361 protein-coding genes, 2 tRNA genes, 6 rRNA genes, 1 other RNA gene, 63 pseudogenes and 1 riboswitch (2 of these 434 only partly in view) are annotated in these 461373 nt (G+C 40.7%); of the genes and pseudogenes, 151 read left to right on the top strand and 282 right to left on the bottom strand.

Translation table 11 applies throughout. The features are described from left to right. The 3 genes and pseudogenes from P4S61_RS12295 to P4S61_RS12285 all read right to left on the bottom strand — a co-directional run. Positions 1-1299, bottom strand: partial view of a sigma 54-interacting transcriptional regulator gene (locus P4S61_RS12295; RefSeq protein WP_182758178.1) — the 5' portion only. Its footprint begins 51 nt before the window's first position; the window shows 1299 of its 1350 coding nt (coding positions 1-1299); the start codon lies at positions 1297-1299; its stop codon lies beyond the left edge, outside the window. A gap of 2 nt (positions 1300-1301) precedes the next feature. Further along, positions 1302-1844 (bottom strand): hypothetical protein, encoded by a 543-nt coding sequence (locus P4S61_RS12290; protein WP_145235408.1) that lies wholly within the window; start codon positions 1842-1844, stop codon positions 1302-1304. Between the two features lies 1 nt (position 1845). Then, positions 1846-3314 (bottom strand): annotated as a pseudogene (locus tag P4S61_RS12285) (sensor histidine kinase). A gap of 315 nt (positions 3315-3629) precedes the next feature. Between P4S61_RS12285 and P4S61_RS12280 the strand changes: the two are divergent. From P4S61_RS12280 to P4S61_RS12260, 5 genes and pseudogenes are all read left to right on the top strand, one after another. Next, a complete protein-coding gene (locus tag P4S61_RS12280) occupies positions 3630-3857 on the top strand; it encodes an EF-hand domain-containing protein (protein WP_182758179.1) in 228 nt (75 codons plus the stop codon). Between the two features lie 22 nt (positions 3858-3879). After that, positions 3880-4107: a hypothetical protein gene (locus P4S61_RS12275; RefSeq protein WP_145235404.1), complete on the top strand. Its 228-nt coding sequence runs from the start codon at positions 3880-3882 to the stop codon at positions 4105-4107. Between the two features lie 110 nt (positions 4108-4217). Next, on the top strand, positions 4218-4454 hold the full coding sequence (locus tag P4S61_RS12270; RefSeq protein WP_145235402.1) for an EF-hand domain-containing protein: 237 nt from the start codon (positions 4218-4220) through the stop codon (positions 4452-4454). A gap of 12 nt (positions 4455-4466) precedes the next feature. Further along, complete coding sequence (locus tag P4S61_RS12265) at positions 4467-4703, top strand: EF-hand domain-containing protein (protein WP_145235400.1); 237 nt, start codon at positions 4467-4469, stop codon at positions 4701-4703. A gap of 120 nt (positions 4704-4823) precedes the next feature. Continuing rightward, positions 4824-6487, top strand: a pseudogene (locus P4S61_RS12260) (amidohydrolase). A 9-nt stretch (positions 6488-6496) separates the two neighbouring features. Here P4S61_RS12260 and P4S61_RS12255 read toward each other — a convergent pair. Further along, positions 6497-6724: a YgjV family protein gene (locus tag P4S61_RS12255; protein WP_145235395.1), complete on the bottom strand. Its 228-nt coding sequence runs from the start codon at positions 6722-6724 to the stop codon at positions 6497-6499. 268 nt (positions 6725-6992) lie between these two features. Here P4S61_RS12255 and P4S61_RS12250 point away from each other — a divergent pair, with 268 nt between their 5' ends. Further along, positions 6993-7649, top strand: coding sequence for a Crp/Fnr family transcriptional regulator (locus P4S61_RS12250; RefSeq protein WP_145235393.1), 657 nt, complete (start codon positions 6993-6995; stop codon positions 7647-7649). Between the two features lie 263 nt (positions 7650-7912). Here P4S61_RS12250 and P4S61_RS12245 read toward each other — a convergent pair whose 3' ends face one another. Both P4S61_RS12245 and pepB read right to left on the bottom strand, forming a co-directional pair. Continuing rightward, on the bottom strand, positions 7913-8479 hold the full coding sequence (locus P4S61_RS12245; protein WP_145235390.1) for a phosphoribosyltransferase: 567 nt from the start codon (positions 8477-8479) through the stop codon (positions 7913-7915). A 234-nt stretch (positions 8480-8713) separates the two neighbouring features. Next, positions 8714-10009, bottom strand: a complete 1296-nt coding sequence (gene pepB / locus P4S61_RS12240) for an aminopeptidase PepB (protein ID WP_145235388.1) — start codon at positions 10007-10009, stop codon at positions 8714-8716. A 90-nt stretch (positions 10010-10099) separates the two neighbouring features. On the opposite strand from pepB, the pseudogene sfsA reads away from it, so the two are divergent. The 10 genes and pseudogenes from sfsA to mdoH all read left to right on the top strand — a co-directional run. Next, positions 10100-10815 (top strand): annotated as a pseudogene (gene sfsA, locus P4S61_RS12235) (DNA/RNA nuclease SfsA). A gap of 203 nt (positions 10816-11018) precedes the next feature. Continuing rightward, complete coding sequence (gene dksA, locus P4S61_RS12230; protein WP_337118903.1) at positions 11019-11483, top strand: RNA polymerase-binding protein DksA; 465 nt, start codon at positions 11019-11021, stop codon at positions 11481-11483. Between the two features lie 17 nt (positions 11484-11500). Further along, the gene (gluQRS, locus tag P4S61_RS12225) at positions 11501-12445 is read left to right on the top strand and encodes a tRNA glutamyl-Q(34) synthetase GluQRS (protein WP_182734723.1); all 945 of its coding nucleotides are present in this window, start codon (positions 11501-11503) and stop codon (positions 12443-12445) included. 391 nt (positions 12446-12836) lie between these two features. After that, the gene (gene pcnB / locus P4S61_RS12220; protein WP_246175570.1) at positions 12837-14195 is read left to right on the top strand and encodes a polynucleotide adenylyltransferase PcnB; all 1359 of its coding nucleotides are present in this window, start codon (positions 12837-12839) and stop codon (positions 14193-14195) included. 2 nt (positions 14196-14197) lie between these two features. Then, positions 14198-14683, top strand: a complete 486-nt coding sequence (folK, locus tag P4S61_RS12215; protein ID WP_145235378.1) for a 2-amino-4-hydroxy-6-hydroxymethyldihydropteridine diphosphokinase — start codon at positions 14198-14200, stop codon at positions 14681-14683. A gap of 31 nt (positions 14684-14714) precedes the next feature. Continuing rightward, a pseudogene (panB, locus tag P4S61_RS12210) lies at positions 14715-15508 on the top strand (3-methyl-2-oxobutanoate hydroxymethyltransferase). Then, a complete protein-coding gene (gene panC, locus P4S61_RS12205; protein WP_337118339.1) occupies positions 15508-16359 on the top strand; it encodes a pantoate--beta-alanine ligase in 852 nt (283 codons plus the stop codon). The pseudogene panB and the gene panC overlap by 1 nt, the downstream one beginning before the upstream one ends. Before the next feature lie 17 nt (positions 16360-16376). Further along, the gene (locus P4S61_RS12200) at positions 16377-16616 is read left to right on the top strand and encodes a hypothetical protein (RefSeq protein ID WP_145235371.1); all 240 of its coding nucleotides are present in this window, start codon (positions 16377-16379) and stop codon (positions 16614-16616) included. Positions 16617-17023: 407 nt separating this feature from the next. Then, positions 17024-18617: pseudogene (locus tag P4S61_RS12195) on the top strand (glucan biosynthesis protein). After that, positions 18589-20501, top strand: a pseudogene (mdoH, locus tag P4S61_RS12190) (glucans biosynthesis glucosyltransferase MdoH); the annotation flags it as partial. The pseudogenes P4S61_RS12195 and mdoH, both read left to right, overlap by 29 nt. Positions 20502-20625: 124 nt before the next feature. Here the strand turns inward: mdoH and P4S61_RS12185 are convergent. From P4S61_RS12185 to epd, 6 genes and pseudogenes are all read right to left on the bottom strand, one after another. After that, positions 20626-21594, bottom strand: coding sequence for a PstS family phosphate ABC transporter substrate-binding protein (locus tag P4S61_RS12185; protein WP_182777796.1), 969 nt, complete (start codon positions 21592-21594; stop codon positions 20626-20628). Between the two features lie 112 nt (positions 21595-21706). Then, positions 21707-23016, bottom strand: a pseudogene (phoR, locus tag P4S61_RS12180) (phosphate regulon sensor histidine kinase PhoR). Positions 23017-23087: 71 nt separating this feature from the next. Beyond that, positions 23088-23777 (bottom strand): phosphate regulon transcriptional regulator PhoB, encoded by a 690-nt coding sequence (gene phoB / locus P4S61_RS12175; RefSeq protein WP_145235364.1) that lies wholly within the window; start codon positions 23775-23777, stop codon positions 23088-23090. A 625-nt stretch (positions 23778-24402) separates the two neighbouring features. Next, complete coding sequence (gene fba, locus P4S61_RS12170; protein ID WP_145235361.1) at positions 24403-25467, bottom strand: class II fructose-bisphosphate aldolase; 1065 nt, start codon at positions 25465-25467, stop codon at positions 24403-24405. A gap of 230 nt (positions 25468-25697) precedes the next feature. Further along, positions 25698-26873: a phosphoglycerate kinase gene (locus tag P4S61_RS12165; RefSeq protein ID WP_145235359.1), complete on the bottom strand. Its 1176-nt coding sequence runs from the start codon at positions 26871-26873 to the stop codon at positions 25698-25700. Between the two features lie 69 nt (positions 26874-26942). After that, on the bottom strand, positions 26943-27959 hold the full coding sequence (gene epd / locus P4S61_RS12160; protein ID WP_145235357.1) for an erythrose-4-phosphate dehydrogenase: 1017 nt from the start codon (positions 27957-27959) through the stop codon (positions 26943-26945). A 723-nt stretch (positions 27960-28682) separates the two neighbouring features. Here epd and P4S61_RS12155 point away from each other — a divergent pair. Then, positions 28683-29345, top strand: coding sequence for a response regulator transcription factor (locus tag P4S61_RS12155; protein ID WP_145235355.1), 663 nt, complete (start codon positions 28683-28685; stop codon positions 29343-29345). On the opposite strand, the pseudogene P4S61_RS22950 reads toward P4S61_RS12155, so the two are convergent. Beyond that, positions 29342-32880 (bottom strand): annotated as a pseudogene (locus P4S61_RS22950) (hybrid sensor histidine kinase/response regulator). The gene P4S61_RS12155 and the pseudogene P4S61_RS22950 overlap by 4 nt on opposite strands. A 181-nt stretch (positions 32881-33061) precedes the next feature. On the opposite strand from P4S61_RS22950, the gene P4S61_RS12140 reads away from it, so the two are divergent. The 11 genes from P4S61_RS12140 (at position 33062) to P4S61_RS12090 (ending at position 43094) form a co-directional block, all read left to right on the top strand. Next, positions 33062-34099, top strand: coding sequence for a DcaP family trimeric outer membrane transporter (locus P4S61_RS12140; RefSeq protein ID WP_337118336.1), 1038 nt, complete (start codon positions 33062-33064; stop codon positions 34097-34099). Between the two features lie 140 nt (positions 34100-34239). Continuing rightward, positions 34240-35046, top strand: a complete 807-nt coding sequence (locus P4S61_RS12135; protein WP_182717177.1) for an ABC transporter ATP-binding protein — start codon at positions 34240-34242, stop codon at positions 35044-35046. Beyond that, positions 35046-37007: a long-chain fatty acid--CoA ligase gene (locus P4S61_RS12130; protein WP_145235344.1), complete on the top strand. Its 1962-nt coding sequence runs from the start codon at positions 35046-35048 to the stop codon at positions 37005-37007. The genes P4S61_RS12135 and P4S61_RS12130 overlap by 1 nt, the downstream gene beginning before the upstream one ends. After that, entirely contained in the window at positions 37004-37897 is an 894-nt protein-coding gene (locus P4S61_RS12125; RefSeq protein ID WP_337118335.1) for a branched-chain amino acid ABC transporter permease, read from the top strand. The genes P4S61_RS12130 and P4S61_RS12125 overlap by 4 nt, the downstream gene beginning before the upstream one ends. Positions 37898-37965: 68 nt before the next feature. Then, entirely contained in the window at positions 37966-39039 is a 1074-nt protein-coding gene (locus P4S61_RS12120; protein WP_337118334.1) for a branched-chain amino acid ABC transporter permease, read from the top strand. Positions 39040-39135: 96 nt separating this feature from the next. Further along, complete coding sequence (locus P4S61_RS12115; protein WP_337118333.1) at positions 39136-39945, top strand: ABC transporter substrate-binding protein; 810 nt, start codon at positions 39136-39138, stop codon at positions 39943-39945. Beyond that, positions 39902-40447, top strand: coding sequence for a hypothetical protein (locus P4S61_RS12110; RefSeq protein WP_337118332.1), 546 nt, complete (start codon positions 39902-39904; stop codon positions 40445-40447). The genes P4S61_RS12115 and P4S61_RS12110 overlap by 44 nt, the downstream gene beginning before the upstream one ends. Before the next feature lie 18 nt (positions 40448-40465). Further along, positions 40466-41287 carry an ABC transporter ATP-binding protein gene (locus P4S61_RS12105; protein WP_145235336.1) on the top strand — a complete coding sequence of 274 codons (822 nt, stop codon included), beginning with the start codon at positions 40466-40468 and terminating at the stop codon, positions 41285-41287. Positions 41288-41332: 45 nt separating this feature from the next. Beyond that, the gene (locus tag P4S61_RS12100; protein WP_337118331.1) at positions 41333-41875 is read left to right on the top strand and encodes a phenylacetate--CoA ligase family protein; all 543 of its coding nucleotides are present in this window, start codon (positions 41333-41335) and stop codon (positions 41873-41875) included. Further along, positions 41854-42579 carry a phenylacetate--CoA ligase family protein gene (locus P4S61_RS12095; protein ID WP_337118330.1) on the top strand — a complete coding sequence of 242 codons (726 nt, stop codon included), beginning with the start codon at positions 41854-41856 and terminating at the stop codon, positions 42577-42579. Before P4S61_RS12100 ends, P4S61_RS12095 begins: the two co-directional genes overlap by 22 nt. 23 nt (positions 42580-42602) lie before the next feature. After that, on the top strand, positions 42603-43094 hold the full coding sequence (locus P4S61_RS12090; protein ID WP_145235331.1) for a PaaI family thioesterase: 492 nt from the start codon (positions 42603-42605) through the stop codon (positions 43092-43094). 48 nt (positions 43095-43142) lie between these two features. Here the strand turns inward: P4S61_RS12090 and P4S61_RS12085 are convergent, their stop codons facing one another. The 5 genes and pseudogenes from P4S61_RS12085 to P4S61_RS12065 form a co-directional block, all read right to left on the bottom strand. Next, positions 43143-43403 (bottom strand): hypothetical protein, encoded by a 261-nt coding sequence (locus P4S61_RS12085; RefSeq protein ID WP_145235329.1) that lies wholly within the window; start codon positions 43401-43403, stop codon positions 43143-43145. A 202-nt stretch (positions 43404-43605) separates the two neighbouring features. After that, positions 43606-44227, bottom strand: a pseudogene (locus P4S61_RS12080) (3'-5' exonuclease). Between the two features lie 35 nt (positions 44228-44262). Then, a complete protein-coding gene (locus tag P4S61_RS12075) occupies positions 44263-46101 on the bottom strand; it encodes a DUF294 nucleotidyltransferase-like domain-containing protein (RefSeq protein WP_182731516.1) in 1839 nt (612 codons plus the stop codon). A gap of 119 nt (positions 46102-46220) precedes the next feature. Continuing rightward, positions 46221-47945, bottom strand: coding sequence for a sodium:solute symporter family protein (locus P4S61_RS12070; protein ID WP_145235323.1), 1725 nt, complete (start codon positions 47943-47945; stop codon positions 46221-46223). A gap of 10 nt (positions 47946-47955) precedes the next feature. Beyond that, positions 47956-48218: pseudogene (locus P4S61_RS12065) on the bottom strand (DUF4212 domain-containing protein). Between the two features lie 388 nt (positions 48219-48606). Here P4S61_RS12065 and P4S61_RS12060 point away from each other — a divergent pair. Beyond that, a pseudogene (locus P4S61_RS12060) lies at positions 48607-52046 on the top strand (PAS domain-containing hybrid sensor histidine kinase/response regulator). A gap of 132 nt (positions 52047-52178) precedes the next feature. On the opposite strand, the gene P4S61_RS12055 reads toward P4S61_RS12060, so the two are convergent. The 4 genes and pseudogenes from P4S61_RS12055 to P4S61_RS12040 all read right to left on the bottom strand — a co-directional run bounded on the left by P4S61_RS12055 (position 52179) and on the right by P4S61_RS12040 (position 60646). Continuing rightward, positions 52179-54830, bottom strand: a complete 2652-nt coding sequence (locus P4S61_RS12055; protein ID WP_337118329.1) for a DUF2339 domain-containing protein — start codon at positions 54828-54830, stop codon at positions 52179-52181. A 106-nt stretch (positions 54831-54936) separates the two neighbouring features. After that, entirely contained in the window at positions 54937-56301 is a 1365-nt protein-coding gene (locus P4S61_RS12050; RefSeq protein WP_182797574.1) for a hypothetical protein, read from the bottom strand. A 203-nt stretch (positions 56302-56504) separates the two neighbouring features. After that, positions 56505-57827, bottom strand: coding sequence for a metallophosphoesterase (locus tag P4S61_RS12045; protein ID WP_182797573.1), 1323 nt, complete (start codon positions 57825-57827; stop codon positions 56505-56507). Positions 57828-57875: 48 nt separating this feature from the next. Then, positions 57876-60646: pseudogene (locus tag P4S61_RS12040) on the bottom strand (TonB-dependent receptor). A 335-nt stretch (positions 60647-60981) separates the two neighbouring features. Between P4S61_RS12040 and P4S61_RS12035 the strand changes: the two are divergent. The 5 genes from P4S61_RS12035 to P4S61_RS12015 all read left to right on the top strand — a co-directional run bounded on the left by P4S61_RS12035 (position 60982) and on the right by P4S61_RS12015 (position 66766). Continuing rightward, positions 60982-61902 (top strand): GGDEF domain-containing protein, encoded by a 921-nt coding sequence (locus tag P4S61_RS12035; protein WP_182731521.1) that lies wholly within the window; start codon positions 60982-60984, stop codon positions 61900-61902. Further along, positions 61899-62924 (top strand): AraC family transcriptional regulator, encoded by a 1026-nt coding sequence (locus P4S61_RS12030; protein WP_182731522.1) that lies wholly within the window; start codon positions 61899-61901, stop codon positions 62922-62924. Before P4S61_RS12035 ends, P4S61_RS12030 begins: the two co-directional genes overlap by 4 nt. A 68-nt stretch (positions 62925-62992) precedes the next feature. Then, positions 62993-63562: a sigma-70 family RNA polymerase sigma factor gene (locus P4S61_RS12025; protein ID WP_145235307.1), complete on the top strand. Its 570-nt coding sequence runs from the start codon at positions 62993-62995 to the stop codon at positions 63560-63562. Positions 63563-63570: 8 nt separating this feature from the next. Then, entirely contained in the window at positions 63571-65112 is a 1542-nt protein-coding gene (locus tag P4S61_RS12020; RefSeq protein ID WP_337118328.1) for a serine/threonine-protein kinase, read from the top strand. A gap of 142 nt (positions 65113-65254) precedes the next feature. Further along, positions 65255-66766, top strand: a complete 1512-nt coding sequence (locus P4S61_RS12015) for a hypothetical protein (protein ID WP_337118327.1) — start codon at positions 65255-65257, stop codon at positions 66764-66766. A gap of 80 nt (positions 66767-66846) precedes the next feature. Here the strand turns inward: P4S61_RS12015 and P4S61_RS12010 are convergent, their stop codons facing one another. From P4S61_RS12010 to P4S61_RS12000, 3 genes are all read right to left on the bottom strand, one after another. Further along, positions 66847-68199, bottom strand: a complete 1353-nt coding sequence (locus P4S61_RS12010; protein ID WP_337118326.1) for a PQQ-binding-like beta-propeller repeat protein — start codon at positions 68197-68199, stop codon at positions 66847-66849. Positions 68200-68347: 148 nt separating this feature from the next. After that, entirely contained in the window at positions 68348-68617 is a 270-nt protein-coding gene (locus tag P4S61_RS12005; RefSeq protein WP_337118325.1) for a hypothetical protein, read from the bottom strand. A 207-nt stretch (positions 68618-68824) separates the two neighbouring features. Continuing rightward, positions 68825-71722: a PKD domain-containing protein gene (locus P4S61_RS12000; protein ID WP_337118324.1), complete on the bottom strand. Its 2898-nt coding sequence runs from the start codon at positions 71720-71722 to the stop codon at positions 68825-68827. A 229-nt stretch (positions 71723-71951) separates the two neighbouring features. Here P4S61_RS12000 and purU point away from each other — a divergent pair, with 229 nt between their 5' ends. Continuing rightward, on the top strand, positions 71952-72782 hold the full coding sequence (gene purU, locus P4S61_RS11995; RefSeq protein ID WP_145235297.1) for a formyltetrahydrofolate deformylase: 831 nt from the start codon (positions 71952-71954) through the stop codon (positions 72780-72782). 75 nt (positions 72783-72857) lie between these two features. On the opposite strand, the gene P4S61_RS11990 is transcribed toward purU, so the two are convergent. Together P4S61_RS11990 and acs are read right to left on the bottom strand one after the other, a co-directional pair. Further along, entirely contained in the window at positions 72858-73511 is a 654-nt protein-coding gene (locus P4S61_RS11990; RefSeq protein WP_145235295.1) for a response regulator transcription factor, read from the bottom strand. Positions 73512-73608: 97 nt separating this feature from the next. Beyond that, positions 73609-75549, bottom strand: coding sequence for an acetate--CoA ligase (acs, locus tag P4S61_RS11985; RefSeq protein WP_337118323.1), 1941 nt, complete (start codon positions 75547-75549; stop codon positions 73609-73611). Positions 75550-75856: 307 nt separating this feature from the next. Here acs and P4S61_RS11980 point away from each other — a divergent pair, with 307 nt between their 5' ends. Then, on the top strand, positions 75857-77020 hold the full coding sequence (locus tag P4S61_RS11980) for a DcaP family trimeric outer membrane transporter (protein WP_145235291.1): 1164 nt from the start codon (positions 75857-75859) through the stop codon (positions 77018-77020). 157 nt (positions 77021-77177) lie between these two features. After that, positions 77178-79298: a TonB-dependent siderophore receptor gene (locus P4S61_RS11975; protein WP_337118322.1), complete on the top strand. Its 2121-nt coding sequence runs from the start codon at positions 77178-77180 to the stop codon at positions 79296-79298. Positions 79299-79395: 97 nt separating this feature from the next. On the opposite strand, the gene recA is transcribed toward P4S61_RS11975, so the two are convergent. After that, positions 79396-80442, bottom strand: a complete 1047-nt coding sequence (gene recA, locus P4S61_RS11970; protein WP_145235287.1) for a recombinase RecA — start codon at positions 80440-80442, stop codon at positions 79396-79398. A 68-nt stretch (positions 80443-80510) separates the two neighbouring features. Continuing rightward, the gene (locus tag P4S61_RS11965) at positions 80511-80999 is read right to left on the bottom strand and encodes a CinA family protein (protein WP_145235284.1); all 489 of its coding nucleotides are present in this window, start codon (positions 80997-80999) and stop codon (positions 80511-80513) included. Between the two features lie 21 nt (positions 81000-81020). On the opposite strand from P4S61_RS11965, the gene mutS reads away from it, so the two are divergent. Then, positions 81021-83591, top strand: a complete 2571-nt coding sequence (mutS, locus tag P4S61_RS11960) for a DNA mismatch repair protein MutS (RefSeq protein WP_337118321.1) — start codon at positions 81021-81023, stop codon at positions 83589-83591. A 98-nt stretch (positions 83592-83689) separates the two neighbouring features. Here the strand turns inward: mutS and rpoS are convergent, their stop codons facing one another. From rpoS to P4S61_RS11905, 11 genes and pseudogenes are all read right to left on the bottom strand, one after another. After that, the gene (gene rpoS, locus P4S61_RS11955; RefSeq protein ID WP_145235280.1) at positions 83690-84685 is read right to left on the bottom strand and encodes an RNA polymerase sigma factor RpoS; all 996 of its coding nucleotides are present in this window, start codon (positions 84683-84685) and stop codon (positions 83690-83692) included. Positions 84686-84745: 60 nt separating this feature from the next. Further along, positions 84746-85570: a peptidoglycan DD-metalloendopeptidase family protein gene (locus P4S61_RS11950; RefSeq protein WP_337118320.1), complete on the bottom strand. Its 825-nt coding sequence runs from the start codon at positions 85568-85570 to the stop codon at positions 84746-84748. Between the two features lie 40 nt (positions 85571-85610). Beyond that, positions 85611-86188, bottom strand: a pseudogene (locus tag P4S61_RS11945) (YqaA family protein). Positions 86189-86197: 9 nt separating this feature from the next. Then, positions 86198-86836 carry a protein-L-isoaspartate(D-aspartate) O-methyltransferase gene (locus P4S61_RS11940; RefSeq protein ID WP_182739733.1) on the bottom strand — a complete coding sequence of 213 codons (639 nt, stop codon included), beginning with the start codon at positions 86834-86836 and terminating at the stop codon, positions 86198-86200. Then, entirely contained in the window at positions 86826-87590 is a 765-nt protein-coding gene (surE, locus tag P4S61_RS11935) for a 5'/3'-nucleotidase SurE (protein WP_145235272.1), read from the bottom strand. Before surE ends, P4S61_RS11940 begins: the two co-directional genes overlap by 11 nt. Continuing rightward, on the bottom strand, positions 87571-88620 hold the full coding sequence (gene truD / locus P4S61_RS11930; protein WP_337118319.1) for a tRNA pseudouridine(13) synthase TruD: 1050 nt from the start codon (positions 88618-88620) through the stop codon (positions 87571-87573). The genes surE and truD overlap by 20 nt, the downstream gene beginning before the upstream one ends. After that, positions 88617-89099: a 2-C-methyl-D-erythritol 2,4-cyclodiphosphate synthase gene (ispF, locus tag P4S61_RS11925; RefSeq protein ID WP_145235268.1), complete on the bottom strand. Its 483-nt coding sequence runs from the start codon at positions 89097-89099 to the stop codon at positions 88617-88619. The genes truD and ispF overlap by 4 nt, the downstream gene beginning before the upstream one ends. Then, the gene (gene ispD / locus P4S61_RS11920) at positions 89096-89797 is read right to left on the bottom strand and encodes a 2-C-methyl-D-erythritol 4-phosphate cytidylyltransferase (RefSeq protein ID WP_145235266.1); all 702 of its coding nucleotides are present in this window, start codon (positions 89795-89797) and stop codon (positions 89096-89098) included. Before ispD ends, ispF begins: the two co-directional genes overlap by 4 nt. Continuing rightward, positions 89787-90077, bottom strand: a complete 291-nt coding sequence (gene ftsB, locus P4S61_RS11915) for a cell division protein FtsB (protein WP_337118318.1) — start codon at positions 90075-90077, stop codon at positions 89787-89789. Before ftsB ends, ispD begins: the two co-directional genes overlap by 11 nt. 21 nt (positions 90078-90098) lie before the next feature. Next, positions 90099-90767 (bottom strand): annotated as a pseudogene (locus tag P4S61_RS11910) (hypothetical protein). A gap of 90 nt (positions 90768-90857) precedes the next feature. Further along, a complete protein-coding gene (locus P4S61_RS11905) occupies positions 90858-91340 on the bottom strand; it encodes a DUF2947 domain-containing protein (RefSeq protein ID WP_145235259.1) in 483 nt (160 codons plus the stop codon). 60 nt (positions 91341-91400) lie between these two features. Between P4S61_RS11905 and P4S61_RS11900 the strand changes: the two genes are divergently transcribed. From P4S61_RS11900 to P4S61_RS11890, 3 genes are read left to right on the top strand one after another with little or no spacing between them, the layout of a single operon-like run. Next, entirely contained in the window at positions 91401-91640 is a 240-nt protein-coding gene (locus P4S61_RS11900) for a DUF1653 domain-containing protein (RefSeq protein ID WP_145235257.1), read from the top strand. Positions 91641-91691: 51 nt separating this feature from the next. Further along, on the top strand, positions 91692-92540 hold the full coding sequence (locus P4S61_RS11895) for an AAA family ATPase (RefSeq protein ID WP_337118317.1): 849 nt from the start codon (positions 91692-91694) through the stop codon (positions 92538-92540). Position 92541: 1 nt separating this feature from the next. Then, positions 92542-93729, top strand: a complete 1188-nt coding sequence (locus P4S61_RS11890) for a vWA domain-containing protein (RefSeq protein ID WP_337118316.1) — start codon at positions 92542-92544, stop codon at positions 93727-93729. A 617-nt stretch (positions 93730-94346) separates the two neighbouring features. Here P4S61_RS11890 and P4S61_RS11885 read toward each other — a convergent pair. Further along, a pseudogene (locus P4S61_RS11885) lies at positions 94347-94604 on the bottom strand (helix-turn-helix domain-containing protein); the annotation flags it as partial. 241 nt (positions 94605-94845) lie between these two features. Beyond that, positions 94846-95370, bottom strand: coding sequence for a Spy/CpxP family protein refolding chaperone (locus tag P4S61_RS11880; protein ID WP_182758393.1), 525 nt, complete (start codon positions 95368-95370; stop codon positions 94846-94848). A 172-nt stretch (positions 95371-95542) separates the two neighbouring features. On the opposite strand from P4S61_RS11880, the gene P4S61_RS11875 reads away from it, so the two are divergent. From P4S61_RS11875 to P4S61_RS11865, 3 genes and pseudogenes are all read left to right on the top strand, one after another. After that, entirely contained in the window at positions 95543-96232 is a 690-nt protein-coding gene (locus P4S61_RS11875; RefSeq protein WP_149982148.1) for a response regulator, read from the top strand. Further along, positions 96210-97622: pseudogene (locus tag P4S61_RS11870) on the top strand (ATP-binding protein). Before P4S61_RS11875 ends, P4S61_RS11870 begins: the two are co-directional and overlap by 23 nt. Before the next feature lie 11 nt (positions 97623-97633). Further along, positions 97634-98577 (top strand): annotated as a pseudogene (locus tag P4S61_RS11865) (alpha/beta fold hydrolase). Here P4S61_RS11865 and P4S61_RS11860 read toward each other — a convergent pair. Further along, positions 98553-99464 carry a cation diffusion facilitator family transporter gene (locus P4S61_RS11860; RefSeq protein ID WP_145235244.1) on the bottom strand — a complete coding sequence of 304 codons (912 nt, stop codon included), beginning with the start codon at positions 99462-99464 and terminating at the stop codon, positions 98553-98555. The pseudogene P4S61_RS11865 and the gene P4S61_RS11860 sit on opposite strands and share 25 nt — an antisense overlap. A 108-nt stretch (positions 99465-99572) precedes the next feature. Between P4S61_RS11860 and trmL the strand changes: the two genes are divergently transcribed. Further along, entirely contained in the window at positions 99573-100037 is a 465-nt protein-coding gene (trmL, locus tag P4S61_RS11855; RefSeq protein WP_145235242.1) for a tRNA (uridine(34)/cytosine(34)/5-carboxymethylaminomethyluridine(34)-2'-O)-methyltransferase TrmL, read from the top strand. 162 nt (positions 100038-100199) lie between these two features. Beyond that, complete coding sequence (locus P4S61_RS11850; protein ID WP_337118315.1) at positions 100200-104045, top strand: EAL domain-containing protein; 3846 nt, start codon at positions 100200-100202, stop codon at positions 104043-104045. Between the two features lie 73 nt (positions 104046-104118). On the opposite strand, the gene gpsA is transcribed toward P4S61_RS11850, so the two are convergent. The 4 genes from gpsA to P4S61_RS11830 are packed head-to-tail and all read right to left on the bottom strand — an operon-like array spanning position 104119 to position 106377. Next, on the bottom strand, positions 104119-105126 hold the full coding sequence (gpsA, locus tag P4S61_RS11845) for an NAD(P)H-dependent glycerol-3-phosphate dehydrogenase (RefSeq protein ID WP_145235238.1): 1008 nt from the start codon (positions 105124-105126) through the stop codon (positions 104119-104121). A gap of 3 nt (positions 105127-105129) precedes the next feature. Then, entirely contained in the window at positions 105130-105618 is a 489-nt protein-coding gene (secB, locus tag P4S61_RS11840; protein WP_145235236.1) for a protein-export chaperone SecB, read from the bottom strand. Between the two features lie 38 nt (positions 105619-105656). Next, on the bottom strand, positions 105657-105914 hold the full coding sequence (grxC, locus tag P4S61_RS11835; protein ID WP_145235234.1) for a glutaredoxin 3: 258 nt from the start codon (positions 105912-105914) through the stop codon (positions 105657-105659). Between the two features lie 31 nt (positions 105915-105945). Next, positions 105946-106377: a rhodanese-like domain-containing protein gene (locus P4S61_RS11830; RefSeq protein ID WP_145235231.1), complete on the bottom strand. Its 432-nt coding sequence runs from the start codon at positions 106375-106377 to the stop codon at positions 105946-105948. Between the two features lie 200 nt (positions 106378-106577). Here P4S61_RS11830 and gpmM point away from each other — a divergent pair, with 200 nt between their 5' ends. From gpmM to P4S61_RS11810, 4 genes are all read left to right on the top strand, one after another. Then, positions 106578-108122, top strand: coding sequence for a 2,3-bisphosphoglycerate-independent phosphoglycerate mutase (gpmM, locus tag P4S61_RS11825; RefSeq protein WP_182731553.1), 1545 nt, complete (start codon positions 106578-106580; stop codon positions 108120-108122). Positions 108123-108125: 3 nt separating this feature from the next. Next, positions 108126-109280: a murein hydrolase activator EnvC family protein gene (locus P4S61_RS11820; protein ID WP_145235227.1), complete on the top strand. Its 1155-nt coding sequence runs from the start codon at positions 108126-108128 to the stop codon at positions 109278-109280. 35 nt (positions 109281-109315) lie between these two features. Further along, positions 109316-110575, top strand: coding sequence for a S41 family peptidase (locus P4S61_RS11815; RefSeq protein ID WP_182731555.1), 1260 nt, complete (start codon positions 109316-109318; stop codon positions 110573-110575). An 80-nt stretch (positions 110576-110655) separates the two neighbouring features. After that, positions 110656-111381 (top strand): divergent polysaccharide deacetylase family protein, encoded by a 726-nt coding sequence (locus P4S61_RS11810; RefSeq protein WP_442961561.1) that lies wholly within the window; start codon positions 110656-110658, stop codon positions 111379-111381. Positions 111382-111496: 115 nt separating this feature from the next. On the opposite strand, the gene lpdA is transcribed toward P4S61_RS11810, so the two are convergent. From lpdA to ampD, 6 genes are all read right to left on the bottom strand, one after another. Continuing rightward, the gene (lpdA, locus tag P4S61_RS11805) at positions 111497-112924 is read right to left on the bottom strand and encodes a dihydrolipoyl dehydrogenase (RefSeq protein WP_337118314.1); all 1428 of its coding nucleotides are present in this window, start codon (positions 112922-112924) and stop codon (positions 111497-111499) included. A gap of 195 nt (positions 112925-113119) precedes the next feature. Continuing rightward, positions 113120-115027, bottom strand: coding sequence for a pyruvate dehydrogenase complex dihydrolipoyllysine-residue acetyltransferase (gene aceF / locus P4S61_RS11800; RefSeq protein ID WP_337118313.1), 1908 nt, complete (start codon positions 115025-115027; stop codon positions 113120-113122). Between the two features lie 10 nt (positions 115028-115037). Further along, entirely contained in the window at positions 115038-117704 is a 2667-nt protein-coding gene (gene aceE / locus P4S61_RS11795; protein ID WP_337118312.1) for a pyruvate dehydrogenase (acetyl-transferring), homodimeric type, read from the bottom strand. Between the two features lie 114 nt (positions 117705-117818). Continuing rightward, complete coding sequence (gene pdhR / locus P4S61_RS11790; RefSeq protein ID WP_145235214.1) at positions 117819-118568, bottom strand: pyruvate dehydrogenase complex transcriptional repressor PdhR; 750 nt, start codon at positions 118566-118568, stop codon at positions 117819-117821. 333 nt (positions 118569-118901) lie between these two features. Then, positions 118902-119753 (bottom strand): beta-lactamase regulator AmpE, encoded by an 852-nt coding sequence (gene ampE, locus P4S61_RS11785; RefSeq protein ID WP_182731559.1) that lies wholly within the window; start codon positions 119751-119753, stop codon positions 118902-118904. Positions 119754-119780: 27 nt separating this feature from the next. Then, positions 119781-120326 carry a 1,6-anhydro-N-acetylmuramyl-L-alanine amidase AmpD gene (gene ampD, locus P4S61_RS11780; protein WP_182718484.1) on the bottom strand — a complete coding sequence of 182 codons (546 nt, stop codon included), beginning with the start codon at positions 120324-120326 and terminating at the stop codon, positions 119781-119783. Between the two features lie 1789 nt (positions 120327-122115). On the opposite strand from ampD, the gene nadC reads away from it, so the two are divergent. From nadC to P4S61_RS11765, 3 genes are all read left to right on the top strand, one after another. Further along, entirely contained in the window at positions 122116-122961 is an 846-nt protein-coding gene (gene nadC, locus P4S61_RS11775) for a carboxylating nicotinate-nucleotide diphosphorylase (RefSeq protein ID WP_337118311.1), read from the top strand. A gap of 536 nt (positions 122962-123497) precedes the next feature. Next, a complete protein-coding gene (locus P4S61_RS11770) occupies positions 123498-123944 on the top strand; it encodes a prepilin-type N-terminal cleavage/methylation domain-containing protein (protein ID WP_182731561.1) in 447 nt (148 codons plus the stop codon). Continuing rightward, positions 123931-124398, top strand: a complete 468-nt coding sequence (locus P4S61_RS11765) for a pilin (RefSeq protein WP_259397165.1) — start codon at positions 123931-123933, stop codon at positions 124396-124398. Before P4S61_RS11770 ends, P4S61_RS11765 begins: the two co-directional genes overlap by 14 nt. Here the strand turns inward: P4S61_RS11765 and P4S61_RS11760 are convergent. Further along, complete coding sequence (locus P4S61_RS11760; protein ID WP_337118310.1) at positions 124379-124987, bottom strand: fimbrial assembly protein; 609 nt, start codon at positions 124985-124987, stop codon at positions 124379-124381. The genes P4S61_RS11765 and P4S61_RS11760 overlap by 20 nt on opposite strands. Before the next feature lie 152 nt (positions 124988-125139). Between P4S61_RS11760 and P4S61_RS11755 the strand changes: the two genes are divergently transcribed. From P4S61_RS11755 to yacG, 5 genes and pseudogenes are all read left to right on the top strand, one after another. Next, the gene (locus P4S61_RS11755) at positions 125140-126366 is read left to right on the top strand and encodes a type II secretion system F family protein (protein ID WP_337118309.1); all 1227 of its coding nucleotides are present in this window, start codon (positions 125140-125142) and stop codon (positions 126364-126366) included. Between the two features lie 1304 nt (positions 126367-127670). After that, a complete protein-coding gene (locus tag P4S61_RS11750) occupies positions 127671-128570 on the top strand; it encodes a prepilin peptidase (protein WP_337118308.1) in 900 nt (299 codons plus the stop codon). 1 nt (position 128571) lies between these two features. Next, positions 128572-129204, top strand: a complete 633-nt coding sequence (coaE, locus tag P4S61_RS11745) for a dephospho-CoA kinase (RefSeq protein ID WP_337118307.1) — start codon at positions 128572-128574, stop codon at positions 129202-129204. Between the two features lie 139 nt (positions 129205-129343). Next, complete coding sequence (gene pilB / locus P4S61_RS11740) at positions 129344-131023, top strand: type IV-A pilus assembly ATPase PilB (RefSeq protein ID WP_145235193.1); 1680 nt, start codon at positions 129344-129346, stop codon at positions 131021-131023. 67 nt (positions 131024-131090) lie between these two features. Next, positions 131091-131320: pseudogene (yacG, locus tag P4S61_RS11735) on the top strand (DNA gyrase inhibitor YacG). Positions 131321-131470: 150 nt separating this feature from the next. Here yacG and P4S61_RS11730 read toward each other — a convergent pair. From P4S61_RS11730 to tkt, 4 genes and pseudogenes are all read right to left on the bottom strand, one after another. After that, positions 131471-132642 (bottom strand): annotated as a pseudogene (locus P4S61_RS11730) (NRAMP family divalent metal transporter). A gap of 205 nt (positions 132643-132847) precedes the next feature. Continuing rightward, positions 132848-133204 (bottom strand): ribosome hibernation-promoting factor, HPF/YfiA family, encoded by a 357-nt coding sequence (gene hpf / locus P4S61_RS11725; RefSeq protein WP_145235189.1) that lies wholly within the window; start codon positions 133202-133204, stop codon positions 132848-132850. 181 nt (positions 133205-133385) lie between these two features. Beyond that, positions 133386-133698: pseudogene (gene ppnP / locus P4S61_RS11720) on the bottom strand (pyrimidine/purine nucleoside phosphorylase). 193 nt (positions 133699-133891) lie between these two features. After that, positions 133892-135883, bottom strand: a complete 1992-nt coding sequence (gene tkt / locus P4S61_RS11715) for a transketolase (RefSeq protein ID WP_337118306.1) — start codon at positions 135881-135883, stop codon at positions 133892-133894. A 272-nt stretch (positions 135884-136155) separates the two neighbouring features. On the opposite strand from tkt, the gene metK reads away from it, so the two are divergent. Further along, entirely contained in the window at positions 136156-137307 is a 1152-nt protein-coding gene (gene metK / locus P4S61_RS11710) for a methionine adenosyltransferase (RefSeq protein WP_337118305.1), read from the top strand. 391 nt (positions 137308-137698) lie between these two features. Here metK and P4S61_RS11705 read toward each other — a convergent pair whose 3' ends face one another. The 4 genes from P4S61_RS11705 to P4S61_RS11690 all read right to left on the bottom strand — a co-directional run bounded on the left by P4S61_RS11705 (position 137699) and on the right by P4S61_RS11690 (position 142542). Further along, positions 137699-138112: a diacylglycerol kinase gene (locus tag P4S61_RS11705; RefSeq protein ID WP_442961560.1), complete on the bottom strand. Its 414-nt coding sequence runs from the start codon at positions 138110-138112 to the stop codon at positions 137699-137701. 56 nt (positions 138113-138168) lie between these two features. Continuing rightward, entirely contained in the window at positions 138169-140157 is a 1989-nt protein-coding gene (locus tag P4S61_RS11700) for an LTA synthase family protein (RefSeq protein ID WP_337118304.1), read from the bottom strand. 161 nt (positions 140158-140318) lie between these two features. Further along, positions 140319-140990, bottom strand: a complete 672-nt coding sequence (locus P4S61_RS11695) for an START domain-containing protein (protein WP_337118303.1) — start codon at positions 140988-140990, stop codon at positions 140319-140321. Positions 140991-141021: 31 nt separating this feature from the next. Beyond that, positions 141022-142542, bottom strand: coding sequence for a CYTH and CHAD domain-containing protein (locus tag P4S61_RS11690; protein ID WP_337118302.1), 1521 nt, complete (start codon positions 142540-142542; stop codon positions 141022-141024). 215 nt (positions 142543-142757) lie between these two features. Here P4S61_RS11690 and P4S61_RS11685 point away from each other — a divergent pair, with 215 nt between their 5' ends. Beyond that, positions 142758-143357 carry a TIGR04211 family SH3 domain-containing protein gene (locus P4S61_RS11685; protein ID WP_145235175.1) on the top strand — a complete coding sequence of 200 codons (600 nt, stop codon included), beginning with the start codon at positions 142758-142760 and terminating at the stop codon, positions 143355-143357. Between the two features lie 485 nt (positions 143358-143842). On the opposite strand, the pseudogene P4S61_RS11680 reads toward P4S61_RS11685, so the two are convergent. Beyond that, positions 143843-144324: pseudogene (locus P4S61_RS11680) on the bottom strand (winged helix-turn-helix transcriptional regulator). Between the two features lie 169 nt (positions 144325-144493). Here P4S61_RS11680 and putA point away from each other — a divergent pair. Together putA and P4S61_RS11670 are read left to right on the top strand one after the other, a co-directional pair. After that, positions 144494-148298, top strand: a pseudogene (gene putA, locus P4S61_RS11675) (bifunctional proline dehydrogenase/L-glutamate gamma-semialdehyde dehydrogenase PutA). A gap of 108 nt (positions 148299-148406) precedes the next feature. Beyond that, positions 148407-149603 (top strand): HD-GYP domain-containing protein, encoded by a 1197-nt coding sequence (locus P4S61_RS11670; RefSeq protein WP_337118301.1) that lies wholly within the window; start codon positions 148407-148409, stop codon positions 149601-149603. Positions 149604-149650: 47 nt separating this feature from the next. On the opposite strand, the gene P4S61_RS11665 is transcribed toward P4S61_RS11670, so the two are convergent. After that, complete coding sequence (locus tag P4S61_RS11665) at positions 149651-150676, bottom strand: general secretion pathway protein GspB (protein ID WP_182778787.1); 1026 nt, start codon at positions 150674-150676, stop codon at positions 149651-149653. Positions 150677-150689: 13 nt separating this feature from the next. Then, complete coding sequence (locus tag P4S61_RS11660; RefSeq protein WP_145235164.1) at positions 150690-151607, bottom strand: ExeA family protein; 918 nt, start codon at positions 151605-151607, stop codon at positions 150690-150692. 128 nt (positions 151608-151735) lie between these two features. Between P4S61_RS11660 and P4S61_RS11655 the strand changes: the two genes are divergently transcribed. Further along, positions 151736-152842, top strand: coding sequence for a tRNA nucleotidyltransferase (locus P4S61_RS11655; RefSeq protein WP_145235163.1), 1107 nt, complete (start codon positions 151736-151738; stop codon positions 152840-152842). A 9-nt stretch (positions 152843-152851) separates the two neighbouring features. Here the strand turns inward: P4S61_RS11655 and P4S61_RS11650 are convergent. The 4 genes and pseudogenes from P4S61_RS11650 to P4S61_RS11635 all read right to left on the bottom strand — a co-directional run bounded on the left by P4S61_RS11650 (position 152852) and on the right by P4S61_RS11635 (position 156203). Next, positions 152852-153362 (bottom strand): annotated as a pseudogene (locus P4S61_RS11650) (Lcl C-terminal domain-containing protein). Further along, positions 153359-155021: pseudogene (locus P4S61_RS11645) on the bottom strand (Lcl domain-containing protein). Before P4S61_RS11645 ends, P4S61_RS11650 begins: the two co-directional pseudogenes overlap by 4 nt. A 104-nt stretch (positions 155022-155125) precedes the next feature. Then, a complete protein-coding gene (locus P4S61_RS11640; protein ID WP_145235156.1) occupies positions 155126-155458 on the bottom strand; it encodes a hypothetical protein in 333 nt (110 codons plus the stop codon). Between the two features lie 16 nt (positions 155459-155474). Then, positions 155475-156203: a DUF2982 domain-containing protein gene (locus P4S61_RS11635; protein WP_145235154.1), complete on the bottom strand. Its 729-nt coding sequence runs from the start codon at positions 156201-156203 to the stop codon at positions 155475-155477. Positions 156204-156449: 246 nt separating this feature from the next. Here P4S61_RS11635 and P4S61_RS11630 point away from each other — a divergent pair, with 246 nt between their 5' ends. The 3 genes and pseudogenes from P4S61_RS11630 to msrA all read left to right on the top strand — a co-directional run bounded on the left by P4S61_RS11630 (position 156450) and on the right by msrA (position 161281). After that, entirely contained in the window at positions 156450-157502 is a 1053-nt protein-coding gene (locus P4S61_RS11630) for an efflux RND transporter periplasmic adaptor subunit (protein ID WP_182758409.1), read from the top strand. A gap of 3 nt (positions 157503-157505) precedes the next feature. Further along, positions 157506-160605 (top strand): annotated as a pseudogene (locus P4S61_RS11625) (efflux RND transporter permease subunit). 140 nt (positions 160606-160745) lie between these two features. Then, positions 160746-161281 (top strand): annotated as a pseudogene (gene msrA / locus P4S61_RS11620) (peptide-methionine (S)-S-oxide reductase MsrA). Positions 161282-161369: 88 nt separating this feature from the next. On the opposite strand, the pseudogene P4S61_RS11615 reads toward msrA, so the two are convergent. Together P4S61_RS11615 and P4S61_RS11610 are read right to left on the bottom strand one after the other, a co-directional pair. Continuing rightward, a pseudogene (locus P4S61_RS11615) lies at positions 161370-163210 on the bottom strand (TonB-dependent receptor domain-containing protein). 34 nt (positions 163211-163244) lie between these two features. Beyond that, positions 163245-163422, bottom strand: a riboswitch (cobalamin riboswitch). A 173-nt stretch (positions 163423-163595) separates the two neighbouring features. Further along, positions 163596-164078, bottom strand: coding sequence for a YajQ family cyclic di-GMP-binding protein (locus tag P4S61_RS11610; RefSeq protein WP_145235145.1), 483 nt, complete (start codon positions 164076-164078; stop codon positions 163596-163598). A 161-nt stretch (positions 164079-164239) separates the two neighbouring features. On the opposite strand from P4S61_RS11610, the gene P4S61_RS11605 reads away from it, so the two are divergent. From P4S61_RS11605 to P4S61_RS11595, 3 genes and pseudogenes are all read left to right on the top strand, one after another. Continuing rightward, a complete protein-coding gene (locus P4S61_RS11605; protein WP_145235143.1) occupies positions 164240-164593 on the top strand; it encodes a VanZ family protein in 354 nt (117 codons plus the stop codon). Further along, a pseudogene (locus P4S61_RS11600) lies at positions 164508-165275 on the top strand (ketopantoate reductase family protein); the annotation flags it as partial. The gene P4S61_RS11605 and the pseudogene P4S61_RS11600, both read left to right, overlap by 86 nt. 65 nt (positions 165276-165340) lie before the next feature. Continuing rightward, complete coding sequence (locus P4S61_RS11595; RefSeq protein WP_337118300.1) at positions 165341-165535, top strand: ketopantoate reductase family protein; 195 nt, start codon at positions 165341-165343, stop codon at positions 165533-165535. Here P4S61_RS11595 and thiI read toward each other — a convergent pair. Together thiI and P4S61_RS11585 are read right to left on the bottom strand one after the other, a co-directional pair. Next, a pseudogene (thiI, locus tag P4S61_RS11590) lies at positions 165516-166973 on the bottom strand (tRNA uracil 4-sulfurtransferase ThiI). The gene P4S61_RS11595 and the pseudogene thiI sit on opposite strands and share 20 nt — an antisense overlap. 104 nt (positions 166974-167077) lie before the next feature. Then, positions 167078-167728 carry a TetR/AcrR family transcriptional regulator gene (locus P4S61_RS11585; RefSeq protein ID WP_337118299.1) on the bottom strand — a complete coding sequence of 217 codons (651 nt, stop codon included), beginning with the start codon at positions 167726-167728 and terminating at the stop codon, positions 167078-167080. Positions 167729-167978: 250 nt separating this feature from the next. Here P4S61_RS11585 and coaD point away from each other — a divergent pair. Beyond that, positions 167979-168460: pseudogene (gene coaD, locus P4S61_RS11580) on the top strand (pantetheine-phosphate adenylyltransferase). Continuing rightward, positions 168457-169851, top strand: a complete 1395-nt coding sequence (locus P4S61_RS11575; protein WP_337118298.1) for a capsule assembly Wzi family protein — start codon at positions 168457-168459, stop codon at positions 169849-169851. Before coaD ends, P4S61_RS11575 begins: the two are co-directional and overlap by 4 nt. 524 nt (positions 169852-170375) lie before the next feature. Here the strand turns inward: P4S61_RS11575 and P4S61_RS11570 are convergent. The 7 genes and pseudogenes from P4S61_RS11570 to argC all read right to left on the bottom strand — a co-directional run bounded on the left by P4S61_RS11570 (position 170376) and on the right by argC (position 177244). Further along, the gene (locus P4S61_RS11570) at positions 170376-170909 is read right to left on the bottom strand and encodes a hypothetical protein (protein ID WP_145235128.1); all 534 of its coding nucleotides are present in this window, start codon (positions 170907-170909) and stop codon (positions 170376-170378) included. 16 nt (positions 170910-170925) lie between these two features. After that, positions 170926-171135 carry a hypothetical protein gene (locus P4S61_RS11565; RefSeq protein ID WP_145235126.1) on the bottom strand — a complete coding sequence of 70 codons (210 nt, stop codon included), beginning with the start codon at positions 171133-171135 and terminating at the stop codon, positions 170926-170928. Positions 171136-171410: 275 nt separating this feature from the next. After that, positions 171411-173272, bottom strand: a pseudogene (gene argH / locus P4S61_RS11560) (argininosuccinate lyase). Between the two features lie 57 nt (positions 173273-173329). Beyond that, entirely contained in the window at positions 173330-174532 is a 1203-nt protein-coding gene (locus P4S61_RS11555; protein ID WP_182731754.1) for an argininosuccinate synthase, read from the bottom strand. A 10-nt stretch (positions 174533-174542) separates the two neighbouring features. After that, positions 174543-175463 (bottom strand): ornithine carbamoyltransferase, encoded by a 921-nt coding sequence (locus P4S61_RS11550; RefSeq protein WP_145235120.1) that lies wholly within the window; start codon positions 175461-175463, stop codon positions 174543-174545. A gap of 7 nt (positions 175464-175470) precedes the next feature. Continuing rightward, positions 175471-176232, bottom strand: coding sequence for an acetylglutamate kinase (gene argB / locus P4S61_RS11545; protein WP_145235118.1), 762 nt, complete (start codon positions 176230-176232; stop codon positions 175471-175473). Positions 176233-176238: 6 nt separating this feature from the next. Beyond that, positions 176239-177244: pseudogene (gene argC / locus P4S61_RS11540) on the bottom strand (N-acetyl-gamma-glutamyl-phosphate reductase). 214 nt (positions 177245-177458) lie between these two features. Between argC and argE the strand changes: the two are divergent. Beyond that, positions 177459-178607, top strand: coding sequence for an acetylornithine deacetylase (gene argE / locus P4S61_RS11535; RefSeq protein ID WP_182718378.1), 1149 nt, complete (start codon positions 177459-177461; stop codon positions 178605-178607). A 60-nt stretch (positions 178608-178667) separates the two neighbouring features. On the opposite strand, the gene panP is transcribed toward argE, so the two are convergent. After that, positions 178668-180296 carry a pyridoxal-dependent aspartate 1-decarboxylase PanP gene (panP, locus tag P4S61_RS11530; RefSeq protein WP_257325331.1) on the bottom strand — a complete coding sequence of 543 codons (1629 nt, stop codon included), beginning with the start codon at positions 180294-180296 and terminating at the stop codon, positions 178668-178670. A gap of 273 nt (positions 180297-180569) precedes the next feature. Here panP and P4S61_RS11525 point away from each other — a divergent pair. Further along, positions 180570-182452: pseudogene (locus P4S61_RS11525) on the top strand (EAL domain-containing protein). 55 nt (positions 182453-182507) lie between these two features. Here P4S61_RS11525 and trmB read toward each other — a convergent pair. The 5 genes from trmB to mpl are packed head-to-tail and all read right to left on the bottom strand — an operon-like array spanning position 182508 to position 186876. Next, complete coding sequence (trmB, locus tag P4S61_RS11520) at positions 182508-183188, bottom strand: tRNA (guanine(46)-N(7))-methyltransferase TrmB (RefSeq protein ID WP_145235108.1); 681 nt, start codon at positions 183186-183188, stop codon at positions 182508-182510. After that, on the bottom strand, positions 183188-183955 hold the full coding sequence (locus P4S61_RS11515) for an ABC transporter permease (RefSeq protein WP_145235106.1): 768 nt from the start codon (positions 183953-183955) through the stop codon (positions 183188-183190). The genes trmB and P4S61_RS11515 overlap by 1 nt, the downstream gene beginning before the upstream one ends. Continuing rightward, positions 183956-184888 (bottom strand): ABC transporter ATP-binding protein, encoded by a 933-nt coding sequence (locus tag P4S61_RS11510; protein WP_145235104.1) that lies wholly within the window; start codon positions 184886-184888, stop codon positions 183956-183958. It lies immediately after the preceding gene. Next, positions 184885-185508 carry a flavin prenyltransferase UbiX gene (locus P4S61_RS11505; protein ID WP_145235103.1) on the bottom strand — a complete coding sequence of 208 codons (624 nt, stop codon included), beginning with the start codon at positions 185506-185508 and terminating at the stop codon, positions 184885-184887. The genes P4S61_RS11510 and P4S61_RS11505 overlap by 4 nt, the downstream gene beginning before the upstream one ends. A gap of 12 nt (positions 185509-185520) precedes the next feature. Then, positions 185521-186876: a UDP-N-acetylmuramate:L-alanyl-gamma-D-glutamyl-meso-diaminopimelate ligase gene (gene mpl / locus P4S61_RS11500; RefSeq protein WP_145235101.1), complete on the bottom strand. Its 1356-nt coding sequence runs from the start codon at positions 186874-186876 to the stop codon at positions 185521-185523. Positions 186877-187466: 590 nt separating this feature from the next. Between mpl and P4S61_RS11495 the strand changes: the two genes are divergently transcribed. Next, positions 187467-190379, top strand: coding sequence for a TonB-dependent receptor domain-containing protein (locus P4S61_RS11495; protein WP_337118297.1), 2913 nt, complete (start codon positions 187467-187469; stop codon positions 190377-190379). An 80-nt stretch (positions 190380-190459) separates the two neighbouring features. On the opposite strand, the gene P4S61_RS11490 is transcribed toward P4S61_RS11495, so the two are convergent. From P4S61_RS11490 to folB, 3 genes are read right to left on the bottom strand one after another with little or no spacing between them, the layout of a single operon-like run. Beyond that, a complete protein-coding gene (locus P4S61_RS11490; RefSeq protein WP_145235097.1) occupies positions 190460-191260 on the bottom strand; it encodes an undecaprenyl-diphosphate phosphatase in 801 nt (266 codons plus the stop codon). Further along, positions 191257-191745: a 2-amino-4-hydroxy-6-hydroxymethyldihydropteridine diphosphokinase gene (gene folK, locus P4S61_RS11485; RefSeq protein ID WP_145235095.1), complete on the bottom strand. Its 489-nt coding sequence runs from the start codon at positions 191743-191745 to the stop codon at positions 191257-191259. The genes P4S61_RS11490 and folK (P4S61_RS11485) overlap by 4 nt, the downstream gene beginning before the upstream one ends. A 1-nt stretch (position 191746) precedes the next feature. Continuing rightward, complete coding sequence (folB, locus tag P4S61_RS11480; protein ID WP_145235093.1) at positions 191747-192103, bottom strand: dihydroneopterin aldolase; 357 nt, start codon at positions 192101-192103, stop codon at positions 191747-191749. Between the two features lie 269 nt (positions 192104-192372). Between folB and plsY the strand changes: the two genes are divergently transcribed. After that, entirely contained in the window at positions 192373-192987 is a 615-nt protein-coding gene (gene plsY, locus P4S61_RS11475; RefSeq protein WP_145235091.1) for a glycerol-3-phosphate 1-O-acyltransferase PlsY, read from the top strand. A 2-nt stretch (positions 192988-192989) separates the two neighbouring features. Here the strand turns inward: plsY and tsaD are convergent, their stop codons facing one another. The 3 genes and pseudogenes from tsaD to P4S61_RS11460 form a co-directional block, all read right to left on the bottom strand. Further along, entirely contained in the window at positions 192990-194003 is a 1014-nt protein-coding gene (gene tsaD / locus P4S61_RS11470; RefSeq protein ID WP_337118296.1) for a tRNA (adenosine(37)-N6)-threonylcarbamoyltransferase complex transferase subunit TsaD, read from the bottom strand. Between the two features lie 72 nt (positions 194004-194075). Further along, a complete protein-coding gene (locus P4S61_RS11465) occupies positions 194076-194666 on the bottom strand; it encodes a YjaG family protein (protein ID WP_145235087.1) in 591 nt (196 codons plus the stop codon). Next, positions 194659-195016 (bottom strand): annotated as a pseudogene (locus P4S61_RS11460) (putative signal transducing protein). Before P4S61_RS11460 ends, P4S61_RS11465 begins: the two are co-directional and overlap by 8 nt. A gap of 76 nt (positions 195017-195092) precedes the next feature. On the opposite strand from P4S61_RS11460, the gene P4S61_RS11455 reads away from it, so the two are divergent. From P4S61_RS11455 to P4S61_RS11440, 4 genes are all read left to right on the top strand, one after another. Next, positions 195093-195500 (top strand): DUF2721 domain-containing protein, encoded by a 408-nt coding sequence (locus tag P4S61_RS11455; protein ID WP_145235083.1) that lies wholly within the window; start codon positions 195093-195095, stop codon positions 195498-195500. Positions 195501-195550: 50 nt separating this feature from the next. Beyond that, on the top strand, positions 195551-197074 hold the full coding sequence (locus tag P4S61_RS11450) for a DUF3369 domain-containing protein (protein WP_145235080.1): 1524 nt from the start codon (positions 195551-195553) through the stop codon (positions 197072-197074). Positions 197075-197194: 120 nt separating this feature from the next. After that, a complete protein-coding gene (locus P4S61_RS11445) occupies positions 197195-198082 on the top strand; it encodes a LysR family transcriptional regulator (RefSeq protein WP_337118295.1) in 888 nt (295 codons plus the stop codon). 118 nt (positions 198083-198200) lie between these two features. After that, entirely contained in the window at positions 198201-198821 is a 621-nt protein-coding gene (locus P4S61_RS11440) for a 2OG-Fe(II) oxygenase (RefSeq protein WP_145235076.1), read from the top strand. Between the two features lie 2 nt (positions 198822-198823). Here P4S61_RS11440 and ubiA read toward each other — a convergent pair. Both ubiA and P4S61_RS11430 read right to left on the bottom strand, forming a co-directional pair. After that, a pseudogene (gene ubiA / locus P4S61_RS11435) lies at positions 198824-199703 on the bottom strand (4-hydroxybenzoate octaprenyltransferase). Then, the gene (locus P4S61_RS11430) at positions 199700-200245 is read right to left on the bottom strand and encodes a chorismate--pyruvate lyase family protein (RefSeq protein WP_145235072.1); all 546 of its coding nucleotides are present in this window, start codon (positions 200243-200245) and stop codon (positions 199700-199702) included. The pseudogene ubiA and the gene P4S61_RS11430 overlap by 4 nt, the downstream one beginning before the upstream one ends. 154 nt (positions 200246-200399) lie before the next feature. Between P4S61_RS11430 and P4S61_RS11425 the strand changes: the two genes are divergently transcribed. Continuing rightward, a complete protein-coding gene (locus tag P4S61_RS11425) occupies positions 200400-200807 on the top strand; it encodes a flagellar basal body-associated protein FliL (RefSeq protein WP_145235070.1) in 408 nt (135 codons plus the stop codon). Between the two features lie 21 nt (positions 200808-200828). Here the strand turns inward: P4S61_RS11425 and glpG are convergent, their stop codons facing one another. The 6 genes from glpG to P4S61_RS11395 form a co-directional block, all read right to left on the bottom strand. Then, positions 200829-201650, bottom strand: coding sequence for a rhomboid family intramembrane serine protease GlpG (glpG, locus tag P4S61_RS11420; RefSeq protein WP_182731773.1), 822 nt, complete (start codon positions 201648-201650; stop codon positions 200829-200831). After that, a complete protein-coding gene (gene glpE, locus P4S61_RS11415) occupies positions 201647-201964 on the bottom strand; it encodes a thiosulfate sulfurtransferase GlpE (RefSeq protein ID WP_145235068.1) in 318 nt (105 codons plus the stop codon). Before glpE ends, glpG begins: the two co-directional genes overlap by 4 nt. A 66-nt stretch (positions 201965-202030) precedes the next feature. After that, entirely contained in the window at positions 202031-203056 is a 1026-nt protein-coding gene (tdh, locus tag P4S61_RS11410; RefSeq protein WP_145235065.1) for an L-threonine 3-dehydrogenase, read from the bottom strand. 54 nt (positions 203057-203110) lie between these two features. Continuing rightward, positions 203111-204307, bottom strand: coding sequence for a glycine C-acetyltransferase (locus P4S61_RS11405; RefSeq protein WP_337118294.1), 1197 nt, complete (start codon positions 204305-204307; stop codon positions 203111-203113). 154 nt (positions 204308-204461) lie between these two features. Beyond that, entirely contained in the window at positions 204462-205016 is a 555-nt protein-coding gene (gene gmhB, locus P4S61_RS11400; RefSeq protein WP_182735366.1) for a D-glycero-beta-D-manno-heptose 1,7-bisphosphate 7-phosphatase, read from the bottom strand. Further along, positions 205013-206071: a glycosyltransferase family 9 protein gene (locus P4S61_RS11395; protein WP_337118293.1), complete on the bottom strand. Its 1059-nt coding sequence runs from the start codon at positions 206069-206071 to the stop codon at positions 205013-205015. Before P4S61_RS11395 ends, gmhB begins: the two co-directional genes overlap by 4 nt. Positions 206072-206199: 128 nt before the next feature. Between P4S61_RS11395 and P4S61_RS11390 the strand changes: the two genes are divergently transcribed. Further along, positions 206200-206922 (top strand): 3-deoxy-D-manno-octulosonic acid kinase, encoded by a 723-nt coding sequence (locus P4S61_RS11390; protein ID WP_337118292.1) that lies wholly within the window; start codon positions 206200-206202, stop codon positions 206920-206922. Between the two features lie 3 nt (positions 206923-206925). On the opposite strand, the gene hldE is transcribed toward P4S61_RS11390, so the two are convergent. Genes hldE through P4S61_RS11375 form a run of 3 tightly spaced genes read right to left on the bottom strand, consistent with a single transcriptional unit; the run spans position 206926 to position 210479 of the window. Then, positions 206926-208365 carry a bifunctional D-glycero-beta-D-manno-heptose-7-phosphate kinase/D-glycero-beta-D-manno-heptose 1-phosphate adenylyltransferase HldE gene (gene hldE / locus P4S61_RS11385; protein ID WP_337118291.1) on the bottom strand — a complete coding sequence of 480 codons (1440 nt, stop codon included), beginning with the start codon at positions 208363-208365 and terminating at the stop codon, positions 206926-206928. Next, the gene (locus tag P4S61_RS11380) at positions 208365-208955 is read right to left on the bottom strand and encodes an SIS domain-containing protein (RefSeq protein WP_145235052.1); all 591 of its coding nucleotides are present in this window, start codon (positions 208953-208955) and stop codon (positions 208365-208367) included. Before P4S61_RS11380 ends, hldE begins: the two co-directional genes overlap by 1 nt. 33 nt (positions 208956-208988) lie before the next feature. Next, positions 208989-210479, bottom strand: coding sequence for a capsule assembly Wzi family protein (locus tag P4S61_RS11375; protein ID WP_337118290.1), 1491 nt, complete (start codon positions 210477-210479; stop codon positions 208989-208991). Between the two features lie 153 nt (positions 210480-210632). Here P4S61_RS11375 and waaA point away from each other — a divergent pair, with 153 nt between their 5' ends. Continuing rightward, entirely contained in the window at positions 210633-211931 is a 1299-nt protein-coding gene (waaA, locus tag P4S61_RS11370; protein WP_182760249.1) for a lipid IV(A) 3-deoxy-D-manno-octulosonic acid transferase, read from the top strand. Further along, positions 211924-212487, top strand: coding sequence for a DUF1415 domain-containing protein (locus P4S61_RS11365; protein ID WP_145235046.1), 564 nt, complete (start codon positions 211924-211926; stop codon positions 212485-212487). Before waaA ends, P4S61_RS11365 begins: the two co-directional genes overlap by 8 nt. A 27-nt stretch (positions 212488-212514) precedes the next feature. On the opposite strand, the gene P4S61_RS11360 is transcribed toward P4S61_RS11365, so the two are convergent. The 4 genes from P4S61_RS11360 to purL all read right to left on the bottom strand — a co-directional run bounded on the left by P4S61_RS11360 (position 212515) and on the right by purL (position 219515). Continuing rightward, positions 212515-212850, bottom strand: a complete 336-nt coding sequence (locus tag P4S61_RS11360) for a YdbL family protein (protein WP_145235043.1) — start codon at positions 212848-212850, stop codon at positions 212515-212517. A gap of 9 nt (positions 212851-212859) precedes the next feature. Then, positions 212860-213042, bottom strand: a complete 183-nt coding sequence (locus P4S61_RS11355; RefSeq protein WP_145235041.1) for a YnbE family lipoprotein — start codon at positions 213040-213042, stop codon at positions 212860-212862. Beyond that, a complete protein-coding gene (locus P4S61_RS11350) occupies positions 213035-215500 on the bottom strand; it encodes an intermembrane phospholipid transport protein YdbH family protein (RefSeq protein WP_337118289.1) in 2466 nt (821 codons plus the stop codon). Before P4S61_RS11350 ends, P4S61_RS11355 begins: the two co-directional genes overlap by 8 nt. Before the next feature lie 130 nt (positions 215501-215630). Further along, a complete protein-coding gene (gene purL, locus P4S61_RS11345) occupies positions 215631-219515 on the bottom strand; it encodes a phosphoribosylformylglycinamidine synthase (RefSeq protein WP_337118288.1) in 3885 nt (1294 codons plus the stop codon). Between the two features lie 253 nt (positions 219516-219768). On the opposite strand from purL, the pseudogene mltF reads away from it, so the two are divergent. Both mltF and P4S61_RS11335 read left to right on the top strand, forming a co-directional pair. Further along, positions 219769-221273, top strand: a pseudogene (gene mltF / locus P4S61_RS11340) (membrane-bound lytic murein transglycosylase MltF). A gap of 147 nt (positions 221274-221420) precedes the next feature. Then, positions 221421-221588: a hypothetical protein gene (locus tag P4S61_RS11335; protein ID WP_169020230.1), complete on the top strand. Its 168-nt coding sequence runs from the start codon at positions 221421-221423 to the stop codon at positions 221586-221588. Here P4S61_RS11335 and tadA read toward each other — a convergent pair. Then, a complete protein-coding gene (tadA, locus tag P4S61_RS11330; RefSeq protein ID WP_337118287.1) occupies positions 221585-222088 on the bottom strand; it encodes a tRNA adenosine(34) deaminase TadA in 504 nt (167 codons plus the stop codon). The two genes, P4S61_RS11335 and tadA, sit on opposite strands and share 4 nt — an antisense overlap. Positions 222089-222267: 179 nt before the next feature. Between tadA and P4S61_RS11325 the strand changes: the two genes are divergently transcribed. Further along, entirely contained in the window at positions 222268-223572 is a 1305-nt protein-coding gene (locus P4S61_RS11325) for an inosine/guanosine kinase (protein WP_145235032.1), read from the top strand. A gap of 20 nt (positions 223573-223592) precedes the next feature. Here the strand turns inward: P4S61_RS11325 and glsB are convergent. From glsB to rph, 6 genes and pseudogenes are all read right to left on the bottom strand, one after another. Next, positions 223593-224517 (bottom strand): annotated as a pseudogene (glsB, locus tag P4S61_RS11320) (glutaminase B). A 912-nt stretch (positions 224518-225429) separates the two neighbouring features. After that, positions 225430-225544, bottom strand: a 5S ribosomal RNA gene (gene rrf / locus P4S61_RS11315). A 131-nt stretch (positions 225545-225675) separates the two neighbouring features. Continuing rightward, positions 225676-228563 (bottom strand): 23S ribosomal RNA (locus tag P4S61_RS11310). A gap of 296 nt (positions 228564-228859) precedes the next feature. Continuing rightward, positions 228860-230401, bottom strand: a 16S ribosomal RNA gene (locus tag P4S61_RS11305). The 16S, 23S and 5S rRNA genes sit together here, the layout of an rRNA operon. 596 nt (positions 230402-230997) lie before the next feature. Further along, entirely contained in the window at positions 230998-231642 is a 645-nt protein-coding gene (gene pyrE / locus P4S61_RS11300) for an orotate phosphoribosyltransferase (protein ID WP_145237117.1), read from the bottom strand. Positions 231643-231662: 20 nt separating this feature from the next. Continuing rightward, positions 231663-232376, bottom strand: coding sequence for a ribonuclease PH (gene rph, locus P4S61_RS11295; RefSeq protein ID WP_145237114.1), 714 nt, complete (start codon positions 232374-232376; stop codon positions 231663-231665). A gap of 178 nt (positions 232377-232554) precedes the next feature. Between rph and P4S61_RS11290 the strand changes: the two genes are divergently transcribed. The 6 genes from P4S61_RS11290 to P4S61_RS11265 all read left to right on the top strand — a co-directional run bounded on the left by P4S61_RS11290 (position 232555) and on the right by P4S61_RS11265 (position 238938). Continuing rightward, positions 232555-233415, top strand: a complete 861-nt coding sequence (locus tag P4S61_RS11290) for a YicC/YloC family endoribonuclease (RefSeq protein WP_145237110.1) — start codon at positions 232555-232557, stop codon at positions 233413-233415. Positions 233416-233527: 112 nt separating this feature from the next. After that, positions 233528-234148 carry a guanylate kinase gene (gmk, locus tag P4S61_RS11285; RefSeq protein ID WP_337118286.1) on the top strand — a complete coding sequence of 207 codons (621 nt, stop codon included), beginning with the start codon at positions 233528-233530 and terminating at the stop codon, positions 234146-234148. Between the two features lie 117 nt (positions 234149-234265). Continuing rightward, complete coding sequence (gene rpoZ / locus P4S61_RS11280; protein WP_337118285.1) at positions 234266-234541, top strand: DNA-directed RNA polymerase subunit omega; 276 nt, start codon at positions 234266-234268, stop codon at positions 234539-234541. Between the two features lie 128 nt (positions 234542-234669). Next, complete coding sequence (spoT, locus tag P4S61_RS11275) at positions 234670-236775, top strand: bifunctional GTP diphosphokinase/guanosine-3',5'-bis pyrophosphate 3'-pyrophosphohydrolase (RefSeq protein ID WP_145237104.1); 2106 nt, start codon at positions 234670-234672, stop codon at positions 236773-236775. Between the two features lie 12 nt (positions 236776-236787). After that, positions 236788-237180, top strand: a complete 393-nt coding sequence (locus P4S61_RS11270; protein ID WP_145237101.1) for a RidA family protein — start codon at positions 236788-236790, stop codon at positions 237178-237180. A gap of 153 nt (positions 237181-237333) precedes the next feature. Beyond that, on the top strand, positions 237334-238938 hold the full coding sequence (locus P4S61_RS11265; RefSeq protein WP_145237098.1) for a DUF342 domain-containing protein: 1605 nt from the start codon (positions 237334-237336) through the stop codon (positions 238936-238938). 51 nt (positions 238939-238989) lie between these two features. On the opposite strand, the gene asnA is transcribed toward P4S61_RS11265, so the two are convergent. Next, on the bottom strand, positions 238990-239985 hold the full coding sequence (gene asnA / locus P4S61_RS11260) for an aspartate--ammonia ligase (protein ID WP_257324694.1): 996 nt from the start codon (positions 239983-239985) through the stop codon (positions 238990-238992). Between the two features lie 198 nt (positions 239986-240183). On the opposite strand from asnA, the gene asnC reads away from it, so the two are divergent. The 3 genes and pseudogenes from asnC to recG all read left to right on the top strand — a co-directional run bounded on the left by asnC (position 240184) and on the right by recG (position 243524). Then, positions 240184-240642 (top strand): transcriptional regulator AsnC, encoded by a 459-nt coding sequence (gene asnC, locus P4S61_RS11255; RefSeq protein ID WP_145237092.1) that lies wholly within the window; start codon positions 240184-240186, stop codon positions 240640-240642. A gap of 54 nt (positions 240643-240696) precedes the next feature. Beyond that, the gene (gene trmH, locus P4S61_RS11250; protein WP_337118284.1) at positions 240697-241383 is read left to right on the top strand and encodes a tRNA (guanosine(18)-2'-O)-methyltransferase TrmH; all 687 of its coding nucleotides are present in this window, start codon (positions 240697-240699) and stop codon (positions 241381-241383) included. Between the two features lie 60 nt (positions 241384-241443). After that, positions 241444-243524 (top strand): annotated as a pseudogene (recG, locus tag P4S61_RS11245) (ATP-dependent DNA helicase RecG). Positions 243525-243574: 50 nt separating this feature from the next. Here recG and P4S61_RS11240 read toward each other — a convergent pair. Both P4S61_RS11240 and P4S61_RS11235 read right to left on the bottom strand, forming a co-directional pair. Then, positions 243575-244492 (bottom strand): porin, encoded by a 918-nt coding sequence (locus tag P4S61_RS11240; protein ID WP_337118283.1) that lies wholly within the window; start codon positions 244490-244492, stop codon positions 243575-243577. 159 nt (positions 244493-244651) lie between these two features. Further along, positions 244652-245527: a LysR family transcriptional regulator gene (locus tag P4S61_RS11235; protein WP_145237078.1), complete on the bottom strand. Its 876-nt coding sequence runs from the start codon at positions 245525-245527 to the stop codon at positions 244652-244654. A gap of 91 nt (positions 245528-245618) precedes the next feature. Between P4S61_RS11235 and P4S61_RS11230 the strand changes: the two genes are divergently transcribed. Together P4S61_RS11230 and P4S61_RS11225 are read left to right on the top strand one after the other, a co-directional pair. Next, complete coding sequence (locus P4S61_RS11230; protein ID WP_145237075.1) at positions 245619-245993, top strand: DUF413 domain-containing protein; 375 nt, start codon at positions 245619-245621, stop codon at positions 245991-245993. Between the two features lie 89 nt (positions 245994-246082). Further along, the gene (locus P4S61_RS11225) at positions 246083-247318 is read left to right on the top strand and encodes a diguanylate cyclase (RefSeq protein ID WP_337118282.1); all 1236 of its coding nucleotides are present in this window, start codon (positions 246083-246085) and stop codon (positions 247316-247318) included. Here P4S61_RS11225 and rarD read toward each other — a convergent pair. Together rarD and P4S61_RS11215 are read right to left on the bottom strand one after the other, a co-directional pair. Then, positions 247315-248239 (bottom strand): annotated as a pseudogene (gene rarD / locus P4S61_RS11220) (EamA family transporter RarD). The gene P4S61_RS11225 and the pseudogene rarD sit on opposite strands and share 4 nt — an antisense overlap. Positions 248240-248291: 52 nt before the next feature. Further along, a pseudogene (locus P4S61_RS11215) lies at positions 248292-248745 on the bottom strand (thioesterase family protein). A 110-nt stretch (positions 248746-248855) separates the two neighbouring features. On the opposite strand from P4S61_RS11215, the gene recQ reads away from it, so the two are divergent. The 4 genes from recQ (at position 248856) to P4S61_RS11195 (ending at position 253389) form a co-directional block, all read left to right on the top strand. Next, positions 248856-250679 (top strand): DNA helicase RecQ, encoded by a 1824-nt coding sequence (recQ, locus tag P4S61_RS11210; protein WP_337118281.1) that lies wholly within the window; start codon positions 248856-248858, stop codon positions 250677-250679. A 15-nt stretch (positions 250680-250694) separates the two neighbouring features. Further along, positions 250695-250994, top strand: coding sequence for a DUF3630 family protein (locus P4S61_RS11205; protein WP_145237057.1), 300 nt, complete (start codon positions 250695-250697; stop codon positions 250992-250994). 69 nt (positions 250995-251063) lie between these two features. Continuing rightward, positions 251064-252770 carry a hypothetical protein gene (locus P4S61_RS11200; protein WP_442961594.1) on the top strand — a complete coding sequence of 569 codons (1707 nt, stop codon included), beginning with the start codon at positions 251064-251066 and terminating at the stop codon, positions 252768-252770. A gap of 52 nt (positions 252771-252822) precedes the next feature. Further along, positions 252823-253389: a mechanosensitive ion channel domain-containing protein gene (locus P4S61_RS11195; RefSeq protein ID WP_145237051.1), complete on the top strand. Its 567-nt coding sequence runs from the start codon at positions 252823-252825 to the stop codon at positions 253387-253389. Positions 253390-253461: 72 nt separating this feature from the next. Here P4S61_RS11195 and P4S61_RS11190 read toward each other — a convergent pair whose 3' ends face one another. The 3 genes from P4S61_RS11190 to P4S61_RS11180 are packed head-to-tail and all read right to left on the bottom strand — an operon-like array spanning position 253462 to position 255851. After that, the gene (locus P4S61_RS11190) at positions 253462-254520 is read right to left on the bottom strand and encodes a succinylglutamate desuccinylase/aspartoacylase family protein (RefSeq protein WP_145237048.1); all 1059 of its coding nucleotides are present in this window, start codon (positions 254518-254520) and stop codon (positions 253462-253464) included. Continuing rightward, positions 254507-255412 carry a 30S ribosomal protein S6--L-glutamate ligase gene (gene rimK / locus P4S61_RS11185; RefSeq protein WP_145237045.1) on the bottom strand — a complete coding sequence of 302 codons (906 nt, stop codon included), beginning with the start codon at positions 255410-255412 and terminating at the stop codon, positions 254507-254509. The genes P4S61_RS11190 and rimK overlap by 14 nt, the downstream gene beginning before the upstream one ends. Positions 255413-255422: 10 nt before the next feature. Beyond that, positions 255423-255851: an ATP-dependent zinc protease family protein gene (locus P4S61_RS11180; protein WP_145237042.1), complete on the bottom strand. Its 429-nt coding sequence runs from the start codon at positions 255849-255851 to the stop codon at positions 255423-255425. 149 nt (positions 255852-256000) lie between these two features. On the opposite strand from P4S61_RS11180, the gene P4S61_RS11175 reads away from it, so the two are divergent. Further along, positions 256001-256972 (top strand): zinc transporter ZntB, encoded by a 972-nt coding sequence (locus tag P4S61_RS11175; protein ID WP_145237039.1) that lies wholly within the window; start codon positions 256001-256003, stop codon positions 256970-256972. A 6-nt stretch (positions 256973-256978) separates the two neighbouring features. Here P4S61_RS11175 and P4S61_RS11170 read toward each other — a convergent pair whose 3' ends face one another. Continuing rightward, positions 256979-259084, bottom strand: coding sequence for an ATP-binding protein (locus P4S61_RS11170; RefSeq protein ID WP_337118279.1), 2106 nt, complete (start codon positions 259082-259084; stop codon positions 256979-256981). 353 nt (positions 259085-259437) lie between these two features. After that, a tRNA-Arg gene (locus tag P4S61_RS11165) sits at positions 259438-259512 on the bottom strand. A 256-nt stretch (positions 259513-259768) separates the two neighbouring features. Between P4S61_RS11165 and P4S61_RS11160 the strand changes: the two genes are divergently transcribed. Continuing rightward, positions 259769-259951, top strand: coding sequence for a helix-turn-helix domain-containing protein (locus P4S61_RS11160; protein WP_337118278.1), 183 nt, complete (start codon positions 259769-259771; stop codon positions 259949-259951). Here P4S61_RS11160 and P4S61_RS11155 read toward each other — a convergent pair. Genes P4S61_RS11155 through P4S61_RS11145 form a run of 3 tightly spaced genes read right to left on the bottom strand, consistent with a single transcriptional unit; the run spans position 259948 to position 261663 of the window. Beyond that, entirely contained in the window at positions 259948-260754 is an 807-nt protein-coding gene (locus P4S61_RS11155) for a phosphotransferase (protein ID WP_337118277.1), read from the bottom strand. The genes P4S61_RS11160 and P4S61_RS11155 overlap by 4 nt on opposite strands. Positions 260755-260762: 8 nt before the next feature. Next, positions 260763-261386 carry a nicotinamide riboside transporter PnuC gene (gene pnuC / locus P4S61_RS11150; protein ID WP_145237027.1) on the bottom strand — a complete coding sequence of 208 codons (624 nt, stop codon included), beginning with the start codon at positions 261384-261386 and terminating at the stop codon, positions 260763-260765. A 25-nt stretch (positions 261387-261411) separates the two neighbouring features. Beyond that, the gene (locus tag P4S61_RS11145; RefSeq protein ID WP_337118276.1) at positions 261412-261663 is read right to left on the bottom strand and encodes a hypothetical protein; all 252 of its coding nucleotides are present in this window, start codon (positions 261661-261663) and stop codon (positions 261412-261414) included. 131 nt (positions 261664-261794) lie between these two features. Between P4S61_RS11145 and P4S61_RS11140 the strand changes: the two genes are divergently transcribed. Further along, positions 261795-262034 carry a DUF2960 domain-containing protein gene (locus P4S61_RS11140; protein ID WP_145237021.1) on the top strand — a complete coding sequence of 80 codons (240 nt, stop codon included), beginning with the start codon at positions 261795-261797 and terminating at the stop codon, positions 262032-262034. 9 nt (positions 262035-262043) lie between these two features. Here the strand turns inward: P4S61_RS11140 and alr are convergent, their stop codons facing one another. The 19 genes and pseudogenes from alr to P4S61_RS11045 form a co-directional block, all read right to left on the bottom strand. Then, positions 262044-263123 carry an alanine racemase gene (alr, locus tag P4S61_RS11135; protein ID WP_145237018.1) on the bottom strand — a complete coding sequence of 360 codons (1080 nt, stop codon included), beginning with the start codon at positions 263121-263123 and terminating at the stop codon, positions 262044-262046. After that, entirely contained in the window at positions 263123-264502 is a 1380-nt protein-coding gene (gene dnaB / locus P4S61_RS11130) for a replicative DNA helicase (RefSeq protein ID WP_145237015.1), read from the bottom strand. The genes alr and dnaB overlap by 1 nt, the downstream gene beginning before the upstream one ends. Before the next feature lie 100 nt (positions 264503-264602). Further along, positions 264603-265547, bottom strand: coding sequence for a DUF4097 family beta strand repeat-containing protein (locus P4S61_RS11125; protein WP_145237012.1), 945 nt, complete (start codon positions 265545-265547; stop codon positions 264603-264605). A gap of 11 nt (positions 265548-265558) precedes the next feature. Further along, positions 265559-266041 (bottom strand): hypothetical protein, encoded by a 483-nt coding sequence (locus P4S61_RS11120; protein ID WP_337118275.1) that lies wholly within the window; start codon positions 266039-266041, stop codon positions 265559-265561. Continuing rightward, complete coding sequence (locus P4S61_RS11115; protein ID WP_182758759.1) at positions 266028-266579, bottom strand: RNA polymerase sigma factor; 552 nt, start codon at positions 266577-266579, stop codon at positions 266028-266030. The genes P4S61_RS11120 and P4S61_RS11115 overlap by 14 nt, the downstream gene beginning before the upstream one ends. A gap of 191 nt (positions 266580-266770) precedes the next feature. Then, entirely contained in the window at positions 266771-268603 is a 1833-nt protein-coding gene (locus P4S61_RS11110; protein ID WP_182731621.1) for a pilus assembly PilX family protein, read from the bottom strand. Beyond that, complete coding sequence (locus tag P4S61_RS11105) at positions 268603-269127, bottom strand: PilW family protein (RefSeq protein ID WP_182819570.1); 525 nt, start codon at positions 269125-269127, stop codon at positions 268603-268605. Before P4S61_RS11105 ends, P4S61_RS11110 begins: the two co-directional genes overlap by 1 nt. Further along, complete coding sequence (locus P4S61_RS11100) at positions 269127-269540, bottom strand: type IV pilus modification PilV family protein (protein WP_145236995.1); 414 nt, start codon at positions 269538-269540, stop codon at positions 269127-269129. The genes P4S61_RS11105 and P4S61_RS11100 overlap by 1 nt, the downstream gene beginning before the upstream one ends. Next, positions 269540-269989 carry a GspH/FimT family pseudopilin gene (locus P4S61_RS11095; RefSeq protein WP_182731624.1) on the bottom strand — a complete coding sequence of 150 codons (450 nt, stop codon included), beginning with the start codon at positions 269987-269989 and terminating at the stop codon, positions 269540-269542. Before P4S61_RS11095 ends, P4S61_RS11100 begins: the two co-directional genes overlap by 1 nt. Positions 269990-269991: 2 nt before the next feature. Next, positions 269992-270429, bottom strand: a complete 438-nt coding sequence (locus P4S61_RS11090; protein WP_337118274.1) for a type IV pilin protein — start codon at positions 270427-270429, stop codon at positions 269992-269994. Positions 270430-270706: 277 nt separating this feature from the next. Beyond that, positions 270707-271159 (bottom strand): 50S ribosomal protein L9, encoded by a 453-nt coding sequence (gene rplI / locus P4S61_RS11085; protein WP_145236982.1) that lies wholly within the window; start codon positions 271157-271159, stop codon positions 270707-270709. Between the two features lie 36 nt (positions 271160-271195). After that, positions 271196-271423 (bottom strand): 30S ribosomal protein S18, encoded by a 228-nt coding sequence (gene rpsR / locus P4S61_RS11080; RefSeq protein WP_002962753.1) that lies wholly within the window; start codon positions 271421-271423, stop codon positions 271196-271198. Between the two features lie 12 nt (positions 271424-271435). After that, positions 271436-271753: a primosomal replication protein N gene (gene priB / locus P4S61_RS11075; protein WP_182731625.1), complete on the bottom strand. Its 318-nt coding sequence runs from the start codon at positions 271751-271753 to the stop codon at positions 271436-271438. 54 nt (positions 271754-271807) lie between these two features. Beyond that, positions 271808-272149, bottom strand: coding sequence for a 30S ribosomal protein S6 (gene rpsF, locus P4S61_RS11070; RefSeq protein ID WP_145236974.1), 342 nt, complete (start codon positions 272147-272149; stop codon positions 271808-271810). Positions 272150-272402: 253 nt separating this feature from the next. Further along, complete coding sequence (gene rlmB, locus P4S61_RS11065) at positions 272403-273149, bottom strand: 23S rRNA (guanosine(2251)-2'-O)-methyltransferase RlmB (protein ID WP_145236971.1); 747 nt, start codon at positions 273147-273149, stop codon at positions 272403-272405. After that, positions 273146-275638: pseudogene (rnr, locus tag P4S61_RS11060) on the bottom strand (ribonuclease R). Before rnr ends, rlmB begins: the two are co-directional and overlap by 4 nt. 120 nt (positions 275639-275758) lie before the next feature. Continuing rightward, positions 275759-276373, bottom strand: coding sequence for a response regulator transcription factor (locus P4S61_RS11055; RefSeq protein WP_182718062.1), 615 nt, complete (start codon positions 276371-276373; stop codon positions 275759-275761). Beyond that, positions 276373-277473, bottom strand: a complete 1101-nt coding sequence (locus P4S61_RS11050; RefSeq protein WP_442961559.1) for a sensor histidine kinase — start codon at positions 277471-277473, stop codon at positions 276373-276375. The genes P4S61_RS11055 and P4S61_RS11050 overlap by 1 nt, the downstream gene beginning before the upstream one ends. Before the next feature lie 13 nt (positions 277474-277486). Then, complete coding sequence (locus tag P4S61_RS11045) at positions 277487-277813, bottom strand: DMT family transporter (RefSeq protein WP_337118272.1); 327 nt, start codon at positions 277811-277813, stop codon at positions 277487-277489. Between the two features lie 216 nt (positions 277814-278029). Here P4S61_RS11045 and P4S61_RS11040 point away from each other — a divergent pair. The 4 genes and pseudogenes from P4S61_RS11040 to queG all read left to right on the top strand — a co-directional run bounded on the left by P4S61_RS11040 (position 278030) and on the right by queG (position 282105). Further along, positions 278030-278894, top strand: a pseudogene (locus tag P4S61_RS11040) (DMT family transporter). Beyond that, positions 278891-279589, top strand: coding sequence for a glycerophosphodiester phosphodiesterase (locus P4S61_RS11035; protein ID WP_145236954.1), 699 nt, complete (start codon positions 278891-278893; stop codon positions 279587-279589). Before P4S61_RS11040 ends, P4S61_RS11035 begins: the two are co-directional and overlap by 4 nt. Positions 279590-279684: 95 nt before the next feature. After that, positions 279685-280901: pseudogene (locus P4S61_RS11030) on the top strand (methyl-accepting chemotaxis protein). Between the two features lie 70 nt (positions 280902-280971). Further along, positions 280972-282105, top strand: a complete 1134-nt coding sequence (gene queG, locus P4S61_RS11025; protein ID WP_337118271.1) for a tRNA epoxyqueuosine(34) reductase QueG — start codon at positions 280972-280974, stop codon at positions 282103-282105. A 25-nt stretch (positions 282106-282130) separates the two neighbouring features. Here the strand turns inward: queG and P4S61_RS11020 are convergent, their stop codons facing one another. The 3 genes from P4S61_RS11020 to P4S61_RS11010 all read right to left on the bottom strand — a co-directional run bounded on the left by P4S61_RS11020 (position 282131) and on the right by P4S61_RS11010 (position 285885). After that, complete coding sequence (locus P4S61_RS11020; RefSeq protein ID WP_182735139.1) at positions 282131-283261, bottom strand: response regulator; 1131 nt, start codon at positions 283259-283261, stop codon at positions 282131-282133. Positions 283262-283343: 82 nt separating this feature from the next. Then, entirely contained in the window at positions 283344-285257 is a 1914-nt protein-coding gene (locus P4S61_RS11015; RefSeq protein ID WP_259401922.1) for an ATP-binding protein, read from the bottom strand. 139 nt (positions 285258-285396) lie between these two features. Further along, complete coding sequence (locus tag P4S61_RS11010) at positions 285397-285885, bottom strand: GNAT family N-acetyltransferase (protein WP_182731634.1); 489 nt, start codon at positions 285883-285885, stop codon at positions 285397-285399. A gap of 124 nt (positions 285886-286009) precedes the next feature. Here P4S61_RS11010 and P4S61_RS11005 point away from each other — a divergent pair, with 124 nt between their 5' ends. From P4S61_RS11005 to P4S61_RS10980, 6 genes are all read left to right on the top strand, one after another. Beyond that, positions 286010-286582 (top strand): glutathione peroxidase, encoded by a 573-nt coding sequence (locus tag P4S61_RS11005; RefSeq protein WP_182731635.1) that lies wholly within the window; start codon positions 286010-286012, stop codon positions 286580-286582. A gap of 85 nt (positions 286583-286667) precedes the next feature. Continuing rightward, positions 286668-286949, top strand: coding sequence for a peptidylprolyl isomerase (locus P4S61_RS11000; protein WP_149980623.1), 282 nt, complete (start codon positions 286668-286670; stop codon positions 286947-286949). A 68-nt stretch (positions 286950-287017) separates the two neighbouring features. Continuing rightward, positions 287018-287596 carry a glutathione S-transferase family protein gene (locus tag P4S61_RS10995; protein WP_182758750.1) on the top strand — a complete coding sequence of 193 codons (579 nt, stop codon included), beginning with the start codon at positions 287018-287020 and terminating at the stop codon, positions 287594-287596. A gap of 17 nt (positions 287597-287613) precedes the next feature. After that, positions 287614-287964, top strand: a complete 351-nt coding sequence (locus P4S61_RS10990; protein ID WP_145236925.1) for a DUF2750 domain-containing protein — start codon at positions 287614-287616, stop codon at positions 287962-287964. Positions 287965-288041: 77 nt separating this feature from the next. Next, on the top strand, positions 288042-288722 hold the full coding sequence (locus P4S61_RS10985; RefSeq protein WP_149980621.1) for a hypothetical protein: 681 nt from the start codon (positions 288042-288044) through the stop codon (positions 288720-288722). Positions 288723-288816: 94 nt separating this feature from the next. Continuing rightward, on the top strand, positions 288817-291387 hold the full coding sequence (locus P4S61_RS10980; RefSeq protein ID WP_337118270.1) for a M1 family metallopeptidase: 2571 nt from the start codon (positions 288817-288819) through the stop codon (positions 291385-291387). A 47-nt stretch (positions 291388-291434) separates the two neighbouring features. On the opposite strand, the gene P4S61_RS10975 is transcribed toward P4S61_RS10980, so the two are convergent. Beyond that, the gene (locus P4S61_RS10975) at positions 291435-291800 is read right to left on the bottom strand and encodes a hypothetical protein (RefSeq protein ID WP_145236916.1); all 366 of its coding nucleotides are present in this window, start codon (positions 291798-291800) and stop codon (positions 291435-291437) included. Between the two features lie 77 nt (positions 291801-291877). After that, positions 291878-292747: a hypothetical protein gene (locus tag P4S61_RS10970; protein ID WP_337118269.1), complete on the bottom strand. Its 870-nt coding sequence runs from the start codon at positions 292745-292747 to the stop codon at positions 291878-291880. Positions 292748-292884: 137 nt separating this feature from the next. On the opposite strand from P4S61_RS10970, the gene P4S61_RS10965 reads away from it, so the two are divergent. From P4S61_RS10965 to yjjG, 3 genes are all read left to right on the top strand, one after another. After that, positions 292885-293784 carry a phosphoribulokinase gene (locus P4S61_RS10965; RefSeq protein WP_145236910.1) on the top strand — a complete coding sequence of 300 codons (900 nt, stop codon included), beginning with the start codon at positions 292885-292887 and terminating at the stop codon, positions 293782-293784. 67 nt (positions 293785-293851) lie between these two features. Next, the gene (yjjX, locus tag P4S61_RS10960) at positions 293852-294397 is read left to right on the top strand and encodes an inosine/xanthosine triphosphatase (RefSeq protein WP_182731640.1); all 546 of its coding nucleotides are present in this window, start codon (positions 293852-293854) and stop codon (positions 294395-294397) included. Further along, a complete protein-coding gene (yjjG, locus tag P4S61_RS10955) occupies positions 294397-295071 on the top strand; it encodes a pyrimidine 5'-nucleotidase (protein WP_145236903.1) in 675 nt (224 codons plus the stop codon). The genes yjjX and yjjG overlap by 1 nt, the downstream gene beginning before the upstream one ends. Before the next feature lie 255 nt (positions 295072-295326). Here the strand turns inward: yjjG and lpxC are convergent, their stop codons facing one another. The 16 genes and pseudogenes from lpxC to mraZ form a co-directional block, all read right to left on the bottom strand. Continuing rightward, a complete protein-coding gene (gene lpxC / locus P4S61_RS10950; RefSeq protein WP_182718054.1) occupies positions 295327-296238 on the bottom strand; it encodes a UDP-3-O-acyl-N-acetylglucosamine deacetylase in 912 nt (303 codons plus the stop codon). A 103-nt stretch (positions 296239-296341) separates the two neighbouring features. Next, the gene (gene ftsZ / locus P4S61_RS10945) at positions 296342-297586 is read right to left on the bottom strand and encodes a cell division protein FtsZ (RefSeq protein WP_182731641.1); all 1245 of its coding nucleotides are present in this window, start codon (positions 297584-297586) and stop codon (positions 296342-296344) included. Positions 297587-297607: 21 nt separating this feature from the next. Beyond that, positions 297608-298840 carry a cell division protein FtsA gene (ftsA, locus tag P4S61_RS10940; RefSeq protein WP_145236894.1) on the bottom strand — a complete coding sequence of 411 codons (1233 nt, stop codon included), beginning with the start codon at positions 298838-298840 and terminating at the stop codon, positions 297608-297610. Continuing rightward, entirely contained in the window at positions 298837-299616 is a 780-nt protein-coding gene (locus P4S61_RS10935; protein WP_337118268.1) for a cell division protein FtsQ/DivIB, read from the bottom strand. The genes ftsA and P4S61_RS10935 overlap by 4 nt, the downstream gene beginning before the upstream one ends. 1 nt (position 299617) lies before the next feature. Then, positions 299618-300538, bottom strand: a complete 921-nt coding sequence (locus tag P4S61_RS10930; protein WP_149980616.1) for a D-alanine--D-alanine ligase — start codon at positions 300536-300538, stop codon at positions 299618-299620. Continuing rightward, positions 300535-301974, bottom strand: coding sequence for a UDP-N-acetylmuramate--L-alanine ligase (murC, locus tag P4S61_RS10925; protein WP_259397186.1), 1440 nt, complete (start codon positions 301972-301974; stop codon positions 300535-300537). Before murC ends, P4S61_RS10930 begins: the two co-directional genes overlap by 4 nt. Positions 301975-301983: 9 nt before the next feature. Continuing rightward, positions 301984-303093, bottom strand: a complete 1110-nt coding sequence (murG, locus tag P4S61_RS10920; protein ID WP_337118267.1) for an undecaprenyldiphospho-muramoylpentapeptide beta-N-acetylglucosaminyltransferase — start codon at positions 303091-303093, stop codon at positions 301984-301986. Beyond that, entirely contained in the window at positions 303090-304265 is a 1176-nt protein-coding gene (gene ftsW, locus P4S61_RS10915; protein WP_182718050.1) for a cell division protein FtsW, read from the bottom strand. The genes murG and ftsW overlap by 4 nt, the downstream gene beginning before the upstream one ends. After that, positions 304262-305587: a UDP-N-acetylmuramoyl-L-alanine--D-glutamate ligase gene (gene murD, locus P4S61_RS10910; protein ID WP_337118266.1), complete on the bottom strand. Its 1326-nt coding sequence runs from the start codon at positions 305585-305587 to the stop codon at positions 304262-304264. Before murD ends, ftsW begins: the two co-directional genes overlap by 4 nt. Next, a complete protein-coding gene (gene mraY / locus P4S61_RS10905) occupies positions 305588-306670 on the bottom strand; it encodes a phospho-N-acetylmuramoyl-pentapeptide-transferase (protein WP_145236872.1) in 1083 nt (360 codons plus the stop codon). Continuing rightward, positions 306664-308052 (bottom strand): UDP-N-acetylmuramoyl-tripeptide--D-alanyl-D-alanine ligase, encoded by a 1389-nt coding sequence (locus P4S61_RS10900; protein ID WP_182760321.1) that lies wholly within the window; start codon positions 308050-308052, stop codon positions 306664-306666. Before P4S61_RS10900 ends, mraY begins: the two co-directional genes overlap by 7 nt. Continuing rightward, positions 308049-309553: pseudogene (gene murE, locus P4S61_RS10895) on the bottom strand (UDP-N-acetylmuramoyl-L-alanyl-D-glutamate--2,6-diaminopimelate ligase). Before murE ends, P4S61_RS10900 begins: the two are co-directional and overlap by 4 nt. Beyond that, on the bottom strand, positions 309546-311363 hold the full coding sequence (locus P4S61_RS10890) for a penicillin-binding transpeptidase domain-containing protein (RefSeq protein WP_337118265.1): 1818 nt from the start codon (positions 311361-311363) through the stop codon (positions 309546-309548). The pseudogene murE and the gene P4S61_RS10890 overlap by 8 nt, the downstream one beginning before the upstream one ends. Next, on the bottom strand, positions 311360-311686 hold the full coding sequence (gene ftsL / locus P4S61_RS10885) for a cell division protein FtsL (protein WP_145236863.1): 327 nt from the start codon (positions 311684-311686) through the stop codon (positions 311360-311362). The genes P4S61_RS10890 and ftsL overlap by 4 nt, the downstream gene beginning before the upstream one ends. Further along, a complete protein-coding gene (rsmH, locus tag P4S61_RS10880) occupies positions 311683-312621 on the bottom strand; it encodes a 16S rRNA (cytosine(1402)-N(4))-methyltransferase RsmH (protein WP_182760322.1) in 939 nt (312 codons plus the stop codon). Before rsmH ends, ftsL begins: the two co-directional genes overlap by 4 nt. A 29-nt stretch (positions 312622-312650) precedes the next feature. Continuing rightward, the gene (gene mraZ / locus P4S61_RS10875; protein WP_145236856.1) at positions 312651-313109 is read right to left on the bottom strand and encodes a division/cell wall cluster transcriptional repressor MraZ; all 459 of its coding nucleotides are present in this window, start codon (positions 313107-313109) and stop codon (positions 312651-312653) included. Positions 313110-313615: 506 nt separating this feature from the next. On the opposite strand from mraZ, the gene P4S61_RS10870 reads away from it, so the two are divergent. The 4 genes from P4S61_RS10870 (at position 313616) to P4S61_RS10855 (ending at position 316110) form a co-directional block, all read left to right on the top strand. Then, positions 313616-313960 (top strand): DUF883 domain-containing protein, encoded by a 345-nt coding sequence (locus P4S61_RS10870; protein WP_182731648.1) that lies wholly within the window; start codon positions 313616-313618, stop codon positions 313958-313960. A 6-nt stretch (positions 313961-313966) separates the two neighbouring features. Next, positions 313967-314416: a hypothetical protein gene (locus tag P4S61_RS10865; protein ID WP_182758739.1), complete on the top strand. Its 450-nt coding sequence runs from the start codon at positions 313967-313969 to the stop codon at positions 314414-314416. Further along, entirely contained in the window at positions 314416-314673 is a 258-nt protein-coding gene (locus P4S61_RS10860; RefSeq protein WP_182731650.1) for a hypothetical protein, read from the top strand. The genes P4S61_RS10865 and P4S61_RS10860 overlap by 1 nt, the downstream gene beginning before the upstream one ends. Before the next feature lie 120 nt (positions 314674-314793). Continuing rightward, positions 314794-316110 (top strand): cache domain-containing protein, encoded by a 1317-nt coding sequence (locus P4S61_RS10855; protein ID WP_337118264.1) that lies wholly within the window; start codon positions 314794-314796, stop codon positions 316108-316110. On the opposite strand, the gene P4S61_RS10850 is transcribed toward P4S61_RS10855, so the two are convergent. After that, positions 316107-316235, bottom strand: a complete 129-nt coding sequence (locus tag P4S61_RS10850) for a hypothetical protein (protein WP_337118263.1) — start codon at positions 316233-316235, stop codon at positions 316107-316109. The genes P4S61_RS10855 and P4S61_RS10850 overlap by 4 nt on opposite strands. Positions 316236-316271: 36 nt before the next feature. Between P4S61_RS10850 and P4S61_RS10845 the strand changes: the two are divergent. The 4 genes and pseudogenes from P4S61_RS10845 (at position 316272) to P4S61_RS10825 (ending at position 321041) form a co-directional block, all read left to right on the top strand. Further along, positions 316272-317905, top strand: a pseudogene (locus tag P4S61_RS10845) (putative bifunctional diguanylate cyclase/phosphodiesterase). A 109-nt stretch (positions 317906-318014) separates the two neighbouring features. After that, positions 318015-318682, top strand: a pseudogene (locus tag P4S61_RS10835) (YoaK family protein). Positions 318683-318835: 153 nt separating this feature from the next. After that, positions 318836-319465, top strand: a complete 630-nt coding sequence (locus P4S61_RS10830) for a response regulator transcription factor (RefSeq protein WP_149980610.1) — start codon at positions 318836-318838, stop codon at positions 319463-319465. Then, the gene (locus tag P4S61_RS10825) at positions 319452-321041 is read left to right on the top strand and encodes an MASE1 domain-containing protein (RefSeq protein ID WP_182731653.1); all 1590 of its coding nucleotides are present in this window, start codon (positions 319452-319454) and stop codon (positions 321039-321041) included. The genes P4S61_RS10830 and P4S61_RS10825 overlap by 14 nt, the downstream gene beginning before the upstream one ends. On the opposite strand, the gene P4S61_RS10820 is transcribed toward P4S61_RS10825, so the two are convergent. The 3 genes from P4S61_RS10820 to rsmI form a co-directional block, all read right to left on the bottom strand. Continuing rightward, positions 320998-321579 (bottom strand): hypothetical protein, encoded by a 582-nt coding sequence (locus P4S61_RS10820; protein ID WP_337118260.1) that lies wholly within the window; start codon positions 321577-321579, stop codon positions 320998-321000. The two genes, P4S61_RS10825 and P4S61_RS10820, sit on opposite strands and share 44 nt — an antisense overlap. A gap of 182 nt (positions 321580-321761) precedes the next feature. Then, an RNA gene (gene rnpB, locus P4S61_RS10815) (RNase P RNA component class A) lies at positions 321762-322126 on the bottom strand. Positions 322127-322169: 43 nt separating this feature from the next. Beyond that, positions 322170-323027, bottom strand: coding sequence for a 16S rRNA (cytidine(1402)-2'-O)-methyltransferase (rsmI, locus tag P4S61_RS10810; protein WP_149980608.1), 858 nt, complete (start codon positions 323025-323027; stop codon positions 322170-322172). A 61-nt stretch (positions 323028-323088) separates the two neighbouring features. Between rsmI and P4S61_RS10805 the strand changes: the two are divergent. From P4S61_RS10805 to dolP, 4 genes and pseudogenes are all read left to right on the top strand, one after another. Continuing rightward, a pseudogene (locus P4S61_RS10805) lies at positions 323089-324965 on the top strand (penicillin-binding protein activator). Between the two features lie 30 nt (positions 324966-324995). Beyond that, positions 324996-325367, top strand: a complete 372-nt coding sequence (locus P4S61_RS10800; RefSeq protein WP_145236829.1) for a YraN family protein — start codon at positions 324996-324998, stop codon at positions 325365-325367. Position 325368: 1 nt separating this feature from the next. Beyond that, positions 325369-325956: an SIS domain-containing protein gene (locus P4S61_RS10795; RefSeq protein WP_145236825.1), complete on the top strand. Its 588-nt coding sequence runs from the start codon at positions 325369-325371 to the stop codon at positions 325954-325956. Beyond that, the gene (gene dolP / locus P4S61_RS10790) at positions 325956-326522 is read left to right on the top strand and encodes a division/outer membrane stress-associated lipid-binding lipoprotein (RefSeq protein ID WP_064667842.1); all 567 of its coding nucleotides are present in this window, start codon (positions 325956-325958) and stop codon (positions 326520-326522) included. Before P4S61_RS10795 ends, dolP begins: the two co-directional genes overlap by 1 nt. Before the next feature lie 340 nt (positions 326523-326862). Here the strand turns inward: dolP and P4S61_RS10785 are convergent, their stop codons facing one another. From P4S61_RS10785 to P4S61_RS10760, 6 genes and pseudogenes are all read right to left on the bottom strand, one after another. Further along, a complete protein-coding gene (locus P4S61_RS10785; protein WP_145236812.1) occupies positions 326863-327303 on the bottom strand; it encodes a ClpXP protease specificity-enhancing factor in 441 nt (146 codons plus the stop codon). Continuing rightward, on the bottom strand, positions 327303-327929 hold the full coding sequence (sspA, locus tag P4S61_RS10780) for a stringent starvation protein SspA (protein ID WP_064667929.1): 627 nt from the start codon (positions 327927-327929) through the stop codon (positions 327303-327305). Before sspA ends, P4S61_RS10785 begins: the two co-directional genes overlap by 1 nt. Positions 327930-328008: 79 nt before the next feature. Beyond that, positions 328009-328752 carry a cytochrome c1 gene (locus tag P4S61_RS10775; RefSeq protein ID WP_337118259.1) on the bottom strand — a complete coding sequence of 248 codons (744 nt, stop codon included), beginning with the start codon at positions 328750-328752 and terminating at the stop codon, positions 328009-328011. Further along, positions 328749-330013 (bottom strand): annotated as a pseudogene (locus P4S61_RS10770) (cytochrome b). Before P4S61_RS10770 ends, P4S61_RS10775 begins: the two are co-directional and overlap by 4 nt. Next, on the bottom strand, positions 330013-330603 hold the full coding sequence (petA, locus tag P4S61_RS10765) for a ubiquinol-cytochrome c reductase iron-sulfur subunit (protein ID WP_145236799.1): 591 nt from the start codon (positions 330601-330603) through the stop codon (positions 330013-330015). Before petA ends, P4S61_RS10770 begins: the two are co-directional and overlap by 1 nt. A gap of 539 nt (positions 330604-331142) precedes the next feature. Further along, positions 331143-332686 (bottom strand): IS3 family transposase gene (locus P4S61_RS10760; RefSeq protein WP_442961540.1). Its coding sequence is split into 2 segments (ribosomal slippage): positions 331143-332209 and positions 332209-332686, totalling 1545 coding nucleotides; the frame shifts between segments, so codons are not numbered across the junction. Positions 332687-333010: 324 nt separating this feature from the next. Here P4S61_RS10760 and P4S61_RS22945 point away from each other — a divergent pair. Continuing rightward, positions 333011-333466 carry a pentapeptide repeat-containing protein gene (locus tag P4S61_RS22945; RefSeq protein ID WP_442961593.1) on the top strand — a complete coding sequence of 152 codons (456 nt, stop codon included), beginning with the start codon at positions 333011-333013 and terminating at the stop codon, positions 333464-333466. On the opposite strand, the gene rpsI is transcribed toward P4S61_RS22945, so the two are convergent. The 3 genes and pseudogenes from rpsI to zapE form a co-directional block, all read right to left on the bottom strand. Then, positions 333426-333815, bottom strand: a complete 390-nt coding sequence (gene rpsI, locus P4S61_RS10750) for a 30S ribosomal protein S9 (RefSeq protein ID WP_016710054.1) — start codon at positions 333813-333815, stop codon at positions 333426-333428. The genes P4S61_RS22945 and rpsI overlap by 41 nt on opposite strands. An 11-nt stretch (positions 333816-333826) precedes the next feature. Beyond that, a complete protein-coding gene (gene rplM, locus P4S61_RS10745; protein ID WP_002957960.1) occupies positions 333827-334255 on the bottom strand; it encodes a 50S ribosomal protein L13 in 429 nt (142 codons plus the stop codon). A gap of 319 nt (positions 334256-334574) precedes the next feature. Next, positions 334575-335660, bottom strand: a pseudogene (zapE, locus tag P4S61_RS10740) (cell division protein ZapE). 150 nt (positions 335661-335810) lie between these two features. On the opposite strand from zapE, the gene P4S61_RS10735 reads away from it, so the two are divergent. From P4S61_RS10735 to P4S61_RS10725, 3 genes are all read left to right on the top strand, one after another. Then, a complete protein-coding gene (locus tag P4S61_RS10735) occupies positions 335811-336251 on the top strand; it encodes a YhcB family protein (RefSeq protein ID WP_145236792.1) in 441 nt (146 codons plus the stop codon). A 207-nt stretch (positions 336252-336458) separates the two neighbouring features. After that, positions 336459-337811, top strand: coding sequence for a Do family serine endopeptidase (locus tag P4S61_RS10730; RefSeq protein ID WP_182732389.1), 1353 nt, complete (start codon positions 336459-336461; stop codon positions 337809-337811). A 102-nt stretch (positions 337812-337913) separates the two neighbouring features. Further along, a complete protein-coding gene (locus P4S61_RS10725) occupies positions 337914-338996 on the top strand; it encodes a trypsin-like peptidase domain-containing protein (protein WP_145236786.1) in 1083 nt (360 codons plus the stop codon). A 39-nt stretch (positions 338997-339035) separates the two neighbouring features. Here the strand turns inward: P4S61_RS10725 and murA are convergent, their stop codons facing one another. Genes murA through mlaF form a run of 7 tightly spaced genes read right to left on the bottom strand, consistent with a single transcriptional unit; the run spans position 339036 to position 343696 of the window. After that, a complete protein-coding gene (gene murA, locus P4S61_RS10720; RefSeq protein WP_145236783.1) occupies positions 339036-340295 on the bottom strand; it encodes a UDP-N-acetylglucosamine 1-carboxyvinyltransferase in 1260 nt (419 codons plus the stop codon). A gap of 13 nt (positions 340296-340308) precedes the next feature. Then, on the bottom strand, positions 340309-340566 hold the full coding sequence (locus tag P4S61_RS10715; RefSeq protein WP_145236780.1) for a BolA family protein: 258 nt from the start codon (positions 340564-340566) through the stop codon (positions 340309-340311). Between the two features lie 5 nt (positions 340567-340571). Beyond that, positions 340572-340865: an STAS domain-containing protein gene (locus P4S61_RS10710; protein WP_145236776.1), complete on the bottom strand. Its 294-nt coding sequence runs from the start codon at positions 340863-340865 to the stop codon at positions 340572-340574. Then, positions 340858-341532 (bottom strand): MlaC/ttg2D family ABC transporter substrate-binding protein, encoded by a 675-nt coding sequence (locus P4S61_RS10705; RefSeq protein WP_145236773.1) that lies wholly within the window; start codon positions 341530-341532, stop codon positions 340858-340860. The genes P4S61_RS10710 and P4S61_RS10705 overlap by 8 nt, the downstream gene beginning before the upstream one ends. A 6-nt stretch (positions 341533-341538) precedes the next feature. Beyond that, a complete protein-coding gene (gene mlaD, locus P4S61_RS10700; protein ID WP_182732388.1) occupies positions 341539-342087 on the bottom strand; it encodes an outer membrane lipid asymmetry maintenance protein MlaD in 549 nt (182 codons plus the stop codon). Between the two features lie 14 nt (positions 342088-342101). Further along, positions 342102-342881 (bottom strand): lipid asymmetry maintenance ABC transporter permease subunit MlaE, encoded by a 780-nt coding sequence (gene mlaE, locus P4S61_RS10695; protein ID WP_145236765.1) that lies wholly within the window; start codon positions 342879-342881, stop codon positions 342102-342104. Further along, complete coding sequence (gene mlaF / locus P4S61_RS10690; protein ID WP_182732390.1) at positions 342881-343696, bottom strand: phospholipid ABC transporter ATP-binding protein MlaF; 816 nt, start codon at positions 343694-343696, stop codon at positions 342881-342883. The genes mlaE and mlaF overlap by 1 nt, the downstream gene beginning before the upstream one ends. Before the next feature lie 255 nt (positions 343697-343951). Between mlaF and P4S61_RS10685 the strand changes: the two genes are divergently transcribed. The 12 genes and pseudogenes from P4S61_RS10685 to mgtE all read left to right on the top strand — a co-directional run bounded on the left by P4S61_RS10685 (position 343952) and on the right by mgtE (position 353417). Then, the gene (locus tag P4S61_RS10685) at positions 343952-344923 is read left to right on the top strand and encodes a calcium/sodium antiporter (protein WP_182732387.1); all 972 of its coding nucleotides are present in this window, start codon (positions 343952-343954) and stop codon (positions 344921-344923) included. Between the two features lie 25 nt (positions 344924-344948). Beyond that, positions 344949-345921: pseudogene (locus P4S61_RS10680) on the top strand (KpsF/GutQ family sugar-phosphate isomerase). After that, positions 345921-346472, top strand: a complete 552-nt coding sequence (gene kdsC / locus P4S61_RS10675) for a 3-deoxy-manno-octulosonate-8-phosphatase KdsC (RefSeq protein WP_145236755.1) — start codon at positions 345921-345923, stop codon at positions 346470-346472. The pseudogene P4S61_RS10680 and the gene kdsC overlap by 1 nt, the downstream one beginning before the upstream one ends. Continuing rightward, entirely contained in the window at positions 346469-347023 is a 555-nt protein-coding gene (gene lptC / locus P4S61_RS10670) for an LPS export ABC transporter periplasmic protein LptC (protein ID WP_145236752.1), read from the top strand. The genes kdsC and lptC overlap by 4 nt, the downstream gene beginning before the upstream one ends. Next, a complete protein-coding gene (lptA, locus tag P4S61_RS10665; protein ID WP_145236749.1) occupies positions 347013-347546 on the top strand; it encodes a lipopolysaccharide transport periplasmic protein LptA in 534 nt (177 codons plus the stop codon). The genes lptC and lptA overlap by 11 nt, the downstream gene beginning before the upstream one ends. After that, entirely contained in the window at positions 347543-348268 is a 726-nt protein-coding gene (gene lptB / locus P4S61_RS10660; RefSeq protein ID WP_145236746.1) for an LPS export ABC transporter ATP-binding protein, read from the top strand. The genes lptA and lptB overlap by 4 nt, the downstream gene beginning before the upstream one ends. 66 nt (positions 348269-348334) lie before the next feature. Beyond that, positions 348335-349829, top strand: a pseudogene (locus P4S61_RS10655) (RNA polymerase factor sigma-54). A gap of 28 nt (positions 349830-349857) precedes the next feature. Further along, entirely contained in the window at positions 349858-350145 is a 288-nt protein-coding gene (gene hpf, locus P4S61_RS10650) for a ribosome hibernation promoting factor (RefSeq protein ID WP_145236739.1), read from the top strand. Between the two features lie 4 nt (positions 350146-350149). Beyond that, positions 350150-350602 (top strand): PTS IIA-like nitrogen regulatory protein PtsN, encoded by a 453-nt coding sequence (gene ptsN, locus P4S61_RS10645; protein WP_145236736.1) that lies wholly within the window; start codon positions 350150-350152, stop codon positions 350600-350602. Between the two features lie 188 nt (positions 350603-350790). Further along, complete coding sequence (gene rapZ, locus P4S61_RS10640) at positions 350791-351633, top strand: RNase adapter RapZ (RefSeq protein ID WP_145236732.1); 843 nt, start codon at positions 350791-350793, stop codon at positions 351631-351633. Between the two features lie 28 nt (positions 351634-351661). Further along, positions 351662-351934 carry an HPr family phosphocarrier protein gene (locus tag P4S61_RS10635; RefSeq protein ID WP_337118257.1) on the top strand — a complete coding sequence of 91 codons (273 nt, stop codon included), beginning with the start codon at positions 351662-351664 and terminating at the stop codon, positions 351932-351934. 124 nt (positions 351935-352058) lie between these two features. Next, positions 352059-353417 (top strand): magnesium transporter, encoded by a 1359-nt coding sequence (gene mgtE / locus P4S61_RS10630; RefSeq protein WP_145236729.1) that lies wholly within the window; start codon positions 352059-352061, stop codon positions 353415-353417. Positions 353418-353943: 526 nt separating this feature from the next. Here the strand turns inward: mgtE and P4S61_RS10625 are convergent. The 4 genes from P4S61_RS10625 to P4S61_RS10610 all read right to left on the bottom strand — a co-directional run bounded on the left by P4S61_RS10625 (position 353944) and on the right by P4S61_RS10610 (position 355420). Further along, complete coding sequence (locus tag P4S61_RS10625; RefSeq protein WP_259399602.1) at positions 353944-354066, bottom strand: hypothetical protein; 123 nt, start codon at positions 354064-354066, stop codon at positions 353944-353946. A gap of 374 nt (positions 354067-354440) precedes the next feature. Continuing rightward, a complete protein-coding gene (locus tag P4S61_RS10620; protein WP_259397404.1) occupies positions 354441-354575 on the bottom strand; it encodes a hypothetical protein in 135 nt (44 codons plus the stop codon). A gap of 58 nt (positions 354576-354633) precedes the next feature. After that, positions 354634-354792 carry a YqaE/Pmp3 family membrane protein gene (locus P4S61_RS10615; RefSeq protein WP_064667813.1) on the bottom strand — a complete coding sequence of 53 codons (159 nt, stop codon included), beginning with the start codon at positions 354790-354792 and terminating at the stop codon, positions 354634-354636. A 64-nt stretch (positions 354793-354856) separates the two neighbouring features. Next, complete coding sequence (locus tag P4S61_RS10610) at positions 354857-355420, bottom strand: BON domain-containing protein (RefSeq protein ID WP_145236725.1); 564 nt, start codon at positions 355418-355420, stop codon at positions 354857-354859. 342 nt (positions 355421-355762) lie between these two features. Between P4S61_RS10610 and P4S61_RS10605 the strand changes: the two genes are divergently transcribed. Beyond that, entirely contained in the window at positions 355763-356419 is a 657-nt protein-coding gene (locus P4S61_RS10605; protein ID WP_145236722.1) for a LiaF domain-containing protein, read from the top strand. Between the two features lie 37 nt (positions 356420-356456). Here the strand turns inward: P4S61_RS10605 and P4S61_RS10600 are convergent, their stop codons facing one another. From P4S61_RS10600 to pmbA, 3 genes are all read right to left on the bottom strand, one after another. Continuing rightward, a complete protein-coding gene (locus P4S61_RS10600; RefSeq protein WP_182732385.1) occupies positions 356457-356615 on the bottom strand; it encodes a hypothetical protein in 159 nt (52 codons plus the stop codon). A 190-nt stretch (positions 356616-356805) separates the two neighbouring features. Further along, positions 356806-357222, bottom strand: a complete 417-nt coding sequence (locus P4S61_RS10595; protein WP_145236719.1) for a VOC family protein — start codon at positions 357220-357222, stop codon at positions 356806-356808. A gap of 200 nt (positions 357223-357422) precedes the next feature. Next, on the bottom strand, positions 357423-358772 hold the full coding sequence (gene pmbA, locus P4S61_RS10590) for a metalloprotease PmbA (RefSeq protein WP_145236716.1): 1350 nt from the start codon (positions 358770-358772) through the stop codon (positions 357423-357425). 436 nt (positions 358773-359208) lie between these two features. Between pmbA and yjgA the strand changes: the two genes are divergently transcribed. Next, positions 359209-359706: a ribosome biogenesis factor YjgA gene (gene yjgA / locus P4S61_RS10585; RefSeq protein WP_337118899.1), complete on the top strand. Its 498-nt coding sequence runs from the start codon at positions 359209-359211 to the stop codon at positions 359704-359706. Between the two features lie 754 nt (positions 359707-360460). Here yjgA and P4S61_RS10580 read toward each other — a convergent pair. The 9 genes and pseudogenes from P4S61_RS10580 to P4S61_RS10540 form a co-directional block, all read right to left on the bottom strand. Further along, a pseudogene (locus P4S61_RS10580) lies at positions 360461-361830 on the bottom strand (Gfo/Idh/MocA family protein). 260 nt (positions 361831-362090) lie between these two features. Further along, positions 362091-363164 (bottom strand): phosphotransferase enzyme family protein, encoded by a 1074-nt coding sequence (locus P4S61_RS10575; protein ID WP_149980682.1) that lies wholly within the window; start codon positions 363162-363164, stop codon positions 362091-362093. A gap of 49 nt (positions 363165-363213) precedes the next feature. Then, on the bottom strand, positions 363214-364089 hold the full coding sequence (locus tag P4S61_RS10570; RefSeq protein ID WP_337118256.1) for an NTP transferase domain-containing protein: 876 nt from the start codon (positions 364087-364089) through the stop codon (positions 363214-363216). Positions 364090-365129: 1040 nt separating this feature from the next. Then, entirely contained in the window at positions 365130-367202 is a 2073-nt protein-coding gene (locus tag P4S61_RS10565; RefSeq protein ID WP_337118255.1) for a M13 family metallopeptidase, read from the bottom strand. Positions 367203-367439: 237 nt separating this feature from the next. Continuing rightward, complete coding sequence (locus P4S61_RS10560) at positions 367440-368984, bottom strand: methyl-accepting chemotaxis protein (RefSeq protein WP_337118254.1); 1545 nt, start codon at positions 368982-368984, stop codon at positions 367440-367442. Positions 368985-369561: 577 nt separating this feature from the next. Next, positions 369562-369879 (bottom strand): REP-associated tyrosine transposase, encoded by a 318-nt coding sequence (locus tag P4S61_RS10555; RefSeq protein WP_442961592.1) that lies wholly within the window; start codon positions 369877-369879, stop codon positions 369562-369564. Between the two features lie 920 nt (positions 369880-370799). After that, positions 370800-371194, bottom strand: a pseudogene (mutT, locus tag P4S61_RS10550) (8-oxo-dGTP diphosphatase MutT). Between the two features lie 438 nt (positions 371195-371632). Further along, a pseudogene (gene secA, locus P4S61_RS10545) lies at positions 371633-374340 on the bottom strand (preprotein translocase subunit SecA). A gap of 445 nt (positions 374341-374785) precedes the next feature. Further along, positions 374786-375265, bottom strand: a complete 480-nt coding sequence (locus P4S61_RS10540; protein ID WP_145236680.1) for a DUF721 domain-containing protein — start codon at positions 375263-375265, stop codon at positions 374786-374788. Positions 375266-376267: 1002 nt separating this feature from the next. Here P4S61_RS10540 and P4S61_RS10535 point away from each other — a divergent pair. After that, a complete protein-coding gene (locus P4S61_RS10535) occupies positions 376268-377647 on the top strand; it encodes an MBL fold metallo-hydrolase (RefSeq protein ID WP_337118253.1) in 1380 nt (459 codons plus the stop codon). 556 nt (positions 377648-378203) lie between these two features. Here the strand turns inward: P4S61_RS10535 and P4S61_RS10530 are convergent. From P4S61_RS10530 to P4S61_RS10330, 41 genes and pseudogenes are all read right to left on the bottom strand, one after another. After that, positions 378204-379796 carry a hypothetical protein gene (locus tag P4S61_RS10530; RefSeq protein WP_337118252.1) on the bottom strand — a complete coding sequence of 531 codons (1593 nt, stop codon included), beginning with the start codon at positions 379794-379796 and terminating at the stop codon, positions 378204-378206. Between the two features lie 239 nt (positions 379797-380035). Next, on the bottom strand, positions 380036-380314 hold the full coding sequence (locus tag P4S61_RS10525; RefSeq protein WP_337118251.1) for a hypothetical protein: 279 nt from the start codon (positions 380312-380314) through the stop codon (positions 380036-380038). Further along, complete coding sequence (locus P4S61_RS10520) at positions 380265-382193, bottom strand: YjbH domain-containing protein (protein ID WP_337118250.1); 1929 nt, start codon at positions 382191-382193, stop codon at positions 380265-380267. Before P4S61_RS10520 ends, P4S61_RS10525 begins: the two co-directional genes overlap by 50 nt. Before the next feature lie 273 nt (positions 382194-382466). After that, on the bottom strand, positions 382467-382814 hold the full coding sequence (locus P4S61_RS10515; protein ID WP_182732652.1) for a four helix bundle protein: 348 nt from the start codon (positions 382812-382814) through the stop codon (positions 382467-382469). Positions 382815-383743: 929 nt separating this feature from the next. Next, positions 383744-384654 (bottom strand): annotated as a pseudogene (gene galU, locus P4S61_RS10510) (UTP--glucose-1-phosphate uridylyltransferase GalU). Positions 384655-385604: 950 nt separating this feature from the next. Then, positions 385605-386771 carry a nucleotide sugar dehydrogenase gene (locus P4S61_RS10505; RefSeq protein WP_337118249.1) on the bottom strand — a complete coding sequence of 389 codons (1167 nt, stop codon included), beginning with the start codon at positions 386769-386771 and terminating at the stop codon, positions 385605-385607. Between the two features lie 21 nt (positions 386772-386792). Beyond that, positions 386793-387134 (bottom strand): acyltransferase, encoded by a 342-nt coding sequence (locus tag P4S61_RS10500; RefSeq protein WP_337118248.1) that lies wholly within the window; start codon positions 387132-387134, stop codon positions 386793-386795. A gap of 161 nt (positions 387135-387295) precedes the next feature. Continuing rightward, on the bottom strand, positions 387296-388723 hold the full coding sequence (locus P4S61_RS10495; RefSeq protein ID WP_337118247.1) for a phosphomannomutase: 1428 nt from the start codon (positions 388721-388723) through the stop codon (positions 387296-387298). Between the two features lie 197 nt (positions 388724-388920). After that, positions 388921-390327 carry a mannose-1-phosphate guanylyltransferase/mannose-6-phosphate isomerase gene (locus tag P4S61_RS10490; protein ID WP_337118246.1) on the bottom strand — a complete coding sequence of 469 codons (1407 nt, stop codon included), beginning with the start codon at positions 390325-390327 and terminating at the stop codon, positions 388921-388923. Between the two features lies 1 nt (position 390328). Next, positions 390329-390815, bottom strand: a pseudogene (locus tag P4S61_RS10485) (GDP-mannose mannosyl hydrolase). Position 390816: 1 nt separating this feature from the next. Continuing rightward, complete coding sequence (gene fcl, locus P4S61_RS10480) at positions 390817-391782, bottom strand: GDP-L-fucose synthase (protein WP_337118245.1); 966 nt, start codon at positions 391780-391782, stop codon at positions 390817-390819. Between the two features lie 56 nt (positions 391783-391838). Beyond that, positions 391839-392953 (bottom strand): annotated as a pseudogene (gene gmd, locus P4S61_RS10475) (GDP-mannose 4,6-dehydratase). Positions 392954-392965: 12 nt separating this feature from the next. After that, positions 392966-393295 (bottom strand): hypothetical protein, encoded by a 330-nt coding sequence (locus P4S61_RS10470; protein WP_337118244.1) that lies wholly within the window; start codon positions 393293-393295, stop codon positions 392966-392968. 135 nt (positions 393296-393430) lie between these two features. Beyond that, positions 393431-393781, bottom strand: coding sequence for a hypothetical protein (locus P4S61_RS10465; RefSeq protein WP_337118243.1), 351 nt, complete (start codon positions 393779-393781; stop codon positions 393431-393433). Positions 393782-393785: 4 nt separating this feature from the next. Next, positions 393786-395093: a hypothetical protein gene (locus tag P4S61_RS10460; RefSeq protein ID WP_337118242.1), complete on the bottom strand. Its 1308-nt coding sequence runs from the start codon at positions 395091-395093 to the stop codon at positions 393786-393788. 829 nt (positions 395094-395922) lie between these two features. Then, positions 395923-396504 carry an alpha-1,2-fucosyltransferase gene (locus P4S61_RS10455; protein WP_337118241.1) on the bottom strand — a complete coding sequence of 194 codons (582 nt, stop codon included), beginning with the start codon at positions 396502-396504 and terminating at the stop codon, positions 395923-395925. Between the two features lie 268 nt (positions 396505-396772). Then, entirely contained in the window at positions 396773-397522 is a 750-nt protein-coding gene (locus tag P4S61_RS10450) for a glycosyltransferase family 2 protein (protein WP_337118240.1), read from the bottom strand. Then, positions 397522-398475, bottom strand: a complete 954-nt coding sequence (locus P4S61_RS10445; RefSeq protein ID WP_442961591.1) for a sugar transferase — start codon at positions 398473-398475, stop codon at positions 397522-397524. The genes P4S61_RS10450 and P4S61_RS10445 overlap by 1 nt, the downstream gene beginning before the upstream one ends. Positions 398476-399072: 597 nt before the next feature. Continuing rightward, complete coding sequence (locus tag P4S61_RS10440; RefSeq protein ID WP_337118239.1) at positions 399073-401307, bottom strand: polysaccharide biosynthesis tyrosine autokinase; 2235 nt, start codon at positions 401305-401307, stop codon at positions 399073-399075. Positions 401308-401321: 14 nt separating this feature from the next. Next, the gene (locus P4S61_RS10435) at positions 401322-401756 is read right to left on the bottom strand and encodes a low molecular weight protein-tyrosine-phosphatase (protein ID WP_182759036.1); all 435 of its coding nucleotides are present in this window, start codon (positions 401754-401756) and stop codon (positions 401322-401324) included. A gap of 8 nt (positions 401757-401764) precedes the next feature. Then, positions 401765-402883, bottom strand: a complete 1119-nt coding sequence (locus P4S61_RS10430) for a polysaccharide export protein (RefSeq protein ID WP_182759035.1) — start codon at positions 402881-402883, stop codon at positions 401765-401767. A 582-nt stretch (positions 402884-403465) separates the two neighbouring features. Further along, positions 403466-403854: pseudogene (locus tag P4S61_RS10425) on the bottom strand (four helix bundle protein). Between the two features lie 329 nt (positions 403855-404183). Beyond that, the gene (gene rfaH, locus P4S61_RS10420) at positions 404184-404672 is read right to left on the bottom strand and encodes a transcription/translation regulatory transformer protein RfaH (RefSeq protein ID WP_337118238.1); all 489 of its coding nucleotides are present in this window, start codon (positions 404670-404672) and stop codon (positions 404184-404186) included. A gap of 399 nt (positions 404673-405071) precedes the next feature. Next, complete coding sequence (locus P4S61_RS10415; RefSeq protein ID WP_337118237.1) at positions 405072-405806, bottom strand: WecB/TagA/CpsF family glycosyltransferase; 735 nt, start codon at positions 405804-405806, stop codon at positions 405072-405074. Between the two features lie 90 nt (positions 405807-405896). Further along, entirely contained in the window at positions 405897-406112 is a 216-nt protein-coding gene (locus tag P4S61_RS10410) for a hypothetical protein (RefSeq protein ID WP_337118236.1), read from the bottom strand. A 126-nt stretch (positions 406113-406238) separates the two neighbouring features. After that, positions 406239-407036, bottom strand: coding sequence for a hypothetical protein (locus P4S61_RS10405; RefSeq protein WP_337118235.1), 798 nt, complete (start codon positions 407034-407036; stop codon positions 406239-406241). Beyond that, the gene (locus tag P4S61_RS10400; protein WP_337118234.1) at positions 407033-407695 is read right to left on the bottom strand and encodes a glycosyltransferase; all 663 of its coding nucleotides are present in this window, start codon (positions 407693-407695) and stop codon (positions 407033-407035) included. The genes P4S61_RS10405 and P4S61_RS10400 overlap by 4 nt, the downstream gene beginning before the upstream one ends. 386 nt (positions 407696-408081) lie before the next feature. Beyond that, complete coding sequence (locus P4S61_RS10395) at positions 408082-408930, bottom strand: hypothetical protein (RefSeq protein ID WP_337118233.1); 849 nt, start codon at positions 408928-408930, stop codon at positions 408082-408084. A 132-nt stretch (positions 408931-409062) separates the two neighbouring features. Beyond that, positions 409063-409749 carry a glycosyltransferase gene (locus tag P4S61_RS10390; protein WP_337118232.1) on the bottom strand — a complete coding sequence of 229 codons (687 nt, stop codon included), beginning with the start codon at positions 409747-409749 and terminating at the stop codon, positions 409063-409065. Further along, positions 409734-410159 (bottom strand): glycosyltransferase family 4 protein, encoded by a 426-nt coding sequence (locus P4S61_RS10385; RefSeq protein ID WP_337118231.1) that lies wholly within the window; start codon positions 410157-410159, stop codon positions 409734-409736. The genes P4S61_RS10390 and P4S61_RS10385 overlap by 16 nt, the downstream gene beginning before the upstream one ends. A gap of 171 nt (positions 410160-410330) precedes the next feature. Next, positions 410331-411608, bottom strand: coding sequence for a lipopolysaccharide biosynthesis protein (locus tag P4S61_RS10380; RefSeq protein WP_337118230.1), 1278 nt, complete (start codon positions 411606-411608; stop codon positions 410331-410333). Continuing rightward, positions 411601-412788, bottom strand: coding sequence for a glycosyltransferase (locus tag P4S61_RS10375; protein ID WP_182759028.1), 1188 nt, complete (start codon positions 412786-412788; stop codon positions 411601-411603). Before P4S61_RS10375 ends, P4S61_RS10380 begins: the two co-directional genes overlap by 8 nt. A gap of 27 nt (positions 412789-412815) precedes the next feature. Continuing rightward, positions 412816-413786, bottom strand: a pseudogene (locus P4S61_RS10370) (DegT/DnrJ/EryC1/StrS family aminotransferase). Between the two features lie 110 nt (positions 413787-413896). Next, positions 413897-414472 carry an acyltransferase gene (locus P4S61_RS10365; RefSeq protein ID WP_337118229.1) on the bottom strand — a complete coding sequence of 192 codons (576 nt, stop codon included), beginning with the start codon at positions 414470-414472 and terminating at the stop codon, positions 413897-413899. Positions 414473-414474: 2 nt separating this feature from the next. Continuing rightward, positions 414475-415431 carry a Gfo/Idh/MocA family oxidoreductase gene (locus P4S61_RS10360; RefSeq protein ID WP_337118228.1) on the bottom strand — a complete coding sequence of 319 codons (957 nt, stop codon included), beginning with the start codon at positions 415429-415431 and terminating at the stop codon, positions 414475-414477. Positions 415432-415445: 14 nt separating this feature from the next. Further along, positions 415446-416743, bottom strand: a pseudogene (gene tviB, locus P4S61_RS10355) (Vi polysaccharide biosynthesis UDP-N-acetylglucosamine C-6 dehydrogenase TviB). Beyond that, a complete protein-coding gene (locus P4S61_RS10350; RefSeq protein WP_337118227.1) occupies positions 416743-417177 on the bottom strand; it encodes a hypothetical protein in 435 nt (144 codons plus the stop codon). Before P4S61_RS10350 ends, tviB begins: the two are co-directional and overlap by 1 nt. Positions 417178-417185: 8 nt before the next feature. Beyond that, positions 417186-417635 (bottom strand): MraY family glycosyltransferase, encoded by a 450-nt coding sequence (locus tag P4S61_RS10345; protein WP_337118226.1) that lies wholly within the window; start codon positions 417633-417635, stop codon positions 417186-417188. Between the two features lie 242 nt (positions 417636-417877). Further along, positions 417878-420553, bottom strand: coding sequence for an SLBB domain-containing protein (locus tag P4S61_RS10340; protein ID WP_182759022.1), 2676 nt, complete (start codon positions 420551-420553; stop codon positions 417878-417880). 121 nt (positions 420554-420674) lie between these two features. After that, entirely contained in the window at positions 420675-421451 is a 777-nt protein-coding gene (locus P4S61_RS10335; protein WP_145236566.1) for a DUF481 domain-containing protein, read from the bottom strand. Between the two features lie 32 nt (positions 421452-421483). Beyond that, on the bottom strand, positions 421484-422302 hold the full coding sequence (locus P4S61_RS10330; RefSeq protein WP_145236563.1) for a mechanosensitive ion channel family protein: 819 nt from the start codon (positions 422300-422302) through the stop codon (positions 421484-421486). 282 nt (positions 422303-422584) lie between these two features. Between P4S61_RS10330 and P4S61_RS10325 the strand changes: the two genes are divergently transcribed. Together P4S61_RS10325 and P4S61_RS10320 are read left to right on the top strand one after the other, a co-directional pair. Next, positions 422585-422659 (top strand) — tRNA-His (locus P4S61_RS10325). 527 nt (positions 422660-423186) lie between these two features. Further along, positions 423187-423654 (top strand): REP-associated tyrosine transposase, encoded by a 468-nt coding sequence (locus P4S61_RS10320; protein WP_337118225.1) that lies wholly within the window; start codon positions 423187-423189, stop codon positions 423652-423654. A 1299-nt stretch (positions 423655-424953) separates the two neighbouring features. Here the strand turns inward: P4S61_RS10320 and nagP are convergent. The 12 genes and pseudogenes from nagP to trmJ all read right to left on the bottom strand — a co-directional run bounded on the left by nagP (position 424954) and on the right by trmJ (position 437758). Continuing rightward, positions 424954-426249: an N-acetylglucosamine MFS transporter NagP gene (gene nagP, locus P4S61_RS10315; RefSeq protein ID WP_145236559.1), complete on the bottom strand. Its 1296-nt coding sequence runs from the start codon at positions 426247-426249 to the stop codon at positions 424954-424956. 256 nt (positions 426250-426505) lie between these two features. Then, positions 426506-429153: pseudogene (locus P4S61_RS10310) on the bottom strand (family 20 glycosylhydrolase). Between the two features lie 80 nt (positions 429154-429233). Then, the gene (locus tag P4S61_RS10305) at positions 429234-429428 is read right to left on the bottom strand and encodes a hypothetical protein (RefSeq protein WP_337118224.1); all 195 of its coding nucleotides are present in this window, start codon (positions 429426-429428) and stop codon (positions 429234-429236) included. Between the two features lie 57 nt (positions 429429-429485). Continuing rightward, positions 429486-430913 (bottom strand): annotated as a pseudogene (locus tag P4S61_RS10300) (NAD-dependent succinate-semialdehyde dehydrogenase). A gap of 434 nt (positions 430914-431347) precedes the next feature. Continuing rightward, positions 431348-431686, bottom strand: coding sequence for an ISC system 2Fe-2S type ferredoxin (gene fdx, locus P4S61_RS10295; protein ID WP_145236547.1), 339 nt, complete (start codon positions 431684-431686; stop codon positions 431348-431350). An 11-nt stretch (positions 431687-431697) separates the two neighbouring features. Continuing rightward, positions 431698-433560, bottom strand: coding sequence for a Fe-S protein assembly chaperone HscA (hscA, locus tag P4S61_RS10290; RefSeq protein WP_145236544.1), 1863 nt, complete (start codon positions 433558-433560; stop codon positions 431698-431700). Positions 433561-433611: 51 nt separating this feature from the next. Further along, the gene (hscB, locus tag P4S61_RS10285) at positions 433612-434139 is read right to left on the bottom strand and encodes a co-chaperone HscB (protein WP_182719621.1); all 528 of its coding nucleotides are present in this window, start codon (positions 434137-434139) and stop codon (positions 433612-433614) included. 92 nt (positions 434140-434231) lie between these two features. Further along, positions 434232-434555: an iron-sulfur cluster assembly protein IscA gene (gene iscA / locus P4S61_RS10280; RefSeq protein ID WP_145236536.1), complete on the bottom strand. Its 324-nt coding sequence runs from the start codon at positions 434553-434555 to the stop codon at positions 434232-434234. Positions 434556-434565: 10 nt separating this feature from the next. Beyond that, positions 434566-434949, bottom strand: coding sequence for a Fe-S cluster assembly scaffold IscU (gene iscU / locus P4S61_RS10275; RefSeq protein ID WP_145236533.1), 384 nt, complete (start codon positions 434947-434949; stop codon positions 434566-434568). Positions 434950-434989: 40 nt separating this feature from the next. Beyond that, positions 434990-436207, bottom strand: coding sequence for an IscS subfamily cysteine desulfurase (locus P4S61_RS10270; protein WP_149980538.1), 1218 nt, complete (start codon positions 436205-436207; stop codon positions 434990-434992). A gap of 23 nt (positions 436208-436230) precedes the next feature. Then, on the bottom strand, positions 436231-436722 hold the full coding sequence (iscR, locus tag P4S61_RS10265) for a Fe-S cluster assembly transcriptional regulator IscR (protein WP_145236527.1): 492 nt from the start codon (positions 436720-436722) through the stop codon (positions 436231-436233). A gap of 313 nt (positions 436723-437035) precedes the next feature. Continuing rightward, positions 437036-437758, bottom strand: coding sequence for a tRNA (cytosine(32)/uridine(32)-2'-O)-methyltransferase TrmJ (trmJ, locus tag P4S61_RS10260; protein ID WP_145236524.1), 723 nt, complete (start codon positions 437756-437758; stop codon positions 437036-437038). Positions 437759-438062: 304 nt separating this feature from the next. Here trmJ and suhB point away from each other — a divergent pair, with 304 nt between their 5' ends. Beyond that, on the top strand, positions 438063-438866 hold the full coding sequence (gene suhB / locus P4S61_RS10255) for an inositol-1-monophosphatase (RefSeq protein WP_145236520.1): 804 nt from the start codon (positions 438063-438065) through the stop codon (positions 438864-438866). A 48-nt stretch (positions 438867-438914) separates the two neighbouring features. On the opposite strand, the gene P4S61_RS10250 is transcribed toward suhB, so the two are convergent. The 26 genes and pseudogenes from P4S61_RS10250 to P4S61_RS10125 form a co-directional block, all read right to left on the bottom strand. Continuing rightward, positions 438915-439742, bottom strand: a complete 828-nt coding sequence (locus P4S61_RS10250) for a substrate-binding periplasmic protein (RefSeq protein WP_145236517.1) — start codon at positions 439740-439742, stop codon at positions 438915-438917. Between the two features lie 81 nt (positions 439743-439823). After that, positions 439824-441611: a GGDEF domain-containing protein gene (locus tag P4S61_RS10245; protein WP_337118223.1), complete on the bottom strand. Its 1788-nt coding sequence runs from the start codon at positions 441609-441611 to the stop codon at positions 439824-439826. A 94-nt stretch (positions 441612-441705) separates the two neighbouring features. Continuing rightward, the gene (locus tag P4S61_RS10240; RefSeq protein ID WP_182732646.1) at positions 441706-442236 is read right to left on the bottom strand and encodes a hypothetical protein; all 531 of its coding nucleotides are present in this window, start codon (positions 442234-442236) and stop codon (positions 441706-441708) included. Between the two features lie 298 nt (positions 442237-442534). Next, on the bottom strand, positions 442535-443377 hold the full coding sequence (locus P4S61_RS10235) for a hypothetical protein (RefSeq protein WP_337118222.1): 843 nt from the start codon (positions 443375-443377) through the stop codon (positions 442535-442537). A gap of 46 nt (positions 443378-443423) precedes the next feature. Next, entirely contained in the window at positions 443424-444683 is a 1260-nt protein-coding gene (locus P4S61_RS10230; RefSeq protein WP_182760547.1) for an aromatic amino acid transport family protein, read from the bottom strand. 449 nt (positions 444684-445132) lie between these two features. Continuing rightward, a 5S ribosomal RNA gene (gene rrf / locus P4S61_RS10225) occupies positions 445133-445247 on the bottom strand. Between the two features lie 132 nt (positions 445248-445379). Continuing rightward, a 23S ribosomal RNA gene (locus P4S61_RS10220) occupies positions 445380-448265 on the bottom strand. A 296-nt stretch (positions 448266-448561) separates the two neighbouring features. Then, positions 448562-450103: ribosomal RNA gene (locus tag P4S61_RS10215) — 16S ribosomal RNA — on the bottom strand. A 1002-nt stretch (positions 450104-451105) separates the two neighbouring features. Continuing rightward, the gene (gene rplQ / locus P4S61_RS10210; protein WP_016710207.1) at positions 451106-451507 is read right to left on the bottom strand and encodes a 50S ribosomal protein L17; all 402 of its coding nucleotides are present in this window, start codon (positions 451505-451507) and stop codon (positions 451106-451108) included. A 39-nt stretch (positions 451508-451546) separates the two neighbouring features. Then, entirely contained in the window at positions 451547-452533 is a 987-nt protein-coding gene (locus tag P4S61_RS10205; protein ID WP_145241913.1) for a DNA-directed RNA polymerase subunit alpha, read from the bottom strand. A gap of 24 nt (positions 452534-452557) precedes the next feature. Further along, a complete protein-coding gene (rpsD, locus tag P4S61_RS10200) occupies positions 452558-453178 on the bottom strand; it encodes a 30S ribosomal protein S4 (RefSeq protein ID WP_016710205.1) in 621 nt (206 codons plus the stop codon). Between the two features lie 21 nt (positions 453179-453199). Beyond that, complete coding sequence (gene rpsK / locus P4S61_RS10195) at positions 453200-453586, bottom strand: 30S ribosomal protein S11 (RefSeq protein WP_002959471.1); 387 nt, start codon at positions 453584-453586, stop codon at positions 453200-453202. A gap of 12 nt (positions 453587-453598) precedes the next feature. Continuing rightward, positions 453599-453955 carry a 30S ribosomal protein S13 gene (gene rpsM / locus P4S61_RS10190; RefSeq protein WP_145241916.1) on the bottom strand — a complete coding sequence of 119 codons (357 nt, stop codon included), beginning with the start codon at positions 453953-453955 and terminating at the stop codon, positions 453599-453601. A 125-nt stretch (positions 453956-454080) separates the two neighbouring features. Next, complete coding sequence (gene rpmJ, locus P4S61_RS10185; RefSeq protein WP_002959476.1) at positions 454081-454194, bottom strand: 50S ribosomal protein L36; 114 nt, start codon at positions 454192-454194, stop codon at positions 454081-454083. A 22-nt stretch (positions 454195-454216) separates the two neighbouring features. Then, on the bottom strand, positions 454217-455545 hold the full coding sequence (gene secY / locus P4S61_RS10180) for a preprotein translocase subunit SecY (protein ID WP_145241918.1): 1329 nt from the start codon (positions 455543-455545) through the stop codon (positions 454217-454219). Positions 455546-455555: 10 nt separating this feature from the next. Beyond that, complete coding sequence (rplO, locus tag P4S61_RS10175; RefSeq protein WP_064668467.1) at positions 455556-455990, bottom strand: 50S ribosomal protein L15; 435 nt, start codon at positions 455988-455990, stop codon at positions 455556-455558. Between the two features lie 5 nt (positions 455991-455995). Continuing rightward, positions 455996-456179, bottom strand: a pseudogene (rpmD, locus tag P4S61_RS10170) (50S ribosomal protein L30). Positions 456180-456182: 3 nt separating this feature from the next. Beyond that, complete coding sequence (rpsE, locus tag P4S61_RS10165; RefSeq protein WP_002959485.1) at positions 456183-456689, bottom strand: 30S ribosomal protein S5; 507 nt, start codon at positions 456687-456689, stop codon at positions 456183-456185. A gap of 9 nt (positions 456690-456698) precedes the next feature. Continuing rightward, complete coding sequence (gene rplR / locus P4S61_RS10160; RefSeq protein ID WP_008115388.1) at positions 456699-457049, bottom strand: 50S ribosomal protein L18; 351 nt, start codon at positions 457047-457049, stop codon at positions 456699-456701. 9 nt (positions 457050-457058) lie between these two features. Then, complete coding sequence (rplF, locus tag P4S61_RS10155) at positions 457059-457592, bottom strand: 50S ribosomal protein L6 (RefSeq protein WP_145241920.1); 534 nt, start codon at positions 457590-457592, stop codon at positions 457059-457061. 13 nt (positions 457593-457605) lie between these two features. Then, positions 457606-457998, bottom strand: coding sequence for a 30S ribosomal protein S8 (gene rpsH / locus P4S61_RS10150; protein ID WP_145241923.1), 393 nt, complete (start codon positions 457996-457998; stop codon positions 457606-457608). Next, positions 457995-458324, bottom strand: a complete 330-nt coding sequence (gene rpsN, locus P4S61_RS10145) for a 30S ribosomal protein S14 (RefSeq protein ID WP_337118221.1) — start codon at positions 458322-458324, stop codon at positions 457995-457997. Before rpsN ends, rpsH begins: the two co-directional genes overlap by 4 nt. A gap of 10 nt (positions 458325-458334) precedes the next feature. Then, a complete protein-coding gene (gene rplE / locus P4S61_RS10140; RefSeq protein ID WP_016710195.1) occupies positions 458335-458874 on the bottom strand; it encodes a 50S ribosomal protein L5 in 540 nt (179 codons plus the stop codon). A 16-nt stretch (positions 458875-458890) separates the two neighbouring features. Next, entirely contained in the window at positions 458891-459205 is a 315-nt protein-coding gene (gene rplX, locus P4S61_RS10135) for a 50S ribosomal protein L24 (protein WP_016710194.1), read from the bottom strand. A gap of 10 nt (positions 459206-459215) precedes the next feature. Further along, complete coding sequence (gene rplN / locus P4S61_RS10130) at positions 459216-459584, bottom strand: 50S ribosomal protein L14 (RefSeq protein WP_011329449.1); 369 nt, start codon at positions 459582-459584, stop codon at positions 459216-459218. A gap of 277 nt (positions 459585-459861) precedes the next feature. Then, positions 459862-461373, bottom strand: partial view of an AsmA family protein gene (locus P4S61_RS10125; RefSeq protein WP_337118220.1) — the 3' portion only. 429 nt of this gene lie beyond the right edge of the window; 1512 of the gene's 1941 nt are visible here — the last part of the coding sequence; its start codon lies off the right edge, out of view; the stop codon is at positions 459862-459864.

Below are 461373 nucleotides of genomic sequence, written 5' to 3'. Positions count from 1 at the left end.
ATCTGAGCGATTACGCTTAGCTAGTTTTGCCCCTTCAGCCACGTTACCGCCAGCCATCTTTAAAGCATTAATCACATAATCACGCTCAAATTCTTTTTTAGCATCGTTAAGTGAAAGCGGCTCAACATTGTTGGTATTACTATTAAGCGCACTTTCAACCAGCTGTGCTGATATTACTTCACCTGGGGTAAGTGCGACAACCTGCTCTACTACATTTTGTAACTGGCGAATATTACCCGGCCAATCGTGACGTACTAATGCATGCATCGCATCATTGGCGAAACGCTTTTCTTTTTGATCCATACGTTTAGCAATGGTAGCGCTAAAATACTGTGCTAATAAACTAACGTCTTCTCTGCGCTCACACAGTGGTGGCAATTTAAGATTCACAACATTTAAGCGATAGTATAAATCTTCGCGAAATTGCTGATTAGCAATCGCATCAGGCAAGTTTTTATGAGTTGCTGATACAATCCGCACATCAATTGGAATTTCTTCTTCAAAGCCCACAGGGCGAATAGTTTTTTCTTGTAATACGCGCAGTAACTTAACTTGTAAATTAAGTGGCATATCACCGATTTCATCTAAAAATAAAGTACCGCCTTGCGCTTGCTGAAATAGCCCTTGGTGGTCTTTAATCGCGCCCGTAAAAGCCCCTTTTTTGTGACCGAATAGTTCTGATTCGAGTAATTCACCCGGTACCGCACCACAGTTTATTGCGACAAACGGACCTTCACTAACATGGCTATGTTGATGAATAGCATTAGCTAGTAACTCTTTACCTGTACCACTGGCCCCCGAGATCAGCACATTGACCTGAGTCGGACCTAGTAATTTAACTTGCTCAAGTAAATGCAGCATAGCACCACTGCGGGTCACTATATTGCTGTTTGATGCGCTTTCATCGGCACTGAGACCATGAATTTCAATCGCTTTTGCTAAACTATCAAATAACTCATCTTTATCTACCGGTTTAGTAATAAAGGCAAAAATACCTTGCTTCGTCGCTTCAACAGCATCAGGAATAGACCCATGAGCTGTCATCATCAACACTGGCAGCGCTGGGTAGCGATTTTGTAACTGACGGTGTAATGCCATACCATCCATTTCATCCATGCGTAAGTCTGTAACCACAGCATCAAACACATTATTTTTTAATAACTGTAGCGCAGCGATACCGCTTTCGCAGGTAGTCACTTTATAGCCTTTAGATTCTATGCGAATAGCCAATAGTTTTAATAAACTTGCATCATCATCGACCAGTAAAATTCGCGCGCCTTGGTTTTGCTCTGTTGACATAATTACTGCTCCTTAGTTTCTTCGCGTAGTAATAGTTGCTGCTCGATGGCTGCCAGTGATGACAGGGTTTCTTGCATTTTATTATTCAGCGCTTGCTGCTGTTTTTTAGCGTTGATCTGCTGTTTTATTTGTTGTTTTTGCAGCCATAAATACTGTTTTATATCATCTGGCCAATAATAAGCTTGATCCAGTTTTAGCAGCTGCGTTAATACTTTTTCCGGTGCTAATACATTATTTTTGCAACTAAAATCAAAATAATTCTGAAGCTCTTTAGCACCAATATAAACCGTTTTACTCGCTGCCACTTGAAAACCACCGCACGACTTTGCATGCCAACCAATGACCGTTTCGGCAGGTGCATACATAGGATCGGTTTTCGGCCTAGGTTTCGGATTTGGTAAACTATCCCCTTGTGGTGTAGTCACCTTACCCGCTTGTTCAGCTTCAGGGTTGCTTTTATTTACTGGCTGCTCAGTTAACTCACACCCTGCGAGCCCTAAGGTTGTAATGCAAACCACTAAAATGGCATTTAAACGCACGCCCATGCTAATTAACTCCTTGGTTTTTATTGGTTGGAGGGATGATTGGGATTTGAATTATAAAACGACAGCCTTGTGGCTCATTATGCTCAACGTGTAAAGTACCCATCAATTGCTCAACAGACTCTTTTACAATGGTAAGCCCTAAGCCACTACCTTGAGCGGTTATATCTTTAGCATTCTTACCTTGATAAAAGGCACTGAATATATGTGATTTCTCTTGCTCTTTAATACCGGTGCCTTGATCGCTAACGCTCATAGTCAAAGTACGACCAGCTAATGACAGAGCAATATTGACCGCCTGTCCTGCTGGTGAAAACTTTAAGCCATTAGAGATCAACTGAATTAAGATCATTTCAACAAGCTCTGCAACAATTTCCAGTGGTTGCTCGGGTAACTCACAATGCCAACATAAGCTTTGCTTACGCGCCACTAAACGATGTTCAAAATGGCTGTTTATCTTGGTTATTAATTGCGAGAATTCCAGCTCACTTAAGTCTTCTTTGCTGCTGCGAATCGCATTGTAACTAAGTAAACTATCGATCATAGCGCGCAAACGCACCATGCTCTGGGTAATTAACGCCAACACCGCTTGCTGCTCTTTGTTAATTGGCCCAACGATTTCATCGGCGAGTAAGTCAGTACCCTCAACCATTGACGCTAATGGAGTTTTCAATTCATGGGTAACATGGCGTAAAAAAGTATCTTTTTGTTGCTCTAATTGATGCAACTGCTCTTGCACCCATTGTAATTTATTTCCTAGTTCAACCAACTCAGCAGAGCCTTGTACAGCTATTTTTTGTTGCCAATGACCTTGCCCAAGCTTATCAATAACCGACGTTAATCCTTTTAAGCGACCACTTATACGCCATAAAAAACCACCACCTACTAGTAAAGTTAATGGGATAAGTGCTATTAACCAATTGATAAATGAGCTTTGCAAAGCTTTTAACTGTTGCTGATTTTTAGTTATTTGCAGCTCATTTTGATCTCTTAGCCACACCGTTTGACGCGCAATTAATTCACTCACAGGAATAAACAATTGCGCATCTTGTTGTCCTTCAGTAACGAGTTGAGTATGCGCTAATTGCAATACCTGTGCGAGTTGCTGCCATTGCTTAATATACTCCCCGTAGAACTTATAAAAGTTAGTTCATCAATGCTTTGTAGTGATGATTGCCACTTATCAACAATCAATTCATCGAGTGATTCGCTTTTCAGCACCCAGTTTTGTCGCGTTGCGCGCTCTAAGCTATTGAGGTCTTGCTTAAGGTTATTAAATGACTTGGTAATTTGATAATTTTCACTGACGATTTGCTGAGTTACTGCTAGCTGTTTATTCAGCGCATTTAAAAATACAATCACTACCAGTGATAATGGCAGCAGCGATAACAAAGTACTAAACAAAAACTGGCCTATTAAATTGGGTCGCCAACTAAGTAATGCACTGTACTTTTTAGCGAATGAGGCCACTATCGCCACTCCTTTAGTTAAAAGTCTGATTATGGAAGGTGTTACTTATACACTAGCTGAATCAATAAGAATAATGAATAAGGCGAACTGTGTAGCGCTATATAAAGCGACTGACGCTAAATTGAAACAACTTAACCAACTGTTTTTTAAAAACTTAATGAATACCCGTTAAAAGTTGTTGCAAAAAAGACACACTGCTCGGTCATTTTTTCCCACTTATTATCATGCCAAAAAATTAAACCACTGATATTTATACAATAAAAAAATTGGCATCGTTCTTGTAATATCCGTATCAACGACTGTTTATAAGGAAATAATATGAAAATATTAACACCGCTGTGCTTATGCACCAGCCTACTGCTTAGCTTTAACAGCTTTGCCATTGATGTCGAGGCCACCTTCGCAGAACTTGATAAAGACAGTAATGGCACATTGAGTGAAGCAGAAGCATCTGAAGATGCGGTATTACACGAAAGTTTTGAGCAAATTGACAAAGATCAAAATGGTCAAATTTCATTTGCTGAGTTTAAACAATTTTTGCAATAAATTTCCCAAAGGAAACACTGCTATGAAACAACTTATCGCCGCTTTTTCACTGATGTTTTTAGTCATTAGCGCCACTGTTTTAGCATCACAATTAAATGTTAAGTTTGCGCAATTAGATACCGACTCTGACGGACAAATTTCATTACTTGAAGCCAAGCAAAACAACACGCTATTAAAGCAGTTTACTGATCTTGATGATAATAACGACGAGCAATTATCTGAGCAAGAGTTCGCAAAGTTTAAATTTTAAAAGGCTTTAAAGTATTTGCCATAATCCCGGAGGGAATGTGTAAACGGATTTAATGTTGGGATTTAAATTATGGCAAATGCTTTATTCTTTTTGTTGGTAGGATGTAAATAATGAAAATCATATTAATAATATTAAGTGTGTCGCTAGCCACTAGTTTTAGCGCAATGGCACTGGATGTAAAACAACGTTTTGATCATTTAGATAGCAATAAAGATGGCTATTTAACGCATAATGAGCTTGAACCACAACCACAATTGTTGAGTAACTTTAAACGTTGGGACAAAAACCAAGACAATAAAATTTCCCTATCTGAATTTAAGCGTTTTTTAACTAATAATCTAGATTAACGAGTTTCCCCAATGAAATTTTGTACACAACTGGGACTAAGTTTGTTATTTGTCAGTAGCTGTTGCAGTTTTGCAACAACTGATAATATAGCAGAACAATTCAAAAACTTAGACCGCGATAACGACGGTCTTATCACGCGTTCAGAGTCAGCAAAAGATCCTGCCCTGTGGTCTCGTTTTAAAAACTATGACCGCGATAAAGATGGTAGATTATCACTGTCTGAATTTACTCTATATGCAAATAAATGAATAGCTAATTCATCAGCATAGTTGAAATGCACAACGATAAATAATTTATTATATTTAATTTGCAGACTCAGTATTCTCTGTTACTGTTTAACTAACAAAAGCAGAAAAAGAATTCTAACAATGAAATGCTTACTCGCCTGTTTAATCACTTTATCTTTACCTGTGCTAGCTGATACCACGGTGATCTACAATGCTAATGGTTACACTCCAACTTACAGTGGCCAATTACAGCAATTTTCTACACTGGTTATTAAAGATGGCAAAGTAGTAAAAGTAGGAGACGATAAACTAAAAGCGAGTTTCCCTAATGCTGCAGTATTTGATGCCGAGCAACAAACCTTATTACCTGGTTTAATTGACGCCCACGGTCATGTGATTGGACTTGGTAATAATTTAGCGCAACTCGATTTACGTGGCAGTACGTCGATTGCAGAAATACAAAAAAGCTTGCTGTATTTGCTAAAAATAACCAGGGCTGGATTATTGGCCGCGGTTGGAATCAAGAACTGTGGCCTAATAAGCAATTTCCTACTGCTGCTGACTTAGATAAAGTTGTCAAAGATGTTCCGGTGGTGCTTTCTCGTGTCGATAGCCACGCGATTTGGGTTAATAGCAAAGCGATGGAGTTAGCCAAATTAACACCCACAGTACAGTCACCAGCAGGTGGTGAAATTATTCGCAACCAAGCAGGTCAACCTAGCGGTATTTTTGTCGATAAGGCCGAAAGTTTAATTACTGCACATATTCCTACGCCATCTGATCAAGACGTAAATAATGCCTTAAATCAAGCTGGTCAACATCTGCTCAGCTTAGGTATAACCTCAACCCACGATGCTGGGATTGATAAACAAACATGGCAAGTTTACAAGCAAAGAGCTGAACAAGGCACCTTACCGCTGCGCATTGTTGCAATGCTAAGTGCAACAGATCCGTCCCTTGAAGATATGCTCAGAGCCGGTCGCTATAAAGATCTTAACGATTTCATGTCTATTCGTAGTGTAAAAATATATGCTGATGGTGCGTTAGGAAGCCGTGGCGCCGCACTACTGGCCGATTATGCAGATAGAAAGAATCACCAAGGTTTAATGCTCGAAACTCAACAAAAATTAGAACAGCTGTACACATTGAGCTTTAACCATGGTTTTAGCGCCAATACCCATGCCATCGGTGATAAAGCAAATCATATTGTGTTAGATGCCTATCAAAATGTATTTAAAAAAACCGGCGGGATTTTACTACGTAACCGTATAGAGCACGCACAGATAGTTGATCCAGCAGATATTCCTCGCTTCAAAGCACTTAAAATCATTCCATCAATGCAACCGGTGCATGCAACTTCTGATATGCATATGGCAGAGCAGCGCCTTAGCGATACACAATTACAAGGTGCATATGCATGGCAAACGTTTTTAAAGCAAGGCTCAGTAGTAGCTGCAGGCTCAGATTATCCAGTTGAACTGGCCAACCCCTTTGACGGTTTGTATTCAGCAATTACTCGCCAAGATCACAATCAATTACCCGCTAATGGCTGGCGAGTCACTGAAGCACTGAGCAGAGAAGATGCACTCAGAGCATTCACGTTAGGTGCTGCGTATGCCGCACATCAAGAATTTAAATTAGGTAGTTTAGAGCAAGGAAAGTGGGCTGACTTTATTTTAATCGACAAAGACTATTTTAAAGTGCCAGTACAAGAAATTTTTACCATTGTCGTAAATCAAACATGGATTGGCGGTGAATTACGCTACCAAAAAGCGCAAATTGATAACCAGAGTAAGGCGCAATAAACCACGCTATTATTGCGGTTTTTGTTGTTGACGTTTGAGCTTAATTAAATGATAAATATTTACGAAGGTTAGCAAACCATTAGTGATAGCCACAGGCCATGCAGCAATCGCAATACCGTAGGCTGTGAAAGCAATACAACCGGCAAGGTTAAACCAACGAAGTTTGCTCACATCACTCATAGTTAAAGAGGCAATAAGTAAAGCTGAGGCAAAATACCCCAAATATTCCCAACTCATTTGTTCTCTCCGGTACTTTAGGTTAGCATTGCAAATGTTGTAGTTTAGGCAAAGTTATTCCACAATATAGCAATAGTATAAAAAAGCTAACTTACTAAAAACCCAAAGCTGCTAAAAGCACACTTTAATAATCATTACACGGGATATCAGGTATTAAGCTTAATTAACCGAGTTAACTAAGCTAGTAAGTTAGCGTAAATTCTTAGAATCTTAATGCTAACGTCATTAAGATGTAATAAATAGGACAATTGTCCGAAGGGCATTGTTGATGTTTCAATATCATTTTTCTAGTTATCTCGTCGACCAGCTACTAACCTTTGCTGGCAGCCGTTATCAACAATCTAAAAAAGAAGTACTGATCCACCAAGATCAACCTCTTACAAAATTAGTGTTAGTCAGAAGCGGCACCGTATCGTTTAGTTATGATGTCGGTAATGGCCGCCGCTTACTGCTGGGCCAACTTGATTGCAACAACACCTTAATTGGTGAAATTGAAGCGCTAAACAATAACCCCTGCATTTATACAGTTACCTGCTTCAGTGACGTTAGCTACAACCTAATAGAACTAAAGCACTGGCGTGCCCTGTTACTTGAAAAGCCAGAGCTGAGTTTATACACAGCACAAACTATTGCCGCTAAGTTTCAAGAAAACCAAAAAATTAATTTAGATAAACTATTGTTGCCATTGGGTTACAATATCGCCAAAGACTGTTTATTACGTGCCGAAAATAATAACCCAACCCTGCTGCGCGCATACCCAACGGTAAATGCTGAAGCTGAGCGTTTTGCCACCACAGAGCGAGCCTATCGCCGCGTAGTATCGGAACTGGTAGAAAGAGGTTTAGTTGCACGCTCAAATGATGGACTCAAAGCGGTTGATTTAGATAAACTTAGCGATTACGTGGATAGTTTTTCGCAGCTATAGTTGCTAATTTAAGTAATTTAGCATTACTGCAATATCTTCTGATTATAAAAGATAAAAAGGCCTAGGGGCGATTAACTCTTTGTTACTTACATGGATGTAAGTAAGGGGCGTGAGCAGGACGCGGAAGCTTTGCTCGATTTTTACTTAGCCCACTAGGTTACAAATCTCGCGCCGCGATTAAATCGCCCCTAGATTGAACAAATTTCAATCCACAAAGGTCAACAGACCCTAATTAAGGCCTTTTTTATTTTTACTCGATAGATTTATTTTGCTAATAAAATATCGTGTATTTTTACTAAATCTGTCTTACCAGCGATGATCTCATCAGGTGTTAAACCCGATAGTTCATGCGGGAATACTAACCACTCTTCTGATTCATGAATGTAGTAGTCAGGTTTCATATCAACTTTAGAATTTTTTGGTTTGTAATACGGGCATGCAATGCGGATATCTTTAGGTAAGTTTAAACGCATCAATTCCGAAAGCTTTTCTTTCAGTGCAAAAATACTACGCCCTGAGTCAAATACATCATCAACAATCAATAACGAGTCACCTGCGTTAGCATTTTCAATAATGTAGTGTAGGCCATGTACTTTAATTTCTTTAGATTGCTTATTAATACCGTAATACGATGAAGTTCGCACCGCGATATGATCTGTCTCTATGCCCTTATAATCATAATACTCTTGCACTGCAATCCCAATTGGGGCACCCCCACGCCAAATACCAATAATAAAATCAGGACGAAAACCATCTTGGTATACTTGCGCCGCAACGCGAAATGAATCTTCAAGCAATTGTTGCGCTGTGATGTAGCACTTATCTGACATAATTAGAATTCCCAGTGTGAGTTGATCATTCAAGTATAGTTTATGAATACGACTTAAATAAAAGCAGCGCTTTTAATATAAGAAATATAACTTCAAACCTTAATCACTTGAAATGCAAAAGTGGAGCGAGATTTTAGCGCAAATAAACTAAAAAAGCTTGTTTCTGTTTGTAATTACATTTTTATAGCCAACAAAAAAGCGCCTAAAACGGCGCTTTTTTAAACATATTTAAGATTACGCTTTTTCTAGTAAAGTACGTGCAACCGTGCGCATCCCGACTGTTGTCGCGCCCGCAGCCCATTGACTCGTGCTACCCATATTAAACGCTGCCGCTAAATCCATATGCACCCAGCCTTTGCCGTCGTTTGGTACAAAACGTGACAAGAAACCAGCAGCATTTGATGCGCCACCATAACCACCGCCTTTTTGGGCACGGCTGTTAGCTGTATCAGCGTATGGTGAGGGACAGTTTTGTTGATGCCACTTTTCAAGTGGAAGTGGCCACGCGCCTTCCATTTCTTGCCCAGCAAAGCCTTCAACTTCACGTACAAACTCTTTATCAAGTCCAAATAAGGCATTGTACTCTTGACCAACAGCAACTAGCGCAGCGCCTGTTAGTGTCGCCGCATCAATAATTAAAGGTGCACCGGTTTCAGCTGCAGCCATTAAGCCATCAGCAAGTACTAAGCGTCCTTCAGCGTCAGTGTTAACAATCTCAACTGTCGTGCCGTTTTTATAGGTAAGGATATCACCCAGCTTATATGCATGGCCTGAAATAAGGTTCTCAGCACAGCATAAAAACAGTTTAATTCGTTTATTAATACCGCGACTAATAGCCAATGCCAAACCTGCGGTAACCGTTGCAGCACCGCCCATGTCGCACTTCATACCTAACATACCTTCGCTGGCTTTAATTGAATAACCGCCAGAGTCAAAAGTAATCCCCTTACCAACAAGCGCTGCATCTACAGGCGCATTTTCATCGCCAGTTGGATTGTAATCAAGTGCAAGTAATACAGGCGGGCGCTCACTACCGCGACCAACAGCATGGATACCAATCCACTGCTGCTCAAGTAGCGCATCACCTTTGATGATTTGATAGCTCACGTGTTCAGGAGCTAGTGATTGAATAAATTCAGCAGCTTTACCAGCTAAACTTTCAGGGAAGATATCATCCGCCGTGCCATTGATCATTTCACGCGCCCAAGTAGCAGAACGAAGTAATGAAGCAAGCTCTTGGCTATCTGTTTTAGCATTTTCAGCAAATTCAACACCGTGTAATGACTTAGGCGATACAAACCCTTGATAAAAAGCCCACTGTGTTTCTGTACACCAGCAATCACCAGCTAGCACGACATTTTTAACGCCTTGATTGGCAATACTGCGCGCGGCTTTTTGTACATTTACTAATGTTTCTTGTTCAGATAAATGAACCGTTGCACCGTGCTCATTAAAAGATAACGTGGCGGTTTCGCCCCAATGCGATGCAGCACCCTGCTCGCTTAATTGAACAACAAATTTTTCAGACATGTTAGAATACTCTTTGCGCTAAAATAGTGACAATGAGTTTACTATAGCCACAACAACTTCCCAACTGCTTGAGACCAAATAACTAAAATAATGAAATATACAACGCCACTCCAACACGCTACTTTAATCAAACGCTACAAACGTTTTTTAGCCGATTTACGCCTTAGCGATGGCTCAGAGTTTACCGCCCATTGTGCCAACACAGGTAAAATGACTGGTTGCGCGGAGCCTGACTTTGCAGCCTTTTATTCCACCAGTAGCAATCAAAAAGAAAATATCCTCACTCATTAGAATTGACGCAAAACCAGTTTGGCCATCTGATCTGTGTAAATACGGCAATCGCGAATAAAATCGTTGCAGAAGCACTTCATGCAGCGCTAATCAGCGAGCTTAACGGCTACACTAAAATACAGCCAGAGGTTAAATATGGTGATGAAAATAGCCGTATCGATTTTTTACTTACAGCTCCCCAACGCCCAGACTGCTATGTAGAAGTAAAATCTGTCACTTTACTCAGTCAAAATGCCCCACAAAGTGGCCAAGGTTACTTCCCTGATGCCGAAACTCTTCGCGGTCAAAAGCATATTCGTGAATTAATTGAAATGGTTGCACAAGGCCATCGTGCAGTGCTGCTGTTTGCAGTATTACATCAAGGGATTAAGCAAGTTAGTGCGGCGCGCCATATTGACGAAAAGTACGCCCAACTAGTTGATTTGGCAATTACTAAAGGTGTAGAAGTAGTTGCTTATAAAGCAGATATTTCGAGCGCTGAAATTACACTAATAGAAAAGCTCACTTTTAATTAAAAGCGACTTGTTTTTAAGGTTTTCGCCCATATAACAAGGCAAGTTTTTAAGCACTTATCTATAAGTAATGGGTGTAAAAACCACTTATCGTACCTTTTTTAATTTTATTGATGCGGTTTAAGTAGGACTAATTAATGAAAAATAAATTTGCCTAGGCCATAGGATTCTGTTATTTATAGCCGCCGGCTCATGCTGGGCATTATATTAAGGATTTAGGAGAAAGTTATGCCAGACCAAAAAAATTAGGGTTATTGGCTCAGGCCGGATTAGAACCATACCAGGAAAAGCCGGGCGAAGAGTATATGAATGATGCACAACGCACTCATTTCAAAACTATTTTGGAAGCATGGCGCAACGATTTACGCAATGAAGTTGACCGAACTAAATCGCATATGCAAGACGAAGCTGCTAACTTCCCTGATCCAGTTGACCGCGCAGCACAAGAAGAAGAGTTCTCTTTAGAACTTCGTACTCGTGACCGTGAACGTAAACTGATCAAAAAAATTGAAAAAACGATCCAATTAATCAAAGAAGATGATTTTGGTTTTTGCGATTCGTGCGGGATTGAAATTGGTATCCGCCGTTTAGAAGCACGTCCTACAGCTGACTTGTGTGTAGACTGTAAAACGCTTGCGGAAATCAAAGAAAAACAATCTGGACGTGGTTAATTACTAGTAATTAATCAATGTCTACCACAGCCGTTACTGCGCCTATGCGCAACTATCGCGGTCGCTTTGCGCCGTCACCTTCTGGACCACTTCATTTTGGTTCTCTTGTGGCGGCTGTGGGCAGCTACCTTGACGCGAAAAGCAACCAAGGCACTTGGTTAGTCCGTATTGAAGATATCGACACAACACGTGTTGTAGACGGCGCCGCTAAAGATATTCTCAATACCTTAGAAGCCTATGGTTTGTACTGGGATGAAGACGTAGTCTATCAAACTCAACGCCATGACTTGTATGCGCATACCATTAATAATCTAAATAACCAGCACCTAATTTATGCTTGCCACTGCTCGCGCAAAGAAATTAAAGCGCTTGGCGGTATTTATCAAGGCCATTGTCGTCATTTAAAGCATAGTCAGAACAGCAGCGCACTGCGGTTAATTCAGCAACATGCTACATGCCAATACCATGATCTCATTCAAGGTGAGATAAATGTAGCTCATGATCTCGCCCACGAAGATTACTTAATAAAGCGCAGTGATGGGCTATTTGCTTATCAACTAGTGGTGGTCGCAGACGATATTGCCCAAGGTATCACTCATGTCGTACGCGGCGCAGACTTGCTTGAACCAACCGCACGCCAATTGAGTTTATTTAAACAATTAGCTGCCACGGCCCCCCATTACGCACATTTACCATTAGCAGTCGCTAAACCTGGGTTTAAATTATCAAAACAAAACTATGCCCCAGCTATTAGCAAAAGTAACCCCAAACCGGCTTTGCTGAGTGCATTCGAATTTTTAGGGTTGGCGCCCAAAGATGAATTACTTGAACTAAATATCGAGCAAATGCTAGCTTGGGGAGTCGACAATTACAGCTTGCAAAACGTCCCTAAAATGACACAAATTCAAATTTCGCAAAACCCGCACAGTCATACAACCGCCTTTACGCATTTAAACAAATAAAAATTCACTAAAAAGGGCTAATTTTAAGGCCTTCAACTTAATTTTTAAGCTGTGCTGGTATATGATAGCCCACCTTAAATGTGCAATTCATTTAATTAATACCAATTGCGTTAAGGTTGTACACTATTATAGCAACAGTCAAGTAGCTCAATAACAGGATAATAATTTCCAGCATCGTTATGCTAGAAAATTTTAACCCTAGCAATGACTGTTTAACTGACTAGAATGAACAAGACTCTAATACCATAGGTATTACCAAGTAAACGCAACACATGTGCAGTTAATAGCAAAGTGAAGCTATACTTGGTTTGATTTTGATGGCGTCCATCAAATAACCGAATTCTGTAGGAGACAGATTATTATTTCCAAGCTTTTTCAATTTTGTCGGCAAATTATTGGCCCAACCGCCTCTGTAACAGCCGAACATACCCAAGTCTCTGCGCAGCCTTTAATAGTTGGACGCAATGAGCATGGTATTTCTCGCAAACAATTTAGCCCAAATGCAATCAAGGTATTATATCGCCTGAAAGACGGAGGCTTTGATGCCTACCTTGTTGGTGGTTGCATTCGTGATATTTTGTTAGGTCAACAACCAAAAGATTTTGATGTCGTCACCAATGCCACTCCTGATCAGGTTAAAAAGCTATTTCGTAATTGCCGCTTAATTGGCCGTCGCTTTCGTTTAGCACACATTGTTTTTGGTCGTGAAATAATCGAAGTGGCCACCATGCGTGGTCATCACGAAGCGCCTGAAGATAAAAACCAAATTAGCCAATCGAGTGACCAAGGACAACTGCTGCGCGATAATGTTTTTGGTAGTATTGAAGAAGATGCTGAACGCCGCGATTTTTCAATCAATGCGTTATATTATTCAATTAATGATTTTTCAATCCATGATTATGCTAATGGCTTAGCAGCTATTAACGCTCGACAAATCGAGATGATTGGTGATCCAGCAACCCGTTACCGCGAAGATCCTGTACGTATGCTGCGCGCAGTTCGCTTTGCAACCAAACTCGATATGTCGATTGCACCGGCAACCGAGCAACCATTAAATGAATTAGCAAGCCTGTTAGATAATATACCTGCAGCGCGGTTATTTGAAGAAACACTGAAACTGTTTTTAAATGGCAAGGCCGAAGCAAACTTTTTAATGCTACGTAAATATGGCCTTTTCAAATCATTATTTCCAGCCCTTGATAGTATTTTAGATAGTAATCCTGATGGCTTAGAATTCGCTTTAATTCAACAGATGTTCCGTAATACAGATGAGCGTATTAATGCGGAGAAAAAAGTAACTCCAGCATTTATTTTTGCTGCATTGTTATGGTTCCCATTATTGCAGATCACTAAAGCACTGCAAGAACAAGAGCAACTATCTGAATACGATGCTTTCGCTCAAGGTATGAACAAAGTACTCAGTGATAATGCCCAACATATCGCCGTACCAAAACGCTTTACCCTTGGCGCTCGTGATATCTGGCATATTCAACACCGCTTAGATAAACGCTCAGGACAACGTGCATATCGCCTGACACAGCAACCACGCTTTAAAGCTGCGTATGACTTTTTACTTTTGCGCGTACAGGCCGGTGAAAAACAGCATCAGCAATTAGTTAACTGGTGGACTGACTATTTAAAACAAGACATCAATGGTCAAAAAGAGCTAGTTAAAGCGTTAGGTACGCAAGGCGCAACAAAAGGCCGTCGTCGTACTCGCCGCCGCAGCCCAAAACCAGCGGCTGAATGATCATGGAAACCGTCTACCTTGGTTTAGGGGCTAATTTAAACGCCCCTCGTACTCAGCTAGATCATGCTGTTGCAGCACTGCGTGCATTGGCTGATTGCGAGTTTATTGGTGTATCGCATTATTACGCGAGTAAACCGATGGGCCCGCAAGATCAACCTGACTACGTTAACGCTGTTGCGGCGCTAAAAACCACGCTATTACCTGAGCAGTTGCTTGATTTAACACAACAGATAGAACTTGAACACGGTCGAGTACGAAAAGCACAGCGCTGGGGGCCGCGCACCTTAGATATTGATATTTTATTATTTGGTGATCAAGTCATTAATAGCGAGCGTTTAATTGTGCCACATTATGGTCTAACTGAACGCGAGTTTGTGGTTTACCCGCTACTTGAAATAGCCCCAAATATTACGCTGCCAAATGGTATATTACTTCACAGTATTAGCACTAATTTGGCACTAAACGAATTACAACAATTACCTCTGTAATTAATTTCAGGCCGTTGCCTACGAGGATACTATGTCTAAAATAACCGTTTCTACGCTTAATAAAATGAAAGCAGACCAACAAAAAATCACGGCATTAACGGCCTACGATGCCAGCTTTGCAAAGTTATTTCATGATAACGGCGTAGACGTTATTTTAGTCGGTGATTCGTTAGGCATGGTGTTACAAGGTGGCGACGATACACTGGCTGTCACCAATCAAGATATTGCATATCATACTCGCAGCGTACGCGCCAGGAGCCGTGATTTATTCGTCATTGCAGATATGCCATTTATGACCTACTCAAACCCAGCCGAGAGCTGTAAAAATGCAGCAGAATTAATGCGAGCTGGCGCTAACATGGTCAAACTTGAGGGGGCGAATGGCTGTATGACTCAGTTGTTGCGCTGACTCAACAAGGTATACCGGTATGTGGACATTTAGGCTTAACACCGCAATCAGTACATGTGTTTGGTGGTTTTAAAATCCAAGGCCGTAGTGAACAACAAGCACAAAAAATGATTAGCGATGCTCAGGCGCTTGCCGCGGCAGGCGCACAAATGCTGGTTCTTGAATGTATTCCATCTGAACTTGCCAAATTAATTACTGACGCGGTTAATATTCCTACCATTGGTATTGGTGCAGGTAATCAAACTGATGGCCAAATTCTAGTCATGCATGACTTAGTTGGCATTTCAGCAGGTTACATCCCTAAATTTTCTAAAAACTTTTTACTCGAAACAGGCAATATGCCGGATGCGGTTAAAAAATATTGTAGCGACGTTAAAAGTGGTGCTTTTCCAAGCACGGAACATGAGTTTAAATAATGCAGTCGATCACTGAAATAAAATCATTACGTAGTCAAATTAAAGCATGGCGCCAAGCAGGGCTTAGTGTAGCACTAGTGCCAACTATGGGTAATCTACATCAAGGGCATTTTTCACTCGTTGAGAAAGCCAAAAACATGGCTGATAAAGTCGTTGTTAGTATTTTTGTAAACCCAATGCAATTTGGTGTCAACGAAGATCTTGATAACTACCCGCGCACCCTCATTGCGGATAAACAAGGACTGGCAGAGCTTGGTACTGATATTGTATTTACCCCAAGTGTGGAAGCCATTTACCCTAACGGTTTAGATGCGCAAAGCTTTGTCGATGTGCCAAATATATCAATGGGTTATTGCGGCGGATCACGTCCAGGTCATTTTCGCGGTGTAGCAACGGTGGTTACTAAATTATTTAACTTAGTACAACCTGACTATGCGTGCTTTGGTGAAAAAGACTATCAACAGTTGCAAGTGATTAAAACCATGGCTCATGACCTGTCAATTCCAGTAGAAATTATTGGCGTTGCAACCAGCCGTGAAGTGTCTGGGTTAGCTATGAGCTCTCGCAATGGCTACTTATCAGAAGCTCAAAAAGAAACAGCGACAGTGCTATTTAAAACCCTTAATTGGAGCGCAGAACAGTTAAACTCGGGGCTGCGTGATTTTGACGACATATGCCGACAAGCAAAGCAGCAACTAGAGCAAGCAGGGCTCAAAATTGACTACTTTGAAATAGCTCAGCGCGATACCTTAAAAAAAGCTACACTCAATGATAGTCAACTAGTGATTTTGGCGGCAGCCTTCTTAGGGCCAGTAAGGCTAATAGACAATCTGCTCGTTGATATTATATAACAATAATTGGGATAAGCATGAATTCATTATTAAAATTATCAAGCATTTCGCTGTGTATAGGCATATTAGCTGGGTGTCAAAACCAAATAGAAAATCCAGAAATGCAGCAATGCGCACAACAGAATTATCAATGTGAAGTGAACTGCGAACAGCAAAGCACCGGCGAAGGCATGGTATATAAAGTATGTAATACTAAATGTATTGAAGCCTATAACCAATGCAAAGCAAATGCCCAAGCATTAGGTAATGTGCAATAACTAATGTTAACTTGCCAATTATCATGATTGGCAAGTTTCCTCCCTCCCAGCGCCTACTTTAGGCAAACTTTCTACATCCAACCATCGTGATTTTTCTGCCATTCACCTTATAGCAAGGTTTACTCTAGTAATATCTACTGACATTAGTAATAAGTAGTCATACATTGCGTGTAATTATTTTCAGTTTATACAAAGAAAGTACACCCTCTACGATACTAGTAAATATAAAGTCATTGAAATATATAAGTTTATTTTAGGTTCGTTTTTTGCAAACTTGAATTCAACTAACTAAAGCATTTTAAAATTAACCAGATAACGGCTAAAGGAAAAAACCTCATGGAAACGATAACGCGGGCAGCTCTGTATCCATCATTTAAAAGAGGGCATTATTAAGTGCATTATTAGCCTTGTGTGCATGTAATGTCAGTGCGGCAGAACAACCAATAACAAAATCTGATGCGGATACTGCTGATGCTTTACCAACTACACAGCCAACTTTGCTTACAATCCCTTCTGAAAAATTATTTTCGGTGGTAACAGCTAGAGCCAAACAACTGGCTGCCAAAGACTACGTAGCAGCTCCCGTAATTGCTGTTGATGCGTTAAATAATATTAATTATCAGGACTATCGAGCGATTCGTTTTCGTCAAGATCATGCGATCTGGAAAGATGAAAGTTTATATGAGGTACAGTTATTCCATCCAGGTTTTCTCTATAAAAACCCTATCGCGATTAACACAGTTGATGCTGATGCGAAGGTAAAAAATCTACCATTTAAAACTGATTACTACCGCTATGATGGCACCGCAGCACCACTTGAGCAGGAAATTACCACAGCTTTAGGCACCACTCAGTTGGGACATGCCGGTTTTAGATTACACTTTCCTCTAAACAATAACGACTACAAAGATGAAGTTGCTGTATTTCAAGGCGCTTCATATTTTCGCATAGTGGGCCCTGATCAAGTGTATGGTATTTCAGCACGCGGCCTGGCGATTGATACAGCACTCAGCTCTGGTGAAGAGTTTCCAGTATTTAAAGAGTTTTGGTTAGTTAAGCCAAAACCTGAAGACACACATATTGTGTTATATGCATTACTTGATAGTCCTTCTGTTACTGGCGCATATCGTTTTGAGATCAGTCCATCAACAGCAACTGAAGTAACAACTAAAATGCAAATATTCGCCCGCAAAGATATCAAAAAACTAGGTATAGCACCGCTTACAAGCATGTTTTACCACGGCGAAAATAGCACTAAATTCTTTGATGATTACCGACCAGAAGTACATGACTCTGATGGTTTACTAATGCAATCACAAGACAATAAATGGGTGTGGCGTCCGCTAAATAACCCTAAACAGCTTAGTGTAACGTCATTTGGTTATGATAATCCAAAAGGTTTTGGACTAGCACAGCGCGACCGTGAGTTTAATAACTATCTCGATACTGAGGCACATTATCATGCCCGCCCAAGCTTGTGGATTGAACCACAAGGACAATGGGGAAATGGTCGAGTTGAGTTAGTAGAAATACCGACTGATACCGAGACCAATGACAATATCGTTAGCTATTGGGTACCAGAGCAACCACTTAAAGCAGGTGAAACACTTAGTTTTAGTTATAAATTGTCAACATTTAACGCGGCGCTTGCAAGCCAAGATAAAGCCCGAGTTTTACGCACTCGCATTGGCAGTGCTGCATTACTACAGTGAAGAAAATCCACCACCAAAAAGTCATCGCCAATTTACGGTTGACTTCACTGGTGACAATATTAACAACTTGTCAGCTAAACTAAAATTGCTTGCTAATTTGACCCTAAATTCAGGTGAAATAAGCGATAAAACAGTTCAACAATTACCAAATAATGAAGGATGGCGTGTTGCTTTTAAAGTCGCGCCAGAGGGCGGTAAGCCTGTAGACATGCGCTTATCATTAACACTACGTGACAAAGAAGTTAGCGAGGTATGGAGTTATGTCTGGTATCCAAATGACGTCGAGTAACAGTACAATGCCTTTTAAAAAGACTCGTGTATGGCTTTTTTCACTGTTAGTGTTAGCCATCTCAGCTTATGGTATGTGGATCATGTTTGATATTTTAAATTCAAATGGCATGACCCCGCTTGAGTATGCATTACTTGCGCTGTTTTCAATTACCTTCACTTGGATTGTGACCGCATTTTGCAGTGGCTGTATGGGATTTATTTTACAATTATTTAGAATTGACCCGCTGACACTGACGCGCCAAAAAGCAATCGAAATTGATCAGCAAGCATTGAGTAAAACCAGAACTGCTGTCGTTATGCCTATCTACAATGAAGATACGCAGCGAGTTATCGCAGGTTTTGAAGTGAGCTTACGTTCACTGATAAAAACAGGCCAATTTGCGCATTTTGATTTCTACTTATTAAGTGATACACAAGATAAAGAAATAGCTAACAATGAGCTAAAAGCGTGGCATGCCTTGACCGAACGCCTAGGTGATTTTGCCAAACAAACTTTTTACCGCCGCCGTGAAGATAACAAACACCGTAAAGTAGGTAACTTAACTGACTTTTGCGAGCGTTGGGGCAGTAAATACGAGCACATGATTGTACTTGATGCAGATAGCATCATGACGGGTCAGTGTATGCTTGAGCTCACCAGCAGCATGATCAACAATCCACAAGCTGGGCTTATTCAAACGATTCCGATCCCTGTTAGGCAAGATACCTTCTTTGGTCGCTTTCTACAGTTTGCGTCAGTACTTTATAGTCCAATGCTAGCAACCGGTTCAGCTTTTGGCAGACTAATCACGCTAATTACTGGGGCCACAATGCCGTCATTCGGGTTAAAGCGTTTATTGATTGCTGCGGTTTACCGGTGCTCAAAGGTAATGCCCCTTTCGGCGGCGAAATTTTAAGTCATGACTTTGTCGAAGCATCATTACTGCATCGTTCTGGCTGGGATGTATTATTACTCAGTGATATACAAGGTAGCTACGAAGAAGTACCGAGTAATATTTTAGATTACGCTATTCGCGACAGGCGTTGGGTGCAAGGCAACATTCAACATTTAGGTTTGTTACCTGCGTCGGGTTTAAAAATAATCAGCAAGCTGCACTTTTTATTAGGTGCAACGGCATATATTTCATCATTAATTTGGTTATCAATGTTAGTGCTAAGTACCATAGATGCGGTCACCCGCGCACTAAACAGTAATGTCTATTTTAATCAGGCATATCAATTATTTCCGACTTGGCAAATAGCAAAAACAGAATTAATTAACTCGTTGCTTTTTGTCACAATTGTGTTGTTATTATTACCGAAATTAATGGGGATTATTGTCACACTGATCCATCGTAATAAACAATTTGGCGGCTCATTTAAATTAATTTTAGGCTCAATCATTGAAACCGTGTTTGCTATTATTATCGCCCCGCTGATGATGGTTTTTCATAGCTACTTTGTGGTGTGTGTATTTTTAGGTAAAAAAGTAACGTGGGACGCCCAGCCTCGATCAGGCCGCATGGTTCCGTGGCAAGAAGCGATAGGTTACACATTACTATCAACCTTAATCGCCTTAGCTTGGGGCGGTATTGCTTATTACTTTACGCCTGTATTCTTTTGGTGGTTATCGCCGATTTTAGTTGGATTGATCTTAGCAGCCCCAATTGTACGATATTCAAGTAGCATAGGCTTAGGCGTTAAATTACGTAAAATGGGCATATTTATTTGCCCGAGTGAAGTTGATAATAACGACACCCTTGCAGCCTTACGTGTACATGAGCAAGAAATAGCATTACCGAATGATGATGTTGCTAACTTTACAATCCCTACATTGGGGCAAGAGCAACCTAGCGTAATGCCAATTCAGAGCTTTAAGCGCCAAGGTTTAAGTAAACGTAAACGCGTTTTAAATGCCCATCAACAGCTCAAAAGAAACTATTTAACTAACCTGAACTTAGTTGATATAAAAAAACCGCGCAATTTACATTGCGCGGTTTTTTATTAATTCATAGTTGGCGTTAAGTTTAAAGAAGACCTAGCTTCTTAAGTTCGCCCATTGCCATCTTGCCAGAAAGTGGTACATAACCATCTTTCTCTACAATTTTTTGGCCATCTTGTGATAACACCATTTTTAAGAACTCTGCTTCAATAGGTGCAAGCGGTTTATTCGGGTGTTTATTCACATAAACATATAAAAAGCGCGACAGTGGGTATTTACCTGTTGCTACATTTTCAAGTGTTGCATCAACAAAGTTATCGCCTTTTTTCGCCAGTGGTACAGTACGTACGCCTGATGTTTTATAACCGATACCTGAGTAACCAATTGCATTCACTGATGAAGAAATTGATTGCACTACCGATGCTGAACCTGGTTGCTCGTTCACGTTGTTACGGAAGTCACCTTTACATAGCGCTTTGTTTTTAAAGTATCCGTAAGTACCAGATACAGAATTACGGCCATAAAGCTGAATGTCTTTTGCAGCCCAATTCCCCGTTAAACCTACATCACTCCAACGAGTCACATCTGCATCAGCACCACATTTACGAGTTGAAGAGAAAATCGCATCGATTTGGTCGATACGTAAACCTTCAATTGGATTGTCTTTATGAACAAATACTGCCAATGCATCAATCGCTACACGTACTTCAGTAGGTTTATAACCGTAACGTTTTTCAAACGCTTCGATTTCTTTTGATTTCATTCTGCGGCTCATCGGGCCAAAGTTTGCTGTGCCTTCTGTCAATGCCGGTGGCGCAGTAGATGAACCAGCCGCTTGAATTTGGATGTTCACATTTGGGTAAATACGTTTATATTCTTCAGCCCAAAAGGTCATCATGTTGGCTAAAGTATCAGAGCCCACAGATGAAAAATTACCTGAAATACCACTGGTTTTTTGATACTCAGGAATAGCTGTATCTACTGCCATTGCTTGTGCAGATACAAATGTTGTTACTGCCACACCCATTGCGGCTACTAGGTTTTTAAATCTCATTAGGTTGCTCCGATTTTGTTCGTCTATTTCTTAACTGTCGTCTACTCTAAAGAGAATAGATGACAGTTAGATTACTCTAAAATGACACTTTTATGACTTTGGGCTTTTTGGCTCAATTATTTAATAGCACTGTTTTTTCACGACTAAAAGCAAACGAAAAACATGATCCTTCGCCTAATTTACTTTTAATTATCAATTGGCTATCGTGACGAGTTAATACATGTTTGGTGATGGCTAAACCCAGCCCTGAGCCACCGAGATTGTACGACTACGCGCTTTATCAACCCGATAAAAACGCTCAGTTAAACGATTAATATGCTCTAGTGCAATACCATCGCCATTATCAACCACTGAAAAGTACGCTTGATTATCTTTTAGCTGCCAGCTTACGGTTATTTTACCGCCCGCCTTGGTGTAATGAATGGCATTAAACACTAAATTAGAGAAGGCACTGCGCAGCTCCTCTTCAGCGCCTTTTATATCGACGTTAGCATCAATATCAAATATCAACTCATGCCCTTTGTCTTGATTCAATGATTGTGCTTCAGTCCTAATATAGCTAAGTAACTGCGGTACATTGATCGCTTTATCATTATCTTGACGTCGAGCGCCTTCAATACGTGATAACGACAATAGCTGATTTACCAAGCTATCCATGCGTTTACACTGTTCAAGCATAGTACCTTGTGCTTTATTCCACATTGCCGGTGGTGGCACCATATCGCCATCAAACATTTCTAAGTAACCTGTAACAACGGTTAATGGCGTACGTAGCTCATGAGATACATTGGCCACAAAGTCTTTGCGCATTTGCTCAAGTTGCTTCAGTCGCGTGACATCACGCACAACAACCATTAATTGTGAGCTGGCATATGGCATTACCCGAAACTCTAAAACTTGCTCAACACTGTGACCACTTTCAAGTTCTAATGCTTCATCAAACAATTCCGTTTGCATATATTTCGCAAATTTAGGATCGCGAATAAGGTTGTCAAGCCGTTGACCATGATCCGCTGGCCACTGTAATCCAAGCACTTTTAAAGCTAGTTGATTACACCAAACAATACTTAAATCACGTTGTAGAACAATAACCGCATCAGGCACTGCTTCTGCGCCATCGCGAAAACGACGGATCAAATCAGCTAATTCATTACGTTTTTTACGGTTGCGATGTTGTAAATGGTAGATCCCTTCAAATACTTGCTCCCATGCCCCCTCGCCTTCAGGTGGATTAAAACTACGTTGATTCAATAGCCAATCACTGAGCCGATAGAGTTGATGATAATGCCAAACAAGCAGTGAAAAAGATCCTAAAAATAAAAGCAAAAATGGCGCACCAATAAGCACGCCAATTAATAATAAAGGTAGGAAATAGATAAACAGACGCTTTGCTAACGCCTGCTTATTAACAACTCGATACATACACTCACTTTACCTTAGAGTAAGTAAATTTAAGCCAAAATTAGTTATTGGCTTGGTCATCTCCATGACTCTTATAATTTACTGGAAAAACGATAGCCTGCACCACGTACAGTTTGTACTAAACGGTCATGACCAAGCGGTGCAATCGCTTTGCGTAAGCGACGAATATGCACGTCTACGGTTCTATCTTCAACATAGACATTAGTCCCCCATACGTTATCTAGTAGCTGTTCACGGCTATAAACACGTTCAGGATGAGTCATAAAGAAATGCAATAAGCGAAATTCTGTCGGTCCCATATCCAACTCGCTACCTTCAGAGGTAACACGGTGTGAAATAGGATCAAGACGTAAACCATGTACATCAATCGCTTCTTCCAATGAAGTAGGCGACACACGACGAATAACGGCTTTAATACGCGCCATTAATTCTTTTGGTGAAAATGGTTTAGTAACATAATCATCAGCACCGACTTCAAGACCGCGAACTTTATCTTCTTCTTCGCCGCGAGCAGTCAGCATAATAATAGGAATTTGGCGAGTATATTCACTTTGCTTAAACTTTTTAGCAATTTGAATTCCACTACCACCTGGTAGCATCCAATCTAATAACACCATATCTGGATAAGGCTCTACCATCGCTGCAATGGCTGAATCGTAATCTTCCGCTTCAATTGCTTGAAAACCATTTTGCTCTAATACAAAAACCAGCATCTCTCTGATCGGTGCTTCGTCATCGACGACAAGTACTTTACGTGACATTCCAATTTATCTCTTTCGTTATCGAACTAGTTTTCATTATTATGACTAAGTATGACATTTTTATGAAAGTGTAACGTGTAAATCGAAATGCGGGGTAAAAAATGCAAAATAAACCCGTTTAAGGTACAAAATTAGCATACATTATCAAATTTCACATTTAAAAATCATACTTTATAATTGCTACATTACTACTTTGTATTAAATTCCCCTTTCAATAATCAACTATACAGTATCACGATGTAAGCCACGAAAGCATCTTCACACTCTAACTCAATTAAAACGCCTATTAACATCGGCGATCATTAACAGAGATCAAAATCCTACCAAGTTTCATTTCAGGGATCATTCGTTTACCAACCGAGTTAGATCTGGGATCAGTGTTTTACCTAGCCAAAGCCATAAGTTGTTGATCATTTATACAACAAAGCTTTGAAATGGCTATTTTTATAACAAAACCTCTGCCAATCAAGCTGATCCTTAGTAAAAATCTGATCCCAACAAAGCACAGTTAGTAAAGCAATGATCCCAAAGCCCCTACTTGGTAAAATAATGATCTTTTACGATCAGGCATAAAAAAGCCAGTAGCTTTAACACTACTGGCTGTTTTATAACTTAATAAATTAAATTATTTAATTTTCGGATCTAATTCACCCGTTAAATATTTAAGGTGCATCTCATCAAGTGAGATTGGTTTGATCTTACCTGCTTGACCCGCTGTACCAAATGACTCATAACGTGCAACACAGATCTCAGTCATTGCTTTTGTCGCTTCAGCTAAATACTTACGTGGATCAAAGTTTGCTGGATTAAGCGCAAGATGGCGACGAATAGCCCCTGTAGATGCTAATCGTAAGTCTGTATCGATATTTACTTTACGCACACCAAACTTAATTCCCTCAACGATCTGCTCAACAGGCACACCATAGGTTTCTGGGATCTCACCACCATATTGGTTGATGATCTCAAGCCATTCTTGCGGCACTGATGACGAACCGTGCATAACTAAGTGAGTGTTAGGAATACGTGCGTGGATCGCTTTAATACGATCAATCGCCAAAATATCATCCGTTGGCGGACGTGTAAATTTATACGCGCCGTGTGAAGTACCACACGCAATCGCTAAGGCATCAACATGGGTTTTACTTACAAAATCGGCCGCTTCTTCTGGATCGGTTAGCATTTGGTCTGTGGTTAGTTTACCTTCAGCACCAACGCCATCTTCTTCGCCAGCTTCGCCAGTTTCAAGTGAGCCTAGCACACCTAACTCGCCTTCAACAGACACACCACAAGAGTGTGCAAGTTCAACAGTTTTACGCGTTACATCAACGTTATACTCATATGATGATGGTGTTTTACCATCGCTCATTAACGAGCCATCCATCATCACTGATGAAAAACCTAATTGAATTGAACGTTGGCAAACGCCAGGTGAGGTACCGTGATCTTGATGCATTACCACTGGAATATGTGGCCACTCTTCAATCGCAGCTAAAATCATATGACGTATAAATGGGGCACCAGCATAGGCACGAGCGCCAGCTGAACCTTGTACAATTACTGGGCTGTTAGTTTTGTCAGCCGCCATCATAATAGCGCGGATCTGCTCTTGGTTATTAACGTTAAATGCTGGTACGCCATAACCATGTTCAGCTGCATGATCAAGAAGTTGTCGCATACTGATTAAAGCCATTTGGTATTCTCCAAATTGTCGATAGCTGCGCACGCGCAAAACTACCTAGTTCGAACGGAATAGTTGAGTTCGGTGCAATCACTGCACCTCGATAGTATTGGCTCTTGCCAAATTTACCGTCATACAAAACCAGCTATTAAATAAGGGTGAGAGGTATTTAATATCTGATCATACTCAGTGTAGTTAGCAGCCTAAACTAACAATTGCTAACTACATTGAGTAAACGCTAATTACTTAGCGCGTTGTTCAAGCATAGCAACTGCTGGTAATTTTTTCCCTTCTAAAAACTCAAGGAAAGCACCACCGCCAGTTGAAATATACGAAATTTTATCGGCAATGCCGTATTTATCAATCGCTGCTAACGTATCACCGCCACCAGCTATTGAGAACGCATTTGAATTAGCGATTGCTTGAGCAATAGCACGGGTGCCATTACCAAACTGGTCAAATTCAAATACACCTACTGGACCATTCCATACAACAGTACCTGCATTAGCAATAATTTTTGCAAGTTTGCTCGCTGTATCTGGGCCAATATCAAAAATCATATCTGTGTCTGTTACTTCGCTAACATCTTTTAATGTTGCAACGGCTGATTCTGAAAACTCATTGCCAACAACCACATCAGTAGGTACTGGTATTTCACCATTATTACTTTTAGCAGCCGCACTTAGCTTATTTGCTTCATCAATTAGGTCAGCTTCGTATAATGACTTACCAACCGGGTAGCCTGCCGCAGCAATAAAGGTATTTGCAATACCGCCACCAGTGACTAATTGATCAACAATCGTTGAAAGTGAATCAAGTACTGTTAGTTTAGTTGATACTTTAGAGCCGCCCACAATCGCCACTAATGGACGAGCGGGGTTATCAAGTGCTTTACCTAATGCCTCTAATTCAGCCGCCAATAGTGGGCCTGCACAAGCAACATCTGCAAATAAACCAACGCCATGGGTAGACGCTTGAGCACGATGGGCGGTACCAAATGCATCCATTACATACACATCACATAATGCAGCAAGCTTTTTAGATAACGCTTCGTCATCTTTGCTTTCGCCAACATTAAAGCGTACGTTTTCAAAAACGACCACTTCATTATCAGCAATTTCAACGCCATTTAAGTAATCTTTTTCAAGACGTACATTTTGCTCAAGTGCTTCATTAAGGTAATCAACAACTGGCGCTAAAGAAAACGCTTCATCATATTCCCCTTCCGTAGGGCGGCCTAGGTGTGACATAACCATTACTTTAGCGCCTTTTTCAAGGGCTAATTTAATACTCGGTAATGCAGCACGAATACGTGCATCTGAGGTCACTTTACCTGCTTTTACTGGTACATTTAAATCTTCACGAATTAACACGCGTTTGCCGTTTAAATCTAAATCCGCCATATTTATGACCGACATGGACTTCTCCTTAGTTAACGATACTGACTTGAAATATATAGGTTTTATTTTTAGGTTTGAACTTTTATATTAATTACTTGCTGCCATCATCACTCGTGCTGTATCGAGCATTCTATTAGCAAACCCCCACTCATTATCACACCACACTAACAACTTTATCAGTCGTTTATGACTGACTCGTGTCTGTGTGCCATCTATAATACAAGAATGTGGGTCATGATTAAAATCAACCGAGACCAATGGCTCTTCGGTATAACTTAAAATACCTTCTAGGCGGTCTCTCGCTGCTGCTTTTAATACCTTATTTACCGCTTTTAAATCAACATCGGCGTTGACAGTCACACTCAAATCCATCGCAGTAACATTGATAGTAGGTACTCGCACCGAAATAGCTTCAAAGCGGCCATGGAACTTAGGTAAAATACGCTCAATACCGCGAGCTAATTTAGTATCAACGGGAATAATCGACTGACTCGCAGCGCGGGTACGACGTAAATCATGATGATAAGCATCAATTACTTGCTGATCATTCATCGACGCATGAATAGTCGTAATCGCCCCTGATTCTATACCAAAGGCATCATCAAGTACTTTAATCACCGGTACTATACAGTTTGTGGTACATGATCCATTAGAGACAATCGTATGCTCAGCGAGTAGTTCATCATCATTGATACCATAAACAATAGTGGCATCAACATCAGCATCTGCGGGCTGAGAAAATAAGACTTTCTTTGCGCCAGCATCAAGATGTAATTGCGCATGTTCACGAGAGTGATACACACCAGTACATTCTAAAACCACATCAACATCAAGTAACTGCCAAGGTAATTCACGCGGGTTTTGTTCTGCAAATAAAGCAATTGTATCGCCCGCTACCGATAAGGTGTCTTCACCTAAAGTAACTGGAAACGCAAAACGGCCATGAGACGTATCATATTTAAGAAGATGAGCGATCCCTTGAGGATCAGCAAGTTCATTAATCGCAACAATTTTGATCTCGTCGCTTAAGCCCGATTCATAAAGAGCGCGAACAATATTTCGACCAATTCGACCAAAACCATTGATTGCAAGTTTGATTGCCATGAAGAAGAAAATCCACTCTAGTTGCTTGCAGATAAAGGCAACCTGCCTTTTAGATGCGCGTATTGTAATCGACCTTTGTCTTGATTATAAGAGGGAAAGTTAAATAAATGTTTTAAGCCCGCTTTTGATGCTGCAATTTTGGTAATCGACCTTTGTCTTGATTATAAGAGGGAAAGTTAAATAAATGTTTTAAGCCTGCTTTTGATGCTGCAATTTTGGTAATCGACCTTTGTCTTGATTATAAGAGGGAAAGTTAAATAAATGTTTTAAGCCTGCTTTTGATGCTGCAATTTTGGTAATCGACCTTTGTCTTGATTATAAGAGGGAAAGTTAAATAAATGTGTTAAGCCCGCTTTTGATGCTGCAATTTTGGTAATCGACCTTTGTCTTGATTATAAGAGGGAAAGTTAAATAAATGTTTTAAGCCCGCTTTTGATGCTGCAATTTTGGTAATCGACCTTTAATCTGAATATAAAAGGCAAGATTAAATAAATGTTTACTCCCTCTCCTTTCTTCCTGATATCTACTCATAACATAGAATAAAACAGCGCTTATAGGTTCATTTTCACGAGTGAACTTTAGTCAATTTATGCTATTTAGGTTTATTATTATTGAATTATTTTATAATAGCGTTACTTTATTCAAGACAACGAACACTATTCAATCAAAAAACAATTGATGAAACTAAAAGATCATTAATCTAAACATTAGGTTAGAAATAAAATGACAACACACACAAAAATCTTAATTGCAGACGATCACCCGCTGTTTCGACAAGCACTATTACTTATGCTGGAATCAAGCTTTAATAATGCTTGCCTACTTGAAGCCGAAACAATTCCCGAATTAGAGCACAAATTAGCAAACACCACAGATGTTGATCTGATCTTGCTCGATCTTGATATTCCGGGTGCACAGGGTTTTAATACGCTGAGTAATATACGTGAGCTGTATCCTGAAATAGGGGTGATTGTAGTATCAGGTTTTGAAGAGCCTGATACCATACGCAAAGCGATGAGCCTGGGTGCTGCAGGCTTTATACCTAAATCAACTCCCGTCCCTGAGATGATAAAAGCAATAGAAGATGTGCTACAAGGCAAACTATGGACACCCACCGATGATCACAATAAAAATACGCCAGAGCAACAGCAAGCAGAAAAGTTAGCAACATTAACGCCCCAACAGCATAAAATATTACACATGTTTGCCGATGGTTTGTTAAATAAACAAATCGCCTACGAACTTAGCTTGTCTGAATCTACAATCAAAAGCCATGCCAGCACAATATACTTAAAACTTGGGGTAAAAAGTCGTACTCAAGCCGTGATTTTATTAAACGAGCAGCAACTGGCACAAGCATCACTTTCACCTTTTCATCGCCATTAACTATTATAATTTTTTTCTAGCTGTTTAGTTAATAAAGCACTCATCAACGCCCGTAATGCGACGGGCTTGATGATTTTCCGCAAATAGCCAATATCGGCTTGCTTTGCCTGTACTTGCACTAACTCATCAGTTGTTGCGGTGATTAAAATCGCAGGTAATGGATACTGGCTGATTGCTCGAATACGCTTGATTAATTCAATGCCATTACAGCCATCAAGATGCTCCGAGTGAGGCTTTTGCTCCTGTCGCTCAGAGTAGTCTACTGTTACAATATGCAAAGGGTTAGCGGGAAACATTGGTTCAGCACTAAGTTGATAATCAACTAAGAGAATATCAATTTCATCTTCATGTGTTTTATAAAGTGCAGACGCCTCGGCTGCGGTTGTCGCGGTAAATACACGACATTTCCAGGCTGTTAAAAGCTCGGTCATACCTGCAATAACATCTTTTTCGTTATCAATACAAAGCACCCCAACTCCTTGCAAAGTCATATTCTTAGGGGCAAGTGTCGGCTTTGTTTGCTGTACACGGTTTACAATCGGTACTTCAACGCTAAACAAGCAGCCATGCTCAGGCTCTGATACCAAGCCAACCTTATGCTCAAGAATATTAGCCAGGCTTTGTGCAATATTTAAACCCAACCCCAAGCCTTTAGGGCCAATCAATTGCGTCGATAATTGTGTAAATTGTTCAAATACTTCTTGCTGCTTATCTTCGGGGATGCCAGGTCCGTTATCAATCACTTGAATACTTAAGTAATTGCCCTTACGACGACAACCCAGCAATACTTTACCGTTATTTGCATAGCGAAATGCATTACTTAAAAAGTTTTGCACAATCCGCGTTAGCAAAGTTAGATCTGTGCGGATAAATAATTGACTTGAGTGACAGCGAAAATCAATTTTATAATCTTTACTCAAGGCAGAAAACTCCGAATGCAACATACTAAATACCCGCTCCAGTGCAATGTCATTGAAAACAGGGGTGATATTGCCACTTTCAATCCGCGCAATTTCATTTAAATCAAGTAATAGGTTATTTGCTATCTCTAACGAATTATCAATTTTCTTAATTTGCTCACGCTCTTGTATTGACACTCTAGGGCTCAAACATACCGCAGAAGAAAACAACCGAGCAGCCGACAATGGTTGCAAAAGATCATGACTACAGGCTCTTAAATATTGACTCTTTTTCAAATGAGCCTGCTCTGCTTTTAACCTTGCATCAGCGAGTTCTCGATTGGCTTTTTCAAGCTCTAAGTTTGCTAGTTCTAATTCTGTCGTGCGCGCAAGAACACGACTTTCAAGATCGGTGTTTTCTTCTTTTAAATAATTTTCTGCTCGGCGAAACTCCGTAATATCTGAGAAAATCATCACAAATCCTCCACCTGGTATTGGGTTCCCTTCAATTAACAGCACCTTACCATTGGCTAACTTTCGCTCTGATTTATGCTTACTACCGGCTTTTAAGTACTCAAGACGTTTATTAACCTGCCCCTCAATATTATGTATATAGCGATTTTGATTGCTAAGGTTGAAGCGGATCAACTGGCTAATTGGGCAACCAATATAGATTAAATTTTTAGGGTAATTAAAAATATCTAGATACTGCTTATTCCATGCTACTAAATTCAAATTAGCATCTATCACAGAGATCCCTTCACTGGTATTTTCAATCGCTCCTTGCAATACTGAACGACTAAATTCAAGTTGTTGAGTAGAGTTATCCTCAACAATTTTAGCAACTTGATCAAATGCGATATCACGCCCAGCCAAAGCAAAAGAAATCACCAATTTGGCTGATGCCGAGCCCATTACACTCGCTAATGTCTGCTCTGCATGCAGTAATAAAGCCTCATTATAGGTTTTATGCTTTTTAATTTTATGTGATTGATTAAATTCAGCAAAGCACTCGGCTGCTTTGTCTTGACCAATAAAGCGAGCAATTAACAGCTCGAGTTCCTGACGATCTATTTTTGGTTGTTTAGGCAGATGTGAATCTTGTTTATTATCGGTTTCATAGAAATATTTACTCTGCATTTCTTCGCGAATATTTTGCCGAGTAAGCTGAGAAACAATAAACAGCACAATAAGGTTAATAGCCAAGCCAAACAAGGTAGCCACCGTTGTAGCAGGCCAATTTGTATTGCTTAACGGGTGTGCATAAAACCCAAGCTGTGGTAATAAATTAAACAGTGCCCAAATAGAGAAACCACAAAACATGCCCCAAAAAACGCCCTTTTGAGTCGCTCTTCGCCAAAAAAAGCAGCAACCAATGCAGGCCCTATTTGCGCAATCGCGCCAAACGCAACCTCACCAAGTGATGCCAGCGTATCAGGTGGAGAAACTAATAACATACAATAACTAAGCGCAATAACTACAACGACTAAGATTTTACGGATCAATAATAATCGGGATTGAAAGTGTAAAAAGTCATGGTGCTTACGAGGCGCTAATTTAAAAATTAACGGAAAAACAATTTCGTTACTGAGCATAGTACTCAATGCAATGGTCGATACAATCACCATTGAACTTGCCGCAGAAACCGCCCCTAAAAACGCAAATAACGACAGCCACTGTTGGCCGTTGTAGGCGGGCAAAAATAAAACATAAGCATCAGGGTCTAAAGACTGGCCATAATTTAATGTGCCAGCAAGGCCTATGGGACCTGCAAAAAAAGCGAATACCAAAATATAAAGAGGTAATAACCAGCGCGCTAAATTACTGGTTTTTTGTTCTTTAATCTCAACAAACATAACTTGAAATTGCCTTGGTAAACATAAAAAAGCCGACATAACGATGATCAATAAACCCACCATACCTACTAGGTTATAGCTTTCAAACTGCTGCGATAAGGACACGTAATCTTGTGACTTTTGCCAAATATCAGCGGGGGAATCATAAATAACAAATGATACAAATAAGCCAACAAGTAAAAAAGCGATCAGTTTAACTAACGATTCAAAGGCAATCGCTATCATGACGCCAGGATGACGCTCTGTTACATCGATAGTTCGAATGCCAAAGATAATGGTGAATCCAGCTAAAATCAGGCTAACGATTAAACCTAATTGCCAAATCGGAAAATCTTGGCTTTGCTGTAAAATTTTATAAGAGTAAACAATCGCTTTAAGCTGCAAAGCAATATAAGGCAAGGTGCCAATCATGGCCACTAACGTTACCAACAAGGCTAAGCTTTGTGATTTACCAAACCGAGCCGAAAGTAAATCAGCAATGGAAGTACTTTTGAGTTTGAGGCAGGTTTTTATGATCCGCTGAATAAAAGGCCAAGCAAATATAAATAATAAAATAGGGGCTAAATAAACCGAAATATAAGAAAAAGAGCTATTTGCCGCCTGCGCTGAAGTACCTAGAAACCCCCAAGACGTACAGTAAACCCCTAATGATAAGGCATAAATAATAGCATGCTGTTTGGCAACTAGCTTATGTCGATACTTGCCCCCAAGGTGGGCAATTAGAAATAACAAACTAATGTAACCAATACTTACACTAACCAACAACCAATTAGAAAACATCGCGCTCTTCTTTGTATCAAATTGTATTTATTATTATTTTCAATGCTTACTTTGCCCGTAAAACACAGCATATAACATTGGACTAAAGGACTAAGCGCAAGGTACTAGCCCTTATTTACAATTGTTGATTTTTTCGACTCACCTAGTATGAATCACACATAATAACAAAGGAATTTGGTCGATGTTCAACACACAATATAAAAAATTACTGCTTACATCTGCTTTTCTTACTGCCAGTACATCCGCACTGGCAGGCTACGAGATCAACATAACTGAAAACGATAAATTAACCTTCGGTGGCTACATTAAAATTGATGCACGATACGTTGACGGTGACATTGCCTATCGTGATTACTGGATTGGTGATGGCATTGCTTTAGAAGAAGACGCATCCCAGTTTCGTATCTTTGCTAACGAAACCCGTTTCAATACTAAATACCAACACGGCGAGATAACAGGCTTCATCGAAATGGATTTTTGGGGCGGCGGCGGTAATGAAATTGTCTCTAACTCAGCTAACCCGCGCATCCGACATGCTTTTATAAACTACAAAGATCTCACTGTTGGCCAAACTTGGTCAACCTTTATGAATACTAGCGCAATTCCTGAAACTGCCGATTTTGCTGGCGCAACAACAGGTCTAGTATTTATTCGTCAAGGACAAGTACGTTATAACATGGGCAACTTCCAAGTATCCATTGAAAATCCTGAGAGCTGGGGCGATACCGCAAACGATAATATTCCTGATTTAATCGCACGCTATAACATCAAAGGTGATTGGGGCAATGTCTCTATTTCTGGCTTAGCACGGCAATTACATACCTTATCAGGTAACACTGAAAGCGCCTTTGGCGCATCTGTTGCGGCACGAATTAAAACAACAGGAAAAGATGACTTACGCCTACAAATTCATAAAGGTGATTTAGGCCGCTATGTAGGGGCTGCGGCTGTTAAAGATCTCTATGGTGAAGAAGTTGAAGATATTACCTCTGTATTAGTTGCCTATCGTCATTTTTGGAATGATTCACTGCGTTCAAGCGTGCTGTACGGCAAAGTTGATGGAGATGTATCCAATCGTGAGCGTACGCAATGGGGTATAAACCTCTTTCAAAACTTAACTAAAGAACTCGAAGTGGGTATTGAAGTCGGTAACTTTTCAATTGATGAGTTAGATAAAGATTCAAATTACCTACAAGCCACAATGAGATACATCCTCTAGCTGACAGAACACTTTCTAATGTTTGTTGTGTGTAATAACGACCCCAACCGTTAATACATTTTAAAGAGGGTTCACCCCCTCTTATTTTTCAACGCATTCGTTATTCATTTTTATTCTCAGTTAAATTTAGGAGTATGAGTATGACAACATCGATACTCAATATAGAGCAAATATCGCTAGCCTTTGGTGGTGTTAAAGCCTTAACAGATGTTAGTTTTTCGGTGACTAAAGGCTCTGTATTTTCAATTATTGGCCCAAATGGGGCTGGTAAAACATCAATGCTCAATTGCATTTCTGGCCGCTATCAACCTAACAGTGGAAAAATCACCTTTGCAGATCAAGATGTTACCCACTTAAAACCCAATGACCGCGCAGACTTAGGTATGGGCCGTACTTTTCAAAACTTAGCCTTATTTGGCCATATGTCAGTGCTCGATAATATTATGGTTGGTCGCCATCACTTATTAAAAAACAATTGGTTAACAGGGCCGTTATATTGGGCTTCTGGGGCGCAAAAAGAAGAACTCGCTCACCGTAGAAAAGTAGAAGAAGTGATCGACTTCCTTGAGATCTCTCATATCAGAAAATCCATCGCTGGCACCTTGTCTTACGGGCTTCGTAAACGCGTTGAATTAGCTCGTGCAATGGCTCTAAACCCAAAACTGATTTTACTTGACGAACCAATGGCTGGAATGAATCTGGAAGAAAAAGAAGACATGGCCAGATACATCCTCGATTTAAATGAAGAATTCGGTATTACGGTCGTTATGATTGAACATGATATGGGAGTTGTAATGGATATTTCTCATGAAGTTATGGTGCTGGATTTTGGTAAAAAATTAATTTCTGGTTTACCACACGAAGTCATGGCTGACCCCTATGTTAAACGTGCCTACCTTGGTCTTGAAGACGACGCAGAGCCAGCCACCTTAGAGGAGGTAAGTTAATGACTAGCCAAATCAATCAAGATTTTGAGATGGGTGAACTGAATACCTTCCCCAAAATTCTACAACACAATGCCACGCATTGGCCTGATATGGTGGCGATGCGAGAAAAAGAGTTTGGTATTTGGAACGAGTTCAGCTGGGCCGAATATAACAATAAAGTAAAGTGGTTGTCGCTCGCGTTGAGTAACAAAGGCGTGAATACAGATGATACCATTGCCTTACTTGGTGATAACCGCCCAGAATGGATATGGGGCGAAATTGCTGCTCACGCTTTACGTTGCCATTCATTAGGTATTTATCAAGATTCAATGCATGACGAAGTAATCTATTTACTCGCTAGCAGTGGCGCAACCGTTGTGATTGCTGAAAACGAAGAGCAATGCGATAAATTACTTGATTTAGGTGATGGCATAGAGCAAGTAAAATTCATTGTTTATTGCGACCCAAGAGGTATGCGCAAATACAACGACTCGCGACTTATAGATATCAATACCCTATACACACTGGGCCAAGAACTCGAACAAGCATACCCTGATCGTTATCAAGCCATGATAGATGCCTCAGCCCCTGACGACATTGCTATTTACTGCACCACTTCAGGTACCACATCAAAACCCAAAATTGCCCTACTCAATGGTGGCAATTTTATTAAGCACTGTAGTTCATATTTACGTGCTGACCCGCGTCAAGCTGGCGACAACTATGTATCTGTATTGCCCTTACCTTGGATCATGGAGCAAGTCTATGCAATTGGCCAAGCACTGATCGCCCGTCAAATTGTAAATTTTGTTGAAGAACAAGAAACACTCATGGCTGACCTACGAGAAATTGGCCCCAGCTTTGTACTATTAGCACCACGGGTATGGGAAGGCATTTTAGCTGACGTACAAACCCGTATGATGGATTCAACACCTTTTAAAAGAAAGCTATTTAATTTTGCCATGAAGCTGGCTGAGCAAAGCCAAGTAACAGGCAAAAAATCATGGCTAGCTGAAATTCTACTGCTAAAAGCACTTCGTGATCGACTCGGTTTTTCATTCTTAAAATCGGCTGCCACCGGCGGAGCTGCGATGGGGCCTGACACCTTTAAGTTTTTCCAAACCATTGGTGTGCCTTTACGCCAACTCTACGGCCAAACAGAAATGTGCGGAGCTTACACCATCCATCATGAAGCCGATGTTGACTACGACAGTGTTGGCGTCGCGTTTGATAATGCACAAATTAAAGTCATTAATCCCGATAAAGCCGGTATTGGCGAAGTTATTGCTAAAACAGTCGGAATGTTTAGTGGCTACCTTAATAATCAACAAGCCTATGATGAAGACGTGATTGACGGCTGGATGCAAACAGGTGATGCCGGTTACTTTAAACCGTCTGGCCATTTAGTGGTGATTGATCGGATCAAAGATCTCGCTTGCACCAGCGACGGCGCACAATATTCTCCTCAATATATAGAAAACAAACTTAAGTTTTCTTCATTTATTGGCGAAGCCGTTATTTTAGGTAAAGCAAAGCCTTATCTATCAGCCATCATTTGTATTCGTTTTAGTATTGTTGCGAAATGGGCTGAGCAACAAGGGCTGTCGTTTACCAACTACACCAACTTATCAACCCTGCCTGAAGTGTACGAAAAAATTGGCGAAGAAATAATGCGCGTCAATGAGTCACTTCCTGAATCACAAAAAATCCATAAATTTTTATTACTTTACAAAGAACTTGATGCCGATGATGGCGAATTAACACGAACCCGTAAAGTTCGCCGTAGTGTTATTGCGGATAAATATGGCGACATTATTTCATCCATTTATGACAACAAGGAAAATGTTGATATTGATACCATGGTGGTATTTCAAGATGGTACTAAAACCCGTATTCAAACCCAGCTTAAAGTCACTTCGCTGATCGAAACAGCCTGCACGGCTGCTGATAACACTATCAACATAACACGGAGAGTCTCATGAATTTTGAATTGCTAATTCAACTAATCGTCAATGGTTTAATTGTCGGCTTACTCTATGGCGTCGTTGGGATGTGCTTTGTATTAGTGTACAAATCAACGCAAATTGTAAACTTTGCCCAAGGTGAGTTTTTATTAGTGGGTGCCTGGGTATGCTGGGCAGTACTGATTTATTTAGAGCTGCCTTTTGTAGTGGGCTTTTTACTGACAATGGCCTTTATGGCAATCTTTGGTGTGCTGCTGCAAATGATTGTTTTACGCCCGATGATAGGTGAACCTATTATCTCAGTGATCATGATCACCATTGGCTTATCAATCTTTTTTCAAGCCTTGATGAAATGGATTTTTGGTGTTTCAGCGCAAAGTTACCCGCAAGTATTTACCACTAATAGCATCCAAATATTTGGCTTGAACATTGAAGCCGCTTACTTAATGAGCACCGTAATCGCCTTAATAATTATGGTTGCCTTCTATCTATTCTTTAAACATTCAAAATACGGTTTAGCAATGCGAGCCACAGCCTTTGATCAACAGATTGCACAAAGCTTAGGTATTTCGGTAAAACAAGTTTTTGCTATGAGCTGGGGTATTGCTGCTACGGTTTCAGCCACAGCTGGAATTGTTATTGGCATGGTAAACGGGGTTTCAAATTCACTGTCATTAATTGGTATCAAAGTTTTCCTTGCAGTTATTCTTGGCGGTTTAGATTCTATCATCGGCGCTATTGTCGGTGGTTTGATCATTGGTGTATTAGAGAATGTCGCTGAGTTTTTCGACAGCCAATATCTGCATGTTGGCAATATGTATGACATCGCACCATTTTACGTGTTGCTCGTCATCCTTTGGTTCAAACCATACGGTTTGTTCGGCACAAAAGATATTGAACGTATTTAAACAAGCCGATTTAGGTGCATCAATAGCGCCTAACAAGTGCAGATAAAGGTAAATTTTAGGAGTTTATTATGTCGAGTTTAACCATGAGACCCTGCGGCGATTTCCGCACCAGTTATAAACAAGATAATACAATTTTTGAAACAACAACCATCAAAAATGTGGCAATTTTCGCAATTGCCCTATTATGTGCAGCGCCATACTTAGTCGATGCATATTACCTAACCCTATTTATTCAAATTTCATATTTAGGGATAGCCGCACTAGGGCTCAATATTTTGGTCGGTTACACCGGACAAATTTCATTAGGTCATGGCGCATTTTTTGGCTTTGGTGCTTTTGCATCAGCATGGCTCAATATCTCCTTTGGTATTCCTGTATTGCTGTGTATCCCACTGGCTGGTTTTTTAACAATGGCTGTAGGCATGATGTTTGGTTTACCGGCCTCAAGAATTAAAGGCTTGTACTTAGCTATAGCCACACTGGCTGCGCAGTTTATTTTAGAAGACTTCTTTGCCCGTGCTGACTGGTTTTCTGGTGGTTCTGCCGGCTCATCTGCCGACCCAATTAGTATATTTGGCTTTGTTTTTAATAGCGATGAAAGCTTCTTTTATATCGCCTTAGCAGCCTTAGTTATTATGTATATTTGGGGCTGTAATCTGATGCGCAGTCGTGATGGTCGCGCCTTTGTTGCAGTACGTGACCATTATCTATCAGCTGAGATCATGGGCATCAAGCTCAATAAATATCGCTTACTCTCTTTTGGTATATCGTCTTTTTATGCCGGTATTGGCGGTGCCTTATATGCCCATTACTTAGGCTATGTTTCTGGCGAAGGCTTCACCTTATTTATGTCGATTCAATTTTTAGCCATGATCATCATCGGCGGCTTGGGTTCAATTAAAGGCACCTTAATGGGTGTGGTATTTATGGTGTTTTTACCTGAAGTGCTCGAAAGCGGCGTTGGTTTAATGAAGATGACCGACTGGGGCAATATTCCTATGGTGGTTGATGGCCTGGCCTATATCAAAGAAATGGCCATTGGCTTAGTGATTATCTTATTCCTTATTTTTGAGCCGCAAGGCATGGCACACCGCTGGGCACAAATTAAAAACTATTGGAAGTTTTACCCGTTCTCGTACTAATCAATAGACACTAACTTAAGCATATACAACACACATGAGCATCATTAATGCGTAAATAATTGGCAATCTAGCCATAAAAAGAAAAAGGAAATAGTTATGCACAATCATAAGGCAAAATTAACGTCTCTATTAATAGTAAGCGCGCTGTGCACCAGCCAACAAACATTCGCTGAAGACTCAGTCTTTGTTGGTCATCTAGCTGATATGAGTGGCCCGACAGCTTTTGTTGGTAAAAATTACGCTGACGGCGTGCGTGATTCCCTAGCTTACATTAACGAAAATGGTGGCATCAATGGCACTAAACTCGAATATGAAACAATTGATTACGCTTACAAAGTGCCGCAAGCGATTGCCGCTTATAAAAAGTGGCATTCGCGTAAAAACATGGTTGCCATGCAAGGCTGGGGCACCGCTGATACCGAAGCACTGATCTCATTTGTAGCCAAAGATAAACTACCAGTATTTTCAGCGTCTTACTCTGGCCACTTAACGGATCCTATGGGTAAAAACCCACATACAAAGAAACCAGCTCCTTATAACTTTTTTTACGGCGCATCCTATTCAGATGCGTGCCGCGGTTTAGTCCAGTGGGCAGCTGAGGACTGGCAAAAAAAGGGGGGCAAAGGCAAACCTAAGTTTACTCATATTGGTGCAAATCACCCCTTCCCTAATGCACCGAAAGAAGCCTGTGCAGAGTACGCCACCGAATTAGGCTTTGATGTACAACCTGCGGTTGTTATTTCGATGAAACCAGGTGATTTTAAAGCGCAATGTTTAAGCTTAAAAAGCTCAGGCTCAAATTACGGATATATAGGCAATCTAGGTGGTTCAGTATTGTCTTTAGTTAAATCATGTAACACCGTTGGTACCGATATTCAGTTTATGTCGAATATATGGGGGCGATAAAAAAATATTCCAAGCTGCGGGCGAAGGCATTAAAGATTATGTATTTCCAGCTATGACGCCGTTTTGGACTGATCAAGTACCTGGCATGAAACTCGTTAGGGAGATTTCAAAACAATCAGACCTTCCAGGCCAAGAAGAGCGTGTTCATCATTACATTCGTGGCGTGTGCTCAACATTCTTTATGAAAGAGGCTATGGAATGGGCAAAAGATAACGGCGGAATAACCGGTGAAAATATTAAAAAAGCCATGTATGCCCGTAAAGATTGGGCACCAGCAGGACTTGAAGGCGTATGCCTTGCGGGCAACTGGAGTGAACAAGATCACCGTGGCACTAACCAAGTTTACATTTACAAAGGCAACTATAACGAAGGCAATGTCGTCGTTGAAGAGTTATCACTGGTAACCATTGAGCGCCGTGATGCGTGGTTAGGTTTTAATAGCTCGTTAAACATAGCAGCGGATGAAGCATCTCGTTATTTTCATCCGCTGATAAATTATTAATTTTTCACGGAGTTAGCTATGTCACAAGCAGCTATAAAAATACAACCTGCATCACCAATTCTAAGCGTTAACAATATTGAAGTTGTTTACGATGAAGTCATCCAAGTTTTACGTGGTGTTAGTTTAGATGTGCCAGAGGGTGAAATAGTCACCCTACTTGGGCCAAATGGCGCAGGAAAATCAACCACCTTAAAAGCCATTTCTGGCTTATTAAAAACTGAAAATGGCGAAGTCACTAAAGGCGACATTACCTTTATGGGCGAACGAATAGACAATAAAAATGCCGAAGATGTAGTGCGCAGTGGATTGTTTCAGGTTATGGAAGGGCGTCGTATCATCGAAGATATGACCTCTCTAGAAAACTTAAAACTCGGCGCCTTTACCCGCAAAGACGCACAAATAAATCAAGACATTGAAATGGTGTACCACTATTTCCCTCGCTTAAAAGAACGCACAGGCTTAGCTGGGTATTTATCAGGTGGCGAACAACAAATGCTGGCAATTGGCCGTGCATTAATGGCACGTCCAAAGATGATTTGCCTCGATGAGCCATCGATGGGGTTATCGCCATTATTGGTTAAAGAAGTGTTCGGAATCATAAAAAAGATTAACCAAGATCAAGGTATTACTATGCTGTTGGTAGAACAAAATGCCAACTATGCACTGAGAGCGGCTAATTATGGTTACATCATTGAATCAGGGAAAGTTGTATTAGATGGCACACAAGAGCAGCTTTTAAACAACGAAGATGTAAAAGAGTTTTACCTCGGTGGAGGTAACGAAGAACGTAAAAGCTTTAAAGATCTTAAGTCATATAAACGTCGCAAACGCTGGTTGTAATCAACCTATCTATCTCTCTACTTTTTCTATGTTACTGGAGCTATTATGAGCCATTTTTATCATGCCAATGAACATCAACACTCTGAAACCAGAGAACAAAATTTATTGTCCCGTTTAGCTGACTTTATTACCTATGCAAAAAATAACAGCCCCTATTATCAGGCTATATTAGCGAACATTGATGCCACGAATATCACTACTCGCTCACAACTAGCGACTTTGCCGATCACCAGAAAATCTGACCTTTTAGACATACAAAAGCAACAGCCTCCGCTTGGCGGTCTCGCATCTAAAAGTGGCCATATAAATCGAATTTTTCAATCACCGGGGCCTATTTATGACCCTGAAAATTGCCAGCAAGATTGGTGGCGAATGGGCCAAGCCTTTTATGCTGCGGGGTTTAGAGCAGGTGAGTTAGTACAAAATTGTTTGTCATACCATTTGACTCCTGGCGGTTTTATTCTTGATTCAGGGGCGCGTGCGTGTGGCTGTGTGGTTATACCCGCAGGCCCAGGGCAAACAGATCAACAACTTGACGTAATAGAAGATTTACACCCGCAAGGTTATTGTGGCACTCCCTCTTTTTAAAAATATTACTGGATAAAGCGCAGGCAACTAAACGTGACGTTAGCAGCCTCAAAAAAGCACTGGTGACTGGAGAAGCATTATCTCATGAACTGCGCGAGTTATTTAAACAACAAGGTATCAACACCTTACAGGCTTACGCAAGTGCCGATGTAGGCTTAATTGGCTATGAAACCATTGCTGACGATGGGTTAATTATCGCTGAAGATTTAATTGTCGAAATTGTGCGCCCAGGCAGCCTCACTCCAGTCGCAGATGGTGAGATTGGTGAAGTGGTTATTACAAGTTTCAATACTGATTATCCGTTAATCCGTTTTGCAACCGGTGACTTATCGGCTATCAAGCCAGGGCAAAGTGCGTGTGGTCGGACTAACATGCGCATTCAAGGTTGGTTAGGTAGAGCCGATCAAACCACGAAAATAAAAGGTATGTTTGTTCATCCTCAACAAATAGAGCGAATTAGGCTCAGTGTTAAGGGGATAAAGAAAATGCGCTTAGTGGTCAAGCTACAAGATCATCAAGACAAAATGCAGCTATTGTGTGAATACGATCAAGACCAATCAGAGCTAACTAAACTGGAACTCACCGGCGTATTGCTAGATAACTTAAAACAATACACAAAATTAAATGGCAGTGTTGAGTTGGTCGAGCTAGGCAGCTTAGCTGATGATGGCAAAGTGATTGATGATCAACGAGTCATCGGATAACCCAATTAGAACTAGGAGTTTTAATGAACAATATAGCCTTTCAAGATTATTACCCCGATGAGCTCAGCCATTGTTATGGCTGTGGCAAAAACAATGAGCAGGGTCACCAATTAAAAAGTTATTGGTATCAGGATGAGCAAAATCAAGGCAATATCGATAAAACTATCGCCCACTTTACGCCGCAACCTTGCCATACAGCAATCCCTGGCTTTGTCTATGGTGGGCTGCTTGCGTCCCTGATTGACTGCCATGGTACAGGCAGTGCCGCTGCTATAGCTTATCGATATGCAGAGCGAGAGATGGGGACTCAACCTGCATTTCGTTTTGTTACAGGGGCTTTAAATGTTAACTTTTTAGCGCCGACTCCAATGGGGGTAGAGCTGCAGCTAATAGGTAGCTTCATTGAAGTAAAACCCAACAAAGTGATTGTCGACATCACGCTATCAGCGAACAACGTGATCTGTGTTAAAGGCAGCGTAATTGCTGTGAAAATGCCAGCGAGCTTTATCAGTTAGCATTCAAAGTTAAGAGCGAACTGCCGTGTTCGCTCTTCAATTCAAAACTTAGCGCTTACCTAGCTTTTTCAGCAGTACACTGACTGATAGCGACAAAGCCATAATCACCACACCATAAATAACTAACATACCTGACGGTGTAGCAAGTTCTATTATTTGCTCGTTTGCGCCCACGCATAAGTTTGTTTTATGATTAATAGCCCCACCACTATCTAAACAGCGGTCAACCAATAAAAACCCATGTAACCACCATACGGCGAACAAGCTCACTAAAACGCCAGCTAAAGATGGCAGTAAATTATTTTTCATAGATAAAAACCAAACGAGAAAGTAAATGTTAGTGCTCTACAATAGCAAATAAAGTACCTAAAAAGATTACGATAAAAGCCTGTTTTTAAGAATAAAAATTAATACTTACGGCGCGATATAGTTAACAATTAAAACAGTTGTTCAGCTAGGATATATATTAATAATAATGAGAACGGTAGAGTGTAATTAATCAGCGTTCGGTTTAAACCAACTCAGCCAACTTTAGTTCATTGCCACGGCTAATTTGATGGCATTGTGCTAACAGTAATTCTGCGGTAGCCATGGCATCGGTAAGTGCATGATGGCAACCATAATGAGGTAGCTCATACCGCGCCCTGCAGGCACTGAGAGTTAAATCGTCTAAGCCTATTTCATGGCCTTGTTGGTGCAGGCGCTTTTTTCAATCTGAAAAGTATCAATAATCAATAAAGGCTGCACATCAATATTATGTGCTTGAAATGCCTGCTTTAAAATCCCCAATCTAAAGTAGCATTATGAAACACCAAAATAGCATCCGAAAAATGAGCGCTTAGCTTAGCTAAAATAGCCGCTAAGCTTTTTCCATTAGCGACATCTTGCTGGGCAATTCCATGATAAACAGGACTTTGCTCAAGGCGCAGCACATCTTTATTTATGGCGTGCTGAGCTTGGCTCAATTTAATGCATTGCTTTTCTATCAACACCCACGCAATCGAGACGATTTCATGCAGTTTTGGATCCAGTCCAGTCAACTCTAAATCAATCACTATATAGCGCTGTACTAGTGCGTTTTGAGCAAGTAATCGCTTACGTGCTAAATAACGACTCAACCAACGTTTAACCACTTAGCTTGTCACCTTATTCATAGCAAAACACATATTTATAAACTTCCACGAGCAAACTTAAATGCCGCAGCTTGTTGTGCGAGCTTGAGTAAATAAAACGCTTCTTTTAATTGATGGCGCTCTAGCGAGTTTAACCTATCTGGATTAATACAGTTACTCGGTAGTCCTTCTTCATTTATTTGTGTACGTAAACGTAATTGAGTTAAAAATCGCCAGCAGTCTTTCAAATTATATACATCGTGATTACTTAACAATGAGTGTTTCAGCAATGCATCTAAGCGCTCTTGGGTGTTTGCTCTACGGATCCCTGCTTTTAACGCATACAAGCGCACAATGTCATTGATGATAACCACACCACGCTTTTTCAAATCAATGTATCTATGTTGCTTAGCATCTTTTTCTAACTTGAATTGATTAAATAACCCTATCGGCACAGAATTCGATTTAATATCCGTTGCCATTGCGGCGTAAAATAATTCGTTGCGAGAAATTCGGGTTAGTTGCTCACAAAATGCAGTGTAAAGTGCCGTTGAGCCTTCAATAAAACGTAAATCAAAAAATATTTTACAGTTGAGCATTGCTTCAGGTGTCGGGCTTTTGATCCAGTTAAAAAAGCGCTCACACCAATCCGATATACTCATTCTGCATAATTCGCTGCTTGCCATAATATTACCTGGGCAGCGTTTAATACCGCACTCAACCAACTGTTCGCAAACAAACTCCCCCATGCGGCGATAGTAATCTTGATGTTGCTCGCTTAAGTCATCAGGTAGTAATAAGCCGTTATCTTGATCAGAATGTAAGGTTTGCTCTTCACGCGCTTGAGAGCCAAAACAAATAAAACTAAAGCTAGTAGGAGCGGCACCGTTATCTTCTTGGAATAAATATATTAGTCGTGAGGTTAACGCATCAGTTAAGCCACTGAGTAATTTACCTATTAAAGATATATCATCAATATTATGAGAAAAACTACGCAGTAATTCTGGTACTTCTGCCGCATAACGCTTTAAATCGGCGACACTGCGAGCTTTATAAATACGGCCAATCAATTGTACGGGGTCGCTCTTTTGCTGACGTAATAAGTCTGTGCTGGTGATCATACCCAACGCTTTATGGTGTTCATCCAACACTGGTAAATGATGAATGTTATGTTTGAGCATTAAATGCAGAGCTGAAAAAACACGGTTATTTTCAAAAATAAACTTGGGTTTGACACTCATGATAATGCTAACCGCTTGTTTGGGATCGATTTCATCTGCCAATACTCGGTTACGTAAATCGCGATCTGTAACCACACCAACTAAGCGTTCAAATTCTGTCACCATAATCGAAGACACGCCGTGCTCTTTCATTTTTTTAGCTGCTTGACGAATACTTGCATCGGGCGATAATGTGACCGCTTTACGTGACATCAGTTCAGATATTTTACGTTCAGACCAACTATCGTTTTGGCTTTTATAATGTGAAGAAAGCAGCCGATTTGCATGCGCGCGCACAAAATACTGCTCAAACGTTTTATATTCACGGCGCAAGTAGTCGAAAGCATCTTGGTTGAGCATATAAACAATGCCCTCTTTTTGCACTGCTAAATGATTTTGAATTGCTTCTCCGGTTAATAACGAAGGAAAACCAAAATACTCTCCTTGCGCTAACCGTGTGATCACATCACCTTTAGCATCCACTAAGTCATACAAACCAGAACGAATTAAAAACAGTTTAGGTGATTCTGATTGCAGCCATTGTGTTTGGTTTTCACGAGTCAGATAAATAACATCTAGGTGCTTTACAAAATAATCCGTAGCACTGCTATTAAGGTGACTAAAAGGAGTTTGTGCTAGCACAAACTGGGCTACTTCCTGTTGCTCATTATTCATTTGTCTACTCGCAAAAAACAATCGTACAATCACTGTACTGCTATCAACGGTAAATAAAAAGCCCGACTTAAGTCGGGCTTTTGGATCTATCAATATTAATTAATAGAGTATCAGCGTTATTAGTGAGCGTGAGCTTCACTAGAACCTTTAGGATTACGAATGCTTTCAACCATTTCTTGAATTTCAAGCGGTGTATCGGCAGTAAATTTAAGTACGATTGCTGCAACTGAGAAATTAATAATCATACCTACTAAACCAATACCTTCCGGTGAAATACCTAAGAACCAATGCTCAGGGCTATTTAGTTCTGGGCTGATAAACTTGAAGAAGATGATATATGCTGCAGTAAAGGTAATACCTGTAACCATACCTAGAACCGCACCTTCTTTATTCATCTTCTTAGAGAAGATACCCATAATGATCGCCGGGAAGAAACTTGCTGCGGCCAAGCCGAATGCAAATGCCACTACCGACGCCACGAATCCAGGCGGATTAATACCAAAGTAAGCGGAGATAACAATCGCAACCATGGCTGCCAACCTCGCTGCGAGTAACTCTTGTTTATCGCTAATGTCTGGTTTTAAGGTCCGCTTAAGCAAATCATGCGATACCGAAGTCGAAATAACTAATAATAAGCCTGCGGTTGTTGATAATGCAGCAGCAATACCACCGGCGGCCACAAGTGCCACGACCCATGCTGGTAAGTTAGCAATTTCAGGGTTAGCAAGTACCATGATGTCGCGGTCAACGTTAACTTCGTTAGCGCTATTTGGATCACTGATCTTACCTGCTGTGTAGAACATTTTGCCATCACCATTTTTATCATTAAAAGTGATTAAGCCCGTTCTTTCCCAATTTTTTACCCATACTGGTGCTTCAGCGTATTCAGTACCACTTCCGTCTTTACCATTTATGGTATCAATCATGTTTACGCGGGCAAATGCCGCAACGGCTGGCGCGGTTGTGTAAACTATCGCAATGAATACTAAAGTCCATGCTGCTGAAATACGCGTATCTTTAACGCGAGGTACAGTGAAAAAGCGTACAATTACATGCGGAAGACCCGCAGTACCCACCATTAAGGCACCAGTAATAGCAAACACATCAATCATGCTCTTAGAGCCTTCAGTGTATTGTGCAAAACCAAGTTCGGCACTTAAACCGTCCAGTTTATCAAGTACGTATACACCATCGCTGCCAATTAATGTAGCGCCAAAGCCTGTTTGTGGGAAGAAGTGACCCGTCATCATCATAGAGATAAAGATGGCAGGAACAAGGTAAGCAAACACCAATACACAATACTGCGCTACTTGGGTATAAGTAATACCCTTCATACCACCGAGTACCGCATAAAAGAATACGATAACCATACCAATGTAAACGCCAGTTTCAATTTCAACTTCTAAGAAACGTGAGAATACAACCCCTACACCGCGCATTTGCCCTGCAATGTATGTAAAACAAATGAAGATGGCACATAAGATTGCCACTAAACGCGCGGTGCGTGAATAGTAACGGTCGCCGATAAAGTCTGGCACAGTAAACTTGCCGAATTTACGTAAGTAAGGTGCTAAACACATAGCAAGTAGTACATAGCCGCCTGTCCACCCCATTAAGTAAACGCCGCCATCATACCCTGCAAAAGAGATGATACCCGCCATTGAAATAAATGACGCTGCACTCATCCAGTCTGCGGCTGTTGCCATACCATTAGCCAGAGGCGGAACCCCACCACCTGCTACATAAAACTCTTTTGTTGAACCAGCTCGGGCCCAAATTGCAATGCCGATATAAAGCGCGAAGCTCAACCCGACAATTATAAACGTGAGTGTTTGAACATCCATTGCTTAGCTCCTATTCGTCTACGCCGTATTTTTTATCTAACGTATTCATTTTGAAAACGTACACAAAAATCAAAGCAACAAAGGTGTAAATCGCGCCTTGCTGGGAGAACCAGAAGCCAAGTTTAAACCCAAAAAACGCACTTCATTAAGTACATCAACCAGTATTATGCCAAAGCCAAACGACACGACAAACCAAACTGCTAATAATTTAAACAGCAGTGAAATGTTTTCCGCCCAATAAGCTTTTGCTTGTTCTTCATCTTTAAAAGCCATTTTTATTTCCTCTTTAACATCTGTAAAAAGTGATGTGTTCGATTTATTCTCGGTTATAAACTTAGCAATGCCTGAACAATATTGAATTGAGACCATAGTCGTAACAACAGATTAACGTTTACGTAAACTGCAATGCGGCGCTTGTTACAAAAAAGTAAAAAGCGTTTTTTATCATAATGTTAAGTATTTCCACTCGGTGATTTTAACTATTCACCTAAGCTATATTGCACACTTGCGACATTAGTCTAATATATCAACAAAACATTAAATTCCTTATATATATCAAATAAATATGTTTATTTTAAGAATACTCACAAAAATTGACAGCTCAAAATAGTGAAAACTTCTGGTATGGTGTGCAATAACATAATAAAAATTGAATAAAAACATGACTGCTGCACTAATTTTTGTCGCTTTAGCGTACATTGGCATATTGTTTTGGCTAGCAAACTGGGGCGATAAAACCACACCGCTGGCAAAACGAATTAGCCATCACCCTTTTGTTTACTCCTTTTCGCTGGGTATTTACTGTACTTCGTGGACTTATTACGGCTCTGTTGGTACTGCGGCTACCAGTAGTTGGAGCTATTTACCCATTCTACTTGGCCCTGCACTATTGTTTTTTTTCGGACAAGGATTTTTGCGCAAACTGGTACTGGTGAGTAAAAAACAAAATATCACCACCATTGCCGATTTTATCTCTGCCCGTTATGGCAAACGTCAAACCACTGCCATTATGGTGACTATGATTGCGCTACTAGCAACCATTCCTTATATCGCCTTGCAATTAAAAGCACTGAGCAATAGCTTCTTACTACTGCAAAGTGACAATAAAATATCGGGATCAATGGTCGCGCTTTCTGCCACCCTGATCATGGCTATGTTCGCAATATTTTTTGGCACCCGTAAAGTTGATGTAACCGAATACCGTTCAGGATTAATGTTGGCAGTCGCATTTGAATCAATGATCAAACTACTGGCATTAGTAGCAGTAGCGGCTTTGGCAGTGTACACCTTGTATAATTTACCCAGTGCTAATGAAGAACAAATAAAAGAATCTTTATGGCAACATTGGAATAACTTTAACTTTTTAAGCTTTAACTTTATTGGTCAATCACTGATGGCCGCTGCTGCAATCATCTGTTTGCCAAGACAATTTCACGTTACAGTGGTTGATAACCAAGACAAACGTCACCTATTTACCGCTCGTTGGGCATTTCCACTTTATTTACTACTGACGGCAGCAATGATTTTACCAATAGCCACCGCAGCTATTCATCCACAGATCGGCAATAGCTTCTCCCCTGATAGTTTTGTATTGGCGCTGCCATTAATGAATGACAATGTATTACTTACCACCTTTGTATTTATTGGCGGAATATCCGCAGCGACTGCGATGATTGTGGTTGCCACTTTGACCCTGAGTACCATGATCTCAAACGATGTGGTATTACCGCTAATGCTGCGACGTAAATTCAAACGCAACCTGATCACCAGCAGTTATAAGCCACAAATATTACTGGTAAGGCGTTTTACCATCGCCGGTATTTTGATCTTATCGTATTTTTATCAGCAATGGTTTGGTCATGGCAAAGCACTAGCCAGCATGGGGTTAGTTGCATTTTCTTTGGTAACGCAATTATTACCCGCCATTGTGGGCGGCCTATACTGGCGCAAAGGCCATGCCTACGGTGTTTATGCTGGTTTATTAGCGGGGTTAATTTGTTGGATATTATTTCTAATGTTACCTATTTTAGATGCAGGTAATACACTTGACACCGAACTACAACAAACCCTTATTACCCGCGGCACACTGATCGCTTTATTTGCCAATATTGGCTGTTATATTAGTTTTTCACTGGGAGCTGATGAGCGGTTAATTGATAAAATTCAAGCAGCAGCATTCGTTAATCCCAAGGAGCAAGCAGTACTTGCAAGACGTTTAAACAAAAACGTGAAAGCCACGGTATACGATTTTAAAGTACTGTTACAAACCTTTTTAGGAGTCCAGCGTAGCCAACAAGTATTGACGCATTTTTCACTGACTCACCAACTAGGAGAAAATAACACTCACCCCGATCCTGAGTTTATAGCTTACTGCGAACGCGCCTTGACCGGTGTATTAGGCGCCTCTTCAGCGCAAGCTTTGATCCACACTGTAGCGTCGGGCAAGCGAATGGCATTTGAAGAAGTGGTTAACTTTTTTGATGAAACAACGCAAGCACTACAGTTTAACCAAAACCTGTTGTTCACCTCTTTAGAGAATCTCAGTCATGGTATTTCAGTTGTTGATAAAGAGCTTAATCTTGTTGCGTGGAATAAGCGCTACGCAGAGATGTTTAATTACCCCGAAGGATTTTTAGAAGTAGGTCAACCGATTGAGCAAATTATTCGTTACAATGCGGAGCGCGGCGAATGTGGCCCTGGTGAAATAGAACGCCAAGTAGAAAAGCGCGTACAACATTTAAAAAATGGTAGTTCGCATCACTTTATCCGTCACCGTCGTAACGGCCTAGTGTACGAAATGACCGGTAACCCACTGCCTGATGGCGGCTTTGTTACTAGCTTTTCAGATATTACCACTCACATTGCCACACAAAATGCACTTGAAGAAGTGAATATGGATTTGGAAAATCGTATTGAAGCGCGTACCCAAGAAATTCGAACTATCAATAAAGATCTCGAAGCACAAATAGAAAGCCGCGTACAAACAGAGCAAGCACTCACTTTAGCAAAACGAGAAGCAGAGCAAGCCAATGACAGTAAAACCCGCTTTTTAGCTTTAGCAAGTCACGATATTTTGCAACCGCTCAACGCCGCCCGTTTATACCTTGCTGCGATAGATGAAAAATCCCTCGCTGATAATAATATCAATAACTTCGAAAAGCTCGGTGCCAGCCTCGATTCAACAGTGCATTTAATGTCAGCCCTATTAGAAATTGCCAAACTTGAACAAGGTGCGATGACCCCACCCCTCGCCACTTTAGTATTGATGATATCCTCGCACCACTGCGTAATGAATACGCCATTTTAACAAGCGAAAAAGGCCTCAAGCTCACAGTGCGCAGCGGACAGCATATTGTCCACAGTGATATCACCTATCTACGGCGAATTGTGCAGAACTTAGTATCAAATGCAGTTAAATACACCAATACGGGCAAAGTATTAGTAGCGTGTCGTAAACGCAAACATCACCTGCGCATTGAAGTGTGGGACACCGGCCCTGGCATTAGCGAGGTAGAGCAAGCAAAAATATTTAACGACTTCTACCGCGTAGAGGCCTCTGACAATAAAGGCGTTGGCCTTGGCCTTAGCGTAGTAAAGCGTATGGTAGATTTACTGTCGATTCGCTTAGATGTGCGCTCAACTCCGCAAAGAGGTAGCTGCTTTAGTATTGAAGTCCCTTATGGCGAAAGCCAATTTGTTCAGCAAAAACACGTTACCAATAGCTTGTTTGAAGAGCGCTCTGCAATGAATATCGTTGCCGTTGATGACGACCCTGAAAACCTAAACGCCATGGCCAGTTTATTACAAAAGTGGCAAGCTAATTATCAGTTGTTTGATCAAGTTGAAGGCGTACTCGCATACGCAAATGAACACAGCGCACCGGATGTGATATTAATGGATTATCAGTTAGGCCATGAACACGATGGTATTACATTAATTAAAGCCCTGCGGGAAATTTGGCAAACCAACGTACCGGCAATTTTAATCACCGCAGTACGCGACGTAGAGCTAAAACAAGCGACTAAAGCCGCTGATATTCATTACTTGTCTAAACCAATCAAGCCAGGGAAATTAAAAGCACTGCTAAACCATAGTACGTGAAGGGAAAGGTGCTAGGTGCTAGGTGCTAGGTGCTAGGTGCTAGGTGCTAGGCAAAAGGTTAGAACAGATTGGCGTTAAACAACATAACTAAGTACACCCAACAATCTTATTGGGTGTACTGCTTGAGTTAAATTACCCCGCTGGTGCTTTACTCCTGAGCTTTTGAAACAGCCAGCTTAGGCCAACGAGCGACAGGCCTAAACCAATAAATGATACAGCTTTGAGCAAGCCGGTCAGGCTTGCCATATCAATTAAGAATACCTTCACGATAACCGCGCCGAGAATGCCTAAGCCGACTTTTTGTAGTAGCAACTGTTGTTTTAAATGCCCGGTAATGACCACCAACGCGCCAAGTAATAACCAAATGATCGAATAGCTGTATAGCTCGGCGTCACTGGTCGCTTTATCAAGATAAATGAACCCGCCTTGCCAATATTGGCGGATCAATGTGTTGATAGCTAACACTGCTAATAAGCCTGATGCACCCAGTACTATTTGACTAAACTTAGCATTAAGTGGTTTAACTAATTTAGCCAACCACAGTGTAAGAATACTTGGTACGAGCCAGGTTAATAACAGCCAATTAAATAATGGCATTTCACCAACGTAAAGGCGTATAAATAGTGGATTTTCATACAATGCTGTACTTATCAACAACAAGCCAGCGAGTCCCGCAAGTGCAAGCCCTGCAATGCGATAAAGTTTACCCAGTTGCCCTGCGCTGCGTGACCGATGCAAATAAACGCAGCCAAGTGCTAACCAATTACAACTGAGTAATACCTGCTCATAAAAGCTTAAAGAAGTAAGCTGTGGATAATGCCCGACTAGTTGATAGCTGGTCTCGGTGGTGATAAATAATGCTAAGCAATGTAATGCAGCCCCTTCGAGCCAAATTTTCATATCTGTTTGTTGCCACTGTTTTGCGGCAAACCAAAATAACCCAACCGCTGATGGATACACAATTGCGCTCCAATGCATTGAAAATATGGTTAGATCAAAATAATGTGCCGTCCACGGTGCAAAGGTTAGCCTTGCCAGCACCACAGCCACCAGCACTTTAATAGGCCAATGCGGCATAGGCACATCATGGCGTTTCACCAGATAGCTAATAACCAACACTTGAGCAGCCAGTGCGAGGGTTAACCCGCTATCGGCTAATAACATAGTTAAACAAAGAGTTATATTAGCATTAGCGCCAACCCAATAACTAAACTGCTGCCATTGAGTGTGAGCTGTTTGTGCGCGTTTAATTAATACACCACTCGTAACTAGCAACAATACAGTCCATAGCGGATACGCAACGCCTAAGCCTTGCTCGGGTGTTATAGTATAGAGCGTTGCAATCAAGGTAAACACACTAAACGCAGCCACTAAATGAAACATTAAACGTTTATAGTAACGCGCGCCAAAATAAAGCCCGTATAGACAAAGCCCAACCGCGAGTAATAACCCTACGCCATACATTTCCCTAAATACAAACAAATGATCATTGCTATCGACACTATAACGTTGTTGGCTAAAGACTAATAACATCGCAACCACTAACGCCAAACCTTGCCAAAGATCCCAACGACTATTTTGCAGCACTAAAAATAACAGCATGACGATTAAACACACCATCACAATTTGCCATTGTAAGCTCACTGCCTCTGCCATTATCGTCAGCAATAAAGGAATTACTATCGCTAGCAATAACGGATGATCCGGCTGTAATTTTAATAATCTCTGTAAACTATGTGGGCGATATTCTAATAAACGCAAAGTTAAACCTAATCGTGCAATGGCAATTAAACCAATAATAGAGAGCAGTGCAAAACCACCAACAATCCAATATTGCTGCGTATTGATTACACTCAGTGCCACCCAATACCAACCTATATGCCCAGCCCATAGTAAATACCACAACCAATTACGTTTTACTTTTTGCGCCACTAATACCGCAGCAAAAGTAACAAAGCCAATGTACATCAATAACGCCATTAAGTTACCACTGCCAGTATTAACCCAAATCGGCACGCTGTAAGCGCCAACTATGCCAAGCACGGCCAATAAAGTCCCTAAACGCAGCGCCATAGAGCTTGCAGCCAGTGCAATTACTGCCAGCATCACAAACGCCACGGTTGGGCTTAACATGGCATAGCTTGAATAAGCTAATAACGTTAATGCAAAGCAGCTAATAAACCCGCCACCTGCAAGTGCTGCAGGCACGTAATTATTAAAGCCTTCGAAGACAATACCTTTTCTATGTAAATACTCGGCACCGGCAATTAATGCGAGACCAAATAAGCCCCCTAAGGTGAGTCGTAAGCTTGGTGATAATAAGCCGGCATCAAGACTGTATTTTGCTAAAAATATCCCCCCAAAGGCCAGCGCGACGCCGCCAATCCAGGTCATCCAATTTTCTTGGAACTGTGTTTTTAATTTACTAAAGAATATATCAATAACTGAGGGAGAAGCTTGTTTCTGGCGAGAAGTTGTTATTATAGTCGGTGCGGTGTTTACGTATTTTTTTACCGGTGGTTGCTGATGTAAAATTGCCTCAGCTTGGGATGATCGTTCTAGCGTAACCGGATGCTCTACTTGCGGCTCAGTTATATTAGCAGCAATGTCTCGCGGCACTTGATGCTGCCCGGTATTGTCTACCATGACTCCACGCAGTTGTTTTTTTAATATCGCAATATCTTGCTTTAACGTACTTATTTGCATTAAAGCAATAAGACCGGCAATAGAGCCTGCGACTACAACTAACGATAAAATGACTATGAGCCCTAAAATATCGTCCATTTTTCAATCCTTGACTGCTTTTAATATTCCCTTATAACGTAAAGTGTATTGAAAATATACCCAAAAATCTCAGCCTCGCTATTACGAGGCTGAAATTAAAGTAAGATTACTCTACCGAATCAGTAACCGTTCGCTCTAGCGTCATTTTATAGCCAGTGCTGGTTGTTTCATCATGCTCAAGAATTAATATGTAGTTACCTTCTTGGCTAAAGTCCATATCGCCTTGTTGCATGAGTACAATTTGCTGGCCATTATCTTCATAAAGCACATAAGTGGTGTAAATTTCATTATCGACAACCTGATCTTCTTGATCATACTGATCGATGCCATCAATAATATTTTTAGCATCATCTACGGTTTCACCATTGAGGGTAAATACCACATCAACGTCAGTAATATTTTGCCCCGCGTAACTATCAATTAAATTAACGACTGTCACCTTATGACTGTAGCTACTTGGCGTTAAGGTTTCTTTTACTGTCATCATTCGCGGGCCGTAATCTTTATCTTTATAAAAAACACCAACATTACTTTGCTCGCGCTCAAGGGTTAGTAAAAAGTTATCAACAATTGCATTTCCTTGCTCATCTAACATAGCAATACTGTAACTGTTTGGAGCAAGCTCAATGTAGTTTGAGTAGCTGTCATTAGCGGTTACTTGCGAAGTGCTGCTTGCGCTCCCCCGCGTTGCACTAAAGCTAGTTTGCGGGTAATCATCAATAGTATTGATAAAACGCAATTGCCCTTGGGCATTTTGATGTTTGAGCGTGGTTACGGTATTGCTTGAAGTAACGAGATCTAGCGTAATACCATGTTCTTCAGTGGCGTAACTTGATCTGATCATCGCAACATAACTGGCATCATCATTTAGGTAAATCGAAGCAGACTCAAATAGCACATCAGTACTGCCGCTTTGAGTTAAATACAGTGTGTAATATCCTTCATCAAAGCTTTGCAGTGCCAGTTCGTTTAAATACCGTGGTGATGCAATTAACTCAGCGGTTTCAAATAAGCCATCATCATTTGCTAAATACACATCAAAACTAATGTTTTCTCCGGCAATATTAAAGAAGCCTAAATTAACAGCCCCTTCATCACTGCCGGTTGGTACACTTAACTCACTGAATGTTGGCTCTGAAAAATCGCCATCCATCACCCATAATTGGGTCATGTCGTCTTTTACCGAAACTGCTTTTTCACTGATCGTTATATAACTGTCGTTTGCATCAAGGTACTTAAAGCTCACATCATAGTTATTAGTACTGTAATTATGACGAGTGGTAACGCCACCAAAATCAGTGCCTGAACGCTCAGCATCGTCGATAAATAAACGGGTGTACGGGCTATTATAAGAGCCATTGTATAATTGGATATAACCACTTTTACTCGAGCTTGAGTCATCGCCAGAGCACGCAGTAAGGGTTGCAAGTAAAGAGGTTGTTAGTGCAGTTTTAAATAACGGGCTACGCATGGAATCAATTCCTTATTGTTAATAGTTTGAATTTGACCATTAACAAAAGCAATAATTCCATAATTTACAAAGCATTACCTCCACTTACAAATATTTACGTAACCGTAAATAAATGTACAAAGATGCAAAAAAATGCACAGTTTTACACATTAAAACAACAAAAAACCAGCGTAGTTACACTGGTTTTTATGCAGAATATAAGTTTATCGAGTGCGTTTAGAAAAACTAAAACTACCTTCATCAATAATACTGCCAGTTAAATCTCGTGGCGTGGTATAAAAGCTCACATCTAGCTTATTGGCTTGATTATCCAAACTGATGTGACTAAACCCCCATACAAAGCTTTTTGACCAAAGCAAATCATATTCAGGGTATTGGCGTTCTTGAAACTGTGCAAACGGGGTATGTTTACCACGCATTTTAGACGCAGCGCCAGAAATGATCAGCGGCAATTTGCCAACGCTATTACCGGTATCAAACTTTGAGCAATCATCGGTTAGTAACTCTAAGTCATGCTCGTGGCCGGCAATATAACCATCTGCATATTTGCAAAGAGTTGGCATTAGTAATTTACGCAGTACGTGGCCTTCACTATATTTAGTGCCCCCAATTGACCATAAAATATGATGCCCATAAACCAGTTTCCATTTAGCAGTCGAGTTTGCAATGCCTTGTTTAAGCCATATAAGCTGAGCTAGGTCTTCATCGTTTTGTGGCCCTTCATGGGGGTCATGTACTTCAAGATCTGCGCGGCCATCACGTATTGCTTGTTGCTCATCTGCTTCACTGCCATCTGGGTTTAGCGGCACATCATAATAACTTTGCCCTGCCAGTAACATATTGGTATCGAGCACAAAAAATTCTACATCGTTACCTGGCTCACCCATTTTGTAGCTATAGTAGCCTTTTTCGTCTAGGTAAAAGTTCGCTTGCTCTGCCATCCATTGCGTTTGTACCGCTACGCCTTTGCGCGAGCTTTTCCAATCATGATTACCTAATGCGGAATACACCACTAAATTAGGCTCAGCTTTAAATAATGGCTCAAGCGGCGCATACACTAAGTCGTGTAAACGTTTTTGGTCGTCTTTACCATCATTAGCATCGGCACCATCAGGGTATACGTTATCACCGAGCTGAATAGCAAATTGGCACGCTTTTGTTTCACACAATTTTGCCATTGCGATCCCCACAGCCTGAGCGCCACCTTGCTCTGTAGCAATCTCAGTGCCTGGATAAATATATATTGGTGCATGGTCAAATTCATCGCGAGGGCGATAATCCTCTAACCAATCAGCAAGCTCTGCGGCTATAAACTGTTGCTTGTTTTTAGGGTTGGTTATGTGTTTAGTTTTTGGATAGTCAACATGATAACCACCATCACCAAAAGCTAAAAACTCAATCTTGTCGGAGGCTTTGTTACTGATACTTGCGACGTCAGTACTGCTTTGTTTGTTACTTTGAGCTGTACAACCCACCGTTGCTAAACATGCGGTTAGTGCAATATATAAAATAGTTTTATTAATCATAATATCCTCAACAATGAGCCTACTGTTAAGCAGGCTCATATGTTCACCTTACAAAGAAGATAACGTAAAACCTAGCTCAAATGTACGACCGTAAGATTCGTACTGGTAGTTGTAACGTTTTTCGCCGTGGTACAAGTACATTGGCTCATCTGTTAGGTTGGTGGCATTGAAATACACGTTGATATTATCGTTTAAGTAATATTTACTGCTGAAATCCAATTGCATGTGGCTATCTTCATAAACCGCCATATCAGCATCATCAAACTGGAAACTCTCACTCTTATATGATGCGCTTAAACGAGTGCTAATAGCATTATTTTCAAAGCCCACAATGATATTTGCCACTGTGTCTGCTTGATTTGGTAATTTTTCATCCGCATCAATAAAGGTTCCGTTTGCACCAAGCACAAATCCTGATTTAAAGGTTTTGTTCCAGTTTAGCTCGATCCCCGTTAATGACGCTTTACCGCCATTAACCATTTGCACTACTTCGTCAAAACCATCCCAATCACCGTTATCTTGTACTTCTTGTTGAATAATAAAGTTGTCGATGTCTTTATAGAAAACACCAGCAGATAACACCCCAATGGAACCTGGGTAATATTCGATTGATGCGTCTAAGTTCATTGATTCATAAGGGTCAAGAGCTGGATTACCGACTTCAGCTTTACGCTCTGTAACCATTACGCCTTCATCTTCAACTGTTTCAGTTTCAATTAATTGGTAAGCGGCCGAATCGCTAAAGGTTGGCCGCGCGATAGTATTGGTATAAGCAAAACGGGTCACTAGTTTATCGCTGATGTTATAGCGTAAATTTAAGCTTGGTAAAAAGTAGTCATAATCTTTACTTACTTGCCAAGGCGTTGTGGTAACCGTTTCTGTATCACTTACTTTATCGACTACTAAGTCAACTTGGTTACCTTGCGTTTCAAACTTAGTACCTTCATAACGCACGCCCGCGACAACATGTAACTTATCAATATCCATACTAACCATCGCATAAGCGGCGGTAATATCTTCATTACTTACATAACTTTGACCATCAGATTCAACTTGTGACTCATTAATATTGAAAGCAAACGCCTCTTTATTTTTTCTCACAAAGGCTTGAATCGCGCCGCGATCAAGGCCCGGTCCAAAACTTCCCAAATCAAAGTCAGGTGCAGGCGCGACAAAGTCGCTACCAAGAGCATCTAAAAAGTCGCCATCATAAATAGCAACCTTTACATCATTACGCTTTTCGCGATTTTGATGTTTGAAACCAAACTTAAATTCACCATTATTATTTTGCCACACAAAATCACGGCTGAAGTCGAGTTTAAAGCTAAGCTCTTCGTCTTCACTAAGGTTATTGGCCGCTTCAATTTTATCCATCTCAAACAGGCTTAAATCGTGGGCATTAGTCGATTGGCTTAATAATGGAGTATCAACGCGCGCAATGTAGCCCATATCAATATCTTTACCAGCAAAGGTCACATCTAAGCGGTTTGGCTCTTTTTCTTCTGATTTAGAATAACCAACATTATATTCAACAAACCAATTATCTAATTGATTTTCACCACCAAGTACCAGTGAAAGAATACTTTGTTCTTCATAACGGTCTTTGGTATCGCGGTCCATTTCTGCACCACTAAAGTTTGCACCGCTCTCGTTGCTATCTAATAGTTTGCCATCGCTAAACTTATACTCATTACGTTGGCGATACTCATCATCAGAAAAGTCACTATATAGTGTGCGTAAATAATATTTATCAGTGGCGCCGCTGTGTAAATCTAAATTAAGTGCTGCACCTAAACGCTCACGGGTAATTTGATACTGGCGTTGCTCAATTTCTTCAGCGCCAAATAATGAGACCTTGTCGCCAGTTGCTGCATCTTCAACATCAAATTCACTCCAACCACCGTCGGTCTCCATATTACGTGAACCAAAATCACGCTTAAACCACGAAATAGCTGTTGCTACACCTAGATCAAGACCACCATCAAGCTCATAAACATTAGTGTAACTACCTGAAAGCTTCGGGCTAGTTTTTGACTCTAATTCGTTATATGAGCCCTGTGCAGTAAAACTATAGCTTTCACCTGCTTTATCAAAGGCACTTAAGCTTTTACTTCGATAGAGCCACCAATAGCACTGGCATCCATGTCTGGGGTAACAGTTTTACTTACTTCTAAACTTTGAATTAGTTCACTTGGCAATACATCCATCGCCACAGAGCGAACACCGGCCTCAGGCGACGGCACATTTAAGCCATTAACCGTAACGTTGTTTAAATTTGGATCAATACCGCGAATACCAACAAATCGCCCTTCACCTTGGTCGCGAGCGATAAAAATACTCGGTAAACGCTGTAATGCTTCTGCTGCGTTTTGATCAGGGAACTGGCCAATCGAGTCTGCACTGACTACCGATTTTAAATTAGTTGCGTTTTTTTGGCGGTTAATTGCGCCTGCTTGGCCAGCACTTTGGCCATAAACAATGATATTGTCGATGGCTTCTTGTTGCTCACCAATTATAATTTGTTGTGTAAAAACTTGTGAATCAACCACCGTAATTTTTTGTTCTACCGAGGGGGCACCAATGTAATCAACCACTAGGGTGTAATCACCCGCTGGCAACTTATTAAATGAAAAAGAACCATCGCGGTTACTTACCGTATTTAAGTTTAACTCTTTAACCGATACTTTCGCGCCGCCAAAATACACACTTTGGCTGGCATCAGTGATGCGACCTTGCACACGACCATCCGCTAAGGCTGGGGTCGCATATAAAATACCACAACACGCTAATGCAATACTCGATTTGATAAAAGGGTTCATAATTGTTCTCTTGGTTGCTGCTAATGATTTTGATTGTTTACTTGGCCATGCTTGGCTCGCAGCAACACCCTAAGGGGCAATCATGAAAGAAATATGTCAGTACCCGTTACGTCCTTGATAATTAGCCATTGTAAGGGCATTTTAAGTAGTTAAATACGGCAAAATGAGCTGATTTGACCCCCTGTTTTTATGGTTTTTTAATTCAAAAATCAACAATAATCCGTTTGAAAAGTTGCCAACGTAAAAAATATGTCATCACTGTGAGCTAATCTGACCCTAGTGGTGTTTAAGCTGTTTGCTTATTCTGCCTATCAAATATACCTATTGAGCTGACAATGAATTTATCGTTTTTAAAATTACATCGCTCATTACTGCTTATCTTAGTGGTGATGTTAACCAGCGTATTAACCCTGACACTTAGCTACGGTCACTATAAAGGCCATAGCCAGATCGATTGGTTTGATGTAGGTGGCGAAGGCGGTATTACTGCCATGACCCTGCTGTGGATCTTTTTTATTCTATTAAGTAGGCCAAAGGGACGAGTAACTAACTTATTATTCTCAGGCCTTGCGATTATGAATCTATCGATGACCCTCGATTTTATTGATGAATTTGTATATTACAGCAATGAACAAGCATGGCTCAGTACTATTGAATCCATTCCTGCACCATTTGGGATGATTTTAATGACCATGGCTTTGTATCATTGGCACCAAGAGCAAATGACCATTAATCAACAATTACGTAATCGCGAGCGCTTTTATCGAGAGCATCAACTCAGTGATGCTATCAGCGGACTAGCTAGCGCCGATTATATGAAAAGCCAGATCAGCCGCGAGCTAAATTTGCTCCACCATAGCCTGCATGGATTTTCATTACTGATGTTAGATATTGCTCAGTTTGATCGGTTTAATCGTCAATTTGGTGATGCAGAAGGCGATAAGCTGTTACAAGAGTTTGCTCAAGTGATCACCTTGAATGTACGTGAACAAGATTTAGTCTGCCGTTACGCCAGTGATTGCTTTATTGTCATGTTGCCCAATACCGAACTCGCTGTCGCAGAGCAGCTAAGCGTATCGTTAGTCAGTGCTTTAGAAGCGTTTTCGTTTAATAGCAGCGACAAAGCAGTGAGCTACAAACAAAAAGTACACACCAGTTTAGTAGCCGCAACGCACCGTGATTCGACCTCTGGTTTACTCAGTCAATTGCATCAAAAATTACTAACGAACAAAAACTTACATGGACATACTGCGTGAGTGCAAGCCTTAGTAACAGCAGTTATATCGACTCTCCTTATCAAGGTTTACAGTCATGGGCAGCGCAATTAGTTGATTTAGCCAAACACCGAGGGGTACACCCTGATAAGTTACTCAAAGGAACTCGATTATTTTATCAAGATTTTGCAGCTGGAACGGCTTCGATCAGTGTTGAGCAATTTTATCGATTACAAGAAAACTGTCGTCAATTTGATAATCAACACCAACTCAGTTTTTTACTAGGGCGAAAACTACTTAATCACAATCCGTTATATAGCGCATTTTCTCAAGCAGAAAGTTTACGCACACTGCAAAAACTACTCACACGCACTCCTTTGCATGGCTTTAACTTATTTAATGCCGAACATAAATACCACCAAGGCCGACATTACTTCATTATCAACCTCAGCTTCGGGGCAATAAATGCAGCCGTAGAACAATTTTGCTGCGAATTATTTGCCAGTTTTATCGCTGCAACATGTAAATGGCGAATAGGTAATAACAGTGATTTATGTTTTTCGTTTCCCTATGCGCAGCCCTCACACATAGAGCAATATCAAACTAACCTACAAGCCAACTGCAAGTTTTCACAACAATTATTTATGGTCAGTATTAGTGATGAACTTTATAACAAACACTTAATAGATAGCTGTCCGAGCCTGCTGCAGCAATCATTAGCAACCATAAAGCAGCACCCTTTACCCGCTGCGCCTTGGCTGCAATTAGTGCGCAATCATATTAGTGCTCAACCACAACAAAACCTCGAAACAGTTGCCCAGCATTTCGCTATGAGCCCCGCCACTTTTAAGCGAAAACTAAAACAACATCATACTCGTTTTAGCGCCTTGCAAGATTGTATCAATCGCCAAACCGCGGTGTTTAATATCGCCACTTTAGCGCAAAGTAACGAAACCCTAGCAGGCGAACTTAACTTTAGCGACTTAACTAACTTTCGCCGCGCATTTAAACGCTGGACTGGGACGACTCCCTCACAGCTGAGAGAATTGATTAACGAACATTAAGTTAACACTTGTAATTAAAGTCCCGCAAATGTACCTTATTAATTGAAATATCGAAATAAGGAAGATCGATGCAGGCATCATTAGAAGATCTAATCAATGGCTGGCAAAATGGTTGCCCGCAAAGTGCTGATGAACTTAAAGCTCGGCTTTACTACCACCTGAAACAAGTTTGTCATGTACATTTAGAAGGTTACCGTAATGAAATCGATTCAACCTATGTATTGCAGCACTTACCGCATACTGGATCGCTACTACATCAGTCACTTATTGAATTAATCCCGCCTCAACAAAGCATTAATCACCAAACACAATTTAATACTTATTTAAGTGTATTTATCCGTAATATTTTACGCGATGAAATTCGCAAGTTTCAAACTCTCAAACGCACTCCTAACGCAGAAAAAATCCAGCAACAAAACGATCAACTAAAACACCAAGAGGATTTTTTAGCATTAGATAGCGCCCTAAATCATCTAGAAAAAAATCATCCGCAAAAAGCTCAAATATTCTCTCAACATTACTTTTTGGGCCTAGATACTAAAGTGCTAGCTAAACAATTCAAGGTCTCACTTGCTACTATTTATCGCGAATTAGATGCTGCTAAAGCGTTTATAAAAGTGCGTATTCAAACAAATTAAGATAATTAATGAATCAATTTAAAGACGCGCTTTCGTGTTTTGAACACTTACTTACACACCATGCCAACAACTTAACCTCAGGATTGCTGCAATTACAACTATCTGATGAACAATTCATCATTGAAGTGAAGCAATTAATAAATGCACATACAAGTAATGATCAAAGCTCATTGTTTAATGACTTATTACATGGCCAATTAAATTTACTTACTAATGATCATCAGCTTTTACAACTGCAAGGCGACGAAATAAGTCACTTTAGGTTAGAGCAATTAATTGGCTATGGGGGAATGGGTGCAGTTTACTTGGCGACTAGAAATGATGGCCAGTTAAATCAAAAGGTAGCGATTAAGTTATTTTATCCATCCATTGTACAATTACATGGACAAAAACATGTTTTACAAGAAGCGCAATATCTTGCCAAATTATCACATCCCAATATAGCTAGCATATTAGATGTCGGTAAATGCAGTATTGGCACTTACATCATCATTCAATATATAGCCGGTGATACATTAATTAACTACGCAAAAAACCTTTCGCAAAAAGCAAGGTTAGAGGTATTTCAAAAAGTATGTGATGCCGTTGAGTATGCTCACCAAAATAGGGTGATCCATGCAGATTTAAAGCCTTCAAATATCCTAGTAGATAACAATGGTGAACCTAAACTTGTTGATTTTGGGGTTGCGCGTTCCAGTTCCATGAATCATGAAATACCATTACATAACGCATATATAAAAGCGCTTAGTCACGAGTTTGCAAGCCCAGAGCAACTGGCTGGTGAAAGCTTAACAACCCAAGCTGATATCTATAGCCTCGGGCGTATTTTAGAAAAACTACTTATACAACCTATTAGTACAGAGCTTCAAGAAATCATCAATAAATCACTGGCGCCACTACCACAGCAACGCTTTGCATCAGCAGATACATTAAAACAAAATATCGCCGCTTATCTGGCGCATCGTCCATTACTTTGGTTTAAACACTCAAAAACATATATATTAGGTAAGTTTATAAGACGCTCCCCTCTTACTGCTGCTCTAATAACCTCAACTATCGCTTTTTTGGGTGTCGCCTGTATTAGCTTATTTCTTTATCAAGATGAACAAAAGCAAGCCGCAAAGCAACAGTATGAACTACTCAACTTTTATCAAAACTTACTAATTAGCAGCACACCGCTAGCGCCGCAAGGTGCAAAACTGTCGGTATCGGCCTTGTTACTTGCTGGTGTTGAACAAGTAATGCAGAGTCAATTAAGCCCAAAAAACCAACAAAGCGTACTCTTAACCGTTGCCCAAAGCTTATACTTGCATGGAAATTTTACAGCAGCTTTAGATATATTGGCGTTGTGCGATAGTTCGATTGACATGCAAATATTAAAAATTAAAAGTTTAATTAAATTAAATCAACAACAAAAAGCACGAATTCTTTGGCAAAAACTATCGCAGCAAAACCCTCAAAACAGCAACATTAAATTGCTTGGTTGGCTTACTAAAGATAGCTATTTAGCTGGTGACATAAAGCAGAATCAAAATAGCTTTTCAAAATAGCGATGCATCCGAACTAAAACTGGAATTATTAATACATATTTTTACTCATCGTGATAATCACCCTATACTCAGCCGTCAATTAATTCTCGAGAATGAAAATACGACAGCAACGTCTGCCTCGCAAAAAGCATGGCAATCGTTAATGAAAAGCAGCCTACTGATAGAAGATAATCAAATAGACCAAGCAATTAAGTTACTAGACTCAACATTAAAAAATGCTGCGAATAACTACCACCCACTACATTGTGAGCTCGCAAAATTAAACCATTTTGCGGCAAATTTATATGCTCAAGCAGGTGCACAACTTGCGCAAGAACAAGCCCTGAATAAAGCCATGTTTATCTATCAACAGCTACTCCCAAACTTTGAACATGAACTTAGTACTGTACTATATGAGCAATATCAATATTACCTAAAAGAACGTGATTATTTGCAAGCAAATAACTTTTTAAATAAACAGCTACTACATTGTTCGACAAGTGATCAAAAATGCATGAAGGGGCGTTATGAAAGTACCATGCTAGGTTTAAGTTTGCGTAAGTACTCACAAACCTTAAAGAATGCAGAGCTATGGCTTGCCAATAATACACAACAATCAAGCCAATTTTACGATATCACCTTAGCAAAATACACGGCGCTATATGAACAAAACACACTGGATAAAACAGCATTATTTGATATTGATATAACGCAACTAAGCAAGCAACAACAAGTTCAATGGTTAGAGCTTGTGATAAAAACAAATATGTTTAATGCGTTAACTTCACAGCAAATGCAACAGCTCATTGATTCTGCTAAATCAAACTCTTCCCTTGCATTTGAGTTAATAGCGGCTATTAATAAGCTCGACAATAATCCACATACTCAGTGGTTAGCACAACTCGAAAAACAAAACCATAAACCACACTCCACAAAGAACCAATTTAGCCCTGCCAGAGATATCAACGCGATAATTGCAACAAAACGAGTTAGCTCAATCACGGCCCCTAAAAATGCAAGCCAACTAAAAATAGGCTCTGAATATACACTTGAATGGGATAGCAAACGATTAATTGGCACGACCATAAGTATATTAGTCAATCATACCGTTAGTTATAAAGTTAACAGCTTTGATGACTTTAATAACCTTAAACAAATTGATTGGCATCCAGCGGCAACTAATATAAAAAACACAGGAACAGCTCAAATTGACCCCTATCACTTTATGGCCAATGGCACTAATCGCTTTAAACTGATGCTCGTCAGCGATTTAGGTTATTGGAGCCTATCTGATGGATTATTTAGTATTGCTTCAGGTAAAACCGTTGATAACGGTTTAGAACACTTTTTACAACAAGGCAAATTAGTTTCAGCAGTTATCACGCCTAAAGCCCTTGATACTTACCCAGTTGGCCAACAAAAAACGATAACCTGGAACGCTAACAAACTCATCGGACAAACTGTTGCTATGTATGTTCTGCATGATGACTCTCGCGGAATTGGCGATAAGCAACAAGTGGATTTAAATATAGTCAACAATAGACGCTGGTATCAGTTTGCTGAAGAACTGCCAAATACAGGAGAGTTTAAGTTAGACCCTGCACTCTTTAATGGCCGAGGTAATAATTATAAAATTTTAATCGTCTCTGATCTCAGGTTACTGGAGTGTTTCTGATAAACGGTTCTCAGTGGTAAACCCATTGTAATTTGGGTTAAAGCAGTCGCTCTAGTGTGCGACTGCTTTAATTAATTTTATTACTTAGCCACGCCACTATTTTGATTATCCTGGTGAATTTTAGACCAAGTATTAGGCATTAAACCTGTGCTGTCGGTTTGAATAGCCACAAGCTTACCTGTTGCACTTGCGGCCGATACATTACTTTCAGATAAAGTACCTATGTATAAAACCCCCTGACTATCGATAGCTGGAGAAGACCAAGTTACATTTGCTTTTAAATCATATTGCCATGCAAGCGTGCCATCTGGTTTATATGTATAAAGTAAATTACTTTCTGAAGAAAAGTACACATTACCATTATCGCCAATGGTAGGAGACACATAAACATCACCGGTAATTGCCACTTGCCATTTTATACTTTTATCATTGATATCGAGTGCGTAAAACTCACTATCATCATTATTTTTTGTACCAAAATAAATCGTACTACGCGACTCATCTATCGCTACCGATGAGCGAATGTATGGCGCCTCGAACACCTGCGGGTTTGGTAACTCAAACTGCCAACGAAGATCCAAATTATCATCAAAGCTGTATAAAACTCCGGCTTCAGACCCAAAGTAAATATTATTGTTAGAATCAATAGCTGGAGTAGAGTAAACCAAGTCACCTTCAAAGGTGTCTATATCTTTGAATTCGCCAACTAACTCATAACTATTTAAATCAAGCTTAAGTACGCGCCCTTCATCATAAAATACCAATTCTCCATTGTGATTTACCGCTCCATTTACAAATCGGTCTTGTCGCTCTGCACAGTTACATAAACGCTCAAACAAGCTCTCACCCGTTTGCGCATTAAAAGCGCGGATATCTAAACCGGTATATATAACTTGGCCTTCAAAAGCCGCAACCTTGGTTAAACCAGAACCTGTTTGAAAGCCATAATCAGATACGCGTTGACGCCACATTTGCTCGCCGCTACTATTTAGAGCTACTAAATCGCGATATGCTTTTTCAAACTCACCTACTCGCTTATCAACAGTGAAATAAATATTTTCATTATGTACAACAGGGCTTGAACGCACTTCTTCACCATTAGGCAAAGTGTAACGCCACTTTTCACTGCCATTGCGGTTATAAGCTACCATCAAATCACTGCCTGCGGGGTCATTGCGTACATTCTTAGCTGTGCCTATATAAATTGTTTGCTCATCAGCACTAAGTGCCGGTGACGAGTAATAAGCAAAGCTTGTTGTTGGTAATAATTTTTCCCACACTAAGCGCGACGCTTCTACTTTATCTGGCTGTTTATCTGCATCAGATTTTGTAGTTTGTGAGTCATCGCTACCACCTCCACAAGCAGATAGAAGAAGACTGAACGTGAATAAAATTGATGTTTTAACTTTAGGTGATTCAAACTGTAACTTCATGTAATTCCTTAGATAGTTATTATTTATAGCTAAATAAATTTTACGAAGAAATCACAACAATGACAGACACGAATAGCAGTTAAATTTTTCTCATAAATTTAAAATATTTTTATCTGTCTTAATGGCGTTACTAAATCGTTGAGACGAATTACTTATTCTTAGCGTCTGGTATTGCCTCTACAGGCACGCAACTATTAGGATCTAGCTCAAAGCCCTCGTGCAATGCATTTTGCATTTTAGCTAAAAACGCTTTACTTAAAGGCTCACGTGCCGTGATTGAATGATATTCAACCTCTCCTTTATGTGTACATTTATAAGGATATACATACTGATTTTTATCAATCTCTGCAGATGGGTCACTCATCGCGCACCCTGGTAAAACACCAACCGTCAAACAACAAAAAATTAAACGAGCCACAATCACCTCCATACAACACCATAACAGCGGGTTTACCCCCGTTCTTTTAAGGGTTTACCCCGCGTCGGCCTTATAACCTAACATTTACACATTTTACGTGATATAAAATCTCTGCGACGGTAATTTTGCAGGCCACTAAAACGAATAAAAGCGCGATAAAAATTATCGCGCTTTATTTTTGTTAAAACTAAAAGATTGTAAGTGGAGTTAACGCTGTGCGCTTTCTCTTAATGCATTTGTGTTGTTAACAAAATCTTTTGCTTTTTGCTGATCAAATAAGAAATAGTTAAAATCTTTACTGCTATTTCCTACATCATTAGTAATAATAATATTAAACTCATCAGTCACTAACGATAAGTACATTGTATTTTGATCATCCGTGAAGCTAATCATGCCTGTGTCATCAACACTGTAATCAAGCTCTGTATTAATGGTTGTGAAACTTTCATCACTATAAATTGTGATTTTATCTTCATCAAACTTCAAATAACTAACCACCCACTGATCATCTCGATCTCGGTCGACCATATATATATCGCGCCCGATTAAATGTTCGACGTTACTTACTGGTTTATTGTCGGCAACAATACTCATGTATTCTTTGGCATCGTTTTCGCTAGTAAAATGCGGCCAAATATGCTCTTCAAAAGTAGCAATTACCACATTACTCGAGCCAATTAATAAACTATAATTAGCCCCATACATTAATGATGAACCATCGCGTAATATTAATTGATTATCAGAAAATATCTGGTAAGTCCCTGTTGATAGGTTGTTATCTTGATAATATTGAAATGAGTTATTGTCATCAAATTGAAAATAACCAAGCTCGCCTTCCACTTTATAATCATGATCTGTAAAATACAAACGCTTACCCAAGTAGTTATTAGGGCTAATTAGGCCAGTCAAAGAAACAGGGGGCTGATAGCCTATCTGTTGTAAAATTTCATCAGGTAGTGGAGACGAAATAGGCCGCTCAGTTGCTCGATTAAACTTGCGATTATCGAACGTTTTCTCTCTTGGTTCCTCACCTTGGCTATAGGTAAATTGATGCATGTTATTTACATAAATAGTATCTTCGATCTGTTCAATTAGCTTCCATTGCCGAGTATTCCACAACCAGCAATTAGGATCTTGCTCAACGTAGTAACAATCATCTCGTCCATTTAGGTTTCGCGTTATTGTAAGAATGTCATCATCAAGATGCCAGTTACCAGCATAAATTCGACTTTCAGCAACTGATAATTGCCCATCCTCATTGCTGTCGTACACACTCATCGAAATAGCTTTGCCATCAGGCCAAAGCTCAAACCAAAACTCATCTAAACTCTTACCATCAAAGTTGTAGCTATATATTCCAGGGATTGTTGCAATATTGAATGTCTCTGATTCGTCGATAATGCTGCCAGTACCTACACTCGCATTTTTAATTCCGTCAAATTCACTAAATACAGCAAACGTTGCAATATCACCATCACTTGTTAATTGCCTAAATAGTATTGTTTCATTATCGTAATCACTCAGTGTGATATGTAATGACTGTTTGTTATTATCTTCTATCATTCGCCAAGTAATAGGCGTATTTCCAAGCTCTGAAACAGCACCTGTTCCATCGTCATTTAACATTAACGTAATCGCACCAAGAGATACTTGATCAACGAAAATATGCGGTGCAGGCAATGCAATAGGGTTTTGAGTTTGCGCGAAGGTAAAATCAACTTGCTCATTTTGAGTGAATACTTTAAGGATAGACTCGTTAGTGAGTTGATAATTTTCTAACTCACCATCTGGGTACTCTACATTTTTATACTCAGTTTCTTTGACTAAAAAACCATTTTCAGTTGCCGCAATTAACTTTAGCTCTGCTTTATAAGTAGTAACCTCTTGGCGAACCCGCTTTGTTTCACCATCAATTTCAATATCAGCAGTAGTCTGATAAGCATAAAAACCTTCAGGATTATTTAAGGTATACACATCGTTTTGATATATCCAGTCGAAGCGACCATCATAATTTTGAAGAAGGTAACGACCAGTGCCGTCGTTATCTAATTCAATAACTTGATTAATAGATAAATTGCCACGATTATAGTAAAAAGTTTTAATGTTATTAGTCTTTGTAGACTGAACAACCTTCTCATCAGCTAGCATTTCTTCTTGGGCCTGGCTAAACTCGGGCGTTTGCTCCACTTTTTTAATATACTGAGTCATTTTTTCATTATCTAAAGCCAGCTCTAAAACATTATTTACTCCCTCGGGTAAAGCAAATAATTCATTGCTCGTTGATTTGTCCAAAATAACTTTTATAGTCGTAGCAACCTTAACGAGCTCATCAGCACTAATCTCATTCGACAAGCGTTTCAAGTCTTGCTCGCTTTTAATGTCTACGAATAAATTTTCTCGCGCCAAAAGCGCCGACTTTGCTGTGGTTAGATTAGTAATATTTACCGAAAAGTCTTCGTCATTAGTAAGTACAGCGTCATCGCCCGCTTTCGTTTTCAAGCTTGCAAAGCTCATTAGTCGTGACTGCAACAAAGCGGCTTGTTGTTGCTCTTTACCCTGTGCTTCAATTGTCACCAATTGACTCATATCAGCATCATCGTCAAGTGCTAACTCTAAGCTATAATAACCATCGCTATTTGTCGTTGTCGTGAACTCTTGCGATCCTATTTTGGCTTTTATAGCCGCGTCAATTAAGGGGGAATCTGTTGCTATGCCTTCCAGTGATAATTTAACCAGCTGCTGTTGAATATCAACTACAACATTTTTTTCACTCGTTAAACCTTCACTGTCTGTAACAGTTAAATTTAAAGATATTTTTTTATCTTCGCTAACACTTGGCGCAATAAAGCTAACAGTCCCTGTATTGGTGTTCTCTAATGCAACTGACAACCCTGCATTTTGGCTCCAAAGATAAGTAACGGGGCCTTCATCTTGCACTGTGGCACTGATTGAAATAGCTTGTTTTTCAACTACTGCTGTATCGCTTACGCTAATAACTGGTGCGGTATTTATAGGCTCATCAGGGTGATCAACAAAATCAGATTCACAGCCAGACAATAAAGCCAGCGAAATAGATGCCGCAAGCATTGATTTAATTAGATTCATAAAATTATCCCTTTCGTTGTTATATTTTGTCTACCTGACGATAATAAGATAATGAACAATAAATAACCCATAACGAAATCTGTATAATAATTTCTCACAAAATTAAAATATTTTTTTATTTTCCACTTATAGCAATTTAGGTAATACTGAATTTCTCAATAAAGCCCTTGCTATTGTGACAAATTAACAAATAATGGAGCCACTGTTCACGGGATTAGAATGAGGAAAAATGAACACGATACTAACCACGCAATGTGCCGATGATGTCGGCTTAATAGCGAAAATCACCGGACTTTGTCATCAGCATAATTTAAATATTACCCGCAATAATGAATTTGTAGATAAAGATGCTCAGCGCTTTTTTATGCGCACTGAACTAACGGGCCAACCAGATCCAGATTTTTTAAATCAATTACAAGCTTTGTTACCCGATGGCGCGCAATTAGCACTGCACACTGACGAGAAAACTAAAGTGGTGTTACTAGCGACTAAAGAAGCCCACTGCTTAGGGGGCGTATTGCTAAAGCAATTTGAGCAAGCACTGAATATTGAAGTATTGGCTGTGATTGCTAATTATCCTGACTTAGCGCCATTGGCGAAGGGCTTTGATGTGCCGTTTCATGTGGTCAGCCATGAAGGTCTATCACGCGCTGAACACGACCTGCAAGTGGGTGACTTAATTGCCAGCTACAATCCCGATATCATTGGCCTTGCCAAATATATGCGGATTTTAAGCCCTGAATTTGTAGGCCGCTTTGATGGTAAAATTATCAATATTCATCATTCATTTTTACCTGCTTTTATCGGTGCAAAACCATATCATCAGGCATTTGAACGAGGAGTTAAGATCATTGGTGCAACAGCGCATTTTGTTAATAATGAGCTCGATGAAGGGCCGATTATTATGCAAGACGTCACCCATGTAAACCACGCAAACACTGCCGAAATGATGGCTAAAATGGGCAAAGATGTAGAGAAAACAGTGTTTTGTAAGGCACTGCAATTAGCATCAGAACATAAGCTATTTATTAATGGTAATAGAACCGTCGTATTTAGCTAGGCTCTAGAAATAGAGTAGAATGAAGAGGCGCAACGCCTCTTTATTTTTATTATTATTGACACTTTTATACTGTACTTAATGTGTTTGCTCGATAGGTTCGAGTTGTAATTTTGCAGCTATCAACACCGCTTGCGTGCGGTTATACACTCCAAGCTTACGGAATATCGCGGTGATGTGCGCTTTGATCGTTGCTTCTGAAATATGTAGTTCATAAGCGATCTGTTTATTCAACAAACCTTCGTGCAAGTACTGCAGCACTTTATATTGCTGTGGGGTAAGGGAGGCTACTTGAGCGGCGATTTCTTTATCTTCATTGGTAACGCTCGCTACTTTGTCTTTAAGCTCAGGTGGTAGCCATACATCGCCATCGAGTATTTGATTAATTGCTCCGGCAATATCATCTGATGATGATGACTTAGGAATGAATCCCATTGCCCCGTAGCTCATAACTTTTGAAACAATATTGATATCTTCACTGCCAGAGACAACAGCAATTGGCAAGCTTGGATAATCTTCACGAATGCGAATTAGGCCATATAAATCGCCACTGCCGGGCATATGTAGGTCTAGTAGTAAGATATCTAAATCTTCTTGTTCACTAAGCACTTGCAATGTAGTTTCAAAATTTTCAGATTCAAAAACCTCTAAACCATCAAACTTTGCCGTTAATGCCCCTTTTAGTGCTTCGCGAAATAACGGGTGGTCATCCGCTATTAAAAACTGACTCATGGTTCACTCCTAATGAATTCGGCTGCCATCTATCAAATAGCTGACAGCCGATATACTACGTTTAGAATCAACTTCTAATCAAGTTTTTAACGCATATTTAACGATTTAATCGGTTCTCGATTAATTCATCAACCACACCAGGGTCTGCAAGTGTTGAGGTATCACCTAATTGCTCGTGCTCATTTGCAGCGATCTTACGTAAAATACGACGCATGATCTTACCTGAGCGGGTTTTAGGTAAACCTGGTGACCATTGGATCATATCTGGCGATGCAATTGGGCTAAGCTCTTTACGAACCCAATTACGTACCTCTTTGGTTAATACGTCACTGACCGTTACACCCTCGTTTGGCGTTAGGTAAACATAAATACCTTGGCCTTTAATATCGTGCGGGTAACCTACTACAGCAGCTTCGGCAACCGCAGGGTGAGCAACCAGTGCACTCTCAATCTCGGCAGTACCTAAGCGATGTCCTGATACGTTTAATACATCATCAACACGGCCGGTGATCCAGTAATAGCCATCTTCATCGCGACGACAACCATCACCGGTAAAATAAACACCTGGGTAAGCTGAGAAGTAAGTTTGTTCAAAACGCTCATGGTCGCCGTAAACTGTACGTGCCTGAGAAGGCCAGCTATCAAGAATAACAAGGTTACCGTCAACTGCGCCTTCAAGTGTATTACCTTCTGCATCAAATAATGCCGGCGCAATACCAAAGAATGGCCGCGTTGCAGAACCTGGTTTCATATCAGTCGCGCCTGGTAAAGGTGTGATCATGATGCCACCCGTTTCGGTTTGCCACCATGTATCTACAATTGGGCAATTACTCTTACCAATGCTTTCGTAATACCAAGTCCACGCTTCTGGGTTAATTGGTTCACCAACCGAGCCTAGCACTCGTAAGCTATCACGGTGTGAAGTCGCAGTTGGCTCATCGCCTTTCGCCATCAATGCACGAATTGCTGTAGGTGCGGTATATAAAATAGTTACCTTGTGCTTATCAACCACTTCACCCATACGTCCTGCGGTTGGGTAAGTGGGTACACCTTCAAATAAGACTTGCGTACAACCATTAACTAATGGGCCGTAAGCAATGTAACTGTGACCTGTGATCCAGCCCACATCGGCGCTACACCAAAAGATATCATCTTCTTTTAGATCAAACACATATTCGTGAGTCATCGATGCATATACTAAATAACCACCAGTCGTATGAACCACCCCTTTAGGCTGACCTGTTGAACCTGAAGTGTAAAGAATAAAGAGTGGATCTTCTGCATTCATCGGCTCTGGTGCACAGTCTGGGGCTTGATCAGCAACTAAATCATGCCACCATACATCATGTTCATGCCATTGTACCTCGCCACCCGTTAACTGATGTACAACAACGTGTTCGATGGTAGTGACCGACTGTTGTGCAACGGCTTCATCAACATTTGCTTTAAGCGGCACTGTATTGCCTGCACGACGCCCTTCATCAGAAGTAATAACAATTTTAGCACCAGAATCTTTAATACGATCAGCAATTGCTGATGGTGAGAAACCACCAAAGACTACCGAGTGAATTGCACCTAAACGCGCACATGCTTGCATTGCATAAACAGCTTGCGGTGACATAGGCATGTAAATAGCAATACGATCGCCTTTTTTAACACCGAGTTTTTTCAAACCATTGGCAAATTTTGCCACTTCGTCATGCAGCTGTTGATAAGAAATATGTTCACTTTGCGATGGATCGTCGCCTTCCCAGATCAATGCCGTTTTATCTGCTTTAGTTGCCAGATGGCGGTCAATACAGTTATACGAAGCATTAAGTTCGCCATCTTCATACCATTTAATACTGATATGGCCTTTATCAAAAGAGGTATTTTTTACTTTAGTAAAAGGTGTTGACCAATCGAGACGTTTACCGTGCTCTGCCCAAAAACCTTCTGGATCATCAATAGATTGCTTGTAAAGTGTATTATATTTATCGTTATCAACTAAGGCTGCATTCTTGATATGTGCAGGAACTGGATAGATACTTTGTGACATAGTCGTCTCCATTTTAATTACTTGCCTAAGGCCTATCTTAAGGATCACCCAGCATAGCGGGCGAAAGTATTAGACCTTAGTTGTATTATCTTTGATTTATTTCACTGAACGCTCTAATTGTTTTAAAATTTCATCATTTTACGCTATTAATACAAAATGTTAATGATATGTTTAAACTAGGGTAGCAAGCTTGCCACCTTAGTCTAATAGACCAATAGGTAATTGAGTAAAAAGCATACTTAATCAAAAGTGGTATCACAACACAAGTATCATGATGCAACAAGCAGCCCCGAATAGGACTTTGACTATGACAACAAAATCAACAGTATTAAAAACACTTACTGCCACTGCCGTATTGTGCGCGCTCTCAGCTACAGCACAAGCCGCAACCATTGGTGGCACTGATGTTACTTATGGTGGTTATATAAAACTCGATGCAATGTGGAGTGATTATTCAGCTGGCGCGCCTGCAGGAACAAATGTAGGGCGTGACTTTTATGTACCAAGTACATTAACAGTCGGTGCCGACAACAACTCTGATGCTGTATTTGATATGCACGCACGTCAGTCTCGTTTTAATTTTGGCACATCAACACTCCTAGACAACGGCAAAACCATAAGTAGTAAAATCGAAATAGACTTTTTAGCATCTGCTGCTGGCGGTAATGAGCGCGTATCTAACTCATACGCGCCACGTATTCGCCACGCATTTATTTCTTACGACGGCTGGTTGTTTGGTCAAACATGGTCAAACTTCCAAAATGTTGGTGCACTGCCTGAAACTCTTGATTTTGTAGGTCCAGCTGAAGGCACGGTATTTGTTCGCCAAGCACAAGTTAAATACACAACTGGCGCATGGTCTTTCTCGCTAGAAAACCCTGAAAGTACAATTACAACTTCAAATGGTATGGCTGTAACCGATGATGCATCATTACCGGATTTCACAGCACGTTACACACATACTGCTGATTGGGGTAACTTAGTGGTTGCAGCGCTTGCTCGTCAACTTACTTATAAAGTGGGCGGCCTTGACGCTGATGAAACATCAATTGGCATTAGTGCATCAGGTATGTTTAAAGTTGGCCAAGACAACGTTAAATTTATGCTTACCCAAGGTAAAGGCTTAGGTCGTTACGTTGGCTTAAATGTTGCGCATGGTGCAGTGCTTAATGGTGATGAGCTAGATGCAATTGACTCTACATCAGGGTTTATTGCTTACCAGCACAATTGGAATAACCAATGGCGCTCAACATTCCTTTACTCGTTCTTCTCAGCAGACAATAACACTGATTTGCTTACGATTACCGGTGACCCAACTGAATCTAGCCAAAGCTATAGCGCTAATATTTTATACTCACCAGTTAAACGTTTAACGTTTGGTGCTGAGTTAAAGCATGCAGAACGCGAAACAGAAAGTGGCGTTGATGGTGATTTAGATCGCCTGCAGTTCTCAGTTAAATACGCGTTCTAAGCTAAAACTAAAATTATATTACTTCCTTAAGCGGCTTTGGCCGCTTTTTTATTACTCCAAAATCAAACTCTTTATCGAATAAAACACAACAATGCAATTGCAAATCGTTGGCATTTAGATTAAATTGCGTACTTCTTTTTAATTTATGGGATGTCACATGTCTGCCCCGCAGTTTTTACGTTTATCTAAATTAGCAGCTTTTACTTCGCTAGCTATAAGTGGTGTTGTTCACGCAACCGAAGAAAATAACAATCATGAATCCCTTGAAAAAATAGCTGTGTATGGACAACACCATAAAAATTACATTACGGAAGATGCGCAGTCAGCAACCAAATTGGGCTTAACAATTAAAGAAACACCGCAGTCGATCTCTGTTATATCGCGCGCCTTAATGGACGACTTCTCTCTCGATGATATTAATGCCGTACTAGAAAGCACGCCAGGCGTAACTGTTGAACAAATAGAAACAGATCGCACATATTTTAAAGCCCGTGGTTTTGAAATTACTAACTTTCAAGTAAATGGCATGGGTACCCCGCAAGATAACGGCTCGATTCAAGGTACACTTGATACCTCTATTTTTGAAAGCGTAGAAGTTGTTCGCGGCGCAAATGGTTTGATGACTGGTGCAGGTAACCCGTCAGCTACCGTTAACATGGTACTTAAAAAGCCAACTTATCAAACAAAAGTAAGCGCTTCTGCATCGTTTGGTTCATGGAGTAACAAACGCTTGGAACTCGACGCCTCAACGGCGTTAACTGAAAATCAGGCCGTACGTGTTGCGTTTACAAAACAAAAAACAGATTCATACCTAGATCGCAACGAACAAGACAAAACCATTTATTACCTTGCCTATGAAGGCCAGCTTACCAACAGTACGACTTTATCGGTAAACTATGTCAATCAACAAAAAGATGCCGACAGCCCGCTTTGGGGAGCATTACCGCTTTATTATAGCGATGGTAGTGCAACAAATTTTGATGTATCGACAAGTACAGCGTCAGATTGGTCATATTGGAATAACTCTACTGAGCAACTTTTCGTCTCAGTTGAACAAAACATTACTAATATTTGGTTTTTAAAAGCAAATTACGCGCATTTAGTAAATGAGCAAGATTCTGAGCTATTTTACGTTTTTGGTACTCCCGATCGTGAAACCGGCCTTGGCTTAACGGGTTATGCAAGTGAGTATGACCATAAAGACAAGCACGACATTTTTGATTTATACGTTGCGGGTAAGTTCGATTTATTCGGCATGGCGCATGATTTATCATTTGGTGTAAACCAGGCTGATATGGATAATTATGATAAGTCACTTTATGACAACACGACAGGCAATGGTTATCCTCCAATGCCAGAGCTTGGTGGCTGGGATGGCGCAGCGCCAGTGGCAACGCTTACGGATGGTTTGACCGGTGGTGATGTTACTAACAGACAACGTTCTGCTTATATTTCTACGCGTATTCGTGCTACCGACTCACTCAGCTTTTTAGCCGGTGTTAGCCAAGTTAACTGGCAATCTAAAGGTATGTCGTATGGTGTTGCCAAAGATAAAAAAGCGGATAAAACCATTCCTTATTTTGGCACTGTGTACGATATTAACGACGATCTAGCAGCGTATGCCAGCTACACAGAAACATTTGTGCCGCAAACTGAGCGTGAGATCAATGGTGATTACCTCGATCCAATCACAGGTAAAAGCAGTGAAATAGGCGTAAAAGCACAGTTATTAGACAGTAACCTGTTTGTTACCCTTGCTTATTTTGATGCTAAGCAAGTTGGCCTTGCGGTTGCAATTCCAGGCTCAAAACCTGATGACACCCGTTACTATGGTGCTGATGGTATTAACAGTGATGGTTTTGAAGTGGAGCTTAGCGGTAAAATTACTGAAACCCTCAGTACTAGTTTTAGTTATAGCACCATCAATATTGATGGTGATGAGCTTGTTAAGAATTACACCCCTAAAAACCAGTATAAACTTGCCATCACTCATAAAGTGACTGAGATTAAAGGGCTAACATTTGGCTTAAATTACCGCTGGCAAGATGACACTAAACGCATTCAGCCAATTACAGCACTGGGTGTTACTCCAGTTACCAAACAAGATGCATTCGGTATCTTAAACCTTATGACTACTTACGATATTACGGATAATGTCGGTTTGTCGTTCAATATTAATAATGTAACCAATGAAAAATACATCCACAGCCTGTATTGGGAGCAAGGCTACTATGGTGCACCACGTAACTTCACTGTCTCAGTGAATTGGCAGTTATAACTCGCTAACAAAAATACAAATACAAAAAAGCCGCTAAATATTATTTAGCGGCTTTTTTAATGTTAAGTGCGGGTCAAATCGCGCTTATTAAATACTTTTAAAGCTCAGCATCATCTGCTAACACTGTATCTTCAACATCGTCAGGCTTAATTGTTGCTTTTAATAGCAACATATCACGTAACTTACCTTCAATCTCGTTAGAAATCTCAGGGTTCTCTTTCAAGAACTTAATTGAGTTTGATTTACCTTGACCAACTTTACTACCATTGTAGCTATACCAAGCACCTGCTTTTTCAACCAGCTTATGCTTAACACCTAAGTCAATTAACTCGCCATGCTTAGAGATGCCTTCACCATACATGATGATAAATTCAGCTTGCTTAAACGGAGGAGCAACTTTGTTTTTCACCACTTTAACGCGGGTTTCGTTACCCACCACTTCGTCGCCCTCTTTAACAGAACCGATACGACGAATATCTAAACGTACTGACGCGTAGAATTTAAGTGCGTTACCACCAGTAGTGGTTTCAGGGTTACCAAACATAACACCAATTTTCATACGGATTTGGTTAATGAAAATACATAAAGTGTTTGAACGTTTGATATTACCAGTTAGCTTACGTAATGCTTGTGACATTAAACGTGCTTGTAGGCCCATGTGTGAATCACCCATGTCGCCTTCAATTTCAGCTTTCGGTGTTAATGCCGCAACCGAATCGACAACAACCACATCAACAGCGCTTGAGCGTACTAACATGTCACAAATTTCAAGTGCTTGTTCGCCTGTATCAGGTTGTGAAACTAATAACTCATCAATATTTACACCCAATTTTTGGGCATAAATTGGATCAAGTGCATGCTCAGCATCAACGAAAGCACAGGTTTTACCTTCTTTTTGTGCTTCAGCAATAACTTGTAATGTTAGCGTTGTTTTACCTGATGATTCAGGGCCATAAATCTCAACAATACGCCCCATAGGTAAACCACCTATGCCTAATGCGATATCAATGCCCAGAGAGCCTGTTGATATAGCATCAATATCTAACGCTTTATTGTCACCCAATTTCATTATTGAGCCTTTACCAAATTGACGTTCAATTTGAGATAAAGCAGCGTCCAACGCTTTTTGTTTGTTATCGTTCATTTTACTCTCCAAATCCGGCTAATGCAGACAAGTATACTGTATGAAATCACAGTATCAAGCTAATTTTATTAATTTATCTTTTCTATAATGGTTTTTAATGAGTAAACAATAGCTTGCAACCTAACTTGCGCTCTATCGCCTGCGAATATCTGTTGGCTCGGATACTGTTTCTCGCCAATTTGAATACAAAACCATACTAAACCTACTGGTTTTTCTGTACTGCCACCACCTGGACCTGCAATCCCCGATACTGCAACCGAAATATCTGCCCCTGCGGCCTTACACGCACCCGCGGCCATTTGCAAAACAGTTTGCTCACTCACTGCGCCGTATAAAGTTAAGGTTTGCTCTGTAACCCCTAGTAAATCCTGCTTAGCTTGATTACTGTATGTTACAAATGCACGGTCAATATAAGCCGAGCTGCCAGGGGTATCTGTTAACGCATAACTCACTCCACCACCAGTACATGATTCAGCACTAGTGATCCATAAGCGTTTATCCGTTAAAATAGCGCCTAACTGCGCAGCAAGTGTTTTAATCTCTTGATGTAATTCCATATTCAGCCTTTGGGTAAATACATGTCGTTCGATCTTTATGCACCGCACAATATAAGTCAACAAACTCCGATGATGCAGCAGTATCTAAAAATAAAATCTGAGCATCGTGATATTTTACTGTTTTATCGCATGGGCGATTTTTACGAGCTATTTTTTGATGATGCAAAACGTGCAGCACAACTGCTTGATATTTCACAAACTCACCGTGGTAAAGCCGGCGGCGATCCTATTCCTATGGCAGGCGTCCCTTATCATGCGGTAGAGAACTATTTAGCTCGTTTGGTACAAATGGGTGAATCCGTCGCTATTTGTGAGCAAATAGGCGACCCTGCAACCAGCAAAGGACCTGTTGAGCGCAAAGTTGTACGCATTGTTACCCCTGGCACCATTTCTGATGAAGCACTATTACAAGAGCGCCAAGATAATTTACTGACCAGCGTTTGGCAAAGTAAAAAAAGCGTGTATGGCATTGCTTACTTAGATATTAACTCAGGCCGTTTTAATATTGTTGAAGTAAATACTGAAGAAGCATTTAGTTCAACTTTACAACGCTTAGCACCAGCAGAGTTACTCTATAGCGAAGACTTTGCCAACTTTCATTTGATTGAGCATATCAAAGGTATTCGCCGTCGTCCTGAATGGGAGTTTGACTTAGACACTGCACAACATTTGTTATGCGAGCAGTTTGGCACCAAAGATTTAGTCGGTTTTGGGGTTAATAAAGCAACTGCTGCATTAGTTGCCGCCGGTTGCCTTATGCAATATGTGAAAGACACGCAACGTATTGCTCTACCCCATATTCGCGCCATCACATTAGAACATAACGAACATGCAGTAATCTTAGATGCTGCCACCCGTAAAAATTTAGAGTTGACCGTTAACCTCTCTGGTGGCTTTGAAAACACCTTAGCACAAGTACTTGATAAAACAGCAACAGCGATGGGCTCACGGCTATTAAAGCGTCGTATTCATACACCAATACGTTCTAAACCTGAGCTTAACGCTCGCCTTAATGCGATTAGTGCCATTATCGATGTACAGCTGTGTGGTGAGCTACATGAGTCGTTAAAACAAATAGGTGATATTGAGCGTGTTATTGCTCGTTTAGCATTGTGGACCGCTCGTCCGCGCGATTTAACCCGTCTGCGTAGCGCACTACAAGCCCTAGCTCCACTGCACGAGCTATTAACCGATGCCAGCGATCCTCGCATTAGTCAGATCATCGCGCAATCTCCTGAATTACCTGATTTACAGCAATTACTTGAGCAAGCAGTGATTGAAAACCCACCGGTACTTATTCGTGATGGTGGCGTAATTGCACCGGGTTACAACCGTGAACTCGATGAATGGCGTTCACTCAGCCAAGGTGCTACCGACATTCTTGAACAACTCGAACAGCGCGAGCGTGAACGCACCGGTATTAGCACCCTTAAAATCGGTTATAACCGTGTGCATGGCTTTTTTATTGAAGTAAGTCGTGCCAACGCACATTTAGTGCCCGCTGATTATATTCGTCGCCAAACGCTTAAAAATAACGAACGTTATATAATTCCAGAGCTTAAAGAGCATGAAGATAAAGTGTTAGGTAGCCAATCAAAAGCTCTGGCGCTTGAAAAGCAACTTTACGAACAACTGTTTGAATTTATTGCCCCGCACATTGAACAGCTACAAATAATGGCGGCAGCACTGGCAGATTTAGATGTGCTAAATAACCTTGCCGAGCGTGCAATTGCATTGAACTATGCAAAACCGCTACTGTGCGATAACGATGACATTAGTATTAAGCAAGGTCGCCACCCAGTTGTTGAACAAGTAATGAAAGACCCTTTCATTGCCAATCCTGTAGAGCTTAATGCTCAGCGTAAAATGCTGATCATTACGGGACCAAATATGGGCGGTAAATCAACCTATATGCGCCAAACTGCACTGATTGTGTTAATGGCACACATTGGTAGCTTTGTGCCAGCAGACAGCGCTAAGATTGGTAATATCGACCGTATATTTACACGTATTGGCGCCAGTGATGACTTAGCATCAGGTCGCTCAACCTTCATGGTCGAAATGACCGAAACAGCCACTATTTTAAACAATGCTACCGCGCAGTCACTGGTGTTAATGGATGAAATTGGCCGAGGGACGAGTACCTACGATGGTCTATCATTAGCTTATGCAACAGCGGATCATTTAGCATCAAAAATATCCGCTAAAACTTTATTCGCAACCCATTATTTTGAACTTACCGAACTAGCCGAGCAACAAGCGGGACTGGTGAATGTTCACTTAGATGCGATAGAGCACAACGACACAATCGCCTTTATGCATACCGTACTTGATGGTGCCGCAAGTAAAAGTTTTGGCTTGCAAGTAGCGGCCTTAGCTGGGGTGCCAAAAGCAGTTATAAAGCAGGCAAAACAAAAGCTTAAAATGCTGGAGAATCATCAGCCAGTCACTGCTGATATCAATGCAGTACAGCCATCATTGTTTGCAGCTGAACCATCACAGGTAGAAGCACAACTCGCTGAGGTTGACCTAGATAACTTAAGCCCACGCCAAGCTCAAGATTTACTATATAAGCTAAAATCGCTGCTGTAGCATGCTTTAAGCACAAAAAAAGCTGAAGAGTTAGCTCTTCAGCTTTTAATAATTATTTTCTGTGTGTTTGTGTTGCTGCGTCTATTGCTGTATCAATATTATGAAAACTGATCAAACAAGCTATCAGTACTTAATCCTTCATGCTGCAAAATATCTTTTAAGCGGCGCAGTGCTTCTACTTGAATTTGTCTTACTCGTTCACGCGTTAAACCGATTTCACGACCCACATCTTCAAGCGTTGATGGCTCATAACCTAACAAACCAAAACGACGTGCAAGCACTTCACGTTGCTTAGGATTAAGCTCACCTAACCAGTCTACAATGTGCTTATTGATATCATTATTTTGTACTTCGCCTTCCGGGCCAAAGCCTTTTTCATCGGCAATAATATCTAACAATGCTTTATCGTTTTCACCACCAATAGGTGTATCTACAGAGGTGATTTTCTCGTTTAAACGCAGCATTTTAGTTACGTCTTCAACTGGTCGGTCTAAACACGCTGCAATTTCTTCGGCAGTGGGCTCATGATCCAGCTTTTGCGTTAGTTCACGTGCGGTGCGTAAATAAACGTTAAGTTCTTTCACTACATGGATTGGTAAGCGAATTGTGCGGGTTTGATTCATGATGGCGCGTTCAATTGTTTGACGGATCCACCAAGTCGCATAGGTCGAAAATCTAAAACCACGTTCAGGATCAAATTTTTCAACGGCGCGGATCAAACCAAGATTACCTTCTTCAATTAAATCAAGTAACGCAAGGCCACGATTGTTATAACGGCGGGCGATTTTAACAACTAAACGTAAATTACTTTCAATCATTCGTTTACGAGAAGCGCTACAGCCTTTTAATGCTTTGCGGGCAAAAAAGACTTCTTCTTCAGCACTTAATAATGGCGAAAAACCAATTTCACCTAAATACAGCTGAGTCGCATCTAAATTCTTAGTGATTTCCTCTTTGGCAAATATTTCATCTTCTTTGTCATCATCTTTATCGACGTCATCTAATAATTCAGAGTCTGTATCAGCGACAGCTATATCATCAAATTTATCATCAATCGCATCTTTCGTTTTTTCTATTTTTGCTGTGTTACCCATGAGCGTACCCTCAAGCAAACAAGTGATCTTATATCACTATGATCAATACCCGACCGATAGCTAAGGCAAATACTTCTCAGGATTAACAGCTTGTCCTCGGTAACGGATTTCAAAACGCAATGCCGTCACTTCAGAGTCTGAACTGCCAATCTCGGCTATTTTTTGCCCAGCTTTCACATCCTGTTTTTCTTTAACTAGCAACTTAGAGTTATGTGCATAGGCACTAAGATAATCATCATTATGTTTCAAAATAATTAAATTACCGTATCCTCTAAGTGCATTACCCGCATAAACTACAGTCCCTTGTGCTGCGGCAAAAACAGCGACACCTTTTTTATTAGTAATTTGTAACCCTTTATAACCGCTTTCCTTGGTTGAAAAACGCTGAGTTACTGTTCCTTTAGCTGGCCACGACCACTTAACTTGGGTCGAGGACAAACTGTTATTTTTACTAATTTTCCTATTGGCTTGTTTTTGAACATACTCTCGTTGTTTTGGCTGATCAAGCTCTTTCTTTAATTTTTTGTTATTTTTTTGTATGTCACTTGTAGACTTTTCACTCGGTTTCGTATATTTTTTATGCTTTTTTATTTTTTCAGGTACATTTTTAAAAGAAATTGTTTGCCCTGGTTGGATTATGTAAGGGGCTGGTATGCCATTATTTTTTGCCAACGTGCGGAAATCTTGCTGGGCGCTAAAGGCAATCGAGTATAATGTATCACCTTTTTTAACCGTGTAGCGGTCACCATTAATATTTACTTTACTAGTATAAGGTTTAACACTGGTATTTAAACTACTGACCGGAGCGGGGGCATGTCGAGATGAGCAGGCACTGAGCAAAACACTTGTAAATAAAGTAACATAGAAGACGTACTGTTTATTCATGGTGTTTTGCTCCTTGTGCTAAAAGTAGTTATTTAGATGCTTAACGTAATAAAAAGTATGCAACCACCACTAAAATCACTACCCCCAGCCAAGTACCTCAACATATTGACGTAATTTTTGCTCCATTTTTACTCCGCCCCACTTCATTAGCGCTGAAACTAAAAAGAACCGCGCACCACGCCCGACAGCAGAAGCTAATAAAAAAGGTAAAAACGCCATGTGCAAAAGCCCTGCACCAATAGTAAATACTTTATAGGGTATTGGCGAAAAACCGGCTAAAAACACCACCCATACGCCATAATCTTTAAACCAGCTTAAAGCGGTATTAAACTTTTCTTGCCAACCCATTTGCGCTATTAATGGCTCTACTACAGGTTCAAATAACCAAAATCCGAGCAAATAACCTAAAATACCACCAAGCACCGAAGCAACTGTAGCAAAAGTAGCATAGCGCCATGCTTTGCTCGGTTGTGCAAGCGACATCGGCGCGAGCATTACATCGGGTGGAATAGGAAAAATAACCGATTCAGCAAAACTCATCCCAGCTAAATAACGCTCTGCGTGGCGATGTTTTGCCCACACTAATGCCATATCGTATAACTTAGTAAACAATTTCAAAGTGACTTCCTATTCAATGTCGCCAGGGACTAAAGGTACAAATCTAACTGGCGCAATAACATGTTGAGTAAATTTTTCGCCTTCGCGCACAACCATAACCAGTTGTTGATCTTCATTACCGATTGGCGCAATCATCACCCCACCATCAATGAGTTGATCAAGTAATGCCTGCGGGACTTGCGATGCAGCGGCGGTTACAATAATGCCATCAAACGGCGCTTGTGACTGCCAGCCTTGCCAACCATCGCCATGTTTCATGGAAACGTTGTATAAGTCTAGGTTATGTAAACGGCGCTTAGCCTGCCATTGTAACGCTTTAATTCGTTCTACCGAAAATACTTTTGAAAAGGTTTTCGCCAGCACCGCTGTTTGATAGCCTGAACCCGTGCCTATCTCAAGTACTTTATCGCGCACGCCAGCCAAACGCAGTAACTCGGTCATACGGGCAACAATATATGGCTGTGAAATTGTTTGTCCTTGACCTATTGGCAACGCCGTATTTTGATACGCTTTATGCTTAAGTACATCATCAACAAATACATGACGTGGAATATCAGCAATAGCGCTGAGTACCAATTTATCTTCAACACCTTCACGCTGTAATAGGTCAGCGAGCGCACGGGCACTTCGAGTATAATTAGCCAGCACCGTTGATCTCCATTGTTTTAAGCCACTCACCAACCGCAGCCAAACTATCTTTCGCTGTCATATCAACACTTAGTGGCGTAACCGATGCATAGCCATTATTGATAGCATAAAAGTCTGTACCTTCTCCGGCATCACTTTCGGCACCTAAAACCCCATACCAATAAATGTCTCGTCCCCATGGATCTTGTTGTTTAGTCATGGTTTCTGCTTTATGACGCGCACCTAAACGCGTTACTTGCACGCCTTTTAGCTCAGATAACGGAATATCTGGCACATTAATGTTGATGATTTGATCTTTTGGCAATGGATGTGACGCCAGCTCTTTAATTATGCTGACAGTCACCGCTGCTGCCGTTTCAAAATGATTGCCTTCTTTTGAGCACAAAGACACCGCCACTGCGGGCAAGCCTAAATGACGTCCTTCGGTTGCTGCTGCAACAGTCCCTGAGTACAAAGTATCGTCACCTAAATTTGCACCGTGGTTAATACCGGCAACGACTAGATCGGGCTTTTCATTAAGTAATTCATTCACACCCAAATGCACACAATCAGTTGGTGTGCCATTGACCGAAATAAACCCGTTATCTAGCGTGGTAGCACGCAGTGGATTAAGTAGCGTCAGTGAGTTACTTGCGCCACTGCAATTGCGATCAGGTGCAACTAACGTTACGTCTGCAATTTGCGTCAATGCCTGATACAACACTGCAATACCTTTTGCATTAACACCATCATCGTTACTTAGAAGAATTTTCATTTTCAGCGTCCTGTTCTTTATGTACTCGTGGGCTTGCATCTGTGTAATCCACCAGCTCACGTAACAATGCCGTGGCAAAGGTGCCTTTGGGTAAACCAAAGCTCAATTTAATGGTAGTTTCATCAATCGTTGCAACGGTTAAATCTTGTGGGATCAAACGCAACATTCTGCGCTCATTTTTCAGCCCTAACTTACCAAGCCCTTCACACCAATCTTGATACGGCTCTAGCCATATTTTTTCTTGTTCGGTGAGGCCTTTTTCGCTAGTGCCGACCAATGGCGCAGACATCATAATATCGCCAGAGGCAAGACGAGCGATATTTTCATCGCTAATGGCATCTTCAAAAAATGCATTGCTACCACTGAGCATAAACACTTCACGGTGCATGGTTTTAGCTAAGCCGTGCTCAGCAACACGCAAATTCACTATTTGATTAAACACATAAGAACGTGCAGCAGAGATAATTAAACCACGTAGTTTTTTGTCACGAATGCGCTCACCGGCAAACATCTTTTTAGCCATCACTAAATTATGACCATCGTGACCAAAGCGTTGTTCGCCAAAATAGTTAGGCACCCTGGCGCGTACCGCGTTGATACGACAAAGAATGTCTAACGGCTGAGTTACATTACGCAGAATAATGCTGAATTTATTACCTTTGTGGCAGCCAGTCCGCAGCTTACGATTATGCCGTTGCTGAGCAATGATAAACAGTGATTCACTGTTTAGCTCAGTAAAATCAATGTCTTTTTTAATGGGTACTGGCACACTAAACCACTGACTACATACTCCGTGGCGATCTTTCATACCAGCGAAGCTGACATCACGTGGCGAAATCCCCGCTTTTTGGGCAAGTAATTTAGCAACGTATTGGGTATTTTCGCCTTTTTTAACGACCTGTAAACAGACGTGTTCACCACTGCCGGTAAACTCTATGCCTAAATCCTCATCAACCATAAAATCTTCAGCAGTGGTTTTAAAATCAGCTTTAGATAGTGGTGCACCGTATAAATAATTTAACTCGCTCATAGTGGTTGCTTGCTCATGATAACCACTGCATGACTTGAAATACCTTCTTTTCGCCCTTCAAAACCGAGCTTTTCAGTGGTTGTTGCTTTGACATTTACCTGGTCCAGTTCAGCATTTAAATCAGCGGCTAAATTCTTACGCATGGCTTGAATATGCGGCAGCATTTTTGGCGCTTGCGCTACTATCGTTACATCCGCATTACCCAGTACATAGCCTTGCTGCTTAGCTAAATCAACAACATGGCGTAATAAAATACGGCTATCTATATTCTCATATTCAATGGCGGTATCAGGAAAGTGCTTGCCAATATCGCCCATTGCTAATGAGCCTAAAATAGCATCGCATAGTGCATGGATCGCAACATCACCATCAGAGTGCGCTAAAAAGCCTTGTGGGTAAGCAATCTTTTCACCACAAATAGTTAACGGGCCTTCGCCACCAAATTTATGGACATCGAAGCCATGGCCTATACGAATCATGATGCATTCTCACTGTGTTGTTTTTGGAGTAAAAAGTTGGCTAAATCTAAATCTTCTGGAGTGGTTATTTTAATATTATCGCTACGCCCAGCCACTAGCTTTACGGGCTTATTCGCCCATTCTATTGCCGATGCTTCGTCGGTGATCGTAACCTGCTGAGCAAGCGCAGTTTGCAATGCCTGCGTTAAATCGTGGTACTTAAATAATTGCGGGGTCAACGCCTGCCATAAGTCATCCCGTGGCACTGTTTGTTGGCTATGAGTTGCACCGCGCTTAATGGTATCTTTCACTTTGCTTGCTAATATACCGCCTTCGTCAGCGTTAATACACTCACTAAGTAAGCGCTCAATATCAGCCAAGGTAACCAGCGGCCTTGCCGCATCATGCACTAACACCCAATCAGGCGGGTTATCTGCAAGCGCTAATAAGCCATTAAGTACCGAGTCGGCTCGCTCTTTGCCGCCACTTGCACGGACAATGCGCTGATCAATAAACTCCAGTGTAGCAAAATAAGGATCATCATCGCTGACGGCCACCACAATAGTCGTTAATTGTTTGAGTTGCGCTAGTTTAGCAAGTGTATGTTCAAGAATTGTTTTACCAGCCAAGCGAATGTATTGCTTCGGTGCGCTATGTTGCATACGGCTTCCCACGCCAGCGGCTGGGACTATGGCTGCAAGGGTATAATTAGTTGTCATTTTGTTGCTGCCCAGGTAAAACACGAATAAATGTTTCGCCGAGTTTGATCATCCCTAATTCATTTCGAGCGCGCTCTTCCACACCTTCTTGACCAAGCTTTAAATCTTCAATATCGGCTTTAAGCACTTTATTACGTTTGATCAATTGAGCATTAGTATCGTGATGTGAAGTAACAGCAGCTTTTAAACGACTATAATCTTGTACACCGTTGTGGCCAAACCATAATCGATATTGTACAAATAACGCTAAGCACAGCAGCGTGAATTGAAACAGTCGCATTAAACACTCCTTGATTTTACTCTACCAGTACAAATTTATAATGCGATTAAGGCTACTGGTATTATATTTTTTAACTCGAACATGGGGACGTTTTAAATTACGCCAATTGATATTGCCTGCTAGCAGCATTTCTCTCAGTGATAAAATACGCGGTGTTGTGCGTTTATCAAAAGACCACTGATGGCCACAACAAGCAGCGGCCATTGTTGCCTTTGTGGGCTTTAATAACACCACCGACTGCCCCTTCAAGCGGCTGACCTTGGCAGTCAAACCAACCATGCTCATTACAATGAAGTTTATTGTCGCTTACTTGGTCGATGCTGTCTATTGCAACACGGGTTTGATTTGCGCTATTGAGTAAAAGCGGAACAATTAAACCTACATTTTTATGTGTTTGATAAAAATCATCATTATTTTTTGCGTTGGGAGGCTGAGCTTTTTGCTTATCAAGCCAACAGCCATTGTGCGGATCTAACTGAAAAGGAACTTGACCATTTACCACGGCCGTTGCTGCGCGTTCTATATAATAAGGAAGACTTTTTAATCGCTTGCGTAAACGCTGCTCATTCACTTCAACAACTAATTGACCTATTTCCCGCGCATAAAAGCATTGCACAACTGTGCATATAGCACACGTTGTGTATCTGATTGCCAAATATCGACTTGTTGAAAGGGGTCGCTTGCAGCCAACGATCATACTCTAAAACATCTAGTTGCTTGTTTTATAGCACAGTATTGACTGCTTTTTAAGCTCTGCTATTTACAAAAGCAAAGCTCAGGTTACTTAACTTGTGACTTTATACCTAATTTAGCATCGCCAGTTTCTAAAAACTGCACTACTTCATCACGTTTCTTACCTAATAACAGACTACCATCAGCTAAAAACATAAAATTTTGCCAATTGCGTTTAAACACATCAAAGCTGGTTTCGATAATATTATCGCGGGCGATACAAAAATACACGGTGGTATTAGCTTGCCAACCTAAGTGCGCAAGTATCTCAGCTGGCAGTTGCTCAGCGCCGGCTTCCCATGCAGCTTCCCAGTGAATAGTTTGCGAGAAATTGTCTTCGTTACCACACCAGTCTGTTTTTTCAAAAAAATCAGGATGGTCATGTTCACGACTCACCATGGTGCTCCATAAAACAGCGGCACGCTCATGGCTCATAGGTTTAATTAAGGCAAGGTCTTGTTCTGTTACTGGCGCATCTTTATGACGAAAAACCCACGCTTTTTTGTAATCATCTAACGAAATATAGTTCATAGTATTGGCAAATTAGTTAGCATTAAAAGTGCAAAGACAAATTATACAAGAGATCAAAACATGACTACAGCAATAAAACCACATACCCTCAAATCAGGCATATACCAACACTACAAAGGCCCAAAGTACAAAGTTCTATACGTCGCCACTCACAGTGAAACAGACGAACAATTAGTTATCTACCAAGCCTTGTATGGTGAGTTTGGCATGTGGGCACGACCACTGAGTATGTTTAGCGAAACCGTCGAGAAAGACGGCCAAATTATTCCACGCTTTAGCTACCTTGGTGAAGCCGATTAACTATGGCATGATAGGCATATTGTTTACTGCTCAGACCAGATAGGTATTTACGTGCAATTTAATTCTACTGATAACTACATCGCAAGTTCAGCGTTAAAACAAGCGGTTAATGCGGCTATTTTGCTGGAAAAGCCACTTTTGATCAAAGGCGAGCCCGGCACAGGTAAAACCATGCTGGCTGAGGAGTTGGCTAAAAGCTTAGACACCACACTTATCCAATGGCATATCAAATCGACCACTAAAGCGCAGCAAGGCTTATATGAATACGATGCGGTATCACGCCTACGCGACAGCCAATTAGGTGATGCCCGGGTAAACGACATTGGCAACTATATTATTAAAGGCAAGTTGTGGCAGGCATTTACCTATGGTGAAGAACATAACAAACGCCCGGTATTATTAATTGATGAAATAGACAAAGCCGACATCGAATTCCCGAACGACTTACTATTAGAACTCGATAAAATGGAATTTCATGTTTATGAAACCGGTGAACGTGTAATCGCAAAACAACGCCCTATTGTGATCATCACCTCAAACAACGAAAAAGAACTGCCCGATGCCTTTTTACGCCGTTGTTTTTTCCATTACATTGATTTTCCATCTAGTGACGAAATGCAGCAAATTATCGATGTTCACCACCCACACGTAAAACAAGATTTAGTTCGCCAAGTACTGGAAGTATTTTTTAATCTACGTGAAGTCAACGGCATTAAGAAAAAGCCTTCCACCAGCGAGTTACTTGATTGGTTAAAACTGCTTATGGCTGAAGACATCGATGCAAAAACTCTGCATGACAAAACTCAAAAAGGCGGTTTAATGCCAATGTTTGGCGCACTACTTAAAAATGAGCAAGATATCAGCTTAATTGAAAAACTTGCCTTTATGAGTCGCCGTTAAGATGTTGGCTGCGTTTTTCTTCAAACTGCGTGAATACCGTTTACCTGTTAGTTTGCGCGAGCTGCTTGATTTGATCAACGCGCTAAAAAAAGGCGCGGTATTTGCCGATATTGACGGATTTTATTATTTAGCCCGTACCATAATGGTTAAAGACGAAACTCACTTTGACAGGTTTGATAAAGCGTTTGCTGATTACTTTAGCGGCATTGCCGATATCGACTTACTCGAGAGCTTAAAACAGCAGCACAACTTACCTGAAGATTGGCTGCGCAAAGAGTTTGAAAAACACCTAACCGATGAAGAAAAAGCCCAACTTAAAGCCATGGGCGGCCTTGATGAGCTAATGAAAACCCTCAAAGAGCGCCTAGAAGAACAACAAAAACGCCACGCTGGTGGCAATAAATGGGTGGGCACCGGTGGTACATCTCCATTTGGCGCGTATGGCTATAACCCTGAGGGCGTAAGGATTGGTCAAGACGGCAACCGCAATCGCCAAGCGGTAAAAGTATGGGATAAACGCGAATACCGTAACCTAGATTCCGATCGTGAAATTGGCTCACGCACTATTAAGCTCGCCCTTAAAAAACTGCGCAAGTTTGCTCGCACTGGTGCCAGTGACACCCTCGACTTAAACGAGACCATTCGCGCGACCGCCAAGCAAGGCGGCATGCTGGATGTAAAAATGGCACCAGAGCGCCACAACGCGGTAAAAGTATTGATGCTGTTTGATATTGGCGGCTCAATGGATGACTATATTCACACCTGTGAAGAATTATTTAGCGCCGCGCATAGCGAGTTTAAACACTTAGAATTTTACTACTTCCATAACTGTTTATACGAACACGTATGGCAAGATAATCAGCGCCGCCATTCCAACGTCATCGACACTATGACGCTGATCAACAAATTCACTAGTGACTATAAAGTGATCTTTGTTGGCGACGCCACTATGGGCCCGTATGAAATTGCCTACCCTGGCGGCTCAGTGGAACACTACAACGAAGAGCCCGGCAGTGTTTGGCTTGCCCGTATCACTAATCACTTTGATAAAGTCGCCTGGCTCAACCCACAACCGGTTGAACACTGGCGTTACTATCAATCAATTGATTTTATAAAGCAGTTGATGGATAACCGTATGTACCCACTGAGCTTAGATGGGATCAGTAGAGCGATAAGGGGGTTGAGTTAAGTAATATGTTAGAGAGCATCAACTCTTTAGTTTTATCTATCAATCTAAAAACAGCAGTTTGAACAAGTTTTTTTATAACATATTCACATATAAAAAATGGTAGTTATAAACATTAGAAATTAAAAATCTCGAGTGTTATTTTTAAACAAAATAATTTCTTTAACTTAATCAATGAAATAAAAACATTCCTAAAAATAACATTGAATCCCAAAAAGAAATTACAAGCTTTATATTTAATTAAATCAAGTAGTTAAACGGCCACCTTGGTTGCGCAGCCATTTCAAAATGGTAAACTTAAAGAACAAAAAAGCCTAAGCATGAATAAACAAACTTAGGCTTGATTGTAGGTGTTGATCAAATAACAAAGTTAAAGCCAACCACCCAGTGTAGGAACTGAAGGGTAGCACCAACATAGTTATTTGGTCAATTAATTTGAACCGCTTAACCGAGAGGTGCTTATGCATATCACGATTGAAATAAGTGAGAAGTTTTTAGCTAATTTAGTAAGATTAGTTACTTCAATTTCTCCAATTTTATTAATCATAAATAACTTTATGTAATGATTTAATAAACGATAAAAGAAAGGATTCTTTTTATATTCCTTTATCATTCATTTCCTACAACTCAGCTATATAATTCAACGTTTCAGGGTGTCGCTGCACTAGCTTTAATAAAGTAATGGCCTGATCATTAGGTGCGCTGCGGCCTTGTTCCCAGTTTTCGAGCGTTCTTGCGGAGGTATGTAACAAACTTGCAAATACCCCACGTGACATATTAAACGTTTCGCGAATATTGATTATTTCATCGGGTGAAATGGCGGGCTTATTTGCATCATTCATAGCATAAGTGAGTAAGGTTAGCTTGTCTTGTGCATGCGCTTAAATGTACGCAAGTTACTTACACTTATTAAGTTAGCACTATGACGCGATATAAACCTGCTACCAGTGTGTAGCCGCAGGTTTATACCCCGTCAAATATATAATTTAGACGTTGGATAAAACTCAGCTGCAGAGCAAACTCTGTCGCGATATAAAATAGCTGCCACATGGCTCGTTAAAAAAAAGCGCGGGATCTCTCCCGCGCTTCTTTTTTCGCTTTAGTAATTTTGGTAATTACTTAGCCTGCCGTTTGTTCGTCACGGCTGCGTTTTTTGTCACCTTTTTTACGCATGTGTTTTTTAATTTCTTGGTACTTTTCACGTTGTTCAGCATTTAATACTTGCCATACTTGATGCTGCGTTTTTAGGTTAATTAAGCCAAATTGCTCGCCTTTGGTTTGGCGCTGCGCTAATAACTCTTTTGCTGCGGCTTCATCAAAGGCTGGCATATCTAACAATGCTTGCATTTGTGCCTTATGGGCAGCACGCTCTTGCTTCATGGCCTGTTTATCGTTGCCACGTAGCGCTTTAAATTGTGCTTTTTGCGCATCAAAAATGCTTTTTAACTGAGTTTGTTGTTGCTCAGTTAAATCAAGCTTTTTAACGCCACGCTCAGAGAGTAAAAAGCGCGCTTGTTTATGCTGTTGAGAATGGCCTGGTTTATGATCCATGCCCTCTTTTGCTATTACGGCGCCAGTGCCTAATGTTGCTGTCGCTAATCCACAAATTAATACTAGTTTAGAAACTTTACTTGAAATAGTCATAATCATTACCTTTGAGTTGCTTGTAACTTAGTGTCTGTTCAGTTGTTATATTCACTATAACTAACCAAGTGCAAAGCAACGCAAAGCAATGTAAAGGTTGTGTAAAGGTTCACTTTTAAGTGCGTTAAGGCGTAAAATGAAGTTATTCCAGCGTGGTTAAGGTGAGCAAATAATGAAGCTATTAATGATTGATGATGATACCGGTTTATGTGAGTTACTCTCAGAGTACTTAACTGCGCAAGGTTTTCAAATAGAATGTGCCCATGATGGTGAACAAGGCTTAAAACAAGCGCTTGAGCAAGAATACGCATTAATTTTACTCGATGTTATGTTACCGAAACTAGATGGCTTTGAAGTATTAAAACAGCTTAGGCAAACAAAATTAACGCCGGTGATCATGCTAACCGCCAAAGGTGAAGACTTTGACCGTATTTTTGGTCTTGAACTAGGCGCTGATGATTACATTCCTAAACCATTTAATCATCGTGAATTACTCGCACGGGTTAAAGCGATTACTCGTCGTATTGAACATATTACTAGCCTAGCAAATACCAGCAGTAATAAGTTAACCGTTAATAATATTGTTATTAATTTAGCTGCCCGCGAAGCGTATGTAGATGAACACCCGCTAAGCCTAACCGGTACTGAATATGAAGTACTTGCCTTACTGGTTAAACATGCAGGTGAAGTGGTCAGTAAAGAGCAAATAAGTGAAGAGGTGCTCGGTAGACGCCTAGCCTCTTTTGATCGCTCAATTGATATGCATGTGAGTAATATTCGTAAAAAAATTGCCGAGTTCAACAATGCAGAACGAATAAAAACCATGCGAGGGACTGGTTATGTCTTTATCCAAGGGGAGTAATAAAACTCGGTTTTCTTGGCTAAAACATCCTCAGCACTTTTTATTTTTCAAAATTTTTGTGTGGTTTTGGCTAACAGTAATAGGCACCATAACTGCATTGGTGTTTTTAAGTAACATTGCGACCAATCAAGTCAGTTATGAGAACTTACATGGGCCCATGCAGAAAAACTTGCAATACACGGCCAAAGGCATCGAACGTATGGTAGTCAAACATAATAAATCGATTGCCGAAATTTTAACTCATCCGCGGCTTGCAAAACAAAAGTTACTATATTTAAATTCAGATCAGCCAGATCACTCGCTCAGTAGCAGAGTACCATCAAGTGAGATTGATTTAAGTTTACTTAATTTCACTAAAAACATGCCGCCACAAATTATTTTTACCGAGTATTATCAAGCATTCGGACCGATAAAAATAAACCTTCCTGAGGGGCAATTTTACCTATACGAAATTGATGAGAATCATCAACCACCTTTTTTATACGGTTAAAGCTGATGCCGATTTGGCTAAAAGTGATCATTGCTTTACTGGCTTCATTAACTTTAAGTTTTATATTTAGTCGTAACCTAATTGCACCTATTAATCACTTAAAGCAAGCTGCAATTAAGCTCTCTGACGGCGATTTAACCGCGCGCGCTGAAATTGATCCAAACAGGCAAGATGAACTGGGCGTACTTGGCCGCGACTTTAATAGTATGGCAAGTCAGTTAGAGCAACTGATTTCTGCACAAAAGCGCTTATTGGCTGATATATCTCACGAGTTGCGTTCCCCCTAACTCGCCTTAAAATGGCTACGGGTCTTGCGCAAATGCAGACCCCAGAAGAAAACCAAACCTATTTATTACGCATTGAAAAAGAAGCAAATCAGCTCGATAAAATGATCGCTGATGTGCTGCAAGTATCGCGCTTAGAGGCGAAAAGTCAGGCGCTATCGCTGCATCAACAATCCTTACAGATCATTATTGATCATGTTTTGAATGATGCACAATTTGAAGCTAAACAGACTAATAAGCAATTAATTATTAATGGCCAACTCAATGTTGATATTTATTGTGACGAGAGCCTCATTGCCAGTGCACTAGAGAATGTTTTACGCAACGCAATAAAATATGCAGAGCAAACAATCACCCTAACATTGAGTTTAAGTGATGCTATTTATATAGAGATCAGTGATGATGGGCCGGGCGTCGAACCGCAAAATTTAGGCAAATTATGTGAGCCTTTTTCCGCCAATCTGATGCACGAGACAGAACTAGCGGCGGCACAGGACTTGGCTTAGCGATTGCTAAAAATGCAATTGTCGCCCATTCTGGCAGTTTAACGCTGCATAATAAACAACCAAGCGGGTTATGTGTGCGTATCGCCTTACCTCTGGATAAACAAAAATAATCATGGCCATTATGTTTTACAGCACAGAGCAAAACTTACTTACCCAACAACCTGAGATAACGCAGTTTTTCAGCAGCAGTTGCACAAAGCGCAGCTGACTACCGATAATGGCGATTTATATTATGGCTATGTGATACCTGAGCATGCCAAAGCCGCTATTGTTATTTGCTCTGGACGTATTGAAGGATTAGATAAATACCAAGAGCTAATCTGGGAGTTATATAAAAATAACTATGCGGTGTTTATTATTGATCATCAAGGACAAGGCCGTTCTTATCGCGCTTTAGCCAATCCTCATAAAGGTTTTGTTAATAAATTTAGTGATTATGCTGATGATTTAGCACTGTTTGACCGTCTAATTGTCAGTAAACTCTACCAAGGCAAAAAAGTCATCCTAGGGCATTCAATGGGCGGCGCGATTGCCTTTGATTTCCTGACTTGGTTTGAACATAACTACAGTGGGGTATTTTTGTCTTCGCCCATGTTTGATATTTTCACTAAAGGTACTCCCAAACCACTGGCTAAACTTGCCGCCCGTGCTGCCTGTTTGTTTGGTTTTAATAAACACTATGCGTTTGGCCAAGCAGATTACCTGCCTGATGAATTCGCACAGAATGGCCTTACCAGTAGCGAAACTCGCTATGATTTATTTAGACAAACCTACCAAACGGATAGCGCGCTACAATTAGGCGGGGTGACTTACGGCTGGTTGAATGAAGCTTTTGGCTTTATGGCAACTCTTGAAAAACAACAGCTATCGATTCCACTTTTTGTAGCCAGTGCTGAGAATGATACTGTGGTTGATAACCAAGCCCAATTAGCCTTAGTTCACCGTCAAAGTAATGCTATTTTACAAACATTTGCGAATGCTAAGCACGAGTTACTATTTGAACAAGACACCATTCGCAAAGCTGTGCTTAGCCGTTTTTATCAGTTTTGTGATTCATTAACTTGAGCGCGGCTATTACTCAATGACATTGGATCTTGATGAATCAAAATATCCATTTCACAATTAAATTCTTGTTGGATCATCGCCACTACTTCATCCGCTACATAATGAGCACGGATCAAGGGGAGTTGATCTTCAAGCTCTAAATGCATTTGAATAAACTTAACTTTACCACCTTGTCGCGTGCGTACGTCATGTACGCCAAATACATCGTTATGACTGTTAGCGATTGATATGATACTGGCTTTTTCGTCCTCAGGTAGCTCTTTATCCATTAAATGGTCAGCGCTTTGCCTAGCAATATCCCAACTGTTATAAAGCAAATAACCTGCAACACCAATGGCAAAAATAGGATCCGCGTACAGCATGTCATTTTGCGCAAGCAATATGGCCAGCAGTACTGCTGCATTTAAAATTATATCGCCTTTGTAATGCACAGAGTCTGCTTTAACTGCAATGGACTCGGTATGCTTAATGACTTGAGTTTGTACATAAACCACCACTAAGGTGCAAGCAATCGCAAATAGACTAACCCATACCCCGAGCATTGAATGACTTAGTACCACAGGATTAAATAATCGCTCTATACCATGAAACGCCAATAAACAACCAGAGCCTGCAATAAATGCCGCTTGCCCTAAACCCGCCAAGGCTTCGGCTTTACCATGGCCAAAACGATGATCGTCATCAGCTGGGCGCAGTGCATAAAAGAGCACCATAAAACTCATTGCTGAAGCGGTAATATCCATCAAAGAATCGGTGAGTGATCCGAGCATAGAAGCAGAGCCAGACGCAAGCCATGCCCAACATTTAGCAGCAATCATTAAACTCACCATCACCATAGTGACCACACTTGCTGTTTTTACCCAAAACTCATAACTGCGCTGATGCACGTTTTTGCCTATGCTTAAAGTGTTTACTTAAAATGAGTATATCATTTTTTTTATCTGTTTCGTGTATACTCTCGAACGTCAAAATGTAGATCACCAATAAGGCTCGTTATGCTTGATATCGTTTTATACCAACCTGAAATTCCACCTAACACAGGGAATATTATTCGCCTGTGTGCAAATACGGGCTATGCTTTGCATTTAATCGAGCCTTTGGGCTTTGAGTGGGACGATAAGCGCGTGAAAAGAGCTGGCCTTGATTACCATGAATTTAGCCATGTGCAACGCCATCCGTCATTTGCAGCTTACTTAGAAAAATGCCAACCTAAAAAAGTATATGCATGTACCACTAAAGGCAGTCAATTTCACCATCAAGCGAGTTATGAAGCAGGTGATTGTTTAGTGTTTGGCCCAGAAACCCGTGGCTTACCAGATGATTTAATTCAATCACTACCTAATGAACAACGTGTGCGTATTCCTATGCAAGCTAACAGTAGAAGCATGAACTTATCTAACGCAGTGGCTGTTTTTGTTTATGAATCATGGCGTCAGTTAGGCTTTCCTAACGCGCAGTAAATTATATTAAAATGCGCCTATATCGTTGGGCGCCTTGTTTTATAATCACCATTATAATTTAGCACTACATATAGCAATAAATTTGCTTCGAGTGGATTCGCATTATTTCTATTCCTACACTATTCTAAATAAGTTCTTTTTAAACTGATTCAATGGATTGTAATGCGTTTTTTCCTTCAAATATGCTGTTTTATTAGCATGTTATCTATTGTAAATGCAAACGCGAGTGTAGCTGAATTAAATGCGAATGAACTTTCGCTACCCGCCATTAATGACTTTACTCAAGACCCAAGTAATGCGTTTTGGCTCGCTACCAATAAAGGGCTGTTTAATTACGACTCGGTGCATCTTTTTAGTGGCCAAGCACCACCTTTTTCATCATTTGCGAATCAAGCCATTTTACAAGTAGCGACCTATAAATCCTGGTTATTAATTAACACTGAGCAAGGGCTGAGTTTAATAAACTTAATTAACAACCAGTTAATTCAACTAACAGCAACACCGCTAAAACAGCCGATATTAACCACTGAGCTCGGCTTTTACTTTCTGTACCAAGGTCAGATCCACACTATAAAAGACGAAAAAATCTATTCTCCATTCGCCTTTTCAGAGCAGATCGTCGAACTCGCATTGGGATTTAACAACAGCCTATGGCTACATTCAGGTAGTAATTTAGTTAGTCACTTTGATTTAGCAAGTAATGCAATTACAGCTCAGCTTATCGTCCCCGCGCCTATCGCGCAATTGAGTCCAAGTCAAACCTCAGCAGCGATCCTTATCAGTACCAATAACGACCAACATTACCTGTTTAACAACGCGCACTCTATGCAAGAAATAAAACTCCAGCATGCGCATGTTCAACAACTAAATTACTTTGATGATCAGCTCTATTATTTGCATAAAAATCGCGCTTATAAACATGATTTAACGAGCAAAAACACGAATCCTTTGTTTTATAGTGCTCCTGCACGCTTTTTATCAATTAAACAAAACAACCAACAACTGTGGCTGCAAACTGCCACTAAAAGCTGGATAAAGCTCCCTGTAATGCAAATTATCACAACTCCTATCACCGATAATCCTGCTCCGCGTATGCAGCAATACTTTGACATGTTGGAACAGTTAGGTAATTTTACACAACATAAAAAAATTATTACCATCGCTTATCTGCGCGAAGACAAATGGGCTGTTGCAACCGACACTGGTTTATATTTATACAGTGCCCGCAACCTCACTTTTGATTTATTGATAAAGGTTCAAGTTGCTGCGCTGCATTCAACTGCCCCAACAACACTGTGGGTAGCAACCAAAAAGCAATTAATAAAATATGATTTTGCGACGCAGCAACAAAGCCAAACACTACCAATTAGTAACATTAATGCTTTAACATCCCTTAATGACGAGCGATATCTAGCAAGTAATGGTGAGCAATTATTTTATATTGCTAAACAACAGCTCACCGCCCTTGAGCTTGAAACTGAAGCCCTCGGGCAGATCAACGCTATGTATTATCAACGCAACTCTTCAAGGCTTTGGCTTGCGACAAGTAACGGCTTATGGCAGAGCCAATGGCAAGCACCTGAAAATTCTCAGCAAATAACACTTGAGATAAATTTTGATAAAGTAAGTACGTTTAACACCACAGCAATTTACGAAGCACCACAAAATGCTTTGTGGATAGTTGATTCTCAAGCGATAAAACTCTACAAACCCAGCACTAACCTATGGGTTGAAAATGCCACTCATAGTATTGCCGCTTATATTGATGATTCTATAAGTTATGAGCAACTTCCGAGTTCACTCTTTAGCGTTAGCTATCGTGATAAAATAATGTTGTTTGCACCAACAGGTAATACTTTATTAGAAGTACATTCAAAACAAGCACCACCTCAAAGCAGCTCTTTTTTAGTCAGTCATTTGACTTTGCACTACAAAGATAAAAGCCAAGACTATTACCACTTAGCAACCAACGCAGTAAATACCAGCCAACCGCTAAAAGGGATTTCTGTTTGGTTTAGCAGTAATAGCCTCTTACCTATGCGGCTAAATTACCGGCTTGATCCCAATGGCGATTGGCTAGCACTGCCGCCGACTCAAACTATGCTGTCACTGGCAAGTAGTGAAAAGAATATTTATCTTGAAGTTAAAAACCTTAATCAAGTAAACAGCGAACCGCTAGTGTTAATGATTAAACAAACTGCTTTTACTTTCCCTCACTGGATCAATTATCTCATTTTAGCGGCTATTTTCGCTATTTTACTGCTGTTAATTGTTTATAGATTAAAAAGTGGTGCTAAACATAATTTGGTCAACGCGTTAATGACGCAATCAAAAGATGCCATTTGGATCGCCAATGAACAGTTTCAAATAACGAACATAAACCAAGCATTTACAACTATTTGTGGCTTTACTCTTGCTGATGTAGTGGGTAAAAAACCAAAAGCCTTTACTGTAAACGGCCGCGATAAAAAATTAGAAAGCCTCATTTATAATGATCTAGAGGTTGATGGTTATTGGTCTGGTGAAATTTGGAATGTGCGTAAAGACGGGCAACCCTATGCCTTAGATTTATCGATAACGAAAGTAAAAACCCCTAACCTACGTACTAGTAGCGCGCATTATATTGGGTTATTTTCAGATGTAACTGCACGTAAGAATAATGAACGTGCGATGCTTAAATTAACCACTCGAGATTCTGTCACTGGGCTATCCAATCGCACTATTTTTATTGAATCTGTAAATAAGGCAATTGCCAGCTGTAATAACAACTTCCCTAATTTACTGATTATTTTTATAGATTTAGACAATTTTAATAAAATTAACGAATCCCTTGGTCACGCAATCGGTGATGAACTATTAAAAGAAGTTGCGGGCAGACTCACTCGAAACCTTGATTCTGGTTATACCTTGGCCCGCTTAGGGGGAGATGAATTTGCTGTACTTGTACCGCCCTATTTATATTCAGGTAAGACCGTCTTTTTCGCCAAAAAACTGGCCGATAATATTCTTAAACAATTCCAAACACCGTTTATGCTTGATGGTATAGAGAGCTTTATTTCTGCCTGTTGTGGCATCGCTGGGTACCCAGAAAATGGTTATAACAGCGAAGCGCTGATGCGCAGCGCCAACAGTGCGCTTAATCACGCCAAAAAGATGGGTCACAATAATTATCAATTTTTTGATAAATCTAAACACACGATTGATACTAATGAGCTAAGTAAAGAAAGTGCACTTTTTCGGGCTATCGAACATCAGGATTTTCAATTATTCTACCAAGTAAAATATAACGCAGATAAAGATCAAGTACATGGTTTTGAAGCTTTAGTCCGTTGGCCACAAGTTGATGGCAGTATAATTAGTCCTGTTGAATTTATCCCTCTTGCAGAACAAAATGGCGCAATTATTCCTCTCACTTTATTGCTAATGAAGCAGCTATTTAAGCAACTAGAGTTATGGCGTAATGAAGGGGTGAGTTTTGGCAAAGTAGCTATTAATGTTTCAGCTCTGCACTTTCAGCAAAGTAGTTTAGTCGAAACCCTCACTGAGTGTTTAACAAACTACGACGTACCTGCGCGCTGTGTTGAGTTAGAAATAACTGAAAGTGCCATGATGGACAACCCTGAATTTGCCCAACAGCAAATGAATCGCTTAAAAGCACTAGGATTTACCATTGCGCTAGATGACTTTGGTACTGGTCATTCATCATTGGGCTATCTAAAACGTTTTCCAATTGATACTTTAAAAATTGATCGCTCTTTCATAAAAGATATTGTCGATAGTGAGCAGGATCGTAATATTACCGCGACAATTATTCGCCTCGCTAAATACTTACATATCGATGTTGTTGCCGAAGGGGTTGAAACTAAAGAGCAGGCTTATATGTTGCATGTTATGGGCTGTAATACGATGCAAGGCTATTATTATAGTCGCCCGCTTTGTGCTGAAAAAGTAGCTGCTTATCTCGAAAAAAACAACCTGAGAAAACAATCTAATTTGATGAATGACTAAGTACCATGTTAGTTATTAGATTAACTGCCAGCGTTTATACAATCCCATAAACGCTGGCAGCTACAATGCACTGTTACTCTGATTTTTGCTCGCGACCTAATAAAGCCATCGCGGCTTCTTTCACGTCTTTATTTTCATAAAGTACCTGATAGATTTGCTCAGTGATCGGCATTTCAATACCAGTACGTTGTGCAAGTAAATAGACTTCTTTGGTGTTGCGATAACCTTCGACCACTTGACCAATTGATGCTATCGCCTGCTCTACCTTTTCACCTTTACCCAGTGCTAAACCAAAACGACGGTTACGAGACTGATTATCGGTGCACGTTAGGATCAAATCCCCCAGCCCAGCCATGCCCATAAAGGTTTCTGACTTAGCACCAAGCGCGCAGCCTAACCGGCATAACTCAGCTAAACCACGGGTGATCAATGCTGTCCGCGCATTAGCACCAAAACCAAAGCCGTCAGACATACCAGCGCCAATCGCAATCACATTTTTAACCGCGCCACCGAGCTGAATACCAATAAAATCATTATTGTTATAGACCCTAAATGAGCGACCACAATGCAATAGTTCAGCTAACTGTTTTGCAAAGGCTGTTGATGTTGACGACACTGAAATAGCAGTAGGTAAACCCATCGCCATTTCTTTAGCAAATGTAGGGCCTGATACGACTGCCAGTGGCACATCATCACCTAATTCTTGCTGGGCAACTTCTTGCAAAAGTCGGCCTGTATCTGGTTCAAGCCCTTTGGTTGCCCATGCAACTTGTGCCCCTTCAAGTAATGAAGGCTTAATTTGCTGTAGCGTATCACCAAATGCATGACTTGGCACAACAACCAAAATCACTTGGCTTGCAGTTACTGCGGTGTGTAAGTCGGCTTCAAGGTGTAAGGTGTCAGGAAAAGTGACATCGGGCAGGTAACGTTGATTTTTCCGCTCAGCTGCAAGCGTGGCAACGTCATCGCTATTGCGACCCCAAAGTGTCACTTGGTGACCGTTTCGGGCTAAACAAATAGCAAGGGCGGTGCCATAAGACCCCGCCCCTAATACAGTAACAGCTGAATTGGCTGTACTCATAAGTTATGCGTCTGCAGTTGCCTGTTCAGCTTGCGCTGCACGTTGCTGCATGTATTGAGCGAATAACGCATCAAAGTTCACAGGTGCAAGGTTAAGCTGTGGGAATGTACCACGGTTAACTAAGTTAGATACCGCTTCACGTGCGTACGGGAACAACACGTTCGGGCAGAATGCGCCAAGCATGTGTGCAAGTTGTACTTCTTCAACTTCAGCGATAGTGAAAATACCCGCTTGTTGAATTTCACATAAAAAAGCCGTTTCTTCACCGATAGAAGCAGTAACAGTCAGTGCTAATACTACTTCAAACACGCCTTCGTCTAATTTATTAGAACGTGTGTCAAGGTCAAGCTTAACTTCTGGTGTCCATTCTTTTTGGAAAATAGCAGGTGAATTAGGCGTTTCAAAAGACACGTCTTTTGTGTAAATACGTTGGATCGTAAATTGTGCGCCAGTTTCTTCTTGTGCTGCTACGTTCTGGTTTTCTTCGTTCATGATAATTCCTAACTTTTAATCGTTTTTATAATAAATGCTTAAGCGTTTAACTTAGCGTCAAGTTTGCCTTGGGCTTCAATCGCCATCATGTCGTCACAACCGCCGATATGCTCATCATTAATAAAAATTTGCGGTACTGTGCTCGCGCCACCTGCTTTGGCAATCATTTCATCACGTAATTCAGGCTGTACACCAATGTCGATATTTGTAAATTGCACACCTTTATTTGTTAGCAACGCTAAAGCACGCTGACAAAAAGGGCAATACGCTTTGGTGTAAAGAACAACATTACTCATAACAATTCCTCTATCGGCCTAACTAACTTAATTAGCGACCTGTTGTCGTTGGTAGACCAGCACTTTGCCATGCACCCATACCACCAGATAAAACATAAACTGATTCAAAACCAGCTTTATGCATAGCAGTTGCGATACCTGAGGCTGTCATGCCTGTGGTACATACCAATATAATGGGTTTACTCTTAGACTTTTCAAGGCTTGAGAAGTCAGATTGTTTCGCTTTTTCAGAGCTAAGGTGCTCAGCGCCTGCAATACGGCCATTATTAAATTCTTTTTGTGCGCGTATATCTACAACGACACCGTCTTCACGGTTAATTAATAATGTTAATTGTTGCGGATTTATTTGACGAATTGCTGAAAACTTACTTTTAAACCAGCCGCCCACGATGAGTGCTACTAAAGCAACCCAAGCTAAACTTAATATCGGATGATTACCGACAAATTCAATATATTGATCCATGCGTCTTCCACTATGAAAATTGTCCCGCGCCTTTAGCACTGGGGTTAAACGTAAGGGTAATGCCCTAGCCACGCAAGTATACGTGCTTGATTAGAAATTACCAGAGAGTGAAATATTTTAATATGCCCTTTTGATTGCTGATCATAACCACAAAACACGGTATGCTAAGGCTAAGCAGGAGCTAATTTTCAGGAACAAAAATGACACAACATAAAAAACCTCTCGTACTCATGATTTTAGATGGTTGGGGATACCGTGAAGATACCCAAAGCAACGCAATTTTAGCGGCAAACACCCCTGTTTTAGACGAACTTTGGGCAACTCGCCCGCACACCCTAATTTCAGCCTCTGGTTTAGATGTTGGTCTTCCTGATGGGCAAATGGGCAACTCAGAAGTAGGCCATGTCAACTTAGGTGCTGGCCGTGTGGTTTATCAAGATTTCACCCGCATCACTAAAGCAATAAATGACGGTGAGTTTGCGCATAACCCAACACTAGTTGAAAACATTGATAAAGCAGTGAATGCTGCTAAAGCAGTGCATTTAATGGGCTTATTAAGCCCAGGTGGTGTGCATAGTCATGAAGATCATATTGTAGCTGCAATTGAATTAGCTGCAGCGCGCGGCGCTAAAGAAGTGTACTTTCATGCATTTTTAGATGGCCGAGACACTCCACCACGTAGCGCAAAAACGTCAATTGAACGTATTGAAGCGCTATTTAGCAAATTAAATTGTGGTCGCTTAGCATCAATCATTGGCCGCTACTATGCAATGGACCGCGATAATCGCTGGAACCGAGTAGAGCAAGCTTATGATCTAATGGTCAGTGGGATCGCACAACATAGCTACGAAAATGGTGTTGATGCATTAGCTGCGGCTTACGAACGTGATGAAAACGATGAGTTTGTTGCTGCAACTACCATAGCAGCACAAGGCCAAGACGCAGTACAAATTAATGACGGTGATACGGTTATTTTCTTAAACTTTAGAGCCGACCGTGCTCGTGAAATGACCCGCGCATTTGTTGATAAAGACTTTGACGGTTTCGCCAAGAAAAAAGCACCCGCACTAAGCGGCTTTGTTATGTTGACCGAATACGCAGCAGACATCGACGCACCAGCAGCTTTTGCCACAGTCCCTTTGACTAATGTATTGGGTGAATGGTTTGAAAAACACCATAAAACACAGCTACGTATTTCTGAAACTGAAAAATATGCACATGTGACGTTTTTCTTCAGTGGCGGACGTGAAGATGAATTTGAAGGTGAAACCCGTGAGTTGATCCCATCACCACAAGTGGCAACCTACGATTTACAACCTGAAATGAATTCAGAAATGCTCACCGATAAACTCGTCGAAGCGATTAAAAGCGGTAAATACGATGCAATTATTTGTAACTATCCAAATGGCGATATGGTCGGTCACTCAGGTGTATTTGAAGCCGCAGTAAAAGCCTGTGAAGCAGTCGATCATTGTATTGGTCGTGTTGTTGCTGCCCTTGAAGAATTTGGTGGTGAAGCATTAATTACAGCTGATCACGGTAATGCTGAACAAATGGCTAACCTTAAAACTGGCCAAGCGCATACCGCACACACCAGTGAACCTGTTCATTTCATTTATGTTGGTCGTGATGCAACACCAAGCGAAGGCAAAGCGCTCAGTGATGTTGCGCCAACCATGTTGCACTTAATGGGCATGGAACAACCAAGCGAGATGACTGGCACACCAATCATGACATTGAAATAAACCATGAATAAAAGTATTAACCCATTAATTTTTAGTACGCTCGTTGTTACTGCGTTAATACTCACTTTATTAGTGACGGCCCCTGCCGTCGCTAATGAAGATCGTACTAAAAAAGATCTCAGCGAAATCCAAACGGCGTTAAAGCAAAGCCAAGCTGAACTTGCCGCCCAGCGTAAAGACATCGAAAAATCGCAAAAGAACCTGCAACAGCACGAACTCGAGATCGCAAAAAACGCTAAGGCACTAAATATTGCCGAGCAATCAATTCGCGATACTGAAAAACAACAACAACAGCAACAGCAGCAAGCTGAAGCACTTGAGGAAAAACGCCTAGAGCAGCAACATGCACTCGCCGCACAAATTAAAAGTGCCTATATGTCTGGCGGACATGACTACTCTAAAATGCTATTGAATCAAGAAAATACCGCACAGGTTGAACGCACATTAAGTTATTATAATTACCTCAACAAAGCGCGCATTGAGCAAATTGATGAGCTAAAAGCACTCCTGATTGAAATAGCGGATGTACAAACCGAACTTGAAAAAACCAAACAACACTTAGTTGTGCTCCATGAAGAGCAAGCCAATCGTCATCAAGCTCTCATTGCAGCGCAACAACAACGAAAAGCCAACATCAGTGAATTAAAAACCAAGCTTAGCTCAACCAAAAACTCAATTGATTACTTAAAAGATAATGAAAAAACCCTAGTAGCTACCTTGCAAGAACTTGAAAAAGAAAAAACTAAAAAGGTTGAGTTACTGGGCCTATCAGCCAGTAAAGGTAAATTAAACTGGCCAACAAAAGGTAAAATTGAGCACAGCTTCGGCCAACATAAGCACGGTGGTATTGACTGGAAAGGCGTATTAATTGGCGCTAATGAAGGCAATAATGTACATAGCGTCCACAACGGTCAAGTCGTGTTTGCTGATTGGTTAAAAGGCTACGGCTGGGTTATTGTTATTGACCACGGTGAAGGCTTTATGAGTTTATACGGCCATACTCAAACCTTACTAAAAGACGTAGGTGATATAGTACGCCAAGGCGATATTATCGCTTTAGTTGGTCAAAGCGGCGGACAAGCAAATTCTGGTCTATACTTTGAAATACGCCACAAAGGACGCGCAGTAAATCCTGTAACATGGTGCAGACGCATTTAATTGATTAAACAGCTGCACCCCACTGGGAGCAGCTGATGCTAAATACACAATTACAAATACAGCAGTTACAATACTCTGCTTTTAATCGCATTCTAATAAGCTATTTATTACTCGTTAGCGTTTTTTTGTGCCTAAGTTTTAATAGCTTTGCAGTGACCTCGGTGGGCGATTTAAAAAGCCAACAAAAAAACGAAATCCTCTTTAATATCCATGCCTATTATGTTGAAGACTTAGCTTTGCAACAAAGCTTTGAAAGCAGTCAACAATTTGAAGCCCTGCTCGCACAGCTAGACCCTTACTCTAAGTACCTTAATGAACACGAGTTAGAAGCGCTATTTAGCAGCACTAATGGCCGCTACACAGGCCTTGGGATTGAAATAAAACAGCAACAACAAAAAATTATTATTGTAAACACAATTAAAGACTCTCCCGCAGCCATTGCCGGAGTACAAATAAATGATGTGCTACTTGCCGTTAATCAGCAAACAGTCGCACATAAAGACATCAATCAAGTTGCGCAAATGATTAAAGCTAGTGACACAGCAACGGTTACTTTAACGGTTGAACGAAGTAATTCACCACAAGCCATTTATTTTACCCTGACTAGATCAGAAATTAACTTAGAGAGTGTCACCAGTTCATTATCAGAGTTTGGTATTGGTTATTTGGCAATAAATAGCTTTACCAATCACACCTTGCATGATGTTGCGCGGCAAATAACAGCACTGCAAAGCCATTACGGTAATCCACTTACAGGCTTAGTGCTCGATTTACGCGACAATCCAGGCGGCACATTACAAAGTGCTGTAGCGGTATCGGACCTATTTTTACAAAGTGGCACCATAGTCACCACCAAAGGTCGCTTTTATGATGCAAACCAGCACTTTCGCGCCAAAAAAGGTGATATTTTAAATGGTGCGCCAATCGTCGTACTTATTAATGAAAACTCGGCCTCAGCAGCAGAGATTTTAGCCGCTGCACTTAAAGACAATCACCGTGCCACACTAATTGGCAGCCAATCATTTGGCAAAGGATCGGTGCAATCTTTGATCCCATTAGGCAATGGTAATACAGCACTAAAATTAACCACTGCAAAGTACTTTACCCCATCGGGTCAATCTATTGAGGGGATTGGAGTAACCCCCGATGTGGCGATTAATCAATCAACCCTTTCGCAAATTGATAAAGTAGTTATAATAAAAAACGAACAAGGAAATGACGATCGGCCATGGTCACGCAAAGACTCAGCTGATCCACTGTTATTAAAAGCACAGCAGCTATTAACTATGAAATAAAGCTTTTAGCTCACTATAAAAAAGATAATAAAAATTATAAACGTGAAAAAATTAACTTGGTTGTTCTGGCTTTTTTTAGCTTGCCTACGCTTGCCGCAAATAAGCAAATAGCGATTGTGATTGATGATATTGGCAATCATCAACGCGACCTCGAAATCCTAAATTTACCAGGTAAAATATCGTTCTCGATTTTGCCTCATACCCCGTATTCGCAAGTTTTTGCGCGCCTAGCCAGTAAGTCGAATAAAGAATTACTGCTGCATATTCCTATGCAAGCACTCGACAGCAGCAAAGCACTTGGCCTCGGCGCACTCACCAGCAATATGAGTAAAGAACAATTACAAATCACCCTCGGCAATGCGCTTGCAACCTTACCGCAGGTCAAAGGTGTAAATAATCATATGGGCTCAGCACTTACTCAAGAAAGCCTGCCCATGAAATGGACTATGGAAGTGCTGAAAAAGCGCAACCTGTACTTTTTAGATAGCCGCACTACAGGCTTAAGCCAAGCACAAAATGTTGCCAACTTATATGGCGTTGAAAATGTCGGCCGCCATGTGTTTTTAGATAATATTCCCAATGAGAAACAGTTACAATTTCGCCTCAACGAACTAAAGTATAAAGCCGAACGTTATAACTTCGCCATCGCGATTGCCCACCCTTACCCTGAAACCATTGAATTCTTACAGCGCATGCTACCCGAACTTGAACAACAAGGTTTTGAACTCGTGCCGCTATCACAACTAGTAGAGCGTAAATATATACAACTTGCGCAAGCTGAGCATAAAGGGGTAGGAGCGAGGTAAAAAGGACTTAGCAATAAGCCGTAAATTTTAAAGGGTCATATTAATCAACTTATGACCATTAAAAACAAAAAACCCAAGCCGTGGCTTGGGTTTTTAAACAATTAACTAAAAGAACTTACTTCTTCTTTTTAACTGCTTTTTTGTTTGGCAAATCAGTGATTGAACCTTCAAATATTTCAGCTGCAAGGCCGATTGATTCGTTCAATGTTGGGTGAGCATGAATAGTTAATGCTAAATCTTCACCGTCAGCGCCCATTTCGATACCTAGACCGATTTCGCCCAGCATTTCACCTGCGTTAATACCAATCATAGCACCACCGATAATACGGCCACTTTCTTTATCAAAGATCAGTTTAGTAGAACCTTCAGTACGAGAAGATGCAATTGCACGACCTGATGCAGCCCATGGGAATACAGCTGTTTCGATGCTTAAGCCTTGCTCTTTTGCTTCTTTCTCAGTTACGCCAACCCAAGCGATTTCTGGGTCAGTATAGGCAATTGAAGGAATACATTTCGGATCAAAGTAATGTTTTTGACCTGAGATAACTTCAGCAGCAACGTGACCTTCATGAACCGCTTTGTGCGCAAGCATAGGTTGGCCAACTAAGTCACCAATCGCGAAGATGTGGTCAACGTTAGTTTTAAGTTGCTTATCAACATTAATGAAGCCACGCTCATCAACATTAACACCCGCTTTGTCAGCATCTAATAAGTTACCGTTTGGTGTACGACCAACAGCAACTAATACTTTGTCATAACGTACTGGTTCAGCTGGTGCGTTTTTACCTTCAAATGTAACGTATAAGCCGTCATCTTTCGCTTCTACGCCAACAACTTTAGTTGATAGCATAACGTTAAATTTATCACTTACGTATTTTTGGTAAATCTTGATGATGTCTTTATCAGCAGCTGGTACTAGTTGGTCAGCAAATTCAACCACGTCGATTGCAGAACCTAGTGCGCGATACACAGTACCCATTTCAAGACCGATAATACCACCACCTAATACTAATAGCTTTTCAGGGATGTCTTTAAGCTCTAGTGCACCGGTTGAATCAATTACGCGGTCATCTTCAGGAATGAAAGGTAAGTTTACAGGTTTAGAACCAGCAGCAATGATAGCGTTATCAAAAGTAATTGTTGTTTTACCGTCAGCGCCTTCAACATCAAGCGTGTTGCTACCTGTGAATTTACCGTAACCGTAAACCACTTTAACTTTACGCATTTTAGCCATGCCGTCTAGGCCACCAGTAAGTTGGCTAACAACTGACTCTTTCCACGAACGAATTTTATCTAAATCAATTTGTGGTGCGCCAAAAGTAACACCATGAGATGACATTTCTGCTGCATCATCAATTACTTTAGCTACGTGTAAAAGTGCTTTCGAAGGAATACAACCAACATTAAGACATACACCGCCTAATGTGTCGCGAGATTCTACTACTGTTGCTTCTAAGCCCAAGTCAGCAGCACGGAAAGCCGCAGAATAACCACCAGGACCACCGCCTAGTACAACAACTTGAGTTTTTAATTCGTTGCTCATGCTTTTACCTTAATTGTTTGAACGGGACACTGCCCTAAAGTTTAACTGCCATGTTTCTGCAAGGCAGAAAGGGAGAGCAGATCAAAAATTTATGCAAGATATACAAAGATTGTATCATTGCAAATGGTAAAAATCCCAGCAAAAAACAACTGGCTGGGATTTGATTCTATTTATTTCGCTACATGCAGCAATTGCTTACATTACTAATTGGCGAATATCGCTCATGTAACTTGCTAAAGTTACAGTAAAGCGTGCCGCTAGTGCACCGTCAATCACCCTATGGTCGTAAGACATAGAAAGTGGAACCATTAGTTTTGGTTCAAACTCTTTGCCATTCCACTTAGGTTTAATTTCAGACTTAGAGACACCTAAAATAGCAACTTCTGGGGCATTTACGATTGGCGTAAAGGCTGTACCGCCAATACCACCAAGGCTTGAAATTGTAAAACAACCACCTTGCATATCAGAAGAGGTAAGTTTGCCGTCACGCGCTTTAACAGATACTTCCATTAATTCACGCGATAATTCAATGATGCCTTTCTTATCAACATCTTTAAATACTGGCACAACCAAACCGTTTGGCGTATCAACTGCAACACCGATATTGATGTACTTCTTAAGAATTAAGCTTTCACCGTCGTTAGATAGTGATGAGTTAAATGTAGGGAACTCAGCAAGTGCTTTCGCTGCTGCTTTCATTACAAATACCAGCGGGGTGATTTTAACACCTAGCTTTTTCTTCTCGCTAAGGGCATTTTGCTCTTTACGGAACTCTTCAAGAGTTGTGATATCAGCTTCATCAAACTGCGTAACATGCGGGATTTGCACCCAGTTACGGTGTAAGTTTTTACCCGATAGCTTTTGAATACGAGATAGTTTTTTCTCTTCGATTTCACCAAATTTAGCAAAATCAACTTTTGGCCATGGAATTAAACCAAGTTCACTACCACCAGTATTGCCAGAAGCTGTCGCTAATTGGCCTGATTCAACTTGCTTAACTAAGTTCTTCACATAGTCTTGCACGTCTTCTTTCACAACGCGATTTTTACGACCTGAGCCTTTTACGTTCGCAAGGTTAATACCAAACTCACGGGCTAAGCGGCGAACAACTGGCGATGCATGAGCATACGCACTATTGTTTTCAAAACTTTCATTGCTCGCTTTTGCAGGCGCTGCTTGTGCAGCTGGAGCTGATTCTGCTTTCGCTGCTGGTGCAGATTCAGAAGCCGCTTTTTCAGCGGTAGCTGCAGGTGCACTGCCTTGCACTTCAAATACAAAGATAAGTGAACCGGTCGATACTTTATCGCCCGCAGCAACTTTAATCTCTTTAACAGTACCGGCAAACGGTGCTGGTACTTCCATTGCCGCTTTGTCGCCTTCAACGTTTAAGATTGACTGATCTTCAGTAACCTTATCGCCTACTGCAACCATCACTTCAGTGACTTCAACCTCATCACCGCCGATATCAGGCACGTTTACTTCTTTACTGCTTGGCGCTGAACTTTGTGCCGGCGCAGACTCTTGAGCTGGCGCTGTTTCTGCTTTCGCAGCTGCAGGCTCACTACCAGCCACTTCAAAAACAAACACTAAAGAGCCTGTTTTTACTTTATCGCCAGCGGCAACTTTAATTTCTTTAACAGTACCTGCAAACGGCGCTGGTACTTCCATTGCCGCTTTGTCGCCTTCAACGTTTAAGATAGATTGTTCTTCTTCAACGGTGTCGCCAACAGCAACCATGATTTCCGTCACTTCAACTTCATCATCGCCGATATCTGGTACCGTGACTTCTTTAGTTGTTGAACCTGAAGACGCAGCAGGTGCTGCAACTTCAGATTTTGCTGGTTCTGCAGGCGCTTCGCTAGATGCTTGCTCTTCACCTTCAAACAAGAATACTAAAGAACCCGTAGTAACCGTGTCGCCCACGTTTACTTTGATTTCTTTTACAGTACCGGCTTGTGCCGCAGGTACTTCCATTGAGGCTTTATCACCCTCAACAGTTAGTAATGATTGGTCAACGTCAACTTTGTCACCAACGCTCACTAGAATTTCGGTTACTTCGACTTCATCGCCACCGATATCTGGTACTTTAATTTCAATACTCATTGCAAACCTCTTATGCGTACAGTGGATTAAGTTTGTTAGTGTCGATGTTGAACTTTTTAAGTGCTTCAACCACAACTGACTTCTCAACTTCACCACGTTTAGCAAGTTCAGATAACGTCGCAACTACTACGTAGCTGGCGTTAACTTCAAAGTGACGACGAAGGTTTTCACGGCTATCAGAACGACCGTAACCATCGGTACCTAATACTTTGTAGTTGCTGCTTGGAATGAATGAACGCGCTTGTTCTGCGTAGTTTTTCATGTAATCCGTTGCGGCAACAGTCACTGAGTCATTTAATACACTGGAGATGTAGGCAGTCTTCTGTTCGCTTTCAGGGTTAAGCATATTGAAACGCTCAACATCTTGCCCTTCACGAGTTAATTCGTTGAACGACGTTACTGAATACACATCAGATGCAATACCGTAATCATCACTTAAAATCGCGGCTGCTTTACGCACTTCAGTCATGATAGTACCTGAGCTTAATAGCTGTACGTTGGCTTTTTTGCCTGCGTAGCTTTCTAGCTTGTAGATACCTTTACGAATACCTTCTTCAGCACCTTCTGGCATCGCAGGTTGTGCATAGTTTTCGTTCATAAGCGTTAGGTAGTAGTAAATATTTTCTTGGCTTTCACCGTACATACGACGAATACCATCTTGAACAATAACCGCTACTTCGTAAGCGTATGTTGGATCGTAAGAGATACAGTTAGGTACTGTGTTAGCAAGAATATGGCTGTGACCATCTTCGTGCTGTAGACCTTCACCGTTTAATGTTGTACGACCAGCAGTAGCACCTAATAAGAAACCACGTGCTTGTTGGTCACCCGCCATCCATGCCATGTCGCCAACACGTTGGAAACCGAACATTGAATAGTAGATATAGAATGGGATCATTGGTAAATCGTTAGTGCTGTATGATGTTGCCGCAGCAACCCACGATGACATTGCACCTAACTCGTTGATACCTTCTTGCAATACTTGACCCGATGTTGCTTCTTTGTAGTAAGAAACGATATCACGGTCTTGCGGCGTATAGTTTTGGCCATGCGGGTTATAAATACCGATTTGACGGAATAAACCTTCCATACCAAACGTACGCGCTTCATCGGCAATAATTGGTACGATGTTTTTACCAATACCTTTATCTTTCAATAAGATATTAAGTGCACGAACAAAGCCCATAGTGGTAGAGATATCACGCTTTTGCTCTTCAAGTAATGGCTTAAATGCTTCTACTTCTGGCAGTACTAACTTTTCAGTAAAGTTAGGAATACGTTTTGGCGTATAACCTTTAAGTGCATCACGGCGAGCATGTAAGTACTTGTGCTCAGCCGAACCTTCTTCAAGTGTTAAATAAGGAAGTTCTGCAAGTTGCTCTTCAGATACTAAATCATCAAGACCTAAACGTGAACGTAAATGGGCAACGTGTGACATGTCCATTTTTTTCACTTGGTGAGCAATATTCTTACCTTCAGCCGCTTCACCCATGCCGTAACCTTTTACAGTTTTAGCTAGGATAACTGTTGGGCGACCTTTGGTCTCTTCTGCTTTTTTGAATGCAGCGAATAATTTTGATGGCTCATGACCACCACGCTTAAGCGCGAAGATTTCGTCATCTGTCATATCAGCAACAAGTGCTGCTGTTTCAGGGTAACGACCAAAGAAATGCTCACGTACGTACGCGCCATTTTTAGCTTTATAAGTTTGGTAATCGCCATCGACTGTTTCGTTCATCAATTGCAATAACTTACCTGTGGTGTCTTTAGCTAGTAGGATATCCCAGCCGCTGCCCCACACTAGCTTGATCACATTCCAGCCAGCGCCTTTGAATAGACCTTCAAGCTCTTGAATGATTTTACCATTACCCATTACTGGGCCATCTAGGCGCTGTAAGTTACAGTTAATTAAGTAACAAAGGTTGTCTAGTTTTTCACGTGCAGCAAAAGAAATAGCGCCACGCGATTCTGGCTCATCCATTTCGCCATCGCCTAAAAACGCGTATACACGTTGGTTTTTAGTGTCTTTTAAACCACGACCATCTAGGTACTTTAAGAAGCGCGCTTGGTAAATAGACGCGATAGGACCAAGACCCATAGATACCGTAGGGAACTGCCAGAATTCAGGCATTAATTTAGGGTGTGGGTAAGATGGTAAACCTTCGCCATCAACTTCTTGACGGAAGTTATCAAGCTGCGCAGCAGATAAACGACCTTCAACAAATGCACGTGCATAAATACCCGGAGAAATATGACCTTGATAATAAACTAAGTCACCGCCGTCTACATCATTTGGGGCTTTGAAGAAATGGTTAAAACATACTTCATAAAACGCCGCTGATGACTGGTAAGACGCCATATGGCCGCCTAGGTCGAGGTCTTTTTTCGAAGCACGCAATACAATCATGATTGCGTTCCAACGAATAATAGAACGAATACGGCGCTCAAGGTTTACGTCCCCTGGGTAAGCAGGTTCTTGATCTACCGGGATCGTATTAACGTAGTTTGTGTTGATACCTGTTGGCATATCAACACCGTCTAAACGGGCTTGCTCTAATACTTGCTCAAGTAAAAACTGAGCACGTTCAACACCTTCTTCACGCACAACTGATTCAAGAGCTTGTAACCACTCTTGTGTTTCTAGCGCGTCTACGTCAATTTTATTGACTTCAGACATATGGAGGTTTCCTTATGTTTAAAATACGAATGTTCTTAATTAGCACTGTGGTAATCGTGTTGCCATATACAGCACTTGCTTAAATTATTTATCTTTAACTTAGTTTTTTGTTACTTAATTTTGCTTTGTGCGTCTTAAACTACGCTCAATTCGTGAATGCTCTTTACCTGCTTCCAATAACGCTTCTTCAATGAAAGCTAAGTGAGCATTACTGGCAAGTCGCGCTTGCTCTGGATTCCCTTCAATCACTGCATCCATCAATAAACGGCGGTGCTCAGCTAAGCGCGAACTAATATGCGGCTTCTCTAACAATACCGTTAAATTTTGTAAAACATTTTGCTCAAGCAATGCCCGCATACCGCGCACTAAATGCAGTAACACCACATTATGCGAGGCTTCTGCCACACTAAAGTGAAACGCGTTAATTGCTTTGGCTTTTTGTAGTAAATCATCATGAGCCAATGCAATGCATTCAAAGCTTTGCTTAACTTTAGCAAAGTCGGTGCTAGTACCACGAAGCGCAGCATAATAAGCTGCAATCCCTTCGAGAGCATGACGAAACTCTAATAAATCAAACTGTGATTCAGGATGTTTACTGATCAAGTCAAATAACGGATCAGTGAGCCCTTCTTCTAGCTGGTTTTTTACAAACGTCCCGCCACCTTGACGTCGCGTTACTAAGCCTTTTGCCTCTAGCTTTTGAATGGCTTCACGTAATGAAGGGCGAGACACTTCAAATTGTTTGGCTAATTCACGCTCTGGCGGCAGTTTCTCACCCGGTGCTAATGAGCCCTCAAGAATCATGTTCTCAAGTTGCTGTAAAATAACATCCGATAGTTTTGCTGCTTTAATCTTTAAAGACATTAATCAACGTCCGCATTGTAGTGGAAATGTAACCTGAAAAATCCAAGTTTGTGCCCAGAGACTAGACCAAAAGGTAAATTGGTCATACCAAATTTGAGCCATACGTTATCAAAAAGCAAGTTTGCTGTCAATTTCGCTGCGACGCACCTTAAAAAACACCCTAACGTATTTTGCACAAAGATCAAACAGTATGAGATAAAGCCAGTGTTTAGGAAGGAATTTTATAAAAAAACACAATGGTCTGACCAGATGATTGGGAGATGAGGTTTTAAGTTTTAGGTCCTAGGTTTTAGGTTTTAACAATAACTTCCCTAAAACCTAGGACCTGTTTATTTACGCTAACCCGCCAAACAACGTTAGCAAGGCAATCAACACCAAGTAAAATAACACATTTCGTTTTACAAGCTTCATCATACAAGTTGCTTCATACGCGCAACCAAAATGTTGCTGTTCTATTTGCTCTGCGGCAAGCGCGGTATTAGTAACCACTTTACGGTTACTCACTGTAAAATCGAGTGCATAATGCAGCCAGCAACTGGTGCCTTTATTAAAGTTACCTATTACTAGATAACCAAAGCTGGCGATTCTGGCTGGTAACCAATCAAGCCAAAATAATAATGAATGAATAAGTTTAAATCGTTTGGCATACACAACTTTATGGTCGTCCTGCACTAAATCAGCAAAAGTACGTACTAATGCATACAAGGTCGCGCCAGGTACGCCTAATATTACAAACCAAAAAATAACTGCACAATAAAAACGAAAGTTTACCCAAGCCAACGTTTGTCCAAAAGTTTCGCCACCTTTTTGCTCTTCCGTTTTCTTTTGCCCCATTTGCAGTGCATATAAGGTTGCCGCTTGCTGATCATCACGGGTTAGCGCATTTAAATAGGACTTATATAAAGCACGTTGTTTAGCACAGCCAAAGCAAACCAGCAGCACAGCCACATTAATGGCTAACTGCCATAATACAAAATCAGATAAGGTAAAAATAACCGCCACAAGTAATACCGGCAAACACAGCCAAATAATAAATCCTGCAGGCGAATTGAATAGACCTTGCTCGCCAAGCTGTTTTTTTGAACGTGTTAAATAGCCTTGCGCGTAATAGCTTATTTGCCAATAATCAGATCGGGCACCTAAACGCTCTAATATCAGAGCTATTATTATAGAAATTAAGATCATACTTTTCTCTTTCCAAATTGGCGCTAGTTAAAATATAGCAGCAAAATAATGATTCCAATCAAAACTGTCTCCAGGGTCTGTTTTTCGCCCTGATGCAATGTGACAATGGCCAACAATACGCTCGCGAGTGATAGCTGGGTATTTATATATCAATGTCTTAGTTAAGGATTGTAATGCATTATATTGATTTTGGGTATACGCCGTTGTATCTGTACCTTCAAGCTCAATACCAATACTAAAATCATTACACTGACTACGTCCTAAAAACTCAGACTGCCCAGCATGCCAAGCACGTTTACTAAAAGGCACATACTGAACTATTTCACCGCTGCGTTTGATAAAACAATGTGCTGAAACTCTCAACCCCTTTAAATCAGCAAAGCTAGGGTGTGCTTGGCAATCAATACATCCCATAAACAAATCATCCACAAACGGCGTGGCAAACTGCCCTGCTGGCAAGGAAATATTATGAATCACTAATAAAGATATTTCCTCACCTAGTGGGCGCTCATCAAAATGCGTACTTGGTCGCTGGATAGCGGTACTAACAACACCAAAAGAGTTTATTTTCATAGTTTATATTCATAATGGCCTGTAAATAAATGCATAGTCAGATGCTAATAGATTTCCAAGTAGAATAACAGCAAAGCACTTTCATTGTTTTGCGCCGGTAGCAGCGAGTTTACCTCGCGACTGTTTTTACATTTCCATAGACAAACCAATTTCACCACCGAGAAGAGAAAGCCACGGGCTACGGGTAACGAGCTGCGGGCTGTAAGTTCACCTAGCAGCTAGTCACTTCCCTAGTTCCTATTTTCCTATTTTCCTCTAAAGCGCAGCGCCTCTTATCCTCTTTGTGAATAAATTTTAATTGCGCGGGGTAAACCCGCACCTACGCATTGGTAGCAGCGAGTTTACCTCGCGACTGTTTTTACATTTACACAGACACACTATTTAACCACCGAGCCCACCGAGGCGCTTTGCTACACCGAGAAGACAAAAGTAAAGTTAATAACTATTACCTATTGGTTTTTCCTCTGTGAGCTCGGTGCTCTCTGTGGTGAATAAATCACTAAAAGACTTTTGCACAAAGAGAAGTGAATGAGAAGAACAAATGCCACGGGCTTCGAGCGACGAGCTTCGAATACCCCTAGCACCTAGTCACTTCCTAAAACCTAGTCCCTATTTTTAAATTACTTCTCTAATGCGCGGCGTCTCATAACCTGTTTGTGAATATACGCGGGGTAAACCCGCGCCTACGTATTGGTAGCAACGAGTTTACCTCGCGACTGTTTTTACATTTACACAGACAAACTATTTAACCACCGAGCCCACCGAGGCGCTTTGCTACACCGAGAAGACAAAAGTAAAGTTAATCACTATTACCTATTGGTTTTTCTTCTGTGAGCTCGGTGCTCTCTGTGGTGAATAAATCACTAAAAGACTTTTGCACAAAGAGAAGTGAATGAGAAGAACAAATGCCACGGGCTTCGAGCGACGAGCTTCGAATACACCCTAGCACCTAGTCACTTCCTAAAACCTAGAACCTATTTTTAAATTACTTATCTAATGCACCGCGTCTCATAACCTGTTTATGAATATACGCGGGGTAAACCCGCGCCTACGTATTGGTAGCAACGAGTTTACCTCGCGACTGTTTTTACATTTACACAGACAAACTATTTAACCACCGAGCCCACCGAGGCGCTTTGCTACACCGAGAAGACAAAAGTAAAGTTAATCACTATTACCTATTGGTTTTTCTTCTGTGAGCTCGGTGCTCTCTGTGGTGAATAAATCACTAAAAGACTTTTGCACAAAGAGAAGTGAATGAGAAGAGCAAATGCCACGGGCTTCGAGCGACGAGCTTCGAATACCCCCTAGCACCTAGTCACTTCCTAAAACCTAGAACCTATTTTTAAATTACTTATCTAATGCACCGCGTCTCATAACCTGTTTGTGAATATACGCGGGGTAAACCCGCGCCTACGTATTGGTAGCAACGAGTTTACCTCGCGACTGTTTTTACATTTACACAGACACACTATTTCACCACCGAGGCGCTTTGCTACACCGAGAAGACAAAAGTAAAGTTAATCACTATTACCTATTGGTTTTTCCTCTGTGAGCTCGGTGCTCTCTGTGGTGAATAAATCACTAAAAGACTTTTGCGCAAAGAGAAGTGAATGAGAAGAACAAATGCCACGGGCTTCGAACGACGAACTTCGAATATGCCCTAGCACCTAGTCACTTCCTAAAACCTAGAACCTAGAACCTAATCAAACTTATAGCTTCAGCCTTCTCTTTCACTTTCAAACCATGTAAAATTTGTGCAATTTCTTAATTATAATGAGCTTTTATAATGTCTATCCCACACAGCCTTTTAAGCCAATTGGTTAAACTTGCCCTTGATGAAGATTTAAATTACCAAACAGCCGAACAAGGCGACATCACCGCGCAATTAATTCCAGCGGCGCAGCATGCTAATGCCAAAGTGATCACCCGTGAAGATTGCGTGTTTTGCGGTAAAGACATTATCTTAGAAGTATTCAAACAAGTTGATCCGAGTGTAGCAGTTAATGTATTGGTAAATGATGGTGATACAGTTAAAGCTAACGATACCTTATTTACAGCAATAGGTGCTGCCCGCGCTATTTTAACAGCCGAACGTACCGCACTTAATTTTGTACAAACCTTGTCAGGTACAGCCACCACCACAGCGCATTATGTAAAAGAACTCAGTGGCACCAACACCCAACTACTCGATACCCGTAAAACCATTCCGGGCCTACGTGCATTACAAAAGTACGCGGTCAAATGTGGCGGTGGCGCAAATCATCGCATTGGCTTATTTGATGCGTTTTTAATTAAAGAAAACCACATTGCCGCCTGTGGTGGCATCGATAAAGCCGTAGCGCAAGCAAAACTTAATCATCCAACTAAACCAGTAGAAGTAGAAGTCGAATCACTTATTGAGCTAGATCAAGCCATTACAGCCGGTGCTGATATTATAATGCTGGATAACTTTAGCGTTGAGCAAATTCAACAAGCAGTGGTACTGACCGATAAGCGCGCTAAATTAGAAGTCTCGGGTAATATGACCCTAGAAACACTGCGCACCTACTCACAGGCTGGGGTCGATTTTATATCCAGCGGGGCACTTACAAAAAATTTACAGTCAATCGATTTGTCAATGCGCTTTGAGTAATAATCAAACTAAATAACAAATATTATGTTTCCCTAATGCGTTGACAAACTGATTAAAAAAGCATTAAATACGCCGAAAGGCTTACACTGTAACAAATTGTTAATTTTAGTGCTTCATATAATACAAAACAGTGCTAATGTAAGCCTCAAGGGTGAATTAAATAACTTTCAACCAATTCTAAAGAACTACTTACGGGTATTGTTTTACACCGCACGGCTACTTTGATGAAAGCTGTGAGTTAAATAAACAACATTAATACCAAGTAGTGGGTGAAGAAAGTTTTTAAAATTCGATGAAATGCAGTTAAAGCCGCTTTCAATCAGCTGTTTTAGTGCTAAAGTAGATCTAACAGAGTAATTTTAATAGTTGCTAAAACCTATCCAGCAGTATTTAGCTAGGCACTGGGTTAGGTATTAGTAATTTAACGATTTTAAAAAAACCGTAAGATAAAGCAGTTACAATAGCTAACGTGATTACACACTTTACTAACATAATTTATTTAGCTTACAAAAAACACTATCCTTTAGGAGAGGAACATGGAAAAAATGACACAACAAAGTCAAAAGGGTTTTACCCTAATTGAATTAATGATTGTTATCGCAATCATCGGTATTCTTGCAGCTATTGCATTACCGCAGTACCAAACTTACACTAAAAAAGCACGTTTTTCTGAAGTTGTACTTGCTGCATCTTCAGCTAAAGGACTCGTAGATGTATGTTATCAGACTCGTGGTGAAGGTAGTTTAGCTAACTGTGATACTGCTGGGAAAATTGGTTTAGATGTAGATGGCGCAGCTGCAGGAAAACAAGTGAAAAGTGTTGGAATTACAGCAACTACAGCAGTTGTGACTGCAACGGGTGAATCAACAGTAGATGATTCAACTTATATTTTAACACCAACACCAGCTGTTAGTGGAGCTGTATCTTTAGGCACATTAACTTGGGCACAAACTGGCTCATGCATCGCTGATGGGCTTTGCTAATAACGAAGCACAGCTAAAGTTAATGAGAAAAGCACTCGGCTTCTCATTGATCGAGCTAATGATTACCATCGCCATTGTGGGGATTTTGGTGTCATTAGCTCTTCCTGCCTATAACAACCACTACAAACGCGCTAAATTTACGGAAGTAGTACTTGCAACTAACGCCCTGCAACGCGCTATTGAAGTTTGTTTTTATGCTAGAGAAACACTCAATAATTGTGACTCATTCAGTAAAATAGGTACCAATAAATCAAATTATCTTGCACCAAAGTTCATTGCTAATATTGAGATATTAAACACAGCAGGGAACTATAAAATAACCTCCACTGCAAGCAGTGAAGCTTCAATATCAAATGCTGGTGATACTTACATCATGGTTGCGAATATAAATGCAAATCAACTCCAGTGGGAGTTATCTTCTGCAAGTACATGTATTAGCGAAGGGACTTGTTAAAGGTAAGTACACCATTGCTTTTTGTAATATTAACAATGCCATTCTTGGTGATTACCCCACATATTGTTTTACACTCAGTTGCAAAATCTGTTGATTCAAAAAACTCATTCATTTCGATTGGTGGAATCGATTGGCCAATTAACTTGTCGTACAACGGACGGTTTTTAGTGCCAACAGCTGGTTCATTAAACGAGTAAAAACCCTCGAACGTATACCCATCTCTCGCATCGCCTTTTGAAATTGCAAAATATGATGCCTGCCATTTCACAATATAAGCTAAGCGCTGACTGTCAATTTGCTTTACACCATAACCTAAAGAAATTACTTGCAAAAATACGATAAGTATCAGGTTGGTGATATTTTCTTTCCTTGTTTTTACTGGCGATAATAACCAAAAACAAAGTACCGGCCCGAGAATTAAATCAATTGATAGAATGATTCCAGCAAGTCCAACTAAGTCTGTTAAATAATGTCTACCTGCATAAAACCACTGAGAATAAATATAAAAACCAGCAATCGATAATACAAGTAGTCCGAGTAAAAAATGCAAACCAGACCATTTTAGTTTTCTTAAGTAAATAACACTCATTAACGCATTACACTCCAACTAAAAGATAAACAAATTGAATTAAGCCTATTTAATCAGCTTAAGTTTATCTAATCAATTGTTTAAGCAGTTAAAGCTGGCTACTATAGAGTATAATAATTTTTTATTTCCTAAACGTAATTCGGAATAAAGCAATGGCTAAAGAAACAGATAAAAAAGGACAAGATACCTTCGAATGGGTTGGTGTAAGCGCCCGAGGGAAACGTTTAGAAGGTGAAATGAATGGGATGAGTATAGCTTTAGTCAAAGCCCAATTACGTAAACAAGGTATCACGCCATCAAAAGTTAAACGTAAAGCCAAACCTCTATTTGGCGCACGTATGCAGAAAATCACAGCAAAAGATATTGCTTTAGTTACGCGGCAAATTGCCACTATGCTAATGGCGGGCGTACCACTTATTCAATCAATCGAAATGATTGGCACCGGCGCTACCAATAAAAGTGTTAGCAAATTGATGGAAACCGTTGGCGATGAAGTGAAAGCCGGTGGTACTTTATCTAACGCACTACGTAAACACCCTCGTTATTTTGATGATTTATATTGTGATTTAGTGGCCTCCGGTGAGCAGTCCGGTGCGCTGGATAAAATATTTGACCGTGTTGCCCTTTATAAAGAAAAATCTGAAGCACTAAAATCAAAAATTAAAAAAGCCATGTTTTATCCTATTGCGGTATTAGTAGTGGCGTTAATTGTTACCTCTATTTTACTTATCTTTGTAGTACCGCAATTCCAAGATATTTTTGCCGGCTTTGGTGCAGAGCTCCCTGCGTTTACCTTGATGGTTATAGGCATTTCTGAGTTTATGCAGGAATATTGGTGGATGATGTTCATTGCCCTTGTTGGTTTTGGTTGGGCTTATAAAGAGGCACTGCTAAAAAGTAAAAAGCTGCGCGACGCCAACGACCGTGCAATTTTAAGGCTTCCTGTAATAGGCATGATTTTAAACAAAGCCGCGGTGGCACGTTATGCTCGTACGCTTTCGACCACCTTTGCGGCAGGTGTACCGCTAGTTGATGCACTTGATTCTGCTGCTGGAGCTTCAGGTAACGCGGTTTATCGTTATGCTATTTTAGATATAAAAGCTGAAGTAAGCTCGGGTAATCAAATGAACTGGGCGATGCGCAACTCAAAAATATTCCCAGATATGGTGATACAAATGGTAGCCATAGGTGAAGAGTCAGGCTCTTTAGATGGCATGCTAGCAAAAGTCGCTACTATTTATGAGCAAGAAGTTGATGATGCAGTAGATGGTTTATCAAGCCTATTAGAGCCACTTATTATGGCGGTACTCGGCGTACTGGTTGGCGGTTTAATTATTGCCATGTACTTACCTATTTTCCAACTTGGGTCGGTTATATAAAGCTGTAAGCTGTAAGCTGTAAGCTGTAAGCTGTAAGCTGTAAGCTGTAAGCTGTAAGCTGTAAGCTGTAAGCTGTAAGCTGTAAGCTGTAAGCTGTAAGCTGTAAGCTGTAAGCTGTAAGCTGTAAGCTGTAAGCAATAATGTTCCTAATTTATATTAAGCAATGCAACATCTTTTTTATTTAAGTGATTTATTCACCACAGAGATTAAGAAACGCTGCGCTTTAAAGAAGTAATTGTAAAAATAGGTTCTAGGAAGTGGCTAGGGTGTATTCGAAGCCAGTGGCGCTTTTCTCATTTGCTCTCATTCACTACTCTTTGTGCAGAAAGGTTTTTAATTGTGGATATTACTTGTAGGCGAGAGGCTTGCCACCGCGAAAATAATCTCATTGTCGCGAGATAAACTCGCTGCTACCAATACGTAGGCGCGGGATTACCCCGCGCAATAGATTCAAGTTCTGTCAGTGATTAATTCACCACCGAGAACACAGAGTTCACAGAGAAGAAATAAGTGATTTTTTACTTTGGTTTCTCTGTGTAGCGCGAAGCGCCTTTGTGCCCTCGGTGGTAAAATAGGTTTGTTTGTGTAAATGTATAAACAGTCGCGAGATAAACTCGCTGCTACATACACGTAAGCGCGGGGTAACCCCGCGCAATAGATTCAAGTTCTGTCAGTGATTAATTCACCACCGAGAACACAGAGTTCACAGAGAAGAAATAAGTGATTTTTTACTTTGGTTTCTCTGTGTAGCGCGCAGCGCCTTTGTGCCCTCGGTGGTAAAATAGGTTTATCGGTGGAAATGTATAAACAGTCGCGAGGTAAGCTCGCTGCTACCAATACGTAGGCGCGGGGTTACCCCACGCAATTAGATTAAAGTTCTGTCAGTGATTAATTCACCACCGAGAACACAGAGTTCACAGAGAAGAAATAAGTGATTTTTTACTTTGGTCTCTAAGTGTAGCGCGCAGCACCTTTGTGCCCTCGGTGGTAAAATAAGTTTATCGGTGGAAATGTATAAACAGTCACGAGGTAAACTCGCTGCTACCAATGCGTAGTCGCGGGTTTACCCCGCGCAATAGATTAAAGTTCTGTCAGTGATTAATTCACCACCGAGAACACAGAGAAGAAATCAAAGATTTTTTACTTTGGTTTCTCTGTATAGCGCGCAGCACCTTTGTGCCCTCGGTGGTAAAATAAGTTTATCAGTGTAAATGTATAAACAGTCACGAGATAAACTCGCTGCTACATACACGTAAGTGCGAGCTTTTAGTAGTTTTTAGATTTTAGGTTTTAGGTTTTAGCGAATGCAAAATTTTTTTCTTGATATAATCACTGTTATGCAAAACCAATTATGGTTTTACTTACTCACTGTTGGCTTAGTGAGCCTGTGTATTGGCAGTTTTTTGAATGTAGTTATTTACCGGTTGCCGATAATGATGCAACGTGAATGGCAAACAGAATGCCGTGTTTTACTGGCTGACGATTTAAAACCTACAAAAGCTGATAATACAGAAACTGAGTTTAATCTGGTCAAACCTAACTCTACTTGCCCAAAATGCAAAACAGCCATTAAGCCTTGGCAAAACATTCCTGTTATTAGCTGGTTATTGTTAAAAGGTCGCTGCGCCAGTTGCAGTAACCCAATTTCAGTACGTTACCCAATTGTTGAAATGCTTACTGCGGTTTTAAGCTTAATAGTGGCCTACACCTTTGGCGCGACTGAGCAGGCACTACTGTATATTTTAATTACTTGGGTGCTCGTCGCCCTTACCTTTATTGACATTGATCATATGCTACTGCCTGACCAACTCACCTTACCTTTAGTCTGGTTAGCATTAATTGCTGCGGTAATGGGCATCACTATCTCCCCAACAGATGCCATTATTGGTGCAGCATGTGGTTACTTAAGCCTCTGGAGCGTATTTTGGCTATTTAAACTGCTCACCGGTAAAGAAGGCATGGGCTATGGTGATTTTAAATTACTGGCGGTATTTGGCGCATTGCTTGGCTGGCAATCATTACTCACCATTGTTTTATTATCGAGTGTAGTAGGCGCTATTATTGGTATCGCGTTATTGAGTATTCAAGGCAAAGATAAAGCCACGCCAATTCCATTTGGGCCTTATTTAGCCATTGCCGGTTGGGTTACTTTGTTATGGGGCACACAAATCCAAGTATTTTATTTTAACTTGTTAGGTTATTAATATGAATGCATCCACTCATAAAGCGATGAAAAATTGGGTGCTGGGCTTAACCGGCGGTATTGGTTGCGGAAAAAGCGCCGTTAGTGCCATGTTTGAAAAACTCGCTATTACCGTGGTTGATGCTGACATTATTGCACGCCACGTAGTCAAACCGCATAGCCCTGGTTTAGCTGCTATTAGTGAGCATTTTGGTGCCCAAGTGCTAAACCCCGACGGCAGTTTAAACCGGGCGCAATTACGTGAGATTATTTTTGCTGATACAGCGCAAAAAACTTGGCTTAATAATTTGCTGCATCCACTGATCCGTGAAAAAACCCTTACTGATTTACACTCTGCAAACAGCGCATATGTGGTGCTCGTCGCACCACTGTTATTTGAAAATGGTCTTGAGCAATATTGTGATCGCACTTTAGTGATTGACGTTCCTGTAGAAATACAACTCAAGCGTACTATCGCCCGCGATAACACCTCTGAGCAGCAAGCACGCAGTATTATCGCCGCACAAATGTCACGCGAGGATAAACGACATCGAGCTGACGATGTGATTGATAACAACCGCCCATTGCATTTGGTTGAGCAGGATATAATGCAGCTTCATCAAAACTACTTACAACTAACGACTAAAGCTAACTAATAAAGATGATAACGGTTGTGATAAACAAAAACTTTTTAGCTTTTTGTTGTCAAATTACCTTAAATCGACAAGACTGATGTTATACCATTCTTTTTTCTGATAAATTGCTGGCTATGAAAGGATCTAACCAAGGTGCGCAATGAATATTAATTCACCATTACTTAGAAAGTTTATTACGCTTGGCCGTATTGACGCAGAAACAGTCAAACTCAAACAGCGTGAGTATGGCTCAACAGCAGAGTTGATCGCAAAATGCAGCGGTATTGATGGTCATGAACTTGCCGAGCAATGTATCGACTTATTCCGAGTGCCTTATTTTGATATACGTGAGTTTGACGTCGAGCTGATCCCAAAAGAGCTTGTTAAAGAAAAGCTGATCAAAGATCATCATATTCTACCTTTAGTTAAAAAAGGCCGTAAACTCTACATTGCCGCGTCGGATCCGACTGATTATGGTGCTTTTGAAAACTTTGAATTCAGTACAGGGCTTGCTTGTGAGGTGGTCGTTGTTGATTATCGCCAGCTTGAAGCCAAAATAGATCAACTGCTTGATGCGTCGGGCAGTTTAAATTTAAGTGATGAAGAATTTAAAGAATTTAGTGATTTAGATACCGAAGGTCCTCGCGAAATACAAAACAATGGCGAAGACGAAAAAGACGATGCCCCGATTATCGTATACATCAATAAAATTTTGATGGATGCAATTAAAAAAGGCGCCTCGGATTTACACTTTGAACCTTACGAACATAAATACCGCGTGCGTTTTCGTATCGATGGCATTTTACATGAAATGGCCAGCCCGCCGAACAGCTTAGCCACGCGTTTATCAGCGCGGATAAAAGTAATGGCACGCTTAGATATTGCCGAAAAACGCAAACCACAAGATGGCCGTATCAAACTTAAAATCACCGAACGTAAAAGTATCGATTTCCGGGTAAGTACGCTGCCGACTTTGTGGGGCGAAAAAATAGTAATGCGTATCCTTGATTCATCCAGTGCCATGCTTGGCATTGATGTACTGGGTTACGAACCTGAGCAGAAAAAGCTCTATATGGATGCGCTGCAACAACCGCAAGGCATGATTTTAGTTACCGGCCCTACCGGCTCGGGTAAAACAGTATCACTTTACACTGGTTTGAATATTCTTAACCAACCAGAGCGTAATATCAGCACTGCAGAAGATCCGGTTGAGATTAACCTTGAAGGTATCAACCAAGTACAAATTAACCCGCGCGCAGAGATGACCTTTGCTAATGCGCTAAAAGCGTTTTTACGTCAAGATCCTGATGTGGTGATGGTCGGTGAGATCCGTGATCTTGAGACCGCTGAAATTTCTATCAAAGCGGCGCAAACTGGTCACTTGGTATTATCGACCTTACATACTAACTCTGCTCCTGAAACCCTAACCCGTTTACTTAATATGGGTGTACCTGCTTATAACGTTGCCAGCTCGATTAGCTTAATTATCGCACAGCGCTTAGCTCGACGTTTATGCCCTAAATGTAAAGCACCAGAAAGCTTGCCGGACGAAGAGTTACAACGCCAAGGTTTTAGCCCTGAACAAATAACTGAACTCACTTTATTTGCTCCCAAAGGCTGCGATAGTTGCACTGATGGCTACAAAGGTCGTGTGGGTATTTATGAAGTAATGCAGATTACTCCAGAAATAGCGCAAATCATTATGCGTGGCGGTAATTCACTAGAAATTGCTGAAGTATCGTTAAAGTCAGGCTTTAATAACTTGCGTTTATCAGGCCTCAGAAAAGCTGCCGCCGGTATGACTTCATTAGCCGAGATAAACCGAGTAACTAGTTTTTAAGATCCTAAAACCTAGCTTTCTAGGTTTTAGAGTTATAAATCGTAAACAATATGTATGAGAAGATGTTATGCCAACAGTTGTAAGCTGCCCAACGTGTAAAAACGAAGTCGAATGGTCAGAAAAAGTCCGCACCGCCCTTTTTGTTCAAAACGCTGTCAGTTAATTGATTTAGGCGAATGGTCGTTTGAAAACAATAAAATCTCTGCACCTATTACCTCTGCAGATGATTTAAGCCAAGATATGATTGAAGATATTGAAGCTATGCTTGCTAAAAACGACGATGATTTTTTCAAGTAAGCCTGAAGTAATTGAAAAATAGAAGCTAGGTTTTAGGTAGTAGCTAGGTTCTAGTATTCGAAGCTCGCAGCCCGTGGCGAGGTAAACTCGCTGCTACCAATATCTAGCCGCGGGTTTACCCCGCGCAAACTCCAATTAACTACTTTGCTGTTAACCAAGCTTCCAAACCAAAAACACCAACGCAAAGCCAACTAAATAAATCAGTCCTAACCAGCTCAAGCTTTGTATTACTTTGGAATGCTGAATACTTGGCACTGAGCGAACTAAGCTGAAGTTCAGCCATGCAAAAATCGGCGTGGTCAAAAATGCTAGCGTCATGGCAAAAGTAAGCATAGGGCCAAGGGCTGATTTAAAGAATAAGATCACCGCCATCCCCGCCAAAGATTGTACTATCAACCAGATATTTAAGCTGTGCTTACTTTGTTTAAAACCTAATAACTTGTGTGATTCGTTTAATGTGCGGGCGTAGCCATCAAGCACGGTTAAAGTTGTGCCAAACATACACAAAAACGCGATAATTGAAACTAATGGTCGTGCCCATTCACCTATGGTAAGGGCATACATATCAATAAGCTGTTTAGCAAATGCCACGCCGCCGAGCTCTATATTCGCGCTTTGCCCATATTGCACTAGCACACCAAGTGAAAAGAATACTAATGCCAGCCCTGCGGTTAACCAATAACCTAAATTAAAATCAAACAACCCCTGAGCCTTAGTCACGCTTTGCTGACTTTGCTTTTCTTTAAGCCACAATGAGCTTAATGCTGAGATTTCAATCGGTGCAGGCATCCAACCCATCAATGCCACCATAAAACCCAGCATAGCAAGTTCATAGGGAGATGGGCCAACGTAATCAGCAGGTGCCATTGGGCCGTTACTAAATGCAATAGCTAGGGCAATGACTGTTGCTAGTGTAAGTAGCCCCATAATAGCCTTTGCGACGTTATCGAGTGCTTTAAAGTGCCCGAGTAATAAAATGACTAAGCAAACGGCGAGGATCAACCAACACAGTAAAGTCACTGAAATAGCAATGGGTAAAGCGTAGTGTAATAAACTGGCCGTTAATAGCAACACACCAGCAGTATTGACCACCGCAGCAATAATATTTAACCCAATAAAACTATAAAAAAACCATGGGCCTTTACTTTGATAGCCTTCAACTAAGCTTTTTTTGTGGCTAGCGTGTACTCGATACCAAAGCGGAAAAACGGATACTTAAGCACGTTAACAACGAGGATTAACCAAAATAGCTGCCAGCCAAAAATAGCCCCTGCTTGCGTTGATGCCACTAAATGTGAGCCACCAATTGCAGCGGTCGCCATTAAAATACCAGGACCTAGTGCGTTTAAACGAGTTTGCCAAATTGATACTGCTGACTGCATCTGTGTACTTATTACTTATGGTTAATAATAAGCAAGTTACAGCGTTTTAATTAAGAAATAAAGAGTAAAGCGGAGGTTTAGAGGACTAGTCCTTTAGATGTAAATCGCTAGATCCTAGTTGCCTAAGATCTAGCGTCTTTATTATTTAACGTAGGTCCATTTCTTGAATAATTTCATGAGCAATTTCAGGTGTAGTGCTCACCGGTTTTTCATGTAAATTGGCTTTAATTTGGCCTTTACGATGCTTTAGTGCTGCATCGAGTTTTTTAGCCGCGTTTGCAATAGCTGGATAAAGAACTTCGTTCTCACCTTTAACGGATAAACGCGCGCCTTCGTATATGGTACTGATTTCTGCTTGGAGCTTATGATGCTCTTTTGAAAGAATGATATCTAGTGCGATCAGAGATGGAAAATGACTCGCAATTTTTGAAAATTTTTCGTTGATGTGCTCTCTAATAGAGTCAGTAACGTCAACATGGTGACCAGAAAGATTAATTTTCATAGGGTATCCTTTTTTATGTTACCTCATAACTAGTATTGGGGGCTATTTAGATTAACACAAGGCAGAAAAGCATAAATATGAAATTTATTTGTTATTACAGCTGATGTAGATCAATTTAGTCACATTAAATATGCAAAAGCCCGCGCATGGCGGGCTTTCAGCGTGACACTTAATTTGTATGTTAAGTATACGAACAACAGTAATCAGCAAAGTCAGTCACTTTTACTTGAAAGGTAACGTTAGCATCAACATTAAAAGACTCCCCTGCTGACATCGTTTGCCATTTCGTCTCACCAGGGAGTAATACATCCCACTGGCCGCCGTTTAATTCCATCAATTCTTTTTTGCTCGTAGCAAATTCAAACTCACCTAGGTTGCATAAAACCTAACGTTTTAGTGCTGCCATCAGCAAAAACCACGGTACGACTTGATACTTTACCGTCAAAATATACGTTCGCTGTTTTAACAACACTTACATTATCAAACTGAGACATCCTCACTCCTGTTCTTTGATTTATAATTTAACTGCGACCACATTGCCTTAAGGACGCATAGCATGCAAGTGTAGTGATGTGAAAAATACTCATGGGCATCTGATAGCTGACGGCTTAAAGCTTACAGCTCTGTATAAAAAAGCCCGCACTGCGTTTAACACAGTGCGGGCTTTTTACATTTTAACCTTTAAGGTTAAAACAATTCGTTTGCTTTGTTTACGATGTTTTCTACCGTGAAGCCAAAGTGCTCAAACAGCTCATTAGCTGGTGCTGACTCACCAAAGGTGGTCATACCTACTACAGCGCCGTTTAAACCTACGTATTTATACCAGTAGTCAGCAATACCTGCTTCTACGGCTACGCGGCGTGAAACTGCAGCTGGTAATACACTTTCTTTATAAGCAGCGTCTTGTACATCAAATACATCGGTCGATGGCATAGAGACAACACGTACTTTTTTACCTTGCTTACGCAGTTGCGCGGCTGAATCTTGTGCTAATTGCACCTCAGAGCCAGTTGCGATTAAGATAAGCTCAGGCTCGCCGTCACAGCTCAGCACATAACCACCTTTTTTCACGTCGCTTAATTGCTGCGCTGAGCGAGTTTGTTGCTCAAGGCCTTGGCGAGTAAAGATAAGTGATGTTGGACCATCTTGGCGTTCAATCGCTTGTTGCCATGCAATCGCAGACTCAACTTGGTCACACGGGCGCCAGTTAACTAAGTTTGGCGTTAAACGCATGCTAGCAATTTGCTCTACTGGTTGGTGAGTTGGACCATCTTCACCTAAACCGATTGAATCGTGGGTGTATACAAAAATGCTTGGCACTTTCATAAGTGCAGCCATACGAACAGCATTACGTGCATATTCCATAAACATTAGGAAAGTTGCGCCGTAAGGAATAAAACCTTTATGCAATGCAATACCATTCATAATCGCCGACATCCCAAACTCACGCACACCGTAATAGATGTAGTTACCGCTGGCATCATCGCGTGTTAAGCCTTTAGAGCCTTTCCAAAGAGTCAGGTTAGAACCGGCTAAATCAGCTGAGCCGCCCATAAATTCAGGCAGTAATGGACCAAATGCATTCAGTGCGTCTTGCGATGCCTTACGTGATGCTGGGTTTGCTGGATTTGCGTCTAGTTGCTCAATATATGCTTGTGATTTTTCAGCCCAATCTGCTGGCAACTCACTACTAGTACGGCGTTTAAATTCAGCAGCTAGTTCTGGGTGTGCAGCGGCGTACGCGGCAAATTTTTCATCCCAGTTAGCTTCAAGTTGTTTACCCTTTTCTTTGCCATCCCATTGTGCATAAATATCAGCTGGGATTTCAAATGCTTCACCAGTCCAACCAAGGAACTCGCGTGCTGCTTTGATTTCGTCTTCACCTAGTGGTGCGCCGTGACAATCATGGCTACCTGATTTATTTGGTGAACCATAACCGATAACTGTTTTACAACAAATTAGTGTTGGTTTGTCGGTGATGCTGCGTGCTTCTTCGATGGCTGCGCGGATAGCGTCTGAGTCATGGCCATCAACGTCACTTACTACATGCCAACCGTAGGCTTTAAAGCGTGCAGGTGTATCATCGCTAAACCAACCTTCAACTTCACCATCAATTGAAATACCGTTATCATCCCAAAACGCAACAAGCTTACCTAGGCCTAATGTGCCGGCAAGTGAACATGCTTCATGAGAAATACCTTCCATTAAGCAACCATCGCCTAAGAAAGTATATGTGTGGTGATCAACAATATCGTGACCTTCGCGGTTAAATTGCGCGGCTAATGCTTTTTCAGCAATCGCCATACCTACCGCGTTAGTGATCCCTTGACCAAGTGGGCCCGTAGTAGTCTCAATACCTGGCGCATACCCATATTCTGGGTGTCCTGGTGTTTTTGAATGCATTTGACGGAAGTTTTTAATTTCCTCAATTGGTAAATCATAACCACTTAAATGCAATAGAGAATAAATAAGCATTGAACCGTGGCCATTGGAAAGTATAAATCGATCTCTATCTACCCACTCTGGATTTGTTGGGTTGTGGTTTAGATAATCGCGCCATAGTACTTCTGCGATATCAGCCATGCCCATAGGGGCTCCAGGGTGGCCAGATTTGGCCTTTTGTACTGCGTCCATTGATAAGACGCGAATAGCATTTGCAAGTTCTTTGCGAGACGGCATGGATTCTCCTACCTTTACTGTATTTGCGCTGGTTATTGTGTGTATTCATTTGAAGATCCATTCTTACTTATTGTAGGGGCTGTATGCAATTAAAAACCTGATTAAATTGGGCATTATGAATTTTTTAAGAACAAAAAGTTATTAGTAATTTTATTTAGACGTCTAGGCGTAAAAAAACTATGCAACTATCGTTGTTTTAGATAAAATACGCCCCTAAATTTTTTAGCGCTCTTACCGACGTTTGTGAAGCGCAATATTTGTGAGCAAAGACAATGGCAAAACATTTATTTACTTCTGAATCTGTTTCTGAAGGTCATCCGGATAAAATCGCGGACCAAATCTCTGACGCGGTACTAGATGCCATCTTAGAACAAGATTCTCATGCCCGTGTTGCGTGTGAAACTTACGTAAAGACTGGTATGGTTATGGTTGGTGGTGAAATCACTACTAGCGCATGGGTTGATATCGAAGAAATCACACGTAAAACTGTACGTGAAATTGGCTACACTCATTCTGATATGGGTTTTGATGCAGACTCGTGTGCAATTTTAAACACGATTGGTAAGCAGTCTCCTGACATCAACCAAGGTGTTGACCGTACTAGCCCAGAAGAACAAGGCGCTGGCGACCAAGGCCTAATGTTTGGTTACGCATGTAACGAAACTGAAGTATTAATGCCTGCACCAATCACTTACTCACACCGTTTAGTGCAGCGTCAAGCGCAAGTACGTAAAAGCGGCGAGCTTAACTGGTTACGTCCTGATGCAAAATCACAAGTTACTTTTGCATATGAAAACGGCAAGCCAGTAGGTATTGACGCAGTGGTACTTTCTACTCAACACAGTGAAGACATTTCACAAAAAGATTTAGTAGAAGCTGTGATGGAAACAATCATCAAGCCAGTACTGCCTGCTGAGCTTATCACTAGTGCAACTAAGTTTTTCATTAACCCGACTGGCCGTTTTGTAATCGGTGGCCCAATGGGTGACTGTGGTCTTACTGGTCGTAAAATTATCGTTGATACCTATGGCGGCATGGCTCGTCATGGTGGCGGTGCATTCTCTGGTAAAGATCCATCAAAAGTTGACCGTTCAGCTGCGTACGCTGCACGTTACGTTGCTAAAAACATCGTTGCTGCGGGCCTTGCTGACAAATGTGAGCTACAAGTTTCTTACGCAATCGGTGTTGCAGAGCCAACGTCAATCAGTGTTGAAACATTTGGTACCAGCAAGCTTGAAGAATCACGTTTAATTGAATTGATTCGTGAACACTTTGACTTACGTCCATATGGCTTAATTAAAATGCTTGATCTTGAGCGCCCAATTTATCTACCAACTGCAACTTACGGGCATTTTGGTCGTGATGAATTCCCTTGGGAACGCACAGATAAAGCAGACGCACTTCGCGCAGCAGCTGGTCTTTAATATCAGCCTTTATGTAAATGTAGAAAAAGCGCCAATTGGCGCTTTTTTTTATGCCTGCTGATTATATTGTTGTAAATGCCTAGGTTATTGTCGCGAGGTAAACTCGCTGCTACCAGACATAGGCGCGGGTTTACCCCGCGCAATTAAAGCTAGGTTCTAGAAAGTGATACCAATCGTGTTAAGTTACTGACCATTTATAGCGACAGATAAATACAGTGATAACAAGGCGTAAATTTTGACATGTAGTTGTTCTACTTGAAAAAATTATAACGCAGTTAGCGCTTTATTTAGCTCGCTAGAATGGTTAAATATTTAAGTCGATTGGTATAACTAGGAGCTTGGGCGTGTTCGAAGCTTGTCGCTCAAAGCCAGTGACGTTTTACCTAACTTCCTAACCTATACCTATCAATGTAATTATCTTTTCATACCCAGCCACAGCCCATACAATAAATAACACTATCAGTGCTAATGTCACAGCCGCTGAAGCAATATCTTTCGCTCGCCCTGATAACACATGATATTCAACACCGACTCGATCTGTTAATGCTTCAATTGCTGAATTTAGCAACTCAACAATCAACAATAACAAAAAGCTGATTATAAGTATCACCCAGTGCTGTAATGATTGCGCTAGCCAAAATGATAATGGCAATAATACAAGCCCTAGCGCAAGCTCATTACGAAAGGCCGACTCTTCCTTAAATGCGGCTTTAAAACCTTTAATTGAGCATTTAGTTGCTTTTAAAATACGCCCAATTCCTATGCCGTTGGGTTTGTTTACTAAGTTAATTTCTGGTTTAGTCATTTTATGATCTTTAGCGTGTAAGTGTTGCTTATCGGGTGATGGGTAAAACCATTACCTTAATCCATGCCTTGAGTTAATAACTGCCAAGCTGTCGCCATATACTGGGTATATGCTTGCTCTGTCTGTGCATCAATTTCAACAAATTGCGATGGTGTTGTCGGTAAAAGCTGAGTTTTATCCCGCTCATTGACCCTATAATACTCATAAAGTGCCGATAAATCACCACGCCAAAGCTGCTCATTGTGACGTATTGTTTGAAAACCAAATACCCTTCGATCTGGCGCTGCATTAAATAATGATTGTCCCATGCTATAAAACTGAGTATTTGCTGGCGCAATTAAATCTAATAATGTTGGAGCGATATCCATATGGCTTGCCACTTGTTGTGCTGGCACTAAATCTGCGCTAACACCTTTGCCATAAATCACCATCGGCACATGGGTTAACTCATATAAATTTGGACGCTTGTGAAAGTTACGACGACTATAATGATCCCCTGTAATGACAAATAATGCATCTGGATAGCGTTGCTCCATCTTAGCCACAAACTCACCCAGCATTTTATCTGCATACCACAAGTGCCCTAATACATACGGATCTAATAACTCCCCTTCTAATCTATTTATCTCTGCAAGGTAATCTGCAACCGACTTATAAGGGTAGTTATATTTGTCTAAATCGAGATTAAACGGTCCATGATAACTACCAGAGAGAATCACATTAAAACTTTTCTGTGTGGTTTTTTCTGCCACTAAATCAAATAACTGACCATCATCAATGCCCCAGACTCCTGCACTACCTTTACCGCCAGCATCGGTAGCTGAATAGACCTTATCAGCACCTTGAGATAGAACGTACTCACCGACATTCTGCCATGATAATAAACCACCATAAAAAAACTGGCTGGTGTACCCTAAATGCTCTAATTGATTAAATAACGATAACTTGCTGCTTGGTTTTTGTGGCCCAATCAAACTCATATTAACCCCTGCATAAGGGATCCCAGATACAATACTGGATAGCGAATTCATAGTACTGCTAGCTGCAGGTAAAACGTTATCTAGGTAAATACCTTTACTAGCTAGATTTTTTAACTGATTGGTTAAATTAAGCGAAGCATACTTCTGTTGTAACGGCCAAGAATCATAGCTTTCCATAACAATCACGAACACGTGTGACGGTGCAGCTAACAAAGGTGCTGTAGTATATTGACTCAATGCGTTTAAAGGTAAGACATCAAGCACTGAGTTATGATTTAAATATGGATTTTCGCCGTCTACGCCATGACTTTGTAGATCGTTGTAATCTTTAATGGCATATAAAAAGCTGCGAAATGGATTGATCACTAAATTATTAATAAATGGGTCCGGCGTTACCGCAGACCACTTCCGTGAAGCCGGACGTGACTCAAAAGAACCTCGAATAGCACAGATAAATAACACCACTATGATGCTAATTAACAACGTACGCTTCCATTTACAGTCAGTAAAAATGCGTTGTAAAAAGCTATTCGACTGCTTATCAACGCGATGACATAACTTAAATGCAACCACTAACAGTGTAAATAACCCCAGTAAACTTCCCCATGGCCGATATTGTTCAATCACGGTTAAAGCAATTGCTTGCTGATCATCGTGCAACCCTTCAAACATAAAATAATTGAATTGACTGCCGTACTCTGAAATATACGTAATACTAGTTATACAGAGTAAAATAGCGACTACAAAAAAGAGTTTACCTGTAAAGTTACGCACCATTCTTACCCAATGACCTAAGCGCATCGGCTGTAAAATACAATTTAATAAAAAGGGGATGCTAAAACACACACCACTGGCTGCTGAGTCAAAAGCAAATCCTGTTTCTAAGGTGTTTAAAATGACATCAAGATCTATTGGTGCAGTGATTCGGTCATGAAAGTAGACTAAAAAGAAAATCCGAAAGCTCATAAACAATAAAACACCCGCTAGCCATAATGTAGCGATGCGCCAACTTTCGTTAACAAATGAAAACCAACGGCTTGAGCCTGCAAGTGATGAAGCTAACACTATACTGTCCTTAAAGTAGTATGTTCCCAGAGCGGGAATATTACCGATTTAAGTTACAGTAACAATATTTTTGTAATTATTTGTAATAAATATTTAATAAAAAAACAGTAACAAGAAATTAACTAGCCATCTAGATTATGTCGATTGTTAGCATTAATACGCTATTGTTTATTGGTATGACTACAATTGCCAACTTGGCTTACTTGCTGATCTGTTTGATAGGTTTTATTGATTAAGCGTAATTTAAGAGCAAGCAAGGTATGCATCGCACTTTTTAATCCCACTTTATTGCTTAGCCAATAAGGAATTGCACCACCAGGGTTGGCGTATATTTCATATGTTATGGTTAACAATGATTGCCCTTCACTGCTATGCTGGGTTAATAACCAATGTGCTTTTAGATCTATGATACGGATCACAGCTTGGCGCTTTGCAAGCTCCCCTGTTTTTGCTGTAATCGTTAACTTAGTCTGGGTGCCGTTCAGTTGTTGGTAGCATGAGTAACTAACCATATCGCGATCAGCGAGTGGCCACGGCGACTCAAACTCGGTATGTACAATAGTTTCTGAGGGGCTTAGTCGTTCCAACACTTTCACATGGGTAACATTATCAATCCATAACGGCGCGCTGTTAGTATCACTTAGCAATGTCATAAAGTCATTGGCCGTGACACCTTCAATAGTGATCTCAGCCTGCACTTCAAAAATACCATTGTCATGTTTTTTGTAGTACACACTTGCACCATCATGCTGTTTCCAGAGTTGCCAATGCTGAACATCACTGAGCGCATCGGCACTAAAGAGCAGCATTAGTAATAAAACCCGCCGTACCATGTGTATTCCCTATGTACTGGCTTAAAGGCGATTACTGCCAGTAAGGTGATATTTTATATGAAGCTAAGCGGCTTTGTTCCATTGCGTCGACCAAGAATTCAGACTTTCTTTCAAGCCAGCTTTGAATTTTTGCCAGCTCTTCATCATCTTGTCCTGCACATAACTGCTTTAGATACTCAAGCGTGCTGAGCTCGTACATGCCGTGTGAAATATCTAACCATGGAATACGAAACTCACTGCGTTCATCTTTTTCAAATAACGAACCTAAACAGTTACCACTGAGTAAGCTGTTTTCTAAACGCATGCGTAAATCCAAGTAATCCTTAACTGTCAGTGTTTTTTGTTCTGGAAGTAATTGATGAAGGTCTTGCCAATCTTTTTCAAATAATCGATTAGCAATCTCAGCGACTGGTTTTTCAGCTGCTTGAAACTGTACTTGTCCCCAACTTTTACGCCATTGCTTATCCACCAGCCAGGTGGTTAAAGACAATAATAAGCGGTTATAGCGAGCGCTATGAAACAACCGATTAATATCATCAATACTTGGCTGTAGCTCTTTTAAGTCATTAATAACTTGCGTTAACTCAGGTGCACTGTTGATTTTTTTATAGTATGCGTGGCGCTTAGAAGTATATGTTTTTAGTTGAATCGCGTTTTCAACCCATGCTAACTCACTTAACAGCCATTTTAGCTCGGTGCGTAATAGCTCGGTGGTGCTTTTATCAACAATATCGTCAAACAACCAGAACGTATGACGGATTAAACTAATACCATCGGTCACTCGTTTCAGAGTTTTTAAACTCGGTTTATCGAAATAACACTGTTCATGTTTTTGTACAAAACGAATACCAAAGCCAATTGCGGCTATAAGTGCTTGCTCTTGTGTTGCATATTTAGGTAACGATACAAAGCCAATTGATTTACTTGGCTTAAGTGGTTTTTCATCCGCAAGGCGATAACCACGAGCCGCTTTAGAATATAACCCTAAACGAATATTACTTTGACTCACTAACTTATCAGCTAAAGCAAATAATTCATCGCGGCTGCCTTCAACCAGTTCAATTTCAAGCTCACAAATTGGCTCCATCAAACCCGATGCAGATACTTCGCCTTTATCTAACACGACCTCAATTTTAGCGCCACTGTCGGTTTCAATAAGCCAAGTACGACGAATAAAGTTAGTACTAAAAATAGGATAAAGATTAGCGGAAATTGCACTTGTTTGCATACCATGCGGCCAAATACTGGCATCAAATGCAGTTATATTTGGTCGGCTACTTTCCAGCGGTAAATTATATTCAGGTCGTTGATGCAACCCGCCCATAACTTCTCCAGCAAGCTTGATAGTTTGCTCACATTGATTATCAGCACAGCGGGTACGAAAACCGATATCGAGCGCTCTTAATTCACGGCTTGGCGTGTCAAAATAAGCATTTTGTAAACTACGCGAAGGTTTATTAGTAACCGTTTTTGCAAATTGAGTAATTAACGCGGGGATCAGTGGGATTACGGCGTCTGACACCAAAAACTTCAGTTCTATCTCAGTATCCATTAGGCTTGAGGATTACCTTTAAAATAAATAAGAGCTCAAAATAAACAAAGCTGCTCAACATTGCAAATTTTTTAGCTTATTTGAATCATGAAACAGCTGCCATGATTACAATATCAGTCTTGCTATTAGGGCGCTAAATCCATACTATCTCAATACTTAACTATGAATAATACGATTGCTGTCCCACAGACGGTTACATTAACAGGGGTAGATTGATGTTTAAACATTCTTTATTAGCTTTGCTATTCGCGGCGGCCGCATTTATGAGTCACGCAGAAGAAAGCAATTCAGCTAGCGATGCAAACACCGCTTATATAGTCGATAATCTTTATACATTTATGCACTCTGGCGCGAGTAAAAATTACCGCATTGTTGGCTCTGTTGATGCTGGTACAAAATTAACCCAGCTATCTGCTGAAGAAAATGGCTTTGTTAAAGTTATTGATGATAAAGAACGAGAAGGCTGGGTAGAAGCTAAATTTGTTTCTAAAACTCCTGGTATTCACCAACAATATCGCACGCTCAGTGCTGAAATGGCATCAATGCAAGAGCAACTTCGTCAAGCACAAATTGAATTGCCGCAGCTGCAAGAGCAAAGCCAAACTTTAACTGACCAAAATAGTGCTCTATCAGAGCAGATTACTAAATTAAAAAGTACCTTAGAAGTTGAACGCACTGAAAAACAACAAGCCGGTGCAAAAGAAAAACGTCAGCTACTAACTTATGGCGGAGCAATTGCCTTCATAGGTCTATTTTTAGGTATTATTTTGACTATCGTATTATCGCGCCGTAAACGTTACGACGGCTGGGCTTAATCGATAACCACTATATTTGATATTAAAAAAGCACCCTTGGGTGCTTTTTTAATGCGTGGGGTAAACCCGCGCCTACGTATTGGTAGCAGCGAGTTTACCTCGCGACTGTTTATACCTTTACACAAACAAACCTATTTAACCACCGAGGGCACAAAGGCGCTGCGCGCTACACAGAAAAACCAAAGTAAAAAATCACTTATTTCTTCTCTGTGAACTCTGTGTTCTCGGTGGTGAATTAATCACTGACAGAACTTGAATCTATTGCGCGGGGTAAACCCGCGCCTACGCATTGGTAGCTGCGAGTTTACCTCGCGATAAAGCCCATTATTTACCACTGAGGGCACAGAGGCGCTACGCGCTACACAGAGAAACCAAAGTAAAAATCACTTATTTCTTCTCGGTGGTGAATTAATCTCTGAAAGAACTTTAATCTAATTGCGTGGGGTAAACCCGCGCCTCACGTATTGGTAGCAGCGAGTTTAAATTTAAGTATCGAGTCTGAGCCCAGTGTCTTGTTTAATTTTTTCGATCACCATATAAGTGTGGTGCGTACCAACTCCGGTATATCGACTAAATCACCAAGCACTTGACGGTATTCATCCATATCCGAAACCCGAATCTTTAATAGGTAATCATAGCCACCAGCAACCATGTCGCACTCAACAACTTGCTTGATTTTTAAAATATGTTCACGGAACACTTTAAATACCGCAGTATTTGACGTCACTAACGACACTTGCACATGCGCGACTAAGCTTTGATTAAGTTTGGCTTCGCTCAACTTGGCAAAGTAACCTTCGATATAACCTTCTTGTTCAAGCCGTTTTACTCGATCAAGACACGGGCTGGGACTTAAGTTAACCTGCTTTGCGAGGTTAACATTAGAAATTCTGCCGTTTTTTTGCAGAACGTCTAAAATTGCTAAATCGATACGATCGAGCATGCGTAATCTATTCGGACTTGTCATAACAGAATTTTATGCGGATAAGTTTAAAGTATGCCCTGTAAATTATCGTAAAACGCTAAATTTAACCAGCATATTCTGCTGGATTTTAATTAGAATGCACGCATTACGTACATAAAAATCGGGCAGCGAAATTTTTAGCTGCAAGACTCCATACACCAGAGGGTTGCTTATGTTATTTGACGGCGATTTGACAACAACGTGTCCAATCAGACAAAAAATCCGTGACTTTTATCGCATTGACGAAAATGCTGTAATTGATCATATTTTACCGCTTGCTGAAGTAGGCGTAAAAGCTCGCAGCCGTGCTTGGGAACGTGCTCGCCAGATAGTTCACACTATTCGTCGCGATCAAGATGGTCAAAGCGGTGTTGATGCGCTACTTAATGAGTTCTCACTCTCTAGTGAAGAAGGTGTGGTATTGATGTGCTTAGCTGAAGCATTGCTTCGCGTGCCAGATAAAGCCACTCAAGACACGCTAATTCGCGATAAGTTAGCCAAAGGCGACTGGAGCTCTCACTTAGGCAGCAGCGACTCACTATTCGTTAATGCGTCATCTTGGGGTCTATTAGTGACCGGTAAAATGGTTAACTACACTGATAAAACCAAAGAACAGCAGTTTGGTGTACTGAAAAAAACCATTGGTCGTTTAGGCGAGCCGGTTATTCGTAAGTCAGTAAACTTTGCCATGAAGATCATGGGTAAGCAGTTTGTTATGGGTCGTACAATTAACGAAGCCATCGAACGCGCAGCAGAAAAAGAGCAAAAAGGCTATGTATATTCATACGATATGCTTGGCGAAGGCGCTCGCACCATGAAAGATGCACAGCGTTACTTTAATAGCTATATGAATGCGATTCATGCTATTGGTAAAGCGGCAAATGGCCGTGGCCCAATTAAGAGCCCTGGTATTTCAGTGAAACTGTCTGCGATCCATCCTCGTTATGAGTTCACTCATAAAGAACGTGTCATGAACGAAATTGTGCCTAAGCTTAAAGAGCTGGCCATGGCAGCTAAAAGCTACGATATTGGCTTTACTGTTGATGCTGAAGAAGCTGATCGCCTTGATATTTCACTTGATGTAATCGAAGCAGTATTTAGTGATGATGACCTAGCTGGTTGGCATGGTTTTGGTTTAGCTGTGCAAGCGTATCAAAAACGCGCAATTTTTGTGATTGAATGGTTAACTGAGCTTGCCAGCCGTGTTGGTCGTAAAATGATGGTGCGTTTAGTTAAAGGTGCCTACTGGGATACCGAAATCAAAACCACACAACAAGATGGTTTAGAGCACTTCCCAGTATTTACTCGTAAGGCAACAACCGACGTATCTTACAAAGCATGTGCTATCAAAATGCTAGAAGCACGTGATGTACTTTATCCACAGTTTGCAACCCACAATGCCTACACTGCGGCAACAATTTTAGAAGTTGCTAAAGGTGATAACCAAGGTTTTGAATTCCAACGCCTGCACGGTATGGGTGAATCATTATTCGACCAAATCGTAACTGAAGAAAAAATTCAGTGTCGTGTTTATGCCCCTGTAGGTCAGCACGAAGATTTATTGGCTTATTTAGTGCGTCGTTTACTTGAAAACGGTGCTAACTCATCGTTTGTTAACGCCATTGTTGATACCACTAAACCTGTTGAATCGTTATTACCGGATCCGGTAGAAACACTGCAAGGTTTGCGTAACAAGTACAACACGCAAATTAAGATGCCAATTGATTTATACGGCGCTGAACGTGCTAACTCAAAAGGTATGGATTTAACCGATATCAATGTGATCACGCCATTCAAGGAAAATCTTGATAACTGGTTTGCAGAGCACCGTATTAGTGAAAGCGATATTCCTGAAGGTTCAATTGCAGTTAAAAACCCAGCCAATCATCAAGAGATTATCGGTCATATCAAGCTACAAAATAGCGATGATATGCTCACTCTACTAAGCAATGCAGAAACCGCCTTTGAGTCGTGGTCACAAACGCCAGTTAAAGAGCGCGCAAACCTATTACGCCGCATTGCTGATATTCTAGAACGTCATCACGACGAACTTGTGGCTATCTGTATCAAAGAAGCCGGCAAAGTAGCACAAGATGGTATTGACGAAGTACGTGAAGCGGTTGATTTTTGTCGCTACTACGCTGCTCGCGCCGAAGAGCTAAGTGAAGATGAGCGTTTTGAAGCCCGTGGTGTGATTTTATGTATCAGCCCATGGAACTTCCCACTAGCAATCTTCTTAGGTCAAGTTGCTGCAGCAATCGTAACTGGTAACACTGTTATTGCAAAGCCAGCTGAACAAACTAGCTATATTGCACTGCGTACTATTGAGCTTATGTTATCTGTTGGTTTACCAGAGCATGTGGTACAGCCTGTTATCGCACGTGGTAGTGAAGTAGGAAAAACCATTGTTCCTGATGAACGCATTCAAGCGGTTATGTTCACAGGCTCTACTGAGACCGGTACCATCATTTCTCAAACACTTGCTGCACGTAATGATCTTCAAGTACCGTTGATTGCCGAAACAGGCGGTCAGAACTGTATGATCGTAGATTCAACAGCACTGCCAGAGCAAGTCGTTGACGATGTGATCAGCTCTGGTTTCCAAAGTGCTGGTCAACGCTGTTCTGCACTGCGTGTATTGTTCATTCAAGAAGATATCGCAGATAGCGTAATTGAAATGATCAAAGGCGCGTTAAAAGAGCTACACATTGGCGATCCATCATTACTATCAACCGATATCGGCCCTGTAATTGATGAAAAAGCCTTGAAGAACTTAAACGAACACGTTGAGTACTTAAAAGGCAACGCAACACTGCATTATGAGTGTGATATTCCAGATAACAGCGAAAACGGAGCGTATTTCTTTGCGCCACGTTTATATGAAATCAAAGATCTATCTGTACTGAAACGTGAAGTATTTGGCCCATGTGTGCATATCATTCGCTTTAAAGGCACAGAACTTGATAACGTGATTGACCAAATAAATAACACTGGGTTTGGTTTAACCATGGGTATCCATTCACGCATCGAAGAGCGTTGTGAATACTTAGCAAAAATGTCGCGTGCCGGGAACGTCTACGTTAACCGTAATATGATTGGCGCGATTGTTGGCGTACAACCGTTTGGTGGTCGTGGTTTATCTGGCACCGGACCTAAAGCAGGTGGCCCTAACTACTTAACTCGTTTAGTTAAAGAAAAAGCATCGCCTGAAAACGTACAAATGACTAACTTGACGCCAGACGAGCTTGACACTCACCACTATTCAGGTGCTGCTGAGCAAGTCGAGAAGTTAATGGCAAATTCAATGCGCGATGAAAAAATTTGGCGCGCAACACCACTGAACGATCGTGTTTCAGCGGTACGTCAGCTATTAGCTAAAGTTGCCACAGTCGATATTATCGATGAACTAGCCGACGATTTAGCATTAACACTTGCCGATGCACGTGCCCAGCTTAATCGCCTTGAAAAGCACATGCGTAAGTTTACTACTTTGCCTAGGCCAACAGGTGAATCAAACACCCTTCACCTTGAAGCGCGTGGTTGTGTGGTTTGTTATGCAGATAAGAGTACCTCGTTTAACTTCTGGGCTATTTCGATCATCACAGCTCTTGCTGCTGGTAATACCGTGATCACCGTAGCATCTGAGTTATTCTATGACGAAGCGGTAGCCTTTAAAGATAAATTTATCTCAACTGGTATTGCTGAAGGGGTATTCCAAGTAGCTAAGCCGAATCAGTTACAAGCTATTTTGGCGCACCCTCATTTAGCAGGTGCTGTTGTTGCAGCGCGCTCATCGCGCTTAGGTTACTTCCAGTCAACAGCTGGCACAACGTAAAGGAGCTATCTTGCCAGTGATCAGTGCTGAGTACTACGACACGCTAATCAAACGCTTAGTAACAGAAAAGACCATAAGTATTGATACAACTGCTTCGGGCGGTAATACATCACTAATGACTTTAGTTGAAGATGACGAGTAGAGTTTAAGTAGATATTAACAAAGGGCGCTAATTAGCGCCCTTTTTACTACTTATCCAGTAAAAAGTTTGCTAGTTTTGTAGTACGTTATTTATTATGAAGTAAACACATTGAAAATTATCCCAATCGATCAGCTTATGCCAGGTATGTTTGTGCATAGCGTAACTAAACAAACTGGTAAAATTAAAATCAAAAACCAAGGTTGGGTAAAAACGCAAGCAGGCGTGCAGCAGCTTATAAAAGCCGGTATCTTAGAAATCGAAATTGATCCTGATAAAACCATCGTTGAACTCACTCCTACAGCCACAACAAACGATATAAAGGTTGAACCGCCTAAACAACGTGATCCTTGGTCTACAACACACAGTGTTGAGCAAGAGATGGACAAAGCATTTAAGCTCTACAGCGAAGCAAAACAACTGCAAAGCAAAGCATTTACCGATATAAAAGCCGGTAACACTATAGATATTGCCCCCTTTAAAGAATTAGCTAGCGGCTTTATTGATTCGGTATTTCGTAATCAAGATGCCCTAGCATGCATCACCCGTATGCGTGAAAAAGACGCCTACCTACTAGAACACTCGATCAACGTCTCGATCTTAATCAGTATTTTTGCCAAACACTTAGGTTTTGAACGAGCGCTTATTGAAGAACTTGCCACCGGTGCGCTGTTACATGATATTGGTAAAATTCAGATACCGGATGACATTCTTAATAAGCCAGGTAAGTTAACCGATCAAGAATATAAAGTGATTCAGGATCATGCGCGCTTTAGTAAAGAAATTTTAGAACTGGCGGGCCTTAAAGGCATTGCTGTCGATATTGCAGGCTTTCATCATGAGCGACTAGATGGCACGGGTTACCCGTTTGGCAAGCGAGCTGATGAAATAAGCCAGTACGTGCGTATGGCATCGATTGTTGATGTCTATGACGCACTTACCGCAGAGCGTGTTTATAAGGCCGGCATGGAGCCAATCAAGGCCTTTAAAATACTCAAAGAGGGTTGTCCAGATAGCTTTGATGGCGAGTTACTGACTAAATTTATTCAGTGTATTGGCGTTCATCCAGTTGGCACGTTAGTTAAACTGTCGAGTCAAAAAGTCGGCCTAGTGACCAAAAGCAACCCTAGCAGCCCTCTTAAACCTCAAGTGAAAACTTTTTACAATGCAAAACACGCTCACTACACACAAGTTCAAGATATAGATCTGGCGCACAACCGAACTCAAGATTCGTTAGAATCCGCCATTAAACCAGCGGATTTCAACATTGATTTAATTAGATTTTTCAAAAATTCAATTTTGCCGTAATAATCGCCGAAAACGAAATTGGCCTGCGCGAAGTAGCTATCTAATCTTCACTCGGGCCAATCTTGCAGCGCTTTTAAGCTAAATTCATAATCATCAAAGCTCAGCACCGTTTGCTCTGGAGTGATCTCTAATACTCTTAAGTCCCCAATGCTATCCCCCTCATACAACTCCCGATTATTGAGCTTAACCCAACGTTTATCAGGTGATGATGAGTAAATATGCGCTTGGTATTTAATTTCTGGCATCAATGCCAACAAAGCATCAGGTAGTAACTCAATCGGCTCAGCATAAGATGAATTTTTAGTGCCTTGCGTTACTTGATGAGATTGGGTGCTTTGAGTATCTTCGATAGCGCGAGCAAAGGCATTTTTAAGCGCCGTTGGCACAGTTTCAAGTTCTTCATCGCTTACCGTTGCAACCGGCTTTGATTTCTCACTAGTCGGTTCGCCAAGAGGCTTCCCCAATACTTTGTATTTACTCATATCGATATTGCTAGCGCTATTGTTAATCATTGGCTGCATTTGCACTGCATTAGGATTATATTGCTGCTGAGGCGCTGCATATACTTGCTGATAACCATTAGGTGTTTGCACCAGTATTGGCTGACCTTGCGGATAAGCTGGTGCAGTATTTACTGGCACTTGCACCCACTGATATTGCCCTGTTGCTTGTTGGTATTGCTGAGGTTGAACAAATTGCGGCTGAGACATCGGCTGCGTGCTAGCAACTTGCGCTGGGCTAGTTTGTACTGGATTTGTTTGCACAGGTATCGATTGCTCAGGCTTCACTGTGGCAGGCACAGGTGTTTTGTCATCAGCAGGCTCCACTGATTGATCCTGAACACTCGTTACCATTTGTTCAGGGGTATTTAAATGATTTTTTTGTAACCATTTACCAATTGAAAACCCTGCCATCAAGGTCAGTAAAAAAGCAACCAACAAGCCAAGCGAAATCGCAATAAAACGATAACGCTGTAGTTCTTGCTGCTGTTTTAATTGCTCAGCGTTTCTGTCATGTGCTGACGCTTCATCATGTTGTTCTGATTGTTTTAAGGCATCTAATAAATACGACATATATGACCATTAATTAAAGAATGAACGACAAACCAATACCCAGACTGAGCACAGTTAAAAATGCCAACGGATAGAGCCAATTAAACGACGACTGCTGCTCTATGCTAACGCTACTTAATGCACTCGGCGGTAACGCTTCTTGTGCTGAGCGCATTACTATATCACTATCAATCATCGTTAGCTGCTTAGAAAAAGCTCCCATTAAACAGCGTTCACATAATAAATTTACTAAACGCGGAATACCTGCAGTAACTAAGTGAATCGTTTTTAACGCATCATTTGAGAATAGTCCCCGATCACAACCTGCAACATACAAACGATGTTTAACGTAAGCAAAAGTTTGTCCTTCAGTTAACGGTAGTAAATGATAACGAGCAGTGATCCGCTGCGCTAACTGACGCAACTCATTACGCTTTAATAAAGCCTGTAATTCTGGCTGACCAACCAATACTATTTGTAGTAATTTTTTATGATTTGTTTCTATGTTAGTTAATAAACGAAGCTGTTCTAGTACGTCAGGGGCTAAAAGCTGAGCTTCATCAATAATCAAAATAGTGTGGCCACCAGCTTGATGATTTGCTTCAAGATGCTTTTTAATTGCATCAGTTAAGGTTTTTAACGTCGCATTTTGCTCGTCATAAACAATATGAAACTCATCGCAAATACTCGCTAACAGTTCCAATTGTGACAGTGCTGGATTATGGATTAACGCCACTTGCGTGTTTTCAGGTAACTGCTCTTGCAAACTGCGGGTTAAGGTCGTTTTCCCTGTTCCCACCTCACCGGTTAACAATACAAACCCACCGGCTTCACCTAAGCCATAAGTTAAATGCGCCAACGCCTCTTTATGGCGTTCGCTTAAAAATAAGTACTGTGGATTTGGCGCGATTGAAAACGGTTTCTCTGACAAGCCAAAATAGCTTAAATACACCCTAAATTTCCTTACTGATTAAATCACGGCCTATAATGGCAAAAAAACAGCGTAAGTGAAAACCTTGTTAGCGTTTTATTAGCTAAATAACGTAAAATAGTTTGCACAGTTAATATTCAGGGGAAATTATGCAAGTTTATTTGGTCGGTGGAGCAGTTCGTGATGAGCTATTAGGGCGAATCATCAAAGAGCGCGATTATGTGGTGGTCGGTGCAACTCCTGAGCAACTGATCAAACAAGGCTATCAACAAGTTGGTAAAGACTTTCCCGTTTTTTTACACCCAAAAACTAAAGAAGAATACGCACTAGCTCGTACCGAGCGAAAACAAGGCCAAGGTTACACGGGCTTTGTCTGCGAGTTTTCAGCAGATGTTACCTTAGAAGACGACTTACGCCGCCGCGATTTAACCGTTAACGCTATTGCAAAAGCACAAGATGGCAACTTAATTGATCCTTATGGCGGCAAGCAAGATTTAGACAACCGCATTTTGCGCCATGTATCTGACGCATTTAGCGAAGATCCACTACGTATATTACGCGTTGCCCGTTTTGCAGCTCGTTATCATTATCTTGGTTTTACGATTGCCGAAGAAACCCAGCAATTGCTAACACAGATGATCAACCAAGGTGAGTTACAAACACTCACCGCAGAACGCATTTGGCTAGAATGTGAAAAATCATTAACGGATGGCGCATTTGCTGAGTTTTTGAATATTTTAGCGCAGTTAGGCGCGCTTAGTGCAATCAGCCCTGCCTTAGCAGGTAACTGGAGCGATGAGTTATATCAACAACTAAAAAACCGTTACGCTTACGCACAAAGCCAAAATATAACCGATCAGGCATTATTGTTTGCACAAGCCACTGCATCATTGACGCAAGAAGAGATTAAAATTCTCAGTCAAACTATTCGTTTACCAAATGACGTACGCGATTTGGCATTACAACTTAATGCCCACCAAGCAACCTTAAGTAGCCAAACAATCACCGCACAGCAACTACTCCGTTGCTGCAATCAACTCGATTTATGGCGCCGCCCTGAACGGTTCGAGGCAGTTCTTAAAGCCGTTGAGATTAACCAAGCAGCATCACTGGCTAATCAAAAATTATTAACAGCAACCAAAGCAGCTAAAGCAATTAACCCGCAGCAATTTATTACGCAAGGCATTAAGGGCGCAGCAATAAAAACCGCGCTAGAACAAGCGCGGTTAGAGATATTGCAGCAGTATTTCAATTAACTAAGCTAGCTACTTTTCATAACGTACTAGACGTAGGTACACAAATGAGGTTTTATCGTGCAAACTGTTAAGGCCTCTGTCAAAGGTGTATACCCAAGCTGAAGTTTTATCGGCAATACCTGAAGTATTTGTCCAATAGTTTTCACTTTTATTACCTAAAAATACAGACTGATTAATACTTGGGGTAACACAGCTGTGCTCTAAAATACTAGCAAGCTCTTTATTATTAGGTACTTGCCAATCTGTATATGCACCTGTTCGGTCATTCACTGCGGCTCTTAGCGCCTCTTGCCAATTTACTTTTACAGCACTATTAATACAGCTGTTGGTGGCAACATCATAACCTTGTCCATAACTACAGGTTTGCCACATTAGCTTCGGTTACACTGTCGCTAACGGTGCCATCAACACTAACTGTAAAACGGGTTGCGGGTGTTGTTTCGGCCACACCAGTGTAGCAAGTCTGCACAGCCATCACGGCAGGACTAAGTAGCAGTAAGCCAACTAATAATGATTTCATTGCGATGCTCCTGCAGTTCTAACCAAGCGCACAAAGGCGGTATTACCTTTTGGATAAGCCAGATCATTGCCGTTACTCATATCAAAAACATACGCTTGCGATAAACTGGTACCATCGGCCGAAGTTTGTGAGGTCCAATAAATTAGTCCATCCTCTAATAAGTTGCTATTAGGCGTATTAGGAAAATAATTCTCATCAAGCAATATTGATTGTCCATGCTTGCCATAATTAAGTAGCGTTAATAACTCTGTGTAAGTAGGCACTCGCCAGTTGGTACCACCACAATAATCGAGTGTATTGACGGCATTAATATACACCTGCAAATTACAGTTACTACTACTTGGGCAAGTACTATTCGGTGTCCCTTGTACACTCCCCGTTTGTACGCCATCGCCACTATTTAAATACCATGTGTAGTGATTTTGACCTTCACGCAACGCCGTATTTGGCAAAGTGCCTGTATTAGGGCTTTTTACTTCCCAAATCAAACCCGTTACGTTATCGCGAATACAACTAAAGTTGTTTGCAGAATCACTCAGTTCATCTGCGAACTCATTTAATTTAGTAAAATCAAAAGCCAATTCACCTTTACCGACTTTTTCTATATGTGTAGTTGCGACGCTGTCACGACCCAAAACAGCATCTTGGCGAGGAAAGTCAGGGCTCGTACAGGCTATTTCTTGGGTGTTGTTGTAACATTTATCCATACCGGTATCATTGAGCAAACCAAGCGGTTTTGATTTAACCACGATATTGACGGTGTCTGTATCTGTGCGCCCTTTGCTATCAGTCACGGTTACTTCAAAGGTATGCGTGTTAACCGCTTCGGTCGCTGGTGCAGTAAAAGAGGTAATGCATTGTTGCTGATTATCAAGTATTGCATTGCCAGATATTTGTTGCCAATAGCATTTAAAGGTGTCTGTTACTGTTTCTGAACCTGTAGCATCTAAGGTCACTTTTTCCAGCTCAATAGCACTCTGATCAATACCAGCATTGGCAATAATCACATCGCTGGTTTTATTTAAGGTATGTGAATATTGCGTGCTTGCTTCTCCCCCTCATCATCGACAACTGTTAACAGCCAAGTGATCTGCGTGTTGGTATCAAGTAACGGATGAGTGAAACTAATTGTTGCATTGCTATTACTATCTACAGCAAGCGTTGGCCCTGCAATTTGTTGCCAGTTATAGCTATTAATTTGGCCATTTTCATCCGGATCAACTGAGCTGGCACCACTTAAGGTAATTGTATCTTTATAATCAGAAGGCAGTGTTTCGGGTGAAGTTTGAGTAACAATAACCTGAGGAAGCTGATTATTTGACTCAATTTCGATCAGTAAGTCATCACTTACTAATTGACCATCTGTGGTTTGATAACTAACACGCAATAATAATTCGCTGTTTGCTTTAATATCGGGGGCGGTAATTGTTTGTAGTGCACCATCAAGGGGAAACTGTCAATAATTGGTCCACTTACTCGCTGCCACGTAAAAGTACCATCAACAGGCGAACCTTTGGCTTCAATAGTAAATTCACTTTTTTCAATAATGCGCTGATCATCGCCAGCAAAAACGGATGCTGCAACCACGGGATTATCGTTGCCGCCACCGCATGCTGTCAATACAGCTAATAACGGTAAAACTATCAAGGGGGATTTCATGCACTGATTCCTCATTTAAAACTGAAATTACATAGCCTTAATGTTAATAGCCACGCCAATCAATAAATTAGGCAACAACAATGCCAGATACAAAAGAGAGGATGTTATAAATAGCTATCTTGGTGAATACGGACAAATAGCTTTGTGCCTATTTTACTATAATCTATCTTATACTCACGGCCATCTAACGCCTGAATAAACAGTAAACGCTTCTCTTCACCAAATACGTCTACACTGCCAACATAGACCATTTCTAAATAGCGTTCTTTAGCTTCACGACGGTTTTTTGGCAACTCTTCTTTGAATGGTTCTAAACCATGTTGAGTTACCTTTATTTTTGGGTGCACTTCAGAATTCACGATCACTAAATCGAGTTTTTTATCTTTATGGATTATGGTATTTCTGCCACTTTTAATAAAAGATCTATCTTGACTCATCGCTTCATCCTACTAACTAACGCCTATTTTCAGGCGTCTTACTCTCTAATTGAGATTCAATAAATACTACTGGGTTATTCCGCCATGCATTTAAGCTGTGGCTAAAATCCCAAATACTTCTATCCAATACACTTGCTGGTAACAGTAAGTCATATCCTGTTAATTGTCGTAGATGTCGCATTCTATTAGCAAACATGGCTATAAGGCCATTAAAACTGCGACCATTCACAGAAGTGTAATGATTATCCTCAACTAACCATTCTGATGGGCAATTGCCATTTTTGCAATGTTTTTGAATTACTTGCATAAATAAATGTCGTTGTTCGATCAATAATTTACCTGCAATTCTTGGTCCTAGTTGTAATAAAAATTCATCGGTGTCGTTAAGTTTGATACCTACAGCATTTAACTCAAGTTGCTCAAGTTCTTGTTCTACTTTAGGAATACCACTGTAATTTAGATTTTCTTGCTTAACACACCAGCAGCCATACTTATGCTGGTAAGTAAGCTCCTTTTCTGTAATAACTAAACTGTAAAATGGCTCTTGGGTTTTTAAAAAACCAACAAAAATGGCAGCCAAACATAAACTCACCAAGAAAATTTCGAAAATGCTAATTTCGTCGGGCCGCAGTAAATTAACTAGCATTATAAATAAAAGCCCAACCGCACCGACAGTGAGAGTTTCGATACCATTGCGCGCACCTTGCGCACGCAATTTCAAAACAGCGTTTTTGCGTTTAACCATAACGATAAAAAACAATATAAAAAGCGTACATAATTATAGCCCAAATTATCAATTTACGTATTTTCATACAACGCGGACATTTGCTAGTTAACTTCATAACTCTCTCACACACCAACATAAAATGGGAACAAAATGAAAAACAACTGAACTTTTACGCCTAACCGACAGATTTATGAGATACGCGGCCGCCAATTCACGCTGTAATTTTGTACACTAGAGGCAATTAATTCTCCGGTATTTTTAACAATGTATGCAAAGCAATCTGGCAAAGCGCTCTTTCCATTTATTATTACTCTACTTTTGGGGCTATGTGTTTATCTTTATTTACCAAGCAGCCAAGGTGAGCAATCTGACTTCACAGTTAATGCAACGCAAGTAACCGCTCACACTGTTGCAAGTGAAGAAAATGCTGTCCTCATTGAGGCTATCGGCAGTGCCCGCGCTAATCAAGCAATTTATATACAAAGCGCACAAAATGATTACGTAACTGACATTTATTTCAAAGACGGTGATTTAGTCAGTAAAGGTCAAAAGCTCGTACAATTGCAATCGCAGCAAGAAGAGCTCACTGTTAAAGAGCTGGCAATCAACTTACGCGAAGAAAAACGTCAACTTGAACGCTTAACAGAGCTTTCTCGCTCACAAGCAACTGCAAAGTCATTACTCGAAGAGCAACTTTCTCGCGTTGATGCAACCGAAGCTCAGCTTGAAAACGCCAAAACAAAATTATCTGAAATGACTATTATCGCGCCTTTTTCAGGTATTTTAGGTAAGCGTCAGATCTCAGTAGGTGCTTATGTAAATAACAGCACAATTATTACAAGCTTAGATGATATAAGCATTATTAAAGTCGATTTTAAAGTCCCAGAAAAATACCTTGCGCAATTAAACGTTGGCATGAAAGTAATGACCCAAAATGATGCTTACCCTGAAAAAACCTTCACCGGTAAAGTAACGCACGTTAGTGCTCGGATTGATTCAATCACCCGCAGTGTTGAAGTCACAGCAAGCTTCGCGAATAAAAGTGGTTTATTACGCCCTGGCATGTTGCTCAAGACCGCGTTACAACTTAGCTCGAATCAAGCGATGATGGTGCCAGAGAAAGCGGTGATCCCACAACAAGATAAACATTATGTTTTTCAAATTGAAGACGGAATAGCCACTAAAGTAGAGGTTCACGTTGCAGGTCGTCACAATGGTTGGGTTGCCATTGATGAGGGTATTAGTAATGGGCAACAAATTGTTACTGAAGGAATTATTAAAATTCGCTCAGGCAGCAAAGTTACTGTGAAGGGGTAAACTGTGAAAATTACTGATACCAGTGTCAAACGTCCCGTTTTTGCAATTGTAATTAACCTACTGTTACTAACCTTTGGCTTAGTGGCTTTTTCGATGTTACCGCTGCGCGAATATCCTGATATTGAATCACCCATAGTCAGTGTAAGCACTGAATATACGGGAGCGTCAGCCGAGATCATTGAAACAAAAATTACCCAAGTGCTGGAAAACCGTATTTCCGGTATTGAAGGCATTAAAAGCATTAATTCATCAAGTAGAAATGGCCGCTCAAATATTACCATTGAGTTTAATATCAGCCGTGATATTGATGCAGCATCAAACGATGTCCGTGAACGTGTAGCGCGCACACTTGATAGTCTACCTGAGCAAGTACGCCCGCCAGAAGTATCTAAATCTAACAGTGATGAAAGCCCTATTGCATGGTTTTTACTCAATAGCGACACAATGGATTCATTGCAACTGTCTGATTATGCACAGCGCTTTATTGTCGACCGTTTAGCTGTGGTAGATGGTGTTTCCAATGTACGTGTTGGTGGTGAACGTAAATATGCCATGAAAATTTGGCTCAACCGCCAAGCAATGGCTGCTCGTGGCATAACCAGTAGTGACATAGAAAACACCCTACGAACTGAAAATGTTGAGCTACCTGCAGGTGAGATAGAATCTATCGACCGTGACTTTACAGTTCGAACAGCGCGTAGTTACAAAGAGCAGCGTGATTTTCAAAACCTAGTAATTAAACGTGGCGACGATGGTTACTTAGTTCGTCTTGGTGAAGTCGCTGATGTAAAATTAGAAGCCGCTGACGATGAAAGCTTATTCCGAGGTAATGGCCGCAATATGGTTGGCCTTGGTATTGTTAAACAAGCTAAAGCGAATACACTTACCGTGGTTGATAATGCCCGTGCTGAACTTGAAAAAATCAAACGCAACCTGCCAGAAGGCACAACTATTCAAGACAGCTACGACTCGTCAATATTCATTAAAGAATCAATTAACGAGGTTTACAGAACCTTGGCTATTTCTATGGCCTTGGTGGTATTAATTATCTTCTTATTTTTAGGGAACATTCGCGCCACCTTGATCCCAGCGGTAACAGTCCCAGTTGCGCTGGTCGGTAGCTTTATGTTCTTATTGGCGATGGGTTACTCAATTAACTTATTGACACTACTGGCGCTGGTGCTAGCAATTGGCTTGGTTGTTGATGACGCGATTGTAATGCTAGAAAACATTCACCGGCGTATCGAACTGGGCGAACCTCGCCCTACTAGCCGCTTATCGTGGCGCCCGTGAGGTTGGCTTTGCAATTATTGCCACCACCTTAGTGCTGATCTCGGTGTTTGTCCCCTTGGTATTTATGGATGGCCGTATCGGCGCATTATTTACCGAGTTTGCGATGGCCGTGAGCGCCGCGGTATTCTTCTCAAGCATTACCGCATTAACACTCTCGCCAGCGTTGTGTTCATTAGTACTTAAACCATCCTCAAAAGAGAGTAAATTCAGCCAATGGATGGACCGTATCTTTAGTAAGATTGAGCAAAGTTATAAAAACTCTTTACGCTCAAATATGACGCGTTCAGGTGGTTTAACAATCACCCTACTGCTGGCTGGTTTTGTTAGTTATTTACTGTTCCAACAAATTCCTTCAGAACTTACGCCAAAAGAAGACCGTGGTACTTTCTTTATCATGATGAGTGGCCCTGAAGGGGCAAGTTATGAAAATAACGCCGCCAACATGGCAAAAATTGAAGAACGTTTAATGCCTTATTCCGAAGCGGGCGAACTAAGTCGAGTGCTGGTACGCGTTCCTGGCTGGGGTGGCAGCGGTGGTGTGGCAATTGTTGGTATGGCAGACTGGGATGAACGTAAACGTTCAACTTGGGAAGTAATGGATGAGATCAGTGCAAAAATGACTGAAGTCACCGATGTGCGCGCGTTTGCTATTATGCGCCGTGGTATTGGTGGCGGTGGCTCATCACGGCCCATTGAGTTTGTCCTGCAAGGTAATGATTATGCACAATTAGCTGATTGGCGAGACCGGATCATTGAACGTGCAGAGAAAAACCCAGGACTGGTGCGTATTGACCATGACTACAAAGAAACCTTCCCGCAGTTTTTGATCAGTATCGATAAAAACAAAGCGGCGGATTTAGGGATTTCAGTTTCGGATGTTGGCCGCACCCTTGAAACCATGTTAGGCCAACGCCGTGTTACCACCTTTATTGACCGTGGTGAAGAGTACGATGTGATCTTAAAAGGCACTAAAGCTGACTTTGCTGATCCTACCGATATATCAAATATTTGCCTAAAATCACGCAGTGATGAACTGGTTCCTCTAGATAGCTTAATTAGCTTAAAAGAAGAAGCCACTGCATCAAGGCTAAATCGTTACAACCGAATGCGTGCTATTACTTTGAGCGCTAACCTCGCCGATGGTTATACCCTTGAAGAAGCGCTTAACTTTTTAAATAAAGTGGCAATGGAAGAAAACGAAATTGATGGCGCCATTGATTATAAAGGTGAATCGCAATTATATTATGAAGGTGCCTCAGCGATGACGTATGTTTTCATTCTAGCGCTTACTGTTACCTTCTTAGTTTTAGCCGCTCAGTTTGAAAGCTTTATGCACCCCTTTGTGATCATGCTCACTGTGCCACTGGGTTTGATGGGCGCAATGTTTGGTTTATGGGTTGCAGGACTAACCATAAACATTTACAGCCAAATAGGCATTGTAATGCTGATTGGTCTTAGTGCTAAGAACGGTATATTGATTGTCGAATTTACCAATCAATTGCGCGATAAAGGCGTAGAGTTTAGTGAAGCTATTTTACAAGCAGCAACCCAAAGATTGCGACCAATTATTATGACCTCTTTGACTACGGTAATGAGTGCGGTGCCACTAGTGCTAGCCTCAGGCCCTGGTGCAGAGAGCCGTATGGTAATTGGTGTAGTGGTGTTTACTGGTGTTATTGTCGCAACCATACTTACGCTATTTGTTGTTCCTGCGGCGTACTATGCACTGGCTCGCAATACTCAGTCTCCTGAGTTTTTACAACAAAAGCTCAACCAACAAGAAGCTGAAAGGCCGCTAAAAGAACTTTAATCTCATCGTAGCGTTGCAAACCTACAGCAACGCTACTTTTCACTTCCCTGCCGTAATTAAATGAAATAATAAACCTCCTTGCTCGTTCTTCTGTTACGCTAGATAATCCGTGTAATTTAACAGCTTTAAGGAACAACTAAATGAGTATAACAAATGAAACTGCAACATTTGGTGGTGGCTGCTTTTGGTGTATTGATGCCGCGTTTAGGCGCGTGAAAGGCGTTTTACAAGTAAGCTCTGGCTATACTGGCGGCGAAACAACTGAGCCTACGTATAAACAAATTTGCACTGGCCTCACCGGCCACGCAGAGGTTGTACAGATTAAGTTTGACAGTAGCCAGATAAGCTATGAGACCTTACTGGCGATGTTTTTACCCTGCATGATGCCACTCAGCTAAACCGCCAAGGTAATGATATAGGCACCCAATATCGAAGTGTGATTTATTATCATGATAGCGAGCAGCAAGCGCAAACTAATCAATATATTGCAAAATTACAAAGCCAAATATGCGAAGATATCGTCACTGAAGTTAGCCCTGCAACCACTTACTACCCAGCAGAGCAGTATCACCAAGACTACTACAACGAAAACCCTGAGCAACGCTATTGCAGTTTATTGATAGCACCTAAGCTGAAAAAGTTTGAGAAAGACTATAAACAGTTTTTAGTAAACTAAGCAAAGTGCTAAATAAGCATTTTCATCTAAATATAAAAAAGCCCGACAAACAAAAGTGTCGGGCTTTTTTATTTAAGCTAGAACGAGATCAGAACTGGTAACTTGCGCCAGCAAAAAATTGTCGCCCTGCAGCATTGTAGCCTAGCAGTTCACCGTTAGCAGCAGCCCTTATACTAGCCGCAAAATATTCTTTATCAGTAATATTTTCAATGCGAGCTTGCAATGATAACTCATCCATTACTTGATAATTTACTGATAAATTAAATACCGTGAAAGAAGCTAACTCTGTATCATAGATTGAAGGACGCGACGAACGATATTGCATTGCTATATTAGCATCAAAATCGCCCCAGCTTTTACCAAGCGCATAATTAAACATTTCAGATGGTCTACGCGGTAAATCCGTATTGGTTGTTTCATCTTTGGCATCTAATAAGCTCAAATTAACATTATGTTGAAAGCCCAAACCTTCAAACTCGGCTGATAATTCAATACCTTGCATAGATACTTTTTCGACATTAGTCGCCATATACTTACTCGTTCCAGCAACTATTTTATTCTCAATTAAGTTATCGATCTTATTATCAAAAATAGCAATATCATAACGACCCCATTTAGTATCTAAGGTGATACCAAATTCATTATTAACAGACTCTTCCGGTTTTATATCATTGTTAGGTATATACCATTGACTATCTGTAACAAATGCATTGATCAATGATGGTGCTCTAAAGGCTGTACCATGACTTAAGCGTAGTGTTATGTATTTATTTGCTCGATAGCCTAAGCCTGTTGTGTAAGTATTTGCACGACCATGAAAATCATAATCATCGGTTCTTACTACTGCATTTCCTAACCAAGTATCATCATAATAAAATACGCCAACGAAGAGTGCTGTGTTATCACGCTGTTCTTCAGATGATTTTGCCGAAGAGCCTGATAAGTCTTCATTCAAAAAATTAACACCACCGGTAATATCAACCGTATTAGTTAGTGTATATAAACCACTGTATTCAAATTCAACTCGCTCTGTACTGTAAATCTGCTGATCTTCGGTACCTGTTTGAATATTTTCTTCTTGAGAAGTACTCACAGAGGCACTTTGTGTATAAATCTCAGAGCTTTTTTCCAGCCTAATTTAGCGGTGTAGTTTTCAAAGTCATATGCGTCATTGCCGTAAGCGTTGTCATACTCGCCTTGGCCTTTGCTATACTGGCTTAGCAAACTAAATACACCGGCATTTTCAGTTTTATATGCTAAGTTAAAACCAATATTTTTATTGGTATAACCGTCGTCATCATGATCTTTTGTTACTGGCTGTGATGGATCTTTACCTGTTACATCATAGCCGTCAGTATTTTCATAGCCTAAGTTATAATGAAAAGTAACGGCATCTTTTACAATCCCGCCTGCTAACTGGTAGTTTTCATAGCTATCAGTACCCAACGTAGCAGATAGTGTATTATTAGTTGCTTGACGAGTAATTATATTGATAACACCAGCGACAGCATCAGAACCATAAATTGCAGCTCTCGCACCTTTTACAATCTCAACTCGCTCAATGCTGTTAACCGGTATATTGGTTAATGATACGCTACCAGAACTTGCATCACTGACACGCACGCCATCAACCAGCACCAAGGTATACTTTGCCGTGGCGCCACGAACAAATACATCAGCCTTTTGACCAAAGCCACCGTTGCGTACAATATCAACACCTGCAATGTTGCTTAGTATTGATGGTAAGTCTCGATAGTTATTTTTTTCAATATCACTGCGCTCAATAACAGTTACACTGGCAAGTACATCAGTAATTGATTGTTCAAATTTATTAGCTGTTACCGTCAGGCGTTCTATTGATTGCTCTGCAGACACAGAAAAAGACAACGCAGCGGCAATTGCTACGCCTAGAGTAGATTTGTTTAACATGATATCCCCTGACCCGCGCCCACCGCACAAGTGATAGTAAATTGACTTCAAGGCCGGTCTCCGGACTTAACATAACTCGCTAATAAATTTAGCTAAAAGTATGTATCACCGTTGCGGGGGCAGTGTTGGACTTCGTTTATATCCTATAAACGCCACCAACTTCCCGATTATCTTGCTTTACTTAATCAACAACCTTGAAAAGTAACCACAAGCACCTTGAAAATAGGTCGCTATTGTGATTATTTTAAGCACAAAAGTCAATGGACGGCTATACATCTAAATACTCTAGGTTCTAGGAATAATCATAAGTTCTAAACTAAAAAAGCCAAACTACATTGCTGCAATTTGGCTTTTTCTAGCACCTAGAAACCTAGCTCCTAGCTTTCTAATCTCTAAAGTTTTTAAACTGAAATGGTTGCCCTAAATCAGCACTGCGTACTACTTGCATGGCTTCTTGTAGGTCATCACGTTTTTTACCCGTTACACGTACTTCTTCGCCTTGGATCGCGGCTTGTACTTTTACTTTAGAGTCTTTAATGGCTTTAACGACTTTTTTAGCCATATCTTTTTCGATACCTTGCTTTAGCGCAACATTACGGTAAACATTTTTTCCCGCACGTGAAATATCTTGCAGCTCTAAACTTGATACGTCCATACCGCGTTTTGATATTTTGCTCGCTAAAATATCAAACAACTGCATAACCTGTGAATCAGCTTCTGCTTTTAGTTTAATGGTTTTATCATTAAGCTCTATTGACGCATCAACGCCTCTAAAGTCAAAGCGAGTTTCAAGTTCACGGTTAGCGTTATCAACAGCATTTTTTGCTTCGTTCATTTCGACTTCCGAAACAATGTCAAATGAAGGCATAAGTCTCTCCTAACAAGATATTTTTAATTCAAATTTATATTGTCGATAATTATACTATATAAATTTTATAAATCTTTACACTTTTCTATGCTTTGTTCAGGTGCGATACGAAATTTGTTTGATATACTGCGGTTCTATTTTTAAACGATTTAGGATTTTTCGTGACTCGGCGTGTTTATCAAACTCTATTTTTAATCAGTATTCTGGTATTTACCTTTTTGTTTGCCCGCGATTTTAGGGGCGTTGGGGTATCGTCACTGCCTCATCTAGATAAGTTAGTGCATTTTATTATTTTCTTTGTTCTGGCAGCCGTCATGGTCAGAGCGTTCAAGCTACCTGTATTCGTTCACCTCGTGTTATTAGCATTTTATGGCATCGCTATTGAGCTAATGCAAAGCACAATCCCTTATCGTAGCGCATCTGTTGCTGATGTTGTTGCTGACTTTTCTGGGGCTGCTAGTTTCTTTTTGTTGTTCGGTATTTATTCTCGTTTTAAAAAGAATCAAAATGGCTAATATATTCGTCGTTGGCGATGGTGCCATTGGGCTGCTCTATAGCCATTATTTGAGTCAACAGCACAGGGTTACCCTACTTACCAAGCATGCTATTGACGAACCTCGTTTTTATCAACAAGCAAACGCGCCAAAACAAGCAATTAATTGCCAACTGACAAACCTGACTCAATTATCTGAGCACGGCCAAGTCGATGTTGTTATTTTTACTGTTAAAGCATATCAAGTTGCCACCGCATTTAGGCAACTAAAGCCTTTTTTAAGCGCTCAATGCCAATTGATTTTATCTCACAATGGCATGGGTAATGTAGATGAAATAAATAGCGAACTTACAAAACAACAAGGACTATATTTTTTAACAACACGTTTAGCGGGCTACAAAGATGCACCTTTTAGTGTGTTGCATACTGGTATCGGGAGCAGCATTTTAGGTGATTGTAACCAGCAAGCAAAAACACAACTCGCTGAAGTTAAAAATCTACTAAACGCTATTCCTGAATTAACAACCACAAATAATATACAACAATTACGCTTTGAAAAATTACTCGTTAATATTGCTATTAATCCACTCAGTGCGCTGCACAATGTGAAAAATGGCGCACTGACTGCACCACAGTTTAGTGGCATAATTTTAAATATCTTAAACGAAGCGTGTACCGTAGCAAATAAACTAGGTATTAATGTGCGACTTGCTGAAGCATTAGCGAACGCCTATCAAGTGATGAGTGATACCAAAACAATTACTCATCAATGCATCAAGATGTCGCCCATAATCGCATCACAGAAATTGACGCGATGTGCGGTTATATTTGCCAAAAAGGTAATCAACTCGGTATTAATACCCTCACAATCAATCTTTACTCGATGCTATCAGACATAAAAAAAGCGCGATTTAACTCGCGCTTGTTATTAATAACTATCAACCTTACGGGCGATAAACTTTAACATTGGCAAAGCCATTTTCATGTAAAATAAGCGCCTGTAGCTGACTCATTACACCTTTAGTGCAATATAAGTAGTAGTCTTTGTCTTGCGGTAGGTCTGCAAATTTGGTCGCTAAGCGGAAAAATGGCAAATGCACAACTTCTATCCCATCAATTTCAAGCGGTGCTGCATCTTCTTCTTCCGGCGAGCGAATATCAACAACAACTGCATCAGCTGGTAAATCAGAAACTGACTCTGCCTCTTTTAGCTCTTGTTTAGCTTCGACGTCAATGTCACGAATATCCATAATACGTGCGTTTTCAATAACAGTATTGAGCACATCAAAATCAAACTTTTGCTCTTCAGCTTCTACTACGGCAATTTTAGCTTTAACTGTAGGCTTTTAGAAATCACACCACAGTATTCCGGCATAGTTTCGGCCATTTCTGCGGTGCCGATTTTACGAGCGATGTTTATAATTTCTTGTTTGTCGTGTTGGATCAGCGGGCGTAATATAAGCGTTTCGGTAACACGGTCAATCACACTTAAGTTGGCTAATGTTTGACTTGAAACTTGGCCTAGACTCTCACCGGTAACAAGCGCTTGAATCCCCATTTTTTCAGCTATTTGGCTGCCTGCACGCATCATCATACGTTTGAGAACTACACCCATTTGACTGTTTTCAACATTTTCTAAAATTTCGGCAACAACGGGGTCAAAGTCAACACTGATAAATTTAACTTTATGGGTTGAGCTAAACTGCTTCCAAATATAATAGCTGGCTTGTTTAACACCAATCTCGTGCGCCGCACCGCCTAAATTGAAGAACAAAAAGTGCGTACGAGCGCCTTTGCGGATCATTTGATAACTAGCAACGCCCGAGTCAAATCCACCTGACATTAACGACAAGACATCTTCTTGCGTTGGTAATGGGAAACCGGCCATACCATGATGGGTGTGCGTTACTACGTAAGCTTTATCATCTTTAATTTCAAGGCGAATAGTTACTTCAGGATTTTTCAGTCTTACGCTGGCGCCATCGACGTGTTGATTTAACCCACCACCCACATAACGCTCTACATCGGTAGAAGTGAAATCATGCTTACCTTGGCGTTTACAACGCACACAGAATGTTTTGCCAACAACAGTGTGACCAACCATATCTAGCGCTTTTTCGTAAATATCGTGCAGGTTTTCGTAGTTAGTTTCGGTCACTTCAATAAACTGCACGATACCTGGGATCCGTTGTAAGCCATCGATAAAATCAATACGCATTTGCGCGTCATCTAATTTAGTTACGACGGATATATTGTCCCAGTTATTTTGTACTTGTACTTTTTCGTCAAGCTTGCGTAATACAATTTTTAATGTTGTTCTCTAACAACTTAGTAAAACGTTTTCGCACAGAACGGCTTTTAATTGCTATTTCAGGATGGAGTTTGACGATAAATTTAAGCATAGTTTACTCGTTAGACAATATTTAGGATTCACGCACCCACGTGTTGGGCGCGGGATTATAACAAAAAATCTAACGTCTAGGAAATAAACAACCGCTGCGTTTAATTAAACGGCACCTGCCTGTGCCGCTAATTTACTGTATTTTTCGCGTAACAAGTTAATTTTTGGGATGCTTTGCTCTGTACCAAATGCTTTAAAAAGTGCTAACACTTTTAAGATACCATTATAAATATCTTGCTGAATTAACTCACCGCTTAACCGTCTAGCTTTAATGTAAGGAGTCCAAAAACTGACAGTAATTTTTAGCATGTGAGCAAGCTCAACAGCATCTTCATCGTCAATTGCGATCATACCAACTTCACGCAGGCCAATTACAATTTCGCGCACTTGGCTTAACAAAGCTGCTTGGAACTCAATATAGTCTTTTTTCAGTACTTCGTCGCGAGATAAAATATCACCCAAATTGTCATAGAAAAAATGAAAACGCCACATCAACTCAAACAAAGCATCAAGATACCCAGTTAAGTGTGTCAGTGCTTCATCCTGCTTATCCATTGGCACAAACTGAGTGTGTAAATGCTTACTATATAATGCAAAAATATGGCGAATAATGTCTTCTTTATTTTTAAAGTGATAATAAAGATTACTGGGACTGATGCCCATGTGAGAAGCGATATGATTGGTTGTTATCGCGCGCTCGCCATGTTGGTTAAATAGCATTATGCTAGTTGTAATTATTTTATCCTTGGTACTCATATCCTGCGACTCTGATTATTTTTATTAGAGTAAATGACCATAATTCACTCAGTATTATTAGCCGCGCAGTATATACAAATATAATCCAATAAAATACTACCTTGAAAATTTCTAATCCATAATTCGTAGTTATTGTTTCTTATTGAAATAAACTCATTTACAAATGAAAATATGCAGTCGCAATTTGCAGGCTGATCTGGACAACAAAGACTGTTAATATAACCCTCAAAATAACACTAAGATGATATTTATGAAAGTCACCGCAATTTACCCTGGTACCTTTGATCCATTAACCAATGGACACACAGATCTGATCCAGCGGGCAGCTAAAATGTTTGATACTGTAATTGTTGCAGTTGCTCACAACCCTAGTAAAAAACCCTGCTTTAGCCTTGATGAGCGGGTAGCAATTGCCAATAGTTTACTCACTCATTTAGATAACGTCAGTGTTATTGGCTTTTCTGGATTATTAGCTGATTTAGCACGCGATCATAGTGCGAATGTGTTGATCCGCGGTATTCGTGCTGTGTCTGACTTTGATTATGAGTTTCAGCTTGCCAATATGAATCGTCGTTTAAATCCTGATTTAGAGAGTGTTTTTTTAACCCCAGCTGAAAAAACTCATTTATCTCTTCAACCCTCGTTAAAGAAGTCGCCCGTCATAAAGGCGATGTCAGTGAGTTTGTACACCCTATTGTAGTAAAAGCATTGCAGGAAAAGTTACACGGATGAAGTTAAATATCTATTTAAGCGCCTTAATTGCCATTGCTACACCGGCGTTTGCAACACCTTGGATTGAAAGTGACGACCCTTTATTACGCGCTTCAATTGAAATGCTCTTTAACCAAGGTGTGATTAAACAACCGATCAATAGTTATCCCCTAATGTGGCAAGGTATTGCCAGAGATTTAAGTACAATTGAAAGCAGCAGTTTATCAACACAGAGTCAATTTGCTTATCAACACGTAAAACATGCCTTAGATAGAGCTAAACAAGGCAGTAGCTCTGGTGTCAGGCTTAACTACAATAGTGAGCCAGCTTTGCAACAAAGCTTTGGTAAGCGCGATCAACAAAAAAGTGGTATAAATAGCTATGGCTCTATCACTGGCGACCGTGTTAGCGCCAAAGTCAGTGTTAATTACGCTGATGAGGCACTAGATGATGAATACACAAATTATCACGGCAGTTATTTAGCAGTATTAATCGGCGGCTGGTCTGTCAGTGCAGAGCAAGTAAGCCATTGGTGGGGACCCAGTAACGATAACGCACTACTGCTATCAAATAATGCAGCACCAATGAAAGGGCTACGGATAAACCGCGCTAACACCCAATATGTAGGTCCAAGCTGGCTCTCCTTTATTGGTAATTGGCAGTTAACCGGGATTTACGCGAAACAAAAACCGCATTTAAGTAATGGTGAAAAAGGCGACTACTGGGCTATGCGCTTTGCCAGCACACCACTTGCGGGGCTTGAGATTGCATTTAGCTCAGCGGGCTCTGATTATTTAACCAGCACAGAAATAGCCCCCAATTCGCTCGAACTGATAACAACTAAGCAACGCTTAACCAGTTTAGATGCTAAGTACTCAATCAGCATCGCCAATCAACCGATTGCTTTTTATACTGAGCTAATGGGTAAAAATGACAGTGGTATTGCGCCCAGTGATCCTTTTTATACCCTTGGTGTAGAGAGTTTTTTTGGTGATCAAAAACAGTTATTAAAAACCTATTTTGAATATTCAAATACCCAACAAGATTGTACGGCCCAACTTAGCTGTAATGAGGCTAATGAAAGCTTTACGAACTATGCCCAAGCCTATAATCATAAAGACTGCTTAATTGGCTCTGCAACACCACAGCAAAGTAAATCAGCAGTATTAGGTGCGCATTATCATACTATGAACGGTTATGGCGGCTATGCGAAGTTACGTTGGTTTAAAACTGACATCACCGACTTGACTCAAGTCGCTGAAACGTTTGAACGCTTACAATTAGAGCTTGGTTATCAGCAGGCTATTTTTAGTGGTTTATGGAAGATCAGCGGCTCAGTGTATAAAGACGAACTTGCTAACGAGTCTGATACCAACAGCGCATTAAAAACCAGTTGGGAATATCGGTTTTAAGTGTTCTAAATAAGGGCCTGATGTTTATTTAGGCCTTTGATTATCCTAACTTTTATTAACAATTTGCTTAAGCCTAAAAAATCTTTATTTATAGCTAAGGCTGTTATCATCATCACATCGCATATATTAACGCCAAAAGAATAAACTGACCAAAGCCACCAAGGCTCAGAATTTGATCGCACATAGATATCGCAATAAATTGCGGTAATTAAAATGGCATTTAAGATAAGCCCACACACAATATAGCAATTAACTGGAGAGGGGCTAATCTTTTGATATCTGATCAATAACCCAATGCATGTAAGAGTGAGTAAATCGTATATAAACCAGTTCAAATAAGTTGAATACACTAAATATAAGTGCTCGCTCGTTATATAAGAAACGGCCATTATAAATGAAAGTATTACTATGCTTTTATTGGGGTTATTTATGTACAGTACCCAATTTAATAAAAAGACCATTAAGAATCCCCACTCGATAAATACACCGATGTACGGACCAACTACGTCATTTATAAACATAAGCTAAATGGAGTGTTTTACGTGATGTGTTTTAAATAATGCTTTAATTGCATTTTTAAGCCTAATTAAACCTAAAATGTCACGATCGACAATCAAGGCTACTATCATTGTAAAATCAAGAAAATAAACACCAAAAGAATATATGTCCCACAATACCCACGGAGTAGTATTTTCTGATATTCGTAGATCATAATACATTGAAGATGACAAAATTGTATTAACACTTAAAACAGAAATGACATAGAAGAATGCTGGGGACTTGGCATTATTTTTTACCAAGTAGGCGCTAATAATTATTAATGTTATTGTTACAACATCGTAAATAGCCCAATTGAGATAAATGTTAGAATTATCAAACCACGTAAATAGATGATCACTTATAAAATAAGAAGTAAAAACAATAAAAGATGAGATCAACAGAACATTATTTCTTTTTAAATCTGCTATCCATAAAAAAAGATTGAAAAACAAACCCATCATCAAGCCCCAAACAACCAATGCTGACAACGAAAGTCCGAAATGTTCTGTTAAATACATCTATAACTCATTGCTATTATTTTGGGCGCTTATCTGGATCTAATACAATGATCCCGCCACGTTGAATTTCAGCTTCGCCTTTTGATGCTAACAAAGCCTCATTAGATATAGACACTGTATCAGATTGTAGGGTTTTATTACTAGCGCTTTGTTCAAGTGCTGGCTTTGATTGTTGCATATTATTATATGCTTGCATTTGTAATTGGCTGTTAGCTGTAACTTGCATAAGATTAATCCTTTCAATAAATGTTGAATAAAATGACTTATTAAATAAGTCACTGTTTTTAACGCTCTGATAACTGCTTGGCGCTTTTAAAGATGAACTCACGCTGAGCCATCTTACACCTAAGTAATAAGCAATTACTGATCCAACATTTAAAAAAAACGATCTTTTTTGATCTTTTATTTGCTACAGCTAACCAATACAACAGGTCATACCAGATATAGCAAGACATAAAAAAACGCACAGGGATAACCGTACGCTTTTTATATCCAGGGATTTTAAGCCACGTTTTTACACGGGATCTCCGTACTCGTACTTAGCTTTAAAATAAATTCCATTGCGACTTCGTCACAATTGTCTCTGCGTAAACACAGTTCACAATCTTTCATTACCTTTTCCGGTAAGCTGTCTTTAGTACAGAATGTGAAACCTTGTTTCTCAAAGAAATCAGGTACTCGCGTCAAAACAATGATGCGATTGAGTGCCAATTTTTTGGCTTTAACTAATAAATGTTCAACTAACTGACGACCTTGCCCAGTAATACCTGTTTCAGGATCTATCCCTAGTGAACGAATTTCAGCAAGACCAGTATCATAAATATACAATGATGCGCAGCCCGCGACTTCTCCAGCAACTTCGGTAACTGCAAACTCATTGATTGAATGTACCATGTCGCTTTTAGCACGCGGTAAATTTTCACCTACCGTAGCCCAGTGCTGGATCAATTTAGCAATTGACTCTACATCGTCAAGATTAGCGTCACGAACTGTTATTTGCTGTTTTTTGGCATCTTTAACTGCAACTGTAACTTGCTCTAAAGATGTACCACCAAGTGCTTGGCGCGCTTTTATACATGCGTCTATCTCTAGTACAGCATATACGTCCTGTGCAAAAATACTATGCACCGATTGGAATTGTTCTAAACTTAAATCTTCTAAGTTATTCCCTTGTGCGATAGCCATTTGTACCAACACACCAACAATATGATGACCTTCCCTAAAGGGATCCCTTTGGCGACTAAATAGTCAGCAAGCTCTGTCGCATTTGAATGCCCGCCCTTAGCAGCGGCTAAAGTACGATCGCCATTTACTTTTATACCTTTGATACACGCTTGCGCCATATGAATACAAGCTAGCCACGTTGGCATGGCATCAAATAAGCCTTCTTTATCTTCTTGCATATCTTTATTATAGGCAAGTGGCAGTGCTTTTAACGTCATCATCATGGCACTAAAGGCACCAAATACACGCCCTGTTTTGCCGCGAATAAGCTCTAGCGCATCGGGGTTCTTCTTTTGTGGCATCAATGATGAGCCTGAAGTAACATTATCTGCTAACTCAATGAAACCCGCTTCACCCGAATTATAAAAGATCAAATCTTCTGACATACGCGATAAATGGATCATAGAGATTGATGCACAGCTTAATAGCTCAACCACAAAGTCACGATCTGATACGGCATCTAAACTATTTTTAGTCGCAGCGGTAAAACCTAACCCCACGGCAAGTGCTTGCCGATCAATTGGGTACGCAGTACCGGCAAGTGCCCCACTGCCCAAAGGGCAAAAATTCATTCGCGCTTTAGCATCTGCTAAACGGCTTTCATCACGTTCGATCATTTCCACGTAAGCCATACACCAATGACTAAACAACAATGGCTGAGCACGTTGTAAATGGGTATAACCAGGTAAGATAGTGCCCAGCTCACGTTCAGCTAAAGCGATAAACTCACCTTTTAACTGACCAAGCGCCGTAAGTATGTGAGCGGCGGTATCACGACACCATAAACGAAAGTCAGTAGCGACCTGATCGTTACGACTACGTCCGGTATGTAATTTTTTAGCTAAGTCACCCACTTTTTCGATCAATGCAGCTTCAACATGTGAGTGAATATCTTCAGCTCCTGACGTTGCCACAGCTTGTGGATCAGCTTTTACTTCGTCGAGTAATTCATATAATGCAGCGACTAACTTTTTGTGTTCGTCACTACTTAATACGTCAACCTGCTTAAGGGCACCTGCCCACGCTACAGAGCCAACTATATCTTGCTCTGCGAGTTGATAATCGAAGGGAAGTGAGTCGTTAAATTGTTTAAACGCCTCATCTGGACCCGTAGAAAAACGTCCGCCCCATAATGCCATGAAATCTCTCCAAACCCTGAAATTGCCCCGCCTTATTGTTACGAGGCTGTAGTAAAATTACTTCTTCGCTAGTGCTGAAATTCTGCTTGAAAGCGAGAATAAACGAATAAAGCCTTCAGCATGCGATTGGTCGTAAACATCATCTGCACCAAACGTTGCAAAATCTTCGCTGTATAAGCTATTTGGTGATTTTTTCTGAACCGCTGTTACTTGGCCTTTATAGAGCTTAAGAATAACTTCGCCAGTAGCCACATTTGATAACGCTTCTGCACCCGCTAAGATTGAATCTTTAAGTGGTGTAAACCAACGACCGTCATATACTAAATGTGAAAACTCGCCGCCCAGTACTTCTTTCCATTTGCGGCTTGCTTTATCAAGTACTAACTCATCAATCGCTTGTAATGCCGCCATGATCACTGTGCCACCAGGGGTTTCATAACAACCACGGGATTTCATGCCCACTAAACGGTTTTCAACGATATCAACACGACCAACACCATGTGGGGATGCAATATCATTAAGTTTAACTAGACAATCATACGGTTTAAGCTGCTCGCCATTGACAGCAACAACTTCACCTTCAACCACGTTTAAGGTAACAAATTCAGGCTCATTGGGTGCTTGCTCTGGTGAGCTAGTCCAAGTCCACACTTGCTCACTTGGTTGACACCACGGATCTTCAAGCTCGCCACCTTCGTGAGAAATATGCCACGCGTTTGCATCACGGCTGTAGATTTTAGTTGCCGATGCAGAACATGGAATATTACGCTCTGCCAAGTAGTCAAGTAATGACTCACGGCTTGATAAGTCCCACTCACGCCATGGCGCAATAACTTGAAGATCAGGCGCAAGGGCCGCAAAACAAGATTCAAAGCGCACTTGGTCATTACCTTTACCAGTACAACCATGAGAAAGTGCATCAGCACCTACTTTACGAGCAATCTCAACTTGCGCTTTAGCAATAATAGGACGTGCCATTGACGTACCTAATAAATAAGTACCTTCGTAAATTGAACCGGTTTTTAACGTTGGGTAAATATAATCACTTACCATTTCGTCTTTTAAGTCAACTACATAACATTCAGACGCACCAGATGCGATCGCTTTTGCTTCAACGCCTTCAAGTTCTTCAGCACCTTGACCTACATCGGCAACAAACGCGATAACTTCACAACCGTAGTTTTCTTTTAACCATGGCACGATGGCTGACGTATCTAAACCACCAGAATAGGCTAATACAACTTTTTTAATAGAACTCATTGGTGATACCTTACACAAAATTTGGATTTAATAATGAAACAAGCAATGCGTTTTGCGCATGCATACGGTTTTCTGCTTGTTGTATAATTTTTGACGCCGGACCATCCATTACCTCAGAAGTAATTTCAAATTCACGGTGTGCTGGCTGGCAATGCAGTACAGTGTCAGCCCCAGTCTGTTTAAGCAACGCCGCATTTAATTGATACGGCATGTACTTTTCTTTTACTTGTTCAAGTGGCGTATCATCGCCCATTGATACCCATGTATCGGCATACACTGCGTTAGCGCCTACAGCCGCTTCAACACGATCACTCACCATCACTGATGCACCATTCATTGCGGCAATTTGCTCAGCCTGCTTTAAAATTTGCGAGTCTGGTGAACTGCCTTTAGGGCATACGGCAACAAAATCGGTGCCTAAAGTAGCCGCAAGTAACATCAGTGAATGCGTTACGTTGTTGCCTTCACCTAAATAAGCTAATTTTAGCTGGCTTACATCGCCATATACTTCTTGCAGTGTTAGAAAGTCAGCAAGTGCTTGGCATGGATGATATAAATCGCACAAACTGTTGACCACAGGTACGCTTGAAAATTCAGCAAGTGTGGTTAATGTTTTATGCTGATATACCCGCGCCACAATACCGTCAGCCCAACTGGCAATGTTCAATGCAAAGTCTTTTACTGATTCACGTGCGCCCATGGCGCCATTTTGTGAATCAAGATACACCGCATGTCCACCTAACTTATTAATACCTATATCAAATGATAAACGCGTACGTAAGCTTGGTTTTTCAAATAAAGTAACCACCGATTTGCCAGCCAGTGCTTGACTAAAATCAGCGGGGTTAGCTTTAATTTTTTGCGCTAAGTTAAGTAATTTAAGTGCGCCTTGTTGGTCTAACTCTAGACCCGATAAAAAATGATTAAACATATAAAACCTATGGTGTAATTTTTGTTCCGACGTGCTCACCCGCGAGTAGAGCAATTAAGTTTTCTGGCTTTTGCCAGCTCGAAATGTAAACGCCACGTCGTAAGTGCTGGGCAGCAAGAAGGCTGGTCTTTACTTTGACCTCCATCCCACCCAAAATTACTCCTTCTGCAATTAAAGTATTGATCTGGTTTGTGTCAAGTTGATGTAACGGCTGTTTATTTGCATCAAGTACAGCTTCTACATCAGTCATAAAAATAATTTCCGCATTAAGCTCTTTAGCTATTGCCGCCGCCGCTTCATCAGCGTTTACGTTATACCAAAGGCCATCTTCACCAAAACCGATAGAGCTGACCAGAGGTAAACGACCAAGTTTTAATAACTCCGGTATCACACTTTGCACACCGCCGTCACAATTACCAACTTGACCAAGCGCTTTGAGTTTTTGTGACGAAATAATGCCCGCTTCGTATAAACTAAGCCCGACGGGTTTATGACCTGCGATAATTGCTTGGCTCATTAATTGTTTATTAGCACACCCCGCAAGCGCGCCAACAATATAAGGCATTTGCTCTTTTGGACTGATGCGTAAACCTTGATGTTTCGCACTAGCAAAACCAGCCTCAGTCAACCAATTATCAACTAGTGAACCGCCACCATGAACGATGACAAATTGTGCTTGAGTTTGCGATGCAAGCGCCTCAAATAACGCTTTAGCCGCGTCTTCTGTATTGAGTACTGCACCACCGAGTTTAATGACCCATGTTTGCATTACTAACTACCCTTTTAAACCTGTATTATGGGCAATACCCATGGCTAAATTAATGCACTGCAATGCTTGCCCTGCAGCACCTTTTAATAAGTTATCAATAGCTGCCATCACAATTAGCTGCGTACCTTGCTGCTGCCATGCAATATCAACGTAAGGCTGCTTTGCAACTCCTTTTATTGATGGCATCTTATTACCAAGCAATCTGATCAGTGGCTCATCAGCAAGCACTTGATAAGCTTGTGTAACTTGCTCTGGTGTAACTCCAGGTTTCAATTGCACATAAATAGTTTCTAAAATACCGCGTGGAAAATTACCTAAATGCGGCGTAAATAGCACCTTGTGACCTAAATGCTGCTCAATCTCAGGACTGTGTCTATGATTAAACAATCCATAAGGTGCTAACGACACTTCACAAAAATGCGTGGCTACACTAGCTTTACGCCCCGCACCGGTTACACCCGATACAGCATTAATAATAATGGTTTGCTCGGCTAATAAGCCGGCTTGTTGCAATGGTTTTAACGCATTCAGCGCTGCTGTTGGATAGCAACCAGCCACAGCGACTAACTGCGCCTTGGCGATTGCTTCACTATTCCATTCAGCCAATCCGTAAGCCGCTTCACTCAGTAATTCCGTATGTTGATGCGCAAAACCATAATAGGTTTGATAATCTTCATTACTGCTTTAAACGGTAGCCACCCGATAAATCAAATACTTTTTTGCCCATGCTTAAAAAACGTGGCGCTAAGTCAACACTCACTTTATGATCAGTACACAAACATACAAAATCGGCCGACTTTTCAATATCGTTATAAGCGCTATCACTAAGAGGCAATAAAGGAGAATCAAGCAAACCTAAATGCTCAGGATACAAGTCACTTAATAATTTACCCTTATCTAAGCTTTGCTCAGATACATAGCAACCAGCTAAGGTTAATTGCGGGTGTTTTACTACCAAACTTGCTAATTCTGCGCCGCTATAGCCACTTGCGCCAATAATCACTACTTTCATTCGTTACTCTTTTTGGTTTTTTGTTACTACATATATATTCAAATCGGGTTTAACAGTGCATAAAACACTATTTTATGAATGAAATCTGGTTATCGTCGTTTTATATTCATTGCGTCGCTTTAATATATTTATGCTTAAAAAGTGAATTGATATTCATCATAAATACTTTTATATTGTTATGCAATTAGATTGAATACTTATTTTGGATTTTTTTATGTCATTACCGTCTTTTTTATCTATGTATCAGCAATTGATTGCTGCACCTTCAATTAGTGCCATGGATGAGTCATTGTCTATGAGCAATAAAGGGGTGATCGATTTATTAGCTACTTGGTGTACAAGTCTTGGATTTGAATGTGAAATTACTGAGTTGTCGGGCCCTAAAGGTCGTTTTAACTTACTCGCAAAACGTGGCCAGGGAGATGGTGGTTTAATGCTTGCCGGTCATACCGATACAGTCCCATTTGATGATAGTCGTTGGAACTATAATCCGTTTAAATTAAGTGAAGATAACAATAAATTATATGGTCTAGGCAGTATTGATATGAAAGGGTTTTTCGCTTTTGTATTACAGGCAATCAGTGAACTAGATAAGAATATTCAAACACAGCCAATTTTGATTCTAGCTACTGCCGACGAAGAAACCACCATGGCCGGTGCACAGCAAGTTTGTCAGCATAAAAACTTAAAGCCAGCTCGGTGTATTATTGGTGAACCTACTGATATGACGCCTGTTTTCACACATAAAGGACATATGAGCAGCGCGATTCGCGTAGTCGGTCGTTCCGGACATAGCTCTGATCCTGAACGTGGTTTAAATGCCATTGAAGTGATGCATAAAGTTATTGCAAAACTGTTAACTTTAAAAGAGCAATTAAAGAATAAATATGCAGTTGAGCATTTTGTTATTCCTTACCCTACTTTAAATCTAGGACACATTCATGGTGGCGATAATGCAAATCGCATATGTGGCTGCTGTGAAATGCATATTGATATGCGCCCTTTACCGGGTCTAAGTGTGCAAGAACTGCAAATGATGCTGTTAAAAATAGCTACAGAGATCAATAACCAATATCCAGATTCAGTCAGTGTGATGGATATGCACGAGCCAATCCCCGCGTTTACTGGCAGTACTGATTCGGCATTAGTTAAACTGGCAGAAAAAATATCAGGAGAGCAAGCAGTTGCAGTGAACTACTGTACTGAAGCGCCATTTATTCAACAATTGGGTTGTGAAACGATTGTGATGGGACCGGGTTCAATTAATCAGGCTCACCAACCCGATGAATTTTTGGCGATGGAAAAAATTAAACCATCTCAACATATTATCACTGAAATGATCAGAACATCGTGTTTTAGCTAACAAAGAAAGTGCTGCTTGCGTTATCCCCACGCAACCTGGGAATAACGCAACTGTTACTGCTCAGTCCATGTATTTCTTAAGATATTTCTTAAATACAGGATCTGTTTTAGCCAGCTCTTTTTGCTCAGCAAGTATATCTTTTAAAATACTCTCTGATGTCAGCGGATTTGCAAGTACGACTCGAAATACCACTGTAGGTTGATGATCATACTGCGCGGGAGTTAAACGGGTACGGGACACAAATGAACGACCGGCTTCACGTTGGCGTTTTTGCATACTGGCAGTAAAACGATTTAACGAGGCAAAGATATCCAAACGCGTTTGTTCATCTGCTTGAGCTATTTTTTGTTTTATCTGTTTTGGCACATAACGGTATGTCAGTAAACATAACTCAGGTTCTGAGATCAGCTCAAAGTCGTCATCTGCTTTCACTAAATCAGCAAAGTAACGGGCTTTTTCAATTCCTTTATCTATTAAGATTTCGTAGCCTTTACGGCCAATAACGCGTAAGCAAGCATGCACTAACATAGCCATACCAGGACGACTACCTTCAAGTGTGTGGCTGCCTAAATCTTTAGAGCCTTTACGTAAAATATATTCTGCATGATGTTCTATAGCATCCGTAGCTGTAGGATCTTTAAATAGCACTAACCCAGCGCCCATTGGCACATACATTTGTTTATGAGCATCGATGGTAATTGAATCTGCTCGCTCAATGCCTTTTAGTAACGAGCGGTATGTACTAGAAAGCAGCGTAGCTCCTCCCCATGCTGCATCTACATGAAAATGGCAGTTGAGTTCAGCGCTTAAATCAGCCATAGCATCAAGAGGATCAATATTACCGGTTTCAGTCGTGCCGGCTACCCCAACAATCGCCATCACTTTTATACCTTGCGCTGCTAGCTCATGGGCTTTGGCGCGCATTGCATCAACATCAACCTTATTGTTATCTGCAGTTTTAATGGCAATAAAGTTATCACGGCCAATGCCAAGTAAATCAGCTGATTTTCCTAGCGAGTAATGGCCACGTTCGGAAATAAGTACTGCAAGGCCTTTATATCCATAATGCAACATTGCACGGATCAAACCTTGTGAACCAATCCCTTTAAATTCGCCGTCCGCTTTCAGTAAGCGATTACGAGCAATCCACAATGCGGTAATATTCGCGATTGTGCCACCCGAACAAAAAGCACCTAGCGACGTTTTCGCACTGTGCATCCATTTGCTATAAAAACTGTCATCTTGCCCGTATGCCAAATGATGCATCATACCAAGCACTTGGCGCTCAAGCGGAGTAAATGCTTTGGAAGTTTCTATTTTTACTAAGTTTTGATTAAGGCCAACCATCAACTTAGAAAGTGGCAATACAAAATGCGGTAATGCTGACGTCATGTGCCCAATAAAGCTTGGCGCAGCGGTATGCACTGAATGAGCGACAAGTTGCTCCATAATATCTTGCGCATAAGCAGATACAAAAGTCGGATCTTCTGGGATCGCTGCCGATTGAAAATCTTTTTCAATCTCATGCAATGGCTTTTCAATTGCCGCTATGTTCTCATTCAAAAAACCTGCTAAATTGCTCGAGATCTCAAGTTCGATTTTACTCAAAGTTGAGTCTGGTGCTTCAGGCACAGTAAATATACGCATCAGAGTTTCTTTAGAGGCGACGGCACAACGCTTTTGATCCATCTTTATACCCAGTGAATGTAGCTTTGTTTAGCTGAAGATCCATATCAATGAACTCCATCGCTAATAACGCCAAAACTACAATGATTCTATGAAATGCGTTAACTTTACTGTAATAGAATAGAAATGTCTCGTATAAAGCCACAAAAGTAGCCAATTGCATGACAAATTAATGATAAGTTGATTAATATTTATCATTAATTTGGCTAACTATATTTTTATAGGCGATACAGCCTTTTTTTGTATAATAGAAGGGCTAATAAATCAAGGAAGAGCATGATAAATACAAATTTACGGACAAATTGGATAATCGCGGGTTTCATACTGTTTTTTATCAGTTTATTAAGCTACATCTATTACACCTACAACAGCACCCGTAACGATATTATGCACAGCGTCGATACTCGATTACTCAATGCCGCATTAAGTGTCAAGCATATACTTGGTGATGACTATCATCAAAAAATCAATGCAGGCCAATATATATCATCAACCGAATACCAACAAAAAAGTCGGCAACTTTCAGAGTTTGCTAATGCGTTAAATATCGCTTATGTGTACGCCATGATATTAAAAGACGGTAATGTACATTTTAGTGCATCGAGTTACACTCAAAACGATCAAAATACCGGTAGAATCACCCAATTACTCGATCTTTACCCTGAAGCAACTGCCGCTAATATTGGCGCATTTTATTCAACAGAGCCGGTGTTTGAAATATCAAAAGATCAATGGGGACATTTTAAAACAATTTTTGTCCCTTTCGTTGATGCCAATGGAGTCACCTACTTAACAGGGGCCGATATCACCATATACGATCTCAATCAGCGATTAGCGCAAAGTGTATCTAAAGCTGCGGGCATGGCCATTTTTTCTTTTTTATTGCTCTGTTGGTAGCCGGTATTTATGTGTATTTATTGAAACGTGCAATTTCAACCGATACCAGTAGTGGCTTTGCCAATCATATTGCACTTGAATATTATATTAAAAACTCCCCTAATCATCATCTGCAACTTGCTGTTATTTGGGTAAATGAAGTTGAAGATATAAGCAGTTTTTATGGTACTGAAGTAGGCGACCGCGTTATGAAAAACTTGTTGCAGCACTTCAAAAAGCGCCGCCCTGCGGGTAGTCAGATGTTTCGTCTAACGACCAACAAAATAGTCCTCATCGCTCCTTTGGGTAAAGATAATGCAGGTTTTCTCGAGGTGATCCAAGCCTATAATTGCAGTACCCCATTACTTACCGACCCTTTTATATACATCACCTTGTGCGCAGGCATCGCCAGTGGCAATAAATCAATGTTACTTGAAAATGCCCATATTGCCGCATTACAAGCCAAGCAGGGACGCCACACTGTGGTCAATTACTCCAGCGCACTACATGATGTAAAAAACCAATATCAGTATAATGTAGCAATGGCAAAAGAAGTACGTGAAGCATTTGAGAACAACAGAATTGTGCCTTATTTTCAGGCAATTTATGATAATGAAACGAATGCCATTATTCAGTATGAATGTTTGGCTAGAATGATCACCTGCCATGGTGAAATTCTTAAACCAGAATCGTTCTTAGATGTCGTTAATCGCTCTCGCATGGATGGCATGCTCACCCGCACTATGCTCACACAATGCTTTGCACGATTTAGAAAAACCAGTACGTGCTGGAGCATCAATATTACAGCCCAAGATATGCTTGATCCAAGCCTTGCTGAATTTTTGGAAAACGAATTTAAACGCTATCCACTACCGAGTAATATTACCTTAGAACTATTGGAAACCGAAGCTATCGCAAATTTTTCTGAAGTAAAAGCATTTATAACCATGGTTAAAAATCGTGGTATACGGGTAATAATTGATGATTTTGGTACAGGTTATTCGAATATCTCTAATGTACTAAAATTAGAAGTAGATGGTATTAAGCTTGATGGTAGTTTGATCAGACAGATCATTCACGATAAAGACATTTATCTATATGTTGAGCATATTGCCAACTTTGCAAAGCAACTCAACTTACAGCTAATTGCTGAGCATGTAGAGAGTAAACCTATCGCCAACGCGCTTAAAAAAGCAAATGTGACGCTAATGCAAGGCAATTACTTTGCCGAGCCTGTGCCACATATTACTGCAAATAAAAATCAACCGTATCCAATCTCTTAACCTGAACTCAGGTTAAGAGATATACGAAAACATTAACTTATAAAACACTTAATTTTTATTTCGAGCCAGCATTTAAATTAATCACTAAACGGTGACTTTGTTGACCACTTGCCCAATATTTACGTTCAAATGGCGTAACTGCCAGGTCATTTTGATAAAGTTCGACTGTGCAGTCGTGTCCGGTGAGCTTCAGTGCTTGAGCAAACTCTTTAACATAAATATCCCAATTGCTGCGAACTTCTAACAGCCCACCTAATTTAACGATAAATGGAAAAATAGCAGCGCCATGCCAGCGACGTTGAATATGCTTCGCTTTTGGCCACGGATTTGGATACAGCAAATAATGATGTGTGGGTTGCCAATTAGCCGCCACTGCGAGTCGCCAAAAGTCATTTAAATCGGCTTGCACTAAAATGTACTGACCTGAATCGGTTTGTTTATATTCAATATCATGCTTATCCAAACGATGCGATGACTTATCAATTCCTATAACTAACGCATCAGGGTGGCGTTTAGCTAAATTAGCCGTGCTTTCACCTACCCCACAACACGAATCTAAAATAATGGGCCCATTAAAAGCCTGCACTTTTTCATTTACTTGATCAAACGCCGTTTGCGTATGAGCTGCAATGGGTTTTTTAAACTGGGCAGTTAAATGCTTATTAACTATATCATCCAGCTTTTCATGTAAGCCTTGTTGATTCGATACAATACTTCGTGAATTTGCATCACTCATTAGTGTCTTAACCCCACACCTTTTTTAATTAACGTTAAAGCTAATATAAATAAGGCTGTAATAAATAATAACAACACGCCAAATGCGACAGTTAAATCAACATCCGACACGCCTAAGAAACCATACCTAAAGGCATTAACCATATAAATAATTGGATTAACCTGCGATACGCCTTGCCAAAACTCTGGCAATAAAGTGATTGAGTAAAACACACCACCTAGATAGGTCAATGGCGTTAAAATAAAGGTCGGAATTATACTGATATCGTCAAAGCTATTAGCATAAATAGCATTGATCAAACCGCCTAAAGCAAATACCGCAGAAGTTAAAATTACTGTCGCGATGATCACAAAAATATTATGGATTTGAATATCAACAAATAATAACGACACACACGTAACAATTAATCCTACCAGCATGCCACGGGTCATGCCGCCACCCATATAGCCAAGCACAATAATATAATTAGGCACGGGTGCAACTAACAGCTCTTCAATGCTTTTTTGAAACTTGGTTGAATAAAAGCTTGATGCCACATTAGAATACGAATTAGTGATCACCGACATCATGATAAGACCCGGTACAATAAACTCCATATAACTAAAGCCCCCCATATCACCAATACGAGAGCCTATAAGATTACCGAAAATCACAAAGTACAAACTCATAGTGATTGCCGGCGGCACGAGTGTTTGTACCCAGATACGCAAAAATCGAATGCACTCTTTAAACCATAAACTCTTTAAGGCTACGCCATATTTAAACATCTACTTGCCCCGCCCTTGCTCTAGTAAACCTACAAACAACTCTTCTAATCGATTAGCTTTATTACGCATGCTAAGCACGGTATTGCCCTGCTCGGTTAATGCTGTAAATACTGCATTCAAGCCCTGTGATTTGGCTACTTCAACCTCAATAGTATGATCATCAGCCATAGTAAACTTATAACCATCAAGCGTAACGGTAACTGGCTGGACAGGCTGTTTTAAATCAAGAATAAAGGTTTCTTTATCTAGTTTGGCAAGCAGTGCTTTAATGGTGGTGTTTTCAACGATAATGCCGGAATCAATAATCGCGATATTTTTACACAGCAGTTCGGCTTCTTCTAAGTAATGGGTGGTGAGAATAATCGTCACCCCCTGCTCATTAATTTGTCTTAAAAAATCCCACATCGAACGGCGTAATTCAATATCAACACCGGCGGTTGGCTCATCTAAAATTAGCAGTTTTGGTTCATGCATTAACGCGCGAGCAATCATTAAACGACGTTTCATACCGCCTGATAGTGTTCGTGCTTGTTTGTCTTTCTTTTCAAGTAAACCTAATTGCGCTAAATATTTATCCGCTCGTTGATGCGCCACCTTACGGGGAACTCCGTAATAACCCGCTTGATTTACCAGTATTTGCGTCAACGTCTCAAACTGGCTAAAGTTAAACTCTTGTGGCACTAAGCCTAGTTGTGATTTAGCGGCTTCTAAATCTGAATCTATGTTGTGACCAAACACCTCTACTAAGCCTTTGGTTTTATTAACCAATGATGAGATTACCCCAATGGTAGTTGACTTACCCGCGCCATTTGGGCCTAACAAGGCAAAAAAATCACCTTCATATACTTTTAGATCAACGCCTTTAACGGCTTCAACACCATTTTTATATACCTTGGTCAGGCCTTCAATATTCAAAGCCAATGCTTTACTCATGATTTACCCTCCCCATAACCCCAACGTTTAGTTAGTGTGTGTGCAATATTTAAATGATCTAAAATACGTGCAACCATAAAATCAACTAAGTCATTAATAGTTTGCGGTTGATGATAAAACCCTGGTGCAGCTGGCATAATTGTTACCCCGAGCTTTGCGAGCTTTAGCATGTTTTCTAAATGGATTTCACTAAATGGCGTTTCTCGTGGCACTAAAATTAACTGACCACGCTCTTTAATCACGACATCAGCGGCGCGCTCTAATAAATTATCAGAGGCCCCCATCGCTATTGCAGAGACAGAGCCTGCACTACACGGGCACACGACCATTTTTTTCGGCGCTGCAGAGCCAGATGCCACAGGGCTAAACCAGTTATCTTTACCAAATACTTGTAACTGTCCTGGCTGTGCTTTAAATAAGCTACTTAATTGTTCGGTGGCTTTATCTTCATTGGCTGATAATTTAATGTTTGATTCAGTATCTAGCACTACACGCGCCGCGCTTGAGATCAATACATACACGCGAAACTGCTGCGCGAGCAATACTTCAAGTAATCGTAAGCCATATGGCGCGCCTGACGCACCACTAAAGGCCAGCGTTATGGTTTCTTTATATTGCACTGTCGCTCCGGTTTATTGCTGGATAAATTTATGCTGCAAAGCTGTTATCAATGTGTCGTGGAGGCCATTAAAGCCACCATTACTCATGATTAAAATATGTTGCTGCGGTTGCGCTTGGGAGACTACTTGTTCAACGATCTCATCTGTATTACTCAAGCATAACATACCAGCCTGTTTGGCCTGCTCACTTAATGACCAGGTTAAATTATCTGGCTCGAATAAATACACATCATCAGCATCAGCTAATGACGCCAATAACGTATGTTGATGTACACCCATTTTCATAGTGTTTGAGCGCGGCTCTAATATCGCAATAATTTTTTCATTGCCTACTTTTGCACGCAACCCAGCAAGCGTTGTAGTGATAGCTGTTGGGTGATGAGCAAAGTCGTCATACACTTTAATATTGGCAATATCGGCTTTTAGCTCCATCCTACGTTTAGGACTAATAAATTCCCCTAACCCTGCAATGCTATGTTCAATTGCAATCCCGACATGGCGCGCGGCAGCAATAGCCATAATAGCGTTTTTAACATTGTGCTCACCAAACGCTTGCCATTTTACTGAGCCTTGGTATTCATCATTGAGTAACACTGCAAATTCACTGCCATCGGCATTAATCAGCTCATATCCCCAATCAGCGCCCAGTGTTTCACTTTCGCTCCAACAACCTTGGTTAATCACATCTTGCACAGCATCGTCTTGTTGTGGCCAAATAACTTTGCCGCTACTTGGTAGTGTACGCATCAAATGATGAAATTGTTTTTTAATAGCGTTTAAATCTTCAAAAATATCAGCATGATCAAATTCAAGATTGTTTAAAATCAGTGTGCGCGGTAAGTAATGAACAAACTTACTGCGTTTATCAAAAAATGCAGTGTCGTATTCATCAGCTTCAATAACAAAAAAAGGCGTTTCGCCAACCCGTGCCGACAAACCAAAATTTTGCACGATACCACCGATCAAGAATCCTGGCTTTAAACCCGCAAATTCTAAAATCCATGCCAGCATACTTGCAGTGGTGGTTTTACCATGAGTTCCAGCAACCGCCAGTACCCAGGAGTTTTGTAATAAATTATGCTTTAACCATTCAGGGCCGGAAGTATACGCTAAGCCCTTGTCCAATACATATTCAACACATGGGTTACCACGACTCATTGCATTGCCAATAATCACCATATCTGGTGCAGGTTCTAACTGAGAAACATCATAGCCTTGGGTTAATTTAATACCAAGCTCTTCAAGTTGCGTGCTCATTGGCGGATATACGTTTAGATCCGAGCCCGTGACTGTATGGCCTAGCGACTTAGCTATCGCTGCAATACCACCCATAAAGGTGCCGCAAATGCCTAAAATATGAATATGCATATTATTCCTTTGCCGCCACACATAGCTTACGCAGCACTAAAAAATAGATAATAGATGAGGTGCCATAATGCCAAAAATAGCGTTCAGTTACCATTGCCATCTAACACAACACTTGTGCTAAATGACAACGAATAAGTATATAAGTTAAATAGTTCCCTTACTTATGCCTAACCGCTCAAGTATTGCGCGACACTTTTTAAACAAAATTAACTTTAAAGCTCATTTTACAAACAAAATAATTGATAGTTAATTGCAAAATAGTTAATGAGCAAGATAACTCAATGTTATGAAAATACTAAAAACAAAAAACGTAAAGCTATGAATACAAATAATATAATTTAAAATCAAGATGATACCAACAAATACCCATAATAAAAACAAAAAACACTTTTTAGCAACAAAAGACATATTTGCCCCACAAAAGACTCTATTTGGGTACTGTGATAAAACATCGCACTAAATTACATTTGGTTACATTGAAAGGCATATATTTAACCTCAAAGTTAATATGGCTAACAATGTAAGTCCTTTGTGAATTCCATCAAGTTAAATTACCCACAGGGTAAACCTTGTCGAAATTAAAAGGTGTTATGTTGAAAAAATTAAATCTTATTACAGCTGCAATTAATGCAGTATTAATTACTGGTACTGTTGGTGCTGCCAATGCATTTGCACAAGAAGCAACTGACGTAAAACCTGTCGAGCGCATTCAAGTAACAGGTTCGAAAATAAAGCGATTCAACCTTACTTCACCGACACCAGTTACGGTGATCAGTGGCGTTGAGATGGAAAACGCCGGCATTACTAACGTTAATGATTTATTAGCTGAGCTACCGCAAGCAACGGTTGGCCTATCTCCGGAAACCACTACTAGCTTTATTTATGCATCAGGATTAAACACCACCGATTTACGTGGTTTAGGGTCTGAGCGCACACTGGTATTAGTAAATGGTCGCCGCTTTGTCGCAGGTTCAGTAGGCAGCACTGCGGTAGATTTAAATAATATTCCAACAACTCTGATCGAACGAGTAGAAATCGCCACAGGCGGTGCAGCAGCAGTATATGGTGCCGACGCTGTAGCAGGTGTCGTGAACATCATCACAAAAAAATCATTTGATGGCATTGAAATTGATGCATCTACGATTCGTCCAGAACAAAGCGGTGGCGAGCAAAACTTTTTCTCTATCACCGGTGGTATGGAAGGTGACAAGCTATCGTTTGTAACGTCTCTTAACTACTCAAAAACAGATAGCTATAACAAGTTAAGTCGTGATTTTTACCGTAATCCTGTAACTTCATACGCAAATCCAGCCAATAAATCTGGTACCGATGGTATTCCTGAGCGCGTTATATTAGGTAAGCAAAGTACCCTTGGCTATTACTCTGAAGGCGGTGACTTTTTCAGTAAAACAGGCTCGCTAACTGACGATCATTACAACAACCATCACTGGGCATTTGATAATAGCGGTAACGTACAAGCATTTGATTATGGTCTAGGTCGCGTAGAAAACTCTGGTGTGCCTAACGCATCAGCTAATAACCGTTATTACGCAGATGCTAATAACCCAGGCGATGGTGTTTTTAGTCATGGTTACAAAAGCTATTTTCAAACTCCATTAGAGCGCGCTATTTTATCAACGTATGGTACATACGAAATTAATGACGACCATGCTGCAACATTTGATTTTACTTGGTCTGACTCAAAAGCAACTACTGAAAGCTCGCCAGCTTTCTTTGCTCACACGATTCGTCGTGATAATGCCTTTATCCGCGATGATATGGCTAAGATTATGGATGCTAACGGGTTAGATAAAGTTACTTTGCGCCAAGCTAACGAAAATCTATGGGGTGATCGCGCCTATCAACAAGATCGTTCGGTGATCCGTGCATCTCTTGGTTTTGAAGGCATTTTAAACGATGACTGGGGCTACAGCACCTATGTGCAGTATGGCCGTATCGAACAAGATACCTTATGGCGCGGTGAAGTATTAGAGCAAAATTTAGTCAATGCAATAGATGCTGTAGAACTTAATGGCCAAATCGTGTGTGCAGTTCGTGATGCCGATGGTAATGTCACAGGTGAACGTGAAGGGTGTGTTGCTTTTAACCCTATGGGCGCACAAAGTGCTTCTCAAGCACAGCTTAATTATATAGCAACGAATGCTACGCGTACTGCCAAACAAGACCAGCTAGTTTTTGCTGCAACATTTGATGGTTTATTATTTGAATTACCAGCAGGTGCTGTCGCTGCCGCATTTACCGTTGAACATCGCCGAGAAAGCGCCGAGACTCATCCTGATCACGCAATGCAAAATGGCCTTATTTTTGGGAACTCAAGCTTGCCAATGAAAGGTGATATCGATGTAAATGAATTCTCAACAGAGATCTCAGTGCCATTGCTTGTAGATCATTTTTTAGCAACTGACTTAACCTTTGAAACTGCGTACCGTTATATGGATTACTCGGTTACTGGTGGTGATGATGCGTGGAAGTTATCATTAAACTGGGGCGTTACAGACGAAGTACGTGTGCGTTTAAATCGTTCAAAATCAGTACGTGCACCAAGCCTAAGTGACTTATTTACGCCAAGCTCACAAACGTTTAATTCAGGCCGTAAAGACCCATGTCGTGCTGATGAAATTACCAGCTCAGGTAGCGAATATAAAGCAAATGTAATCGCTAACTGTCAAGCGGACGGTTTAGCTGAAGGTTGGATGCCAACTGCCGATTGGCAAGCCGCTGGTAGCCTGCCAGGTTTTGTACAAGGTAACCAAGCACTAAAAAACGAAACATCAAACGATTACACTATAGGCTTGATCTACACTCCTGAATTTATTGAAGGCTTAGATTTAACTCTTGATTACTGGTCATTTGAAATTGAAGGTGCGATTCAATACTTTGGACGTGATAGCGTAGAACTATGTTATGAGTCATCATCGCTAGACAACCCATTTTGCTCAAACTTCGTACGAAATAAAGAAACGGGCGACATCATTAACTATTATGAGCGTCCAATTAATGCTTCTATCATCGCCAAAAAAGGCCTAGATATTGAAACAGCTTACCGCACAGAATTAGGGAATGGTGATTTAGCAATTAAACTTACTGCAACTTACCTAGAAGAAGACAGTGAAAACCCAACCGGTCGTACGGCAGATTTCCGCTCAAATGTAGGTGAAATGGCAGATCCTCGCTGGAAAGGTCGCTTTAACGCAATCTACTCACATGATGATTCAAGTTACATTTTAACGGCTAATTACCGCCATAGTAGTGTAGAAAGTAATGAATGGAACATTGAAGATAATAACTACAATGATATCCCGTCTTACACAACGTTCGATTTTATGTACAAAACTTATCTATTAGATGAATTACAAGTACGTATTGGTGTAAACAATATCCTAGACCGTGCGCCACCTCGTAATCCATTCACTTATGATAATGGTGAGTTCTTTGACGTTAAAGGTCGTCGCTTATCGATGGGTGCAAAATACACTTTCTAATTGAAGGGTATATTGGCTTATAAAAAACGCCTTAGCTCATTGAGCTAAGGCGTTTTTATTTATCTTTAATAAACGCAGTGCTACATCATCAAAAATACAATTAAACCTACGCCCAATAATAATCGATAGATAACAAATGGCATCATCCCCATACGTTCAATTATTTTTAAGAACAGGAAAATACACGCATACGCAGAGATAAACGATAAACCGGCACCTAAAATTAACGTTGTCCAATCAACTACATGATCCCCTAATGCCAGCTCAATGGTGTAATACAAGCCCATCATTGAGATCACTGGAATTGCGAGTAAAAATGAAAAACGCGCAGCGCTTTGTTTATTCATCCCCAGCATTAAACCGGCGGTCATAGTAATACCCGAGCGTGACGTACCAGGGATCATCGCCATCGCTTGCGCCATACCGATCATCAGTGCTGATTTCCAAGTTAATTGATAAATTGTTTTAGTTTGCTTACCTTTTACGTCGGCATACCAAAGTAATAAGCCAAACAAAATAGTGGTGATTGCAATTACCCACGCACTGCGTAAATAGAGCTCGATTAAGTCTTTAAAAATTAAACCCAGTACAGCGGCTGGTATAGTGCCTAAAATAATCCACCAGCCAAGTTTACTATCATCTGTTGCACCTTGTGCACCAAATGATTTAAACCATGCCGCAAGTATTTCTACCACTTCTTTGCGGAAATAAATCACCACCGCAATCAAGGTACCAACGTGCACCGCAACATCGAAGGCAAGGCCTTGATCTTGCCAACCAAGAATTTGTGAAGGGAGAATGAGATGAGCTGAGCTTGAAATAGGTAAAAACTCAGTTAATCCCTGGATCAGGGCTAAAACAATAATTTCGATAATACTCATGGGTTAGTAAACTCCACCTTCCATAGTTTTTGCTTAGGGTTGTTGTAAGTATTCCACAACTGGGCAATTGTTTGCTTTGCTGTAGGATGATAAAAATCGGGGGCTATTTCTGCCAATGGCTGCAGGACAAAGGCATTTTTGGTGATTTCATCACGGGGTAACTGTGCAGGAGAATCACACACTACATCATCGTAAAACAGTAAATCTAGATCGAGTGTACGCGGGCTAAATTTTTTATCGTTATTTGTACGACCATTCTCTCGTTCAATCTGTTTGAGTAACTGACATAACTGGGGAAGCGGTATCTGTGTTTGTGCACCAATGACTGAGTTGTAAAAATTATTACCTGCAAAGCCAACTGCTTCGCTTTCAAAGACACTGGAATGCTCGAATTCTACAAGGTGTGCTTTTAGGGCGATTAACGCTTGGCGGATATAATGTTCTTTATCAACATTAGAGCCAAGGCTAATATAAATTTGCGCCATCTTAACGTGCCTTGAGTCGGGTAATTTCAACACCTACAGTGCGTGCTTGCGCGACGGCTGCGGGTTTACTAACTCGAATGGTAACCTGTGTTGTAGCAAACTCGGTTAAAATGATAGCCGCTAGTTGCTCTACTAAGGTCTCCAATAACTCAACAGGCTTTGCTGTCGTGTGCGCGATTACTCTCTCACTTACCTTTGCGTAATCAAGTGCTAAGGCAATGTCATCGGTTTTTGCTGCGGGTTTAATATCACACAGCATCTCGATATCAAAATACAAACTCTGTTTAGTTTCTTTTTCAAAATCGTACACGCCTATGATAGTGTCAACATGTAGTTGCGATATAAAAACCTTATCCATAACTGCTCCAACTGGCAAAAACTTAAAACTCATTGACTTGAGTCTACATCGGCTATAATTTGCATTTATAGCCTTTATACACTTTAACTGTGTTTTATTATGTAAAAATTACCCATACAATAGCCTATAGGTACATCATGTAAAAATTACCCATATGATATAAGCGTATAGATACATTATGTATCTGCTATTTGAACCACGAAAAGTATGAATGCAATTTTTGCGGCCAATGATAGCCGAAAAACTGCGATTAAAAAATAAGGAAGCGCGTGATAGCCGTTTTAATGTTAGTTTTAGCCTATTTACTCGGGTCGATTTCATCAGCCATTTTAGTGTCTCGGCTATTTAAACTACCCGATCCTCGCAGCAATGGCTCAAACAACCCTGGCGCAACTAATGTTTATCGTCTTGGTGGCGCTGTTCCAGCCTGCTTAGTCTTAGTGTTTGATATTCTCAAAGGGACTATTCCTGTCTGGGGCGCTTATTTTTTACAACTTGAACCACTAATGCTGGGATTGATAGGGGTTGCTGCGTGTTTAGGACATATGTTTCCGGTATTCTTTCACTTTAAAGGCGGTAAAGCAGTTGCAACTGCATTTGGAACATTGCTACCCATTGGCTTGTTGTTAGGCGGGTTATTAATTTCAACCTGGGTGGCTGTTGTTGCTATTACACGCTATTCGTCACTTGGGGCATTAGTTGCCGTTTCTTTAGCGCCATTATACACTTGGTGGATCAAACCGCTTTATACCTTACCAGTAACATTTTTAACTATTTTGATTATCTTTCGCCACCACGCCAATATTAAACGTTTATTTAGTGGCAAAGAACCTAAAATTGGTGACAAAAAAACGCCACCAACTAAAGATGATAACAATACTTAAATTTAAATAGCCTCTAAACTATCTATCGGCCAACGTGGTTTCGTTTTCATATCAAGGCTGGCAAACTGCCCAGCCTTTAAGCGCTGCATACCCGCATAGGCGATCATGGCACCATTGTCAGTACAAAACTCTGTGCGCGGATAATAAACCTGTCCTTTCATGCCTTGCATTACACGCTCTAGTTGCGCACGTAGCTGTATATTGGCGCTTACACCACCGGCAATTACTAAGCGATTTATACCCGTTTGCTTTAAAGCACGCTTACATTTAATAACTAATGTATCAATAACTGCGGTTTGAAACGCATGAGCGATATCGGCTTTGGTTTGCTGATCATCGTCATTATTACGAATAGTAATTGCAGCCGCCGTTTTCAAGCCGCTAAAACTAAAGTCAAGGCCCGGTTTATCTGTCATTGGTCGTGGGAAAATAAAGCGCTTAGGAACACCTTGCTCAGCAAGTTTAGCTAACCGTGGCCCACCAGGGTAATCTAAACCAAGTAACTTAGCTGTTTTATCAAATGCTTCGCCTGCAGCATCATCTACCGATTCACCCAATACTTCATACTGACCAATCCCAGCGACTTTAACCATCATGGTGTGTCCACCTGATACGAGTAAAGCAATAAACGGAAATTCAGGCACGTTTTCTTCAAGCATTGGCGCCAGTAGATGGCCCTCCATATGATGAACAGCCACTGCTGGAATATTCCACCCATAGGCAAGTGAGCGTCCAATTGAAGTACCCACTAATAATGCTCCCACCAGTCCTGGGCCTGCAGTGTAAGCAATGCCATCGATATCTTCAGGTCTGCAACCGGCCTGTGCAAAAGCAGCATCGATTAATGGCAAGGTTTTACGAACATGATCTCGAGATGCAAGTTCAGGCACTACACCGCCATAATCTGCATGCACTTTTACTTGGCTATAGAGTTGATGAGCAAGTAGACCTTGTTCATCATCATAGATTGCAATTCCCGTTTCATCACACGACGATTCAATGCCTAAAATTCGCACTGCAGTTTTCTCCCATGCCCTTTGGCACTTTTAAATTCTTAAAATAAATCTCTTAATCAGAGTTTTGGTTACTTAAAGTGTAATACCAATGTTTGTTTGTCCATCAGCGATAGCATGTTGCTTTAACGCTTTCACATTTTCAGCTGTTACTCTGCCCATCTGCTCAACAAAATCAATTAACTCGCCTAACACTTCAATTTCGTATTGCATTAACGGATGTTCACGTACCGCTGTATTATCAGCCAGCTCACCTTCAACCGTTAATTGATATTCAATAAAACGCGCAACAGTCGCCTGAGAGATTTTACTAATGCTGATAAATTCTTGCTCATCTTTGGCAATTAAACCATGCATTAAACCTAATAAGGCAGTGGCGGCATCTATAGCAGGATAAGTACCGAACATATCAAAATCAGCGAGTTCTGGAACATTAGGCTCTATTTTCTCAATTTGCTTTTCAAGGCTTATTTTACTTTTCGGCAGTAAGATTTTTTCCCAACACAAATTAAGTGCACTGCGTAAAATAGCTTCGTCACCAAATCCTGTTGCTTCACTAAATAAACCATAATTAGGTAGCATGCGTTCAATTAATGCTGCTGCCAATACCGCTTGCTGCAAATAGTTAAGCTCTCTTATACGCTGAAAATTATTCGCTTTAGTCATTATTTGGTGTCCTACAAGACCAACAAATTTCAAATGTTGGCCCATTATGCTCATTACAGTTGGGGCATACCCAATCAGGAGCGGATTGTTGTACTTGAGTGTAGTTTACCAATATTTGCCGCGCCTGGCGCTCTTTAATCACAAAAACCTGCACTCTCACTTGAGTTTGATCTCAAAGGTATTTCGCCAGCAGCTCCTTGCAAGGACTCACCAAGTAACTGGCACTCAATATTGCTGTTGAGTAATAACCCTTTGACAATGTTTGCCTCTACCGCATTTGCAGCGCAATAGATTGTTAACCATTGAAATGGTGTTTGCTCTGTATTGTTGTTATTTATTCTATTTTGCAATGACAACCTCTTTTACTTTGCGATTAAATTACCCTAAGCTACTCTAAGCGAAGTAATTGTTATATAGGAAATAATCATGACCCTCACAACACCTGGACTGCTGTTCCCTGCAATCTCTTTGTTGTTATTAGCATATACCAACCGGTTTTTAGTGCTAGCACAATTAATTCGTGAACTTAACGCCCGCGAAGGAGAGACTATTCGACCATTAGTCGTTGCGCAAATAACTAACTTGAGAAAACGCATTAGACTCATTAGAACCATGCAAGTCTATGGCGTTGCATCTTTTTTAATGTGTACACTTTCAATGTTTGCATTATTTATCGAGTTTAAAACCACTGGCGTAATTTTATTTGGTATTAGCCTAGCCTGCCTTGCTCTATCGTTGTTAACCTCTTTATATGAAATACATATTTCATGTGACGCAATTGAAATTGAACTTAAAAACATTGAAAAAAAACCACTGAGCAACAAGGCAGACTAAAAAACAAGCACTATACTATTTAGGAGAATGATAAAACTAAAGGTGTAAATGTGAACGACTTTTTATTTTCAGAAAATGCCATTGAAGAGTCAGAAACTCAGTCACCACAGGCGTTTTGGAATATTCTCGTGGTCGATGATGAAGATGATATTCACCAAGTCACTAAGCTTGTGTTATCAGGATTTACTTTTGAAGATAAAGCCTTATGTTTGCACCATGCTTACTCAGCGCAAGCCGCAAAAGAATTATTACAACAAGATCTCGATTTTTCGGTTGGCCTAATTGATGTAGTCATGGAAACTAGCCATGCGGGTTTAGACCTAATAAAATTTATCCGTGATGATATCAATAACCACGACATCCGCCTTATTCTTCGAACAGGTCAACCTGGCGAAGCCCCTGAAGAAGCTGTGATACGTGAATACGACATTAACGATTACAAAAATAAAACTGAGCTGACGGCAATAAAAATGAAAACATTATTGTATTCAGCTCTGCGTTCACATCGTGATATTCAAATTATTGAGCGTCATAGAAAAGGTCTTGAAAAAATAATCAACGCTTCTAGCTCATTTTTAAAATGTGATAGTGTCCATGAATTTGCATCAACAATTTTATCCCATGTAACCAATGTTATGGGCTTAGATGACACTGAAATTTATTGTGCAGCAGCTGTTAACCAACAAACATCTCCTGCCACTGATTTTAAGCTACTGGCAGCCTCTGGTGTTGAGCCTGAACCTAATGCCAATATGATCCCCGAAGATGTAAAGCAATTATTTGTTGAGGCACACAATCGCAAATCATCCCAAAAAACCATGCATGACTACATTGGCTATTTTCCAACTCAGGCAGGCCTCGAAACAATGCTGTATGTACGTAAAGGCTCGTTATTAGGAACCACCGATTATCAACTTTTGGAGTTTTTTGCCAACAATATTGCTCTGGCTTACGATAACCTGAAATTACGCGAAATGATGAAGGATTCGCAAAAAGAGCTATCATATATTCTCGGTGAAGCCGTTGAAAAACGTTCAAAAGAAACCGGTTCACATGTTAAAAGAGTTGCGCACTATAGTGAACTGTTAGGTAAGTTATATGGCTTAAATAACTTTGAGTGTGAAGTGATAAAACTCGCCTCACCCTTACACGATATTGGAAAAATAAGTATTCCAGATCATATTCTCAATAAACCCGGTAAGCTGGATGATCAAGAGTGGGCCATTATGCAAACTCACGCCGAAGTTGGTTATGATATTCTGAAGAGTTCGAATAATGAAATCTTAAAGTGTGGTTCAATCATTGCGTATACACATCATGAAAAATGGGACGGCTCTGGCTACCCAAATCAACTTGCAGGTAAAGATATTCATATTGTTGGCCGTATTACAGCTCTAGCGGATGTTTTTGATGCCCTTGGCAGTGATCGTTGCTACAAAAAAGCTTGGCCACTTGAAGAGGTGCTCGATTTGCTCAAGGAGCAGAGTGGCAAACAGTTTGAACCTAAACTTGTGGACATATTTCTTAACAATTTAGCACTTTTTTTGGAGATAAAAGAGCGTTACCCTAACTGATAGTTGTAAAAATTATGTGAAATACACTTTTCAAATTGGGTACAATGGATTACTATCCATTAAATTAATATCAATTATGTTCGCCAGTAGTGCGGCTTACTTATACAAAGGACTATAAAAGTGAGATTTGAACAATTAGAGCAATTTGTGGCTTTAGGTCAGCTACGACATTTTCGCCAAGCGGCCGAAACAACCAAAATTAGCACCTCAGCATTGACTCGCAGCATTCAAACCTTAGAGGACGAAGTTGGCTATGAATTAGTTAAACGCTCGACCCGCTCAGTGAAACTAACAACTGAAGGTGAGCTGTTTTTAGAGTACGCACAAGACACTTTAAGCAAGCTCGAAGAAACTAAAAAGCGTTTATTCCAATCAATTAATGGCTGCGCCAATGAGAAATTGGTAATTGGCTATACCAATCATGCAAGTGCAATAGTGCCTATTTCATGTGGCCAATTTCTAGCACAATACCCTCATGTAAAAATTGAAATGCAACTACAAGAACAAAGTGAGTTGGTGCGTAAGCTACAGTTAGGTGAAATTGATATTAGCGTTTGTTCGCAAGCAGTTAATAGTATTGGCAATGACATACACTTACCTGATCAACTTATTTTATTCGTTGCAAAAAGTCATCCTCTTGCGAATAAGAACAATCTTTGCAAACAAGATTTAAAAGATTACCCTATGTATAGTTGTTTTTCACAATCAAAACAAATTCAAGCTATGCTGAATGAGGCTGTCGATAGTTTGAACAAGAGCAGCAGTATAAAAGTTGGCAGTATTGAGCAAGTAATGGACGGGTTGTGTAAATCAAACCATGTTGCAATTAGCAGTATTGAACATGCAAGTTCGGTCGCAGAGAATAATAATCTGCTCCAGTTAAAAACCAATAAGAACTTAGCTCATGAGCAATTGATTGTACAAACCAGCCAGCAAGTTACTGCTGACGACCCAATAAACCAGCTCCTGTCATTAATAGAAAAGACAGCGTTATCAATTAATTCTTAAGTAACAGCATGAAAACCAAGCCTAAAGCAGAACTCTGGCTTGGTTTCTAAATCTTCAGTAGTACCTTTGCATCATTTTAAGCTAAACTACGCGCCTTCCCTGCTATATAGTACAATTAATGAGCCTTAACCTGATCCCTGGACGTTATTTAACTGACATAGAAACTCATGGCTACGCCGTGATCGAAAATATGTTTGATGAAACACTGACTAACGCGTTGATAGAAGATTGTTATTGTATCAACCCCAATTTTAAATCAGCAGGAATTGGCCGTCAGCAGGATTTACAAATAGACAAGAGTATACGCACCGACAAGACCTTTTGGTTTGATGGTAGTAGCCAAGCTCAAATTGATTATCAAAATGCGCTAGAAGATATTAGAGTAAACTTGAATCGTTATTTCTTTTTGGGTTTATTTGATTATGAGTGTCACTATGCGAAATACCAGCATGGCGACTTTTATAAAAAGCATTACGACGCATTTAAAGGGCGATCGAACCGTGTATTTACTACTGTATTTTACTTAAATACAGTGCAATCTGGTGGTGAGTTAGTGATTTACAAACCTAAAAGTAAAGACGTTGAAATCACTATTCAGCCTAAAGCTGGTACGTTCGTAATGTTTGAAAGCGAACGCTTTATGCATGAAGTACTGCCGACAATTGATAATCGCTATTCAGTTGCGGGTTGGTTTAGGAAAAACACTTCAATCAGTGGTGTCATTGATCCACCTCGCTAACACTATAGATTAAATGGCAAGGACGCCACTAAGCCAATAAAAACGACCATACCGACATAATGGTTATTTAAAAAAGCTTTAAAACAATGCTCTCTATTACGACTATGAATTAGAAATTGTTGGTAAACCAAAAAGCCACATGCCACACATAGACCAAGCCAATACGGCATTGCTAATTGACTCGTATAACCAATTAAAGCCAACAAACCTATAAATACACCATTTAGCGCAAAAATAATGATTCGATCGGCACTACCAAACAATATCGCTGTAGACTTTACGCCAATTTTCAAATCATCATCTCTCGTCTACCATGGCATACATAGTATCGTATGCCGTAGTCCACGCAATATTAGCGATAAATAACAACCAGCCAAGCAGTGGGATAGTACCTGTTGCAGCCATAAAAGCCATCGGAATAGCCCAACCAAAAGCTGCACCAAGCACTATTTGCGGTAAATTAGTGTAACGTTTCATAAATGGGTAGCTAAATGCCAATAGCAATGCCCCGACTGACAATAATATGGTTTGCCAACTGAGTAACAACACCAGTATGAAAGCAATTATGATAAGCAACAAAAATAAGCTTAATGCTTCGCCACTACTCACCAAGCCAGAAGCTAAGGGTCTTTGTGCTGTGCGTTTTACCGCGCCATCAATTTTACGATCAGCGTAATCATTAATAACACAACCTGCGCTGCGCATAACAAATACACCAAAGCTAAATACCACAAAATTAAGTAGGCTTGGCATACCATCACTTGCAAGCCACAATGCCCAATATGTAGGCCACAATAGCAATAAAGTACCGATAGGCTTATCGGTGCGCATTAACTGCTTATAATACGGTATATGAGCAATGTGCAAGGCGGCAAATTTCATAGATATAGATAAGCCTCTGGTAAAAATATTTCAGCTACTAAAAAACGGCTTTGCGCCAACGAAAAAATACTGCGACGCCCCCACAAGGGTTTTACAACTACAGAGTATTGGCTAACAAGTTGCTGTACTGGGTGCTGACAATCAAAACGCGCTATTTCAATTTCGGTACGTTTTAAGTCCGGATGTTGAAAAATAACATCACCTAAAGGCCGATTACCCAGTGCCAATAGTTGCTGTTGTTGCATATCATCGGTGGCAGGCAGCCAGCTTTGTGCGTATACCATAGGGATGCCATCACAAAGCAACAAAACCTCACGATTAATACCAATACGTTGTGAACAATCTAATAATTGTTGTTGTGAAATACTCAATTCAAACTCTTTCTCACTAAGCACTTTTACAGAGAATTCAACACACTGTGTTTTTAATTTAGCCGTCAGTGAGTTGGGCTCAAGTAGCCAGTCTTGCTCGTTACAAGACAAAGAATTGATTGATGTACCTAACTGCCAATCCGCAGTTACAGAAACAGGAAATGTGATCACGATAACTCTATTTAATAATAACCCTTTAAATGATACCACTGCCCGCGTCGGGGAAAAAGTGATGATTAATGAATATAATAGCTGCATCAGCCTGTATCTTAGCCATTATTACGTATAGACTAATAACAATTAATTACAGGGCTCTCTACTGAATATGAAAAAAACGCTTTACGCTGGCATATTAATTAGCACTTTCTTTATTAGCTTGTTTAGCAGCTTTGCAAGCAAAGCTGAATCAACTGTGGGCTACTTTGGTTTCGAACCCGATATCATTACCAACTATATTGGTCAGAGTAATAAAAAGTTAGGTTATGTGCGTATTACTGTAGATTTAATGCTCAGTGATATGTCAAACATTGCTATTGTTGAGCATCACACCCCGTTACTTAGAGATGCATTGGTAGAAATTTTATCAAAAGAGCCTGAAGAAAAAATTAAATCACTCACCGGCCGTGAAGAGATCAGAAAGCGTTGTGCCGAAAAACTCAAAACCCTGTTAAAACAAGAAACAGGGCAAGAGATCATTCGCGAAGTATTATTTACTAAATATTTATATCACTAAGTACTTATATAACTGAGTATCTTAAGCTGTTTTTTTAGTAAACAATTGAGCGGTAAACGCGTAAGCCATACCGCTTAATAGCCCACCTAAGTGCGCCCAGTTAGCCATACTTACAAACAACATGTCAGCAAAGCCTAGTACCAGCCAAATCAGCATAAAACCAATAATACCATTAGTTACTAAAGCCGGTTGTTGCGGGTTCAATGCCCGATGGATCCAACAAAACCCAAGTAAACCATAAACAACGCCACTTAAGCCGCCAAAGTTAGGGCCAACCATAATAAACTCAGCCCAATTACTAAATAGCGCGGTCACTAAAAAAAGACCTACTAAAGTACTTTTACCACTGAGCTTTTCAATACCATCGCCTAGCATGATCCACCACATAATATTAAACACTAAGTGCACAGCAGTAAAATGCACAATTGCAGGTGTAAGCCAAGTTAATGGTTGATCGGGTTTAAACTGTAATACGCTATAAATTGACTCAAAGCCACCGAGTAAGAAGGCAATGTAAATACCTACACATAATAAAGTGACCGTTTGGTTTAACCAGCTCAATGACTTAAAGCGTGCTTTTAAATTTAATTCTTGGCCTTGATAGCTCAACGGTGACTGCGTACTTCCTACTTGCCAAGATGCCTCTTGATAACGGGCATGATTGGGGTTTTCTACAAACGCTTGCCATAATGGCTGAGCTTGATGGAAATGCTCTGGGGCAACACAAATAATTACCGTTTTTCCATCTTGCGATCGAAGCTCGCCCTGTAAGCCTTGGCTTTTTATATAATCAATAAAGCCTTGTGCTGCACGTGGATTATTTATACTACCCAGTTCGATCATCGTTCCACTTGCTCCGGCAATTGGGTTTCCCACTGGGTAAAACCACCATCCATACTGTATACATCTTCAAAGCCTTGCTCAGCTAAGTAGCTGGCTGCGCCTTGTGAGCTCATACCATGATAACAAACAATAATAATTGGCTGATCAAACTCTTTGTTCATCATAAATTCGCCAATATTGGCATTTGATAAATGCTCTGAACCCGGAATATGCCCTGCTTGATACGAATTAGGATCGCGAATATCAGCAATCACGACATCATCTTTATTAAGTAGTGCTTGAGTTTCGGTAATTGAAATATGCTTAAATGCCATAGTACTCTCTTATAATTACAAAAAAGGCGACAAATGCCGCCTTTAATTCTCTTAACAAGTGGATAATTAATTCCAGTTAAGAATTACTTTCCCCGATTGGCCTGAAATCATCATATCAAAGCCAGCTTGGAAGTCATCTATTGAATATTGATGAGTGATGATTGGGTTTAGATCGAGCCCTGACTGAATAAGACTGGCCATTTTGTACCAGGTCTCAAACATTTCACGGCCATAAATCCCTTTGATCACTAAGCCTTTAAAAATCACTTGGTTCCAATCAACCGCCATATCAGATGGTGGAATACCTAGCATGGCAATTTTACCACCGTGATTCATGTTATTTAACATGCTATTAAATGCAACCGGTACGCCTGACATTTCTAGACCAATATCAAAGCCTTCTGTCATACCAAGCTCTTTAATAATATCTTCAAGCTTTTCATTAGCCACATTAACTGCACGCGTTGCGCCCATTTTACGCGCAAGGTCTAATCGGTATTCATTGACATCGGTGATCACTACATGACGTGCGCCAACATGTTTTGCAACTGCAGCAGCCATAATACCAATTGGGCCTGCACCTGTGATCAAGACATCTTCACCCACTAAATCGAATGACAGTGCTGTGTGTACTGCATTACCGAATGGGTCAAAAATAGAAGCTAACTCATCACTGATATTGTCTGGAATTTTAAATGCATTAAACGCTGGGATCACTAAATACTCGGCAAAAGCCCCCTCGCGGTTAACACCTACACCAGTGGTGTTACGGCATAAATGAACACGCCCAGCGCGACAGTTACGACAATGGCCACAGGTAATATGCCCTTCGCCCGATACTCGGTCACCAACACTAAAACCGCGAACTTCTTGACCCATATCAACCACTTCACCGACATATTCATGACCTACTACCATAGGCGTAGGAATGGTGTTTTGCGCCCACTCATCCCACTTATAAATATGTACGTCAGTACCACAAATAGCGGTTTTACGAATTTTGATTAATAAATCGTTATGCCCAACTTCAGGTTTTGGCGCATCCGTCATCCAAATACCTGGTTCTGCTTTTAATTTAGATAATGCTTTCATGAATCACACTCAATAAAAAAACCGCTGCGAAGGCAACGGTTTAAAATAAATTAATTAGATAATGCCCATTTCTTTACCAATACGGGTAAAGGCGTCAATTGCGGTATCTAATTGCTCAATGCTGTGCGCAGCAGAAATTTGTGTACGAATACGCGCTTGGCCTTTTGGCACCACTGGGAATGAAAAACCAGTGACGTAAATGCCTTCTGCTAATAACTTATCAGCCATTGCCGACGCAACTTTAGCATCACCTAACATTACTGGAATAATCGCGTGATCTTTACCCGCACAGGTAAATCCAGCCGCTTCCATTTGCTCACGGAAGTATTTAGCGTTTGACCATAACTTAGCACGCAATTCACTGCCATTTTCGAGCATTTCTAATACTTTGATTGATGCTGTAACGATTGAAGGCGCTAATGAGTTTGAGAATAAATATGGGCGAGAGCGCTGGCGTAACCATTCAACTATTTCTTTTTTACCTGATGTATAACCACCCGATGCACCGCCAAGCGCCTTACCTAAAGTGCCGGTAATAATATCAACACGGTCTAGCACGTTGCAGTACTCAGGTGTGCCTTTGCCGTTTTCACCGACAAAGCCAACGGCATGAGAGTCATCAACCATAACAAGTGCATTGTATTTATCAGCAAGGTCACAGACCGCTTCAAGATTACAAATAACCCCATCCATTGAGAACACACCATCGGTGGCGATTAATTTTGTTTTTGAACCCGCTTCATCGGCAGCAATCAATTGCTTTTCAAGATCTGCCATATCATTATTTGCATAACGGAAGCGCTTTGCTTTACATAAACGAACGCCATCAATGATAGAAGCATGATTTAACGAATCAGAGATAATCGCATCATCAGCGCCTAAAATTGTTTCAAATAAACCGGTATTGGCATCAAAACATGATGAATATAAAATCGTGTCTTCAGTTTCTAAAAATTCACTGATCTTCTTCTCTAATGTTTTATGAATGTCTTGTGTACCACAAATAAAGCGTACTGACGCAACACCAAAGCCATGGTCATTTAAGCCGTTTTGTGCAGCCTGAATCAGCTCAGGGCTATTCGCTAAACCTAAGTAATTATTTGCACAGAAGTTAATAACTTTATCACCAGAAGCAACTTGAATTTGTGCTTGCTGCTGCGAAGTAATAATACGCTCATTTTTATATAAGCCTTCGGCTTTTACATCTTCAATTTGCTGCTGAAGCTGAGTAAAAAACGCAGATGCTCTCATCTGTAATCTCCAAATTATTGAACGGGGTGAGCGTACTTAAGTTAACACGGCTCATCTTTGTGGCTATTGTAAAAGTTTAGTCAAACAAATGCACTGTTTGTAGTTCATCGCAGAAATAAGGAACTGACAACTTATGCTGCCAGTTTACATTGGGCTATAGCAGTATTGAGGGTAAGTCTGCTAACGAATCACAAACATGATCTGCCGAGTCGATGGCTACCGCATCAAACTCCTGCCCGGATCGTACAAGCACCCGAGTGCCAATAACCGCTTTACTTGCCGCTTGCATGTCGCTTAGTTTGTCTCCAACCATAATGCTGCAAGCTGGATTGATATGATGATCAGCGATGCCTTGCAGTAACATGCCCGGAGCTGGTTTACGACAATCACACTCTTTGAGGTATTCGGGTAATGCTTTTTTCGGGTGGTGTGGGCAAAAGTAAACATCCGTCACCTTTACTTGATGCGCAGCAAATTGGGCTATCATCCACTGTGTTAAAGCGTGAAAATCCGCCTCTGAATAGTAACCACGGCCAATACCAGATTGATTAGTCACTATGATCAGTTTATAGCCTGCATCAGCAAACGCCTTACATGCAGTAAATACGCCTGGCACAAATTCAAATTTATCCGACTCATAAACATAACCATGATCGATATTAACCACGCCATCACGGTCTAAAAATAAGGCTTTATTGATATTGCTCATAATTGCTCTTTCTCAACCACAAGGTCAAACATCAAAGCTACTTCATCAACACTTATTTGGCTCATTAGATCACTGCCTTTAACCCGCGTACCCCAAGGTAATCGCTCAGCGGTTTTACCAGTTTGCTTGAGTAAGTTTTGGTGATATACCTCAACCACGTAATTTTGATATAAATAGGGTCCAGTGCGTTTCGGGTTTGAGTGGGCATATAAACCAATAACGGGAGTGCCTACGGTGACGGCCATATGAGCAGGGCCTGTATCAGGTGCTAATACCAATGCAGCTCGTTTAAGTACGCAAAGCAACTCTTTGAGTTTGGTTTTACCCACTAAATTAAGGATTGGCGTTGTAGTGGCTGCAATAATGTCATCACTGAGCGTCACTTCAAGCTCTGTCGGGCCACCCGTAATCACCACATGAAACCCTTGCTTGTAGGCATGTTCTGCAAGCTTAGCATAGCGTTCAGCCAGCCAATTGCGTTCTTTTTTACTGGCAGCTGGAGAAATCACAAAAATTCGCCCCTCTAATCGCTCCGTACCAAGTAATTCATCAGCATTACTTTGATCATGTTCGCTGACTGGCACTTGCCAGTTTGGTTGATAATCAGGTACACCTATCGCCTGCGCAAAGCCTTTAAAGCCTTCTAACACATGAGCCTGCTGCTGTGGTGCAATGCGCTGGTTAATAAACAAGCTATGCAATTCTTTTGAGCGCGCCCAATCAAAACCAATTTTAACTTTTGCAGGAATACAACGCGCCACTAAGTTAGCTCGAAGTGCCACTTGCATATGCAGCAACACATCAAACTTACGCCCTTTAAATTGTTGTTTTAATTGCTGATAGGCTGCTTTGCCTTGTTTTTTATCAAACACCACCAGCTCAACACCGGGTAAATCAGCTAGTAACATGGCTTCAATTTTGCCGACCACCCAGGTAACTTTTGCATTGGGGTGCGCTTTTTGAATTGCCTGCACTGCAGATACGCCATGGCAAACATCACCAATTGCTGAGAGTCTTAAAATACAAATATCTGAATAGGTGGTTGAGTCAGTCACAGGTGTCCTTTGCTTTATGCTGGATAATTATCATGATCTTAAATTAACCACCCACTATTGCAAGCACTTATGCTCGGCTTTAAAACAGGTTAAGATAGCACTATCACCTGCAATAAAATAAGTACGCTATGTTTAACCAGCAAACCATCAATGAACACATTATTTTAAGCCATCCTGAGCATAGTGCCGAAATTAGCTTAAATTGGTTTGATAATGAATATTGGCAGCAGCAAGGAAAAATTGTCGGCGCCAAAAAAGGTCGCGCAACTGCATGGTTTTTCTGCCATAACGGGCTAACAGCAGTGCTCAGGCATTATTGGCGTGGCGGTTTAGTGGGTAAAGTGCTAAGTGATCAATATGTGTTTTTTGGACTGGAAAAAACCCGTGTTTACCAAGAGTTTTCATTAATGATGAAACTGTGCGAATTAGGTCTAAATGTACCAAAGCCGATTGCAGCTAAAATATCGCAAGCTGGCTTAATTTACCGTGGCGATATAATTACTCAAGCTGTTGCAGGCGCACAAAGTGTGCTTGATATATTAAAACAACGTCCCTTTAGCGCACAAGAGTTAATTAAAGTAGCACACACGATTGCGGATTTTCATAATCATGGGGTGTATCACGCTGATTTGAATATTAACAACATTCTATTTGATGAAACGGGCGAGATATACATTATTGACTTTGACCGCGGTGAACTAAAACTCCCCGCCAGTAATTGGCAACAAGCTAATATGACCCGCCTTGCTCGTTCGTTTCATAAAGAGCAAGGCCGAAATAAAGTAATGCATTGGCAAACTACAGACTGGCAGCAGTTATACACAGCATACCAGTCCACTCTTAAAATATAGCCGTTAAGCCTTTATTTTACTGATCACTTTTGACGTAGAGCAGCCATTTAAAAACTCAAATACTTCAACTTTTCCGCCATGGCGAAGTACATGATCAGCGCCTGCAATTTGTTCAACAGTGTAATCTCCACCCTTTACTAAGATATCAGGACTGATCAGCTCAATTAATTTAGCGGGTGTATCGTTTTCTTCAACTGCACCAAATGGAATTACCCAATCAACTGATGCCAAAGCGCTCAGCACCATAGCACGCTCATCAAGCGGGTTAATAGGGCGCTCAGGACCTTTTAAACGCGTTATTGATTCATCATTATTTAAACCGACGACTAGACGATCTCCACGTGCTTTGGCTTGTGCTAAGTAACGCACATGCCCCGCATGTAAAATGTCAAAACAACCATTGGTGAACACGATAGTTTCACCATTTTGCTTTGCAAACTCAATATGCTGAAGCACATCATCAAATGGGGTTTGATAATGCTCGCCGGTTTTTTGTAAGTATTGACCTAACTTACGACTTAACTCTTCAGGCGATACCGTGGCTGCCCCTAATTTACTCACTGCAATTCCAGCCGCAAGGTTAGCAATTTCCACAGCATCTTTAGGCTGCATTCCTGCACCTAACATCACCGCCAGAGTTGCAATAACAGTATCACCAGCGCCAGTAACATCACTGACTTCAAGCTGTTGCGCTGCAAAATCGTGTTTTTCATCGGCACTAATAAGTGACATACCTTGCTCTGAGCGAGTCAATAGCATGGCCGCGATCCCTGCATTGCTGATCAGTGCTCGAGCACTGTCTGCTAAATGCTGTTCCGAATCTGTTTTACCACCGGCAAGCTTGAATTCATTCAAGTTAGGAGTAATAAAATCAGCACCGCGATATAAGTTTAAGTCTGAGGATTTAGGATCAATTAGAACTGTTTTTCCAGCACCTTTAGCAAGTTTTATCATTTGCTGGATCAAGCTTAATGAGCCTTTGTTATAATCTGAGAACAAGACAAAGTCGTACTCATCTAATACTAATTCCAGACGGTTTAAAAGTAGTTGACTGTGTTGCTCAGTAAACATCTCTTCTAAGTCAAGTCTAACGACTTGTTGATGACGGCTAATCACACGCATTTTTGAAATAGTTGGCAAATCACAAACACTGACTAATTGTGAATCTATACGTTCATCAGCAAGAATTCGCTCTAATATTTGGCCGCTTTCATCTTCACCAATTAAACCCAACAAGCCAACTTTACCATCTAAACGGGCAATATTTTTTGCCACGTTTGCGGCGCCACCGGCTTTATCTTCAAATTTACTTACTTTAACTATAGGCACAGGTGCTTCTGGCGATATGCGCCCTGAATCACCATGCCAATAACGGTCAAGCATCACATCCCCAACCACTAATATTTTAGCGTTAGACAGTTTTTTTAATAACGCTAAATCCATTAACTCTGCCCCGCTACAACCATATCAATGGCTTCACATAACCAATGACCAATAAACATATGTGCTTCTTGAATACGTGCGGTTTCGTCATCTTTAATAATAATGGATAATTTAGCGATATCTTTTACTTTACCGCCATCGCGGCCTGTAAATGCAACTGTATAAGCACCTATTTCATTTGCAGCAGCTAACGCTAAATTAATATTAGCGCTAGTACCAGAGGTAGTTAAACCAATCACTAAATCCTCAGGCTTACATAACGCAAGAACTTGACGCTCAAAAACTGTGTCAAAGTGATAGTCATTACTATGCGCAGTTAAGATGGAAGTGTCGGTTGTTAGCGCCATAGATGCTAATGGACCACGTTCTAATTTGTAGCGTACGACGAACTCTGCTGCTAAATGCTGAGCATCTGCTGCGCTGCCACCATTACCAAACCAAACTACTTTTCCACCAGCTTGCAAAGTACTGTGGCAAACTTCAAGCAATTGCATTACTTGAGGGTGATATGTTTCCATCGTTTCAAACAATACTTGGTGACGGGTTAAACTTTCAAGGTAGCTGCTCGCTACAGAATCAATATTAGACATGGGTAATCCTCTCAAAATTAGTCTGACTAGCTACTACCAAAAAAGTGCCACTGACAACCACGTATAGTTATCACCAAATACATCTTCGCCGTAAGTTAAAGTTGTTTCAATATTATATTCTTGCCACTTTCGGTTGTTACTAATTTGTAATTCAATGGCTTTTTCGTAATCTGCCGTAGTTTGACCAAACTCATTTAAATAGTTACTTTTATTTTCAATGCTGGTTACTTTTGCACGCCACATAGAACTAAAATTTTCATTATAAACAAGCTCAACGGAATGAACTTGAGTCGGTGGCGCATCAGCATATACATTTAAAGGCCCTTCGGCATGCTCGTTTAAATACCGCTGATCAGCTGCAAAGTGACCGGTACTAAATCCGTCTTTGGTATTGCCATACGTTGGGTAAACTTGATTTACGTACCATAAACTATGCATATTGGTATATTCATATCTCAACGACAATTCTTTTGTTAATTGCGGTAAGAATAAGCCTACATTTGCAACCGTGTTGCCAAATTGGTAATTTTTATGATTTTTAGTATCTTCGCCACCGTATTCAAAATAAAACTCGGTGGGCATACCCCAATCAAAATTAATACTACTGGTAATCGTGACATATTGATCACCCAGCTCATTATCACGCCCTCCTTCAACCATACCTGCATTATCATTGCCGGCAGGATCAAAAAAGGCGTCAACTACATCGCTAAAGCCAACATCGCGAGGCCCACCACCAAATTGCATCATACGATTAATGCCGATTTTCCAACCCTCTACAGGCTCTAAACTAATATGTGTGCCAGCTAAACGAGGTGTGCCATCATGTAATTCATTTTGATATAATATGCCTTTTTCAACATGCTCAAGCTCAGAATAGTAAAGCTCAAAATCAAAGTTCCACCAATTATGAGCTGGTGCCACCATCCCTAATGAAATAGATGGCGAGGTACGGGCATTAGTAGAAACAATCTGAGCTGATTGTTTGAACGGCGAAAACCAATGCTCTTTGTAACCAATATTTAACTGCAAGTCATCGCCAGCAAAGCTGACAAAACTATTATAATTAATAAATTTATTTTGCTTCGCGCGATAATCGACACCTACTTGCATCAAGGTATAGTCATTAGGACGCCAAATACCCTCAAAGAATACTTGCCCCCACTCATCAGAGCTCAAACCACGTTGATTGGCAAGTTTGGTTGCATTGCTGCCATCAGCACGCACCTTAACACCTACTCGAGTAATATTATCGCTGCCTTGATAAGGCTTAATTTTAGCACGTATTTCCGCGACTAAACTTGGCTGTGCATTTTGCAATTTAGTAAGTGCCGCTTCAACTTCCTTTAGGCGATAAGGCTTTGTCATCGGTGTGCCTGACGTCAATGCAAATAACGTATCGAGTTGATGATCAAGCTGTGCATCCATGCCAATTGGTAAGTAAGCAGTTGGTGTTGCAAGTGAAGGCAATGCGCAACTCATAAAACTGGTTAATACCACGGCTTTTATCAATTTGAATTTCATAACGACTATATTTTTCATTAAGGGACGCAAATATTACCAAATTAGCCGTAACTAAACACCCAAAACTCTCTATTCTAACGCTTTTTAACAATTTCGCATTTTGCTTAAAGTGTATCCGCGTTATCATTAGTGTTTATAATTCGAGGCTGAAAAATGGCACGCTTTTTTTATTCACTGATTCTTTATTTGCTAAGTCCTCTCATAACCTTTTATTTATATATACTTAGAGGTAAAAAGAACGCAGGTTATCGCGCGCACTTTGCTGAACGATTTGGCTTCATTACAGTAAAAAACACCTCACAAGAAAGTACAGTATTAAAAGATGATCTAATTGTGATCCATTGCGCTTCAGTTGGTGAAGTACTTGCTGCAACGCCTTTGCTTAAAGAGCTACAATACCAGCAGCCAAGTAACTCATTTATGATAACCTGTAATACCCCTACAGGCCGTGAACAAATACATAATAATTTTAAAGACTCGGTACAGTGCGCCTATTTACCTATTGATTACCCTTGTGCTACAGCGCGCTTTTTAAAGCGTGTTAAACCCACGTTAATGTGTATTTTAGAAACCGAACTTTGGCCTAATCTTATGGCGCAGTGCAAACAACAGAATATTCCTGTACTGGTACTCAATGCGCGGCTTTCAGCAAAATCACAACAGGGTTATCAAAAAGTAGCGCCATTAACTAAGGTTATAATGCAATCAATTACCGCTTTAGCTAGTCATAATCATGAAGACGCTAAACGCTTTATTGAGCTTGGCCTCAATGAGCAAAAAGTGCATATTACTGGCTCAATTAAATTTGATATAAAGCCAACTAGCGAGCAGTTAGACAAAGTCGACACCCTAAAAAGCCAATACAATAATCAGCGTTTTATCTGGGTTGCCGGTTCCACGCACCCTAGTGAGCATGAGCTGATATTAGCTGCTCAGCAGCAGCTGCTAAAACAGATTCCAGATGCACTGCTAGTTATTGCGCCGCGCCACCCAGAACAATTTGATAAGGTCGCCACATTGCTTGAAGACTCACCATTGAGCTTTAGCCGCCGCAGTAAAAATAACTATCAAAGCGAGCAAGTACTCCTTGCTGATACTTTAGGTGAATTGCAATGTTTATATGGTATGGCCAACATCAATTATATTGGCGGCAGTTTAATTGCACGTGGCGGGCATAACCCTCTCGAGTCAGCGGCATTTTCTGTCGGTGTTTTAACAGGCCCGCATACCTATAATTTCAACCATGTTTACCCTGAACTGATTGCATCAGGTGGGTGTATACAAGTAAGCGATACAAAGAAGTTAGCGGAGCAACTATACGAGCTTCATCAGCAACCAGCGTTTTGCCAGCAGCTAGGTCTACAGGCAGCACAATGTGTTGCTAACAACCAAGGCGCCATCGCGAAAACGATCACCATCATTAATAAATTTTTAGAGCCACACAATGACTGAACAAACAAAATTAACCTTACCAGAACAACAAACCCGCTTATGGGTAGCTAATGTCATTGTTAAATATAACTTTTGCCCCTTTGCCCGTAAAGAAGTTGAAAATAATTGCATTCATTATCAAACTAGCCAAGCAACCAGCATTGATGATGCTGTGATGGAGATGATCGAACAATGTATTGAACTTGATCAACAACCGACTCGAGAGACTACATTATTGATGTTTGAACAAGGCTTTACTGACTTTGAGGAATTTTTAGATTTAGTGGATTTAGCCAATGCGCTATTAGTTGCCCAAGGCTTTGAAGGTAAATATCAAATAGCCAACTTTCATCCTGACTATGTGTTTGCCGATAGTGATGACAATGATGCAGCAAATTACACTAACCGCGCGCCTTTTCCTACCTTACATCTAATTCGTGAGGCTAGTATGAGTGCAGCACTTGATGATTATAATGAACCTGAATCAATTCCAGATCACAACATCAATTTAGCTCGCCGAAAAGGCATCGACTTTTGGCAACAATTACTTGCTGGATGCAAAAAGCCGAGCGCTTAGTCACTCAGCTTTTAGCAAAAAGAAATGTTACTTTTTAACCCATTCTCCGTTCACTTCAACAAAGTGACCCGATTGGGTTTTCTCAATCGTTTTAGCAGCTGCCAGCGCTTCTACTTGAGAAAGCGACAAGTTGTTCTTTTTAGCGAGCTTTAAATATTGTGCTTTACGTTTTGCATTAATTTCATCAACCACCGCTTTTGCCTCTGCATTTTGCACCACAAGCCCTAAATAGCCCGAGCTATCCTCACCAACTAGCCCTTGATTTTTTGCATCATCTAACGAAATGGCCCAAGCCGAAAACGACAAACACACCGCACTTAATAAAGTGACAATGCTTAGTTTTTTATTTTTTACTATATTCATACTTGCTCCTTAAAATAATTCGCTGTCATCACTAAATAAACTGTCGAGTTCTTTATCAACTTTTACGCGGATTTCATGATCGACCTTAACATTTAAGTTAATTGTTATAGGCTCCTTGGCGGCCACCTCAACACGATGCGTACATGCACTGAGTAATCCCAATGCGGTCAATATTACTAACCATTTAGTCATTATTACTTCCTTTTGTTGAATACTCTTGTTCAACTTTTTGCGTAATTTCATCACTTAAGCGCAGTGCTCGTAATAGTGTGAACACGTTTTCTTCATGATTATAGTTAAAATTAACTTGCTGTGCTTGCTGTTGATTATACCCTTGCAAATTAACGCCTAAGGTCATCCAGCCGTCAGGTTTTAAGTTAACACTACTTTTAATACTCTGAATATCTAAATTTTCAAGCAAGCCAAGTATAGGCCCTAACTCTTGTTGTTGAGCCTTTACCGAATTAAAAGCTGCATTATCAGTGATAAGTAATTTAGCAGCACCTTGATTAACAAGCTGCCCACCTTTAACCTCAATACCCGCTTTTGTGAAGTAAACAGGCAAGTGTCCAGCTACATTTCCAGTTAAGCTAATACCCGATTTAGCATCAAGGGTAATGACCTTGCTAGCATCTATATTGTCAAATGTAACTAATGCTTGTTGCGGCTCTTCTGTAAGGCGATATTTATCCAGCAAAAAATGCCCTGCCATAACCTTCCCTGTAAGCTCCGTAACAGCAAGTTCATTTGCCCGCACTTGCCAAAACCCTGTTAGCTGCTTCACCACAGCACCAGCTCGTAATTCATTTAGTTCAAATGTAGAAGGCACAACATTAAGCTGCCCTGAATCATAACGACCTATAAATTGAGTATTAAAATGCTTAGCAAGGTAATCTGTGTATAAACCACTTACACCGACTACCTGTAAAGAGAGATCGGCCTGTTGCAGATTAATATCACCAGCAATACGGCCACTGACTTTACCATCTGTTAAGGTTGCAAGCGGCACAAATTGATGAAGCAGTGGGTTAAGCTTAGTAACTAACTGCTCTGAAATTATCACCTCAAATGGATGAGCTGTGCTTGTTATATTATGCATTGCTACAAGCTCTATCCCTTCTACATATATATGATGAGATACTTGCAAGGCACGACTTTGTAAACCTGTTGAGCTTATGCGAATGTCGTTAAGTCGTAACTCTTCCGTTTGTAGCTTGGCTAACTTTGTTTCACTGGTTAAATCAAAAAACAATTCCCCTGCTGACAAACTTCCTGCAGCAGTTAGCTGATTCGTCAGCTGAGATAGTTTAATACTCCCCATATTAACAGTATCAATCTGACTCGATAAGCTAGCGGTTAAGTATTGATTACTTTGTAGCTTCGCCTTAAAAGTTGCTTGGTAATTATCAATGCCAATATCATGCACTTTTAATTGCCCCAGCGCTAATTGTGCTGACAATTCGAGAGCAGGCTGTGCAGCCAATATGCTATTTATTGAAAAATGCCCTTGTGCACTAATATGCTGCGCATCAACATCGATAAAATCAGGCAGCGTAGCCACTTTTAACTGATAGTTACCATCAATATCACTGCTAACAACACTCGCGGCTATATCTAATAATGCAATATCATCACTCGAAAACGACAACGCGAATTGTGCCAATAGGGTTTCTAAAGGATTCTTTATATCAACCGCTAACTGTTTAACATTCATTAGCAGTTGTGATCCTGCCTGCAATGTTAGCTGATCTAATGTCAATTGAGTGTCTTGCACAATGATCTTACTAGGTAAAACTAATCGCCAATTTAACGGTATTTGCCGAGTAACAAATTGCTGCTGTGCATCATCATCATCGATAACACCACCCAAACTTTGTAAACACTCATTTTTGCCATTGAGTGTTGTTGCTAATTGCTGAGCATCTAGGGTTAATGTTTTTGAATTTAAGTTATAGTGACTACTGACTTTGCCACTACTTTTAATTGTCATCGAGCAGGTATTAATGGCGTAAGTGAAATCAGCACCTAGCTGAGTGTCTATATCGAGTGCAATACCATCAAAAACGAACCTATGTTGGCTAGTTAAATTAAGTCCTGCAATCGAGTTTACAGTCGCGGCCTTAAATGTAGAAAGTAGTCGCTCATCAAGCTCAATATTTCCTGCCAGCTTGGTATTTTTAACGTCAACCTCAGCTTTTACATCACCAGTAACAACAAACTCATTTAACATCGGCTCATTTATGCTGATAATAAGTGGCTTTTTTAATTGAGACTGAGTGATCACTAAACGTTTTAGATGTAACAACGGGCGAGCTTGCGGTAGCGCCAAAGCAAGCTTTTTAGCCACACTAGGCTCAGTCGAAGAATCATGGTTTACCAGTATTAAATTTGCACGGTTAACCGTGATGTTTTGAGTATTGGCCGTAATATCAGCTAATTCAAGCAACTGCCCTTGATAGCCAATACATGCTCGCTGTACATGGAGATCCAGATTGGTTGTTAACGACCAATCCAAACAATGCAGTTCAACTCCAGCTTGATGCAGTGGAGGAGCAACAAAATGCAAAGTGATCGGCATGCGAAAAATATAGCCAAGTGAAAGTACACTTAGCACTAGAATTAATAACCCCCAACCTACACGCTTAAACATATTATCCTTAAAATACCTTTGACCTTTGACCTTTGACCTTTGACCTTTGACCAGCATAAACAAAAAAGGCTGCACAGTGCAGCCTTTTATTCTAGTACTAGATAATGAATCTAGTGTGTATAAATATAGTTTAACCTACATTTTTACGTGCATTGCGGAACATACGCATCCATGGGCTATCTTCGCGCCACTCATCTGGGTGCCACGAGTTAGCAACCGCACGGAATACACGTTCAGGGTGAGGCATCATTACAGTAGCACGGCCATCAGCTGAAGTAATACCTGTGATACCTTCTGGCGAGCCGTTCGGGTTAGCAGGATATTGTGTCGTAGGGTTACCGTAGTTATCAACAAACTTAACCGCTACAGTACCTGACTCAAGCGCTGCTTTCACTGCTGCATCATTAGCAAACTCAGCATGACCTTCACCGTGAGACACAGCGATAGGCATACGAGAGCCCGCCATACCGTTGAAGAATACCGAAGGATTCTCTTGCACTTCAACTAAGCTAAAACGTGCTTCAAAACGCTCAGATTTATTCGTCACAAAGCGTGGCCAATGTTCAGTGCCAGGGATCAACTCTTTTAATGTTGATAACATCTGACAACCGTTACACACACCTAAACTAAATGAGTCTTGGCGCTCAAAGAAGCTTTGGAACTGCTCACGTGCCATATCATTAAATAAGATTGATTTAGCCCAACCTTCACCAGCACCTAACACGTCACCGTAAGAGAAGCCGCCACATGCCACTAAGCCTTTAAACTCTTCCAGACTTAAACGCCCTTCAAGAATATCGCTCATGTGTACATCAACTGCCGCAAAACCTGCACGGTTAAATGCTGCTGCCATTTCTAAATGCGAGTTAACACCTTGCTCTCGTAAGATAGCCATTTTAGGCTTAGCGCCTGTCGCAATATACGGTGCTGCCACATCTTCATTTAAATCGAAGTTTAGTTTAACGTTAAGACCAGGATCTTTAACATCAAACTTGGCATCAAATTCTTGCTTAGCACAATCAGGATTATCACGACGTGCTTGCATTTGGTAGGTGGTTTCTGCCCAAATAGTACGTAATTCAGTACGCGTGTTACTAAGTACAGGGTTACCAGCGCGGTTAAATACCACACTGTCGTCACTGTTAAGTGTGCCAATTTCATGGCTGATTGCAGCAATGCCATGCTCAGCAAATACTGCGTTCACGACCTCTAAATCACTGTTAGCAACTTGGATTACCGCACCGAGCTCTTCATTATAAAGTGCTTCAATGTCAGAACCTGTTAAACCATCTAAATTAACAGTCACACCAGTATGACCCGCAAATGCCATTTCAGCCACTGTGGTAAATAAACCACCGTCTGAACGGTCATGATAAGCAAGTAACTTATTATCAGCGACTAACGCTTGCATTGCATTGTAGAAGCCTTTTAGTAATTCAGGGCTATCTACATCTGGCGTTACATCACCTAATTGCTTATAAACTTGCGCTAAACTTGATGCACCTAGTCGGTTTTTACCAGCACCTAAGTCAACCAAGATAAGTGAGGTTTCACCTTTATCTGTACGTAGCTGCGGAGTAACCGTTTTACGTACATCGTCAACACGACCAAACGCGGTGATAATAAGTGATAATGGTGCTGTTACTGACTTCTGCTCGCCATTCTCATCCCACTGGGTTTTCATCGACATAGAGTCTTTACCCACAGGAATGGTTAAACCAAGCGCAGGACAAAGCTCTTCACCCACCGCTTTAACTGCTTCGTAAAGACCCGCATCTTCGCCAGGGTGACCAGCTGCTGCCATCCAGTTAGCAGACAACTTAATGTTTTCAAGCGGTCCAATGTTAGCACAAGCAATATTGGTTAATGATTCAGCTACGGCCAAACGTGCTGATGCACCGTAATTAAGCAATGCTGCAGGTGTACGCTCACCAAGAGACATTGCCTCACCATGGTAAGTGTCATACGTTGCTGCAGTTACGGCACAGTTAGCAACTGGCACCTGCCAAGGACCAACCATTTGGTCACGAGCAACTAGCCCTGTTACTGAGCGGTCACCAATGGTGATCAAGAACGTCTTTTCAGCAATCGCAGGTAAACGTAATAAACGTGTTGCCGCTTCACTTACGTCAATATTTGCAGTATCCAGCGCTTTACCAATAACTTGTTGAGATTGCGCTTCACGGTGCATTTTAGGTGCTTTGCCTAATAACACATCCAGTGGTAAATCAACGGGGTTGTTACCAAAATGGCTATCTGCAACGGTTAAATGACGCTCTTCAGTCGCTTCACCTATTACAGCATATTGCGCACGTTCACGCTTACAAATGGCTTCAAAACGGTCAAAATATTCAACCGCGACAGCAAGTACATAACGCTCTTGAGACTCGTTACACCAGATCTCATGCGGTGCCATGCCCGGCTCATCATTCGGAATATCGCGCAGTTGGAATTTGCCCCCACGACCACCGTCATTAACAAGCTCAGGGAATGCATTTGATAAACCGCCCGCGCCCACATCGTGAATAAACGCGATTGGGTTAGCATCACCTAACTGCCAGCATTTATCGATGACTTCTTGACAACGACGTTCCATTTCTGGGTTTTCACGTTGTACTGACGCAAAATCTAAATCTTCATTTGATTGGCCTGACGCCATTGATGAAGCAGCGCCGCCACCTAAACCAATGTTCATCGCTGGGCCACCTAACGCAATCAACTTAGCGCCAACAGGAATTTCACCTTTTTGTACATGGTCAGTACGAATATTACCTAAACCACCTGCAAGCATAATTGGCTTGTGGTAACCACGCACCTCAAGGCCATTATGACTGGTTACTTGCTCTTCATAAGTGCGGAAGTAACCGACTAAGTTTGGACGACCAAACTCATTATTAAACGCAGCGCCACCCAATGGGCCCTCAGTCATAATATCTAATGCTGTAACGATACGAGCAGGCTTACCAAAATCAGTTTCCCACGGTTGCTCGTAACCAGGAATACGTAAGTTTGATACAGTAAAGCCAACTAAACCTGCTTTTGGCTTAGAGCCACGGCCTGTTGCACCTTCATCACGAATTTCACCACCTGAACCGGTAGCAGCACCAGAAAAAGGTGCAATCGCAGTTGGGTGGTTATGGGTTTCAACTTTCATCAAGATTTCAATGTTCTCTTGATGATATGCATATTCACCTTCAGCATTTGGGAAGAAACGACCCGCTTTCGAACCTTTCATTACTGCGGCGTTATCTTTATAAGCAGATAATACGTTTTCAGGGTTTAGCTCGTAGGTATTTTTAATCATTTTGAATAGCGATTTAGGCTGAACTACACCATCGATGGTCCAATCTGCATTAAAAATTTTATGACGACAATGCTCTGAGTTTGCTTGTGCAAACATAAATAATTCAATGTCGTTCGGGTTACGCCCTAACTTTTGGAAGTTTTCTACCAAGTAATCAATTTCGTCATCAGCAAGGGCAAAACCTTGCTCAACGTTTGCAGTTGCTAGCGCTTCACGGCCGCCGGCTAAAATGTCAACTGATGACATTTGACTCGGTGCATCAGTACGGAATAACGTCGCAGCGTCGTACATTGCGCTGTGCGTTGCTTCGGTCATGCGGTCATGTAATAAGGCTGCAACTTGATTTAATTGCTCAGCGTTTAAGTCACCTTCAACATAATAAGCGATGCCGCGCTCAACACGGTGTACTTGAGTTAAGCCACAATTATGTGCAATATCCGTCGCTTTTGAAGCCCATGGCGAGATTGTGCCAGGACGAGGCGTTACTAACACCAAAGTGCCTGCAGGTGTATGTTCGGCAATCGTTGGACCATAGGTAAGTAACTTCTCAAGCTTAGTTTGCTCATCACTTGACAGCTGTGCGGTTAGATCTGCAAAGTGTGCATACTCAGCGTATACATTAGTGACTGGAAGTTGCGCCTGTTGGCAACGGGCTAAAATTTTCTGAACTCTAAAATCGGAAAGTGCTGGTGCACCACGAAGGATCAACATAGGTATTTTCATCCGGGGTTAGGGATTGAACGATATTTTAGGCGGGTATTATATACTCAAGTAACTCGGAAATACAGGTTAAGCAGGGAATTAAAATTGCGGCAAGAGCGCTATAAGTTAGCATCGTTTATTACTAATAATGCCTAGTGGCAGATGAAATATCAAACACAGTAAAGTCAACTATGACAAATCGCCAAGTGACGTCATCGCAAAGTTTTGATATAAGGGTGTAATAGCATTCAAGGGGCACAGTATGTTTAAACAAAAGCTAATAACAATCATTACGTTAGTAATGCTTTTGTGTGCCTGCGATATGCAACAGCAGCAATCTCAACTTAGCCAAATAAAAACTCAAAACAAAATCAGAGTGGGTACGTTAGCTGGAGCAAGTAATTATTATCAAGCAGTGCAAGGTGAACAAGGATTTGAATATGAGTTAGCCCAAGAGTTTGCAGATCACCTTGGGGTTGAACTGGAGATGGTGCCATTTTTTAACTTATCCGACATGTTTTCACGCTTAGATAGCGGCGATTTAGACTTAATAGCCTCTGGTTTAACGTACAATAAAGTACGCGCCCAAGATTACCGTTTTGGCCCAACCTATCGCACAATTAGCCAAAAACTGGTTTATAAACAAGGTAGAGTAAGACCTCGTGATTTTGATGATCTAACCGATAACCTGACAGTACTTGCCAAAAGTAGCCATTCATTGGCACTGCAACAAATTAAACAAACTCACCCCAATTTAAATTGGCGCGAAACAGAAGATCTCGACGAAGAAGAGCTATTACAAGCAGTGATCGATGGTGAAATTGATTACACTCTTGCCGACTCACATACCCTATCGTTGTTTCGTCGCTATCACCCTAATCTTAGTATTGGTTTTTCTGTTACTCGTAACGATCCCATTGCTTGGCTGCTGCGCAAAGACGGCGACGATTCGTTATATGCGTTAATGGTGCCGTTTTTTGGTGAAGTAAAACAAAGTAATCAGCTTTATGTACTTGAAGAAAAATATTTTGGCCATGTCCGCCAATTTAACTACGTTAATACCCTTGCCTATATTGAAGCAATTAAAGAAACACTGCCAAAATATCAACCTTGGTTTGAGCAATATGCAGGCAGCCTAGATTGGCGATTACTTGCAGCTTTAAGTTATCAAGAATCAATGTGGAATCCGCGAGCAAAATCCCCACAGGAGTTCGTGGTATTATGATGCTCACTCGTGATACTGCAAAGCAGGTCGGCGTAACTAATCGTCTTGCTCCTGAGCAAAATATCAAAGGCGGCGCAGAATATTTGACGAAGCTAGAAAAACGAATTCCCGACCGCGTTCCTCAGCCAGATCGTACTTGGCTAGCTTTAGCATCCTATAATATTGGTTGGGGTCACGTGAACGATGCTCGTATTATTACCGAGCAGCAAGGTGCTAGCCCTGATAAATGGGCTGATGTGAAAAAACGCTTACCGCTATTAATCAAAAAACGTTACTACCGTAAAACCAAGTATGGCTATTCGCGCGGTGACGTTGCAGTCAAGTATGTGGATAATATTCGTCGTTACTACGATGCACTAGTTTGGTTAGATGAAAATGACGCGATCAGCACACCGACTACTGAACCCGATGATGCAGAACAAATAGATCAACCTACTACCCAAGCTGCTGAGATTAAAAATCCAAAGCCTGCCACAATACAAACCACGGTCTCCCCAACAAAAGATGACAGTATCGATGAGCAAGCACCGCAAAAAAGATAACGGCGAACAATAAAAATAACTTTAAATGCGATAGGTACGCGCAAACTAAAATATCTATTTACTTGTCATCAAATGATCACTAATGTGTAGTATCAAGTATATAATTAACTTATATCTTTTCTCACTCTCACATTTTCAGGAGAAACCATGCTGAAACGTCGGCGTACACATTCGTTCAAACGAAATGTTATTTATTCATCATCTACCCGTCGCAGAATAATGCTGCGTAATTTACATAGAAAAGTAATTTGGCGTCGCAGAATGTTTGCAATGCAACAAATGGCAGAGTTAAGCATTGCAGCACCTGCAGGTTAAGCCTTCAGGTCACGCAAAGCTTTCTTTGCAGCTTTTATTTCTTGACGGCGGCGTTTAAAAAAATCAGAAATAGTTTGCCCACATAACTCACCTAGTATTCCGGCCTCAACTTCAACCTGATGATTTAATCTAGGATCTTGTAATAGATTCATAATAGAGCCTGCTGATCCTGTTTTTTCATCCGCAGCACCAAACACTAAACGTTTGATACGACTGTGTACTAGCAACCTGGCGCACATAGAGCATGGCTCCAACGTGACGTATAAAGTACAATCAATCAAGCGGTAATTATTAACGACCTTGCCACCTTCGCGTATCGCAATCATCTCTGCATGAGCAGAAGGATCGTTATCGGTAATCGAACGATTGTAGCCAGCTGCAATCAACTGATTATCTTTGACCAGTACAGCACCGACAGGAATTTCATTCAACTGCTCCGCTTTTTTTGCATACTCTAGAGCTTGCGCCATCCAATATTGATCGTTCAATTGTTCACTCATTGACTTAATCTTTAACTAATTATTGTTTAATTATACTCACTTAGGTCATTAAAACGCTAAATATACTGATTAGTGATAAAAATAAAACAAATTAAAACAGCTTTAACATGGCTCACCCCGTGCGATTTACGATATAATCTCTCGCTTTTTTTATTTAGCTCACAACACACGGGTAGCAAATGAAATTTCCTGGACGCCGCAGGCATAAACATTATTTTCCAGTGGAAGCCAAAGATCCACTTACTAATCAACTCAACGCCAGTGATAAGTTGCAACGCAGCTACATCACAGGGATAGATCAAATCGTAGTTGATATAGAAGCTAAAGTCGATCAAGCTTTCCTTGACGAATTTCAACTGCGCCGAGGTATGTCGCAAGTTATTGATAGTGATATAACCAATGCATTATATGACCGCTTAAAACTCAACGATATGATCGATTATGAGTTTGCAGGCGGTACTATCGGCAACACTATGCACAACTACTCAGTATTAGCGGATGACCGCTCTGTACTACTGGGTGTGATGAGTGAAAACATTAAAATTGGTAGCTACGCTTATCGCTTTTTATGTAACACCTCAAGTCGTGTCGATCTCGACTACTTACAACCGGTAGATGGTCCGATCGGTCGCTGCTTTACACTCATTGACGATACTGGTGAACGTACTTTTGCGATCAGCGCAGGGCTGATGAACCACCTACGACCTGAATCAATCGATCAGGAGTTAATAGAGAACTCATCGGCATTAGTGATCAGTGCTTACTTAATGCGTACGCAAGGTTCTGAGACGATGACAGAAGCAACAATGCAAGCTGTCAAATATGCCAATGATGCTGGCATCCCTGTCGTACTCACTCTTGGTACTAAGTTTTTAATCGAGCAAGACCCTACTTGGTGGGCTAGTTTTGTTGAAAAACATGTTGATATTTTAGCAATGAATGAGGAAGAAGGGCTGGCAATAACTGGCTTTGAAGACCCTCTACTTGCTGCTGATAAAGCACTTGATTGGGTAGATTTAGTGATCTGTACCGCAGGTGAAAAAGGCTTGTTTATGGCAGGCTACATCGATGAGCAATTTAAACGAGAAACAGAATACCCATTGCTGCCTGGCGCAATACCAGATTTCAATCGTTATGAGTTTTCGCGCGCTATGCGCAAAGTTGACTGTCAGCAGCCAATTCGTGCATACAGCCATACAGCGCCATTTATGGGTGGTCCAGACTCTATTAAGAACACCAATGGTGCAGGAGATTGTGCATTAGCGGCGGTACTACATGACTTATCGGCAAATGTTTACCATAAGCTCAATGTTGGTAATTCAGCTAAACACCAGCAACCGGCAATGACCTACTCATCATTAGCACAAATTAGTAAGTATGCTAACCGTGCCAGTTTTGAGGTGTTAGTACAGCATTCACCGCGCTTATCTCGTGGTTTACCTGAGCGTGAAGACTGCCTCGAACAGGTTTATTGGGAGCAGTAACAACTCCCAATACATATTAGTTAAAAAATAGAGATATCAAGTTTTTTAGATAGCAGCTCAAGGGCTGCTATTCCTGCCACCGAGTTGCCAAATGAATTTAACCCTGGCGACCACACAGCCACTGTAAACTTATTCGGTAACACCGCTAATATAGTGCCCGATACTCCTGATTTACCGGCATACCAACCCTATAACCAAAATCGCCCGCCGCATCATAGAGGCCGCTGGTAAATAATAATGAGTTGAGCTGTTTGTTTTGCAGACTTGAAAGTACGCGTCTATTAGACACGTTATCTATCCCTTTATTGGCACAGAAAGTTATATGCTTTAGCCAATTCGACACAATTGAGCTCTATTGCACAAAAATTAAAATATGCCCATAACACATCGTCAACTTCGTTTTTAAAGTTACCAAAGGACTTCATTAAATGCCCCATAGCAGCATTACGATGACGAAATTCATACTCAGAATTAGCGACCTTTTTATCAATCACTATGCCCTTATTTCCAGACAATAACCTAAATGTTTCTAACATTGAATGCATAGGTGCAGACAAGCGGCTATATAACGCATCACAGGTAACGATAGCACCGGCATTTATGAAAGGGTTACGCGGTATACCCTTTTCAAACTCAAGCTGAGTCAAAGAGTTAAACGCAGTACCTGACGGCTCTTTGCCGACTCGTTGCCATAATTCATTACCATAGCGCTGCAAGCGCTAACGTTAACGTCATTACTTTAGAAACAGATTGAATTGTAAAGCGTTGCGAGCAATCGCCTGCGCAAAATGTCTGGCCATCAGTCGTATATATAGCAATAGAAAATTGGTTAGCATCAACCTCAGCCAATGCTGGAATATAATCCGCCACTTTACCTTGTGATAACAGTGGTTGCACCTCAGCGGTAATTTCATTTAAGACTTGTTGATAATCAGAGGTAGGCAAGGTAACCCTCATTGGCATTGAAAACAGAAATAAAATTCTACCATATTAGAAGAAAAGCAGACTGACTTTATTACTCAAATAATACCTAATAAAACACGCTTACAGTCACTTATTAATAATGCTAATTTGCCTTTTACTTACAAAGAGTGCGAGCTTGCCTATCACTTATAGAGGGCGCTAGTTTTCAAGATTAGAAAATGACAGTACACGCATGTCAAAGGTTAACGCTGACGGCTCGAAGCCAATAGCTTTCCTGCAGACGTAAAAAAGCCCGACTATTGCTAGTCGGGCTTTTTCTCAATTTGGAGCTTGGTGATGTCATAGTGCCCACAGCGGTAGAGAGTCACATAGCAAATGTATAGAGTCGGCTTTAGGCTCTTATTCTTTTTACCTAAAACCTATTGCCTTTCACCTCGAACCTTTATTTTTACTTTATTCCAGACGTAAAAAAGCCCGACTATTTCTAGTCGGGCTTTCTCAATTTGGAGCTTGGCGATGTCGTAGTGCCCACAGCGGTAGAGAGTCACATAGCAAATGCGACACTATCTTTGTGTCGGGGCGGCGCTTGTGCGGGGCTCGCCTTCGAGCTGTGTATAGGAATACACATGCCGTAGAGCATAGGATTGCAAGAGCGGTCACTAGTGAGTTCGGCATGGGGTCTTGGCTTGGTGTTTTAACTTTGTTCCAGACGTAAAAAAGCCCGACTATTGCTAGTCGGGCTTTCTCAATTTGGAGCTTGGTGATGTCATAGTGCCCACAGCGGTAGAGAACCACATAGCAAATGTATAGAGTAGGCTTTAGGCTCTTATTCTTTTTCTTTAACCTATTACCTTTCACCTCGAACCTTTATTTTTACTTTATGCCAGACGTAAAAAAGCCGCTTCATTTCTGAAGCGGCTTTCTCAATTTGGAGCCTGGCAATGTCCTACTTTCACATAGCAAATGCTACACTATCATCGGCGCTGTTTCGTTTCACTACTGAGTTCGGCATGGGGTCAGGTGGGTCCAAAACGCTATTGTTACCAAGCAAATTTGGTGTTAATCGCGTTAGCAATTAACTAAAATTTGGAATTCTGATAATAAAGTTTTCAGTAAATCTACTTTAGTCTATTAACTTCTTGCGCTATCAACTATCACATAAAACGCGTTTGGCGTTGTATGGTTAAGCCTCACGGGTAATTAGTACAAGTTAGCTTAACATATCACTATGCTTCCACATCTTGCCTATCAACGTTGTAGTCTTCAACGGCCCTTCAGAGAGCTTATAGCTCTAGTGAGAACTCATCTCGAGGCCTGCTTCGCGCTTAGATGCTTTCAGCGCTTATCAGTTCCGAACGTAGCTACCGGGCAATGCCATTGGCATGACAACCCGAACACCAGCGGTTCGTTCACTCCGGTCCTCTCGTACTAGGAGCAACCCCTCTCAATTCTCAAACGCCCACGGCAGATAGGGACCGAACTGTCTCACGACGTTCTAAACCCAGCTCGCGTACCACTTTAAATGGCGAACAGCCATACCCTTGGGACCGACTTCAGCCCCAGGATGTGATGAGCCGACATCGAGGTGCCAAACACCGCCGTCGATATGAACTCTTGGGCGGTATCAGCCTGTTATCCCCGGAGTACCTTTTATCCGTTGAGCGATGGCCCTTCCATTCAGAACCACCGGATCACTATGACCTACTTTCGTACCTGCTCGACGTGTCTGTCTCGCAGTTAAGCTGGCTTCTACCATTACACTAACCGTACGATGTCCGACCGTACTTAGCCAACCTTCGTGCTCCTCCGTTACTCTTTGGGAGGAGACCGCCCCAGTCAAACTACCCACCAGGCACTGTCCGTAACCCCGATTCAGGGGCCAACGTTAGAACATCAAAACTACAAGGGTGGTATTTCAAGGACGACTCCAACAAAAACTAGCGTCTCTGCTTCTAAGTCTCCCACCTATCCTACACATGTAGGTTCAATGTTCAGTGCCAAGCTGTAGTAAAGGTTCACGGGGTCTTTCCGTCTAGCCGCGGGTACACAGCATCTTCACTGCGATTTCAATTTCACTGAGTCTCGGGTGGAGACAGCGTGGCCATGGTTACACCATTCGTGCAGGTCGGAACTTACCCGACAAGGAATTTCGCTACCTTAGGACCGTTATAGTTACGGCCGCCGTTTACCGGGGCTTCGATCAAGAGCTTCTCCGAAGATAACCCCATCAATTAACCTTCCGGCACCGGGCAGGTGTCACACCGTATACGTCATCTTGCGATTTTGCACAGTGCTGTGTTTTTAATAAACAGTCCCAGCCACCTGGTCACTGCGGCTCCAATCAGCTTAGAGAGCAAGTCTCATCACCAATCGGAGCGTACCTTCTCCCGAAGTTACGGTACGATTTTGCCTAGTTCCTTCACCCGAGTTCTCTCAAGCGCCTTAGTATTCTCTACCTGACCACCTGTGTCGGTTTGGGGTACGATTCGGTATAATCTGAAGCTTAGAGGCTTTTCCTGGAAGTATGGCATCAGCAACTTCATCACCTTAGTGACTCGTCTCGTGTCTCAGCCTAACAGCAACCCGGATTTACCTAAGTCACTAGCCTACTCACTTTCACATGGACTACCAACGCCATGCTTGCTTAGCCTGCTCCGTCCCCCCATCGCAATTATACCAAGTACGGAAATATTAATCCGTTTCCCATCGACTACGCCTTTCGGCCTCGCCTTAGGGGTCGACTTACCCTACCCTGATTAACATGGGATAGGAACCCTTGGTCTTCCGGCGTGCGGGTTTTTCACCCGCATTATCGTTACTCATGTCAGCATTCGCACTTCTGATACGTCCAGCATACCTCCCGGTACACCTTCAACCGCTTACAGAACGCTCCCCTACCACTCAGAATAAATTCTGAATCCGCAGCTTCGGTGCATAGTTTAGCCCCGTTACATCTTCCGCGCAGACCGACTCGACCAGTGAGCTATTACGCTTTCTTTAAAGGATGGCTGCTTCTAAGCCAACCTCCTGGCTGTCTGGGCCTTTCCACATCGTTTCCCACTTAACTATGACTTTGGGACCTTAGCTGGCGGTCTGGGTTGTTTCCCTCTTCACGACGGACGTTAGCACCCGCCGTGTGTCTCCCGGATATTACTTTACGGTATTCGGAGTTTGCAAAGGGTTGGTAAGTCGGGATGACCCCCTAGCCTTAACAGTGCTCTACCCCCGTAAGTATTCGTCCGAGGCTCTACCTAAATAGATTTCGGGGAGAACCAGCTATCTCCCGGTTTGATTAGCCTTTCACTCCTAGCCACAGGTCATCCCCTAACTTTTCAACGTTAGTGGGTTCGGTCCTCCAGTTGATGTTACTCAACCTTCAACCTGCCCATGGCTAGATCACCGGGTTTCGGGTCTATACCTTGCAACTAGTCGCCCAGTTAAGACTCGGTTTCCCTACGGCTACCCTATTCGGTTAACCTCGCTACAAAATATAAGTCGCTGACCCATTATACAAAAGGTACGCAGTCACCCAACAAGTGGGCTCCTACTGCTTGTACGTACACGGTTTCAGGTTCTATTTCACTCCCCTCACAGGGGTTCTTTTCGCCTTTCCCTCACGGTACTGGTTCACTATCGGTCAGTTGGGAGTATTTAGCCTTAGATGATGGTCCACCTATATTCAGTCAAAGTTTCACGTGCTCCGACCTACTCGATTTCACTTAAAAGGGATTTTCATGTACGGGACTATCACCCTGTATCGTGGCACTTTCCAGAGCCTTCCATTAACACCAATTAAGCTTAAGGGCTGTTCCGATTTCGCTCGCCGCTACTTTCGGAATCTCGGTTGATTTCTTTTCCTACGGGTACTTAGATGTTTCAGTTCTCCGCGTTCGCCTCGTTAACCTATGTATTCAGTTAACGATACCTGCAAGCAGGTGGGTTTCCCCATTCGGAAATCCTAGTCTCAAGTGCTTTTTACTAGCTTGACTAGGCTTATCGCAAGTTAATACGTCCTTCATCGCCTCCAACTGCCAAGGCATCCACCGTGTACGCTTAGTCACTTAACCATACAACCCAAACGGGTCTTTGTTTCGTGACAGTTTAACTTCGCCAGAAGTTAATATTGAATACTAAAGTAGATACCAATCAACAAACGTAAACGTTCATTAAATGGCACTGAATGATACTGCTATCATTCTTTTTTACTTTTGAAAACTCTGTACAAATACACTGTATTTATACGAATTTTATTATCAGCTTTTCCAAATTTTTAAAGAGCATATTAATTAGTTATCCCAAAGGGATACGCACTAATTAACAATCATCTGTGTGGACACTACGAACAAATAAGTTCTAAATCGTATAAGGAGGTGATCCAGCCCCAGGTTCCCCTAGGGCTACCTTGTTACGACTTCACCCCAGTCATGAATCACTCCGTGGTAAACGTCCTCCCGAGGGTTAGACTATCTACTTCTGGAGCAACCCACTCCCATGGTGTGACGGGCGGTGTGTACAAGGCCCGGGAACGTATTCACCGCGTCATTCTGATACGCGATTACTAGCGATTCCGACTTCATGGAGTCGAGTTGCAGACTCCAATCCGGACTACGACGCACTTTAAGTGATTCGCTTACTCTCGCGAGTTCGCAGCACTCTGTATGCGCCATTGTAGCACGTGTGTAGCCCTACACGTAAGGGCCATGATGACTTGACGTCGTCCCCACCTTCCTCCGGTTTATCACCGGCAGTCTCCTTAGAGTTCTCAGCATTACCTGCTAGCAACTAAGGATAGGGGTTGCGCTCGTTGCGGGACTTAACCCAACATCTCACAACACGAGCTGACGACAGCCATGCAGCACCTGTATCAGAGTTCCCGAAGGCACCAAACTATCTCTAGTAAGTTCTCTGTATGTCAAGTGTAGGTAAGGTTCTTCGCGTTGCATCGAATTAAACCACATGCTCCACCGCTTGTGCGGGCCCCCGTCAATTCATTTGAGTTTTAACCTTGCGGCCGTACTCCCCAGGCGGTCTACTTAATGCGTTAGCTTTGAAAAACAGAACCGAGGCTCCGAGCTTCTAGTAGACATCGTTTACGGCGTGGACTACCAGGGTATCTAATCCTGTTTGCTCCCCACGCTTTCGTACATGAGCGTCAGTGTTGACCCAGGTGGCTGCCTTCGCCATCGGTATTCCTTCAGATCTCTACGCATTTCACCGCTACACCTGAAATTCTACCACCCTCTATCACACTCTAGTTTGCCAGTTCGAAATGCAGTTCCCAGGTTGAGCCCGGGGCTTTCACATCTCGCTTAACAAACCGCCTGCGTACGCTTTACGCCCAGTAATTCCGATTAACGCTCGCACCCTCCGTATTACCGCGGCTGCTGGCACGGAGTTAGCCGGTGCTTCTTCTGTAAGTAACGTCACAGATAACCTCTATTAAAGACTACCCTTTCCTCCTTACTGAAAGTGCTTTACAACCCGAAGGCCTTCTTCACACACGCGGCATGGCTGCATCAGGCTTGCGCCCATTGTGCAATATTCCCCACTGCTGCCTCCCGTAGGAGTCTGGGCCGTGTCTCAGTCCCAGTGTGGCTGATCATCCTCTCAAACCAGCTAGGGATCGTTGCCTTGGTAAGCCATTACCTTACCAACTAGCTAATCCCACTTGGGCTAATCTTTTGGCGTGAGGCCCGAAGGTCCCCCACTTTGGTCCGTAGACATTATGCGGTATTAGCAGTCGTTTCCAACTGTTGTCCCCCACCAAAAGGCATATTCCCAAGCATTACTCACCCGTCCGCCGCTCGTCAGCAAAGTAGCAAGCTACTCTCTGTTACCGCTCGACTTGCATGTGTTAGGCCTGCCGCCAGCGTTCAATCTGAGCCATGATCAAACTCTTCAATTAAAAGTTTTTTGTCTTTCGACAGCTCAATGAATTCTGAATTTATTTAATATCTTTCGATATTGAATTGACTGTGCCGAAGCAACTTATAAATAAGTTACTTCTGTTGGTCACTCAGTTTCAATTGAGACTCTAAATTTTTTGCCTTGCTTAGCGAACCAAGCTTGGCTGTTAGAACTCAATCTGTACGAGTGCCCACACAGATGATTGCTTTATATTGTTAAAGAACGCTGCGGTTAAAGTTAAACTTTATCTCGCTAGGGCTGCGCATGTTACGCTTTCCTATTTTTTTGTCAACACTTAATTTTAAACTTTATTAAAAATCTAAACTCAAGTTTTACTCGACTAACTGATTAACTCTTGCCTCGCTAAGCGTTGCTGTCTGCCGTCTCAGTGGGGTCGCATTATAGGGCGCGGCGAATTTTACGCAAGCGTTTTTTAAAGAAAACTTGAAATAAAGTGCTGTTCGTTCAAAATTCAAGCCAAACCCTACAAAAGAGATACTTTTTTAACTTCAAAATAACTTTATACGGTTATAAAACGCAAAAGCCCGATGAAAATCATCGGGCTTTTGTTGAATAGCTTTAAGTATACTTAGGTTAAGCTATACCATATTGCTCACGATAAGCTTTTACTGATGCAAGATGCTCGTTCATAGTACCTTTAGTTTCAAGGTAGCTAATTAAATCTGCAAGTTTTACTATTGAAACTACTTTAGTATTAAAGTCACGTTCTACTTCTTGAATTGCAGACAGTTCAGCTTTGCCTTTTTCTTGACGATCAAGAGCTATCAAGACACCACTTAGATCCGCACCATTTTCTGCAATAATTTCCATAGACTCACGAATTGCTGTGCCAGCAGTGATCACGTCATCTACTAACATGATTTTGCCTTTTAGCTCAGAGCCTACTAATGTGCCGCCTTCACCGTGTGCTTTCTTCTCTTTACGGTTAAAGCAATAAGGCACATCTTTATTGTGATGATCTGCAAGTGCTACTGCGGTAGTTGTTGCAATTGGAATACCTTTATAAGCAGGACCGAATAAAACATCATATTCAATGCCTGCATCTTCAAGGGCGGCAGCATAAAAACGACCAAGACGTGCAAGGTCACGACCTGTATTAAACAATCCCGCATTAAAGAAGTAAGGGCTAGTACGGCCAGACTTTAAAGTAAACTCACCAAACTTTAACACCTGTTTTTCTAAGGCGAATTCAATAAACTCTATTTGATAATCTTTCATTACTATAAACCTATTACTTATTAAGCTAATGCTTGCTTCTGAACGTCAATGATTTCGCGGATTGAATGCTTCGCAAGAGTGAGTAATTCATCAAGCTCATCAAACGAGAAAGGTTCGCCCTCGGCTGTACCCTGCACTTCAATAATTTTACCTGTTTCGGTCAGAATTACGTTCATATCTGTTTCAGCGTCAGAATCTTCTAAATATTCTAAATCGCTAATAGCTTGGCCTTTATAAATACCTACCGAAATAGCTGCAATCATAAATTTAAGAGGATTTGAATTGATCATACCCTTGCTACGCATATGTGTTAACGCATCGACTAGAGCAACACAAGCACCACTGATTGATGCAGTACGAGTTCCGCCATCAGCTTGAATAACATCACAATCAATAGTAATGGTATTTTCGCCTAACGCTTTTAAATCAACTGCGGCACGAAGTGCGCGTGCAATTAAACGTTGAATTTCCATAGTACGACCGCTTTGCTTGCCACGCGCCGCTTCACGGCCATTTCGGGTATGGGTAGAGCGCGGTAACATACCGTACTCAGCTGTGATCCAGCCTTTACCTTGGCCTTTCATAAAACGCGGTACACCTGATTCAACAGTGGCTGTACAAAGTACTTTTGTGTTACCAAACTCAACCAACACAGAGCCTTCAGCATGCAAAGTGTAATTACGTGTAAATGTAACCGGTCTAATTTGGTTAGGTGTTCTTTCGCTTGGACGCATTCACGATCCCCTTAATTCAGAATTTCCCACATTATATGTATATATAGCTGTAGATGCCATGCTGATTTAAACAAAAGCAAATTGTAAAATTCGCAGCAACAAAAATTTCCGCTAGAGCTTAACCAGTGTTACGGTATAATCACTTTTAATATTGTTTAATAAAACTAGGAAACCATCCATGATCCACAGTATGACTGCTTACGCGCGTCGCGAAATAAAAGGCGATTGGGGCACTGGCACGTGGGAAGTTCGTTCAGTTAACCAACGCTACCTTGAAACCTTTATTCGCGCACCTGAGCAATTTCGTGGCATGGAGCCGGTGATCCGTGAGCGCCTACGTAAACATTTACAACGCGGCAAGGTTGAAGTGTTCTTAAAGTTTGTGGCAAACCCAGCCCATGTTGGTGAACTTTCAATTAATGAGGCGTTGGCTGCACAACTGATCAATAGCGCCAAATGGGTGCAACAACAAAGTAATGGCGATATTAATCCTGTCGACATCTTACGTTGGCCTGGTGTTATGGAAGCTGAAGAGCTAGATATGGATAGCGTTAACACCGCACTCATTGCTGGTTTTGATCAAGTGATTGAAGATTTTAAATCTGCACGTGGTGATGAAGGCGCTAATCTTGAAGAGATGATAGCCACTCGCCTTGATGCTATTTTAGAGCAAGTAGCGATAGTTGAAACTCACATGCCAGAAATTGCCAAATGGCAGCGTGAAAAATTAGCACAAAAATTAGAAGATTTAACTGCAAATATTGACGAAGCTCGCCTTGAGCAAGAGCTCATCTACCTTGCACAAAAACAAGACGTAGCTGAAGAACTAGACCGTTTAAAATCTCATGTCAAAGAAACTAAAAAAATCCTTAAAAAAGGTGGCGCTTGTGGTCGTCGTTTAGATTTCATGATGCAAGAGTTTAACCGCGAAGCAAACACCCTCGCCTCTAAATCAATCAATAGCGACATCACCAATGCTGCGGTTGAGCTTAAAGTATTGATAGAGCAAATGCGTGAGCAGATCCAGAATATTGAGTAAGTGTTTCTTGGCTCAACTTGAGCAGTGTTTGGTTATTAAAGTATAATGGTGTTATCTAAGGCTTGAGTTACTTGTAACTCAAGCCTATTTATTTTTAGTAGAGAGCAAAGTAATGACGCAAACTCGCGGAAACTTATTTATTTTATCGGCACCATCTGGTGCGGGTAAATCCAGCTTAATCAATGCATTGTTAACTAAGTATAATGATATAAAAGTATCTGTATCGCATACTACTCGCTCGCCTCGTCCGGGCGAAGCAAATGGCGTGCATTACCACTTTGTAAATGTTGATGAATTCAAATCATTAATTGAAAAGAATGATTTTTTTGAATGGGCGCAAGTGTTCGATAATTACTACGGTACATCAAAGCAAGCAATTGAAGAGCAGCTTGCAGCAGGTATTGATGTATTTTTAGATATTGATTGGCAAGGTGCACGTCAAGTTCGTGATCTGGTCGCTGATGTTGAAACCATTTTTATCCTACCACCGTCAAAAGTTGAGCTTGAAGCGCGCTTAAATAATCGCGGCCAAGATTCACAAGAAATCATTGCTGGTCGCATGGCAAAAGCACAATCTGAAACGTCTCATTACAATGAATATGACTATGTCGTGGTTAACGATGATTTTGCAACTGCGCTGAAGGAAATTGAGACGATCGTATTGGCAAAACGCTTATCGCTACAAAGCCAAGCTATTCGCCATCAAGATTTACTCGTAGACTTACTGCGTTAAATCCTAATTTGGGTTCAGTAAGTATTTTATTTGTTTAAATTAACCACAAGCTATTGGCGAATCTGACTCGGTGCAGTAAACTACGTCTTTGCTTAAAAATTTATTTGGAGTGCTAAGATGGCTCGCGTAACTGTTGAAGATGCAGTAGATGCAATTGGTAATCGTTTTGATTTAATTTTAGTTGCGGCCCGTCGTGCCCGTCAAATCGCGGTCGGTGGTAAAAAGCCACTGGTTGATCCTGAAAACGATAAACCAACGGTTGTTGCTTTACGTGAAATTGAACTTGGTTTAGTAGATAGCTCATCAATGGATCTTATTGATCGTGAAGAGCAACAACATCAAGAGGCGGCTGAAATGGTTGCAGTTGCAGCTATTGTAGGCGGCAACCAATAATCTGACTTCCTTGTCTGATTTAGCCAACGGTATAGTATTTCTATTCTAGCCGTTGGCAATCCCTTCTTTTCATCGTATATTCTTAACATACCGTTACCTATTTGCTTCACGAGAACATTGGAGTGTGAATGTATCTTTTTGAAGGTCTAAAAAAGAAAATATCAGAATACTTACCTGCTGCTGATGTAGAGCTGGTACAAAAAGCCTATGTGGTAGCCCGAGAGGCCCATGAGGGTCAAACTCGCTCAAGTGGCGAACCTTACATTACTCACCCTGTTGAAGTAAGCCAAATTCTGGCTGGTATGCATTTAGATCACGAAACGTTAATGGCTGCATTAATGCATGATGTGATTGAAGACACCGACTTTAGCCAACAAGATTTAGCCGAAATTTTTGGCGAGACAGTCGCCGAATTAGTTGAGGGCGTAAGCAAGCTTGATAAGCTCAGCTTTAAAGATAAAAAAGAATTCCAAGCTGAAAACTATCGAAAAATGATTATGGCAATGACACAAGATATTCGTGTTATTTTAATCAAACTTGCTGATCGTACTCATAATATGCGCACTCTTGGAGCATTACGTCCTGACAAACGTCGACGTATTGCCCGCGAAACGTTAGAGATTTATGCGCCGATTGCTAATCGTTTAGGTATTCACGATATTAAAAATGAGTTAGAGGATTTAGGTTTTCAAGCCCTCTACCCGATGCGTCATCGCGCTTTAAAGTCAGAAGTTGCCAAAGCGCGCGGCAATCGCAAAGAAGTCATTTCAAATATCCAAACCGAGATAACAGCACGCCTTGAAGAAGCTGGCATTACAGCCACTGTTTCTGGGCGCGAAAAACACTTATATAGTATTTATAAAAAAATGCTTAATAAAGAGTTACTGTTTAATGAAGTCATGGATATCTACGCATTTAGAATTGCAGTTGATTCAATGGATATCTGCTATCGGGTACTTGGTGTTGCCCATAATTTATATAAGCCAATTGAAACTCGCTTTAAAGATTATATAGCAGTACCTAAAACTAATGGTTATCAATCGTTGCATACCTCATTAGTTGGTCCACATGGGATCCCTGTTGAGATCCAGATCCGTACTCACGATATGGATCACATGGCAGATAAAGGAGTTGCTGCTCATTGGATGTATAAAAAATCCGGTGATAGCGCAGGCCACACTGCACAACAACGTGCACGTCAGTGGATGCAAAGTTTGTTGGAATTACAACAAAGCGCAGGCTCATCATTTGAATTTGTTGAAAACGTTAAAACAGAGCTATTCCCAGAAGAAATTTACGTGTTCACTCCTGATGGTCGCATAGTCGAGTTACCTATGGGTGCAACCGCCGTTGATTTTGCATACGCGGTCCATACCGATGTTGGTAATACCTGTGTGGGTGCACGCGTTAACCGTAAACCTCATCCGTTAAGTAAAGCATTAGATACGGGTCAAACAGTTGAAGTGATTACCAGCTCAGGTGCGCACCCTAACGCAACGTGGTTAAACTTTATTGTTACCGGTAAAGCACGTTTAGGAATTCGCAATTACCTGAGGAGCCAACATCATGAAGAAGCTTTATTACTTGGCCGTCGCTTACTCGACTCAGCTTTAGGTGAAACGAAGTTCGATGATCTGCCTGACGAAAATATTAGTCGCGTATTAGCAGAACATGAACTCAATACTGTATTAGAGCTATTAGTTGAAATTGGCTGCGGTAATTTAATGAGCATGCTGATCGCACGCCGCTTACTGCAAAATGACAATGATGATTTAGGCGATATGACTAAAAATGCTAAAGCGACCATTATTGGCACTGAAGGCATGCTAGTTAATTATTCTAAATGTTGTCGACCAGTGCCTGGGGATGCTATCACCGCACATATAAGCCAAGGTAAAGGCATCACGGTTCACCGCCAAGAATGTAAAAATATTCGCGGCTGGGAAACTGAACGCTCCAAGTACTTGGTTGTTAAATGGGATGATAATCCAGAAAAAGAATATATTGCAGCACTGCGTGTGGAAATCATAAACCACCAAGGCGCACTCGCAAAACTAACCAATGTAATTGCTACAACCCAAGCAAACATAGTGGAAATTGCCACAGATGAAAAAGAAAGTAATTTATACGTGATAGATTTAGGGATCACCGTGAAAAACCGTGTCCATGTTGCTAATATCATGCGCCGCATTCGCGTAATGCCTGATGTGCAAAAAGTCTATCGTAAAAAATAACATAGGAAAATCATGAATAAAGCATTTATTTCTACGGATCTAGCACCTGCTGCCATCGGCACTTATAGCCAAGCAGTAAAAGTTGGTACAGCAGTTTACTTATCGGGTCAAATTCCATTAGTTCCAGCAACGATGGAAGTGATCTCTGAAGATTTCGCAGAACAAACACATCAAGTATTTAAAAATATTAGTGCGGTATGTGAAGAAGCCGGTGGCAACATCCAAGACTTGGTAAAAGTTAATATCTATTTAACTGATCTATCTAACTTTGCGACGGTAAATGAAGTAATGAGCCAATACTTCAAAGCACCTTACCCTGCCCGAGCAGCAATTGGCGTGCGCGCATTACCAAAAAACGTGCAAGTTGAAATTGACGGTATTATGGAATTGCCTTCAACAAATTAAGCTTACAGCAATACACCTAGGTATTTATGCTTAGGTGTATTAACTCATCAGTCCCCTTTTCCTCGATTTTCTTGACAGTTATTCAAATCTCTAGCACTCTATCCTTATATAATTATAAAAACCTTTAACTTAAGTGTTGTAAAAGGATGATCCGTGTTTAAGCTTGCTCATAACGGTAATGTACTACTCGATGTTATAGAACATTCGCCGCCTAGTGCCGCTTTTGTTATTGAGGCTCTAGAAAAATCAACATTCTGTGAATGTCGCATAGACTATGATGCTATCAATGCTTTTTTTAAAGAGCCTAGTAGCGAACGTAGTTTAGTGGTTGCCAGTAAGCATGACGCCACACTAACTGTTACACTCAGTGATGATAAAATGTTAGCAACAGGCGAACTCACACTCGCACAAGGTGGCAAAGTTTTAGCCCTTGATCAAGCGAAACAGCAGCTGATCAAAGCTGGGGTTGCTCGGGGCTACAAACAAGCATTTTTAGAGCAGCTGCTACAAAAACAATTTGAATTACCCGCTGGCACTACCGTTAAAGGTATCCTCGCTAAAGGTCGCTTACCAGAAGACGGCAAATCATCAAAATTACTCCCTCAAGTATTAACTTTAAAAGAGCGTTTGCATACCCCGAAACTGCGCGAAGATGGCACTGTCGATATGCGCGACTTTGGCAAGTTAGCAAGTGTTGAACCCGGTACATTGTTAGTTCGACAGCAACCCGCAACCCCTGGTAAAGAAGGTTTTACCGTAAAAGGCGATGTACTTCCGGCAAAAGCAGGAGAAAGTAGCCCGCTAGTTGCTGGTGAGGGCAGTGAAATATCAAAAACTAATCCTCTTGAATTAATCTCAAGTATTGCGGGCGTACCAGTCGAAATACAAAATGGCATGCGCGTTGATGATATTTTTACGATTGGCGATGTCACAGTTAAAAGCGGCCATATAAACTTTGATGGCAGCATTATTGTCACTCATAATATAGAGCCAGGCATGAAAGTAACCGCGAAAGGCGATATAACTGTGATGGGGACGGTTGAATCCGGAGAACTGACAGCGCAAGGTAATATCACCATTAAACAAGGTGTGATTGGCCACCAGCTAGATGATAAAACACTTTCGTGCAAAATTATTTGTAACGGTGATATTCATTTATCTCACGCCCAATATAGCTACCTTGAAGGTAATAATATTTTTATTGAGCGCCAAGCTAGCCACTGCGCAATGAAAGCGACTAAGCTTTTACAGATAGGCCAAGCAGACAATCCACAAGGGAAGTTATTTGGTGGCGAGATCCTGGATGCCGGAATGATTATCGCTGGTGAAATTGGTAATGAATCTGGCGCTAAAATGCTCATAAACATGGTTGCCTCAGGAAAGTCTGTTACTACTGAAACCGATGAATGCCTTAAAGAATTAGCTAAAACCGATGAGCAATTAGACACCCTGCAAGCAACGCTAGAAAAGGCCGATTTAGTAAAAGATTTAGATAAGAAAAAACTATTGCTCGCTAAAATTGGAGCTACTCAGCAACATTATTGCCAACAAGCAGAGCAGCTAGAAAAACGCCTAACAACGCTAGAACAAAGTCTATATGAACTACTTGATAATGCTAATTTAGCGGTCAATAAAAAATTGCATTCTGGGGTAGAAATCCACATTTTCGATAAAGTATTAAGAACAAATCGCAGCTATCCTCCTTGTAACGTAAAACTGCAAGAAGGAAAAATAGAGATTGAATTTAAAACCAGTTGATCGCAAGCAGATAGAGACTAACAGCAGATAGTCTCTATTGTCTCGTCTACGTTATAAAATACCAGCCACTTGTTGTTTTAACTCCTCCGGCCATACACTTACTTGTACTTGACCGATGTGAGGTTTTTGTAATAACAACATCGCCAATCGAGATTGACCAATGCCACCACCTATTGTCTGTGGTAATTGTTTAGCTAGTAGTTGCTTATGCCAATCAAATTCTAAACGAGCTTGGTCACCGGTAATTGCAAGCTGTGCAACTAATGCTTCTGGTGATACGCGAATACCCATTGATGAAATTTCAAAAGCATCTTCAAGCACAGGGTTCCACAGTAAAATATCACCATTTAAGCCACTGTATTGCTCGCAGGTCTGAGTCGACCAATCATCGTAGTCAGGTGCGCGTACATCATGAATCTTACCATCGGCTAATGCCCCACCAATGCCTATCAAAAACACCGCACCATATTCTTGTGTAATCGCTTTTTCGCGCTGCTTGGCGGTAAAATCAGGGTACATTTGACGTAACTGTTCACTGTGTACAAAAGTAATATCAGCGGGTAAAAATGGTGATATACCAAATTCATCAGCAACAAATTGCTCGGTTGCTTTTAAGCCTTTATACAAGGCTTGTACTGTTTCTTTTAACTTATCAAGAGAGCGCTCAGAACTGGCACAAATTACTTTCTCCCAATCCCACTGATCAACATAAACAGAATGGATGGGGCTTAATGACTCTTCATCCGGGCGCAACGCTTTCATATGTGTGTATAAACCTTCACCAATTGCAAAGCCGTGCTCAGCTAGTGTTTTTCGCTTCCATTTTGCCAAAGAGTGAACCACTTCAAATTGACTCGCTGGAATAGTTTTAACTTTTACCGCAACCGCATTTTCAGTGCCACTTAGGTTATCTTGGATACCATCGCCTACTTTAGCCAAAATAGGCGCTTGTACTTCAATTAACCCTAGCTGTTGTTCTAGCTGGTGTGAAAAATACTGTTTAACTTTACTAATTTGCAGCTGTTGCTTGACAAAGTGTGAACTCATAATAATTGGCCTCATTCCCAGTTATTGTTACTTGCATAAATGCATGATTGCACTATGAGCAACCATGTCGTTAAAGCAATCCTCAATCATTTTGCACTTTAATTCAATAACCAATAACAAAAACACCTTTACCATATTAATTTGATTAATTTAGTGGTATAAAAAATGATGATTCAATAATTTAAAGATGATATTTATATGGAAAATTATCAAATCGATAATCTTGATAAACAGATCCTCCACGCATTAATGGATAATGCCCGCACAGCCTATGCAGAATTAGCCAAACGGTTCGCCGTTAGCGCAGGTACAATTCATGTACGGATTGAAAAAATGAAACAAGCCGGGATCATTACAGGCACCCAAGTTAGCGTCAATGCCAAGCAGTTAGGCTACGATGTATGTTGTTTTATTGGCATCAACCTCAATAATGCTCGAGACTACCCACAAACCTTATTGCACCTAAAGGAACTTGAAGAAGTCGTTGAGGCTTATTACACAACCGGTAACTACAGTATTTTTATTAAGGTAATGACCCGTTCAATTGATCATTTACAAGATGTATTGATCAATAAGATTCAAGCTATCGAAGCTATTCAGTCAACCGAAACGCTAATATCACTGCAAAACCCAATTAGCCGCTCAGTAATGCCTTAAGACGGTAATTCCCGTATAATAGCGGCAATTTTATGAGTTCAGACAAGGCTAAAAATGGAAAACACCCGCTATCATCGCATTAAACACGTACTAGATCGTCGTCAAACCGATTTAACCGTGTGCTTAGAAGATGTGCACAAACACCATAACTTGTCTGCAATTGTTCGCAGCGCTGATGCTGTGGGTTGCCATAATGTTCATGCAGTATGGCCACAAAACCAAAAATGGCTCACCAATAATACCTCTGGGGGCAGTAAAAATTGGATCGCAACTCACTTACATAAAGATATCGACAGCGCTGTGGCTATGATGCGCCTGCATAATCCGCAAGTACAAATACTCGCTACTAACTTATGCCCTGATGCTGTTGACTACCGTGAGATTGATTATACTCTGCCAACAGCCATTATTGTCGGCCAAGAAAAAACCAGGATCTCTCCACAAGCGCTTGCCCACGCAGATAAAAACATTATTATTCCAATGCAAGGTATGGCGCAGTCTCTGAATGTGTCTGTGGCCGCTGCACTGATATTATTTGAGGCACAAAACCAACGCCTGCAAGCCGGCTTATATGAGCGCACTATGCTGGATGAGAGCATAAAACATAAGATGCTATTTGAAGGTTGCCATCCAATCATTGCACAAAAATGCAAAGAAAAATCGCAACCCTATCCAGCCCTCGATGAAAATGGTGAAATCATCGCTGATGATGAGTTTTGGCACAAATTAAAACATGCTTGATGACAGGCCTGTTCGCACGTAAACTAAAAAGTATCTAAAAATGAAAGATTTGAGCGTATTGTGTCAAAGCCAACTTTAAGCCGCTACCCAATCACTGACCTCAAAGGCGTTGGTCCAAAGATGGCCGAGCGGCTAAAAAAACTCGGCATTAGCACAGTGCAAGATATGCTCTTTCATCTACCGCTTCGATATGAAGACCGCACCCGTATTTATGCTATCAGTGATTTAGCTGTGCATAGTCATGTCAGTATTGAAGCCACCATAGAAACCAGCCAAATTACCTTTGGTAAACGTAAAATGCTCGTTTGCCAAGTTAACGATGGTACTGGACGACTCACCCTGCGATTTTTTAATTTTACTGCAGCACAAAAGAATACCTTAAGTAGCGGTAAGGTGATCCGCTGTTTTGGCGAGGTACGACGTGGCAGAGTCGGTTATGAAATGACTCATCCTGAATACAGCCTCAGCGATACACCGAGCGAACAACCAACAGCAACCACACTAACGCCTGTTTACTCGACAACGGAAGGGTTAAAACAACTGTCGATCCGTGCATTAAGTGATCAGGCGATTGCATTACTTGAAAAATATCAGGTAGAAGAGTTATTGCCAGTGCAATTCCAACACGCTGGTATGGATTTAACTCAAGCACTGCTACTTTTACATCGCCCCGCTAATGATGTAGATATCACCGCATTAGAGCAAGGCCTGCACCGGCTCAACAACGTTTAGTGTTTGAAGAGTTACTGGCGCAAAATTTGAGCTTATTAAAATTACGTCAACAAGGACAGCAAGTAAAAGCAGTTGCTCTGAACCCTATTAATCATCTGGAGCATGACTTTTTAGCGCAGCTCCCCTTTGCTCCAACCAACGCGCAAAACAAAGTCGTCGCTGAAATAAAAAACGATTTGCAGTCTCCTTATCCAATGATGCGCTTAGTACAAGGCGATGTTGGCTCAGGTAAAACCCTGGTTGCGGCACTGAGCGCCTTAACAGCTATCGCACAGGGCTATCAGGTGGCATTAATGGCACCCACCGAAATTCTGTCAGAACAACATGGCATTACTTTCGAAAATTGGTTTACGGCTTTAGGTATAACTACAGCATGGCTCGGTGGTAAAACCAAAGGAAAAGAACGCAGCGCAACGCTTGAAAAAATAGCATCAGGTGAAGCGCAAATGATTGTTGGGACTCATGCGTTATTTCAAGAACAAGTAACATTTAATAACCTAGTGCTTATTATTATTGACGAACAACACCGCTTTGGCGTCCATCAGCGCTTATCGCTACGAGAAAAAGGCCGTTTTGGTGATTGCTATCCCCATCAACTGGTTATGACAGCAACACCGATCCCACGTACACTGGCGATGACAGCTTATGCCGATTTAGAAACGTCCGTGATTGATGAGTTGCCACCAGGACGTACCCCAATTAAAACCATTGCACTACCTGATACGCGTCGTGATGAAATTATTGCTCGTGTAAAAACAGCCTGTACCGAGCAAGGTCGTCAAGTATATTGGGTATGCACCTTAATTGATGAATCGGAAGCATTGCAATGCCAAGCAGCAGAAGATAGCGCACTGCAATTAACTCATGCACTGCCAGAGTTAACTATAGGATTAGTTCATGGCCGTATGAAAGCAGCAGAAAAGCAAGCTATTATGAGCGAGTTCAAAGCTGGAAAGATTCATATATTAGTGGCGACAACGGTCATTGAAGTCGGTGTAGATGTGCCGAATGCCAGTTTGATCATCATTGAAAATCCTGAACGGCTAGGCCTTGCACAATTACATCAGTTACGTGGTCGAGTTGGTCGTGGTGCAATCGCATCCCATTGTGTGCTTTTATACCACGCACCGCTGTCTCATACTGCACAAAAACGTTTGGCTGTTCTAAGAGATAGCAATGATGGTTTTGTAATTGCAGAACGTGATTTGGAAATTCGTGGTCCAGGTGAAGTGCTCGGCACAAAACAAACAGGTTTAGCGGAATTTAAAATTGCTGACTTAACCAGAGATAAGCACACACTCAACTTAGTCAGACCTATCGCACTACAAATGCTCCGCCAGTATCCTGAACAAGTAGAACAACTAATCAATCGCTGGCTTGCGGGTAAATCAGTGTATGCACAAGCTTAATTGTAAAAAGCCTTACTGTAATAAGTAAGGCTTTTTCAACAGTCTAAAGACTAAAACTTGTATTCCATGCCAACACCTAAGTAATCTTGATCAACATTGCTGTCCATATCAAAATTAGTGTAGAAGGCAAATAACTTGGTGTTTTTGCTCAAGGAGTGATCAACACCTGCAGAGATGGCAGACTTTTTATCACCCGCATCAAAATCCATTACTTGGTATTGAACTTTAAATGTATTGCTATCAAGAGTGTAAGCCGCATTAACTAAATAACCATCGGCATCACCGCTACCATCCACTTTTTCTTGGCTTTGGTACATTGCACCTAATTTAAAATCAGCTACCTTCCCTTGCACGGTAGCGCGTACAACATCATAACCATTAACTTCACTGTCGGCAGCAACTGATGCATAAACATTGCTTTTCTTCAGTCCAGCATCGCCATAAGTAAGTGCTAATGAATAACCGCTATCGCCATAACTGTCTTTTTCTGCAACGTAAGTTGCAAGCACTTTAAAGCCACTTAAATCCTTTGATGAATAAGTAACTGTATCACTAAGACGGTTTTCACCTTTAAATAAATTTTTGATATCACCTTCAAGGTTATCAAATAAATCCAACTTTCCTTGTGATTGCTTTAAAGCAGTATCATTACGGCCAATCACTAGTTGACCAAATCCACCTTTTAAACCAACGTATTGATTACGTGATGTAACCGTGTCTTTTGAATCATCAGAAACATTAACTTGAAATTCGAACTTATAAATAGCTTCTAAGCCATCACTGATGTTTTCAGAACCTTTAAAACCGATTCGCGATGCATTGCTTTTAATTTCGCTGAATGACCCTTCACCGTCATCCGAAGATTGCACAGAGACATTTGCTTTACCATACACATCAACATCAGCAAATGCAGAAAAAGATAAACCACTTAACACAGCTAGTAATAGGCTCGACTTTGCAAATTTCATATTATTTCCTCAATAAACGCAACAGACTAATTTTTAATTCGCTGCATTTTGCCTGCGGTAAATGACAGAAATATTACAACAGAAATATTTATGACTCATATTATTCATAAAAAGGAACAACAAAAGACATCAAATCAACACAAAACTGTCATATATAGCTTACTTAGCACTAAATTCACTGCTTATTGTTGGTGTTAATTCCAGTAATAAATTAACCAACGTCTCAAGCAAGGGTTTTTGTTCATTATCTCTGTGATAAGCGACAAAAATATCCCGAGAAGTATGTTCCACATCAGACACTCGATGTAGCTCCCCTTTATCTATATGGCTTTTCGCTAAAACTTCAGGAATAAATGCACTACCTCCACATTGTAGTATCAAATCTAATGCAATGCGTCCTGTGCTGGTACGAAAATATGGTGGAGTGTGGCCAGTAAATTGCCGTGCATGCCAAAGTGAGAAGGTAGTTCCCCAGTCAACATAGACATATTGATTATCAAAAAAGTTATCATTAGCAGCTCCTTCAAATGCACTGATAGGTATAATTGGCAAGGTGCAAATACGCTCAACTACTAATTCATCCACTTTTGGTGGATCAAATAAAATCGCTAGATCTAAGGTGCGCTCTAATAATAACCTTGTACTTTCTTGCTGTGCTTTAACTTCAGCCACCAGCGATACCCCTGGCATTGCAGAAACAATATTAGTGATACCAAACTGTAAAAAAGCATCCCAAATATTGGGCGTCCCTGCTAAACTTACTTGCTTATGCATATTATCAGCAAGAGCAACATCGACTTTAGCTCGTTGCATACCAGTAATAATCATTTGCGCATGGGGTAATAAGCGCTCCCCTGGTGCAGTCAATTGGATGTTATTACGTTGGCGGATAAATAAATTAACCCCTAGTCCTTGTTCTAATTGACGAATTCGAAAACTCACCGCAGACTGCGTAATGTAAAGGTTTTCAGCCGCTTTACCAAAGTGACGAGTACGTACCACTTCGACAAAGGTTTTCAATAAATCTATATCCAATTATTTATCCTCACGATAAAAATTTTTTGTTTAATAAATTGCGCAACTTGATCCATACTCCAGCTTGAAAATAGGGTATGAGGAAACAGCCATGAGCAATGATATTTCACTACTTCGCCAAGCATTTGTAAGCCAACGTCAGTTTTATGATGATCAAAACTTTCCGCGCGGATTCGGCCGCAGCGGTAATTTCACCTTACTAGAAGCCAGTATCCTTGAACAACACGGTGTTGTTCTAAAAGGGTTATATAATAAAACCCTTGAACCACAAAATGAAATCCAAGAACAATTTTTTGCCGTTGTCTCTGGTAATCAAGAACCAACCAACGCAATTGAACGTGCGTGGATTAAATACCTAAAGCTAACGACCTGTAAAGCAAAGTTTCATACTCTGTTTGGGCGTTCTAAAATTTCAAGTCCTGCACCACAAAATCCAGACTACTATTCGGAGTCTGATAGTTTATAAAAGTAATGGTGTTATTTGCTTTTTCGTGTTTTAACAGTTACAACTTGTATAACTGAATAAACTTGGCTATGCCAAAAACAAGGTGTTACGTGACACGAAAAATACTCATCATTGAAGATACGCCAACTATAGCGCGAGTGCAAAAACACATTGCAATTAAAGTTGGCTATGACGCTGATATAGCTGGCACATTAGCGCAAGCAAAAGAGTTAATCAGCAAAAATAGCTATTTTTGCGCAGTGGTAGATTTTATTTTACCGGACGCTCCGCAAGGGGAAGCAATTCCCTGCACTATAGCAGCTGATATCCCCACCATTGTCATGACAGGTAACATAGATTTAAAAACCCGTGATACTGTTGAAAAATACCCAATCATTGATTACATCACCAAAGAAAATAAACAAGCTTACCAATATTTAGAAAAACAGTTACAACGCTTACCTCGTAATGAAGAGGTCAAAGTATTGGTGGTTGATGACTCTGTTGCAACTCGACATCATATCTGTAATTTACTGAAACGCCATAAGTATCAGGTTTTAGAGGCCAATGATGGTGTTGAAGCGCTCGCCGTACTGGAAAAAACTCCCGATGTAGCCGTGATCATTACTGATAATGAAATGCCCAATATGAATGGTGATGAATTATGTACTGAGATCCGCCGTTTATACAGCAATGATGAAAAAGCCATTATTGGTATTTCAGGTTCTGATACTTCACACCTTTCCGCACGCTTCTTAAAAAATGGTGCTAACGATTATTTACGTAAACCATTTAACAGCGAAGAGTTTTATTGTCGTTTGAGCCAAAACGTTGACATGCTAGAGCAAATTACGACTATTCGCTTGCAAGCCAATACTGACTATTTAACTAAACTACCTAATCGTCGCTACTTCTTTGAAGAAACCGCAAAATCGTTAAAACAACTGAAGAAACAAGAATTAACACCTTCTTTAGCAATGTTTGATATTGACCACTTTAAATCAATCAACGATACCTACGGCCATGATGCCGGCGATGAAGTACTCAAGGGACTGGCTATCTGCTTTGCTAAATATTTTAAAAAGCACTTAGCAGCTCGTTTAGGCGGTGAAGAATTTGCAGTTTATTTTAGTGATACTGATAAAAATGAAGTAGTAAAACGCCTAGAGGGTTTTCGTCATTTCATTGAGCTCAATAGCCCTGAATTTAGCCAACAGAAAATTAAATTTACCTTGTCTATTGGTTACGCACATCAGTCTGTTTATCAAATCGATGAATTATTAAAACAGGCTGATGTTAAACTTTATGAAGCCAAAGAAACGGGCCGCAATAAAGTCAGTGCTTAAACAGGCTTAGTTGGAGCAGGGATATTTTCACGCTTGCGCTTTTGTGCTTGTCGATATGAATCGTAGCTAAAAATTGCCAGCGCACTCCAAATACAAGCAAATGTTACTATTCGTTCAGCACTAAATACTTCACCATAAAATACCACCGCCAACACAAACATTAAACTTGGCCCAATATATTGGAAAAACCCTAAGGTAGTATACTGCAATCGCTTGGCAGCACCTGTAAAGCAAAGTAGTGGCAGTGTGGTAATAACGCCTGCACTGATCAACAATACATTAGTATGCCAATCATTCGCTACGAAATCAGAGCTATTCGATGGCGCCATTAACCACCAATATACTAAAGCAACTGGCAATAATATTAATGCCTCTAGTAGTAACCCTAAGCAATGATTCGATAGGTAACTTTTTACGAAGTAAGCCATACACCGCAAATGACCCTGCTAATGAAAGTGCGACCACCGGAAATGAGCCAAAACTAATAACTTGGATCACCACACCACATAACGCCAGAGCAACCGCTAGCGCTTGCCATTTGCGTAGTTTTTCACTTAAAAAAAGCATACCTAGCAGTACGTTTAATAACGGATTGATATAATAACCAAGACTTGCATCAAGCATATGATCATTATTAACCGCCCAAATAAATAGCCCCCAGTTAAAGCCAAGTAAGGTGGCCGTAATAACCAGCATAGCAATGAGTTTAGGGTGTTTAAGCATATGCTGCACTTTATGCCATTGCTTCATTACTGCAACAATGATGACGATGAATAATACCGACCAAACCACACGATGCATCAGTATTTCAAAAGCTGATATATGCTGTAGTAATTTAAAATAAATAGGTGCTAAGCCCCACATAAAAAAAGCCATACAGGCTAAGATAACACCTTTACGCTGTTCAGGATTAGTTGGCATAGATTGTTTCTGATGTAGATGAAAGGCCGCTAGTTTACCTGCCAGCTACGCTTTATCCAACTAAATAAGTTGCCGTGCCAAAAGCTATTTGAGTACCTTGTTCGTTATGGAGCTCCATCCGACATACGCATACTTTATTACCGGAGCGAATTAGCTTGGCACTAGCGGTAAATTCAAGTCCTTTGCCTGGACGCAAGTAATCAGTGCGCAAATCGATGGTGCCGAGTGTCGCTAGCTTGGTTTGAATACTAACTATATTAAGCTCAGTGAGCTTATCTATCATCGCCGCCGCAGCGAGCATCCCCCACATTATCAAGCACCGCAGAGATCACACCACCGTGGAGAATTTTTTGAGCGGGATTACCGATAAAGACATCCTGCCAAGGAAAGCTTATTTGCGCTTGTTCCGCATCTAGTGATTTAACTTTTATTTGTAAAAACTGGTTAAACGGCATTTGCTCTACAAAAACTTTAGCAACTTGGTCAATTAATTGGGCTTTATTCATTATTATTATCCGCAACTTTATAACTGGTAAGATGAGTAAAGCACAACTAAAAAGAAAGTGCGATAAAAAGCACCTATGCAAGGTCGCCTAAAAGCTCTAAAATGTCCGCGATGAATACACCAAATCCCACAGCAAGCACCGTAGTGCGCAGTCCCGCAGCTATACTCAAACAAGTGTTTGGCTATAGCGAATTTCGTGATGGCCAAGAAACGGTGATCAATGCAGCCCTTAACGGCCAAGATTCGCTAGTATTGCTGCCAACTGGCGGCGGCAAATCAGTATGCTACCAAGTGCCCGCGCTTGCCTTAAGCGGTCTGACAGTCGTTATTTCGCCATTAATTTCCCTTATGCAAGATCAAGTATCACAATTGCAAGCGCTCGGGGTGAAAGCGGCGTATATCAATAACAGTTTAAACCGCGACGAACAGCAGCAAATATATCAACAACTGCACAGTGGTTTGCTTAAGCTACTGTATGTTGCACCTGAAAAAGTGCTGCAACATGAATTTAAAGAGCGCTTAAGCCACCTTAATATTAGTTTATTTGCGATTGACGAAGCTCACTGTGTATCACATTGGGGTCATGATTTTCGCCCTCACTACTGCCGCTTAAGCGAACTAAAACAGCGCTTTGCAGATGTGCCTATGATGGCGCTCACAGCGACAGCTGATAAAGCCACGCGGTTTGATATTGTCCAGCAGCTTGGTTTAAATGACCCCTATATACACACTGGTAGTTTCGATCGACCAAATATTCGTTACACCATTGAAGAAAAATTCAAACCGCTGGCGCAATTACTTCGCTACTTAAAAGAACAACAAAATCAAAGTGGTATTATTTATTGCACCAGTCGAAAACGAGTTGATGAAATAGCTGAAAAGATCGCTGATGCGGGAATGAACGCAGCGGCTTACCATGCTGGTATGAGTAACGAGCAACGCCAATTTGTACAAACCGGTTTCGCCCGTGATGATATCCAAATTGTGGTGGCTACTGTAGCCTTTGGCATGGGCATCAATAAACCCAACGTCCGTTTTGTACTGCATTATGATATTCCCAAAAGTATCGAGTCTTACTATCAAGAAACTGGCCGTGCTGGCCGTGATGGCTTGGCCGCTGAAGCTATTATGTATTTTGATCCGGCCGATATTGGCCGTGTTAGGCGATTTTTTGAAGACATTGAAGATGAACAACGTCGTCGTGTCGAAGAGCAACGTTTTAACGCCATGGCCAGCTTCGCAGAAGCACAAACATGTCGTCGACAAATACTTCTTAACTATTTTAGTGAATATCAACGCGAACCGTGCGGTAACTGCGATATTTGCCTAAATCCACCAAAAAGTTTTGATGGTACTTTAGTGGCACAACAAGCCCTTTCGTGTGTGTATCGTGCCGAACAACGGTTTGGTTTAGGCTACATAGTTGAGCTACTGCGCGGAGCAAATACCAGCCGCATTAGGGATAACAATCACCACCAACTCAGCACTTATGGTATTGGTAAAGACCACAGTAGTGAATTTTGGCTCAGTATTTTACGCCAACTTATTCACCAAGGCTTACTGAGTCAAGATATCACCCAAGGCTCAGCACTGCGCTTAACAGAAGGTGCTCGCGCTATTTTGAAAGGTCAATACGCGCTGCAAATGGCTGAACCACGTCTGCAAGCGAAGCACGTATACCAAGACAAGCTCGCTCAGTTTAATTACGATAAAAAGCTATTTGCCAAACTACGTGCCTTACGTAAAGAGCTTGCCGATGCGGATGATGTGCCACCATATGTGGTGTTTAACGATAAAACCCTCGCAGAAATGGCGCAACTAATGCCAACCAATGACAGTGAATTTCTCAAAGTGTCAGGAGTTGGCTTTACTAAACTCAATAAGTACGGCAGCCCTTTTTTACACGCCATACGCGACTACTTAGCCCAGTCTTAAATAAAGAGAAAATTGATGACTCAGCTGCAACTAGATAATCAACATAATGCTATTATTATTATCCCCAGCGAAATGCCCAACGATGATGATTTCGAGCTTTGGGCGCAGTTATTTTTACATGGCCCAGAAATAGTAATTGGTGAATTTGCAGCGGGAGCGGATCGCCACCAATGCCGCTTTACGTATGCGCAGCAGAGCTTTAATTTAAACTTTGAACATTACAGTAACAGCATTTGGATTAATGGCGAAGGCATTGAAGCTGAGCATTTATTAGCAGCTTTAGCACACTATTTTCTTACACTATTGCAACAATGAGGTAGACTTATACACTAACTTAGTGTGTAGTGGGTAAACGCTAAAAACCCATAATCAAGGATTTCAATGGTGATAAATAACGCTTATGCACTTTTATTGTCTAGCTGTTGCAGCACTTTGCTCTATTCATCCTATGGCTTAGCGCAATCGTTTGATGACGGGCAGCAAAGTTGCAGTAATCAGCGCACAACTACACCCACTGAAAAAAATCTCCGTCGCCAACTTGATGTTGATATACAGCTGCCAGAAAAAACTAATAATGCAAAAATAGCCCAGGTCGAACTTGAGCAACTTAACGTTTTCAATACCAATTTAGAAGCAGAAAATAACGCATTATTTCGCTTTGCTAATCGCGTTCATATGACCACAGAGCCTAATGTTATAAAAAGTATTTTATTGTTCGAACCTGGTGATCACTATGAGCCGAAAAAACTCGCCGAATCAGAGCGCTTATTACGTCGCCAAAGTTATCTATACGATGCCAGAATAAAAGCAGAAACTAACTGCGATGGTGACATAGATGTGAAAGTGATCACCCGCGACTTATGGACGTTACTACCAGAAATTAGCTTTAGCCGCAGCGGTGGCGAAAATAAATCGAGTATTGGTTTTCGTGAATCCAATTTATTTGGCTGGGGTAAACGTTTATCACTCGCTCGCACTACTGATGCTGAACGAAATGGTTACCTGTTTGTTTATGATGATCCTAATATACTTTCTAGCCGCTACCGTGGTCGCATAGAATACTCTGATAACGACGATGGTAAACGCCATTTATTCGAGCTTAGCTACCCTTTTTACTCTATTGATACGCCTTACAGCTATGGCTTATTAAGCTACTCTGATCAACGAACTGAATCTCTTTACAAACGTGGTGAAGTATTCAGTCAATTTATCCAGAAAACAGACTATAATCGCATTCACTTTGGCCACTCTAAACAGCTTGCTAATAATTGGACTCAACGCATTAGCGTCGGTTATACCCATGAACAGCAAGCTTTTGAGAGCACAGTAAATACCGTCACACCATTGGCTGAAAAACGGGAGCTAAGCTATCCATATATCAGTGGTCATTGGTTTGAGGATCACTACATAAAAGTGCGTAATTTCGACAGTATTTATCGTACTGAAGATTTAAATCTCGGTTGGAATGTGCAAGGTTTATTAGGCTATGCAAGTGAAGAATTAAGCAATGACGATAGCCGTGCTATTTACTCTTTTGATGCGAAAAAAGCTCATTTTAGTGGCGATAATACCCTTTGGCGCTTTCATGCTAGCCTAGATGGTAGTTGGAACGAACAACAAAGCAAAGTAGAGAACTTACTCGCGAGCACTCAAGTGCAGTATTATTTAAACACCAGTTTTGAACAATCGTGGTATGCCAAAATACGCTTAGACTATGCTAAAAACCTAACCCCCGACAAACAGCTAATCTTAGGCGGCGAAAATGGCCTACGTGGCTATCCGCTAGACTACCAACAAGGCGATCGTAGTTTTTTAGTTAACCTTGAAAAACGCTATTATTGGGAATACGACCTGCTTCAACTGTTTAAAGTTGGTGGAGCTGCATTTTTTGATATTGGTCGCGCTTGGTTTAATGACCAAAATAACGGTAAAAATGGCCAAGTATTGAAAAATATAGGTATCGGGTTACGGCTCGCTCCAAGCAGAGCAAATGCAGGAACTGTGATCCATTTAGATATCGCCGCTCCACTTGATAAAAGTGATGATGTTGATTCTATTCAATGGCTAGTCACTGTAAAAAATTCCTTTTAAAGTGTGCTAAAAACGCTAAACTAGTTGCTCCTAAACCGCATTTGGATTGATTGTGGAACTGTTAGATATTCTTAGCACGCAGTATAAACTCGTCGTCACTTTAGTTGCTCTGTTACTTTTTCCTGTACTATTAAAACTGACTAAAAAATTACTCGAAAAAACTATTAAGGGCAAAGTCGATATTCACCGTAAATATCGTGCCGAACTATTACTGAAAATTATTCTCGCATTTGTAATGCTGTGCTTAGTGTTAGTTTTTTGGGGTATTGAATTACGGGGTTTACTGGTACTTGGCTCATCTTTGTTTGCCATGCTAGGTGTTGCACTATTTGCAGCTTGGTCGCTATTAAGCAATCTAACCTCGTTTTTGCTAATGTTTATTCAAAATGACTGTCGTGTTGGTTATTGGGTTAGAGTTATTGACGGCGCGAACTTTGTTGAGGGGCGTATTGTCGAGATGGGCTTGATGAATGTGGTATTAGAACATGTTGATGGGCACCGAGTTATTTATCCTAATAACCTATTTGTTACTCGTCCGGTGATGGTTTTAAATAAAGAGCCGAAACCTACTAAAGCAATCGCGGTTAAGCGCGCTATTGGACCTAAAAAGCTGCAATAAACGAAAAGCACATAACAAAAAGCCGTTTAAGAATATCCTTAAACGGCTTTTTTGATCAGTTGCAATCAGCAATTAATTATTTAATTCCGCTGTTTTTAACTCATCTTCAATATCACTTATTTCATCAATAAAGGTTTCAAGCTGTTGTTCTACCAAGCTGTTTGCGTGAGCAAAATATGCTAAATGAAACACTGCATCACCTTCATTAACCAGTGGCATAGTTTGTTGACCAATCACTATACCACTTCTTGGCGCTAATAATTCCAGCTCAGAATCACCGAGCGGGCTACTGATATAAGCTAATATTTGCCCTTTCATTACTCGCTCACCCAATGATACTTGCGCACGCACAATGCCATCGACTTCAGCACGCACCCAACTGGTAGAGCTGGCAATAATTGGCTCAGGTAACTTTTTAGCACGCTTGCCACGGATCATTTTTAAATGACGCATGACATAATCAACGCCTTGCATACCAGCCGCTATTGCAATTGGATCAAACCGCAGCGCTTCTCCAGCTTCGTATGTGATCACCGGAATACCTAAGTTTGCGGCCTCACTTCGCAGTGAACCATTACGAAGTGACGCGTCAATAACGGCTGGTGTACCAAATGCATTCGCCATTTGTGCCGTTGCTTCATCACTCAAATCTGCGCGAATTTGCGGTAAATTGGTGCGATGTATTGCGCCAGTATGTAAATCAATAATATGCGTACAATGAATGGCCACTTGCGAAAAGAACATATGTGCCATACGTCCAGCAAGCGATCCACGAATAGAGCCCGGAAAACTACGATTCATATCACGGCGATCAGGTAAATAACGTGACTTATGAATAAAACCAAACACGTTAACAATCGGCACAGCAATCAGCGTACCACGCAGCTGGTTAGCATCTATTTTTGCTAATAATTGGCGTACGACCTCTACGCCATTGAGTTCATCACCATGAATAGCCGCACAGACCATTAAAACAGGCCCTGCTTGAACTCCATTCACTACCTCTATTGGGATATTCAACGGCGAATGGGTGTACAGCTTAGCTGCTTCTAGGGCCAGCGTCTTACGCTCACCGACACCCACCGTTTCACCTAATAAAGTAAACGCACTATTGATTCTAACCTTTGCCACGCGTTGCGGTCCTTTTGGTTGCAGCGGTTTTTTCGATAAATTCGATCACCATACCTGCAATATCTTTTCCTGTTGCTACTTCGATACCTTCAAGACCTGGTGAAGAGTTAACTTCCATTACCAAAGGTCCGCGAGATGAACGAAGTAAATCAACCCCAGCTACGTTCAAGCCCATTGCTTTAGCTGCAGCTACTGCTGTTCTACGTTCTTCTGGCGTAATACGCACTAATGTTGCACTGCCACCGCGGTGTAAATTAGAACGGAACTCACCATCTTGTGCTTGACGCTTCATTGCGGCAATCACTTTGTCACCAAGTACGAAACAGCGGATATCAGCACCACCAGCTTCTTTAATATACTCTTGTACCATGATATTAGCTTTTAAGCCCATAAAGGCTTCAATAACACTCTCAGCAGCTTTACGTGTTTCAGCTAACACCACACCAATGCCTTGAGTACCCTCTAACAGCTTAATAACTACAGGTGCACCGCCAACCATTTCAAGTAAGTCTTTAACGTCATCTGGCTTGCTAGCAAAACCGGTTACCGGCATACCAACGCCTTTACGTGATAACAACTGTAACGAACGTAATTTATCTCGCGAACGTGAAATAGCAACTGATTCATTAACAGGAAATACATTCATCATTTCAAACTGACGCAGTACTGCACAACCATAAAAAGTAACTGAAGCACCAATACGCGGGATTATGGTATCAAAATCTTTTAAATTTTCACCGCGATAATGGATCTCTGGTTGCTCAGAGTTAATGTTCATGTAACAACGTAATGCATCGATCACTTTTACTTCATGACCACGCATCTCAGCTGCTTCAATTAAACGACGCGTTGAATATAAATTCTTGTTACGAGATAAAATACCAATTTTCATAGTTAAAACCTTAACTATCTAATAAATGAGATAAAGCCGGATCAACGACTATACGATTTTCCATGGCTGTGCGCCCTAATAACATTCTAAACTTCATACTCGCTCGGCTGGTCAAAGTGACTTCTATTGGCCAACTTTTATCACCAGCGCAGAGCTTAGTCTCAATAAAATACCGCAACTCACGCTGCCCACTTGAGCTGGTTACATATTTCATCTTTTTTACTTTAGCATCACACTCAATTTGAGTATGCTCATCTTCTTGCAAAGGCTGAGCAATAAATTTAACCCACTTTTCGCCTTCTCGCTCATATTCTTCAATATTAAGAGCATGAATACATGACGTACGGGCGCCCGTATCAATCTTAGCCTTAATTTGATTAATGCCAAGCTCAGGTAAACTTAACCACTCACGCCAACCAACAATTATCTTTGCCGTCATAAATGTGCCCTTTAATAAAAAACTGTCTTATACGCTACACGGATAAAAACACAAATGAAATAATTTTATCCAAATGATAAGCTAATTTAATTGACCTAAGTCACTCAATAGTCAACTATATTAACATACAGGATTAATGAGAATTTACTATGTTCAATGGTTTACTACACGCACTTATACTTGATGAACAAGGCGGCGCACGCACAATTGATAATAGCGCAGACCTACATAACTGGCAGCCTGAGCAAGGTAAATTGTGGGTTCATCTTGATTATAGCCAAAGTGAAGCCATAGATTGGTTACAAAACAGTGAATTGTTGACTGATTATGAACTTGCATCATTAACAGCCGATGAAACACGCCCTCGTATCACCAAAGTAACTAACGGTTGTATGTTGTTTTTACGAGGCGTGAATTTAAATCCTGCGCAGAGCCCTGAAGACATGGTCTCAATTCGTTTATTTATCAATGAAAATGTAGTGGTCACTACCCGAAAACGCCGTTTACTTTCAGTCCAAGATATTTTAGCTGCACTGGAAGAAAAAACTGGGCCAGTTAGCATTTCTGAATTAGTTTGCCAACTTACACAAAATCTTACCTCACGTATGCAAGGGGTAATTGATGGTTTAGATGACACTCTCGATATTTTTGAAGATGAAATTGACGAGCCGACCAAGCGCTTTGATAACCAAGGACTGTCGCAGTTACGCCGTCAATCAATTGGTTTAAAACGCTACTTAAGGCCACAAAAAGAAGCGCTCAGTACTTTAATGGCAAACAAATACAGCTGGCTTAGTGAAAACGACAAAGCCAAGTTAAACGAAACCACCAATCTACTGATCCGCTTTATTGAAGAATTAGACAGCTCTATTGAACGTGCGCAAATTATTCAACAAACCATTACTAATCAGGTTTCTGAACAATTAAATCAGCGTATGTATGTGATGTCGGTGGTTGCGGCACTGTTTTTACCGCTAGGATTTTTAACCGGTTTACTTGGCGTAAATGTAGGCGGTATCCCTGGTACAGAGAGCCCTTACGCATTTAGTTTTTTTGTTATATTTTTAGTCGTGATCACCGGTGCCATCGGCGTTTACTTTAAAAATAAAAAGTGGCTTTAAAAATACTCACGGTTGTTCAATTACATTGATTGGTATAGTAATGATAAAAGTAGTGCCAGTACCTAATTGACTCTGGCACTCTATCGTACCGGCTAGTTTATGTATTACTAAATTATAAACAATGTGCAACCCCAAACCTAAGCTCAGTTGTGCGTTATTCGTAGAAAAGAACGGGTCAAATACTTGCTTGCGGACATCTTCTGGCATGCCTTTACCATTATCGCTGATTATCAGCTGAAGTTGTTCATCATGTTTACTCACTGTAATGTTCACCTCCCCAGGCGTTGAATCATCAAAAGCGTAAACTAAGGCATTTTCCACTAGCTGCCCTAAAATTTGCGAGAATGCACTTGGTGAGGCAAAAAAACGAATTTCTTGCTGGTATTGGCATTTAATTTTATGAGGGGTTTGGTCAACACGTGAGTGGATTGACAGCAGAATATTATCGATATACTCACCTAAGTTAAACCAGCGATTTTCCTGTGTATCGTTGTCTACCGCAACTTGTTTAAAGTTATTGATTAGATTTGTAGCTCTGTGGAGATTAACGCTCAATAACTCTGTGCTTTGTATTATATGATCATAGGCCTGATTAAACTCCTCTCTCGACATATTACCCGCAGCCGCTTTGCCATGAATAGTTTTCGAGGTGCTTTCCAGTACTGATGCAGCCGTGACGCAAATGCCCAATGGGGTATTTATTTGATGAGCAACTCCAGCAACTAATCGTCCTAACGACGCATGCTTTTCATTTTCAATTAACTGTTGCTGAGTACGTTTTAGCTGTTCCAGCGATAATGTTGCTTCTTTGGTCTTAGTCTCAAGCTCAGCAGTACGCAGAGCCACTTTACGCTCAAGTACCGCATTTAACTGTTTTACTTGTTGCTGTGAAGACATCAACTTGGTATTCGCATCTTCAATCTCACTGACGTAGCTTTTTACTTGTAAGTACACATCATTTAAAGCAGTAATAATTGGGGTAAACTCATTGCGTTTAGCATACTCAACTGGCAGTAGATTAACTTGCTTATTACTACCATAACGAATAGAGCTTTTTATGATATTTAATACCTGATCAAAAGGGCTAAACAAAGCTTTGAGGATAAAAATCATCAGTATAATAAAGCCGAGCCCTATGCCACTGCCTGTGATTAAAGCCCAAGAAGACACTTTATCAACTTGTTTACTTAAATCATTTTTAGGAACTAATGAGCCAAAGATAAAACCGCTCTCACTAAGCTGATAAAAAATATACTTATCTTCAATTGCTAGCTGCTCAAACCCAAAGCTATTGACCTTACTTAACCGACTTTGAGCTACTAATGTTGCCGCCCAAGGAAAGTCATCGGTCAACTGCTGTACCGTTTGAGGCTTGTCTGTAAAGCCAATAATTAACTCAGAATCCCGGTGAAATAAAAATGATTGTGCATTTTCGGTCACTTTAATGCTGACTAAAAACTCACTTAACTCAGCTAAAGACCAGTCGAGCGTCGCCATACCAATCGGACTGCGGTTATCGTCAAGCATCACCGCATCTATGGTCATCATCAACGAGAATGAGCCTGCATCATCGTAATAAGGGTTAGTCCAAAATATAGGACGATAGCTTGATTGGTTTAATCCCCACCCTTGCTGTACAGCAAGCTGGTACCAATCCTGAGAAAAATAATCGTAGTGTGGTGTATTGAGATCCCACGTAAATTGCAGCTGTTTATTTTCTTTATATACATATGGGCCAAAATAACGATACTGCTCATCCAGTACCTGCGGTTGATACCAAAGCCCTCCGCCCATAGCTTGCTCAAAACTAGTAAACTTGTTTTGTAACGTGCGCTGAGCCAGTTCCTTGATATCAGCCATGGGAGTAGATTTTTGATGACGCAGAAAGTATAACTGCTCACCACTTAGAGCCAGATCGATCGCATGACCTTGCATTTGTTCTGTAAGATGATTGATACGGGAAATAGTGCCATTAAACACAGCCTGAATTTCATTTTGCTTAAATTCATCCAAAGATTCTTTGTAAATTAGCGTGTTGAATAACTGTAGGGTTGAATAAGCCAATATCTCAAACAAAATGACAAACACCAGAATACGGGTTTTAATATTCATTCAATCTCCAGGGTACCCTTTGCTAAAGAGCTCATTTAACACAACACTCACAGGCATTGCCAAATAACAACTGTGCTCGACTTACTTAGTATGCAAAAGGACATGAAACTGTAATCCCCCCATTTTTAATGGAGGCGAGCTGTAGTACATAATACAATTCCCTAAGATAATGAATTATGAGTATAGTCCAGTTGTCAGTTTTACCACTTGTGCAATTTATTTAATTCAAAATATTAGTAGGGGTTTATTTACATCATGAGTACTAAAATAGTGTGATTGAGGGCAAACACAGTGGAGTAAGATAGAGAGTTATTATTGATGGCCTTTGATGAAAGGCTGGGCATTATTGCAAATGGCGCTCTCGGTAGGGATCGAACCTACAACTCAGCCTCCGGAGGGCCACGTGATATCCATTTCACCACGAGAGCACATTTGTGCCACCACACCAACTCGCGATATCAGTGCTTAGGCCGAGCAATAATAAAGGCATATGCAATTAAATGCTAGCTTCTATCGCTTAGATGCTTAATAATTAAGCAAATTATAATAAATTACTTCACAAGCAAGCAAAAAACAGCTATTAAATTATACTTAATAAAAATCACTAACCATTTTGCAACATATAAATGCCCGTTTAACGACTTTTTAAGGCGCTTGTAAAAGGTTTAACATGAGGAAGTATCTATGAGTTTAATGTCAACCGAGCAAGTAGCGGAGTTTTTAGGGGTTAAAGTTGAACGTGTAAAGCGTCTTGCCCAGGAAAGTTTATTAATATCGAAATCTGTTGATGAAAACGGCGAACCACTATTTGATGCAGATGAAGTTGCAAAATACAAAGAACTTGCGGCGCGTTTTGGTGGTCTTTAACGATGCTCCATTGAGCTAATCAAACAATCCAACTGCGTACGCAACTCAGTCACTTTATTATCGACTGAGCGTGCGCTATACCAACAAATACACAACACTAAAAACACCAACTGATAGCATTCAAGCTTTTGCAGTGAATAGTGAAATTTTTGAATAGCAGGCAATTGCTGTTGGTAGTTTGAAAGTAAGCTATTTTTTTGCTTATCATTCAACGCAAAGCTAACAGTTAGTGCTGCTAAATCGAAGTATACGTCATTACTTTTAGCGTACTCAAAATCAATTAAAAACATGCCTTGGCTATTCACAATAATATTTTCTTTTACTAAATCATTATGGCAAAACCCTTCATCACGGGGTAATAACGCGATTTGCTTTAATGCATCCTCAACGCTTGCTTGATATTGCTGATATAAGCGAGTTTGTTTATAAAAATCCAGCTCATACTTTATATCCATCGCCTCAGTAACAACATCATGGCAATGAAAAGCAATCAACTTTTGCAACAACTCTAAAGTGTAATCCCCTTGTGCAAAATCCCCCTCTAGGTATTCAAAAATCGCCAGCTTGTTAACTTCATCAGTCCACAGTGGTTTGGGGCATACCTGCTGCTGCGCAAATACAGTTTGTGCTGCCAAGCCTTGCGCTGGCCAATGCTCGCGATAGCACTTTAATAAAAAAGCCTGCTGTGCAGTACGCACTAAAAAGTTATCGTTACTTAAACCGCTAAATAGCCGCTCATTGCTCAATACCTTTAGTTGTGGATCAAAAGCGGCAAAAATGCCGCTAATTTCTTTACCTGTCATACTGCTTCTTATAATTGCGCCAAAGGCTTAGCTTGATTTTGCTCATACTCTTCATACCAGGTTTTAAACCCCCATGCTGCCATTATGGTGTAGAAAATAAACAGCGCTAATGTTGGGTAGTAGCCTTTCTCGTAATACAAATACATCGAAGCCGCATCAATAACAATCCAATACAGCCAATTTTCCAGTACTTTTTTCGCAACTAAATACGTTGTAACAACAGCAAAACAGGTTGTAAAACTATCTAAATAAGCAAAGTCTGCATGGGTGTGATTGTTCATCACATAACCAAATATTAATGCCACAATCGAAGTCGCAATAATAATGAATAAGTGTTGATGCAAGCACCATGAGGTAATCACTAATTGATGTTTATTAGCGTCGCCTTTTCGCCATATTACCCACCCATAAACCGCCATATACATATAGTAAAAATGCAATAGCGATTCCATTAATAAAGCACCATTCCAATACATTATGGTATAAATAAGGGTGCTAAAAAATGCCGCAGGCCAACACCACAGATTTTCTTTTATTGCTAATAGCAAATATGCCATAGAGAGCGCCACTGCGATATATTCCCAGTGCGACATTGCAGTAAACCCTGCGAGAGTTTCTGTAATAAATTCCATAATTGATCCACTAAGGCTTTAGCTGCTATTGGGGAGAGAGATCACCATTGAGGAATTTACAAACAAAAATAGCTTTGCCAAACTCTTCGTATGAACGTTTTATCTCTTTACTAAGCACTGACATTACTAAATCGTAATCCCCAAAAATTTGCGTCGACAAGGTATTTGTTATTACTTTTAAATCGTCATATTCATTTAAGCGATCAATAAACCCCTTAATAAATGGGATATAATCTTGATGAAGTGGGTACTTACTGATCTCTACAGATAATTTCATGACAATTCCTTGGTTTATTTAAAAATATGACCGTTATTGTAACTTGAGCTAAGCTACAAGTCATTCAAAGGTAGAGCGGATGTCGAAGAAGGTGTAAAATTAACGCAATTAAATTATTTTATGAGTGACTCATGGCACGACGCATTACGTACAAATTTAAAAATCAGCCTCGCGAAATTAATTTTGCAAAAGATAAATACCGCGATATGTATCAGGCTATTGCTGCGGCTGAAGGGATTGATTTAACAAATTATTTAAAGATGGAACAGCAAATTGCTATGACTTCAAAAGGCTCAGCGGCAGTGCGTAATTTTCGTGATGAAGAGTTTGCTCGCATGGGTTTTAGCGATGTGTATTTTATCAAAGAGTAACGCTTAGCATTACTCTAAATATTCATAGCTTACCCGTGGGGTAATATTACAGACTAACTCGTAAGGGATTGTCGTGGCACATTGGGCGATTTCTTCAACGGGTAATTCTGGGCCCCACATTACCACCTCATCGCCGACTTTGATGCCATCAGCATTTGCACCAATATCAACACTGATCATATCCATAGAGATGTTGCCAGCAATACCATAACGTTTGCCAGCAATCACTACAGGTGTGCCATGTCTAGCATGACGCGGATAACCATCACCATAGCCCATGGCCACCACTGCAAGCTTAGTCGGCTGAGCACTTTGCCAACAGCCACCATAACCAACACCTTGCGCGGCATCAACATCGCGAATTGCAATGACCTTAGTGGTTAAGCGCATCACTGGCTTCAGCTGATGGTCTTTGCCAGAAGTGTTAAGCATTGGTGATACACCATACATCATCAAGCCTGGACGCACCCAGTCGCCATGACCTGCAGGCCAAGCTATAATACCAGCCGAATTTGCTAAACAATGTGCTTGTTGTTTGCCTTGCACTAATGAATCAAACAAAGCAATTTGCTCAGCTGTTTTGGGATCATTAACATCATCGGCACTGGAAAAGTGCGTCATTAAATTGATTGTATCTTTAGCGTTATTCGTCGCTTGCAAGCGCTGATAAAAATCATTCAACTGCGTTGGTGCAATCCCTAAACGATGCATACCGGTATTGATTTTTAACCAGCAACTGATTGGTTCATCGAGCTTTGCATTTTCAAGTGCCCTGAGCTGATTTTCATCATGGATAATGGTTTGAAAGTTATTGGCTAATAAAATCGGCAAATCATCTTGATGGAAAAAACCTTCCAGCAACACAATAGGCTTGGTCAGCCCACCCGCCCGCAGTGCTAGAGCTTCATCTATTCGTGCCACTGCAAATGCGTCAGCATCATTAAGGTGCTGCGCTATTTTCACTAAACCATGGCCATAAGCATTGGCTTTTAATACCGCCATAACTTTACTATTAGGCGCAAACTGTCGCACTTGCGCTAAATTATGAGCAAGTGCTTGTAAGTTAATTTCGGCAATAGCTAAACGCATCAGTAATCGTCGTCTACAGCAGGTCCGGCGTAATTATCAAAACGCGAGAACTGACCTTGGAAAGTTAAACGTACTTTACCAATTGGACCATTACGTTGTTTACCTATGATAATTTCAGCAATCCCTTTCTCAGTACTGTCTTCGTTATATACTTCGTCGCGGTAGATAAACATGATTAAATCGGCATCCTGCTCGATAGAGCCTGATTCACGTAAGTCGGAGTTAATTGGGCGTTTATCGGCACGCTGCTCTAGAGTACGGTTTAGCTGCGACAGTGCTACGACTGGGCATTGGAGTTCTTTTGCTAATGATTTAAGTGACCGTGAGATTTCAGCAATTTCTAAAGTACGGTTATCAGAGAGGCTGGGAACGCGCATTAGCTGCAAGTAATCGACCATGATCATACTTATCCCACCGTGATCACGAGCAATACGACGCGCACGTGAGCGAACATCTGTTGGAGTTAGACCTGATGCATCATCAACATACATCTTTCCTTTTTCCATCAGTAGCCCCATGGTTGATGAAAGACGCGCCCAATCGTCATCATCCAATTGACCGGTGCGCACTTTGGTCTGATTAATTCGACCAAGGGATGCCAACATCCTCATCATAATCTGCTCCGAGGGCATTTCTAATGAGTAAATAAGCACAGGCTTATCTTGTGTCATTGCGGCATGTTCAGCTAAGTTCATCGCAAATGTGGTTTTACCCATCGACGGACGGGCGGCCACAATGATTAAATCTGATGGCTGCAAACCAGTGGTCATTTTATCTAGATCGGCATAACCGGTACTTACCCCCGTCACACCATCTTGTGGCGACTGATACAACTCTTCGATTTTATCGACTGTTTTTTCTAAGATGCTGTGAATACTTTGCGGACCATCGTTACTTTTTGTCCGCTGCTCAGCAATTTTAAACACTTTACTCTCTGCAAAGTCGAGTAAATCGTGGCTGGTGCGCCCTTCCGGATTGAAACCTGCTTCGGCTATTTCATTGGCAACGCCAATCATTTCACGTACCACAGCACGTTCGCGTACGATATTCGCATAGGCGTCGATGTTCGCCGCACTTGGCGTATTTTTAGCAATTTCAGCTAAATAAGCAAAACCACCGATACCACTGAGTAAATTCTTTTTCTCTAAGCTCTCTGATATGGTGATCAAATCGATTGGATCGCCTATTTCAGCAAGCTCGACCATGGCTTCAAAAATAAGCTTATGGGTACGTGTATAGAAATCTTGCGAAACTACCAACTCGGCAACACGGTCAAAGGCTTGATTATCAAGCATTAAGCCACCTAAAACAGATTGCTCTGCTTCAATGGAATGAGGAGGAACTTTAAGAGTGTCGACTTGTTTATCTGGTTTAGCCATAACTTCGCAATACTAACAATGAATGGCCTCTATTCTATCTACTTGGCTACGTTGTGCAAAGAGCAAAGCAGGATTTCTTTTCCTACTTTGCTATGGGAGATTACTTTTGCTTACGTAATTCTATGCGCCCACTGATAGTGTCTATTTCAATATCAGCATCACCACCATTAACCGCAAACTCCAATTCACTTGATGGCCCATATTTCGCTTTTTTAACTTTATCGTCACTCAACTCATTAATAATTTTACCATTGGCATGCGCTTCAATTTCAAACCGCGCAGAAACATCCGTCGGGAAGTAAAAATCGGCATCGCCACTAACAGATTCATAAGTAATTTGCGCACCTTTTAGTAACTCATTAATATGTATTTCACTCTCACCATTTACCGTGCTAATACGTAAGCTTTTTAATGCCTGAAAAGCAAAGTCGATATCGCCATTAACATTCTCTAAGCGAACTTCTTGAGCTGCTGTTTTGGATTTAATATCACCATTGACAGCAGTAAAGCGCAGCGTGCCTTGTGAGTCTTTGTCATTAATTTCGCCGTTTACGGTTTCATAGCGTATATCACCTTTTAAGCCTATCGCACTGACATCACCATTAACGGTATCCACACTAATATTGCCACTGATGTTTTGTAAGTTAATATCACCATTAACGACATCAATATCAGCCCCGGCGATCAAATTTTTAGCACTGATAGTGGCGTTAACACCGGTAAATTCAAGTTCGCTGCTATTTGGCATATAAATAACTAATTGAGAACCATCGCCACTATTCCAACCGTTATTATTGTTACGCGGCATTTTAACGATAAATTCGATACGATCTCCTGCCACTTCTAAACGATACCCTTGTGCTTTATCATCAAGCTCACCGGTGATCTGTAATTGTGATTTATCCCAGCCCTCAATACGTACATCACCGCGTTGGTTATCTATAAAAATACGCTTATTAGCGGGCACCTCAATTTGTTCATTGATTTTCTCACCAGCAGAGGCGAAAAACGGCAATAAAGTTAGTGCTAATAGTAATGTTTTCATGGTTGATACTCCTAAATTTGTTGCCACTTCGGTGCATGCACCTTATTGATTAGATCTAATTGCTGCTGATAAACCTGTGCGAGCATTTTTAATAACGCTGGATTCTCAGGCTCATTGTCGAGGGCTTGCTTTATTGCCCGCTCAGCGTCCTCTAATACTGTTAATTGCTGTTGCCAGTTATCTGTCAATGCAGGCTGATTTTGATATTGCACCAACAAGGTTTGTTTTTGCTGGGTAAAATAGTCACTCATCACCACACTTGTCGCAGGCTCAGAGCCGGAAAACAGCAACTGCACGGTTAATAAAGCCGCCACTGAGCATGCTGCCACACCCGCTAATTTAGGCCACAGCGCAGCTTTACCTTGCGCCTGAGGAGCATGCGTTAATGCTTTTTCGATACCTGGCCATAAATCTTTTTGTGGTGAGATCTCTGACTCAGTGTTATTGATTGACTCAGCTAAAAATGTTTCAAAATTAGGCTTACTCATTTTCATACCACTCTTTTAATAACTGACGGGCGCGATGAAATTGCGACTTACTAGAACCCACTGCCATTCCTAACATAGTGGCAATCTCTTCATGGCGATAACCTTCAATGGCGTGCAGCACAAATACCATACGAGCTCGCTCAGGTAGTCGTAATACTAACTTGTCGAGTCCATTTAGACCTTGGCAATCTGTTGCGCTTTGTTCATCCATACCGCTTTGCTCGAAGCTCACTACTTTTTGCAACCAATTCTTATGTTTACGTAAATAGCTAATCGCAATATTACTGGTGACACTGTGCAGCCAAGTTGAAAACTGTGACTGTCCTTCAAAGCTAGCGATTTTATGCCACAGCTGCACAAATACTTCTTGAGTTGCATCTTCGGCATGTTCGCGATCTGCGAGTAACCGTAAGCACAATCCATAAACCCGCTTTACATGTAATTCATAAAGTGCAGCATAAGCATTTTGATCACCGCTTTTTACACGGTTAATAAGTGCATCTTCGCTTAGCTGTGTAAAAGCATGTTTTGCATCTATCAACATCGTTGATGTTGTCCCTTTATGATTATTATTATGAAATGAGTATACCTAAGCACTCAGGAAATACGATCTTTCAGAATTTTAAGTTTCTTGAATAGTTAGACGTGAGATGTAAGTGAAAAGGTTTAAATGACATGAAATTATTTTTAACAAAAAACGGCTAACTTATCAGCTAGCCGTTTTATCAAGTGGTTTTATAACGTTGCTTCTGGGGGATCTTCTTCGGGCCCTTCAGTGGTTTTTTCCGGTACTTTATATGACCAGCCAAGGAAAACTAATTTGCCGTCAGACGCGCTGCCCCCACCACTACTTATATTTGCTAGATTTGAATCATGGTGAATACCACCTTTGCCAGACGCTGAAACCGTTTTGCCCCGAATTGAGCCACTGAAACCACCATTAGCGACGACTTTAACATCAGTCTTTGGCGCATAGATGGCTGCATACAAATTAGCATCAGCATCAATATCAATACCATTGGCTTGTTCATTGCTGGAATAAATACTGAATACCGGTTTACCAGTTTTGGTTAACCCATGCTTCATTGTGATCGACCCTGGAGACGCTTTCAATTTTACTTTACCGTTGACATAAAGGCTTAAGCTGCTGCCTTGTGCTATATGGATCTCTGAAGCGCCTTCCATCATGAAGTGACCATTTACTATCAAGGTTACATCACCACCCGCGACTTTTAAAATGCCATTATTTAATGAGAAGTTACCTGCTTTTAATACTTTTACATCAACAACGTTCTCAATTGTGTTTAACGTATAATTAAGTGTCGCAGGACGTGCGCCTAACCACTTTTCCCATACATAATCACCTTGATTTTCAATCTTAGACTGAGCTATCTCAGGCGTTAACTCGTAGATAACACGTGTTTCTGGCTTATCAGAGACTAGTGTTGAACTACCGTGTTTCACAATAATATTTTCGGCGCTAGGATCAACCAGACCATCAACAACCGTTGTTATATTTATTGAATCGCACTGTGTTTGCCCTGCTGTAAAATTATCAGGATCTTGAAAAGGTACCAACTCAACATTTGGTGATACATTATAACGTGGATCTGAGTAAGGAATACCACCTTGTTCAAGGTGTGGTGCTAAATCTTTTGCGTTTAATTTGCCGCCATATAAAACGTCTAAGCCGTCATTATTTCTATTTTCTAGCACAGTACTCGCACTGTTATTAGGGAAGTTAAGATCTTTATTTGCTCTAACTACGCCTAATATTTTTCCTTGCTTCCAGGTAACTCCTCCCGCCGATAAAACATCTCCGCCTACAGCTGTATCAAGTGGAAAACCATCGGGTAAAACAGGATCAGTCGATACTGTAAAATTCGAATCAATTGTAATATGGTTATTTGCACGCAATGTGCCTGTGATTGGAGATGAGCCGGAAAAAGTAATACTGCCAGTCGCATGAACACTCCCCCAAATAGTTGAAGCACCTGATAATGTAACATCCTTATCTTTATAAACCGTGCCTATGACAGCGCCAGCCTCAGCCTTGTCAGGATCGTAATCCCCTTTACTTGAGTCATAGCTATCAATTCGACCACTGGCACTGAGTGACACCCCTTCACAGCCCACAATTGCGTTCTCAAAAACAGAGCCTCCTTTACCTGGCGTAAATCCAAACCGTGCGACTAAATTACTTTGTGCATCACCACCATAACGCTCACCCAAGCTGATGATTTCTAGCTCTCCAGCAGCATTTTTACTAATACTGGCATTATAAGTTGCATCTTCACCAATCAAACCGCGGCCTGATGCTGTGCCTGTCGCTGCGATCAAGCCATCGATATCTAAGGTTTTATCATCTGAAAAAGCTTGCTGTAATAACTTAGCTTCTTCGAAAACACCTTTTTCAGCGAGTAAACGGCTATTTATTTTCTTTTGAAAATTGCCACTCATACGCTCTTGAATAATATTTTCACGCAATGAATTAAGTACCACAATACTCGCCATACTGGTGAGGATAAGTACTGTTACAAGCGTAAAACCACTTTGTTTTTTAGCCATTACACACCACCAAAAGCATTGTTTAAAATAACATTAGAAACCGCAATATCAATGGCAATAGTGTCTTCAAATTGCGCAGGTAAGTTCTCTGGGCCAACATTAATAGTGACAATGTTATTATCAATTGCAAAACTCAACCGGGCGACTCCCGTCAATAACCGCTCTGCTGGAGCTGCTCCTAATGTACACATTAAATTATTGCCTACTAAGCTATAAACTTCATTTATATCAGCTGTTGATACACTGCCATTACAGGTGATAACCCCAGCTGGCTGAGTAACAGTAATTGCCGAGCCATCTGCTGCAACCAATGGTGCGCTTGGTGTTTGTTTAATGCTACGCGTAAAAACCTTACTTGTGTAACGTATTACTTCTTGCGCATTTTCAAGCTCTTTACTAACTGAAATAGTGCCTTTAATAGCTGAGTATGAAAGGCTAACTCCAGCTAGTAGGAATGAACCAGCGGCTAGAGCCACCATCAGTTCTACAAGGGTATAACCTCGCGGACGATAAATTGCCATCATCAAATACACCCAACTGGTAGCTCAGGGTAACTAGCATTTAAGGTAATTTGATTTTCTAATTGAGCAGGGTCTTGTTGCTTGATCCGCTCATCAGCCCATGAAACTGTGATTTGCATATCATGCGCATACGCCGCAGGTAAGCTCAGCTGATAATCATCGATTTGCGGGTCTAAAGAGGCACGAAAGTTAGCATCCGTGAATAAAGCTGGATTTGTCGTTTGTAACTCACACAAGCGAGGCCAAATACGCTCTAAAGTATTTTGCCCTTGCACCAGCGATACAGTGTAATTAAAACTGTTAGTGGCATATTGTAGCGATTTGAGCTGAGCTGCTGCCAACCCTAATAAAGCAATACCGGCGATAACAACTGACAGCATCACTTCTAATAATGAAAAGCCACTTTGTTTAATCATTATGCACATGCCACTGATTTTTCAGCTAACCAATTTTGGCCGCTTTTTAAAATGCACAAGTAATAATCTACCGTTTTATCATTGTCATCTTTAATTAAAATCTCGCTCGCCGCAGAGATTTCGCCACTTGACCACACGGTACGATCAACTAAACCAACTGTTACACCATGATGTTGGATGACGAATTCTTTTAATACTGTATCAACACCATCAACAGCTGCTGTTACCTGCCATTTATCACCACTTACCACTAGCTTAATCTCACGATTACGTTTTACCGCTTCACTGCGCGCATATTTATACACACTATTGAGCTGATTTGCGGTGGTAACAACCCGATCTTGCATGATTTGCTGGCTAAAAGAAGGAAACGCTAATACCGCCATAATCGCAACGATCCCAACCACAATCATCAACTCCACTAATGTAAAACCGGCTGTTCTAGTCATTGTTACTCCCAGCAACTATTAGCATCAGCTGATTGTGTGCCATCATGCTTAATCACTAATGCACCACAGCGATCTCCTGCTTGGGCAGAACCGATTTTTGGGGTTGCAGTTAATGTAAAAGCAAGACTTTTAAAATTAGCATCAGTTGCAGCGCCACTAACGCGGTTTAGCGCTGTATAAGTAAAAGTATAAAAATCTGTATTTTTTGCCGTATCAAAAGCATTTGGATAACCACCATTACGCGAATAAATACGCTCTAATACTGCACCATGTTGCAACATTACTTGTTGAATATCGGCACGGCGACTACGCTCCATATTCTCAATATATGAAGGCATAGCTACACTGTATAATATGCCTAGAATGGCAACGACTATTAATAACTCGATTAATGTGAAACCAGAAGAAAGCTTCGCATTTTTTATCATCTGCTCTTTCAATTTAAACATCCTTAACACTATGCCCAGTGCACAAACAATATACAGTGACAACGCTGTCACTGTCAATAATCTGTAACCTAATTACAATGCAGCTACATTTTAATAGGTATAAATAATTAGTTTTTATTTTAAATCAAACTATACCAGATAAAAAACCTAAAAAAGGGACTTTAATCAATATTTATGTGGGAAATGATATGCTAGCTAGTGATATGTGTGAGAATAATAAACAAAAAAGCCGTGCTTTTCAGCACGGCTTTTTTCGCTTAATTAGAAATTAAGCTTCAGCGATTACGATTACTTTGATAGTAGCCGTTACTTCTGAATGAACTGCGATTGATACGTCAAATTCGCCAGTCTCACGGATAGTACCTAGAGGTAAACGAACTTCTGACTTAGCAACTTCAACACCAACAGCTGAGATAGCGTCAGCGATGTCGCGAGTACCGATAGAACCGAATAACTTACCTTCGTCACCGGCTTTAGATACTAATGTAACTTCAGCTAATGCTTCAAGCTTATCAGCGCGTGCTTGTGCAGCAACAAGCTGGTCAGCGATTTTCGCTTCAAGCTCAGCACGACGTGCGTCAAAAGTTTCAACGTTAGCTTTAGTTGCAGGAACTGCCTTACCTTGTGGGAAAAGGAAGTTACGTGCGAAGCCAGATTTAACTACAACCTGGTCACCTAGGCCACCTAGGTTAGCGATCTTATCTAGTAGAATAACTTGCATGTTTCTACACCTTTTAAAAACGTGTTAATCCGCTGCTTACTTATGTAAGTCAGTGTATGGAAGAAGGGCTAAGTAGCGAGCACGCTTGATAGCAGTTGCTAGCTGGCGCTGGTATTTAGCGCTAGTACCTGTAATACGGCTAGGTACGATTTTGCCACTTTCTGTAACATAGTTTCTAAGAGTAGCTAGATCTTTATAATCGATTTGTTGTACGCCTTCCGCTTTAAAGCGGCAGAACTTACGACGTCTGAAATAACGTGCCATGAGATAAATTCCTCAAATAATTCTTTCTATATGCTGAGCATGCAAAACCAATTGGCTAAGGCCGTTACGACCTTCGTGACGATTTAAAAAACCGCTCACTTGCAATGCCTGCCCAACGTGCAAATGTTGAGTCTGTTGTTGCATTTGCTTACCACTAGCAACCACTTGAAGCCGTACATAACTATTACGGTTAAGATCTGCTTCAATTTGCATTGATTTGTGTTCTACAACAAAAATACAATGCGGGATACCAGCAGGGCTTTGGCTAAACTTAGGTGTTTTACAAACAACCCCAGAAATAACCAGCTGATTCATAAAAGGACTGACCATATGGTTTACCTTAAAATTATCGCTGATCAAGTGCCATGCTTGGACTCAAAACAATTAAGCAGCTGGTGCTTCTTTCTTCTCTTCTCTTACAAGAGGAGATGCTTCAGTTACAGCGTCTTTAGTACGCATAACTAAGTTACGAAGCACTGCATCGTTGTAGCGGAAAGTAGTTTCTAGCTCGCTGATTACTTCAGTAGGTGCTTCAACGTTCATAAGAACATAATGAGCTTTATGAAGCTTGTTGATTGGGTATGCCAGTTGACGGCGGCCCCAGTCTTCAAGACGGTGGATAACACCACCAGCTTCAGTGATAGAACCAGTATAACGTTCGATCATACCAGAAACTTGCTCACTCTGATCTGGGTGAACCATGAATACGATTTCGTAATGACGCATGGATATTCCTTACGGTTAATAGAGCCTTCTACCGTTTCAGCCGGTCGGTTTAAGGCAAGGAATTAATATTAAATAGGCCGAAATGAGCGCGCATTTTACGCTTAGTCGGAAAATTAAGCAAGTAGGTTTTTAGCTTTAAGTGGTAAGTTGAAAAATCAGCTATCCGCTCAAAAAGAAAAACCATGCTTATTAAGTCAAGCATGGTTTCAAATTTTATCTCTAAACTGACGGCTACAAGCTTAAAGCTTTTCTTTTATGGCTGTGTCGTATTTCTCTGACGCAGTACTTCAAATAAACAAATACCTGTTGCTACAGATACGTTTAAGCTTGAAACAGTGCCTGCCATTGGAATTTTAACTAACACATCACAATGTTCGCGCGTTAAGCGGCGCATACCTTCACCTTCAGCGCCCATAACAATCGCCATAGGGCCAGTTAGATTGGCATCAAATACATGAACATCGGTTTCGCCAGCAGTACCAACAACCCAAACACCGGCATCTTTAATTTCACGTAAAGTACGGGCAAGATTGGTGACTTGGATCAGCGGTACTGTCTCAGCTGCACCACAGGCAACTTTACGCGCTGTGCCATTTAGTTTTGCTGATTTATCTTTTGGCACAATAATGGCGTGAACACCGGCAGCGTCAGCACTACGTAAGCAAGCACCTAAATTATGCGGATCTGTTATGCCATCGAGAACCAGTAAAAATGGCGTTTCTTCACGCGCAATGATTGCATCTAAATCTTTTTCATTGAAAGTAGGAGCTGCGATAACATTAGCAATAATGCCTTGATGCTGTTCACCCTTTGATTTGTTATCAAGCGCTTTACGCTGCATAAACTGCACTGATATACCAAATTTACGCGCTTCTTCAATAATTGGAGATAAGCGTTTATCATCACGTCCTTTTAGGGCATAAATTTCAATAAAACGCTCAGGCTCACTTGCGAAAATTGCTTCAACAGAGTGAAAGCCAAAAATTAATTCATTACTCACGTATCACTTGCTCCTGAACTCTTACTTTTACGGGCATTTTTGCCGGGTCTTTTCGGCTTTTTCACGGCCTTTCTCTTTGGTTTTTTTGCAGTCGTTGAAGTGCCAGCATCCGCTGATTTTCCTGCAGGCTTCTTTTACCTCTACTGGCACTGTTTTTTTGGCTTTGGTTTTCCCTGTTCAGAACGACCGCTAAGTTCACCAGGCTCTTTCGCGTCAGCTTTTTTACCTGGTATTTTGCCACGTTTTAGCTGCGAACGAACACTTGCCGGCTGATGCCCTTTTGCATCACCACGACGACGGGCGTATCGGTCTTGTGCAACATCGCCACTGAGCGTTAAATTGATGCGACGCTCATCTAAGCTTACCGATGCCACCTGAACAGTGACTTTATCGCCTAAACGATAAACTTTACGAGAATGCTCACCAATCAAGCAATGTTTAGCGCCATCATATTGAAAATACTCATCGCCTAAATTAGTGACATGGATAAGGCCATCAATTTGTAAATCAGCTAAGCGAATAAACAAACCAAAGTTAGTAACCGATGAGATCACTCCTTCAAATTCGTCGCCCACATGATCTTGCATGTATTCACATTTCAGCCAATCAGCTACTTCACGGGTTGCATCATCTGCACGACGCTCCGTATTTGAACACTGCTCGCCCAATTGCGCGACTTCTTCGTCACTATAAACATACGCACCCGACGTAACCATACCTTGGGCTTTCAAAATGCCTTTAATCGCACGATGTACGACTAAATCTGGGTAACGACGAATTGGCGAGGTGAAATGTGCATATTCACCTAATGACAAACCAAAGTGACCGATGTTTTCAGCTTGATATACTGCCTGCTTCATCGAACGCAGTAGCATAGTTTGGATAAGTTCAGCATCAGGGCGGTCGCCAAGCTTGGCTAACACATGGGTAATTTCTTTTGGTGTTGGCTCATCACTGAGTGTTGATTCAATACCCAACTCTGATAAAAACTGTCTAAAGTTAGCCAGTTTTTCTCCATCTGGTTCAGCATGAACACGATAAAGCGCGCTGGCTTCGTGTTTTTCAAGCATTTTAGCCGCAGACACATTGGCTAAAATCATACATTCTTCAATCAGCTTGTGGGCGTCATTACGCAGCACCGGCACTATTGATTCAATCTTACGCTGAGCGTTAAATACAAAGCGTGTTTCAAGGGTTTCAAACTCAATCGCTCCGCGCTCTTGGCGGGCGGCTTTTAATGCCATATACATTTGCTGTAAATCAGTTAAATGTGGCACGACCGGTGCGTATTCAGTACGTAACTTCTCATCACCTTGTAAAATAGCGTTTACTTTGGTGTAGGTTAAGCGCGCATGCGAATTCATCACCGCTTCGTAAAAGCGATAGCCTGATAATTTACCTTCAGCCGATACCAGCATTTCTGCGACCATACATAAACGGTCAACTTTTGGATTTAATGAACACAAGCCATTGGACAATACTTTTGGCAGCATAGGAATAACTTGTTCAGGGAAATACACTGAGTTACCACGTTCGATTGCCTCGGCATTAAGTGGGGTATTCATTGCGACATAATGGGATACATCAGCAATCGCTACCCATAACCGCCAACCACCCGATTCAACAGGCTCACAATACACCGCATCATCAAAATCGCGAGCATCTTCACCATCAATCGTAACCAATGGTAAATCACGTAAATCAACTCGATTTTGCTTGTCACCTTCTTCGACAAACTCACCTAAGTGTTCAACCTGCTTTTCAACCGCTTCTGGCCATACATGCGGGATATCGTGATTACGCAGTGCCACTTCAATTTCCATACCAGGGGCTAAATGCTCACCCAGTACATCAATGATTTTCCCTACCGCATTCATATTACGGTTAGGGTTTTGGGTAATTTGCACTTGCACCATTTGGTTGTGACGTGCGCCGTTTTCACTGCCCGGCAAAATAATAATATCTTGGGTGATACGTGGATCTTCCGCCACCACCACTGCTATGCCATGCTCAACAAAATAGCGACCAACAATCGGTGCTCGCTCGCCAGCCAGCACTTTAATAATACGCGCATCGCACTTGCCGCCGGAGCCTCGTTTGGTGCCTTTAGCCAGTACTATGTCGCCATGCAGCACCGAACTCATTTGATGCTTGGCAATAAACCAGTCTTTACTTTCGCCTTCGACTTCTAAAAAGCCAAACCCGTCACGGTGACCGATTACTTTGCCTTTAACAAGCCCAGCTTCATCAATTAAGGCGTAGCATTTAAATTTATTAAAGAACAGTTGACCATCACGCTCCATGGCACGTAAACGACGCTTAAAAGCAATTTGACGCTCATCATCGTTTACCGCTAACTCCTCACATAATTGATGAAAATTAGCAGGCTTGGCACGGTCTTTTATATGAGTAAGTATAAACTCACGACTTGGGACAGGGTTTTCGTACTTTTCTTGTTCTCGACTGAGATTAGGATCTTGGTTTGACATTCACTATCTTGTTAATTGGTTATGATGTTATTTTAACCCATAACCGATCAATGAGACAGGCAAAAGCTATGAAACTTTTAAGAAAGCGCTTTTACTTGCTTTAAACAGCTTATTACGGCGTTATAACCAACCTTTTTGTTTGGCTATACGCGCTGCATCTACTCGGTTTATGGCATTTAATTTAGCAATAGCGTCTGATAAGTAATTACGTACCGTGCCCTCGCTTAAGTATAACCTTGCGGCAATATCGGCTGTTTTCAACCCTTCACTTGCGAGTTGTAATGCTTTTCGTTCTTTATCTGTCAGCGGATCAGTATCATCTAATGCGTTAATAGCAAGCTCAGGATCAATAACCTTTTGCCCGTGCATTACTTTTTTAAGCGCGCTAATTAATTCATCGCTCGGGGCTTCTTTTAAAATAAAGCCCTTAACGCCAGCACTTAAAGAACGCCTAATATAACCCGCTCGCGAAAAGGTGGTCATAATAACTATTTTTATAGCAGGGTATTTTGATGCAATTTGCTCACTGAGTTCGATGCCGTTCATGCTAGGCATTTCGATATCGGTTAAAATAATATCAGGAAGAGAGTTACTGTCTAGCATGTTTATGGCTGTTAATGCATCTTGCCCGTTACTTGCTTGACCAATTACCTCAATATTAAAATCTAGACTTAATAATGCTGCGATTGCGTCGCGCACAAGCCCCTGATCTTCTACTAAATACACCTTGATCATTAGAAACCCTTCGCTGTTAAAGGCAGCATTACATTTAAACTAAAGTTATCCTCACAGGTAAATGTAGCCTTACCACCTAGCTGCTCTGCTCGTTCTTTAATGCCATTTAAGCCATTTCCAGGTTTTATTGAGCTGCCTGGTGCATGATCAATCACATTGATTATTAATTGCTGCTGATTTTGCGTTATGCTAATTATACATTTCTTGGTGCTGCTATGGCGTAGTAAGTTAGTAACAACCTCCTTAATTATAAGACTTGCTATGCCTTCTACTTTCGCAGGTAACGCATTTAACTTGACGTTAAAATCGGCCTCAAAACCTTGCTCGATTAGCCTTTGTTTTAATTGGGAAATTTGACTCGCAAGATTGAGCTGTTTTAAATCACTGACAGCACTTCTCACATCACTCAATAGCTGCCTTGCAAGCTCTGCAACTTGGGCAATTTCAGTATTTGCTTGTGTGTAACGTTCACCTTGATTTAATTTATTAGCAAGCTCTGCTTTTAAAGCAATAGATGAAAGAGAATGGCCTAGAATATCATGTAAATCGCGAGCAATACGCTCGCGCTCAGCAATAGCTGCTAATTGCTCTAATTGTTTTGCACTTTCTTGCTCACGAATTTTATGAATATGCTCTTTACGCGTAGCGACACCAAAACTAAAAAGTACAATACTCAATATTAATGAGCCACCTAAAAAATATTGTGGGTTATCAATATCTGTAATATAAGTACTAAACACCACACCAATAAAGACCCCTGTAACTGACATCGCTCGAGATAATTTTGCAAAACTAAAACCGGCAATAAAAGCTGAAAAACCAAATAATGTAGAGCTACCTGTCGTTAAAAAGCTTGCAAAAATACACACTAAGAGCATCGCAATAAATAATTTCGTTACTTCCCCTTGTTTTTTATTTACGGCCTGAATATACAGTGTAATAAATGTTATATAAAAACCTAAAGTAGCACTGATATTAAGTGTACTTAAGTGGGAAAAATTAAAAATGGTAGGCAATAAATAAAAAACCGAAAAAAGTAAATGCCCCCAACTCCAAAAGGATTTTGCTTTAGTCTTTGGGGTTAATTTATTAAGTAGCATACTCATCCTTAATTTAATTGCCTTGCACTTTCAGACCAACAATACCTGTAAGAATCAAAATAATACAACCAATTTGAAAAGCAGATAATGGCTCTTTAAACCACACAAAGCTCATAATCGTTATTCCTAAAGTACCAATTCCTACCCATACAGCATAACTAATACCCAAAGGTAAAGACTTTAAAGCAAATGATAAAAATGCAAAACTTACCCACATCGCTAAAAAAGTAATCACACTTGGCCATAATTTAGTGAAACCATTGGATTCCTTCATAGACAACGCCCACACGACCTCAAATATACCTGCTATTAGTAAACTAACCCACGCTGCAATATTCATCAATTTATCACTCCTTAGTTATTAAATTTATGGTGTTTATTACCTTTAATAACTTAACTATCCCTTTTAATGATGAGTGAGTGTAGTGTAAATTGTCATGAATAAAACTGACTTTTGTCATACATAAAGATACACAATACCTAGTCATAACACCTAGACACTAAGCTCTTTGATAACAGGCAAAGTGCTGGTATTAAAAAATAAAAAGGTTCATAGATGCAGGCTCAACAGCAAAGTTTAGTTTATTTACACATTGCGGTATTACTTTTTGGTGGCACAGCACTATTTGCCAAATTAATAAATCTAAACGCATTAGATATTACCGTGTACCGCGCAGCCATCGCGGGTCTGGCTATTATGATATTGCTGTTATGGCAAAAAAAGCAATTAAACTCAGCTGTGCTAAAGATTACTTAATTGCTTTGTTGTTAGGAGCTGCTGTAGGTATACATTGGGTCACCTACTTTGCTGGTATGCAAATGGCTGGGATTGCGGTTGGCATGATTGCATTTTTTACTTACCCTGTGATCACCGTATTTATTGAACCATTCTTTAATGGTAGTAAACCCAAAGTAAACGATTTGCTCAGCGCAGGTGTAGTAATAACTGGGATCTATTTGCTGACCCCAAATGCAGATATGGGTAATGATGTCACCTTAGGCGTGGTAACAGGTGTTATTTCAGCATTTTTTTCGCATTTAGAAATATTGTTCATAAGCGATACTTTAGCCACTACGGTGGGCCACAAACTATGTTTTATCAAACATTAGTGGCTAGCTTGTTATTATGTGCTTTTATTGAAGTACCAGTGATTAATATATCGAACCAAGATCTAGGGTTATTGCTCGTCGCTGGCGTAATTTTTACTGCAACTCCGCACTCTTTATTTGCAGCAAGTTTACAGTATTTATCAGCATCAACAGCGGGACTTATTTCTTGTTTACAGCCTTTATACGGCACATTTTTAGCTTTTTTGCTGTTGCATGAACAACCTTCACTACAGACCCTGCTTGGCGGTGCCTTAGTGATCAGTGCAGCATTTTACGAAACATGGTCAGTTACTCGGAAACACACATTATGATAAAAGTTTTTGCTCATCGCGGCGCCAGTGGCACTTATCCAGAAAATACCCAGAGTGCGATAACCGCAGCAGTCGAAATTGAAGTCGATGGTATTGAAGTCGATGTACAAAGCTGTTTGGATGATTACATGATCATCCATGATACTTGGCTAGATCGCACCACCAGCGGCCGTGGCAAAATAAATAAACTCACCCGAGAGCAAATTCAATGTTTTGATGCCGGCAATGGCGAATTTGTCCCAACCCTACAGCAAACTATTGATTGGACAGCCAATAAAGTGCTCTTAAACCTTGAGTTAAAACACACTTTCTCGTTGGATAAATTTGTTGAGCTGATTGAGTTAAATATCGTTAATAACAAACTATCTCAGGATATGCTGTTAGTCTCTTCATTTGATCATCATCAATTAATGTGGCTTAAACAAAAACTACCTTGGCTAAAAATTGGCGCGTTAACGGGCTCCATTCCTATCAACTATGCCGAATTTGCCCAGCGCTTACAGGCGTTTAGTATTCATGTTGATAAAAACTTTATTAACCATGAGTTTGTCGCGGATGCCAAACAACGCGGCTTACAAGTTTATGCATACACGGTTGATAAACAAGAAGATATTGAGTTAATGCTGAGTTTTGGTGTCGACGGAATTTTTACTAATTACCCATGCAACACGAAAATGATTTTAAACTCACTGTAGTTATCAAAAATGGCTGCCGTTCATCCTATATTCTTGAATTAAAGTGAATTTGAACGATACTGAGTAAAACAATACAACAGCCGAGCGAGCAATTGATGAGTGGGTATATGCGTATTTATAACTTTATAGAACAAAGCTTCTTTTTTACTTTAACCCGAAAGATTGTTGGCAATCTTAGCTTTGTATTTTTTTCCAAGCTATTACTTTGATTTGGTTATATAAAAGTCTAACTACGCAAGACGCAGACACTAGCCTATTTTGGTTACTCACGGTGATTATTATTGCCGGCTTTGCCTTTACACTCTTTTACATGCGCTTTCTGATCGTGCGCCCAGTTACAGCAATGCGTGATACTTTAATAAAAATTAACCGCCAAGATGCAAACTTAGCAGCTAAACTCCCCCACTTTACCTATGATGAATTTCGTGAGATCAGCCAACAGTACAATACCTTTACTGATCATCTAAGCCAATTACTCGCTACCACTTACCAAAGTTCGCAGGCCAGCGCACAAAGTAATAATCAAGTGACTGAGTCAATGCAACATACGGCGCAGCTAAGCGAACAACAAATTGATTTTAGCCAAACAATAACCGCAGCCAGTAATCAAATAACTGATAGTCTGCAAAGTATCGTTACCAATACCGATGATGTTCATCAAGTAAACGCAGAGCATTTAAACTTTGTTACACACTCTGCACAAGAACTCACAAAACTAGTCACTCAAGTTAAATCGATTAGTCATGTATTGAGCAGTTTTTCAGAAACGATTTCTGGCTTAAAACAAAACAGCGAGAATATTCGTAGCATCCTGAAAATGGTTGAAGAGTTCTCAGATCAAACTAATTTGTTGGCGCTCAATGCTGCAATAGAAGCCGCTCGTGCGGGTGAAGCAGGTCGTGGTTTTGCGGTTGTAGCAGATGAAGTAAGAACTTTATCGGTTAAAGTAAGTGATGCAACTCGCCAGATCAGCGATTTCATCAACCAAATGGATTCTTTAGTAAATCAAACAAATAAAGAATCTGAGCAACTTGTCAGTTATTCACATAATGCAGAAACAACCATTAGTAATACATCCCATGGATTTACCGATCGGCTTGTTGAATTTGAACACAATCAACAACAATTACAGCAAATTGTAAGCGCTGTGCACTTACTCGAACAGACACAAAATCAAACCCATCAATCAGTTGAACAAATCGTTGCATTAGGCAGCCAAGCAAAAGCACAAATTGATGTAGCGTTAAGTGATTGTCAATTATCACAACAACTAAGTGAGCAAACTCAGCAGCAGTTAAAGCGTTTTGTCTAAGTACAAGCGTTTTAACTGCGCTGTAAATGTGTTAAATTGCGCCGTTATTTTTTCTTAATGATGTACCCATGTGAGTAGTTCAATATCCGATCACACGCAGTTAGCCCTTGATATAAAACAGTGGGGTAAAGAACTTGGCTTTGCTGAAGTTGGCATCACTGACATTGATTTAAGCAAACACGAAGCACAATTACAGCGCTGGCTTGATTTAGGCTATCACGGCGATATGGAATATATGGCCGCTCATGGAATGAAACGCGCTCGCCCTGCGGAGCTAGTCCCTGGTACTGTGCGGGTTATATCAGTAAAAATGAATTACCTGCCCCCCGATGCAAGCTTTGCTAAAACCCTCAAAAATACCGATAAAGCGTATATTAGTCGTTATGCGTTAGGGCGTGATTATCATAAACTGATGCGTAATCGATTAAAGAAATTAGGTCAAAAAATTGAGCTGCAAATCGGTCAATTAGGCTATCGGCCATTTGTTGATTCAGCACCAGTATTAGAACGTCAACTTGCTGAAAAAGCAGGTTTAGGCTGGCGTGGAAAGCACAGCTTGCTAATCAATAAAGAAGCCGGTTCTTGGTTCTTTTTGGGTGAGTTATTTGTTGATATCCCTTTACCAATTGATAAGCCCAATGAGTTTGAGGGATGTGGAAAATGCGTAGCCTGCATTACTTTATGCCCAACCGGCGCAATTGTAGAGCCTTACGTGGTTGATGCACGCAAGTGTATTTCTTATCTTACTATTGAGCTGCAAGGACCAATCCCTGAGCAGTATCGCTCACTATTAGGTAATCGCGTTTACGGCTGTGATGATTGCCAATTAGTTTGCCCATGGAACCGCTACGGGCAAATTACCGATGAAGCCGACTTTCACCCACGAACACAACTAAAAGATAAAGATTTACTTGATTTATTTAGTTGGGATGAAGCTACCTTTTTAAAAAATACCGAAGGCAGTCCGATCCGTCGAATTGGCCATCAGCGCTGGCTACGCAATATTGCTGTAGGTTTAGGTAATGCGCAATTTAGCCAATCGATCGTTGACGCGCTCAGCGCCAGCTATGATCAATCAACCGAGTTGGTAAAAGAGCATATAGAGTGGGCGCTTAAGCAACAATACTCAAAACAAGATAAATTGCTACGAAAAACCGCCCGTTTGATACGTATCGTAGAAAAGGGCTTACCAAGAGATGCGTAGCTTCACACCCCTTGATTATTTACTGTTACTTTTTCAATAAGATAGATAGGTCTTGCTCAATTTCATGAAAAGCGGCTTTCACTCCCTGCACAGACTCTTCACGGGCAACTGAGTTTTGAATCGCTTGATCTACCTTCTGATAAATAAACACTTCTTGATCTTCGTCTAACCCCATTGATGGAATACGCTGTTCTAACTCTTCTTGTAAACGCTTGAACACCGCTTCATTACTCTTACGGTTTTCATTTAACAGCTCAATTAAGCCATGAAACTTGCTATTCACCATAGTAATTGCATCATTTAGCTTTGTTTGTTGCGACTGTAAAGCTTCACGAGTCATGATTGCTCGTAGCTGTTGCTCTGTGACACTGACAATAAAGCACACATGGTCACGGATCCGGCCATGCTTATCAGGATCGTGATCTGGCATATTTAAAATCAATAAACTAATTAATTCATAGTTAACTAAGATACGGTGAGAAAACTCATGTAGGCGACCCTTATTTTTGAGCATATCAAACAACTCAATTACAATTGGCGAACACGTACCATTGAGGGCAAAGTGCTCAGGAGCATCAGCAATAACTCTAAACTCAATATTACTTTGTAAATCAAACGATCTTAAACAATGAACTAGGGCCTCCCCAAGCGCTTTGGTGTTGTTAATCATACCAATCTTCTCAATATAATTAACTATTTGCCCCATTTCACTACTGTTTGCCATAGCATTGAATGCAGTTGATGTGGCCTCTTCAATTTGCTGTTCTAACGATTTTTTTTCAATCAGTACTTGATTAAGAATTTTCAGTTTCGATTTAAGTTCATCCTGTCCAAATGGCTTAACAATATAATCTTCAGCACCTACAGCATACCCTTCCATCCGCTCCTCTACTGTGCCTCTGGCTGATACAAACATGACTATGATATGAGCCGTACGAGGGTTTGCTTTTAGTCTTCTACATACTTCATAACCATTCATTTGTGGCATACTCACGTCAAGTAAAATTACTTGTGGCGCAAACTCTTCCACGATACTGAGGCACTCAGGACCACTGCTAACCATCTTTAATTCAAAATCAAGATCTAATAATATTTCTTCTATAATTTCTAAATTAAAGGGCTCATCATCAACAGCTAGAATTCTCGTTACAGGCATAATTGTCATCCATTTCATAATTCATATTAATAGTTTAGTCGTAAAAAACTCTTACCAGTAAGGCTAAGTAATTTATTATTGCTTAGCTGAAACTTTTTATTTCTAAAGGCAGAGCGATGTGAATCGTCGTGCCTCCTGAGCTATTGTTATGAGCAGAAATAACTCCTTCATGTAATGAGACAAACTCACGGCATATGGCTAAACCAAGCCCTGTTCCACCAGCACCGCTATTAGTTGTGCTACTCTGCACGAATTTTGAGAACACATACTCAAGTTCATCATCAGGTATCCCTATACCACTATCAATCACTTCAATAATTGCCTGCCCTTGTTGATTAGTTAAAACGACTTCAATACGGCTATGCTGATCACTAAATTTCAACGCATTGCCGAGGATATTACGTAATAATTGATTTATTTGCTCTTCATCACAGTCAATTATAATAGGCGGTTTTGGTGGCAAATACTGTACTTCAATCTCTTTTTCCATAGCGGTACCTGACACATCATCAATACTGGTTTTAATAATATTACTCAGGTTATGCGGGCGCGGATTAAAAGGGAACTTACCAACATCGAGTTTAGATAGGTCGAGTAAATTATTAAGTAATGAGAGCAGCCGCTCGCCACTACACTCTATGCGAGATAAATATTTCTGTAGCTTTTCAACTGAAATATCACCTCTGCCGAGTTTATCTAAACCAAAGCGAGCAAAACTTAATATTGAATGCATAGGAGTACGTAATTCATGGGACATATTAGCAAGAAACTCTGATTTACTGTGATTTGCTGCCTCGGCGACATTTTTAGCATGCTCAAGCTGCGATGTTCGGGCACGTACTTGCTCTTCAAGCATATCTTTTGCCTCGAGCAACAGCTCCTCTTTAAGTTTAAGATGAGTAACATTCTTAAAAATAACCGCGAGTGCAATATTACCATGATGGTCAATCTCATTAAACGAACCAACTAATGGGATAGCCTCTCCCTCTTTCATTGGCAGATATACATCACAACTAAATTGACGATTTTTATTTAACGTCGCTATTTTTTCTTTAATTTGCTCAGCAGACATCGTATCTAATAAAGTAAAAACTGAGCTACCTTTAAGTATTTTTGCAGGTAAATTAAAGAGTTTAGAGCAAGCATCGTTTGCTTCAATCACTTCACCATTGCGCTCAAATAACATAATCGCATCAGGTGTGTGCTTATAAATAACGCGTAACAAGCTATCCTTTTCAATAAGTGCATCAACGGTATCTTGCAGACGTTCAACTAACTCTGTGTTATGCCGTCTTAGCAACTCAGTTTGCCAAAGTTTATGCACAGATTGCAGTATCATATTTTCATTGATCGGTTTAACCAATACGTCTTCCACCCCTTGACGAATTGCTTCAATCATCGACACTTGATTTGGTTTTGAGGTAAATAACAAACAGCGACATTGCGGATATAGTACTTTGAGAGCGGCGAACACTTCTAAACCTGAGCCATCAGGCAGACTAAAATCACTCAATAACAGATCAATTTCATGCCCTTGCGCTTGAGTTACCGCAGAGCTAATACTATGAGCTGTAATCGTTTTAATATGGGCGCCTAACAGGCTATTTGCTATTTTTTCAAGCCGCTGGGGGATATGATCAACCAGCAATACCGTTGGTAATACTAAAACACTATCGGAGCCAAGCTCTAAAACACTCTCCAGCAAGGTGCTGATTTCTTTATTCGCAAAAAATGGATAAATTACAATAGCATTTGGCACCAGCCGATTAAGATCACTAAATGAAGAAAGTTGTTCATTGTTTTCAACTTTAGGGGCGAGAAGCAAAAAACGATCTTGATTGATCTGCGTTACTAAAGAATTTGCGGTAGCTAATGGAACGCCATGAGCCACAGCCACTAAATCATAACAACTAAACGCAGTGCACTCATGTAGCATTGAAAAATGAATCAACTCAACTTCACAGCCAATCAATTCGAGCAATACTTTTATTCGCATCGCTAAAATGCTACTGCTATCAACTATCAATATTTTCCGCACAGCTTTGACCACGCTTTTCATCAACTTGAGATTGTAAAAGCGTAGCCTAAGTTTTCTGCATTAACATAATCAAAGAGGTTATTTTTTGGGAGTACCGCTACCCTAAGTGCTTACCTAAAATAGTTAAGCTGTAGTGATTGCCATCCATAATTGCTACATTAGGCAACTCTCCCCACCGTTGATAACCAAAACGCTCAAACAATTTAACACTCGGTATATTATGACTAAATATAAATGCCAGTAGTACTTTAATATTTAATGGCTTAGCTTGCTCTTGGGCAAAAGTAAGTAAACGTTTACCAAGCCCTTGACCTTGTGCATTGGCTGTAATGTAAATACTGACCTCTACCGTACCATCATAGGCTGGACGGCCATAAAATGACTTATAACTAAGCCAAGCTATCACCTTCGAGTCTTGCTCATAAACGTAAATAGGCCGCTGCTCGGTATGGCTATTAAACCAACTTTGCTTGTCTGCTATGCTTACTTGTTCGGTGTCGGCTGTAACCATTCTACTTGCGATTGTTTCATTATAAATTGCAACTATAGCGGCTAAATCATTACTATTTGCTAATCGTATTGTCATTTTGTTTTTAGCGGTTGTTGATCAATTCATTGCATAGTAACGTATGAGTTAAACTGACACTACTGCAAAATAAACGGTAGACTGCCATCTAGGGTGATCAGCCACAACAGGTTAAGGAATCGGTATGTTTAAAAAATTATTATTATGCTGCGCAATACTCAGTTGTAGTGTTTATGCACAGCCAGAGCAAACAAGCCAACAGCAGGTTGAGGCTACATCATGTGATGACTTCACTAATGTTACTATGCGCAAACTTCGCTCTAAAGAGAGCATTAATTTGTGTCAATTCAAGAATAAACCCTTATTAATAGTCAATACGGCAAGCAACTGCGGTTTTACGCCACAATTTGAAGGTCTAGAAGCGCTATATCAAAAATACCAAGATCAAGGTTTAGTGATACTGGGATTTCCTTCTGATGATTTTTTCCAAGAAGAAGATGACGAAAAAGACACCGCTAAAGTTTGCTTTGTAAATTACGGCGTAACTTTCCCGATGTTTGCCACCAGCGAAGTCAGAGGCAGTGATGCTAATGCTATATTTAAACATTTAAATGCCCAAACGAGTTCGCCAAATTGGAACTTTTATAAATATCTTGTATCTGCAGATCGCAAACAGGTTGAACGTTTTAATAGCAAAACCAAGCCTGATTCAGACAAGTTAGTTAAAGCAATAGAACAAGCAATTTCAGATATTTAATTTTATACTGGTACAAGTAGTTATTATTGAACTAGAATAACGTAAGATTTGATTAAAAAAACACCACCTTGAAACGGGAGATTTTATGACAGTGGCAAGTGCAAGACACATATTAGTAGACAGCGAAGCGCAGTGCTTAGATTTAAAAACCAAGATTGAACAAGGCGAAGATTTTGCTGAGTTAGCTAAGGTACATTCAAACTGCCCTTCAGGTCAGGATGGCGGTGCATTAGGTGAGTTTGGTCCTGGTATGATGGTTCCTGAATTTGATAAAGTGGTATTTTCAGCACCGATTAATCAAGTACAAGGTCCTGTGCAAACTCAGTTTGGCTACCACTTACTTGAAGTGACTAGTCGTACAGAATAACGTTGGTTTTATTACTAACCTAAAAGAAAGCCGCCTCTGCGGCTTTCTTTTTATCCAAAGGAAAGCACATGCAACTATTAGGCTCAACAACCTCGCCATTTGTACGCCGCATTCGTATTTGGGCACTGTTAAATCAATGTAGTCTTGAGTTTATCAACTTAGATATTTTTTCAGACACTGATCGTCAGCTGATGATACAAAATAATCCAGCCCGAAAAATTCCAGTGCTAATCACTAAGCAGCAAACTTTAGCTGATTCAAATAACATCATCCGCTTTTTGCTCGAACAACACAGTCAAACTCGTCTGAATTGGCAACAAGAGCACCTACTAACAATCATTAATGCATGCAATGATTCGCTGGTTGAGCTATTACTTTGTCAGCGTTCAGGATTCGATACACAGGATGATAAATTATTTTTTAATCTACAAAATGAACGCATTGCTGAAACATTAAGCTATTTAAATAACCATTTTGCAGATGCAGAATTTAAAAGCTGTGAATACCTGTGCATCAGTTTATACTGCTTACTTGATTGGATTTGCTTCCGCGAGTTAACGGATCTAACGGCACATACCGAGTTAATGAATTTCTATTATTCATTTGCTCAGCAACAGGCAGTGCAGCAAACCGATCCACGTAATTAACATTTAAGGGTAAACACATGAGTGATATCGAAATTGAATCAGAACTAGTTAGTTTTGTTGAAAAAGTACGTCAAAGTGAACAAATCTGGGCGCTAGGTGCTGAAGATGGCGGTTTTGTGGTTTGTGACTCTAACCAATTTGAAAACACCGATGTACTACTATTGTGGGAAAGTGAAGCAACAGCAAAAGCCCAGTGTAAAGAAGAATGGGCCGATTACAGCCCACTGCAAATCACCTTGGATGAGTTTTTAGATGACTGGGTTGAAGATCTAAAAGAAGATGACGCACTGGTTGGCCTAAACTGGAATGACGACCAAGTATGTGTTGAAATCGAGCCGGTTGGATTAGCACGCGCACTAAGCGAATAAGCATTATTTAACATTGCTTTACTGCGCTGGTTTATTTGCTATAAACTAGCGCAAATCTTTACTTTCAGGGTATTACGTTGAAGTCCCATCTTGGTCGCCGCCCTTTTTCCGCTATGGAATTACATACGCTTTACCATGGCTATATATATGGTGATCAACGCTTACCTCGCGAACAGCCGAAACACTGGCATTTTTGGCTCCCTTTAATCGCTTATTACAGCGGAGCTTACAGTGATGAAATTGGCCATTTACAACTGTGCGATATTGTTGAACATCAACAGATCCTTTGTTTTCATTTCCATACCCACGGTAAAATAAAAGCCCGTATTGTGCCTATCCATCAAGCACTTTTTGATGCTGGCTTAAACGAGTATATCGCAGCAGTTAAACAACAAGGACACAATCGCCTATTGTTTGACTTACCATCTAAGTCAGGTCGCTATAGCGAGAAAGTTCGCATTTGGTTCTCTGGTGAAGGAGAGCGTGCCGGCTACTTACAAAAGTGTGATATTCCCAATATCGATCAACTTGGTATGAAAACCGCTGTCAGCAGTCTCAGGCTCAATTTTGAGCAGCAAATCCGCATTTATGCAATTCAAGCAGGCAATAAAGATGCTTTTAATTATCTGCTGGGTTTTAATGAATATGAATTGACTGAATTTAGCGATGTAATCACCCTTAATCAGATCTGCCAACAAATACGCGTGATCAACCAGCACATTGATTGGCACCGCTTTAATCAGCGCCACACTATTTGACAAACTTTGTTACCAACTAGCTCATTACTCACTGCTTAAAAACTGTTACGATAACTGAGCACAAAACTCTAACAAGAAAATATCAGGGATATCTATGTTTATTAAAAGCCTACTCACACTCAGTGTGGCCGTTGCAGTAAGTTCAGCTCATGCTAATGAGTTTGTCCTAGAAAAGCTCGCAAAACCAAGTTCTCAACACGTATCTCTAACGCTTGATCCAGCTCAAGAAACCTTTAGCGGTATGACCGAAATCGCCCTTGAAGTACTTAAGCCAACTAACTATATCGAGCTAAATGGTGTTGCTTACGCAACGCAAATGGCAAAACTGCTTGGGGCAGAAAACTGTGACTTAAGTGCTGAAATGCTAAAAACAGGTAAAGTAAAATTTAGCTGCGATGAGCAAATTCAACCAGGTAAATACACGCTTAAAGTCGACTTCACTGCCCCCTATAATCGCCAAAGTGTTGGCCTGTATAAAACCTTAGATCAGGGTGTGCCGTATTTATTTACCCAATTTGAAATGAGCGATGCCCGCCGCGCATTCCCTGTATTTGATGAACCAAGTTATAAAATTCCATTCCAATTAACGATTACAGCACCTAGCTCTCAAAAAGTGTATGCCAATACACCTGAGTTAAAAACGACCGTTAATGGCGATATGACCACTCACTTTTTTGATAAAACACCGCCAATTCCTTCATACTTAGTGGCCATGGCTGTCGGTCCATTTGAGGAGCGTGAAGTCAAAGGCATGCCAATTCCAGGTCGTGTGATCACGCCACAAGGTAAAATTCACTTAGGTGAATATGCCGAGCAAGCAATGCCAAAAGTATTGGCCGCGCTTGAAGGCTACTTTGGTATTCCTTACGTTTATAAAAAACTAGATTCAGTCGCAGTTCCTGAGTTTCCATTCGGTGCAATGGAAAATGCAGGCTTAGTTACCTACCGTGAAGATATTTTGCTGCTTGATTTGGCTACAGCGACTCGCAATAAAAAACAACGCAATGTATCTATCATCGCTCATGAACTTGCTCACCAGTGGTACGGTAACTTAGTAACCATGAAATGGTGGAATGACTTATGGCTAAATGAAGCGTTTGCAAGCTGGATGGCTGCTAAAATCACAGCCCAGCTTAACCCTGAATTTGAATCACATTTAGACCTGCCGCAAAATAACGTTATGGCGTTAGATGCTCGTTTAAGTACTAAGCCAATTCGTAAACCAATCAAAACCGAAGCCGATATTATGGACGGCCTAGGCTTAGCTTATAGCAAAGGCAGCTCGGTATTAGCTATGGTTGAAAACTGGATTGGCGAAGAGGCTTTCCAGCAGGGTATTCGCGCTTATTTAAAAGAGTTCTCGTATAAAAACGCCGAAGCAGCCGACTTATGGCAAGCCCTTGGTAAAGCGTCAAATAAAGATGTGGCAGCGGTTTTAAAATCGTTTATCGAACAATCTTCATTCCCACTGATCAAAGTAACTCAGCAAGGTAAAACGATTACCATTAATCAAAGCCGCTTTACTAACGCGGGCGTTGATGCTCCTGCACAGCTTTGGAATGTGCCAGTTGCAATAAAATACGGTGCTGGCGATAAAGTTAAAACTGCCAATGTATTACTAACTAAAGCCAATCAAACTGTTGAACTTGAATTTGAACCTGAGTGGATTTATCCAGATCAAGGCGCTTTAGGTTATTACCGCTGGGTGATGGATGACAAACAATTTGCTGCATTGATTGATAACGCCGCACAGTCATTGACAGTACGAGAACGTTTAGCGTTATTGTCTGCCGCTGATGCATTACTAGATGCTGGTGTTATTTCTGCTGCACATTTAATGCAAACACTAGAAGTTTTTGTAAGCGACAAACACCCACGCGTTGCTAATACCGCTTTGGGTTATTTAGCCGCACAAAAGCGTACCTTTGAAGATGAAAGCAACCAAGACCTGTGGCCTGAATTTATTCGTAAAAGCATCATGCCTGCAGCTAAACAGTATGGTTTAACTGCAAAAGTTAAAGAAGATGCTGCAATCTCGCAATTACGTACTCAAGTAGTTGCACGTTTAGGTTTTGATGGTGAAGATCAAAGTGTGATTAATACCGCCAAGGCACAAGCCCGTGTTTACTTAAATAACCCAGAAAAAGTTGATCCGTACCTTGCGTCAATCTACTTAAACTTAGCCGCATTCCATGGTGATAAAAACCTACTCGATGCATATATAAATACCTTTAAAACTACCAAAGATCCGCAAGTGCGTACAAAAATGCTAGCGGCTATGAGTTACTTTGGCACGCCAGAGCTACAAACTAAGGTATTAAATTACAGCTTAACTGACGATGTCACTGCATCTGACATGCGTACGATTATGTCAGGACAGGCTTACACGAAAACCCGTGAAGCTTTGTTTATTGAATGGATATACGCGAATTACGATAAGGTAGTTGCAAACTTGCCACCTTTCTTCGTACCTAACCTGCCTAACTTTACCACCTCAGGTTGTAGCGCCAGCAGCTTAGCAAAAACGCAAACTTTCTTTATGAGCAAAATTGCTGATGAGCCAGGTTATGCCCGCACCTTAAGCAAGCTTGAAGAAAGCGTAAATAATTGTATTGCACTTAAAGAACGTGAACTAGCTTCAGTTAATAGTTTCTTAAAACGTTAATTTGTACGGCAAGCCATTGGCTTGCCGTTTTTTATCAACAGCGTTATTTATCCATTGATAATTTTTACTAGCTGAGAAATAAACTCTTTTGCTCCTTCAACGCTGGTCATTTTAAAACCAATTCCATAATGGATTGGATTCGTGCTTTTAAAAATACGCGTTGGAAACCGTGTCATTTCACTACTATGAAAAAAACCGCTAATGCGGTTAACGCCTGCTATTTTATTAAAATCATCACTAAAGACTTCCAGTGCAGGACGAAGCACAAGCTTAGCTTGGCCACCTTCTATATGCAGATAAATTGCTTCTTTGGACTTAGGTAACATATATTCAGTGATATTCTTAATTCTAAAATTACTACGGCACTCTAATGCAATAAGTTGCTCGTTGATTTGCTCTGGACTAGCTGACATGGATATCCTTGATTTTCATTAAGCTCTTAGCTGTAAACTACAGCACAGCCAAGAACCTGCAAAGTTTTATATTATAGTTATTTAACGCAGACAAAAGCGAGTTGATCATTTAAGTAGCTCATACGGGTAATATTGGTATCACAGAAAGGCGTTAAATCAAGCCATAGCGAGACCTGCTCAGGGCTATTTAGCTGGCGCTGGTAAACACGATTATCGACCGCATAAATGACCGTATTAGCGTCTTTAAATGCGTAATCTTGTACAGTCTGCGGTAAACGAAAGAGGTCAGTGACGGTATTTTCTTGCGGATCATAACTTGCTAACCAGTGCTGCTGCGCTTTGCTATAACTAAATGTATAGGCAGCTAATGCATGATTAAATGTCAACGTACGGCGAATATGCTCAGCAACCACTTTTGGCTTCGCTGCAGCAACCTGAGTATATTGTAAAGTATGTGGTTCGCCTAAAATAAACATCACCATATCATTTTTGGCGCCCCAGGCATGATAACCAACTGGTTCTATCCACTCAAAAATACGACTTGGTTTAACATTATCGTCAAACGGATATTGCCATAACTTTTGCTTACCATCCGCCTCGACTACGATAGCTGACAGTGCCTTACCATTAGGTGTTAAAGTCGGCGAGTATTCACTCACAGCAGTATTTGTTAAATTAGTTACTTGCTTATTGGTAAAATCATAAAAAGCTAGATCTGTTTGACTTTGCCCTTCACTTTGCACTTCTTGGGTAAAATAAATACCACCTTTGGTAAGTAAAGGCTGATTATTATAAACATCATTATTAGTGATACGGCTTACTTGTAACCCATATTCTGTGTTAAGTTTAGCAAGTAAAATTTCGCTTTTTGGCATCGCAGCTAAAACGCTATTAGGGGTAACTGCAAGGGTGGCAACAAAACTTAGCCAAGGTAAAGTCAATTTCATATCATTCTCTAATTATTTTTATCGCCCTTATAATAGCGCTATTTTATAGTTATTCCCAAGTCTGTTATTGATATGTCACTTGACCTACCCCCTTACTACGCCTTATAACTACAGAGCTACTTAAAACGAGAAAAATTATGTCAGCTAAACATCCTATTATTGCGATCACTGGTTCATCTGGTGCGGGTACTACCACCACGACAAGTGCTATTAAGCATATATTTCGTAGTCTTAATATTGAGGCCGCATTTATAGAGGGCGACAGTTTTCATCGCTATACTCGTCCTGAGATGGATAAAAAAGTTCGCGAAGCGCAGCAAGAAGGTAAACACATTAGTTACTTTGGTCGTGAAGCTAATGACTTTGCAGCCCTTGAAGGTTTGTTCAGCACCTATGGCGATACTGGAGCAGGTAAATTACGTCGTTATTTGCATACCTTTGACGAAGCCGTGCCATACAATCAACTACCAGGTACCTTTACTCCGTGGCAAGAACTGGAAAGCAGCACCGATATTTTATTCTACGAAGGACTGCATGGCGGTGTTGTCGATGAAGATCATGATGTAGCTAAGCATGTTGATTTACTAATTGGTATGGTGCCTATAATTAACCTTGAGTGGATCCAAAAGTTAATCCGCGACACCTCTGAACGTGGTCACTCTCGCGAAGCTGTTATGGGCTCAATTGTCCGCAGTATGGATGATTACATTAATCACATTACGCCACAGTTCTCACGTACTCACATAAACTTTCAGCGCGTGCCAACCGTTGACACCTCAAACCCATTTAGCGCAAAAGATATTCCGTCCCTTGATGAAAGCTTTGTGGTTATTCGTTTTCGTGGCATAGATGACGTCGATTTTCCGTATTACCTACGTATGATCGAAGGCAGCTTTATGTCGAGGATCAACACCTTAGTGGTCCCTGGTGGAAAAATGGGACTCGCTATGGAGTTAGTATTAACCCCACTTATCAAAGATATTATCCTTAAAAAGCGTGCGCTTGCCGAATTAGCCCCCGTTGATTTGCCTATTTAAGAAATACGCTTGCTGAAATACATAGCTTATGTAAACTGCTGACTTCATCATAAAAGGAGATATCAGCATGACAGAGCCATTACGCATTCTTGTCGGTTCCAAAAATCCGGTAAAAATAAATGCTGCCCGCAGTATTTTCTCTCTCTATTACCCTGATATGACGATTGATTGTCAAGGAGTTGATGCACCTTCACAAGTACCTGATCAGCCAATAGGTGAAGATGAAACACGAATAGGCGCACAAAATCGTGTCTTGTATTGCCAACAGCATTACCAAGCTGATTTTTATGTTGCAATGGAAGGTGGTGCTGAGCAATTTAGCTACGGCCCCGCTACCTTTGCATTTGTAGTCGTTGCTGATAACCAACAACGTGCTATCGGTCGTAGTAGTAACCTTCCTTTACCCCCAAGCCTGTATAATGCGTTATTGCAAGGCAAAGAACTTGGCGATGTAATGGATAACGCATTTAATACTACCAATATCAAACAGCAAGGCGGTGCTATTGGTTTATTAACTAATCATCATGCCACCCGAGAAAGTACCTATACGCAAGCGCTGACACTCGCTATGGCGCCTTTTCTTCATCCCGCGCTTTACTCTAAGGAAGTTTAATGAAGTACACCCATGTTTTATTTGATGCCGACGAAACCTTATTTAGCTTTAATGCCTATGCAGGCTTAAAAAGAATGTTTGCAGTTTATGGCGTTGATTTTAATGACGCTGATTACAGTCATTATCAAGCAACAAATAAACCGTTGTGGCTTGAGTATCAAAACAATACTATTTCCGCTACTCACCTACAAGTCACTCGATTTAGTGAGTGGGCTAATAAGCTCAATGTTCCAGCTCAACAGCTTAATGATGATTTTTTAACTGCCATGGCTGAGATCTGCGAACCATTACCTGGTGCTATTGAACTGCTAAATAAACTAAAACCGCATGCTAAATTAGGCATTATCACTAATGGTTTTACCCAGCTACAAGCACGCCGCTTAGAGCATACCGGATTAAAAGAGATGTTTGATTGTTTAGTTATCTCTGAGCAAGTGGGAATTGCAAAACCAGCCGCAGAAATTTTTTATCACACTTTTGAACTGTTAGGTAATCCACCAAAAGAACAGATCTTAATGGTCGGTGATACCGCAAGCAGTGATATCTTAGGTGGCCAAAATGCCGGGATTGATACCTGCTGGCTACAGCATCCCAACACAGTTCTGCCAGAAGGCATTGAACCAACATACCAAGTGACTGAGCTGGTACAGTTACAACAGCTGTTAGGATTGTAAAAGGTTTAATACCAATCGACTTAAATATTTAACCATTCTAGCGAGCTAAATAAAGCGCTAACTGCGTTATAATTTTTTAAGTAGAACAACTACATGTCAAAATTTACGCCTTGTTATCACTCCATTTATCTGTCGCTATAAATGGTCAGTAACTTAACACGATTGGTATAACATTAAAAAACTAAACCGCAATATTTAAACAAAAAAATGACGCTAGATAGCGTCATTTTTTATAACTGTTTTAAGCGTTTGCGATTAAGCTGTGGCTACTTCTAAACCTGGTGCTGGCATGTATACTGGGGTATCAAATGTTGCCCATTCCCATGCTGACTCAGTCGCCATAATTTTACGAAGTAACTTATTGTTCAGGTCATGGCCTGATTTATAAGCTGTAATTTTTCCTAAAATGTTGTGGCCTGTCATAAACATGTCACCAACACAGTCTAGAATCTTATGCTTAACAAACTCATCGCTATAACGCAGACCGTTAGGATTAAGTACTTTAAACTCATCCAATACCACGGCGTTATCCATGCTGCCACCTAAAGCTAGGTTATTAGCATGCATATATTCAATGTCTTTCATAAAGCCAAAAGTACGTGCGCGGCTGATTTCTTCCGTAAAGCTTTGTGCCGTAATATCTAAACCGATACGTTGGCGGCTTTCATTGATTGCCGGATGATCGAAAGCAATTTCAAAGTCGATATGAAAACCATCATATGGTTCAATCTCGGCCCATTTATCACCTTCTTCAATACGTACTTTTTCTTTAATACGAATAAAGCGCTTAGCCGCATTCTGCTCTGCAATGCCGCCTTTTTGTAACAAATAAATGAATGGTAATGCACTACCATCCATTATTGGTACTTCTGAGCTATCTAATTCAACGATCAAATTATCGATACCCATTGCCGCTACCGCAGCAATAAGGTGCTCAGTCGTAGATAAGCGAACGCCATCTTTATTAGTTAAACAGGTACATAATTGCGTATCGCCAACGGCTTCAGGTGTTGTTTCAAAATCAACAACCGGATCAAGGTCGACACGACGAAATACTATCCCAGTATTTGCGCTCGCAGGTCGGAGAGTAATAGTGACCTTCTCACCTTTGTGAAGTCCAATTCCTATGGCTTTGACTATCTCTGCAATGGTACGCTGTTTAATCATAGCTTCGCTCACTTATAGTTACAGTTAGACCGCCGATTATATCACATATACGACCAGCTGCCAAATTCGTTCGCTTTTTAAACAAAAACAATTACCTTTTTGCTTAATCTGCTTGTTTTCTTAAAAATGCAGGGATGTCGAAATAATCGCCACCTTCTGATTTATTAGACTTTTTACCGCTATCATTAGTTTTAGATAAACCACTATTGCTTTGCGTTGTCTTGCTCGATTCATGCTTTTCAATCGCTGGAGCAGCAGTCATTTCATCGCCACTACCTTGGCTTGCAAAGCTTGGTACATACATACTGCTAGTTTGGTTTGTTGAACTGCTAACATCAGAACCTGACGCTTTTTTAAAGCCGTTATCGACAATACCAAACTGTGGACGACGATCGCCGCCTAAACCTGTAGCGACTACAGTTACACGTAGTTCATCAGTCATTTCAGGGTCAATAACCGCACCAACCACCACAGTCGCATTTTCAGATGCTAATGCTTTAACGTGATTACCAACAATTTCAAACTCTTCAATTGCGATATCCATACCTGCAGTGATGTTAACTAGGATGCCTTTCGCGCCAGTTAAATCAACGTCTTCAAGCAGTGGGCTTGAGATTGCAGCTTCTGCAGCTTCTTGCGCACGATCAGGACCCGATGCAGACGCTGTGCCCATCATCGCAGTACCCATGGCTGACATTACTGTACGTACGTCGGCGAAATCCACGTTAATCAAACCAGAACGAGTAATTAGTTCCGCAATACCTTGAACGGCACCAAATAATACATCATTAGCTTTAGCGAATGCGTCTAATAGTGTAGTCCCTTTGCCTAAAACTTTAAGCAATTTATTGTTAGGAATTGTAATAAGTGAATCTACAATTTCTGACAATTCGTTAATACCTTGTTCAGCCGCTGCTGCGCGCTTTTTACCTTCAAAGTCAAACGGACGTGTCACTACAGCAACTGTTAAAATACCTAACTCTTTAGCAATTTTGGCAACCACAGGCGCAGCACCTGTGCCAGTACCACCGCCCATACCCGCTGCGATAAATACCATATCAGCACCTTCAAGGCTGGCACGAATAGTATCGGCGTCTTCTTCTGCTGATTTACGACCTACATCAGGGTTTGCACCCGCACCTAGCCCAGACGTGATCTGAGTACCTAGTTGCACAGTAATATCTGCTGATGAGTTACGTAATGCCTGAGCATCCGTATTAGCGGCAATAAAACGCACGCCTTCAATTTGTTGCTTAACCATGTGCTCAACAGCGTTACCGCCGCCGCCGCCCACGCCTATTACTTTTATAACAGCTTCTTCGCTGTGTTGTTCCATTATATCAAACATGTTTACTCTCCGACTTGAGTATTAAAACTCGCCTTGAAACCACTTCGTTATGCGGTTCCACCAATTATTATCGCCTTCAGGTTTCGATTTTTGTGCATTCATCGATTGCATTGTGCGGCCATATTGTAATAAGCCAACCGCCGTTGCATATGAAGGGTCATCTACATAATCTGTCAAACCAACTATCCCTATAGGTTTGCCTATTCTCACTGGCATCTGGAAAATGTCTTCAGCCACTTCCATCGCGCCAGCCATTTTAGCACTACCGCCAGTAATGACGAGTCCTGCTGCAATTTGGTCTGCTAATCCTGAACGATGAATTTCTTCCATCGCCAGTTCAAATAATTCTCTAAAACGCGGCTCAACCACCTCAGATAAGGTATGACGCGACATTAACCGCGCTGGTCGCCCGCCTACACTAGGCACTTCAATAGTTTCTTCGCTGCTGGCCATTTGGCTACTTGCACAGGCATATTGTACCTTGAGTGATTCAGCATGGGATATCGGTGTACGAAATATTTTTGCAATATCGCCAGTAACTTGGTTACCCGCTACAGGAATAACTGCAGAGTGGCGCAACGCACCATTGATATAAATAGTGATATCCATCGTACCGCCACCGATATCAAGTACCGCAACACCAAGCTCTTTTTCGTCATCGGTTAATACCGAATAACACGACGCTAATGCGGTGAAAATCAGTTGGTCAACTTCAAGACCACAACGCTCAACACATTTTTCAATATTTTTCGCCATATCGTTTGAGCAAGTTATGATGTGAGCACGGGCTTCCATTCGTACACCACTCATACCACGCGGGTTTTTAATCCCTTCTTGCATATCGATACTATATTCTTGCGGCAGCGCATGCAGCATTTTACGTTCGGCTGAAATAGGCACAGAGCGCGCAATATGAATAACATTTTCAATGTCTTCATCAGTCACTTCAGTGTTATTAATTGCCACAACACCACTTTCGTTTTGGCACTGAATATGTTTACCTGAGATCCCCAAATACACGGAGCTAATACGGCAATCAGCCATAAGTTCAGCTTCATCGATTGCACGACGAATAGACTCCGACACCAAGTTAAGGTCGTTTACGCCGCCTTTATCCATACCATGGGACACTTGGCTGCCAACCCCAACAATGCTGAGTTTGTTATCTGCGGTGATTTCACCAACCGTGGCCACCACTTTTGAGGTGCCAACGTCTAATCCAATCACTAGGTTTCTTTCTGCTGACTTAGTCATGCCTTACTCTTATTTTGTAATTGCGCTTCTTCCAGGAGCTTCCAGCTCACTGCAAGGCCGGTATCATACCGTAAATCCACTACATCTACTTGTGCATCTGCACGTTTTTCCATCCGCGGGTAAACATCTATAAACCGCTGTACCCGTTTAGCTTTTTCTTTACGCCCTAATTTAAGGCGAATACCGTTATCGAGCCATAACTGCCATGAAAATCGCTCTGACAATGCCAGGCTGGTTAACTTAAAACTATTGACCTTAAGCATTTCATCAAGCTGCTTGAAAGCTCCCCAAGCTTCAAACTCACTGCCCTCAGGGCCATAAAGTTGTGGCAGCTCGTCACTGAGCTTCGCACTGCTAGCTTGAAACACTTCACCGCTTTGGTTAAGTAATAAATCACTGTTCCACACTGCGACGGCCTGATGCTCTACCACATACACTTGTAATGTATCTGGCCACTGCTTGCGTACCGATGCAGTAGCAACCCATGGCAGCTCTTGAACCAAATGTTGAACATGTTTAACATCTAAATCAAAAAAACTCGATAAGTCAGCTTTTTTAATCGCGCCAATAATCGCTTTTTCGTCCGTATATTGAGGTTTCCCCAACACCGCTAAATGCTTTATCTGCGCATCTTTATTTTTCACCAACCACTGTCTAACGCCGCTGGTTATTTGTACTAAGCTAAAAACTACAATAAGGAAAAAGCTCACACCAAAGATTAACGACCAATTGAGTTGCTGTTTTAATTGTTGCGCTTTTTCCAAAAAGGGATGCATATTAAAGCGTTTGCTCCAAAATGCGAACAACTAATTGCTCAAAGCTTGCACCATTTGCTTTAGCAGCCATTGGCACTAACGATTTTTCAGTCATTCCTGGTACTGTGTTTACTTCTAACAAATAAAAGTTACCGTCTGCATCTTGCATTGCATCAACACGCCCCCAACCACTGGCACCCACCAGATCAAATGCCGCTAAAGCCATTGCTTGTAAATGCGTGGTATCGCCAGCTGATAAGTCTGCTGGGCAATGATATTGCGTGGTATTTGACTGATACTTTGCTTGGTAATCATAAAAACCATTCGGGGTGGTCATTTCAATTACTGGCTGTACCTCATCGCCTAGTACAGTGATTGTAAATTCGCGCCCTGTTATCCACTGCTCAACCAGCACTTGGCTGTCAAACTTAAACGCTTCGGCTAAAGCAGCTTCAAGCTCTTGCGCATTATTTGCTTGCGCCATACCAATGCTAGAACCTTCGTGCGACGGTTTTACCATCACTTTTTTCAGTTCATTCATTATCGCTGTAGCATCAAAACCACGTTTGCTATCCACCACCGCATAAGGCGCAGTGCTCAAGCCCGCAGATTTAAATAAATGCTTACAACGTATTTTATCCATCGCCAATGCTGAGCCTAATACGTTACTGCCAGTGTATGGCAACCCCATAAACTCAAGTGCACCTTGAATAGTACCGTCTTCACCACCGCGACCATGCAGGGCGATAAATACTCGTTCAATGCCGAGTTCTTTTAATTGCCATAACGGTTGCTCTTTTGGATCAAAGCCAATTGCATCAACGCCCGCATTTTGTAATGCGTTCAATACCGCTTGGCCTGATTTTAGTGATACTTCGCGCTCAGCTGAGTGTCCACCAAACAACACTGCCACTTTGCCAAACTGTGTGTTTAATTGCGTCATACCTTTACCTGCTTAAGTTGCTCAATCGACAGCGATGTCGCCGCGAGTGTTTTTACTAATTGACCAATATTACCAGCACCTTGGGTTATAACTAAATCATTATCTTGTAACGTATCAGCTAATACTCCAGCTAGTTCAGAGCTACTTGCAACATGCAGTGGTTCTTTACCGCGTTGACGTAAGCTACGACATAAACTTTTACTGTCTGCGCCAATAATTGGCTCTTCACCAGCGCCGTATACATCAAGCAATAATAACTGATCAACATCGGCTAACACTTTTACAAAGTCTTCATATAAATCACGAGTACGAGTAAAGCGATGTGGTTGATAAATCATTACTAAGCGTTTATCAGGCCAGCCTTGGCGAATTGCCGCTATAGTCGCTGCAACCTCTGAAGGGTGATGACCATAATCATCCACCAGCATTACTTTGCCACGTTCGTTTTCAAAATCGCCATAATGCTGAAAACGACGTCCGATACCTTCAAACTGTTGCAATGCTTCTAAAATCGCGTGATCAGCTATCTGTTGATCCTTTGCAACAGCAATCGCTGCAGTGGCGTTCAATGCATTATGTTTACCTGGCATATTTAAATGCACAGTTAATTCATCACCTTGCTTAGTGCGCACTTTAAACTGACTGGTATTTGCCGTTTGGCTAAAATCAGTCATGCGGTAATCGGCGTCGCTCGATTCACCATAAGTGATCACAGGACGGCCAAATCGCGGAATAAGCTCAGCTGCCACTTCTGAATCGATACACACCACAGCAAGGCCATAAAAAGGCAGGTTATGAATGAAGTCCACATAAGTATCTTTCATTTTTTCTAAGCTACCGCCGTAGGTATCCATGTGATCTTCTTCAATATTAGTGATCACCGATACCATAGGTTGCAAATGCAAGAATGACGCATCACTCTCATCAGCTTCAGCAATTAAAAAATCACTTTTACCGACTTTTGCGTTACTACCCGCACTATTAAGTAAGCCACCAATAATAAAGGTTGGATCCAGCCCAGCTTGAGCATAAATACTCGCGATCAAACTAGTGGTGGTGGTTTTACCATGAGTGCCAGCGATAGCAATACCGTGGCGAAAGCGCATTAGCTCGGCCAACATTTCTGCACGGCGCACAACCGGAATACGTGCCGCCTTAGCTGCAATAATCTCAGGGTTAGTTTCATCAATTGCACTTGAAACCACCACGACATTGGCATCTTTAACATTACTTTGATGATGGCCAATAAACACTTCAGCGCCAGCTTGGATCAAACGTTCGGTCATTGCACTATGGGCAATATCAGAGCCAGTAATACGATATCCTTCAAATGCGAGTACTTCGGCAATACCGCCCATTCCTGCGCCACCAATACCAATAAAGTGGATAGTGCTAATTCGGCGCATTGCCGGGCGAGTGCTCTTGTGTGTTGACATTTGTTTCACTTAATTATCTCTTTTTTCTGTTACTTGCAGCGCTGACAAGGGGACACCTGCGGCATCCATACAATGCCATGCGACATTGGCAGTAGCTTCTAGTGTCGCCAATTGCTTAGCATTGCCTGCAAGTTCACTGATTAATGCTGGTTTGGCTAAATACGGGCGTAATAGTTCAACAATACTGTGTTGATTGAACTGCCCCTGTGGCATTAATAATGCCGCATTGCCATCAACTAAAAATTTTGCATTCGCAGTTTGATGATCGTCAACCGCATGCGGAAACGGCACAAACACGGCCATTTTTCCTGCAACAGCAATCTCACTTACGGTTAACGCCCCCGCGCGGCAAATTACAATATCTGCCCAGCTATAAGCGGTATCCATATCATCAATAAACTCAGCCACCTTAGCTTGTTCAGCACTAAAACCTTGCTGCTGATATGCCTGTGTTACTGAGCCTAAATGACCTTTACCGGTTTGATGCCATGTATTGATCTGAAACTCTTCACTGAGCTGTTTAAATGCTGCTGGCAAAGTTTGGTTTAGCACCTGCGCACCTAACGAGCCACCAACGACCAACACGTTAACCGGACTTGATACTTCCCGCATTGCCACATTTGCTACGCTGGCTCGTACCGGATTACCAACCACGTCACTGTATCCAGAGGCAAATGCTTGCGGAAATGCAGCCAACACTTTATTGGCAAACTTGGCTAGGTACTTATTACTCATACCGGCAACCGCATTTTGCTCATGGATCACCAGTGGTATACCTAAGCTTTTTGCGGCAATACCAGTCGGCCCAGTAACATAGCCGCCCATTGCTAACACAACATCAGGTTGTTGTTTTTTCAATACTTTGCGTGCTTGTAATATGGCATTAATCACCATAAAGGGGGCTTTTACTAAACGTGCAAGGCCATTGCCACGTACACCTTTAACATTAATAAAATCAATCTCAATATTATACTTTGGTACAACCTGCGCTTCCATTCGATCAGCAGTGCCAATCCAACTCACTTGCCAACCTTGTTGCCTTAAGTGATCAGCCACAGCTATGCCGGGAAAAATATGCCCGCCAGTACCGCCAGCAACAACGACTAATTTTTTATTCATCGCTTGCCTCCACCGGATGTTGCTTGTTTAGTGGCCATTTTGGTTTCAAAATCCACGCGTAATAAAATACCTGCCGCAATAGTCATGATAAGTAAACTTGAGCCACCATAAGATACAAACGGCAAGGTTAAACCTTTGGTTGGCAAAATACCGGCACTCGCCCCCACATTAACCATGGTTTGAAATGCAAACCAAATACCTATTGCGAATGCAAAGTAACCTTCATATTCTTTGCCACATTTAAGTGCTTGCTGACCAATTAACAGTGCTCTAAACACCAAAGTACCAAACACCATTAAAATACTGACGATACCGATAAAACCTAACTCTTCGCCAATCACCGCAAAAATAAAGTCATTATGGGCCTCAGGTAAATACTGCAATTTTTGCACACTATTACCTAAACCTTGGCCAAACCAACCACCTTGGCTATATGCCATCAGCGATTGTACTAACTGGTAGCCTTTACCAAATGGGTCATCCCATGGCTCTAGAAAACCGACCACCCGCGCCATCCGATATGGCTCAACAATAATGAGCAATACGACTAAGCCTACGCCTGTTAATATCAAGGCAAAAAACTGCCATAACTTAGCCCCAGCTAAGAACAATAAGCCTACGGTAGTTACAAACATCACCACCACAGTGCCTAAATCGGGCTGTAATAAAATCAACAATGCGTAAACTGCAAACACCGCGATTGGCTTAGCAAAGCCTTTGATGTTTTCTTGAACTTCCTCACGTTTACGCACTAAGTAACCGGCGATATAACTGAAAAAGAATAATTTAGCCGCTTCAGCGACCTGAAAGCCCACCGGACCTACTGGGATCCAACGTTTTGCGCCATTCACTTCACGTCCAACGATTAACACCACTATCAGTAGCGCCATGCCAAACAGTAATAAGTAAGGATTCGAGCGTTTCCACCAAGTCATTGGTACACAACAGGTGATCCAAAACAGCACAAAGCCCATCGCCAAAAACATGCTGTGGCGAATAATAATATGATAGGGATTGTTAAATAAGCGATCAGCGGTCGGCATCGACGCACTCGTCACCATCACAAACCCCAAGCCAATTAGCATGATCACACAATATAACAGTGGCACATCGTATAACTGCGCCGAAGGCTTAGGAGTCAGGGTGTCACGAATATTAGCTAAAGCAATCATACTGCCTCCGCTAATACGCATTGACTAAAGTGCTCACCACGTTGCATATAATTGTTATACATATCAATACTGGCACATGCAGGTGCAAGCAACACAATATCGCCCGCAGTGGCAAGTTGCTTGGCAAGCATCACCGCTTGCTGCATATTTTCTGTTAAGTGGCCTTTGTCAGTCAACGCAACCAGTGCTTTGGCATCTTTACCAAAACAAATAAGCGCTTTAACTTGCTGTTGTAAATACGGCTTTAAGCTATCGAGATCGGCGCCTTTGGCATCGCCTCCGGCAATCACCACTAGTTGCTTGGCCTGATCGGCTAAACTTTCTATCGCCGCAATGGTGGCCCCGACATTCGTAGCTTTAGAGTCATTAAAATATTTAACCCCCGCTTGCTCGGCAACAAACTGACAACGATGCGCCAAGCCAGTAAATTGGCTAAAAGCTTGTGCAAACTGACTAGCACTGATATCAAATGGGCTCAATAATGCCATAACCGCTAACGCATTTAGCCGATTATGACGACCAACTACGGCCAAGCTACTAACAGGCAATAGAGCTTTGCCTTGATAACTAAAGTAACTGTCACCTTGATACGTCATTAAACAATAATCCGCATTTTCTAAGCCAAAGCTTAATTGCGGCATTGTTTGTGTATACGTTGCTGGGTCAGTCTTATTTACTATAGCCAGCGCGGCATTAGCATAAATCGTTTGTTTTGAATCAATATAGGCTTGGTAGCTCGGGTAACGGTCTAAATGATCTTCCGACACATTAAGTACCGTAGCGCTAACCGGTTTTAAGCTGTGCATCGTATCGAGCTGAAAACTCGATAGCTCTAATACGTAAACATCAAAATCATCAGCTAATAAATCCAGTGCGGCAGTACCAATATTTCCGCCAAGTCCGACTTTATAGCCAGCCGTTTTCAATACTTCATAAGCCAACGTAACGACAGTCGATTTACCGTTAGAGCCTGTTACAGCCACCACCGGCTTGTCTGTTAAACGAGCAAATAACTCAATATCACCAATCACTTCAACACCCGCTTGCATTGCTTGTGCAACTGCTGGAAGTGTTAAACTTAAACCAGGGCTGATGATGATCATATCAGCGCTTTCAAGCTGTGCAGTTGCCAAATCACCAAACTGCGTCGTTAAATTTGGCGCATGTTGTTGTAACCAATCACAACCGGGCGGTGATTGGCGACTATCAACTACATTAGGCGTTAAACCTTGAGATAATAAAAAACGCACAATGCCCAGACCGGTTACACCGAGTCCGAGCACTGTAATATGTTTGTTTTTCATCTCGTTTAAATACGTCATTTACCTGATCTTTAATGTTACTAGGCCAGCTAACACTAGCACGATAGAAATTATCCAAAAACGCACGATAACTCGTGGCTCAGGCCAGCCTTTTAATTCGTAATGATGGTGGATTGGTGCCATTCTAAAAATCCGTTGGCCACGTAATTTATAAGAGCCAACTTGCAAGATAACCGACAGTGCTTCCATCACAAATACACCGCCCATAATGATTAAAATTAACTCTTGGCGAACTAATACAGCAATAATACCCAATGCTCCACCAAGCGCTAATGAACCAACATCACCCATAAATACTTGTGCTGGGTAAGTGTTAAACCATAAAAAGCCTAATCCGGCACCAACAATGGCGGTACATACCACAACCAACTCACTGGCCAATGGTAAATGTGGAATATGCAAGTAAGCTGAGAAATTCACGTTACCTGTTAAGTAAGCGATAATAGCCAATGCTGCTGCCACTAAAATAGTCGGTACAATGGCCAGACCATCCAAGCCATCGGTCAGATTCACAGCATTTGACGTACCCACCACTACAAAGTAAGTCATAACTATGTAAAACAAACCTAGTTGCGGTAATACATCTTTAAAAAACGGCACTACTAATGATGTTTCGTTGGCATGATTAGCAGTAAAAAATAATGCGCAGGCAACCACTAAGGCAATCACTGACTGCCAAAAATACTTCCATTTAGCAATTAACCCTTTTGGATCTTTGCGGATCACTTTACGGTAATCATCAACAAAGCCAACAATTCCCAATGAGCCGATCACAAACAAGGTAGCCCATACATATTTATTCGCTAAATCAGCCCACAGTAAAGTACTGGTAAAAATAGACGCTAAAATTAACAAGCCTCCCATGGTTGGGGTGCCCTTTTTCGATAAATGCGACTCCGGGCCATCGTTACGAACTACTTGACCAATTTGCATTCTTTGCAAAGCACGGATCAACTTAGGCCCAAAATACAATGAAATTAATAATGCCGTTAAAATACCAAATACAGCGCGAACGGTTAAATACGAGAACACATTAAATGCACTGTAATATTGTGTTAAATACTCAGCCAGCCAAACTAACATTGAGATACTCCATTGCGGCCAGTTTGCTGGCTGTTAACTAAATCTTGTACTAATAATTCCATGCGAGAACTGCGTGATCCCTTCACGACTATGGTGGTTTTTTGTGCTGAGTCAGTTAACTGTGCTTGTAATTGTTGTAACAGTTCCTCGCGGCTTGAAAAATGCCGCTGTGGTTTAGCAAATTCATCACTGGCGTATTGACTCAATACACCTAAGCTATACAACTCATCAATACCTTGTTGTTTGGCATAGGCGCCAACTTGTTGGTGATAAAGCGCAGCTTCTTCACCAAGTTCTCCCATATCACCTAACGCTAAAATACGCTGACCTTGGAGGTCGCGTAATAAATCAATTGCAGCCTTAACCGATTGCACATTGGCATTATAAGTGTCATCAATCACGGTTAGTGTTTCATTGACTTGAATAATGTTTACTCGGCCTTTTACTTCAGCCATGCTTGCGAGTGCCGTTGCCACCGCCTCAAGACTAACGCCAAATTCACAGGTTAATGCAGCTGCTATAAGGGCGTTTGTAACATTGTGACGACCTGGCAATGCAAGCTTAACGGGTACTCGCTGCTGCTTGGTACAAATATAAAAAGACGCCTGAGCTTGCTCATCGAGGCTGACTTCTTCTGCCCAAATATCTAGTTTATCAGTGCTTGAAAAACGTTTTACACTGCGCCCTTGTAACTTAGTAAGCCAACCATCACTGAATTCGCTGTCACAGTTAACTAGCGCAATGCCATGCTCTTTCAAACCATCGTAAATTTCACTTTTAGCCGTTGCCACACCCGCAAGAGAGCCAAAACCCTCAATATGCGCAGCTGCCACATTACAAACAACGGCAACATCTGGCTTAGTCATCGCCGTGGTGTAGGCAATTTCACCAATATGGTTAGCGCCAAGCTCGATAACCGCATATTTGTGCTGCGGTTCTAGGCGTAACAAGGTTAATGGCACGCCAATATCATTATTAAAATTACCTTTGGTCGACAGTACTTCACCGTGAGGAGCTAAAATAGCTGCGCACATTTCTTTTACTGTGGTTTTACCGACACTGCCTGTAATTGCGATAGTTTTTGGTGCCACACTGGCCATTACCGCAGCACCAATTTCGCCTAGCGCAATACGCGTATCCGTAACTAAAAACTGTGGAATATCAACGGCAACTTTTTGACTAACAATAGCGGCTATTGCGCCTTTGTCTTTCGCTTGTTGTAAAAACTGATGGCCATCAAAATTAGGGCCTTGTAGGGCTAAAAATACTTCTCCTTCGCATACGGTGCGAGTATCGGTATTAATATTTTTTACTGTTTGATTATCACCTTGATAATCAGTTGCTAGCACATTTGCTAGCCAATCAAAATCCATTGGGATCATAACTGCGATCCTCTTATTTGTTGTTCTTGTGGGTCTAGCTTTTGCTTTTGTTGTAAGTGCTGCTGGACATATTTACGATCGCAAAAATCTATCCGTTGCGTACCAATTATTTGATAATCTTCATGGCCTTTACCTGCAATAAGCACTACGTCATTGGCATTTGCGTTATCTATTGCAAAGGCAATAGCATGAGCACGGTCAGCTTCTAAGTGCGCACGGTCAGGCTGGCTTAAACCAGCAGCAACATCTTTAATGATCTGCCATGGATCTTCGCTACGCGGGTTATCACTGGTAATAATTACTTTATCAGCATTTTGCTCAGCCGCTTGGGCCATCATTGGTCGCTTGCCTTTATCACGGTCTCCACCGCAACCAAATACACAACTTACGCCACCGGCACATGTTGTTGCAATGCTTGCAATGCTAAAGCTAACGCATCTGGCGTGTGAGCATAATCAACAATACAGGTTGGTTGGTTTGGCGCGCTAAATGCTTGCATGCGTCCAGCAACTGGTTGCAAGCTTGCACAACCCGCTGCCAGTTGATCTAATGGGTAACCTAAACCAAGTAAAGTTGCGATTGCAGCCGCTAAATTATATAAATTAAATTCGCCAAACAGCGGACAGGTAATAGCAATATCACCCCAACTTGTAGTCAACTGTGCCGATATACCGGTTTTATGGTAAGAAACATCAGTGAAGTATACAAACTTAGCACCTTTTGGCTGCAAGTTTTTATGGCCATAACACACTAAGTTATTAAAATCGTATTGTTCTAACCATTGCTCTACTTGGTTATCATCTTGATTTAGTACCACCAGCTGCGCGTCAAAATCTCGCATTAGCATTAACTTTGCATCGGCATAACTGGCCATATCACCGTGGTAATCTAAATGATCGCGCGATAAATTGGTAAACACAGCAGCTTTAAAGTGCGTTTTCGCAACACGCTGCTGTACCAAACCATGTGATGACACTTCCATCGCCACCAGTTTGTTATTGTCAGTGGCAAGTTGCGCTAATATTCTTTGTAAATCAACACAAGACGGTGTGGTATTGATTAACTCAGTTAAACTTTCTGGTTGCCCATACCCAAGCGTACCGATAATCGCTGATTGGGTGTCGCAAAACTTAGCTAAATGAGCAATCATCGCAGTGGTAGTTGATTTACCATTGGTGCCAGTAACACCTACCACATCTAATTGTTTACTTGGTTGCTGATAAAAATGACTCGCTAATGCGGGCAATTTCTTATTCAAATCGGAAATTAAATAAAGCGGCTCAAAATCACATTCAAACTCACATAAACGATCAGCAATTACTGCGACAGCACCATTTGCAATCGCTTTATCTATAAATTGTCCGCCATCTAATTGATGACCTTTAATTGCTACAAAGACATCCCCAGGGGTTACATCTCGACTATCTAAACGTAAGTGCCTTACTAATAAGCTTGTTGCTGCTACTTCTATTTGTTGTAAAATTATTTTTAAATCACGCATCATCATCTATGCCCTTCACGTAGGCAACCGAGCCTTTGTCTGGTGCCACGTTTAAAATTCTTAACGCATTGGAGATTATTTCTGCAAACACTGGTCCTGCAGTTGCACCGCCATAATAAACATCTCCACCGGGCTCATTGATCATTACAACAACAGCTAAACGTGGATTACTCGCAGGTGCTATACCAGTAAAGTAACCTACATACTCATCACCATAACCACCTGCGGCAGCTTTTTTAGAGGTACCCGTTTTACCCGCAGCACGATAACCATCAACTTTTACCTGGCTCGCTGTACCACCTTCTTCAAAAACGCTTTCCATCATATGCACAACCGCTTCAACATCTTTTTGTTGAAAAACACGCTCGCCTTCAGGGATTGAATCTTGCTTGAGGATGGTCAATGGTCTATTGATCCCGCCGGCACCTAACATGGCATAAAAACGCGCCATTTGTGCGGTGCTTACAGCAACGTTATAACCAAAAGAAAGTGCTGCAATTTCATGGTCAGACCAACGTCGATTCGGATAAAACAAGCCACTACTTTCACCAACCATGCCGGTGCCTGTATCTGAACCAAAGCCAACCTTTTGGAACAAGCCAACAAAGTAATCCTTCGGTACATCTTGCGTTATTTTTGTCACCCCCATGTTACTGGAGTACTTTAAAATCTCACGTAAGGTCATTTCACCATGGTTACGCGAGTCTGTAACTAACGTACCACCAATGCGCATCCAGCCTGGGTAAGTATCAATTTTATCATCCGGTTGGATTGAGCCGTAGTCTAACCCAGCTAATATGGCTAGAGGCTTAACGGTTGAACCTGGTTCGAACAAATCCGTGATCGCTCGATTTCGGCGTTTATGCGGGGCTGCATCATTTAAATTATTTGGATTAAAAGACGGGCTGTTAACCATCGCTAACACTTCACCAGTTTTCACATCGACCACCATCGCAGAGCCAGACGTTGCTTTGTAGGTTAGAACTGCTGATTTTACTGCTTTATAAGCAATCGCTTGAATGCGTTGATCAATACTTAAATGAATACTTTCAGGCTCGATCCGTTCACGTTCATCAAGCACTTCAACTTCACGACCCTGTGCATCTTTGCGAATTGTGCGACGACCTTCAACGCCAGTTAATGCGTTTTCGTAAAGCTTCTCTATGCCTTCGATACCTTTGCCATCAATATTAGTAAAACCAAGCACATGTGCGGTAACTTCTCCGGCAGGATAATAGCGTTTTGATTCATCTAATAGATGAATACCAGGCAGACGTAAGTCGCCAATATAATTGGCAACGGCAGGGGTTACTTGGCGTTTTAAATAAACAAAGCGGCGACTGGCATCATCCCGCAAGCGACCATTGATTGTTTTCGGTTCAATACGCAGTACGTCGGCAAGTTCACGCCAACGCAAATCATTTTTGTAGTACAACGCAATACGCTGTTCAAGTAGCGCGGTATTTTCTGCAAGAGCATTCTCATCTTCGCCATTTTTACGCGCTTGCTTGAGCACTTTAGCACGCAATGATTTATGCAATGCTTTAGGATCCGCATACACGCTTACCACAGGCACACTAACTGCAAGTTCTTTACCATGACGGTCAAAAATCATCCCGCGTTGCACATGCAACTTTTCCACGCGCACAGTACGTTTATTACTTTCTGAACGGGCTTTATCAGGCTCGATAACTTGTAAATAAGCAGCACGAGAAACTAAAGTAACAAAAACCAGCAGCACCACAGAGCACACCAGCATAAAACGCCATGTGATCAAACTATTAACTGGTTTTTTCCCTCTACTTCTCATGGTAGTACTATCACCTGTTCGTCTTGGCTTGTGGACCGTTTCATCTGAAGTTGCTCGATAGCAATTTCTTCAATGCGTGCATGTTGCGAATAAAACTCTTCTTCAACTAATAGGTAACGCCATTCTAAATCGAGTTCATCTCGCTGTTGTAACAACTGATCTTGCTCAATCAGCTCTTGGCGAGCAAAGTGAGTGACCTGCACCACACTCAAACTTGATGCGAATATCACAACCAACAAGGCCGAGGTTAGCTTATTAGCTCCTAGGCCTTTGATTATTTCTAAAAATAAATTGGGTTGTCGATGATTCGCTTTAGGCTTCATCCCAACCTCTGTGCCACCCTAAGTACTGAACTGCGTGAACGTGGGTTACGGTCAACTTCAGCTTGGCTTGGCTTAATAGCTTTACCCACTGCCTTTAACGTCAGATTTTTATTTATTTGTGCATCAGTTAAAGGCAGACCTCTGGGTAATGCCACTCCCTTACTCTGTTTTTTAATAAACTGTTTAACAATACGATCTTCTAGTGAATGAAACGAAATCACCACTAACCGACCACCGGGCTTTAGTACACCCAGCGCAGCTTGTAATGCCGTTTGAATCTCTTCCAATTCACTGTTGATATAAATACGAATAGCTTGGAAAGTACGCGTCGCAGGATGTTTGAATTTGTCTTTTACTGGCACTGCTTCGTCAACTAAATCAGCTAGTTGCTTAGTTGTTGTAATCGGCGTATGTGCTCGCACTTCAAGCACTTTATGTGCAATACGACGACCAAATTTTTCTTCGCCATAAGTTTTGATCACATGAACAATCTCCTCCAGCTCGGCTTCAGCTAACCACTGCGCAGCACTGCGGCCGCTGGTAGGATCCATGCGCATATCAAGCGGGCCATCTTTCATAAAGCTAAAACCACGCTCGGCATCATCTAGTTGTGGTGATGACACACCGATATCTAATAAAATGCCATCTACTTTTCCTAATAGATCGTTTTGCTCTGCCACTTCGTATAGATTAGAAAAGCGAGTATGGGCAATGGCAAAACGACTATCATCGGCAAACTTTTCGGCAGACTTGATCGCTTGTGGATCTTGGTCAATAGCTTGTAATCGACCATGTTCACCAAGGCGCGCCAAGATTTGTCCAGAATGTCCGCCTCGGCCAAATGTACCATCCATATAAATACCGTCTGGCTTAATTGCTAGACCTTCGATGGTTTCGTCCATTAGTACGGAAATATGTTCAAATTGCGCTGTCATTAGCTATTGTTTGCCTTTTTATTGTGTGATCAGAGCGAAAAATTATCTAAGTCTGGGGTTGATTCAAACTCACCGAGTCGTTCAATTTCGGTGTCTTGGCGCATTTGTTCATGCCAACGCTCTTCATCCCAGATCTCAAATTTATTCATCAAACCGACCAACATGATTTTTTTGCCTAAATCAGCATGAGACCGTAACGACGGTGCCAGCAATATTCGACCATTTTTATCTAATTGGTATTCTGTTGCATTACCTAACAACATCCTTTGCATGCGTCGAGCGCGTGGATTCATATTGGAAATTTTAGCTAAGCGATCTTCTATATCCTGCCATTGCGCCAATGGATATAACCACAAGCAAGGCTCGTTCAGTGCGACAGTACAGATCACCGTCCCCTGATCTTCAGACAACAACGAGTCTCGGTACTTAGTCGGTACCGCAAATCGTCCTTTATCATCCAAACTCAGTGAACTCGCACCACGGAACATAAAAAGCCTACTCTAAAAGTTTGTAATTAATCTGTTTTGATTAATTTGATCCAATTTGATCCACTAAATACCACTTTTTACCACAGTGCTCCAGTTTAGGGCTTGACAAGCTATTTTGTCAAGTCAGCAAAAACCTATAATGGCGTGTTAAAGCCAGAAAAAATAAGGCCTAGCGCAAAGCTACTGAATTACGTGGGAAAAAGTGGATAACTACAAAAAAAATATTTTATTCTGAGATAAAACAAAATAAACAGACTTAAATGATTAATGAATAATCAATGAACAGTTACAAAATATTAGTAGCGAATTACTGCTTAATAGATCTTGTAAAATTTACGCGATCTTTTTGCAATAGTTACTTAAAACGCTGTTATTTCAAACAAACCAATTCGAAAAATAAAAAGTAAAACATTGATTTATAATTAATTAAATAAGATTGTAGAAGTGGTACGAAGGCTGCAACAAGTATTACACAATTTAGTTTTAATATTTAAGGAACGATTACTATGACTACTTCAACATCGAGTTCTAATTCAGCTGCAAAAACCAGTAAAAAAGTTGATGACATCGCTGCTCACACTGAATCGCCATTAACAGATAAAGCAACCTCAGCGGCTCATCTTGCTGTTGATTCGCTGTCTTCTAAGGCTGCAACAGCAGAGCAAAATATTCGCCATGGTGCTTCAAGCTCAGCTGAAACTCTGACTGAAAAGCAAAAAATTGCGCGTGAAAAACTGTCTGAATACAGTGGTAAAACTCGTCAATTAGCCGCTGAAAATCCGCTTGCTACAGCTGGTATTGCGTTTGCAGCCGGTATGCTAGTAACTGCACTATTTCGCCGTAGCAAGTAAGCGATTATGCAACCACATACCGATCCTAAAGATAAACAGCATCAAGCCGCTGATCCTGCGCCGCAAAGTGCTGATCAGTGGCAAGATCATCTTGCTAAATTGTCTCAATACGGTGAACAGCTTTATCAGGACTATCGCCAACAGGCAGGTATTTGTAAAGAATTAGCGAGTGCCGAGTGGCGACTATCAACCCGCTCTTTGGCATTGACTATTATTTTACTGGTAAGTTTTGCCGGTGGCTTAGTATTGTTGTGGGCCGGTTTGCTGATCACACTTGGCTTTGCGATTTTTGCCTTTAGTCAATCAATATGGTTCAGTGCTGTGTGTCTAATTGGCTTACAATTGCTTTGTTTGATGTGGCTGTGGAAAAATATTGGTTATATCAGCAGTAAAATTGGCTTTGATAAAACTGCGCACAGCATTAAACAATTACTCAATATAAATAGGGGTGAATAATGCTAATTGATTATTTTATTAAGAAACCAAATCATAAAGTTCGTCACTTAAGTCAAAAAATGAATAGCATCAATGCGTTAAAACAGCAACATCATCAAGCTTTCAATTACCGACTTAAACGCTTTGCAGTATCGAATGTCGGTATTGCCAGTGCCTTTACGGCAGGTGCAGGCTTTCAAGCGCTAAATAGTCATAACCAAAATTCATCCAAAAAAATAAAGCTAAGTCAATTTAGCTGGTTATTACGTTTACTATAATAATGAGGTTTACGTAGCGCAATCATACTCTTTTGCGTAGTTGCTCTATTATTTATTAGAGAAAGTATAAATAACCTTTTATTATATATGGTTATTTTCAACTTAATTGGCTACAATTTTATGCCAAAGCCCAGTATGAAGAGTATTGTTATTTTTTCCTCATCGTTACAACACCGACTTTATCGTTTATTTATCTTACTGAGCTTACCAGGTATTTTGGTGATCTTATTTAGCCTTTGGCATGCCAAAGAAACGGCGCGCCAAGAGAGTCGGCTGCAGGCTTTAACGGTTGCCGAACAGCTTATGGATCAGCAAACTGAGCTACTCAAAAAAATTAAAACATTTACTATTCAGCTTGCGGATTTAAAAGACTTTGCCGCGCCACTACAAACCGGCTGCCCTTATTACTTAGCTAAAATACAAAAACTTCAACCTGAAATTGCAAATATTGGTATCGTCAATATACAAGGCGATGCGGTGTGTTTATTACAAGGACGCAAAGAAAATATTAATATTGCCGATCGTGAATACTTTAAAAATGCTGTGGCAACTAAAAGCTTTGCCATTGGCTATTTTCAAAAAGATCGCAGTATCAATTCCCTCAGTTTCAATTTTGCTTATCCACTTATTGATCAGCAGCAACAAGTATATGGGGCGGTAGTAACGGTTGTCACATTAGATTGGTGGAGCCAGATACTTGCCAACTCTCATTTACCCGAAGATGCCATTGCTGTTATAACCGACAACAACGGTCGCATTATTGCAAATTACCCTAACGATCCATCGCTGTTTGGCGAAAATATTAACGCCTATGGATTTAGCTCTGAACTACCTATGCTCAATAGCACAATTGAATTGCAAGGTATTAATCACATTTTACACAGTAAAACCATGTATACCGATGAAACTAAAAATAGCCTAAACGTCTATGTTGTCATGCCATTTAATAACGCAATTCAAGCTGCCAACCAACTATTTTTTATCACATTAGCTGCATTCACATTGATGATTATTGGCCTGTCTATATTTGCTCATAGCCAATTAAAGCGCAACGTATTAACGCCCATAGCGCAACTCACACTGACGATTAAAGAGCTTGCGCAAGGGTTATTACCAAAACAGTTTTCTTTAAATAGCCCAGAGCTGAATACTCTCTATCAACATTTTAAAGCGATGGCGCAAACACGTCTGACGGCAGAAGCGAGTGTCAAACGCCAACATGACGAACTAAGTAGTTTATTAAACGCCTTGCCTGATACCTATATTCGGATCAATGTTCACGGTGATGTACTGAACTTAGGCGGACAAATTTCACAGTTAAATTTACCAGTGTGTGCGCGTTCAAAGTTACATCTTCGCGAGCTACTTGGTGAAGAAAAAGTAAACAGTTACTTAGGAATTTACCCTGTAAAAATAAAACTAGCCAATTTGAGTTAATAATCAATAACAGCGAAGTCGAGCAAGTATTTGAAGCGCGGATCAGTGCCAAGCATAATAGCAACGAGTACACCATCGTATTGCAAGATATTAGCCAGCGAAAGAACGCTGAAAAAGCCTCTCATCTGGCCTCATTGGTCTACTCAAATAGCAGTGAAGGAATGGCTATTACCGATCCAAACGGCGTTATCTTAGATGTTAACCCAGCTTTTTGTGAAGTAACTCAATACAGTAAAAAAGAAATACTGGGCAATACCACCGCTATCTTAGCTTCAGGCAAACACAGCAAAGCGTTTTATCATGAAATGTGGCTACAGTTACAAAAAACGGGTCGTTGGCAAGGTGAAATAATTAACCGTCGTAAAGATGGCGAGTTATTCACTGAATGGCTTACTATCGATACTGTATACAATGAACATTCTGAAGCGCAGCGCAGAGTCGCGATCTTTACCGATATTACTGCTAAAAAAGCAGCAGAAGATCTGATATGGCATCAAACTCACTATGATCATTTAACCAATCTACCTAATCGAATTGAGCTTAAAGAACGCTTAAATCAGCGCCTCAACAACAGCTTAAATCCTAATGAGCCACTGGTGATCATGCTACTTGATCTTGATCATTTCAAAGACATAAATGACACCTTAGGCCATTTTTATGGTGACGAATTACTTAAGTTGATCGCAATTCGTTTGCAACAAGAAATTGTTGATATTGAGTTTATTGCACGTATTGGTGGCGACGAATTTGTCATTGTGCATGCCAAGCTAGTCACTGAAGAACACATTAAAAAAGTAGCCAACGATATCCTCAATGCCATGACAAAAGCATTTATACTCGAAGGCGAAGAACTACACATAGCAACCAGCATCGGCATCGCTATTGCACCAATCGATGGCGATAGCTCAGAGCTGTTATTAAAAGCCGCCGACCAAGCCATGTATAAAGCCAAACAAAATGGTCGTAACTGTTTTGAGTTTTTCAATCACAACTTACGTGAGCAAGCACAAGCGCGTATGGATTTACTCAAAAACATGCGCTATGGCATTGAACAAAAACAATTTGATCTTTATTACCAAGCAATCGTTAACCTAGGTTCTGGACACATTCATAAAGCAGAAGCACTATTGCGCTGGCGCCACCCGACACGCGGCGTAATTAGTCCCGCAGAGTTTATACCTCTGGCCGAAGAGTCTAGATATATCAACCCATTAGGACAATTTGTATTTACTCGCGCATTACAAACGCTAACGATTTTACGAGCGCAGGTTGATGCCAACTTTCAACTTAGTATTAATGTCTCGCCGGTACAATTTAGCTGCCTTGATAGCGGTATTGATCTGTGGCCAGCCTTACTAAAAGCCGCCAATTTACCACCGAGTGCAATTGTTAGCGAGATCACCGAAGGGTTAATGATCGCACCAGAGCAACTCACTCAACAACGTCTGAAAGCGCTGGTAAAATCCGGTATGGAACTCGCTTTAGATGACTTTGGCACCGGCTATTCATCGCTTGCCTACTTGCAACAAATGGACGCAGATTATTTAAAAATTGATAAATGTTTTGTTGATAACATTCAAGCCGACAATCAAGATCTCGCGTTATGCAAGCAATTATCACTATGGCACATCAATTTGGTTTAAAAGTGATTGCCGAAGGCATTGAAACACCAGAGCAGCAGCAATTATTACTTGGTATAGGGTGTGATTATGGCCAAGGCTATTTGTTTGCAAAGCCATTACCCGAACAGGAATTTTTAGCACTGGTAAGCAACCAATCCACAACAGCTACCTAAATATTGCTGATCCAGCACAAACTATGCACAGAAAACTTAGCTAGCTATTGTTTAATAAATAACGAACTGATAGGTTACCAAACAGATTTTATTAAATTAACTGTTAGCCGTGATTTCAAAATTGCCTCGTTGGGTAGAATATGGATCGTTTTTACTTGCGCTTGTTGCTGGGCTTGTTAATTCGATAGGGTTACTAGGCTTCAAACATCAATCAATTTCACATCTATCAGGCACTGCAACACTCCTTGGCACAAGCCTTGTTACCTCCCACGTTACTGATGTATTACACCTAGCTCTTATCCTACTGAGTTTTTAGCTGGTGCGGCGATCTCCGGCGCTTTTTTGCAAAGTGGTGCATTAAAACTTGGCCATAACTACAGCAGCTTGCTGTTATTTGAAGCCATTCTGTTAGCAAGCTCAGTGTATTTTTTATCGAATGACTCTGTAAACGGGCACTATTTAGCATCTGCAGCCTGCGGCTTACAAAATGCGTTAGCCACCACTTACAGCGGCGCAGTTATTCGCACCACCCATGTTACCGGTATCTTTACTGATCTAGGGCTAATGCTTGGCGCTAAATTAAGAGGCGAACCCTTTGATAAACGCAAAGCACTGTTGTTTTTACTGATCATCTCAGGATTCATTTGCGGTGGTACATTAGGTGCTTATGCATTCCAGTTTTATAAATTTAATGCACTCTTTATCCCCGCCACCATCTGTCTAGTATTAGCCGTTAGCTACTCAGTGTTTAAAGCGATTAATAGTAACAAGACTTAGCCCTTTGCACGGTTCACACCTCTTTTGCAGTACATCATTGCTACAAACCTACATTAACGTTCATCTTAAGAATCGACAGGTAATTTCACTAGGAATAATTCTTAGACATAGTAAATTGATTTAGATGTATAATTCCTGAAAATGGAGGGATTTATGCGGATTGGTATCATTGAAGATCATCAGTTAGTTCGAGATAGTTTTAAAAAACTACTTGAGCTCGAGTTAAACTGGCAAGTAACAATTGAAGCTTGCTCAGTGAACGAAGCAAAGTTAGCAGTAAATATTGACCAGCCAGATGTCTTTATCGTTGATATTTCAATGCACGAAGGTGAGACTGGCCTGACTTTTCTATCATACTTAAATGAGCATTACCCAGAAATAAAAACCATTGTAGCTTCTATGCACGACCATGAACCGTACGTCAGCAATGCAATACAACTTGGGGCGCTTGGTTATGTGTCAAAGCGCTCAGCTTCAGACGCTATGATTGATGCGGTAAAAACAGTAATGCGCGGCCATCGCTACATCAGTGAAGACGTTAACTTCAACTACACCTGTGTTTCTGATAAAAAAGACCTTTTAACAAATAGAGAAATAGAGGCTCTACCACTTTTTGCCAAAGGCTTAAATGCCAAACAGGTTGCTCAACAGCTCGGCATGATGCCGAAAACCGCTCACGTACATAAAACAAATATTTGTAATAAACTAAACGCAACAACTTCATTTGAACTATTAAAAGTTGCCATTGATATCGGGGTTATTCAACTTAATGAGTTGGCCTAGGCTTATCACTGCCACACCTTCCACTACAAACATAGTACTAGGGGCAGCTAAGCAATGCGCGGTTTGCGTTGCTTACTTAATCGCGCTGTGTGCCTCTACATGGGTTAGTAACCATCTAGAAACCGTCCCACAAAGTAGTGCTATATTTCTCCCTGCAGGTATTAAACTGGCTTTTGTTATTATGTTCCCAACACGCTATTGGCCAATAATATGGTTAGCATCACGACTCTATGCAGCGTATTTAGGTTCTTTTTATACCCAGCAATGGCATTTAAATTTATTGCATGGTGCGTGGCAAGAGGCTATCTATTTAGCCATTGTCTTCGCTTTTAAGCATAGCCGTTGGCCACCAACGATAAAAGATAGTAAAGGTGTGCTTTCGCTTATTTTACTAGCAAGCTTAGCGGCAGCATCAAAATGGTTTTTGTTTGCCAGCTCTTTTGAGTTCACAACTTGGTTAGAAGGTAAACAACTACTGCAATATCAGTTAAATATGACTTTAGGTGATTTAACTGGCAGCTTGTTTATCACACCTTTTATTATTTTGTGTGCTAACAGTTATCACCGAGCCTTTAGCCTAGAGGGCGGAGTTAAACTAATTATCACAGTCACTGTTTTTACCCTATTAATGCTGTCGATTTATCTGCTGCGCCCTGATATCTACTCACTATTACGCTTGGCTTCCCTACTACCAATTATTTGGTTTTCATATCACTTTGGTATTACAGGCGCTATATTTGGCGCAGCAGCAGCAAATGGCTTAATAATATTAGAAGCAAGCATCACACAAGATGCAACTAATACTTATATTAGCCAATTGTTTATTCTGACCAATGCCGCAACGAGTTTATTACTCGGTGCGGCAGCAGCAGAGCTGCGACAAAAAAATAATATGCTAACACTGACAAACATTGAACTTAGGGCGCAATTAGAAAAAAACCAACAACTGGCTATCAAAATGGTGAATGTACAAGAAAGTGAGAGGAAGCATTTATCACAAGAGCTTCATGATGAATTAGGGCAAAACCTGACTGCATTTAAAACCGATCTTGCCGTTTTAACCAGTATGACGGATCAAAGCGTCAGCGCGATTGTGACTACGTTAAAACAAAATGCTAATTCAATGTATGATTCAGTCTATCACCTGATGCATTATCTGCGTCCGCGTGAGCTTGATGAATTAGGCTTAGCAAAAGCACTTTCACAAGGGAAGTTTAAAAGCTTGATGCATAAAGAAAAAGTTAGGTATATAACACATTTATGCATAAACGAAGCAATTAGAGATGAACATCAAATTGCGATCTATCGAATTTGCCAAGAAGCAATCACCAATTGCATCAAGCACAGCTGTGCATCTGAGTTGGTAATTAGTTTAGATTCCAACTCGGATCTGATCACGTTAATTATTCAGGATAATGGCAATGTCGCGACAACCGCCTCACACTCGGGTGGTTATGGTCTCGCTTTCATTGATGAACGCGTGACTGCTCTTGGCGGCCAATGCTCATTCTCAAACGAGCAAGGCTTCACCATTAATGCAACATTCCCCATATCAGCTGATGAACAAGTCCGCTAGCGAATATAAACTTGCTTGGAATAAAACTTTTCCTTACCTGTATCGCCTCATTATCGTTAGCAGGTACTTGCACTTCAGCTTGATTACCGACTAACTGTAATAGCAATCCTTGAGCAATTTCCTTATCCCCGACTTTTGATTTTATAACCACTTTTTTGCCAATAGCACCTTGCAGCCGAGGCTTAGGAAAAGTGACTTTATTGATTGGCTTTAAGCCTTCATAATTAGTGAAAAGATTAACGCAGTGCTGTTTTGCTGCAAGTATCAAATCGTCTTTAGACTTCACAATATCGACATTATTCAAAAAGTGAATAAGTGCACTATTACGCCGATCAAACTCACTGGACACATCCTGTATATTAAGCGCTGATGCCCATTTACGGAGCACTAAATATTTTCCTAGTTTGATCCGCGTCAAGCTGGTTGATGCCCCAGTCATCTTGCTATACCACTCGATGCGGTAGCATGATGAACCTAAGCTATGTAATAGCACCGTTGTATTGCCAAACTCCCTTGTACTGCCCTCGATCACGCTCATTCTAATTCCCTAAACTAGCAATAAAGCAATAGGTTAGGCGCTAATGAAAGAGGTTAATATCATCGTTTTTCTTATTACGACTAAGAAAATGGCTTATAGCATTTGTGCCTAGTTTGGATTTAGAGCGTATATTTCAAGCATAAAAAAGCCCGCAGCGTTAACTGCGGGCTTTTTTATTGAATGAGTGAGTCAGCCGTATAAGCCGAGTTCTGTCCTTTCCGAAGAAAGTGATAATCATTCGTCTAGGCCATAAATCGCTCTATGGCTCAAGCAACCTACCCGGTTCCAACGTGGGCCACGCCATAAGGAACCCTATTTGGTCTTGCTCCGGGTGGAGTTTACCTTGCAACCAACTATTGCTAGTGGCTCCGGTGCGCTCTTACCGCACCCTTTCACCCTTACCAATCCGAAGATTGGCGGTCTCCTCTCTGCTGCACTTGTCGTAGGCTCACGCCCCCAGCCGTTAGCTGGCACCCTGCCCTATGGAGCCCGGACTTTCCTCCCCCTGCGCATTTTCGTTGCAGGCAGCGATCATCTTGGCTGACTCGGCGCGCAGTATACCTGAGCTGGATTGTATGTGCAGTAAAGATTTAGCCTTTTTCGTCAATAATTGTTTTATAAAGGGCATTTTTCTTCATGCCAAAATAATCGGCCACTATACCGCAGGCTTTTTTCATTGGCATTTCATTCTCAAGTAACGCCAACATTTTACGTGCTTCTGGCGGAATATCATCAACCTGCTTTGGATTACCAGGCAACATTAGCACTATTTCGCCGCGCTGTTTGGTTGGATCGTCGGTTAAAAACTGTTTAAGTTCACTTACTGTGCCATTAAAAAATGTTTCAAAGGTTTTGGTCAACTCTTTAGCAAACACCACTTGTTGCTCACTACCAAGCGCTATCTCCAAGTCATCTAAACTTGCCATGATGCGATGAGTACTTTCGTACATAATGCTGGTTATATTGGAATTAACCGCTTCAATAAAAAAGTCTTGGCGAGCTTTGCTTTTTGCTGGGGTAAAACCAATAAACTGAAAACGATCTGTTGGTAAACCTGAACAACATACAGCTGTTATGGCGGCGCATGCTCCTGGTATGGGTGTGACATGTGCGCCCTGCTCTCGGCATAAATTAACAACCGCATAACCAGGGTCACTAATTAGCGGTGTGCCTGCATCCGAAACTAATGCTATATTTAAACCTTGATTAAGTTGATCAATAATTTGTTGCGCTTTTTGCTTTTCATTATGGTCGTGCAAAGCAAAGGTTTTAGCTTTAATACCAAAGTGACTAAGCAACTTACCGGTATGGCGCGTGTCTTCAGCAGCGATTAAGTCAACTTGCGATAAAGTCGCGATTGCACGCTGACTTAAGTCGTCATAATTGCCGATTGGGGTGGCTACAATGTAAAGAGTGCCGATTTTCTGTGAATTCTCCTCATTTAACATTGAGGTCTCCTGCGTCAGTCAGTAATATAAGCAAATCGCGTTAACGTATTGGGAAATCATTGTGCGACTTAAACTTGTTAGTCTATTAATCATATTGTCAGGGTTATCGGCCTGTAGTACAACCGAAAAACCGACTAAAACCAGTGAAAACCTCAGTTCAGCTAATAGCGCATCACAAATTCAAGCGACTGACGCACAATCTATGTACCAACTAGCATTAAATCGCCTAGGCGCTGACAAAATCCAACTTCTTTATAGTGCGCGTGATGCTGCGATTGTAGAGCAACAATGGCCACTGTTAGAGCAAATTAGTACTGAATTAGAACGCACACCTAGCGTAGACCAAGTGCAAAATAAACTCTATACCGCTTTTGCGCAAATGCAACAAAACAAGAATACCCTCGCACTTGAGATGCTAGCCAGTTTAGACAGCCAATTGACTCAACCGGAGCATTTTGCTTGGCATCAATATTTAACCGCCAGTATTTACGCATCACAAAATTTACCAAAACAAGCGATGCCATATTTTTTTCGCGCTTCTGAAACCGCAAGTAAAAAGAACTTAACGATCCCACAATTAAATAGTGCGTTATGGCAGAACCTTCAGCAGCTTTCATCTTATGCCCTTGAACGCTTTAACCGCGGCTCAGTGATACAGCAAGGTTGGGTAAATTTAGCTTTATATCATAAAGTTTACTTAGGTGCCCCTGTAGAACTTAACCAAGCAATTAATAATTGGCAGCGCCGTTATTCAGGCCATCCGGCAATCGCGGTATTACCAAAAAAGGCTGCGGATCTAATTACTGCTGAGCCACTGAATATTGAACGTTTAGTTGTTTTATTACCCCAATCAGGTGCTAATGAACGCCTAGGTGATGCCTTAAAAGCTGGCGTGTTAGCAGCACTAGATAACTCATCTATTGATGAAACCATTTTTATTGATGAAATGCTTAGCTCTGCTGAGCTTTCTGCAAAATTACTCGAAATTAAACCAAACTTTATAATTGGGCCGTTACTCAAAGCGAACATTGATAAGCTAGTTGCAAGCAAAGCATTACAAGATTACCCAGTTTTGCACTTAAATACCTTTGATGGTGAGCGCCAGTCTCCACAGCATTACTTCTTTGCGCTTAATCCTGAACACGAAATACAGCAAGCACTTGAGCACTTTTTAACGGTTGGTTATCAAAAACCTATGCTGCTTGCGCCAAATAATAGTTCAGGCCAGCGCTTAGTGGATTTATTCAACCGACAATGGCAACGCTATAGTGAAACCACACCAGAAGTTGGTCTTTATAATGATAAAAAAGATATGCCAACCACCATTATTAACCTGTTAGAAGTTGATAAATCAAAAGAACGTATTGCGACCGTTAAGTCATTATTTAAACAAGAAGTAGAAAGCGAAACCCGCTCTCGTCGTGATATTGATGTTATTTATATTCTCGGTGATGCTATCGAAACTCGCTTGATTAAACCTTATTTAGATGTAAATGTGAGTACCTTTGCTGATCGCATTCCTCTGTATGCCAGCTCAAAAAGTCATAGCAAGCAAATCGATAGCACCGATAAAGGCGATCTCGATGGTTTGTATTTTACCGAGTTACCATGGATGCTCAGTGGACAAGTCAAAGATCATGCCTTGCGTCAGCAATATAACTCGCTGTGGCCAGAACAGGCTGATATAAGTCAGCGTTTATTTGCGATGGCCTATGATTCGGTTGCTATGTTAAGTAGTATCACACAATTGAGTATGCTTCCGGTAAGCGGTTTAATGGCTTAACCGGTCAATTAAGCATTACCAGTGATGGGCAAATAAATCGCCAACTTAATTGGGCGCAATACAAAAATAGACAAATCCAGGCGGTGCAGCTAGCAACATCAGCACCGTTACCATTATTTATGCAATCAGCTACCAGCCGGTCAAACAGTGAGTAGCTAAAAGCAATATAAAACAAGGATGTTGTGATGTCGTGGTTTAAACAACTGTGGCAAAATAGCCGAGAGAAAGGCCAGTATTACGAGCTACAAGCGCAAAAATACTTAGTAACGCAAGGGCTGATCCCGTTAGAGCGAAACTATAACTGCCCCTACGGGGAGCTAGATGTAATAATGCGCGATGGCAACACGCTAGTGTTTGTGGAAGTGAAATTTCGCAGTAGCTATGTTAAGGGTGGAGCAATCCACGCTTTAGGTAAACAAAAGCAAGAACGTTTAAAGCGCTCTATTTACCATTATTTAGCAACCAAAAAGCTTAGTGATCAAGCAATAAGAATCGACTTTGTCGCAATAACAGGCGGCACATCGCAACAACTTAATTGGATAAAAAACGTATTTTAATATGCAAGATACTATAAAAGAGATTTTTACTGAAAGCATTCAGGTGCAAATAGCCGCCGGCGAAGTACTCCCAAGCGCCCTAGAAGCCGCTGCATTTACCATAGCGCAAAGCCTAATCAATGGTAATAAATTGATTTGTTGCGGTACTGCGAGCTGTCATATGCTTGCTCAGCATATGGCCGGTATATTGATCAACTACTACGAAACAGAACGTCCTTGTTTACCGGCAATCGCGCTGTCACAAGAACATATCAATCTTGGTCAAAGCACCCAAAGTGACGACCAAGAAACTTTTGCGCGGCAAATACGAGCGTTTGCTCAACAAGGCGATTTACTATTGGTCTTAGCAATTAATGGCAACGAAAAAAACATCATATCGGCAGTCGAAGCCGCACTCACCAAAGATATGAAAGTTATTGTTATGGTTGGTGATGATGGCGGTGAGCTAGTAGGTTTACTCGGCGCCAATGATGTCGAAATTCGTGTTCCGTCAAAACGTCCTAGCCGCATCATAGAATCTCACTTGGTTAATCTTCATTGTTTGAGTGAACTCGTCGACTTGACCCTATTCCCACAGGAAGAAAGCTAATGTTGAAACAATCTCTAATTGTTATTAGTACAGTACTATTATTACAAGGCTGCGCTGCTGCAGTTGTTGCAGGTACCGCTGGTGCCGTTACCGCAGCCAACGATCGTCGTACTCTTGGTTCGCAAATCGATGATAGTAATATCGAAATCAAAGCTGGGGTCGCAATAAACGATGTACCTCGCCTTGCTGATCATGCCAATATCAGCGTGGTTAGCGTTAACGGCATCGTGCTGTTAGTAGGCCAAGTTGCTAATCAAGAAATGAAAGATGAAGCTCAGCGTGCCATTGAGGGCCTACCTGCAATACGTAAAATACATAACCAGCTGCGCATAGGCTCTAACATTAGTATGAGCACCCAAACCCATGATTCTTGGTTAACCTCTAAAGTAAAAACGCAATTACTCACTACTGACAATATCAGCAGCAACAATATTAAAGTAGTTACTGAAAACGGCGAAGTATTTTTAATGGGCTTAGTGTCTGATGCCGAGTCAAATACAGCAGTAGACGTTGCCCGTAATGTCTCTGGCGTAGAACGTGTTATTAAGGTCTTTGAGTATTTGTAGAGGTATCAAGTTCTAGGTTCGAGGAACTTATAAGCCTTGCAGTTAATATTGCAAGGCTTTTTAATTCCTGTACGCGGGAGTGTACCTCGCGCATTTTCGCTTAAAACGCGGGATAACCCGTTGCTACAACAATCAACCTTAACCCGCTTCTCGCAGCTCGTCGCCCGTGAACTTAAACTACACCTGCGCGACATAAAGCCGCGCCTACGCAAATCCAACCATCCATGCCAACCCCGTAGCCCTTAGTTTACCTAGCGCCTTTAACCTTTAACCTTCAATCTGCTTTTATACAGACATAAAAAAACCGCTTAATCAGCGGTTTTTATCAAACAATTACATATTACTTAATAACACGTAAGTGTGAGCCTTTTTTCTTTTCAGGCTTAGAAGGAGCTGGCTCGTCAGGTAATAATTCATCTGCGATATCAACACTTTCTAACTCAGCTGCAAACTCGTCTTCATCTTCTAAAAACTCATCTGCAGTAAACACAGTGCCTTCACCGTTTTCGCGGGCATAGATCGCAAGCACGGCACCAATTGGCACGTATACTTGCATTGGCTGACCACCAAAGCGGGCACTAAAGCTTAACTGCTGATTATCCATTGAGAATTGTGTGACAGCTGATGGGCTAATATTCAACACAATTTGTCCATCTTGAACAAACTGTGTTGGTATTTGCACGGCTGGAAAATCAGCATTAACCACTAAATGCGGTGTACACTGATTATCAACAATCCAATCAAAGAAAGCACGAAGTAAATAAGGACGATTAGGCGTCATTACAAACGGATCTCGCGCTCAGTTTCAGTAAGAGAAGCTTGGAATGATTCACGCTCAAATAAACGGATCATATATTCTTTCATCTCTTTAGAACCTGCACCAGTTAGCTCAATACCAAGCTCTGGTAAACGCCATAGTAATGGTGCTAAGTAACAATCAACTAAACTAAACTCTTCACTCATAAAGTAAGGAGCTTCAGTAAAGATTGCTGAAACAGCAAGTAAAGCTTCTGTTAGTTCTTTACGCGCTTGCGCTGATTCAGCGCCATTAGCATAAATTTTAGCAGCAAGGCTGTACCAATCTGTGTCGATGCGATGCATCATTAAACGGCTGCGGCCACGCATTACCGGATAAACAGGCATTAGTGGAGGGTGAGGAAAACGTTCATCAAGGTATTCCATGATGATGTTTGCCTGATATAAACCAAGCTCACGGTCAATCAGTGTTGGCACTGTACCGTAAGGGTTAATTTCATGAAGTGCTTCTGGCAGGTTGTCCTTTTCGGCCAGATGAATATCTACACTTACGCCTTTTTCAGCAAGTACAATGCGTACTTGATGGCTATACATACAGTTAGCACCAGAAAAAAGGGTCATTACAGGGCGCTTATTGGCAGCTACGGCCATGCCTACCTCCATTAAATAACAAAAACAGCAAAAGGGGCTTAAGCCCCTATTGCAAAATTACCTTTAAATATGTTCAAAATTAATGAACATCTCTCCAGTATTCTTTCTTCAACATGAATGCCAAGATAAATAGGATAACTAAGAATCCGATAACCTTGATACCTAACGCTTCTGATTCAAGACGTGAAGGTTCACCCACGTACTCAAGGAAGTTAGTTAAGTCACGAGCCGCTTGATCGTACTCGTCTACACTCATTTCGCCAGTCCCATCTGTTTCAGTACCAATAACTTTAGTCACAGTGTGACCATGTTCTTCGACTTCTTCAGTAATAGGCGTTGGTAAACCTTGCAGTTCTTGCAAAACGTGAGGCATACCTACCGATGGGAAAACAATATTGTTAACTCCAAACGGACGAGATTCATCTTTATAAAATGACTTTAAGTACGTGTAAATATAATCCGGAGATTTTACACGTGCAATTAGAGTTAGATCCGGCGGAGCCACACCAAACCATTTTGCTGCATCATCTTTAGTAATTGCGTTAGTGATATGGCTACCAACTTTTGAACCGTCAAAAATTAACTGCTCAAGGCCAACGGCTGTTGGAATACCGATATCACGGAAAGTACGCTCATAACGCTGATACTGCATTTGGTGACAACCAAGACAGTAGTTCATGAACAACTTTGCACCACGTTGCAACGAAGGCTGATCAGTTAGGTCATTACCGGCTTCCATTAATGGAACCGATGGACCTGCCGCCATTGCCGGCAATACGTTTATTGATAAAGCAAATAAACCGATAATTAGCTTTTTCATCATTTCGTTAACCTCTCTGGCAATGGCTTAGTTTTTTCATTCTTACTGTATACAAACAACAGTACGAAGAACATAAAGTAAGTCACAGTACAGATTTGTGAAATGATCGTCTTCATATCAGTTTGTGGAGTTGCACCCACCCAACCAAGAAGCACGAAAGTAACAACAAAACCTGCGATGTTCCATTTATGGAAGCCACAACGGTAACGAACCGATTTCACTGTGCCACGGTCAAGCCAAGGTAATAACGCCAGCACTACAATCGATGCACCCATCGCAGCAACACCAATTAGTTTATCTGGGATTGCACGTAAGATTGCATAGAATGGCGTAAAGTACCAAACTGGGAAAATATGTTCAGGTGTTTTAAGTGGGTTTGCCGCTTCAAAGTTTGGTCCTTCAAGGAAGAAACCATTCATCGCAGGCATAAAGAACACCACCCAACAAAACAAGATTAAGAAACCAACCACACCCACAATATCTTTTACTGTGTAATAAGGATGGAACGGAATCGCATCAACAATATCTTTCTTGTCAGTGTAATACTCATGGAATTTAAATTTAGGCTTATCTTCTTCAGCAACAGAGCCTTTCTTACGCTTGATCTCAACACCGTCAGGGTTATTTGAACCCACTTCGTGCAGTGCCACAATGTGTAAGAATACTAAAATTACGATAACCAATGGTAAAGCAATAACATGTAATGCAAAGAAGCGGTTAAGCGTTGCACCTGATATTACATAATCACCACGGATCCAAAGTGTTAAGTCATCACCAATAACCGGAATAGCCCCGAATAGTGAAATGATTACCTGTGCACCCCAGAATGACATTTGACCCCATGGTAATAAGTAACCCATGAATGCTTCAGCCATTAACGCTAAGAAGATAAACATACCGAATAACCACAGTAATTCACGTGGTTTTTGGTAAGAACCGTAGATCATGCCACGGAACATATGCATATATACAACGATGAAAAACGCAGATGCACCTGTTGAGTGCAAATAACGTAGTAACCAGCCGTATTCTACATCACGCATGATGTATTCTACTGAAGCGAATGCGCCCTCAGAAGACGGAACAAAGTTCATCGTTAACCAAATCCGGTAAGAATTTGGTTTACTAGTACTAACATGGCCAATGAGCCAAAGAAATACCAGAAGTTAAAGTTTTTCGGTGCTGGATACTGTGCAATATGCATGTTCCAAACACGTGTCATTGGGATACGGTCGTCTATCCAACCAATAATTTTACCGAACATTAGGCTACCCCTTTTTCTTCGCCCACTAATATAGTGGTTTCATCAAGAAATGTGTAAGGTGGTATTTCTAAGTTTAACGGGGCAGGTACCGATTTAAATACACGGCCAGCCATATCAAATTTAGAACCGTGACATGGACAGTAGAAACCATCATCTGTTCCCTCAACCTTTTCACCAAAATTACCTTGGAAAAAGCCAGGTGAACACCCTAAATGCGTACAAATACCTACCGCGAGAAATATCTCAGGGCGTAATGAACGGTAATCATTTGTTGATGATTCTAATTGTTGTGGCTCTTGCGATTGCGGATCACGAAGTTGACCTTCGTGTTCTTTCATCTGCTCAAGCATTTTAGGGGTCCGTGATACAACCCATACAGGTTTACCACGCCACTCGACACGTATTAATTGTCCCGGCTCAAGTTTGCTGATATCTACTTCTACAGGCGCACCCGCAGATTTAGCTCGCTCACTTGGATTCCAAGACGCAATAAAAGGAACAGCAGCCCCAGCCGCACCAACACCACCTACAACAGAGGTAGCTATGGTTAAAAAGCGACGTCGGCCATTGTCTACAGGCGCATTGCTCATCCACTTATCTCCACTATGATTCTCAACACTTGCTATATTGAGAACATCAGTTACAGCAGGTTAATTTTTCGAAATTTTAAAATAGAAGCGATCATAATTAAAACCCTTGATTAAAACAAGGTTATTAACAGCCTCATGCTCGAATAATCCCGACTTTATCAACTAATTGACTAAGTTAGCTCGAGCATAGAGCCGTTTTATGATATGACTTTTACAAAAACAATATACTGACCAAGATCAACCTCACTAAAAGGAAGCAGATTAACTGCACATGGTGCTGTTGAACTCACTCACATTACTTGCCAGACAATTGTAGCAAAAAATTCATCAATTAACTGACGGATTTACACTTATTACGATAATTATTGAACTTTTTTAAAGTTATACGCAACAAAGGCAGTAGCAGGTTAATTATTAGCCGCATATTTGATACGAGTTTGCTTATGTCTGATAAAAAGTGCGAGTTTGCTTATGTCTGATAAAAAGTGCGAGTTTGCGAGTCGGAGTTTTTCAAGTTAGTTGTCGCATCAAGTTAAATTTTATGCCGCCCGCACTTCTTCTTTTTTCTCTGGATTCAAATTTACTTCATTGATCATTGTCCAATTTCGAGACTTTCCTGACCAACGACTTGGATTCTGTAATTTCGCTATTTCATTAACCCGATGACGTTCCGCTAGGATCGCTTTATCTAAACCTAAATGACGCTGATTTGGCGTGACAAACTTAATACCGCTATGTAAATGTTCATCGTTGTACCAATCTACAAATCCGTTAACCCATTTCCTTGCGCTCGCGATATCTTCGAAGGCTTTTTCAGGGTATTCTGGGCGATACTTTAATGTTTTAAATAATGACTCAGAATACGGATTATCGTTACTCACAGATGGTCGGCTAAATGAAGGCACAATCCCTAACTCCTGCAATGTCGCTAATAACGTTGCTCCTTTCATTGGACTGCCATTATCTGAGTGCAACGTGACTTGCTCAGGTTTTACCTGCTCTCGCCTGCAAATATCTACCATTAAATCAGCCGCCAGTGTGCTTAGTTGTGTGTCATGAACCTGCCAACCAACTATTTTTCGACTATAAATATCCATCACTAAATATAAGTATAAAAACTGACCTTTAACTGCTGTCGGCAAATACGTGATATCCCATGTATAAATTTCGTTTGCACGTGTTGCCTTGAGCGCTTTTGGCTTTTTTATCTTTTTATTTGGTTTTACTTTTTCTCTGTGTGTTAGTAAGTTATGTGATTTCATAACGCGATAAAACGAACTTTCTGATGCTATCCACACACCTTTATCCAATAGTTTAGGGACTATCTTGCAGGGTGGTAAATGCCCGTACTCTATTGAATTAACCGTCTTAATTATACGCTGTTGCTCTAATTCAGTTAGCTTATTAGGTGGTCGTTTTATCGTACTTGTCCGCTTATCTATCATATCTTCAGCTTCAATCCAGCGTTGGATTGTTCTTGTCGTTAAACCAAGTAACTCACATGCTTTTGCTTGCCTTGCCCCTGATTTCTGAGCGTCTTTAATGAGCTTTATCAATTCATGGCGTTCAGTTGAGCTGGTTAATCGTCCTCGTTGAAACCCCAAAGCGCATCTGCTTTTTTGAGTACAAGTAAAGCGGCTGTTTCTGCTAATGCTTTATCTTTACGATTAAGCTCTTTTTGAAGCTGCTTAATTTCTTGTTTGAGCTGCTTGCTGTCTGATTTTACAGGCTTCGTTGCTGGCCCTTTAGCAAAATCTTGCTTCCATTGTTGAATATGATGCGGGTAAAGTCCTTTAGCACGACAATATTCATTAAGAGCTGTTTCATCTAAACTCGCACATTCAATAATGGCGTTGAGCCTGTCTTCTAAGCTCCAGTCATGAGGGCGTTTTTCTGTTGTCATGTGACTACCGTTATTTTTAGTTTCAAGTTCATGGTTTTTAGCAAGTGCAATCCACCGTTGTAGTGTTGAATAGCCGACGCCTAAATCATCAGCAATATCTTCTAGACGAACATCATCACATTGAGATAATGCTTTTTCAACAGCTTGAACTTTAAATTCTTGAGTAAATCGACGTCTCATTTTATCTGCCTCTATTAAAAGTTAGAGGCGACAACTATCCTGACACAGGGGGAGTTTGCGAGTTTGCGAGTTTGCGAGTTTGCGAGTTTGCGAGTTTGCGAGTTTGCGAGTTTGCGAGTTTGCGAGTTTGCGAGTTTGCGAGTTTGCGAGTTTGCGAGTTTGCGAGTTTGCGAGTTTGCGAGTTTGCGAGTTTGCGAGTTTGCGAGTTTGCGAGTTTGCGAGTTTGCGAGTTTGCGAGTTTGCGAGTTTGCGAGTTTGCGAGTTTGCGAGTTTGCGAGTTTGCGAGTTTGCGAGTTTGCGAGTTTGCGAGTTTTATCAGAATGAATTTTTAAACGCGGTAGTCAAGTACTTCGTCTCTTTACTCCCACTAACTTTACTCTCACTAACTTTACTCTCGCTAATTTTACTCTCGCTAATTTTACTCTCGCTAACTTTACTCTCATTAACTTTACTCTCGCTAACTTTACTCTCGCTAACTTTACTCTCGCTAACTTTACTTTCGCTAACTTTACTTTCGCTAACTTTACTCTCGCTAACTTTACTCTCGCTAACTTTACTCTCGCTAACTTTACTCTCGCTAACTTTACTCTCGCTAACTTTACTCTCGCTAACTTTACTCTCGCTAACTTTACTCTCGCTAACTTTACTTTCGCTAACTTTACTTTCGCTAACTTTTATAACTCCAAAAACAAAAAACCCAGCAGAAGCTGGGTTTTTGAAATTCTTGATAACGTAAATATTAACGTTTTGAGAACTGTGGACGCTTACGCGCTTTCTTAAGACCCACTTTCTTACGTTCAACTTTACGTGCATCACGAGTAACGAAACCTGCTTTACGAAGTTGTGGACGTAGTGACTCGTCAAACTCCATAAGTGCACGAGTGATACCGTGACGGATAGCACCAGCTTGACCAGTAGTACCACCACCAGCAACGGTGATGTAAAGATCAAACTTTTCAGTCATATCAACAAGCCCTAAAGCTTGACGAACAACCATGCGTGCTGTTTCGCGACCAAAATACTCTTCTAAAGAGCGATTGTTGATTACGATGTTACCAGTGCCTGGGCGTAAGAATACGCGAGCACTTGAACTTTTACGACGACCTGTACCGTAGTATTGATTTGCCATGTTAGTGCTCCTTAAATGTCTAGAACCTGAGGCTGTTGTGCAGCATGGTTGTGCTCAGTACCTGCGTAAACTTTAAGTTTACGGTACATTGCGCGGCCTAAAGGACCACGTGGCAACATGCCCTTAACAGCCTTCTCGATGATCATTTCAGGCTTTGCAGCTTGAAGTTTATCAAAAGTAGTAGACTTAAGACCACCTGGGAAACCAGAGTGAGCATAGTACACTTTATCTTTGAACTTGTTACCAGTTACAGTAACTTTCTCCGCGTTGATAACGATGATGTAATCACCAGTATCTACGTGTGGAGTGTACTCAGCTTTGTGCTTACCGCGTAGGCGATGAGCGATTTCAGTAGCGATGCGACCTAAAGTTTTACCTTCAGCGTCAACTACGTACCAGTCACGTTTTACTGTTTCTGGTTTAGCAACAAACGTTTTCATTTATAAAAATCCAATGTTTTTCAATTAAAACCACAGGTAATTATTATTAATTACCGCTCTAAATGTTTGCTCCAACCCCTTCGAGTTTAAGACTTTTGCGCCATTCAAAAGAGGCTAATCTAATGAAGGCAATAGAACGCAACGTGGCAGACGCGGGAGTATACCAGCACTTTTATCACATTGCTACTCGACGGTTGTTTTTTCCACAAGAAAATTGTTCTATCAGCTATCAAAACTTTGTCCCTATCAACTTAAGAGTCAAGAAAATATTCTCTTTACCTGACGGCTGACGGCTGATGGCTTATAACTTACAGCTACATTAAACCAAATGCTCTCTTGCTAGGTACTCTAACGACTGCATTTCTTGCAATCGACTAATACAACGTCTGAACTCAAAGTTAAGGTTGCCTTGCGTGTAGAGTTCCGTAATAGGTTTTTCAGCAGAAATAATAAGTGTGACGTGGCGTTCGTAAAACTCATCGACTAACGCAATAAAGCGCCTGGCGGCATCATCGTTATTTTGGCCAAGCTGTTTTACGTTCGATAAAATAACAGTGTTATATAAACGGCTTATTTCCATATAATCGACTTGGCTACGTGCGGTTTCACACAACTGAGAGAAATCAAACATCACAATACAATCAGCGACCTTACGGGTTTTGATCATTCGCCCTTCGATTTCGATGGGGTGATCGAGTTTCCCGGCTCTGGAGATAACTTATCAAAATACTCAAACAGATTTTTATCGGCTTGTTCATCTAGTGGGCTATGAAATATCTCTGCTTGCTCTAAAGTACGCAATCGGTAATCAATGCCAGAATCCACATTCACAATCTCAGTGTTTGCATTAACAAGTGCGATTGCAGGTAAAAAGCGAGCACGCTGCAAACCATTTCGATATAACTCATCAGGTATAATGTTAGACGTTGCCACTAACACAATGCCGCGCGCAAATAAGGCTTCCATTAAACCACCAAGCAGCATGGCATCAGTAATGTCTTGCACAAAAAATTCGTCAAAGCAGATAATGTCGGTTTCAGCTTTAAAAATATCAGCCACAACTTCTAAGGGGTTAGCAGTTTTGTCTAATTTTTTTAGCTCTTCGTGAACACGGTGCATAAAACGATGAAAATGTACGCGCATCTTGCGTGTCCCTGGCAGCGCCTCATAGAAGGTATCTACCAAATAGGTTTTACCACGCCCTACTCCCCCAAAAATACAAACCTTTTATAGGCGCCGTGCTATTTTTATTAAATAGTTTAGAGAACCAGCCTCTAGCTGCGGGCTTTTGTGCTGTTAAGTCATCGAAGAGCCTTTGTAGATGACGTACTGCATTTTCTTGCGCAGCATCGTAAACAAAGTCTTCACGCTGTAAATCTTGTTGGTACTTTTGCCAAGGAGTCATAGATAGTTACAATAAAACACGGTTTAATTTACGCAATATGTTAACACGCATCGTAACTCGGGGTATATTAGCAGCAACAGGATTTATTCTTGAGTACGCAATCTAGGCGTTATTTTATTTTTATGTATTAATTCCCAAAGGGGTAGAATTATGGGTACAGTTACTTGGATCGGCATTATTGTTATTGTGGCAGTAGCTGCATTTTTCCTTGGCGCCTTCGTCACTAAAAAGCAATTTAAGCAAGATGAATTAGAGCAACAAGCAGAACAAGCTAAAAATGCATTAGAGCAATACCGTCAAGATGTTGCAGATCATTTAGCAAGCACTGGTAGACTCGTCAACAAAATGAAAGACAACTACGACCAATTGTTAAATCATGTTGATGAAACTAACAAGCTGCTACTAGCTGATAAAAAACAGCATCCTAACGAACCATTTTTTTCTAAAGAAACGACTGAGCAGCTACAGCGCTCACTAAAGGAACGCCAAAGTGACCGTTCATCGGCACATGCTCAACCTGCTGATTATGTATCAGGTGAATCAGGCTTATTCGCCGGCGAACCAAAAGTAGCCGAGCCGGACAAAGTTTAATTAAGGTTTCAGAAATTTCTAAAGCTTCTTGATGAACTTTTTTTGACCCCATAGTCTGTTTATAAAGCAGCTTATGTTTTACATGCATTTCAAAACATTCTAAAGAGCGAACCTACTTTAAAATGTTTTGAACTAAATTGATAAAAGGCTGCTTATGCAGCCTTTTTTGTTTGTGCTTTTTCCTGTGATGTGGAGTAAACCCTGACTATGAAAATGAAATTATCGTTAATCAGTGCAGCAATGTTATCTGCCAGTTTATTATTAACCCCTGCAGTATCAATGGCTAAGATGCCTATCGCAGTCAATGGTCAACAATTACCGACGTTAGCGCCGATGCTAGAACAAATAACACCAGGCGTTGTTAGTATCCAAGTCTCCGGTTCAAAGGAAGTCCGTCGTCGCGCTGATCCGCTTGATTTCTTTTTTGGCAATCCGCAACCGCGTAGCCAAAAGCGTGAATTTAGTGGTTTAGGCTCAGGCGTTATTATTGACGCCAAAGAAGGCTATGTCGTTACCAATAACCACGTAGTTCAAGATGCTGAAAAAATGTTGGTTACTCTTGAAGATGGTCGTGAATACGAAGCAACTAAAATCGGTAGCGATAAAGAATCAGACATCGCGTTATTAAAAATTGATGCCGAGGATTTAGTCGCCGTTAAACTGGCAAACTCAGATCAACTACGAGTGGGTGACTTTGCAGTAGCGATTGGTAACCCATTTGGTTTAAGCCATACTGTTACCTCAGGGATTGTTAGTGCACTGGGCCGTAGTGGTTTAAATATTGAAGGTTATGAAGATTTTATTCAAACCGATGCTGCAATTAATCAAGGTAACTCAGGTGGTGCGTTAGTTAACTTAAACGGTGAGCTAATTGGTATTAACACGGCCATTTTAGGTGCATCGGGTGGCAATGTTGGTATCGGCTTTGCGATTCCATCCAATATGATGAAAAATCTCGTTGACCAAATTATTGAACATGGTGAAGTACGCCGTGGCTCACTAGGTATTTCTGGGCGCCCACTGGATGCTGGCCTTGCTAAAGCACAACAGCTTGATGTAAAACAAGGCGCTTATGTTATGCAAGTAATGGATGATTCTGCCGCCAGTGAAGCCGGTATTAAAGCAGGTGACGTAATTATTAGTATTGATGGTAGTGAGATCAGCGGCTTCCATGAACTGCGCAGTAAAATCGCCACGCTAGGTGAAGGCAGAAAGGTAAAATTAGGCATTTATCGTGATGGTAAAGTGCAAACCGTTAAAGTTACCCTTGATGGCGCATCAGCACTAACCGCAGCCGGTGATGAACTACATCCAGCCTTCCAAGGTGCAACTCTTGAAAACACCCAAAAGAATGGTAATAAAGGGGTTGAGGTGACAACTGTTGATCCGCGCTCACCAGCGGCTAGAGTAGGCCTTGAAGAAGGCGACGTGGTAATGCAAGTAAACCGTCAGCGTGTTGAAACAATTAGTGACATGAATAAGATCATCGAAAATACTAAAGGTAACATCGTACTTGGAGTACAACGCGGTCGTGAGTCGGTATTTGTTTTAATCCAATAAAATAAATATTAGGTAAATAACATAAATAATAGCAGTGGTACTTGCCGCTGCTATTTTTTTTGTGCCATCATTAGAAGATCGCTCATTAAGAATAAGAAAATTGTGCTGAAATTTTTTAAGTTTGTCCTACCCCCGCTATTTGCCGGACTCGGTATCGCATTTTTGGTAGTATTTTTTAGCCCAAATATGCGTGCAACGCTGTTACCCAATGTACCCTTACCAAGTGCTATGAGTATTGACCATTTGAGCTTTGCCGATGCAGTACAGCGCGCAGCGCCATCTGTTGTGACAATCATTTCTGAGAGCATTTCAAAGGAACCTCGTTATAAACGGCAAAACACCGTGCAAGAGCTTGGCTCCGGTGTAATCATGTCAAGTGATGGCTATATTCTTACCAACTATCATGTGATCAATAATGCTGATCAAATTATGGTGCTGCTTACTGATGGCCGCCGTTATTTTGATGTTCAGCTCATCGGCTTTGATACCATCACCGACTTAGCACTGTTGAAAATTAACGTGGAGCATTTGCCCGTTATTCCAATTAGTGAGCGTTTTACGCCACGTGTGGGCGATGTGGTACTGGCGATTGGTAATCCGCTTAATTTAGGACAAACAATCACCCAAGGGATCATCAGTGCCACGGGTAAACAAAAAATTACCGATAGTCCTTACAATAGCCTACTACAGATGGATGCGGCAATTAATGTCGGCAATTCAGGTGGCGCGCTAGTAAACTCTAACGGTGACTTGGTTGGGATCACCTCAGCACAATTTAAAACCCGAGAGAACCTCGATATCCAAGGCATATTCTTCGCAGTACCTTACTCATTAGCAAAAGAGGTAATGGATAAACTGATCCGTCATGGCCGTGTTGTACGTGGTTATTTGGGCTTCACCGGTACTGCCGTTGATAGTACGGGTAAAGAAGTTAGCGATAAATTCACCCCTGTTGCGGGCTTGCGTATAACCAATCTAGATCCATTAGGTCCAGCATGGCAAGCTGGTATTAAAGAACAAGATATTGTGATTAAAATTGCTGGTGAAGATGTCACTAACCCGCAAAAAACCTTGACCACAATTGGTAATTCAGAGCCTGGGCATGAAATAGAGTTTGAACTTTATCGAAGCGGAGAAGTACTAAAAGTGATGGTGAAGGTTGCAGAATTAGAGACTAAACTATAAAACCTAGGGCCTAGAAGCTAGGACCTAGGTTCTAGGCTATTAACTACTTCGACGTTTGATGTTAGCACCTAACGCGCTGAGTTTATCTTCAATCCGTTGATAACCACGATCAACGTGGTAAATACGGTCAACAACCGTCTCACCTTGTGCCACAATACCAGTCAAAATTAGGCTCGCTGATGCACGTAAATCAGTTGCCATTACTTGTGCGCCACTCAAACTCTTAGTGTCACCACAAATTGCCGTATTCCCCTCTAAACGAATGTTAGCACCCATGCGTTGTAGTTCTGGTACATGCATAAAACGGTTTTCAAAAATCGTCTCGGTAATGGTCGCACTGCCATTAGCAACTACATTTAACGCAGTAAACTGTGCTTGCATATCGGTAGGAAAACCTGGGTGTGGCATGGTTTTAATATTAACGGCTTTGAGCTCACGGCCACGCATATCAAGGTAAATACTATCTTTATGTACTTCAATCAAAGCATTAGTCGCACGCAATTTTTCAATCACAGGCTCTAAACTATGAAAATCGGTAAGCTTACATAGCACTTCGCCACCCGCCATTGCTGCGGCCACTAAAAATGTGCCAGTTTCAATCCGATCTGGCAAGATGCGATGCTCACAACCATGCAGCTTTTCAACACCTTCAATTTCAATACGGCTAGTGCCTGCACCGCTAATTTTTGCCCCCATTGCTGTTAAGCAAGCAGCTAAATCTATAATCTCTGGTTCACGCGCCGCGTTTTCTAATACGGTTTTGCCGTCAGCTAAGGTTGCGGCCATTAATAAATTTTCGGTCGCGCCAACGCTGACCATTTCCATGTAGATTTCAGCACCTTTTAAACGCCCATCTACCTTGGCATTGATATAACCATTTTCAACGCTAATAACAGCGCCCATGCGCTCCAAACCTTGAATATGAATATCAACCGGGCGAGCACCAATTGCACAACCACCAGGAAGCGATACTTGTGCTTGACCAAAACGAGCAACCAATGGACCTAATGCTAATACTGACGCACGCATTTGTTTGACTAACTCGTAAGGGGCCAATGTTTTATCAACTTTGCCACCATCAATAACGAGCTGTTCGCCGTGCCAGTGTATTTCTGCGCCGAGGGTTTTTAATAATGCTTCAGTAGTGCCGATATCACGCAGGCGAGGAACATTATTAAAGGTACTTTTACCGTCAGCTAATAATGCTGCAAACAAAATAGGTAAAGCGGCATTTTTAGCGCCAGAGATAGTAACTTCACCGGCAAGTCCGGTTCCACCCTGAATTACAAATTGATCCATGAGGAAACCTTTTTTATTGAGGTAAAATGAATTTTTGTTCGCGCTTCCACTCAGTTGGCGTAAATGCACGGATCGAAACTGCGTGAATTGTGCCGTCAGAAATGGTGTTCATCAACGGACCATATACCAGCTGTTGTTTTTTCACTCGGCTTAAACCATCAAAACAATCGCCGACTGCGATAACTTCATAATGACTACCGTTGGCTTTCACATGTACTTCAGCTAATTGCAATGCGTCGCGCAATAAGGTTTCGACTTGGCTTGTTTCCATAACTCTCACTCAAATAGGTTGGTAACCTGTCCTAACTGCATCAACTTTTGCAGTTGTTCAGGAATATTTTGCAATTCAAGGTGAATACCTTGCTGCTTTAATTCTGCGAAAGAGTGAATTAACCAAGCTAAGCCCGCCGTGTCAACCCTAGACACCTCAGAAAGGTCAAAATACCAGTTTTTATGGTTACTTTGTGAGTTTTTATTCAGAAGTCGTTCAGCGGAAATTGAATTTCGAGTCAATTCACCACTGACTCGATAGTGCTGTTCGTCAAGCTGAGTAACCGTTACTTTACTCATTACCGCCGTCACCTCTAAATTGCACTGGCAACTTACTTTTCTGTTCAAGTAGGTCACTTACATGGTTAATACCTTGCTGGCGCAAAATGCCTTGAAATTCACTTTGCTTGGCATCTAATAAACTAATGCCTTCGGCAACCATGTCATAAGCACGCCATTCGCCATCGCGATCTTCACGTACTTTAAAATCAATTTTAATTTCCGGCTTGCCTGGCTCGACAATTTTGGTTTTCACTAATACTAGGTCTTGTCCTGTAAACTCTTTGCTTGCACCAAACTCTACTTTTTGGTTGGTGTATTGCGTAAACACACCAGCATAAGTAGCGATTAAGTATTCTTGAAACACATCAATAAAGTGTTTAATATCCTCAACTGCTTGTTTTTGCTCGGCAGGATCTTTAATCGCACGTACTTTTGATACATGACTTCCTAATACACGCAGTGCAGCATATTTATAATCAATGTAAGGCATCAACTCTTCTTTGACAATAACCCGTAGGTGCTCCTTATCTTTTTCGATTAAAGGCTGGTCACGAGTAATACGTTGAAAAGTATTATCAGATACTTGGCGGACCATTTTATATGGGTCTGTTAAATTGACCGCATCGCTTGCTACGCTAATGGCACTGAAAGTCAGCGCAACTACCATTAAAAATTTCTTAAACATAATTACTTACTCGCCGCCTTGATTGAATAAAAATTGCCCGATTAACTCTTCAAGCACCAATGCTGATTTCGTGTCAGTGATATAGTCGCCATCATTTAAGGCTTTGCTCTCAACACCAAATAACTCGTCTAACCCTAAGTTTTTATCATCACTCGTTACCGCAACACCTAAACACGCTTGTTCAGCTGATTTTGGGGCAATAACAGGGTTAATCCCCAAGTATTGCTCACCGAGAATGCCTGATGTCAGGATTGAAACTGAGCTGGTATCTGAAAAACGACATTGATATTGCGCATCAATCGTCATATCAACAACTGGCACAAATTCTTGTGGGTGAATTGAAATTCCCTCAACTCGACCAACCACTACACCACCTACTTTAATCGGCGCACGTGTTTTTAATGAACCAATGTTTTCAAATTTGGCTTTCAATAAGTAGGTTTCGCCGTTGCCGCTGATCCCTGCATTGGCAACTTTTAACGCCAACATAGCAAAAGCTGCTATGCCTAGCGCAACAAAAAAACCAACTAAAATTTCTAATTTCCGTGAATTCATTATCTATACCTTTATTAGCTAGTAAACATTACCGCTGTCAAAATAAAATCAAACCCTAAAACAGCCAAAGATGAGTGTACAACTGTCTCTGTTGTTGCTTTACTGATCCCTTCAGAGGTCGGTATACAATCGTAGCCTTTATAAAGCGCAATCCATGTAACCACGATGGCAAATACAAAACTCTTGATCATGCCATTTAAAATATCTTGCTGGAATGACACTTGTGACTGCATGATTGACCAAAAACTCCCCGTATCAACACCCAACCAATCAACCCCCACTAAATGAGCACCAATAATTGCAACTGCTGAAAATATCAACGCCAGTAATGGCATACTGATAAAGCCCGCCCAAAAGCGTGGCGCGATAATACGTTTAAGAGGGTCAATAGCCATCATTTCAAGACTTGATAACTGCTCAGTCGCTTTCATTAAACCTATTTCTGCGGTTAATGCACTACCAGCTCGCCCAGCAAACAATAATGCAGTAACAACAGGGCCTAACTCTCTAAGTAAACTCAATGCTACTAATGGGCCTAAGCTATCCTCTGCACCATAACCAACTAGTACGGTGTAGCCTTGCAACGCCAACACCATACCAATGAATAAGCCCGACACCATGATAATCAATAGTGACTGCGAGCCGACCATATATAATTGCCGTATTAAAAGCGGCGTGCCTTTTCTAAAATTAGGCAAACTCCACAACGCACCTATCAACATCTGAGTAGAGCGACCAAGTGCAGCAAACCGTCCTAACGTTTTATGACCTAGCATTTGCAAAAAATCAAACATCAGCGGCGCCCTCCCAGTAATTCTTCTTGATAAGGTTGAGCAGGAAAATGAAACGGCACTGGACCATCAGATAATCCTTTTAAGAACTGCTGAACTAGGGCCGATTCATGATTACGCATTTCATCCGGTGTACCGCTACCAATAACGCCTTGATCGGCAATAATGATAACATGATCGGCAATACTCATTACTTCTGTTACATCGTGAGTTACGATTAATGATGATAACCCAAGCACTTGATTAAGCGACTTAATCAACTTAACCAACACTCCCATGGAGATAGGGTCTTGGCCTGCAAATGGCTCATCATACATAATTAATTCAGGATCAAGCGCGATTGAACGCGCTAATGCAGCACGACGTGCCATACCACCTGACAGCTCAGAAGGCATTAGATCTTGTGCGCCACGCAAGCCAACAGCTTGTAATTTCATTAGCACCACAAGGCGAATTAAATCTTCACTTAGACGAGTGTGCTCACGCAGCGGAAAAGCGATATTGTCAAACACTGACATATCGGTAAATAATGCGCCGCTTTGAAACAACATACTCATTTTGGTTCGCGCCGCATAAAGCTCTTTGCGCGACATGGTAGGAATGTTATTGCCTTCGAATAAAATAGTGCCGCTATCTGGTTTTAATTGGCCACCAATTAAACGCAACATGGTGGTTTTACCAATTCCGCTTGGCCCCATAATTGCCGTAATTTTTCCTTTCGGGACACTAAAGCTCATATTTTTATATATACAGCGATTGCCCCTAGAAAAGCTTACATCCTTGATTTCTACTATTGGTTGCGACAAGTCGCTCTCCATTACTATTTTCACTAGTTCACCTATTTTAAGCGTTTTTACACCAAGATGGAAAAAACAAATCGTAAAATTTTGTAATATTCTATGTAATAGCGCTGCAAAGCTTACAGCCGTTGGCTTAACCGTCGCTTAAATAATTTTTCTCAGTCCAAATCAGTCCATAATCTAACAAGCTTCGCAGATTCTTTTATTTATACTTTCAGGTTGGCTTTTGTTACTATTTGCAGCCATCTCATTTTGAATAATTGGCGTAACGTAATGGTGACTTCTTTTGTCATTTTAATTCTCGGATTTGCAGCTCTCGTTTGGAGTGCAGATCGCTTTGTATATGGTGCTGCGGCACTGGCAAAAAATTTCGGTGTTCCTACTCTTATTGTTGGTTTAACAGTTGTTGCTATGGGCTCGTCAGCCCCTGAAATGATGGTCTCAGCATCAGCTGCGCTTGCAGGTAAAACTGACACTGCCGTGGGTAATGCCGTTGGCTCAAATATTACTAATATTCTACTTGTTTTAGGTATTACCGCGCTATTGCGCCCACTATCAGTATCATCAATGACATTAAAACGCGAAATGCCGCTTGTGCTGCTAGTGTCAATCGCCGCCTGGTATATATTTTCGGATAACTACTTTTCATTTGCTGAGGGCGTTGCATTAATCATAGGCTTTGTGGTCTTTATTGCGGGCTTAGTTATTATTTCTATTCGCGCTAAAAACCAAGCTGATGACCCATTTGTAAGTGAAGCCTGTGAAGACGTACCAGATAACGTGCCCACCAAATCGGCTTTATTTTGGTTAATTATTGGTATGATATTACTGCCTGTCAGCTCACATTTTTTAGTTGGCTCAGCAGTTGATATAGCCAAATACTTTGGCCTAAGTGATTTAGTAATAGGGTTAACCATTATTGCTATTGGCACCAGTCTGCCTGAGCTGGCAGCCTGTATTGCTGGGGTATTAAAAAACGAAGATGATTTAGCACTGGGTAATATTGTTGGCTCAAATATCTTTAACATTTTAGCTGTGTTGCCACTGGCTGGGATTATCAACCCTTCAATTATTGATCCTTCAGCTGCAAACCGTGATGCCTTAATAATGATTGGTGCCACCATAGCCCTTATTGCTATGTCCTTGAGTTTTAGGGGCACAAGACGCATTAATAGAGTTGAAGGTGGCCTGTTATTGGTCGCGTTTTTAATCTATCAAGGTTATATTTTCAGCCAAGTTGCTTAATGCTAGCCACAAAATGGATAACACAATGACGCAGTTAAATTTTATTGAACAAGGTAAGCGGGTGCTAGAAATAGAGCGCCAAGCACTGCTTGATATAACCCAATATCTAGACGAAAACTTTAATCAAGCTTGCCAATTGATGTATCAATGTCACGGAAGGATCATAGTAGTCGGTATGGGGAAATCTGGGCATATTGGTAATAAAATTGCTGCAACACTGGCAAGCACTGGCACGCCTGCGTTTTTTGTCCATCCGGGTGAAGCAAGTCATGGTGATTTAGGGATGATCACTCGTGATGACGTGGTTATGCTTATTTCTAACTCAGGCGAAACCAGCGAAGTACTGAATATTATTCCGGTTATTAAACGTATTGGCGCAAAAATGATCGCCATGACAGGTAACCCTGAATCATCAATGGCAAATTGGGCTGATGCTCATGTATGCATCAAAGTAAGTCAAGAGGCCTGCCCATTAGGACTCGCCCCGACTGCGGAGCACGACTGCAACGCTTGCGATGGGTGATGCAATAGCCGTTGCTCTGTTAGAAACCCGAGGCTTTACTGCCGATGACTTTGCGCTATCGCATCCTGGGGGAAGCTTAGGCAAACGTTTACTATTGTGTTTAAAAGATATTATGCACAGTGGCCCAGCAACGCCTATGATCAATGATAAGCAATGTATCAAAGATGCATTAATCGAAATGTCGGCCAAGGGCTTAGGTATGACGGCCATTGTTGATGACACAGGGCAACTTGCAGGGCTTTTTACTGACGGTGATTTACGCCGAATTTTAGAGCAACGAATAGATATTCATAGCACTTTGATCAGCACTGTCATGACCCGCTCTTGCACTACAGCAACCGCGGATATGCTTGCCGCCGAGGCACTCAATATTATGGAGAATAAGCGTATCAATGGCTTAATTGTAGTTGATGATAAACACCACCCTATTGGTGCTCTTAATATGCAAGATTTGCTCAAAGCAGGAGTTTTATAATGCAGTTTGCTGACTTATATCAGCCACTTTCAGATGATGCGAGCGAGCGAGCACAAAAAATCAAACTCCTGATCTGTGATATCGATGGGGTGTTTTCAGATGGCCGCATTTATCTTGGCAATCAAGGTGAAGAACTCAAAGCGTTTAATACTAAAGATGGTTTTGGTATCAAAGCACTGATCAATAGCGGTTTTGAAGTTGCCGTGATCACCGGTCGTCATTCACAGATAGTTCAGCAACGGATGACTAGCCTGACAGTACCGCATATTTACCAAGGTCAAGAAAACAAGTTGCAAGCTTATCAACAGCTCAAAGATAAATTGCAGTTAAGCGATGAACAAATCGCTTACATAGGCGATGACGGACCTGACTTGCCGGTAATGGAATTAGTTGGTTTTGCGGTGGCAGTAAATGATGCTCACCCTTTGATCAAGCGAGTTTCACATTATACAACCATGCTCCCTGGTGGTTTTGGAGCGGTGCGTGAACTCACTGATTTATTAATGCTCGAAAATGGTAAATCATTAACTAGCGAAGGCACAAGCTCATGAATAGTGCGCGTTTAATATTATGCGTATTATTTGTCGGCTGTATGGTATGGCTGTGGTATCCGTATTTTTATCAAAGCACTGCCATAAAACAAAACCAAGAAGATATAATAGCAAAACCTGATTATACTGCGGTGGCATTAAAACAAACCGCGTTTGATGAACAAGGTAAAATTAGCCACAAAGTAACAGCTGCAAAAATGGAACTTTACCAACAGTTAGGGTTTACTTACTTTGAACAACCTATTTTTACACTCTATAATCAACAGCAAACGTGGCAAATTAATGCCGATGAAGCCACCCTATATGAAAATCATCAATTAATTTTAGAAGGTAATGTGGTTGCTAAAAACCTGACCAATAATGCCATGATTGAACATATAAACGCAGATAATATTCAGGTTGATATTGAACTACAAACCATGAGTTCAGAACAACCAGTTGAATTAATCGGACCAAATTTAAAGATCACTGGGCGCGGCCTCCATGCCGACTTAAAAGCCGAAGTGGTAGAACTAATTAACCATACGCGAACCATATATTATGACCAATAAATTTGCTCACTTGCTTGTGATACCAAGCTTATTCATTGCCTTTGCAAGCTTTGCTGAAAATACGGCACCACCTGCGGATCAAGTCTCTATCAGTGCTGAAAAGCAGCTTGCCCAACTGAAAGATAATATCGGTATTTTTGAAAAAAATGTTGAAATCATTCATGGTAACCGCCGTATCAAAGCGGATCGACTTGAAGTCCATAAGCGCGAAGATTTAGGCAATAACAAACAATTGCTTGTTGCAACTGGTAACCCTGCTTACTTTGAAGAAAAACAAACTGATGGCACAATAATGAGCGCCAGTGCTGATGAAGTCCGTTACGATGTCGCCAAGCGCTATTTAACGTTAATTGGTAATGCACAAGTCACTCAAGCAGGTCAAAAAATTAATGCCAAAAGCATTACCTATGATATGGACCAACAGCTGATCAGTGCTGAAAAAGGCGCAAGCTCAAACGATCGCGTACACACTATTTTGGTACCTGTTGACAGTAAAAAAGACAAACCTAAAGGGCAGCCATGAGTATATTAAAAGCTGAATTTTTAGCAAAAAGCTATAAAGGTCGCCAAGTTGTAAAAAGCGTGGGTTTAGAAGTTAGCGCAGGCAGCATTGTTGGCTTACTGGGTCCTAATGGCGCAGGTAAAACCACCACTTTTTATATGATTGTGGGTTTAGTACCTAGCGACAAGGGTAAAATAAGTATTGATGATAATGACATCACTTTACTGCCAATGCACAGTCGCGCACGGTTAGGGATTGGCTACTTACCACAAGAATCATCCATCTTTCGTAAGTTAACTGTTTATCAAAACCTGATGGCTATTTTAGAAACTCGTAAAGAGCTGAATAAACAAGCCAGAGAAGAAGCACTAGACAGCTTACTTGATGAGTTTAGCATTCAACATATTCGCGACAGCCAAGGTATGGCATTATCTGGTGGTGAACGTCGTCGAGTTGAAATTGCACGCGCTTTAGCCGCAAATCCAAAATTTATCTTACTTGATGAGCCTTTTGCTGGCGTTGATCCTATTTCAGTGTTAGATATAAAGAAGATTATTGAACACCTTAAAAACCGTGGTATTGGCGTACTTATTACCGACCACAATGTACGAGAAACCCTTGATGTTTGTGAAAAAGCCTACATAGTTTCTCATGGGGAGTTAATTGCATCAGGTACCCCTGAGCATGTACTTGCCGACCAAACAGTCCGCGATGTTTACCTGGGCGAGCAATTTAGGCTATAAAGCCACGCTCGGCTAAGTATCTGCTAGACTTAACGATGATAACAATAAAAGGATTGTTAGAGATACATGAGGCAATCACTCCAGCTGCGCATGGGCCAGCAACTTACAATGACACCACAGCTGCAACAAGCAATTCGCTTATTGCAACTCAGTACATTGGATCTCCAGCAAGAAATTCAAGAAGCACTCGACAGCAATCCATTGTTAGAGCTAGAAGAGCATGAATATTCAGACGACACGGCTGGTAAAAACGAACAAAAACAAGACAACGATGACTTAACCGTTAGTGCATCAGCAGACGACAAGCCCAGCGAATATGAACAAGAAAGTAGCGAAGCATTAAGCAAAGAGACTTTAAGTGACGAAATGGCTATGGACGTCACCTGGGACGAATACATGAGTGCTGCGCCAAATACGTCATCCGGCCCAATGCCTGAAGATGAGTCAATTTATCAAGGTGCTTCAACTGAAACCCTGCACGAATATCTGATGTGGCAATTACAGCTCACACCTTTTAGTCCAACCGATGAAGCCATTGCCATTGCGATTGTTGAAGCTGTTGACGATTCAGGTATTTTAACCTTGAGCTGCGAAGACATCGCAGAGAGCTTAAATCAAGGTAATAACGAAGAAGAAATCGAACTCGACGAAGTGCAAGCAGTGTTAAAACGCATTCAGTTATTTGACCCTGTTGGTATTGCTGCGCGCAGCCTACAAGAATGTTTATGTATTCAATTAAATCAATTTGATCCTGCAACTCCTTGGATTAGCGAGACTAAAATGATTTTAACTGATCATATCGATTTATTAGCTAGTCGTGACTATCGCACTTTGATGAAAAAGACTAAGCTTAAAGAAGATGAGCTGAAAGAAGTAATGACACTGATCCACAGCCTTAACCCAAAGCCTGCGGATACTATAGTACGCGAAGAGTCAGAGTATGTTATACCTGATGTTTCGGTGAAAAAATTAAAGGTCGCTGGGTGGTTGAACTTAATCCAGACAGCATGCCAAAAATTAGAGTGAACAGCCAATATGCGGCAATGTCACGCTCAGTAAAATCAAGCACTGACAGCCAATTTATACGTTCGCATTTGCAAGAAGCTAAATGGTTTATTAAAAGCCTAGAAAGTCGTAACGAGACGTTACTCAAAGTAACTAACTGCATTGTAAAACAACAGCAGGGATTCTTTGAGCATGGCCCTGAAGCAATGCGACCTATGGTACTAAACGACGTTGCTGAAATGGTTGAGATGCACGAATCAACAATCTCTCGCGTAACGACACAAAAGTACATGCATACCCCCGTGGTATTTTTGAGTTAAAGTATTTTTTCTCAAGTCATGTAAGCACTGAGAACGGCGGCGAATGCTCTTCGACAGCTATTCGAGCATTGATCAGAAAATTGATCAGTGCAGAAAACTCAGCGAAACCATTGAGTGATAGTAAGATTGCAGATATATTGGCAGAGCAAGGTATCAAAGTAGCTAGACGGACTATTGCAAAATACCGCGAGTCACTGGCTATTCCACCGTCAAATCAACGTAAAAGTTTGATTTAAGGCGTAAAATCACAAGAGGAAAATGCTTATGCAACTAAATTTAACTGGTCGTCACGTAGAAATTACTGATTCATTAAGAGACTATGTAAACAATAAGTTTGCCAAGCTTGAAAGGCATTTTGATCATATCAATAATGTCCATGTTATTCTTGATGTAGAGAAACTAAGCCAAAAAGCAGAGGCCACATTACATGTCAGTGGCGCTGAATTATTTGCCTCGACTGAGCACCAAGACATGTATGCAGCTATTGACGGACTAATCGATAAACTTGATCGTCAAGTAATTAAACACAAAGAGAAGCACGCTCGACACTAACACTATGAAATTAAGCTCACTTATTTGTCAGGACTGCAGTAAAGCTGCGGTCCTTTTTAATAGCAAAAAACGGATCATTGAATTTATAAGCCAATTGGCTCATGAACAACTCCCTCAGCTATCACAACAAGAAATCCTCAACGCACTACTATCGAGAGAGAAACTAGGTAGTACCGGTATTGGTCGTGGTATTGCTATCCCTCATGGCCGTATGAGTGGTGTTGAAAACCCGCTAGCAATAATTTTAGTGAGTGAATCACCGGTTGATTTTGATGCGATTGATAATCGCCCAGTTGATATATTTGTAGCCCTCATCGTACCAGATGGTGACAGCCAACTTCATTTGAAGACGTTAGCCACAATTGCTGATAAACTCAATAACAAAGATTTTTGTAAACAACTACGTAGCGCAAAAACAGACCAAGATTTGTATCATGTAATTGCAGCTCAATCGTAGTCATACCAATTGTATTGTATTGAATTAGAGAGTAATTATTGCAACAGGGAAATAGCTCTAGAACAAGGTGGAAATTATGAGATATAGTTGTTCTATATAAATAATTTTAAACAAAGTTAGTGGGTTATTTAACAAGCAAGAATGAGCATGTTTTTAATAAAATTGGTATTAAATGAAGGAGAATTTACATGGAGTTAATCATCATCAGTGGGCGTTCTGGCTCAGGTAAATCTGTTGCTTTACGTGTAGTAGAAGATCTTGGCTATTATTGTGTAGATAATATTCCAGTTAACTTATTACCGTCATTAGTACGCAGTGTCTCTGATAATTACGACAAAATAGCCGTCAGTATCGATGTTCGTAATTTACCGAAAGAGCAGGAAGAATTTAACGACATTCTTGAATACTTGCCTGGTTTTGCAAATCCGACGCTATTTTATTTAGACAGTGATGATCAAACCCTGATCAAACGATTTTCTGAAACTCGGCGCTTACATCCATTATCTTTGGACTCTTTGCCACTGGATTTAGCCATCAAGCAAGAAAAAGTGTTGCTTGATGTATTAACTACTCGTGCTGATTTCATGCTTGATACCACAGATCTCAGTGTCCACCAGCTTGCTGAGTCAATCCGTGAAAAGATTTTAGGGAAAAAAGATAAAAAACTAATCATCACCTTTGAATCATTTGGTTTTAAGCATGGTATTCCAAAAGAAGCCGATTATGTATTTGATGCACGTTTTTTACCTAATCCACACTGGGAGCCTGAGTTAAAACCGCTCACAGGCCTGGATCAACCAGTAAAAGATTATTTAGCCAGTCACAGTATCGTGCAAAAATTCACTTGGCAGATCCAAACCTTTGTACAAACTTGGTTACCGCACTTAGAACGTAATAACCGCAGTTACTTAACAATTGCTATTGGTTGCACCGGTGGTCAACATCGCTCAGTTTATCTAGCGCAAACTATAGGTGAAAGCTTCTCGATGAGCCACAGTAATGTGAAAATTCGCCATCGTGAACAAGAATAACAACTCACGTTTACAGTAAGGAATGTTGATGCGCTTAGAAGATACATTTTTAATAAAAAACAAACTCGGTTTACATGCTCGCGCAGCCAGCGTATTAGCGCAATTAGCTGTGCAGTTTGATGCCAGCATCACACTTCATCAAGATGACAAACAAGCCGCAGGCGACAGCGTACTGGGCTTAATGCTATTAGAAAGTAGCCAAGGCAAAGAAGTTAAAGTTGTATGTGAGGGCCTGGACGCTGAACCTGCTCTTGCAGCAATTGGTGAGTTGATCGCACAACGCTTTAACGAACAAGAATAGCTCGTAGTCAGTACCACTAAATTGCGTTAAACTGAATAAAGTCGTTAATTAAACAGACCAAGCGCGTTAATTATCAACAACAGTTACCCTACCTATCAAGTGTATTAATTTTTTAAGGACGCCAATGCCAGAAGCTTTTGAACAAGATTACCCACTACAACAACTAAAACAAGTGACCAAGTCACTTAACAGTGGTCAATTTGTTCAAGTAAGGCGTATGTTGGCAAAAACAGCTCCGTGTGACACCGCATTATTACTCGAGTCATCCCCGCATAAGATTCGTACCTTATTATGGCAACTGGTTGATCCAGATGTACAAGGTGACGTACTTGAAGAACTATCAGAAGATGTTCGTTTAGGGATCATTGCCCAAATGGAGCCGAAGCACATCGCTGCGGCAACTGAGGACATGAGTCACGATGATCTAGGGGAAGTACTACGTAGCCTACCTGATACCGTCTACAAAGACGTTGTTAGTGCCATGGACAGCCAAGATCGAGAACGTGCAACTCAAGCACTCTCTTATCAAGAGCGCTCTGCTGGCGCGCTGATGAACACCGATACAGTGACCATCCGCCCTGATGTCACTATCGACGTAGTACTGCGCTACTTACGTTTACGTGGTGAGCTACCAGAAGGTACCGATGATCTTTATGTTGTTGATAAACATAACTGCTTTATAGGTGCCATGTCGTTAACGACCTTGTTGACTAACTCGCCAGATAAAATCATTCGCGACTTAATGGATGAAGATTGTGAATCTATCCTCATTTCGATGGATGAAACCGATGTAGCACAACTGTTTGAACGTCATAACTGGATATCAGCCCCAGTGGTTGATGATAATGACCATCTACTTGGCCGTATCACCATCGATGATATCGTTGACGTTATCCGTGAAGACGCCGAGCATAGCTTATTAAGCCTAGCCGGTCTTGATGATGAAGAAGATACCTTTGCTCCGGTGTTAAAAAGTTCGAAAAAGCGCTCAATTTGGCTTGGCGTTAACTTGTTAACCGCGCTACTTGCTGCGATTGTGGCAAGCTTCTTTGAAAACACTTTAGCAATTTTACCTATTCTAGCAGTACTCAACGGTATAGTGCCATCCATGGGTGGTGTTGCGGGCAGCCAAACATTAACACTCGTAATACGTGGTATTGCAGTGGGTCATATCAACCAAACTAACCAACGCTTTTTACTGATCAAAGAGCTTGCAATCGGCGCAATAAACGGGATTGTTTGGTCTATTTTAATTGCCGGTGTTGTTGCTATTTGGCAATGGGACTTTAAGCTTGGCGGCGTACTCGCCTTTGCCATGTTTATGAACTTAGTAGCCGCAGGTATCGCCGGTGCCAGTATTCCGCTGCTATTGAAAAAAATGAAAATTGATCCTGCATTAGCTGGCAGCGTGGTACTGACAACCGTAACCGATATTGTAGGTATATTCGCCTTCCTAGGCACTGCGACATGGTTGTTGGTGTAGATAGAAATAGAGGTTCTAGGTTCTAGGTTCTAGGTTTACATCGTAATGTAGGAAATGGCTTTAGCCATCAATGTTATCAACCGCGCGGCATAAAGCCCCGCCTACGCTTTAAACATCGGAGCTAGGTTTTAGGCTCTAGGTCCTAGTCACTTCCCTAGCACCTAGTACCTTTGTCTTCCTAGCACCTTTAATCTTTTCGCGGTGGCAAGCCACTCGCCTACAAGTGATTTAACACCGAGATAAACGTTAACACCCGTAGGCGTTAAGCTTACTGACGCACAAACTCCGAGCCACATTTAAAACGCAGTGGCAAGCCACTCGCCTACAAGTGATTTAACACCGAGATAAACGTTAACACCCGTAGGCGTTAAGCTTGCTGACGTACAAACTCCGAGCCACATTTAAAACGCGGTGGCAAGCCACTCGCCTACAAGTAATTAATTAAACATCAAAGTAAATTTAACACCGAGATAAACTTTAACACCGTAGGCGTTGAGCTTACTGACGCACAAACTCCGAGCCACATTTAAAACGCAGTGGCAAGCCACTCGCCTACAAGTGATTTAACACCGAGATAAACGTTAACACCCGTAGGCGTTAAGCTTGCTGACGCACCAATACCAGAGCACATTTCAAAACGCGGTGGCAAGCCACTCGCCTACAGTGAGTAATTAAACACTGAGATTAACGTTAACACCCGTAGGCGTTGAGCTTGCTGACGCAAGAACACCAGAGCACATTTCAAAACGCGGTGGCAAGCCACTCGCCTACAGTGAGTAATTAAACACTGAGATTAACGTTAACACCCGTAGGCGTTAAGCTTGCTGACGCAAAAACACCAGGGCACATTTCAAAACGCGGTGATCGACCAGTCTATGACTATAATAAAATGAGAGGTTAAACATTCTTGGGGAAGATTATAAGTGGATGTTCTTAATTAAAATAACAACATGCACTTATAATTTTGATATATAACATCCTAGCAAAATCCTTCTAGTATTTGATATTTATATACTCTGATATTTAAAGCCCATTCCTTGCTGCTTTTACTTCGCTCCTTGATGCGCTATTCATTAGCTCCTTCCATTGTTGTGCCGTCCAAAGTGGCTTTGCGCTTTTTACGATCCCTTGTTGGTTTTTCCTTAATACGTTATCCATAATGTTACTCCTTGCCATCTATTGGCTGTTCATCCTTGTTATATTTAACACTGTGACTCTAACGACGCGCGATTATATAAATTGCATGTATTAGACCAGGAATATACCCTAGTAATGTTAACAAAATATTAATCCAAAATTGAGCACCTAAACCAACTTGTAAAAATACACCAAGTGGTGGAATAAGCACTGAAAATATAATTCGTATTAAATCCATGACTCTCACTCCCTGAAATTTGTATAAAAAAGCCCAGCATAACTGGGCATTCGTGGCTTATAGATTATTCAGCTACAATAGTTAAGTTATCAACTACATCGCGAACATCTTCGGCATTCTTAGCAATTTTCACCGCTAGCTGTTTTTCAGCATCCGAACCAACAGTACCATTTAGCGTTACCACACCTTTATCGGTATCTACGTCAATATCCGTACCGCCTACTTCAGAATTAAACAAATAGCGTGTTGTAATAACGGTAGTAATTTTAGCATCCGTTAAATCACTTTCTGTGCTATCTGATTTCATCTTCTTGCTTTTTGTATCCGTGTTTTTAACGACCGTTAGCTCGTTATCCACATCAGTTACACCATCTAGACTTAAGATAAGCTCTTCCGCTAACTCTTTATCAAGCTCACTTTCAACTTTACCAGTTAGTACAACCTTGCCATTTTTTACATCAGTGTTAATGTCAAAGTTGTTTAAGTTAGTGTTCATTAACAGAACCGTTTCTGCCTTACCATCAATCCAAGCATCTTTACTTTCATTTTCCCAGCTATTTGCTTGAGCACCCATAGCGGTTGTACCAAGAACTAACGCTGCAATAATAGATTTGTTAAATGTTTTCATAATCTTTCTCCTTTTGATTAAAGACAATATGATTAATGCGAACATCAAGCCAACTTTTAAAACATTTAAAATCAATCGCTTAAACTTAATTTCATATAGCACTAGCTTTAGTCTTGGTAATTATTTACAGACTGCTCGGTAATTTATTCTGGTCGTTGCAAAATTAACCATTTAATAGCATTATTCGTTAATCTGTCGTTAATATAACAAACGCACCTAACGAAAATAAATTTAAATTATTGATTACTAAGCTAATTAATAAATGGCCTAAGCTTTGCTTTAACTATTGCAGTACTGACAATCGTAAAATACACCAACAGCATCACTTATAAGGAATACATCATGACTGTAAAATTAGAAGATCGCCCAATTGAGCAAGTGCGTGAACAAGTTATTGATCAATTAATATATAACTACAGTCATGCTGTTATTTCAGCTGATGCTTTTGAGCGTCGATTAGATCAGGCAATGGCTGCGAAAGATAACCAAAGCTTAATTGATTTGGTAAGTGACCTAGAATTAACAACCGATAGTAATTACCAGTGGGAAAAACGTGCGCAGTTTAGCCCAAACTATAGTAATAAAAGCAGCGATGAAACATTGCACTTGCGAAGTATCTTAGGATCAAACGAGCGCAGTGGGCAATGGGTAGTACCAAAAGAAATCCACCTGACGAACTTACTTGGATCTATTGAACTTGATTTCACTGACGCCATATTTCAGCATCAAAATATCACCATCCATGTCAATTGCTTACTAGGCAATGATGAAATTTATGTGCCAGAACACGTCAATGTTGTATCAAAACTGTTCAGTATTATTGGTAGTGTTGAAAACAAATCAGTGTCACTGAATAAACACCAAGGGCCAACCATTACTATCGAAGGAAAAGTTATTCTGGGCTCTGTGGAAATTAAAATTAAGCGCACCATTAAAGAAAAGTTTGTCTCATTCGCCAACAGCCTTAAAACCAGTTGGCAAGATATCAATAAACATTAATGGATAAAACACAGTTAAAGCTTAACACCCGTAGGCGTTAAGCTTGCTGACGCGAAAACACCGAAACAATATTGAATATCGCGGTGGCAAGCCACTCGCCTACAAGTAATTTAACACCGAGATAAACGTTAAAACCCGTAGGCGTTGAGCTTGCTGGCGCACAAACACCAGAGTACATTTCAAAACGCGGTGGCAAACCACTCGCCTACAGTGAGTAATTAAACACTGAGACTAACGTTAACACCCGTAGGCGTTAAGCTTGCTGACGCACAAACTCCGAGCCACATTTAAAACGCGGTGGCAAGCCACTCGTACAAGTGATTAATTAAACACTGAGATTAACGTTAACATCTGTAGGCGTTAAGCTTGCTGACGCGAAACTAATGTTATAAATCATTATTACGCTCACTAGGAATGTCACTTAAATATTCAACAAACTCTATTTCAAACCCTGCGGGGTCAATAAAATACACATTTTTACGAAAGGGATTTACCGCACCTGGCTTATCAATACTGTAACCAGCGCTTTCTAAACGCGAAATTACTGCAGCAATATTATTCGTAACATAAGCAAAGTGCGCTAAGCCAACTTGATGTCCGGTTAAGTCACGGTTATGTTGTTCACCATGATCACTCAATGCTAAATACTGAAAATCATCGCCAAAGTGTAACCATTTTCGTGGTTTACCGTACCACTCCCCTTCGCCTTGACTTCTTATAGACCAGTACGGAAAAGCCGCCTTATAAAAGTGCAGCATAGCTTCAACATCATCGACTACCAAATTTACATGCTCTAAATACATAATTAAATTCCTTTATTTAAGTAATTAAAGCCACAATAAAACCTCAAGCAACGTTGAGGTAAAGTGTTTTTTATAAAAGATTTAATAATTGAAAGGTACTAGGTTAAAGGCTAAAGGCAGAGACTAGCTCCATCTAACGTCTAAATAAAACAGCGCGGTATAATGCCGCGCCTACGCAAATTAAAACTTATAGCTTTAACCTAGCTTCCCGCAATCTGCATTTGTTCAATCAATACCGAACCGGTCTGAATTCCACCACGGCGCTCTATGTCACCGCCTATGCCACTAATGCCTTTAAACATATCTTGCAGTTTACCAGCGATGGTAATTTCGCTTACAGGGTATTGTATTTCGCCATTCTCAACCCAAAAACCGGCAGCACCACGCGAGTAATCACCTGTTACGGTATTAACGCCTTGGCCCATTAACTCAGTGACCAATAAACCGGTGCCCATCGTTTTTAACAACGCAGCTAAGTCAGCATGAGTTTGTTCAACTAACCAGTTATGAATACCACCAGCATGACCGGTAGGTGTCATATTCATTTTTCGGGCTGCGTAGCTCGCTAATAAGTAAGTTTGCAGATCACCGCCTTGAATGATTTCACGGTCGATAGTTTTTACCCCTTCACTATCGAATGGTGAAGACGCTAAACCTTTTAAAATATGCGGGCGCTCTGAAATATTAACGCACTTATTAAATACTTGCGTGCCAAGGCTATCCAACAAAAAGCTCGATTTACGATACAGCGCACCACCACCTATTGCAGACACCAAGTGACCAAACAATGAATTAGCTATATCTGCACGAAAAACAACTGGGACTTTCATGGTACCTAATTTTTTGCTATTGAGCTTAGCAAGAGTTTCACTCGCAGCCTCTAAACCTACTGCCGCAGCATCTTTCAAACCAGCTTGGTCTCGCGCTACGGTATAAGCTGAATCTCGCTGCATTTGCTCACCATCTTTACCAATCACCATAGTACTAATGCTGTGGCGAGTACGCGGGTAACCTGTGATAAGACCATGGCTATTACCATACACACGTAAACCTTGATGCGATGAAAAACTGGCGCCATCTGAATTAACAATACGCGCATCGGCATTAAGCGCTGCTTGCTCTGCAGCATGACACAATTCAATGCCCTGCTCAGGGCTGACATCCCACGGGTGGTATAAATCCAAATCAAGCGGAGCAAATTCAAGTAGGTCTTTATCGGCTACGCCATTATGTGGATCATCTGAAGTAAACTTGGCGATATCAATGGCTTTCTCTACCACTGTACGCAGTGTTTTGGGGTTTAAATCAGCTGTTGACGCAGAGCCTTTGTGATTACCAACGTACACACTGATCCCCAGCCCACCATCTTGGTTAAATTCAATGGTCTCGACTTCACCCATGCGGGTACTAACTGATAAACCTGAGGTGCTCGACATCGCCGCTTCAGCGCCAGTAGCACCGAGTTTTTTCGCGTGTTCTAAAACCTCTGCAACGGCATCTTTTATTTGAGAAATTTGAGTATAAATAGGATCTTGCTGTTGGCTTTTCATATTTTTAGTCCTGAGCTTGGAGCGTTTTGCATGCGCAATCATAATACTTAAATGCTAACACACTCACTGCATTGCATCAGCTAATATTAATCATTAAAAGAATCACGTATATACCCAAGCCACCTCAAGATACAGAATTCAGCGTTTCACAGGGGCTTAATATCAAGGCGTTACTTTGCAAGAATGGCAGTCCCTTTTAAGAAGTAACAACGATGAGAGTAAGTGCCTGTGAAACGCCCAACGGGTTGGTTTAAAAGCGATTTATACTGCGTTATTGATTTTAACAATAGAACCACTATTACTTGCAATCAATGCCTTGCCTAAATCGCTTTTAACTCCAACGACGCTCGCATCTTGAGGTGGTTTGGGTATAATGACTGCAGTTAACGTTATCATATGAGTACCCCATGGCGAAGAAAAAGGCAAGCCTGCTGAAATTGAAGAAGAAATTATCTATATATCAAAAAGTGAGCTAAAGCGCGAAGCGCAAGAGTTTCATCAGTTAGGTGCTGAAATTGCCAAAATGGGGAAAAAACAGCGCGAGCGCTTACCCTTAAATGACGATTTAAAAGCGGCAATGGTTGTTGCAGACAAAATCAGTAACAAAAGTGATGCATATCGTCGTCACTTAAATTACATCGCAAAAACTTTGCGTACCGTTGAGAATATCGAAGAGATCAACGCTATTATCGACATTATGTTGAATAAAAATAATCAAGCCGAAGTGATGATTAAAAAGATTGAGCAATTACGCGATGATTTAATTGCCCAAGGTGATGATTTAGTCAATCAAACCATTGAGCAATACCCGACTATTGATCGTCAAAAGTTACGTCAATTGGTGCGTAATGCGGCAAAAGAAGTAAAAATTGAAAAGCCAGCTAAAGGCTATAAAGAGCTATTTCAGTACCTTAAAGAAAGCATAATGCGATAAGCTACATTTAGTGTAGTAATAAATTGCCTATATTCAGTCTGGGTATAAACACCCGCTATTTATAGGCAGTTACCGTTTAGTAAGCAGTAGCGCCTCCCTCGCAGCAAATTAAAACACCGTAGGCGTTAAGCTTGCTGACGCACCAACACCACTCCACATTTAAAACGCGATGGCAAGCCACTCGCCTACAAGTAATTAATTAAGCATCAAAGTAAAATTTAACACCGTAGGCGTTGAGCTTGCTGACGCAAAAACACCAGAGCACATTTCAAAACGCGGTGGCAAGCCACTCGCCTACAAGTAATTAATTAAGCATCAAAGTAAAATTTAACACCGTAGGCGTTGAGCTTGCTGACGCACAAATACCACGCCACATTTAAAAACGCGGTGGCAAGCCACTCGCCTACAAGTAATTAATTAAGCATCAAAGTAAAATTTAACACCGTAGGCGTTGAGCTTGCTGACGCACAAATACCACGCCACATTTAAAAACGCGGTGGCAAGCCACTCGCCTACAGGTAATTAATTAAACATCAAAGTAAATTTAACACCAAGATAAACCTTAACACCGTAGGCGTTGAGCTTGCTGACGCACCAACACCACTCCACATTTCAAAACGCGGTGGCAAGCCACTCGCCTACAGGTAATTAATTAAACATCAAAGTAAATTTAAAACTTTAACACCCGTAGGCGTTATGCTTGCTGACGCAAAAACACAATATGCGCGAGTTTGCCTCGCGCAGCTCTTAGCATTTAACCAACTATTCCTAGCGGTTTGGCACTTTGCCATGCACCACGGGTAAAATCAGGAATATCAATTGACGCACTACGATTACTAACTGACTGTGCCGACAGCGGCGATATAACAGACCAAGCAGCGCCGTCGTAAACATCTTGATCAAGCGCCTCACCATTACGTAAACAATAAATCATCCGCCAAAACATTAAGAAGTCCATGCCGCCATGGCCGCCGTTACGCTCTGCCTCTTCGCCCATTTTGGTCCACAGTGGGTGGTCGTATTTTTTATACCAATCAGCCATTTCGTAATCCCACTCATGGAAGCTCTTCGAACCACCATCTTCCAGCGCAATACGATTTGGAAAACCGGCAAACACACCGTTAGTGCCTTGAATTAAATTATGGCGCGAGTACGGCCGTGGCGTAGTGGTATCATGTTGAACCATAATACTGCGCCCTTTTACTGTTTTGATAAGCGTGGTATTCATATCGCCAGCAATATAATTAAGCTGATTACGTTGATGACCGGCTGGAAATTCTTTCTTTGCATAGCCGCTACGGCCCAGTGCAGGTGAACTCATCGAGGTTAAAAATCAAACCGATCGCCGCGATTAATATTCATATATTGTGACACAGGGCCTAAACCGTGCGTTGGATACAAATTACCGTTTCGTTTTGCATGCCAAGCGGTACGCCAAGAACCAGTTTTATGCTCCACTTCTTTCATTTGCCAACGTAATTCATGAATATACGCCGCCTCACCATGTAGCAGCTCACCAAACACGCCTTGGCGAACCATATTCAATACCATTAACTCATCACGACCATAGTTGACATTTTCCATCATCATACAGTTCTTTTGCGTGCGCTCAGCGGTATCAACTAGTTGCCACATTTCTTCAACCGTCAATGCTAATGGCACTTCAACAAAAGCATGCTTGCCACTATTCATGGTATCGATTGCCATCGGTGCATGCCACGACCATGGCGTAGAAATAATCACAATATCAATATCATCGCGATTAAGCATTGCTTGATAGGCATTATCGGCGCCAGTATAAAGTGCAGGCTTAGCCAACCCTTTGTCAGTGAGGTAGTTAGCTGAACGCTGTAATACTTCGTCATGGGTATCACATATTGCTTTAATTTCTGTACCAGCAATATGACTCATACGCTTTACGTGGCCAAAACCACGCTGCCCTAAGCCTATAAACCCAACCCGTACTACATCCATTTTTGGCGCGACAAGGCCAATTACAGAGCGCCCTTGCGCTGGGGGAGTAATAACGCCACTTTGAGTACCCGTGGCACATCCTGAAATCACACTAGCCGCTGCCGTAGCACTCGCGGCTTTTAAAAAATCTCGACGATTAAACTGCTTCATTATTATTATCCTAGAACTAATCTAGTTTTAACTTACCTAAAACAGCTTGGGAGGTAAAGCAGATGGGGATGGATAGCATAGGAAAAGAAGGAGTTAGAATTAACCTTAACCCTTGGTATTTAACCAATCTCAATCGACGATGTAGGAAATGGCTTTAGCCATGAATTTTATAAGCCGCGCCTACGCTTTAAAACATAGGTACTAGGTTATAGGCTCTAGGCCCTAGTAACTTCCCTAGTACCTTTAACCTTTAACCTTTATCACACATCTCTTAAAATAGCTTTAAGCGTGGTTTTTTTTGCGAGAATATCACGATATAAAGCAAACTGATTTTGCGCACGTTCTAAGTTATGGTTAGCATGCTTGATTGAAAAATAATGATCACCGTCAATGTAATCAGTTAAAAAACGTAGGCCAATCATAAAGGTCATTACTTTAGTGCCTAACCAAAAGCTTTGTTTTTCTTGTTCGGTAATCAAGTCTTTCAAAGGCTCTACATAACCTTTGACTACCGCTGCAAAAATCTCTTCACGCACACATACATTAGCTAAATCCGTTGAATCTTCTTGTTCAGGAGAGCAAAAAGTACGCACCATATCACCAAAATCATACAACCAATAACCAGGCATACAGGTGTCTAAATCAATCACTGCTTTGGCATCATTTGATGTATTACAAAACAGCATATTATTAATTTTAGTATCATTATGACATGGTCGAACCGGTACAATGCCCGTCAATGCTTTAAGCTCATCAATTAAGCCAAATTGCGCGAAACAAAAATCAACGTCAGCTTGGCAGCTGGCTAAGCGCTGCTGTGGATCTTTTGCAACCACAGCTTTGAGCTTTTCAGCGCGCATCGCTAAATTATGAAAATCAGGAATAACATGATGTAGTTGCTTGGCATCAAAATCTTCTAAAGCAACAGCAAATTGACCAAATGCATTGGCTGCAGTTTGCGCTTGTGAAGTATTTAAAACTACATCTTCACTATAACTGCCGCCAATAAATTCGAGTGCGCGCCAAACACCGTTATCACAATCAACTAAATAGTTATTTTCAACTGTAGGAACATGGCGGATGATTGCTAAATCATACTCGCCTAATTGACGTTTTTTAGTTAAATGACGTTCAATTAAACGAGCATTTTTAACTAACATATCTGGTTCAGGAAAAACCTCGGTATTTAGTTTTTGAACAACTAATGATTTTTTTGGTGCAGTTAATAGCATAGTGCTATTTATGTGACCACTACCAATTGGCTTCATGCTGATTTTTTCACTACCAAGACCAAAACTCTCAGACAAGTAAACCGCAATGGAATTTGACTTCATACTTACTTCGCTATTGTTGTGCCCTGGAAAAGGCAAGATCGGGGCTAGTTCATCCGTGACGTAATTCATATAATTTACCTGTAACATCCTGTAATTCTGATTTATAAGTCACTCCATACCACGACTCTTTTGCGGTATATATGGTAACTATTTGTTGATTAGATGTGATCGCTTGTTGAACTTGATCGGGTAAATAATACTCCATTCTGACACCGTTGTCATACTTTTGCAGAAACTCGTCAAAGCCTGCTTCTAAGCGGTCAAAAAATGTTGGCGTAATTGCCCAAAAACTCATTGATGCCAACGCATCCACGGCAATTTGCTCACGGAGCCCCTGCGGATTGTCACCCATTATTTGACCGTTCTCGTGCTGAATATTTAAATATTCAACAACATCAATTAATTGGTTATTTTTAACTTGGCATACGCCTCTATTCACCCCACCTTGATCTGACAAAGTATCAATAATTGGGTAACCCACCATAGCCCAACTAGTCAGGTTTTTAAAATGTTCAGCGAGTAATAAAAATGACGACGCGCCATAATAATCATCGGCTGTGATGACGATCGCTGGGTTATGAACATGATCTTTAGCGCATAATAAAGCATGCCTGGTGCCCCAAGGCTTACTTCGCTGTTGTGCTAGTAATTGGAATTGTTCTGGCACTAAATCAATGCGTTGTTCAACCAACACAACATCAATCCCCGTTGGTAAGCGCGGTAAAATCACTTGCTCAATCTCGCTGCGCACAGCCTGATTGATCACTAATACAACCTGAGTTACTCCTGCGGCAACAGCATCAGCAATACTCAACTCCATAATGGTACAACCCAACCCAGCAATCTCAGCGATTTGTTTATTGCCACCAAAGCGAGTACCCAAGCCACCCGCGAGGACGACTAAACTTAGATGATGTTTTTTCATTTTTAATCAGCTTTAACGTTTAATAAAGCTGAGTTTACCAGTTTCAACCGCCAGATCTAGCTATCGGAGCTAGGTTTTAGGGGATAGATTCTAGCCTAGCACCTAGTCACTTCCCTAGCATCCAGTACCTTTTTTAACCTTTCGCGGTGGCAAGCCACTCGCCTACAAGTAATTAATTAAACATCAAAGTAAACTTTAACACCGTAGGCGTTAAGCTTGCTGACGCAAAAACACCACATCACATTTTGAAACGCGGTGGCAAGCCACTCGCCTACAGGTAATTAATTAAACATCAAAGTAAAATTTAACACCGTAGGCGTTGAGCTTGCTGACGCAAAACACCACATTTTGAAACGCGGTGGCAAGCCACTCGCCTACAAGTGATTTAACACCGAGATAAACGTTAACACCCGTAGGCGTTAAGCTTACTGACGCACAAACTCCGAGCCACATTTAAAACGCAGTGGCAAGCCACTCGCCTACAAGTGATTAATTAAAACATCAAAGTACAACTTAACTCCCGTAGGCGTTGAGCTTGCTGACGCACAAACACCGTTCCACATTTAAAATGCGGTGGCAAGCCACTCGCCTACAAGTGATTAATTAAACATCAAAGTACAACTTAACTCCCGTAGGCGTTAAGCTTGCTGACGCATAAACACCACGCCACATTTTGAAACGCGGTGGCAAGCCACTCGCCTACAAGTAATTAATTAAACATCAGAGTAAAATTTAACACCCGTAGGCGTTGAGCTTGCTGACGCACAAACTCCGAGCCACATTTTGAAACGCGGTGGCAAGCCACTCGCCTACAAGTGATTAATTACACATCAAAGTAAACTTTAACACCGTAGGCGTTAATCTTGCTGACGCACAAAGAGAAGACAATGAGGGTAAATGCCATGGGCTTCGAGCAACGCGCTCCTAGTCACTTCCCTAGCACCTAGCCCCTTTCTCTTTAACCTTTAACCTTTTACTCCCCCTCAAAACAAAAACGGCGGCCTAAGCCACCGTTTAATCATCAGACTAATAAAAACTAATTACCAAATTTTTACGCGATCAGCTGGTTTGATATACATTTTGTCGCCTTCTTTAACGTCAAATGCTTGATAAAACTCAGGCATATTCGACAAGATACCGATCACGCGGTAATGGCTTGGTGAATGCGGATCTGTCATTAGGCGGTTACGTAGCTCTTCGTCACGGTATTTACGACGCCAAATTTGCGACCAACCCATAAAGAAGCGCTGATCACCGGTATAACCATCAATCACTGGCGCTTTATCGCCACCTAGCGATAACTGATAAGCAGTGAAAGCAACCGTTAGGCCACCTAAATCGCCAATATTCTCACCTAAGGTCAATTGACCATTAACGCTGGCATCTGCAAATGGTTGATACTCGTTATACTGTGCAACTAACTGACCAGTACGCTCTTCAAACTGTTTAAGGTCTGACTCGCTCCACCAATCACGTAAATTACCATCCCCATCATACTTAGCACCTTGGTCATCAAAACCATGCCCTAACTCGTGACCAATTACCGCACCAATTGCACCGTAGTTAACCGCATCATCAGCTTCTAAGTTAAAAAATGGTGGTTGTAAAATTGCCGCAGGGAATACAATTTCGTTATTCACCGGGTTATAGTAAGCATTGACTGTTTGTGGTGTCATGTGCCATTCAGAACGATCCACTGGCTTGCCTAGCTTGTCAATCATATCAGCATAAGCCCATTCACTATGACGAATATAGTTACCAACTAAATCATCCGCATTAATGCTTAACTGTGAATAGTCTTTCCAGTTATCAGGGTAGCCAATTTTTGGGGTAAACTTATCTAGTTTTTCTTTTGCAGCAAGCTTGGTTTCTGGGCTCATCCACTCAAGATTTTCAATTGCAACGCCATAGCCTTTGATCACGTTATCAACTAACTCTTCCATGCGCGCTTTTGCTTCTGGCGGGAAATTGTCTTTAACGTACACTTTTCCTAAAATTTCACCTAACACTTCATTTGATGCATCCACGGCTTGTTTCCAAAGCGGTGTCTGCTCTTTTACGCCGCGTAATGTGGTGCTGTAAAAGTTAAAGTTTAAATCAACCAGATCTTTATCTAATATACCAGCGTAGTTACTTACTAAATGAAATTTAAGATATTGTTGCCACGTTTCAAGATCTGTTGTTTTATAAATATCGGCAAATTTTTCAAAGTAGCTAGGCTGACTGACGATAATATCTTGTACATTTACACCAGACGCTTTGAAGTATTCAGCAAGGTCAAACTCACCTGTTAGCTTACTTGCATCACTCACGCTCATTTTGTTATAAGACTTTGTAGCATCACGACTTTCAACACGCGTCCACTGTGCATCAGCAATACTGGTTTCAAGTGCAATAATTGCTTTAGCAGCTTCATCGGCTTTTTCTACACCAGCGCGTTTTAGAACGTCAGCAATGTAAACGTGGTACGCGACACGAATTTTAGTGAACTTTTCGTCATCTTTTAAATAATAATCACGATCCGGTAAGCCAAGGCCTGATTGATACGCATATAATGCATTTTCACTCGAGTTCTTAGCATCATTATTTACATACCAACCAAATGGCACCGCGCCACCTTGAATACGTATTTGCGCCATAAGTGCGACTAAATCAGACTTATTTTTAACACCATCAATAGCAGTTAACGGGCCATTTAGCGGTGTTATACCTAATTCATCACGCTTGGCTTCATTCATGTAACTCTTAAAGAACGCACCTAGCTTATATTCATCAGTTCCGGCTTTAGCAGCTGTATTAGCAGCCGCTTGTTCAAGCACTGTTTTCATTGCGGCTTGCGAGTCGTCATACAACTGTGAGAATGAACCGTAATTTGATTTATCGCCAGGGATCTCAGTCGTCGCCAACCATTGACCATTAATGTGATAATAGAAATCATCCTGTGCACGGACCGACTTATCTATATTTGCTAATTCAATACCTGAATTAAGAGCTGTTTTGACTTCTTCACTAGCAGTGTTGGTATCTGGCGCTTTAACATCTTGTTGTTCACCACAGCCGACTAGGCCCAGTGCAAGCGCAATACTTGCAGCCATGAGCGATATTTTTTTCATGGGAATCCCGTAAATCATTATTGTTGATAATACAAACCGTTTAAGCAGCTTAATAATAAGCTGCTCGCTGATCCCATCATAAACCTCATCGGAGCAACAATAAAATCGAATATGTAACAATTCGTATCAAAACTCTAATACGGTTATCTATCACACTGCTTTAGCAGTCATTGATTATCTAAGATTGGATTAAAAAACTTACAAACGTATTAATTTATTATCCGAAGCTCAGGCTGATTATTTAAACCTTACCACTAGCTCGTGCAGCGCCTCCGATACTGTTTTTAATAATGAAATAGCCTCAGCGGTATCTTTTGCATCAGTAAAACTGTGGTTAGCTAACTCTGAAATTCGTAAAATTTGCTGATTCACGTCCTCAGCAACATGTGACTGCTGTTCAACAGCCGTTGCCATTTGGGTCGACATACTCGCAATTTCACTTACCGCTTCAGATACACCTTTAAGCATTTCGCTACTTTGCAGCACTTGAGTCAAACCATGCTGGGCATTTTTACCACCTTTTTCTGCAACATCGACAGCTCTTGTAGCTCGTGTTGTTAATTCATTCACTATGTCATAAATATCTTTAGTGGAATCTTGAGTACGTTTAGCTAAATTACGAACTTCATCGGCTACCACTGCGAAGCCACGCCCTTGCTCACCAGCACGCGCAGCTTCAATGGCGGCATTGAGTGCTAATAAATTGGTTTGTTCAGCAATTTGTTCGATTATTTGCGCAGCTTCGGCAATATTTTTGGTTTGCTCAGAAACTCGCTGTACGGATTCGCTGATTTCAAGAACAGTATCGCGGAGCTGTTCAATAGCTTGCTGTGTGGCATTCGCAATTTGACCGCCTTTAATAGTCAATTCGTTTGCAATATCAGCATGTGATGCGGTATCAGTAACATGCTTTGCCACATCAGCAATCGTGGTGGCCATTTGATTCATTGCCGCCGCAGCTTGCATGGTTTCATTTTGCTGTTGCTCAATTTTATCAAGCATGGTCTTGGTTAAGCGTTCACCAATATCTGACTGCTGCGACACTCTTTTTGACTCATTCTCAATCCGTGTGATCACAGCTCCTAAGTGTGCTTGTTGACTTTTAATTGCCACTTTTAAATAGCCTAAGTCACCCGTGTCATCGGTATAGCTGCTAACCGCCAGCGAATGAGAAAACGCGCCAGATAACATTTCATTAAGTGCATGCACCAAGCGTTTTTTAGCTATTTGCCCCCATATTGCATAACTGAATGTCGCAGCAATAAATAGCAATAACGCGGCATTGTGCCAGCCCATCGCAAATAACAACAGCGCTATAATAGCGGCAATAATTAAGGCAATATTCTCTACTGCAATAGGCAAGCTTAGCTGTTTATTATTTACTATATTTTTATATAATGCGTCAGCCCGTTTTACATCAACTCGACTAGGGCATGAGCGTACTGACTCATAACCAGTCACTTTACCGCGCTCAGTCACAGGGGTGACATAAGCATCAACCCAATAAAAATCGCCATTTTTACAACGGTTTTTAACTAAGCCCATCCAAGGTTTGCCCGCCTTTAAATGCTCCCACATCACTTTATAAGCAAGAGAAGGCATGTCTGGATGCCGCACAATATTATGTGGTTGGCCAATTAATTGCTCTTTAGTAAAACCACTTATGGCAACAAACTCATCATTACAATCAACAATTTGACCTTTTAAATCAGTCACAGATATGAGTTTAGAGCCACTAGGAAAAGTTCTTTCTGTCGTAGTGACGGGAAGATTTTCGCGCATATTTATCCCTTAAATTATCAACGCTTAAAATATAGTCTAAAAAGCACAGCACACCAAATTATCTAAAAAAACAACTCTTTTCGCGGTGGCAAGCCACTCACCTACAAGCAATTAATTAAACACCAGAGTAAAATTTAACACCGAGATAAACTTTAACCCCCGTAGGCGTCGAGCTTGCTGACGCACAAACACCACAACACATTTTAAAAACGCGGTGGCAAGCCACTCGCCTACAAGTAATTAATTAGACACCAAAGTAAAATTTAACACCCGTAGGCGTTAAGCTTGCTGACGCATAAACACCGAAACAATATTGAATATCGCGGTGGCAAGCCACTCGCCTACAAGTAATTAATTACACACCAAAGTACAATTTAACACCCGTAGGCGTTAAGCTTGCTGACGCACAAACACCGAGCTACATTTTAAAAACGCGGTGGCAAGCCACTCGCCTACAAGTAATTAATTAAATATCAGAGTAAAATTTAACCCCCGTAGGCGTCGAGCTTGCTGACGCAAAACACCACATTTAAAACGCGGTGGCATATTACGAAAGAGTAGATTAGATGTACTGTGATTAGTTTAAATATACACAATTCCAAAATGGATAATCACCCACACTTTTAACCAAGCCAGCCCTGAGCGGGTTTGTAACTATATATCTAGCTTGGTTAAGTAAATCTTCATCAGATCTAAGCTTGTGATCATAAAAGTTAGCTTGCCAAATCTTTCCGCTAGAAAGTAAATAACGGTTCAATTTAATCGTAGTAATACTTTTAAATTGACCAATAACTTTGGATAAATCATCAGTATTTCTAAGCTGAAATAGCCAATGCAAGTGGTCAGGCATTAATGAAAAACAAATTGTCTTAAGGTTTCCCGAATGCGAAAAAATGTAACTCCCTCATAATTAAACAGCTACTATCAAAATCACAAAAAAGCTGCATTCTATTTTCAGTACAAATTGTAACTGAGTAATAATGATTAATTATCGAGCATCGCCCTTTAGTCCGCTTACTGGTATCAACCATTACTTTCCCTCAATTAACTACAAGTAAATATAGCAATTAATCGAGATCCCTCCAGTAAAGATTGAGCTTTCTTAATAAACACGGAATTTTAAAACGCGGTGGCAAGCCACTCGTCTACAAGTGATTAATTAAACATCAGAGTAAACTTTAACACCGTAGGCGTTGAGCTTGCTGACGCACAAACACCACAACACATTTTAAAAACGCGGTGGCAAGCCACTCGCCTACAAGTAATTAATTAGACACCAAAGTAAAATTTATCACCCGTAGGCGTCGAGCTTGCTGACGCAAAAACACCACGCCACATTTTAAAACGCGGTGGCAAGCCACTCGCCTACAAGTAATTAATTAAATATCAGAGTAAAATTTAACCCCCGTAGGCGTCGAGCTTGCTGACGCACAAACACCACACCACATTTTGAAACGCGGTGGCAAACCACCCGCCTACAAGTAATAAATTTAACATCAAAGTACAACTTAACTCCCGTAGGCGTTGAGCTTGCTGACGCACAAACACCACACCACATTTTGAAACGCGGTGGCAAGCCACTCGCCTACAAGTGATTAATTAAACATCAAAGTACAACTTAACTCCCGTAGGCGTTAAGCTTGCTGACGCAAAACACCACAACACATTTTAAAACGCGATGGCAAGCCACTCGCCTACAAGTAATTAATTAAACATCAGAGTAAAGTTTAACACCCGTAGGCGTTGAGCTTGCTGACGCATAAACACCGAAACAATATTGAATATCGCGGTGGCAAGCCACTCGCCTAGGTAAATTTAAACATCCACTTTTATTTTTTCGATAATCTCTACGTTGGCGGCAGGAAAATTGTAATCGTCTAACTTATCAATCGCGACCCATGCACTTTGCTGACCTTCTGCGCCATGGGCTTGGCCGCTAAAATCAGTAACTAAATGCACGTCGAGTTTTACACATTTATCGCCATAATCATGCTCAATAACCATCAGCTCGCTTGAACTATTAATTGTTAAACCTACTTCTTCTTGAAGCTCGCGCTTTAGTGCTTCGAATACAGTTTCGCCAGCTTCTACTTTGCCGCCCGAAACTCCCACAAACCACCTTGGTGTTTATCGTCAGGGCGCTTACAGATAAATAGTGTGTTATCTGCTTTGATAACCCCCACCGCTACATGCACAATTTTCTTATTCATCGTAATACCTTAATTAAAACCGCGCGGCATAAAGCCGCGCTTACAAGCAATTAATTAAACACCAGAGTAAAATGCAACACCCGCAGGCGTTAAGCTTGCTGACGCAAAAACACCGAAACAATATTGAATATCGCGGTGGCAAGCCACTCGCCTACAAGTGATTAATTAGACACCAGAATACAATTTAACACCGTAGGCGTTAAGCTTGCTGACGCACAAACACCGAAACAATATTGAATATCGCGGTGGCAAGCCACTCGCCTACAAGTGATTAAACACCAGAATACAATTTAACACCGTAGGCATTAAGCTTGCTGACGCACAAACTCCGATACAATATTGAATATCACGGTGGCAAGCCACTCGCCTGATATTTAACCTTACAAACAAAAAAAGCGACGCAGGCGTCGCTTTTTAATTGTTAATTATAACATTTGGTTATTTTAACTTACCACAACACTGTTTGAACTTTTGACCCGAGCCACACGGGCAAGGTTCGTTGCGGCCAACTTTTGGCTCTGCGCGTGATGTTACGACCGCACCTTTTGGTGCTTCGCCGCCTACGTGCTCAACTTCTTCATGTTGATATTCACGAGGAGCATTTTCACTTTGGCGGTGTTGCTCTTCAATTTTTTCAACATCTTCTTCAGCACGTACTTGTACTTTACTTAAAATACTAACTACATCAATTTTCAGGTTCTCAAGCATTTCAGAGAACAACTCAAACGACTCACGCTTGTACTCTTGCTTAGGGTTCTTTTGCGCGTAGCCACGTAAATGAATACCTTGGCGAAGGTGATCCATCGCAGCAAGGTGATCTTTCCAATGTTGATCCAAGCTTTGTAGCATGATTGCTTTTTCAAACTGACGAAGTACAGAATCGCCAACTTGTTGCTCTTTCTGTTTGTAAGCTTGCTCTACTGACTCTTCAATACGCTCACGTAACTTTTCTTCGTAAAGTTTGTTATCGTCAGCTAACCATTGTGTAATCGGTAACTCAATTAAGAAGTCTTGTTTTAAGCGCTCTTCAAGGCCCGGAATATCCCACATTTCAGCTAAACTTTGTGGTGCAATGTATTGGTCAATAGTGTTGCCCAATACGTCGCCACGAATAACCGTGATCGTCTCTGAAATATCGCCTTCTTCAAGCAACTCATTACGTTGTGAGTAAACAACACGACGTTGGTCGTTTGCTACATCATCGTATTCAAGCAACTGTTTACGCACATCAAAGTTACGTGCTTCAACTTTACGTTGCGCGTTTTCAATGGCACGGTTAACCCATGGATGCTCAATCGCTTCGCCACGTTGCATACCTAGTTTACGCATCATATTAGTCATACGTTCACCAGCGAAGATACGCATTAATGCGTCATCCATCGATAGATAAAAACGGCTTGAACCGGCGTCACCTTGACGGCCAGAACGACCACGTAACTGGTTATCGATACGGCGTGATTCGTGACGCTCAGTACCAATGATATGTAAACCACCAGCAGCAATTACTGCATCATGGCGAATTTGCCACGCTTCTTTAATCGCTTTGATTTGCTCATCAGTTGGGTTTTCAAGTTTTTCAACTTCGCTATTCCAGTTACCGCCTAACACGATATCAGTACCACGACCGGCCATGTTAGTTGCGATTGTTACTGTGCCTGGTAAACCAGCATCGGCAACGATGTCTGCTTCTTGGGCATGGAATTTAGCATTAAGTACGTTGTGCTTGATTTTTTCTTTACGTAAAAATTGCGATAAATATTCAGAGCTTTCGATTGAAATCGTACCCACCAATACTGGCTGGCCGCGCTCTTGGCAATCTTTAATATCGATTAGAATGGCTTCGTATTTTTCTTCTTGCGTTAAGTAAACTAAATCAGCGCGATCTTCACGGATCATCGGCTTATTAGTTGGCATAACAACAGTATCTAGACCATAGATTGACTGAAACTCAAATGCTTCAGTGTCGGCAGTACCGGTCATACCTGCAAGGGTATCGTAAATACGGAAGTAGTTTTGGAATGTAATTGACGCTAACGTTTGGTTTTCGTTTTGAATTTTTACATTTTCTTTTGCTTCAACAGCTTGATGTAAACCTTCAGACCAACGACGCCCTTCCATTGTACGGCCAGTGTGTTCATCAACAATGATTACTTCGTTTTCTTTTACAACGTAATCAATGTCTTTTTGATACAGCTTATGGGCACGTAATGCCGCATAAATATGGCTAAGCAGGGTAATACTCGCAGCAGAATAAAGCGAGTCGCCCTCAGCTATCAAACCACGTTCAATCAGTAATTCTTCAACTTTAATTTGACCACGTTCAGTTAAATGAACTTGCTTGGCTTTTTCATCAATAGTGAAATCACCATCGCCTTCAATACCTTCTTCGTCTTCTTTCTCTTGTAACTCAAGAAGCGGAACTATGGTATTGATTTCAGCATATAACTGCGAGCTATCTTCAGCAGGACCTGAGATGATTAGTGGAGTACGGGCTTCATCAATTAAGATCGAGTCAACTTCATCGACTACCGCATAATAAAGTGGACGTTGCACGCGTTCGTTAATGCTAAACGCCATATTGTCACGCAGGTAATCAAAACCAAATTCGTTATTGGTACCGTAGGTAATATCAGCGGCGTAGGCTTCTTTTTCTGTTGCGGCATCATACCCGGTACGTTACAGCCAACAGTTAAACCTAAAAATTCAAATAATGGGCGGTTAGTTTCAGCATCGCGCTTGGCAAGGTAGTCATTCACGGTAATTACGTGAACACCTTTACCCGTTATACCACGTAAGTATGCAGGTAAACTTGCGGTAAGGGTTTTACCCTCACCAGTACGCATTTCTGCGATGCGGCCTTGGTGTAAAACCATACCACCTAGCAACTGCACGTCAAAGTGACGCATACCATTTACACGTTTTGATGCTTCACGTACCACAGCAAATGCTTCTGGTAGAATGTCATCAAGACCTTGTCCGTTATCGTAACGCTCTCTAAACTCTGCTGTTTTGGCTTTTAAATCTTCGTCTGAAAGCGCTTCAAGTTGCGTTTCAAGCGCGTTGATCAGCGCGACCGTCTTTCTTAAATTTTTAATAGTGCGGTCATTGCGACTACCAAAAATCTTGGTAAATAAATTAGATATCATGATAAAACCGTTACAATGTGTTCTTTGCTAGCCGAGTATCAGCTAACCCATTTTTATAATTACTAATTAATAGATTACTCACACGAGCACATATTAATTAGCAATTTCGAGAAACGTTGTGAAATACAGCGTTCAATACGTGCGCTACTATACCAGACTCTGCGAAACATCAAACCATCGCGTAGTTAAGATATCAGTTTTCTGCAAGAAAATTTAAAATAAGCCGTAAACATAACTTTAATTAAGACTATAAAATTATATTAACTATGGAGATATGGAGGTGGATAAAAGAAAATCAAGGGGAGTATAAGAACTTAGGTTCTAGGTTCTAGGTTCTAGGTTCTAGGTTCTGGGTTCTGGGTTCTGGGTTCTTCAATACAGTTGCAAACTAAATATACATGGTAAACTTTTCCTAGCGCCTATTTCTTCCTAGCGCCTAAAACCTTTATTTTTTACCATGCCTCGCTAGACGCTCTAGCTTTTCTTTTAGTGACGGTGGTGCACTTTGTGCAATCGCATTAAGGTAATCAGCGGTTTGTTCACTCATCGCTAATTTATTCGCGGGAGTGGCGTTAGCTGTTTTTAACGCATTATTTGGACTTAATCGTTGGCTGGCTTGTGGATTAGCGGTAATTTTAATTTGCCCAAGTTCTGCCATACCTGCACTACGAAAGTGTGACAGCATATCCATTTTTAAGTAGTTTAAACGCAGTGCTATAGGTGCAGACACCGCCTCAATCATCAGCGTACCATCGCGATAATTACTAACGCGACATTTTCCACCTAAATTAGCGCCCAAAAATTCACTTAACAAAGTTTGTTGTTTATCTAATGCTTGGCTTTTACCTGCATACGATGACAATCGACCACTCAGGCCAGCCATAATATCGTTTAAAGGTTTTGGCGCGAACCTATCTTTAGCCATGCAAAACACCAAAAGTTACATTGAAGAAACAGAGTTTAATTGAATGCAAAGGTTAAAGCTACCTAGAGAAATGAAAGATACGGGGTAATAGGTGCTAGGTATTAGGTATTAGGTATTAGGTATTAGGTATTAGGTTAAAGGCAGAGATTAGCTACACCTGAAATCTAATGACTGATGGTTCAATACAACCGCGCGGCATAAAGCCGCGCCTACGCTTTAAAGCATAGGAGCTAGGCTTTAGGCTCTAGGTCCTAGTCACTTCCCTAGCACCTTTGTCTTCCTAGCACCTTTAACCTTTTCGCGGTGGCAAGCCACTCACCTACAAGTGATTTAACATCGAGGCAAACTTTAACACCCGTAGGCGTTAAGCTTGCTGACGCACAAACTCCGAGCCACATTTAAAACGCGGTGGCAAGCCACTCGCCTACAAGTGATTAATTACACACCAAAGTAAAATTTAACACCGAGATAAACTTTAGCACCGTATGCGTTGAGCTTGCTGACGCGTGTTCATTAACACCTTTATGAATAAATCAATTAAAATCTTTCGCGGCTGAAGCCGGCTCCTACGATAAATTTAAACCTTGTAGGAAATGGCTTTCACCATGAATTTTATAATCCCCGCGGCATAAAGCCGCGCCTACGCTTTAAAACATAGGAGCTAGGTTTTAGGCTCTAGGTCCTAGTCACTTCCCTAGCACCTTTGTCTTCCTAGCACCTTTAACCTTTTAGCGGTGGCAAGCCACTCGCCTACAAGTGATTTAACATCGAGGCAAACTTTAACACCCGTAGGCGTTAAGCTTGCTGACGCATAAACACCGAGCCACATTTAAAACATAGGAACTAGGTTTTAGGCTATAGGTCCTAGTCACTTCCCTAAAACCTAATACCTTTGTCTTCCTAGCACCTATTCACTTCCCTAATACCTCCAACCTTTTAATTTGACATTTTTTATCCTAACCTTGTTTCTAATTTGTATAATTTAATCAACAAGGATCAACCATGAAAATTACCCATCATGGAGCGGTGAATGGGGTTACGGGGTCATGCCATCAGTTGGGTTATGATCAATACTCATCGGTGTTAATTGACTGTGGGCTTTTTCAAGGGGAAGACGCAGGGCCAAGTTTAGCTATCGACTTTGATATCTCAACTGTCACTGCGCTGATTGTTACGCATTGTCATATTGACCACGTTGGCCGCATACCTTACTTATTTGCTGCTGGTTTCACTGGCCCTATTTTTACTTCGAAGGCATCGGCAAGTCTATTGCCATTAGTGATTGAAGATGCACTTAAAGTCGGTGTAACGCGAGATCAAAAAATTATTAACGCTTGTTTAAGCTTACTTACCAAGCGTATTGTCGCTATCGAATTTAATACCTGGTTTGACTTACCAACCACCAGCAACAAGCCCACCGCGAAAGCTCGCTTACAGCGCGCCGGGCATATTTTAGGCTCCGCCTATGTTGAAATAGATATAAAAACTAAAACTAGCAAGGGAAATTCCCATCGCGTAGTATTTTCTGGTGACCTAGGAGCGCCGCATACTCCGCTACTGCCTTCCCCAAAAGCGCCTTACAAAGCCGATACTTTAGTGATCGAATCAACCTATGGTGATAAAAACCATCAAGGCCGAAAAGAACGCACGCAAACACTGAAAAAGGTGATTGAAAAAGCCGTTGCCGATAATGGCATTGTACTTGTGCCAGCTTTTAGCATTGGCCGTACGCAAGAGTTACTGTACGAACTGGAGCAAATAATTCACAACGCAGCTAAAAATTCACCATGGCAAAGCATAGAGGTCATTGTGGACTCCCCTATGGCAGCTAACTTCACCACAGAGTATCGAAAATTTAAAACCCTCTGGGACGATGAAGCAAAAAAACGCTTAGCCAAAGGTCGCCATCCATTAAACTTTGCGCAGTTGCATACTATCGACAGCCACCAAGAGCATATTGCCGTAATTAATTACCTAAGCAAACGCAAACAACCCGCGATTATTCTTGCCGCTAGTGGCATGTGCACCGGCGGGCGAATTGTGAATTATCTAGAGCGATTTTTACCTGATGAAACTACCGATGTGATTTTTGTTGGCTACCAAGGCCGTGGCACGCTCGGCCGAGATATTCAAACCTATGGACCAAGTAATGGTTATGTGCATATTAATGACCATAAAATCACCATTAACGCAGCAGTACACACAATCAGCGGCTACAGTGCTCATGCAGATCAAAACGGCTTAATAAAATTTGTAACAGGTATGCGTAAAAAGCCCAGTCATATAAAAATAGTGCACGGTGATGATAACGCCAAAAATGCGCTAGCAGCAAAATACAAAGAAGTACTAGGAGATGATATGAAGGTTGAGATTGGAAAATGAGGGGGGCAGTCAGGTGTTAGGTTTTAGGTTTTAGGTTTTAGGTTTTAGGTTTTAGGTTTTAGGTTTTAGGTTTTAGGTGTTAGGTAGAGATTAAACCAAGCACAGTGTTAGGGTTAAGAGTAGGCGGGGCTTTATGCCGCGCGGTTTATAAAACTCATGGCTAAAGCCATTTCCTACAGTGGGTAAATTTATCGTAGGAGCCGGCTTTAGCCGCGAAAGATTTTAATTGATTTATTCATAAAAGGTGTTAATGAATACGCGTCAGCAAGCTTAACGCCTACGGTGTTAAATTGTATTCTGATGTTTAATTACGTGTAGGCGAGTGGCTTGCCACCGCGAAAAGGTCAAAGGTGGGGGTTAGGTTTTAGGGGTTAGGGGTTAGGTGTTAGGTGTTAGGTTTTAGGTGTTAGGTTTTAAGTGTTAGGTTTTAGGCCTGTAGCCCGAAGCTCGTGCCCCGAAGCCCGCTGCCTGTAACCCGTTGGCCAGGTAGCTCAAAAAGAAAAAAGCCGCATAAATGCGGCTTTTAGGCTTAATCCCTAATAGGAACTAACAAAAATTAACCGTTACCGCCAGTACCACCAGTACCACCGGTAGATGTTGGACATGTAAACTGGAATGCTTGAGTTAATGCGTCAGCATTAGCACCTTCAATTGTAAATGTGTTCGCACCTTCAACAGGTAAACCACGGAAGTTAACAGTAACATCGTAGTTTTCACCTTCACGTAGGTTAGTTAACTGGAAGTTACCATTCGCATCTTTAATTGCAGCTCTTGCAGCTTTGCCAGCACGTTTAAATGAAACAGTTGAATTAGTAACATTCACCGCTACATCAGCATCGTTCGAACAAGCACCTGTAAGAGTTAATTCTTTATTAACTAAAGTAAATGGTGCTACAGGAGTTAAATCAACACTGCCACAAACACCAACTTCTGTTTGTGAGTCAAACCATGTTCCACCTTCACGGTCAAAAAGTCTAACTCGAGCAGTTGCGCCATCATATATACCATAGCGTAATGTTGTTGCAGCTGATACGACAGTCTTTGAAGTTGCACCACCGCGGATGAAGCTAGCTACAGATCCATCTGAAGATAAAGCTGATAGATATAAACCACCTGCAGGAATAGTGCCTGAAGTAACATTTACAGAAAAGCCGTCAGTACAAGTATTCGCATTGCGGTTAACAGCGAACCACGTTAAGTGGTTTGTTGCAAAGCTTACTGTACCTGCACCTTGTGTAACTGCAAAGTCATCTGCAGACCATAGGCCTGTTTCTTCATCGAACGACTTAACAGTAAGCGTTTCGCCAGCAGCTAAATCTGTAGGTGCCGCTAGTGTTACTTTTAATGTGTCACCAGCAAACTTCTTAACTTTAGTGTCACCCACTAATAAGTTTACATCAGCAACCGAAACTGGCACTAAAACATTTGCGCTTGTGTTACCAACATTTAGACCTTCAGGGATCACTGATGATTTAGTTGAGGATGTTGGATCTGTACCTACAACACTCAATGATATTGAATCACCAGTTACAGCTTCGCCTGCAGCATTTTGAAGCGTAATGCCACTTGGTAGAGTTGCAGTAGCTAAAGAAGCACCAGAAACTGCAGCATCAGCCTTAACTTCAGCTGTTGTTGTTGCACCGTCAATATCAGTAGAAGCAGTTGCAACGCTTGCAAGGCCAGCAGTATCTGTTGAGGTCAATTGGAACTGAGCTGGTAATACAGATAGTTCGTCTTCGTTAGATAAGTCAACATTGAAAGATTTAGTTATAAAACCTGCAGCAGAAACTACAGCTGTCACACTTGATAACTCAGAGCCACTCTTAACAGTAACAATAAAGCCACCATCTTCAGTAGTTGTTGCAGTTTGAACCACGTTGCCATCTACATCAACGATGTTAGTTGATGGCACGCCATTTTCCACAAATCTTACTGTTGCATCTGCAATTGCATCTGAGTCGCCATTTACTACTGCTACATTAACTATAAAGTTAAGTTCAGTTGGTGTTTGAGGTGGAACAACCACTACTGGATCAGGTCCTGGTCCAGGTGGTGTGTAATCATTACCATCGTCATCACTAAAACAACCAGTTAGAGCAAATGCAGAAGCTACAGACAATGCCAATAGCGATTTTTTGTTAGTAAACATAGGGAGTCCTTTTATTCCTTTATAATAAACAATCAATAAACTAAGGTTTTTTATACTCGTTACAATATTAGCGTTTACTTTAGAAAAGTATAGCCATAACGCAACAAAAATGAGCAAAAAAACAACATTTTTTACTTTTTGTCAAAAATAGAGCTAATCGCTCTATAGTAATTAATCAGTTCGTTACATAATATAGACTAACTACATATTTGTACAATAGTTAGTCTAATAAAAATTTGTTACCGATATTTTAAATACACTTCTTTTAACCTTGGTAAATGTTTATAAACATAATCACTCGATAAGCGACCTTGGTTAAAGAATGTTTTATCTAAGCCAACTATTGAACTTGGTGCGTATAACTGGTTAAAAACCAATTGATTATGCGACTTACCGACTTGCGTACCAATATTATGGCGGTAAGCCTCATTACCTTTAACTTGGCCAAAACGAGTAACCGACATATCTTTACGCGGTGATAACGGTATGCTTATCGCAGCACCGGCTCTTTTGCGCACTTGAGTCTTCAAAGAATACAGCTAAGTAGCTATCACCAAACCAAAAACGTGATTCTAGCTTGTAACCACTATCTTCATACCAAAAATCACCAGCTTGGGCATGCAAAGTAATATCTTGCTCTACCCAATTATATTGATAATTAAACATTTGGTAACTGCGGCTGCCGCGATAATCCTGATACTGAAAAGAGCCAAATTTAAAGCTCACTTTATGCCTACCAGCATCACTTAGCCAAGCTGTTTCATTACTAATACCTCGGTAGTCATAAAAATCTTTGATATAGCCAACTTGGGTTTGGTTGTAAAAACCAAACGGTAACTCAAAAGTTTGATAGAACAAAGCGCGATCAAACTGGGTTTCTTTTCGGTAATTTTTAAACGGCTTATTTTCAGCGTAATCATCGCTATTAGCAACATTCACTTGGCCACCTAAAATAATGCCGCCGCCTTGCCATAAAGGCACCTCTAAATCGGCTCTAATTGCAACAGAATAATCAAATACTCCAAGCTCAGTTGCATAAGTATTACTTATTGTAGGCGCTATTGTTAAACGCGGTTTAAAGTATGGCGAACTGGTATCTGTAGTTCCTACCCAAACCAAACCATTTGGCTCAAGAGCAGCCCCCAGGGTAATTAATAAATCAGGGGAAATATTGTTAATAATAAACTCTTTGTAATTATCAACGGTACCAACAACATTAAGTAATGCTAAATCATATTTGTTTAGTTGCACGCTAAATTCAACACCTTCAAGTGTTATTAACTCAGCAACACGCCCTAATACCAATCCTAATGCATCAATATCGTTACGGTTAAAAATTGAGTTTTCAAATTTAACAAACAACTGATTATTATTGTTAAAAGCAACACTAACATTTTCAAAACCATCTTCTACCAATGCTAGCTTCAAGTTAACAGACTGAGAATTCAACTGACTTAATTCAGCTTGTTGCTCTGTATTATTTGTAATCTTTGCAGTAGTACGCGCTTCTGGCTTAACGGTAGGTAAAGTGTAATCATTTGGCGTTTGTATTTTTATAGCATCAGGGTTTATAGATGCCGCACCTTTAGTCGCAACAGGTACGTTAGCAGTATTATTTTGTACATCCGGTGCAGCTTTAACTGGCTGTTGGTAACCTAACTTATCACTTAGTGGTAAGGTAAAGTTAATACCCCAATAATTACTGGTATCTTCAGAGAATTCCGTATTGCTATAAAAACGGCTGGTTAAGGTAATTTCACCAATATCATATAACCATTCTTTAGGAATGGTTAGCCGCGCAGCTGCATTAACAGCCTCTGAGTCGTATTCAGTGAGTACACTAAACCATTTAAACGGTTGCCATTCAATACCAGCAAAAGCACCATTCATTTTACCTGTGCGCTTTTCATTTGTACCAATACCTACACTAAACCTAAAATCCCATAAGTCTTTTGAGGCAACAGCATAATAAGTTTCATACTTATTTGATGCCCCAGCAAGATCTTTAAAACCAACGGCAACTTGGAGCCAATCTTCAGGAATATAAGGAATTTGATACTTTGCATTAAAAGATAAATCGCGTAATTGGCCTTTACCCTCAGAATAAAACATATTATCGTGAATACTTTCTGCGGCTATTTGGCCACTAACTTCAAACCCCTTAAATAAGCCTGCAGAGAGAATAAAGTTGTGCCCATCAATATATTTAACACCGCGTAAATCAAGCTGATTATTATAACCAATATCAGCCATTCCTTTTGATAACACCTCTGCATTAGGGGTATTGATTAACCCTGTATAACCTGCGAAAGACTGGAAGTGTTTTATCTCATCAGCGGTAACAGGTAAGCTTAATGCAGCTGTACAGCTTAAAAACAACATATTCAATTTAGGCATGGTGTGATCCGAGTCCGAGTTAGTATTATTAAATCCATCAATTCCTAGGTTCTAGGTTCTAGGTTCTAGGTTCTAGGTTCTAGGTTCTAGGTTCTAAGACAAAGTTTAAAGGGGAAAGGTTAAAGTTACAAGAATTTAGGTTTTAAGTTTTAGGTTTTAGGTTTTAGGTTTTAGGTTTTAGGTTTTAGGTTTTAGGTTTTAGGTTTTAGGTTTTATCAAAAATAACTATAAAATCAGTGTGGGTAATTAAAAAACTTAAACAATTTAAACGTCTCAGATTCGTTCTTTAATTTTAGAGATTAAGCTCGACAGCATTTTTGATAACTCAGATGTTTCACACAGCCAAAGTTGACCGATATTCGAATCAATATAGTTTATATCAATACCTATATAAATTTGTGTTCTAGCTTCTGCTAAAGAAGAACGAGCAATATCTAAAAAGCGCACTTTTTCTTTATCGCTATCTCGTGTCATTCCCTCAGCAATATTACTAGGTACAGACAATCCGGCACGTGTTAACTGATCTCGAAAACCAAAATCTTTTGTTATTGTTGAATTTTTATAGATATCTGCACTTAAACGAGCAGCTCGTTTCCACACTTCTAAGCTTTCAAAGTTCATCATGTCTATTATCCTTAACAGTAATTTATTTTGAGCTTAGTTTTTATTTAATAAAATACAACCTTAAATTTTTTGCTCTTAATATCTACCTAACACCCAATACCTAACACCTTTGACCTTTTAGCGGTGGCAAGCCATTCTCCTACACGTAATTAAACACCAGTATACAATTTAACACCCTAGGCGTTAAGCTTGCTGACGCGTGTTCATTAATATCTTTGTGAATAAAATCAATTAAACAATTTTTACCACAGAGAGCACCGAGGCGCTTCGCGCTACACCGAGAAAGTAAAGTTAAGCCTAACACCTAGTCACTTCCCTTGAACCTTTAAAATCTTTCGCGGCTAAAGCAGGCTCCTACGATAAATTTACACCCTGTAGGAAATGGCTTTAGCCATGAGTTTTATAAACCGCGCGGCATCAAGCCCCGCCTACTCTTAACCCTAACACTGTGCTTGGTTTAATCTCTACCTAACACCTAACACCTAACACCTTTAACCTTTTCGCGGTGGCAAGCCACTCGCCTACACGTAATTAAACACCTGAATACAATTTAACACTGTAGGCGTTAAGCTTGCTGACGCGTGTTCATTAATATCTTTGTGAATAAATCAATTAAACAATTTTTACCACCGAGAGCACCGAGGCGCTTCGCGCTACACCGAGAAAGTAAAGTTAAGCCTAACACCTAGCCACTTCCCTAGAACCTTTAAAATCTTTCGCGGCTGAAGCCGGCTCCTACGATAAATTTAAACCCTGTAGGAAATGGCTTTAGCCATGAGTTTTATAAACCGCGCGGCATCAAGCCCCGCCTACTATTAACCCTAACACTGTGCTTGGTTTCATTGAATCACAACAGTTTAATCTCTACCAAAACCTAACACCAAACACCTAGAACCTTTGTCTTCCTAGCCCCTAAAACCTAAATCTCACACAGCTTTTAAATGGTTTGGTTTTTTAGGATTAACTAACTCTGTAACAAAGCTTGTAAAGTCAACGCCTAAATTTTCATCACGCATGCTGTATTCAACAATTGCTTTTAAATAACCTAATTTATCACCACAGTCATGAGCTCGGCCACTCATATGGAATGCCTCAACCGTTTCAATTTTCATCAGCATATCAATAGCGTCAGTTAATTGAATTTCCCCCCTGCGCCAACCGGAGTTTTATCAAGTAATTGCCAAATAGTTTTTGACAGCACATAGCGGCCAACTACAGCAAGGTTTGATGGTGCATCTTCAACACGTGGTTTTTCAACCATAGTTTTTATTTTTGCACTTTCACCCGCAGTAATTACAGCGCCATTTATATCAGCAATGCCGTACTTGCAGACATCTTGCTCAGGTACAGGCTCAAGCATAATCTGGCTTGCAGATGCCGCTTTGAAACGCGTTATCATTGCCGCTAAATTTTCAGTTTTTTGATCTGCAGTATATGCATCAAGTATTACATCAGGCAGTAAAACTACGAAATCATTATCACCAATGATTGGTTTAGCACATAATACAGCATGGCCTAATCCCTTAGCCTCACCTTGGCGTACGTGTAGAATAGTTACATCAGGCGGGCAAATAGAGCGCACTTCATCAAGTAACTTACGCTTTACGCGTTTTTCAAGTGTCGCTTCAAGTTCAAAGCTAGTATCAAAATGGTTTTCAATCGCATTTTTAGAGCTGTGGGTTACAAGCACAATTTCTTTAATACCGGCCGCAACGCACTCATTCACTATATATTGAATAAGCGGCTTATCAACCAGTGGCAGCATTTCTTTTGGGATTGCTTTAGTCATTGGCAGCATACGCGTACCAAGTCCAGCAACGGGGATAACAGCTTTCATAGTTAGTCCTTTATTTAATATTTAATTCAATTAGTTTTAATCTAACAATACAAAGCTTTATAGGGAGTGAATGAGTTCGGGCTTCGGGCTTCGGGCTTCGGGCTTCGGGCTTCGGGCTTCGGGCTTCGGGCTTCGGCAAAATTATAAACACTATTTGCACAAAGAGAAGATAATGAGAAAACAAAAGCCACGCTTCGAGCAACGAGTTCCTAGTCACTTACCTAGCACCTAGTACCTAGTACCTTTTAGCGGTGGCAAGCCATTCTCCTACGATAAATTTACACCCTGTAAGAAATGGCTTTAGCCATGAGTTTTTAAACCCCGCCGACTCTTACCCCTAACACTGTGCTTGGTTTAATCTCTACCTAACACCTAACACCTAACACCTAACACCTAACACCTTTAACCTTTTCGCGGTGGCAAGCCATTCGCATACACGTAATTAAACACCTGAATACAATTTAGCACCGTAGGCGTTAAGCTTGCTGACGCGTGTTCATTAACACCTTTATGAATAAATTAATTAAAATCTTTCGCGGCTAAAGCCGGCTCCTACGAAAACCATTTGCACAAAGAGAAGTGAATGAGTGTAAATGAGAAAAAAAGGCCATAGGCTTCGAGCAACTAGCTACATACCTAGCCTTTTCCCTTCAACCTCTTAAGCGCAGCGTCTCATAACCTCTTTGTGAATAAAATCAATTAAACAATTTTTACCACCGAGAGCACCGAGGCGCTTCGCGCTACACCGAGAAAGTAAAGTTAAGCCTAGAACCTTTAAACTCTTTCGCGGCTGAAGCCGGCTCCTACGATAAATTTAAACCCTGTAGGAAATGGCTTTAGCCATGAGTTTTTAAACCCGCGGCATAAAGCCCCGCCGACTCTTAACCCTAACACTGTGCTTGGTTTAATCTCTACCTAAAACCTAACACCTAATCCCTTTAACCTTTACTTTAATCACTGCCAAATAAATCTCGCGTATAAACTTTATCAGCTACATCTGTTAACTCTTCCACCATACGGTTAGATACCACGACATCTGAAAGTTGTTTAAACTCATTGAGATCTTTTATAACACGTGAATTGAAAAATGCTTCGTCGGTTAAAGTCGGCTCGTAAATAACAACTTCAATACCTTTAGCTTTAATGCGCTTCATAATCCCTTGGATTGCAGAAGCTCTAAAGTTATCTGAGCCTGTTTTCATTACTAAGCGGTAAACACCAACTACTTTAGGGCTGCGCTTAATTATTGAGTTAGCAATAAAATCTTTACGAGTTGTATTAGCATCAACAATAGCGCCAATCATATTATTTGGCACATCTTTGTAATTTGCTAACAACTGCTTGGTGTCTTTTGGTAAACAATAACCGCCATAACCAAATGAAGGATTATTATAATGACTACCAATACGCGGATCTAAACCTACACCTTGGATAATTTGCTTCGCGTTTAAGCCATGGCTCTCAGCATAGCTATCAAGCTCATTAAAGTAAGCCACACGCATTGCAAGATAGGTATTTGAGAATAACTTGATTGCCTCTGCTTCTGTAGAGTCCGTAAATAAAACTTCAATATCTTGCTTTACAGCACCTTGTGCAAGTAAGTTAGCAAACGTTTTGGCACGCTCACTTTGCTCACCAACTATGATACGTGATGGATATAAATTATCATGCAATGCTTTACCTTCGCGTAAAAACTCAGGCGAGAAAATAATGTTATCCGTGGCAAATTTATCTTTAACTGATTCAGTATAACCAACCGGCACAGTTGATTTAATAACCATGGTAGCCGTTGGGTTAATGCTTAGCACATCTTTAATAACCGACTCAACACTATTGGTATTAAAATAGTTTGTTTCAGGATCGTAGTCTGTAGGCGTCGCAATAATAACAAACTCAGCACCAACTAGTGCAGATTCTTTGTTAGTTGTAGCCGTAAAGTTGAGTTGTTTATTTTGTAAAAAATCACTTATTTCAACATCAACAATAGGGGATTGTTTATCTTTCAAAAGTGCGACTTTATTTTCGTCAATATCAAGCGCAACAACTTTGTTGTGCTGCGCCAGTAACATAGCGTTTGAGAGACCTACATAGCCCGTACCGACAATGGCGATTTTCATATTAAATTCATCCTTAACAAATTAATCTTGAACAGTACCAATTTTTTTAGCTGGAACGCCACCAAAAATTACAAATTTTTCACTAATAGATTTTGTCAACACCGAATTTGCTGCCAATAAACTACCTTCAGGAAGCTTTGCACCTGCTGTTAAAGTGCAGTTAGCGCTAACCCACGCTCCTTTCCCAACAAAAACAGGAGTCTTTACTGATTTACCAAATCGAAAGCTTCCATTTAAAGCGCTGTGGTTTCCGGATACGATAACAGAATTAAAACCAATCATAACCTCATCCTCAAGTATGACTTTATCAATAGCATTTACAACTACATTTGGTGCTAAATAAACATTATCGTAAAAAAACAATTTTCTAAATTTTTAAAAATAACCGAAGAAGATATCTGTAAATTTCTACCAGCTTTCCCCATAGCAATACCGTATAAAAATCCCCTAAACCTCATTAAAAAAGGCATATCCGGTAAAAAAAGGTAACTGCCCAAATAAACCATGCATATAAAAGAAGTAATTTATGCTTCACAATACCTTCCTCTTATTAGATTCATTACTTTTAGTACGTTACAAGAGGCAGTATCTTCTCGGGTACTTTCGCAATAACACCTTAATTCAGGAGCATTTCCTGATGGTCTTAAATGTATCACATCTTTGTTTTCTAAAGTAATACGTAAACCGTCTGTAACGTTTATAGAATAACCCTCACTAATATTTAAACTTACTAGAAATGAACTCGCGTCAGTTTTTAGCTCATCGATCAAGGCAAGACTATTTTTCCTAGAAAAATTTTGCAAGCGGTCACTTGCTGTAAATCGTTGAGGTAATCGCTTTATTTGGGATGAGATTGACTGTTGCTGAGTTAGCAATATAAGTGCAGGTAAAAGTGCATCACGAGTAGGCAGTGCTCTGATCATTTTTCCATTTAACTTTACATCAGAGCCTAATAAGTACCCACCATTTGCTTCAAAACCAGCTACACGAGCATAGTGTTTATTTAACTCTGCAAACTCAGCTATTACATAAGGTGATCCAATCTTTGTTCTAACCACCTCTTTAAAGCTATTTGACTGTTCAATTGCAGTATTGCAGCTAACGGGCACAGCTAATACGTCAATATTTAATAATTGGCTACATAACAAGCCTAATATATCACCACGTAACCAGTTGCCATGTTCATCTGAAATTAATGGACGATCTCCGTCTCCATCAGTTGAAAAAATAGCATCAAACTTATATTCGTTTGACCAACTAAATGCTTTTTGTTGATCTGCATCCGATACAGCTTCAGTATCAATTGGTACAAACTCGTCACTACGACCAAGGCTTGTTACTTCTGCCCCTAATAGCTCAAATAGTGATTTATAAATATCACGACCTGCACTCGAGTGCTCATATATGCCTATCCTTTTATTTGCTAAAGAATCATAGCTAAACAATGAAGCATAACGATTTATATAAACCTCTTCAGCAGCCTTACTTACTAAGAGTTCTGGTAATTTATTAACACTGACTAGCTTTGCGTCATTAGCTAAAATAGCTTGCTCGTCAGCTTTTGTAATCTCACCATCTGGACGATAAAACTTTAGTCCATTTCGATCAAAAGGTATGTGGCTTCCAGTAATCATTATGCTAGGCACGTTGTCCTGCATTGCTTTGTAAGCAAGTGCCGGTGTAGGTATTACTCCGAAATAAACGACATTAAGATTAAGCTGTTTTAAGCCGGCGGCACATGCCTGCGCCATGGCATAACTACTTGGACGATTATCAATAGCGAGCATAACTGTATTAAAACTGAACTCAGCATCGATTGACTTAATAAATGCAACAGCAAATGCTGCACATACATCAGCAGTAAAATTACTTACTAAACCACGTGCGCCGCTTGTTCCAAATGCTATATCACTTTGAGCAATAACCTCTGAACTTATTAACTTGTTATCCATGTAACACCTTTAGAATGACTAAAAAAAGAAATGTGCGGAGAAATGTGTAGATAAACTTAAGAAAAAGCAGATTGTCAAGAAACACAACAACTAAAATCTGCTCTATTCTTTTTGATGCCTACTCTTTTTACAAAAATAGGCACATCCAATACGCTATTTATTAATAGCTTAGTTAAAAATTAAAGTAACTATAAGAGCTACTTTACTCTCCCATAACGATCTTCAAAGCGAACAATATCATCTTCACCTAAGTATGAACCCGACTGAACTTCTATCAGCTCTAAATCAACTTTACCAGGATTCTCTAGTGCATGAACCGCTGTAATAGGTATATAGACAGATTCATTTTCAGTTACAAATTGCTCGGTATCATCAATTTGTACTTTGGCAGTACCTGATACGACGATCCAATGCTCCGCTCGATGGTGATGCATCTGTACCGATAGCTTAGCTCCAGGTTTTACAGTAATGCGCTTAACCTGGAAACGCTCACCATTATCCACCGAGTCATATTTACCCCATGGGCGATATACTTCTCGATGTAATTTAGCCTCTGAGCGTTGTTCATCTTTTAACTGTTGAACAATCATTTTTACATGTTGCGATTTATCTTTGTGAGCAACCAGTACTGCGTCTTTTGTGTTTACAATAACTAAATCTTCAACACCCACTGTTGCAACCAATTTGTCTTCACTAAATACAAGCGTGTTTTTAGTATCAACAGCTTTTACATCACCAGTAAAAGCATTACCATTATCATCCTGTGGTGATACTTCCCAAAGCGCAGCGAACCCACCAACATCACTCCAACCGGCGTCCATTGGGACAACTACGGCATCTTTAGTTTGCTCCATTACCGCGTAATCAACAGACTCATCTGGGCACGCTTCAAATGACTCTTTATCTACGCGAATAAAGTCCAAATCATTATTTTGGTTTTGCATGGCGTTTTCACATGCATTATATATATCAGGGCGAAATGCTTTAAGCTCATTTAAATAACGACTCGCTTTAAATAAAAACATACCGCTATTCCAGTAATAATCTCCACTTTGTATATATTGCTCAGCAGTTCTTGAATCTGGTTTTTCTACAAATGCATCTACTACAAAACCAGTATCAAATTGTTCACCACGTTTAATATAGCCATAACCTGTTTCAGGCTTATTACCTACAATACCAAAGGTAACTAGTTTATCTTTTCTAGCCAGTTCAGATGCTTCACGCACACTTTTTTGAAATGCAGCAACATCTTCAATAACATGATCAGCGGCTAAAACTAATAGCAATGGGTCTTCACCATTTTCAATAGCTTTAAAAGCAGCAAGAGCTATAGCTGGAGCGGTATTACGACCAACAGGCTCTAAAAATATACCACTGTGCTCAATACCTAGCTGACGAACTTGCTCAGCAGCAATGAACCTATGCTCTTCATTGCAAATTAGCATTGCGGGTACATGAGGCAGACCATTTAAGCGATTAAGAGTGCTTTGCAGCATTGTATGATCGCCATTTAAAGATAAAAACTGTTTAGGATAATTGCCACGCGAAAGTGGCCATAAACGTGTACCAGAACCACCGGCCATTATTATTGGTAAGATCATACTAAGCTCCTTTAGTATTCTTTAAATTAATTGTTTCAAAGTACCACTTAGTATGTTCGTGTACTTCATCGTTAAGTAATAAGGTTTCAATATTAAACCATTTGTAACAGCCATGCTGCTCATAAAGTGGCAAATTTTCAAAAATACCATCGAATACTTTTACTATATAAGCGATTGCAACGTAATGTGTACTTATGTGCTCATTAAAAACACAGTCATCGTAAAAGTGATCATATGGACCAATAAGCTCAGCTTCGTTGATATCTAATTCACAACCAAGTTCATCTTTAGTTAAACGTGCAAAAGCTTCAGCTATAGGTTCATTCTTTAAAATTCTGCCACCAGGTACAAACCAATAATTTTTAGCTGGTTCTATTTAAGCGCTGCCCTAATAGAGCTTCCCCAAATTCATTTAAAACAACTAAATCAATAGAAACAAGAGGTGTACTATCTATAACTTTTGTAAAAGTAGATTCATCTAAAAACATATTACTTTCTAAAGCTTTGTTGATTATTTAAAAACCACTCATAAGTTGCTTTTAAGCCTTCTTCTAAATTAATAGAGTACTGCCAGCCTAAAGACTTAAGACGAGAAACGTCCATTAATTTTCGTGGGGCACCATCTGGTTTAGAGCTATCAAATTCTATATCACCATCAAAACCGGTTACTTTCGCAACAGTTTCAACCAGCTCTCTAATCGTACAATCAATACCTGTACCTACATTAATATGGCTTAACATATCTTGAGTATTACTTTTATAAACTGCGTTATTTAAATTCATAACGTGAATTGAAGCTGCAACCATATCATCAACATGCAAAAATTCACGCATCGGTTTACCAGAACCCCACGCAACTACTTTACTATCTCCAGCGAGTTTAGCTTCATGAAAACGACGTAACAATGCAGGAATTACATGAGAGTTTTCAGGATGAAAGTTATCATTTTCACCATATAAATTTGTTGGCATTACTGAACGGTAATTACGCCCATACTGGCGATTATATGACTCGCACATTTTTATACCAGCAATCTTTGCTATCGCATAAGGTTCATTTGTTGGCTCTAATGTCGCAGTAAGTAGCGCATCTTCTCGCATTGGCTGTTCGGCAAGTTTAGGGTAAATACACGACGAACCTAAGAACAATAAATCATTTACACCACAGACATGGGCACTATGAATTATATTATTCTGTATAGTAAGGTTTTCATAAATAAACTCAGCTGGATAAGTGTTATTAGCAACAATACCACCTACTTTAGCAGCAGCTAAATAAACCTGGTCAATCTTATTATCATTAAAGAATGCTTGTACGTCAGCTTGGCTAAGTAAGTTAAGCTCAGCTCTTGAACGTGTAATAACTTCTACATTGTTTTCTGATTGAAGTTGCCTAACAATCGCACTGCCAACCATCCCATTGTGGCCAGCAACAAATATACGTTTTTTATTCATTTTGTTACCAATAATAAAACCCAGCAATTGCTGGGTTGTAATATACTAAACTTTAATTACTCGACAGAAACACTTATATCATAGCCATGTGACTTCAATATGGCATGTTGCTTAGCTTTAGCTAAATCATTCTGAACCATTTCCACACACATTTCTTCTACAGTTATTTCAGGGACCCAGCCCAATTTTTCTTTCGCTTTTGATGGATCACCTAATAGAGTTTCAACCTCAGCTGGGCGGAAGTAGCGCGGGTCAACACGTACTATTACATCACCTACTTTAAGGGCATGTGCATTATCGCCTTCAATAGCTGCAACAGTTGCAATTTCATCAACCCCTTCACCAGTAAACTCTAAAGTAACACCTAGCTCTTTAGCTGATAAAGTTACAAACTCACGTACCGAAATTTGTTTACCTGTTGCAATAACAAAGTCTTCTGGCTTATCTTGTTGTAACATCATCCATTGCATACGAACATAGTCTTTTGCATGGCCCCAATCACGTAATGCATCCATATTACCTAGATACAAACACTTTTCTAACCCTTGAGAGATATTAGCTAAACCACGGGTAATTTTACGTGTTACAAAAGTCTCACCACGACGCGGTGATTCATGGTTAAATAAAATACCGTTACACGCATACATCCCATATGACTCGCGATAATTAACCGCAATCCAGTAAGCATACATTTTAGCAACTGCATAAGGTGAGCGTGGGTGAAATGGCGTTGTTTCTTTTTGCGGAATCTCTTGTACTTCACCGTAAAGCTCAGAGGTAGATGCTTGGTAAAATTTAGTTTTCTTTTCAAGCCCTAAAAAACGAATAGCCTCTAACAACCTTAAGGTTCCAATAGCATCAACATCTGCAGTGTATTCAGGTGCTTCAAATGATACAGCCACGTGACTTTGCGCACCTAAATTATAGACTTCATCCGGCTGCACTTCTTTTAAAATGCGCGTTAAGTTAGATGTATCAGTCAAATCACCATAATGTAAAAAAACTTAGGATTTTCTTCATGGATATCTTGGTAAATATGATCTACGCGCTGTGTGTTAAAACTCGATGCACGGCGTTTGATACCGTGAACCTCATAGCCTTTATCTAATAAAAACTCAGCAAGATAAGAGCCATCTTGACCTGTAACGCCTGTAATTAAAGCTTTTTTCATTTTTCTTCCAAATTAATTTAATAAAAACTTAAGATATTTTAGATATGCTTTTAATTTGCCTTTAAAAGTTAAATCAAACTTTTCTAAAGCTACAAAGTCGCAGCTTTTAAACTTAGCCTTTAATTCACTGTACTGTGCATTAAAGCCACATATTGCTGCCGCATTCCTGAACCAAACTCTCTCAATAGTTTGTATATTATTTATGTTTTTAGCAGCATGATAATTTATATATGTCTCATACTCACTAAACAAGCTAGGGGTATCCCCTTGAAGACTTTCTAATACAGCTATAGAAAAACACTTACCATGTCTAATTTCAACATCATTTATCATATTAATCATTACGTTTCTATTAACGTATAAGTGCTGGCTTATCATAGAAGTTGAATAATAGTAATCCAAACCTAGCAAAGTCTTAAATGTATCTACATAAGGTTTATTTAAAACTTCATTCCCTGAGTATACAAATAATTACCATTATCCATAAACACTATAGGTTTTAGTAAAATCGTGTCTGCATCCCGAGATCAAATAATCGGAATCACAATATTTAGATCTAGAAAATTCAATCTTTAGAAATTGCTGATAATACCAACCAAAGCGCTTTGGAAAGAATGGAACATTCATATTTTTTAGCTCATTTGCTAGATCTGCACTTACAATATCATTTTCATCAATTGCTACAACATTATCCTCACAAGGTACTAGTGATGTATTATTTGTAATAATATAAATTTTATTAAATTGTAAATTTTCTTTAAGCCCTTTTATACACACTTGAATGTTATTTAAATCTAAACCAGTACAAACAGTTACAATATCAAACATTACATTAAACCTTGATAATAAAATTTATAAAAATAGAGGTTACAATAAACATAGTTGAAAATATTAAACTCTTATAATTATATTTGAAATTAATAATTATGAGCATAAAAAGCAACATTTCAAACAAGGTTCTAATCCTAGTAAAACCTGATACATATATTAAAGAAATTATTGCAAACACAACTATGGTAACAACTGAGAAAGCCTTTACTTCTTTCTCTTTTGATAAGTAGGATTTTTTAAAAGCAGAAATCAAGGGCAATAAGAAAAAAACATTAATTAAGCCACTTAGGGTTGCAAATATATTATATGTATTATTTACAACTTCTTTACCTTTCAAACCAGAGACTGAAAAGGCAGCTGTAATATCAACATTAAATATAGGAAAAGGTGATAACAAAACTATTAACATTTTAAGAGGTAAAAAAACAATGTAACCTAACAAGCCAAAACTACCTGAAAGATTTTTAATAGCACCAGAAATACCACTTTTAGAAATATCATCAATTCTGGAGCTCACATCAAAGATATTTTCATATTTAAAAGCTAAATCAATCAAAGATATATTTAGTAAGGCTAAGGCCAAATAATTTATTGGTAAAAATAACAATAGACTTAAAACAAACGCTATAAACTTATCTCTTTTTGTGTCCAAAAAAACAAATAAAGTAATCAGTAAAGTAATTAAGCAAAAAACTCCTAGGTTCAAGCGAATAGCAGATAGAGCTAGCAAGCTAAGGAAAAGAAATGACAAATTGTAAACGGTAATTTTTTTAAGTGATTTTATTATAAATAATATAAAAATAGAAAAAAACAAAAGCGTTAATGGTTCTTTACTTGGCATAATTGAGTAGTAAAAACCTAGAGGTAGAAAAAATAGTAAAGCTATAGCGTTACTCGCTCTTTTATTTGTTATTTCAACGACTGTTTTTGCTGCTATCAAAGTCGAAATAAACCTTAATAAATAGTTCACTACTGCTACGTTTATAGTCTCAACCCCAAAAAGTTTATATATTAAATATATATACCTATCTATTGCATAAGACTGCCAATGGCCTAATCCATGACCATTTTCAAGTAATAAAACCCCACTCAAATCGTATTTATTTGCATCTTGAATAGCTAGCGGATCATCAACCCTTAAAAGACTAGGCTCAAATAAGTCAACCCATGCTACATTTCCAAAAACGATTATTGAAATTAATCCAATTGTTGCTACAAAAAACCAAAAATTTGCATTTTCGATTACATTCGTTTTCTTTGCTTCAATTATAAAGACACTTATAATCAATGAAGTAATAACTACCAACATAGAAAAACCAGATACTAGGTCTTTACTTTCAATGAAAAAAACCTAAAAAAGCAACAATTGTAGAAATTAAAAGGTAACAGCCTAGCCCAAGCCTAAGATCATTTTTTAACATCAAAACCTCAATAGTTTTGCTAATATTCAATACAGAATAAAAAGAATAAAAACAACAACAAGCTCAAGAGTGAGGAGTATATTCTCAACAAAACAAGTTTAGAATAAATGCTTGCCAATAATGAGCTATAACGACCTAACTTCACAAGCATAGGGTCTATAAAAAGCGTCAATAATATTGTATTAACACCATTAAAAACAGAACTTAACCCTAAAATCATTCCTCTATACTCATTAAACTCATTGAGAAGTAAAATAATTAATGGCCATGATAAATAATAAGGAACATATGCAACAAAAGCTAATATAAAAAGGAGTTAAGAGGCTTTAAATCTTTATCATCTCTAAATTTATGAATGCTATTTGTAAATAATGAAGTTTTACCACTAAAAAAACTACCGTTAATACTTATTCTATTAATTAGGTTAATGTAAAGATTAATTATATTGTTGCGGAAGAAGTAAACCCCCCCAGAGCCGTAGGAAATAACAAATAAAATAATATGTATGAGTAATATGTACTTTCCAACTGATTTATATCAGACAAAAAACCCAAAAAAGGCATAAACATAAACATTATCATTCTAGATAGTAAGGCTAATGATGACTGAAGAATCAAACCTCCTTCGGGGCACTTAATAGCATAGCCTGACATTCTAGACAAAGATGTTGAGGCTTCTATTGCCATGAGTAATGAAAGTAAAAAAATAGAAAAATAATCATTTTATTTGCTCTGATTCAAATGTAGAAAAAATTGAGCTTGATTTTTTATTTAAATAAAAGAACCAATCTATGTCTGTTGATATTTTGTCGGGGTGCACTATGTACTGAGACTCACCTAAAACTGTTGCCCAATAGCAGAAGGTAGAATTTGACATAATAATATTCTTTGCATTAAACATTTCAAAAAAATCATCTTTCATATTACTGGCGCTAGATAAGTGGATATTACATTTAAGCTTTAGTTTAACTTCGTCATAAACAGTTCTACTATCAGTAACTAATATATACTCATCCACCCAATCTATGCATTTAAGAGCTGAGGCATAATAATCTAAAGTAAGAGCATAATTTTTGGGGAAATCTCCACGCCTTAAGTGAATAGCGCAAAAATTTGCATTCTTAGGCTTAATACTACTGTCATTATTTTTAATAATTATATTTCTTAATTTTAAAAAAATATTTTCATTTAAATGCTTTCCCTTCGCATAGTAACCATAATAACGTTTTTTGCTATAGTTATTTGGCGCTGAGAATAAATTATCTTTAGTTATTTTTTTAATTAAAAGAGTTTTAATCAAAAAAACACGTCAGCAAATGTAGCTATCCTATCAACCTCTTTATCCCTCAATATCGATTCTAGCAACTGGTTCTGATGAACACTCCAGTTTAGGTATTTTGTAAAAATATTTTTTTCAAGAAGGAATGTTTTATATATTACTTCATACCCCTTTTCTTCTAAGTATAAGCCGTAACACACCTGGAATAAGTTATTCCCCAAACCTCCCGCCAAATAAATATATTTTTTCACTTTATTCCCTATAATCCAAACTTATTGATTGCCAAGCACTATTTACTTGAGTGTTTAAAAAAACCTTTAACTGAATAAATAAAAAAATGATAAGTCGCTGTAAAAACATTTAGCTTTACAACCTCACGATAAAATAACCACTGCCATTTTAATATTTTAAATTTATCTTGAGTCATACCAGAGTCAACTCGATAAAGTGCTAAGACTTCTTGCAAGCTATGTGCTTTGGGTACTTGCTTTAATATACTCAGCCACAAGCCCATATCCTGCCTTTTACGAATCAAAGGCATATAATGTTTACCTAGAACTTTGGTGTCGTATATTGCAGTTAAACAACCGATTACATTACCATTCAGTAGTTTTTTATACGTTGTAGAGCTTGGCGGCATAACAACACCTTTAGGTATGTCGTCTTTTAGCCTTTGATAAGCCGTATAGGTTAATGCATAATTATTACTAATCATAAAGTCAATTTGTTTGGTTAACTTGTCTGGTAACCACTGGTCATCCGCATCTAAAAAGGCGATAAAACGCCCATCGGCTTGTTTTATAGAATTATTACGTGCTATACCTGCCCCACCATTTTTAGCATTAATGAAAAGTTTTATACGAGGATCTTTTGATGCGTATTCCTCTACAATTCTTTGTGTTCCATCCGTTGAGCGATCGTCTGTTATTAATAGTTCCCAATTACTATAAGATTGTGAAGTAACTGATGCAATAGATTGCTTAATATATTTTTCAACATTATAAGCTGGCATTATTATTGATACTAATGGCTGTTCCATTATCGCCCCATACCAAAAACAACCGTTTTCACAGTAAGTAATAAAATTTTAAAATCTAATAAAACAGAATGGTGTTTAATATAATGAATATCATACTTATGTTTCCACACTGCATCTTCAACTGATGCTCCATATGGATAACTAACTTGTGCAAGCCCTGTTACACCTGGTTTTACAGCATGCCTAAAACGGTAGTACGGTATCTCTTTTTCTAAATCTTTTATAAACACTTCACGTTCTGGCCTTGGGCCTACTATCGACATATTCCCTTGTAAAACGTTTATTAGTTGAGGAATTTCATCAATCCTCGTTTTACGGATAAATTTACCCACTTTTGTTACGCGCGCATCATTTTTTGAGGCCCATTGTGCACCATTTTTTTCAGCGTCATTGCGCATAGATCTGAACTTATACACTTCAAACTGTTTGTTGTATTGGCCTGTGCGTTTTTGCTTAAATAAAATTGGCCCTGGGCTTTCTAGCTTAATTAAGAGAGCAGCAATAAAAGAAAAAGGGATAGTGATAATTAGTAAAAGGATTGCACTCACAACATCTACCCATCTCTTTGCTAATTGTGTGCGCTTATTTGATAAAATAGAAAATGCTTTTTGGTGCAAAAAGTAGCTACTATGAAGTAATCGAACCTCAGTATACTTTAGCCTATCATCTAAATAACTGACCAAAGGCTCAACCCACGCTCCACATTCGGTAGCGTGAACTAAAAACTTACGCTGCTGCTTTGTCAAATGCGCACTTTGATAGTGGCATACTACTTTATTAGTGAAATCAACTATACTGTAATCATTTATAACTATATCGAAAGAATAATCGTCAATAATTGCCCCGATATTTTCTGCACACTCATCAGGGCAAAATACGTAAATCACATTTTGCTTTAATGCTTCTGATTTTGACTTAAAACTATTTTCAGTAATAAAAATACTGCCGGACATATTTGCATCGACACCGGAAAAATATTCGTCAACTTCTTTAGTTTTAACTTCAGGGCCCATCATCTTATCTACCATTTAATTTTCGATTTATATTTACAAAAAAACTCAACATTTTACTACTCTAAAACAATTAATCAGTTTAACTAGTCTGCCCGAGAACCCCGCCTACAAAATATTTGTACCACCGAGGCGCTCTTTACACAGGGGATAGTTAGACCTTCGCAACAAAAGCAGGCTATTAAAAGTTAAATAGCTTCGGACAACTAGCTACAAGCTTAACTAAACTAACAATAGAACCTTTTAAATCATTTTACCCAATCGGACCAAAGTCCAGCCTACAAACAATTTTGCAGAGAGAAGGTAATTAGTGTAAATGAGAAGACATAAGTCTTATTATTTACCTCTTAAGTTAAACACCTCTTTACGAATAAACAACTTAAAATATTACTCCGACTAAAGCCTACTCCTACGTTTTAAAACCTAGATGAAAGGTATTAGAGCTAGGTGCTAGTCACTATCCTAGAACCTAGTTCGCTCAACTTCCCCCTAACACCTTGTTAACCTTTTTTGTAGCGATATAAAACCTCAGCTACGCTTTTATTTATCCGATTTATATTCGTAGTTGTAGTAACCGTAATAACCGTAAGCGTTACTGGCTTTTTTAACTACACCATTGAACACTACGCCTTTAACATCTGTGCCATTTTGTTCAAAACGATTACGGGTAAGTTCGATCTCTTTAATATGGTTTTGGCCAAAACGCGTTACCAATAATGTAGTGCCGGTATGAGCACTAACTATTGCCGGATCGGTTACCGCTAAAATAGGTGGCGTATCAACAATTACTATGTCATATGACGCACTTACCTCTTCTACTAGCTTACTAAAATTACTGTGCATTAATAGCTCTGATGGGTTTGGTGGTATTTGTCCGCGGGTAATTACACTTAACCCATCAACTGTTGTAGGCTTGGTTACTTGCTCAAGGTTTAAACGCCCAGATAGGTAATCACTTAAACCGTCATCCCACTTTAAGCCAAACTGGGTTTGTAAATACCCTTTACGCATATCAGCATCGATTATCAGTACTTTTTTACCGCTTTGTGCCAATACTGCTGCTAAGTTAACTGATACAAATGACTTACCTACACCTAGGCTTGGGCCAGAAATTGCAATTAGGTTATTTTTAGCTTCCATCATCGCAAAGTGCAAGCTAGTACGTAAGCTGCGCAAAGCCTCAATTGATAAATCAGCTGGGTTATCAAGAGCAAGTATCGACTTTGGTTTATTTTTGGCTTTACGAGCACCAAAACCGGCGAGTTTTTCTTGATAATCTGAGTACGGCACGCTGGCGTATACTGGTAGGCCAATTGCCTCTATTTCATTTGGATCTTCAACGCCTTTATGCATGGCTTTTTGCACTAGCACAATCGCAACAGCTAACATACAACCCAGCATCGTAGCCATAACCACAATCAATGCTTTTTTAGGTTTTACAGGCTTTGAGGTATTCACCTCTGCAAAGTCAATAATGCGTACATTACCGACTGTGCCTGCACGCACTATATCAAGCTCTTGGGTTTTGCTTAGTAAAAGCGTATAAATTTGGTTGCTGACTTCAACATCGCGTTTTAAGCGCAGTAACTCTTGTTGAGTCTCTGGTAGATTACCGACTTCACCAACCAGTTCTTTTTTCTGCTCATTAACCGCGCTAATTTGCTCAATTAAACCTTGGTATGTTGGGTGGTCTTTTTTAAACTTGCGGCTCATTTCAAGACGTTTTAACTCAAGCTCTTGCAGTTTGGTTTCAAGTTTAACTACTTGCTCTAATACTCCTTGCGTTTCAAGGGTAATATTGATTGACTGACGTTTAATTTGGTAATCGTTAAAACGTTGTTCGGCAAATTCTAACTGTTTTTTAATCTCAGGTAGTTGTACTTCTAAAAACTCAAGGGATTTTTGTGCTTCGGCTGAATTACGCTCTACGTTACGGCGTACATAAATACCCGCTACTTTATCAAGTACTTTTTCAGCATAATGTGGCTTCTCGCTCTGTAGGTTCAAGTTAATGATACCTGAATCTTTACCTTTTTCGCTGGCACCAATCGCAGCTTGTAAATCTAGAATGGTATTTAAGCGATCTTTACGTAGTATTGTAAATTCAGTACCGGCACGGGCATTTAGACCACGTATCGTTAAGTTAAATTTACCGTTGGTTAGCTCTTGGCCAACCTTACCTGTTAGTATTTTTTCCCCTCCGTCATTTAACAATGTCACAGCATTATTTTCTTGCGCTACAAGTATAAACTCGCTACCTACAGCAGACCGTGGTACATCAAACCTAAATACATCAATACTCTCACCACCCCAAGCGTATGAACTAGCACCAAAACTAGGCTCGGCAAGCTCACCTTCATTCATTGGGCTAAACTTACGAAAAGCACGGCTGCCTATAAACGGGAATAATTTAGGCTCTGCTATTACATCAAGCTTTAATGTATCTACTGCTTCACCAATGACTGAGCGTGATTTAAGTAGTTCGATCTCTGTTACCGCAGCTGAGGTACTTTCAAACATGCCCGACATATCGTCAAAACCAGGGACTGAGCCACCGCTTTCTTCTACTTGGATCATCGCAGTAGCTTGGTATACCAGGGTCGAAAATACCGCATAAATCACACCCACAACCATAAACACTGTTGTTAAGGCGATTATAAAATATTTACGATCTATCAAAGCGCCTAACAGCGCCATTAGGTCTATTTCTTGGCTTGGTTGTGTGTCTTGTCTATTTTGTTTGTTTGCTGCTAACGCAGAGGGCTGAGCATTCATGTACTAGCCTATCCTTATAAATACTTTTGCCAAGCGCTACAGGCGCTGTCGATTAATGCATAAACGTGTTGAAACGCTTCAAGACTCTGCCTATATGGATCAGGTATTTCTTTATCACCTAGCCATTTACCGAGTAAAAAGGTTTTACCGCGCGCTTCTGGGTAGCGGCTACACAGGTCAGTTAAGTGGCGTTGCTCCATCACTAAAATAACGCTATTTTGCGCAACTAGGCTTGATGTTAACTGCCGACCTTGGTGCTCATCCATATTTATACCATAAGTTGCAGCAATCTGCTTTGCTGTCACATCAGCGGCTTTGCCTTCTAGTGCCGTTAAACCCGCAGAGGATACTTTAACATTTTTACCGGCTAGCTTACTCTTTAATACGTATTCAGCGGTTGGACTGCGGCATATATTACCAGCGCACACCACTAAGATAGAATCAAACATCGTTATCCTTAGTTTGTTGCTGTTAAGCCATCAATTGAATCAACTGTCGCGATTGACGGTAATAATAAACTTATTACACGGTTCCAGCGAGCAAGCGGTGCCGATGTTACATATACAATATCGTGTGGTTGCAATTCAAATTGCTCTGCTAACACTAGTGCTGCAACATTTTTTGCATGCAACTGGTATACATCGGCAATAACACCGTCAGTTTCAAGGTTACGTTTACGCAGTACAAACACGCCGTTAGCATCGGCGGTGTTTTCGTTTAAACCACCTGAATTACTGAGTGCTTCAGCAAGATTTAAACCATAACGATTAACATCAACAGAGCCTGCTTTTTTAACATCACCTAATACAAAAACACGCTGTAAGTCATTACGGTTTACATGCACTATATCGCCATGTTGTAACAAACGGTTTTGCGAAATATCGCCATGTGCATAAAAATCATCAAGTTTAATAACTTCAGTTTTATCGCCGCGAGTAAAAGTAACCGTGCGCCAATCGGCAGCTGCAGTCAAACCACCGGCTTGGTTTAAGGCATCAATCAATGTGAGTGGGATTTCTGTAACAGGTAATATACCTGGTTGCTTTACTTCGCCAGTTACATACGCTTTTTGGCTACGAAAACCAACCACTTTTATATCAACTTGCGGGTCTTCAATCACTCGGCTTAAACGCTTAACCAATTCGCTATGTACTTGTTGTACTGTTTTACCTGCTGCCTGAATATTGGGTGCATAGGCGTAGGTAATGGTACCGTCTGCTTGCACGCGAAAACCATCAAACTCTGCGGTACGTTGCACAGCTGCTGGAATGGTTAATTCTGGGTGATCCCATACACCAATGGTAAGTACATCACCTACACCGAGTATGTATTCGTAATCACTAACATTTAAACCATCAAGGCTCGAAGGTGGCTTAGTTTTTTTACGCGATTGGTTTTGCTGATAAATTAAAGATGAGTCAATAATTTGAATATTTACTTTTTCAAGGTCTTGTTCAAGGTTTTTTGTTTGTTCACCCGATTCGATTCCTTCGAAATGGCTACCTGGGATGATTGTACAACCTGTCATTGTTAGCAACGTGAGTGATGCTACAAGTGTTTTACAGCTTAGCGCCATTGTTTATTCCCAAAATAATATTAAATTCTAAAACTTTCAGCTTATTTTTAAATATATTGCTGTTATTTTTTGCTGGCTAATTAAAGCATGGCTACCTTTGCTTCGCAAGGTTGGTTGCACGTTTACTGTGCAAGCAGTTAACTTTTTTGTTAATTTAGTGTTCTAGGTTCTAGGTTCTAGGTTCTAGGTTCTAGGTTCTAGGTTCTAGGTTCTAGGTTCTAGGTTCTAGGTTCTAGGTTCTAGGTTCTAGGTTCTAGGTTCTAGGTTCTAGGTTCTAGGTTCTAGGTTCTAGGTTCTAGGTTCTAGGTTCTAGGTTCTAGGTTCTAGGTTCTAGGTTCTAGGTTCTAGGTTCTAGGTTCTAGGTTCTAGGTTCTAGGTTCTAGGTTCTAGGTTCTAGGTTCTAGGTTCTAGGTTCTAGGTTCTAGGTTCTAGGTTCTAGGTTCTAGGTTCTAGGTTCTAGGTTCTAGGTTCTAGGTTCTAGGTTCTAGGTTCTAGGTTCTAGGTTCTAGGTTCTAGGTTCTAGGTTCTAGGTTCTAGGTTCTAGGTTCTAGGTTCTAGGTTCTAGGTTCTAGGTTCTAGGTTCTAGGTTCTAGGTTCATCAATATTGTAATTAGGCTCTGTCTCTTTAATACAACCTTTTCTGATTTTAATTAATGACGCTAGCATCGCTGCAACCTATTTCGCTTCACTTATTAATTCCAAGCCTCGCGACTTTTCAATAACGCCTATTTCTATACCTATATATATTTGCGTTACTAGTTCACCAGCAGAACCTTTACCATAATATAAAAACCTAGCTTGATCCGCTTGGGAATCGCGCTCCACACCCTCTGCAATGTTAGAAGGTATAGATATAGCAGAGCGTGTAACTTGATCTTTAAACCCAAAATCTTTGCAATTAGCAATAGCTTTATAAGTATCACACGCTAACCAGAAGCTCTTTTCCAGACATCTAATTGTTCAAACTTCATAACCATGCCCTAAACACGCTAAAATTCATAAATTAACTATAGCTGAGAGTAGGTTTTTCCTAAAGTCTAAAGCCTTTGTCTTCCTAAAACCTATTGCTTTAGGCACGCTTCCGCCCCTAGGTTACAGTTCCTACGTTCTGATTTATTTCTAATTTTAGGTTTTAGACGCGGGGTAACCCCGCTGCTACAAAATATTTACCTGCGCGGCATAAAGCCCCGCCTACTCTTAACCCTAACACTGTGCTTGGCTTAATCTCTACCTAAAACCTAACTCCTAGTACCTAGTACCTTTGTTTTCCCTAGTGCCTTTAACCTTTAACTTAAAACTTTTAACCTACTTTTCTTACGTCGCAGTTATCTACGCTCATCTCTATTTGTTTATTGAGTAGGTTGACTAACAATATACTGCGCATATCGCCGTCGGGCTCTTTAAATATTGCTTGTACGTCTTTAAACGAGCCATTATTTAGACACACTAAATCACCTAGTTCCGGTAAGCTATTATTATCTTGCGTTAGCTCGAAATTTTTTAATTCTTTGATAAGTTGATCAGGTACTAATTGATACGATGCACCATACGACACAAAACCACTTATACCACGGGTGTTTTTTACCGCAGCAAAGTTACCGGTTTGAGGATTTAAGCGAACAAATAAATAATTAGGAAACACAGCAGATTGCTTAAAAGTACGACGACCTTTAATTAGCTGTTGTTTTTGTAGCTGAGGAAAAAAAGCTTCAATCCCTTGGTTTTGTAAATTAACTTGGGCACGAGCTTCTTGCCTTGATTTACAAAATAATAAGTACCAACTATCCATATCAATCCCTAAAATACTGACTTTTTGCCTGAGACCTTGTTGTCATTATTTCAGACGGTGGGGATTTTATACCCAAACCACCTCAAGTTGCAAGTTTCAGTTGGAATTAAAAGCGATTTAGGCAAGGCATTGATTGCAAGTAATAGTTGTTCTATTATTAAAATCAATAACGCAGTATAAATCGCTTTTAAACCAACCTGTTGGGCGTTTCACAGGCACATACCTCATCGTTGTTACTTCTTAAAAGGGACTGCTATTCTTGCAAAGTAACGCCTTGATATTAAGCACCTGTGAAACGCTGAATTCTGCATCTTGAGGTGGCTTGGGTATACGTGCTTAATTAGGGTAGTGTCTATAAAAAACCCCATTAAAACTTTTCATGTTTAATGGGGTTCATTGCTATTTAAAGTGGGACAGACAGTATTTAACTATAAATCTCGGGTAATCATGAATTAAGCGCTCACGAACATGTTTATGCATAATTGCTCTTTGTAACCAGCGTAAGCCTAATTTTTTTACTAAAGGATGATAATAATCTCCCTTAGTTGCGGTTTGCTCTAAAAATCCACCACAAGTGTAAAACTCTCTTGCGGATTTAACTCTTTCAACACATTGTAATAGAAAATTTTCTTGAAGAGGGGTTCCCATACCGACAATAATTATATCAGGTGTAGAATTTTCTAGCTCTGTAAAGCAATATTGTTTCTCACCTTCAGAGTGAAAATAACCATTCCTACAATAGGAAATAACTAAATTAGGAAAAAGAGCAAGTAACTTAGTAGGTAAAACATCTGCATGCTCTGGTTTCCCACCAATAAATGCAACTTTTAGCTGTTGTTCTTGGGCTCTTAGCAAAGTATCTTTAGCTATAGAAGATAAATCAAAACTAACTCTATCTATTTCATTTTCGCAAAATAAGTTGTGTAGTTTTGTATGTAAAGAACCATCAGAAAATATCAAATTGAACTGCTTTATTAGTTCTGGTTTTTCTAATAAAAGTGAATAAGAGAAAGGATTTACGAAAGTCGCTATTATTTTTCCTCGTTCAGCCGTAATGTATATTTCTTCAAGCTTTTTTTTCCATACATTTTTAGAAACTATTTTTTTGTCTAAATCGTTTTCGACATATTTCATTTAGATACCCAACTCTTATGTCTAAGTGTATTTAAGATTAACAAGGTTACAACCAATATAACAAAGGGCTCCACCCCACTAAAAGTGAAATTAACTTTGTGCTTCAATCTCGCTAAAAGGTTTCATTAAGGCAATAATAATTAAAGAGAAAAATATTATTGAACTACTGAATGCCGACACTGAAAGTCCATTAACTGAAATTAATGCTAAAATAAAAATTGAGCCTCTAGTATCAAGACCTTTTTGTTTTAAAATCGACACAAGTAATAAGAATGTTACAATAATTGCTACCAATCCATGTTCCATGAAAATTCTTAACCAAAAAGGTGCAATATCAAAGGATAACAAACACCATCACTTACTTTAGAAAATAAGCTCTGATAGTAACTCAATTGCAAGCATGATGAGGATGATAACGGCGTTAAAGGGGAGTTACCAACAAGATACTCTTTTACCCCCAATCGGATATGTTATCAAAAAAACCATTAAAAATATATACCTATCTACTTCTTCTAGTCCTCCGGCTGTCATTCGTGACATTATTACCATCAAGGTTAAGGCGCCAATGATGAATAGCGCCAAAAGTTTCAATAGTTGAGTAATACTTATTTTATAAAAAGGCCTAAACTGGTATAGATACAACAATAACAAACAAATAATTGCAGATCTTGAACCAGACAATAAAATAACAGATGAAAATAAAATAAACTTCCAGCTATTTGACTTGCCTAAATAAACATAAACTAAATAAAGCACTGACAGAAAGCACATTTCAAAGTTATTTTCGGTATAAAGTGGCGGCCGGCTGTCACCCATTAAGTGAGCAACAGTATACTTTACAAAGAAGAAAGCCAATAAAGCTGAAAAGCCAAAAGAAAAATACTCTTTTGTTATAATTTCCCTTTTAAAAATGCTGCACAACACAAGAAAATAAAGAGTAAATTTAAGAGATAGAAACAAATCCCTAAGGTGTGCGGCACTAAAATAATAATAAACATAAAAAATATGGTAGAGAATATAGGATAGTAGTAAAACAATAAGTACTGAAAACAAACGAGTTGTTTTAAACAATAATACGCTAGAAAATATTAGTAAATCAAAGACAAGAGTGAAATATAACTCAACCCCCATCACATAGAATGATAATGAAAGTAGGAAGCATATTAAAAAAACCATTGAAGTTAATAATTTATAGCTTTCACCTAACCAAAGTGGCTTTGTTAACTTCATGACAACCTTAAGAGCATTTCTTTGACTTTAACTTCCATAGATAACCTTTCTAATGCAAACGTTCTCACTTTTTCTTTGCTTACGATAGTATCTAGGGTTATTCCTTGAAGGGCATCAATTATCGGCTCTATGGTTTCATCACAAGGTACCTTTAACCTAAATTCTATTTCATCTGAAAAATCTATATCTTCCCCAGCTCCTAATATCATTAAGCCTCTCGCAGCATACTCTCTAGTCTTAAGATCCGCGGCTTCATATAGCCCTTTTCTATGCAGCCCTAAGCTAGAAACACCAATATGTGCTTTACTGAATTCTTTATTTAAACCGTTGTGATCTAACATTCCAGTAAACCTAATGTTTGACAATTTAAGCTCTAATACTAACTTTTTTAAAGCCTCAAGCTCTTCACCATCTCCTACAATAGTCAAGTTAAACATATTTGGTTTTATTTTTTCTAACTCGTGCATAGCTCTTATTAATCGATCGTAGCCATGCCAATACGCTATAAGTGCAACTGAAATAATCTCTATAGGCTGTTTGCCATCCCACTTAGATTCAGATAAGGGCATATTTTCAACTATTATACCATTACCCATTTTCTTTGTTTTAGATAATAAACCAAACGAGAACCATGTAGATTCTGTTGAATACTGAATCACTCTATTTGCAGGCCAAAGTACCCATGATCCCGATAGGATTAATACTACGAATTTGAAAATATTAAGGATACTCTTTTTTTTGCATGAAGAGTTTCTTTCGCCACCACAGTTCTTGGTGTAGGGACATCCACAACTACTTTTTTCCGCTCATTCTTAAGTAACATATTACAAAGAAAAGCAATGGCGCAAAAATCAGCGAGTACCTAATTATAATAAAGTCAGCCTTACTTTTACTGGCTGCCACTAACATTTTAAGCCCGCCTTTTACTGATAAAGGGAAAAAGTAACTATTAGCATCATAACCAGACTTGTTAAATGCCTCTACAGTGTTAACTAACTTATTTGCTACTCCTGGGCTGTTCATAAAGTCAATTAAAGAAAAGTAATCAACTCTCTTCATTGCTCTTTCCTTTGAAGAAAAACTCTTTGAGAAGTGCTATTAATGTACCAATGACTCCACCTACAAAAGCAAACATTATTAATATAATAAGCCTTTTGGGTCCTGCCTTATCTGATGGTAAAAATGCAGGGTCAAGGACTGTGAATACATACTCAGAATTAACTGAGGCAAGCATTTTATCTTTTTCTTCTAATAACAACATATCGTAAAATGCTGATTTCATGCTGGCATTCTCTGTACGTTGGATTGCATCAGCTAGATACTCTATTTTTTTATTTGACGTGTTTATTGCTTTAAGTCTAGACTCTTCGTTAATAAAATTGACTAAACTTTCAAGTGTATCTCTAGCTATATATGGAGAATAGTGAGTAACTGAAATAGACATAAAGCCAGACTCTTTATCTTGTTTATACACCAAATTATTATTTATAAAGCGTTCAGTAAGTTCCTTGTAAGTTGGCTTACTTGATTTTAAAGCACTCTCTTTTCTTAACCATTTACCATCTTTATAAACTTCAGAGTTATAAACTAGACTGTTACTAGTTTGATCCCATTCTTTGACCGCGAAAAAATCAGCCTCTAATTTATTTTCCTCAAAGAATTTACCTATGAAATTTCTACTTTCCAATAATTTAATGGCTATTGAAAGCTTATCAGCACCAGATCTAGGCATTGATATACCAGCTAAACTAGTTAACTTCCCTAAACCACTTCCGACACTATCTTCACTTTTTTCAGATACCAAGACCACGCTAGAGGTATAATAATTAGGTAGATTCAGTACGTGATAAAGGCCAATCGCAACTGCGATAGCAGTTGCAAAAAAATGTACCACTTTTGTTTTAAAAGCGTATTAATAAACTTGGAGATATCCACGTCGCTATTATTATCAGTATGTGTATTCATTTATATTACCAAAGGTTTTTATGGGTTATTTTCATTATCTAGACTAACTCTTTATAAGCTTTCAAAAGTTCGACCTCTTGAGACTCCCAACAATAACTTTTTCTAACTTTTTCAAATTACTTTTTAAAGATTCGTAATCAAATTCTTCTATTTTACTAAATGCATCATAAAACCCATTCACTGTATTTTCATCAGATACAACACCCACAGAGTGTTCTTCGACGAACTTCTTCATTTCAACTAAATTAGACACTAAGACTGGTAAACCTGCCATGGTATATTCGAACATCTTATTAGGGAGACAATACCTGTAACTCAAGCATGAGTCTTCAATGAATGAAACGCCAAAATCAGCGGAAGAAGTATAATTCAAAACTACTTCTGGCTTAACCGCTGGTTGAAAAAAGATGTTTTGGCTATTATCCGCTTCAAGTTTTACTATTTTTTCTAGCTCACCATACCCCATGATAACCAAAACTTTTGTACTATCATTTAACTTTTTGAAAGCTTCCAGTAAGATTTCAATACCACGTCCCTTGTTCAGAGCACCTTGATATAAAAAAATCTTTTGTTCAGCATGAATCGCAAAATTATCTCTAAATAAATTATTTTTTGAAACGTCGATATAGGCAGGACAGTTTAAAACAAGGTGCGGCTTTTCAATATTATAGAGCCTTACATACTCTTCAGCTATAGAGTCACTTACAGTGATAACCTTATCTGCAAAGCCTATTAAAAGCTTTTCCATAACCTTGATAATTTTTTCTCTATCCCTTGTACACCATTCATCTCAGTTTCATATTCATGAGCATCATAAATTAATTTAACTTTTGAGCTAGCAAGCTTCCTCATCACTCCAATAGGCAAAGAGTTAAGGTCATTACAATGGATGTGATCATAACCCTTAGTTCTGCTAAAAGTACGAAATATGAATTCAATATATTTTACCACTTGAATGATACGTCTCTTCGACCACTTGCGTGAACTAAGTTTAACTCTCTGTGTAGTAAAAAACTCTTCTTCTGAAAACTCTGCTAGACCTTCGTTGTGCATAGCAAATACGGTTACATGTGCCCCTGACTTACCCAGCGTTTTGGATATTTTTAAAACCCTACTGTCATTAGTAAAATCATTTAAAACAATATTAGCTACTTTCACTACATAACATCCATTAGTTAATTTTTCTATAAACGGTTTAAATCGCTCTATTTTTCAACACAAATCTAGCTGCTTCTGTAATACTTTCTTTAAAAACTACAAAACCAATAATTATACAAGCCCACCAGATAGAACTAGGTAATTCAGCTCCAAAAAAAGCATTAGATGCTGTTAATATAAGCAAAAAAACAATACTAAATAAACTTTACCATAGCCTCTTTTTCTCCATACTTTGTTAGAAAATTCTGTACGCAGAATAAAAAACACCAAAAATGATAGCGCCGTAGATATAGCCGCACCTGCAGCCCCTAGATTGGGAATTAAAAAATAGTTCCCCATAGCATTAATTATTAATGCAAAAATAGAGGCATACATTGAGAGTTTTGTCTTCTTAACGATTTGAATCCCCACACCTGTTACCTCTGAAAGCGTGTAAAGTAAAGGCGCTAATATACAAATACTTAGTAAATACTGAACAGCCGCATAACTTTTTCCGTCCAATAAGTACATTAATATCCAGGCGAAACAGCCTGAAAAAACAACCAAAAAATATACTGCAGCAAGCAGGTGCTCAAGAACATTATCTATTTTAGTAAAGTCGACTCTATTTTCACTTTGCCACTTATATACGAGAGGTGCCCACACAATGTTAAAAATACTGCCCACGAGCGCTGCACCTCCGGCAATACTAAGAGTTACGGAATAAACTCCTAAATCAGTGAAACCAGCCAACCAGCGCAAGAAAAATACATCTATGACCTTCATCCCCCAAAATGCTAGGCCAGCAAACACAAGTGGAAAGCCAAAATAAGACAACGAAATAAGCTCTTCTTTATTAATTTTTTCATTAAGTGCACCTTTTAACTCAAATCGGGTATTCCATGTGTAAATAAGCAGCACAGAAATAATTGACAGCATGTGAGCTGAAAGTAACACCTTAAAATCCAGGAGCTCTAAAAAGAAATAAGACAAAAATATAAAAAAAATGAAGAACAGTTTAGGTAGTACTTGGCTCATAGAGTATGCAAAAGATCGCTCTTGCATTCGCAATATTAGTGACAAGAACCTAGATAAAAAAGCTGACAAAAAGCAAATTATAGTCAGCAAAGATAAAGCGCTATCTTCAATAGAATAGACCCAGTTAGCTATTACATTACCATCAAAAGAATAGACAGCCAGTAAGCTCAAAAACATTAATAGTAGCCCAGGTAAAGTAACAGACTTAAACAAGCGAAACTTATTATCTGATTCGTGATATTCCCTTACATAAGCCTGGTCCAAGCCCAAACAAAATAGTAGTACCATTAAGCTGCTAACAACATGTAGTAGACTAACTCTCCCGACATCCTCAACAGAGTAGAACTTTGTTACTATGGGTAAGCTAATAAAACCCAATAGCGCAGAGCCTAATGGGCCAAGTGCATAACCAAGTAGCTTATTCTTACCCATTGTTAATCAAAATATCAGTATACCGATTAATAATTTTACTCGTGACCGCACTCTCACTGAATTTCTCATAACAATAATTCCGTATCGAGTCACTATTGTAACTGTCTAGTTTTTGGTAAACCTCTTCCATCGCTTGCGACATTAATATTGGATTATTTACAGCAACTAAACGTCCTACAGCATCAGATATTATTGACTCTGGTCCGCCACACTTTGTTGCTACTACAGGCTTACCTGAAGCAAGTGCCTCTATAACAACCACCCCAAAGGTTTCATATTCGCTTGGTAGTACAAATATGTCAGAGCGTAGCATTTCATCTTTGACTTGCTCTCTTGAAAGTTTACCTAAGAATGTCACTAAGTGCTGTAATTTTAACTCCTTGACTAGAGCACACAAATTTGACATTTCTGGGCCATCACCACCAATTTTAAGTTGAACATCTGAGCATTTTTTTTGGAGTTCAAAAAAAGCACGGATCAGGATATCAACTTTTTTCTTATCCAATAATGCGCAAACTGTTAGAAATGTAGTTTTATCATTATGATGGTAGTTTATGTTTTTTTCAGCTTTATTAAAGAATTCTTCATTCACAATATTTGGAATATATTCCCACTTATTTGTAAAATAAATACTATCCAATAATGTCTTAAATTCCTCACTAACAGCAATTATTGCTTTGGCTGAATTAATAATAGTCTTACTTCTTTGTATTTGTTTACTCGTAATTAAATTACGCGCAAAAGCGGAACTATGCTCAGTTAATACAAATGGCAATTTATATTTTTCACTTAAAAATTCAGCTAAAAATCCTGCTTTAAATATCGAATGGGCATGTATAATATCTGGCATACCATATTTAGCCACATATTGATTAAATAGATATTCCCCTCTTTTAACCCAACCAGTTGTGATCAACTTATCTAGTTTTGGTATTAAATTAGTATAAAAGTAACGGAAAGTAGGAAGGCCGCCATCAATTTCAACATCAAGCATAGGCCTGGTATATCCCTTAGCTAAAGAGCTAAAACCATTCATTTCCAGAGTAATTACACCAACTTTTAAATTTTGCCGCTGAAGAGCCTTGGCTTGCTCTCGAAAAAAGCTCCCTCTAGCATCATTTGCATCTTTTGGATACCAGGATGGAATCACTAATACGTGCAGTTTTTTTTCGATAGTCATAGCTTTTCAACACTCAAGTTAGATAGTCTATAAATAGCCGTGCATTGGCAAGCTAAACACAGATTTTGCCAACTTTTCAGCAATTGGAAAGTCGCCAGCTTGATACCCCAATTCCCTAAATGCGGTTTGCTCGTGCATACAGGTACCATAATATATCATGGTAGGTATACCTTGCTCTTTATAAGCCGCCATATCTGCATCACGATTTGCAGATACAAGCGTGTATTGCGCCCATGAGCTGACATAGCCTTCTGGTACTTGTGGTGTTTGATATGTATCTGACAATGCCTTCTCGTAGTTATCTGCAGCTTTGTTACGGTTAATCAACTCTGTTGGGAACGCTGCTAGCTTTTCAAGTAATATCGCTGCTTGAATGGTGTCTAGGCGGCTATTCATACCTATGCGTACGTTATCGTACTTGTCTTTTCCCTTACCATGTACACGGTATGATTTTAATAGCTCTGCATACTCATCATTATTTGTAAAAACAGCACCACCATCACCGTAACAACCCAGCGGCTTTGCTGGGAAAAAGCTGGTTGTGGCGATATCACCAAAACCACCAGCACGCTTACCATCAATACTACCGCCAAACCCTTGTGCGGCATCTTCTATTAGTTTTAGGTTGTATTTATCAGCAATTTTTTGAATTTCAAGGTAGTTCGCTGGCAAGCCAAACAAGTCAACCGCTATAATCGCTTTTGGGGTTAATTTACCTTCTGCCATTGTTGCTTGAATGCGTTTTTCTAAGTCTATTGGACAAATGTTGAATGTGGCTTCATCTGAATCCACAAATACTGGTGTTGCACCTTCGTAAGCAATGACCTCAGCTGTGGCAAAAAACGTAAATGTTGGGCAAAAACAGCATCGCCCGCTTTAATATCAAGCACCATCATAGCAAGTGTTAACGCATCGGTGCCGTTAGCGCATGTGATTGCATGTTTAACACCCACGTAGCTTGCAAGCTCTTCTTCAAGCTCTTGCACTTCTGGCCCCATAATATACTTGCCGTGGTCTAACACTGTTTTAATTCGCGCGTCTATTTTTGTTTTTAAGTATTGGTATTGCGCAGCTAAATCTATAAATTGCATTTTGATAACTTCTAAAATTATTTAATTGAGACCAAATCATTTTCTAATTGATATTGCTCGCCGGTGTGTTCACAAGTTGCGCTTGCATAACCTGTAAGGGGCAAATCCAACTGCTCACCATACTTGCTTATCCAACCGATTTGTTTGGCAGGCACGCCCACCATCAATGCAAATGCGGGGACATTTTTATTAATCACGGCACCCGCCCCCACTAATGAATACTCACCAATTGTTACACCACATACAATGGTGCAATTAGCGCCCAGTGTCGCGCCTTTTTTTACCAAGGTATCACGATATTCTGTTTTTCGCTCAATGAACGAACGCGGGTTATACACGTTAGTAAATACCATGCTTGGCCCGCAAAACACATCGTCTTCAATATGAACGTTATCGTAAACCGATACGTTATTTTGTATTTTGACGTTATTACCAATCCTGACTTTATTACCTATAAATACATTTTGCCCTAATGAGCATTTATCACCAATTTGGGCGCCACTACACACATGCACAAAATGCCAAACACGTGTGTCACTGCCTATTTTTGCGCCAGCATCAACAATAGCGCTTTCATGCACATGGTAGTTCATGATTATAATACCTTTGAAAGTAATGGATGCGCTTTGCTGCCTGCCTCTGCAACTGGCATTTCACGGATTTTTTCAACCGTTTCAATCGCGACACGGTTTTCATCAATACCAAAGCCGTTACCCGCTAAGATATTTTGATAACTCTGTGTATGTAAATCAGTGAAGCCACCTGAAAACTCGAGCTCTTCAGTATTATTACCGTCATTAATAGTAATACTACGGTAGGTCAGTTTTTCACCCTTAACCGCATTTTCAGGTAAATTATTCGAATCAATAGATAAGAACCATTTAACGCGTGCACGTTCATACTCAAGGTAGCCGCTAGATGTTTTTTCATCTCTAAAATGAACCTCATTATGTTTCAGGTCACCAAAAATAAAATGCAGCATATCGTAAAAGTGCACACCGATATTAGTCGCTACACCGCCCGATTTATGGTCGAAACCTTTCCATGATTTCATGTACCATTTACCGCGCGAGGTCATATAGGTTAGGTCAACATCAAAGACTTTATCCGCAGGGGCTGCAACCACTTTTTCTTTTAAGGCAATAATTGACGGATGCAGTCTTAATTGCAGTATGGAGTTTACGTTTGCGCCATATTTTTCTTCATACTCTTTTAGAATATCCATATCTTCAGAGTGCAGTACCAATGGTTTTTCGCAAATTACGTCAATACCATTTTTAAGTGCATATTTCATGTGCGGTGCATGCAAGTAGTTAGGACTACAAATAGCGATATAATCAAGCTTTTGGCCTTTCATATCACAGTCTTCAACAAAGGCGGTAAAGTCTTCAAATTCGGTAAAAAACTCAGCATCAGGAAAGTGACTGTCCATAATACCCACTGAATCATTGATATCCATAGCGACAAGTAGGTTGTGACCTGTTTCTTTAATTGCTTTTAAGTGGCGTGGAGCAATGTAACCGGAGGCACCAATAAGGGCGAAATTTTTCATCTTAAAATCCTTTCTTATAATCTAATGTCTGAGTCTTTAGGGCCAAATACATGTTTTACATCGTATAGTACGTGCTTGTCCTTACCTAGTTTACGGATAACTTCTACGCCCATTTTTTTAAATTCACTGTGGTCAACCGCTAACACGATGCCATCGTAGTGATTTTCTTTTAATGAGCTAATTAGAGACAGACCGTATTCATGCTCAACTTCTGCAGGGTTCGCCCAGCCGTCATAAACGTCAACACTCATATTAAAATCATTAAGCTCATTTACAATATCTATAATTTTTGTATTACGTACATCGGGGCAATCGCCTTTGAAGGTAAAACCTAATACCAACACTTTCGCTTCATCGATGTGAATCTTTTGGCTTGAAAGTTTTTTTACTAATTGAGTTGCAACATACTCGCCCATACCATCATTAATACGACGGCCCGCTAAAATGACTTCGGGACGGTACCCTACCTCTTGCGCTTTATGAGTTAAGTAATAAGGGTCAACACTAATACAATGCCCCCCACTAGACCAGGTTTAAACCTTAAGAAGTTCCACTTTGTACCCGCAGCATTTAATACTTCTTCTGTATCAATGCCAAGGCGGTTAAATATCTTTGCAAATTCATTAATAATTGCGATATTTAAGTCACGTTGCGTATTCTCAATTACCTTCGCAGCTTCTGCCACTTTTATAGAGCCAGCTAAATGCGTGCCTGCAGTGATAATTGAGCCATATAAATTATTAACAAAATCGCCAACTTCAGGAGTAGAGCCCGAAGTAATTTTCATTATCTTTGTTAGTGTATTTACTTTATCACCTGGATTAATACGCTCTGGTGAGTATCCTGCAAAAAAGTCTTGATTGAATACGAGCCCTGATACCTTTTCAATTATCGGTAAACACACTTCTTCGGTTGCACCGGGATACACTGTAGATTCATAGATGACCACATCACCTTGTTTAACAAATTCACCTAACAATTCTGATGCCTTACGTAATGGCGTTAAATCTGGCGCATTACTCTCATCAATAGGTGTCGGTACTGTTACTATATAAACATTACATTCTGCTAAATCTTGCTTGTTGCAAGAGAAGGTTAGATTTTTTACGTCAGCAAGTTCGTTATCACTTACTTCTAATGTAGCATCATGACCTGCTTCTAATTCATCAACACGCTTTTGGTTAATGTCAAAGCCTAAAACCGGATATTTCTTACCGAACTCAACTGCTAATGGAAGGCCTACGTAACCTAAGCCAATTACTGCTATTTTCATTTCATTGGTAACGAAGACATTTGATATTTCATTGCGCATTAACTTTCAACTCTGCTTTTAAACTTATTAATAAAACGACTAAACTTCCATGCATACATAATTACTGATGTATAAGCGATAAAAGTTATTACAAAAATGAAGAGCATTAAACTTTCAGGCGTATTATTAACTTCTAATAACAAACCGATTAACGCAAATAGTAATGATCCAGACCAAAGTAGGTAAAGGGTTTGTTGAGATGTAAACCCTGATTTTATAAAAATGTGATGTATATGCTCACGATCAGCCTTAAATGGCGACCTTCCTTTTTTAATTCTACGGAACATTAAAGCAATCATATCTATCAATGGCAAACCTATAATATATAAACCGACAATCGGCCTATAAGATGTATCTGTGTTTTGTTGTTCAACATTTTGTATAAACAGCCAAAGCAAAGCAAAACCTATAAGCATTGAGCCTGCATCACCCATAAACACTTTTATTTTAGTGCAAGGAAAGATCCCCAAATTAGCGAACAAAAAGGAATTAAACAACATATAAATAACGCACAAGCTTGAAATAAATAAGCATTATCATAATAAAACCCAAGGAATGCTAGACTACCAAATGCTGTGATCGAAATACTTCCTAGCAGCCCATCAATCCCATCAATCATATTGAACGCATTAATAGCACCTACAATTAGGAAGAAACTAAAGATAATACCAGCGTCACCCAAATGCACATCACCCAACGTGAAAAGGTTTCCCAAGTTTTCGATGTAAAATCCTAGCCCATAAATCAGAAACGATGAAATAATAAACTGACCTATCAACCTAGAACGTACCGACAAATCATATTTATCATCTAGCACACCAATATAAACCATTAACGAAGAAGCAATTATAAATAGGTACAATTCATTAGAAGGTGGTGCGAAAAACAACATAGAAATTGAGTAACTAATAAAAATACTAAGCCCCCTATTAGAGGGATATTTCCTACATGTTTTTTTCTTTCACATGGGCGATCAACTAACCCTAACCAATTTACAAGTCGGTACAAGATCGCAATAAGTACAAAAGAAATAACAATCGCAAATAAATATTTCATTTAAAAAACCTAATTGATCTTTTAACGGCACCATTTACTGTATTTGAAACAATAAATGAAAATAAAAAATACAGCACCTTAAATACTACTAATAGCAGCAACTGCTACACCTAGCTGATAAATGATCTGTGTTGCTGTACTCCATAGAGTCAAGTTATCCATATAACCAGAATTTAATGGAACAACGATTGTGTCACCAGCTTCTAGCATTTGTGAATCATTGACAGCAAACCAACTTCCTGAATTTGGAATTTTTACTGAACCATTGGCTTTAATAATGTATATACGCCCATCATCAGCGCGCTCTTTTAAACCACCACTAAGGGCGATGTAATCATTATATGAAATACCCGGTTTAAATAAGTGAGATGTGGCATAGTTTACTTCGCCTATTACACTGATAGAGTCACGCTTACTTGGCACATATAAAGTATCGCCGTCTTGCAGAACCAGCTTTTGTTTATCTTCAACGATTAAAGGAAGATCAATAACGAGTCGCCCTACCGCTTCTATATCTGCTAAGTCGATAAGTAACTTGTTCATCTCATCGTACGATAACGTTCTGGCGCCTTTCTCAAAGCTTTTTTGCGCAAGATCACGACGTAACTCTTCTGATAACTTAGTTAATTGCTGCTGCTCTTGTTTACGAATCGACTCGCGTGTGAAAATCGCAGCCTTTTCTTCAGCAAACTCTGAGAACCCACCTGCGCGCTCTAGTAGGTTAGTCAATGTTTCACCACGACGAATTGTATAAATTCCAGGGAATTTAACTTCACCTTTTAACTCAACTTTTACATTTTCTTGCCAGTTAGGGATTGAGAATACATTTAAACTATCTTTACTTCGCAGTTTTCGGTTATCACCAAGTTCCCCTAGCATAGCTTTATGTAAATTAAACTTTATGTGCTCGACTTTAGAAGCATCACCAGCTAATAACCGGGTAATTTCAGCTTGCTCTGTATAAGCAGATTCAAGTAACCCACCTGCGGCTATAATTAGTTCGTTAACTTCAGCGCCTACTGTTAATGGATATACACCTGGGTAAGCAACGTGACCATTTATTTCAATTAACTGCATGGCTTGAGTTACTGAAGCTTGCTGTTTTAATTTAGCTTTGATTGGTTTTAATATGTTGTAGCGACTAAAGATTGAATAATCTTCAGGCGCAAGCTCAGCAGCCTCTTCAGCCGCTTTTCTTTGCTTGGCCAATTGAGCAATAGTTAAATTGGCGCCGTCATCAGGCTTTTTGAAAGGATCTTCACTTTGAATAACCCCTATGTATTTTTCGAATTCTTTCTTTTGATACTTATGCCACTGCTCAACTTTGATTTGTTGTTGCTGTTGTTTTTCGGTCAGTGCCATATTTGTTAGCGCTAACTCTTCAGCTTCTTTTGCTTCAAAGCGGCTAAAAACTAATAACTTGTCATTTGCTTGCAACTCTAAATCGTGTTCAGCTGCTTTTACAATCGCTTGCGCAATATCAAATTGATACACCTCAATATCGCCTGCAATATTGATTTCACGCACTAACAAAGCATAACTAAGGTCAGCTTGTGGTAACAAATCACCACGAACAGACGTAAATACATCAGAAATACGCTTACCTTGATGCCATTGATAACTTCCTGGGCGAGCTACTGCACCAATAACGGTAATTGAGTTTTGAATCTGTAAACTTACCGGATTAAAACGGATTCTGTCGCCATCTTGCGGAATATAGTTGATATCGTTAACACTAAAATCGACTGATAAAATTTCTTTTGCATTGTAATTATTAAAGCGCTCGATAATTGCTTTTTGTGCATACGCTTCTGGCTTTAAGCCACCGGCCATTTTCAATATATCTTGGGCAGTTTCATTATTTTTTATTTCAAAGATTGCAGGACGTTTAACCAGCCCTTCAACAGCAACTTGGGCCCCTACGGGTGGAACAAAAACCACATCGCCTGATTTTAAAGTGATATCGTTTCTACTATCACCTTTAATCAGTAATTCATACAGATCAAAGTTTGCAATGACTTTACCAGCACGTTTTACTTGAATATTACGTAAGGATGCAATGTCTGATACACCACCACTAATAAAAAGTGCATGCGATACTGTGGTCAACGACGATACGCTATAACTACCCGGCTTATATGCTTCACCTAACACTAAAATACGCATACTGCGCAATTGACCTAAAGATACAAACGCTTTTACGCCTATAATTTCTTGTTCAACTTTAGCTTTAATAAGTTCTTTTATTTCACCAAATGTAAGCCCAGCAACGGTGACAGGGCTTAAGTTAGGTATATTAATTCTTCCTTCACGATCCACTACAACTTCGTAGCTTTCACTTTCTTTACCATAAAAGTTAATTTTTAGTTGATCACCGCGGCCAATTAAATATGTTTCTGGTACAGCCGCATTTTCACTTGGCATGAAGGTCGTAGGCTCACCAGAGAATAACTCGTAACCAAAAGGCTTGATTTCATCTCTTTGTGGATCAAAGCGTTCTTCGTCTGTTAAAACTGGCTCTTCTTGTTCTTGACGCGGATAAACAGTTTGTTGTTCTTCTGCTGCTGCGCTAGGTGATGATTGATTACCAGTGATACTCGTTAGATCAACACCATATTGCATAGCAAGTGCTTCTTGCTGCGCTTTCGGTAGCTTTTTAAATTGTTCAATTTGCGATGCAGTAGGAGTGAAAGCAAATGCAGATGCAGTCGTTAGCAGTAAAAAAAATATTAAAAATCGTTTAAAAAGCATCACAAGTAGGTTTTTCCTAGAACAACGGCCAAAAGATTGGCTATTCTACATTATTTACAAACAAATAAAAAAGGGACTTACGTCCCTTTATTACAGTTAAATGTCACTAAACGAGGCTTAATTGTTAAAAACTGTAAACCAATGTCAGCGACGTTTCTGTGTCTGTGCTTTCTTTGTCGTCAGCAACAACTGAGTTGTTAGTAATGTTATAAGCAACCTTCATTTGTAATGAACCGTTGATTTTAGCTAAAAGCGCTGTTTCTGAGCGTGTTTTAGTGTTGGTATCACCGTATTCGACTGAAACTAACTGAGTAAGCTTTGCGTTATCAGAAATTTGCCAATTATAATCAAGCTTACCTAGAGCGATAACCTCACCTTCACGCTCACCCGCTAAAGAGTTACCATTTTCATCAACTTCGGTACTCGTATCAGGATATTGAAAGTACTTATAACCAGGACCAATTTCAGCATTTAACCACATGTCAGAGCGGTCTAATAAACGTTGACCATAACCCGCTGAAATAACCGACTCACTACGATAAGCACCAAAGTAATCAGAAACGTGTGAACCATAAACATATAAATGCGCATGCTCTTCATTTAACTTATAGTTACCTTGTACTGATAACGAGTATTTTTCGTTAGTACGTTGCGTTTCTTTTATACCAGCATCATTCTCAACGTCGTCTTCTTTATAAAGACCGTTAATTTTATACTCGTTGTTCCAGCTTTCTAAGTTATGTAACGCCTTGATGCCGCCTTTAAGGGTGGTTGTTTCTGTATTACCGCTGGTAATAATTGCACCTAGCTCACTGGTAACTTCCCATGTTTTAGTATCTTCAGCGAATGCGTTAGTTGCAGCAGATGCTGCAACTAAAATTGATAAAAGCTTTAATTTCATTAAAAAATAACCTTTGCTACTTGTTTGGTTGATTAATCTTGCTTGTGAAGGTGAACATCCATTTGCGGAAATGGAATAGTGATATCCGCATCATCTAATGCGATTTTAATGTTCTCAATTAAAGACCAATAAGTTGGCCAGTAATCGCCTGAGTTAACCCAAGGACGCACAATGAAGTTTACGCTTGAATCTGCAAGCTCTGACACTGATACGTTATAAGCTGGATCTTTAAGAATGCGTGACTCTTGATCTAGGACTGATTTAAGTACTTCTTTTGCTTTGCGTAAGTCTGCATCGTAACCAACACCAATAACTAGATCGATACGGCGAGTTGATTCGCGCGAGTAATTAATAATTGAGTCAGACATAATTTTAGAGTTTGGCATGATGATAACTTTGTTATCTGGTGTGCGTAGTTCAGTAGAGAAAATTTCGATTTTTTTCACTGTACCAGCTTTACCGCCAGCTTCGACATAATCACCCGATTTGAAAGGACGAAGTAATATAATAAGTACGCCAGATGCGAAGTTAGATAGTGAACCTTGAAGTGCTAAGCCAACTGCTAAGCCTGCAGCACCTAAAATAGCGATAAATGAAGTGGTTTCTATGCCTATTTGTGACAATGCCATTAAGATTGTTGCCATAAATACGATGGCATAAACAATGCTAGATACGAACGAACCTACAGCTTTATCTACTTTCTTTTTGTCGAATGCTTTTTCAGTTAGGTTAGAGCAAAATTTTGCAACACGACCACCCAGTAAAAAGATCACCAATGCAATTACAGCTTGAATGCCATAATGCAAAATCAAACCTGAGTTTTCGTTTATCCAGTTAAGTATTGTATCCATTATCACTCCTGATATTCAGTATTAAGCAGTTTGCTGGTTAAATTATATCTGATTTCAATTTATTATTTAATTAATTAATCTATTTATCTTTAAAAGAACATCTTTAGGGTTAATTTTTATTTTACCCAACCAGATAAAAAACGATTTAAACATTCATTCTCTGACTACTTTACGAACAAAAACATTCAATTTTAAATTTTTTTCACTTTTTTTGCTCTTAACCCTTCACAAGATTTATTATTTTATGTATTATCCGCGCCACACCAAACAAGGTGTGTTGTGGCGGTTGTAGCTCAGTTGGTAGAGCCCGGATTGTGATTCCGGTTGTCGCGGGTTCAAGCCCCGTCAATCGCCCCATCTTTTCCCTTCTTAATTTCAATATCAAATACGTCTTAAAATTTCATCCTATTGATTAATTCATATTAAGCACAAGCCAAAAATAATGGCTGAAACCTGTTCCTACAAGAAATATACACACATGCATTATCCCGTAGGTGAGCGCTTTAGCGCCGATTAGCTTTTGCATATAACCTAAGCCTAAACACAATCACGGCTGAAGCCTGTTCCTACAAGAAATATACACACATGCACCATCCCGTAGGAGAGCGCTTTAGCGCCGATTGGTTGTTGCATATAACCTAAGCCTAAACACAATCACGGCTGAAGCCTGTTCCCACAAGCAACATACACACACTCCCCCCGTAGGAGAGCGCTTTAGCGCCGATCAGCTTTTGCGTATAACCTAAGCTTAAACACAATCACGGCTGAAGCCTGCTCCTACAAGAAATATACACACATGCACCATCCCGTAGGAGAGCGCTTTAGCGCCGATTGCATAATTTAATCTATACTTCATTAAACCGTTTTATATTTAAAGGATTAAAATGAAACTTCGGTCACAGCAGCTACGTCAACATCGTCACTCTATTATTAACCATTATTATTCTGTGACCACATGTACACATCAACGAGTTAAATTATTTAAAGATTTTTGTAATGCGCGAATTCTAATACGCTCACTAAAACAATCTGATTTAAATGGCTTAACTAAAACAATTTGCTTTGTAATAATGCCTGATCATATGCATTGGTTATTGCAGCTGAAAACACAAGATTCGCTATCTTCGGTGGTGGCTAAAGTAAAAGGGCGTACATCATTTCTCATGCACAAAGCTAAAAATGAGCAAATTTGGCAAGCTGGTTTCTACGATTCATTAATTCGAGATGAAGAACATTTATTACATCAAGCAAGATACATAGCTGCCAACCCAATGAGAGCCGGTATTGTTGACAACCTTGGAAGTTATCCCCATTGGGATTGTATTTATTTAAACCCCTCTGAACATGATTAACACAATCACGGCTGAAGCCTGTTCCTACAAGCAACATACAATACACATGCATTACTCGTAGGAGAGTGCTTTAGCGCCGATCAGCTTTTGCATATAACCTAAGCCTAAACACAATCACGGCTGAAGCCTGCTCCCACAAGCAACATACACATGCATTATCCCGTAGTAGAGCGCTTTAGCGCCGATTAGCTTTTGCATATAACCTAAGCCTAAACACAATCACGGCTGAAGCCTGTTCCCACAATCAACATACAATACACACATGACCTCGTAGGAGAGCGCTTTAGCGCCGATCAGCTGTTGCATATAACCTAAGCCTAAACATAATCACGGCTGAAGCCTGTTCCTACAAGCAACATACACACACATGACCTCGTAGGAGAGCGCTTTAGCGCCGATTAGCTGTTGCGTATAACCTAAGCTTAAACACAATCACGGCTGAAGCCTGTTCCTACAAGAAATATACACACATGCACCATCCCGTAGGAGAGCGCTTTAGCGCCGATTAGTTGTTGCATATAACCTAAGCCTAAACATAATCACGGCTGAAGCCTGTTCCTACAAGAAATATACACACATGCATTATCCCGTAGGAGAGCGCTTTAGCGCCGATTAGCTTTTACATATAACCTAGGTCTAAACATAATCACGGCTGAAGCCTGCTCCCACAAGCAACATACACATGCATTATCCCGTAGTAGAGCGCTTTAGCGCCGATCAGCTGTTGTATATAACCTAAGCCTATGCATAATCACGGCTGAAGCCTGTTCCTACAATAAACATACAATATATACACATGACCTCGTAGGAGAGCGCTTTAGCGCCGATTAGCTGTTGTATATAACCTAAGCCTAAACACAATCACGGCTGAAGCCTGTTCCTACAAGCAACATACACATGCATTATTCCGTAGGAGAGCGCTTTAGCGCCGATCAGCTTTTGCCTATAACCTAAGCTTAAACACAATCACGGCTGAAGCCTGCTCCTACAAGAAATATACACACATGCACCATCCCGTAGGAGAGCGCTTTAGCGCCGATTAGCGTACCCTCGCTAACTTTACTCTCGCCAGCTCGCAAGCTACTTTCTTGCAGACAAAAAAATGCCACCTTTCGGTGGCATTACACACGGGATTATTTCTACATTATAGAAATTCTTTTCAAAAATAAGGTTCTAGGTTCTAGGTTCTAGGTTCTAGGTTCTAGGTTCTAGGTTCTAGGTTCTAGGTTCTAGGTTCTAGGTTCTAGGTTCTAGGTTCTACAAAGCTAAACTTTTACCTTGAACCTTTCAACTTTAATCTTATTTCCAGCTTTTCATCTTGTGCCCTTTAACAGCATAGAAAAGGATGAATAAATAACAAGGTAACATTACGATATAAGCGCCCTGCTGAGCCTCGGCAGAATCCACACCACCGCTTGCTAGACCCCAAAATAGTGGTCCAAACGCACCACCGGCGATACCCATTACAAGCAGACCAGAACCAACACTGGTTAATTTACCTAACCCAGACAACGCTAACGGCCATACCGCAGGCCATACAATAGCATTCGCAAATCCTAACACAGCTATCATCAATAGTGTATCTGGTAATTGTACCTCTAAACCAAGCGCTGTTGCGACAACCACTGAACTAGTATCGCTAAATACCACGGCAAGGGTTAGTACGCAACCTAAAATAGCAGACAAACTCAATGCAGTTTGCTGCGAAATAACACGTGGTATAAGTGCAATACCTAAGATATAACCCAGCACCATACAAGCCATCGTATAAGAGGTCATGACACTATATTTTTCAACACCTAGCGATAACGCAAAAGTACCAATGGTATCGCCTGCAATCACCTCCACGGCTACATAAACGAACAAAGCAAGCACACCTAGTGCAAGACTTGGATGGGAAAGCGCTTCTTTTACTTGCCCTTTAGCACCTTGCTCCTCATCATCAACAAGCTCTGGTAATGGCATCTTTGTCACGGCAAATGCCAGTGCACCAATAAATAGCGCTAACCCTAAATAAGGGTAAATTAAACTATTCGCCATTGAATCAATTTCAGCTTGTGATAAATCTTTACCAACGAGGCCAGTAAAATCACTTAAAATTAATGCTGTAAAAACGATTGGCGCAATCACGCCTGCGCCTTTATTTAATATCCCCATGATACTAACACGTGCAGCAGCTGACTCTTCAGGCCCAATCCTAACAACATACGGATTTACTGCTGTTTGCAACAAGGTTTGACCAGCCCCCATAACCAACTGCGCAAATAAAAACAAAGCAAACACTTGAGTTTTTGCAGCTGGAATAAATAACAAACCTGCCACCATCATGGTTGCCATACCGAGTGCCATACCATTTTTATAACCAACTTTACGAATGATCATTGCCGATGGCACTGCAGTAAAAGTAACAGCTATATAAAACGAGAATAAAATCAGTGACGCTTGAAATGGACTAAGCTGTAATACTTGTTTTAAGTATGGCATTAGTGAACCGTTCAACCAGGTTGCAAAACCTAGGATGAAGAATAAAGTGGCAACAATGGCCATGGGTATAAAGTTACTTTGTTTGTTTATTTTTGACACAGTGGCTTCCATAAAACTTCTTCTTGTTGCGAGCTATCGTTGTAATTATTTATTGCAATTAAGTTCAAAAAAACTTAAATCGACGATTAGCGTTGCTGTACTTTATAACACTTTGGCGACATTTAAATGACAATATCGAAACAAAAATGACAGCGCTGCCATAAAACTTTACGTTAATTACAGCCATATTACTAGTAACAATTTATTTTACAACGGCACAAAAAAGGGCCTTTATGGCCCTTTCAAAACGTAATTAGTTACTAATATATTAATTTATATGAGTAATTCTGCTCTTCAGTTTACTATTTAAGCGACTACGTAATGCCACAGACTGCTGTTCAGAAACACTGATCGGAGCTGTATATTGCTGCCAACTCGCGCCATTATCTAAACTATACTCGGTATTTAAATATGCAAATGGCGTATTAATCTCAAGCTTACCATTGTTGATCACACCTCCAGGTACAGGTAAATTCAAAGTTACACCTGCAATTGCTAACTTTGTAAGCTCTTTCAAACCAACTGCAGCAGAAAATTGTGCCCAGTCTTTTTCTTGGCTTTTACGATCAACCTGCTCGCCCTCCCATGGTGCTTTGTGCCATGCACGCTCAGCAACAGACAGAATTCGCGGGAATATCATTGCCAATACTTGATCTTCGGTTCGAATAGTTTCAGACCAAACTTGTCCTTGCATACCTAAGATGTTTTCTGGCTTTTCTAATTTTGGTAGTGGACGACCAACTAAAGCTTCAAGGTTATCTATCGGCTCCCGTGTTCGGGTGTAATCGGCATTTGCATACACATCGTCTGGCATATAATTAAATGCTTTTTTAGTATCGGTATAGCGAGTTGCCCAATAATATCCACGTTCTTCTGGGTGAGCTTCATAAGGATGGTCAAAGTATAAGTGTGTACCATGCGATAATATAACTTGATAACCTGCATTGGCAAGGCGGTAAGCTCTGTCTGCAACACCCCACTCCCAAATATTGTCCCAGACGTTTGCTGTAAAGGTTTTATTTGGAAATTCATCGCGCTTAAACGGGTTAGTGCGGTCATACATTAAACCATCTTCCCATGCACCTGGCGAAATACCGCGCTTTTCAAGTAACTTGGCCACACGTTGTGTAAAGTAAGGTTTTAGATCTGCGGCACCGGCAACCCCATTATTGGGGTCGGCAAACATTGCTTGGCATATTGGCGAGCCAACCCATGAACCGGCACCCACTTCATCGCCACCAAAGTGTAGGTTAGTCAATTGCACACCGGCTTCGCGGTACATTTGTTGTAATTCGTAGGTAACCTTATCTAAAAAAGCATAGGTTGAATCCATGCATACGTTCATCGAGTTATCTTTGTAGTTTTGCACCGTCATATATACCGAGGTGTCTTTTGGATCGCTCAATAAATATTGTGTCGCTGCACTAATATCGACTTGCTGCGTTTCTTTTCCTGGATTCTTTTTATTAATAAGGTTATTTTTAGCTGTTTTTTGAGCTTCATCAGCAAGCTTATGATATCGCGCTTCCATTGCTTTGATTGATGCTCGAGCATGCCCAAGCCCTTCAATTTCAGGAATGATTTGAATATGGCGGTCTTTAGCAAATGTTAGTAATTCAATAAACTCGCTACGGGTTAAGTAACCATTACCTGAGCCCGATTTAAATGGCCCGGTTCCTAGCTGTGTTAATAAACATTCTTTTTCTTCAAGGTCAAAACAGCGATAACCACCAATATCAGTTAGCTCTGGTAATCCTGGAATTTCTAAGCGCCAACCTTCATCTTCTGAAAAGTGCCAATGTAGTTTATTCATTTTATAACGCGCCATTTGCTCAACCAATTTGAACATAGCGTCTTTGCCGTGGTAATTGCGGCCATTATCATAGTGCATGCCACGCCAGGTATAACGAGGGCTGTCTTCAATCTCAAGTTGTGGAATGTCTACAGTGCCTTGGCTATTTGCCGGAGTAGATTAAGTAAGCTCTGCATGGCATAGAAGACACCGGCATTATCACTCCCAACAATTTCAATACGATCGTCATCTATTTCAAGAGTGTAACTTTCTGATTTACCACCGGCCAACTGTGGATTTACTTTTAAGCTGATCAGTTTTTCTTTTGCTAGTTTGATGTGATCTGGCTGGGCTTTTAAGGTCAGGCCATAGTCATCTTGCAAATCTTGCATAAACACCATGACTTCGTTCTTTAACTGACCTTGGAAAGTGATCTGCCAGCTGCTATCAAGTGTTGCAGTACCGCGATTAAACTCTACTTTTTGTGGCTTTGGAATGATCCGCTTTAATGCGTCTTGTTGCGATACTTGACTTGTCGTTTGTTGATTACGCTCAAAACGCACTTTTGGGGTGACTAATACCGTTAAATCTTTTGGCTCGTTATAACGACGCAGTTGATTTTCACGCTCGAACGGTGCAACAAACTGGGTCATATCTTCGCTGTCAGTATTTGCAAAAATAGCCGGTTTATTATCACCAGATACAAAAAAAGCACGTGGCATAAAATCAGAATAAGCAACCACCCAAACTTGAGCGTCAAACTCAAGTACTAAGCTTTTACCTGAAGCTAACCCTGTAAAGTTTTTAGTTGGGGTAATGCGATGTAAATCACCATTTACGTGTTCAATATTTAAACCCGCAACTAGCTCAGTACTGATCTTACGAACTGAGTGAATATACAACTGCCAGTCACTTTCACCTGCAGGAAGTGCAACATCAGATTGGTTGTTTAGTGTAATAGTTCCTAAAAAACCAGCGTCTTTATTATGAAAGTTATCTACCACAGCAAATGTCAGAGTGGTCTCTTTGGCAAAGTTATTCACATCAGTTTGCGAAAACTGCGCCTGTGCCATTAATGGCATTATCGCGATCAAACTCGCTAAAGTTCGCTTTTTAAAATCCATTGCTCTCTCCTCGTTGTATACCCTAAGACTACGCATTTCCCCCACGTAATCTGTTATTTATTATTATTTATTCACCACCATCATATAAAAGATAAAATGACAGCGCTATCATTAATTGAAAAAATAGGGAATAAGCGGTAAGCGGTAAGCGGTAAGCGGTAAGCGGTAAGCGGTAAGCGGTAAGCGGTAAGCGGTAAGCGGTAAGCGGTAAGCGGTAAGCGGTAAGCGGTAAGCGGTAAGCGGTAAGCGGTAAGCCAAAAATTTGAGCGTTGCAAATTATTATGTCAACACTTAAAAAGCACTCGGACAGCTTATAGCTTACCGCTCTAAAGCTAAATTTTCATACACACATATTTTTCTTCGAGGTACTCGTCGAGCCCTTGGTGGCCACCTTCGCGACCAAGACCTGACTGCTTAACCCCACCGAACGGTGCGACGGGGTTTGATATTAACCCTTCGTTAATACCTACCATGCCGTACTCTAACGCTTCGCTCACTCGGTATATTTGTTTCAAATCTTGGCTATAAAAATAAGCAGCTAAACCATAAGGCACATCGTTGGCCAGTGCTAAAACTTCAGGCTCTTCATCAAATACAATGATACTCACCACCGGGCCAAAAACTTCTTGATGGTAAATGTCCATCTCCGCAGTTACCCCATTTAAAATAAGCGGTGCTTGATAGTTACCACCAAGCTCAACATTATCACCTATTTATACCGCACCTTTTGCTTTGGCATCTGCAACCAACTCTTGTACTTTTTGCTTAGCTTTAGGATAAATCAACGGCCCTATATCTGTTGCGTCATCAAGCCCATTACCGACTTTCAGTGCTGTAACTTTTTTAGCTAATTTATCAACAACTTGATCAAGCACGCTACGCTGTACAAAAATACGGTTAGCGGCGACGCAAGTTTGCCCGCCATTTCTAAATTTTGCCCCCATAAGTCCCGTTACCGCTTCATCCAAATCGGCATTATCAAAAATAATAAACGGCGCGTTACCACCAAGTTCCATTGAAGTACGCTTAATAGTAGGGGCACATTGTGCAAGTAATTGCTTACCTACGCCCGTTGAACCGGTAAAAGTGAACTTACGAACAAGTTCAGATTCAGTTAGTAACTCACCCACCATTTTAGCGTTTTCAGAGAGCAATACATTAAAAGCGCCTTTTTCAAAACCGGCTTGGTCAGCCAAATAAGCTAATGCTAAAGCACATAAAGGTGTATGTTCCGAAGGTTTTAGTACAAAGCTACACCCAGCGGCATAGGCTGGTGCAACTTTACGGGTAACCATAGCAATTGGAAAATTCCAAGGAGTTATGCCTGCAACCACACCAATAGGCTGTTTAAAACTAGTTAAACGATGATTGTCATCAGTGGCGGGGATCACATCACCATAGCTACGTTTGGCTTGCTCTGCGAACCACTTAATAAACCCAGCCCCATATTCAACTTCACCAAGGGCTTCTTTTAATGGTTTACCTTGCTCTTTAGTCATTAATTCAGCAAGGGTTTGTTTATGCTGCATAACCAGTTCAAACCAACGCATTAATACATTACTACGCGTTGTGGCATTGGTGGCTTTGAGTTTAATAAATGCGCCGTGAGCGGCGTTGATGGCTTTATGAACCCCATCATCATCGATATCACTTACCATGATGATGCTTTGCTGTGTAGCGGGATCATCAACACTAAAGTGTTTTTCAGTAGAGTAAAACTCACCGTTAATGAAAGAGTTGTTAAATAGTAGATTATTCATAAAACCTCCAAAGCAATTATTACGGCATATAGCCAATGTTATGTTCACCACCGATAAGTGAAAGGTACTAGGTCAAAGGCAAAGACTAGCTCCACCTAAAATCTAACATCTCAATACAACCGCGCGACATAAAGCCGCGCCTACACAAATTCAAACATTGATGCCAAACCGTAGCCGCGTGAGCGTAAATGAGAAGATATACCCTTCACTTATCTCTAAAGCGCAGCGCACTCTTAACCTCTTTGTGAATAAATCACTTAAATCTTTCGCGGCTAAAGCCGGCTCCTACGCAAATTCAAACATTGATGCCAAACCCGTAGGCGCAAGTTTACCTCGCGCAATTTTCGACCTTTATAAACAAAAACACCGCGTTCAAATTGAGCGCGGTGTTTTCTTTAAAGCTTAAGGCTTACAACTTATAGCTGCGCTTTAAATCAATGCTCTTCATTAACGATATTGAGATTGTACTTCGGTATTTCAACTATTAAGTCTTCATCACGGATTATTGCTTGGCAACCTAGGCGTGATTCAGGCTCTAAACCCCATGCTTTATCTAGCATGTCGTCTTCAAGCTCGTCACTTTCATCAAGTGAGTCAAAACCTTCACGAATAACTAAATGACAAGTGGTACACGCACATGACTTTTCACAAGCATGTGGAATACTGATACCGTTTTTAAGTGCAACATTAAGAACTGTTTCACCACTTGGTGCATCAATTGCAGCGCCGTCAGGACATAATTCCGGATGGGGAAGAAAAATAATTTGTGGCATTCTAACCTCTTTTAAACGTTGTCTACTGACTGCCCTTGCAGTGCTTTTTTGATCGATGCATCCATTCTTAACTCAGCAAATTTACTGCTGGCGTTATCAACTTTCTCAATGGCTGCTTTTATTTGATTTGGCTCGGTAGCTGTCTCACGAACTGTAACTAGCTTCGCTATTTCAGCGTTCAAGTTAGTTAATTCATGTTCAGCAAGTAAAGCACTGTCTGTTGCTAATGATGCATAAAGTGCTTCGATAACACGCAATGCTTCAACTTGTTGCTCTTTGAGCATACGCGCTTGCATATCATCTTTGGCATTAGTCATCGACTCTTTAAGCATATTAGCTACTTGGTCATCTGACAAACCAAACGATGGTTTAACCTGGATTTCAGCTTGTACGCCAGTTGATTTTTCCATTGCAGATACGCTAAGTAAGCCATCGGCATCGACTTTAAAGGTCACACGAATATGCGCCGCACCGGCTGCCATTGGTGGAATACCTTTTAAGCTAAATTTAGCCAATGAACGGCAATCATCAACTAGCTCTCGTTCACCTTGCAATACATGCAGAGACATTGCAGTTTGACCATCTTTAAAAGTGGTAAACTCTTGTGCTCGTGCTACAGGTATAGTGGTATTACGCGGAATAATCTTTTCCACTAAGCCGCCCATAGTCTCAAGGCCAAGCGACAGTGGTAATACATCAAGTAACAACATGTCTGAATCAGGCTTGTTACCCACTAACACATCCGCTTGTAATGCTGCACCAAGTGCAACGACGCGGTCCGGATCAATAGAGGTAAGCGGCTCTTTATTAAAAAACTCAGCGACTTGGTTACGTACGATTGGCATACGGGTTGAACCGCCGACCATAACTACTTGCAGTACTTCGTCGTTTGTAATACCAGCATCTTTAACTGCACGGCGACACGAACGGAGTGTTTTTTTCACCAGCACCATGGCTAGTTCTTCAAACTTTTCGCGAGTGACTTCAACCGTGTATTTTTCATCATCAAACTCAAGACCAACATTCACTTTAGCATATTGGCTTAGTGCTTCTTTACAAGCTTTAGCTTTATTAATAAATAAGCGTAATACTGATGGAGATAGCGTCATCACACCGGTTTCACGTTTAAAATGATCCACTAATAATGAGTCAAAATCATCGCCACCTAGGCTTGAATCACCACCGGTTGCCAGTACTTCAAATACACCTTGGTTTAAACGCAAGATTGAAATATCAAAGGTACCGCCGCCTAAATCATAAACTGCGATAATGCCTTCTTGGCCTGAATCTAAACCATAGGCAACTGCGGCTGCAGTTGGCTCGTTTAATAAACGCAGTACATTAATACCAGCAAGCTCTGCGGCATCTTTGGTGCTTTGGCGCTGTGCATCATCAAAATAAGCAGGTACTGTGATCACGGCACCTAAAATATCTTGCCCTGCAAAGCTTTCTTCGGCGCGTTGCTTTAATGCTTTTAAAATATCGCTTGATGCGGTGATTGGGCTGATGTTGCCAGCCGCGGTGGTAATCGCTAATGCGCCATCATGCTGACAAAAATCATACGGTAATTGGCCGTAGCTTTGCTCTATTTCAGCTTGAGTTTTACCTAAAAAACGTTTAACTGAAATTAAAGTATTCACAGGATCTTGTGTTGCAGCTTGAGCGGCAAGTTCGCCTACTGTTATACCATCAGCGGCGTAACGTACAACAGACGGTAACATGGCTGCGCCATTAACATCGGTTAATGTACGGGCTTCGCCACTTTGTACTGTCGCAACAAGTGAGTTGGTAGTACCAAGGTCAATACCAATTGCTAACTTATGTTCATGTGGTGCCGCGCTCTGCCCTGGCTCAGCAATCTGCAATAATGCCATAATGATCTTTAACTCTTGTTTGACTTACCAATGGTGCAGTAAGTTAGATAATTAATCGTCGAATAAACTGTCTTCAATACGCTCTAATTCATCTCGTAATTTATACACGAACTTTAATTTTCGAATGCTATCAGCGGCTAACTGCCATTGCTGCTCGTCATTACTTGCCAATTGCTCAGCAAGTTGCGCACTATATTGAGTGTCTAGTTGTTTTATTTGCTTCTCGAACTGAGCAATCGCTGTGTCTGGATCATCGCTTGTGCTTAGCTCTTCAAGCTCTTCACGTAATTCCATTTGCTGCATTAAAAACAGTGGATCTTGTAGTGTTTGCTGCTCGGCACGAATATCAACACCCAATTCACTCAGCATGTATTCTGCGCGTTTTACCGGATGCTTTAAAATTTGTAAGGCATCATTAATTTCTGCGGTATTTTGTACGGCTAATAACTTATCACGGCTGCTGGCATTGGCATGGCGATCTGGATGAACGGCACGCTGGAGTTCGAGGTAATTCTTAGTTACTTTTGCCAAATCTACATTGTAATCAACGGGTATCGCAAACAATTCAAAATAGCGCATAATTCCAACCATGCCAACAATCTATTGGCTTAAAATTCAGATAGAACAAAGCCCTACAGGTGCAGGGCTTAAGAGTACAATCACTTTATTGTTTATACTGTGAAACTTTCGCCACAACCACACTCATCAGCTTGATTTGGGTTAATAAATTTAAACCCTTCGTTCAAACCTTCTTTAGTGTAATCAAGCTCGGTGCCATCAATATAAACTAAGCTTTTAGCGTCGACGATTACTTTAACCCCTTTAGATTCAAATACTTCGTCGCCTTCAGATAACTCGTCAACAAACTCAAGAACATATGCAAGACCTGAACAGCCCGTCGTTTTAATGCCTACGCGCAGGCCTAAGCCTTTTCCGCGATTTGCTAAAAATGATTCTACGCGGTTTACTGCCGCTTCTGTCAATGTCACTGCCATGATTTATCTCTTACTTCGCTTGTTTACTTTTGTAATCTGCAATTGCTGCTTGAATTGCATCTTCAGCTAAAATTGAACAGTGAATTTTCACTGGAGGCAATTCAAGCTCAGCACTGATATCAGTGTTTTTGATCATTGCAGCTTCATCTAAGGTCTTGCCTTTAACCCACTCTGTTACAAGTGACGATGAAGCAATTGCGCTACCACAACCGTATGTTTTAAATTTAGCATCTTCAATTATGCCTGCAGCTGATACTTTAATTTGCAGCTTCATTACGTCACCACATGCTGGTGCGCCAACCATACCCGTTGCTACTGATGGATCATTTTTGTCTAATACACCTACGTTACGTGGGTTTTCAACATGATCGATTACTTTATCACTATACGCCATAATTCTATCCTCATTACCTGCTAGTGGATGTGCTCGTCAATTAATGATGAGCCCATTCAACTGAATCTAAATCAACACCCTCTTGATGCATTTCCCAAAGAGGAGACATCTCACGTAAGCGACCGATAGAGTTTTTCATTAAATTGACGGTATAATCAATCTCTTCTTCGGTGGTAAAACGACCAATACTAAAACGAATTGAGCTGTGTGCTAATTCATCGTTGCGGCCAAGCGCACGTAATACATAAGAAGGCTCTAAACTTGCTGAAGTACAGGCAGAACCTGATGATACAGCAATATCTTTAACAGCCATCAATAACGACTCACCTTCAACAAAGTTAAAGCTGATGTTAATTATTCCTGGTACTGATTGGTCCGGCGTACCGTTAAAGTACACTTCATCCATATCAGCCATAATGCCATCAATTAAACGCTTACGAAGCGCGCTGATGTGAGCATGATCTTTTTCGAAATCTTGTTTGGCAATTCTAAATGCAGCACCCATACCAACCAACTGGTGAGTCGCTAGCGTACCAGAGCGCATTCCACGCTCATGACCACCACCATGCATTTGTGCTTCTAAACGAGCACGCGGTTTACGGCGAACATACAATGCACCGATGCCTTTCGGGCCATATACTTTGTGCGCTGAGAATGACATAAAATCAACTTTAAGCTGTTGCACGTCGATTAAAACTTTACCGGCACTTTGTGCAGCATCAACGTGGAACATGATTTTACGTTCGCGACACATTTCGCCAATAGTCGCGATATCTTGAATTACACCTAGCTCGTTGTTTACATGCATAATGCTCACTAATACTGTGTCATCGCGCATTGTGTCGGCTAATTTTTGTAAATCAAGTAGGCCGTTTTCTTCAACGTCCATATAGGTTACTTCAAACCCTTGACGCTCTAGCTCACGACAGGTGTCGATCACTGCTTTATGCTCAGTTTTAGCGGTAATAACGTGCTTACCTTTCTTTTTATAAAACTGTGCTGCGCCTTTAATTGCAAGGTTGTTTGATTCTGTCGCACCCGAAGTGAAAACGATTTCACGTGGGTCTGCGTTAATTAAATCTGCGATATCAGTACGAGCTTGATCAATCGCTTCTTCAGCTTGCCAACCAAAACGGTGTGAACGTGATGCAGGGTTACCAAAATTGCCATCCATTGTTAGGCATTGCATCATTTCTTTTGCTACACGCTCGTCAACTGGCGTGGTTGCTGCGTAATCTAAATAAATCGGTAACTTCATTTCTTTCTCCGCTGGACGCCAACTTATAGTTGGCAGCTTACTTGAATATTTTCCAATTGCTTAAGTGCATTATTAACGCTGTTATCTTGGCGAGATGAAACTTCCTTCACATCTGACTTTTCCACCAATTCAGCAAGGGTAATACCGTTTAAAAAGTCTTCTATTCTGGTACTTAGATCAGACCATAAGGTGTGAGTTAAACACCGCATACCGCTTTGACAGCCGCCCGTTGCACCATGGCATCGGGTTGCATCTATTGATTCATCAACGGCGTTGATCACATCACCAACCGAAATTGCATGCGTTTCTCGACCGAGTAAATAACCACCACCAGGTCCACGCACTGAGCTGACTAAACCACTTTTACGTAACCGGGCAAATAACTGCTCTAGATACGACAAAGAAATTTCTTGTCGTTCTGAAATATCAGCAAGGGGAACTGGCCCTACATTTGTATGTAGCGCAACATCCAGCATCGCTGTGACGGCATACCTGCCTTTTGATGTTAACTTCATGGAGCCCCCGCACTAAAGAGTGCAAATTTTAATTACCAGAGTAAAATAGTCAAGTATTAAATAAAGTCTAGGTTCTAGGTTCTAGGTTCTAGGTTCTAGGTTCTAGGTTCTAGGTTCTAGGTTCTAGGTTCTAGGTTCTAGGTTCTACAAAGTTTATATAGCTCGATTCTAGTCAAGCTATTCCTAGTGCCTATATCTTCCTAGCACCTCAATTAACTTCAATACCCGACTGTTTTAGTCAAGTACTGTGTTCATTGTAATTACCTGAGTAATTTAGTCAAGTATTAGCGGCAAATAGTCTTATAACTTTCGCTTATTTAGTAGACTTATTTATTGAGGTTAAAATACCGCGCAAGATATTTAGCTCGGCATCTTCTGGGCGTGCACGGTTAAATAAACGACGTAGCTTAGTCATTACCATGCCCGGATGCTGCTTAATAATAAAGCCTGTTTCCAGTAAGGTTTGTTCTAAGTGTTCGTAAAATAACTCGGTTTGTTTTGAGCTTGGATACACAGCATCATCTACTGGCGTGGCTTTTGGTTGTTGATTTAAAAACGCCATACGCGTTTCGTAACATAAGGTCTGCACAGCCATTGCTAAATTAAGCGAGCTATATTCAGGATTAGCCGGAATACACACATGATAGTTGCACAGTTGCAGTTCTTCATTACTTAAACCACTGTTTTCGCGGCCAAAAACTAATGCTACAGGACCAGTAACAGCTTCGGCAACTAGCTTCTCACCACATTCACGTGGTTCCACCATAGGCCACGATAAAGTACGTGAACGGGCGCTAGTACCAATAGTTAGGGCACAACCTGCAATCGCTTCAGCAACTGTGTCAACTATCACCGCATTACCTAGCACATCAGTTGCACCGGCCGCTAATGCGCTGGCGTGGCTATCAACTTCACACGCTGGATCAACTAAATACAGTTTTGATAAGCCCATGGTTTTCATCGCGCGCGCCGCTGAGCCGATGTTACCTGAATGCGAGGTGTTTACTAAAACAATGCGGATGTCATCTAAGATCATTACTGTTTAACTCATACCAAAAAATTGCGCGAATTATAACATAGAGAAAAGCTGTAAGCAGCAAAGATTCTAGGTTCTAGGTTCTAGGTTCTAGGTTCTAGGTAATAAATATGGGAAGTTTGATGTATCAACGATCAATGCTGGCTTTTGTCTTGTAATTTTTACCTTGCAACTCAACCCAGTACAAAAAACACTCAAAACTTTTTGGGGTTTATTGTTTACTTTGTGTCAAAAATCGCTAGAATACGCCGGCTGAAATATATAGAAATATATACACGTTCTTTTACAACCCAAAGGTAATACCATGCATCCAATGTTAAACATTGCGGTTCGCGCTGCGCGTAACGCAGGCAAAATTTTACTTCGCGCTGGCGAAGATTTATCAAAAGTTGAAGTGCAACAAAAAGGCACTAATGATTTAGTAACGAATATTGATAAAGAAGCCGAAGCCGTAATTCGCGACACTATTTTACAATCTTACCCTACTCACTCTATTGTTGGTGAAGAGCTAGGTGAGCACGTAGGTAAAGATGCAGATTACCAATGGATTGTTGATCCTATTGATGGCACTACAAACTTCATCAAAGGCATCCCTCATTACGCGGTTTCTATCGCACTTAAAGTTAAAGGTCGTCTAGACCAAGCTGTTATCTACGATCCAATTCGTGGCGAGCTTTTCACCGCTTCTCGTGGTCAAGGCGCACAGCTAAATAGCAAACGTCTTCGTGTAAGTAAAACTACCGTTCTTTCTGGTACTGTTCTTGCCACTGGTTTCCCATTCAAAAACAAACACCATATGGATGCGTATACTGAAGCATTCAAAGCATTGTTTGTTCACACTGCTGATATTCGCCGTGCCGGTTGTTCTGCACTAGACATGGCATACGTGGCAGCTGGCCGTGTTGATGGTTTCTTTGAAATTGGTTTAAAACCATGGAACTCAGCTGCAGGTGAACTAATGGTTAAAGAAGCTGGCGGTATGGTTGTAGATTTTGCCGGTGGTAATAATTACGCTCACAGCGGTAATATTATCTGTGGCGCACCGAAATTAACACAAGCGATGATCCGTGAAATTCGCCCAGTGTTAACTGAAGCGTTACTTCGCTAATAGCGAGTTATACTCAGATCGATACTAAAAGGAGCCTAGGCTCCTTTTTTAATGATTAAAATAAGGGTTCTCTAATTTGATCTCAACAGTATTTTGCGGATCAAATGGCAAGGCCTTTAAATCATCGCCAAAATACTGATTAAATAGCTCATCAAAACTACCGTTCTTTTGCATAATAGCTAAGCCATCGCTGAGCGTTTTTGCCAGTTCTGGCCTGTGTTTTGCAACAAAATAATAAAATGCACTCGGGTAGCTAATATATAAATTTGGCACAATAACCAGCGCTTGCTTATTAACTTCTTTTAACTCTGAGCTTACTTCTATGAAGGAGCGAGGAAAGTAATCAACTCGTCCGGTCAAAACGATATTAAACATCGCTTGATAATTTGCAAACGGTCGCACCGATAAATCATTGTATGCCAATATTTTGGTATCCGGCCAGTCATGCCCTTGAATTGCAGTAAACCCTTTTAGTTGCTCTTTGCTCTTGATATCAGCAAAGCGATTAAGAAACAACTGCCTAGTTACTAAGGCTCGCTTACCAATATAACCTTTAAATAACGGCACTTTTATCGGTATTGCTAAGGTTTCGCGTTCGGGGCTGGTCATACTCCAATATAGGTCAACGCTATTATCGGCAAGGGCTATGAGCGCGCGCTGCTGGTGAGGATGTACCACGACAGATTCTAACTGGGCTGAATAATTAGCAGCATCAAGCGCACGTTGCAGTAACTCTTTTAAGTATGCATCTCGTTTATATAATGTTCGAGGTTCTTGAGCGATTGTGATCGTTTCTTTTGCTGCAGTTTTAGCACTGCATACAGTACTAACAATAAGTACCGAGAGCGAGATGAGTGAAAAGAAATACCTAGTCATATTTATTATTTTCTAGTGTTTTAGTAAAGCTACACGCTGAGCAATAAATACTCAAGAAAAACAGCCCTACTTAACGTTATTTTATATGACTTGTTTCTCAGGAGTTAAACGTACAACCGCCAAAGCAGGGCCACGTCGTTTACATAAAAATAGATAGCTGTGGCGATAACGTTTTGCTTCTTTTTTAGCATCTGTTGCCAATGCAGCAATTTGATGACTGTTAGTACACTGCTCTAGATCGGGTTCAACAACGCCAATCGATAAAGTAAGTAAAGGTACAAATTGCTTTTCACCTTCACGATTAGTTGCCCAATAACCACCACTGGCAATATGCTCTGGCGTAAAGAATGCACGAGATTTCAGCTCAAACTCAGTTATTATGTTGTTACATACTGTAGCCGCATCATCACCATCAAAGACCACCATAAAATCATCGCCACCAATATGACCAACAAAACTGGGCACATTACTACAAGCTTGGGTGGTGACATCGGCCAATAATTTGATAACACTATCACCACTGGCGTAACCATATAAATCGTTGAACTGCTTAAAGTGGTTTAAATCAATATAGGCTAATGCAAAGCTGTGTTTGGCTCTTAATCTATGCTCAATTGCTTCGTTAATTGCAACATTCCCCAGCAGCATAGTAAGTGGATTAGCATGCTGAGCATGACGAATTTTCTCTTCCGTAATATGTTTTAAAATATCCCGCAGTGGCGCGAGCCCTAAGTACTGCTCAGTGCGAGTGATCACAATATGACGGCGAATATCAAAATCATTTTCGGTAATTTGCTGACTAACAGTATCAAGCAGCTGATTTTCATCAACTACCAAGGGTTGCTTGTGCATTAATGCCGTAACCGGTTGTTTGTCGTATAAAGCATGGCCATAAGGAGCCGCAAATACTTCTGTTAGTTGATCTTTGTGTAATAAGCCTATCGGCTGCAAGCTTTCATTGACAACCGCAAGACTGATAATCGATTTATCTTTTTCAAAAATATTATGCGCATCTTTACAACGAGTATGACTGTCTATTGGGGCTTGTTCGATTGCTAACCAACCTATCGCCATTGATTGCTCAAACTGATTGTTAAGTGGGGTAAAACTTAATTGCTGTAATTGAGCTGAGTCAAACGCTAAGCTAGGTTTTAAACTTGGTCGTTCCAGCAAAAAGCCTTGCGCATTCACAATGCCTAGCCCTTCAAGTAAACTGAGTTCTTCAACCCGCTCTATGCCCTCTGCTATCACCGCTGTTTTGGTAACTTTCGCTAACTCTATAATTGATTTTAAAAATTCTTTTTTAACCACGCTTTCATCGCAATGGTCAATAAAATAACGGTCAATCTTCACATAGTCAGGACATAATTCTGACCATTGCTTTAACCCTGAGTAGCCTGCACCTAAATCATCGATGGCAATCGAAAAACCGAGCTGGCGATAATGGGCAATTGTTTTTAGCAATAAAAAACCATCATCAACCTTTTCTTGTTCGGTAACTTCAATCACCACTCTATTAGCGGCCAAGCCAAACTGCTTAATTAGGTGTAATGTTTCGCCTTTCGGATGGCAGGGATCAAGTAACGTTTTAGGACTTACATTTAAGAATAATTTGCCTTGTAGTTTTAACCTTACAAAATTTTCGATCGCTTTTGAACGGCATAACAACTCAAGCTCTGAGATTTTATCGTGCACAATTGCAGCACTAAAAAGCGCATTTGGCATCTCTAGATCGCAATTTTTAGGGCCTCGACTTAATGCTTCGTAACCTAAAATTTGCTGCCCTGCAATATCAAAGATGGGTTGAAACAGTGTCGTTATTTCACTGTTTTTTAAGATATTTTCTAATATAGCTAGCCGAGCACTCACTTATCATCAACCCATTACTTCATTAAGAGAGTGCTAAAGTAGCAAGCTGGTATGACAATTTTATGTCAGTACCCGTTAACACTCCGGCATTTTGTTATTTATTTAATGCTTGTTCAACCTGATCAAAATGAGCTATCACCTCAATAATCTCAAGTTCAGCATATTCATAAGCTTGTGGGTCAACAAATCCTAAACGAGCAACCGCCTGTACAGTCGCAGGATGAACCAATAAATCCTTACCGTGATAACATATGGGATCGTCAAACTTAGGTAGCTTACCATCGCTATGATAACCACTTTCAATTTCTTCTAGGGGCAATGAAGGGAGCAAATCAGCAACAGCAATAAGCGCATTTATGTATTCAGCACATTGTGGATAATCAACTATCAAGTCATTGAGGATAGTCTGCGATAGCGCGACTAAATCAGCAGATTGAGTTTCTAAATTAGCTGCGTCTTTTTGCACTCTAATACTGCGAAGTAAGTTATTAGCTTGATGCTGATAATGTTCAAGTGTTGTTAATTGATAAGGTTGTACTGCAGCCTTTGATTGCTTAGGTTTAACGTTGTCATCACATCCGCTAACAATAATTAGACTACTAGCGACTACAAGTTGCTTTAACATTAGTTGGTTACATCAATACTTAATCAATAATTACTATTATAGGAAATATTACGTTCCATAAATAGCAATTATTAACAGCGACCTATTTAAAGCTACGCGGCATAAAACCCCGCCGACAAATATGCAAATACAAGGGGCTTGCCCCTTACGTAGGCCTTTTATTCTTTCAGCTTCTCTCTGGCTTGATACTCTAAAGCTACAAATACTATTAGACTATTCACCACCACCATCGGGGCACTTCTAACCTCCTTAGCTTTTTCAAGTACATTGTTAATTTTCAAAACTGAGTTCGCTTACCCTATTTGTCATCTTTGTGACTAGACCTAAATTTCGCTGCGGCTCGGTTAATGGCTTTTCTGAATGATACTCTTGGCATCAAGATAAGATCACGGTTTTGCGTGCCAAAGGTATAGTCATAAGGAAAATGTTTACGCTCTGTATTTGGCCCAAATTTGCCCGTGGCAAATATTCCCTGATGACAACTAATACAATTACTGGTGGAATCGGGCCCTTCAATAAAAGGGTTAGAGTTCCAAGTGATTACCTCTTTTTTATTGCGATAGTTTAAAAATAATTTTTTACTGCCAGTAAACAGCGGGAGGTTATTCATTCCATTTCCTGGGGAGGGATCCATTTCCAGTTCATTGACCGACACTAACATAATATAGTTGCTGTAGACATCACTGATACTGTCCGGTCTGTCACTACCAAAGCCTATATCTGGTTCGGGTTGCCAAATAAATGAGATCCATATCCAATCTTTAAGCTCTTTAGTAACAATGTGAAAACCTTTTAGGACAAAGGTTCTATCACCATCACTCATGGTAAAAGCGTTAGTTTTATCTAGGCAATACTCTCCTCTTTCAACCCATGCACCGCTATTAGCGATAACCTGATGTACACCGCTGGGGCTCAAATCTTTAACATTACTTTTATAGCAAAGGCCATTGGCACTTTGAGATTTAACTTCGCCCCAGGCTAATTTAATCATTATGGAGGTTGCCGGAAATTCCACCATACAATTGGAATGAGATGCTTTGTCCGCTAGCGGTGTGTCCATTAATTTTACCGTCACCGCTGATATTAGAACCTGCGCTCTAGCTGCAATAGCATAAACTAAAAAGCCCTGTAAGTTTGTCACCTACAGGGCCTTTATTTAATCTAACTAAAGTCTCTAAAGCTACTCGCTAAGCAACAAAACCATAAATCAATGCAGCTACCGCTAATAAGCCTACAGCTAACACAAACAAAGTGCTAAAACGGCCACGGTACTTTTGTAATGCTGGAACCTTATAAACAGCGATCATTGGCATGATGAATAAGATCATCGCAATAATCGGCCCTGATAGTTGGTCCATCATATCTAATATACTTGGGTTTTTAACAGCACAAAACCAAATTGCCAAGAACATAATAGCAACGCCAATTTTATCGGCGTTCTTCACTGATAGGTTGGTTTGCTTAGTAACAAGCCCATTAAAGCTTTCTCTTGCTCCTAAAAAGTGACCTAAGAAAGATGAAGTGATAGCAATAAACGCGACTAGCGGGCCAAAGGTGGCAATAAATGAGTTGTCAGTAACATTAGCTAAGTATGATAACACGGATACATTTTGTGCTTTTGCTTGCAACATTTGCTCTGGTGTTAATGAAAGTACACACGAAAATACAAACAATAGAACGAACACTATCAGTAATAAACTGGTGCGCTTTAGAATCGCCTCGGACTTAGCTGTCGCTTGTTTACCATAATGACCTCGCTGTACGTTTACAAAGCTTGAGATCGCCGCTGCGTGGCTAAATGAGAACACTATAATAGGAATTGACAGCCATAACGTTTTACTAAAGCCTGCAAACTCAGGAAAGGCCATATTTGGTACTTGCCAGCTCGGAATTAAATACAACGATAAAAACAATAAAATACCGACTAACGGATACACTAAAATAGCAAAAGCACGCAACATTAGCCTTTCACCACCGAGCATCAAGCTGATCATACCTGCAACTAAAATTCCTGAAAGCAATACTCTAGAAGGTGCTTCCATACCTAATTGGTTTACCATAAAACTATCAACAGTATTAGTTAGGCCAACACCATAGATCAGTAGAATTGGAAATATTGATAAGAAATACAATAATGAAATTAATCTACCAGCATTCACACCAAAATGCTCTTCAACCACATCGGTAAAATCAGCATCTTTGTTCTTTGATGACAATACAAAACGCGCTAAACCACGGTGGGCTAAGAAAGTCATTGGAAACGCTAAACACGCTAAAATGATCAGCGGCCAAAAGCCACCAATACCAATATTAATTGGCAAAAACAAAATACCTGCACCGACGGCAGTACCAAAAAGACTCAACACCCATTGGGTATCATGAAAGTTCCATTTCGATTTACTTGTTGTCACTGCGTCAAACTGCGCAGCATCAGTGGAAGAGTTCATGCACTTCACCTATTAGTATAATAATTTGGCAAGAGCATATAGAAATCAACACATTATTTCAGTTTTTGGCGACATAATTAACTAAATATTACAGCCTATTTTGTAATTACTGAGTTACTTACTGTCATGAATTTGAAACAGTCATAAAATCAAAATTCTTTAGCTGATAGAGGAAATAAATTTGCGAGTTTCGAGTTTCGAGTTTCGAGTTTCGAGTTTCGAGTTTCGAGTTTCGAGTTTCGAGTTTCGAGTTTCGAGTTTCGAGTTTCGAGTTTCGAGTTTCGAGTTTCGAGTTTCGAGTTTTACAAAAATAAACTTTTCGCGCCCTATGTCAAACGTTCGCTAACTTTACTCTCGCTAACTTTACTCTCGCTAACTTTACTCTCGCTAACTCACATTTTAAACGTAAAAAAGCCCGACTATTTCTAGTCGGGCTTTCTCAATTTGGAGCCTGGCAATGTCCTACTTTCACATAGCAAATGCTACACTATCATCGGCGCTGTTTCGTTTCACTACTGAGTTCGGCATGGGGTCAGGTGGGTCCAAAACGCTATTGTTACCAAGCAAATTTGGTGTTAATCGCGTTAGCAATTAACTAAAATTTGGAATTCTGATAATAAAAGTTTTCAGTAAATCTACTTTAGTCTATTAACTTCTTGCGCTATCAACTATCACATAAAACGCGTTTGGCGTTGTATGGTTAAGCCTCACGGGTAATTAGTACAAGTTAGCTTAACATATCACTATGCTTCCACATCTTGCCTATCAACGTTGTAGTCTTCAACGGCCCTTCAGAGAGCTTATAGCTCTAGTGAGAACTCATCTCGAGGCCTGCTTCGCGCTTAGATGCTTTCAGCGCTTATCAGTTCCGAACGTAGCTACCGGGCAATGCCATTGGCATGACAACCCGAACACCAGCGGTTCGTTCACTCCGGTCCTCTCGTACTAGGAGCAACCCCTCTCAATTCTCAAACGCCCACGGCAGATAGGGACCGAACTGTCTCACGACGTTCTAAACCCAGCTCGCGTACCACTTTAAATGGCGAACAGCCATACCCTTGGGACCGACTTCAGCCCCAGGATGTGATGAGCCGACATCGAGGTGCCAAACACCGCCGTCGATATGAACTCTTGGGCGGTATCAGCCTGTTATCCCCGGAGTACCTTTTATCCGTTGAGCGATGGCCCTTCCATTCAGAACCACCGGATCACTATGACCTACTTTCGTACCTGCTCGACGTGTCTGTCTCGCAGTTAAGCTGGCTTCTACCATTACACTAACCGTACGATGTCCGACCGTACTTAGCCAACCTTCGTGCTCCTCCGTTACTCTTTGGGAGGAGACCGCCCCAGTCAAACTACCCACCAGGCACTGTCCGTAACCCCGATTCAGGGGCCAACGTTAGAACATCAAAACTACAAGGGTGGTATTTCAAGGACGACTCCAACAAAACTAGCGTCTCATCTTCTAAGTCTCCCACCTATCCTACACATGTAGGTTCAATGTTCAGTGCCAAGCTGTAGTAAAGGTTCACGGGGTCTTTCCGTCTAGCCGCGGGTACACAGCATCTTCACTGCGATTTCAATTTCACTGAGTCTCGGGTGGAGACAGCGTGGCCATGGTTACACCATTCGTGCAGGTCGGAACTTACCCGACAAGGAATTTCGCTACCTTAGGACCGTTATAGTTACGGCCGCCGTTTACGGGGCTTCGATCAAGAGCTTCTCCGAAGATAACCCCATCAATTAACCTTCCGGCACCGGGCAGGTGTCACACCGTATACGTCATCTTGCGATTTTGCACAGTGCTGTGTTTTTAATAAACAGTCCCAGCCACCTGGTCACTGCGGCTCCAATCAGCTTAGGGAGTAAATCCCATCACCAATCGGAGCGTACCTTCTCCCGAAGTTACGGTACGATTTTGCCTAGTTCCTTCACCCGAGTTCTCTCAAGCGCCTTAGTATTCTCTACCTGACCACCTGTGTCGGTTTGGGGTACGATTCGGTATAATCTGAAGCTTAGAGGCTTTTCCTGGAAGTATGGCATCAGCAACTTCATCACCTTAGTGACTCGTCTCGTGTCTCAGCCTAACAGCAACCCGGATTTACCTAAGTCACTAGCCTACTCACTTTCACATGGACTACCAACGCCATGCTTGCTTAGCCTGCTCCGTCCCCCCATCGCAATTATACCAAGTACGGAAATATTAATCCGTTTCCCATCGACTACGCCTTTCGGCCTCGCCTTAGGGGTCGACTTACCCTACCCTGATTAACATGGGATAGGAACCCTTGGTCTTCCGGCGTGCGGGTTTTTCACCCGCATTATCGTTACTCATGTCAGCATTCGCACTTCTGATACGTCCAGCATACCTCCCGGTACACCTTCAACCGCTTACAGAACGCTCCCCTACCACTCAGAATAAATTCTGAATCCGCAGCTTCGGTGCATAGTTTAGCCCCGTTACATCTTCCGCGCAGACCGACTCGACCAGTGAGCTATTACGCTTTCTTTAAAGGATGGCTGCTTCTAAGCCAACCTCCTGGCTGTCTGGGCCTTTCCACATCGTTTCCCACTTAACTATGACTTTGGGACCTTAGCTGGCGGTCTGGGTTGTTTCCCTCTTCACGACGGACGTTAGCACCCGCCGTGTGTCTCCCGGATATTACTTTACGGTATTCGGAGTTTGCAAAGGGTTGGTAAGTCGGGATGACCCCCTAGCCTTAACAGTGCTCTACCCCCGTAAGTATTCGTCCGAGGCTCTACCTAAATAGATTTCGGGGAGAACCAGCTATCTCTCGGTTTGATTAGCCTTTCACTCCTAGCCACAGGTCATCCCCTAACTTTTCAACGTTAGTGGGTTCGGTCCTCCAGTTGATGTTACTCAACCTTCAACCTGCCCATGGCTAGATCACCGGGTTTCGGGTCTATACCTTGCAACTAGTCGCCCAGTTAAGACTCGGTTTCCCTACGGCTACCCTATTCGGTTAACCTCGCTACAAAATATAAGTCGCTGACCCATTATACAAAAGGTACGCAGTCACCCAACAAGTGGGCTCCTACTGCTTGTACGTACACGGTTTCAGGTTCTATTTCACTCCCCTCACAGGGGTTCTTTTCGCCTTTCCCTCACGGTACTGGTTCACTATCGGTCAGTTGGGAGTATTTAGCCTTAGATGATGGTCCACCTATATTCAGTCAAAGTTTCACGTGCTCCGACCTACTCGATTTCACTTAAAAGGGATTTTCATGTACGGGACTATCACCCTGTATCGTGGCACTTTCCAGAGCCTTCCATTAACACCAATTAAGCTTAAGGGCTGTTCCGATTTCGCTCGCCGCTACTTTCGGAATCTCGGTTGATTTCTTTTCCTACGGGTACTTAGATGTTTCAGTTCTCCGCGTTCGCCTCGTTAACCTATGTATTCAGTTAACGATACCTGCAAGCAGGTGGGTTTCCCCATTCGGAAATCCTAGTCTCAAGTGCTTTTTACTAGCTTGACTAGGCTTATCGCAAGTTAATACGTCCTTCATCGCCTCCAACTGCCAAGGCATCCACCGTGTACGCTTAGTCACTTAACCATACAACCCAAACGGGTCTTTGTTTCGTGACAGTTTAACTTCGCCAGAAGTTAATATTGAATACTAAAGTAGATACCAATCAACAAACGTAAACGTTCATTAAATGGCACTGAATGATACTGCTATCATTCTTTTTTACTTTTGAAAACTCTGTACAAATACACTGTATTTATACGAATTTTATTATCAGCTTTTCCAAATTTTTAAAGAGCATATTAATTAGTTATCCCAAAGGGATACGCACTAATTAACAATCATCTGTGTGGACACTACGAACAAATAAGTTCTAAATCGTATAAGGAGGTGATCCAGCCCCAGGTTCCCCTAGGGCTACCTTGTTACGACTTCACCCCAGTCATGAATCACTCCGTGGTAAACGTCCTCCCGAGGGTTAGACTATCTACTTCTGGAGCAACCCACTCCCATGGTGTGACGGGCGGTGTGTACAAGGCCCGGGAACGTATTCACCGCGTCATTCTGATACGCGATTACTAGCGATTCCGACTTCATGGAGTCGAGTTGCAGACTCCAATCCGGACTACGACGCACTTTAAGTGATTCGCTTACTCTCGCGAGTTCGCAGCACTCTGTATGCGCCATTGTAGCACGTGTGTAGCCCTACACGTAAGGGCCATGATGACTTGACGTCGTCCCCACCTTCCTCCGGTTTATCACCGGCAGTCTCCTTAGAGTTCTCAGCATTACCTGCTAGCAACTAAGGATAGGGGTTGCGCTCGTTGCGGGACTTAACCCAACATCTCACAACACGAGCTGACGACAGCCATGCAGCACCTGTATCAGAGTTCCCGAAGGCACCAAACTATCTCTAGTAAGTTCTCTGTATGTCAAGTGTAGGTAAGGTTCTTCGCGTTGCATCGAATTAAACCACATGCTCCACCGCTTGTGCGGGCCCCCGTCAATTCATTTGAGTTTTAACCTTGCGGCCGTACTCCCCAGGCGGTCTACTTAATGCGTTAGCTTTGAAAAACAAGTCCGAGGACCCGAGCTTCTAGTAGACATCGTTTACGGCGTGGACTACCAGGGTATCTAATCCTGTTTGCTCCCCACGCTTTCGTACATGAGCGTCAGTGTTGACCCAGGTGGCTGCCTTCGCCATCGGTATTCCTTCAGATCTCTACGCATTTCACCGCTACACCTGAAATTCTACCACCCTCTATCACACTCTAGTTTGCCAGTTCGAAATGCAGTTCCCAGGTTGAGCCCGGGGCTTTCACATCTCGCTTAACAAACCGCCTGCGTACGCTTTACGCCCAGTAATTCCGATTAACGCTCGCACCCTCCGTATTACCGCGGCTGCTGGCACGGAGTTAGCCGGTGCTTCTTCTGTAAGTAACGTCACAGCTAAGCTCTATTAAAACTTAACCTTTCCTCCTTACTGAAAGTGCTTTACAACCCGAAGGCCTTCTTCACACACGCGGCATGGCTGCATCAGGCTTGCGCCCATTGTGCAATATTCCCCACTGCTGCCTCCCGTAGGAGTCTGGGCCGTGTCTCAGTCCCAGTGTGGCTGATCATCCTCTCAAACCAGCTAGGGATCGTTGCCTTGGTAAGCCATTACCTTACCAACTAGCTAATCCCACTTGGGCTAATCTTTTGGCGTGAGGCCCGAAGGTCCCCCACTTTGGTCCGTAGACATTATGCGGTATTAGCAGTCGTTTCCAACTGTTGTCCCCCACCAAAAGGCATATTCCCAAGCATTACTCACCCGTCCGCCGCTCGTCAGCAAAGTAGCAAGCTACTCTCTGTTACCGCTCGACTTGCATGTGTTAGGCCTGCCGCCAGCGTTCAATCTGAGCCATGATCAAACTCTTCAATTAAAAGTTTTTTGTCTTTCGACAGCTCAATGAATTCTGAATTTATTTAATATCTTTCGATATTGAATTGACTGTGCCGAAGCAACTTATAAATAAGTTACTTCTGTTGGTCACTCAGTTTCAATTGAGACTCTAAATTTTTTGCCTTGCTTAGCGAACTAAGCTCGGCTGTTAGAACTCAATCTGTACGAGTGCCCACACAGATGATTGCTTTATATTGTTAAAGAACGTTGCGGTTAAAGTTAAACTTTATCTCGCTAGGGCTGCGAATAATACGCTTTCCTATTTTTTTGTCAACACTTAATTTTAAACTTTATTAAAAATCTAAACTTAAGTTTTACTCGACTAACTGATTAACTCTTGCCTCGCTAAGCGTTGCTGTCTGCCGTCTCAGTGGGGTCGCATTATAGGGAGATCCAAAAACAGATCAACCTTTTTTTGAAGAAAACTTAAAATAAAACACTGTTCGCTGAGTATTTAAGCTAAACGCTCAAAAACAACACTAAACTAGACTGTTTTTAACTATATAAGTGTAAGTTAAATGAAGAAACCCAGATTCAATCTTTAATCGAAAAAACGATCCACTACTGAAATGATCAATATTTTGATCAAATGACCTAAGTTTATAATCTTTACCTATGTATATTGTTAATAACTTATGAGGGTCAAACACTGACAGTCGCAGTTATCACGCATTTAAATCATAGATAAAAGTAGACTCTATAGATTTATACAGCTACATATTCAGTAGCAAGATAACTTTCAAAGCTATAAATGTTATTACCGACCATGAAATTTAAATTAACAAGCTAGTTGAATAACAAATGGTTATTCAGGGAAGTAGATTCTAGTGACGCTTAGTGGGCTTACAAAGATGTTGGTTTGATAATGGTATAGTTGAAATGTTGCGCTATATACAGGGATACTGATAGCGATATTATTTTTTGCCAAATTTTAGATATTAAAAAGCCGAGCTTATGCTCGGCTTTTTGGTGTCTTTAAGACTTACTCAGCAGACTGCGCGTCTTCTTGAACTTCTTCGTTCGCAGATGTGCGACCTACTAGTTCAATATAAGCCATTGGTGCATTGTCACCAGCACGGAAGCCACACTTAATAATACGAGTGTAACCACCTGGACGGTCTGTATTGCGAGGACCGATTTCACTGAACAACTTACCAACTACTTCTTTATCACGCGTGCGAGCAAACGCTAAACGGCGATTTGCTACACTGTCAGTCTTAGCCAGTGTGATTAAAGGTTCAATTACACGACGTAACTCTTTCGCTTTTGGCAAAGTAGTTTTGATGATTTCATGTTTCACCAAAGAACCTGCCATATTGCTGAACATCGCTTTACGATGGCTGCTGTTACGGTTTAATTGACGACCACTCTTACGATGGCGCATGACCCTATCCTTCTAACTAAACTAATATAGTGATTTAGATTATTCAGCTAGGCTTGCAGGTGGCCAATTTTCTAGGCGCATACCTAGAGATAGACCACGTGAAGCTAGCACGTCTTTAATTTCAGTCAGAGACTTCTTGCCTAAGTTAGGCGTTTTAAGAAGCTCGACTTCTGTGCGCTGAACTAAATCACCGATATATTGAATTTGCTCGGCTTTCAAACAGTTTGCTGAACGCACTGTTAGTTCAAGATCATCAACTGGACGAAGTAGAATAGGATCGAATTCTGGCTTCTCTTCTTTCTCTTCTGGCTCAGTAACATCACGTAAGTCTACGAATGCTTCTAGCTGCTCAGCTAAGATAGTCGACGCACGGCGGATCGCTTCTTCTGGATCTATAGTGCCGTTTGTTTCCATATCAATGATTAACTTGTCTAAGTCTGTACGTTGTTCAACACGTGCTGATTCAACCGAGTACGCAATACGTTCAACTGGGCTAAATGATGCATCAAGCAACAATCTACCAATTGGACGCTCATCGTCATCAGAGGATAAACGGCTAGATGCCGGCACATACCCACGACCACGTTCAACACGAATTCGCATGCTGATCGCACTATTATCTGCCGTTAAATGACAAATAATATGATCTGGGTTGGCAATGGTTACATCGCCGTCGTGCTGAATATCAGCCGCAGTCACAGGGCCTACACCAGACTTAGTCAGGGTAAGAAAAACTTCATCTTTACCTTCCAAAGTAACTGCTAGACCTTTAAGATTTAACAGAATTTCAATGATGTCTTCTTGTACGCCTTCTTTCGCGCTGTATTCGTGCAACACACCGTCGATTTCAACTTCGGTTACTGCACATCCTGGCATTGACGAAAGAAGTATACGGCGTAAGGCATTCCCAAGAGTATGACCGAAGCCACGCTCTAATGGCTCTAAAACTACTTTAGAACGAGTTGGGTTAATAGCGTCGATATCGACTAACCTTGGTTTTAGAAATTCTGTAACAGAACCCTGCATTTTATCCTCTCTTAACTCTTAACTTTACTTAGAGTAAAGTTCGACGATTAGTTGTTCATTGATGTCCGCAGACAGGTCTGAACGCTCTGGTAGGCGTTTGAAATTACCTTCCATTTTCTTACCGTCAACTTCAACCCAAGTCGGTTTTTCACGTTGCTCGGCTAGTTCTAGAGCAGCGATGATACGAGCTTGTGTCTTAGACTTTTCACGGATAACTACTACATCTTCTGGAGTAATTACGAATGAAGGAATGTTCACTACACGACCATTAACTAAAACCGCTTTGTGGCTTACTAACTGACGTGCTTCAGCACGTGTGCTTGCAAAACCCATGCGGTATACAACATTGTCTAAACGTTGCTCTAAAAGCTGTAACAAGTTTTCACCTGTGTTGCCCTTAAGGCGAGCAGCTTCTTTGTAGTAGTTACGGAATTGCTTTTCTAATACACCGTAGATACGACGTACTTTTTGCTTTTCACGTAATTGTAAACCGTAATCAGATAAGCGACCTTTACGAGCGCCGTGCTGACCAGGTGCAGTCTCAAGTTTACACTTAGAGTCGATAGCTCTTACGCCGCTCTTAAGGAACAGGTCAGTACCTTCACGACGACTCAGCTTGAGCTTAGGGCCCAAATATCTTGCCATGTTATTTCTCCTAACCTATTGTTAAACGCGACGTTTCTTCGGTGGACGACAACCATTGTGTGGTATTGGCGTCACGTCAGTAATGTTGGTGATACGGTAACCAGCAGCATTCAAAGCACGTACAGCAGATTCACGACCTGGACCTGGACCTTTGATGAAAACTTCTAGATTTTTTAAACCGTATTCTTGAGCAGCAGTACCTGCACGCTCTGCAGCAACCTGAGCAGCGAATGGTGTAGATTTACGTGAACCACGGAAACCTGAACCACCGGCAGTAGCCCATGATAGTGCATTACCTTGACGGTCGGTAATTGTAACAATAGTGTTGTTGAAAGAAGCATGAACATGAGCCATACCATCAGCAACTTGCTTTTTAACCTTTTTACGACGAATTGGTGTCTTAGCCATAATACTATCCCCTTATCGCTTAATAGGCTTACGAGGACCCTTACGGGTACGCGCGTTAGTCTTTGTTCTTTGACCACGTAGTGGTAAAGAGCGACGGTGACGTAGGCCACGGTAACAACCAAGGTCCATAAGGCGCTTGATATTCAAAGTAACTTCACGACGAAGATCACCTTCTACAGTGTACTTGCCAACTGCTTCACGCAATACGTCAAGTGTTTCGTCTGAAAGTTCACCGATTTTTGTGGTTTCGGCGATACCAGTCGCTACTAAGATAGCCTTAGAGCGAGTCTTACCTATGCCATAAATAGCTGTTAAACCAATAACTGCATGTTTATGATCAGGGACGTTAATGCCAGCGATACGGGCCACTAACACATCTCCTATATTTGAATTCGGTTATCATCTGTTTGAAGAGCCCGTAAGGATACTCAAACGAAGACCAAATCACAACTGAAAACACAGGCCGAGAAACCTCAGCCTGCACGACTTATAAATTAACCTTGCCTTTGCTTATGCTTAGGCTCACTGCAAATTACACGTACAACACCGGCACGTTTAATAACTTTACAGTTACGGCATATTTTCTTAACGGAAGCACGTACTTTCATTGCTCAACTCCGTAAACTGACCTTATCGACCGTAGCCTTTAAGGTTCGCTTTTTTCAGCACAGAATCATATTGATGAGACATCATATGAGTCTGTACTTGTGCCATAAAGTCCATGATCACAACAACGATAATCAAAATTGATGTACCGCCGAAGTAGAATGGCGTTTGCCATGCCATGGTCATGAATTCGGGCACCAGACAGATAAAGGTTATATACAAAGCACCTGCCAATGTCAGGCGTGTCATCACTTTATCAATGTATTTCGATGTCTGCTCGCCTGGACGAATACCTGGGATAAATGCGCCAGATTTTTTCAGGTTATCTGCTGTTTCACGTGGGTTAAAAACCAACGCTGTGTAGAAAAAGCAGAAGAAGATAATAGCCGCAGCTAAAACTATTGCATACAAAGGCTGACCTGGAGTCAACGTTGTAGCAATCGCTTGTAGCACATCAGCGACAGGACCTTCACCCTGGCCGAACCAGCTGGCAATAGTACCAGGGAACAGAATTATACTGCTAGCAAAGATTGGTGGAATAACACCCGCCATGTTTACTTTTAGTGGTAAATGCGTGCTTTGGGCAGCAAATACTTGACGACCTTGTTGGCGCTTTGCGTAGTTAACGACGATACGACGTTGTCCACGTTCAAAGAACACTACAAGATAAGTAACAGCGAATACGATTACCGCAATCAATAACAGTGCTAAAACATGTAAATCACCTTGGCGCGCCATTTCGGCTGTCGAACCAATAGCAGACGGCAGGTTAGCTACAATACCAACAAATATTAGAACTGAGATACCGTTACCGATACCACGTTCAGTTATTTGCTCGCCCAACCACATCAGGAACATAGTACCAGTTACTAAACTCACCACTGCGGTGAAGTAGAAACCGAGACCTGGGTTAACAACTAACCCGTCCATCATACCCGGTAAGCTTGTGGCAATACCGATCGATTGGATAGTAGCAAGCAAGAGCGTGCCGTAGCGTGTGTACTGGCTAATTTTCTTACGACCTTGTTCACCTTCTTTCTTAAGCTCTATAAACGGAGGATACATATGCGTTAATAGTTGCGTAATAATTGAAGCTGTGATGTAAGGCATTATACCCAGTGCTAACACCGAAGCGCGCTCAAGCGCACCACCGCTGAACATGTTGAACATTTCAACAATGGTGCCCTTTTGTTGCTCGAAGAAATCGGCAAGTACAGCGGCGTCAATCCCAGGGATTGGCACAAATGAACCTAGACGGTAAATAATGATAGCGCCCAATACGAATAGTAATCGACGTTTCAATTCCGAAAGCCCACTTTGTGCACTTTGTGTATCTTGACCTGGTTTAGCCATTAGTACTTCCTTAGTCTTCTACCTTGCCTCCGGCGGCTTCGATAGCTTCGCGAGCACCTTTAGAGGCTTTAAGGCCTTTAACGGTAACAGCGCGTGAAACTTCGCCAGATTTAACAACTTTAACGAACAGAACGTTCTTTTTAACTAGACCAGCTGCCTGTAGCGTACCTAGGTCTACCACATCGCCTTCAACTTTAGCGATCTCGTATAGGTTTATTTCTGCAGATACTAAAGATTTGCGAGAAGTGAAACCAAACTTAGGTAGACGACGTTGCATAGGCATTTGACCGCCTTCAAAACCAACGCGTACTTTACCGCCAGAACGTGACTTTTGACCTTTGTGACCACGGCCACCAGTCTTACCTAGACCAGAACCGATACCACGACCAACACGTTTACCAGCAGATTTAGAACCTGCAGCAGGAGAAAGTGTATTCAAATGCATTCGAATTACCCCTCAACCTTAACCATGTATGAAACTTGGTTGATCATACCACGTACACATGCTGTGTCTTCTAACTCAACAGTGTGATTGATACGACGTAAACCAAGACCGCGTAATGTAGCTTTATGTTTCGGTAAACGACCGATAGAGCTCTTTTACTTGTGTTACTTTTACAGTTTTATTAGCCATGGTTTACCCCAGAATCTCGTCTACTCGAAGACCACGTTTTGCAGCGATCGACTGAGGAGAATTCATATTCTCAAGAGCTGAGATCGTTGCACGTACAACGTTGATCGGGTTAGTAGAACCGTAACATTTAGAAAGTACGTTCTGCACACCAGTAACTTCTAGTACTGCACGCATAGCACCACCTGCGATGATACCAGTACCTTCAGATGCTGGTTTCATAAACACAAGAGAGCCAGCATGACGTCCTTTAACAGGATGCTGTAATGTGTTGCCATTTAGGTCTACGTTGATCATGTTACGACGTGCTTTTTCCATTGCTTTTTGAATAGCAGCTGGAACTTCACGTGCTTTACCATAACCGAAACCTACTTTACCTGCGCCGTCACCAACTACAGTTAGTGCAGTGAAGCTAAAGATACGACCACCTTTAACTACTTTAGACACACGGTTCACCGCGATTAGCTTTTCAGCTAGATCAGGCTGTTGTTGCTTTGCTTCTACGTTAGCCATTGTCTACTCCTAGAATTGCAAACCGGCTTCACGCGCAGCATCTGCTAGCGCCTTCACACGGCCGTGATATTTAAAGCCACTGCGATCAAAAGCAATCTTTTCGATGCCTTTGTCAGCCGCACGTTCAGCAACCGCTTTACCAACTGCTTGCGCAGCTGCAACGTTGCCTGTGCCTTTAACTGTTTCGCTAATAGCTTTCTCAACAGTAGAAGCAGCAGCCAGTACATTACCCTCAGCGTTTACAACTTGAGCGTAAATGTGACGTGGCGTGCGGTGGATAACAAGACGCGTTGTGCCTTGTTCAATATAATTTCTACGAGTGCGTTTAGCACGACGTAGACGAGCTGTTTTTTTATCCATCGTCTTACCTTACTTCTTCTTAGCCTCTTTACGGCGTACATTCTCATCTGAATAACGAACACCTTTACCTTTATAAGGCTCAGGTTTACGGTATGCACGAATGTTAGCAGCTGTTTGACCAACTAACTGCTTATCTACGCCCTTAACTAGAACTTCTGTTTGGCTTGGAGTTTCAATCGTAATTCCTTCAGGAACTGCGAAATTAACTGGGTGTGAGAAACCAAGAGTTAAATCTAATGTTTTACCCTTAGCTGCAGCACGGTAACCAACGCCTACTAACTGAAGTTTCTTCTCGTAACCTTCATGCGTACCAACAATCATATTGTTGATTAGAGCGCGAGCAGTACCTGCTTGTGCCCATGCATTGGCTACGCCTTCACGAGGTAAAGTTGTAATAACGTTGTCGTTAAGTTGTACTTCAACTGCAGAGTTGATAGTACGCGTTAATTCGCCGTTTTTGCCTTTAACTGTGATGTCCTGGCCTTTTAATGTAACTTCTACACCGGCAGGAACATTAATTGGTGCCTTTGCTATGCGAGACATAGTTCCCCTCCGATTAAGCTACAAAACCAATGATTTCACCACCAACACCAGCACTACGTGCGGCGCGGTCTGTCATTAGGCCTTTAGAAGTTGATACGATAGCGATACCTAGACCACCCATTACCTTTGGTAATTCGTCACGTCTCTTATAGATACGTAAACCAGGGCGGCTAACACGCTGGATATTTTCAATAACAGCTTTGCCTTCGAAGTATTTCAACTCGATAGAAAGCTCAGGTTTAACATCACCGCTGATTGTGAAATCAACGATATAACCTTCATCTTTTAATACTTTAGCTAATGCTACTTTCAGCTTTGAATTAGGCATCGTTACAGATACTTTTTTCGCTGACTGACCGTTACGAATTCGTGTAAACAAATCCGCGATAGGATCTTGCAAGCTCATAGTCTTACTCCCGTGATTCTATTACCAGCTAGCCTTTTAAGGCCAGGAATTTCACCGCGCATAGCTGCTTCGCGAACTTTAATACGGCTCATGCCGAATTTGCGAAGGTAACCATGTGGGCGGCCCGTAATGTTACAACGATTACGTTGACGTGCAGGGCTAGAATCACGTGGTAAAGCTTGTAGCTTAAGTACCGCGTCCCAACGATCATCGTCAGATGTTTTCACATCACTGATGATAGCTTTTAGTGCTGCGCGCTTTTCAGCGAACTGAGCAACTAATTTCGTGCGCTTTGCTTCGCGCGCTTTCATAGAATTCTTTGCCATAACCCTACCCTTATTTCTTGAATGGGAAGTTAAACGCTTCTAACAACGCACGGCCTTCCTCATCTGTTTTCGCAGATGTAGTGATTGTGATATCCATACCGCGTACGCGGTCTACTTTATCATAATCAATTTCTGGGAAGATGATTTGTTCACGTACGCCCATGCTGTAGTTACCACGTCCATCAAAAGACTTAGCACTTACACCACGGAAGTCACGGATACGTGGGATAGCGATTGAAACCAAACGCTCAAAAAAGTCCCACATACGCTCGCCGCGTAGGGTTACTTTACAACCAATTGGGTAGCCTTCACGTACTTTAAAGCCAGCAACAGATTTGCGTGCTTTAGTAATGAGTGGCTTCTGACCAGCGATTGCTTCTAGATCCGCAACAGCGTTGTCTAGAATTTTCTTGTCAGCTAGGGCTTCGCCCACGCCCATATTCAATGTGATCTTTTCGATCTGAGGGACTTGCATGACAGAGCTGAAACCAAACTTCTCTTGAAGTTCAGCAACTACTTTGTCTTTATATACTTCATGCAGTTTCGCCATCATTCTACTCCAACTATTAGATAGTTTTACCAGTAGATTTAAAGATACGTAATTTCTTACCATCTTCAATCTTGAAACCTACACGATCTGCTTTACTCGTTTCCGAGTTGAAGATCGCAACGTTTGATACGTCAATAGACGCTTCTTTCTCAACAATACCACCTGGCTGGTTCAATTGTGGAACCGGCTTTTGGTGCTTCTTGATTAAGTTAATGCCTTCGACAAATACTCGACCAGACTCGGTAACAACTGAAAGCACTTTGCCGCGCTTACCTTTGTCTTTACCTGCTAGAACGATTACTTCGTCATCACGACGGATTTTTGCTGCCATGATTGACTCCTTACAGTACTTCTGGGGCTAGTGAAACGATTTTCATGAACTTATCATTACGAAGTTCGCGAGTCACAGGGCCGAAAATACGTGTACCAATTGGCTGCAAGTTATCATTTAAGATAACAGCCGCATTGCTGTCAAAACGGATCAAAGAACCATCTGGACGACGAACGCCTTTCTTAGTACGCACAACTACCGCGTTTTTAACATCACCTTTCTTCACTTTACCGCGAGGAATCGCTTCTTTAACAGAAACTTTAATGATGTCACCAATCGCTGCATAACGACGGTGCGAACCGCCTAAGACTTTAATACACTGCACTTTGCGAGCGCCGCTGTTATCAGCAACTTCCAGCTGAGTTTGCATTTGGATCATGTTAATGACCTCCGGTGTAGTTATTACAACTGTCTTAAATTTGTTTAAAATCAAGACATTTAGGTTAAAAACCACTCAAAAAACAATCTAGTTGTCTCCCAAGGGCGGGCAATTGTATCAGCATTGCGGGGGTAGTGGTAGGTTATTTTTTAATTAATTTAGAATAACGAGGATGGTTGTTTTGTCGATGAAACATATTTTGCTATTTTAGCATTGATTATAAAACAATCAGGGCAATTTTATGCCCTGATTGTTTTATCACCGAATAAAATCGGCATTATTTGCCAAACAAACCTTTTAACTTATCTTTAATTTTATCTTTCGCTTTTTCTTTTACTTCATCTTCTGCCGCTTTGCTTACATCTAAGCTGATGCCAACATCATGAAATGGTCCTTTAATTCGTACTGGAATTTTAAAGCCGGTACTATCATCTTTGGTCCCCTGCCCTTCGAGTGAATCGACTATGCCTGTCACTAAGCGGTAGTTAACTGTCGTTGCGGGTAGATTAACATCCCCTTCACCACTAATACGTACTAATGGACTTAACAAACTCAGATCTGTGTTTTTACCTACGCCATTGGTAAAGTTAAAGCTACCCGTTAGCGCAGAGAAGTCGGTTTGCTGGGAGTTATCAAAGCCAGTATCTAGCCCTTCGGATATTGCACCAAAGTTACCCTTAATTAGCTCTTTGCCTTTGCGAACCATTTCAGCAATGTTGGCGCCTTTTACTGCACCATCGGCAAATTCAAATGCTAGTTTACCCTGTAGGGAACTCATAAAGTCTTTTTGGCTCTGACCTGATGTTGCTAAGTCCCAATTGAGTGAGCCTTTGCCCATTAGCTTATCGAAGCCAGCGGCATCTGTTAGCAATGGTTGTGCGTCTATTTTATCTAACGAGAAATTGGTGCTGATTTTGTAAGGGGCTTGTTTCGCATTAACCGTTACTGTGCCTTTACCATTACCTTCGTAGGCGGCAAACTTATCTAGGCTGATTTTTGCTACGCCTTTGTTAAGGTTTACAGTGAATTGATTAGCACCAAGTTTGATTTCATTTGCTTTTAAGCCACTTGAACGGATCACCACATTCGCATCTAAGGCATTTAAGCCACTTAAATCCATTTTTGTGTCATCCCATACAATTGGTTTGGCTGGCTCGTCACTTTTAGGTTCTGGTTTATCTGCTGGCGCTACCACCTCAGGTAAGTAAGGATTTAAGTCCAGCATACCTAAATCGATGTCAGCATTAACGGCTAAACGCTTACCTAAATTAAGCTCGCTTTTTCCTTTGATCTCTAATGCATCAAGAGTGGCGACTAATTCAGCTAGGTTGAACTTATCACCTTGCATACGCATTTTGCCGCTAACACTAAATGCATTAAAGGCGCTTTCTTTAGCGTTCAGCTCGACTCCCTGCCATTTAGCAATGTCTTTTACTGAATCACCACTGAGCGCTAATTGACCTTGAATATCTTTACCTTGACCGGCTATTAAGCCTTTAAACTCAACATCAACTAACTTTGAAGTGACATCAGTTGTCACATTAAATGTATCACCTTCTATTGCTTTAGCTGGGTTATCAACTGTTACATCAAGCTCAAAGCGCTCTTGCATATAAGTGATCCCACCTTTTACTTCGAGTGATTTATGCAGTGAAGGCAGTAAAATAGCTAATTCTAAATCGCTAATTTGCTGTTTAGCTCCCGTTTGACCATCTAAATAAGTAAACGACCCACCATATATAGCTACTTCACCTAATTGAATATCAAAGTTTTCAGGTAGTTTGACTGC

Origin of the sequence: Pseudoalteromonas sp. B160, assembly GCF_037162485.1 — a bacterium.
Classification (GTDB): Bacteria; Pseudomonadota; Gammaproteobacteria; order Enterobacterales; family Alteromonadaceae; genus Pseudoalteromonas; species Pseudoalteromonas rhizosphaerae.
This window is presented reverse-complemented; position numbering and strand designations above follow the sequence as displayed.

Excerpts from the sequence above, each read along its gene's own strand:
- P4S61_RS10460 (WP_337118242.1), bottom strand. The coding sequence starts at position 395,093 with ATGTTGGTAGTTATTACTTCATTGATTATAAGTGTCTTTATAATTGAA.
- priB (WP_182731625.1), bottom strand. The coding sequence starts at position 271,753 with ATGGTCAGTCCTTTTATGAATCAGCTGGTTATTTCTGGGGTTGTTTGT.
- P4S61_RS12105 (WP_145235336.1), top strand. The coding sequence starts at position 40,466 with ATGTCACAAGCAGCTATAAAAATACAACCTGCATCACCAATTCTAAGC.
- P4S61_RS10785 (WP_145236812.1), bottom strand. The coding sequence starts at position 327,303 with ATGACGCCTAATCGTCCTTATTTACTTCGTGCTTTCTTTGATTGGATT.
- P4S61_RS11980 (WP_145235291.1), top strand. The coding sequence starts at position 75,857 with ATGACAACAAAATCAACAGTATTAAAAACACTTACTGCCACTGCCGTA.
- P4S61_RS10365 (WP_337118229.1), bottom strand. The coding sequence starts at position 414,472 with ATGAACTACCATGTGCATGAAAGCGCTATTGTTGATGCTGGCGCAAAA.
- P4S61_RS11550 (WP_145235120.1), bottom strand. The coding sequence starts at position 175,463 with ATGTTTAATCATTTTTTATCGGGTCTAGAGTTAGACCAACAAGGCGCA.
- waaA (WP_182760249.1), top strand. The coding sequence starts at position 210,633 with ATGGCACGCTTTTTTTATTCACTGATTCTTTATTTGCTAAGTCCTCTC.
- P4S61_RS12070 (WP_145235323.1), bottom strand. The coding sequence starts at position 47,945 with ATGGATGTTCAAACACTCACGTTTATAATTGTCGGGTTGAGCTTCGCG.
- rpsR (WP_002962753.1), bottom strand. The coding sequence starts at position 271,423 with ATGGCACGTTATTTCAGACGTCGTAAGTTCTGCCGCTTTAAAGCGGAA.
- rpsH (WP_145241923.1), bottom strand. The coding sequence starts at position 457,998 with ATGAGCTTGCAAGATCCTATCGCGGATTTGTTTACACGAATTCGTAAC.
- P4S61_RS10900 (WP_182760321.1), bottom strand. The coding sequence starts at position 308,052 with ATGATCCCAATGGATTTTGATTGGCTAGCAAATGTGCTAGCAACTGAT.
- P4S61_RS10980 (WP_337118270.1), top strand. The coding sequence starts at position 288,817 with ATGTTTATTAAAAGCCTACTCACACTCAGTGTGGCCGTTGCAGTAAGT.
- P4S61_RS11755 (WP_337118309.1), top strand. The coding sequence starts at position 125,140 with ATGGCTAAAGAAACAGATAAAAAAGGACAAGATACCTTCGAATGGGTT.
- recA (WP_145235287.1), bottom strand. The coding sequence starts at position 80,442 with ATGAACGATAACAAACAAAAAGCGTTGGACGCTGCTTTATCTCAAATT.
- P4S61_RS11055 (WP_182718062.1), bottom strand. The coding sequence starts at position 276,373 with ATGATCAAGGTGTATTTAGTAGAAGATCAGGGGCTTGTGCGCGACGCA.
- P4S61_RS10735 (WP_145236792.1), top strand. The coding sequence starts at position 335,811 with ATGGGTACAGTTACTTGGATCGGCATTATTGTTATTGTGGCAGTAGCT.
- ampD (WP_182718484.1), bottom strand. The coding sequence starts at position 120,326 with ATGAAAATAAACTCTTTTGGTGTTGTTAGTACCGCTATCCAGCGACCA.
- P4S61_RS12290 (WP_145235408.1), bottom strand. The coding sequence starts at position 1,844 with ATGGGCGTGCGTTTAAATGCCATTTTAGTGGTTTGCATTACAACCTTA.
- P4S61_RS11965 (WP_145235284.1), bottom strand. The coding sequence starts at position 80,999 with ATGGAATTACATCAAGAGATTAAAACACTTGCTGCGCAGTTAGGCGCT.
- P4S61_RS11020 (WP_182735139.1), bottom strand. The coding sequence starts at position 283,261 with ATGCCTGTAACGAGAATTCTAGCTGTTGATGATGAGCCCTTTAATTTA.
- P4S61_RS10375 (WP_182759028.1), bottom strand. The coding sequence starts at position 412,788 with ATGACTATCGAAAAAAAACTGCACGTATTAGTGATTCCATCCTGGTAT.
- purU (WP_145235297.1), top strand. The coding sequence starts at position 71,952 with ATGAACACGATACTAACCACGCAATGTGCCGATGATGTCGGCTTAATA.
- rplM (WP_002957960.1), bottom strand. The coding sequence starts at position 334,255 with ATGAAAACGTTTGTTGCTAAACCAGAAACAGTAAAACGTGACTGGTAC.
- rpsF (WP_145236974.1), bottom strand. The coding sequence starts at position 272,149 with ATGCGTCATTACGAAATCGTATTCATGGTTCACCCAGATCAGAGTGAG.
- P4S61_RS11035 (WP_145236954.1), top strand. The coding sequence starts at position 278,891 with ATGATAAAAGTTTTTGCTCATCGCGGCGCCAGTGGCACTTATCCAGAA.
- P4S61_RS11205 (WP_145237057.1), top strand. The coding sequence starts at position 250,695 with ATGACTCAGCTGCAACTAGATAATCAACATAATGCTATTATTATTATC.
- P4S61_RS10850 (WP_337118263.1), bottom strand. The coding sequence starts at position 316,235 with ATGAGAGGCTTTTTCAGCGTTCTTTCGCTGGCTAATATCTTGCAATAC.
- P4S61_RS11000 (WP_149980623.1), top strand. The coding sequence starts at position 286,668 with ATGACAGTGGCAAGTGCAAGACACATATTAGTAGACAGCGAAGCGCAG.
- rplI (WP_145236982.1), bottom strand. The coding sequence starts at position 271,159 with ATGCAAGTTATTCTACTAGATAAGATCGCTAACCTAGGTGGCCTAGGT.
- yjjG (WP_145236903.1), top strand. The coding sequence starts at position 294,397 with ATGAAGTACACCCATGTTTTATTTGATGCCGACGAAACCTTATTTAGC.
- folK (WP_145235095.1), bottom strand. The coding sequence starts at position 191,745 with ATGGCGCAAATTTATATTAGCCTTGGCTCTAATGTTGATAAAGAACAT.
- P4S61_RS10825 (WP_182731653.1), top strand. The coding sequence starts at position 319,452 with ATGAGTTGGCCTAGGCTTATCACTGCCACACCTTCCACTACAAACATA.
- ptsN (WP_145236736.1), top strand. The coding sequence starts at position 350,150 with ATGAAATTAAGCTCACTTATTTGTCAGGACTGCAGTAAAGCTGCGGTC.
- P4S61_RS11905 (WP_145235259.1), bottom strand. The coding sequence starts at position 91,340 with ATGAACTATATTTCGTTAGATGATTACAAAAAAGCGTGGGTTTTTCGT.
- P4S61_RS10530 (WP_337118252.1), bottom strand. The coding sequence starts at position 379,796 with ATGTTTACTAACAAAAAATCGCTATTGGCATTGTCTGTAGCTTCTGCA.
- P4S61_RS12140 (WP_337118336.1), top strand. The coding sequence starts at position 33,062 with ATGTTCAACACACAATATAAAAAATTACTGCTTACATCTGCTTTTCTT.
- P4S61_RS10865 (WP_182758739.1), top strand. The coding sequence starts at position 313,967 with ATGCAACCACATACCGATCCTAAAGATAAACAGCATCAAGCCGCTGAT.
- P4S61_RS11750 (WP_337118308.1), top strand. The coding sequence starts at position 127,671 with ATGCAAAATTTTTTTCTTGATATAATCACTGTTATGCAAAACCAATTA.
- P4S61_RS10330 (WP_145236563.1), bottom strand. The coding sequence starts at position 422,302 with ATGGATACAATACTTAACTGGATAAACGAAAACTCAGGTTTGATTTTG.
- P4S61_RS11355 (WP_145235041.1), bottom strand. The coding sequence starts at position 213,042 with ATGACTAAATGGTTAGTAATATTGACCGCATTGGGATTACTCAGTGCA.
- P4S61_RS11495 (WP_337118297.1), top strand. The coding sequence starts at position 187,467 with ATGTTGAAAAAATTAAATCTTATTACAGCTGCAATTAATGCAGTATTA.
- P4S61_RS11765 (WP_259397165.1), top strand. The coding sequence starts at position 123,931 with ATGGGCTTTGCTAATAACGAAGCACAGCTAAAGTTAATGAGAAAAGCA.
- P4S61_RS11770 (WP_182731561.1), top strand. The coding sequence starts at position 123,498 with ATGGAAAAAATGACACAACAAAGTCAAAAGGGTTTTACCCTAATTGAA.
- mlaD (WP_182732388.1), bottom strand. The coding sequence starts at position 342,087 with ATGAATTCACGGAAATTAGAAATTTTAGTTGGTTTTTTTGTTGCGCTA.
- P4S61_RS10995 (WP_182758750.1), top strand. The coding sequence starts at position 287,018 with ATGCAACTATTAGGCTCAACAACCTCGCCATTTGTACGCCGCATTCGT.
- recQ (WP_337118281.1), top strand. The coding sequence starts at position 248,856 with ATGAATACACCAAATCCCACAGCAAGCACCGTAGTGCGCAGTCCCGCA.
- rplE (WP_016710195.1), bottom strand. The coding sequence starts at position 458,874 with ATGGCGAAACTGCATGAAGTATATAAAGACAAAGTAGTTGCTGAACTT.
- ispF (WP_145235268.1), bottom strand. The coding sequence starts at position 89,099 with ATGATTCGTATAGGCCATGGCTTCGATGTCCATAAATTTGGTGGCGAA.
- surE (WP_145235272.1), bottom strand. The coding sequence starts at position 87,590 with ATGAAAATTCTTCTAAGTAACGATGATGGTGTTAATGCAAAAGGTATT.
- tdh (WP_145235065.1), bottom strand. The coding sequence starts at position 203,056 with ATGAAAGCATTATCTAAATTAAAAGCAGAACCAGGTATTTGGATGACG.
- P4S61_RS10410 (WP_337118236.1), bottom strand. The coding sequence starts at position 406,112 with ATGGAACATGGATTGGTAGCAATTATTGTAACATTCTTATTACTTGTG.
- P4S61_RS11325 (WP_145235032.1), top strand. The coding sequence starts at position 222,268 with ATGAAATTTCCTGGACGCCGCAGGCATAAACATTATTTTCCAGTGGAA.
- pnuC (WP_145237027.1), bottom strand. The coding sequence starts at position 261,386 with ATGGAATTTATTACAGAAACTCTCGCAGGGTTTACTGCAATGTCGCAC.
- phoB (WP_145235364.1), bottom strand. The coding sequence starts at position 23,777 with ATGTCACGTAAAGTACTTGTCGTCGATGACGAAGCACCGATCAGAGAG.
- P4S61_RS10560 (WP_337118254.1), bottom strand. The coding sequence starts at position 368,984 with ATGCGCGAAAATCTTCCCGTCACTACGACAGAAAGAACTTTTCCTAGT.
- rsmH (WP_182760322.1), bottom strand. The coding sequence starts at position 312,621 with ATGACAGCGCAATTTGAACATATTTCCGTACTAATGGACGAAACCATC.
- pmbA (WP_145236716.1), bottom strand. The coding sequence starts at position 358,772 with ATGAAAAGCCAACAGCAAGATCCTATTTATACTCAAATTTCTCAAATA.
- P4S61_RS10230 (WP_182760547.1), bottom strand. The coding sequence starts at position 444,683 with ATGAACTCTTCCACTGATGCTGCGCAGTTTGACGCAGTGACAACAAGT.
- rph (WP_145237114.1), bottom strand. The coding sequence starts at position 232,376 with ATGCGTCCAAGCGAAAGAACACCTAACCAAATTAGACCGGTTACATTT.
- P4S61_RS11515 (WP_145235106.1), bottom strand. The coding sequence starts at position 183,955 with ATGTTTAAATATGGCGTAGCCTTAAAGAGTTTATGGTTTAAAGAGTGC.
- gmhB (WP_182735366.1), bottom strand. The coding sequence starts at position 205,016 with ATGAGCAATATCAATAAAGCCTTATTTTTAGACCGTGATGGCGTGGTT.
- P4S61_RS11760 (WP_337118310.1), bottom strand. The coding sequence starts at position 124,987 with ATGAGTGTTATTTACTTAAGAAAACTAAAATGGTCTGGTTTGCATTTT.
- P4S61_RS11045 (WP_337118272.1), bottom strand. The coding sequence starts at position 277,813 with ATGAATATTGCAGCGTGGGTTAGTTTACTAATAGCAGGTATATTTGAG.
- mraZ (WP_145236856.1), bottom strand. The coding sequence starts at position 313,109 with ATGTTCCGTGGTGCGAGTTCACTGAGTTTGGATGATAAAGGACGATTT.
- P4S61_RS11290 (WP_145237110.1), top strand. The coding sequence starts at position 232,555 with ATGATCCACAGTATGACTGCTTACGCGCGTCGCGAAATAAAAGGCGAT.
- gmk (WP_337118286.1), top strand. The coding sequence starts at position 233,528 with ATGACGCAAACTCGCGGAAACTTATTTATTTTATCGGCACCATCTGGT.
- hpf (WP_145235189.1), bottom strand. The coding sequence starts at position 133,204 with ATGAAAATTAATCTTTCTGGTCACCATGTTGACGTTACTGACTCTATT.
- pdhR (WP_145235214.1), bottom strand. The coding sequence starts at position 118,568 with ATGTCTTTAAAGATTAAAGCAGCAAAACTATCGGATGTTATTTTACAG.
- P4S61_RS11655 (WP_145235163.1), top strand. The coding sequence starts at position 151,736 with ATGCAAGTTTATTTGGTCGGTGGAGCAGTTCGTGATGAGCTATTAGGG.
- P4S61_RS12155 (WP_145235355.1), top strand. The coding sequence starts at position 28,683 with ATGACAACACACACAAAAATCTTAATTGCAGACGATCACCCGCTGTTT.
- P4S61_RS12050 (WP_182797574.1), bottom strand. The coding sequence starts at position 56,301 with ATGCGTAGCCCGTTATTTAAAACTGCACTAACAACCTCTTTACTTGCA.
- P4S61_RS11005 (WP_182731635.1), top strand. The coding sequence starts at position 286,010 with ATGTTTAAAAAATTATTATTATGCTGCGCAATACTCAGTTGTAGTGTT.
- P4S61_RS12015 (WP_337118327.1), top strand. The coding sequence starts at position 65,255 with ATGAAAAGCAGCCTACTGATAGAAGATAATCAAATAGACCAAGCAATT.
- P4S61_RS10515 (WP_182732652.1), bottom strand. The coding sequence starts at position 382,814 with ATGAACTTTGAAAGCTTAGAAGTGTGGAAACGAGCTGCTCGTTTAAGT.
- P4S61_RS11640 (WP_145235156.1), bottom strand. The coding sequence starts at position 155,458 with ATGAGTCAAGATAGATCTTTTATTAAAAGTGGCAGAAATACCATAATC.
- fdx (WP_145236547.1), bottom strand. The coding sequence starts at position 431,686 with ATGCCACAAATTATTTTTCTTCCCCATCCGGAATTATGTCCTGACGGC.
- P4S61_RS10250 (WP_145236517.1), bottom strand. The coding sequence starts at position 439,742 with ATGACTAGGTATTTCTTTTCACTCATCTCGCTCTCGGTACTTATTGTT.
- P4S61_RS10685 (WP_182732387.1), top strand. The coding sequence starts at position 343,952 with ATGGTGACTTCTTTTGTCATTTTAATTCTCGGATTTGCAGCTCTCGTT.
- purL (WP_337118288.1), bottom strand. The coding sequence starts at position 219,515 with ATGTTGATCCTTCGTGGTGCACCAGCACTTTCCGATTTTAGAGTTCAG.
- aceF (WP_337118313.1), bottom strand. The coding sequence starts at position 115,027 with ATGAGTATTGAAATTAAAGTACCAGATATCGGTGGCGATGAAGTCGAA.
- spoT (WP_145237104.1), top strand. The coding sequence starts at position 234,670 with ATGTATCTTTTTGAAGGTCTAAAAAAGAAAATATCAGAATACTTACCT.
- iscA (WP_145236536.1), bottom strand. The coding sequence starts at position 434,555 with ATGGCAGTGACATTGACAGAAGCGGCAGTAAACCGCGTAGAATCATTT.
- P4S61_RS12045 (WP_182797573.1), bottom strand. The coding sequence starts at position 57,827 with ATGATTAATAAAACTATTTTATATATTGCACTAACCGCATGTTTAGCA.
- P4S61_RS11820 (WP_145235227.1), top strand. The coding sequence starts at position 108,126 with ATGAATAAAAGTATTAACCCATTAATTTTTAGTACGCTCGTTGTTACT.
- P4S61_RS11455 (WP_145235083.1), top strand. The coding sequence starts at position 195,093 with ATGACCCTCACAACACCTGGACTGCTGTTCCCTGCAATCTCTTTGTTG.
- P4S61_RS10705 (WP_145236773.1), bottom strand. The coding sequence starts at position 341,532 with ATGTTTAAGAAATTTTTAATGGTAGTTGCGCTGACTTTCAGTGCCATT.
- P4S61_RS11705 (WP_442961560.1), bottom strand. The coding sequence starts at position 138,112 with ATGACTAAACCAGAAATTAACTTAGTAAACAAACCCAACGGCATAGGA.
- P4S61_RS12265 (WP_145235400.1), top strand. The coding sequence starts at position 4,467 with ATGAAATTTTGTACACAACTGGGACTAAGTTTGTTATTTGTCAGTAGC.
- P4S61_RS11360 (WP_145235043.1), bottom strand. The coding sequence starts at position 212,850 with ATGAATATAGTAAAAAATAAAAAACTAAGCATTGTCACTTTATTAAGT.
- lptC (WP_145236752.1), top strand. The coding sequence starts at position 346,469 with ATGAATAGTGCGCGTTTAATATTATGCGTATTATTTGTCGGCTGTATG.
- mlaE (WP_145236765.1), bottom strand. The coding sequence starts at position 342,881 with ATGTTTGATTTTTTGCAAATGCTAGGTCATAAAACGTTAGGACGGTTT.
- lptB (WP_145236746.1), top strand. The coding sequence starts at position 347,543 with ATGAGTATATTAAAAGCTGAATTTTTAGCAAAAAGCTATAAAGGTCGC.
- rplX (WP_016710194.1), bottom strand. The coding sequence starts at position 459,205 with ATGGCAGCAAAAATCCGTCGTGATGACGAAGTAATCGTTCTAGCAGGT.
- P4S61_RS12010 (WP_337118326.1), bottom strand. The coding sequence starts at position 68,199 with ATGAAGTTACAGTTTGAATCACCTAAAGTTAAAACATCAATTTTATTC.
- hpf (WP_145236739.1), top strand. The coding sequence starts at position 349,858 with ATGCAACTAAATTTAACTGGTCGTCACGTAGAAATTACTGATTCATTA.
- P4S61_RS11850 (WP_337118315.1), top strand. The coding sequence starts at position 100,200 with ATGCGTTTTTTCCTTCAAATATGCTGTTTTATTAGCATGTTATCTATT.
- P4S61_RS10440 (WP_337118239.1), bottom strand. The coding sequence starts at position 401,307 with ATGAATGCTCAGCCCTCTGCGTTAGCAGCAAACAAACAAAATAGACAA.
- P4S61_RS11115 (WP_182758759.1), bottom strand. The coding sequence starts at position 266,579 with ATGTTGATAGATGCAAAACATGCTTTTACACAGCTAAGCGAAGATGCA.
- P4S61_RS11685 (WP_145235175.1), top strand. The coding sequence starts at position 142,758 with ATGTTTAAACATTCTTTATTAGCTTTGCTATTCGCGGCGGCCGCATTT.
- murC (WP_259397186.1), bottom strand. The coding sequence starts at position 301,974 with ATGTCAACACACAAGAGCACTCGCCCGGCAATGCGCCGAATTAGCACT.
- P4S61_RS11555 (WP_182731754.1), bottom strand. The coding sequence starts at position 174,532 with ATGAGTTCTATTAAAAAAGTTGTATTAGCCTATTCTGGTGGTTTAGAT.
- metK (WP_337118305.1), top strand. The coding sequence starts at position 136,156 with ATGGCAAAACATTTATTTACTTCTGAATCTGTTTCTGAAGGTCATCCG.
- P4S61_RS11390 (WP_337118292.1), top strand. The coding sequence starts at position 206,200 with ATGTTTAACCAGCAAACCATCAATGAACACATTATTTTAAGCCATCCT.
- P4S61_RS12025 (WP_145235307.1), top strand. The coding sequence starts at position 62,993 with ATGCAGGCATCATTAGAAGATCTAATCAATGGCTGGCAAAATGGTTGC.
- P4S61_RS11665 (WP_182778787.1), bottom strand. The coding sequence starts at position 150,676 with ATGTCGTATTTATTAGATGCCTTAAAACAATCAGAACAACATGATGAA.
- ftsL (WP_145236863.1), bottom strand. The coding sequence starts at position 311,686 with ATGAAGCCTAAAGCGAATCATCGACAACCCAATTTATTTTTAGAAATA.
- P4S61_RS12125 (WP_337118335.1), top strand. The coding sequence starts at position 37,004 with ATGAATTTTGAATTGCTAATTCAACTAATCGTCAATGGTTTAATTGTC.
- P4S61_RS11610 (WP_145235145.1), bottom strand. The coding sequence starts at position 164,078 with ATGCCTTCATTTGACATTGTTTCGGAAGTCGAAATGAACGAAGCAAAA.
- P4S61_RS12200 (WP_145235371.1), top strand. The coding sequence starts at position 16,377 with ATGAATTCATTATTAAAATTATCAAGCATTTCGCTGTGTATAGGCATA.
- P4S61_RS10820 (WP_337118260.1), bottom strand. The coding sequence starts at position 321,579 with ATGAGCGTGATCGAGGGCAGTACAAGGGAGTTTGGCAATACAACGGTG.
- murG (WP_337118267.1), bottom strand. The coding sequence starts at position 303,093 with ATGAATAAAAAATTAGTCGTTGTTGCTGGCGGTACTGGCGGGCATATT.
- P4S61_RS10610 (WP_145236725.1), bottom strand. The coding sequence starts at position 355,420 with ATGAAAACATTTAACAAATCTATTATTGCAGCGTTAGTTCTTGGTACA.
- aceE (WP_337118312.1), bottom strand. The coding sequence starts at position 117,704 with ATGTCTGAAGTCAATAAAATTGACGTAGACGCGCTAGAAACACAAGAG.
- alr (WP_145237018.1), bottom strand. The coding sequence starts at position 263,123 with ATGCGTTTAGCTATTGCCGAAATTAACTTACAAGCACTTGCTCATAAT.
- P4S61_RS10595 (WP_145236719.1), bottom strand. The coding sequence starts at position 357,222 with ATGTATTTAGAGCATGTAAATTTGGTAGTCGATGATGTTGAAGCTATG.
- P4S61_RS12130 (WP_145235344.1), top strand. The coding sequence starts at position 35,046 with ATGACTAGCCAAATCAATCAAGATTTTGAGATGGGTGAACTGAATACC.
- mutS (WP_337118321.1), top strand. The coding sequence starts at position 81,021 with ATGTCGTTCGATCTTTATGCACCGCACAATATAAGTCAACAAACTCCG.
- P4S61_RS11335 (WP_169020230.1), top strand. The coding sequence starts at position 221,421 with ATGCTGAAACGTCGGCGTACACATTCGTTCAAACGAAATGTTATTTAT.
- P4S61_RS10860 (WP_182731650.1), top strand. The coding sequence starts at position 314,416 with ATGCTAATTGATTATTTTATTAAGAAACCAAATCATAAAGTTCGTCAC.
- mpl (WP_145235101.1), bottom strand. The coding sequence starts at position 186,876 with ATGCATATTCATATTTTAGGCATTTGCGGCACCTTTATGGGTGGTATT.
- suhB (WP_145236520.1), top strand. The coding sequence starts at position 438,063 with ATGCATCCAATGTTAAACATTGCGGTTCGCGCTGCGCGTAACGCAGGC.
- P4S61_RS10430 (WP_182759035.1), bottom strand. The coding sequence starts at position 402,883 with ATGGCGCTAAGCTGTAAAACACTTGTAGCATCACTCACGTTGCTAACA.
- P4S61_RS10505 (WP_337118249.1), bottom strand. The coding sequence starts at position 386,771 with ATGAAAATCGCCATTGTCGGTACGGGCTATGTAGGTCTCTCAAACGCT.
- P4S61_RS10380 (WP_337118230.1), bottom strand. The coding sequence starts at position 411,608 with ATGGGTAAGAATAAGCTACTTGGTTATGCACTTGGCCCATTAGGCTCT.
- nadC (WP_337118311.1), top strand. The coding sequence starts at position 122,116 with ATGTCTATCCCACACAGCCTTTTAAGCCAATTGGTTAAACTTGCCCTT.
- P4S61_RS11160 (WP_337118278.1), top strand. The coding sequence starts at position 259,769 with ATGAGTTTAATGTCAACCGAGCAAGTAGCGGAGTTTTTAGGGGTTAAA.
- hldE (WP_337118291.1), bottom strand. The coding sequence starts at position 208,365 with ATGGATTTAGCGTTATTAAAAAAACTGTCTAACGCTAAAATATTAGTG.
- P4S61_RS11240 (WP_337118283.1), bottom strand. The coding sequence starts at position 244,492 with ATGAAATTTGCAAAGTCGAGCCTATTACTAGCTGTGTTAAGTGGTTTA.
- P4S61_RS11365 (WP_145235046.1), top strand. The coding sequence starts at position 211,924 with ATGACTGAACAAACAAAATTAACCTTACCAGAACAACAAACCCGCTTA.
- P4S61_RS10870 (WP_182731648.1), top strand. The coding sequence starts at position 313,616 with ATGACTACTTCAACATCGAGTTCTAATTCAGCTGCAAAAACCAGTAAA.
- nagP (WP_145236559.1), bottom strand. The coding sequence starts at position 426,249 with ATGGAAGCCACTGTGTCAAAAATAAACAAACAAAGTAACTTTATACCC.
- P4S61_RS10855 (WP_337118264.1), top strand. The coding sequence starts at position 314,794 with ATGCCAAAGCCCAGTATGAAGAGTATTGTTATTTTTTCCTCATCGTTA.
- secB (WP_145235236.1), bottom strand. The coding sequence starts at position 105,618 with ATGAACGAAGAAAACCAGAACGTAGCAGCACAAGAAGAAACTGGCGCA.
- P4S61_RS12035 (WP_182731521.1), top strand. The coding sequence starts at position 60,982 with ATGAATTTATCGTTTTTAAAATTACATCGCTCATTACTGCTTATCTTA.
- ftsB (WP_337118318.1), bottom strand. The coding sequence starts at position 90,077 with ATGCGACTGTTTCAATTCACGCTGCTGTGCTTAGCGTTATTTGTACAA.
- P4S61_RS10490 (WP_337118246.1), bottom strand. The coding sequence starts at position 390,327 with ATGATCTTACCAATAATAATGGCCGGTGGTTCTGGTACACGTTTATGG.
- P4S61_RS12115 (WP_337118333.1), top strand. The coding sequence starts at position 39,136 with ATGCACAATCATAAGGCAAAATTAACGTCTCTATTAATAGTAAGCGCG.
- P4S61_RS12020 (WP_337118328.1), top strand. The coding sequence starts at position 63,571 with ATGAATCAATTTAAAGACGCGCTTTCGTGTTTTGAACACTTACTTACA.
- P4S61_RS11975 (WP_337118322.1), top strand. The coding sequence starts at position 77,178 with ATGTCTGCCCCGCAGTTTTTACGTTTATCTAAATTAGCAGCTTTTACT.
- iscU (WP_145236533.1), bottom strand. The coding sequence starts at position 434,949 with ATGGCGTATAGTGATAAAGTAATCGATCATGTTGAAAACCCACGTAAC.
- P4S61_RS10930 (WP_149980616.1), bottom strand. The coding sequence starts at position 300,538 with ATGACGCAATTAAACACACAGTTTGGCAAAGTGGCAGTGTTGTTTGGT.
- trmH (WP_337118284.1), top strand. The coding sequence starts at position 240,697 with ATGGAAAACACCCGCTATCATCGCATTAAACACGTACTAGATCGTCGT.
- dnaB (WP_145237015.1), bottom strand. The coding sequence starts at position 264,502 with ATGGCTAAACCAGATAAACAAGTCGACACTCTTAAAGTTCCTCCTCAT.
- P4S61_RS11155 (WP_337118277.1), bottom strand. The coding sequence starts at position 260,754 with ATGACAGGTAAAGAAATTAGCGGCATTTTTGCCGCTTTTGATCCACAA.
- P4S61_RS10445 (WP_442961591.1), bottom strand. The coding sequence starts at position 398,475 with ATGTCCGGCAGTATTTTTATTACTGAAAATAGTTTTAAGTCAAAATCA.
- kdsC (WP_145236755.1), top strand. The coding sequence starts at position 345,921 with ATGCAGTTTGCTGACTTATATCAGCCACTTTCAGATGATGCGAGCGAG.
- acs (WP_337118323.1), bottom strand. The coding sequence starts at position 75,549 with ATGTCACAAAGTATCTATCCAGTTCCTGCACATATCAAGAATGCAGCC.
- trmL (WP_145235242.1), top strand. The coding sequence starts at position 99,573 with ATGCTTGATATCGTTTTATACCAACCTGAAATTCCACCTAACACAGGG.
- hscA (WP_145236544.1), bottom strand. The coding sequence starts at position 433,560 with ATGGCATTATTGCAGATTGCTGAGCCAGGGCAGAGCGCGGCACCACAT.
- P4S61_RS10775 (WP_337118259.1), bottom strand. The coding sequence starts at position 328,752 with ATGATGAAAAAGCTAATTATCGGTTTATTTGCTTTATCAATAAACGTA.
- mlaF (WP_182732390.1), bottom strand. The coding sequence starts at position 343,696 with ATGGAGAGCGACTTGTCGCAACCAATAGTAGAAATCAAGGATGTAAGC.
- mgtE (WP_145236729.1), top strand. The coding sequence starts at position 352,059 with ATGCCAGAAGCTTTTGAACAAGATTACCCACTACAACAACTAAAACAA.
- gluQRS (WP_182734723.1), top strand. The coding sequence starts at position 11,501 with ATGTCTACCACAGCCGTTACTGCGCCTATGCGCAACTATCGCGGTCGC.
- P4S61_RS11110 (WP_182731621.1), bottom strand. The coding sequence starts at position 268,603 with ATGGCTAAAAAACAAAGTGGTTTTACGCTTGTAACAGTACTTATCCTC.
- P4S61_RS11595 (WP_337118300.1), top strand. The coding sequence starts at position 165,341 with ATGCATCAAGATGTCGCCCATAATCGCATCACAGAAATTGACGCGATG.
- P4S61_RS10965 (WP_145236910.1), top strand. The coding sequence starts at position 292,885 with ATGTCAGCTAAACATCCTATTATTGCGATCACTGGTTCATCTGGTGCG.
- P4S61_RS11465 (WP_145235087.1), bottom strand. The coding sequence starts at position 194,666 with ATGACTAAAGCGAATAATTTTCAGCGTATAAGAGAGCTTAACTATTTG.
- P4S61_RS10390 (WP_337118232.1), bottom strand. The coding sequence starts at position 409,749 with ATGGAAAAGCTTTTAATAGGCTTTGCAGATAAGGTTATCACTGTAAGT.
- trmJ (WP_145236524.1), bottom strand. The coding sequence starts at position 437,758 with ATGATCTTAGATGACATCCGCATTGTTTTAGTAAACACCTCGCATTCA.
- P4S61_RS11125 (WP_145237012.1), bottom strand. The coding sequence starts at position 265,547 with ATGAAAACATTACTATTAGCACTAACTTTATTGCCGTTTTTCGCCTCT.
- ftsW (WP_182718050.1), bottom strand. The coding sequence starts at position 304,265 with ATGATTGCTTTAGCTAATATTCGTGACACCCTGACTCCTAAGCCTTCG.
- P4S61_RS11230 (WP_145237075.1), top strand. The coding sequence starts at position 245,619 with ATGAGCAATGATATTTCACTACTTCGCCAAGCATTTGTAAGCCAACGT.
- P4S61_RS10350 (WP_337118227.1), bottom strand. The coding sequence starts at position 417,177 with ATGGGTGATGCAGGCTCAATGCTTATAGGTTTTGCTTTGCTTTGGCTG.
- trmB (WP_145235108.1), bottom strand. The coding sequence starts at position 183,188 with ATGAGTGATGCAAATTCACGAAGTATTGTATCGAATCAACAAGGCTTA.
- P4S61_RS10535 (WP_337118253.1), top strand. The coding sequence starts at position 376,268 with ATGAAAATTACCCATCATGGAGCGGTGAATGGGGTTACGGGGTCATGC.
- mraY (WP_145236872.1), bottom strand. The coding sequence starts at position 306,670 with ATGTTAGTTTGGCTGGCTGAGTATTTAACACAATATTACAGTGCATTT.
- P4S61_RS11990 (WP_145235295.1), bottom strand. The coding sequence starts at position 73,511 with ATGAGTCAGTTTTTAATAGCGGATGACCACCCGTTATTTCGCGAAGCA.
- P4S61_RS10435 (WP_182759036.1), bottom strand. The coding sequence starts at position 401,756 with ATGTTTGATTCTATCTTAGTGGTGTGCGCTGGTAATATATGCCGCAGT.
- rplR (WP_008115388.1), bottom strand. The coding sequence starts at position 457,049 with ATGGATAAAAAAACAGCTCGTCTACGTCGTGCTAAACGCACTCGTAGA.
- rplN (WP_011329449.1), bottom strand. The coding sequence starts at position 459,584 with ATGATCCAAATGCAAACTCAGCTGGAAGTTGCTGATAACAGCGGCGCT.
- P4S61_RS10360 (WP_337118228.1), bottom strand. The coding sequence starts at position 415,431 with ATGAAAAATTTCGCCCTTATTGGTGCCTCCGGTTACATTGCTCCACGC.
- P4S61_RS11010 (WP_182731634.1), bottom strand. The coding sequence starts at position 285,885 with ATGACAATACGATTAGCAAATAGTAATGATTTAGCCGCTATAGTTGCA.
- rpsK (WP_002959471.1), bottom strand. The coding sequence starts at position 453,586 with ATGGCTAAGACACCAATTCGTCGTAAAAAGGTTAAAAAGCAAGTTGCT.
- rplO (WP_064668467.1), bottom strand. The coding sequence starts at position 455,990 with ATGCATTTGAATACACTTTCTCCTGCTGCAGGTTCTAAATCTGCTGGT.
- P4S61_RS11440 (WP_145235076.1), top strand. The coding sequence starts at position 198,201 with ATGAGCCTTAACCTGATCCCTGGACGTTATTTAACTGACATAGAAACT.
- P4S61_RS10890 (WP_337118265.1), bottom strand. The coding sequence starts at position 311,363 with ATGAGAAGTAGAGGGAAAAAACCAGTTAATAGTTTGATCACATGGCGT.
- pepB (WP_145235388.1), bottom strand. The coding sequence starts at position 10,009 with ATGTCTGAAAAATTTGTTGTTCAATTAAGCGAGCAGGGTGCTGCATCG.
- P4S61_RS11690 (WP_337118302.1), bottom strand. The coding sequence starts at position 142,542 with ATGGATACTGAGATAGAACTGAAGTTTTTGGTGTCAGACGCCGTAATC.
- P4S61_RS10730 (WP_182732389.1), top strand. The coding sequence starts at position 336,459 with ATGAAAATGAAATTATCGTTAATCAGTGCAGCAATGTTATCTGCCAGT.
- P4S61_RS11140 (WP_145237021.1), top strand. The coding sequence starts at position 261,795 with ATGGCACGACGCATTACGTACAAATTTAAAAATCAGCCTCGCGAAATT.
- P4S61_RS12055 (WP_337118329.1), bottom strand. The coding sequence starts at position 54,830 with ATGGACGATATTTTAGGGCTCATAGTCATTTTATCGTTAGTTGTAGTC.
- P4S61_RS10465 (WP_337118243.1), bottom strand. The coding sequence starts at position 393,781 with ATGTTTGATATTGTAACTGTTTGTACTGGTTTAGATTTAAATAACATT.
- P4S61_RS12075 (WP_182731516.1), bottom strand. The coding sequence starts at position 46,101 with ATGAATAATGAGCAACAGGAAGTAGCCCAGTTTGTGCTAGCACAAACT.
- P4S61_RS11180 (WP_145237042.1), bottom strand. The coding sequence starts at position 255,851 with ATGACGGCAAAGATAATTGTTGGTTGGCGTGAGTGGTTAAGTTTACCT.
- argB (WP_145235118.1), bottom strand. The coding sequence starts at position 176,232 with ATGCAAACATGGGTCATTAAACTCGGTGGTGCAGTACTCAATACAGAA.
- P4S61_RS12090 (WP_145235331.1), top strand. The coding sequence starts at position 42,603 with ATGAACAATATAGCCTTTCAAGATTATTACCCCGATGAGCTCAGCCAT.
- truD (WP_337118319.1), bottom strand. The coding sequence starts at position 88,620 with ATGAGCGAGTTAAATTATTTATACGGTGCACCACTATCTAAAGCTGAT.
- lpdA (WP_337118314.1), bottom strand. The coding sequence starts at position 112,924 with ATGAGCAACGAATTAAAAACTCAAGTTGTTGTACTAGGCGGTGGTCCT.
- P4S61_RS12280 (WP_182758179.1), top strand. The coding sequence starts at position 3,630 with ATGAAAATATTAACACCGCTGTGCTTATGCACCAGCCTACTGCTTAGC.
- P4S61_RS10405 (WP_337118235.1), bottom strand. The coding sequence starts at position 407,036 with ATGAAGTTAACAAAGCCACTTTGGTTAGGTGAAAGCTATAAATTATTA.
- coaE (WP_337118307.1), top strand. The coding sequence starts at position 128,572 with ATGAATGCATCCACTCATAAAGCGATGAAAAATTGGGTGCTGGGCTTA.
- panC (WP_337118339.1), top strand. The coding sequence starts at position 15,508 with ATGCAGTCGATCACTGAAATAAAATCATTACGTAGTCAAATTAAAGCA.
- P4S61_RS10205 (WP_145241913.1), bottom strand. The coding sequence starts at position 452,533 with ATGCAGGGTTCTGTTACAGAATTTCTAAAACCAAGGTTAGTCGATATC.
- rimK (WP_145237045.1), bottom strand. The coding sequence starts at position 255,412 with ATGAAAATTGGTATTTTATCTCGTAACAAGAATTTATATTCAACGCGT.
- rpsD (WP_016710205.1), bottom strand. The coding sequence starts at position 453,178 with ATGGCAAGATATTTGGGCCCTAAGCTCAAGCTGAGTCGTCGTGAAGGT.
- P4S61_RS10270 (WP_149980538.1), bottom strand. The coding sequence starts at position 436,207 with ATGAAGTTACCGATTTATTTAGATTACGCAGCAACCACGCCAGTTGAC.
- folB (WP_145235093.1), bottom strand. The coding sequence starts at position 192,103 with ATGGATAAGGTTTTTATATCGCAACTACATGTTGACACTATCATAGGC.
- P4S61_RS10520 (WP_337118250.1), bottom strand. The coding sequence starts at position 382,193 with ATGCCTAAATTGAATATGTTGTTTTTAAGCTGTACAGCTGCATTAAGC.
- ampE (WP_182731559.1), bottom strand. The coding sequence starts at position 119,753 with ATGATCTTAATTTCTATAATAATAGCTCTGATATTAGAGCGTTTAGGT.
- glpE (WP_145235068.1), bottom strand. The coding sequence starts at position 201,964 with ATGGCATTTAAGCATATTTCAATTACCGAAACTCAAGCACTACTTAAT.
- P4S61_RS11405 (WP_337118294.1), bottom strand. The coding sequence starts at position 204,307 with ATGAGAGCATCTGCGTTTTTTACTCAGCTTCAGCAGCAAATTGAAGAT.
- P4S61_RS10335 (WP_145236566.1), bottom strand. The coding sequence starts at position 421,451 with ATGAAATTAAAGCTTTTATCAATTTTAGTTGCAGCATCTGCTGCAACT.
- P4S61_RS12185 (WP_182777796.1), bottom strand. The coding sequence starts at position 21,594 with ATGAGATTTAAAAACCTAGTAGCCGCAATGGGTGTGGCAGTAACAACA.
- P4S61_RS10620 (WP_259397404.1), bottom strand. The coding sequence starts at position 354,575 with ATGGATAACGTATTAAGGAAAAACCAACAAGGGATCGTAAAAAGCGCA.
- P4S61_RS10565 (WP_337118255.1), bottom strand. The coding sequence starts at position 367,202 with ATGAAAAAAATATCGCTCATGGCTGCAAGTATTGCGCTTGCACTGGGC.
- P4S61_RS11170 (WP_337118279.1), bottom strand. The coding sequence starts at position 259,084 with ATGAATATTAAAACCCGTATTCTGGTGTTTGTCATTTTGTTTGAGATA.
- P4S61_RS11575 (WP_337118298.1), top strand. The coding sequence starts at position 168,457 with ATGAAGTTAAATATCTATTTAAGCGCCTTAATTGCCATTGCTACACCG.
- tadA (WP_337118287.1), bottom strand. The coding sequence starts at position 222,088 with ATGAGTGAACAATTGAACGATCAATATTGGATGGCGCAAGCTCTAGAG.
- epd (WP_145235357.1), bottom strand. The coding sequence starts at position 27,959 with ATGGCAATCAAACTTGCAATCAATGGTTTTGGTCGAATTGGTCGAAAT.
- P4S61_RS11815 (WP_182731555.1), top strand. The coding sequence starts at position 109,316 with ATGCTAAATACACAATTACAAATACAGCAGTTACAATACTCTGCTTTT.
- P4S61_RS11890 (WP_337118316.1), top strand. The coding sequence starts at position 92,542 with ATGTTGGCTGCGTTTTTCTTCAAACTGCGTGAATACCGTTTACCTGTT.
- petA (WP_145236799.1), bottom strand. The coding sequence starts at position 330,603 with ATGAGCAATGCGCCTGTAGACAATGGCCGACGTCGCTTTTTAACCATA.
- pyrE (WP_145237117.1), bottom strand. The coding sequence starts at position 231,642 with ATGAAAGATTATCAAATAGAGTTTATTGAATTCGCCTTAGAAAAACAG.
- ispD (WP_145235266.1), bottom strand. The coding sequence starts at position 89,797 with ATGACAACTAATTATACCCTTGCAGCCATAGTCCCAGCCGCTGGCGTG.
- P4S61_RS10605 (WP_145236722.1), top strand. The coding sequence starts at position 355,763 with ATGACTGTAAAATTAGAAGATCGCCCAATTGAGCAAGTGCGTGAACAA.
- P4S61_RS10470 (WP_337118244.1), bottom strand. The coding sequence starts at position 393,295 with ATGATTAATATGATAAATGATGTTGAAATTAGACATGGTAAGTGTTTT.
- P4S61_RS10495 (WP_337118247.1), bottom strand. The coding sequence starts at position 388,723 with ATGGATAACAAGTTAATAAGTTCAGAGGTTATTGCTCAAAGTGATATA.
- lpxC (WP_182718054.1), bottom strand. The coding sequence starts at position 296,238 with ATGATTAAACAGCGTACCATTGCAGAGATAGTCAAAGCCATAGGAATT.
- P4S61_RS10975 (WP_145236916.1), bottom strand. The coding sequence starts at position 291,800 with ATGTCAGCTAGTCCAGAGCAAATCAACGAGCAACTTATTGCATTAGAG.
- P4S61_RS12270 (WP_145235402.1), top strand. The coding sequence starts at position 4,218 with ATGAAAATCATATTAATAATATTAAGTGTGTCGCTAGCCACTAGTTTT.
- rapZ (WP_145236732.1), top strand. The coding sequence starts at position 350,791 with ATGGAGTTAATCATCATCAGTGGGCGTTCTGGCTCAGGTAAATCTGTT.
- rfaH (WP_337118238.1), bottom strand. The coding sequence starts at position 404,672 with ATGGATAGTTGGTACTTATTATTTTGTAAATCAAGGCAAGAAGCTCGT.
- P4S61_RS11270 (WP_145237101.1), top strand. The coding sequence starts at position 236,788 with ATGAATAAAGCATTTATTTCTACGGATCTAGCACCTGCTGCCATCGGC.
- P4S61_RS10450 (WP_337118240.1), bottom strand. The coding sequence starts at position 397,522 with ATGGAACAGCCATTAGTATCAATAATAATGCCAGCTTATAATGTTGAA.
- P4S61_RS12120 (WP_337118334.1), top strand. The coding sequence starts at position 37,966 with ATGTCGAGTTTAACCATGAGACCCTGCGGCGATTTCCGCACCAGTTAT.
- P4S61_RS11490 (WP_145235097.1), bottom strand. The coding sequence starts at position 191,260 with ATGAGTATTATCGAAATTATTGTTTTAGCCCTGATCCAGGGATTAACT.
- ftsA (WP_145236894.1), bottom strand. The coding sequence starts at position 298,840 with ATGACTAAGTCAGCAGAAAGAAACCTAGTGATTGGATTAGACGTTGGC.
- fba (WP_145235361.1), bottom strand. The coding sequence starts at position 25,467 with ATGGCTTTAATCAGTATGCGACAACTTCTTGATCATGCAGCTGAACAT.
- argE (WP_182718378.1), top strand. The coding sequence starts at position 177,459 with ATGTCATTACCGTCTTTTTTATCTATGTATCAGCAATTGATTGCTGCA.
- rpmJ (WP_002959476.1), bottom strand. The coding sequence starts at position 454,194 with ATGAAAGTACGTGCTTCCGTTAAGAAAATATGCCGTAACTGTAAAGTT.
- secY (WP_145241918.1), bottom strand. The coding sequence starts at position 455,545 with ATGGCTAAACCAGGTCAAGATACACAAAGTGCACAAAGTGGGCTTTCG.
- P4S61_RS11570 (WP_145235128.1), bottom strand. The coding sequence starts at position 170,909 with ATGTATTTAACAGAACATTTCGGACTTTCGTTGTCAGCATTGGTTGTT.
- P4S61_RS11175 (WP_145237039.1), top strand. The coding sequence starts at position 256,001 with ATGTTCAATGGTTTACTACACGCACTTATACTTGATGAACAAGGCGGC.
- lptA (WP_145236749.1), top strand. The coding sequence starts at position 347,013 with ATGACCAATAAATTTGCTCACTTGCTTGTGATACCAAGCTTATTCATT.
- P4S61_RS11120 (WP_337118275.1), bottom strand. The coding sequence starts at position 266,041 with ATGAAAATGAGTAAGCCTAATTTTGAAACATTTTTAGCTGAGTCAATC.
- sspA (WP_064667929.1), bottom strand. The coding sequence starts at position 327,929 with ATGGCCGTAGCTGCCAATAAGCGCCCTGTAATGACCCTTTTTTCTGGT.
- P4S61_RS10615 (WP_064667813.1), bottom strand. The coding sequence starts at position 354,792 with ATGGATTTAATACGAATTATATTTTCAGTGCTTATTCCACCACTTGGT.
- P4S61_RS10800 (WP_145236829.1), top strand. The coding sequence starts at position 324,996 with ATGTCGTGGTTTAAACAACTGTGGCAAAATAGCCGAGAGAAAGGCCAG.
- P4S61_RS11095 (WP_182731624.1), bottom strand. The coding sequence starts at position 269,989 with ATGACTAGAACAGCCGGTTTTACATTAGTGGAGTTGATGATTGTGGTT.
- asnA (WP_257324694.1), bottom strand. The coding sequence starts at position 239,985 with ATGAGTTCACACTTTGTCAAGCAACAGCTGCAAATTAGTAAAGTTAAA.
- P4S61_RS10240 (WP_182732646.1), bottom strand. The coding sequence starts at position 442,236 with ATGTTAAAGCAACTTGTAGTCGCTAGTAGTCTAATTATTGTTAGCGGA.
- P4S61_RS11875 (WP_149982148.1), top strand. The coding sequence starts at position 95,543 with ATGAAGCTATTAATGATTGATGATGATACCGGTTTATGTGAGTTACTC.
- P4S61_RS11695 (WP_337118303.1), bottom strand. The coding sequence starts at position 140,990 with ATGGTACGGCGGGTTTTATTACTAATGCTGCTCTTTAGTGCCGATGCG.
- P4S61_RS11100 (WP_145236995.1), bottom strand. The coding sequence starts at position 269,540 with ATGATTAAACAAAGTGGCTTTTCATTATTAGAAGTGATGCTGTCAGTT.
- panP (WP_257325331.1), bottom strand. The coding sequence starts at position 180,296 with ATGGATCAAAAGCGTTGTGCCGTCGCCTCTAAAGAAACTCTGATGCGT.
- P4S61_RS10830 (WP_149980610.1), top strand. The coding sequence starts at position 318,836 with ATGCGGATTGGTATCATTGAAGATCATCAGTTAGTTCGAGATAGTTTT.
- P4S61_RS11880 (WP_182758393.1), bottom strand. The coding sequence starts at position 95,370 with ATGACTATTTCAAGTAAAGTTTCTAAACTAGTATTAATTTGTGGATTA.
- rpsI (WP_016710054.1), bottom strand. The coding sequence starts at position 333,815 with ATGGCAAATCAATACTACGGTACAGGTCGTCGTAAAAGTTCAAGTGCT.
- P4S61_RS12250 (WP_145235393.1), top strand. The coding sequence starts at position 6,993 with ATGTTTCAATATCATTTTTCTAGTTATCTCGTCGACCAGCTACTAACC.
- P4S61_RS10320 (WP_337118225.1), top strand. The coding sequence starts at position 423,187 with ATGAAACTTCGGTCACAGCAGCTACGTCAACATCGTCACTCTATTATT.
- P4S61_RS12275 (WP_145235404.1), top strand. The coding sequence starts at position 3,880 with ATGAAACAACTTATCGCCGCTTTTTCACTGATGTTTTTAGTCATTAGC.
- P4S61_RS10715 (WP_145236780.1), bottom strand. The coding sequence starts at position 340,566 with ATGGAAACAAGCCAAGTCGAAACCTTATTGCGCGACGCATTGCAATTA.
- P4S61_RS12000 (WP_337118324.1), bottom strand. The coding sequence starts at position 71,722 with ATGAATCTAATTAAATCAATGCTTGCGGCATCTATTTCGCTGGCTTTA.
- folK (WP_145235378.1), top strand. The coding sequence starts at position 14,198 with ATGGAAACCGTCTACCTTGGTTTAGGGGCTAATTTAAACGCCCCTCGT.
- P4S61_RS11830 (WP_145235231.1), bottom strand. The coding sequence starts at position 106,377 with ATGGATCAATATATTGAATTTGTCGGTAATCATCCGATATTAAGTTTA.
- P4S61_RS11350 (WP_337118289.1), bottom strand. The coding sequence starts at position 215,500 with ATGTTTAAGCGTGTAGGTTGGGGGTTATTAATTCTAGTGCTAAGTGTA.
- P4S61_RS10570 (WP_337118256.1), bottom strand. The coding sequence starts at position 364,089 with ATGAAAAAACATCATCTAAGTTTAGTCGTCCTCGCGGGTGGCTTGGGT.
- P4S61_RS10990 (WP_145236925.1), top strand. The coding sequence starts at position 287,614 with ATGAGTGATATCGAAATTGAATCAGAACTAGTTAGTTTTGTTGAAAAA.
- P4S61_RS11585 (WP_337118299.1), bottom strand. The coding sequence starts at position 167,728 with ATGAGTACCAAGGATAAAATAATTACAACTAGCATAATGCTATTTAAC.
- murD (WP_337118266.1), bottom strand. The coding sequence starts at position 305,587 with ATGACGTATTTAAACGAGATGAAAAACAAACATATTACAGTGCTCGGA.
- hscB (WP_182719621.1), bottom strand. The coding sequence starts at position 434,139 with ATGCGCTATTTTGAATTGTTTGCGATACCCGTTGATTACAATGTAGAT.
- P4S61_RS11630 (WP_182758409.1), top strand. The coding sequence starts at position 156,450 with ATGTATGCAAAGCAATCTGGCAAAGCGCTCTTTCCATTTATTATTACT.
- rplF (WP_145241920.1), bottom strand. The coding sequence starts at position 457,592 with ATGTCTCGCATAGCAAAGGCACCAATTAATGTTCCTGCCGGTGTAGAA.
- P4S61_RS11015 (WP_259401922.1), bottom strand. The coding sequence starts at position 285,257 with ATGCGAATAAAAGTATTGCTCGAATTGATTGGCTGTGAAGTTGAGTTG.
- P4S61_RS10415 (WP_337118237.1), bottom strand. The coding sequence starts at position 405,806 with ATGAAATATGTCGAAAACGATTTAGACAAAAAAATAGTTTCTAAAAAT.
- P4S61_RS12255 (WP_145235395.1), bottom strand. The coding sequence starts at position 6,724 with ATGAGTTGGGAATATTTGGGGTATTTTGCCTCAGCTTTACTTATTGCC.
- P4S61_RS10970 (WP_337118269.1), bottom strand. The coding sequence starts at position 292,747 with ATGAAATTGACTTTACCTTGGCTAAGTTTTGTTGCCACCCTTGCAGTT.
- rpoZ (WP_337118285.1), top strand. The coding sequence starts at position 234,266 with ATGGCTCGCGTAACTGTTGAAGATGCAGTAGATGCAATTGGTAATCGT.
- tkt (WP_337118306.1), bottom strand. The coding sequence starts at position 135,883 with ATGCCGTCTCGCAAAGAACTTGCAAATGCTATTCGCGTCTTATCAATG.
- rpsN (WP_337118221.1), bottom strand. The coding sequence starts at position 458,324 with ATGGCAAAGAATTCTATGAAAGCGCGCGAAGCAAAGCGCACGAAATTA.
- gpsA (WP_145235238.1), bottom strand. The coding sequence starts at position 105,126 with ATGAGTACAGCCAATTCAGCTGTTACTGTATTAGGGGCGGGGTCTTAT.
- P4S61_RS11950 (WP_337118320.1), bottom strand. The coding sequence starts at position 85,570 with ATGAATAAACAGTACGTCTTCTATGTTACTTTATTTACAAGTGTTTTG.
- rplQ (WP_016710207.1), bottom strand. The coding sequence starts at position 451,507 with ATGCGCCATCGTAAGAGTGGTCGTCAATTAAACCGTAACAGCAGCCAT.
- P4S61_RS11510 (WP_145235104.1), bottom strand. The coding sequence starts at position 184,888 with ATGAGTAAAGCATTGGCTTTGAATATTGAAGGCCTGACCAAGGTATAT.
- P4S61_RS11380 (WP_145235052.1), bottom strand. The coding sequence starts at position 208,955 with ATGTCTAATATTGATTCTGTAGCGAGCAGCTACCTTGAAAGTTTAACC.
- dolP (WP_064667842.1), top strand. The coding sequence starts at position 325,956 with ATGTTGAAACAATCTCTAATTGTTATTAGTACAGTACTATTATTACAA.
- P4S61_RS12135 (WP_182717177.1), top strand. The coding sequence starts at position 34,240 with ATGACAACATCGATACTCAATATAGAGCAAATATCGCTAGCCTTTGGT.
- P4S61_RS12085 (WP_145235329.1), bottom strand. The coding sequence starts at position 43,403 with ATGAAAAATAATTTACTGCCATCTTTAGCTGGCGTTTTAGTGAGCTTG.
- P4S61_RS10575 (WP_149980682.1), bottom strand. The coding sequence starts at position 363,164 with ATGAAGTCAAATTCCATTGCGGTTTACTTGTCTGAGAGTTTTGGTCTT.
- P4S61_RS11565 (WP_145235126.1), bottom strand. The coding sequence starts at position 171,135 with ATGCAAGTTACAGCTAACAGCCAATTACAAATGCAAGCATATAATAAT.
- P4S61_RS11145 (WP_337118276.1), bottom strand. The coding sequence starts at position 261,663 with ATGAAATTATCTGTAGAGATCAGTAAGTACCCACTTCATCAAGATTAT.
- P4S61_RS11050 (WP_442961559.1), bottom strand. The coding sequence starts at position 277,473 with ATGCTACTTAATAAATTAACCCCAAAGACTAAAGCAAAATCCTTTTGG.
- ftsZ (WP_182731641.1), bottom strand. The coding sequence starts at position 297,586 with ATGTTTGATATAATGGAACAACACAGCGAAGAAGCTGTTATAAAAGTA.
- P4S61_RS11375 (WP_337118290.1), bottom strand. The coding sequence starts at position 210,479 with ATGAAATTCAAATTGATAAAAGCCGTGGTATTAACCAGTTTTATGAGT.
- P4S61_RS10635 (WP_337118257.1), top strand. The coding sequence starts at position 351,662 with ATGCGCTTAGAAGATACATTTTTAATAAAAAACAAACTCGGTTTACAT.
- P4S61_RS11635 (WP_145235154.1), bottom strand. The coding sequence starts at position 156,203 with ATGGTTAAACGCAAAAACGCTGTTTTGAAATTGCGTGCGCAAGGTGCG.
- rpsE (WP_002959485.1), bottom strand. The coding sequence starts at position 456,689 with ATGGCTAACGTAGAAGCAAAGCAACAACAGCCTGATCTAGCTGAAAAG.
- P4S61_RS10935 (WP_337118268.1), bottom strand. The coding sequence starts at position 299,616 with ATGCATCCCTTTTTGGAAAAAGCGCAACAATTAAAACAGCAACTCAAT.
- gpmM (WP_182731553.1), top strand. The coding sequence starts at position 106,578 with ATGACACAACATAAAAAACCTCTCGTACTCATGATTTTAGATGGTTGG.
- P4S61_RS10345 (WP_337118226.1), bottom strand. The coding sequence starts at position 417,635 with ATGTTGTTTTTCGCACCACCTTCTAATGAATTGTACCTATTTATAATT.
- P4S61_RS12165 (WP_145235359.1), bottom strand. The coding sequence starts at position 26,873 with ATGTCGGTCATAAATATGGCGGATTTAGATTTAAACGGCAAACGCGTG.
- rsmI (WP_149980608.1), bottom strand. The coding sequence starts at position 323,027 with ATGTTAAATGAGGAGAATTCACAGAAAATCGGCACTCTTTACATTGTA.
- yjjX (WP_182731640.1), top strand. The coding sequence starts at position 293,852 with ATGACAGAGCCATTACGCATTCTTGTCGGTTCCAAAAATCCGGTAAAA.
- P4S61_RS10710 (WP_145236776.1), bottom strand. The coding sequence starts at position 340,865 with ATGAGTAAAGTAACGGTTACTCAGCTTGACGAACAGCACTATCGAGTC.
- P4S61_RS10540 (WP_145236680.1), bottom strand. The coding sequence starts at position 375,265 with ATGGCTAAAGATAGGTTCGCGCCAAAACCTTTAAACGATATTATGGCT.
- P4S61_RS11105 (WP_182819570.1), bottom strand. The coding sequence starts at position 269,127 with ATGATGGCAATTTATCGTCCGCGAGGTTATACCCTTGTAGAACTGATG.
- iscR (WP_145236527.1), bottom strand. The coding sequence starts at position 436,722 with ATGAAGTTAACATCAAAAGGCAGGTATGCCGTCACAGCGATGCTGGAT.
- P4S61_RS11425 (WP_145235070.1), top strand. The coding sequence starts at position 200,400 with ATGAAAAAAACGCTTTACGCTGGCATATTAATTAGCACTTTCTTTATT.
- fcl (WP_337118245.1), bottom strand. The coding sequence starts at position 391,782 with ATGAATAAAAAACGTATATTTGTTGCTGGCCACAATGGGATGGTTGGC.
- pilB (WP_145235193.1), top strand. The coding sequence starts at position 129,344 with ATGAATATTAATTCACCATTACTTAGAAAGTTTATTACGCTTGGCCGT.
- grxC (WP_145235234.1), bottom strand. The coding sequence starts at position 105,914 with ATGAGTAATGTTGTTCTTTACACCAAAGCGTATTGCCCTTTTTGTCAG.
- murA (WP_145236783.1), bottom strand. The coding sequence starts at position 340,295 with ATGGATCAATTTGTAATTCAGGGTGGAACCGGACTTGCCGGTGAAGTT.
- rpoS (WP_145235280.1), bottom strand. The coding sequence starts at position 84,685 with ATGGGTAACACAGCAAAAATAGAAAAAACGAAAGATGCGATTGATGAT.
- P4S61_RS10795 (WP_145236825.1), top strand. The coding sequence starts at position 325,369 with ATGCAAGATACTATAAAAGAGATTTTTACTGAAAGCATTCAGGTGCAA.
- P4S61_RS11900 (WP_145235257.1), top strand. The coding sequence starts at position 91,401 with ATGACTACAGCAATAAAACCACATACCCTCAAATCAGGCATATACCAA.
- P4S61_RS12245 (WP_145235390.1), bottom strand. The coding sequence starts at position 8,479 with ATGTCAGATAAGTGCTACATCACAGCGCAACAATTGCTTGAAGATTCA.
- glpG (WP_182731773.1), bottom strand. The coding sequence starts at position 201,650 with ATGATCGAACTGGGTAGTATAAATAATCCACGTGCAGCACAAGGCTTT.
- P4S61_RS12100 (WP_337118331.1), top strand. The coding sequence starts at position 41,333 with ATGAGCCATTTTTATCATGCCAATGAACATCAACACTCTGAAACCAGA.
- asnC (WP_145237092.1), top strand. The coding sequence starts at position 240,184 with ATGGAAAATTATCAAATCGATAATCTTGATAAACAGATCCTCCACGCA.